The 461,373-nt window shown below is 65.9% G+C and carries 401 protein-coding genes, 3 tRNA genes, 3 rRNA genes, 1 other RNA gene, 5 pseudogenes and 1 riboswitch (2 of these 414 running past the window's edge); of the genes and pseudogenes, 151 read left to right on the plus strand and 262 right to left on the minus strand.

Features of this window, described 5'->3' with window-relative positions; translation table 11 throughout:
• The 3 genes from AC4AMJ_RS08705 to AC4AMJ_RS08715 all read left to right on the plus strand — a co-directional run.
• Positions 1-838, plus strand: the 3' portion of a protein-coding gene (locus AC4AMJ_RS08705) for an FAD-dependent monooxygenase (protein ID WP_489917808.1). The gene continues 776 nt to the left of window position 1, outside the view; only the last 838 of its 1,614 coding nucleotides appear in the window; its start codon lies off the left edge, out of view; it ends in the stop codon at positions 836-838.
• A gap of 729 nt (positions 839-1,567) precedes the next feature.
• Positions 1,568-2,707: an IS30 family transposase gene (locus AC4AMJ_RS08710; protein ID WP_489918400.1), complete on the plus strand. Its 1,140-nt coding sequence runs from the start codon at positions 1,568-1,570 to the stop codon at positions 2,705-2,707.
• Between the two features lie 267 nt (positions 2,708-2,974).
• Entirely contained in the window at positions 2,975-3,151 is a 177-nt protein-coding gene (locus AC4AMJ_RS08715) for a hypothetical protein (RefSeq protein ID WP_489917809.1), read from the plus strand.
• Between the two features lie 62 nt (positions 3,152-3,213).
• Here AC4AMJ_RS08715 and AC4AMJ_RS08720 read toward each other — a convergent pair whose 3' ends face one another.
• Positions 3,214-3,477 (minus strand): hypothetical protein, encoded by a 264-nt coding sequence (locus tag AC4AMJ_RS08720; protein ID WP_489917810.1) that lies wholly within the window; start codon positions 3,475-3,477, stop codon positions 3,214-3,216.
• Positions 3,478-3,593: 116 nt separating this feature from the next.
• The gene (locus AC4AMJ_RS08725; protein ID WP_489895938.1) at positions 3,594-4,007 is read right to left on the minus strand and encodes a MarR family winged helix-turn-helix transcriptional regulator; all 414 of its coding nucleotides are present in this window, start codon (positions 4,005-4,007) and stop codon (positions 3,594-3,596) included.
• Positions 4,008-4,093: 86 nt separating this feature from the next.
• Between AC4AMJ_RS08725 and AC4AMJ_RS08730 the strand changes: the two genes are divergently transcribed.
• Entirely contained in the window at positions 4,094-4,504 is a 411-nt protein-coding gene (locus AC4AMJ_RS08730) for a hypothetical protein (protein ID WP_489917811.1), read from the plus strand.
• 46 nt (positions 4,505-4,550) lie between these two features.
• Here AC4AMJ_RS08730 and AC4AMJ_RS08735 read toward each other — a convergent pair whose 3' ends face one another.
• Positions 4,551-4,940, minus strand: a complete 390-nt coding sequence (locus AC4AMJ_RS08735) for a rhodanese-like domain-containing protein (protein WP_489917812.1) — start codon at positions 4,938-4,940, stop codon at positions 4,551-4,553.
• Between the two features lie 121 nt (positions 4,941-5,061).
• Between AC4AMJ_RS08735 and AC4AMJ_RS08740 the strand changes: the two genes are divergently transcribed.
• The 4 genes from AC4AMJ_RS08740 to AC4AMJ_RS08755 all read left to right on the plus strand — a co-directional run bounded on the left by AC4AMJ_RS08740 (position 5,062) and on the right by AC4AMJ_RS08755 (position 11,193).
• Positions 5,062-6,462, plus strand: a complete 1,401-nt coding sequence (locus tag AC4AMJ_RS08740) for an amino acid permease (RefSeq protein WP_489917813.1) — start codon at positions 5,062-5,064, stop codon at positions 6,460-6,462.
• 150 nt (positions 6,463-6,612) lie between these two features.
• A complete protein-coding gene (locus AC4AMJ_RS08745; protein ID WP_489917814.1) occupies positions 6,613-8,187 on the plus strand; it encodes a peptidoglycan-binding domain-containing protein in 1,575 nt (524 codons plus the stop codon).
• A complete protein-coding gene (locus AC4AMJ_RS08750) occupies positions 8,184-8,702 on the plus strand; it encodes a hypothetical protein (protein ID WP_489895943.1) in 519 nt (172 codons plus the stop codon). Before AC4AMJ_RS08745 ends, AC4AMJ_RS08750 begins: the two co-directional genes overlap by 4 nt.
• A 271-nt stretch (positions 8,703-8,973) precedes the next feature.
• The gene (locus AC4AMJ_RS08755; protein ID WP_489895944.1) at positions 8,974-11,193 is read left to right on the plus strand and encodes a 6-phosphofructokinase; all 2,220 of its coding nucleotides are present in this window, start codon (positions 8,974-8,976) and stop codon (positions 11,191-11,193) included.
• Positions 11,194-11,196: 3 nt separating this feature from the next.
• Here AC4AMJ_RS08755 and AC4AMJ_RS08760 read toward each other — a convergent pair whose 3' ends face one another.
• Positions 11,197-14,376: an AAA family ATPase gene (locus AC4AMJ_RS08760; RefSeq protein WP_489917815.1), complete on the minus strand. Its 3,180-nt coding sequence runs from the start codon at positions 14,374-14,376 to the stop codon at positions 11,197-11,199.
• 198 nt (positions 14,377-14,574) lie between these two features.
• On the opposite strand from AC4AMJ_RS08760, the gene AC4AMJ_RS08765 reads away from it, so the two are divergent.
• The 4 genes from AC4AMJ_RS08765 to AC4AMJ_RS08780 all read left to right on the plus strand — a co-directional run bounded on the left by AC4AMJ_RS08765 (position 14,575) and on the right by AC4AMJ_RS08780 (position 20,798).
• Positions 14,575-16,161 (plus strand): HNH endonuclease signature motif containing protein, encoded by a 1,587-nt coding sequence (locus AC4AMJ_RS08765; protein WP_489917816.1) that lies wholly within the window; start codon positions 14,575-14,577, stop codon positions 16,159-16,161.
• A gap of 145 nt (positions 16,162-16,306) precedes the next feature.
• A complete protein-coding gene (locus AC4AMJ_RS08770) occupies positions 16,307-17,566 on the plus strand; it encodes an ROK family transcriptional regulator (RefSeq protein ID WP_489917817.1) in 1,260 nt (419 codons plus the stop codon).
• Between the two features lie 95 nt (positions 17,567-17,661).
• The gene (locus AC4AMJ_RS08775; protein ID WP_489917818.1) at positions 17,662-19,161 is read left to right on the plus strand and encodes an MFS transporter; all 1,500 of its coding nucleotides are present in this window, start codon (positions 17,662-17,664) and stop codon (positions 19,159-19,161) included.
• A complete protein-coding gene (locus AC4AMJ_RS08780; RefSeq protein WP_489917819.1) occupies positions 19,158-20,798 on the plus strand; it encodes an amidohydrolase in 1,641 nt (546 codons plus the stop codon). Before AC4AMJ_RS08775 ends, AC4AMJ_RS08780 begins: the two co-directional genes overlap by 4 nt.
• 106 nt (positions 20,799-20,904) lie before the next feature.
• Here AC4AMJ_RS08780 and AC4AMJ_RS08785 read toward each other — a convergent pair whose 3' ends face one another.
• Entirely contained in the window at positions 20,905-21,774 is an 870-nt protein-coding gene (locus AC4AMJ_RS08785; RefSeq protein WP_489917820.1) for an alpha/beta fold hydrolase, read from the minus strand.
• Between the two features lie 186 nt (positions 21,775-21,960).
• Positions 21,961-22,857: a sigma-70 family RNA polymerase sigma factor gene (locus tag AC4AMJ_RS08790; protein WP_489917821.1), complete on the minus strand. Its 897-nt coding sequence runs from the start codon at positions 22,855-22,857 to the stop codon at positions 21,961-21,963.
• Positions 22,858-22,955: 98 nt separating this feature from the next.
• Here AC4AMJ_RS08790 and AC4AMJ_RS08795 point away from each other — a divergent pair, with 98 nt between their 5' ends.
• Positions 22,956-23,840: an alpha/beta fold hydrolase gene (locus AC4AMJ_RS08795; RefSeq protein ID WP_489895949.1), complete on the plus strand. Its 885-nt coding sequence runs from the start codon at positions 22,956-22,958 to the stop codon at positions 23,838-23,840.
• A 39-nt stretch (positions 23,841-23,879) separates the two neighbouring features.
• Here the strand turns inward: AC4AMJ_RS08795 and AC4AMJ_RS08800 are convergent, their stop codons facing one another.
• Positions 23,880-24,377: a glucose-6-phosphate dehydrogenase gene (locus tag AC4AMJ_RS08800; protein WP_489895950.1), complete on the minus strand. Its 498-nt coding sequence runs from the start codon at positions 24,375-24,377 to the stop codon at positions 23,880-23,882.
• 377 nt (positions 24,378-24,754) lie between these two features.
• On the opposite strand from AC4AMJ_RS08800, the gene AC4AMJ_RS08805 reads away from it, so the two are divergent.
• From AC4AMJ_RS08805 to ppsA, 4 genes are all read left to right on the plus strand, one after another.
• Entirely contained in the window at positions 24,755-25,315 is a 561-nt protein-coding gene (locus AC4AMJ_RS08805; protein ID WP_489918401.1) for a recombinase family protein, read from the plus strand.
• Positions 25,312-25,614, plus strand: a complete 303-nt coding sequence (locus tag AC4AMJ_RS08810; RefSeq protein ID WP_489917822.1) for a hypothetical protein — start codon at positions 25,312-25,314, stop codon at positions 25,612-25,614. The genes AC4AMJ_RS08805 and AC4AMJ_RS08810 overlap by 4 nt, the downstream gene beginning before the upstream one ends.
• 153 nt (positions 25,615-25,767) lie before the next feature.
• Positions 25,768-26,607, plus strand: coding sequence for a pyruvate, water dikinase regulatory protein (locus tag AC4AMJ_RS08815; RefSeq protein WP_489917823.1), 840 nt, complete (start codon positions 25,768-25,770; stop codon positions 26,605-26,607).
• Positions 26,608-26,618: 11 nt separating this feature from the next.
• Complete coding sequence (gene ppsA / locus AC4AMJ_RS08820) at positions 26,619-29,000, plus strand: phosphoenolpyruvate synthase (protein ID WP_489895967.1); 2,382 nt, start codon at positions 26,619-26,621, stop codon at positions 28,998-29,000.
• A 69-nt stretch (positions 29,001-29,069) separates the two neighbouring features.
• Here the strand turns inward: ppsA and AC4AMJ_RS08825 are convergent, their stop codons facing one another.
• The 44 genes from AC4AMJ_RS08825 to infC form a co-directional block, all read right to left on the minus strand.
• Positions 29,070-29,492, minus strand: a complete 423-nt coding sequence (locus AC4AMJ_RS08825) for a nitroreductase family deazaflavin-dependent oxidoreductase (protein WP_489895968.1) — start codon at positions 29,490-29,492, stop codon at positions 29,070-29,072.
• A gap of 68 nt (positions 29,493-29,560) precedes the next feature.
• Positions 29,561-29,896, minus strand: coding sequence for a YnfA family protein (locus AC4AMJ_RS08830; protein ID WP_489917824.1), 336 nt, complete (start codon positions 29,894-29,896; stop codon positions 29,561-29,563).
• A gap of 51 nt (positions 29,897-29,947) precedes the next feature.
• A complete protein-coding gene (locus AC4AMJ_RS08835) occupies positions 29,948-30,649 on the minus strand; it encodes an RES family NAD+ phosphorylase (protein WP_489917825.1) in 702 nt (233 codons plus the stop codon).
• Entirely contained in the window at positions 30,643-31,293 is a 651-nt protein-coding gene (locus AC4AMJ_RS08840; RefSeq protein ID WP_489917826.1) for a helix-turn-helix domain-containing protein, read from the minus strand. The genes AC4AMJ_RS08835 and AC4AMJ_RS08840 overlap by 7 nt, the downstream gene beginning before the upstream one ends.
• A gap of 549 nt (positions 31,294-31,842) precedes the next feature.
• Positions 31,843-32,211, minus strand: a complete 369-nt coding sequence (locus AC4AMJ_RS08845; protein WP_489895973.1) for a HepT-like ribonuclease domain-containing protein — start codon at positions 32,209-32,211, stop codon at positions 31,843-31,845.
• Positions 32,211-32,666, minus strand: coding sequence for a helix-turn-helix domain-containing protein (locus AC4AMJ_RS08850; protein ID WP_489917827.1), 456 nt, complete (start codon positions 32,664-32,666; stop codon positions 32,211-32,213). The genes AC4AMJ_RS08845 and AC4AMJ_RS08850 overlap by 1 nt, the downstream gene beginning before the upstream one ends.
• A gap of 115 nt (positions 32,667-32,781) precedes the next feature.
• A tRNA-Pro gene (locus AC4AMJ_RS08855) sits at positions 32,782-32,855 on the minus strand.
• Positions 32,856-33,019: 164 nt separating this feature from the next.
• Entirely contained in the window at positions 33,020-33,283 is a 264-nt protein-coding gene (locus tag AC4AMJ_RS08860) for a GlsB/YeaQ/YmgE family stress response membrane protein (protein WP_489895975.1), read from the minus strand.
• A 42-nt stretch (positions 33,284-33,325) separates the two neighbouring features.
• Complete coding sequence (gene der, locus AC4AMJ_RS08865; protein WP_489917828.1) at positions 33,326-34,768, minus strand: ribosome biogenesis GTPase Der; 1,443 nt, start codon at positions 34,766-34,768, stop codon at positions 33,326-33,328.
• Entirely contained in the window at positions 34,765-35,493 is a 729-nt protein-coding gene (cmk, locus tag AC4AMJ_RS08870) for a (d)CMP kinase (RefSeq protein WP_489895977.1), read from the minus strand. The genes der and cmk overlap by 4 nt, the downstream gene beginning before the upstream one ends.
• Complete coding sequence (locus tag AC4AMJ_RS08875; RefSeq protein WP_489895978.1) at positions 35,490-36,521, minus strand: pseudouridine synthase; 1,032 nt, start codon at positions 36,519-36,521, stop codon at positions 35,490-35,492. The genes cmk and AC4AMJ_RS08875 overlap by 4 nt, the downstream gene beginning before the upstream one ends.
• A gap of 4 nt (positions 36,522-36,525) precedes the next feature.
• A complete protein-coding gene (gene scpB, locus AC4AMJ_RS08880) occupies positions 36,526-37,284 on the minus strand; it encodes an SMC-Scp complex subunit ScpB (protein WP_489895979.1) in 759 nt (252 codons plus the stop codon).
• Positions 37,281-38,180, minus strand: coding sequence for a segregation and condensation protein A (locus AC4AMJ_RS08885; protein WP_489917829.1), 900 nt, complete (start codon positions 38,178-38,180; stop codon positions 37,281-37,283). The genes scpB and AC4AMJ_RS08885 overlap by 4 nt, the downstream gene beginning before the upstream one ends.
• Entirely contained in the window at positions 38,177-39,118 is a 942-nt protein-coding gene (locus tag AC4AMJ_RS08890; RefSeq protein ID WP_489895981.1) for a ParA family protein, read from the minus strand. The genes AC4AMJ_RS08885 and AC4AMJ_RS08890 overlap by 4 nt, the downstream gene beginning before the upstream one ends.
• Positions 39,119-39,263: 145 nt before the next feature.
• Positions 39,264-40,205 (minus strand): site-specific tyrosine recombinase XerD, encoded by a 942-nt coding sequence (gene xerD / locus AC4AMJ_RS08895; RefSeq protein WP_489917830.1) that lies wholly within the window; start codon positions 40,203-40,205, stop codon positions 39,264-39,266.
• Entirely contained in the window at positions 40,202-40,873 is a 672-nt protein-coding gene (locus tag AC4AMJ_RS08900; protein WP_489917831.1) for an NUDIX domain-containing protein, read from the minus strand. Before AC4AMJ_RS08900 ends, xerD begins: the two co-directional genes overlap by 4 nt.
• Positions 40,870-42,612 (minus strand): CTP synthase, encoded by a 1,743-nt coding sequence (gene pyrG, locus AC4AMJ_RS08905; RefSeq protein WP_489895984.1) that lies wholly within the window; start codon positions 42,610-42,612, stop codon positions 40,870-40,872. Before pyrG ends, AC4AMJ_RS08900 begins: the two co-directional genes overlap by 4 nt.
• Before the next feature lie 119 nt (positions 42,613-42,731).
• A complete protein-coding gene (locus AC4AMJ_RS08910) occupies positions 42,732-43,661 on the minus strand; it encodes a copper transporter (protein WP_489895985.1) in 930 nt (309 codons plus the stop codon).
• Positions 43,662-43,664: 3 nt separating this feature from the next.
• Positions 43,665-44,852 (minus strand): putative cytokinetic ring protein SteA, encoded by a 1,188-nt coding sequence (gene steA / locus AC4AMJ_RS08915; RefSeq protein WP_489895986.1) that lies wholly within the window; start codon positions 44,850-44,852, stop codon positions 43,665-43,667.
• Positions 44,853-44,960: 108 nt separating this feature from the next.
• Positions 44,961-46,727, minus strand: coding sequence for a DNA repair protein RecN (recN, locus tag AC4AMJ_RS08920; RefSeq protein ID WP_489895987.1), 1,767 nt, complete (start codon positions 46,725-46,727; stop codon positions 44,961-44,963).
• 1 nt (position 46,728) lies between these two features.
• Positions 46,729-47,736 (minus strand): NAD kinase, encoded by a 1,008-nt coding sequence (locus AC4AMJ_RS08925; protein ID WP_489895988.1) that lies wholly within the window; start codon positions 47,734-47,736, stop codon positions 46,729-46,731.
• 17 nt (positions 47,737-47,753) lie between these two features.
• Positions 47,754-48,704 (minus strand): TlyA family RNA methyltransferase, encoded by a 951-nt coding sequence (locus tag AC4AMJ_RS08930; RefSeq protein WP_489917832.1) that lies wholly within the window; start codon positions 48,702-48,704, stop codon positions 47,754-47,756.
• Between the two features lie 11 nt (positions 48,705-48,715).
• A complete protein-coding gene (locus tag AC4AMJ_RS08935) occupies positions 48,716-49,033 on the minus strand; it encodes a hypothetical protein (protein ID WP_489895990.1) in 318 nt (105 codons plus the stop codon).
• Between the two features lie 13 nt (positions 49,034-49,046).
• Complete coding sequence (locus AC4AMJ_RS08940) at positions 49,047-51,245, minus strand: HAD-IIA family hydrolase (protein ID WP_489917833.1); 2,199 nt, start codon at positions 51,243-51,245, stop codon at positions 49,047-49,049.
• A gap of 162 nt (positions 51,246-51,407) precedes the next feature.
• Positions 51,408-51,524 (minus strand): 5S ribosomal RNA (gene rrf, locus AC4AMJ_RS08945).
• A 168-nt stretch (positions 51,525-51,692) separates the two neighbouring features.
• Positions 51,693-54,827 (minus strand): 23S ribosomal RNA (locus AC4AMJ_RS08950).
• A 453-nt stretch (positions 54,828-55,280) separates the two neighbouring features.
• Positions 55,281-56,801 (minus strand): 16S ribosomal RNA (locus tag AC4AMJ_RS08955).
• Together the 16S, 23S and 5S rRNA genes form the textbook arrangement of a ribosomal RNA operon.
• Before the next feature lie 490 nt (positions 56,802-57,291).
• The gene (tyrS, locus tag AC4AMJ_RS08960) at positions 57,292-58,575 is read right to left on the minus strand and encodes a tyrosine--tRNA ligase (protein ID WP_489917834.1); all 1,284 of its coding nucleotides are present in this window, start codon (positions 58,573-58,575) and stop codon (positions 57,292-57,294) included.
• A 66-nt stretch (positions 58,576-58,641) separates the two neighbouring features.
• Positions 58,642-58,869, minus strand: coding sequence for a Trm112 family protein (locus AC4AMJ_RS08965; protein WP_489917835.1), 228 nt, complete (start codon positions 58,867-58,869; stop codon positions 58,642-58,644).
• Positions 58,870-58,958: 89 nt separating this feature from the next.
• Positions 58,959-61,970 carry an AMP-binding protein gene (locus AC4AMJ_RS08970; protein WP_489917836.1) on the minus strand — a complete coding sequence of 1,004 codons (3,012 nt, stop codon included), beginning with the start codon at positions 61,968-61,970 and terminating at the stop codon, positions 58,959-58,961.
• A gap of 82 nt (positions 61,971-62,052) precedes the next feature.
• The gene (argH, locus tag AC4AMJ_RS08975) at positions 62,053-63,525 is read right to left on the minus strand and encodes an argininosuccinate lyase (protein WP_489917837.1); all 1,473 of its coding nucleotides are present in this window, start codon (positions 63,523-63,525) and stop codon (positions 62,053-62,055) included.
• Entirely contained in the window at positions 63,522-64,721 is a 1,200-nt protein-coding gene (locus AC4AMJ_RS08980; RefSeq protein ID WP_489895996.1) for an argininosuccinate synthase, read from the minus strand. Before AC4AMJ_RS08980 ends, argH begins: the two co-directional genes overlap by 4 nt.
• A gap of 105 nt (positions 64,722-64,826) precedes the next feature.
• Positions 64,827-65,354 carry an arginine repressor gene (locus tag AC4AMJ_RS08985; protein WP_489917838.1) on the minus strand — a complete coding sequence of 176 codons (528 nt, stop codon included), beginning with the start codon at positions 65,352-65,354 and terminating at the stop codon, positions 64,827-64,829.
• The gene (gene argF, locus AC4AMJ_RS08990; protein ID WP_489917839.1) at positions 65,351-66,274 is read right to left on the minus strand and encodes an ornithine carbamoyltransferase; all 924 of its coding nucleotides are present in this window, start codon (positions 66,272-66,274) and stop codon (positions 65,351-65,353) included. The genes AC4AMJ_RS08985 and argF overlap by 4 nt, the downstream gene beginning before the upstream one ends.
• Entirely contained in the window at positions 66,271-67,467 is a 1,197-nt protein-coding gene (locus AC4AMJ_RS08995) for an acetylornithine transaminase (RefSeq protein ID WP_489917840.1), read from the minus strand. The genes argF and AC4AMJ_RS08995 overlap by 4 nt, the downstream gene beginning before the upstream one ends.
• On the minus strand, positions 67,464-68,387 hold the full coding sequence (gene argB, locus AC4AMJ_RS09000; protein WP_489917841.1) for an acetylglutamate kinase: 924 nt from the start codon (positions 68,385-68,387) through the stop codon (positions 67,464-67,466). The genes AC4AMJ_RS08995 and argB overlap by 4 nt, the downstream gene beginning before the upstream one ends.
• Positions 68,384-69,664: a bifunctional glutamate N-acetyltransferase/amino-acid acetyltransferase ArgJ gene (argJ, locus tag AC4AMJ_RS09005; RefSeq protein WP_489917842.1), complete on the minus strand. Its 1,281-nt coding sequence runs from the start codon at positions 69,662-69,664 to the stop codon at positions 68,384-68,386. The genes argB and argJ overlap by 4 nt, the downstream gene beginning before the upstream one ends.
• Positions 69,661-70,698: an N-acetyl-gamma-glutamyl-phosphate reductase gene (gene argC / locus AC4AMJ_RS09010; RefSeq protein WP_489917843.1), complete on the minus strand. Its 1,038-nt coding sequence runs from the start codon at positions 70,696-70,698 to the stop codon at positions 69,661-69,663. Before argC ends, argJ begins: the two co-directional genes overlap by 4 nt.
• 128 nt (positions 70,699-70,826) lie before the next feature.
• The gene (gene pheT / locus AC4AMJ_RS09015; protein WP_489917844.1) at positions 70,827-73,298 is read right to left on the minus strand and encodes a phenylalanine--tRNA ligase subunit beta; all 2,472 of its coding nucleotides are present in this window, start codon (positions 73,296-73,298) and stop codon (positions 70,827-70,829) included.
• Positions 73,299-73,370: 72 nt separating this feature from the next.
• Positions 73,371-74,432: a phenylalanine--tRNA ligase subunit alpha gene (gene pheS / locus AC4AMJ_RS09020; RefSeq protein ID WP_489917845.1), complete on the minus strand. Its 1,062-nt coding sequence runs from the start codon at positions 74,430-74,432 to the stop codon at positions 73,371-73,373.
• A 76-nt stretch (positions 74,433-74,508) separates the two neighbouring features.
• The gene (locus tag AC4AMJ_RS09025; protein ID WP_489917846.1) at positions 74,509-75,378 is read right to left on the minus strand and encodes a TrmH family RNA methyltransferase; all 870 of its coding nucleotides are present in this window, start codon (positions 75,376-75,378) and stop codon (positions 74,509-74,511) included.
• A 60-nt stretch (positions 75,379-75,438) separates the two neighbouring features.
• The gene (gene rplT / locus AC4AMJ_RS09030; protein WP_489896006.1) at positions 75,439-75,819 is read right to left on the minus strand and encodes a 50S ribosomal protein L20; all 381 of its coding nucleotides are present in this window, start codon (positions 75,817-75,819) and stop codon (positions 75,439-75,441) included.
• Positions 75,820-75,870: 51 nt separating this feature from the next.
• Positions 75,871-76,065, minus strand: a complete 195-nt coding sequence (gene rpmI / locus AC4AMJ_RS09035) for a 50S ribosomal protein L35 (RefSeq protein WP_005178720.1) — start codon at positions 76,063-76,065, stop codon at positions 75,871-75,873.
• A gap of 109 nt (positions 76,066-76,174) precedes the next feature.
• Positions 76,175-76,807: a translation initiation factor IF-3 gene (gene infC / locus AC4AMJ_RS09040; RefSeq protein ID WP_489900923.1), complete on the minus strand. Its 633-nt coding sequence runs from the start codon at positions 76,805-76,807 to the stop codon at positions 76,175-76,177.
• Positions 76,808-77,064: 257 nt separating this feature from the next.
• On the opposite strand from infC, the gene AC4AMJ_RS09045 reads away from it, so the two are divergent.
• Positions 77,065-77,490 carry a DUF1844 domain-containing protein gene (locus tag AC4AMJ_RS09045; protein WP_489896007.1) on the plus strand — a complete coding sequence of 142 codons (426 nt, stop codon included), beginning with the start codon at positions 77,065-77,067 and terminating at the stop codon, positions 77,488-77,490.
• A gap of 27 nt (positions 77,491-77,517) precedes the next feature.
• Positions 77,518-77,838, plus strand: a complete 321-nt coding sequence (locus AC4AMJ_RS09050) for a PspA domain-containing protein (protein ID WP_489896008.1) — start codon at positions 77,518-77,520, stop codon at positions 77,836-77,838.
• A gap of 34 nt (positions 77,839-77,872) precedes the next feature.
• Here the strand turns inward: AC4AMJ_RS09050 and uvrA are convergent, their stop codons facing one another.
• Positions 77,873-80,755 carry an excinuclease ABC subunit UvrA gene (gene uvrA, locus AC4AMJ_RS09055; protein ID WP_489896009.1) on the minus strand — a complete coding sequence of 961 codons (2,883 nt, stop codon included), beginning with the start codon at positions 80,753-80,755 and terminating at the stop codon, positions 77,873-77,875.
• A gap of 241 nt (positions 80,756-80,996) precedes the next feature.
• Between uvrA and AC4AMJ_RS09060 the strand changes: the two genes are divergently transcribed.
• From AC4AMJ_RS09060 to AC4AMJ_RS09075, 4 genes are all read left to right on the plus strand, one after another.
• On the plus strand, positions 80,997-81,680 hold the full coding sequence (locus AC4AMJ_RS09060; RefSeq protein ID WP_489896010.1) for an MBL fold metallo-hydrolase: 684 nt from the start codon (positions 80,997-80,999) through the stop codon (positions 81,678-81,680).
• 123 nt (positions 81,681-81,803) lie between these two features.
• Positions 81,804-82,877, plus strand: coding sequence for a DoxX family protein (locus tag AC4AMJ_RS09065; RefSeq protein WP_489896011.1), 1,074 nt, complete (start codon positions 81,804-81,806; stop codon positions 82,875-82,877).
• A gap of 158 nt (positions 82,878-83,035) precedes the next feature.
• The gene (locus AC4AMJ_RS09070) at positions 83,036-83,563 is read left to right on the plus strand and encodes a hypothetical protein (protein ID WP_489896012.1); all 528 of its coding nucleotides are present in this window, start codon (positions 83,036-83,038) and stop codon (positions 83,561-83,563) included.
• 35 nt (positions 83,564-83,598) lie between these two features.
• On the plus strand, positions 83,599-85,890 hold the full coding sequence (locus AC4AMJ_RS09075; RefSeq protein WP_489917847.1) for a HelD family protein: 2,292 nt from the start codon (positions 83,599-83,601) through the stop codon (positions 85,888-85,890).
• A gap of 40 nt (positions 85,891-85,930) precedes the next feature.
• On the opposite strand, the gene AC4AMJ_RS09080 is transcribed toward AC4AMJ_RS09075, so the two are convergent.
• Positions 85,931-86,374 (minus strand): universal stress protein, encoded by a 444-nt coding sequence (locus AC4AMJ_RS09080; RefSeq protein ID WP_489896014.1) that lies wholly within the window; start codon positions 86,372-86,374, stop codon positions 85,931-85,933.
• 130 nt (positions 86,375-86,504) lie between these two features.
• Positions 86,505-88,670 (minus strand): excinuclease ABC subunit UvrB, encoded by a 2,166-nt coding sequence (gene uvrB, locus AC4AMJ_RS09085; RefSeq protein WP_489896015.1) that lies wholly within the window; start codon positions 88,668-88,670, stop codon positions 86,505-86,507.
• A gap of 86 nt (positions 88,671-88,756) precedes the next feature.
• Here uvrB and AC4AMJ_RS09090 point away from each other — a divergent pair, with 86 nt between their 5' ends.
• Positions 88,757-89,281 carry a ribonuclease FAU-1 family protein gene (locus tag AC4AMJ_RS09090; RefSeq protein ID WP_489917848.1) on the plus strand — a complete coding sequence of 175 codons (525 nt, stop codon included), beginning with the start codon at positions 88,757-88,759 and terminating at the stop codon, positions 89,279-89,281.
• A 114-nt stretch (positions 89,282-89,395) separates the two neighbouring features.
• Here AC4AMJ_RS09090 and AC4AMJ_RS09095 read toward each other — a convergent pair whose 3' ends face one another.
• The 4 genes from AC4AMJ_RS09095 to rpsA form a co-directional block, all read right to left on the minus strand.
• On the minus strand, positions 89,396-89,878 hold the full coding sequence (locus AC4AMJ_RS09095) for a hypothetical protein (RefSeq protein WP_489917849.1): 483 nt from the start codon (positions 89,876-89,878) through the stop codon (positions 89,396-89,398).
• Positions 89,879-90,091: 213 nt separating this feature from the next.
• Positions 90,092-90,499 (minus strand): hypothetical protein, encoded by a 408-nt coding sequence (locus AC4AMJ_RS09100; RefSeq protein WP_489917850.1) that lies wholly within the window; start codon positions 90,497-90,499, stop codon positions 90,092-90,094.
• Positions 90,500-90,651: 152 nt separating this feature from the next.
• The gene (gene coaE / locus AC4AMJ_RS09105; protein WP_489917851.1) at positions 90,652-91,605 is read right to left on the minus strand and encodes a dephospho-CoA kinase; all 954 of its coding nucleotides are present in this window, start codon (positions 91,603-91,605) and stop codon (positions 90,652-90,654) included.
• Between the two features lie 285 nt (positions 91,606-91,890).
• Complete coding sequence (gene rpsA / locus AC4AMJ_RS09110; RefSeq protein WP_489896020.1) at positions 91,891-93,354, minus strand: 30S ribosomal protein S1; 1,464 nt, start codon at positions 93,352-93,354, stop codon at positions 91,891-91,893.
• Between the two features lie 357 nt (positions 93,355-93,711).
• On the opposite strand from rpsA, the gene AC4AMJ_RS09115 reads away from it, so the two are divergent.
• Both AC4AMJ_RS09115 and AC4AMJ_RS09120 read left to right on the plus strand, forming a co-directional pair.
• On the plus strand, positions 93,712-94,260 hold the full coding sequence (locus tag AC4AMJ_RS09115; protein ID WP_489917852.1) for a 2'-5' RNA ligase family protein: 549 nt from the start codon (positions 93,712-93,714) through the stop codon (positions 94,258-94,260).
• A 58-nt stretch (positions 94,261-94,318) separates the two neighbouring features.
• On the plus strand, positions 94,319-95,443 hold the full coding sequence (locus AC4AMJ_RS09120) for a class I SAM-dependent methyltransferase (RefSeq protein ID WP_489917853.1): 1,125 nt from the start codon (positions 94,319-94,321) through the stop codon (positions 95,441-95,443).
• Here the strand turns inward: AC4AMJ_RS09120 and AC4AMJ_RS09125 are convergent.
• Positions 95,430-98,348, minus strand: coding sequence for an ATP-binding protein (locus tag AC4AMJ_RS09125; RefSeq protein ID WP_489917854.1), 2,919 nt, complete (start codon positions 98,346-98,348; stop codon positions 95,430-95,432). The two genes, AC4AMJ_RS09120 and AC4AMJ_RS09125, sit on opposite strands and share 14 nt — an antisense overlap.
• 21 nt (positions 98,349-98,369) lie before the next feature.
• On the opposite strand from AC4AMJ_RS09125, the gene AC4AMJ_RS09130 reads away from it, so the two are divergent.
• On the plus strand, positions 98,370-99,239 hold the full coding sequence (locus AC4AMJ_RS09130) for a class I SAM-dependent methyltransferase (RefSeq protein WP_489917855.1): 870 nt from the start codon (positions 98,370-98,372) through the stop codon (positions 99,237-99,239).
• Positions 99,240-99,573: 334 nt separating this feature from the next.
• Here AC4AMJ_RS09130 and AC4AMJ_RS09135 read toward each other — a convergent pair whose 3' ends face one another.
• The 12 genes from AC4AMJ_RS09135 to AC4AMJ_RS09190 form a co-directional block, all read right to left on the minus strand.
• Positions 99,574-100,347: an amino acid ABC transporter ATP-binding protein gene (locus AC4AMJ_RS09135; RefSeq protein ID WP_489896025.1), complete on the minus strand. Its 774-nt coding sequence runs from the start codon at positions 100,345-100,347 to the stop codon at positions 99,574-99,576.
• Positions 100,334-101,296, minus strand: a complete 963-nt coding sequence (locus tag AC4AMJ_RS09140) for an amino acid ABC transporter permease (protein ID WP_489896026.1) — start codon at positions 101,294-101,296, stop codon at positions 100,334-100,336. The genes AC4AMJ_RS09135 and AC4AMJ_RS09140 overlap by 14 nt, the downstream gene beginning before the upstream one ends.
• A gap of 3 nt (positions 101,297-101,299) precedes the next feature.
• Positions 101,300-102,229 (minus strand): ABC transporter substrate-binding protein, encoded by a 930-nt coding sequence (locus tag AC4AMJ_RS09145; RefSeq protein WP_489896027.1) that lies wholly within the window; start codon positions 102,227-102,229, stop codon positions 101,300-101,302.
• A 143-nt stretch (positions 102,230-102,372) separates the two neighbouring features.
• The gene (gene polA / locus AC4AMJ_RS09150) at positions 102,373-105,114 is read right to left on the minus strand and encodes a DNA polymerase I (protein ID WP_489896028.1); all 2,742 of its coding nucleotides are present in this window, start codon (positions 105,112-105,114) and stop codon (positions 102,373-102,375) included.
• Positions 105,115-105,178: 64 nt separating this feature from the next.
• On the minus strand, positions 105,179-105,748 hold the full coding sequence (locus tag AC4AMJ_RS09155) for a GNAT family N-acetyltransferase (protein ID WP_489896029.1): 570 nt from the start codon (positions 105,746-105,748) through the stop codon (positions 105,179-105,181).
• Positions 105,749-105,774: 26 nt separating this feature from the next.
• The gene (locus AC4AMJ_RS09160; RefSeq protein ID WP_489917856.1) at positions 105,775-106,608 is read right to left on the minus strand and encodes a DUF5995 family protein; all 834 of its coding nucleotides are present in this window, start codon (positions 106,606-106,608) and stop codon (positions 105,775-105,777) included.
• Positions 106,609-106,654: 46 nt separating this feature from the next.
• Positions 106,655-107,422 (minus strand): ABC transporter ATP-binding protein, encoded by a 768-nt coding sequence (locus AC4AMJ_RS09165; RefSeq protein ID WP_489896031.1) that lies wholly within the window; start codon positions 107,420-107,422, stop codon positions 106,655-106,657.
• Positions 107,406-108,398: an ABC transporter ATP-binding protein gene (locus AC4AMJ_RS09170; protein WP_489917857.1), complete on the minus strand. Its 993-nt coding sequence runs from the start codon at positions 108,396-108,398 to the stop codon at positions 107,406-107,408. The genes AC4AMJ_RS09165 and AC4AMJ_RS09170 overlap by 17 nt, the downstream gene beginning before the upstream one ends.
• Positions 108,395-109,627: a branched-chain amino acid ABC transporter permease gene (locus tag AC4AMJ_RS09175; RefSeq protein WP_489917858.1), complete on the minus strand. Its 1,233-nt coding sequence runs from the start codon at positions 109,625-109,627 to the stop codon at positions 108,395-108,397. Before AC4AMJ_RS09175 ends, AC4AMJ_RS09170 begins: the two co-directional genes overlap by 4 nt.
• Positions 109,624-110,664 carry a branched-chain amino acid ABC transporter permease gene (locus tag AC4AMJ_RS09180; RefSeq protein ID WP_489896034.1) on the minus strand — a complete coding sequence of 347 codons (1,041 nt, stop codon included), beginning with the start codon at positions 110,662-110,664 and terminating at the stop codon, positions 109,624-109,626. The genes AC4AMJ_RS09175 and AC4AMJ_RS09180 overlap by 4 nt, the downstream gene beginning before the upstream one ends.
• An 88-nt stretch (positions 110,665-110,752) precedes the next feature.
• A complete protein-coding gene (locus tag AC4AMJ_RS09185; protein WP_489896035.1) occupies positions 110,753-111,976 on the minus strand; it encodes a branched-chain amino acid ABC transporter substrate-binding protein in 1,224 nt (407 codons plus the stop codon).
• Positions 111,977-112,146: 170 nt separating this feature from the next.
• A complete protein-coding gene (locus tag AC4AMJ_RS09190; RefSeq protein WP_489896036.1) occupies positions 112,147-112,773 on the minus strand; it encodes an ANTAR domain-containing response regulator in 627 nt (208 codons plus the stop codon).
• Between the two features lie 140 nt (positions 112,774-112,913).
• Here AC4AMJ_RS09190 and AC4AMJ_RS09195 point away from each other — a divergent pair.
• A tRNA-Leu gene (locus AC4AMJ_RS09195) sits at positions 112,914-112,990 on the plus strand.
• A gap of 102 nt (positions 112,991-113,092) precedes the next feature.
• Here the strand turns inward: AC4AMJ_RS09195 and AC4AMJ_RS09200 are convergent.
• Positions 113,093-113,764 carry a hypothetical protein gene (locus AC4AMJ_RS09200; RefSeq protein WP_489917859.1) on the minus strand — a complete coding sequence of 224 codons (672 nt, stop codon included), beginning with the start codon at positions 113,762-113,764 and terminating at the stop codon, positions 113,093-113,095.
• 487 nt (positions 113,765-114,251) lie between these two features.
• On the opposite strand from AC4AMJ_RS09200, the gene AC4AMJ_RS09205 reads away from it, so the two are divergent.
• Positions 114,252-115,580: an alpha/beta fold hydrolase gene (locus tag AC4AMJ_RS09205; protein ID WP_489917860.1), complete on the plus strand. Its 1,329-nt coding sequence runs from the start codon at positions 114,252-114,254 to the stop codon at positions 115,578-115,580.
• Positions 115,581-115,821: 241 nt separating this feature from the next.
• On the opposite strand, the gene AC4AMJ_RS09210 is transcribed toward AC4AMJ_RS09205, so the two are convergent.
• The 4 genes from AC4AMJ_RS09210 to AC4AMJ_RS09225 all read right to left on the minus strand — a co-directional run bounded on the left by AC4AMJ_RS09210 (position 115,822) and on the right by AC4AMJ_RS09225 (position 119,922).
• Entirely contained in the window at positions 115,822-116,442 is a 621-nt protein-coding gene (locus AC4AMJ_RS09210) for a TetR/AcrR family transcriptional regulator (protein ID WP_489917861.1), read from the minus strand.
• Positions 116,443-116,747: 305 nt separating this feature from the next.
• Positions 116,748-117,521, minus strand: a complete 774-nt coding sequence (locus tag AC4AMJ_RS09215; protein ID WP_489917862.1) for an IclR family transcriptional regulator — start codon at positions 117,519-117,521, stop codon at positions 116,748-116,750.
• A gap of 80 nt (positions 117,522-117,601) precedes the next feature.
• Positions 117,602-118,753 carry a CaiB/BaiF CoA transferase family protein gene (locus AC4AMJ_RS09220; RefSeq protein WP_489917863.1) on the minus strand — a complete coding sequence of 384 codons (1,152 nt, stop codon included), beginning with the start codon at positions 118,751-118,753 and terminating at the stop codon, positions 117,602-117,604.
• On the minus strand, positions 118,750-119,922 hold the full coding sequence (locus tag AC4AMJ_RS09225) for an acyl-CoA dehydrogenase family protein (RefSeq protein WP_489917864.1): 1,173 nt from the start codon (positions 119,920-119,922) through the stop codon (positions 118,750-118,752). Before AC4AMJ_RS09225 ends, AC4AMJ_RS09220 begins: the two co-directional genes overlap by 4 nt.
• Positions 119,923-120,091: 169 nt before the next feature.
• Between AC4AMJ_RS09225 and AC4AMJ_RS09230 the strand changes: the two genes are divergently transcribed.
• The 6 genes from AC4AMJ_RS09230 to AC4AMJ_RS09255 all read left to right on the plus strand — a co-directional run bounded on the left by AC4AMJ_RS09230 (position 120,092) and on the right by AC4AMJ_RS09255 (position 126,238).
• Positions 120,092-121,099, plus strand: a complete 1,008-nt coding sequence (locus tag AC4AMJ_RS09230; RefSeq protein WP_489917865.1) for a LacI family DNA-binding transcriptional regulator — start codon at positions 120,092-120,094, stop codon at positions 121,097-121,099.
• A 295-nt stretch (positions 121,100-121,394) separates the two neighbouring features.
• Positions 121,395-122,534: an NAD(P) transhydrogenase subunit alpha gene (locus AC4AMJ_RS09235; protein ID WP_489917866.1), complete on the plus strand. Its 1,140-nt coding sequence runs from the start codon at positions 121,395-121,397 to the stop codon at positions 122,532-122,534.
• Positions 122,535-122,694: 160 nt separating this feature from the next.
• The gene (locus AC4AMJ_RS09240) at positions 122,695-123,021 is read left to right on the plus strand and encodes an NAD(P) transhydrogenase subunit alpha part 2 (protein ID WP_489917867.1); all 327 of its coding nucleotides are present in this window, start codon (positions 122,695-122,697) and stop codon (positions 123,019-123,021) included.
• Positions 123,021-124,463, plus strand: coding sequence for an NAD(P)(+) transhydrogenase (Re/Si-specific) subunit beta (locus tag AC4AMJ_RS09245; protein WP_489917868.1), 1,443 nt, complete (start codon positions 123,021-123,023; stop codon positions 124,461-124,463). Before AC4AMJ_RS09240 ends, AC4AMJ_RS09245 begins: the two co-directional genes overlap by 1 nt.
• Positions 124,464-124,703: 240 nt before the next feature.
• Entirely contained in the window at positions 124,704-125,597 is an 894-nt protein-coding gene (locus AC4AMJ_RS09250; protein WP_489917869.1) for a polysaccharide deacetylase family protein, read from the plus strand.
• Between the two features lie 95 nt (positions 125,598-125,692).
• Entirely contained in the window at positions 125,693-126,238 is a 546-nt protein-coding gene (locus tag AC4AMJ_RS09255; RefSeq protein ID WP_489917870.1) for a carboxymuconolactone decarboxylase family protein, read from the plus strand.
• Between the two features lie 145 nt (positions 126,239-126,383).
• Here the strand turns inward: AC4AMJ_RS09255 and AC4AMJ_RS09260 are convergent, their stop codons facing one another.
• Together AC4AMJ_RS09260 and AC4AMJ_RS09265 are read right to left on the minus strand one after the other, a co-directional pair.
• A complete protein-coding gene (locus tag AC4AMJ_RS09260; RefSeq protein WP_489917871.1) occupies positions 126,384-127,172 on the minus strand; it encodes an alpha/beta fold hydrolase in 789 nt (262 codons plus the stop codon).
• A 48-nt stretch (positions 127,173-127,220) separates the two neighbouring features.
• Entirely contained in the window at positions 127,221-127,778 is a 558-nt protein-coding gene (locus AC4AMJ_RS09265; protein WP_489917872.1) for a cupin domain-containing protein, read from the minus strand.
• Between the two features lie 466 nt (positions 127,779-128,244).
• On the opposite strand from AC4AMJ_RS09265, the gene AC4AMJ_RS09270 reads away from it, so the two are divergent.
• The 3 genes from AC4AMJ_RS09270 to budC all read left to right on the plus strand — a co-directional run bounded on the left by AC4AMJ_RS09270 (position 128,245) and on the right by budC (position 132,450).
• Positions 128,245-129,774: an aldehyde dehydrogenase (NADP(+)) gene (locus AC4AMJ_RS09270; RefSeq protein ID WP_489917873.1), complete on the plus strand. Its 1,530-nt coding sequence runs from the start codon at positions 128,245-128,247 to the stop codon at positions 129,772-129,774.
• A 71-nt stretch (positions 129,775-129,845) separates the two neighbouring features.
• Positions 129,846-131,579 carry a thiamine pyrophosphate-binding protein gene (locus AC4AMJ_RS09275; protein ID WP_489917874.1) on the plus strand — a complete coding sequence of 578 codons (1,734 nt, stop codon included), beginning with the start codon at positions 129,846-129,848 and terminating at the stop codon, positions 131,577-131,579.
• A 58-nt stretch (positions 131,580-131,637) separates the two neighbouring features.
• On the plus strand, positions 131,638-132,450 hold the full coding sequence (gene budC, locus AC4AMJ_RS09280; protein ID WP_489917875.1) for a meso-2,3-butanediol dehydrogenase: 813 nt from the start codon (positions 131,638-131,640) through the stop codon (positions 132,448-132,450).
• A gap of 62 nt (positions 132,451-132,512) precedes the next feature.
• On the opposite strand, the gene AC4AMJ_RS09285 is transcribed toward budC, so the two are convergent.
• The 4 genes from AC4AMJ_RS09285 to AC4AMJ_RS09300 all read right to left on the minus strand — a co-directional run bounded on the left by AC4AMJ_RS09285 (position 132,513) and on the right by AC4AMJ_RS09300 (position 136,868).
• Positions 132,513-133,448 carry a fumarylacetoacetate hydrolase family protein gene (locus AC4AMJ_RS09285; RefSeq protein WP_489917876.1) on the minus strand — a complete coding sequence of 312 codons (936 nt, stop codon included), beginning with the start codon at positions 133,446-133,448 and terminating at the stop codon, positions 132,513-132,515.
• 84 nt (positions 133,449-133,532) lie between these two features.
• The gene (locus AC4AMJ_RS09290; protein ID WP_489917877.1) at positions 133,533-134,978 is read right to left on the minus strand and encodes an MFS transporter; all 1,446 of its coding nucleotides are present in this window, start codon (positions 134,976-134,978) and stop codon (positions 133,533-133,535) included.
• 141 nt (positions 134,979-135,119) lie between these two features.
• Positions 135,120-135,689, minus strand: a complete 570-nt coding sequence (locus AC4AMJ_RS09295; RefSeq protein WP_489917878.1) for a cupin domain-containing protein — start codon at positions 135,687-135,689, stop codon at positions 135,120-135,122.
• Between the two features lie 15 nt (positions 135,690-135,704).
• Entirely contained in the window at positions 135,705-136,868 is a 1,164-nt protein-coding gene (locus AC4AMJ_RS09300; RefSeq protein WP_489917879.1) for an alcohol dehydrogenase catalytic domain-containing protein, read from the minus strand.
• A 405-nt stretch (positions 136,869-137,273) separates the two neighbouring features.
• On the opposite strand from AC4AMJ_RS09300, the gene AC4AMJ_RS09305 reads away from it, so the two are divergent.
• The 5 genes from AC4AMJ_RS09305 (at position 137,274) to AC4AMJ_RS09325 (ending at position 144,270) form a co-directional block, all read left to right on the plus strand.
• Positions 137,274-139,022, plus strand: a complete 1,749-nt coding sequence (locus tag AC4AMJ_RS09305; protein ID WP_489918402.1) for an FAD-dependent monooxygenase — start codon at positions 137,274-137,276, stop codon at positions 139,020-139,022.
• Positions 139,023-139,308: 286 nt separating this feature from the next.
• The gene (locus AC4AMJ_RS09310) at positions 139,309-140,922 is read left to right on the plus strand and encodes an AMP-binding protein (RefSeq protein ID WP_489917880.1); all 1,614 of its coding nucleotides are present in this window, start codon (positions 139,309-139,311) and stop codon (positions 140,920-140,922) included.
• Positions 140,919-141,719 (plus strand): enoyl-CoA hydratase/isomerase family protein, encoded by an 801-nt coding sequence (locus AC4AMJ_RS09315; protein WP_489917881.1) that lies wholly within the window; start codon positions 140,919-140,921, stop codon positions 141,717-141,719. Before AC4AMJ_RS09310 ends, AC4AMJ_RS09315 begins: the two co-directional genes overlap by 4 nt.
• Complete coding sequence (locus AC4AMJ_RS09320; protein ID WP_489917882.1) at positions 141,716-142,474, plus strand: SDR family NAD(P)-dependent oxidoreductase; 759 nt, start codon at positions 141,716-141,718, stop codon at positions 142,472-142,474. Before AC4AMJ_RS09315 ends, AC4AMJ_RS09320 begins: the two co-directional genes overlap by 4 nt.
• A 92-nt stretch (positions 142,475-142,566) precedes the next feature.
• Positions 142,567-144,270, plus strand: a complete 1,704-nt coding sequence (locus AC4AMJ_RS09325) for a CocE/NonD family hydrolase (protein ID WP_489917883.1) — start codon at positions 142,567-142,569, stop codon at positions 144,268-144,270.
• A gap of 459 nt (positions 144,271-144,729) precedes the next feature.
• Here AC4AMJ_RS09325 and AC4AMJ_RS09330 read toward each other — a convergent pair whose 3' ends face one another.
• The 5 genes and pseudogenes from AC4AMJ_RS09330 to AC4AMJ_RS09350 all read right to left on the minus strand — a co-directional run bounded on the left by AC4AMJ_RS09330 (position 144,730) and on the right by AC4AMJ_RS09350 (position 148,568).
• On the minus strand, positions 144,730-145,068 hold the full coding sequence (locus AC4AMJ_RS09330; RefSeq protein WP_489917884.1) for a DDE-type integrase/transposase/recombinase: 339 nt from the start codon (positions 145,066-145,068) through the stop codon (positions 144,730-144,732).
• Between the two features lie 84 nt (positions 145,069-145,152).
• Positions 145,153-145,633 (minus strand): annotated as a pseudogene (locus tag AC4AMJ_RS09335) (hypothetical protein); the annotation flags it as partial.
• A gap of 244 nt (positions 145,634-145,877) precedes the next feature.
• The gene (locus tag AC4AMJ_RS09340; RefSeq protein WP_489917885.1) at positions 145,878-146,321 is read right to left on the minus strand and encodes a nuclear transport factor 2 family protein; all 444 of its coding nucleotides are present in this window, start codon (positions 146,319-146,321) and stop codon (positions 145,878-145,880) included.
• Between the two features lie 20 nt (positions 146,322-146,341).
• The gene (locus tag AC4AMJ_RS09345; RefSeq protein ID WP_489917886.1) at positions 146,342-147,946 is read right to left on the minus strand and encodes an FAD-dependent monooxygenase; all 1,605 of its coding nucleotides are present in this window, start codon (positions 147,944-147,946) and stop codon (positions 146,342-146,344) included.
• A gap of 478 nt (positions 147,947-148,424) precedes the next feature.
• Positions 148,425-148,568, minus strand: a complete 144-nt coding sequence (locus AC4AMJ_RS09350) for a hypothetical protein (protein ID WP_489917887.1) — start codon at positions 148,566-148,568, stop codon at positions 148,425-148,427.
• 91 nt (positions 148,569-148,659) lie between these two features.
• Here AC4AMJ_RS09350 and AC4AMJ_RS09355 point away from each other — a divergent pair, with 91 nt between their 5' ends.
• The 5 genes from AC4AMJ_RS09355 (at position 148,660) to AC4AMJ_RS09375 (ending at position 152,788) form a co-directional block, all read left to right on the plus strand.
• A complete protein-coding gene (locus AC4AMJ_RS09355; RefSeq protein WP_489917888.1) occupies positions 148,660-149,088 on the plus strand; it encodes a DDE-type integrase/transposase/recombinase in 429 nt (142 codons plus the stop codon).
• An 88-nt stretch (positions 149,089-149,176) separates the two neighbouring features.
• A complete protein-coding gene (locus AC4AMJ_RS09360; protein WP_489917770.1) occupies positions 149,177-150,385 on the plus strand; it encodes a site-specific integrase in 1,209 nt (402 codons plus the stop codon).
• Positions 150,382-151,338 (plus strand): tyrosine-type recombinase/integrase, encoded by a 957-nt coding sequence (locus AC4AMJ_RS09365; RefSeq protein ID WP_489917771.1) that lies wholly within the window; start codon positions 150,382-150,384, stop codon positions 151,336-151,338. The genes AC4AMJ_RS09360 and AC4AMJ_RS09365 overlap by 4 nt, the downstream gene beginning before the upstream one ends.
• Entirely contained in the window at positions 151,335-152,369 is a 1,035-nt protein-coding gene (locus AC4AMJ_RS09370; protein WP_489895788.1) for a tyrosine-type recombinase/integrase, read from the plus strand. Before AC4AMJ_RS09365 ends, AC4AMJ_RS09370 begins: the two co-directional genes overlap by 4 nt.
• Positions 152,370-152,590: 221 nt before the next feature.
• On the plus strand, positions 152,591-152,788 hold the full coding sequence (locus AC4AMJ_RS09375) for an IS3 family transposase (RefSeq protein WP_489918403.1): 198 nt from the start codon (positions 152,591-152,593) through the stop codon (positions 152,786-152,788).
• Between the two features lie 261 nt (positions 152,789-153,049).
• On the opposite strand, the gene AC4AMJ_RS09380 is transcribed toward AC4AMJ_RS09375, so the two are convergent.
• Entirely contained in the window at positions 153,050-153,637 is a 588-nt protein-coding gene (locus AC4AMJ_RS09380; protein ID WP_489917889.1) for a TetR/AcrR family transcriptional regulator, read from the minus strand.
• A gap of 126 nt (positions 153,638-153,763) precedes the next feature.
• Between AC4AMJ_RS09380 and AC4AMJ_RS09385 the strand changes: the two genes are divergently transcribed.
• From AC4AMJ_RS09385 to AC4AMJ_RS09425, 9 genes are all read left to right on the plus strand, one after another.
• Complete coding sequence (locus tag AC4AMJ_RS09385; protein ID WP_489917890.1) at positions 153,764-154,654, plus strand: alpha/beta fold hydrolase; 891 nt, start codon at positions 153,764-153,766, stop codon at positions 154,652-154,654.
• 66 nt (positions 154,655-154,720) lie between these two features.
• Positions 154,721-155,446, plus strand: a complete 726-nt coding sequence (locus AC4AMJ_RS09390) for an SDR family oxidoreductase (protein ID WP_489917891.1) — start codon at positions 154,721-154,723, stop codon at positions 155,444-155,446.
• Positions 155,443-156,321, plus strand: a complete 879-nt coding sequence (locus AC4AMJ_RS09395; RefSeq protein ID WP_489917892.1) for an alpha/beta fold hydrolase — start codon at positions 155,443-155,445, stop codon at positions 156,319-156,321. Before AC4AMJ_RS09390 ends, AC4AMJ_RS09395 begins: the two co-directional genes overlap by 4 nt.
• The gene (locus AC4AMJ_RS09400; RefSeq protein WP_489917893.1) at positions 156,318-157,316 is read left to right on the plus strand and encodes an NADP-dependent oxidoreductase; all 999 of its coding nucleotides are present in this window, start codon (positions 156,318-156,320) and stop codon (positions 157,314-157,316) included. The genes AC4AMJ_RS09395 and AC4AMJ_RS09400 overlap by 4 nt, the downstream gene beginning before the upstream one ends.
• Positions 157,317-157,944: 628 nt before the next feature.
• On the plus strand, positions 157,945-158,760 hold the full coding sequence (locus AC4AMJ_RS09405; RefSeq protein WP_489917894.1) for a CmcJ/NvfI family oxidoreductase: 816 nt from the start codon (positions 157,945-157,947) through the stop codon (positions 158,758-158,760).
• 139 nt (positions 158,761-158,899) lie between these two features.
• Positions 158,900-159,073: a hypothetical protein gene (locus tag AC4AMJ_RS09410; RefSeq protein WP_489917895.1), complete on the plus strand. Its 174-nt coding sequence runs from the start codon at positions 158,900-158,902 to the stop codon at positions 159,071-159,073.
• Positions 159,074-160,080: 1,007 nt separating this feature from the next.
• Complete coding sequence (locus tag AC4AMJ_RS09415; RefSeq protein ID WP_489917896.1) at positions 160,081-160,308, plus strand: hypothetical protein; 228 nt, start codon at positions 160,081-160,083, stop codon at positions 160,306-160,308.
• A 320-nt stretch (positions 160,309-160,628) separates the two neighbouring features.
• Positions 160,629-161,867 carry an IS701 family transposase gene (locus tag AC4AMJ_RS09420; RefSeq protein ID WP_489917897.1) on the plus strand — a complete coding sequence of 413 codons (1,239 nt, stop codon included), beginning with the start codon at positions 160,629-160,631 and terminating at the stop codon, positions 161,865-161,867.
• A 171-nt stretch (positions 161,868-162,038) separates the two neighbouring features.
• Positions 162,039-162,548 carry an endonuclease III domain-containing protein gene (locus tag AC4AMJ_RS09425; RefSeq protein WP_489918404.1) on the plus strand — a complete coding sequence of 170 codons (510 nt, stop codon included), beginning with the start codon at positions 162,039-162,041 and terminating at the stop codon, positions 162,546-162,548.
• 130 nt (positions 162,549-162,678) lie between these two features.
• On the opposite strand, the gene AC4AMJ_RS09430 is transcribed toward AC4AMJ_RS09425, so the two are convergent.
• Entirely contained in the window at positions 162,679-163,527 is an 849-nt protein-coding gene (locus AC4AMJ_RS09430) for a PaaX family transcriptional regulator (protein ID WP_489917898.1), read from the minus strand.
• 143 nt (positions 163,528-163,670) lie between these two features.
• Between AC4AMJ_RS09430 and AC4AMJ_RS09435 the strand changes: the two genes are divergently transcribed.
• The 4 genes from AC4AMJ_RS09435 (at position 163,671) to AC4AMJ_RS09450 (ending at position 169,526) form a co-directional block, all read left to right on the plus strand.
• Positions 163,671-164,543, plus strand: a complete 873-nt coding sequence (locus tag AC4AMJ_RS09435) for a p-hydroxycinnamoyl CoA hydratase/lyase (RefSeq protein WP_489917899.1) — start codon at positions 163,671-163,673, stop codon at positions 164,541-164,543.
• 40 nt (positions 164,544-164,583) lie between these two features.
• On the plus strand, positions 164,584-166,173 hold the full coding sequence (locus tag AC4AMJ_RS09440) for a class I adenylate-forming enzyme family protein (RefSeq protein WP_489917900.1): 1,590 nt from the start codon (positions 164,584-164,586) through the stop codon (positions 166,171-166,173).
• Positions 166,174-166,220: 47 nt separating this feature from the next.
• Positions 166,221-168,008, plus strand: coding sequence for an acyl-CoA dehydrogenase C-terminal domain-containing protein (locus AC4AMJ_RS09445; protein ID WP_489917901.1), 1,788 nt, complete (start codon positions 166,221-166,223; stop codon positions 168,006-168,008).
• Positions 168,009-168,143: 135 nt separating this feature from the next.
• A complete protein-coding gene (locus AC4AMJ_RS09450) occupies positions 168,144-169,526 on the plus strand; it encodes an MFS transporter (protein ID WP_489917902.1) in 1,383 nt (460 codons plus the stop codon).
• Between the two features lie 126 nt (positions 169,527-169,652).
• Here AC4AMJ_RS09450 and AC4AMJ_RS09455 read toward each other — a convergent pair whose 3' ends face one another.
• From AC4AMJ_RS09455 to AC4AMJ_RS09475, 5 genes are all read right to left on the minus strand, one after another.
• Positions 169,653-170,342, minus strand: a complete 690-nt coding sequence (locus tag AC4AMJ_RS09455; RefSeq protein WP_489917903.1) for a fumarylacetoacetate hydrolase family protein — start codon at positions 170,340-170,342, stop codon at positions 169,653-169,655.
• Positions 170,339-171,877 (minus strand): bifunctional 3-(3-hydroxy-phenyl)propionate/3-hydroxycinnamic acid hydroxylase, encoded by a 1,539-nt coding sequence (locus AC4AMJ_RS09460; RefSeq protein WP_489917904.1) that lies wholly within the window; start codon positions 171,875-171,877, stop codon positions 170,339-170,341. The genes AC4AMJ_RS09455 and AC4AMJ_RS09460 overlap by 4 nt, the downstream gene beginning before the upstream one ends.
• Positions 171,874-173,079, minus strand: coding sequence for a fumarylacetoacetate hydrolase family protein (locus AC4AMJ_RS09465; RefSeq protein ID WP_489917905.1), 1,206 nt, complete (start codon positions 173,077-173,079; stop codon positions 171,874-171,876). The genes AC4AMJ_RS09460 and AC4AMJ_RS09465 overlap by 4 nt, the downstream gene beginning before the upstream one ends.
• Positions 173,076-174,089 carry a VOC family protein gene (locus AC4AMJ_RS09470; protein ID WP_489917906.1) on the minus strand — a complete coding sequence of 338 codons (1,014 nt, stop codon included), beginning with the start codon at positions 174,087-174,089 and terminating at the stop codon, positions 173,076-173,078. The genes AC4AMJ_RS09465 and AC4AMJ_RS09470 overlap by 4 nt, the downstream gene beginning before the upstream one ends.
• An 88-nt stretch (positions 174,090-174,177) precedes the next feature.
• Positions 174,178-174,948 (minus strand): SDR family oxidoreductase, encoded by a 771-nt coding sequence (locus AC4AMJ_RS09475; protein WP_489917907.1) that lies wholly within the window; start codon positions 174,946-174,948, stop codon positions 174,178-174,180.
• A gap of 262 nt (positions 174,949-175,210) precedes the next feature.
• Between AC4AMJ_RS09475 and AC4AMJ_RS09480 the strand changes: the two genes are divergently transcribed.
• The 10 genes and pseudogenes from AC4AMJ_RS09480 to AC4AMJ_RS09525 all read left to right on the plus strand — a co-directional run bounded on the left by AC4AMJ_RS09480 (position 175,211) and on the right by AC4AMJ_RS09525 (position 185,257).
• The gene (locus AC4AMJ_RS09480) at positions 175,211-176,464 is read left to right on the plus strand and encodes an acyl-CoA dehydrogenase family protein (protein ID WP_489917908.1); all 1,254 of its coding nucleotides are present in this window, start codon (positions 175,211-175,213) and stop codon (positions 176,462-176,464) included.
• Between the two features lie 29 nt (positions 176,465-176,493).
• On the plus strand, positions 176,494-176,988 hold the full coding sequence (locus AC4AMJ_RS09485; protein WP_489917909.1) for a flavin reductase: 495 nt from the start codon (positions 176,494-176,496) through the stop codon (positions 176,986-176,988).
• A gap of 38 nt (positions 176,989-177,026) precedes the next feature.
• Positions 177,027-177,797 (plus strand): alpha/beta fold hydrolase, encoded by a 771-nt coding sequence (locus AC4AMJ_RS09490; protein ID WP_489917910.1) that lies wholly within the window; start codon positions 177,027-177,029, stop codon positions 177,795-177,797.
• A gap of 58 nt (positions 177,798-177,855) precedes the next feature.
• On the plus strand, positions 177,856-179,337 hold the full coding sequence (locus AC4AMJ_RS09495) for an aldehyde dehydrogenase family protein (protein ID WP_489917911.1): 1,482 nt from the start codon (positions 177,856-177,858) through the stop codon (positions 179,335-179,337).
• Between the two features lie 15 nt (positions 179,338-179,352).
• Positions 179,353-180,294, plus strand: a complete 942-nt coding sequence (locus tag AC4AMJ_RS09500) for an amidohydrolase family protein (RefSeq protein ID WP_489917912.1) — start codon at positions 179,353-179,355, stop codon at positions 180,292-180,294.
• Positions 180,295-180,362: 68 nt separating this feature from the next.
• Complete coding sequence (locus AC4AMJ_RS09505) at positions 180,363-181,469, plus strand: alcohol dehydrogenase catalytic domain-containing protein (protein ID WP_489917913.1); 1,107 nt, start codon at positions 180,363-180,365, stop codon at positions 181,467-181,469.
• Between the two features lie 53 nt (positions 181,470-181,522).
• Entirely contained in the window at positions 181,523-182,056 is a 534-nt protein-coding gene (locus AC4AMJ_RS09510; RefSeq protein WP_489917914.1) for a cupin domain-containing protein, read from the plus strand.
• Positions 182,057-182,152: 96 nt separating this feature from the next.
• A pseudogene (locus AC4AMJ_RS09515) lies at positions 182,153-182,485 on the plus strand (integrase core domain-containing protein); the annotation flags it as partial.
• A complete protein-coding gene (locus AC4AMJ_RS09520; RefSeq protein WP_489917915.1) occupies positions 182,409-183,431 on the plus strand; it encodes a tyrosine-type recombinase/integrase in 1,023 nt (340 codons plus the stop codon). The pseudogene AC4AMJ_RS09515 and the gene AC4AMJ_RS09520, both read left to right, overlap by 77 nt.
• Positions 183,431-185,257: a tyrosine-type recombinase/integrase gene (locus AC4AMJ_RS09525; protein WP_489917916.1), complete on the plus strand. Its 1,827-nt coding sequence runs from the start codon at positions 183,431-183,433 to the stop codon at positions 185,255-185,257. Before AC4AMJ_RS09520 ends, AC4AMJ_RS09525 begins: the two co-directional genes overlap by 1 nt.
• A 95-nt stretch (positions 185,258-185,352) precedes the next feature.
• Here AC4AMJ_RS09525 and AC4AMJ_RS09530 read toward each other — a convergent pair.
• From AC4AMJ_RS09530 to AC4AMJ_RS09560, 7 genes and pseudogenes are all read right to left on the minus strand, one after another.
• Positions 185,353-186,658 (minus strand): annotated as a pseudogene (locus tag AC4AMJ_RS09530) (IS256 family transposase).
• Positions 186,659-186,765: 107 nt separating this feature from the next.
• A pseudogene (locus tag AC4AMJ_RS09535) lies at positions 186,766-187,179 on the minus strand (SDR family NAD(P)-dependent oxidoreductase); the annotation flags it as partial.
• A gap of 63 nt (positions 187,180-187,242) precedes the next feature.
• Entirely contained in the window at positions 187,243-189,033 is a 1,791-nt protein-coding gene (locus AC4AMJ_RS09540; protein WP_489917917.1) for a thiamine pyrophosphate-binding protein, read from the minus strand.
• A complete protein-coding gene (locus tag AC4AMJ_RS09545) occupies positions 189,030-189,461 on the minus strand; it encodes an acyl-CoA thioesterase (protein ID WP_489917918.1) in 432 nt (143 codons plus the stop codon). Before AC4AMJ_RS09545 ends, AC4AMJ_RS09540 begins: the two co-directional genes overlap by 4 nt.
• Before the next feature lie 87 nt (positions 189,462-189,548).
• Complete coding sequence (locus AC4AMJ_RS09550; protein ID WP_489917919.1) at positions 189,549-190,343, minus strand: enoyl-CoA hydratase-related protein; 795 nt, start codon at positions 190,341-190,343, stop codon at positions 189,549-189,551.
• A complete protein-coding gene (locus AC4AMJ_RS09555) occupies positions 190,340-191,224 on the minus strand; it encodes a fumarylacetoacetate hydrolase family protein (RefSeq protein WP_489917920.1) in 885 nt (294 codons plus the stop codon). The genes AC4AMJ_RS09550 and AC4AMJ_RS09555 overlap by 4 nt, the downstream gene beginning before the upstream one ends.
• Complete coding sequence (locus AC4AMJ_RS09560; protein WP_489917921.1) at positions 191,221-192,462, minus strand: CaiB/BaiF CoA transferase family protein; 1,242 nt, start codon at positions 192,460-192,462, stop codon at positions 191,221-191,223. The genes AC4AMJ_RS09555 and AC4AMJ_RS09560 overlap by 4 nt, the downstream gene beginning before the upstream one ends.
• Positions 192,463-192,618: 156 nt before the next feature.
• Here AC4AMJ_RS09560 and AC4AMJ_RS09565 point away from each other — a divergent pair, with 156 nt between their 5' ends.
• The 3 genes from AC4AMJ_RS09565 (at position 192,619) to AC4AMJ_RS09575 (ending at position 195,247) form a co-directional block, all read left to right on the plus strand.
• The gene (locus AC4AMJ_RS09565; protein WP_489917922.1) at positions 192,619-193,866 is read left to right on the plus strand and encodes a DUF3500 domain-containing protein; all 1,248 of its coding nucleotides are present in this window, start codon (positions 192,619-192,621) and stop codon (positions 193,864-193,866) included.
• A complete protein-coding gene (locus tag AC4AMJ_RS09570; RefSeq protein WP_489917923.1) occupies positions 193,863-194,291 on the plus strand; it encodes a nuclear transport factor 2 family protein in 429 nt (142 codons plus the stop codon). Before AC4AMJ_RS09565 ends, AC4AMJ_RS09570 begins: the two co-directional genes overlap by 4 nt.
• A 137-nt stretch (positions 194,292-194,428) precedes the next feature.
• The gene (locus AC4AMJ_RS09575) at positions 194,429-195,247 is read left to right on the plus strand and encodes an alpha/beta hydrolase fold domain-containing protein (protein WP_489917924.1); all 819 of its coding nucleotides are present in this window, start codon (positions 194,429-194,431) and stop codon (positions 195,245-195,247) included.
• 106 nt (positions 195,248-195,353) lie between these two features.
• Here AC4AMJ_RS09575 and AC4AMJ_RS09580 read toward each other — a convergent pair whose 3' ends face one another.
• The 3 genes from AC4AMJ_RS09580 to AC4AMJ_RS09590 are packed head-to-tail and all read right to left on the minus strand — an operon-like array spanning position 195,354 to position 198,207.
• Positions 195,354-196,379, minus strand: coding sequence for an NAD(P)-dependent alcohol dehydrogenase (locus AC4AMJ_RS09580; RefSeq protein WP_489918405.1), 1,026 nt, complete (start codon positions 196,377-196,379; stop codon positions 195,354-195,356).
• Between the two features lie 21 nt (positions 196,380-196,400).
• The gene (locus tag AC4AMJ_RS09585; protein WP_489917925.1) at positions 196,401-197,147 is read right to left on the minus strand and encodes an iron-sulfur cluster assembly protein; all 747 of its coding nucleotides are present in this window, start codon (positions 197,145-197,147) and stop codon (positions 196,401-196,403) included.
• A 1-nt stretch (position 197,148) separates the two neighbouring features.
• Entirely contained in the window at positions 197,149-198,207 is a 1,059-nt protein-coding gene (locus AC4AMJ_RS09590) for an amidohydrolase family protein (protein ID WP_489917926.1), read from the minus strand.
• A 185-nt stretch (positions 198,208-198,392) separates the two neighbouring features.
• Here AC4AMJ_RS09590 and AC4AMJ_RS09595 point away from each other — a divergent pair, with 185 nt between their 5' ends.
• Entirely contained in the window at positions 198,393-199,898 is a 1,506-nt protein-coding gene (locus tag AC4AMJ_RS09595) for an AAA-type ATPase lid domain-containing protein (RefSeq protein WP_489917927.1), read from the plus strand.
• Positions 199,899-200,018: 120 nt separating this feature from the next.
• Here AC4AMJ_RS09595 and AC4AMJ_RS09600 read toward each other — a convergent pair whose 3' ends face one another.
• From AC4AMJ_RS09600 to AC4AMJ_RS09610, 3 genes are all read right to left on the minus strand, one after another.
• Positions 200,019-200,999 (minus strand): PDR/VanB family oxidoreductase, encoded by a 981-nt coding sequence (locus tag AC4AMJ_RS09600; RefSeq protein ID WP_489918406.1) that lies wholly within the window; start codon positions 200,997-200,999, stop codon positions 200,019-200,021.
• Positions 201,000-201,179: 180 nt separating this feature from the next.
• Positions 201,180-202,757 (minus strand): FAD-dependent monooxygenase, encoded by a 1,578-nt coding sequence (locus tag AC4AMJ_RS09605; protein WP_489917928.1) that lies wholly within the window; start codon positions 202,755-202,757, stop codon positions 201,180-201,182.
• 402 nt (positions 202,758-203,159) lie between these two features.
• Positions 203,160-204,356, minus strand: coding sequence for a cytochrome P450 (locus AC4AMJ_RS09610; RefSeq protein ID WP_489917929.1), 1,197 nt, complete (start codon positions 204,354-204,356; stop codon positions 203,160-203,162).
• A gap of 393 nt (positions 204,357-204,749) precedes the next feature.
• On the opposite strand from AC4AMJ_RS09610, the gene AC4AMJ_RS09615 reads away from it, so the two are divergent.
• Entirely contained in the window at positions 204,750-205,199 is a 450-nt protein-coding gene (locus AC4AMJ_RS09615; RefSeq protein WP_489917930.1) for a nuclear transport factor 2 family protein, read from the plus strand.
• Here AC4AMJ_RS09615 and AC4AMJ_RS09620 read toward each other — a convergent pair.
• The gene (locus AC4AMJ_RS09620; RefSeq protein WP_489917931.1) at positions 205,119-205,454 is read right to left on the minus strand and encodes an ATP-binding protein; all 336 of its coding nucleotides are present in this window, start codon (positions 205,452-205,454) and stop codon (positions 205,119-205,121) included. The two genes, AC4AMJ_RS09615 and AC4AMJ_RS09620, sit on opposite strands and share 81 nt — an antisense overlap.
• A 133-nt stretch (positions 205,455-205,587) precedes the next feature.
• Here AC4AMJ_RS09620 and AC4AMJ_RS09625 point away from each other — a divergent pair, with 133 nt between their 5' ends.
• From AC4AMJ_RS09625 to AC4AMJ_RS09635, 3 genes are read left to right on the plus strand one after another with little or no spacing between them, the layout of a single operon-like run.
• Positions 205,588-206,655, plus strand: a complete 1,068-nt coding sequence (locus tag AC4AMJ_RS09625) for a tyrosine-type recombinase/integrase (RefSeq protein ID WP_489895637.1) — start codon at positions 205,588-205,590, stop codon at positions 206,653-206,655.
• The gene (locus tag AC4AMJ_RS09630; protein ID WP_489895640.1) at positions 206,652-206,963 is read left to right on the plus strand and encodes a helix-turn-helix domain-containing protein; all 312 of its coding nucleotides are present in this window, start codon (positions 206,652-206,654) and stop codon (positions 206,961-206,963) included. The genes AC4AMJ_RS09625 and AC4AMJ_RS09630 overlap by 4 nt, the downstream gene beginning before the upstream one ends.
• 22 nt (positions 206,964-206,985) lie before the next feature.
• Positions 206,986-208,611, plus strand: a complete 1,626-nt coding sequence (locus AC4AMJ_RS09635) for a tyrosine-type recombinase/integrase (protein WP_489897343.1) — start codon at positions 206,986-206,988, stop codon at positions 208,609-208,611.
• A gap of 65 nt (positions 208,612-208,676) precedes the next feature.
• Here the strand turns inward: AC4AMJ_RS09635 and AC4AMJ_RS09640 are convergent.
• From AC4AMJ_RS09640 to AC4AMJ_RS09665, 6 genes and pseudogenes are all read right to left on the minus strand, one after another.
• Positions 208,677-208,844, minus strand: a pseudogene (locus tag AC4AMJ_RS09640) (ATP-binding protein); the annotation flags it as partial.
• 518 nt (positions 208,845-209,362) lie between these two features.
• Complete coding sequence (locus AC4AMJ_RS09645; protein ID WP_489917932.1) at positions 209,363-210,154, minus strand: IclR family transcriptional regulator; 792 nt, start codon at positions 210,152-210,154, stop codon at positions 209,363-209,365.
• Between the two features lie 181 nt (positions 210,155-210,335).
• On the minus strand, positions 210,336-211,169 hold the full coding sequence (locus AC4AMJ_RS09650) for an SDR family oxidoreductase (RefSeq protein WP_489917933.1): 834 nt from the start codon (positions 211,167-211,169) through the stop codon (positions 210,336-210,338).
• 38 nt (positions 211,170-211,207) lie between these two features.
• On the minus strand, positions 211,208-211,996 hold the full coding sequence (locus tag AC4AMJ_RS09655) for a maleylpyruvate isomerase family mycothiol-dependent enzyme (RefSeq protein ID WP_489917934.1): 789 nt from the start codon (positions 211,994-211,996) through the stop codon (positions 211,208-211,210).
• Positions 211,993-213,195 carry a CaiB/BaiF CoA transferase family protein gene (locus AC4AMJ_RS09660; protein ID WP_489917935.1) on the minus strand — a complete coding sequence of 401 codons (1,203 nt, stop codon included), beginning with the start codon at positions 213,193-213,195 and terminating at the stop codon, positions 211,993-211,995. The genes AC4AMJ_RS09655 and AC4AMJ_RS09660 overlap by 4 nt, the downstream gene beginning before the upstream one ends.
• Positions 213,192-214,652, minus strand: a complete 1,461-nt coding sequence (locus AC4AMJ_RS09665; protein WP_489917936.1) for an aldehyde dehydrogenase family protein — start codon at positions 214,650-214,652, stop codon at positions 213,192-213,194. Before AC4AMJ_RS09665 ends, AC4AMJ_RS09660 begins: the two co-directional genes overlap by 4 nt.
• A gap of 84 nt (positions 214,653-214,736) precedes the next feature.
• On the opposite strand from AC4AMJ_RS09665, the gene AC4AMJ_RS09670 reads away from it, so the two are divergent.
• The 4 genes from AC4AMJ_RS09670 to AC4AMJ_RS09685 are packed head-to-tail and all read left to right on the plus strand — an operon-like array spanning position 214,737 to position 218,087.
• A complete protein-coding gene (locus tag AC4AMJ_RS09670; protein WP_489917937.1) occupies positions 214,737-215,498 on the plus strand; it encodes an SDR family NAD(P)-dependent oxidoreductase in 762 nt (253 codons plus the stop codon).
• Positions 215,495-216,268, plus strand: coding sequence for a crotonase/enoyl-CoA hydratase family protein (locus AC4AMJ_RS09675; protein WP_489917938.1), 774 nt, complete (start codon positions 215,495-215,497; stop codon positions 216,266-216,268). Before AC4AMJ_RS09670 ends, AC4AMJ_RS09675 begins: the two co-directional genes overlap by 4 nt.
• Positions 216,269-216,296: 28 nt before the next feature.
• Complete coding sequence (locus AC4AMJ_RS09680) at positions 216,297-217,448, plus strand: thiolase family protein (RefSeq protein WP_489918407.1); 1,152 nt, start codon at positions 216,297-216,299, stop codon at positions 217,446-217,448.
• An 18-nt stretch (positions 217,449-217,466) separates the two neighbouring features.
• Positions 217,467-218,087 carry a TetR/AcrR family transcriptional regulator gene (locus AC4AMJ_RS09685; RefSeq protein WP_489917939.1) on the plus strand — a complete coding sequence of 207 codons (621 nt, stop codon included), beginning with the start codon at positions 217,467-217,469 and terminating at the stop codon, positions 218,085-218,087.
• A gap of 135 nt (positions 218,088-218,222) precedes the next feature.
• Here AC4AMJ_RS09685 and AC4AMJ_RS09690 read toward each other — a convergent pair whose 3' ends face one another.
• From AC4AMJ_RS09690 to AC4AMJ_RS09740, 11 genes are all read right to left on the minus strand, one after another.
• On the minus strand, positions 218,223-219,737 hold the full coding sequence (locus AC4AMJ_RS09690; RefSeq protein ID WP_489917940.1) for an amino acid permease: 1,515 nt from the start codon (positions 219,735-219,737) through the stop codon (positions 218,223-218,225).
• Positions 219,738-219,746: 9 nt separating this feature from the next.
• Positions 219,747-220,493, minus strand: a complete 747-nt coding sequence (locus AC4AMJ_RS09695; protein WP_489917941.1) for a succinate dehydrogenase/fumarate reductase iron-sulfur subunit — start codon at positions 220,491-220,493, stop codon at positions 219,747-219,749.
• A gap of 1 nt (position 220,494) precedes the next feature.
• Positions 220,495-222,423 (minus strand): fumarate reductase/succinate dehydrogenase flavoprotein subunit, encoded by a 1,929-nt coding sequence (locus AC4AMJ_RS09700; protein ID WP_489917942.1) that lies wholly within the window; start codon positions 222,421-222,423, stop codon positions 220,495-220,497.
• A 62-nt stretch (positions 222,424-222,485) separates the two neighbouring features.
• Complete coding sequence (locus tag AC4AMJ_RS09705; protein WP_489917943.1) at positions 222,486-223,310, minus strand: hypothetical protein; 825 nt, start codon at positions 223,308-223,310, stop codon at positions 222,486-222,488.
• Positions 223,307-223,597, minus strand: coding sequence for an Rv0250c family protein (locus AC4AMJ_RS09710; protein WP_489917944.1), 291 nt, complete (start codon positions 223,595-223,597; stop codon positions 223,307-223,309). The genes AC4AMJ_RS09705 and AC4AMJ_RS09710 overlap by 4 nt, the downstream gene beginning before the upstream one ends.
• Positions 223,598-223,707: 110 nt before the next feature.
• Positions 223,708-225,279, minus strand: coding sequence for a DUF222 domain-containing protein (locus AC4AMJ_RS09715; protein ID WP_489917945.1), 1,572 nt, complete (start codon positions 225,277-225,279; stop codon positions 223,708-223,710).
• A gap of 420 nt (positions 225,280-225,699) precedes the next feature.
• Positions 225,700-226,449, minus strand: coding sequence for a glutamine amidotransferase (locus AC4AMJ_RS09720; protein ID WP_489917946.1), 750 nt, complete (start codon positions 226,447-226,449; stop codon positions 225,700-225,702).
• Positions 226,450-226,475: 26 nt separating this feature from the next.
• Positions 226,476-226,763 (minus strand): hypothetical protein, encoded by a 288-nt coding sequence (locus tag AC4AMJ_RS09725; protein WP_489896047.1) that lies wholly within the window; start codon positions 226,761-226,763, stop codon positions 226,476-226,478.
• Between the two features lie 34 nt (positions 226,764-226,797).
• Positions 226,798-227,319 carry a flavodoxin domain-containing protein gene (locus AC4AMJ_RS09730; RefSeq protein WP_489896048.1) on the minus strand — a complete coding sequence of 174 codons (522 nt, stop codon included), beginning with the start codon at positions 227,317-227,319 and terminating at the stop codon, positions 226,798-226,800.
• 22 nt (positions 227,320-227,341) lie between these two features.
• Positions 227,342-228,970, minus strand: coding sequence for an MFS transporter (locus AC4AMJ_RS09735; protein WP_489918408.1), 1,629 nt, complete (start codon positions 228,968-228,970; stop codon positions 227,342-227,344).
• 98 nt (positions 228,971-229,068) lie between these two features.
• Entirely contained in the window at positions 229,069-229,503 is a 435-nt protein-coding gene (locus AC4AMJ_RS09740; protein WP_489896050.1) for a MarR family winged helix-turn-helix transcriptional regulator, read from the minus strand.
• Positions 229,504-229,606: 103 nt separating this feature from the next.
• Between AC4AMJ_RS09740 and AC4AMJ_RS09745 the strand changes: the two genes are divergently transcribed.
• Positions 229,607-230,260, plus strand: coding sequence for an MBL fold metallo-hydrolase (locus AC4AMJ_RS09745; RefSeq protein WP_489917947.1), 654 nt, complete (start codon positions 229,607-229,609; stop codon positions 230,258-230,260).
• 54 nt (positions 230,261-230,314) lie between these two features.
• On the opposite strand, the gene AC4AMJ_RS09750 is transcribed toward AC4AMJ_RS09745, so the two are convergent.
• From AC4AMJ_RS09750 to AC4AMJ_RS09760, 3 genes are all read right to left on the minus strand, one after another.
• Complete coding sequence (locus tag AC4AMJ_RS09750; RefSeq protein ID WP_489917948.1) at positions 230,315-231,868, minus strand: HD domain-containing phosphohydrolase; 1,554 nt, start codon at positions 231,866-231,868, stop codon at positions 230,315-230,317.
• A 74-nt stretch (positions 231,869-231,942) separates the two neighbouring features.
• Positions 231,943-232,740, minus strand: a complete 798-nt coding sequence (gene mddA / locus AC4AMJ_RS09755; RefSeq protein WP_489917949.1) for a methanethiol S-methyltransferase — start codon at positions 232,738-232,740, stop codon at positions 231,943-231,945.
• Positions 232,737-233,480, minus strand: a complete 744-nt coding sequence (locus AC4AMJ_RS09760; RefSeq protein ID WP_489917950.1) for a hypothetical protein — start codon at positions 233,478-233,480, stop codon at positions 232,737-232,739. Before AC4AMJ_RS09760 ends, mddA begins: the two co-directional genes overlap by 4 nt.
• Before the next feature lie 244 nt (positions 233,481-233,724).
• Here AC4AMJ_RS09760 and AC4AMJ_RS09765 point away from each other — a divergent pair, with 244 nt between their 5' ends.
• Positions 233,725-235,818, plus strand: a complete 2,094-nt coding sequence (locus tag AC4AMJ_RS09765; RefSeq protein WP_489917951.1) for a glucose PTS transporter subunit IIA — start codon at positions 233,725-233,727, stop codon at positions 235,816-235,818.
• Positions 235,819-235,821: 3 nt separating this feature from the next.
• Here the strand turns inward: AC4AMJ_RS09765 and AC4AMJ_RS09770 are convergent, their stop codons facing one another.
• The 3 genes from AC4AMJ_RS09770 to AC4AMJ_RS09780 are packed head-to-tail and all read right to left on the minus strand — an operon-like array spanning position 235,822 to position 238,188.
• Positions 235,822-236,703, minus strand: a complete 882-nt coding sequence (locus AC4AMJ_RS09770; RefSeq protein ID WP_489896056.1) for a ferredoxin family protein — start codon at positions 236,701-236,703, stop codon at positions 235,822-235,824.
• Entirely contained in the window at positions 236,700-237,992 is a 1,293-nt protein-coding gene (locus tag AC4AMJ_RS09775) for a cupin domain-containing protein (protein WP_489896057.1), read from the minus strand. Before AC4AMJ_RS09775 ends, AC4AMJ_RS09770 begins: the two co-directional genes overlap by 4 nt.
• Positions 237,940-238,188: a BatC protein gene (locus tag AC4AMJ_RS09780; RefSeq protein WP_489900925.1), complete on the minus strand. Its 249-nt coding sequence runs from the start codon at positions 238,186-238,188 to the stop codon at positions 237,940-237,942. Before AC4AMJ_RS09780 ends, AC4AMJ_RS09775 begins: the two co-directional genes overlap by 53 nt.
• 164 nt (positions 238,189-238,352) lie before the next feature.
• On the opposite strand from AC4AMJ_RS09780, the gene AC4AMJ_RS09785 reads away from it, so the two are divergent.
• A complete protein-coding gene (locus AC4AMJ_RS09785) occupies positions 238,353-239,987 on the plus strand; it encodes an MFS transporter (protein ID WP_489917952.1) in 1,635 nt (544 codons plus the stop codon).
• A gap of 3 nt (positions 239,988-239,990) precedes the next feature.
• On the opposite strand, the gene AC4AMJ_RS09790 is transcribed toward AC4AMJ_RS09785, so the two are convergent.
• Entirely contained in the window at positions 239,991-240,287 is a 297-nt protein-coding gene (locus AC4AMJ_RS09790; protein ID WP_489896059.1) for an SHOCT domain-containing protein, read from the minus strand.
• A gap of 64 nt (positions 240,288-240,351) precedes the next feature.
• On the minus strand, positions 240,352-240,780 hold the full coding sequence (locus AC4AMJ_RS09795; protein ID WP_489896060.1) for a DUF6325 family protein: 429 nt from the start codon (positions 240,778-240,780) through the stop codon (positions 240,352-240,354).
• Positions 240,781-240,955: 175 nt separating this feature from the next.
• Between AC4AMJ_RS09795 and AC4AMJ_RS09800 the strand changes: the two genes are divergently transcribed.
• Positions 240,956-241,660 carry a DUF998 domain-containing protein gene (locus AC4AMJ_RS09800; protein WP_489917953.1) on the plus strand — a complete coding sequence of 235 codons (705 nt, stop codon included), beginning with the start codon at positions 240,956-240,958 and terminating at the stop codon, positions 241,658-241,660.
• Here the strand turns inward: AC4AMJ_RS09800 and AC4AMJ_RS09805 are convergent.
• From AC4AMJ_RS09805 to nadA, 26 genes are all read right to left on the minus strand, one after another.
• Positions 241,644-243,479, minus strand: a complete 1,836-nt coding sequence (locus AC4AMJ_RS09805) for an AMP-dependent synthetase/ligase (protein WP_489917954.1) — start codon at positions 243,477-243,479, stop codon at positions 241,644-241,646. The two genes, AC4AMJ_RS09800 and AC4AMJ_RS09805, sit on opposite strands and share 17 nt — an antisense overlap.
• A gap of 144 nt (positions 243,480-243,623) precedes the next feature.
• On the minus strand, positions 243,624-245,540 hold the full coding sequence (locus AC4AMJ_RS09810) for an ABC transporter ATP-binding protein/permease (RefSeq protein WP_489917955.1): 1,917 nt from the start codon (positions 245,538-245,540) through the stop codon (positions 243,624-243,626).
• A 92-nt stretch (positions 245,541-245,632) separates the two neighbouring features.
• Positions 245,633-246,127 carry a hypothetical protein gene (locus AC4AMJ_RS09815; RefSeq protein ID WP_489896064.1) on the minus strand — a complete coding sequence of 165 codons (495 nt, stop codon included), beginning with the start codon at positions 246,125-246,127 and terminating at the stop codon, positions 245,633-245,635.
• 52 nt (positions 246,128-246,179) lie between these two features.
• Positions 246,180-247,055, minus strand: a complete 876-nt coding sequence (locus AC4AMJ_RS09820; RefSeq protein ID WP_489896065.1) for an acyl-CoA thioesterase — start codon at positions 247,053-247,055, stop codon at positions 246,180-246,182.
• Between the two features lie 308 nt (positions 247,056-247,363).
• Complete coding sequence (gene ltrA, locus AC4AMJ_RS09825; RefSeq protein WP_489915769.1) at positions 247,364-248,602, minus strand: group II intron reverse transcriptase/maturase; 1,239 nt, start codon at positions 248,600-248,602, stop codon at positions 247,364-247,366.
• Positions 248,603-249,515: 913 nt separating this feature from the next.
• Positions 249,516-250,949, minus strand: a complete 1,434-nt coding sequence (gene pyk, locus AC4AMJ_RS09830) for a pyruvate kinase (RefSeq protein ID WP_489896066.1) — start codon at positions 250,947-250,949, stop codon at positions 249,516-249,518.
• 85 nt (positions 250,950-251,034) lie between these two features.
• The gene (locus AC4AMJ_RS09835; protein WP_489896067.1) at positions 251,035-252,540 is read right to left on the minus strand and encodes a glutamate synthase subunit beta; all 1,506 of its coding nucleotides are present in this window, start codon (positions 252,538-252,540) and stop codon (positions 251,035-251,037) included.
• Positions 252,533-257,104 carry a glutamate synthase large subunit gene (gene gltB, locus AC4AMJ_RS09840; protein WP_489917956.1) on the minus strand — a complete coding sequence of 1,524 codons (4,572 nt, stop codon included), beginning with the start codon at positions 257,102-257,104 and terminating at the stop codon, positions 252,533-252,535. Before gltB ends, AC4AMJ_RS09835 begins: the two co-directional genes overlap by 8 nt.
• A gap of 254 nt (positions 257,105-257,358) precedes the next feature.
• Positions 257,359-258,786 (minus strand): prolipoprotein diacylglyceryl transferase, encoded by a 1,428-nt coding sequence (lgt, locus tag AC4AMJ_RS09845; RefSeq protein WP_489917957.1) that lies wholly within the window; start codon positions 258,784-258,786, stop codon positions 257,359-257,361.
• A gap of 44 nt (positions 258,787-258,830) precedes the next feature.
• Positions 258,831-259,664, minus strand: a complete 834-nt coding sequence (gene trpA, locus AC4AMJ_RS09850) for a tryptophan synthase subunit alpha (RefSeq protein ID WP_489896069.1) — start codon at positions 259,662-259,664, stop codon at positions 258,831-258,833.
• The gene (gene trpB, locus AC4AMJ_RS09855) at positions 259,661-260,977 is read right to left on the minus strand and encodes a tryptophan synthase subunit beta (RefSeq protein ID WP_489896070.1); all 1,317 of its coding nucleotides are present in this window, start codon (positions 260,975-260,977) and stop codon (positions 259,661-259,663) included. Before trpB ends, trpA begins: the two co-directional genes overlap by 4 nt.
• Before the next feature lie 45 nt (positions 260,978-261,022).
• Complete coding sequence (gene trpC / locus AC4AMJ_RS09860; protein ID WP_489917958.1) at positions 261,023-261,841, minus strand: indole-3-glycerol phosphate synthase TrpC; 819 nt, start codon at positions 261,839-261,841, stop codon at positions 261,023-261,025.
• Positions 261,842-261,921: 80 nt separating this feature from the next.
• Positions 261,922-262,764 (minus strand): TIGR02234 family membrane protein, encoded by an 843-nt coding sequence (locus tag AC4AMJ_RS09865; RefSeq protein ID WP_489917959.1) that lies wholly within the window; start codon positions 262,762-262,764, stop codon positions 261,922-261,924.
• Positions 262,761-264,374 carry an anthranilate synthase component I gene (locus tag AC4AMJ_RS09870; protein ID WP_489917960.1) on the minus strand — a complete coding sequence of 538 codons (1,614 nt, stop codon included), beginning with the start codon at positions 264,372-264,374 and terminating at the stop codon, positions 262,761-262,763. The genes AC4AMJ_RS09865 and AC4AMJ_RS09870 overlap by 4 nt, the downstream gene beginning before the upstream one ends.
• The gene (locus tag AC4AMJ_RS09875) at positions 264,371-264,550 is read right to left on the minus strand and encodes a tautomerase family protein (RefSeq protein ID WP_066162994.1); all 180 of its coding nucleotides are present in this window, start codon (positions 264,548-264,550) and stop codon (positions 264,371-264,373) included. The genes AC4AMJ_RS09870 and AC4AMJ_RS09875 overlap by 4 nt, the downstream gene beginning before the upstream one ends.
• Before the next feature lie 19 nt (positions 264,551-264,569).
• On the minus strand, positions 264,570-264,953 hold the full coding sequence (hisI, locus tag AC4AMJ_RS09880) for a phosphoribosyl-AMP cyclohydrolase (RefSeq protein WP_489917961.1): 384 nt from the start codon (positions 264,951-264,953) through the stop codon (positions 264,570-264,572).
• Positions 264,953-265,726, minus strand: a complete 774-nt coding sequence (hisF, locus tag AC4AMJ_RS09885) for an imidazole glycerol phosphate synthase subunit HisF (protein ID WP_489917962.1) — start codon at positions 265,724-265,726, stop codon at positions 264,953-264,955. Before hisF ends, hisI begins: the two co-directional genes overlap by 1 nt.
• Positions 265,723-266,571 (minus strand): inositol monophosphatase family protein, encoded by an 849-nt coding sequence (locus tag AC4AMJ_RS09890; RefSeq protein WP_489917963.1) that lies wholly within the window; start codon positions 266,569-266,571, stop codon positions 265,723-265,725. The genes hisF and AC4AMJ_RS09890 overlap by 4 nt, the downstream gene beginning before the upstream one ends.
• Positions 266,571-267,314 carry a bifunctional 1-(5-phosphoribosyl)-5-((5-phosphoribosylamino)methylideneamino)imidazole-4-carboxamide isomerase/phosphoribosylanthranilate isomerase PriA gene (gene priA, locus AC4AMJ_RS09895; protein ID WP_489896077.1) on the minus strand — a complete coding sequence of 248 codons (744 nt, stop codon included), beginning with the start codon at positions 267,312-267,314 and terminating at the stop codon, positions 266,571-266,573. The genes AC4AMJ_RS09890 and priA overlap by 1 nt, the downstream gene beginning before the upstream one ends.
• The gene (locus AC4AMJ_RS09900) at positions 267,307-267,606 is read right to left on the minus strand and encodes a hypothetical protein (protein WP_489896078.1); all 300 of its coding nucleotides are present in this window, start codon (positions 267,604-267,606) and stop codon (positions 267,307-267,309) included. Before AC4AMJ_RS09900 ends, priA begins: the two co-directional genes overlap by 8 nt.
• Positions 267,603-268,247, minus strand: a complete 645-nt coding sequence (gene hisH / locus AC4AMJ_RS09905; RefSeq protein WP_489896079.1) for an imidazole glycerol phosphate synthase subunit HisH — start codon at positions 268,245-268,247, stop codon at positions 267,603-267,605. Before hisH ends, AC4AMJ_RS09900 begins: the two co-directional genes overlap by 4 nt.
• Before the next feature lie 127 nt (positions 268,248-268,374).
• Positions 268,375-268,998 carry an imidazoleglycerol-phosphate dehydratase HisB gene (gene hisB / locus AC4AMJ_RS09910; RefSeq protein ID WP_489896080.1) on the minus strand — a complete coding sequence of 208 codons (624 nt, stop codon included), beginning with the start codon at positions 268,996-268,998 and terminating at the stop codon, positions 268,375-268,377.
• Positions 268,999-270,138 (minus strand): histidinol-phosphate transaminase, encoded by a 1,140-nt coding sequence (locus tag AC4AMJ_RS09915; RefSeq protein WP_489896081.1) that lies wholly within the window; start codon positions 270,136-270,138, stop codon positions 268,999-269,001.
• Positions 270,135-271,475 carry a histidinol dehydrogenase gene (gene hisD, locus AC4AMJ_RS09920; RefSeq protein WP_489917964.1) on the minus strand — a complete coding sequence of 447 codons (1,341 nt, stop codon included), beginning with the start codon at positions 271,473-271,475 and terminating at the stop codon, positions 270,135-270,137. Before hisD ends, AC4AMJ_RS09915 begins: the two co-directional genes overlap by 4 nt.
• Positions 271,476-271,620: 145 nt before the next feature.
• Positions 271,621-272,535 (minus strand): carboxylating nicotinate-nucleotide diphosphorylase, encoded by a 915-nt coding sequence (gene nadC, locus AC4AMJ_RS09925; RefSeq protein WP_489917965.1) that lies wholly within the window; start codon positions 272,533-272,535, stop codon positions 271,621-271,623.
• On the minus strand, positions 272,528-273,601 hold the full coding sequence (gene nadA, locus AC4AMJ_RS09930; protein WP_489896084.1) for a quinolinate synthase NadA: 1,074 nt from the start codon (positions 273,599-273,601) through the stop codon (positions 272,528-272,530). The genes nadC and nadA overlap by 8 nt, the downstream gene beginning before the upstream one ends.
• Before the next feature lie 233 nt (positions 273,602-273,834).
• Between nadA and AC4AMJ_RS09935 the strand changes: the two genes are divergently transcribed.
• The gene (locus tag AC4AMJ_RS09935) at positions 273,835-274,398 is read left to right on the plus strand and encodes a response regulator transcription factor (protein WP_489917966.1); all 564 of its coding nucleotides are present in this window, start codon (positions 273,835-273,837) and stop codon (positions 274,396-274,398) included.
• Positions 274,399-274,451: 53 nt separating this feature from the next.
• Positions 274,452-275,171 (plus strand): NUDIX hydrolase, encoded by a 720-nt coding sequence (locus AC4AMJ_RS09940; protein ID WP_489896085.1) that lies wholly within the window; start codon positions 274,452-274,454, stop codon positions 275,169-275,171.
• A gap of 15 nt (positions 275,172-275,186) precedes the next feature.
• Here AC4AMJ_RS09940 and map read toward each other — a convergent pair whose 3' ends face one another.
• Positions 275,187-275,951 carry a type I methionyl aminopeptidase gene (gene map, locus AC4AMJ_RS09945; protein ID WP_489896086.1) on the minus strand — a complete coding sequence of 255 codons (765 nt, stop codon included), beginning with the start codon at positions 275,949-275,951 and terminating at the stop codon, positions 275,187-275,189.
• A gap of 77 nt (positions 275,952-276,028) precedes the next feature.
• Here map and AC4AMJ_RS09950 point away from each other — a divergent pair, with 77 nt between their 5' ends.
• Entirely contained in the window at positions 276,029-276,292 is a 264-nt protein-coding gene (locus AC4AMJ_RS09950) for a helix-turn-helix domain-containing protein (RefSeq protein WP_489896087.1), read from the plus strand.
• On the opposite strand, the gene AC4AMJ_RS09955 is transcribed toward AC4AMJ_RS09950, so the two are convergent.
• From AC4AMJ_RS09955 to AC4AMJ_RS09980, 6 genes are read right to left on the minus strand one after another with little or no spacing between them, the layout of a single operon-like run.
• The gene (locus AC4AMJ_RS09955; RefSeq protein WP_489896088.1) at positions 276,280-276,918 is read right to left on the minus strand and encodes a DUF2567 domain-containing protein; all 639 of its coding nucleotides are present in this window, start codon (positions 276,916-276,918) and stop codon (positions 276,280-276,282) included. The two genes, AC4AMJ_RS09950 and AC4AMJ_RS09955, sit on opposite strands and share 13 nt — an antisense overlap.
• Positions 276,915-277,196: a biotin synthase auxiliary protein BsaP gene (gene bsaP, locus AC4AMJ_RS09960; protein WP_489900931.1), complete on the minus strand. Its 282-nt coding sequence runs from the start codon at positions 277,194-277,196 to the stop codon at positions 276,915-276,917. Before bsaP ends, AC4AMJ_RS09955 begins: the two co-directional genes overlap by 4 nt.
• 22 nt (positions 277,197-277,218) lie before the next feature.
• Positions 277,219-278,259, minus strand: a complete 1,041-nt coding sequence (gene bioB / locus AC4AMJ_RS09965) for a biotin synthase BioB (RefSeq protein ID WP_489917967.1) — start codon at positions 278,257-278,259, stop codon at positions 277,219-277,221.
• Complete coding sequence (gene bioD, locus AC4AMJ_RS09970) at positions 278,256-279,044, minus strand: dethiobiotin synthase (protein ID WP_489917968.1); 789 nt, start codon at positions 279,042-279,044, stop codon at positions 278,256-278,258. The genes bioB and bioD overlap by 4 nt, the downstream gene beginning before the upstream one ends.
• Positions 279,041-280,231: an 8-amino-7-oxononanoate synthase gene (locus AC4AMJ_RS09975; RefSeq protein WP_489917969.1), complete on the minus strand. Its 1,191-nt coding sequence runs from the start codon at positions 280,229-280,231 to the stop codon at positions 279,041-279,043. The genes bioD and AC4AMJ_RS09975 overlap by 4 nt, the downstream gene beginning before the upstream one ends.
• Positions 280,228-281,529 carry an adenosylmethionine--8-amino-7-oxononanoate transaminase gene (locus tag AC4AMJ_RS09980; RefSeq protein WP_489917970.1) on the minus strand — a complete coding sequence of 434 codons (1,302 nt, stop codon included), beginning with the start codon at positions 281,527-281,529 and terminating at the stop codon, positions 280,228-280,230. Before AC4AMJ_RS09980 ends, AC4AMJ_RS09975 begins: the two co-directional genes overlap by 4 nt.
• A gap of 115 nt (positions 281,530-281,644) precedes the next feature.
• Here AC4AMJ_RS09980 and AC4AMJ_RS09985 point away from each other — a divergent pair, with 115 nt between their 5' ends.
• From AC4AMJ_RS09985 to treY, 4 genes are all read left to right on the plus strand, one after another.
• A complete protein-coding gene (locus AC4AMJ_RS09985) occupies positions 281,645-282,241 on the plus strand; it encodes a TetR family transcriptional regulator (protein ID WP_489896093.1) in 597 nt (198 codons plus the stop codon).
• Between the two features lie 163 nt (positions 282,242-282,404).
• A complete protein-coding gene (locus AC4AMJ_RS09990) occupies positions 282,405-284,600 on the plus strand; it encodes an acyltransferase family protein (protein WP_489917971.1) in 2,196 nt (731 codons plus the stop codon).
• 93 nt (positions 284,601-284,693) lie between these two features.
• A complete protein-coding gene (gene glgX / locus AC4AMJ_RS09995; protein ID WP_489917972.1) occupies positions 284,694-287,240 on the plus strand; it encodes a glycogen debranching protein GlgX in 2,547 nt (848 codons plus the stop codon).
• A gap of 10 nt (positions 287,241-287,250) precedes the next feature.
• Positions 287,251-289,578, plus strand: coding sequence for a malto-oligosyltrehalose synthase (gene treY, locus AC4AMJ_RS10000; protein ID WP_489917973.1), 2,328 nt, complete (start codon positions 287,251-287,253; stop codon positions 289,576-289,578).
• 582 nt (positions 289,579-290,160) lie between these two features.
• Here the strand turns inward: treY and AC4AMJ_RS10005 are convergent.
• Genes AC4AMJ_RS10005 through AC4AMJ_RS10045 form a run of 9 tightly spaced genes read right to left on the minus strand, consistent with a single transcriptional unit; the run spans position 290,161 to position 299,510 of the window.
• A complete protein-coding gene (locus tag AC4AMJ_RS10005) occupies positions 290,161-290,997 on the minus strand; it encodes a hypothetical protein (RefSeq protein ID WP_489917974.1) in 837 nt (278 codons plus the stop codon).
• Between the two features lie 14 nt (positions 290,998-291,011).
• Positions 291,012-292,196 (minus strand): MlaD family protein, encoded by a 1,185-nt coding sequence (locus AC4AMJ_RS10010; protein WP_489896099.1) that lies wholly within the window; start codon positions 292,194-292,196, stop codon positions 291,012-291,014.
• A complete protein-coding gene (locus tag AC4AMJ_RS10015; RefSeq protein ID WP_489896100.1) occupies positions 292,193-293,344 on the minus strand; it encodes an MlaD family protein in 1,152 nt (383 codons plus the stop codon). Before AC4AMJ_RS10015 ends, AC4AMJ_RS10010 begins: the two co-directional genes overlap by 4 nt.
• Positions 293,341-294,444 carry an MlaD family protein gene (locus AC4AMJ_RS10020; protein ID WP_489896101.1) on the minus strand — a complete coding sequence of 368 codons (1,104 nt, stop codon included), beginning with the start codon at positions 294,442-294,444 and terminating at the stop codon, positions 293,341-293,343. Before AC4AMJ_RS10020 ends, AC4AMJ_RS10015 begins: the two co-directional genes overlap by 4 nt.
• Positions 294,438-295,427: an MCE family protein gene (locus tag AC4AMJ_RS10025; RefSeq protein ID WP_489896102.1), complete on the minus strand. Its 990-nt coding sequence runs from the start codon at positions 295,425-295,427 to the stop codon at positions 294,438-294,440. The genes AC4AMJ_RS10020 and AC4AMJ_RS10025 overlap by 7 nt, the downstream gene beginning before the upstream one ends.
• The gene (locus tag AC4AMJ_RS10030) at positions 295,424-296,458 is read right to left on the minus strand and encodes an MlaD family protein (RefSeq protein WP_489917975.1); all 1,035 of its coding nucleotides are present in this window, start codon (positions 296,456-296,458) and stop codon (positions 295,424-295,426) included. The genes AC4AMJ_RS10025 and AC4AMJ_RS10030 overlap by 4 nt, the downstream gene beginning before the upstream one ends.
• On the minus strand, positions 296,455-297,780 hold the full coding sequence (locus AC4AMJ_RS10035; protein WP_489917976.1) for an MlaD family protein: 1,326 nt from the start codon (positions 297,778-297,780) through the stop codon (positions 296,455-296,457). Before AC4AMJ_RS10035 ends, AC4AMJ_RS10030 begins: the two co-directional genes overlap by 4 nt.
• 10 nt (positions 297,781-297,790) lie before the next feature.
• Positions 297,791-298,657: an MlaE family ABC transporter permease gene (locus AC4AMJ_RS10040; protein WP_489896105.1), complete on the minus strand. Its 867-nt coding sequence runs from the start codon at positions 298,655-298,657 to the stop codon at positions 297,791-297,793.
• Position 298,658: 1 nt separating this feature from the next.
• Complete coding sequence (locus tag AC4AMJ_RS10045) at positions 298,659-299,510, minus strand: MlaE family ABC transporter permease (RefSeq protein WP_489917977.1); 852 nt, start codon at positions 299,508-299,510, stop codon at positions 298,659-298,661.
• A gap of 182 nt (positions 299,511-299,692) precedes the next feature.
• Here AC4AMJ_RS10045 and treZ point away from each other — a divergent pair, with 182 nt between their 5' ends.
• On the plus strand, positions 299,693-301,609 hold the full coding sequence (treZ, locus tag AC4AMJ_RS10050) for a malto-oligosyltrehalose trehalohydrolase (RefSeq protein WP_489917978.1): 1,917 nt from the start codon (positions 299,693-299,695) through the stop codon (positions 301,607-301,609).
• 27 nt (positions 301,610-301,636) lie between these two features.
• Here treZ and ilvA read toward each other — a convergent pair whose 3' ends face one another.
• The gene (gene ilvA / locus AC4AMJ_RS10055) at positions 301,637-303,022 is read right to left on the minus strand and encodes a threonine ammonia-lyase IlvA (protein ID WP_489896108.1); all 1,386 of its coding nucleotides are present in this window, start codon (positions 303,020-303,022) and stop codon (positions 301,637-301,639) included.
• Between the two features lie 308 nt (positions 303,023-303,330).
• Between ilvA and AC4AMJ_RS10060 the strand changes: the two genes are divergently transcribed.
• A complete protein-coding gene (locus tag AC4AMJ_RS10060; protein WP_489918409.1) occupies positions 303,331-304,245 on the plus strand; it encodes an SMP-30/gluconolactonase/LRE family protein in 915 nt (304 codons plus the stop codon).
• Positions 304,246-304,255: 10 nt separating this feature from the next.
• Here AC4AMJ_RS10060 and AC4AMJ_RS10065 read toward each other — a convergent pair whose 3' ends face one another.
• The 3 genes from AC4AMJ_RS10065 to AC4AMJ_RS10075 form a co-directional block, all read right to left on the minus strand.
• Positions 304,256-304,519, minus strand: coding sequence for a hypothetical protein (locus tag AC4AMJ_RS10065; protein WP_489917979.1), 264 nt, complete (start codon positions 304,517-304,519; stop codon positions 304,256-304,258).
• A gap of 159 nt (positions 304,520-304,678) precedes the next feature.
• Positions 304,679-308,224, minus strand: a complete 3,546-nt coding sequence (gene dnaE, locus AC4AMJ_RS10070; RefSeq protein ID WP_489917980.1) for a DNA polymerase III subunit alpha — start codon at positions 308,222-308,224, stop codon at positions 304,679-304,681.
• Between the two features lie 185 nt (positions 308,225-308,409).
• Complete coding sequence (locus tag AC4AMJ_RS10075) at positions 308,410-309,159, minus strand: hypothetical protein (RefSeq protein WP_489896111.1); 750 nt, start codon at positions 309,157-309,159, stop codon at positions 308,410-308,412.
• Between AC4AMJ_RS10075 and AC4AMJ_RS10080 the strand changes: the two genes are divergently transcribed.
• Positions 309,158-310,468: a sensor histidine kinase gene (locus AC4AMJ_RS10080; protein ID WP_489896112.1), complete on the plus strand. Its 1,311-nt coding sequence runs from the start codon at positions 309,158-309,160 to the stop codon at positions 310,466-310,468. The two genes, AC4AMJ_RS10075 and AC4AMJ_RS10080, sit on opposite strands and share 2 nt — an antisense overlap.
• Positions 310,465-311,109, plus strand: coding sequence for a response regulator (locus AC4AMJ_RS10085; RefSeq protein ID WP_489896113.1), 645 nt, complete (start codon positions 310,465-310,467; stop codon positions 311,107-311,109). Before AC4AMJ_RS10080 ends, AC4AMJ_RS10085 begins: the two co-directional genes overlap by 4 nt.
• Before the next feature lie 36 nt (positions 311,110-311,145).
• On the opposite strand, the gene AC4AMJ_RS10090 is transcribed toward AC4AMJ_RS10085, so the two are convergent.
• Together AC4AMJ_RS10090 and lspA are read right to left on the minus strand one after the other, a co-directional pair.
• Positions 311,146-312,072, minus strand: a complete 927-nt coding sequence (locus AC4AMJ_RS10090) for an RluA family pseudouridine synthase (RefSeq protein ID WP_489896114.1) — start codon at positions 312,070-312,072, stop codon at positions 311,146-311,148.
• Positions 312,065-312,739, minus strand: coding sequence for a signal peptidase II (gene lspA, locus AC4AMJ_RS10095; protein WP_489896115.1), 675 nt, complete (start codon positions 312,737-312,739; stop codon positions 312,065-312,067). Before lspA ends, AC4AMJ_RS10090 begins: the two co-directional genes overlap by 8 nt.
• Positions 312,740-312,793: 54 nt before the next feature.
• Between lspA and AC4AMJ_RS10100 the strand changes: the two genes are divergently transcribed.
• Positions 312,794-313,717 (plus strand): hypothetical protein, encoded by a 924-nt coding sequence (locus tag AC4AMJ_RS10100; protein ID WP_489917981.1) that lies wholly within the window; start codon positions 312,794-312,796, stop codon positions 313,715-313,717.
• Positions 313,718-313,880: 163 nt separating this feature from the next.
• Here the strand turns inward: AC4AMJ_RS10100 and AC4AMJ_RS10105 are convergent, their stop codons facing one another.
• A complete protein-coding gene (locus AC4AMJ_RS10105; RefSeq protein WP_489896117.1) occupies positions 313,881-314,429 on the minus strand; it encodes a WKL family lipoprotein in 549 nt (182 codons plus the stop codon).
• 240 nt (positions 314,430-314,669) lie between these two features.
• On the opposite strand from AC4AMJ_RS10105, the gene AC4AMJ_RS10110 reads away from it, so the two are divergent.
• Positions 314,670-315,611: an asparaginase gene (locus tag AC4AMJ_RS10110; protein ID WP_489896118.1), complete on the plus strand. Its 942-nt coding sequence runs from the start codon at positions 314,670-314,672 to the stop codon at positions 315,609-315,611.
• 402 nt (positions 315,612-316,013) lie between these two features.
• On the opposite strand, the gene AC4AMJ_RS10115 is transcribed toward AC4AMJ_RS10110, so the two are convergent.
• Entirely contained in the window at positions 316,014-317,456 is a 1,443-nt protein-coding gene (locus AC4AMJ_RS10115; RefSeq protein ID WP_489900935.1) for a DNA polymerase IV, read from the minus strand.
• 121 nt (positions 317,457-317,577) lie between these two features.
• On the minus strand, positions 317,578-318,027 hold the full coding sequence (locus AC4AMJ_RS10120; protein ID WP_489917982.1) for a nitroreductase/quinone reductase family protein: 450 nt from the start codon (positions 318,025-318,027) through the stop codon (positions 317,578-317,580).
• Between the two features lie 114 nt (positions 318,028-318,141).
• Between AC4AMJ_RS10120 and AC4AMJ_RS10125 the strand changes: the two genes are divergently transcribed.
• Positions 318,142-318,834: a TetR/AcrR family transcriptional regulator gene (locus AC4AMJ_RS10125; RefSeq protein WP_489917983.1), complete on the plus strand. Its 693-nt coding sequence runs from the start codon at positions 318,142-318,144 to the stop codon at positions 318,832-318,834.
• Between the two features lie 4 nt (positions 318,835-318,838).
• Here AC4AMJ_RS10125 and sigJ read toward each other — a convergent pair whose 3' ends face one another.
• From sigJ to AC4AMJ_RS10245, 24 genes are all read right to left on the minus strand, one after another.
• The gene (gene sigJ, locus AC4AMJ_RS10130; RefSeq protein ID WP_489917984.1) at positions 318,839-319,747 is read right to left on the minus strand and encodes an RNA polymerase sigma factor SigJ; all 909 of its coding nucleotides are present in this window, start codon (positions 319,745-319,747) and stop codon (positions 318,839-318,841) included.
• A complete protein-coding gene (locus tag AC4AMJ_RS10135) occupies positions 319,744-320,943 on the minus strand; it encodes an NAD(P)/FAD-dependent oxidoreductase (RefSeq protein WP_489896122.1) in 1,200 nt (399 codons plus the stop codon). The genes sigJ and AC4AMJ_RS10135 overlap by 4 nt, the downstream gene beginning before the upstream one ends.
• Before the next feature lie 77 nt (positions 320,944-321,020).
• Positions 321,021-324,275: an isoleucine--tRNA ligase gene (ileS, locus tag AC4AMJ_RS10140; RefSeq protein ID WP_489917985.1), complete on the minus strand. Its 3,255-nt coding sequence runs from the start codon at positions 324,273-324,275 to the stop codon at positions 321,021-321,023.
• A gap of 363 nt (positions 324,276-324,638) precedes the next feature.
• Positions 324,639-325,460: a hypothetical protein gene (locus AC4AMJ_RS10145; protein WP_489917986.1), complete on the minus strand. Its 822-nt coding sequence runs from the start codon at positions 325,458-325,460 to the stop codon at positions 324,639-324,641.
• Positions 325,461-325,484: 24 nt separating this feature from the next.
• A complete protein-coding gene (gene wag31 / locus AC4AMJ_RS10150; protein ID WP_489896125.1) occupies positions 325,485-326,306 on the minus strand; it encodes a DivIVA-like cell division protein Wag31 in 822 nt (273 codons plus the stop codon).
• A gap of 312 nt (positions 326,307-326,618) precedes the next feature.
• Complete coding sequence (locus tag AC4AMJ_RS10155; RefSeq protein WP_489896126.1) at positions 326,619-326,945, minus strand: YggT family protein; 327 nt, start codon at positions 326,943-326,945, stop codon at positions 326,619-326,621.
• Positions 326,946-327,206: 261 nt separating this feature from the next.
• On the minus strand, positions 327,207-327,929 hold the full coding sequence (locus AC4AMJ_RS10160) for a cell division protein SepF (RefSeq protein ID WP_489917987.1): 723 nt from the start codon (positions 327,927-327,929) through the stop codon (positions 327,207-327,209).
• A 95-nt stretch (positions 327,930-328,024) separates the two neighbouring features.
• Positions 328,025-328,774 carry a YggS family pyridoxal phosphate-dependent enzyme gene (locus AC4AMJ_RS10165; RefSeq protein WP_489896128.1) on the minus strand — a complete coding sequence of 250 codons (750 nt, stop codon included), beginning with the start codon at positions 328,772-328,774 and terminating at the stop codon, positions 328,025-328,027.
• Between the two features lie 6 nt (positions 328,775-328,780).
• Positions 328,781-329,503, minus strand: a complete 723-nt coding sequence (gene pgeF / locus AC4AMJ_RS10170; protein ID WP_489917988.1) for a peptidoglycan editing factor PgeF — start codon at positions 329,501-329,503, stop codon at positions 328,781-328,783.
• Positions 329,504-329,511: 8 nt separating this feature from the next.
• Positions 329,512-330,684 (minus strand): cell division protein FtsZ, encoded by a 1,173-nt coding sequence (gene ftsZ / locus AC4AMJ_RS10175; RefSeq protein WP_489896130.1) that lies wholly within the window; start codon positions 330,682-330,684, stop codon positions 329,512-329,514.
• Between the two features lie 217 nt (positions 330,685-330,901).
• Positions 330,902-331,552, minus strand: coding sequence for a cell division protein FtsQ/DivIB (locus AC4AMJ_RS10180; protein WP_489900937.1), 651 nt, complete (start codon positions 331,550-331,552; stop codon positions 330,902-330,904).
• Positions 331,553-331,605: 53 nt separating this feature from the next.
• The gene (gene murC / locus AC4AMJ_RS10185; RefSeq protein WP_489917989.1) at positions 331,606-333,231 is read right to left on the minus strand and encodes a UDP-N-acetylmuramate--L-alanine ligase; all 1,626 of its coding nucleotides are present in this window, start codon (positions 333,229-333,231) and stop codon (positions 331,606-331,608) included.
• 65 nt (positions 333,232-333,296) lie between these two features.
• Positions 333,297-334,496 carry an undecaprenyldiphospho-muramoylpentapeptide beta-N-acetylglucosaminyltransferase gene (gene murG / locus AC4AMJ_RS10190; protein WP_489896132.1) on the minus strand — a complete coding sequence of 400 codons (1,200 nt, stop codon included), beginning with the start codon at positions 334,494-334,496 and terminating at the stop codon, positions 333,297-333,299.
• A 65-nt stretch (positions 334,497-334,561) separates the two neighbouring features.
• A complete protein-coding gene (ftsW, locus tag AC4AMJ_RS10195; RefSeq protein ID WP_489917990.1) occupies positions 334,562-336,349 on the minus strand; it encodes a putative lipid II flippase FtsW in 1,788 nt (595 codons plus the stop codon).
• The gene (murD, locus tag AC4AMJ_RS10200) at positions 336,346-337,902 is read right to left on the minus strand and encodes a UDP-N-acetylmuramoyl-L-alanine--D-glutamate ligase (RefSeq protein WP_489896134.1); all 1,557 of its coding nucleotides are present in this window, start codon (positions 337,900-337,902) and stop codon (positions 336,346-336,348) included. Before murD ends, ftsW begins: the two co-directional genes overlap by 4 nt.
• 10 nt (positions 337,903-337,912) lie before the next feature.
• Positions 337,913-339,007 (minus strand): phospho-N-acetylmuramoyl-pentapeptide-transferase, encoded by a 1,095-nt coding sequence (gene mraY, locus AC4AMJ_RS10205; RefSeq protein WP_489896135.1) that lies wholly within the window; start codon positions 339,005-339,007, stop codon positions 337,913-337,915.
• A gap of 82 nt (positions 339,008-339,089) precedes the next feature.
• Positions 339,090-339,551 carry a UDP-N-acetylmuramoyl-tripeptide--D-alanyl-D-alanine ligase gene (locus AC4AMJ_RS10210; RefSeq protein ID WP_489917991.1) on the minus strand — a complete coding sequence of 154 codons (462 nt, stop codon included), beginning with the start codon at positions 339,549-339,551 and terminating at the stop codon, positions 339,090-339,092.
• On the minus strand, positions 339,548-341,194 hold the full coding sequence (locus tag AC4AMJ_RS10215; RefSeq protein ID WP_489896137.1) for a UDP-N-acetylmuramoyl-L-alanyl-D-glutamate--2,6-diaminopimelate ligase: 1,647 nt from the start codon (positions 341,192-341,194) through the stop codon (positions 339,548-339,550). The genes AC4AMJ_RS10210 and AC4AMJ_RS10215 overlap by 4 nt, the downstream gene beginning before the upstream one ends.
• 156 nt (positions 341,195-341,350) lie before the next feature.
• Positions 341,351-343,267, minus strand: coding sequence for a peptidoglycan D,D-transpeptidase FtsI family protein (locus AC4AMJ_RS10220; RefSeq protein WP_489896138.1), 1,917 nt, complete (start codon positions 343,265-343,267; stop codon positions 341,351-341,353).
• 21 nt (positions 343,268-343,288) lie between these two features.
• Entirely contained in the window at positions 343,289-344,164 is an 876-nt protein-coding gene (gene ftsL / locus AC4AMJ_RS10225) for a cell division protein FtsL (RefSeq protein ID WP_489917992.1), read from the minus strand.
• Positions 344,164-345,177, minus strand: a complete 1,014-nt coding sequence (rsmH, locus tag AC4AMJ_RS10230; protein ID WP_489917993.1) for a 16S rRNA (cytosine(1402)-N(4))-methyltransferase RsmH — start codon at positions 345,175-345,177, stop codon at positions 344,164-344,166. Before rsmH ends, ftsL begins: the two co-directional genes overlap by 1 nt.
• Before the next feature lie 199 nt (positions 345,178-345,376).
• Complete coding sequence (mraZ, locus tag AC4AMJ_RS10235) at positions 345,377-345,817, minus strand: division/cell wall cluster transcriptional repressor MraZ (RefSeq protein WP_489896141.1); 441 nt, start codon at positions 345,815-345,817, stop codon at positions 345,377-345,379.
• A gap of 471 nt (positions 345,818-346,288) precedes the next feature.
• Positions 346,289-346,690: an SCO2097 family morphological protein gene (locus tag AC4AMJ_RS10240; RefSeq protein WP_489896142.1), complete on the minus strand. Its 402-nt coding sequence runs from the start codon at positions 346,688-346,690 to the stop codon at positions 346,289-346,291.
• A 169-nt stretch (positions 346,691-346,859) separates the two neighbouring features.
• Positions 346,860-347,333 (minus strand): SAV_6107 family HEPN domain-containing protein, encoded by a 474-nt coding sequence (locus AC4AMJ_RS10245; RefSeq protein ID WP_489896143.1) that lies wholly within the window; start codon positions 347,331-347,333, stop codon positions 346,860-346,862.
• Between the two features lie 257 nt (positions 347,334-347,590).
• Here AC4AMJ_RS10245 and AC4AMJ_RS10250 point away from each other — a divergent pair, with 257 nt between their 5' ends.
• The 3 genes from AC4AMJ_RS10250 to AC4AMJ_RS10260 are packed head-to-tail and all read left to right on the plus strand — an operon-like array spanning position 347,591 to position 350,803.
• A complete protein-coding gene (locus AC4AMJ_RS10250; protein ID WP_489917994.1) occupies positions 347,591-348,244 on the plus strand; it encodes a GNAT family N-acetyltransferase in 654 nt (217 codons plus the stop codon).
• The gene (locus AC4AMJ_RS10255; RefSeq protein WP_489917995.1) at positions 348,241-349,887 is read left to right on the plus strand and encodes a phytoene desaturase family protein; all 1,647 of its coding nucleotides are present in this window, start codon (positions 348,241-348,243) and stop codon (positions 349,885-349,887) included. Before AC4AMJ_RS10250 ends, AC4AMJ_RS10255 begins: the two co-directional genes overlap by 4 nt.
• A 58-nt stretch (positions 349,888-349,945) precedes the next feature.
• Positions 349,946-350,803 carry an LppM family (lipo)protein gene (locus tag AC4AMJ_RS10260; RefSeq protein ID WP_489896146.1) on the plus strand — a complete coding sequence of 286 codons (858 nt, stop codon included), beginning with the start codon at positions 349,946-349,948 and terminating at the stop codon, positions 350,801-350,803.
• A gap of 67 nt (positions 350,804-350,870) precedes the next feature.
• Here AC4AMJ_RS10260 and metF read toward each other — a convergent pair whose 3' ends face one another.
• Positions 350,871-351,830 carry a methylenetetrahydrofolate reductase [NAD(P)H] gene (gene metF, locus AC4AMJ_RS10265; RefSeq protein WP_489896147.1) on the minus strand — a complete coding sequence of 320 codons (960 nt, stop codon included), beginning with the start codon at positions 351,828-351,830 and terminating at the stop codon, positions 350,871-350,873.
• Between the two features lie 102 nt (positions 351,831-351,932).
• On the opposite strand from metF, the gene AC4AMJ_RS10270 reads away from it, so the two are divergent.
• The 3 genes from AC4AMJ_RS10270 to AC4AMJ_RS10280 are packed head-to-tail and all read left to right on the plus strand — an operon-like array spanning position 351,933 to position 355,700.
• A complete protein-coding gene (locus AC4AMJ_RS10270; RefSeq protein WP_489917996.1) occupies positions 351,933-353,165 on the plus strand; it encodes a polyprenyl synthetase family protein in 1,233 nt (410 codons plus the stop codon).
• A 41-nt stretch (positions 353,166-353,206) separates the two neighbouring features.
• Positions 353,207-354,727, plus strand: coding sequence for an alpha-(1->6)-mannopyranosyltransferase A (locus AC4AMJ_RS10275; RefSeq protein ID WP_489918410.1), 1,521 nt, complete (start codon positions 353,207-353,209; stop codon positions 354,725-354,727).
• The gene (locus AC4AMJ_RS10280) at positions 354,720-355,700 is read left to right on the plus strand and encodes a phytoene/squalene synthase family protein (protein WP_489896149.1); all 981 of its coding nucleotides are present in this window, start codon (positions 354,720-354,722) and stop codon (positions 355,698-355,700) included. The genes AC4AMJ_RS10275 and AC4AMJ_RS10280 overlap by 8 nt, the downstream gene beginning before the upstream one ends.
• 29 nt (positions 355,701-355,729) lie before the next feature.
• On the opposite strand, the gene AC4AMJ_RS10285 is transcribed toward AC4AMJ_RS10280, so the two are convergent.
• The gene (locus AC4AMJ_RS10285) at positions 355,730-356,095 is read right to left on the minus strand and encodes an Rv2175c family DNA-binding protein (RefSeq protein ID WP_489896150.1); all 366 of its coding nucleotides are present in this window, start codon (positions 356,093-356,095) and stop codon (positions 355,730-355,732) included.
• Positions 356,096-356,218: 123 nt separating this feature from the next.
• On the opposite strand from AC4AMJ_RS10285, the gene AC4AMJ_RS10290 reads away from it, so the two are divergent.
• Positions 356,219-357,418 (plus strand): protein kinase domain-containing protein, encoded by a 1,200-nt coding sequence (locus tag AC4AMJ_RS10290; protein ID WP_489896151.1) that lies wholly within the window; start codon positions 356,219-356,221, stop codon positions 357,416-357,418.
• Between the two features lie 56 nt (positions 357,419-357,474).
• On the opposite strand, the gene AC4AMJ_RS10295 is transcribed toward AC4AMJ_RS10290, so the two are convergent.
• Entirely contained in the window at positions 357,475-358,869 is a 1,395-nt protein-coding gene (locus tag AC4AMJ_RS10295; protein ID WP_489918411.1) for a class II 3-deoxy-7-phosphoheptulonate synthase, read from the minus strand.
• Positions 358,870-358,936: 67 nt separating this feature from the next.
• Entirely contained in the window at positions 358,937-359,419 is a 483-nt protein-coding gene (locus AC4AMJ_RS10300) for a polyadenylate-specific 3'-exoribonuclease AS (RefSeq protein ID WP_489896152.1), read from the minus strand.
• A gap of 46 nt (positions 359,420-359,465) precedes the next feature.
• Between AC4AMJ_RS10300 and AC4AMJ_RS10305 the strand changes: the two genes are divergently transcribed.
• The gene (locus AC4AMJ_RS10305) at positions 359,466-360,869 is read left to right on the plus strand and encodes a glycosyltransferase 87 family protein (protein ID WP_489917997.1); all 1,404 of its coding nucleotides are present in this window, start codon (positions 359,466-359,468) and stop codon (positions 360,867-360,869) included.
• Positions 360,870-361,267: 398 nt separating this feature from the next.
• Here the strand turns inward: AC4AMJ_RS10305 and AC4AMJ_RS10310 are convergent, their stop codons facing one another.
• The 6 genes from AC4AMJ_RS10310 to AC4AMJ_RS10335 form a co-directional block, all read right to left on the minus strand.
• The gene (locus tag AC4AMJ_RS10310) at positions 361,268-361,969 is read right to left on the minus strand and encodes a lysophospholipid acyltransferase family protein (RefSeq protein WP_489896154.1); all 702 of its coding nucleotides are present in this window, start codon (positions 361,967-361,969) and stop codon (positions 361,268-361,270) included.
• 66 nt (positions 361,970-362,035) lie between these two features.
• A complete protein-coding gene (locus AC4AMJ_RS10315; protein WP_489896155.1) occupies positions 362,036-363,019 on the minus strand; it encodes an ROK family protein in 984 nt (327 codons plus the stop codon).
• A complete protein-coding gene (locus AC4AMJ_RS10320; RefSeq protein WP_489917998.1) occupies positions 363,019-363,519 on the minus strand; it encodes a hypothetical protein in 501 nt (166 codons plus the stop codon). The genes AC4AMJ_RS10315 and AC4AMJ_RS10320 overlap by 1 nt, the downstream gene beginning before the upstream one ends.
• Positions 363,520-363,585: 66 nt before the next feature.
• On the minus strand, positions 363,586-364,809 hold the full coding sequence (locus AC4AMJ_RS10325; protein ID WP_489917999.1) for an ArsA family ATPase: 1,224 nt from the start codon (positions 364,807-364,809) through the stop codon (positions 363,586-363,588).
• A 20-nt stretch (positions 364,810-364,829) separates the two neighbouring features.
• Entirely contained in the window at positions 364,830-365,267 is a 438-nt protein-coding gene (locus AC4AMJ_RS10330; RefSeq protein ID WP_489896158.1) for an SRPBCC family protein, read from the minus strand.
• Positions 365,267-365,713: a hypothetical protein gene (locus tag AC4AMJ_RS10335; RefSeq protein WP_489896159.1), complete on the minus strand. Its 447-nt coding sequence runs from the start codon at positions 365,711-365,713 to the stop codon at positions 365,267-365,269. The genes AC4AMJ_RS10330 and AC4AMJ_RS10335 overlap by 1 nt, the downstream gene beginning before the upstream one ends.
• Before the next feature lie 102 nt (positions 365,714-365,815).
• Here AC4AMJ_RS10335 and AC4AMJ_RS10340 point away from each other — a divergent pair, with 102 nt between their 5' ends.
• On the plus strand, positions 365,816-367,615 hold the full coding sequence (locus AC4AMJ_RS10340; RefSeq protein WP_489918000.1) for an AMP-dependent synthetase/ligase: 1,800 nt from the start codon (positions 365,816-365,818) through the stop codon (positions 367,613-367,615).
• A 1-nt stretch (position 367,616) separates the two neighbouring features.
• Here the strand turns inward: AC4AMJ_RS10340 and AC4AMJ_RS10345 are convergent, their stop codons facing one another.
• The 4 genes from AC4AMJ_RS10345 to AC4AMJ_RS10360 form a co-directional block, all read right to left on the minus strand.
• Complete coding sequence (locus AC4AMJ_RS10345) at positions 367,617-368,735, minus strand: glycosyltransferase family 4 protein (RefSeq protein ID WP_489918412.1); 1,119 nt, start codon at positions 368,733-368,735, stop codon at positions 367,617-367,619.
• A complete protein-coding gene (locus AC4AMJ_RS10350; RefSeq protein WP_489918001.1) occupies positions 368,735-370,213 on the minus strand; it encodes a RodZ family helix-turn-helix domain-containing protein in 1,479 nt (492 codons plus the stop codon). Before AC4AMJ_RS10350 ends, AC4AMJ_RS10345 begins: the two co-directional genes overlap by 1 nt.
• A 68-nt stretch (positions 370,214-370,281) precedes the next feature.
• Positions 370,282-371,304, minus strand: a complete 1,023-nt coding sequence (locus tag AC4AMJ_RS10355; RefSeq protein WP_489900944.1) for a C40 family peptidase — start codon at positions 371,302-371,304, stop codon at positions 370,282-370,284.
• Positions 371,305-371,491: 187 nt separating this feature from the next.
• Positions 371,492-372,172, minus strand: a complete 681-nt coding sequence (locus tag AC4AMJ_RS10360; protein WP_489896162.1) for a C40 family peptidase — start codon at positions 372,170-372,172, stop codon at positions 371,492-371,494.
• 14 nt (positions 372,173-372,186) lie between these two features.
• A riboswitch (cyclic di-AMP (ydaO/yuaA leader) is annotated at positions 372,187-372,369 on the minus strand.
• Positions 372,370-372,949: 580 nt separating this feature from the next.
• Here AC4AMJ_RS10360 and AC4AMJ_RS10365 point away from each other — a divergent pair.
• Both AC4AMJ_RS10365 and AC4AMJ_RS10370 read left to right on the plus strand, forming a co-directional pair.
• Positions 372,950-374,713 carry a DEDD exonuclease domain-containing protein gene (locus tag AC4AMJ_RS10365; RefSeq protein ID WP_489918002.1) on the plus strand — a complete coding sequence of 588 codons (1,764 nt, stop codon included), beginning with the start codon at positions 372,950-372,952 and terminating at the stop codon, positions 374,711-374,713.
• Positions 374,714-374,858: 145 nt separating this feature from the next.
• On the plus strand, positions 374,859-375,137 hold the full coding sequence (locus tag AC4AMJ_RS10370; RefSeq protein WP_489896164.1) for an Lrp/AsnC family transcriptional regulator: 279 nt from the start codon (positions 374,859-374,861) through the stop codon (positions 375,135-375,137).
• A gap of 42 nt (positions 375,138-375,179) precedes the next feature.
• Here the strand turns inward: AC4AMJ_RS10370 and trpD are convergent, their stop codons facing one another.
• Together trpD and AC4AMJ_RS10380 are read right to left on the minus strand one after the other, a co-directional pair.
• Positions 375,180-376,256, minus strand: a complete 1,077-nt coding sequence (gene trpD, locus AC4AMJ_RS10375) for an anthranilate phosphoribosyltransferase (protein WP_489896165.1) — start codon at positions 376,254-376,256, stop codon at positions 375,180-375,182.
• 25 nt (positions 376,257-376,281) lie between these two features.
• Positions 376,282-376,791, minus strand: coding sequence for a hypothetical protein (locus AC4AMJ_RS10380; RefSeq protein ID WP_489918003.1), 510 nt, complete (start codon positions 376,789-376,791; stop codon positions 376,282-376,284).
• 135 nt (positions 376,792-376,926) lie between these two features.
• Here AC4AMJ_RS10380 and ctaE point away from each other — a divergent pair, with 135 nt between their 5' ends.
• The 5 genes from ctaE to AC4AMJ_RS10405 all read left to right on the plus strand — a co-directional run bounded on the left by ctaE (position 376,927) and on the right by AC4AMJ_RS10405 (position 382,949).
• Positions 376,927-377,538 (plus strand): aa3-type cytochrome oxidase subunit III, encoded by a 612-nt coding sequence (gene ctaE / locus AC4AMJ_RS10385; protein ID WP_489896167.1) that lies wholly within the window; start codon positions 376,927-376,929, stop codon positions 377,536-377,538.
• 68 nt (positions 377,539-377,606) lie between these two features.
• On the plus strand, positions 377,607-378,548 hold the full coding sequence (gene qcrC, locus AC4AMJ_RS10390; protein WP_489896168.1) for a cytochrome bc1 complex diheme cytochrome c subunit: 942 nt from the start codon (positions 377,607-377,609) through the stop codon (positions 378,546-378,548).
• The gene (qcrA, locus tag AC4AMJ_RS10395; RefSeq protein ID WP_489896169.1) at positions 378,545-379,702 is read left to right on the plus strand and encodes a cytochrome bc1 complex Rieske iron-sulfur subunit; all 1,158 of its coding nucleotides are present in this window, start codon (positions 378,545-378,547) and stop codon (positions 379,700-379,702) included. Before qcrC ends, qcrA begins: the two co-directional genes overlap by 4 nt.
• Positions 379,699-381,318, plus strand: coding sequence for a cytochrome bc1 complex cytochrome b subunit (gene qcrB, locus AC4AMJ_RS10400; RefSeq protein WP_489896170.1), 1,620 nt, complete (start codon positions 379,699-379,701; stop codon positions 381,316-381,318). Before qcrA ends, qcrB begins: the two co-directional genes overlap by 4 nt.
• Positions 381,319-381,428: 110 nt before the next feature.
• Complete coding sequence (locus AC4AMJ_RS10405; protein ID WP_489918413.1) at positions 381,429-382,949, plus strand: bifunctional phosphatase PAP2/diacylglycerol kinase family protein; 1,521 nt, start codon at positions 381,429-381,431, stop codon at positions 382,947-382,949.
• A gap of 65 nt (positions 382,950-383,014) precedes the next feature.
• On the opposite strand, the gene AC4AMJ_RS10410 is transcribed toward AC4AMJ_RS10405, so the two are convergent.
• Both AC4AMJ_RS10410 and ctaC read right to left on the minus strand, forming a co-directional pair.
• The gene (locus tag AC4AMJ_RS10410) at positions 383,015-383,431 is read right to left on the minus strand and encodes a cytochrome c oxidase subunit 4 (protein WP_489896171.1); all 417 of its coding nucleotides are present in this window, start codon (positions 383,429-383,431) and stop codon (positions 383,015-383,017) included.
• Positions 383,428-384,501, minus strand: coding sequence for an aa3-type cytochrome oxidase subunit II (ctaC, locus tag AC4AMJ_RS10415; RefSeq protein ID WP_489900948.1), 1,074 nt, complete (start codon positions 384,499-384,501; stop codon positions 383,428-383,430). Before ctaC ends, AC4AMJ_RS10410 begins: the two co-directional genes overlap by 4 nt.
• Positions 384,502-384,864: 363 nt before the next feature.
• Here ctaC and asnB point away from each other — a divergent pair, with 363 nt between their 5' ends.
• On the plus strand, positions 384,865-386,790 hold the full coding sequence (gene asnB / locus AC4AMJ_RS10420) for an asparagine synthase (glutamine-hydrolyzing) (RefSeq protein WP_489900950.1): 1,926 nt from the start codon (positions 384,865-384,867) through the stop codon (positions 386,788-386,790).
• 343 nt (positions 386,791-387,133) lie between these two features.
• Here the strand turns inward: asnB and AC4AMJ_RS10425 are convergent, their stop codons facing one another.
• The 3 genes from AC4AMJ_RS10425 to AC4AMJ_RS10435 all read right to left on the minus strand — a co-directional run bounded on the left by AC4AMJ_RS10425 (position 387,134) and on the right by AC4AMJ_RS10435 (position 389,809).
• The gene (locus tag AC4AMJ_RS10425) at positions 387,134-388,105 is read right to left on the minus strand and encodes a carbohydrate kinase family protein (protein ID WP_489896172.1); all 972 of its coding nucleotides are present in this window, start codon (positions 388,103-388,105) and stop codon (positions 387,134-387,136) included.
• A gap of 120 nt (positions 388,106-388,225) precedes the next feature.
• Positions 388,226-388,585, minus strand: coding sequence for a HesB/IscA family protein (locus tag AC4AMJ_RS10430; RefSeq protein ID WP_489896173.1), 360 nt, complete (start codon positions 388,583-388,585; stop codon positions 388,226-388,228).
• 132 nt (positions 388,586-388,717) lie between these two features.
• Complete coding sequence (locus tag AC4AMJ_RS10435; RefSeq protein WP_489896174.1) at positions 388,718-389,809, minus strand: glycerate kinase family protein; 1,092 nt, start codon at positions 389,807-389,809, stop codon at positions 388,718-388,720.
• Positions 389,810-389,911: 102 nt separating this feature from the next.
• Here AC4AMJ_RS10435 and AC4AMJ_RS10440 point away from each other — a divergent pair, with 102 nt between their 5' ends.
• The 3 genes from AC4AMJ_RS10440 to AC4AMJ_RS10450 are packed head-to-tail and all read left to right on the plus strand — an operon-like array spanning position 389,912 to position 393,237.
• Positions 389,912-390,604 (plus strand): DUF3043 domain-containing protein, encoded by a 693-nt coding sequence (locus AC4AMJ_RS10440; RefSeq protein ID WP_489896175.1) that lies wholly within the window; start codon positions 389,912-389,914, stop codon positions 390,602-390,604.
• 3 nt (positions 390,605-390,607) lie between these two features.
• Positions 390,608-392,455 (plus strand): nicotinate-nucleotide--dimethylbenzimidazole phosphoribosyltransferase, encoded by a 1,848-nt coding sequence (cobT, locus tag AC4AMJ_RS10445; protein WP_489918004.1) that lies wholly within the window; start codon positions 390,608-390,610, stop codon positions 392,453-392,455.
• Between the two features lie 5 nt (positions 392,456-392,460).
• The gene (locus AC4AMJ_RS10450) at positions 392,461-393,237 is read left to right on the plus strand and encodes an adenosylcobinamide-GDP ribazoletransferase (protein WP_489918005.1); all 777 of its coding nucleotides are present in this window, start codon (positions 392,461-392,463) and stop codon (positions 393,235-393,237) included.
• Between the two features lie 19 nt (positions 393,238-393,256).
• Here the strand turns inward: AC4AMJ_RS10450 and AC4AMJ_RS10455 are convergent, their stop codons facing one another.
• A complete protein-coding gene (locus AC4AMJ_RS10455; protein ID WP_489896178.1) occupies positions 393,257-394,363 on the minus strand; it encodes a branched-chain amino acid aminotransferase in 1,107 nt (368 codons plus the stop codon).
• Positions 394,364-394,425: 62 nt separating this feature from the next.
• Positions 394,426-395,535, minus strand: coding sequence for a glycine cleavage system aminomethyltransferase GcvT (gene gcvT, locus AC4AMJ_RS10460; protein WP_489918006.1), 1,110 nt, complete (start codon positions 395,533-395,535; stop codon positions 394,426-394,428).
• Positions 395,536-395,593: 58 nt separating this feature from the next.
• Between gcvT and AC4AMJ_RS10465 the strand changes: the two genes are divergently transcribed.
• From AC4AMJ_RS10465 to AC4AMJ_RS10490, 6 genes are all read left to right on the plus strand, one after another.
• Complete coding sequence (locus tag AC4AMJ_RS10465) at positions 395,594-397,126, plus strand: leucyl aminopeptidase (RefSeq protein ID WP_489918414.1); 1,533 nt, start codon at positions 395,594-395,596, stop codon at positions 397,124-397,126.
• A gap of 203 nt (positions 397,127-397,329) precedes the next feature.
• Positions 397,330-399,102, plus strand: a complete 1,773-nt coding sequence (gene sucB / locus AC4AMJ_RS10470) for a 2-oxoglutarate dehydrogenase, E2 component, dihydrolipoamide succinyltransferase (protein WP_489918007.1) — start codon at positions 397,330-397,332, stop codon at positions 399,100-399,102.
• A 6-nt stretch (positions 399,103-399,108) separates the two neighbouring features.
• Positions 399,109-399,993: a TIGR01777 family oxidoreductase gene (locus AC4AMJ_RS10475; RefSeq protein ID WP_489918008.1), complete on the plus strand. Its 885-nt coding sequence runs from the start codon at positions 399,109-399,111 to the stop codon at positions 399,991-399,993.
• A complete protein-coding gene (gene lipB / locus AC4AMJ_RS10480; RefSeq protein WP_489896182.1) occupies positions 399,986-400,693 on the plus strand; it encodes a lipoyl(octanoyl) transferase LipB in 708 nt (235 codons plus the stop codon). The genes AC4AMJ_RS10475 and lipB overlap by 8 nt, the downstream gene beginning before the upstream one ends.
• Positions 400,690-401,754, plus strand: coding sequence for a lipoyl synthase (gene lipA, locus AC4AMJ_RS10485; RefSeq protein ID WP_489896183.1), 1,065 nt, complete (start codon positions 400,690-400,692; stop codon positions 401,752-401,754). The genes lipB and lipA overlap by 4 nt, the downstream gene beginning before the upstream one ends.
• A 78-nt stretch (positions 401,755-401,832) precedes the next feature.
• Positions 401,833-402,573, plus strand: a complete 741-nt coding sequence (locus tag AC4AMJ_RS10490) for a DUF4191 domain-containing protein (RefSeq protein ID WP_489896184.1) — start codon at positions 401,833-401,835, stop codon at positions 402,571-402,573.
• Positions 402,574-402,633: 60 nt separating this feature from the next.
• Here AC4AMJ_RS10490 and AC4AMJ_RS10495 read toward each other — a convergent pair whose 3' ends face one another.
• The 5 genes from AC4AMJ_RS10495 to AC4AMJ_RS10515 are packed head-to-tail and all read right to left on the minus strand — an operon-like array spanning position 402,634 to position 407,666.
• Entirely contained in the window at positions 402,634-403,392 is a 759-nt protein-coding gene (locus tag AC4AMJ_RS10495; protein ID WP_489918009.1) for a FadR/GntR family transcriptional regulator, read from the minus strand.
• Positions 403,393-403,401: 9 nt separating this feature from the next.
• On the minus strand, positions 403,402-404,187 hold the full coding sequence (locus tag AC4AMJ_RS10500; RefSeq protein ID WP_489918010.1) for a 3-oxoacyl-ACP reductase: 786 nt from the start codon (positions 404,185-404,187) through the stop codon (positions 403,402-403,404).
• Positions 404,184-405,560 (minus strand): aldehyde dehydrogenase family protein, encoded by a 1,377-nt coding sequence (locus AC4AMJ_RS10505; protein WP_489918011.1) that lies wholly within the window; start codon positions 405,558-405,560, stop codon positions 404,184-404,186. Before AC4AMJ_RS10505 ends, AC4AMJ_RS10500 begins: the two co-directional genes overlap by 4 nt.
• Positions 405,557-406,318, minus strand: coding sequence for a gamma-glutamyl-gamma-aminobutyrate hydrolase family protein (locus AC4AMJ_RS10510; RefSeq protein WP_489896188.1), 762 nt, complete (start codon positions 406,316-406,318; stop codon positions 405,557-405,559). The genes AC4AMJ_RS10505 and AC4AMJ_RS10510 overlap by 4 nt, the downstream gene beginning before the upstream one ends.
• Entirely contained in the window at positions 406,305-407,666 is a 1,362-nt protein-coding gene (locus AC4AMJ_RS10515) for a glutamine synthetase family protein (RefSeq protein ID WP_489918012.1), read from the minus strand. Before AC4AMJ_RS10515 ends, AC4AMJ_RS10510 begins: the two co-directional genes overlap by 14 nt.
• 260 nt (positions 407,667-407,926) lie before the next feature.
• On the opposite strand from AC4AMJ_RS10515, the gene AC4AMJ_RS10520 reads away from it, so the two are divergent.
• A complete protein-coding gene (locus AC4AMJ_RS10520; protein ID WP_489896190.1) occupies positions 407,927-409,468 on the plus strand; it encodes an amino acid permease in 1,542 nt (513 codons plus the stop codon).
• Between the two features lie 21 nt (positions 409,469-409,489).
• Here the strand turns inward: AC4AMJ_RS10520 and AC4AMJ_RS10525 are convergent, their stop codons facing one another.
• On the minus strand, positions 409,490-409,990 hold the full coding sequence (locus tag AC4AMJ_RS10525; protein ID WP_489918013.1) for an RDD family protein: 501 nt from the start codon (positions 409,988-409,990) through the stop codon (positions 409,490-409,492).
• 351 nt (positions 409,991-410,341) lie between these two features.
• Between AC4AMJ_RS10525 and glnA the strand changes: the two genes are divergently transcribed.
• The 3 genes from glnA (at position 410,342) to AC4AMJ_RS10540 (ending at position 412,474) form a co-directional block, all read left to right on the plus strand.
• The gene (glnA, locus tag AC4AMJ_RS10530; protein ID WP_489896192.1) at positions 410,342-411,775 is read left to right on the plus strand and encodes a type I glutamate--ammonia ligase; all 1,434 of its coding nucleotides are present in this window, start codon (positions 410,342-410,344) and stop codon (positions 411,773-411,775) included.
• Positions 411,776-411,910: 135 nt separating this feature from the next.
• Positions 411,911-412,108 (plus strand): hypothetical protein, encoded by a 198-nt coding sequence (locus AC4AMJ_RS10535; protein WP_489896193.1) that lies wholly within the window; start codon positions 411,911-411,913, stop codon positions 412,106-412,108.
• A gap of 63 nt (positions 412,109-412,171) precedes the next feature.
• Positions 412,172-412,474 (plus strand): GlsB/YeaQ/YmgE family stress response membrane protein, encoded by a 303-nt coding sequence (locus AC4AMJ_RS10540; protein ID WP_489896194.1) that lies wholly within the window; start codon positions 412,172-412,174, stop codon positions 412,472-412,474.
• On the opposite strand, the gene AC4AMJ_RS10545 is transcribed toward AC4AMJ_RS10540, so the two are convergent.
• Positions 412,443-413,972, minus strand: a complete 1,530-nt coding sequence (locus AC4AMJ_RS10545; protein WP_489918014.1) for an MFS transporter — start codon at positions 413,970-413,972, stop codon at positions 412,443-412,445. The genes AC4AMJ_RS10540 and AC4AMJ_RS10545 overlap by 32 nt on opposite strands.
• 101 nt (positions 413,973-414,073) lie before the next feature.
• Between AC4AMJ_RS10545 and AC4AMJ_RS10550 the strand changes: the two genes are divergently transcribed.
• The gene (locus AC4AMJ_RS10550) at positions 414,074-414,850 is read left to right on the plus strand and encodes a TetR/AcrR family transcriptional regulator (protein ID WP_489918015.1); all 777 of its coding nucleotides are present in this window, start codon (positions 414,074-414,076) and stop codon (positions 414,848-414,850) included.
• Positions 414,851-414,932: 82 nt separating this feature from the next.
• A complete protein-coding gene (locus AC4AMJ_RS10555; protein ID WP_489896197.1) occupies positions 414,933-415,340 on the plus strand; it encodes a hypothetical protein in 408 nt (135 codons plus the stop codon).
• Between the two features lie 22 nt (positions 415,341-415,362).
• Here the strand turns inward: AC4AMJ_RS10555 and AC4AMJ_RS10560 are convergent, their stop codons facing one another.
• From AC4AMJ_RS10560 to AC4AMJ_RS10575, 4 genes are all read right to left on the minus strand, one after another.
• A complete protein-coding gene (locus AC4AMJ_RS10560; protein WP_489896198.1) occupies positions 415,363-416,022 on the minus strand; it encodes a biliverdin-producing heme oxygenase in 660 nt (219 codons plus the stop codon).
• A gap of 76 nt (positions 416,023-416,098) precedes the next feature.
• Positions 416,099-419,110, minus strand: coding sequence for a bifunctional [glutamine synthetase] adenylyltransferase/[glutamine synthetase]-adenylyl-L-tyrosine phosphorylase (locus tag AC4AMJ_RS10565; RefSeq protein WP_489918016.1), 3,012 nt, complete (start codon positions 419,108-419,110; stop codon positions 416,099-416,101).
• A gap of 63 nt (positions 419,111-419,173) precedes the next feature.
• Positions 419,174-420,514 (minus strand): glutamine synthetase family protein, encoded by a 1,341-nt coding sequence (locus AC4AMJ_RS10570; protein ID WP_489896200.1) that lies wholly within the window; start codon positions 420,512-420,514, stop codon positions 419,174-419,176.
• 85 nt (positions 420,515-420,599) lie between these two features.
• Positions 420,600-422,141 carry an alpha/beta fold hydrolase gene (locus tag AC4AMJ_RS10575; protein ID WP_489918017.1) on the minus strand — a complete coding sequence of 514 codons (1,542 nt, stop codon included), beginning with the start codon at positions 422,139-422,141 and terminating at the stop codon, positions 420,600-420,602.
• Positions 422,142-422,302: 161 nt separating this feature from the next.
• Here AC4AMJ_RS10575 and panB point away from each other — a divergent pair, with 161 nt between their 5' ends.
• The 3 genes from panB to AC4AMJ_RS10590 all read left to right on the plus strand — a co-directional run bounded on the left by panB (position 422,303) and on the right by AC4AMJ_RS10590 (position 425,805).
• Positions 422,303-423,160: a 3-methyl-2-oxobutanoate hydroxymethyltransferase gene (gene panB, locus AC4AMJ_RS10580; RefSeq protein WP_489918018.1), complete on the plus strand. Its 858-nt coding sequence runs from the start codon at positions 422,303-422,305 to the stop codon at positions 423,158-423,160.
• A 105-nt stretch (positions 423,161-423,265) separates the two neighbouring features.
• On the plus strand, positions 423,266-424,225 hold the full coding sequence (pip, locus tag AC4AMJ_RS10585; protein ID WP_489896203.1) for a prolyl aminopeptidase: 960 nt from the start codon (positions 423,266-423,268) through the stop codon (positions 424,223-424,225).
• Positions 424,226-424,308: 83 nt separating this feature from the next.
• The gene (locus tag AC4AMJ_RS10590; protein WP_489896204.1) at positions 424,309-425,805 is read left to right on the plus strand and encodes a CYTH and CHAD domain-containing protein; all 1,497 of its coding nucleotides are present in this window, start codon (positions 424,309-424,311) and stop codon (positions 425,803-425,805) included.
• Positions 425,806-425,909: 104 nt separating this feature from the next.
• On the opposite strand, the gene AC4AMJ_RS10595 is transcribed toward AC4AMJ_RS10590, so the two are convergent.
• The 6 genes from AC4AMJ_RS10595 to cobC form a co-directional block, all read right to left on the minus strand.
• Positions 425,910-427,325 (minus strand): RNB domain-containing ribonuclease, encoded by a 1,416-nt coding sequence (locus tag AC4AMJ_RS10595; protein ID WP_489918019.1) that lies wholly within the window; start codon positions 427,323-427,325, stop codon positions 425,910-425,912.
• 51 nt (positions 427,326-427,376) lie between these two features.
• An RNA gene (rnpB, locus tag AC4AMJ_RS10600) (RNase P RNA component class A) lies at positions 427,377-427,814 on the minus strand.
• Between the two features lie 35 nt (positions 427,815-427,849).
• Entirely contained in the window at positions 427,850-428,518 is a 669-nt protein-coding gene (locus AC4AMJ_RS10605; protein ID WP_489896206.1) for a histidine phosphatase family protein, read from the minus strand.
• On the minus strand, positions 428,518-429,255 hold the full coding sequence (locus AC4AMJ_RS10610; protein ID WP_489896207.1) for a zinc ribbon domain-containing protein: 738 nt from the start codon (positions 429,253-429,255) through the stop codon (positions 428,518-428,520). Before AC4AMJ_RS10610 ends, AC4AMJ_RS10605 begins: the two co-directional genes overlap by 1 nt.
• Positions 429,256-429,426: 171 nt before the next feature.
• The gene (locus AC4AMJ_RS10615) at positions 429,427-430,545 is read right to left on the minus strand and encodes a Nif3-like dinuclear metal center hexameric protein (protein ID WP_489918020.1); all 1,119 of its coding nucleotides are present in this window, start codon (positions 430,543-430,545) and stop codon (positions 429,427-429,429) included.
• A complete protein-coding gene (gene cobC, locus AC4AMJ_RS10620) occupies positions 430,542-431,597 on the minus strand; it encodes an Rv2231c family histidinol phosphate aminotransferase CobC (protein ID WP_489918021.1) in 1,056 nt (351 codons plus the stop codon). Before cobC ends, AC4AMJ_RS10615 begins: the two co-directional genes overlap by 4 nt.
• A 30-nt stretch (positions 431,598-431,627) precedes the next feature.
• Between cobC and AC4AMJ_RS10625 the strand changes: the two genes are divergently transcribed.
• Both AC4AMJ_RS10625 and AC4AMJ_RS10630 read left to right on the plus strand, forming a co-directional pair.
• Positions 431,628-432,344, plus strand: coding sequence for an HAD hydrolase-like protein (locus AC4AMJ_RS10625; RefSeq protein ID WP_489918022.1), 717 nt, complete (start codon positions 431,628-431,630; stop codon positions 432,342-432,344).
• Complete coding sequence (locus AC4AMJ_RS10630; protein WP_489896211.1) at positions 432,337-432,816, plus strand: low molecular weight protein-tyrosine-phosphatase; 480 nt, start codon at positions 432,337-432,339, stop codon at positions 432,814-432,816. The genes AC4AMJ_RS10625 and AC4AMJ_RS10630 overlap by 8 nt, the downstream gene beginning before the upstream one ends.
• Positions 432,817-432,822: 6 nt before the next feature.
• Here the strand turns inward: AC4AMJ_RS10630 and AC4AMJ_RS10635 are convergent, their stop codons facing one another.
• Positions 432,823-433,824 (minus strand): zinc-binding metallopeptidase family protein, encoded by a 1,002-nt coding sequence (locus tag AC4AMJ_RS10635; protein ID WP_489918023.1) that lies wholly within the window; start codon positions 433,822-433,824, stop codon positions 432,823-432,825.
• An 81-nt stretch (positions 433,825-433,905) separates the two neighbouring features.
• Here AC4AMJ_RS10635 and AC4AMJ_RS10640 point away from each other — a divergent pair, with 81 nt between their 5' ends.
• Entirely contained in the window at positions 433,906-434,883 is a 978-nt protein-coding gene (locus AC4AMJ_RS10640) for an SURF1 family cytochrome oxidase biogenesis protein (protein WP_489918024.1), read from the plus strand.
• On the opposite strand, the gene AC4AMJ_RS10645 is transcribed toward AC4AMJ_RS10640, so the two are convergent.
• The gene (locus AC4AMJ_RS10645; protein ID WP_489918025.1) at positions 434,861-435,841 is read right to left on the minus strand and encodes a cobalamin biosynthesis protein; all 981 of its coding nucleotides are present in this window, start codon (positions 435,839-435,841) and stop codon (positions 434,861-434,863) included. The genes AC4AMJ_RS10640 and AC4AMJ_RS10645 overlap by 23 nt on opposite strands.
• Positions 435,842-435,905: 64 nt before the next feature.
• On the opposite strand from AC4AMJ_RS10645, the gene AC4AMJ_RS10650 reads away from it, so the two are divergent.
• Entirely contained in the window at positions 435,906-436,721 is an 816-nt protein-coding gene (locus AC4AMJ_RS10650; RefSeq protein WP_489896215.1) for a spermidine synthase, read from the plus strand.
• Between the two features lie 135 nt (positions 436,722-436,856).
• Here AC4AMJ_RS10650 and AC4AMJ_RS10655 read toward each other — a convergent pair whose 3' ends face one another.
• Together AC4AMJ_RS10655 and AC4AMJ_RS10660 are read right to left on the minus strand one after the other, a co-directional pair.
• Positions 436,857-437,681 carry a maleylpyruvate isomerase family mycothiol-dependent enzyme gene (locus tag AC4AMJ_RS10655; protein WP_489918026.1) on the minus strand — a complete coding sequence of 275 codons (825 nt, stop codon included), beginning with the start codon at positions 437,679-437,681 and terminating at the stop codon, positions 436,857-436,859.
• A 28-nt stretch (positions 437,682-437,709) separates the two neighbouring features.
• A complete protein-coding gene (locus tag AC4AMJ_RS10660) occupies positions 437,710-438,987 on the minus strand; it encodes a family 1 glycosylhydrolase (RefSeq protein WP_489918415.1) in 1,278 nt (425 codons plus the stop codon).
• A 185-nt stretch (positions 438,988-439,172) separates the two neighbouring features.
• Between AC4AMJ_RS10660 and AC4AMJ_RS10665 the strand changes: the two genes are divergently transcribed.
• The 4 genes from AC4AMJ_RS10665 (at position 439,173) to AC4AMJ_RS10680 (ending at position 443,054) form a co-directional block, all read left to right on the plus strand.
• A complete protein-coding gene (locus AC4AMJ_RS10665; RefSeq protein ID WP_489918027.1) occupies positions 439,173-440,168 on the plus strand; it encodes a CE1 family esterase in 996 nt (331 codons plus the stop codon).
• A gap of 106 nt (positions 440,169-440,274) precedes the next feature.
• Entirely contained in the window at positions 440,275-441,153 is an 879-nt protein-coding gene (locus AC4AMJ_RS10670) for an aldo/keto reductase (RefSeq protein ID WP_489918028.1), read from the plus strand.
• Between the two features lie 105 nt (positions 441,154-441,258).
• A complete protein-coding gene (locus AC4AMJ_RS10675; RefSeq protein WP_489918029.1) occupies positions 441,259-442,245 on the plus strand; it encodes a helix-turn-helix transcriptional regulator in 987 nt (328 codons plus the stop codon).
• Positions 442,242-443,054, plus strand: coding sequence for a putative protein N(5)-glutamine methyltransferase (locus AC4AMJ_RS10680; RefSeq protein ID WP_489896220.1), 813 nt, complete (start codon positions 442,242-442,244; stop codon positions 443,052-443,054). Before AC4AMJ_RS10675 ends, AC4AMJ_RS10680 begins: the two co-directional genes overlap by 4 nt.
• A 536-nt stretch (positions 443,055-443,590) precedes the next feature.
• Here the strand turns inward: AC4AMJ_RS10680 and AC4AMJ_RS10685 are convergent.
• The 4 genes from AC4AMJ_RS10685 to AC4AMJ_RS10700 all read right to left on the minus strand — a co-directional run bounded on the left by AC4AMJ_RS10685 (position 443,591) and on the right by AC4AMJ_RS10700 (position 445,477).
• Positions 443,591-443,665: transfer RNA gene (locus tag AC4AMJ_RS10685), tRNA-Val, on the minus strand.
• Between the two features lie 92 nt (positions 443,666-443,757).
• Complete coding sequence (locus tag AC4AMJ_RS10690) at positions 443,758-444,249, minus strand: peroxiredoxin (protein ID WP_489896221.1); 492 nt, start codon at positions 444,247-444,249, stop codon at positions 443,758-443,760.
• Positions 444,246-444,677, minus strand: coding sequence for a DUF3052 domain-containing protein (locus tag AC4AMJ_RS10695; RefSeq protein WP_489896222.1), 432 nt, complete (start codon positions 444,675-444,677; stop codon positions 444,246-444,248). Before AC4AMJ_RS10695 ends, AC4AMJ_RS10690 begins: the two co-directional genes overlap by 4 nt.
• A gap of 143 nt (positions 444,678-444,820) precedes the next feature.
• The gene (locus tag AC4AMJ_RS10700; RefSeq protein WP_489896223.1) at positions 444,821-445,477 is read right to left on the minus strand and encodes a hypothetical protein; all 657 of its coding nucleotides are present in this window, start codon (positions 445,475-445,477) and stop codon (positions 444,821-444,823) included.
• Between the two features lie 250 nt (positions 445,478-445,727).
• Here AC4AMJ_RS10700 and aceE point away from each other — a divergent pair, with 250 nt between their 5' ends.
• The 6 genes from aceE (at position 445,728) to AC4AMJ_RS10730 (ending at position 454,178) form a co-directional block, all read left to right on the plus strand.
• The gene (aceE, locus tag AC4AMJ_RS10705) at positions 445,728-448,508 is read left to right on the plus strand and encodes a pyruvate dehydrogenase (acetyl-transferring), homodimeric type (RefSeq protein ID WP_489900956.1); all 2,781 of its coding nucleotides are present in this window, start codon (positions 445,728-445,730) and stop codon (positions 448,506-448,508) included.
• Between the two features lie 108 nt (positions 448,509-448,616).
• Positions 448,617-449,888, plus strand: a complete 1,272-nt coding sequence (locus AC4AMJ_RS10710; RefSeq protein WP_489896224.1) for a PucR family transcriptional regulator — start codon at positions 448,617-448,619, stop codon at positions 449,886-449,888.
• A 195-nt stretch (positions 449,889-450,083) separates the two neighbouring features.
• Positions 450,084-450,992: an ACP S-malonyltransferase gene (locus tag AC4AMJ_RS10715; protein WP_489896225.1), complete on the plus strand. Its 909-nt coding sequence runs from the start codon at positions 450,084-450,086 to the stop codon at positions 450,990-450,992.
• Between the two features lie 127 nt (positions 450,993-451,119).
• Positions 451,120-451,425: a meromycolate extension acyl carrier protein AcpM gene (gene acpM / locus AC4AMJ_RS10720; RefSeq protein ID WP_489896226.1), complete on the plus strand. Its 306-nt coding sequence runs from the start codon at positions 451,120-451,122 to the stop codon at positions 451,423-451,425.
• Positions 451,422-452,693 (plus strand): KasA/KasB family beta-ketoacyl-ACP synthase, encoded by a 1,272-nt coding sequence (locus tag AC4AMJ_RS10725; protein ID WP_489896227.1) that lies wholly within the window; start codon positions 451,422-451,424, stop codon positions 452,691-452,693. Before acpM ends, AC4AMJ_RS10725 begins: the two co-directional genes overlap by 4 nt.
• A 33-nt stretch (positions 452,694-452,726) precedes the next feature.
• Complete coding sequence (locus AC4AMJ_RS10730; protein ID WP_489896228.1) at positions 452,727-454,178, plus strand: acyl-CoA carboxylase subunit beta; 1,452 nt, start codon at positions 452,727-452,729, stop codon at positions 454,176-454,178.
• 92 nt (positions 454,179-454,270) lie between these two features.
• Here the strand turns inward: AC4AMJ_RS10730 and AC4AMJ_RS10735 are convergent, their stop codons facing one another.
• The 5 genes from AC4AMJ_RS10735 to AC4AMJ_RS10755 all read right to left on the minus strand — a co-directional run bounded on the left by AC4AMJ_RS10735 (position 454,271) and on the right by AC4AMJ_RS10755 (position 459,657).
• A complete protein-coding gene (locus tag AC4AMJ_RS10735) occupies positions 454,271-454,789 on the minus strand; it encodes a DUF3145 domain-containing protein (RefSeq protein WP_489896229.1) in 519 nt (172 codons plus the stop codon).
• A 124-nt stretch (positions 454,790-454,913) separates the two neighbouring features.
• Positions 454,914-455,738, minus strand: a complete 825-nt coding sequence (locus AC4AMJ_RS10740; protein ID WP_489918030.1) for a serine hydrolase domain-containing protein — start codon at positions 455,736-455,738, stop codon at positions 454,914-454,916.
• 38 nt (positions 455,739-455,776) lie between these two features.
• Complete coding sequence (locus AC4AMJ_RS10745; protein ID WP_489896231.1) at positions 455,777-456,907, minus strand: NDMA-dependent alcohol dehydrogenase; 1,131 nt, start codon at positions 456,905-456,907, stop codon at positions 455,777-455,779.
• Positions 456,908-457,144: 237 nt separating this feature from the next.
• Entirely contained in the window at positions 457,145-458,749 is a 1,605-nt protein-coding gene (fadD5, locus tag AC4AMJ_RS10750; RefSeq protein ID WP_489918031.1) for a fatty-acid--CoA ligase FadD5, read from the minus strand.
• Between the two features lie 98 nt (positions 458,750-458,847).
• Positions 458,848-459,657, minus strand: a complete 810-nt coding sequence (locus tag AC4AMJ_RS10755; RefSeq protein ID WP_489918032.1) for an enoyl-CoA hydratase-related protein — start codon at positions 459,655-459,657, stop codon at positions 458,848-458,850.
• A 194-nt stretch (positions 459,658-459,851) separates the two neighbouring features.
• Here AC4AMJ_RS10755 and AC4AMJ_RS10760 point away from each other — a divergent pair, with 194 nt between their 5' ends.
• Positions 459,852-461,084 (plus strand): TetR/AcrR family transcriptional regulator, encoded by a 1,233-nt coding sequence (locus tag AC4AMJ_RS10760; protein ID WP_489918033.1) that lies wholly within the window; start codon positions 459,852-459,854, stop codon positions 461,082-461,084.
• On the opposite strand, the gene AC4AMJ_RS10765 is transcribed toward AC4AMJ_RS10760, so the two are convergent.
• Positions 461,058-461,373, minus strand: partial view of a hypothetical protein gene (locus AC4AMJ_RS10765; RefSeq protein ID WP_489918034.1) — the final stretch only. Its footprint extends 533 nt past the window's final position; 316 of the gene's 849 nt are visible here — the last part of the coding sequence; the start codon falls outside the window, past its right edge; the stop codon is at positions 461,058-461,060. The genes AC4AMJ_RS10760 and AC4AMJ_RS10765 overlap by 27 nt on opposite strands.

Genomic DNA, 461,373 nt, shown 5'->3' on the forward strand with positions numbered 1-461,373 from the left:
CATCCAGGCCGTGGTCGATCGACTCTCGCCGGAGCCGGCCACCGTCTCCGACCTCCGATGGTCCTCGGTGTTCCGGATCAGCCACCGGATCGTCGACTCCTATTCGAGAGGAAGGGTTTTCGTCGCCGGCGATGCCGCGCACATCCATCCGCCGACCGGCGCCCAGGGGATGAACACCGGCATTCAGGACGCCCACAATCTTGCCTGGAAACTCGCTCTGGCGGTGCAGGGCGCGGCCGCGTACGGTCTGCTCGCGACATACGACGCGGAACGACGTCCCGTCGGGGAGGAAGTGGTCGGCAGAACCGTCCGTAGCGCGCGGGAGGGGATCGGCGCGGACGCCACGGACCCCCGGTACATCATGCGCCGCGAGGCGCAGCTGCTCATCAGCTACTCCGACAGTCCCATCGTCGGCTCCCCGTCGGGATCGGCCGGTCCGCAACCCGGAGAACGAGCGCCCGACGCCGCCGGGTTGTCCCGCGAGGTGGTCAACTTCGGACTCCGTCTGTACGCACTTCTCGACCGACGTGATCACACCTTGCTCCTCTACGCCGGCGACTCGGCCGGAGCCGGCGACGTCGGCACCTTCGAAGCAGTCGCGGCGGAGGCGATCGCGGCCGCGCGCGGACGTCTCGGCGTCTATCTCGTCGCATCACCGGAGGCCCAGGTCGGCAGTACCGTTCTCCCACTCATCCGGGACGCCGACGGACTGTTCGCCACCGGGTACCGGCCGGATGGGAACTCGGCCTTCATCGTCCGCCCAGATGGCTATCTCGGGTATCGAGGCGGCGTCGACGGCGGTTCGGTGACGAAATATGTGGCCCTGACCTTCGGGTGACCCGGCGTCAGCACAGCGCACACCTCCGGCGATCGCCGATGCCGTCCTCTCCCATGGCGGACAAGCGCCCTCCGCGACTGTCGGAGCGCCACCGGACAGTTGGCCACTAGCCTTACCGTTGCATTTCCAGTATCTTCGACTGCACATGGATTCCGCCGGGCAGCAGCACACCTTCGCCGGGGCGTGCGCGATCGGGACAACCGACTTGGACAAGTTTACCGAAAGCACTACCGGAACCCTTTCCCCAATTGTTACGGTGCATGCTCAGCGAGCAGCGTCGGCCCCACCGGTGCCCGGCGATGCCGCCGCAGCCAACTTCGCAGGGAGGACGAGATGGTCGTAGGGGACCCACACGTCACCGCCTTCTCGGCCGGGTCCGCGACCGCCACGTCCTCGGCCACCGACACGGACACGGACACGGCCCATGACGAGGACGGGTTCTAGCCATCCCCGCAACACCCTGGCTTTCAGGGAGTTGCGGGGATCGTGGTTTCTGCAGAGTTGAAGGAGCGGTTCTTCGAGGCGTTGGATCGCGAGGACGGGAACGTCACGGCTGCCGCTCGTAGCGTCGGAGTCAATGGCGCTACCGCGTATTCGTGGGTCCGGCGGGCCGGGCTACGTGGGCCCGGCAAGCCCGGCACCTCGGGCCATCCCGGGCGCGCCCGCTATGACGAGCTGCGCGCCGCTGGTGTCGGTTGTCGCGAGGCTGCCGAGCAGGTGGGAGTCCACATCCGGACAGCCCGGGACTGGGATCGAGGGATTCGTAAGATCGGTGACGCGCGCCTCCATCCCGATGGTCGCCGCATCGACTACAAGACCGGTATGACCACTTCCGTTTCAGCAGAGCAACGGCCGTCGGTGGCCAAGATCGAAGCCCAGTTGCATCCTCGGTTCCTGACCGTGTGGGAACGCGAACAGATCGCCGACATGCGTCGTGCCGGCGACTCGCTCAGGGAGATTGGACGTCGGCTGGGTCGGGCGGCGTCAACGATCAAACGTGAAATCGATACCTACTCGGTGTCGGGCGTCTACCACCCCTACCGAGCACAGAAGGGTTGGGCGAGTTCGCGTTTACGACCCAAAGACTCCAAGCTGGCGGTCGGCGGAGCATTACGGGACTACGTGTCGAGCAAACTCGCTGTGCAGTGGTCGCCGGAGCAGATCAGTCACACTTTGATCGTCGAGTTCCCCGATGACGAGGCGATGCGAGTGAGTACCGAGACGATCTATCAGGCGATCTATGTACAGGCGCGGGGCGGGTTGCGCCGCGAAGTTGCCGACGCGTTGCGGACCGGTCGTACGCGTCGCAAGCCTCGTCGGTCGCTCGATCAGCGGACTGCTCGCTTCGTCGATGAGATGGTGATGATTTCCGATCGCCCGGCCGAGGTCGAGGATCGGGCTGTGCCGGGGCACTGGGAGGGTGACCTGATCGTCGGTACCCGGTCGGAATCGGCCATCGTGACCCTGGTCGAACGCACGACTCGCTACGTCCTGCTCGGACATCTCCCGGGCGGGCACACGGCCGAGGAGGTCCGCGACGTGCTGATCCCGCTGATCGGTTCTCTACCCGAGCATCTGCGGGGGTCGCTGACCTGGGACCAGGGCTGTGAAATGGCCGCGCACAAGCAGTTCAGCATCACCACCGGTGTACCGGTCTACTTCTGCGACCCGCATTCACCATGGCAGCGCGGCTCGAACGAGAACGCCAATGGGCTACTGCGCCAATACTTTCCGAAGGGAACCGACCTGTCGGTGCACAGTGCCGAGGACCTCGAACTCGTCGCCCAACGACTGAACGGCCGACCACGCAAAACGCTCGACTGGAGGACCCCAGCCGAGCGTCTGCGTGATTTACTTGTACCCGTCTAACCAACCGGTGTTGCGAGGACCCCTAGAATTCGCCGAGGGGGCACCGGCCGGCACGCCTGCCGACGCCGCGGGGCGAGGACGCGGTGACCTACTGGGAGCAGATACCCCACCTCCATCGCCTGGACACCGACGGACAGGGGTCGTCACGACGAGCCTGAACACCCCAGTCCCGCACTGTCGGCAAAGTTCGATGCCACCGCACCACAACTCCAGCAGATCTTGACCCCTCTGAACTGGGTCTCCACTGCGTCTCCGATCACCTCTACGGTGTCATCGAGTGCCAACGGTGTCTACCAGGTCGACGCATTCGTCACTGTCAGCTCCACGAGCAAGCAAGCGCCCAACGGCGCGAAGACCACGGTCACCTACAAGGTGACCGTGGACGGCAACAACGGGTGGACGATCACCGACGTCGGCGGACTCGACGGCGGCCTGCCGAACTGAGGTCTGCTGCTGTCACGCCCGGCTCACACGCTGCCGGCAGGACATCCGGACCTGTGCGCAGCTCACTTCCCCGGATGCCGGTACTCGTACCGCACGTCGGAGATCGTGCCACCCTGCTCGACCAAACCCAGAACGTGCCGCCACACCGAATCGGCTTCTGCGAGTAGAACATCAGTCGCGCGCAGGATCACCGGGTGCGAATCGCCGGCGACCACGGTCGTGCGGGAGTGACGGGCTCGACGCACCGTGCGGTGCGCGACGATGTCGCCTGTCGAGGGCAGGGGGTCTGCCCCGGAAGCCGGGTGGAAGAGAATGTCCCACTCCATGGCCCACCTTGGCTCCGCCACGAAGAAACGTGACTGCGAAGAAGTCGAATGACGCCGACAGTAGCCCGTCAGATGTTCGATTCGACTGGCCAACGTCAACTCCGAGTCACCGCCGGTCACCCCAGGCGGCGGATCAACTCGAGGAACACCGCACGCTCCCGCTCGTCGAGAGGTGCGAGAAACTCACTCTGCACGCCGCCGAGCACCTCGCTCAGTCGCTGCAACTCGATCCGACCCGCATCGGTGATCCGCACGACATTGCGTCGACGATCGTCGGGATCGCCCATGCGAACCGCGAATCCGGATTCCACGAGCAGCCCCAGCGAAGTCGCCACGTCGCTACGGTCGAGCGACGCGGCCCGACCGAGGTCGGCCTGGCTGACCGGTCCGATCTCATCGAGTGCGGCGAGGACGCGGAAGTAATAGGCCCGCGACCCCGCAGCGGTGAACGCGCGCTGCAATTCGGCATGCGCACGCAGATGCGCGCGGCTCACCAACCATGTCGCCTGATCGTCGAGGCGTCGCACCATGGGCCCATCATAACAAGTCGTTGGCCGCACCAACGAAATCGAGTATCGTTGGTTTTGCCAACGATTACTGTGACAAGGAGCCCCCGATGATCCCGTTCGGACCCCAACTCATCGGCCAGACGGAGAAAACCCTCAACGCGCTGCTGACCATCGCGCTCGGCGGCGCCGACATCTCCGAACAGGAGTGGGTGACGCTGCGTCTCGCCGACCAGAACGAGCACCGACGACCACTTCCCGAACACGTCCGCGACATGACCGGGATCGCCGGTGCCGAGGCTCTCGTCGACGGCCTCACGGCGCGCGGCTATCTCGCCGACGGAAGCCCGACCGAGCTCGGTCGGGCGTTCCTGGATGCCACCGGCCGGCGGATCACCACACTGACCGCGCCGCTCTGGGCCGACCTCTCCGACGACGACGTCGCCGCGGCGACCCGGGTGCTGAATGCGGTCGTCCTTCGCGGCCGCGAGATCGCCGCGGGTGCGACCGTCCCACGCTGACCGCGCAGCCGGGGTCCCCCGTCGTCGACACCGCGACGAGTTCCGGCTACCCCGTGTCCACCGGAAGTCCGGTTCGCTCACGCGCCGCGTCGATACTTCCGGCGTCCGTGACATCGGTGAAGCCCTGTGACCTCATGATCGCGACGGCACGCGCGGATCGGTTCCCGGTCCGGCAGTACACGATGTACGGCGCATCTTTGGGCAATGTGGAAATCGCCTCCGCGAATGTCCCCGACTCCAGGCTGATGTTGCGGGCCCCCTGCAGATGTCCGGCCGCATACTCGGCCGGGGTCCGCACGTCGATGACAACCGCGCCGGTCGACAGAGACGACGAGGTCGTCTCGGCGGTGGTGTTCTCCGATGAGGTACCGCACGCCGCAAGGAGGACCGTGCCGACGAGTATCGACAACAGGATTTCGGCGATGCGGGCGCGCACAAGTCCATTCTGCCTCCGCGCAGTATCGTCCGGCCTGATCCCACTTCATCTCGCCCCAGGGCGTCGCGTAGTTAGATGATCTGGTGGCGACGCATACGATTGTCGGTCGGCGAGACACAGCGTGACGCGGTCCCGGGTGATCCTGCTGGCAGCCTTCGCACTGTCGGTGATGGCCGATCCCGTCTCGTCCGTCGCCTACGCGATCGAATCAGCTCTGCGCGCCCTGCACGGCGACGTCGGCCTGTTGATACCGACGATGCTGCTGGTGTTGACGATCATCACGATCGTGGTGCTCAACTATCGCCAGTTGATCGACCGCTACCCCGAGGGTGGTGGAGCCTCGGCCGCCGTCGGTGAAGCGTTCGGGGATGGCTGGGCGTTCGTGCCCATCGGCGCGTTGATCGTCGACTTCGTGCTGACGATCGCGATCAGCGTCTCCGCGTCGTCGTCCGCGATGATCTCCTACGCACCCGCGCTCTCCCCTTGGCGCATCCCGATGGCGCTGGCGTTGACGCTGGCCGTGGCCGCGGCGATCCTGCTCGGCCACCTGGGCCGACTCCTGTTCGCACTGATGACGATCTCCTTCGTCGCGGCGGCGGCCACGGTTCTGCTGATGGGGATCGGTTCCTCCCCGCACACAGGGGTCGCCGCATCGGCCACCGCGGAGTCGGCCACCTCCGGCGCACCCGTGTGGTCGGTGCTTCTGGCCTTCCCCGTCGCGATGGCACTCGCCACCGGCGTGGAAGCACCGTCGACGGCAATCGCCGAACTCGGTCGCCTCGACAGCAACGAACGCCGTCGTTTCGGGAAGGCCACGCTCTGGCTGACCCTGGCCACCGTCGGTGTTCTCACCACCGGCATCGCTGTGGAGGTCACTGTTCTCGACATCGGGATTCCCTCTGGTGATACGACACTGATCGCCGAGCTCGCCCGAGCAGTGACACCTGGAGCATTCTTCGGCATATTCCAGCTCGTCACACTCCTGCTGTTGCTGGCAGCAGCCAGCTCGTCATTCCAGGCCGGGTCAGGGTTGTTGAGCGCGCTGGCCAGGCGGCAGACCACCGATGGCACGACGCACGGGATTCTGCCCGCCTTCCTGGCGCGCACCAATGGCCGCCAGGTGCCGTATTGGGGTGTCATGGTCTTCACCGCATTGACTCTTCTCGTCACCGTCGCCGCGGGCGCTCGAGACCAGACATTGGTGCTCTACTACGCGGTCGCCGTGTTTCTCAGTTTCTTGGGCGGCCTGCTGGCGATGGCAGCTTTCTCACGTCGAGAACGTGAGTGGGGTTCATTCGGCCTCAACGTGTTCGGGGCGGTGGTTGTCGCCTTCACCCTGGTGATCAACTTGCTGCGCGTGGTTCCGTTGGCCGCTCTCGCCGCGGCGCTGGCAATCGCCGGGATCCTGTACCTCGTCTGGATCACCTCCGGCCGCCCACCCGGCGTCAGGGCGACGCCGGCCGCCGCATGGGCACCCGAGCGCCGAGCCTCCCCCGAGAACCCGGCCGAACCGCTGTCCTGATCATGGAGCCGCGCCTACGGCCGGACGTCTGATGAAGCGAACGGGATCGCCGGCCGATCTCCGGTGGCCGACATGCCCGATGGTGCCGATCCGGTGCCCGCTCACGCAGAGTTTCCTCCGCGTCCGCAGCCCGTGCCCCAGACTGACTTCATGCACGGACGCGCCGACCCCGGACGACGGCCCCCACAGTCCATGTCGGGCACTCGGTCGGCCGCGGAGCGCGCGTCGACGCGCACCGACGGTCGGCGAACTCCATCCGACCAGTTGACCGATTTGCAGCAGACAGCGGGCAACCAGGCGGTGTCCTCGCTCGTGATGCTCTCCGCCGAACGCCGGAACAGAGGCGGCGAGGGTGTCGGGGACGTCATTATTCAGCGGGCCCCGTTGAGCCCGGCCGAGAAAGCCTTGAATCTCACCTCTCCTCGCTACGCAGGTGACCCGGTTCTGGAAGCGGCATACGACAACTCACCACCCCTCCGGAAAGGTCGGACGGACCCGGCGATCGCCAAGGTGCAGCAAGGTTTTGTCGCGAACGGATTCGCGATGCCGAAGTCGACGAAATCCGACGGGACGATGGACGGCGTTTTCGGGACCGAGACCAGGGCGACGGCGGTCGCCTTCCAGAACAAGCACGGATTGGCGTTGGAGGACGGCGCGGTCGGCCGCCAGACGATGGGGAAGCTCGACGAGATCGCCGGAGGTGGCGGCAAGGCCGGTGCGCCGGAGATCAATGCCTCGACCGACGAGATGGGCGAGCGCGTCGTAGCCGGGATGACGAAGGCGAACACGGAGTTCGGTCCCGACAAGGGGGTCTGGTACGACTACAACTACCACGCCGAGCATATGCGGGACCCGGCCAACTACCCGTGGAACGACGACTGGCGCAGTGGCCTTGCCGACCCGACCATGTTCGACCGAGTCGGCTGGATGGATTGGAAGCTGAAGCCGGGCACGAGCGCGTCGGCGGGCGTCAAAGCGTGGCTCAAGGGACTCACGATCGCCGAATGCCTCAGTTGCATCGTGGCGATCGAGATCGACACGATGCGAGCGGCGATCGGTGACGACAAGTTCGACACGCTGTTCGGATCGACCAACGGTTCGGTGGCCGACGACAAACGGTTGCGGATCCACACCGGAACCGAAGGCACTCCGATAGAGGGGATGCTGACCTCGGCACACGGTGCCGGCCCTGGCGAGGCCGGCACGATCGGGAGTCGGCCGACCAAGAAGGGAGACTGGGTGTACTTCTACAACCACCCGAAGTATCTGCTGAAGCACCCCGGTGGCGCCTGGCAGGGCGAGAACGCCGTGTTCATGGGCGAGACCGGGGGCGAGCAGATGTGGGCCGGCCTCGGCGCCGGACCGATGACCGAGCGAGACATGCTGCAGGAGATGGCCGACGCCTACAACGGGCCCCGTGACGGCGCCGACTACGCCGGGCTGCTAGGCAGCTACGCGAGCGACGCGCCAGAGGTGTCGTCGCCGAACCAGGCGTACCGCGACCGTGACACGGCGTACCTCAAGAGCCTCTATCTCAAGTACAAGAGCCGAATCCCCACGCAATACCACGAGGGTGGTGGCGAGTTCTCCGACACCGTGACGGTGGCGGACATCCTCAACGATCCCGCATACACGCTCGGCGGAACCGAACGCAAGGGCGGCTATTTTCCAGGAGCTGCCGCCCGACTCGACCCGTCCCGCATCCAGGCCCTCCGCCAGCCATGACAGACTTCATCGCCTCTGCGACGCTCGTGTCCACCGAGCGCAAACGACCACCGAAGCAGGTGCTTCGGATGGACATCACCGTGGACGGAGGGCCTCGAGACGGTTGGCTCGTCGTCGCGGACTGTGTCCGCACCGACCTCGACGTCTCGCCACGGGGCATTCACACCATCGACCGCTACGAGATCGCGCCTGGATGCGACCTGGTGTGGTTGAAGGGCGACCACGGTGTGTTGGTCTTGCGAGTCGGGCCCGAGCCGTTGATCATTCGTGGCCTCCCGGTCAATCGGTGGTCGGATGCGAACGTCGTCGGCATCGGCGTCACGCGCGGGATCACGGTCGACGGGAAGGACCTGGACGGCGTTTTCGACGGACCGATTCGGCGGCCGAACAGCGAGGTCGATGCGCGGGCACTTTCTGCGGGAGCCGCGATCGGTCAGCGGTTGGCCGGCGACTTCGACCACACCTTCGATGTCGTCGTCGACGAAATGATCACGCGCGCCATCGAACTCGACTGATCGCGCCCAACAGGCACCGCGGATTCGGCCTCCAGATTGCCACCCGGGCGACGGGTGGCCGCACTGCGATCCGCCGGCCGACACGCCCTCGCTGCGATACGACATCGCACGTTCAACGTCTGCGGGCAAGTAGTTGCGCAGTGTGCCCGGGACCGCGATGCTCATAGCCGAAGCCCTGCGAGCAAGGTTTCGCCCACGACAGCACGAGGACACGGGGTACCGATGAAACACCGAGGTTCGCTACATCGCCGCCCGCGGTCAGGGCACCGTGATGGCTGAGGTCGGCTCGGCACCAACGAGCATCGGAGTTCTGACCAGTGGTGGCGATGCCGCGGGGATGAACCCGGCAGTCCGGGCGGTGATTCGCACCGCGCTCCACCACGGGATCAACGCCTACGCGATCCACGAGGGGTATCAGGGCCTGGTCGAGGGCGGCGAGTTGATCCGGCGCATGGAGGTCGCCGACACCGACGGCATCCTACGCAAGGGCGGCACAGTCATCGGAACAGCACGTTCACAGCAGTTCCGCACCCGGGAGGGCAGGCGGGCCGCGGCCCGCAACATGCTCGAGCGCCGAATTGACGCGCTGGTGGTGATCGGGGGCGACGGCAGCCTCACCGGCGCGAACACGTTTCGCGCCGAGTGGCCGGACCTTCTCGCCGAGGCGGTGGACGCGGGCGAGATCGCCAAAGAGGTCGCCGAGGCCCATCCGTTCCTTCGTCTCGTCGGCCTGGTGGGCTCGATCGACAACGACATGTCCGGTACCGACATGACGATCGGGGCCGACACCGCGTTGCACCGGATCGTGGAGGCGATGGATGCCCTGCGCAGCACGGCGTCCAGCCATCAGCGCTCGTTCGTGGTCGAGGTCATGGGCCGGCACTGCGGTTACCTCGCACTGATGGCATCGCTGGCGACCGCGGCGAACTGGGTGCTGATTCCCGAACAGCCGCCGGCCGACGGCTGGGCCGAGCAGATGTGCCGTGACATCCGGGCGGGCCGACTCATCGGGCGCCGACAGAGCGTCGTGGTCGTCGCAGAGGGCGCCGAAGACCGCGACGGCAACCCGATCACCGCCGAGCAGATCAGAAAACTCCTCGAGGACGAACTGGGCGAGGACACCCGCATCACCACCCTCGGGCACGTGCAGCGCGGCGGTTCACCGTCCGCATTCGACCGGTACCTGGCGACTCTGCTCGGACACGCCGCTGTCGAGCGCCTGCTCACCGACGAACCCCAGTCCCCCGCCCAGTTGATCGGCCTGCGCGGCAACCGGGTGGTCACCTCCCCGTTGATGGAGTGCGTCGAGCAGACACAGGCAGTCGCCGAACGCATCAAGGCCCACGATTACGACGGCGCGATGTTGTTGCGCGGGGGAAGTTTCCGGCAATCCCACAAGATCCTGCAGACGGTCCAACAGGCCGCGCCACGGCCCACTCCCGCGGGCCGGCGACGGTTCCGGCTCGCGGTGATGCACGGCGGAGGGCCCGCACCGGGCATGAACACCGCGGTGCGGGCAGCCGTACGGCTCGGGCTCGACCGCGGCTACGCGGTACTGGCGGTCAAGAACGGCTTCCGCGGACTCCGGCGGGGCGAGGTCCAGGAGATGGGCTGGATGGATGTCAGCGGCTGGGTGTCCGACGGGGGCGCTGAGCTCGGCACCAACCGGTATGTGCCCTCGGGCGCGGCCATCGGGCAGATCGCCGAGCAGATCGTGGCCCACAAGATCGACGGTCTCCTGATGGCAGGCGGATGGTCGGGCTACGAGGCCGCCCACGCATTGCATCTGCACCGCGACGAGTACCCCGCCCTCGACATCCCGATCGTCTGCATGCCGATGACGATCAACAACGACGTGCCCGGAACCGAACTCAGCATCGGCAGCGACACCGCCTTGAACAGCATCGTGTCCGACGTCGACAAGATCCGGCAATCTGCGGTGGCCACCCGCCGGGTCGTCGTCGTGGAAGTGATGGGACGCGACTGCGGATACCTGGCCCTGCTGTCCGGGATCGCCTCCGGCGCCGAGCGGATCTACATGCCGGAGGACCGGATCACCATCGACGATCTGACCACCGACATCCACTCGATGGCCGAGGGATTCCGGTCGGGGAAACGGCTGGGATTGATCATTCGCAGCGAGGGCGCCGACCCTGTGTACAACACCTGGTTCATCACATCGCTGTTCGAGAAGGAGGGCGGCGAACTGTTCGATGCCCGGCAATCGGTACTCGGGCACGTACAAGAAGGCGGCGACCCGTCACCGTTCGACCGCGTCCACGCGACCAGCCTCACCGCCCGCTGCATCGAGTTCCTCTCCGAGCAACTCGAGTCCGGCGGCCGAGCGAGTGCGATGATCGGCTTCCAGTCGGGCCGGCTGCAGTTCACCGACCTCACCTCTTACCCGGCGCTCATCGAGGCGGATGTCAAGCGGCCGGTCGAGCAGAGATGGATGGACCGCCGCACCCTGGCAGAGATCATGCGTCGGTGAGGCTCATCGCCACCCGGCCGCATCCATCATTACCTCGGCCCAGGCGATGTGCCCCTCGAAGCCCAGAGACCGGGCCATCGCGAGATACCGGCGCGCCAGGTCCTGGGAAGCCTCCTCGTCGCCTACCGCTGTGGCCAGCAGAGCGCGCAACTTCAGCACGGTGATTTCGGGTATCGCCGCATCCGGGCCCGACGACAGATCCGCCACCCACTCGATGGCCCGGCGCGCCTCGGCGAGCTCGCCACCGGTTGGTCGCTCCAGTAATGTCTCGACGAACAGCGCGGTGCCCGCGACGCCCCATCCGGGCCGTCCCTCACTGCGCAAGTCCTCCACAGCGGCACGCATCGCAGGTATGGCGCGGGCACGATCACCGCGTCGGGCCTGCTCTCGAGCCGCCAACAACTCGAGCACAGGGGCAAGCGACGGAGCACGTTCACGCACGAACCCCCCGGCATCTCCCAACAAAGCCAGCCCCTGGTCTCGCTCGTCCGGCGTGTCGCGATAGAGCAACGCCAGCACCCGCAGGTAGCGCGCCCCCAGGAGTCCGAAGTCGTTGACCACCGCGTGCGCCGGCCCTTCGGTCTCCTCCAGAACCCGCATCATGGAGTCGTCGGCGCGAAGCACCCCGTACAACAACTCGGGTCCGAACGTCCATGTGACAACGAGTGCGAGGGTGCCCGGGTCGCTATGACGGGCGATGACGCGGGAATCGTCGAGATCCTCCCGCCACCCGGGATGACCGAACCACCATCGGGCGATGCCCCGAAACGCCGTGGCCATCGCCAGTGGCGATCCCAGTCCGAAACCGCTTCCTTTGGCGGGGTCGCCGTCGGCCAGATCGATGACGATCTGCGACCACCGGAGGATGTCACCGAACTGCCCGGCATTGAACCAGTTGGCAAAGGCCAAGAAGGACAATCCGATTGTCAATCCTGGATCTCCGATCGACTCCAGAAGTTCCATCTGGTCGGATGCCTGCCTGGACCCCTCCCCGGGACGTCCCGCGTAGAGCAGTTCGGCGACCAGGCCGCTCATGCCGATGGCCAGCGACACCTTGTCCCCGGCCAGGGTGCAGAGCTCGCGTAGTTCGGCGAAGCGGCCCCACGTGTGCTGTACCGGTCGTGCCTGCCAGTCGGTAGCGCACAACATCGAGCGTGGAGCGATGCGCATCTCCAGGATGTCGGGGGCATCGCCGGGCAACCCGTCGGCAACTCGGCAGGCGCGCTCCCAGCCGACCCGCGCCGCGCCGAGATCGCGACTCGCCGACCAACTCGCGCCACGCATGTGCCAGCCGTAGGCCGCAGGTAGCTCGCCGGCGGCTTCGAGGTGACCTGCGATCAGGGCCGCGTGCTCATCCTCGGCTCCGCGGTCGCGAATCGCGGCGGCCAGACGCCGGTGTCGGCCGGCGCGGTCGGACCTCAGTTGCGACTCGTAGGCCACCGCACGGATCAGCGGGTGGCAGAACGCATACTCCACGACTGGGAGCGACCGCACCTGATCGATGAGCTCGGCGTCGAGCAGCTCGTCGACCGCCGACTCGGCCTCCACCTCGGCGAGCAGGTCCGCACCGAATCGGGCCCCCACCACCGCCGCCATGTGCAGGGTGCGCTTGGCTCGGGCGGGCAGCGCGTCAATACGTGCCTCGATGGCCGCCTGCACCGTGACCGGCACACTGACATCAGCGATGTCGAGTTGGCACATGTGGTCTCCGCGTTCGCCGGCGAGCACCCCGCGCTGCTCCAACTCCCGCACCATCTCCTCGGCGAAGAAGGGATTACCCGCAGCCCTCTCGACGACGATCTCGGCCAGTTCGACGACCGATGGATCGGAGCCGAGGAGCTCGTCGACCAGCGACGCCGTGTCCGATGCGTCCAGCGGGGACAGGGTCATCTGCTGCAGACCCGATAGATTCAGCAGGCCTCCCCGGTACTCGGGGCGTGAGGTGATGACAACAACCGACGGTGTATCAGGGAGAACTGCCAGAAAGTCGACCAGCAGCGACTCGCTCACCGAATCGATCCAGTGCACGTCCTCGACGATGAGCAGCACCGGCCCGGCGCGTTGCCGCGACGCGGCATTGATCAGCGCGGTCAACCGGCGTCGCCGGGCATCCGGATCGATGTGCGGCAGAGCCACATCGGGGTCGGCGATGCCGAGAAGGTCCTCGAGCAACAACAGATCCTCCGCGTCGGCATCGGAGAGTCGGTTCCGGACCCGCCTGCGCGCGGTCTCCCCATCGAGATCCGCCACACCGAGTCCCGTCCGCAACAGGCCTGCCACGGCGTGGAACGGAACGTCTCGGGCATGCGATTCGCAGAAGGACCACAGCACCTCGACGTCGCGGGCGACCGCAAGGTCGGCAACCTCCCGTGCAATACGGCTCTTGCCGATACCGGGCGGTGCCACCACGTTCACGATCGAACCGCGCCCGGCGATCGCGCCGTCGACGAGAGTGTCGAACATTGCCATCTCCCGATGCCTGCCGACCAGTCGGGCCCCGGTACGCCCAACCACCCCGTGGCGTCGGCGAACCGCCAGCAACCGTCGTGCACGCACCGGTTCATCCGCGCCCTTGATGTGTACCCACTCCGGCTCCGCCAGCACGGCGAGGCCGTCGACCAACCGAGCGGTCGACTCCGACAACATCACGCCGCCCGGCGGGGCCACCGACTCCATGCGTTGCGCGAACCCGACCTGCTCCCCTATCGCTGTGTAGCCGAACGATCCCGAGCCGAGTTCTCCTGCGATCACCTGACCTGAGTTCAGCCCAACCCGCACGCGCAAGTCCACTGCATCGATGCGAGATACTTCCGCCGCAAGGCCGTCGGCTTGCCGTTGGATCTCCAAGGCCGCCAGGCACGCCCGCGCAGCATGGTCCTCCACTGCGACCGGCGCACCGAACACCGCCATCACTCCGTCACCGGTGTAGTCGACGGTCCCTCCGTAGCGTTCGACAACGATCGCCGCCCGCTCGACCAACCCGGTCATGATCTCCCGGAAGCGCTCCGGTTCGACTGCGGCAGCGATACCCATCGATCGGACCACATCGGCGAAGAGCACCGTCACCTGCTTGTACTCCGCACGATCGGCGACCGTTGCCACCGGAGCCCCGCACCGGTCGCAGAACCTGGCGCCGTCGCGCAGACCCGTGCCGCAGGACCCGCACGTGACACCTGCGGCCATAGAGCACCACCGATCCAGAGTTCGCAGCCCCCGACAGTGGTAAGGATAGGGCTTTCACCAGTGCGGAATGGTGTGATCCCCGCCGACTTGGTGCCGTCGATATGGTTACGAACTCTGTCGATCAGGAGCTTGTCGGAGTAACAAATCTGCTGTACTCTCGAACACACATTCGAACGATGGTCCGCTGGGGGGGTGGGTATGGCCGAGCCGAACACGCACGACACGCAGGACGCGCAGGAGTCGTTGTCGGAGGTGCCGGGTCTGCTCACCGAGTTGCATGCGGTGTTGGATCGGTTGGCGGCGGCGGATCTGACGCGCTGTAGTGATGCGGAGGTGCTGGCGGTGGCGCGGGCCTCGGAGCGGGCGGTCAATCGGCAGTTGTTCGAGGGCAATCGCCAGATTCTGGAGTTGTCGGATCGGGGTGTGCCGCGGGCGATGGGGTTTCGGAGTTTGACGAACTTCCTCAATGTCGAGGTGCGGGTCTCCGAACCGGGTCGGCGGAAGGATCAGATCGCGGCGACCGGGCGGATGCGGCAGTTGGGTGGGCAGTGCGCCGAGCCACGCTATCCGGAGTTGGCGGCGGCGTTCGCGGCCGGTGAGGTCGGGCCGGCGCATCTGAGTACGGTGATCGACATTCTGGAGACGATCCCGCAGCAGGCGCCGCATGACAAGAAGGTGGCCGCGGAGGCGTCGTTGGCCGAGTTGGCGGTCAAACACACCCCGGATGAGATCGTGATCCTTGGTCAGCGGGTGTTGGCGCATCTGGATCCGGACGGCGAGTTGACCGACGACAGTGATCGGAAACGTAAGCGGAATCTGTGGCTGAATCGGCAGAACGCGCAGCAGATGTCGAAACTGACCGGCCATCTGGATCCGGAAACCCGGGCGTTGCTGGAGATGATGCTGGCCGCGTGGGCCAAACCCGGCCTCAACAACCCCGAGGATCCCGACGCCCCTTCGGGTGCCGAAGAAGACGCCGACCCCGAGGCGCTGAAAGCGGCCGCCGCCCGCGACACCCGCACCCAGGCCCAACGCAATCATGATGCGTTGGCAGCCTTGTTGCGGGCAGTGTTTGCAGATGGGTTGCTGGGCAAATCCCATCGGGGGTTGCCGGTGCAGCTGATCGTCAAGGCCGACCTCACCGATCTGATCCGGGAGACCGGATTCGGCACCACCGCCACCGGGTCGCTGTTGCCGATCACCGATGTGATCCGGTTGGCTGCCGAGGCCCAACAGTATTTGGCGGTGTTCGCCGATGCGAGCCCGCAGCCCTTGTATTTCGGGCAGGCCAAACGGTGTGCCACCCGGGCTCAACGGTTGGCGTCGTTCGCCCGCCCGGATGGGGAGGTGTGCTCGGCACCCGGCTGTGATCAGCCGGCCTCCCACGTCGAACTGCATCACGCCCGCCGCGACTTCGCTGCCGGCGGATTGACCGACATCATCGATCTGGCCCCGGCGTGTCCGAAACACAACCGGATGGTCGGACCCGGGATCGGCCAATTCACCACCGGCATCTACGAGGACGGCCCCCACACCGGCCGCACCTGGTGGCGCCGCAACAGCGCCGACGGCGCACCGCCGAACCCGCAGGAATTCAACCGGCGCCCCGACATCGCCGTGCTGTATGCGCAGCACCTCGAACAGGTTCGCGCACAACTCCACCCACCACCGCAACCAGACGCGCCGCCACCCGACGACGGCCCGCACCTGCATCTCACCGAGACGATCCCCACACCGATCTCGGTCATCGAAGCACGCCTCGCACTACTGGTGCTCACGGGCTGACGCCGGCGGCCAGAGACCGAGGCGATCGTGGTGCGTTCGATTCCCGGCGAGCGCTTGATGGGATCCGCGCCGATCCGACCTAAGGTCGATACAGTTCCCACCAACCGGTAGACCGGATCTGCCGACGAGCGACCGGAGTGTTCGCATGGATGCCGCAGGACCGCGCACATCTCCGCTCGACCGTGGTGGCTCTGTCGCAGACCTTCGCGAGCACAACCTCGTCCAGGTGCTGCGTGTGCTGGCCGCCGACGGGCCCATGGTTCGCGCAGAGATCGCTCGCCTCTGTGGTCTGAAGGTCACCGCATTGACCGGCCTCGTCGACGAACTGCGCGCCCGTGGTCTCGTCGAGGAGGTGCCTCAACCACGCACGAAGACCCGCGGGCGCCCTGCGCATCCGGTCGCCCTGGCAGCCGAGCCGACCTGCACACTGGCCTTCGGCTGCAGCCGCAACCATGTGATGACCGCCATCGGCAACCTCCGTGGCGACGTCATCGCCGAGACCCGTCGCCCGATCAGCGGTCCGGCGGGGTGGGAAACCTACGCGCCTCAACTCGAAGAGGCGCTCGTGTCTGCGGTCGCCGACGCACGCCGACGTGGGTTGCGCCCCCTGTCCGCCCAGTTCGCGATACCCGGCGCGGTCGATCACGAGCGCGGCCAGGTGATTCGCTCCGTACTGAATGGGTGGGGCAGCGTCGACCTGCTCGGCGCCGCCCTGGAAATGCTGGCCCGAGCGGGCGTCGAGACCGCCTTGGTCGGCATCGACCGCGAAACCAACTTCTCGTTGCTCGCCCGGCACCAACGTCTGGAGCGACCGACCGCGCCCGTCGTATATCTGGGCGGACGCAACGCCATCAGCGGTGGCATTCTGGACCGTGACGGCATCGTGCATGGCGCCGGCGGACTCGCCGGCGAGTTCGGCCACCTGATCATCGATCCCGGTGGACAACCGTGCTGGTGTGGCCGCCGCGGCTGCGTGGAGACCCACCTCGGCCTGCGCTACCTGTACGCCGCGATCAGCGGCTCGGCCCCATCGTTCGAAGACCTGTCGGAGAACTACCCTGACCTGCTCGATCTCATCGTCGAGAAAGCCGATGCCGGTGACGATCTCGTGAATGCCTCCCTCGCCGAGGTCGGCCGCTGGTTGGGCATCACCATCGACACCGTCGCGTCGGTCGTCAACCCGCAGGTCGTGATCGTGGACGGCTACCTCTGCCGCCTCGCCGCGCACGTGGAGCCGTCCCTACGCGGTTATCTCGATTCGGTCGGGTCCCTACCGTCGCTGGCTTCGTTGTCGGTCGAATACCGAGCCGACGCCTCCGACGACGTATCCATCTCCGGCATGGTCATCGCAGGTCGCAACGCCATTCTGGCGAGGCCGGCAGTGGCCCGGATGGCGGCCGCCTGACTGGGACTTTATTTATTCCATGTCGTGGATTAAAGTGAGCTCGGCCACTGGGCCGATGCTCAGTGGCCTGGACCTCACCACGAAAGGCCAGTCCCATGACCGGATTGCCCACCATCGATTCATCGACACACCCCGTGTCGACACCACCTGCCCCGTCCACACCAGTTCCCCAGCAGTGGCGCTCACATCAGCTGCGGTCGCGGCGTCCCCTCTTCTGGGCCATCTTGTGCATCGCCGGCATCGGCGGGCTCCAACCGCTCGACCCGTCCCTACACTCCATCGCCTTCACCGGCGCGGTCTCCGACCTCGGGATGAATCCCGGCATCGCCTCATTCGTGAAAAGCGTCGGGACGATCGTGTTGGCGGCGTCCATGCTCGGTGTCGGGATCCTCGGCGACCGCCACGGACGTCGCAGAGTGCTGGTTGCCGGTGTCAGCCTCATGGGCATCGCCGGCGTGGTCACCGCGCTGGCACCGGACGTCGCGATCTTCACGATCGGCCGCATCCTGATGGGTGTCGGGACAGCGATGATGTTCTCGATGTGCGTCGCAATGATCCCCACCCTGTACTCGAAAGCCGAGTTACCCAAGGCATTCGGCATCTTCTTCGCCCTCGGTTCGGCCGAGCTGATGGTGTTCACCGCGTTCTCCGGCACCATCCTCGGCGCATTCGGATGGCGCACCATGTACGCCCTGCTGGGCGGTCTGGCGCTCGTCGGTGGGGTGGCGGCCACGCTACTGCTCCCCGAGAACCGTGCTGCGACCAGTCGCCGCTTCGATTCCGTCGGCGTCGCGCTGGCCGCAGCCGGCCTCATCGCTCTCGTGTGGTCGATCGGTCAGGCCTCGATCCGAGGTTGGTCTGAACCGGCTGTCCTGCTGGGTCTCTCGTTCGCCATCGTGGCCCTTGCCGTCTTCGCCTGGTGGGAACTGCGGGTACGCGAGCCAGGCTTCCCGATCCGGCTGTTCGCCATTCCCGCATTCAGCGCCGCCTGCCTCGCAGGTGTCCTTTTCAACTGGGCAGATGCATCGATGCTCGGCCAGTACCCGGCATTGGCGCTGCCCGGAGGGGTCGCACCGGCGGTTGTCACCGCGATCGTCGCCCTGATGTACCTCGGGATGGTGTCCGGTTCCGCCGCGGCCGCCACCATGCAGCGCCGCTTCGGGCTCAGTACTCGCACGATGTTCGTCAGCGGCCTATTGCTATGTGCTGCGAGCCTGATCGCCCAGCTCGGGGTGACCGCACCGACCGACATCGTGCTGCCTGCCGCCGGCCTGTTCTGTGTCGGCTTCGCCGTGATGTGGATGCAGAACCCGCAGGCCGCAGTGATCCTGGGGTGCGCCCCGGCGGACCAGGTCGGAGCCGTGTCTGCGGTGAAACCTGCTGTAGGACAGCTCGGATTCGGTCTCGGATTCGCCACGGCTGCGCCCATCGCATCGCTGTTCAGCACCGGCCCGTCACTCGACGTCGAAGGATTCGGCCACGGTCTCGCTGTACAAGGGGCGGTCTTCATCGCCGCCGCTGCCGCGGTGGCCTACCTCCTGCGCAGCCGTCGTGCGAAAGGCGGGGCCATCACAGCTACGGAGGAGAGCCGATGACACGCAACGCGGACACGATCTTTCTCAACGGACGGATCATCACCGTCGATGCCGATTTCCATCTCGCCGAGGCCGTTGCTGTGGCCGACGGACGGATCACCGCGGTCGGGACCGAGCGCGAGGTGCGCGCACAGTACGCACCCGACACCCGGGTGATCGACCTCGGTGGGCGCACCCTCCTGCCGGGATTCGTGGAGGCGCACGGGCACCCCACCGCCGAGATGAACATGCTCGGTCCGGATACCGTCGACATCCGCGCGTCGGAATGCCCGACAGCGGCCGAAGTCTTTGAACGCCTCCGTGACGCCATCGCCCTCGCTGCGCCCGAGGACTGGGTGATCGCGTTCGGTTGGGACCCACTGCTGGTACCCGACCTGCCGGCGATGTCCGGCCGGCTGCTCACCGAGCTGTCGCCAGAGATACCGGTGTCGGTGATGCACTACTCGGCGCACTCGTCGTGGGCGAACGACGCCGCGCTGGCCCGCCTCGGTCTGGATCGCACCTCACCGGACCCGGTCGGCTCCGCGTTCATCCGCTCCGACGACGGTGAACTGACCGGCGAAGGCCGCGAGGTCCCCGCATCGATGATCCTGATGGGCCCGAAGATGGAGGCCCGCCCGGAATCGTTCGACGGCTTCCTGCACCACGAACTGCACCGCTTCGCGGCCGCCGGCATCACCACCACCGGCGATCTTGCGTTCGAGGCCACCAACTACGACGCGGTCTCCGACTACCTGGGCCGGTTCGAGAGTCCGGTACGCATCCGCGCGTATGAGCGATCCGGTGCCGGGCCCCACATCGCACCGGCCGCCGCCGGCGACTCGATGTTCCGCAAAGTCGGCGTGAAGGTATGGAAGGACGGGTCACCCTGGATCGGCAACATCCACACCAGTTTCGGCTATGAGGACAGCGAGGAGACTCGTGCCGTCGGGGTGCATCCCGGGCACCGCGGATGCAGCAACTACTCGGCCGCAGATCTGTTGGAGATCTGTCGCACCCATGTCGGCGAGGGCTGGCAGATCGCCTGTCACGTGCACGGAGACCTGGCGATCGACACCGTGTTGGACACCTTCGAACAGGTCATGCGCGAAACCGGGCGAACCGACCTCCGGTTGCGGCTCGAACACTGTGGGGCCGTCACCGGTGAACAGGTCCGTAGAGCACATGATCTGGGTGTGACGATCTCGTTCTTCGTCGCCCACATCCACTTCTACGGAGACGTGTTGCGCGGACTGTTCGGGAACCGAGCCGACGAATGGACGCCGGCCGGGGCCGCCGCAGAATGCGGAATGCCGTTCTCCTTGCACAACGATTCCCCGGTGACCCCGGCGAACCCGTTGCTGAACATGCGGACCGCGATGACCCGGAAGACGAGGTCCGGTGTCGTCCTGGGCGAGGATCTGCGCATCGATCTCCGCGACGCGATTCGCGCCCAGACGATCTGGCCTGCCTGGCAATTACACTCCGAACATGAGATCGGCTCGATCGAGCCCGGCAAGTTCGCCGACTTCGTGGTTCTTGGCTCAGATCCACTCACCACTGATCCGGAACAGTTCGACGCGATCGAGGTCGTCGAGACCTGGCTTGCCGGTCGTCGTGTCGATCCGGTGCACGACGTCGTAGGACTCGGTCGGTGAGCCGCATCGCATAGCCCTGCCCACCAGGAATTCGGAACCGCCACCGCCGAGTGTGGCGGTTCCGATTATCCGCTCTGTCACGCGACCCTGTGCTCTCCTGAACCGGTCAGTCCGAACTGCTCAGCGGCGTGAGGAAATCGATCCACCTCTCGCTGTCGACGAATCCATAGTGCCCGGCGCCGGGCCATCTGTGTGCGGCGCACCGTGGCATGCGTGCGGCGACCAGCGGACCCATCTCCGGCGCGAGCAGATCGTCGGCGTCACCGTAGAAGAGGTCGAACGGCTGCGGCACGTCCTCGAGCCCGAATCCCCAATCCCAGACGGCCTCCAGGAGTTCGTCCATACCGTCGCCGCCCTGTTCGATACCTGCCGCGAAGCTGGCCTCGAACATCGCTTTCTGTTCATCGGAGGCATAGAAAGTCGGCGCATCCGAGGCGTCCATCTTGGCCATACTCGACATGTACTTCTTGACGTCACGCCGACCGATCCATGCCTCGACGTCGAGAATCCCGTGGAGCAGATGGTGAAATCGCCGCATCTTGAGGACGGCACGCAGTTCTTTCGAAGCGATCAGGTTGTCGAAATCGGGTAGGTCGAGCGGTCCGATCGGAGAAGCCAGAACTCCGCGTGTCACACGGTCTTTCAGCTTGGCCGCGATCGCCAGTGTGTGCGGCCCGCCGCCCGAGTGACCCGCGACGGCGAATCGCTCGATACCCAGAGCGTCGACGAGTCGTTCGACGTCGTTTGCCCAATCGGTGAGCGTGCGCCCCTTGTGCGGGCTCGATCCGCCGACCGCCGGCTGGTCCGGGGCGATCATCCGGACACCCAGCGATGCGGTCAGGGCGTCATCGGGGTTACGGATGAGCCGAGAGTCACCAAATCCGTGGCTGAAGACGACCGGGGTGCCATCCAGATCGCCGTAGGTGATGAATGCGAGGGTGCGGCCGTCCGCCAAGGCCAGGCTGTCGGTGTGCACAGGTGCTCCTTTCTCACCAGAGCCAACGGTAACGGCATCGACAGGGGAACCGTGCGGTGTTGGCGCGCTCGGCACGCGAACATCGCGCAGTAGACGAGTTCGGGACCTCGACCACCGGACCCGAAACCATTTCGACATCCTCTGGTCTCGTTTTGCGGGACGAGACCGCCATCGGCGCGCCGCGCCTCAGGGCTGGTTCAAGTGCCGAAGCTTCGCGGGATTTCCGATGCCGTGCACGATGTCGATGCCATCCGGGCCCAAGGTGAAGGCGATCACCACCACAACTCTGCCCCCACTGCGGATCACCACACCGGGTTCACCATTCACCATCGCGACCACGAACTCCAGTCCACGGTTGGACAGCGACCGGATCAACTGCGCGGCGATGGTTGCCGCTCCCCTCAGCTCCGCGACCGGCGCCTCGAAGATGACGCCTCCCGAGTCGAAATCCCCTGCGACTCCAGGCGCCAGGACCGAGACGAGGCCGTCGAGGTCACCATTACCGCACGCCCGCGCGAAACGTTCGCAGAGCTGTCGCGCCTCCTGCGGGTCCGGCACGAATCGGGCACGGCCATCGGCGGCTATCGCCCGGCGGCCACGACTCGCCAACTGCCTTGCGGCATCGGCCGATGTGCCGAGGATCTCGGCTATCGTTGTGAACTCGAGCTGGAAGACGTCATGCAGCAGAAATGCCGTCCGCTGCTCCGGCGTCAATCTCTCCAGGACCACCAGCAGGGCCATGCGAACCGAATCGTCCAGGGTGATCCGGTCCTCGACCGGCAGCGCATCATCGGCGACCACGAGCGGTTCGGGCAGCCACGGACCGACGTAGGCGCGGCGGCTGTGCTCGTGGGCACGCAGCCGGTCCAGCGCCGCGCGCGAGGCCACGGTCGTCAGCCACCCTTTCGGATTCGACAGCGGGCCACGATGTTCCGCGAGCCGAACGTAGGTGTCCTGGGCCACGTCCTCGGCGTCGGACACCGAACCTCCGATCCGGTAGGCGACGTCCCAGACCAGACGGTGGTAGCGGGTCCACCACTCCGCGATGAGATCGGCCGCCAGCGGCTGCGGTGTATCGGTCATGGGTATCAGACGATCGACATGGTCCGGATGTGACGGTTCGTCACATCGGTGATGCTACAGCCGTCTCCTGTGCGCCCGTCCCGCAAGCGAGGAGAGTCATGAGCACCACCGGCCGCCGCATCACCACGGCCCCGATCGAGCGTCCCACCTGGCTGGACCAGACCACCTGGCCGTTCGCGATCCGAACCCACGACACGGGTCGCGGACGGATCGCCTACACCGACGAGGGAATGGGCCCAACGCTTGTCCTTGTCCACTCCGGTACCTGGAGTTTCATCTGGCGCGATTTCATCGGCCGGCTGAGCAGCCGCTTTCGCGTCATCACCTTCGACCCGCCGGCGATGGGTCTGTCCGACGGCGGCGAGGGCGCGGGCATCAGCCAGACCGCGCACGCCCTCGACTCCCTCGTCCGAACGCTCGGGCTCACCGACCTCGTGTTGGTCGCACACGATCTCGGCGGACCTGCCGCCCTCGAGGCGGCGAGCAGCTGGCCGGAGCGGGTCAGCGGTTTCGCCGCGATCAACTGCTTCGGCTGGCGTCCATCAGGATTCGCGTTCCGGGCAATGCTCGGCGTCATGGGCAGCCCGCTCATACGCGAGTCCGACACATGGACAGGCTGGCTCCCCGCAGCGTCGTCGACCGGTTTCGGTGTGGGCCGACATTTCTCCCATACCGACCGACGTGTCTTCCGGATCGGGATGGATCGTCGCGGGCGACGGAGTTTCCACCACAACATGCACTCCGCGCTGCGGCACGACTACGCGGACGTGGATCGCGGACGCGATGCGATCGCCGAGGGACCCATGCTGACCGTTTTCGGTCAGCGCAACGACCCGCTTCGGTTCCAGCCGAAGTGGCGAGCAGTCGGTGAACACGTGGAGCAGGTCGTGGTGCCGGGCGGGTATCACTTCCCGATGTGCGATGAACCGGCCATGGTCGCGCGCGCACTCGTCGGCTGGTTCGACCGCACCGTCGCCGGATGAATCAGCCCGCCCACGTGCTGTCTGACGTCGGCGGCAGCCTCACCCAGCATGTTCAGCAAGGTCCAAGTGCAACGCCTGGTGGGCATCGAGCATGTGCCGCAGACCCGTATCGAGCGGCCACGGATAGGTGAGCTCGTGTCCGAACCGGTCATCGACGGCGGCGACCGATCCCTGCCGAAGGGAGGTGGCATCGACTCGCTCGACGATCGACTCGAACAATTCGATCGGGGTGGCGAGGTAGTACAGCGGCCGGTGCGCGCCGGGTGCGTTCATCCCCGCGGCGTACACCAATCCGTGCGATGTGATGACCAAGCGATCCGCGGCGATCACGACTTCGCCGGAGATCTCGGCTCTCCCCCACTCCACGGCGGCAGCGCGGGCCTCGTCGACCCGTCGTCGGGTGTCGTCGGTCAGCAACTGTTCGACGTGGTCGCGGTCCATCCTCGCCGCAGAGGTGTACTCCGGACCGAAGTGCCGTTGGAGCACCTCGTCGACGAAATCCAGCAGTGGATCGCTCATCGACTGTTCGTCGCTCATGGCGCGCGCCTTTCGTCCGACTCACGCAACTGCCGCTCAGCGTGCCTCCGACACTACGCCGCCTGACCGGGGCCCTCGGCGGAAAATCTGGAACTCCTCAGGCGGATACCTGCACCAGTGCCCTCGGGTCCCGCATCGTCACTCAGAACGGACTGGAGCCAAGCCTGTCTCGTAATACCCGCGTCTCGTATCAGAATCAGACCTGGATACGAGACACAGCGTTGTGTGTGTCGTGCCTTATATATGCGACTCCGCAACGGCGGTCGAAAGGCATTCAGAATCTGTCTCAAAATCAGAGTCGTGGCGCCTCCTGTTTCGCGACATTTTGAGATACAGTGTTCGGCATGAAAGCGGACACGGCGGGCGGATATGCGGGCATGCTGCTCGGCTACGCCCGCGCGGGCGAGGGTGCCCACACGCTCGAATCGCAGTTGGACGCCCTGACCGATACAGGCATCGATCCGAACCGGATCTACAGCGACGAGTTCGTCGCGATCGCGGCCGGGCAGCGCCGTCCGGGGTGGGCAGCCCTGCTCGACTACGCACGGCCCGGCGACACCACCGTCGTCGTCGGCATCGATAGGCTGGGCCGTACCACGCCCGAGGTTCTGGCGTCCGCGCGTGACCTCGCCGATCGTCAGATCGGCCTTCGTTCACTTCGCGAGGGGATCGACACCGACGACCCGGCGGGCGCGATGATCGTCGGGGTACTCGCATCGTTGGCCGAACTCGATGATGAACGCAGCCGCGTTGTTGCCGCCACCTCGCATCCGAACAGTTCGTCCGTCGGCCGACCGCGGGCGCTCGATGACGATCAAGCAGCGCTTGCCGAACGGATGCGTGCCGGTGGTCAGCCGGTGCCGACGATCGCCGCGGCCCTCGGCGTCAGCCGCGCCACCTTGTACCGCACGCTGGCCGAAAGGCGTTCGGTCCATTGACAACAACCGAACCCGATGCACCGGACCTCGACATCGTGACACCTCACGGAGTCGTCACCCGGCTGCCGACATCGTTTCCGATCTTCGACGCCGAACTCGACGGCCACCTCGACCCGGACCTGTTCCAGAAGGGCTTCGAGGACGCCAACGCTGCGCTCGAGTCCTTCCCCTCGACGTGGGCACGGCATCACGCGTCGTCGACCATGGCGTCGGCTCCCGATCCGGATGCCGACGATCCGAGCTATACGCGTGGCTATCGGGCCGCGCTCTACGGGTTTCTGCGCCACTCCAGTGACTGAAGTCCCGTACGCACTGACGCTGTGGGTAGGGCACCGTCCGGATGGACGTGAACGCATGACCAACCCTCGGTTACCCTGACCTGCCCGACAGCCTCCAAACCGCCTGCGCAACGATAGAGGCCACGTGACGCAGGCCCGATAGGACACGACCAGGTGAGTGAGACACACGGCAGCGAGGCAATCCCGGTCTTTTTTCTCTCCGACAGCACCGGTATCAGCGCCGAGACCATGGGTAACGCGCTGCTGCTGCATTTTCCCGATCATCGGTTCGACCGGACGCTGATCCCGTTCATCACCACCCCCGACGACGCACGGGAGGTCGTGCGTACCATCGACGCCACGATGGACCGCGGCATGACACCGCTCGTCTTCGCGACAGCCGCGCTCGACGACGTGCGTATCGAACTGGCAAAGACCCGCGCACCCCTGATCGACTTCTTCGACATGCACATGCAGCAGGTCGAGGCCATCCTCGGGACCCGCGGCGCCCGAACACCCGCTCGACTCCACGGCGTCGGCGACGTCAAGCGGTACAACGCGCGTATGCAGGCCGTCGAGTACGCGATCGAGCATGACGACGGTCAGAGCATTCGCTCGCTGGAGAAGGCCGACGTGATCCTCGTGGCACCATCGCGCTGCGGCAAAACCCCGACGACCATGTATCTCGCGCTGCAGCACGGTCTGCGCGTCGCGAACTACCCCCTGATCGACGACGATTTCACGAGCACGGACCTGCCACGCCCGATCCGGCATCTGGCCGACCGCTGCTTCGGGCTCATGACCAGCGCTGCCCGTCTGAGCGCGGTCCGCACGGAGCGTCGCCCGGACTCGACGTACGCGTCCTTGCGCCAGTGCACCTACGAGCTCAAGCGTGCAGAGGCGCTGTACCGCGCACACGACCTACCGATCATCGACTCGTCCGCGAAATCCGTCGAAGAAATGTCCACACTCATCCTGCAAGTGCTCGCCCGCAGGCCCCACCCCGAGAATTGAGGAGCCGTTTCATGAACAGCAACGTCCGGTGGTTCGCCGACCTCGGCCTCGCCGACCTCGAGCAGGTCGGCGGCAAGAACGCGTCCCTCGGTGAGATGGTTCGCAACTTGACCACCGTGGGGGTCCGGGTGCCCAACGGTTTCGCGACGACAGCCGACGCCTACCGCCGATTCATGACCCAACCCGGTTCAGCCGACACCAGTCTGGCCGCCCGTATCAGTGCGCGTCTCGCCGACCTGGACACCGACGACGTACAGGCGCTGGCCGAGGCAGGCCGAGAGATCCGTGCGGCGGTCATGGATCAGCCGTTCCCCTCAGATCTCGAGGCCGACATCCGGACGGCGTTCGCGGAGCTGTCGGGCGGCTCTGACGAGGCGTCGTTCGCCGTGCGGTCCAGTGCGACCGCGGAGGACCTTCCGGACGCGTCGTTCGCCGGCCAGCAGGAGACATTCCTCAACGTGCGAGGTATCGATGCGATCTTGCAGGCGATGCGGGAGGTCTTCGCATCGTTGTACAACGATCGCGCCATCGCCTACCGGGTTCACCACGACTTCGACCACGACGCCGTAGCCCTCTCGGCGGGCGTGCAGCAGATGGTGCGCTCCGACATCGGCACGTCGGGAGTGATGTTCACCATCGACACCGAGTCAGGTTTCCCGGACGCCGTGTTCGTGACGTCGTCGTACGGTCTCGGTGAGGCAGTCGTGCAGGGTGCGGTGAACCCCGACGAGTTCTACGTCTACAAACCTGCCCTGCGTGCCGGCCGTCCCGCTGTGCTCAAGCGCGGCATCGGGTCGAAGGCGACCAAGATGGTCTACACCACCGACCGCTCGGTCGGCCGAACGACCGAGTTCGTCGACGTCGAGCCTGCCGATCGGCGACTGCTGAGCCTCACGGACGCAGAGGTCGAGGCGCTTGCGCGCCAGGCGCTGTTGATCGAGGAACACTACGGGCGACCGATGGACATCGAGTGGGGTAAGGACGGTGTCGACGGCGAGCTGTACATTCTGCAGGCCCGTCCGGAGACCGTGCAGTCGCGGGCGGCGGTCACCGGCCAGCAGCGCTTCCGGCTGAACGAGACCGGCTCGGTGCTCGTCGAGGGCCGCGCGATCGGTGCACGTATCGGCGCCGGCGCTGTCCGGGTGCTGGAGTCGGTGGAGCAGATGCACGAGTTCCAACCCGGCGAGGTACTCGTCGCCGACATGACCGACCCCGACTGGGAGCCGATCATGAAGCGCGCCAGTGCAATCGTCACCAATCGTGGCGGACGTACCTGTCACGCCGCGATCATCGCCCGTGAGCTCGGCATCCCCGCAGTCGTCGGTTCCGGCGGGGCCACCCGGTCGCTCGAAGCCGGCCGCGAGGTGACCGTCTCGTGCGCCGAGGGCGATACCGGTTACGTGTACGACGGGTTGCTCGACTTCGACGTCACCGAATCGTCGATCGAGGCGATGCCCGAGATCAGCACCAAGATCATGATGAACGTCGGCACCCCTGAGCAGGCGTTCGCGTTCTCGCGCCTACCCAACAGCGGTGTCGGCCTGGCGCGGCTCGAGTTCGTGATCAACCGCCAGATCGGGATTCATCCCAAGGCCCTGCTCGATTTCGACACCCTGGATGGTCCGCTGAAGGAGCAGATCGGTGAGGCGATCGCGGCCTATCCGAGTGCCCGCGAGTTCTTCGTCGACCGGGTGGCCGAAGGGGTCGCGACGATTGCCGCCGCCTTCGCGCCCCACCCGGTGATCGTGCGTATGTCGGACTTCAAGTCCAACGAGTACGCGAAGCTGGTCGGCGGCGACCTCTATGAGCCCGAGGAAGAGAACCCGATGATCGGCTACCGCGGCGCGTCGCGGTATCTGTCCAAGGACTTCGCCGACTGCTTCGCCATGGAATGTGCCGCACTGCGCTACGTCCGCGATGAGATGGGCCTGACCAACGTCAAGATCATGATCCCGTTCGTCCGCACGCTCGCCGAGGCCGAGGGCGTGATCGCGCTGCTCGACTCGCACGGCCTGCGTCGCGGCGAGAACGGACTCGAAGTCATCATGATGTGCGAGGTGCCGTCCAACGCGGTCATCGCCGACGCTTTCCTCGATCACTTCGATGGCTTCTCCATCGGCTCCAACGACATGACGCAGCTGACGCTCGGCCTCGACCGCGATTCCGCGCTCGTCGCCGACTCGTTCGACGAACGCGACCCTGCTGTCAAACACATGCTTGCTGCGGCCATTTCGGCGTGCAAGGCGCGCGGCAAGTACGTGGGGATCTGCGGACAGGGACCAAGCGATCACGTCGATCTCGCCGAGTGGCTGCTCGAGCAGGGCATCGAATCGATGTCGCTGAATCCCGACACCGTGGTCGACACCTGGACACGCTTGGCCAACCTGGGCTGACAGCGAAAACTCCCAACGCAGTTCGTCGTGCGAACTGCGTTGGGAGTCAGGCGTGATGTCGGTGTCAGCTCATTCGAGCACGAAGACCGGGATCAGTCGGTCGGTCTTGGTCTGGTACTCGGCATACGGCGGATAGGCCGCAACGGCCAGGTCCCACCAGTGCTCTCGCTCGGCGCCTTCGACCTCACGTGCGGTGAGCTCTTGCACCGTTGTACCGTCCTGCACCGAGATCTGCGGGTGTGCCTTCACGTTGTGATACCACGACGGATGGCTCGGGTCCCCGCCCTTGGAGGCGACCATCGCGTACTTGCCGTTCTCCTCGACCCGCATCAACGGGACGTAGCGCTTCTTGCCCGACTTCGCCCCGGTGGTGGTGAACAGGACGACCGGGCGGTCCATGATCAGGACGCCATCGGTCGTCCCCTGTTCCAGGATCTTCTCGGTCTGGTCACGGACCCACCCCTCGGGGCTGAGTTCTGGTTGATCGCTCATGCCAGTCGACAACGCCTTCGTGGCGCTCATCATTCCACGGCGTTCTTGGTTGGGGGACGACCGCGAGTTCAGGACGGCCGGGGTGCGTACATGATCACGGCGACCCCGAGCAAGCAGATCGCCGCCCCGGTGATGTCCCATCGGTCGGGGCGGAAACCGTCGAGCGCCATTCCCCACGCCAGGGATCCGGCGACGAAGACACCGCCGTAGGCGGCGAGAATACGGCCGAAATGTGCATCGGGCTGGAGGGTCGCGACAAACCCGTACGCCCCCAAGGCGATGACACCCAGACCTGCCCACAGCCACCCACGATGCTCACGCACTGCCTGCCAGACCAACCAGGCGCCGCCGATCTCGAGCACGGCGGCGAGGACGAAGAGCAGTATCGACTTGGTGACGGTCATGGCGGTTTTCTATCAGGTGTGACGATGCGCTGTGGGTGAAGGTGTGACGGGTCACCGACAGCGCGGACTGCGCTCGACGAGATCGGCACGCATCCCCAGCGACACGGCGGCGTCGACGACCCGCGGCCAGATGGTCGCGGAGTTCAGGGAAAAATCCTGGCCTCGGCCGTCGGCCGCTCGGACCACCTCGACATCGTCGTCGGTGTTCCACAACGCCAGTGCCCTGCCGTTGGAGTGAGCCGCGTGGTAGTAGACACCACGCATAGTTCGGCGCGCGACACGTTGATCCTCATAGATTGCTCGAGCCCATTCCTGGGTACGTGCGCGCGGATAGTCGCCGGTCGCCAGAGAGGGCAGCGCGCCGATACGCATGGCCGCCCCTTCGCCTCGTAGATCGAGCACACTGATCGGCGACGTCGGTTTCACCAGCGCCACGCGGTGATTCGGACAGACCGACGCAGCTGTCAGATCGCCGAAGACCTCGCCGAACGCCGTGGCCAGAGTTCCGGCGACGTACAGGACCGATCGGCCGTCGGGGCATTCCCGGGCGGCGCCCGAACTGGTCGGGATGTGGTGATCGAGTCGGTGAAGCGGACCGAAGGATCGGTGGGCTGCACCGTCCGGCGTGTGCGTGGCCCGATGGTAGATGCGACACCAGTACCACGGATGGGTCGATGCCGGCGCGCGCCAACGCCACGTCCAGGCCCGTCCCCCGGCGATCGGGCGAACCGGTGCTGCAAGCGCCGCTACCACGCCGCCGATGTGCTGGTGGCGGCGATTGCGACGACCTCGTCGACCCGGTTGGATGCGAGGGCCTGGGCGGGCGTCGCGCCGTCGAGGTCGACGTTGGGTTCGCCTGCCCACTCGGTCAGCGACACCACCCCGCCGGGAAACGAGTCCCGTAGTCGTGCCAGCCCGGGCACGAAGCCGTGCGCGCAGCCGGCATTGAACTGCCACAGCGGAAGGCGCCACTCCCGGCCCTTCTTCAGCCCGAGCAGGTCACCCGACTTGATCCGGTCGAGCACGGCCTGTTCGGACACCTCGAGCAGTTCGGCGGCCTCGGCTCGGGTCAGCGAGTGGTCGAGCACCGCCGATCGTGCGGTGAACTGCCGCCGCAGATTCTCCAGCGCCGCCTGTTTGCGTTGTGCCGGTGTCGGGCCCCGTCCCCACAGCGAACTGTCGAGTTCGTCGTCGCCGGTGACACCTCGCAGGAAGCTGTCGCGTGCGGGCTCCGGAACGCTGCGTAGCGCGTCGTCGAGCGCCTCCGTGAAGGCTGTCGATCCTACGATGGCCGTCGGACTCGACGCTGCCCGACCGCGGGGCCGAGCGGACGCGTTCTCGGCCCGCGACGCGCGCTTGGTCGTCGTGCGGCCGTCACCAGCCGTCGTGGTAGCCATGTGCCCATGCTACTGGCCGCCATCTGCAGAGCAAGTAAAACAAGTTACGAAAGTTTGACCAGCGAGGTCTGCCACCACGGCGGCAGACCACCGTCGGCGTCACCATTTCGTATGCGTCAGTAGTTCGATGGGCACCACGAAGGCGATACCGACGTCGAACGGCTCGACTCCCCACTCGCGGAGGGCGCCAACAGCGAGTGACGCCGCCTCCGCGCATGCTCGATGACAACGCGCCCAACAAGGTCACTCGGCCATCGACCGGTTGCGACACGCACCAGCGGCCCACTTCGGGTGGTGGCGATGCCGAGACGACAGACAGGGTGCGAACGTCAAACGTCGTCGTACCCAACAGGACGGACGGGCCTCCGATGCGCGGATACGGCCCGGCACCGACAACGACGACATCACCACGACCTTGGGCCTCGTCGGTTGCCCGGACGAGTAACGATCATTCCCCGGAATCGACGCGATGCGATGAATCCATCCACAGGGGGGCACACCGAGATGGTGCATGCGGTCTCGCGTGTGGCTCGCCGAGCCGGCGGGTGATCACGGGCCGAGTACGTCGTCCTCGATGTATCGGCGCAGCGCTTCGGCATCCACCAGGGCCGTCCACACCTGGTGGTAGTCGAGGTTTCGATACCGGTGCGCGACGATGATTCGGATGCCCACGATCAGACTCCAGGGCTGTCCGTCGAACTCGTCACGGAACTCCTGCGGTAGATGAGCCGCGGTGTCCCCGATGCGGCCGAGTACCGCCTCGGCGATTCGCTGCTGACGCCATTCCGACAGCAGCATCGACTTACCGTCGGCCACCAGTTGCTCTGCCTCGCGGCAGTATTCGATGAGGTCGTCGAGTCGGTCGAGGATCCGCTCCCCGTAGCGCTCCACGATGGTGCGACGGTTCCCTGCCCCCATCAGAGCGGCACGGCATCCGCAAGCACACGCCGGGAGAACCGATTGCCGGTGAGCGCGCCGTCGCTCACCACGTCCACATCGATCCCGAGGAGTTCACGCAGTTCCGCGACGAGAATCCCCACCTCGCCGATATGGGTGTCAGGCAGAAAGCTCACGAGCAAATCGAGGTCGCCGTCGCCGGTGTCCGCCCCCCGCGCAACCGAACCGAAAACCCGCACGTTCGAGCCGCGGTGAAGGGCCACCAGGTCGAGGATCTCGTCGCGATGCCGGTCGAGAAGGATCGACGGGCGCACTTTCGTCGCCGCCTCCACACGGGCGGCGACCTCGGGGGTGATCGTTCGCCGCCCACGTTCATAGGCGGAGATGTGCGGCTGGGCGATACCGCTCACAGCCGCCAACTGCGCCTGCGTCATCCCCGCACGCCGACGGAGACGACTGATGTCCGCACCCTCCATATCCGCACCATATACCAGAATTGGTATCTGCTCCGTGGTTGGCGTGGGAGACAGAATCGATAGGCGCCCACAACAACAAAAGTCCCGGAACCTCGAGGTTCCGGGACCAGTTCTGTCGGGCTGACAGGATTTGAACCTGCGACCACTTGACCCCCAGTCAAGTGCGCTACCAAACTGCGCCACAGCCCGTTGCCCCTCGAAAAGGGGCGCTGATGACATTAGCCGACGAGCACCACTTCTATCCAATCGCCTGGTCAGGCGCCTCTTGGATGCCCGCCCAACGCATCTACAACGCCTGTGGCCAGATACACGTCGCGCGGCGCTTGTATCTGGCCACAGGCATTGTGAACGGATCAGTTCGCCGTGGAACGGCTCTTGAAGTACATCCAGCCGGCGGTGATCAGGATCGCGCCCACGATCGAGCCGATGATGCCACTGGCCCGAAAGTTCAGACCGTCACCCGAGAGCAGGCTGATGAGTAGGCCGCCGACGAACGAACCGATGAGTCCCGCGACAATCGCCAGCCCCCAGTCGATCCCCTTGGCTCCCCTACCGAGGATGAGTTGCGCACCCGCGCCGATCAGCATTCCGAACAGGATGATTCCGATGATGAGCACGAGTGGCAGTATCGCACGGCCGGCGGCCACCGCCGCGGAAGGTCACCGTTTGCGGCGCTGCTCCCGTTTGTCGCGGACGCGGACGTTGACCCGCACCGGCGAGCCGTCGAAATTGAACTCCTCGCGGAGTCGACGCTCGAGGAAACGACGGTAGCCTGCCTCGAGGAAGCCGGTGGTGAACAACACGAACGTGGGCGGTCGTGTCGCGGCCTGGGTGGCGAACATGACCCTCGGCTGCCGCCCACCACGCAGCGGCGGTGGTGTCGCGGCGATGACCTCTTTGAGCCAGTTGTTGAGCCGGCCGGTGCCGATCCGTTTGTCCCACGACTCCAACGCGCCGTCGAGCGCCGGGACCAGCTTCTGCACGGAACGTCCGGTGCTCGCCGAGATGTTCACCCGGCGCGCCCACGGGACACGCGCGAGCTCCCGGTCGATCTCCTTGTCGAGCTGATAACGCCGGTCCTCGTCGACCAGGTCCCACTTGTTGAAGGCGATGACGAGCGCCCGCCCGCTGTCCACCACCATCGACAGCACCCGCAGATCCTGCTCGGTGATCGGCTCGGACGCATCGATCAGCAGGATCGCGACCTCGGCCGCGTCCAGCGCCGCCCGGGTCCGCAACGAGGCGTAGTACTCATGTCCGCTGGCCGTGCGCACCTTCCGGCGCAAGCCGGCGGTGTCCACGAACTGCCAGGTCTCGCCGCCGATCTCGATGAGTTCGTCGACCGGGTCGACGGTGGTGCCGGCCACGTTGTCGACGACGGAGCGTTCCGACCCGGCGAGCTTGTTCAGCAAGGAGCTCTTGCCGACATTCGGTTTCCCGACCAACGCGACCCGACGAGGCCCGCCGAGCGACGGCGCCTCGCGTGGCGTCTCCGGCAGCACCTCGAGGATCACGTCGAGCAGGTCACCCGCCCCACGTCCGTGCGCCGCCGACACCGGGTACGGCTCACCGAGTCCCAGCGACCACAGGGAAGCGACGTCGGCTTCCGCCCGCTCGCTGTCGATCTTGTTGGCCACCAGGATGACCGGAGTCTTCGACCGGCGCAGCACCCGGCCAACGGCCTCGTCGGTCGTGGTGGCGCCGACGGTCCCGTCGACCACCAGAACGATCGCGTCCGCGGTCCGCATGGCGAGTTCGGCCTGGTTCGCGACGGCCTGCTGCAGCCCCTTGGCGTCGGGTTCCCATCCGCCGGTGTCGACGACCGTGAATCGCCTGCCCGACCAGCTCGCGGCATAGGAGACACGATCTCGCGTAACCCCGGGAATGTCCTCGACGACGGCCTCGCGACGGCCGAGGATCCGGTTGACCAACGTCGACTTGCCGACGTTGGGCCGTCCCACGATGGCGACGACGGGTACCGGCGTGGCATCGATCGGTTGGCCGTCGACGTCGAAATCGGTGAGCTGCCAATCGGCTTCGTCCGACCATGTCCCGTCGCCGGGAAGGGCGAGCTCCTCCCCCACTCCACTGTGTTCGGTCACGACTGCACTCCGATCCGGTCGCGGACCAGGCCATCGAGGGTGTCGACGACCTGGTCGAGGGTCAGGTCACTGGTGTCGACGATGACGGCGTCGCCGGCGGGACGCAGCGGCGACACCGTCCGCGTCGAGTCGAGGTGGTCGCGACGGTTCACGCTCTGCAGAACCTCGTCGTAGTCACTCGGCCGCCCGGCGGCCAGGTTCTGCCTGTGCCTGCGGGTTGCGCGGGCCTCCGGGGTCGCCGTGAGGAACACCTTGAGGTCGGCGTCGGGGAACACGACGGTCCCGATGTCACGACCCTCGACGACGACAAACGAGCCCTGCGCCTCGCGGCGTTGCACCGCAACGAGTTTGGTGCGGACGGCGGGAACGGCCGAGACCGCGGAGACCGCGTTGGTCACCGCGTCGGTCCGGATGGCGACTGACACGTCGACGTCGTCGAGGTAGCTGGTGCAGCCGTCGACCCCGATGTCGAGCCGGATGTCGGCACGTCCGACCACCTCCGCGATCGACGGGGTGTCCTGCAGCGACACACCGGCATTCAGCACGGCGAGCGTTGCCGCCCGATACATGGCGCCGGTGTCGAGGAACCGAGCGCCGACCCGATCGGCGAGCACCTTGGACACCGTCGACTTGCCGGTACCTGCTGGGCCGTCGATGGCGATCACGCGGGTGGTCGACGAATCGCCTTCGCCCACAAATCCTGTGCGTGCAGCGTCTTCGCTCACAAGCCGACCGCCTTGTACAGCGCGCCGATCTCGTCGCGACCCAGCACCCGGAGGCTGCCGGGCCGTTGCTCGCCCAGTGCGACCACACCGACATGCGTCCGCACCAGAGCGGTCACCGGAAAGCCGACCTCTTCCATCATGCGACGCACGATCCGGTTCCGGCCTTCATGGAGCGTGATGCGCACCAGCGACTGTCCGTCATGGACTTCGACCGGGCTGAAGGAATCAACCGTGACCGGCCCGTCCTCGAGTTCGACACCGGACTTCAGCACACGTCCCAGCGACCGCGGCACCTCACCCTTCAGCGTGGCCAGATAGGTCTTCGGTACCTCATAGGAGGGATGCATCAACCGGTGAGCGAGCTCACCATCGTTGGTCAGCAGCAACAGGCCCTCGGTGTCGGCATCGAGGCGACCCACATGGAACAGTCGCTGCCCGGCCATGACACGTTCGGCGACGATGTCGCCGACACAGGGCCGCCCCTGATCGTCGGACATGGTCGACTGCCAGCCCCTGGGTTTGTTGAGGGCCAGGTACTGCTTGTCCTCGTCGATGATCACTCGGGCCCCGTCCACGCGGATGACCGCGGTGTCCGGATTGATGCGCATGCCCTGTTCGGTGACGATCTCACCGTCCACCTCGACGCGACCGGCCGCGATGAGCTCCTCCGCACCACGCCGTGACGCCACCCCGGCGGCGGCCAGCACCTTCTGCAGGCGCACGCCGTCGGCGACGTAGGTGGCACCCGACTCGGCGGACTCGGAATCGGAGTGCTGGTGGCGGGCCGGCTTGGCATTGTTGAGCCGGACCTTGCCCGAGCGGACATCGGGTTTCGACGAGCCCTTCCGATGGGTCTTCTTCGTCGAACCGCCGGTGACCTGCGGGTTTCGTTTGCCCGCGCCCTTCGGCGCAGCGCGGTTGGACCCGGTCGTCTTTCCCCCGGTCTTCGGTGTGTTCTTGCGGGTCCCCTGTGCGCGCGCCGGCTTCTTGCGCGGGCCCGGTGTGCCGTCTCGGCTAGCGGATGCCATGTCATCAGTCCTGATCGTCTGTGTCCGGGGTGGGCGCCGACGTGTCGTCGGCCGCCGCTCCGGACGAAATGTTCTCTGACGAGTCTGACCGGTGAGCACCGAGTTTGGCGAATCGCGGGTCGAGCGACATCTCCTCGTGGAGGTCGTCGATGACGTCGACGTCCGGTAACAGCGGCGCCAGATCGGGCAATTCGGTCAGTGAGGCGAGGCCGAGACGCTCGAGAAACATCTCGGTGGTGCCGTAGGTGGTGGCGGTGGTCTGAGGGTCGGTCCCGACCTCGTTGATGAGACCGCGGGCGACCAACGTCCGGATCACACCGTCGACGTTGACCCCGCGGATGGCACTGACACGCGCCCTGGTCACCGGTTGCCGGTAGGCGATCACAGCGAGGGTTTCCAGCGCGGCACGGGTGAGTTTGGATCGGGCGCCGTCGAGCAGCAACCGCTCGACGTACGGGGCGTACTCGGCTCGGGAGTAGTAGCGCCAGCCATCGCCCGCGAACCGCAGGTCGATACCGCTGTTCGCGGCGGTGAGTTCGTCGGCCATCCGGTTGAGCATCGTGCGGACCCGAACCACGTCCTGCTCGACCGCGGTCGCGAGCTCGTCGCTGGTCACCGGGGTATCGACCACCAAGAGCACCGCCTCGAGCGCCGATCGGAGTCGGGCGTCGTCGATGGTGAGCTCGTCGTCGATGTCCAGGGCGGACTGCCCACCCCCGGTCTGGTCGCCCACGTCCGCGACGGCGCCGCCGTCCTCGGTCATCCGTACTCCTCCGCTTTGTCCATGGCCAGGTCGTCCACCGAACGGTCGCCGGTCCAGCTGACCCGCAGATCACCCAGCGCCTCCGGCTGTTCGAACGCGACCGCCTGCTCTCGGTACAGCTCCAACAGTCCCAGAAAGCTGCCCACCAGCTCGAGCCCGCTCTCACAATCGGCCACCAACTGGTGGAAGGTCAGCCAGGAACCCGGGCTGGCGGTCAGCAACTCGGCCATCCGTCGGGCCTGCGCGGGCACCGACACGCTGTGCACGTCGTGAAGGTGATCCAGGCCGACCGTGGGCGTCGGCCGGGGCGTCAGCGCGGTCGCTGCGACCTGCGCAAATCCTGCCGCATCCACGCCGAGCGTCACTTCGGGAAGAAGCTCCTCGAATTGCTTCTCCAGCGAGACCGCACGCGGATAGCGCTGTAGCGCAGCCGCTTCCAGCTCTCCGAACAATGCCGCCACCTGTTTGTAGGCGCGATACTGCAGGAGCCGGGCGAACAGCAGATCGCGCGCCTCGAGCAGTGCGAGGTCCTCGGGGTCGTCGACCTCCCCCGACGGCAGCAGGCGCGCCGCCTTCAAGTCGAGCAGGGTGGCCGCGACCACCAGGAACTCGGTGGTCTGCTCCAGTCCCATCTCCGGTCCGAGTTCGCGCGTGTAAGCGATGAAATCATCGGTGACCTCGTGCAGTGCCACCTCGGTGACGTCCAACCGATGCCTGCTGATCAGGTCGAGCAGCAGGTCGAACGGTCCTTCGAAATTGCGCAGCCGAACCTGGAAGCCGACGGGCTTGTCCTCCGAGGATCCGGCGTCGGACGCCGACTCGGCCTCGGCTCTCACCGCAGGAGGCGGCCCCGTGTCGAGCACCAGGTCGTCACCGCCGGCGGCGCGGTCGGTCATGCCGAGGGTGCATCGCGGGCGATGACCTCGCGGGCCAGCGCCCGGTAGGCCTTCGCACCCGCGGACTTCGGCGCCCAGGAAGTGATCGGTTCCCCGGCGACACTCGTCTCCGGGAATCGGACGGTACGGCTGATCACCGTGTCGTAGACCGCGTCCCCGAACACCTCGACCACCCGTTGCATCACCTCACGGGAATGCAATGTGCGGGCGTCGAACATCGTGACGAGGATGCCACCGAGCGACAGCCGCGGGTTCAGTCGGTCGCGGACCTTGTCGATGGTGTCGGTGAGCAGCGCCAGTCCACGGAGGCTGAAGTACTCGCATTCCATCGGGATCACAACGGTGTCCGCGCAGGCCAGCGCATTCACGGTCAGCAGGCCCAACGATGGCTGGCAGTCGATCAGCACGAAGTCATAGCGGTCGATGACCGGATGCAGGGCGCGGGCCAGCGACTGTTCCCGGCCCACCTCCGTGACGAGCTGGATCTCGGCGGCCGAGAGATCGATGTTGCTGGGCAGCAGGTCCAGTCCGTCGACGCGCGTGCGCATCAGTACGTCATCGGTCGACGCCTGCGGCGGAACCAGCAGGTTGTAGACGGTCTGGTCCAACTCGTGATGCGGAACGCCCAGTCCCGCCGACAACGCACCCTGGGGATCGAGGTCGACGAGCAGCACCCGCCGCCCACACTCGGCCAGCGCCGCACCCAGGTTGATGGTCGACGTCGTCTTGCCGACGCCACCTTTCTGATTACAGACCGCGACGACCGTGGCCGGGCCATGCCGATCGAGCGGCCGGGGTTCAGGGATATCGCGGTACGGACGGCCGGTGGGGCCGATCTCGTTCTCGTGCTCGGTGTCCTCGTCCGCGTCATGTGACGTCGAGACCGGGATCCGGTACTGCGCGTCGGCGGCAGACCGCGGTGCCCCCGGGGTGCTCACGTGTCCGCCGCTCCTCTCCGTCGTGTGAATCGTCGACCGATGCTGATGATCCCGACCGCGAAACGCTGGTCCCAGCCTAGTGGGTCCGATGCCCGAAGCTGCGGAGCATCGCCGACACGCCGCGGCCGGACGTCCGCCGTCATGATCACCGGGCGCGCGGATGCGCCGTGGAATAGACCTCGCGCATGGTGTTGACCGTCACCAACGTGTACACCTGCGTGGTCGTCACCGATGCGTGGCCCAGCAGTTCCTGCACCACGCGCACATCCGCGCCCCCGTCGAGCAGGTGGGTGGCGAAGCTGTGACGCAGGGTGTGCGGCGACACCTTCTTGTCGAGCCCGGCGCGCTGCGCCGCATCGACCAGCACCTGCCAAGCGCTCTGCCGCGACAGTCGGCCGCCGCGGGCGTTGAGGAACAGGGCAGGAACGGCGCGATGGACGAGTGCCGGGCGACCGCGTACCAGGTACGCCTCCAGTGCGTCGATCGCCGGACCGCCCACGGGGACGACCCGTTCCTTCCCGCCCTTACCGCGCAAGCGCACCGCGCGGGTGTCGGTGTCGATGTCGTCGACATCGAGCGCGATCGCCTCCGAGATGCGCGCGCCACAGCTGTAGAGCAGCTCGAGCAGCGCCCGATCTCGCAGGGCACGGGGATGATCGGCGGTGCCGGCGGACTCGAGGATCGCGAGCACCTCGTCGACCGGCAGCGACTTCGGGAGTCTCCGCGCCGGCCGTGGCGGACTGACTGCCCGTGCGACGTCGACCCCGACGATCCCCTCGGCCGCGGCGAACTTGTGAAAACCTCTGACCGCCACCAGAGTTCGCGCGATCGAGCTGTCGGCGAGCGGCGAGACGTCGACGTCGGGATCACCGCGGCGAAGTTCGACGAGGAACTCCCGCACGTCCTCCTCGGTCACCGCGCGAAGGTCATCGATGCCGCGGGTGACCAGATACTGCTCATATCGGTCGAGGTCTCGTCGGTACGAGCTGACCGTGTTGACGGCGGCGCCGCGCTCGACCGTGAGGTGATCGAGGTATCGCGTCACCTGCTCCGCCGGGCTCTCGGCGGACACGGCGTGGCCGGTCATCGGTGCGAGCGGCGGGCGCGCAGCGCCGTCGGCTCGTCGGTCCAGGTCGCGGTCACCGCACGCAGGTCGGAGCCGCGGGCGTCGGCCGCCGCGACCGCGAGGATCCCGGCGACGCTCGTGGCGTTCACGATCTCACCGGCGAGAACCCGGCCGACCGCGTCGTCGAGTGCAAGCCACTCGACCGACATGTCGGCCTCCTCGTCGTGGCGTTCGGCCGCATCGAGCGACCGGAGTCCTTCGGCGAGATAGAGCCGCAACGCCTCGTCGGTGAATCCCGGGGACAGCGCGAGGTCCACCAGGACGTGCCAGCGCTCGGCGGCGAGGTCCACCTCTTCGGCCAGCTCGCGTTGCGCAGCGTCCAGAGGCCTCTCATCGGGTCCGGCGTCGAGCAACCCGGCCGGCAACTCGAGCAGCCGGCGACCGATCGGATGGCGATATTGCCGCACCATCGCGATCCTGCCGCCCTCGTCGCGCGCGACGACCGCGACCGCACCGAAATGCTCGACGACCTCACGCTCGGCGACCCGGCCGCTCGGCATCTCGACCTCGTCGACACGCAGAGTCAGGATCGCGCCGTCGTAGACGGTTGTGGTGGAGCGGACCGCGAAGTCGTGGCGTCCGGTCTGGGTGTGACCGTCGGATTCCCGGTCGGGTTCCGGTCCGCTCAAGCGCCACGTTCCTCGTCGTCGATCGCGTCCTCGCCGTCGGGAAGATGCCGCTCGTAGTCACCGAGATCGACGGGAAGTCGCTCGGCGGCTTTGTACTTCAGCGCCGCCTCGATCAACGCACGGAACAGCGGGTGTGGGCGCGTCGGCCGGCTCTTCAGTTCCGGATGGGCCTGGGTGGCGACCAGGAACGGATGCACCGACGTCGGATACTCGACGAACTCGACGAGGTGTCCGTCCGGCGATGTGCCCGAGAAGACCAGACCGGAGGCCGCGATCTTGTCGCGGTAGGCGTTGTTGACCTCGAAGCGGTGACGGTGGCGTTCGGACACGTCGGTCGTCCCGTAGGCCGCCGCGACGACACTGCCGCGTTCCAGCGTGGCCGGGTAGGCGCCGAGCCGCATGGTGCCGCCCAGGTCGGCCTCTCCGGCGACCACCTCCGTCTGGTCGGCCATCGTCGAGATCACCGGATAGGGGGTGTCCGGGTCGAACTCGGTGGAGCTCGCATCGTCGAGACCGGCGGCACGGGCCGCCTCGATCACGACGCATTGCAGACCGAGACACAGTCCGAGCAGCGGGATACCCCGCTTGCGTGCGTACGCGATCGCACCGACCTTGCCCTCGATCCCGCGGATGCCGAAGCCTCCGGGAATCAGAACCGCATGCGCATCGGCGAGTGCTGCCTGAGCGCCCTCGAGGGTCGAGCATTCGTCCGACGGGACCCACTTGATCTCGGTGCGCGCCTTCCAGGCGAAACCGCCGGCCCGGATCGCCTCGGTGACCGACAGATAGGCGTCCGGCAGGTCGACGTACTTACCGACGAGCGCCACTGTCACCGTCTCGCGGGGATCGTGCACCCGCTTGAGCAGCTCGCCCCACTCGGTCCAGTCGACATCACGGAACGGCAGGCCGAGCTTGCGCACCACGTACGCGTCGAGTTGCTCGCGGTGCAGGACTTTCGGGATGTCGTAGATCGACGGTGCGTCCGGGGTGGAGATGACGCCCTCGAGCTCGACATCGCACATGAGCGCGATCTTGTTCTTCAGGCCCTCCGGGACATCACGATCGCACCGCAGGATCAGTGCGTCCGGTTGGATGCCGACGTTGCGCAGCGCCGCCACCGAGTGTTGGGTCGGTTTCGTCTTCAGCTCGCCCGACGGCGCCAGGTACGGGACCAAGGACACGTGCAGGAAGAACACATTGTCCCGGCCGACGTCGTGGCGGATCTGGCGTGCGGCCTCGATGAACGGCTGCGACTCGATGTCACCGACGGTGCCGCCGATCTCGGTGATGACCACATCGGGGGCCTCACCGTCGGAACCCGGCTCGCGCATGGCCAGCACCCGGGACTTAAGTTCGTCGGTGATGTGCGGGATCACCTGGACCGTCTCCCCGAGATACTCGCCTCGACGCTCCTTGGCGATCACCGACGAATACACCTGCCCGGTGGTCACATTCGCCGACTGGGAGAGATTGCGGTCCAGAAACCGCTCGTAGTGTCCGACGTCGAGGTCGGTTTCGGCACCGTCCTCGGTGACGAAAACCTCGCCGTGCTGGAACGGATTCATGGTGCCCGGATCCACATTCAGATACGGGTCGAGCTTCTGCATCGTGACCCGGAGGCCGCGCGAGGTGAGAAGCTGGCCGAGGCTCGATGCCGTCAATCCCTTGCCCAGGGACGACGCAACACCGCCCGTCACAAAGATGTGTTTGGTGTCGTGCACGTGGCGAAGTGGTCGCAATGCGTCTCCCGTCGGCCGAAACAGGCCAAAAACCCTGATTACCTACGGGACTACAGGGTAACACCTCCCGCGCCGTTCGACCGCCGCCACACCGCCACCCTCGGCGCCGGCCGCCCGGATCAGGTGGCCGGTTCGGCGCCGACGGTGATCGCACGTGCGCCGGGACCCGTGCCATAGGCGGCGGTCTTGCCGTCGGCCTCCTGCGCCAGCGCCAGCACGGTCGTGATCAGCCCCGTCTGCTGATCCACGTTGTCGACGGTGGACACGGCGTTGCCGAGCGAGGGATCCGAGCGCACCACCGCGATCGGCGAGCCGCCGGTCGCCGAGCCGGCCCGCCCCACGAGCACGCCACCCTGTGCGCGGGCGGCCAGGGCGCCGGCCATCCGTGCCATCAGCTGACCCTGGGCGCCGGAGTCGTCGCCGAGCGCATCCCCGGTGACCACGACCACGAGATCTGCCGTCGACAGGGCGTTGTCGGCAGCATTGATGAAGCCACCCTCACGCAGTGCCTGGAGGCCGAGTCGCACATCGCCGGCAGAGGCGGCCGACCGCCCGTCGGGATGCAACAGCAGCGCACCGAGGAGGTCACCGACCCGTCCACCGGAATCGGTCAGCTCCGCACGGAGCGTGGCACCGGGCGGGATGGTCTGATCGACGATCGTGCGCAGCTGTTCCGCATTCTGGTCGCGGACCAGGTCGTCGGTCATCCCGATCTGTCCGGCGAACCGGGCGCCGGCGGCCGAGATCGACTCCTTGACGGCATCGACGTCGGCGTCGGCGGCATTGGGGGCAGTGACCACCAGCACCGATTGGCCCTTCAATGTGCCGGCGATCAGCCGTGGCGCGACCGCTGCACCGAAACTGTTGGCAGCGTTCAGCTGCGCGTTGAGCTGGTCGCGCTGGGACTCGAGGTCGCCGATCCGATCGCGGGAGGTCCCGGTGATCGAGTTGACGCGTTCACCCACGAAGCCCGAGCCCAGGAAGAGACCCACCGCCAGGGCCAGGAAGACCGCGACGAGTGAGATCGCATGTTGCCGAAGCGAGATCATCTACTACCTGTTCCACACACCCTGGGCCCACTCGACCGCCTGGTGGTATTGCGCCCGAGCCCAGTCGATGACGTCGGGGCCCATGTTGGACAGCAGGACGGCCGCGATCACTGCGATCAGAGCCGCGAGGATGACGCACGCGATCGCCGCCCCGGACACGCGACTGCGGTACAGCGTGGCGACCGCCTTGGCGTCCACCAGTTTCGGCCCGACCTTCAGTCGGGTGAGGAAGGTCGACGGGTTGCTCTCCCGGCGTGACCGGTCGAAGAAGTCGTCGAGCGTGCCGCCGTATCCGACGGTCACGATGAGGTCGGCACCGTGATAGTCGGTGAGCAGCAGCGCCAGATCGGCGGCCGAGCCGGCGGCGGGAAAGGTGGTCGCGCCGATCCCGAGGTCCTGGATGCGGGCCAGCCCGGTGGCATGCCCGTCGGTGTCGGCCGGAAGTACCAGTTGCGCCCCTGATTTGAGCGTCGCCGTCTTCATCTCCTCGGGGTCGCCGACGATGAGCGCGGGCTTGTGACCGGCCTTCATGAGGGTGTCGGCGCCTGCTCCGACACCGACCAGCACCGGCGAGTACTCCTTGATGAACGGTTTGAGGGCCCGCAGATCGGTCGCCCGGTCCGGTCCGTCGGCGACGATCACCACGTGACGTCCGGCGAGGTCGACATCGATGTCGGGTACACCGACTCCGTCGATGAGCAACGGGGATTCACTGCGGATGAACTCGATCGTGTTGCCGGAGAAGGCTTCCAGATGATCGACGAGGCCGGTCTTGGCCTCGATCATCATGTCCGCGATGTCGCGCTCCTCGAGCTCGGTGCCGAGCGCGAGCCGACGTTCGCCGACGTAGAGCCGGTTGTTGTCGATGCGAAGCTTGGCACCGTCCTTCACCCGCTTGAAGACCTCGTCCCCGACGTTGTCGAGCAGGACGATGCCTGACGCGACGAGGACCTCCGGCCCGAGGTTGGGGTATCGGCCGGAGATCGACTGCGACGCGTTGACCACGGCGACGACGTTGGCCTGCACCAGCGCATCGGCGGTCACCCGGTCGAGGTCGATCTCGTCGAGGATCGCGATGTCCCCCGGACCGACGCGATCCAGCAGACGCCGAGTGTTCTTGTCTATCCTGGCTATTCCGGTGACGCCAGGGAGTTCATTCGTCGTGCGGGCGAGCAGGGCAGGCATCTTCATGACGCCCATGATTGACGCGCGGAGTCCTCAACGCGCGGAGGCGCGCCGTAACAACTGCAACTTTTGTCACATCAGTAACAACGTCGGTGCGAGACGCACCACCGGGTTCTACGTCCGCTCGGCTTCTGCGGTCGCGAGCAGCTCCTCGGCGTGGGCCCGACCGGTGTCCGAGTCCCCGAGTCCGGCCAGCATTCGCGCGAGTTCCGCCACGCGTTCGTCGCGGTCGAGGGTACGAACGGTGCTGGTGTGCGGGCGGTTCTTGGTGGCGGCTGCGCTCTTCCCGATCACGAGGTGGTTGTCGGCGAATGCCGCGACCTGTGGCAGGTGGGTCACGACGATCACCTGGTGTGCGCGCGCCAGCCGCGCCAGGCGCCTGCCGATCTCGACCGCGGCCCGTCCGCCGACGCCGGCATCGACCTCGTCGAACACCATCACCGATCCGCTTGTCGGGGCGGCCAGAACGACCTCCATGGCCAACATCACGCGGGACAGCTCACCGCCGGAGGCGGAGCGCGCAATCGGCAGCGGCGTCGCACCCTTGTGCGCCACCAGAGCGAACTCGACCCGATCCGCGCCGCTCGCGCCGGAATGCGCCCGGCCATCCTCCAGGTCGATGGCCAGCCGGTCGTCGTCGGCGGCCGGATCGAGCCCGACGTCGACAGCCAACGCGGCGTCGCCCATCGCGAGGCCGGCGAGTTCGGCCGAGACCTTGGTCGCCATCGACTTCGCCGCGCTGCGGCGTCGTTTGCGGAGTTTTGTTGCCGCGTCGACCACCTTCGCCTGAGCGGCGGCCGCGGCGTTCTCCAACTCGGTCACCGATCGCTGCGGATCGTCGATCTCGGCCAATCGGACCTCGGCCGCCTGGCGCCAGGCGATGACACCGTCGATGTCGGGGGCATACTTGCGGACCAGTGCCTTGAGTTCGGCCTGCCGGTTGAGCAGCTTGTCGAGTTCCTCGGCATCGGCCGGGAGGTCGCCGAGGAACGAGGTCAGTTCCTCCCCGACGTCGGTGATGACCGTCAGCGCCTCGGCCACCCTGGGCAGCAGTTCCCGCAGGGTCTCGTCGCTCGTCGTCTCCAGCGTGCTGCGTACCTGTCCGAGTCCGTCGATGACCGAGCCGTCGTCTCCGGCGATGATCTGGTGAGACTGCGCACCGGCGGCACGGATGCTCTCCAGGTCGGTCAGCCTTCGGATCGTCGCCGCGAGGTCGGAGTCCTCGCCGGGCTGCGGATCGACCGCGGCGATCTCATCGACGCCGAACCGGAGCCGATCGGCTTCCTGCGCGAGTTCCCGATGGTTGGTCCGCCTCGCGTCGAGTTCATCGAGCAGCGCGATCCATTCGTCGCGTGCCTTCCGGTAGGCATCGACCGCGGTCGCCACCGACCCGCCGGCGAATGCGTCGAGCGCGGCCCGTTGGTGTTCGGGTTTGATCAGGCGAAGCTGATCGTTCTGTCCGTGCACGGTCAACAGGTGGTTGGTCAATCGGCCCATGACCCCGACCGGGACGGAACGTCCGCCGAGGTGCGCACGGGATCGGCCATCCGAACTGACCGAGCGCACCGCGATCACCGTGCCGTCGTCGTCGACGTCGGCGCCCGCCGATTCCAGAATCTCGGCGATGACCGGGTCGGCGTGCGCGTCGTCGGGCGACCCACCGTGATCGACGAGCCGGAAACGACCCTCGACGGTCGCCTTCGCGTCACCGGACCGCACACGCGTCGCATCGGCCCGGGCACCCGACAACAGGTGCAGGCTGGTGACGATCATGGTCTTTCCCGCGCCGGTCTCACCCGTCAGAGCGGTGAAACCGGGATGGAACTGCGCGGATGCCTGCGCGATGACACCCAGGCCCTCGATGGACAGTTCTTCCAGCACGTCAGACCTGCCTCCCCCGCCAACCCGTCACGGGTAGATCGAACTTGGTCACCAACCGGTCGGTGAAGGGCTCCGAATCGATCCGGACCCACAGCACCGATCGTTCACTGCGGACGACTTCGACGCGGGCCCCCGCGGACACGTCGAACTTGCGGCGTCCGTCACAGAGCGCCACACCCGGCCGACCGCGTCGATCCACCTCGACCGCCACCCGCGAGGCCGGACTGGTGACCAATGGCCGGGCGAACAGCGCGTGGGCGTTGCTCGGCACCACCAGAATCGCCTCGAGGTCCGGCCACATCACCGGCCCGCCCGCAGAGAACGCGTAAGCCGTCGATCCGGTGGGCGTGGCCACCAGCACGCCGTCGGCACCGAACGCGGACACGGGCCTCCCATCGACCTCGGTGACGAGTTCGAGAACTCCGCTGTTGGTGCGGTTGAGTATCGCCACCTCGTTCAGCGCCCAGCTGCGCAGCACCGGATCGCCCGGCCGAGCCGGATCGATCACCGTGACGTCCAGCGTCATCCGGGGCTCCACCCGATAGTCGCCGGCGATCAGCTGTTGCATGACCGAATCGAGCCGGTTGGCCTCGGCCTCGGCGAGAAAGCCGATGTGTCCCATGTTGATACCGAGAACTGGAACCTCTGCCGGGTACGCGAGCTCGGCAGCGCGCAGGAAGGTACCGTCGCCACCGAGAACGATGACCACCTCACAGCCCTCGGCCGAGGCCGGCACCGGTGAGGCCACTTCGACGGCAGCGCCGATACTGCGCAGGTGGTCCGGATCGACCGGATGGCCGGCCGACCTCGTCGGACCGTGTGACGACCCCGCATCGAGCGCGGACTCGTGCGCCTTCGTGTCGTAGTCGACGACGCGCAGCTTCACCCCGGCCGCCGCACAATGGCGCGCGATGGCATCCATTGTCTTCGTGACGATCTCACGTCCGGTGTGGGCGACCACGAGAAACTCCCGATGGCCTGCCGGATCGGCGACAGCATCGTTGGCCACTATGGTCCCTTCGTCTGTCAGCGAGGCCCGTTCTCGACGGCCCGTGTGATCATCTCGATCAGCGCCGGGTCATCGGATGTCCCCGAGACGGTGGCGGCATCATCGACACCACCCGTCGTGTCCGTTCGATGTTCGACCCTATCCGGCCTCGACGTCTCCTCGTCGGGCCGGTCGGCGTCGGTGGACGCCCACGGATTGTTCGTGGTCACGCTGACCACGCGTTCCTTGCGTAGCCACAGGAAGTATTCGACGTTGCCCGATGGGCCGGGAAGCGGACTCGCGACCACCCCGCGGGTCTCGAGGCCGAGCCGTCCGGCCGCGCGGGCGACGCCGAGCACGGCGTCGACGCGTTGTCGAGGGTCGCGGACCACACCCCCCGAGCCGACGCGGTCCTTGCCGACCTCGAACTGCGGTTTGACCATCGGAAGCAGATCACCTCCGACCCGCACACACCGGGCCAGCGCGGGCAGCACCAGCGCCAATGAGATGAATGAGAGGTCCGCTACGACCAGATCGACCTCACCACCGATGGCATCGGAAGCGAGATGCCGAACATTGGTACGGTCGTGCACGCTCACCCGTGGGTCGTTCTGGAGGCGCCACACCAGTTGTCCGTACCCGACGTCGACGGCGACCACCTCGGTGGCCGCGCGCTTGAGTAGAACGTCGGTGAATCCTCCGGTCGAGGCGCCGGCATCCAGGCAACGCCGTCCGCCCACACTCAGCCCTGCCGGCTCGAACTCCTCCAGCGCCCCGAGCAGCTTGTGGGCGCCCCGCGACGCCCAGTTCTCCCCCAGATCGTCCACGACGACGATCGGCGTGTCGCGGGCCACGTTCGTCGCCGGTTTCGCCGCCACGACTCCGTTGATCTTGACGTGTCCGTCGGCGATGAGTGTGCGGGCCTGTTCACGGGATCGGGCCAGGCCACGACGGACGAGTTCGGCATCGAGTCGTGCTCGCGGGGCCACCTCTCAGCCCTTCACCGTGGATCGACGTCTTCCAAGGCGCTCGTCAACACCTCATGGGCACGCTCGAGGAGTTCGGTCTGACGTGCCAGCGACCCCAGGTCGAACTCGTCGCCGGCCGATCGCCGCACCTCGTCGACCTGCCCGAGCAGTTCGGACACCGCATCGCCGACCGTCGCGGGGTCGATGTCGGCCCCGGGAATCCGCTGGGCGTCATCCGACCCCGCCGATCCCGTCGCGCGCGGCATCAGATGCGGGCCCGGACGCGGTGGGCCCGGGACCGGTCTCGTGGATGCCGGCATGTTCTGGTCTGGGCGGCCCGATTCGGTCATGGTGCCACCAACGCTAGCGCACCGGCGTCACGCCGACCGACTCGAGAACGCGACGGACTTCTGGGTCCGGACTGGTCACCACGAGATCTGCGGGATCGAAACCGGCGTCGTCGAGCTCTTGCCACACTGCTGCGGCCAGTGCCGGGACGAGACTCTCCGGCCGCGGCTCGCCATCGGCGTGAACGGTGGCGGTGGTCCCGTCGACAACGATTCGCCAGCCGTCGTGGTCACCGACGCGAACGACGTCGGCGTCGAACGACTGCAAACCGGCGAGATCACCGATCACGAATGTCGGCCGCTGCTCGGGTGGCGCGGTCAGGAGGTCCAACGCGGAGCTGACCCCGGTGAGCACCAATGCGCTGTCGACGCCGACCGAATGCGCACCCTCGATATCGGTGTCGAGGCGGTCACCGACCACAAGAGGCCGCGACGCACGGCTGCGCGCGATCGCATCCGCCATCAGCGGCGCGGCAGGTTTGCCCGCGACGAGGGGCGTCTTGCCGGTCGCGTTGGCAACCGCGGCGACCATCGAGCCGTTGCCCACCAGGACCCCCCGCTCGGAAGGGAGGGTCGCGTCGGTGTTGCAGGCGATCCACAGGGCACCGGCGTTGATGGCCAGGGCGGCCTCCGACAGCTGCGCCCAGCCGGTATCGGGGGAATGCCCCTGGATGACCGCAGCGGGTCGGTCGTCGGCACTGCGGGTCACTCCGATACCCACCTCACGCACCTCCTGGGCAAGTCCGTCCGTCCCGATGACCAGGGCCCGCGAACCGGGGGCCAGGTGCTCGGCGAGCAACCTCGCGGCCGACTGTGCACTCGTGATCACCTGATCGACAGTCGCGGCGAAGCCCAGTTCCACCAGGTGCGCCACGACCTCGGCAGGACGCCGGCTCGCGTTGTTGGTGACGAAGTAGCGTGCGGTGCTGACGGATTCGAGCGCTTCACGTGCTCCCGGAAGAGCATGCTTACCGGCGTACACCGTTCCGTCCAGATCGAGCAGCAGTGCATCGTATCGGGTCGCGAGGGCACGTACCGGCGCCGAGACCGCGTTGTCGGACTCGGCCGGCTCAGCCGGTACCTCGGCTGGTACATCGGCTGGTACATCGGCTGGTAAAGGTGTCTCTGCCGCGGCCTTGTCGACCGGAACACCCGCGGTGCCGGTGTCGACCGGGAGATCCCCGACGGCGGGGTCGTCCACCGCGGGGGACTCCACCGCGGAATCATCGATCATGTTCGAAGCCGTGATGGTCGCCTCGTCGTGCGTCGCCTCCGGGGCCGGCCCCGTGCTCGGCCCCGGCACCGTCGTCGGCGCCGACGGCACCGGAGCGGAAGCCACACCAGCGTCGAAGGACTCACCCGCCCCTGCTTCGTCATCCACCGGCACTGCCGACTCCGCGTCCGAGTACGACTCGTCGGTCAGTTCCACCAAGCGGAGCTCGGCGTCCGTGACATCCTCGACATCGGCAGAGGCCGCGTTCATGAACCATGTGATCGCGTCGTCGGTTCGGCCCGCCGCCAGCAGCGCGGAGGCATAGGCATAGAAAAGACGAGCAGGCGTGGTGCCGGTACGACCGGGCGTCAGATCGTCGGATTGCAGTGTCACGACGGCTTTCTCGGGCTCGCCGAGGTCGATGCGGGCTCCGGACTCGACAATCCGCATCTCGGTCGCCTCTTCGCCCGACAGGGTACGACCGTCGTCGCTGCGTGCGAGTTCGATGGCACGGGCCGGTCGTCCCAATCCGCGCTCCGCGTCGGCGATCAGCGGCAGCAATCCGGTGTTGCCGGTGATCCGCCGGGCCGCCCGCAGCTCCGACACCGCCTCCTGCCACTCACCGGCGTTGTATGCGGCGATGCCCATGGTCTCGCGGACCACGCCAACCCGTCCGGCGCGGCGACGCGCTGCGCGCGCGTGTTCGAGCGCGGCTGCCGGATCGTCGTCGAGCAGGCGCGTGACCATCACCAGATGGCGCGCCACATTCTCTGCATTGGTCTTGTCCAGCGTCAGCAGGTCGCGTCGTACATCGGAGTCGAGGTCCGAGGCAGCCACGTCGTTCGGCAACGCCGGCTCATCCGGACGACCTGCCGAACCGGTTCCGCGGGACGGACGATGTGCACGGCCTGCGTTTCCGTCGCGGCGTGGGCCGCTGTCGCGGCGCTGTCCATCGCGGCGCGGAGCACCCTCTCGTCGGGGAGCGCGGTCACGGTCATTCATAGCAGCCAATCTATGCCTCGCAGCGGGACGGACGTCGGATAATCGGCCGCCGGCTGTGCTGCAGACCCGGTGTCGAGAGATCCGGGTGCGGCACCATGCCGGTGGCATGCCAACGGCCCCGCATTCGAGGAATCTCGAATACAGGGCCGTTGTCCAAGTTGTGTTCGGCGGTGTCCTACTCTCCCACACTGGTTAGGGTGCAGTACCATTGGCGCTGGAGGGCTTAGCTTCCGGGTTCGGAATGGGACCGGGCGTTTCCCCTCCGCTATGGCCGCCGAAACATTGTGAAACACACGCAGTGTTTGTTTATCTTGTGTGAACCACCATCAACCAATGGTTACCACTGGTTGATGGGTTCACGAGGGGCGGAGCCCCCGTGCGTGTTGTTTCAGAAGTGTCATAGTGGATGCGAGCAGAGCTCTATCAGTACTTATCGGTGATAAGTGTTGTTGTAAGTCCTCGGCCGATTAGTACCAGTCACCTACACACATTGCTGTGCTTCCAGTTCTGGCCTATCAACCCCATGGTCTGTGGGGGGCCTTACCCCCTCGAGGGGGTGAGAAACCTCATCTTGGAACAGGCTTCCCGCTTAGATGCTTTCAGCGGTTATCCCTTCCGAACGTAGCTAACCAGCGATGCCCCTGGCGGGACAACTGGCACACCAGAGGTTCGTCCGTCCCGGTCCTCTCGTACTAGGGACAGGTTTCCTCAAGTTTCTGACGCGCGCGGCGGATAGAGACCGAACTGTCTCACGACGTTCTAAACCCAGCTCGCGTGCCGCTTTAATGGGCGAACAGCCCAACCCTTGGGACCTACTCCAGCCCCAGGATGCGACGAGCCGACATCGAGGTGCCAAACCATCCCGTCGATATGGACTCTTGGGGAAGATCAGCCTGTTATCCCCGGGGTACCTTTTATCCGTTGAGCGACACCACTTCCACACGTTGGTGCCGGATCACTAGTCCCGACTTTCGTCCCTGCTCGACATGTACGTCTCACAGTCAAGCTCCCTTGTGCACTTACACTCAACACCTGATTGCCAACCAGGCTGAGGGAACCTTTGGGCGCCTCCGTTACATTTTGGGAGGCAACCGCCCCAGTTAAACTACCCACCAGGCACTGTCCCTGAACCCGATCAGGGTCCGAGGTTAGAAGTCCAATACGATCAGAGTGGTATTTCAACAACGACTCCACAACCACTGGCGTGGCCGCTTCACAGTCTCCCACCTATCCTACACAAACCGAACCGAACACCAATACCAAGCTATAGTGAAGGTCCCGGGGTCTTTTCGTCCTGCCGCGCGTAACGAGCATCTTTACTCGTACTGCAATTTCGCCGAGTCTGTGGTTGAGACAGCAGAGAAGTCGTTACGCCATTCGTGCAGGTCGGAACTTACCCGACAAGGAATTTCGCTACCTTAGGATGGTTATAGTTACCACCGCCGTTTACTGGGGCTTAAATTCTCAGCTTCACACCCCGAAGGGCATTAACCGGTCCTCTTAACCTTCCAGCACCGGGCAGGCGTCAGTCCGTATACATCGTCTTACGACTTCGCACGGACCTGTGTTTTTAGTAAACAGTCGCTTCTCTCTGGTCTCTGCGACCCACACCAGCTCACGCCGCAAGGACGGTCACCGGGATGGGTCCCCCTTCTCCCGAAGTTACGGGGGCATTTTGCCGAGTTCCTTAACCACAGTTCTCTCGATCGCCTTAGTATTCTCTACCTGACCACCTGTGTTGGTTTGGGGTACGGGCCGTGTACCAACTCGCTAGAGGCTTTTCTCGGCAGCATAGGATCATGGATTTCGCCGCAACGGCTACGCATCACCTCTCAGGATATATGTGTGACGGATTTACCTACCACACTCCCTACAGGCTTACACCAGTATTACCACTGACTGGCCCCACTACCTTCCTGCGTCACCCCATCGCTTGCCTACTACCAGCCGAGGTCCCATGCAGCCCCATCCGGTCACCCGAAGGTGATCCATCTGGTTTTGGATGGTTAGTACAACTGATTCAGCATGGACGCCTGTACACGGGTACGGGAATATCAACCCGTTGTCCATCGACTACGCCTGTCGGCCTCGCCTTAGGTCCCGACTCACCCTGGGCGGATTAGCCTGGCCCAGGAACCCTTGGTCATCCGGCGGCAGAGTTTCTCACTCTGCTTTCGCTACTCATGCCTGCATTCTCACTCCCACACCCTCCACCACTAGCTCACGCTGTGGCTTCCAGGGATGCAGGACGCTCCCCTACCCACCCACACCACTGCTCCCCACCCCGCAAGGCGAAGAGAATGACTTGTGTGAGTGTCGCGGCTTCGGCGGTGTACTTGAGCCCCGCTACATTGTCGGCGCAGGATCACTTGACCAGTGAGCTATTACGCACTCTTTCAAGGGTGGCTGCTTCTAAGCCAACCTCCTGGTTGTCTTCGCGACCCCACATCCTTTTCCACTTAGTACACGCTTAGGGGCCTTAGCCGGCGATCTGGGCTGTTTCCCTCTCGACTACGAACCTTATCGCCCGCAGTCTCACTGCCACACTCTCACTTACCGGCATTCGGAGTTTGGCTGACGTCAGTAACCTAGTAGGGCCCATCGGCCATCCAGTAGCTCTACCTCCAGTAAGAAACATGTGACGCTGCACCTAAATGCATTTCGGGGAGAACCAGCTATCACGGAGTTTGATTGGCCTTTCACCCCTACCCACAACTCATCCCCTCCATTTTCAACTGAAGTGGGTTCGGGCCTCCACGACGTCTTACCGACGCTTCACCCTGGCCATGGGTAGATCACTCCGCTTCGGGTCTAGACCCGGCGACTCCACGCCCTATTCAGACTCGCTTTCGCTACGGCTACCCCACACGGGTTAACCTCGCCACCGAGCACTAACTCGCAGGCTCATTCTTCAAAAGGCACGCCATCACCCACAGCCGACCAAACGACTCGCAGGCTTTGACGGATTGTAAGCGTCCGGTTTCAGGTACTATTTCACTCCCCTCCCGGGGTACTTTTCACCTTTCCCTCACGGTACTAGTCCGCTATCGGTCACCAGGAAGTATTCAGGCTTACCGGGTGGTCCCGGCAGATTCACAGCAGATTCCACGAGCCCGCTGCTACTTGGGAGAACATCACGCAAGACCACAGGTTTTCAGCTACCGGACTCTCACCGACTACGGCAGACCATTCCAGGCCACTTCACCTAACCCACAGCTTTATCACTCACGCCCAGACAGGTAGATCTGAGAAGATGAACCCCACAACACCACACACACAACCCCTACCCGGTATCACATGCGCATGGTTTAGCCTCCTCCGCTTTCGCTCGCCACTACTCACGGAATCACAATTGTTTTCTCTTCCTATGGGTACTGAGATGTTTCACTTCCCCACGTTCCCCCCACACAGCCTATACATTCAGCTGGTGGTAACACGACATCACTCGTGCTGGGTTTCCCCATTCGGACACCCTCGGATCACAGCTCGTTTGACAACTCCCCGAGGACTATCGCGGCCTACCACGTCCTTCATCGGCTCCTGGTACCAAGGCATCCACCGAACGCCCTTAAACACTTACAACAACACCTACACCCACAGGGGCTCCGCCCCCCATGCACCCCCAACAGGAGACACACAAGGAACAACACCCCCCACGAATGTAGACATCACACAACAAACTCGAACAAAACACACAAACCAAAAACTATTGATTCAATATGCATTGCAAAATAAAGATGCTCGCATCCACTATGCACTTCTCAAACAACACACACCCACCACCCACACACCTCTGTATGCCCCACCACAGGACACCTCACCAAGGCTGCGCAATGACAGGCCCAGAAGAAACGTGTGTTCCCTCAGAACCCCGATAGTGTGCTGACAACGCCACCCACCTCACAGTGAACAGCCACCCACCCCACCAACCCAGACAGGCCGGCAGAACAGATCTGTTTGATGTTTCACCCTCGAACACACACCCACCGCACGGACACATGCCGGCAGAAATGGGTGATGTTGTGTGCTCCTTAGAAAGGAGGTGATCCAGCCGCACCTTCCGGTACGGCTACCTTGTTACGACTTCGTCCCAATCGCCGATCCCACCTTCGACGGCTCCCTCCACAAGGGTTAGGCCACCGGCTTCGGGTGTTACCGACTTTCATGACGTGACGGGCGGTGTGTACAAGGCCCGGGAACGTATTCACCGCAGCGTTGCTGATCTGCGATTACTAGCGACTCCGACTTCACGGGGTCGAGTTGCAGACCCCGATCCGAACTGAGACCGGCTTTAAGGGATTCGCTCCACCTCACGGTATCGCAGCCCTCTGTACCGGCCATTGTAGCATGTGTGAAGCCCTGGACATAAGGGGCATGATGACTTGACGTCATCCCCACCTTCCTCCGAGTTGACCCCGGCAGTCTCCTGCAAGTCCCCACCATCACGTGCTGGCAATACAGAACAAGGGTTGCGCTCGTTGCGGGACTTAACCCAACATCTCACGACACGAGCTGACGACAGCCATGCACCACCTGTACACCAACCACAAGGGAACAACCATCTCTGGCTGCGTCTGGTGTATGTCAAACCCAGGTAAGGTTCTTCGCGTTGCATCGAATTAATCCACATGCTCCGCCGCTTGTGCGGGCCCCCGTCAATTCCTTTGAGTTTTAGCCTTGCGGCCGTACTCCCCAGGCGGGGTACTTAATGCGTTAGCTACGGCACGGATCCCGTGAAAAGGAACCCACACCTAGTACCCACCGTTTACGGCGTGGACTACCAGGGTATCTAATCCTGTTCGCTACCCACGCTTTCGCTCCTCAGCGTCAGTTACTACCCAGAGACCCGCCTTCGCCACCGGTGTTCCTCCTGATATCTGCGCATTTCACCGCTACACCAGGAATTCCAGTCTCCCCTGTAGTACTCAAGTCTGCCCGTATCGCCTGCACGCCTGCAATTGAGTTGCAGAATTTCACAGACGACGCGACAAACCGCCTACGAGCTCTTTACGCCCAGTAATTCCGGACAACGCTCGCACCCTACGTATTACCGCGGCTGCTGGCACGTAGTTGGCCGGTGCTTCTTCTCCAGGTACCGTCACTCACGCTTCGTCCCTGGTGAAAGAGGTTTACAACCCGAAGGCCGTCATCCCTCACGCGGCGTCGCTGCATCAGGCTTGCGCCCATTGTGCAATATTCCCCACTGCTGCCTCCCGTAGGAGTCTGGGCCGTGTCTCAGTCCCAGTGTGGCCGATCACCCTCTCAGGTCGGCTACCCGTCGTCGCCTTGGTAGGCCATTACCCCACCAACAAGCTGATAGGCCGCGGGCCCATCCCACACCGCAAAAGCTTTCCACCACAGAACATGCATCCCATGGTCATATCCGGTATTAGACCCAGTTTCCCAGGCTTATCCCAGAGTGCAGGGCAGATCACCCACGTGTTACTCACCCGTTCGCCACTCGAGTACCCTGCAAGCAGGGCCTTTCCGTTCGACTTGCATGTGTTAAGCACGCCGCCAGCGTTCGTCCTGAGCCAGGATCAAACTCTCCATGAAAACCTATCGAAAAAGCCGGCGAACCAGCACTTTTCAACACAATCTCAGCCAGAGAGACAAAAACCTGACCAAACAAAAACTAGCAACACCCACCCACACGGGCAGGTGCCACAAAAAAATACATCTCATATCCAAAAAACTTGGACACACGATGCCAAACATGGCATCAAACAATCCATCAACACACTATCGAGTTCTCAAAGAACACACACCCACCAGCACCACCCTGTAACAGGGCGCTCACCAGCAAGCTTTACGTTCTGTTTGGATTTGCTGCCCCCTTTCGGGGCAACTCTTCCAGCGTACCGGAGTGATCTCCGATCCGCAACTCCCGTTTCGATCTCTCGAACCGGGGCTGGCCCCACAGAGTCGTCCCGAACTCACGTTCGGGCACCTTCACTGCCCGGGTCCTTGTCGGCCCCGGGGAAGTTGCTCACTGCGGTGCGTCGATTAAGTTACACAGGTGCGAACAACGCGTCAAATCGCCTGGTCAGAGCGTTACGGTCGCGCCGGCGAAGCTCTTCTTTCCACGCCGGATCACCAGCCAGCGACCGTGCAGCAGATCCGAGGTCGTCGGCTGCCACTCCGGATCGGTGACCTTCGCATTGTTCACATAGGCGCCGCCCTCTCCGATGGTACGGCGTGCAGCCTTGTTGCTGTCCGACAATCCGGTGTCCACGAGGAGCTCGACGATCGTCGGAGACACATCCGTGTAGGCGGCGACCGAGGTCTCACCCACGGCAGCCGCCAGCGTCTGTTCGTCGAGATCCGCGAGGTCGGCGCGCCCGAACAGCGCCTGGCTCGCCAGCTCGGCGGCCCGCGTGTGCTGTTCACCGTGGATCAATGTGGTCATCTCCGCTGCGAGACGCTTCTGCGCGATCCGCAGGTGTGGCGTCTCCTCGGTGGCCCTCTCGAGTTCCGCGATCTCGTCACGACCGAGGAAGGTGAACCACTTGAGGTAGCGCACGACATCGGCATCGGCCGTGTTCACGAAGTACTGGTACCAGGCGTATGGGCTGGTCAGCTCCGGGTCGAGCCACAGGCTGCCGCCCCCGGTGGACTTGCCGAACTTCTTGCCGTCCGACGACGTGACCAGCGGAACGGTCATCGCGTGCAGGGTCGCACCGTCGATCCGACGCGCGAGATCGACACCGCCGACGATGTTCCCCCACTGATCCGACCCGCCGATCTGCACTGTGCAGCCGTGACGGCGGTGGAGCTGCACGAAGTCGTTCGACTGCAGCAGGAGGTAGCTGAACTCGGTATAGCTGATGCCGTCGGATTCCAGTCGCCGGCGAACCGTCTCACGGGCGAGCATCACGTTGATCGAGAAGTGCTTGCCGATGTCCCGCAGGAACTCGATGGCCGAGAGCGCGCCGGTCCAGTCCATGTTGTTGACCACGACCGCACCGGTCGCCGAATCGTCGATGCGCACGAAGCGCCGCAATTGGGAATCGATGCGTGCGGCCCACTCGGCAACGGTGTCGGTGGTGTTCATGGTGCGTTCCCCGACGTCGCGCGGGTCGCCGATGAGACCGGTGGCGCCGCCGGCCAGCACGATGGGGCGATGGCCCGCCTCCTGGAACCGCCGTAACGTCAGCAGAGGTACGAGGTGACCGGCATGAAGGCTCGCTGCGGTCGGGTCGAATCCCGCGTACAACGTGGTCGAGCCCCGATCGAGTTCCGCACGCAGTTCGTCGAGATCAGTCGACTGGGCGATCAGGCCACGCCACTCGAGTTCGGACAGGATGTCGGTGGTCGGACCGGTAGACATGTCGGTTGTCACCCTTTGATCTTGTCATCCGGCATATCGCGGTTGGTGACGACCACGTCGACGCTGCTAATCGGCGTCGGTCGCACCACCGGTCAGGCGAGTGTGCTCGGCATCATCGACATCGCGCGCCTCGTCCGCGAGCATCACGGGAATGCCGTCTTCGTCGATGCGATAGGCCACGCGCAGGCGCGGGTTGTACAGCTCATCCCCCGCGTCGAGCAGGGGTCCGTGGTCCTGCGGGCACACCAACCGCTCACGAGTGATCGGATCGATGGATTCGGCGCGTGTGGCCATCGCTTGTGCTGGTCCCCTCGGTCGTGCGGCGTGGTCGGTTCACAACTGTAGTGCCCCGTTCCTGGTGCCGGGCGGTCGCGGGGCTCCGGTCATCTGCCGGCCGCGACAGGTGCCGCGCCGCCCGCGCCGGCCTCCGCCGACCAGCCCATCGTCGCGGCGGCTGTCCTGGTGTAACGGCGATACCGCCCGTCGTTGTCCCGATACCACACCTTCGCCCCTGGCCTGGGCAGACCGCGGCGCGCGAATCCCCGTGCGACGGGACGATACGCATCGGAGACCGGGATCTCGTCGGCGACCCAGACCAAGTGCGGCCGTTGCGTGGCTGCGAGCTCACCCAACGCGATCCGCAGTTGCGTCACCGTCAGCGAGTCGCCGTTGGCGTTCGGCCGCAGCGTGACGGCGGCGACTGCGATCTGCCTGCCCGGTGCACCCACCCCGTAGGCCACCGACTGGTCGACAGAACTCATCCGCGAAAGGATCTGCTCGACCGGCGGCACGAAGACAGGGCCATCGGTCGTGTGGACGATGCTCTCGAGCGATCCGAGGAACCACAGGTCGTCGTCGGCGTCCCGGACGAACAGGTGCCCGGACACCTCCCATCGATCGTGCGGCAGGAACACATCGCGGAGCACGGTCGCCGACGTGTCGAAACGGTGGCGTGCCCGAGCCAGCAGCAGGCCGGGCTCGCCGACCGCAGCTTTCTTGACGAACCCCGCACCGTCGATGACCAGGCGATCCTTCTCGAGATCGTAGGCCGCGACCTCCACCGGATTCGTCTCCGGTAGCGGGCGTCCCATCGAACCGGCCTTGTTGGCGGAGACGTTCGCGAGTATCGCCGAACCGTCCGCCGTGGCGAAGAACTCCAGCACCCGGGCCCTCGGGAAACTCTCGGTGACGTCGTCCCAGAGTCCGACCGGCATGCCCGAACCCATGAACAGGCGAATCGGGTTGTGCTGATTGATCTGGAAATCGTCCGAGCGCACGATGTCACGCATCATCGTCCACGTATAGGACACCACCGTGATGCCGTATCGGTTCACCTCCATGGTGAAGGTGTCGGCGTCGACGCCGTTGGACAGGGCGATTCGGGAGCGGCCCACCACGGTCGCACCCAGAGTGGTGAGCAGGCCGGATGCGTGGTGCAACGGGGGCAGACAGTAGACGGTGTCGCGGTCGGTGAGCCCGGCAGCCGACGCGGCGCCGAAGGCCGACATCGCGAATCGGTGGTTGGTGATGGGCCACGGTGCGAGTTGGTCGCCGGTGCGGGTGAACAGGATGAATGCGAGGTCGCCGGCCAGGCCCGGATCGGCGCGATACCACGACGGCAGACGTACGGCGGCCGGATCGATCAGCTCCATGTCGATCACGGACGATCCGTCGGCACTCTCGATGGACCGGGACTCGCCGCTGCCACCACCCAACACCAGCACGCGATCGCAGGCACCCGTGGCCTGGTCGAGGTGGCTCGGATCGGTCACGACGACCGAACTGTCCGCGAGCCGCAGCATCTCCCGGATGTCGCCATCGGCCGCGAGCATGACTCCGACGGCGCCGAGCCGCGACAGCGCCGCGACCACGACCAGCGCGCTGGGGCGGGTGTCCATCAGGACACCGACGTGCTCGCCCGGGCGCACACCACAATCGACGAGGCCCGCGACCACGTTGTCGATGCGGGTGTTGACGTCGGCGTGGGTCAGCACCCGGTTCTCGAACAGGAACAGCTCCTGCCGAGCCGCCCGCTTGCAGTTCTCGGACATCAGCTTGCCCAGCGAGATCCGGGTTCCGGACTGGATCTGTCCGAGGCGGAAGAGACGGGGCACGGTGCGAGCCGATTCCTGTGCCACCGCTCGCGAGGTGCGCTGCAGTGAATTGGCCACGCCGAGGATTTCGCGAGAGACCCCGGCCCCTGCATCCGCGAGTGAACCGATGCCGTGCGTGATCCGCGACGACAGACTCACCCCGGAACCGTGCGGATCCAGGGTCTCGCGCATCTCCTCGATCAGCGGCGGCCGTTCGCCCGGCCCGGACTGCCAGAGCACCCAGTCGGCGGTGGTGGGCCAGGTGTGGGCACCGGCGGTGCTGCCGACCACCAATCCGAAGTGACCCACCGGAACTCGTGATTCGTAGACGTCGGCCCCGGGCGCGGCCCGGAGGATCCCGCGAACCGCCAGCGGCTGGCCGATGTCATCGGCCTCGCCGATGAAAGCCAACACCGGACAGGTGATCTCGGTGAAGGATACGAGATCGCCATGGATGACGAAACCACCCGACATCATCCTGTTGTGCACCACGAACTGGCGCAACAGCTCGGCGACAGCGGGGCCTGACCAGGCAACCCAGCCCTCGGCCTCGATGAAGCGCCGTTGATCTTCGCGCGGCAGCAGCGCATCGCGATCGTGGAGCTTGCGCAGGAAGTCGATACGGCTGCGAGCCGTCTTGACCGGGTCGACGAGCTGGAAGCCGGCCCGGGCCATCCACCCGGGTACCCAGAGTCGGTTGAAGACCTTGTCGGCCAGCAGTTCCGCACCCGGTACCACCAGACCGGCGGGCAGCCCCAGAGGCAGTGCGGCGAGGACGTCGACCGGACTGCCGAAGGTGACCAGGCTCGCGATCGACTTCGACTGCCGGTAGGCGGCGGTCTGGTAGGCGAACATACCGCCCTGCGAGTAGCCACCGAGGTGGACGTCCTTGCCAGTGGCCTCGACGATCAGGTCGATGGCACGACTGATCGCGACGACGTGGTCGGCGAGGTTGCGTTCCATCCCGCCTTCCTCGGAGTCCGGGGACCCGAAGTCGATGACCCACGGGGTGATGCCGGCCCGATGCAGAACCGACACCGCCCCGTTCTGCTCGGTGACGTCATAGACGTTGGCCGACACCATCATCGGCGGAACCAGAACGATCTGCGGCCCGATGTTCGGCGCGTCCGGGAAGTACCGGCGCAGCCGGAACATCTTCTCCGTCTCGACGACGTTGAACGGAGCGGGCTCGGTTTCGGTTGCGAGGCCGCCGTAGCGCAGCACCTCGAGGCCGTTCTGCGCGGTGGCGAGTACCCGGTCGACCGCGGCGCCGACGTCGGGAATTGGGGGCAAGCCCACCATGACGTCGATCCCTCCCCTCGGTTGGTTTCGAGTGATGCACGTCACTGTACCGGCCTCCCCGAAGGCGGCGTCACCAGCGTACTCAGGTGCGGTCGTGCGCCGGTTCTTCCGACAATTCGGCGCGTCGCCGCTGCACCTGTGCGCGCAGTTCGGACAGCTGGCGCGCCACCTGCACCGACGCCGTGCCGCCGTGGGCGTTGCGCGATTCGATCGACCCGCGCACCGTCAGGACGTCGCGCACCGCCGGAGTCAGGTCCGTACTGATCGACGCGAGGGTCTCGTCGTCGAGATCGGCGAGTCCCACCCCGCGTTCCTCGGCGGCGCGTACACTCGCGCCCGCCACCTCATGGGCGACGCGGAACGGAACTCCCTGACGAACAAGCCATTCCGCGATGTCGGTGGCCAACGTGAAGCCGGCAGGCGCCAGGTCGGCCATCCGCTCCTCGTGGAATTCCAGGGTGGCGACCAGACCGGTGACGGCCGGCAGCAAGAGCTCCAGCTGTGCGACCGAATCGAAAACCGGCTCCTTGTCCTCCTGGAGATCCCGGTTGTAGGCGAGCGGTTGCGCCTTCAGAGTCGCCAGCAATCCGGTCAGGTTGCCGATCAGACGTCCCGCCTTGCCCCGGGCGAGCTCCGCGACATCCGGGTTCTTCTTCTGCGGCATGATCGAGCTGCCCGTCGACCACGCGTCGGCCAGCGTCACGTAGCCGAACTCCGGTGTGCTCCAGAGGATGATCTCCTCGGACAGACGGGACAGGTCGACGCCGATCATCGCGAGGACGAACGCCCCCTCGGCGGCGAAGTCCCGTGACGCCGTCGCATCGATCGAGTTCTCGGCCGCCCGATCGAACCCCAGATCCGCCGCGATCGCCGCCGGATCCAGTCCCAGCGAGGAACCCGCCAGAGCGCCGGACCCGTACGGCGACACCGCGGTCCGCCGATCGGCGTCGGCAAGGCGCTCGACATCGCGGAGCAGCGGATGCGCATGCGCGAGCAGCTGATGCGCCAACAACACCGGCTGGGCCGCCTGCAGATGGGTCTTACCGGGCATCACCGCGTCGGGATGTGCCTGCGCCTGCTCGATGAGCGCGTCGACGACGTCGAGTACGCCCAGCGCGACCCGGCGCATCGCTGCCCGCAACCACATGCGGAACAGCGTCGCGACCTGGTCGTTACGGGAACGACCCGCACGCAGTCGACCGCCGAGTTCCGGTCCGACGCGCTCGATCAGTCCCCGCTCGAGTGCGCCGTGGACGTCCTCGTCGCTCTCGGCCGGACCGAAGGAACCGTCCGCGATGTCGGCGGCCAGTCGGGACAGTCCGTCGAGCATCGCGCCCAGATCGTGGTCGGTGAGCAGCCCGGCCCCGTTCAGGACGCGGGCATGGGCCATCGACGCCTGGACGTCGTAAGGTGCCAGCACCCAGTCGAAGTGCGTCGATTTGCTCAACGCGGCCATCGCCGCGGCAGGGCCGTCGGCGAACCGGCCACCCCACAACGAGCCCTTGTTGGTACCGCCCGCTGCGCCGGGGGCCGAACTGTCCGCGCTACCGCTCACAGATCAAGATCCCTCTTGGCGGCGATCTTCGACGACAGTCCGTGCAGTTCCACGAACCCGCGTGCCGCGGACTGGTCGAAGCTGTCGCCTTCGTCGTAGGTGGCGAGATTGAAGTCGTAGAGAGACTCGGAACTGCGCCGCCCGGTGACCGCGATGTGGCCGCCGTGCAGCACCAGCCGGATGTCGCCGGTCACGTGTTCCTGCGTCGACGCCACGAACACGTCCAGCGAACGCTTGAGCGGCGAGAACCACAATCCGTCGTACACCTCTTCGGCCCACTTCTGGTCGGTGTGCCGCTTGTAGCGGCCGAGTTCACGTTCCAGCGTGACATGTTCGAGTTCCTCGTGCGCCCGGATGAGCACCATCGCGCCGGGTGCCTCATAGACCTCCCGGCTCTTGATGCCCACGAGCCGGTCCTCGACGACATCGAGGCGTCCGACACCCTGTGCACCGGCGCGACGGTTCAGTTCCTGGATCGCCTCCAGGACACTGACCGGGCGGCCGTCGATCGCCACCGGGCGACCTTTGTCGAAGCTGATGATGACCTCGTCCGGCGACTGCCAGTTGACGGTCGGGTCCTCGGTGTAGTCGTAGACGTCCTTGGTGGGCGCGTTCCAGAGGTCCTCGAGGAACCCGGTCTCCACCGCGCGGCCCCAGACGTTCTGGTCGATGGAGAACGGCGACTTCTTGGTCACGCTGATCGGGATGTCGTTCTCCTCGGCGAAGCTGATCGCCTTCTCACGCGTCCAGGCATAGTCGCGAACCGGCGCGAGGACCTCGAGATCGGGCGCGAGCGAGGCGAACCCGACCTCGAATCGGACCTGGTCGTTGCCCTTGCCGGTGCATCCGTGGGCGACGACGGTCCCGCCGTGGTCCCGGGCCGCGGTGACCAGGTGCTTGGCGATCAGGGGACGCGAGATCGCCGACACCAGCGGGTACCGGTCCATGTAGAGGGCGTTGGAGGTGATCGCGGGCAGGCAGTACTCGTCGGCGAACTCGTCGCGGGCATCGACCACCACGGCCTCGACGGCTCCACAGTCGAGGGCGCGTTGACGCACCACATCCATGTCCTCGCCGCCCTGACCGAGATCGAGTGCCACGGCGACGACCTCCTTGCCGGTCTCCTTACCGATCCAGCTGATCGCGACCGAGGTGTCGAGACCGCCCGAGTATGCGAGTACGACGCGTTCCGCCATGATTGTTCTCTCCTGTGTGTCCTGCGCACCCGCGGCGTTTCCGGTGCCGGCTGCGGTGCCTTGTGGTTGATTCTGTCTGAAGGGCTGAGCTGAGGGGCCGCGTGGCTACACGAGGCCCTCGATTCGTCGGGACAGTTCGGCGCCGTCGACCGGCTCCCGGGCGACCACGAAGATCGTGTCGTCGCCGGCGATCGTGCCCACCACGTCGGGCATGCTGGCGCGGTCGATGGCGCTGGCGAGGTAGTGCGCCGCTCCGGGTGGTGTGCGCAGAACCGCCAGGTTTCCGCTGCTGTCGGTCGAGACGAGCAATTCCGCGAGCAGACGTGCCAGTCGATCGGTCCCCCCGAACACGCCGCGAACCGGCGATCCGTCCTCGGGCACCACGTAGACCCCGGCCCCGCCGTCGGCGGCACGCAGTTTGACGGCACCGAGTTCATCGAGGTCCCGGGAGAGGGTTGCCTGGGTCGCATCGATGCCCTCGCCGGCGAGGAGATGCTGTAACTCGGATTGGCTGCGCACCTGATGGGTAGCCAAGATGTCGATGATCCGGGCATGCCGGCCGGCCTTCGTGGCGGCGAGTCGCGACTCGCCGTGTCCGGCATCGCTGGGCGCCGATCGTCCGGTGCTGGTCATTGCTGTCCCAACAGCCAGATCAGCAGCGCCTTCTGCGCGTGGAGCCGATTCTCGGCCTCGTCGAGGACCACGCTGGCCGGGCCGTCGATCACCGAGTCGGTGATCTCTTCCCCGCGGTGTGCCGGGAGGCAGTGCAACACAATCGCTTCCGCATCCGCCTTGGCGAGCAGTTCGTCGTTGATCTGGTACGGCAGGAACGGAGCCTTGCGATCCTTGCCGTCGCCCTCCTGCCCCATCGACGTCCAGGTGTCGGTGACGAGGACATCCGCACCGGCGACCGCTGCGACCGGATCGGAGACGAGCCGCAGCGAGCCTCCGGTCTCCCGGGCTCGCGCGTTCGTCGCCTCGACGACAGCTCCGTCGGGTTCGAAACCGGCTGGGGCGCTGATGGTCACGTGCATCCCCGCAGTCACCCCGCCGAGCGCGAGTGAGTGTGCCATGTTGTTGGCGCCGTCACCGAGGTAGGTCATCGACAGACCGGCGGTGCGGCCCTTGTGCTCGATGACGGTCTGCAGGTCGGCCAGCACCTGGCATGGATGAAAGGTGTCGGACAAGGCGTTGACGACCGGGATCGTCGCGGTCGAGGCCATCGCGTCGAGCCGCTCCTGACCGAAGGTCCGCCAGACGACGGCGTCGACGAACCGCGACAGCACCCGCCCGGTGTCCTCGATCGTCTCGTCCCGACCCAGCTGCGTCGTCGTGCCGTCGACGACGACAGCGTGCCCGCCCATCTGGGCGATGCCCATCTCGAACGAGAACCGCGTTCGGGTGGAGTTCTTGTCGAAGATCACGCCGACGCCGCGCGGGCCCTCGAGGGGACGGTGACGCATCGGTTCGGCCTTCACCTCCGCGGCCAGACGCAGCACCTGTGCCTGCTCATCGGGCGTGAGATCGTCGTCGCGCAGGAAATGCCGGGTCATGCCTTCTCCCCCTGTGGTTCATCGGTGGTTGCCGCGTCCAGGATGTCGGGCAGTGCGGCGACGAAGTCGGCGCCCTGCTCTTCGGTCAGGATCAGTGGCGGCGCGAGCCGGAGGACGTCGGGTCCGGGTGCGTTGATCAGGAAACCCGTATCGCGCGCGGCCTTTTCGGCCTTCGCCGCGATCGGGCTGTTGAGCACGATCCCGAGCAGCAGCCCGGAGCCGCGGACATGCGAGATCTGCGGGTGAGCGAGATTCTCGATTCCCGTGGCGATCGATTTGCCCACGGATGCGACGTGATCGAGGAGGCCCTCCTCGTCGATGGTTCGCAGGACCGCAAGTGCCGCGGCGGTGCACGTCGGGTTGCCGCCGAACGTGGTGCCGTGCTGCCCGGGTTCGAACAGCTCGGCCGCCGGACCGGTGGCGATGCAGGCACCGATCGGTAGTCCGCCGCCGAGTCCCTTGGCCAGCGTCATGACGTCGGGAACCACCCCTGCGCTCTGATGTGCGAAGAAGGACCCGGTCCGGCCGATCCCCGTCTGCACCTCGTCGAGGATCAGCAGCGCACCGCGCTCGGCGGTGATCCGCCGCGCGGCCGCCAGGAAGCCGTTCGGCGGGACGATGACGCCACTCTCCCCGAGGATGGGTTCGAGGATCACTGCGGCGGTGTCCGCGGTGACCGCGGCGTCCAGCGCTTCGACGTCGCCGTAGGGAACGAATCGCACGCCCGGTGGCATCGGCTCGAAAGGTGCACGTTTGGCCGGTTGCCCGGTCATGGCGAGTGCACCCATCGTCCGGCCGTGAAAAGCCTTGTCGGCAGCGATGATCTCGGGTCGACCGGTCCTCCTCGCGAGCTTGAAGGCCGCCTCGTTGGCCTCGGTGCCCGAGTTGCAGAAGAACACGCGGCCCGGGTGCCCGAACTTGTCGAGCAGTTGCTCGGCCAGTTCGACCGCGGGTGCGCTCACGTAGAGGTTCGAGACGTGCCCGAGTGTCTGCAGTTGGGTCGTCACGGCCTCGACGATGGCCGGATGCGCGTGACCCAGAGCGTTGACCGCGATGCCGCCGAGCAGGTCCAGGTACTCCTTGCCGTCGGCGTCACGGACGACCGCGCCGGATCCGCTGACCAGTGCGATCGACGGGGTGCCGTAGTTGTTCATCAGTGCGGCCGACCACCGCTTCTGCAACGGCTCGGTCATGCTGCCCCTCCTGATGTATCGATGTCGGCGACGACGGTGGTTCCCGTCGAGCTCTCGGTCAACAACTGGGCGATCACCGAGTGCGGCACCCGCCCGTCGATCACGTGTGCGGCCCGGACTCCCCCGTTCACGGCGCGCAGGCAGGCCTCCATCTTCGGCACCATGCCGGAATCGAGTGAGCCCAGCAGCCCGGCGAGCTCGTCGGTGCCGATCTGGGAGACGAGCGACCCACGATCCGGCCAGTCGGTGTACAGGCCCTCGACGTCGGTGAGCATGACCAGTCGTGACGCGCCGAGGGCCTCGGCCAGGGCACCCGCGGCGGTGTCGGCATTGATGTTGTGCACCACGCCATCTCGGTCGGGAGCAATGGTGGACACCACCGGGATGCGACCCGCGGCAACCAGATCGAGAACCGCCGAGGTGTTCACCGAGGCGATGTCGCCCACCAGACCGATGTCGGTGGCCACGCCGTCGACGAGCACCGTCCGCCGGGCCGCGGTGAACAGATGCGCGTCCTCACCGGTGATCCCGACGGCATACGGGCCGTGGGAGTTGATCAACCCGACGAGCTCACGCCCCACCTGACCGAACAGGACCATCCGGGCGACGTCCATCACCTCCGGGGTGGTGACGCGGAATCCGCCGCGGAACTCGCCCTCCAGGCCGAGCCGCTTGAGCATCGCGGAGATCTGCGGGCCACCGCCGTGCACCACGATCGGGTGCATACCGCAGGCGCGCAGCAACACCATGTCCGCGGCGAAGGCTCGCTTGAGCTCGTCGTCGACCATCGCGTTCCCGCCGTACTTGACCACGACCGTTGCACCGTGCAGCGCCTGGAGGGCCGGAAGGGACTCGGCGAGGACCAGTGCCTTGTCGAGGGCACCGAGGTTCGTGGTCGAGCTGCCGCTTGTCCCGCTCATGACGAATACGCCGAGTTCTCTTCGACATAGCCGTGCGACAGGTCCGTCGTGCGGATGGTCGCGGACGCATCACCGAGTCCGAGGTCGATCTCGACACTGATGTCGGCGCCGGACAGATCGACGTCGCGAGCGCCGGGCGCGCCACAGCCGTCGACGCACACCGGGGTTCCGTTGAACGACACCGAGATCCGATCCGGATCGATCGTGATCGGAGCGATGCCGACGGCCGCGAGTACCCGGCCCCAGTTCGGGTCCGAGCCGAACAGTGCCGTTTTGACCAGCGAATCGCGCGCGACGGTGCGGGCCACGACGACGGCATCGTCTTCGGTGACGGTGCCCGAGACGGTGACCAGCACGCGTTTCGTCACGCCCTCGGCGTCGGCCATCAACTGCGCGGCCAGGTCGTCGCAGACCGCGAGCACCGCGGCGTCGAGATCGGCTTGCTCCACGGGGATCTGGCTGGCCCCCGAGCTGAGCAGGAGGACGGTGTCGTTCGTCGACGACGAGCCGTCGACGTCGAGCCGGTCGAAGGTACGGGCCGTCGCCTTGCGCAACGAGCTGTCGAGTTGTTCGGGGGTGACCCGCGCATCGGTGGTGAGGACGCACAGCATCGTCGCCAGCGACGGCGCGAGCATGCCTGCGCCTTTGGCCATCCCGCCGACGTTCCAGCCCTGCGGATGATGCAGCGCAACCTGTTTCGGGACGGTGTCGGTGGTCATGATGGCGTACGCGGCGTCGGTGCCGCCGGACAGGCCGCCACCCATGTCCTGCACGATCTCGGTCACACCCGCCAGCACCTTGTCCATCGGCAGCCGGTCACCGATCAGACCGGTCGAGCAGACGGCGACCTCGATCGCACCGGTCTCGGTGCCCCAATTGCTCAGAGCCTCGGCCACGGCCTCGGCGGTGGCATGGGTGTCGCCGAACCCGCCGGGGCCCGTGCATGCGTTGGCGCCGCCCGAGTTCAGGATCACTGCGCGCAACCGCCCGGTGGACAGCACCTGACGGCTCCACAACACCGGCGCGGCCTTCACCTGGTTCCGGGTGAAGACGCCCGCCGCGGCATACTCGGGACCCTCGTTGAACACCAGTGCGAGATCGTGCGCACCGGACGCCTTTATACCGGCGGCGATTCCGGCGGCCCGGAACCCGAGCGGCGCGGTCACGCCTTGCTCCCGAACCATCCGGGGAGCGTCGAGTGGGGCTCCCGGGGTGATCCGGTCGTCGGAATGCGCGGGATCGCCCGACGGCGGAGTCGGTTGCTGCGATGTCGTCATGGCGCCACCCCCACGGTGCTCAGGCCCTCGGCTTCGTCCCAGCCGAGCGCGAGGTTCATCGATTGGACAGCCGCGCCCCCGGTGCCCTTGGTCAGGTTGTCGACGGCGCCGACCGCGACCATCGTGCCGGCCCGCTCGTCCACGGTGACGGCGATCTGGACGGCATTGCTGCCGATCACCGATCCGGTCATCGGTAATGCCTCATCGGGCAGGACATGCACGAATGTCTCGTCGTCGTAGGCCTTCTCATACGCAGACCGGATCTCTGCGGCCGACGCCCGGGTACGGGCCGTGCACGTGGCCAGGATGCCTCGCGCCATCGGCACGAGGACGGGCGTGAACGAGACCGACACCGGCAGATCGGCGGCCGCGGACAGTGCCTGTGAGATCTCCGGCGTGTGCCGATGCGCACCGCCGACACCATAGGCCCGTGCCGAACCGATCACCTCGGATGCCAGCAGGTCGACCTTAGGCGCCCGACCGGCACCGGAGGCGCCACTGACTGCGACAACGGTGACGTGCGGCTCGACGAGTCCGGCCGCCACGGCCGGTCGTAGCGCGAGGATCGAGACCGTCGGATAGCAACCGGGGACCGCGACGCGCGTCGTATCGCGGAGAATCTCGCGGTTGCCCGGCAACTCCGGCAGCCCGTACGGCCAGGTTCCGGCGTGGTCACTGCCGTAGTAGTCGGTCCAATCCTGGGCGTTCTCCAGTCGGTGATCGGCGCCGCAGTCGACGATCAGCGTCGCCGGCGGCAGTGCATCGGCGATCTCGCCCGACTTCCCGTGCGGAAGCCCCAGGAATACGACGTCATGGCCGGCGAGCACCTCGGATGTGGTGTCCTCGAGCACACGATCGGCCAGCGGCAGCAGGTTGGGGTGCAGCGATCCGAGCGTGGCGCCTGCGTTCCCGCCGGCGGTCAGTGCACCGATCTCCAGCTCACCGGATCGCAGACGCGGATGTCCACAGAGAAGTCGTAAGATCTCACCACCCGCGTAGCCACTGGCTCCGGCAACCGCCACCCTGATCGTCATGCGATCATTATGCACGCCGATGCAAATCAATTCATAGGCGGGGTGGGCTGCTCGTTCTTCCTGGCGTTTTTCGTTCGTCCGCTGGATATTTTGCGCGGACGAACGCAAACCCGACGGAAGAAGTCGGCTCAGCGCAGTCGCGCGCCGACCACCTCACCGGCGTGCGCAACCGCCGCCATCTTGGCCTCGTTGGCCTCTTCCTCGGTCAGGGTCCGGTCGGGCGCACGGAATCGAAGTGCGAACGTGAGCGACTTGCTGCCCGCGCCCACCTGGTCACCGGTGAACACGTCGAACAGGTCGATCGCCTCGAGCAGGTCGCCGGCACCGGAGCGCAATGCAGTCTGCACGTCGGACGCCGACACGGTGTCTGCGACAACCACCGCGACGTCCTGCAGGACGGCCGGGAACGGGAAGACCCGCGGCGCCGGCAGGCGTTCGACCAATGGCATCGCGTCGAGATCGATCTCGACCGCGCACAGTCGCTTCGGCAGACCTGCCCGTTCGAGGACCGCTGGATGGAGTTCACCTGCATGACCCACCGTCGTGCCGTCCACGGTGAGCCGCGCACAGCGGCCGGGATGCCACGGCCGGTACTCGGCTGCCGACAGCACGATGTCGACGCCGGCGGCACGACCGATCGCGCGGGCCGCCTCGAACGCGTCCATGTGGTCCGCGGCACGTCCCGGTCCCCACGGACCGGCCGGATCCCGCAAGCCGGTGAGCACCACCGCCACGTGCAGGGGCTGATCCGGCAGAGATGCGTCGAGCGCGGCGATGTCGTTCTCACTCGGACGGCGGGTCACGTCCAGCGCCCCGACCTGTGCCATGTTGTCGCCGGCGAGCACCACCTGACCGATCGTGAACAGTGACAGATCGCGCTGACCCCGTGCGATGTTTCGCGAGGTCATCTCCAGCAGCCCGGGCAGCAGCGTCGTGTTGAGTTCGGGTCGGTCGGTCTCCAACGGGTTGAGCACCTTGACCGTCCGGCGGCGCCGGTCGTCGGCAGGCAGATCCCAGACGTCGAAGACCCCGGCAGGCATGAACGGGTACGGCAGCACCTCGACATAGCCGTCGAGGGCAAGCGTGCGCCCGACCCCGCGTCGACGTCGCTGGGCGGCGGTGAGACCGGTGCCCGCGGGTGCCCGCGGCACCACCGCGGGGATGTCCTCCAGGCCTTCGAGTCGCAGGACCTCCTCGACGAGATCAGCCCGCTCACGCAGGTCCGGGCGCCACGACGGTGGTGTGACCACGAGCAGGTCGCTGCCCTCGACCACGCAGCCCACCTCGCGCAGGCGGGCGGCAGTGGTACCGGTCGGATAGCTGATGCCCGCGGTTCGGTCGGGCTCGTCGGCCGGCATCGAGATCTCCGCCGTGACGGGTGACTCGATACGTGCCTCGCTGAGCGGCGAGGCAATCGTGCCGCCCGCGATGTCGACGATCAGCTGGGCCGCACGATCAGAGGCGACGGCCGTGATCTCCGGGTCGACGGTGCGTTCGAAACGCTTGCTCGCCTCCGACGTCAGCTTGTGACGCTTCCCGGTGCGGAACACCCGGACCGGATCGAAGGTCGCCGACTCCAGCAACACCGTCGAGGTGCCGGTGCCGACCTCGGTTGCCGCACCGCCCATGACCCCGGCCAGTGCGACCGGTCCACTGTCGTCGGCGATGACCACGTCCTCCGGGTCGAGGACCCGGTCGACGTCGTCCAGGGTGGTCAGTTTCTCGTCGGCGCGGGCGGACCGGACCGTGATGGTGCCGGACAGTTTGCCGGCATCGAAGGCGTGCAGCGGCTGTCCGAGTTCGATCATCACGTAGTTGGTGATGTCGACGATGGCCGAGATGGGCCGGATGCCGGCCACCATCAGACGCTTCTGCATCCACCACGGCGACACGGCGTCGGCGTTGACACCCGTGATCACCCGGGCCGTGTAGCGGGTGGCATCGGAATCCGCATCGATGGCAACCGGCCACGCGTCACCCGAGGCCGCCACCGCAGCCCCCACCGCACCGGGATCGACGAACGGCACTCCGAAGCTGCCCGCGAGTTCGCGGCCGAGACCACGGACAGAGAACGCGTATCCGCGGTCGGGCGTGACGTTGACGTCGATGGCGGTGTCGTCCAGTCCGAGCACCTCGTAGGCGTCCGCACCGGGTTCGGCCGTCCCCGGTGCGAGCACCAGGATGCCGCTGTGGTCGGTGCCGATGCCGAGTTCGGAGACCGAGCAGATCATGCCGTCGGAGATCCGGCCGTACGTCTTGCGTGACGCGATCTCGAACGGACCCGGTAACACCACACCGGGCAGGGCCGCGACGATGAGGTCGCCCTCGGCGAAGTTGCGGGCCCCGCAGACGATGCCGCGCGGCTCGGACTCGCCGACCTCGACAGTGCAGAAGCGGATGGGCTTCTTGAACTCGGTGAGCTCTTCGATCGTCTCGACGCGGCCGATCACCAGCGGACCGGTGATCGACGGGAACGGCTCGACGTCCTCGATCTCGAAACCGACGCGGACAAAGGCCTGGTCGATCTCCGCCGCGGTCGCCGACCACTGCGGGTCTCCTTCACGGAGCACCTCGCTGAACCAGGACTGTGGGGCACGCACGTCAACCAACTACTTTCATCGATCGGGCTTTCGCGATATCGGGTATGGGGTCGAGGTCACATCGCGGGTCGCTCAGACCGCCGGGCCGAACGGAACGGTGAAACGGATGTCCCCCTCGACCATGTCGCGCATGTCGGAGATGTCATTGCGGAATTGCAGGGTCCGCTCGAGTCCCATCCCGAAGGCAAAACCCGAATAGACATCGGGGTCGATCCCACTGGAGCGCAGCACATTCGGATTGACCATGCCGCAGCCGCCCCACTCCACCCAGCCGGCTCCACCCTTCTTGCCGGGGAACCAGACGTCGACCTCCGCGGACGGCTCGGTGAACGGGAAGTAGCTCGCCCGCATCCGGGTGGTGGTCTCGGGACCGAACAGGGCGCGCGCGAACACCTCGAGGGTGCCGCGCAGGTTCGCCAGTGTCAGCCCCTTGTCGACGGCCAGGCCCTCGATCTGATGGAAGACCGGTGTGTGGGTCGCATCGAGTTCGTCGGTACGGAAGGTGCGGCCCGGACAGGCCACATAGATGGGCAGGTCGCGGCTCAGCATCGACCGCACCTGGACCGGCGAGGTGTGGGTGCGCAGCACCTGCCGCGATCCCTCCGGGGCGATGTAGAACGTGTCCTGCATCGAGCGGGCGGGATGGTCGGGCAGGAAGTTGAGGGCGTCGAAGTTGTGGTGCTCGGTCTCCACCTCGGGACCCTCGGCGATCTCCCAGCCCATGCCGACGAAGACGTCGGCGACCTGTTCGGCGATCACGGTGATCGGGTGGCGCGCCCCCACCCGACGTCGGCCGCTGGGCAGCGTGACGTCGACGGCCTCCGCCACCAGGACGGCGGCGTCACGTTCGGCCTGCAGCGTGGCCGTGCGGAGATCGAACGCGGCGGTGACCCGGCCGCGCACCTCATTGACCAACTTGCCTGCCGCGGAGCGCTGATCCTTCGGGATGGCGCCCAGCGCGCGGCGGGCCAACGCGATGGCCGAGCGGTCGCCGAGGTGCGCGGTCTTGGCGCCCGCGAGCGCGTCGAGGTCGGCGGCCGCCTCGAACGCCGCGACGGCGGCCGCGGCTGCGGCGTCGAGTTCCTCGGGTTCGGGGAACCGGATCTCTGGGGCGTCGTCGGCAGGGCTGGCCATGCTCCGCGGTCTCCTCGGTGGGTCGTCTGGAAAAACGTTGTGCGCTACCGCGTGATCACATGCAATATCGCGCGTATCAGGGTAGTCGACCGGGATGTGGCGCGACGCTGCCGGTCAACGTCGGAATTACCGGTCCGGGCTCAGCGCGCTCGACCGCGTGCGCCGCGGCACTCTGGTACAGGCAGATCGCAGCGGCCGCAGCGAGATTGAGGCTCTCGGCACGTCCACGGATGGGTATCGACACCTGGTGATCGGCCTGCGCGGCGACGTCGTCGGACAGACCGTGGGCCTCATTGCCGAACAGCCAGGCGGTCGGCCGGGTGAGTACCTCGGCTGCGTCGTCCAGCGCCAGCTCCCCATCGGCGGCGGTCGCGAGCATCGTGATCCCGGCGTCCCGCAGTGCGGTAAGCCCGGCATCGATGTCACGTTCACGCACGACCGGTAGGTGGAACACACTCCCCGCGCTGGCGCGGACGCATTTGCCGTTGTGCGGGTCGACGGCGTCACCGAGCAGGATCACCGCGTCGGCGCCCATGGCATCCGCGGTACGGACCAACGTGCCGGCATTGCCCGGCTCACGTGGTTCGACGGCGACGGCGAGCAGCCGTGGGGTCCGGGCCAGGACGTCGGCGAGGTCGGCGTCCAGCAAGCCGCACACGGCGAGTACGCCAGGCGGCGTCTCGGTCTCGGCGAGCTTCTTCGCGGCTTTCGCTGTGAGCAGTACGACGGGCACCTCGTGACCACGCGCGGCGGCGACGATCTCACGGTGACGCCACTCGTCGTCCTCGGTTACCAGCACGACCTCGACGCGATGGGCCGACAACGCCGCCGTCACCGAGTTGGCACCCTCCACCAGGAATCGGCCTTCGGCCCGCCGGACCGAGGCGCGGTGGAGTTTGGCATACGACACGACCCGCGAGGAGCGCTCGGACAAGACCTCCCTCATCGGATGATCTCGTCGTGTGCGTCGCTCGCGGGTCGTTGTGTCGCTTGCGTCAACGCGTCGTCAGGCCGCGGGTGCGTTGACGTCCGCCGGCAGTGCCTTGCGGGCCACCTCGACGAGGCCGGTGAAGGCCTCCGGGTCGGTGACGGCGATGTCGGCGAGCACCTTGCGGTCAACCTCGACGCCCGCGACCTTCAGGCCCTGGATGAAGCGGTTGTAAGTGATGTCATTGGCGCGGGCCGCGGCGTTGATACGCGCGATCCACAGCTTGCGGAACTCACCCTTGCGGGCGCGACGGTCCCGGTAGGCGTAGGTCATCGAGTGGAGCTGCTGCTCCTTCGCCTTGCGGTACAGGCGCGAACGCTGTCCGCGGTAACCCTTGGATGCCTCCAGGGTCGAACGACGCTTCTTCTGGGCGTTCACAGCCCTTTTCACGCGTGCCATGTTTCAGTCCTCTTTGTTCGTCAGATGTCGGTGTCTGCGGTCAACGCGCGGTCAGCGGTTGAGCAGTCGCTTGATGCGCGGGGCGTCGTTCTCGCTGACGACCGCGACGCCGTCGAGGCGGCGGGTACGGCGCGACGACTTGTGCTCCAACAGGTGGCGACGGTTCGCCTTCTGGCGAACGATCTTGCCGCTGCCGGTCACCTTGAATCGCTTCGCGGTGCCCTTGTGGGTCTTGCTCTTCGGCATGTTCTTCCTTCGTTTGGGCGAACGGGAACCCACCCGAGGCCGTCGGGTGTTTTCTCGTGCGCTGCTGGTCAGTGGTCGCGCGGTCGGTCATCTGACCGTCCGCACCGAACTACTGGCTGGGCTGTTCGTCCTTGGCGGCCGGCTTGGGCCCGCCGTCACGGCTCTGCTGCGCCTTCTGCCGCGTCTTCGCACCCTTGTGTGGTGCGAGCACCATGGTCATGTTCCGGCCGTCCTGCTTGGCCGACGTCTCGATGAAGCCGTAGTCGGCGACGTCGTTGCCCAGACGCTGCAGCAGTCGGTAGCCCAGCTCGGGGCGCGACTGCTCGCGGCCGCGGAACATGATGGTGACCTTCACCTTGGACCCGGCCTCGAGGAACCGGACAACGTGACCCTTCTTGGTCTCGTAGTCGTGGTCGTCGATCTTCGGGCGGAGCTTCTGCTCCTTGATGACGGTCATCTGCTGGTTGCGACGCGACTCGCGCTGCTTCTGGGCGGCTTCGTACTTGAACTTGCCGTAGTCCATGATCTTGCACACGGGTGGCCGTGCGTCAGGCGCGACCTCGACCAGGTCGAGATCGGCCTCGTAGGCCAGGCGAAGCGCATCTTCAACACGCACGATGCCCACCTGCTCCGAGTTGGGTCCGACGAGTCGGACCTCAGGGACGCGGATGCGCTCGTTGATGCGGGTCTCAGTGCTGATGGGGCCTCCTTGATCAGTTTTTCTCTGGTGACCGCCAGGGATATGACATGGGTGGCAGGAGGAATCGCTCTCAGCAGAAGAGCCCCGGGATGCTGATCGCATCCGCAGGGCTCCGTTACCGACCGGCTCTCCGACACACGTGTCGGGCCGACGCGTACACGCAGCTCGGTGGCGGCGCGACTGTCGGCGTGAACCGGACCGTACAACTGCGGCCAGGCCGCGTCGTGACGGTGGGAGCGGAACTCCACTTGCGACCCCGGCGCAAACCGGGGCGGTCGTACTGTGGGAGTCTAGCAGCCATGACCGAGAACTCCTATTCGTCACCTGCACAGATGCCCGGTGGGCACGGCACAGACGGCGATGACGGGGTGGCCGGTATGGAGCAGACCGATATCGACAACATCCGTGATCTCGGTGATATTCCGGCGATCGAGGTCATCACCAAGGCGATCGTGATGCTGATGAGCGCATCGGCGGAGAAGCTCGGCCTGGCCGAGGGCGCCTCGGAGGACGATGTCGACCTCGACGAGGCGCGCAGACTCATCACCGCACTCGCCGGTCTCGTCGATGCGTCGAAGGCCGACCTCGGCGTCCACGCGGCACCGATCCGCGACGGACTCAAGCAGCTCCAGCTGGCCTTCCGCGATGCCAGCGCCTACCCGGACGAGCCCGGCGAAGGTCCCGGCGAGAAGTACACCGGCGCCGTCCGCGATCGTCGGCGTTAGGTTCACGCACCGACGTACGCTGGACAAATGACCAGCGAAACACCATCGGATCGCGATCCCGACGTCGTCGAGGGCGAGGTCGTCGCCGATCCGGCAGGTCCGACGGCGACCACCACCCCCGCGCCCGGCTACGTCCCGCCGCTGCCGGACCCGAACTACTCCGATCAGGGCGTGCCGACCTTCGACTTCGTCCGCGACAAGATCGAGAACCGGATCGCCACCGCGATCGGTAGCGAGGAACTCGCCCACACGAGCCCTGAGGGTCAGAAGGTCGACGAGATGATGCGCAAGCGCGACGAAGCGGCACGCAAGAAGCTCGACGAGATCCGAAAATCGATGGGCAAGTAGCAACCCCGCCGGCGACCTGGTTCGTCCGGGCCCGCTAGCCGGCCGACGCGACCGTCTCGTCGACGTCGAGGATGTTCGCCAGGAACTTGCCGGTGTGGCTGGCGGGTTCGACGGCGATGTCCTCCGGGGTGCCCTCGGCGACCACGGTGCCGCCGCCCGTGCCCCCCTCGGGCCCCATGTCGATGACCCAGTCGGCGGTCTTGATGACGTCGAGGTTGTGTTCGATGACGATCACCGTGTTGCCCTTGTCGACCAGCCCGCTGATGACGCCGAGGAGCTTCTTGATGTCCTCGAAGTGCAGACCCGTGGTCGGCTCGTCGAGGATGTACACCGTGCGGCCGGTGGATCGCTTCTGTAGTTCGGCGGCCAGCTTCACGCGCTGCGCCTCGCCGCCGGACAGGGTCGGTGCGGGCTGGCCCAGGCGCACGTATCCAAGGCCGACATCGACCAGAGTCTTGAGGTACCGATGGATCGACGTGACCGGCTCGAAGAACTCGGCGGCCTCCTCGATCGGCATGTCGAGCACCTCGGAGATGGTCTTGCCCTTGTAATGCACCTCGAGCGTCTCGCGGTTGTAGCGCGCACCATGGCACACCTCGCACGGTACGTAGACGTCGGGGAGGAAGTTCATCTCGATCTTGATGGTGCCCTCACCGGCGCACGCCTCACACCGGCCGCCCTTGACATTGAAGGAGAACCGACCCGGCTGATAGCCGCGGACCTTGGCCTCGGTCGTCGCGGCGAACAGGGTGCGGATCTTGTCGAACACCCCGGTATAGGTGGCCGGATTCGACCGCGGCGTGCGGCCGATCGGCGACTGGTCGACCTGGACCAGCTTGTCGAGCTGGTCGAGTCCCTTCACCCGGGTGTGACGGCCCGGCACCTGGCGGGCACCGTTCAGCTTGTTGGCGAGCACGGTCGCAAGGATGTCGTTGACCAGCGTCGACTTACCCGAGCCGGACACCCCGGTGACGGCGGTCAGCACGCCGAGCGGGAACGACACCTCGATGCCCTGGAGATTGTGCTCCCGCGCACCGACGACGGTGAGCTGCTTCTTGCGTGAAATGGGCCGACGAATGGCCGGGATCGGCAACTCGTCGCGCCCCGCCAGATACGCCCCGGTCAGGGATCGACGGTTGCGCAGGAGTTCCTTGTAACTGCCGCTGTGCACGACCTCCCCACCGTGCTCACCGGCGCGCGGGCCGATGTCGACGATCCAGTCGGCCGACCGGATGGTGTCCTCGTCGTGCTCGACGACGATCAGGGTGTTCCCGAGGTCCCTCAGCCGCGTGAGGGTTTCGATGAGCCGGCGATTGTCGCGCTGATGCAAGCCGATCGACGGTTCGTCGAGCACGTAGAGCACCCCGGCCAATCCGGAACCGATCTGCGTGGCCAGTCGGATGCGCTGGGCCTCACCGCCCGACAGCGACCCGGCGGCACGGGACAGGGACAGGTACTCGAGTCCCACGTCGAGCAGGAACGTGATGCGCGCCTGGACCTCCTTGAGCACCCGGCCGGCGATCGCCTGCTGGCGGTCGTCGAGTGTCAGTCCGTTGAGGTAGTCCGCGCACTCGGCCACCGACAGCGCACAGACCTCGGCGATCGACATCGCCCCATAGGTCGGATGGTCGAGCGTGACGGCGAGGATCTCGGGCCGCAGTCGCGCCCCGTGGCAGGCCGGGCATGGCACATCGCGCATGTACCCCTCGTAGCGCTCCTTCATCTGTTCGGACTCGGTCTGGTCCATGCGGCGGGCGAGGAACGACATGACGCCCTCGAACTCGGTGTAATAGGACCGGGTCCGGCCATAGCGATTGCGGAACTTGACGTGTACCTGGTGGTCGCTGCCGTTGAGGATCGCGTTGCGGGCCCTGGCGGGCAACTTCTTCCACGGGGTGTCGACGTCGAAGCCCATCTGATCGGCGAGCCCACCCATCAGCCGCAGGAAGTAGTCGGCGTTGTGTCCCCCCGACCACGGCGCGATCGCGCCCTCGGACAGCGAGAGGTCGGGGTCCGGCACGACGAGTTCCTCATCGACCTCCTTGCGGATGCCGAGTCCGTCGCATTCCGGACACGCACCATAGGGCGAGTTGAACGAGAACGACCTCGGCTCGAGATCGTCGATCGCGATGGGGTGACCGTTGGGGCAGGCCATCCGCTCCGAGAAGCGCCGCTCACGGTGCGGGTCGGACTCCTCGAGATCGACGAAATCGAGAACGACGATCCCGTCGGCCAGTCGCAGCGCCGTCTCGACGGAGTCGGTGAGGCGTTGCTTGGCAGTCGGCTTCACCGCCAGCCGGTCCACCACGACCTCGATGTCGTGTTTCTCCTGTTTCTTGAGCTTCGGCGGGTCGGTCAACTGATGGACGACGCCGTCGATGCGGGCCCGCGAGAAACCCTGGGTCTGCAGCTCGGCGAACAGGTCCACGAACTCGCCCTTGCGGGTGCGCACGACCGGCGCGAGTACCTGGAATCGGACACCGGCCTCCATGTCGAGCACCTGGTCGACGATCTGCTGCGGGGTCTGTTTCGCGATCAGCTCGCCACACTCCGGGCAGTGCGCCCTGCCGGCACGCGCGTAGAGCAGACGCAGGTAGTCGTAGACCTCGGTGATGGTGCCGACGGTCGACCGCGGGTTGCGGTTCGTCGATTTCTGGTCGATCGACACCGCAGGCGACAGTCCCTCGATGAAGTCGACGTCGGGCTTGTCCATCTGACCGAGGAACTGACGCGCATAGGCCGACAACGACTCGACATAGCGTCGCTGCCCCTCGGCGAAGATCGTGTCGAAAGCGAGCGACGACTTCCCCGACCCGGACAACCCGGTGAACACGATGAGGCTGTCCCGAGGTAGATCCACGTCGATCCCACGCAGGTTGTGTTCGCGGGCACCGCGGACGATCAAACGGTCAACCACTTGCAAGTCCTCATTCGTTGCTGATCCGGCCGTGCCGGTGTGCTGGTGTCTGAGCAGTTGGATGCGGTCGGCCGACTGGTTGGACCTCTCCGCGCGTACATTATCGACGGCCACCGACAAGTTCGGCGGGTCCCATCGACCAATGCTCCACGATACCCTCGCGCACCGGCTCCCGAGTTCCTCGACCACCCCTGGCTGACGGCCTTCCCGGTGCCCGTGGGTATGTCATAGCCTGGCCAACATGAGCCCCCAGGACGTTTCCATCATCGACACCTACACCGGCGACCTCTCGGGGTCACCCCGGCCGCAGCGACGCACCCTCGAGTCGGCGACGATCGTCAAACTGTCCGTGGGTCCGATGGACAACAATGTCTATGTGGTCACCTCACAGAACACCGGTGACCAGCTGATCATCGACGCGGCGAACGACGCCGAGCGGATCCTGGACGTCGTTCGTGAGCTGCCCGGAACACCCCGACTGATCCTCACCACTCATGGGCACTTCGACCATTGGCAGGCACTCGAGCAGGTGGCGGGAGAACTCGGGACCCCGACCACGGCCGGCCGTGCCGATGCCGACAAACTCCCGGTGGTACCCGACCGCCTGATCGACGACGGCGACACCATCGAGGTGGGCGACCTCACCTTCGAGGCCATCCATCTGGTCGGTCATACGCCGGGTTCGATCGCGCTGGCGCTCACGGACGGAGACGTCACCCACCTGTTCACCGGCGACTGCCTCTTTCCCGGCGGAGTCGGCAAGACCTGGGAGCCAGGAGACTTCGACACGCTGCTCTCCGACGTCACGTCCAAGGTCTTCGACCGCTACCCCGACTCGACGGTCGTCTACCCCGGACACGGCAAGGACACCACTCTCGGGACCGAGCGCCCGTCGCTGCCCGAATGGCGTGATCGCGGCTGGTGACCCGCTCCGCCGGACCACCGAACAGGGTTCCTGCGCCCGCTCGCACGGACCGGTAACCTCGATAAGGTTCACCACTCAAGTCGTGGGGGTGATCACCCGAGCCATGTCACGAGGAGGCCGTCAGTGTTGATCCGCCGAATTGCCCGACCCATGCTCGCCACTGTGTTCGTTGCCGCCGGCATCGACGCCTTGCGCAGCCCCAAGACCCGCGCCGATATGGCACAGGGATTCGTCGACAAGTCAGTCGAGACCCTGCCCGACAGCATCACCGACAAGGTGCCGACCGACCCCGAGACCCTGGTCCGCATCAACGGCGCCGTGCAGGTGGGCGGCGGAGTCCTGTTGGCCACGGGCAAGTTCCCGCGGTTCGCGGCGCTCGCACTGGCCGGTTCGACCGTGCCCACCACCGTCGCCGGCCACGCCTTCTGGAACGAGACCGACCCGGTGATGCGCGCTCGGCAGCGCACGCAGTTCTACAAGAACGTCAGCCTTCTCGGTGGACTCCTGATCGCCGCGGTCGACACCGAGGGCAAACCCTCACTCGCGTGGCGTGGCCGTCAGAAGGCCTCGGCGACAAGCCATGCCATCGCCGCGGCACTGCCCGTCGGCGTCGCCGCGTCCGAATCCACGTGGGACACGATCCGGGAGCGGTCCGCCGAGGGCGCCCACGTCCTCGGCGAGCGTTCCGCGGAGGCCGCCGAGGTCGTCCGCCACCGCGCGCCGGAGCTCGCCGAAGCGGCCCGGGAGTATTCCAGCGAGGCAGCCGAGCTCATCAAGCACCGCGCGCCCGAGTTGGCCGACGCGGCATCCAAACGCACCGCCGGATTGGCGGAGGTGGCCCAGAAGCGGACCGCCGAGTTCGCCGAGGCGGCACAGAAGCGTTCCGACAAAGCCGTCAAGGCGACACAGAAGCGATCGGACACCGCGGCCAAGGCCGCTCAGAAGCGCTCGGACAAAGCGGTCAAGGCCGCCAAGAAGGCGCAGAAGCGCGCCGACAAGGCCGCGGATCACATCATCGAACGCGCGCCCGAGTTGGCCGAGGCCATCCGGGAACGTTCGGCCGACACCGCCGAACTGGTCAAGAAGCGTGCACCCGAGATCGCCGATGAGGTCTCGGCCCGGGCCGCCACCGCACGGGACAAGGCGTACGAAGGCGCCGAGGAGGGCCGCCGACGCTGGAGGAAGGCCCGCTCATAGACCCGACACCCCTTCTGCCCGCCCACGACTACCCGTGGACGACGACCGAGGCCGCCTGCGATCCTGCGATCGATGCGGCTTCGGTCGCCGGCCGACACCTGGTGGTGGCGGTCGGCTCCAATGCCTCGCGCGAGGTGCTACGCAGGAAGCTCGCCGGCGTGACAGGCTCTGCACCGTCGCCACCGATCATGCGTGTCACGGTGTCCCATCTCGCCGTCGGCCACTCCGCGCACGTATCGGCCCGCGGTTATGTACCCGCCGCGCCTTACCACTGTCCCGGGTCCACACTGTCCACCGTCGGATCGTGGCTCACTGACGCCGAGACCGCTGCCCTCGACCACACCGAACCGAATTACATTCGTATGATGCTCTCCATCGCCGACCACCCTGTGGCCGCAGCTGACGCTGTGCCACAGTGGTTCTCGCTGTATGTCTCACGGCATGGCGTGCTCGCTGACCCCCATACCGGCAACCCGGTCGGGTTAGGTCGGCAACAAGCCGTGGTCGACTGGCTCGACACACATCTCGCCGATCAGGCGTTGATCGGTCCGATCGACGCCGTGTGCGGGCGCCTGGCAGCGCCGACGACCGGCGCACGTGTCTCGGCCGCCATGAAAGCCGCGGGATTGGCTCGACATTCCGGATTCGGGGCGATGGCGATCGCGAAAGGGTCGGCACGACAGTGAGCTCCACCGATACCGGTTCCACCGATAGTCCGACGATGGCCGAGACCGCTCGGATCGCCGAAGAGCAGGCCCATCTCGATCTCGTCTACGGCCGACTCGACCGGATGCGCGCCAACACCCAGCGGCGGTTGTCGACCACCCTCCGCGAGTCCGGTGGGACTCCCCAAGCCCGCTCGGAGCGCGAGTCCTACGAGCGGATGTACACGGACGATCTGGCGAAATACGATGCCGCCGAGCACAATTTGTATTTCGGTCGCCTCGATCTGGCCGATGGCGAGGTGCGGCGGATCGGCCGGATCGGTGTGCTCGACGACGATGCCGCCGATACGACACTCCTGCTCGACTGGCGCGCTCCTTTGTCTCGCCCGTTTTATCTCGCCACACCTGCGGCGCCCGAGGACGTCGATCGACGTCGGCACATCCGGACGCGGAGCCGGCGAGTGCGAGCGGTCAACGACGAGTCGCTGATCCTCGGTGACGCTTCGCCCGACGATGTCGGGCACGGCGACGTCGTCAACGAGACCGCGCTCGTCGCGGCGATGAACGCGGCGCGCACCGGTGAGATGACCGACATCGTCGAGACGATCCAGCGCGAACAGGATCTGATCATCCGTTCGACGCATCGGGGGGTGACGGTGATCCAGGGCGGACCCGGCACCGGCAAGACCGCGGTCGCCCTGCACCGAGCCGCCTACCTGCTCTATACGCACCGGGATATTCTGTCGCGCAGCGGAATTCTCATCATCGGACCCAACGACGACTTCCTGAACTACATCGGACAGGTCCTTCCGTCGCTCGGCGAATCCGGTGTCCTGCTCTCCACCGTGGGCGATCTGTTCCCCGGCGTGCACGCGACCGCAGTGGAACGCCGTCACGCAGCGGCGGTCAAGGGCGACCTACGAATGGTGGATCTCCTCAAGCGGGCCGTCCGGGCGCGGCAGTCGCTGCCGTCGAAACCGGTGCCGGTGGATTTCGACACCTATCAGGTGATGATCGATTCCGATTTGATCAAGGCGGCCCGTGCCAAGGCGCGGAGTTCGCGTCGAGCACACAATCTCGCGCAACCGGCTTTCCTCCGCGCCGCGTTGGACGGCCTCGCGCACGCCCATGCGCGATCGATCGGTGCAAGTCTGCTCGACGGCTCCCAGTTGCTCTCGGGCGCGGACATCGCCGACATCCGCGACGAGATGAGTCACGACCCCGACATCCGCCGAGCGCTTCTCGAATATTGGCCGACCCTGAACCCGCAGAGCATGCTGCGCAACCTGTATGCCGACCCGTCGGCAGTGCGCAAGGCCAGCCCCGGCTGGTCGGATGACGATCGCGCCGCACTGCAACGGGACCCGGGCGACCGTCACGACGACGGCAGCGACTTCACCCCGGCAGATGTGCCGTTGCTCGACGAGCTCGCGGAGCTGATCGGCTTCGGCTCGGACGACGCCGAGCGAGCCGAACGGGAACGCTGGCGTCGACAGCTGGCAGATGCACAGGATGCGCTGGACATTCTGACCGGTTCCGCACCGCAGGACCTCGAGGACGAGCTCGATCCGGAGATCCTGATGGCCTACGACCTGATCGACGCCGAACAACTCGCCGCGCGCCAGACCGAGACCCAGCGACTGACCACGGCGGAACGCGCACACGGCGATCGTAATTGGGCCTTTGGACATGTGATAGTCGATGAGGCGCAGGAACTCTCGGGTATGGCGTGGCGGATGGTGATGCGCCGCATTCCCAATCGGTGGATGACGATCATCGGTGACACGGCTCAGACCGGGGATCTCGCCGGTACGCGATCATGGGGCGACGTGCTCAGCACGTATGTCGCCGATCGCTGGCAACTGCGTGAACTCACCGTCAACTACCGGACACCGGCCGAGATCATGACCTACGCGGCGCGGGTGCTCGAGCAGATCAGTCCGACGCAGTCGCCACCGACGTCATTGCGAAGCAACGGAATCGAACCGGTCGCCGTACCCACCGATGCGGCCGCGCTGGCGAAGGTCGCACTCGAGGCGGCCACCCGAGCGGGACTGACCGGATTGAGTGCGGTCATCGTTCCGGACGGGCTCTACGACGAGACGGCCTCCGCGGCGCGCGATTTCGACGGCCACCCGCGGGTCCTCACCGTCGGCGGCTGTAAGGGCCTGGAATTCGACAACACGGTGGTGGTGGAACCCGCAGCGATCATCGGCGACTCACCACTGGGTTACTCGGATCTGTATGTCGCCCTGACCCGCGCGACCCAGCGGTTGACCGTGATCCACTCCGATGAACTCCCACCGGAACTCGAGGACATGACGCAGGAAACCCCCGACGCCTGGTGAGGCACCGGGGGCTTCGTCGCTGGTCGTGCGCGTTACGCGACTAGGTGGTGTGCACGATCAGGACGTCGCACGCCGATTTGCGTGCAACGTCGGCCGGTACGGAGCCCAGAAGCCGTCCGGCGATCGAGTTGAGTCCCTTGTTACCGACGACCAACAGGTCGGCGCTGACGTCGGTGACGAGCTGCAGTAGGGCGTCCACAGGTGCGCCCTTCACCGCGCGGGCATCGATATTGCCGGCACCCGCCCGAGATGCGCGTTCTTTCGCTGTCCTCAGGATCTCTTCGGTCGGCGACGATCCCATCACCTGATAGGCCTCGTCCTTCAGGACGTCGGCGGCCCCACCGGCACCGCGATCGTTCGGAAAATAGGCGCACGCGATCACCAGTGACGCATTCTCACCAGCAAGTGCCCCCGCACGCTCGACCGCCTTCAACGATGACTCGGAGCCATCGGTGCCGACGACGACCGTCTGATATGCGCTCATCCAATCCTCCACGTGTCAGTCCGCCTCGCCGTCGCGAGGCAGATGTCATCCCCACACACTGTAGAACCCCTGATCCGGCAGATTAGTTTGCGCCGTGCGATTTGTCCGCTGTTCGTGGGGATCGGCACATTTACTTGATGCCTGCGGCGTCCATCCCGCGCAACTCTTTCTTCAGGTCGGCGATTTCGTCGCGGAGTCGGCCGGCGAGCTCGAACTGCAGATCTCGCGCAGCGCTCATCATCTGATCGGTCAGCGACGAGACAAGGTCGGCAAGTTCCGCACGCGGCATCGACGACGTGTCCCGCTTCTCGATGACACCGGCGCTGGTGGCGCCTTTCGCCTTCGAGACCTCGCCCTGGGCCCGGCGTCCACGGCTCGCGTTGCGGCCCGAGCCGCCGACGGCGACGGCGTCGTCCTCGGCTTCCCGATACACCTGGTCGAGGATGTCGGCGATCTTCTTGCGCAACGGTTTCGGATCGATGCCCATCTCTGTGTTGTAGGCGACCTGCTTGGCTCGTCGACGTTCGGTCTCGTCGATGGCGTTACGCATCGAATCGGTGATCGTGTCGGCGTACATGTGCACCTGACCGGACACGTTGCGGGCCGCCCGACCGATCGTCTGGATCAACGACGTGGTCGACCGCAGGAAACCTTCCTTGTCGGCGTCGAGAATCGCCACCAGCGACACCTCGGGGAGGTCGAGGCCCTCACGCAGCAGGTTGATGCCCACGAGTACGTCGTATTCGCCGGATCGGAGCTGGCGTAACAGCTCGACTCGTCTGAGCGTGTCGACCTCGGAATGCAGGTACCGGACTCGGATGCCGAGTTCCAACAGATAGTCGGTGAGGTCCTCGGACATCTTCTTGGTGAGTGTGGTGACCAGGACGCGTTCGTCCCGCTCGGTGCGTTCCCGGATCTCGTGCACCAGGTCGTCGATCTGGCCCTTGGTGGGTTTAACGATGACCTCGGGATCCACGAGACCGGTCGGCCGGATCACCTGTTCCACGAACTCCCCGTTGGCCTGGCCGAGCTCATAGGGTCCGGGGGTCGCCGACAGATAGACCGTCTGACCGATGCGGTCCACGAACTCGTCCCACGTGAGTGGTCGGTTGTCCACCGCGGACGGCAGCCGGAAGCCGTAATCGACGAGATTGCGCTTGCGCGACATGTCGCCCTCGTACATACCGCCGATCTGCGGCACCGTCACATGAGATTCGTCGATGACGAGCAGGAAGTCCTCGGGGAAGTAGTCGATCAGGGTGGCCGGGGCGCTGCCGGCGGCCCGGCCGTCGATGTGGCGAGAGTAGTTCTCGATGCCCGAGCAGAACCCGACCTGCCGCATCATCTCCAGGTCGTAGCTGGTGCGCATCCGCAGACGCTGCGCTTCGAGGAGCTTCCCCTTCCCCTCGAGATCGGCCAGGCGCTGCTCGAGCTCCTCCTCGATGCTCTTCATCGCCCGCTCCATGCGCTCCGGTCCCGCGACGTAGTGCGTCGCCGGGAAGATGCGCAGTGAATCCACCTGCCGCACAACGTCGCCCGTCAGCGGATGCAGATAGTACAACGCCTCCACCTCGTCACCGAAGAACTCGATCCGCACGGCGAGTTCCTCATACGACGGGATGATCTCGACGGTGTCGCCGCGCACACGGAATCCACCGCGGGTGAAGGCCGTGTCGTTACGCGTGTATTGGACATCGACGAGCAGCCGCAGGAGCGCGTCACGGTCGATCTCCTCGCCGACGGCGATCTCGACCGACCGGTCGAGGTAGGACTGTGGTGTACCGAGGCCGTAGATGCACGACACCGACGCGACCACCACGACGTCGCGTCGTGAGAGCAGATTCGACGTCGCCGAATGTCGCAGACGTTCGACGTCGTCGTTGATCGACGAGTCCTTCTCGATGTAGGTGTCGGTCTGTGCGATGTACGCCTCGGGTTGGTAGTAGTCGTAATACGAGACGAAGTACTCGACGGCGTTGTTCGGCAGCATCTCGCGCAGTTCGTTCGCCAGCTGGGCCGCCAGGGTCTTGTTCGGTGCCATCACCAGCGTGGGTCGCTGTACTCGCTCGATCAACCACGCGGTGGTGGCCGACTTGCCGGTGCCGGTGGCACCGAGGAGGACGATGTCCTTCTCCCCCGCCTTGATCCGATTCTCCAGATCATCGATGGCGGCAGGTTGGTCACCAGCCGGTTCGTACTCGCTGACCACCTCGAAGTGACCGCCGGTGCGTTCGATCTCGCCGACCGGACGGAACTCAGAATGCGCGATGACCGGGCGTTCTGCTGCAAAAGCCATAGTGCCAGGGTAAACGCGCCCTATGACACGAATGTTCCGTCGCCGTGTACCGGGCCTGTCTGGGCCTCAGCAACTAGGGTGCGCCTATGGGAGAGCGCCCTCATCCGCCCAAACGCGAGGTCTTCGACGTCCCGGCCATGACGAACACCGACAACAAGGGGTTCGTCCGGCCGGTCGAGCGCTACGAGGTCACCGACCACGGCCTGTACATGTCCCGGACCGCAGATCATCCGCGGTTCTCCCACCTCGAGTCCTGGCTGCTACCGGCCCTCGGACTGCGAGCGAACATCTTCCACTTCACACCCGGGCATCGCGACGGGCAGCGGTTGTATCTGGACGTCGGCAGGTTCAGCGGACCCGACGCCCAGGGTCGTTGGCATGCCGAGGACTGGTACCTGGACCTGGTAGACGTTCCGGGGCGGCCCCTGGAACTGGTCGACGTGGATGAGCTGTTCGAGGCGCACACAGAAGGACTGCTCGGGACCGCCGACTGCACAGCCGCAGTCCAGATCGCAACGAAGGCGCTGGTGGGCGCGGCCGAGCACGGGCATGACGTGCAGGCGTGGCTGGATCATGCGGCAGGTGGTCGGGTGTTCTGGCTGGATGGATGAGCGACGCGCCCTGCCATGGCGCCCGCCAGCGCACAGCGACAACAGAGATGGGGCGTTGCGGATTTCGTCCGCAACGCCCCATCTCTGTTGTGCTCGGGAGCTCAGCTCACGATGTCACGGCGCGTAGACGATGCACGTATCGGTGAAGGGCAGATCGAAGTTGATCGGTCCGAGTGAGATCGCGGGGATCTGGATACCCGAGCCGACCTGGAGATTGCCTGTGGACTGTGCGTCACTGCTGCCCTGCTGCGCCTTGATCTTGTAGGTACCCGGCGCGGGCGGGGTCCACGTAATGGTGACCTTGTTGGCATCGGCGGCCACTGGGGAACCATCGATCGCCGTGTATGCCCCACCGTCCTTGGACACGCTGAACGCGACCGGGTCTGCACCCGACGTGTAGTCATTAATCGTCGCCTGCACGGTATACGAGCAACTCGAGCCATACCGATCGGCCACCGAGCCGTATCCCGACGGCGTCGTGATCGCGACACCCGTTACGGCCGCGCCGGCCGGAGCAGCCATGACCAGGCCTGCAGCTCCCACACCGACGAATACGGCGGCGCCCCCAACAATCCGACGAGTCATCCTTGCAGCCATGAGGCCCTCTCCCTTGACAATTCGTGAGCTTTCGATCGCATCCCGACGATTACGATCGCATTCAGGTATTCCACAGAAACCGCGACCCGGCAACCTTTACCGCTCGCAATTCCTTTTCGGTCTCTCAAAATTCACACAGTAGAACTGCGCCAAACTTTACAATCGCGAAGTGGCTCCCGAGCCGCTTTCACCGGCATCCACCGGATACGTGGCTCAGAGAATGATGCAGGAGCTGCCGGTATATATGGCCTGAACGACGGTGATTTCACCTGTTGACTTACCCGGGTCCCCGGCCCCCTGCTTTGCCACGATCTCGTATGTGCCCGGTGTCAACGGAATCCACGGATACGTGGCCTTTCCGCCGTCGGCTTTGTATGTGCCCCTCTTCTGTCCGTTCACATAGAAATCAACATTCTCGTCAGGCGTTGCGGTGGCGATCACGCCATAACCGCAGCCCACACCGAAACGCTGCTCACCGAGCGAACCGAAGAGGGCCGAGTTGTCGATCGTGATGTCGCTGACGGCCGCATTCGCCGGCGCGGCCAACACCGCTCCCGCGGCCGCAACACTCGCGAACGCTACGGCAGCAGCCGCGGCGCGGCCCCTCGTGCGTACACCCATGGCTGTTCTCCCTCGACTTGAGCAGTGATATAGGTCGCACCCCTGGGTGCGCGTTCACGCTAGCAAAAGTTCGCATCACTCACATCGCCGAAACCGGAAATCTGCACACACTCGTACCCAGAGTTCATCCAAATGCCGTAACCGCAACTCGACTACGACGCGGCTGTTCGCACCACCCCGGGCCGTCCCGGGTCGGCGGACGCGTAGACATCGACCTCGCCGTCCACGCGCGGAAAACCGCCCTCGGCCAGCAGATCGGCGACATCGGTCGACGAAGGGGAGAGAGTCACGCTCACCTCGGGCGCGGTGAGGTCCGATGGCGAGAGTTCAGCTCCCGGAAGCTCTGCCCGCGAGGCTAGGACGTCGGTCCCCGTCGTGGTGATCTGCGTTGCCTTGTCGCCGAGTATCGCCCACAACCTGTTGACCAGGCGGGTGGGCAGGGTCGACGGGTCAGGGTCGAGTGCCATGAGGTGAACGCGAAGCTCGGCAGCCCGACGAGCGCGTACGTTGCGTTCGAAGGGAACCAGTCGCTCATCCCAGAGCTGGGCGGCCGCGGCGGCCAGATCACTTTCCGAGCCCGAGTTGTCGAGCCAGACATCGGCGACAGCGCGCCGGTCGGCCTCCGACGCCTGGGCGGCGATACGTGCCCGTGCATCGGCTTCGTCCAGCCCGCGCAGCGTGGTCAGGCGCTGCACCCGCAGCTCAGGGTCCGCATTGACAATCACCACGAGATGGAAGAAGGGCGCCATGTGCCCCTCGACGAGCAGTGGGATGTCCTGCACGACGACGGCATCCTCGGGCGCGGCGTCGAGTAGTTCCTGCGTGCGCCTGCCGACCAGCGGGTGAGTGATCGAATTGAGTTTCTTGCGCTGTTCCTCGTCGGTGAATGCCTTGGCCGCCAGTGCGGGTCGGTCGAGGCTGCCGTCGTCGGCGAGAATGTCGTCGCCGAACGCCTCGACGAGTGAGGCGAGCCCTTCGGTACCGGGCTCCACCACCTCCCGAGCGATCTTGTCCGCGTCGATGAGGTAGCCACCGCGTTCGAGGAAGGTCTTCGCCACCGTCGATTTCCCGGCGCCGATGCCACCGGACAAGCCCAGTCTGATCACGTACACCAGTCTCGCAAACCCGCGTCCCCGGCGCGCCGAGTGGCCGATTGTGGCACATGCCCCTTGTCGGTTGTGTCAGACGTGAATGCGCGCGAATCAGTGAACCCGCGAATGGTTTGGCACCATCTGTTTCCGACACCGGCACCGAAAGGTGGCAGCGCACTTGGCCAACCGGTGAGACGGCCCGCCCATGCGCACAACAGTGTTCGAGGTCCTCAGAAATGCCAGAACTCCCCGACTCGAATCCGAGCCGGGGAGTTCTGGTTTCGTGCTACGTACTACTTATCAGGCGTTACCCGACAGCTTCTCACGCAGAGCGGCGAGCTGCTCGTCGCTGGCGAGCGAGCCACCCGTGGATGCCGGTGCGCTGCTGGGCGCGCGGCCACCTTCGGATGCCGACGAGTAGTCCGACGGCGCGTTCTCGGCCTCGGCGGCCGCGGCGGCGAACTTCTCGATCTGGGCGGTGTGCATCTTGTGGCGACGCTCAGCCTCGGCGTACCGGGCCTCCCAAGCCTCACGCTGGGTCTCGAAGCCCTCGAGCCATTCATTGGTCTCGGGATCGAAGCCCTCGGGGAAGATGTAGTTGCCCTGCTCGTCGTAGCTGTCGGCCATGCCGTACTTCGACGGGTCGAACTCTTCGGTGTAGTCCTCGTTGGCCTGCTTGAGGCTCAGCGAGATGCGGCGACGCTCCAGGTCGATGTCGATGACCTTGACCATCGCGTCGTCGCCGACGGAGACGACCTGATCCGGCACCTCGACGTGACGCTCGGCCAGCTCGGAGATGTGAACCAGACCCTCGATGCCCTCGTCGACGCGGACGAACGCACCGAACGGCACCAGCTTGGTGACCTTGCCCGGCACGATCTGACCGATCGCGTGGGTGCGGGCGAACTGACGCCACGGGTCTTCCTGGGTGGCCTTGAGCGACAGCGAGACGCGCTCGCGGTCCAGGTCGACGTCGAGGACCTCGACGGTGACCTCGTCGCCCACCGCGACAACCTCGGACGGGTGGTCGATGTGCTTCCAGGAGAGCTCGGAGACGTGCACCAGACCGTCGACGCCGCCGAGATCGACGAACGCACCGAAGTTGACGATCGAGGACACGACGCCCTTGCGGACCTGGCCCTTCTGCAGCTGGTGCAGGAACTCGCTGCGCACCTCGGACTGGGTCTGCTCCAGCCAGGCGCGACGCGACAAGACCACGTTGTTGCGGTTCTTGTCGAGCTCGATGATCTTGGCCTCGATCTCCTTGCCGATGTACGGCTGCAGATCGCGCACGCGACGCATCTCCACCAGCGACGCCGGGAGGAAGCCGCGCAGGCCGATGTCCAGGATCAGGCCGCCCTTGACGACCTCGATGACGGTGCCCTTGACGGCCTCGTCTTTCTCCTTGAGCTCCTCGATGGTGCCCCACGCGCGCTCGTATTGAGCTCGCTTCTTGGACAGGATGAGGCGGCCTTCTTTGTCCTCCTTGGTGAGAACCAGGGCCTCGACCTCGTCACCGACGTTGACGACCTCATTGGGGTCGACGTCGTGCTTGATCGACAATTCGCGGGAAGGGATCACGCCTTCGGTCTTGTAACCGATGTCGAGCAGAACCTCGTCGCGATCGACCTTGACGATGGTGCCTTCCACGATGTCGCCATCGTTGAAGTACTTGATCGTGGAGTCGATGGCGGCGAGAAAGTCCTCGGCCGAGCCGATGTCATTGACGGCTACTTGCGGCGAGGTGATCGTGGGGGACGACATATGTTGAGTTGCTCCGGACAGGTGTGTAGTAGGTACAGTTCTTCACGTGTGGATCGGCACCGACCACTGAGCGGGATTACCGCCGAACAGGGCGTGTGCGAACCGCGCGTCATGGTGCACACGCGCGTGAGTCAGCCTACTCCAGTGCCGTTGCGCTGGGCAAATACGTCCCGGCGGGGAGATCGACTCAACCGCCGCACCTCTTTTTCACCACTGAAAACCCTTCTGACCAGCGAATACGCAGACGCACCTTAATTGCTTATCCGCCGCGCTCGGCGCGTACCGTCCACGCGGCAGCCTCGTCGAGGTCAGGGAATGTCCCCGACAACGGGCGCAGCGCTTTGGTTGACTGGGTCTATGGCGCATTCCATCGAGCTCCTGCCCGACGAGGCCGCCGACGCCTGCATTCGTGCGGAGTGGTCGGCGCTGGTCGAGGCGGGACTCCCCAGCGGGGCGCGTGTCCGGTCGGACACCAACCGTCCGCACGTCACGCTGATCCCGGCCGCCCGGATCAGCGCCGGCGCCGACAACGCCCTGTCGCCGTGCGCGCAGCGACTGCCGCTGACCTGTGAGATCGGCGCTCCCCTGGTGTTCGGTCACGGCGCGCGCCACACGTTGGCGCGGCTCGTCGTGCCGAGCGCCGAACTCCTGTCGCTGCACGCGCAGGCAACCCGTCTGACCGACGATTTCATCGACGGCGACGGTGGTCGATTTCCGCATGCCGCACCAGGCGCGTGGACTCCGCACATCACCCTCGGCCGTCGCCTCACCTCCACGCAGATCGCCTCCGCACTCGACACCATCGAAGCGCTCCGACCCATGCCCAACCTCGCGACGTTCGTCGCGCTGCGGCGTTGGAACTCGGATACGCGGACCGAGCACGTTCTCGCCGGGCGCAACTGCTGAGAGGCAGGGCCGGCAGGTTGAGAGTGACCTGAGAGGCGACGAGCGCATCGTTGCGGGCATGACTACAGCAACGCCCCCGACACCGCCCACTCCCACACCGACTCCGGCCACAGCGAGTTCACCGACCGCCGACGCCTTCGCCGAGCGGGTGTTCACCTCGACTCTGGCGACCGCCGAGACGATGAGCATCTACCTCGGCGACCGGCTCGGCTGGTACACCTGTCTGGCCGAATCCGGGCCGTTGACATCCGACGAACTCGCCGACCGAACCGGAACCAACCGCCGCTACGCGCGGGAGTGGCTGGAGATGCAGGCCGCATTCTCGATTCTCGATGCCGACCTCGACAGCCGGCCCGTCCGGTTCTCGATCTCCCCCGGCGTCGCCGAGGTACTCACCGACACCAGCAGCCTGGCCTACCTCGGTGAGCTGCCCCGGATGTTCGCCGCATCGATCGGCCGCATGCCCGAGCTGCTCGACGCCTACCGGCACGGCGGCGGAGTGAGCTGGGCGCAGATGGGCGCCGACGCTCGCGAGTGTCAGGCGGCACTGAACCGACCGTGGTTCGACAGCCAGCTGGCCCCCGCGCTCGCCGGTGTCACCCATGTGCACGAGAGGCTGTCGCAGCCGGGTGCGCGCATCGCGGACATCGGTTTCGGCGCCGGATATTCGACGATCGCGTTGGCTCGGGCCTACCCCGAAGCGACCATCGTGGGACTCGACGTGGATACCGAATCGGTCGAGATGGCTCGTCGTACGGCCGCCGAGGCCGGTCTCGACGATCGGGTCGAGTTCCTGGTCGCCGACGGCGCCGAGGCGACCCGTCGCGGTCCGTTCGACGTGATCTTCGCCTTCGAATGTCTGCATGACATGCCTCGTCCCGTCGAGGTGCTGTCGGCGGCGCGCACCGCGCTGGCGCCAGGTGGAACCGTGGTGATCATGGATGAAGCGGTGTCGGATGAATTCGCGGGGCCGGCAGATGATCTGGACAAGATCATGTACGGGTTCTCGCTGTTCGTGTGCCTTCCCGACGGCATGAGTTCGCCGCCGTCGGCGGCCACCGGGACGGTGATGCGCCCGTCCACGCTGCGGTCTTATGCACAGCAGGCCGGGTTCGACCGCGTCGAGGTGCTCCCGATCGAGGACTTCAGCTTCTTCCGGTTCTACGAACTCACTCCGCGTTGAGCGCGGCCAACGCCGCGGCGACGACCTCAGGCCCGGACATGGCTCCTCCCCGCGCCATCAGGTCGGCGACGAACTGATCGTCGCCGAGCCCGCCGCGTATCTGTTCGAACGCCGCATCGAGTCGCTGCTCGTCGAACCCGTAGGCTCCGGCACCGGTGATCTCGTCGGAGTGACGGATCGCGCCGAGCAGGGTGGCGGCGTCCTCGATGTGGCCGCGACGTAGCAGGACATCGACGACGGTCCGCAGCGACACCCACTGATGCGTCCAGTTGCCGGCGTCGCGCCAGTGTCGCACGACGTCGACGAAAAGGCGTCCGGCGAGCTCGGCGTCACCGTGGCGGGCCTCGATCGATGCGCGTGACACCTGGGCGACCCCGCGCAGGTACCGGTCGCCGGTGCCCGCCGCGCCGGCGATGGCCTCCTCGAGCAGCGCCCGCGCGCGGTCGGGTTCGGTGTCGAGGACGGCTTCCCCGGCGCAGTACCGCGCCCACGCGCCCACCACGGCTTGACCAGTCGCGTCGCATTCGTCGGCGACCCGTAGCGCAGCCCGGTGCGACACCAGCGCGTCTCCGCGGTAGGCGTTCATCAGCATCACGCACAAGTCGGCCATGTGCGCCGCGCCCGACATGCCCGCGGCGAGAGCGGCGTCACGGAATCGCCCGGCAAGAGTCGCCGTCCGGTCCAGATCACCTTGGAACAGCCCGACCTCGACCAGCATCATGCGCAGGTAGATCTCCACGGCGGGGTCGGGACGGCGATCGAGACCGGTCTGCGCGTACCGCCTGGCGGTCGGCAGGTCGCCGTCGAAGCGGGCGCCGCTCGCCGCGACCGCCCACACGACCGCGTCCGGGCCATCGGCGGCCGCAGCCGACCGCAGACGTCGAGCCCATCCGGTGACCTCGGTACTCATCGTCAGTTCGAGATACGGGATCACGCCGGCGAGCAGACGTTGTCCGACCCGCGGATCCCGTTCGCACGCGTGGTCCACAGCCTGGCGTACGTCGTCCAACCGAGTCGCCACCAGCGCCGCCGCATCGACATGACCGCGGCCGAACAGTTCCCGTCCCAGCGGCTCGAGCCGGTCCGCGACCAGTCCGGCGTGTGCTGCGCGAACCGCGTCGAGACGTTTCTGCTCGTCGAGCTGCGCAATCCCGAACGTGCGCAACGTTTCCAGCATGCGATACCCGTCGGGGCCGACTGTCAGCATCGACGTCTCGACGAGTTCGGCGATCGCGTCGGTGACATCTGCCCGCTCGAGCACATCTGTCCCCACAGCGAGGTCTTCGGCGTCGTCGAGCCCGAAGCGGGCGGGGAACACCGACAAGGTGTCGAAGAGTCGGCGGCCGCGATCACTCAGCAATCCGTAGGACCAGTCGACCAACGCGTACAGACTTCGGTGGCGGGGGTCGCTGCTACGGGGGCTGTGTAGTACCCGGAATCGCCATTGCAGCCGGTCCACGAGAGCCTGCGGAGGAATCGCCCTGGCCTTGGTGGCGGCGAGTTCGATGCCGAGTGGCAGTCCGTCGAGGCGTCGACAGACCTCGGCGACGGCTGACACGTTGTCGCCGGTCAGCGTGAATCGGGGGTCGCGAGCCCGCGCGCGAGCACAGAACAGTCGTACCGCCGGCGACGCCGCGATCTCGGCGTCCGATGCGGCCACCGGCGGCACGACCAGCGGTTCGAGGTCGACCACCTGCTCGATGTCGAGTCCCAGCGGCACCCTGGACGTGGCGACGACCGCAACGCCCGGGCAGCCTGCGTGCACGGCGCGCGCGAGGTCGGCGGCCGCATCCAGGACGTGTTCACAGTTGTCGAGCACCAGGAGTCCGGACCGCGCCGCCAGGGATTCGGTCAACGCGTCGAGTGGGTCGAGGTCGCGACGGGGTGTGGTCGCCGTCGCGGTGACCACACCGTGCACGACGTCGGCGGCCGTCTGCACACCGGACAACTCCGCGAACCACACCGCTTCATGATTGCGGGTGTGGTGTCGGATCAGCGCGGTCTTGCCCACACCGCCGGGCCCGACGACGGTGGTCACGGTTTCCGACTGCAGCAGGTCATCGAGGGTGGCCAGATCAGCAGTGCGACCGATGATCGCGGGCCCTTGGCCGGCCGTCGGCGCGCGCGGACGATGGCCGCGCGCCGCCGGGGCCGCCTCCCCGGCCAGTACCCTCGCGTGCAGATCACGAACGCTCCGCGAGGGGTCCGTGCCGAGGTCTGTCGACAAACGTTGGCGCAGTGCGCGATAGGTCGACAAGGCATCAGTGGGACGATCGGCATGCCACAGCGCTTGCATGAGCAGCAGGTGCAGACTCTCCCGATACGGGTGTTGGTCGGCGATCGCGGCCAACCTGCTCGCCGCATCGCTCGGACATCCTGATCGGATCAGCGCCTCGGCCGCCACCTCCGTGGCCCGCACCCGCGTCTCGTCAAGTGCCTCGACGTCGGCACGCGCCCAGACCTGATCGGCGAACTCACCGTATGGCCTGCCACGCCAAAGAGATTCGGCGGCATCGACCTTCTCCACGGCCGCCGCGGGGTCCGAGTCGGTCAACGAACCGGCGTCCCGGACCCGATCGGCAAACAGCAGAGAATCGACCTCGGCACGATCGACCATCAGTGCGTAACCCGGCGCTGCCGTGATCACCCGCAGACGATCCCCGGCAGCTCGCCCGCGCAACTCGCCGCGCAACCGGAACACCAGATTGTGCAGAGCCGATTCGGGATTCGCCGGCGGTGAATCCGGCCATAGGATCTCGGCCAACCAGTCGGCATCCGCCACGGAATTGGCGCGTGTCGCCAACGCGCTGAGCAGGCATCGAAGTCGTGGACTGCCGAATTGTCCGCCGCGCCCTTCTGCCCGCGCCGGCACATCGACCGGGCCCAGGAGCAGGAGGCTGACCACGCGAGATTCTATCATCGCAGGATGCCCATGAGTGAGGACGAATCCGAGCACGCGCCGGCACCCGTACGACCTCCGCGGCTGCTCACCGATGTCGATTCGACGACGAGCGATCGGGCGAACCGGTGGTGGTGGGACCACGACGCGGAGAACTATCACGCTGAGCACGGCTCGTTTCTCGGCACATTCGCATCCGGCGGCGACTTCGTGTGGTGCCCCGAAGGCCTGCGCGAGGCCGACATCGGGCTACTCGGGGACATCGACGGCAAGGATGTGCTCGAGGTCGGTTGCGGTTCGGCACCGTGTGCACGGTGGCTGTCGACCCACGGCGCCCGGGCGATCGGTGTCGATCTGTCGCGCCGCATGCTCGGTATCGGGCTGGCTGCGATGGACGCCGACGGCCGTCGGGTACCGCTGGTGCAGGCAACCGCCGAGTCGCTTCCGTTCGCCGACGGCTCGTTCGACGTGGTGTGTTCGGCCTTCGGCGCCGTCCCGTTCGTCTCCGACTCGGCCGGTGTGATGGCCGAGGTCGCACGCGTACTACGCCCCGGCGGACGGTGGGTTTTCGCGGTGAATCATCCGATGCGCTGGATGTTCTTCGACGATCCCGGCCCGGAAGGACTCATCGTCCGGATCCCGTACTTCGACCGCACCCCGTACACCGAGGTCGACGACGACGGTGCGATCACCTACGTGGAACACCATCGCACCATCGGCGACCGGGTTCGCGAGATCCGTTCCGCCGGACTGATCCTCGATGACATCGTGGAACCCGAATGGCCCGAGGGTTTCGACCAGGAATGGGGTCAGTGGAGTCCGTTCCGCGGCCAGTACTTTCCGGGAACCGCGATCTTCTGCTGCACGAAGCCGAACGACCCTCCGACGGTCGAGTAGCGCACAACCACCCTCCGATGGTCGAGCAGCGCCCAACCACCCTCCGATGGTCGAGTAGCGCCGAGCCGCTAGGCGAGGCGTGTATCGAGACCACCTGCAGCTCAAGTGGTCTCGATACGCCACTCGCCTAGCGGCTCGCGACTACTCGACCACCGGAGGGGGGCTCGCGACTACTCGACCACCGGAGGAGAGCTCGCGGCTACTCGACCACCGGGGGGCTCGGCCTACTCGACCACCGGGGGCCCACCACCACTCGACGACCGAAGGAAAGCCCACGACCACTCGACCACCGGGGGCCCACCACCACTCGACCACCGAGGGAGCGGCCTACAACTCACAGCAGCTTCGACAAGAAGCCCTTTGTCCGCTCGTGTTGCGGATTGGCCAGCACATCGCGAGGGTTGCCCTGCTCCACCACGACGCCGCCGTCCATGAACACCAGCTGATCGGCGACCTCACGGGCGAAACCCATCTCGTGGGTCACCACCACCATGGTCATCCCCTCGGCGGCGAGCTCACGCATCACGCCGAGCACCTCACCCACGAGCTCGGGGTCCAGCGCGGACGTCGGCTCGTCGAACAACATCAGCTTCGGTTCCATCGCCAGCGCCCGGGCGATCGCGACGCGCTGCTGCTGGCCTCCGGACAGCTGGGCCGGATATGTACTGGCCTTGTCGGCGAGACCAACACGTTCGAGCAGATACCGCGCCCGTTCGGTCGCCTCACGTTTGCTCTGCTTCTTGACCTGGGTCGGTGCCTCGATGACGTTCTCCAGCGCAGTTCGATGTGGGAACAGGTTGAAATGCTGGAAGACCATCCCGATGTCGCGGCGCTGCTTGGCGGCATCCTTCGGACTCATCTCGTGCAGCTTGTCGCCGCGTTCGCGGTAGCCGATGAGATCGCCGTCGACGTACAACCGACCGGCGTTGACCACCTCGAGATGGTTGACGCACCGCAGAAAGGTCGACTTGCCCGAACCCGACGGACCGATGAGGCAGAGCACCTCACCGCGCCCGACCTTCAGAGTGATGCCCTTCAGGACCTCGAGCGTGCCGAAGTTCTTGCACACCCGGTCGGCCAGGACCATCGGGTGTTCAGCGACGCTCATCGCTCTCCCCCTCCACGATCGGTGTGTTCTGTGTGGCGGCAAGGGCTCTGAGCTGTCGGGCGGTCAACTGCCGACTGGCACCCTTGGAGTAGTAGCGCTCCAGATAGAACTGTCCGACCATCAGGATGCTCGTCACCGCCAGGTACCAGGTCGAGGCCACCATCAAGAGCGGAATCGGCTCGAAATTCACGCCGGAGATGTCGCGCGCACGCCCGTACAGTTCACCGGTGAACGGCACCGCGGCCACGAGGCTGGTGGTCTTGAGCATGCTGATCACCTCGTTGCCGGTCGGCGGGATGATCACGCGCATCGCCTGTGGCAGCACGGTGCGCCGCATCGTCTGCGCCCACGACATCCCGAGTGCCACCGATGCCTCGGTCTGCCCCTCGCCCACTGACGACACGCCGGCTCGCACGATCTCGGCCATGTAGGCGGCCTCGTTGAGAGCCAGACCGATCATGGCGAAGGTGAACGCCGCATTGAGCGACTGGATGTCGAAGTGCGCGAACTGGTGGACGAACGGGATGCCGAGGTCTATCTGCTTGTAGATCGACGGAAAGAGGCCCCAGAACACGAGCTGTACGTACACAGGTGTGCCGCGGAAGACCCAGAGGTAGACCCACGCCGTGTAGCGCAGGACCGGATTCGGTGAGAGCCGCATGATCGCGAGCAGGATGCCGAGGATGATCGCGATGACCATCGCCAGCACCGTCAGGGCGAGCGTGTACCAGACGCCCGAGAGGATGCGGGTGTCGAACAGATACTTGGCGTAGGTGTCCCAGGCGTAGGCGGCGTTGGTGGCGGCGCCGTAGACGAACAGTGCGGCCAGGATCAGCACGATGGCCGCGGCGGCCCACTGCCCCGGATGACGAAGTGGAACGGCCTTGATCGGGGCCGGCTCCGACGAGTCGGCGTGGGCCCCGATCGGACCTGTGGACGGAGAACTCACCGGCTAGCTGACCGCACCGTTGATGACCGAGTTCGGGATGGTGCCCGCCTCGACACCCCAGTTCTCGGCGATCGCCTTGTACTGGCCGTTGTCGATGAGGTACTGCACGGCCTTCTGCAGGGCCTGGCCGAGTGCCGACCCCTTCTGCACCGGGTAACCGTAGGGGGCCGAATCGAACACGCCGCCTGCGGGCTCGAGCTTGTCGCCGGAACGCTTGATCGCGTATGCGGTGACCGGCGAGTCCGCCGACATCGCATCCACCTTGCCGAGCACCAGCGCATTGGTGGCCTCGTCCTGGCTGTCGAACTTGACCTTCTCGATCGCGGGCTTTCCGGCGTCGGTGCACGCCTTGGTCTTGGCTGGGATCTCGTCGGTGTCCTCATAGGTCGTCGACTGCACTGCGACCTTCTTGCCGCATGCGTTGTTGGGGTCGATTCCCGAACCCTTCTGCTGGGCCCACTGCACGCCGGCGCTGTAGTAGGTCACGAAATCGACCTGCTGTTCACGTTCCTTGGTGTCGGTGAACGACGACATGCCGACGTCGTAGGTGCCCTGCTGGACCGCGGGGATGATCTTGTCGAAGTCGGCCTCACGGTAGACCGGGTTGAGCCCCAGGACCTTGGCGACGCCGTTCATCAGGTTCACGTCATAGCCGACGATCGCGCCGCTGCTGTCCTTGAACTCGTTGGGCGAGTACGGAACATTGACGCCGACGGTCAGCTGCCCCGACTGGCGGATCTTCTCCGGCACCAGTGCCGCGATCTCGTCGACCTTCTGCACATCGACCGACATCATGGACACGTCGGAGCTGCCGTCGCCCGAACTCTCGTCGTTCGAGCAGCCTGCCAGCACAAGTGCCAGCACCGCTACCAGCGCGGTGACGATGCCCGCCCACCGCAGCGAGTCGGGTCGGAATGATCGATGATGTCGCATCAGAAAAACCCCTTCATTCCCGCTCACCCGCGGGGCCACATCGAGACCGCCGGCACCATGCCGACGCCTTGACTGAACTTACTGCCTCGGCCGGTGGTCCACCGGGTGGTTACGAGAGATTTACTCCGATACCGGTGGAGGAATCAGTGGGCCGCGTCGTCCCAGGATCGACCGAAACCGACCGAGACCTCCAACGGCACGGACAGAGAGATCGCGTTGCCCATCTCTTCACGGACCACCGTTTCGACCGCATCGCGTTCCCCGGACGCCACCTCGACGACGAGCTCGTCGTGGACCTGCAGCAGCATCCGCGATCGCAGGCCCTCGGACCGCAGGCGGCCGTAGACGTTGATCATCGCCACCTTGATGATGTCGGCCGCGGTGCCCTGGATGGGCGCGTTGAGTGCCATCCGCTCGGCTGCCTGGCGCCGCTGCCAGTTGTCGCTGTTGAGGTCGGGCAGATACCGCCGACGACCGAACAGGGTCGCGGTGTATTCGTTGCGACGGGCCTCGTCGACGACATTGTGCAGATAGTCGCGGACACCGCCGAAGCGCGCGAAGTAAGCCTCCATCTGCTCCTTGGCCTCGTCGCGGCTGATCTTCAGTTGTGCGGCGAGTCCGAACGCACTCAGTCCGTAGGCCAGGCCGTAGGACATCGCCTTCACCCGGTGACGCATCTCCGTGGTCACGGCGTCGATCGGCACCCCGAAAGCGCGGGAGCCGACAAAGTTGTGCAGATCCTCGCCGGTGTTGAACGCCTCGATGAGACCCGCGTCCTCGGAGAGATGCGCCATGATGCGCATTTCGATCTGGCTGTAGTCGGCGGTCATGAGGCAGTCGTAGGCGCCTGCGGAATCTCCTCCGACGATGAAGCCCTGCCGGATCTGCCGCCCGGCCTCGGTGCGGACCGGGATGTTCTGCAGGTTGGGCTCGGTCGACGACAAGCGGCCGGTCGCCGCCACCGTCTGGTTGAACGTGGTGTGCACCCGTCCGTCGTCGGCGACGGACTTCAGCAGACCGTCGACGGTCACCTTCAGCCGAGTCGCGTCGCGGTGCTCGAGCAGATGCGCGAGGAACGGATGCTCGGTCTTCTCGTACAGGCCCTGCAGCGCGTCGGCGTCGGTCGTGTAGCCGGTCTTGGTCTTCTTCGTCTTCGGCATGTCGAGTTTGTCGAAGAGCACGGTCTGCAGCTGCTTCGGCGAACCCAGATTGATCTGTTCCCCGATCACCTCGTACGCGGCGTCGGCGGCAGTGCGAATCCGTTGAGCGAAGTCGCTTTCCAGTTCGCCGAAGTGGTCGACGTCGACGGCGATCCCGGCGGCCTCGAGCTCGGCGAGCACGAACAACAGCGGCAGTTCCATCTCGGTGAGCAACGGGAGGGAATCGATCCGCTCGAGCTCGGTGTCGAGGGTGTCGGCGAGTTCGGCGACAGCCCGCGCCTCGAGCATCTGCTGCTCGGCATGTTTGGCGTCGCCGCCGTCGTCGTCGAGCAGCGACATCTGTCCGTCGTCGGGGGCGGTGTCATCGCGCAGTTCGCGCCGCAGGTAACGCAGGGTCAGGTCGTCGAGATTGAACGTGCGCTGACCGGGACGGACGAGATAGGCGGCCAATGACGTGTCGCTGGTGATACCGGTGAAGGCCCAGCCCCGTGCCCGCACGGCGTGAATGGCCCACTTCGCCTCATGCAACGCCTTGGGCAGGTCGGGGTCGGCCAACCATGCGGCGAGTGCCTGCTCGTCGTCCGCGTCGAGCGACGGCACGTCGATGTAAGCGGAGGTGTCGTCGGCGGCGGCGATGGCGATGCCCGTCGCATCGGCCCCGGTCACCGAATGCGGTGAGGTCACCGCCACCCCGCTGCGCCCGGTCCTGGTGTGTGCGTCCAGCCAGGCCCGGACCTCGCCGGCGCCGAGCCTGGTGCCGTCCAGGTCGAATCCGGATTCCGCTTCCGGTTCAACGGAACTCAACGTCGAGAACAGTCGGTCACGCAGAACCCGGAACTCCAGGTCGTCGAACAGTTGATGAATCCGGTCGCGGTCCCAGCCGACCATCGCCAGTTCGTCCGGTCGTGACGGCAACTGCATGTCGCGGACGAGTTCGGTGAGTTGTCGGTTCGTCTGCACCGATGCCAGGTGGGCGCGCAGTGCGTCACCGACCTTGCCCTTCACCTCGTCGACGTGATCGACCAGTGAAGCGAGGGAACCGTATTCGCGAATCCATTTCGATGCGGTCTTCTCCCCCACGCCCGGGATGCCCGGCAGATTGTCGCTCGGATCCCCGCGCAGCGCCGCGTAGTCGGGGTACTGAACGGGAGTCAGACCGTACTTCTTCTCGACCTCTTCCGGGGTGAAGCGGGTCAGATCCGACACCCCCTTGCGCGGATAGAGAACCGTGACCGACTCGTCCACGAGTTGCAGTGAGTCACGGTCACCGGTGACCACCAGGACCTTGTACCCCTCGGCCTCGGCCTGGGTCGCCAGCGTCGCGATGATGTCGTCGGCCTCGTAGCCCTCGATCGCCATGACCGGGATGCCCAACGCGTCGAGCACCTCCTTGGTGAGATCGACCTGACCGTTGAACTCATCCGGAGACTTGGACCGCTGCGCCTTGTACTCCGGGAACATCTCCGACCGGAAGGTCTTCCGCGACACGTCGAAGGCGGCGGCGATGTGGGTTGGTGCCTCGTCGCGCAGCAGATTGATCAGCATCGATGTGAAGCCGTAGACCGCATTCGTGGTCTGACCGCTCGCCGTCTTGAAGTTCTCCGCCGGCAGCGCGAAGAAGGCCCGGTAGGCCAACGAGTGTCCGTCGAGCAGCATCAGCAGCGGCTGACCGTCCTTGCCGGCGGACTTCTGGGCGGGCGCAGTCGTACTCTTCGCGGGACTCACCCAAGCGAGTCTAGTGACCCACTCGGACACGTCGCGGAGCAGTTCGACGACCGGTCCGAACGCATCAGCCCCGTCTGTACATCGGCCACACCGTGGGACCGTCGAGCGGCAACGTGACCTCCCCGATCACCTCGAATCCGAATCGCTCGTACAGCGGGATGTTCGCCTCGTTCGAGCTCTCCAGATAGGCGGGTGCGTCGACCCGATCGATGCCGGCGGACAGCAGAGCGGTGCCGACACCCATGCCCTGCACGGTGGCGCCGACCTGACCGAGATACCAGTGCGGCTCTTTGGGGCGCACCCTGCCGAACTCCTGCTCCAAGATCATTCCGCGCCGGAACTGACCGCCCAATCCTCGGAGGAAGCCCAGGATCGAACCGATCTGTGCCGCGGCCGACTGCCGGTGGCCGGGTGGATCCCACACTGCGGCGCCCACCGCGATCCCGTCACGCACCGCCACATCCATCGACGAGCGTCCACCGTGGACCCACCGGACCAGCGTGTAGAAGATCCGCTTGTCCGAACGGGTCTCGGGGATCAGCCAGCGCATGACGGGGTCCGCGACGAAGGCCTGCGCCAAGAGCGAACTGACCAGGTCGAGGTCACGCGAGGGCGACACCGTGATCGGGATCATGCACCCACGATAGGCGCGCGGTCGGGTCAGAAGAGCCCGACCGCATCGGAGGTGTCGAGCACCCCTTCGGCGGTCGTCCACTCCGCCCACATCAAGCCGTGGGTCGCCGCAGCGGTCGCCGGGTCGGAGAGACCACGGCTGCTCACCCAGGCAGCGGCCCGCACACTCTGGAAGAACAAGCCGGTGGCGCGTTCCTCCCCGATCGTGTCGCCGACGATCGAGGCGGTGAACAGCTCGGTGAGGTCGGTTCCGTAGTCCTGCTTGATCGATTCGATGATCTTCGGAGTCGCGGCGCCGAGGATCTCACCGTAGAGGTTGAAGTCCGACCAGCGGTCGGCACTGGTGTGCACTGCCGCAAGCGCATTCGGTAGGTCGAGGATGAGGTGGCTGTTCATCCCCGAGGTGGCGACCCGGCCACCGCTGTGATGGCAGTCGGTGGCGTACTGGTAGTAGCGCTGCCACTCGCGGGGCACGGCCTGTCCGGTCACGTGGGCGTGCACGGCGGCCAGGTAACGGTTGACGAAGTTCAACGCGAGGCGTCCGGCCCACCGGGAGTCCTGGTAGTCGCCGCGTTCGATCGAGGGGATCGTCACATCCAGGATCGGCACGTACACATCGGCGAAGGCGCCTCGCGGGTCCCCCTTGTCGCCCCAGATGTCGGCGATCTCGTGCACGTGGTCTCGCGCATCGGCCAGCGTCCGATTGGCCGACGCGGCCGACAGATCCGCGATGTGCTGCCGCTCGGAGGCGGGAATGCTCGGACGGCACGCGGTGGCTCCGGGTTGAGCGTGGGCCACGGGAATCCCGAACGCGGCCAGCGTGAGCACCCCGACTGCGATCATGACTGTTCGTTTGAGCATGCGGGGAACGTACTGGGGTCCGTGAGACGATTCAAGTCGAAGTGTCTCACGCCACTCCGAGGTAGGCCTCCCGGACCGCATCGTCGACGAGAAGGTCTTTGCCCGCGCCCTCTTTGGTGATCACACCGGTCTCCAGGATGTATCCGCGAGTCGACCTGCTCAGCGCCTGTTGCGCATTCTGTTCGACGAGCAGGATCGTGGTTCCGTCTTCGTTGATCTTCGCGATGATCCGGAAGATCTGCTGAATCACCATGGGCGCCAAACCCATCGACGGTTCATCGAGCAGCAGGAGCTTTGGGCGTGCCATCAGGGCACGACCGATGGCGAGCATCTGTTGCTCTCCACCGGACATCGTCCCGCCGAACTGCTTGCGACGCTCACCGAGCCTCGGGAACAGATCGAAGACGTGGTCGAGCGCCTCCTGATAGGCCTGCTTCGAATCGAACTTCCTGCCGTAGCAACCCATGTCGAGGTTCTCGAGTACGGTCATACCCGGGAAGATGCGGCGACCCTCGGGCACCTGGATGATGCCTCGTTTCACCCGCTCGTGCGGTGCCAGCCCGGAGATCGACTCCCCGTTGAACAGGATCTCGCCCTTGGTCAGGCGGTTCAGCCCGGAGATGCCGCGCATTGTGGTCGACTTACCGGCGCCGTTCGCGCCGAGCAGGGTGACGAGCTCACCTGCACCCACGTGCAGCGAGATCCCGTGCAGCGCCTGGATCCGACCGTAGTGGATCACGACATCGCGTAACTCGAGGACCGTCGTCGAGCCGGGCGCGTCCGGCTTCGTCTCGGATTCAGGCGGATTCGTCATCGGGGACTCCCAGGTAGGCGGCGACCACGGCGGGATTGTCACGGACTTCGCGTGGGGTGCCGTCGGCGATCTTGCGACCGAACTCGAGCACCACGATCCGGTCGGTCACGCCCATCACCAGACGCATGTCGTGTTCGATCAGCAAGACGGTGTACCCGTCGTCACGGATCTTCTTGATCAGGCCCATCAGCGCGGTCTTCTCGCTCGGGTTGAAGCCGGCGGCCGGCTCGTCGAGACAGAGCAGTTTGGGTTCGGTCGCCAGCGCCCGCGCGATCTCCAGACGGCGCTGGTCACCGTAGGGCAGGTTGGAGGCCTTCTCGGCCGCCCGCGGAGCGATCCCGACGAACTCGAGCAGCGCCATCCCGCGGTCGACCGCGTCGTGCTCTTCCCGATAGTGCCGCGGCGTTCGGACGATGCCGCCGAACACCGACGTCTTGTGCCGCGCGTCGGTGCCGACACAGACGTTCTCGAGCGCGGTCATCTCGCCCCAGAGCCGGACGTTCTGGAACGTGCGCGCGATGCCGAGGCGGGTGATCTTGTGCTGCTTGATCCGCCCCAGCGGGGCTCCGTCGAACATGACCGTCCCGCGGGTCGGGCGATAGACCCCGGTGATAGCGTTGAAACACGTTGTCTTGCCTGCCCCGTTGGGCCCGATGAGTCCGAGGATCTCACCACGCTTGATGTGAAAGCTGACGTCGTCGAGGGCGGCGAGACCACCGAACTCGACGGTCAGGCCACTGACCTCGAGGAGGTTCTCGCCCTCCGCGGTGGCGATGTCGCGATGGGGGGCGACGACCTCGGCGACGGCGCCGGGATCGGCGAGATCCGGATCGACCGCGGCCGGGTCGAGGATCGATCGCGCCTCGGGATCGGCCGCGGCCTCCGCGAGCTGTTCGTCGATGCCCTCGGCGCCATCGGCCGGGGCCGCCGGTGAAGTGTCCGGTGACTCGTCCTCGGGCTGACGATGCCGGCTCATGCGCTCGCCTCCTCGCCGTGCGCGGGCGCCGCCGCCGGCGCACGCTTGACTGCACCATAGATGCGCCGCCCGAATGTGACCAGACGTGCCCGAGCCGGGAACAGGCCTTGCGGTCGGAAGATCATGAGGGTCACCAGCGCCAGGCCGAAGAACAGATACTTGAACTCGCTCAGCGACTGACCGCCGACCTCGATCCCCTGCACGCGTGCGGGCAGATAGACGATGATGAACGCGCCGGCGATCACGCCCAGCTTGTTGCCCTGTCCGCCGAGGACCACGGCGCACAGGAACAGCATCGAGTTGATGACGGTGAACGCCTTCGGGTCGACGTACTGCACCTGCCCGGCGTAGACCGCGCCGGACAGGCCACCGATCCCCGCGCCGATCACGAACGCCCAGAGTTTGTACTTGAACGTCGGCACGCCCATGATCTCCGCGGCATCCTCGTCCTCACGGATGGCCACCCAGGCCCGGCCCACACGGCTTCGCTCGAGGTTGCCGATCACGATGAGTACGAGAATCACCAGCACGATGCCCAGCCAGTACCACCACACGCCGTAGTTGAGCGTGGACGAGTTGTTGGCACTGGAGAAGACGCCGTCGGGGTGCTTGTCGGACGTACCGAGTTCGGGGAACAGTACTCCCTGCAGGCCGGAGGCACCGTTGGTGATGTCACCGAGGTTGTCGGCGAGCAGGCGCACGATCTCGCCGAATCCGAGGGTGACGATCGCGAGGTAGTCACCGCGGACACGTAGCGTCGGTGTTCCGAGGATGACACCGGTGATCCCGGTGATGACGATGGCCAATGGCACACATGCCAACCAGGCCCACGGACCGGAGAAGATCCCATGGTCGGTGCTGTTCCACAGAGGGCTGGCCGGACTCGTCATCAGCGCCACGACATACGCACCGACCGCGTAGAAGCCGACGTAACCCAGGTCAAGCAGTCCGGTCTGACCGACCACCACGTTGAGACCGATGGCGATCAGTGCGGTCATCGCGAAGGTGGCCATCACGACGCCGAAATTGGTGGCCGTGGTGGTGATCAGAGGCGGGTTGATGACGGGCAGCAATCCGATGACGATGATCGCCGGGAGCCCGACCAGCCACTGACCCACGCGGGGCAATCCGTTCCACCAGCTACGGATCGCATCGCCGACGCCGCGCGGTTCGGGTTTGTTCGGATCCTCGAGCGCCGACGGATCGGCGGGCGGTTGATGTGTCGTCATACCCGTGCCTTCCCGAGTTTCTCGCCGAGTATGCCGGTGGGACGGAACATCAGCACCAGGATGAGCAGGACGAACGCCACCACGTCCTTCCACTGGTTACCGAACACCACCGAACCATAGTTCTCCATCACGCCGAGCAGGAGCCCGCCGAGCAATGCGCCACGCACATTGCCGATGCCGCCGAGGACGGCGGCACAGAACGCCTTGATGCCGAGGATGAAACCGCCGAAGTAGACGATGTTCGTCGGGACCCGCAGCGTGTAGAGCAGTGCCGCCGCACCGGCCAGCAGGCCACCGATCAGGAACGTCACCATGATGATGCGTTCGCGCGAGACACCCATCAGCAGCGCGGCGTCGGGATCCTGCGCCACCGACTGGATGCCACGGCCCAGCCGGGTGCGGTTGATCATGTAGTCGGTGCCCATCGCCAAGATCAACGCCGAGATGATGATGATCAGCGTCAGGTTGTAGACGGGGGCGCCGAAGATGGTGAACTCTTTGACCGGCTGCACGAGCCGGATCGTCGGCTGAGCGCTCGAGCCACCGAGTTGCGGATCGATCGGAAGCTTCGGCAGGACGTAGTGCACGAACTCCTGCAGCACGAACGACATGCCGATGGCGGTGATGAGGAACGCCAGCGGCTTGGCATTGCGCTTGCGCAGTGGCCGATAGGCAACGAACTCCAAACCTACTGCAGCACTGCCGGACACGGCCATGCCGCACAGGCCGGCCAACAGCAGGTACACGATCGTCATGACCGTGCCCTCGGAGTAGGTGTTCCCCGACGGCGTGAATCCGAGCAGCAGCAGTCCGATGTACTGCCCGAACATACCGAGCATGAAGACTTCGGAGTGTGCGAAGTTGATCAGTCGGAGCACGCCGTAGACGAGGGTGTAGCCCACCGCGACGAGTGCGTAGATCGCCCCGTAGGTGAGTCCTTCGATCGTGAGGCCCCAGAACCCCTGCTTCAATGCACCGAGATCAAAACCGATGGTTGATGCCACCGCCGCCGTCTCGGCCACCGCATGCACAATCATTCGTGCCTTTCCACCGCAAACAAGTCACCAGCGCAGGCACGGTGCGCCCGGGCTCGCTGCCCGGGCGCACCGTGCGGGACGTGAGTTGCTACTTGACCTCGTACACCCAGATCAGCGATGAGGTGAGCTCACCGGTCGGGGTCCACTGGTATTTGCGGGCCAGACCCTGTCCGCTGTAGGTGCGGACGTAGTTGAGCAGCTGCGGCCGGGTGGTGTTGCCCTCCTCGATGCCCTTCATCAGGATGCCGGCCAGGTCATAGGCCTCCACCGAGTAGACGCCGGGGGCCTGCTTGAACGCGTCCGAGTAGGCGGAACTGAACTCCGACGGCGCCGGACCACAGGGGCACGACAGGACCGCGCCCTTGGACGAGTCACCGGCCTGCGCAGTGAACTGGGGGTCGTTCGTGCCGTCACCGGAGACGAACAGCACGTCCGGAGCGGCCGACTTCAACTGCTGGGCGAACGGCGCTGCCTCCGAGTAGTAGCCGGAGTAGAACACCGCGTCGGGACTGGCAGCCGTCACCTTGGAGATCACGGCGGAGAAGTCGCGCTCACCGGTCTTCACGTCACCCGAGCAGCTCGCGTCGGCTGCAGACCCGAGAGTCTCGGTCATCGCCTTGGCCAGGCCGACACCGTAGTCGCTGTCGTCCTTGATGACGCAGATCTTCTTCTTGCCCATGGTGCCGGTCAGGTACTTCGCAACCGCGGGCCCCTGGACATCATCGTTGGCCAACCCACGGAAGAACGTCTTCCAGCCGTTGTCGGTGAGTGACGGGTTGGTGGCCGAAGCGGTCACCGACACCAGTCCGGCCTGATTGAAGACACCGCCGGTCGCCTTCGTCTCACCGGAGAACGCGGGGCCGATCAGGCCGACGATCGAGGTGTCGTTGGTGATCTGCGGTGCGACCTGGGTCGCCTTCTGCGGATCGCCTTCGGTGTCGAAGGTCTTCAGGACGATCTGGCAGTCCGGATTGGCCTTGTTGTGCTGGTCGACGGCGAGCTGGGCACCGTCCTTGATGTTGATGCCCAGCGCGGCGTTGGCACCGGTCAGAGCGCCGGCCATCGCGATGGTCGTCTGGTCACACTTGGCTCCGCCGTCGGCGGGATTGAGCGCGTCCGAGGTCGAGGCCTGCGGGACCTCGTTGCCGTCGACGTCGATCTGCGCGAGCGGTGAAATCTCCAAACCTGAACTCGCGGACGCGGAACCGCTTGAATCACTTCCGGAGTCGCTGGATTTGCTGCTACACGCGGACACGGCGAGCACGCTCGCCAATGCCACCGCGAGAGCACCTGTCGCAACACGACGATGCATTCTCTTACCTCTTCACTTCCCACCCACCCGGCAGAGTGCCGAGAGATCTGCTGAGGAGACCTTGAGAAAACATAGACCGAATCCCGGGCGCCCGCGATGGATTGGCGGCAAACGCGCACGACACCAATTGGCGTGTTTTCACAGAATTAACGGCTCGTCCCCCGGTACCGTCAGTTGCTGGGACCGAGGGTCTCGACGACCACCTGCGCGACCGCCTTCATGGTGGTCCGGCGGTCCATCGCCGCGCGCTGTATCCACTTGAACGCCTCGGGCTCCGAGAGCGCCTGCTTCTCCATGAGGAGCCCCTTGGCGCGTTCGACGAGCTTGCGTGTCTCGAGTCGGTCGGCCATCGTGGCGACCTCTTTCTCGAGCGCGGCGACCTCGTTGTACCGACTGACCGCCAGCTCGATGGCCGGGACCAGGTCGGCCTTGGTGAACGGTTTGACCAGATAGGCCATCGCTCCCGCATCCCGCGCCTTCTCGATGAACTCCCGTTGACTGAATGCGGTCAGCATCACGACCGGCGCCAGCTTCTTCTGCGCGATCTCGGAAGCCGCGTCGATGCCGTCACGCACCGGCATCTTGACGTCCATAATCACCAGGTCCGGGGTGAGGGTTTCGGTCAGTTCCACCGCCACCTGGCCGTTCGGGGCCTCCCCGACCACCTCATAGCCCTCTTCGCGGAGCATCTCGATGAGATCCATGCGGATCAACGAGTCATCCTCGGCCACGAGCACCCGATGCGTCGTCGCCTGCTGGCCGGTCTGAGCCGTAGCCCTGTCTGCCACCGTCACCATCCCCTCCTCCTGATCGACCTACCTGTGAACAGCACATTTGATCACCGGCCGATGCGAGCAGAGTACCGGTTGACCCGCCGCCAGGCTCATCATCTAAAGTGGACTGTCGCAGCCGCCGCCGATGCGCGGAGGTCGCGAATGCCCTCGTAGCCCAATTGGCAGAGGCAACGGATTCAAAACCCGTCCAGTGTGAGTTCGAGTCTCACCGAGGGCACCAGGAATGTGCAGGTCAGAGCTATTTCTGGCCTGCATTTCCTATTCGACGGGATGCCCATCACCGCTCCACGCGCCCGAACTCGATGCTGTTGCTTCTCAGGCCTCAGCCAAGGAGATTGACTGCATTGGCGACGACGAGGCTGAGGATCACGATCGACAGCATCGATTGCACCGCCATGGCCAGCTTCGCCCACCGGGCCAGCGGCATCACATCAGTGGGGCTGAAGGCGGTGGCGTTGGTCAACGCGAGGTACAGGTAGTCGAAGAAGATCGGCCGCCACCCGGGTGGCGCGAGGCCGGGGTCGAGTTGCTGAGGAAACGCCAGATCGGGGTGATCACGGGGCCGCAGATGCCTGTTGACGGGTCCCCCGTTGTCGAGCTCCCAGTACAAGAAGCCGAACGCGATAATGGTCTGCAGCCACACCAGAGCTCCGGAGATGAGCAGTTCATTCGCGACGGTCGTCTGCGGGTTGCCGTGCACCAGGTCCCAGACGAGGCGTGCCGAACCCCATGCCGCGCCGGTGGCGATCGCCGCGACGAGTGCGAGCGACAGAGCACGGGCCCAGGGTCCGGGCCGATCGATGCGGCCGGGATCGACGATGATCAATGTCAGAAGTACGCAACCCTCGATCGCCGGAAGGAACCAGTCTGTACCCGGCGAGTACCGCGCGGGGAGCAGGAACGGCACCATCATCGACACCACGACGAACGCCGATGCGGTCCACCGCCGTTCGGCTCGGGGTCGGCGACCAGCCGAGACGCCGTCACTGCTCATCACGGAATCCCCCTGAAATCTCTACCTCGCGTACATCTTCAACGCCTCACGCGAGGTCGACGACGGCGCCGAGGACGAGGCCGATGTGCCCGATGATTCGTCGCCCGAGGCCGAGCATGCGGAGACGATCAGCCCGACCGCCGCGCCGATCGTTCGGGGGTACAGGCCAATCAGCGCTTGACGGCTCATACCCTGGAACGGTACGGAGTCACGCAGGAAAATGTGAGGCCATTCATATTTGCGCGATGACAGGTAGGGAAAACGCGGCCGAGACCCATGGTCACGCATTCCTCGACCCAGCGGCTCGACAGCGGAATCACCTATCGGCGAAGAGTTTGTTACCCAACCACACCAGCGGATCATAGTGACGATCCACAACCCGTTCTTTCATCGGGATCAGCGCATTGTCGGTGATCTTGATCTCCTCGGGACACACCTGCGTGCAACACTTGGTGATCCGCGGCGCACCACAGGTGCGGTCCTCATCGTGAATCTCGCGGATACGTTGTGCCAGAACAGCATCAGACTCCTCACGAGCCGCCCGGGTCGGCGCAGCTTTACGCCAGGCATAAAACGACGAACATGCGATCTCGACTGGAGCCCGTCCATCGCGGAGATCCGCAAGACGCTCCGCAAGACGTTGCCCACGTGGATGATCCCGCAGGACATCGTCATCATCACCGAGATCCCGCGCAACGAACGGGGCAAGGTCGACCGCTCGGCACTGCCCCCGGCACCCCCGTCATCCACCCCCGCTCCCCCGCGCGGCCTCACCGAACGTGGACTGCACATGCTGTGGTGCGAGACGCTGGGCCTCGAATCCATCGGGCGCGACGACGATTTCGTCGCGCTCGGCGGTGACTCGCTGGCCGCCACCACCATGGTGGCGGCGGTTCGCGAGCACCTGCAGGTGGAGGTGACCACGGCGATGCTCGCCGAGGCGCCCACCATCGCCGAGTTCGCCGCGGCGATCGACCGAGCGGGCAAGGAGCGCTCGAAGAACGCCACCGGCGCCACCCTCGTGCAACTACGGCCGGGCACCGGCCTGCCCATCTTCCTCATCGCCGGCGCCGGCAGTCTGGCCACCAGCCTGACCCCACTCGCGCGTGCACTCGACACCCAGCGACCCGTCGTCGCGATCCAGGCGCGCGGCATCGAAAAACGCGCTCGCGCAGACCGTTCCGTGCGCAAAGCCGCGGCTCGTGCGGTGTCCGACATCCAGTCCCTGCAACCAGCCGGCCCCTATCAGATCGCCGGGTACTCGCTGGGCGGATTCGTGGCGGTAGAGGCCGCGCCACAACTGTCACGATCGGGTCAGCCCTGCGACGAGGTGATCGTCCTGGATTCGGTGATCGATCCCGTACTCGCCGACCGACTGCAACAAAAAGGCTCCGGCCTGCTCTCCCGGCTGCGCAGACCGCGCAGTTCGCTGGGCAGCGCCGCGGAGGTCCTGCCGGATCGCAGTGGCGAAGAGACCGAGACCGCGCAGCCACCGCTGGCAGCCCGCCTCCTCCAGCAGGCCGGGCAGCACGTGCTGGTCCTGACGGCCGGGATGTTCCGCCTACCGCCGGTCCTGCAATGGGTGGCGTTCTTCAACCTCGGTACCCGGATGATCCGACGCCACCAGCCGAGTCCGTTCTCGGGTGCCATCACGGTGGTACGAACCAGCACCAACACCGACGGCCCCGAACTCTGGAGCTACTTCACCTCCGGCCCGGTGCGGACCGTCGACATCGACGCCGACCACAACTCCATGATCCGGGTCCCCCACGTGAGCAGGACCGCGCACGCGATGGAATCAGTGCTCGGCCGGTGATCTGGGTATCTGCGTGCTCAGGTCGGTCCGCCGCCGGTCCCTCGTAAAGTCGACCAAGACAATCCGACTGATCAACCAAAGGCGAAGATCGACTCGGCCTCGATCTCCACACAACGCGTTTCAATCAGAGAATGTCAGAGACGTGCGACGGCGAACCTCACGGACAGACCGATATCTACCAGTGGCGATCCGCTATCAGGACCACAGGCTTGTCCGCGAGTCGGCCGGGGCACCTTTCGACTCAGCGCAAGAGGCCGTTCAGCAGCAGGTGGCCGAGTTCGGCGAACGCGTCAGCTGCAGACAGTCCGGTACGATCCAGCAGAACCCCGGACTGCACGCCCTCGATGGCGAGGGCCACCAATTGGGAGGCGAACACGCCGTCGCGGGCAGAGAACACATCAGCAGCGATTCCTTCGTCGATGAGTTCGCGAACCCGGTCTGCCGCTTTTTCAGTGTTGCGGCGGTAGATTTCCGCGGTGGGTTCGAACACGATCATGTCGGCGTAGAACGCCCGCGAGTTGCGGCGCATCGCATCTGCTACACCCCCGAGATAAGTCGTAATCTTCTCTCGCGGATTATCCTGTGCGGCAACATCACTCTCAATAGCCTCAGCTGAGCTCCCAAAGAATTTCTTGGTCGCCATGACGACGAGCTGCTCCTTTGTGGTGGCCACGCTGTAGAGGGTCGCCTTCGAGCAATGCAGCCGCTCGGTGAGCTCCCCCATCGTGATGGACATGAAACCTTCGGACAGAAAGATCTCCTCGATCTGCCTGAGCAGATCTTCGCGGCGCGAGACATCAACTCGCCGGCGGCGCGGCGTCCGGACAGTAGCGGCGCCTCGCGAGGTGGGCGTTGCGGACATGACCGCAGTCTTCCACACGCGCTCGCCAGCGACACCGGTGCAGCACCGACAGTGATGTGTTCGTTGTGATCGGCGTCGATTTTGCGAAGTCTTGCCAGCGCATTCTCAAGGCACACGAGTCTTGGACTCTTCACGCCCCGAACATCTTCGGCGAAGCCGATGAATGTACGGCCGCGGCGCCTTGATCGCAGTCGCGCCGAGGGCCGGGCCACTGCACTCAGCAAGGTCGACGGGCTCGCAGGCGGGTCACCGCGCAATACTGCCCGGTTGTCGTAGCAATCTCTTTAACCGGCAGACCTGCGCACTCACGCGTGATCGAAGACCTGCTGTAAGTGCCTGGCAGCTGCAGAAACCCGTGCCGCGGAGCGATCCGCGATCCGATCAGTCGAGGAGCCCAGGCACCCGATGGCCGCATAGGTGTCCTCGCGCACCTTGAAGGCGGACGCGACGGCGACGACCCCGAGTTGAAACTCCTCGTTGGATACGGCATAGCCCTGCTCGATGACGCGTTCCAGCTGTCGACGGATCATTGCGGGATTGACGATCGTGCGAGGGGTGGACGCACGCAACATCCTGGTCGTGAGCAGTTCCTCGCGACGTTGTCTACTGAGGCGAGCCAGGAGGGCTTTTCCGACCGCCGTGCTGTGCAGCGGCAAGCCCGCGCCCATCAGAGTGTTGGCGCGCAGTTCGCGAGTGTAGAGACCGTCGATGATGAGGGCGCGGTCCTCACTGAGGATCGCCAGTTGCGACGCTCCTGCTAGTTTTTGTAGTTCAACGAGATATGGCATCGCGGCGATACGCAGGTCATTGACGACCGGGTTGGCGTTCCCAAGCGTGAGCATCTTTTTTCCGATGGAGAAGCCCTCGTCCGAGTGTTCGAGCATTCCCAACTCGGCCAGCTTCCAGCACATACGGTGGACGGTCGTCTTCGCGAGGCCGGTCGACTCGGCGAGATGCGTGATGGTGACCGGGCGCCGTTCTGCCGCGCACGCTTCGAGAACGGCGAGAATCCGTTGTACCACCGGATCACGCCGGGATTCCGGTGCAACGGCGTCTGCGATCGGGTCATCGGTTGGCACGTCTACTCCTGTACTGCTCGCATCGGCGGAAGGTTCACCTCGACTGGCAGACCTTCCACACAAAGTCTAAAGCCGCTGCGCTACCCCTCGAAACTACCGCCACTCGACCGCAATACTGTCTCTCTGTCCTCGTCGAGGAGTGGTGGAGCCGTTCGGTAGGTCGGAGGGGTGGCGCTGAGATGGATCGGATTCGCTATCTGCGTCACCGTGTCCTTGCGGCGTGGGTCGTCGATCTCTGTCGTGGGCGCGAGCCTCAAACGTTCAGCCAAAGAGACCGCGTCCGCGATGTTGTTCAGCGGACCGCACGGGACTCCTCGAGCGGTGAGTACTTCGAACCATTCGTCAGCGGTTCTCAATTTCAACATAGAATTCAGTGTGTTTGTGAGTTCCTCACGATGGGCGACGCGTCCGGCGTTCGTTGCGAAGCGTATGTCAGCAGACAGTGCTGGACTGCCGAGTGCATCCGCCAGATGTGAGAATTGCCGATCGTTTCCGACGGCCAGAACCAAAGGCCGGTTCGCGGTTTCGAATACCTCGTACGGGGCGATGCTGGGATGCCTATTGCCCATCGCGCGGGGAACGACACCCGCGGCAACGTATCCGGTTGACTGATTGGTGAGCGCGGAAAGTAGAGAAGAGAGCAAATTCACTTCCACACGCTGCCCCTCACCTGTGCGCTCGCGGTGTCGCAACGCCGCAAGAATGCCTACCGCAGCGTGTAGGCCGGTAATGACATCGACGAGTGCTACTCCGACCTTGGTCGGAGTAGCAGCGTCCGGTCCGGTGATGCTCATCAGCCCACCGACTGCCTGTATGAGCAGATCGTATCCGGGCAGTTTGTTGTTGCTGCCGAATCCACTAACAGAGCAATAGACCAGTCCCGGGTTATCTGCGCAGACACTGCTGTAACCGAGGCCGTAACGATCCATCGCGCCGGGAAGAAAGTTCTCTACAACGACATCTGCCCGCGCCACTAATCGCCGGGCGCGCTCGAGATCACTCGGATCGGACAGATCGAGGGCCACCGACTGCTTGTTTCGATTGACGCCGGCGAAGTAGGTGGACTCCTCGTCGACCCACGGTGGCCCCCAGTGGCGGGTATCGTCTCCATACCCTGGCCGCTCGATCTTGACAACTTCGGCTCCGAGGTCGGCGAGCAACATTGTCGCGTAGGGTCCCGCCAATACTCGGCCGAAGTCTGCGATGACGAGCCCGTCGAGCGCACCGCTCATCGGAATGCAGCTTGGCCGGTCAGCGCCTTGCCGATGGTGAGCTGGTGGACTTCCGAGGTGCCCTCGTAGGTCAGAACCGACTCCAGATTGTTGGCGTGCCGCATCACCGGGTACTCGAGAGTTATGCCGCTGGCGCCGAGAATGGTACGACATTCGCGTGCGACGGAAATTGCCTCGCGAACGTTGTTGAGTTTGCCGGTACTCACCTGCTCGGGGGTGATCTGACCGCGATCCTTGATTCGCCCGAGATGGTAAGCCAGGAGGTGTCCCTTACCTACCTCAAGCGCCATGTTCGCGAGTTTGGCTTGAGTGAGCTGATAGCCGGCGAGCGGTTTGTCGAACACCTCGCGGGATTGTGAGTATGCGATAGCCGTTTCGAGGCAGTCGCGGGCGGCGCCGATCGCGCCGAAGATGATCCCAAAGCGTGCCTCTCCGAGGCTGGTGAGGGGCCCACGAAGCCCAACGACTTCAGGCAACACCGCTGTTGCCGGCAATCGGACGCCGTCGAGGACCAACTCGGAGGTCACCGACGCACGCAGCGACACTTTAGCGCGAATTTCAGGAGCGGAGAATCCTGGCGTATCGGTTGGAACCACAAATCCCCTGATGCCCTCAGCGGTTTGCGCCCAGACAACTGCGACATCGGCGATGGACCCGTTCGTGATCCACATCTTGGTGCCGTTCAAAATCCAGTCGTCGCCGTCTTTCTTGGCGTTGGTGCGCATTCCGGAGGGATTCGAACCGAAGTCTGCCTCGGTCAAGCCGAAGCATCCGATGGCCGTACCGGCGGCCATTCGCGGAAGCCATTCCTGCTTCTGTTCCTCGCTGCCCCAATGGTGGATCGAGAACATCGCTAGCGAACCTTGCACCGAGACGAGGCTTCGGATACCGGAATCGACCGCTTCGAGTTCGAGACAGGCCAGTCCGTAGGCAGTCGCGCTCATCCCCGCGCAGCCATACCCTTCGAGATGCATCCCCAGTACGCCGAGCGACCCCAACTCCTTTGCCAGATCACGCGCCGGGAGCTGGGCCTTTTCAAACCACTCCGCGACATGCGGACGAAGACGCTCGTTGCCGAACCGTCGCACGGTGTCGCGAATTTCGAGTTCCTCGGATTCGAGGAGTGAATCGAGAGCAAACAGCTCGCTCAGGGTCTGTGAGGTGGGCATGAGCAACTCCTGGGTAGGCCTCGGTGATGCGCTCGCGAGAGCAGAACCGGTGTAGCGAACGATTGCACAATCGTTAGCGAGAACGATTGCATCCGCTACGGTAGAGGCGAAACAATCGGTCGTCAACCTTGGCGATCGACACCGAAGCAGAAGATGAGACCGTACGAGCATGGAACGACCGGTTCGCGCCCCGACGCTGAAAGAGCTTGCGGAACGAGCAGGAGTGCATGTTTCGACCGCATCGCGCGTGTTGCGTCAGCCCGAGCCTGTCGATGGTTGGTCTGCATCCGCACTTCGAGTAAGGGAGGCTGCGGCCGAACTCGGATATCAACGGAATGAGTGGGCAGCAAGCTTGCGTACCCGTAAGACGACGACGCTGGGCGTTGTCGTGCCCCGTCTCGCTGACGGCGTAGTGGCAACGACGTTCCAAGGAATCGAGGAAGCCGCCACGTCGTTCGGCTACTCCGCGCTGTTGTCCAGTCCTCCAGATGATCTCGAAGCGCAGCACCGTGCCATAGAGTTCTTGATCGGTAGACAAGTTGACGGTTTGCTGCTGAGCGGCTTACACATCCCCGGCCGTCCCTTCGTGGAATCCCTGCGCGCCAGCACTCCACCAATTCTCGCCTTGACACGCCACGCAGACTCCGGGCTCCCTTTCGTTGGAGCCGACGACTACGAAGGCGGACAACTCGCGGCACGGCATCTGCTCGATCGCGGTCACACAGAACTCGCGATCATCGCAGGGCCGGTGCACGCGACCACGGCTCGCGACCGTGTCCGTGGATTCCTGGACGCCTGCGACGCTGCATCGGTAACCGTGCCAGCCGACCGAATACTCACATCGTCCTTCGAAGTGTCGAGCGGTGTTGAGGTGGGCAGCCGGTTGCTCAGCGGACAGAGTCGTCCTACCGCAATCTTCGCAGTCAGCGACATGATCGCGATCGGCGTCCTGGGCGTCGCACGCGACCTGGGTTTGATCCTGGCCAAGGATCTCGCCTTGGTCGGGTACAACGACACTCCGGTCGCTGCACAACTACCCGTCCCTCTCACCTCGGTGAGATCGCCTGCGCGAGAAATAGGCAAGCTGGCGGTGCACCGTATGTTGGACCTGCTCCGTGACCGCGATCCGGGGAACACCCGACTGTCGGTCGAGCTAATCGAACGCGCCACAACCTGATTGAACGTTCGGATCAACCAGTTCCAAGAACAGGCCGCCGCCGCGCAGGATCTCGCATTACCTCAAAGCTGGATGCCGCACATAGCGATCTCGTCGACTGACTGCCTCCGCCTCGGCGAATTCGTAGGCGCACGAACGGAACCGAGTTGAACGACTGTTCCACTGCACGGAAACGATCGTGCACGAGATGGTGTCGGTTGTCGCTAGCCTGAGCCAATCCGGGCAGCATGTTCGGTCGCCGTGCCGCTGGTGTCGGTCGACCTTGCCCAGCCCTCAACAACCAGGAAGTCACACAATGGAAACTCCGGAAAAGGCGGCACGGTTGCGTCCGACGGTCGGCGTGGTCTGTGAGTCCGAAGGGGGTGAGCGTCGGGTCGCGTTGGTCCCCAAGATCGTTGCGTCGTTGATCGGCAAGGGTGTATCGGTCGTCGTCGAATCAGGAGCCGGCGTTCCGGCTTTGATCCCGGACCAGTTGTACGTCGAAGCGGGCGCCGAGATCGGTGACGCATGGTCAGCCGATGTCGTCGTGAAGGTTGCACCGCCCACCGACAAGGAGATCGCGAAGCTCTCAACCGGCTCGACGCTCATCGGATTTCTCGCACCTCGTAACGCAGACAACAAGATCGACGCGCTCAAGGAGGCGGGGGTGCGAGCGTTCGCGGTCGAGGCAATCCCCCGCATTTCCCGCGCCCAGGTGATGGACGCACTGTCCTCGCAGGCGAATGTCGCGGGCTACAAGGCCGTCCTGCTCGCGGCATCGATCTCTACTCGGTTCTTCCCGATGCTCACCACCGCCGCGGGCACGGTCAAGCCGGCGACGGTGCTGGTGCTCGGCGTCGGTGTCGCAGGATTGCAGTCGTTGGCAACGGCGAAGCGCCTCGGGGCGCGGGCGACGGGTTACGACGTCCGACCCGAGGTAGCCGACCAAGTGCGGTCGGTCGGTGCGCAGTGGCTCGATCTGGGCATCGACGCTGCCGGTGAAGGTGGTTACGCACGCGAGCTGACCGAACTCGAGCAGGCCCAGCAACAGAAGGCCCTCGAACAGGCCATCAAAGGTTTCGACGTCGTCATCACCACCGCGCTGGTGCCCGGCCGTCCCGCACCTCGTCTGGTCACAGGCGCCGCGGTCGCAGGGATGAAGCCCGGAAGTGTCGTCGTCGACCTCGCCGGTGAGACCGGAGGCAACTGCGAGCTGACCGAACCGGGGCAGACCGTCGTCAAACTCGACGTCACCATCGCCTCCCCGCTGAACCTCCCTGCGACGATGCCCGAGCACGCCAGTGAGTTGTACTCGAAGAATGTCTCTGCACTGCTGGAGGCGATGTTGGACGAGTCGGGAGCGCTGGCGCCGGACTTCTCAGATGAAGTGCTGGCGCAGTCCTGCGTGGCCGGGGCCCGCAACGAGACACGAAGCGAGACTGCGAATGCGCACTGACTCGGTATCGCAGCTCTCCTCGACGAGCACGATTTCGGATCGATTGATCTCCGTGGTCGGTTTCCGCGTCGCGAGCCTGAGCCGGCAACCGGAAGCCCGTCACCTGAGTTTTGACGTGAACGCAGCCGTGCGTCCCCTCAGCCAGAACAGTGAGGACTGAATGTATACCGTTCTACTCGCGAACATCGCAATTCTCGTGCTGGCCGGTTTCGTCGGTTTCGCCGTCATCTCGAAGGTTCCCAACACTCTGCACACACCGTTGATGTCGGGCACCAATGCCATTCACGGCATCGTCGTGCTCGGCGCGTTGACCGTTCTCGGTCGGATGCCCGAGGACGCGTCGTGGGGCGTGCGGATCATTGCATTCGTCGCGTTGATCTTTGGCACCTTGAATGTCGTCGGCGGGTTCTTGGTCACCGACCGAATGCTCGGAATGTTCAAGTCCAAGAGAGCACCTAGGGCCACGGAGAAGGGCACTGATTTCTGATGAACAACCTCGTCAGCATTCTCTACATCGTCGCTTTCGGCATGTTCATCTACGGTCTGATGGGCCTGACCGGCCCGAAGACCGCCGTGCGCGGAAACTGGATTGCCGCTGTCGGCATGGGCATCGCCGTGGTTGCGACCCTGATCGAAGTACGCGAGGCCGCCGCGATCAACTGGATTCTCATCGCCGCGGGGTTGGTGATAGGAGTACTGCTCGGGGTCCCACCTGCCAAGCGCACTAAGATGACCGCCATGCCGCAGCTGGTTGCGCTGTTCAACGGCGTAGGCGGAGGTACGGTCGCGCTCATCGCGTGGGCGGAGTTCATCGAAACCCACGGGTTCTCGGCGTTCCAGCACGGCGAAGAGCCGACCGTCCATATCGTCGTCGGATCCTTGTTCGCCGCGGTGATCGGTTCGGTGTCGTTCTGGGGCTCGCTGGTCGCCTTCGCCAAGTTGCAGGAACTACTGAACAAGAAGGTCGAGAAGGCCTTCGTGAAAAATGCACGATCGTTCCAGCTGGCCAACATCATGTTGCTGGTACTCGCTGTCGCGGTTGCGATCTACATCGGGGTGAAAGCAGCTCCGGGCGAAGGCACGTCCGTGTGGTGCATCGTGCTGGTCCTCGTCGCGGCTGGACTGATGGGGTTGTTCGTGGTGTTGCCGATCGGCGGCGCGGATATGCCGGTGGTCATTTCCCTGCTCAATGCTCTGACAGGTCTGTCCGCAGCGGCGGCCGGTCTGGCGCTGAACAACACGGCGATGATCGTGGCGGGAATGATCGTCGGTGCGTCGGGGTCGATTCTGACGAACTTGATGGCGACGGCAATGAACCGGTCCATCCCGGCGATTGTGTTCGGGTCGTTCGGTGGCGGCGGCAGTGATGCGGGCGTCGACACGGAAGCGTCCGCTGGTGTCGTCAAGGCGACGTCGGCTGCCGATGCAGCCATTCAGATGGCGTACGCATCGCAGGTCATCGTCGTGCCCGGCTACGGCCTCGCTGTCGCGCAGGCGCAGCACGCGGTCAAGGACATGGCAACAATTCTCGAAAGCAAGGGTATCGAGGTCAAATACGCCATTCACCCCGTCGCCGGCCGCATGCCAGGGCACATGAACGTGCTCCTCGCCGAAGCCGACGTCGAGTACGACGCGATGAAGGAAATGGACGACATCAACGGTGAATTCTCGCGCACCGACGTCACTGTCGTCATCGGCGCCAACGACGTCACCAACCCAGCGGCGCGCAACGATCCGGCCAGCCCGATCCACGGGATGCCGATCCTCAACGTCGACGAGTCACGATCGGTCCTCGTGCTCAAACGATCGATGAGCTCCGGCTATGCGGGCATCGACAATCCGCTCTTCACCGCCGACCGGACCTCGATGCTGTTTGGCGACGCAAAAAAGTCGGTCAACTCCGTCATCGAAGAACTCAAAGCACTCTAGTGCGCCTTCGGCACCGGCACATGTCAGCACAGGCCCAGTGTCCGGCGAGGCGCCCAACAATCCGCACCGTATTCTTCGGCAGTCCCACCGACCGGAACACGCGCATTGGAGTCGGCACCGTCGTCATGGTTGTGTGAGTCCACGCACAATACGGAGGGCGGCGCAAGGCCCCGCCCGTATCAAACGCTGTAGCTCGCAGGCGCTTCAACGCAACGATCACTACTCAGGGAGAGAGAGACCATGTCACCTCGGTGGGGTCCAGACGGTAGGCAGGCAGCAGTCACCTTTGCTTTCGATAATCTCGGTGAGGCCTCGGACATCGAATTCGGTCGCTGGCCGATCGATCGAGCAGTCGGATCCCATCACAGTGTGACGCGCGATCTGCCCTTGATCCTAGACGCACTTGCCGGGCACACCGTTGCGTTCTTCGTCGAGTCGTGGAACCTTCACGTGTATCCGGATGCGATTCGCGCCATCGTCGAGGCCGGTCACGAAATCGGCAGTCATGGACTCCGACACGAGATCTGGTGCACCTTGTCCCCCGACCAGGAACGCGACCACATGAAACGTTGTGTAGACGACTTCGCACGGTACGGGGTCGAGATCAAAGGCTTGCGGCCGCCTGGGGCGATCGCAGCCTCGAGCTCAGCCCACGTCCTGCCCGAACTCGGTCTCACATATATCTCCCCGGTCGGAGTCTCGACAGGTGTCCTCGACTCGGGACTGGCAGTGTTGGAGTCGGTCGTCGCGGCCTCCGATGTCGCGTACTACGGAGAGCCCTTCGTCAAATATCGCAACTACAAGCCCAACAACACAATTCTCTCGCCCGAGGACTTCGTCGAGGGCATGATGTTCGAAATCGAAAAGGCGGTCGAGGTGGGTGGTCACATCTCGACCACATGCCACCCCTTCTATCAATCCACGTCCCCCGACCGCACAGATCCGGAAAGGATCGAGGCGCTCGCGGAAGTCGTTCGTCGGATTCACGCCGATAACCGCATCTGGGCTGCCACCCCACGGGAGGTCGCCGCTTGGATGATCGAGCACAGGTTCGACTTCCCCGGTCCCGCCAGCCTCGATCCGCCCTCGTACTGGAACCCAGCCTTCTACCAGGACATCAAGCGCGACACTTAAGCCGCGACGTAAACCAGCCCGTAGGAGCGGCCGGCAAGGACGTCATCGGGTGACTTCATTGTTCGGCAGAAGCACCGCACACAAGGAGCACAGACATGGCCCGCCTCCCTTACCGACACCGTCCAGACGCCGATGTCGCCGAGCAGTACATCTACGATCGCCTCGAGATCGAGCGCAAGAACCCCACCCCGAACATATTCCTGGCACTTGCACACGCACCTGTTCAACTCGACGGGATGCTCACGTACGCCAGAACTCTGAGATCCGCTACAGAACTGGGTCCGCGACTGCGTGAGCTGGTCATACTCGGGATCGCCGCCGCGAAGGGCGGAGAGTACGTGGCTGAACATCACAAACACGATGCGCTCAAGGCTGGACTCACCGAGCAGCAGGTCGACGCGATCGCACGCAATGCGGCGACGGAGGACCTCTTCGAGAGTGCCGAGGTGGCAGTCATTGATTTCGGGCGCGAAATCGGTGAACAGGACACCGTGACGAACCAGACGTGGGCTGCCGCAGCGCGGCACCTTACGCAACAACAACTGGCCCAGTTAACGATGACGGCATGCTGGTACTCCGCAGGCGTCCTGATGATGCGCATCCTCGACCTCGAACTCGAAGACCCATCACGCTCCCGGTGACCTTCGCAATATGCAGTAGCACAACTCATTACGGCTCCGGCTCCGGCTCCGGCTCCGGCTCCGGCCAGTGTTGCCCGATCCTATGGCGGAACCGGTGTTTACCGCGGGCGCAGCGACACTGCAGCCCCGCATGGTGGTGGTCCGGTTAAGACACAGGCTCTTTGTTCGCCCGTACGTGTTCCGCGATCAAACTGGATAGGAGTTCGGGTCGTTCGACCGGAACCAGGTGGGCCCCGGGCTCAACGATGACGTGGCGGGCATTCGGAATCCTGCTCGCCAGTCCGGCCATGACTTCGGGGGTGGTCGATGGATCGTCGACGCCTCCGAGAACCAGCGTCGGAGACTTGATCGCGCCCAGCTGCGCGTTGCCATCCCACTCGGCGAGAGCCTCGCCGCAGGCCGCGTAACCCTCCCGATCGGTACGCCGCACCATCTCGCCCAAGCGCTGCAGCAACGCCGGATCCTTCTCGGCGCATTCGTAGGTGATCCAACGGCCGGCCAGGCCGCTGATCAAATCATCGGTACCGGCCGCTCGCACCGCCGCCGCACGCTCGGTCCAGGCCTCGCGTGTTCCGAACCGCGATGACGTCGAGATGAGGGTCAACGACGCCACCCGATCGGGCGATGTCGCGGCGATGTGCTGTGCGACGGCGCCCCCCAGAGAAAGACCTGCGAGGTGAACTGCGCTCAACCCCAACGTGTCGAGGGTGCACAACACATCGTCGGCCAATTCCGCAACCGTGTACGGCCCGACTGGAGCGACCGATTCGCCGTGCCCGCGCAGGTCGACCGTGACGGTGCAGAGACCGTGGCCGTGCAGTGCCGCCGCGGTGTCCGCCCAGATGCTTCGATCGCTTCCCAGCGCACCTAGAAGCACGACAGGAGGCTGATCCTCGACGCTCTCGGACGCGGTGTAGGCGAGGTCGTAGGCCACAGGTGGGCTCCTAACGCTTCTCAGGTTGGTTGTCTTCTCAAGTCGCTGTCAGCGGCGTGCTTGCGCCGCGCGTTTGTCTTCGGCTTCGGCGCACAGATCGAAGAGTGGATAGTCGGGCGTCCATCGCACGTCAATGCTGTCCTCGCTTTCGCGCAGCCGTTCGATCGATGTCGGACCGTCAGGATTGAGGTAGTCGACGATGCGCTCAAAGCCACCCGGCGCTATCACACCGATCTGCTTGCTATCCGGAGCCGCAAACGCCCAGGCATGAATCCAATTCCGCGGAAGCACGCCGAACTCCCCAGCATGAATGTCACGCGTCACGCGCGTACCGTTCTGATCATCGAGCCACACCCGGACGATGCCCGACAACACATACAGCGCTTCGGTGGTCGTGCGGTGAAAGTGCGGCATCGTCGGCTCGTTCTCGTCGCCGGTGGACAGAATGATCGACAGATCATCATGAGTGTCGACCGCACGCGTCAGCAAGGTACGCCACCCGGTATTGGCACGCGAGTGCTCACCCTGACCCTCACCGAGAACGTATGCCCTACCCAAGCCGAGATCATCCAAGGACACCTGCCCAGACTCCCAGTTGTACTTCATGATGAACCTTTCGAAGGAGACAATTCGGTTGAAAATGCGCGAGCCGCGGTAGGCACGTCGTCGACATCGGCGTCGAACTCGAGAACTATGGTCAGCAATCTTGGGCGCTCACGGTCAGCTCCGCTGAAGGCGATGGTCCTCGGACGGTCGGCAGGACAGGATGTCCTGCGGCGTGACCGACATCGCAGGGCCGCGAACTGTGCGATTCATGAATAGCAAGTGTCGACGGCCGAAGACCAGTAGGCGGTTCCGCTGGATGGATCGCCCGAGTCACACCGGTGATTGTTGACTAGTCGTCGGCCGGCGCCCTGTTCCACCCATTGGTAAACACCTGTTGGTTCGAGCGACGCACTCCATGTCTACTGAACTCGACCGTCCACCGGCCAAGCGTCGTCCCCGCGCCCCATACGGCGCGACGTGCGCCTACACCTCCGCGGTCGTCGAGACAGCAAGCGTCACCGCACCGTTGTCCGTACCACGCCAGACTCACCACCCCGGAAGGCTGATCGTGTCAGAAAACAAGCTCGGCACCACCCCAGATCTTGCTCACCCCACCTCGACCGATGACGTCCGTCGCGCCGTCGAGGACAGCGCCGCCGCCGCGGGCCCCTGGGCCGCCACCTCTCTGCCCGATCGCGCGCACGCCCTGCGCACGATCGCGGACGAATTGGACGCGGCTGCTGAGGTGTTGGTACCAGTGGCCATGTCCGACACCAACCTCCCGGAACAGCGGTTACGCGGGGAGCTGAAGCGGACCACCTTCCAATTGCGGATGTTCGCCTCGGTACTCGACGACGGCGCGTTCCTGGGCGTCCGCGTCGACCACGCCGACCCGGACTGGCCCATGGGTGTGCCACGGCCAGACCTGCGCCGAATGCTGTTGCCGTTAGGACCGGTCGTGGTCTTTGCAGCCAGCAACTTTCCGTTCGCCTTTTCGGTCGCAGGCGGCGACACCGCATCGGCGCTGGCAGCTGGCTGTCCGGTGATCTTGAAAGCGCATTCTGGTCATCTTCCCCTCGCGGAAGCCACGGCAGCGGTGGTGATCTCCGCACTCGCGAAAGCAGGTGCTCCCGATGGAGTCTTCGCGACGATCAGTGGGGTCGAAGCGGGAAAGCTTGCCTTGCAGGACCCCTTGGTCAAGGCAGGCGCCTTCACCGGTTCGATCGGCGCGGGTCGACTGCTCTTCGACCTTGCGCAATCGAGACCTCACCCGATCCCGTTCTTCGGCGAGCTCGGCAGCCTCAATCCTGTCTTCGTCACTCGAGCAGCAGTCGATGAGAGGCTCTCTACGATCCGAGACGAACTGATCGCGAGTTTCTCCGGAAGCTCCGGGCAACTGTGCACCAAGCCAGGAGTGGTACTTGCTCCAGCAGGCAGTGGATTGGCCGAAAGCCTGAAAGCCGCCGAGTTGCCTACCGGTGCTCGACTTCTCAACGATCGGATCCTCAAGGGATACGGGGCGTCGCTTGCTGGCCTCCTCGAGGTCGACGCCGTGAACGTGCTTGCAGGTGAGGCAGATCCCTCCGCCGAGATGCCGGCGCCGACCATTCTCGTCACGTCCGCCGAACATGTCCTCGGTGGCGGGTCCGAAGTCCTCGAGGAGTGTTTTGGCCCTGCCACCGTTGTCGTCGAATACACCGACGCCCGGGAAATGGAGGAAATCGCGCGCCTGCTCGAGGGGCAGTTGACAGCGACGGTTCACGGCACCGACGAGGACGACGTCGAGGGCCTGCTAGCCATTCTGACAGGCAAGGCGGGGCGCATCTTGTGGAACGAATGGCCGACGGGAGTTGCGGTGACCTATGCCCAGCAACACGGTGGCCCGTACCCCTCGTCCACGACTCCCACCACGTCGGTCGGAACTGCTGCCATCGAACGTTTCATGCGTCCCGTGACTTTCCAGGGCATTCCGGATCGGCTCCTGCCACTTGCCCTGCGGGAGTCAAACCCACTGGCCGTCCCCCGAATGGTCGATGGAGGTCTCGAATCCCGGTGATTCGCCGGTGGGCATCCGCCGGCAACGAACGTACGCCCCACTTCCCGCTTAATCTCTTTGGAGGAACAACAGTGTCGAATTCGGACAATTCAGTCGACGGTGGTGAACTGGTCGCCAGAACCCTGCATGCCGCAGGAGTGACCAAGATCTTTGCCTTGCACGGCGGACACCTCGAGTCGTTCTACCGCGGTTGCGCACGGCACCAGTTGGAGCTCGTGGACTTCCGGCACGAGGCGTCTGCGGGTCACGCGGCAGAGGCCTACGCGCGTGTCACCGGTCAGATCGGAGTGTGTGCTATCACTGCCGGACCTGGGTTCGCCAACGCACTCCCAGCGATCCTCAATGCTTTCGTCGATGCATCTCCGACGCTCTTTCTGATCGGCGCTCCCCCCTTGCGGGAGAAGGAGACCAACGAGCTACAGGGTGGTTTCGACCAACTCGAGATTGCCAAGTCGAGCGCAAAGTGGGCGGTGTCGATCACGAACGTCGAACGCACTGCTGATCTGCTCGCCGCCGCGATTCGGCGCGCGACAACCGGTCGACGGGGTCCAGTGGTGGTCGAACTGCCTATTGACGTCCTCCACATGATCACTTCGGTCGACCGCGTCAAGCCGCCCAGCGGCCTCTCGGTTCACCCTCGACCTGCACCGTCGCGACAGGAACTCGCCGACCTACGCACCATGCTGCTCGCGGCGAAGCGTCCAGCAATCGTGGTCGGTGGAGACGCCCGCTTCAGCGACTGCGAAGCAATTCTCGCGAAATTCTCCGAGCGGGCGGGCATCCCGGTCTTCGCGAGCAAACGCGGTTTGGGCATCCTGCCGGACACCCACCCGTGCGATGCGCACGATGCTGCCAACCTCGGTTTGCTGATGAGCAACGGCTCGCCGCGTCCTGATCTTGTAATTCTGGCCGGAACGCGTATGGGACTGTTCCTCGGCGGCAGCGGCTTCGGCGTTCTACCCGAAGACTCTCAGATTGTCCAGATCTACAGCGATCCCGGTGAAATCGGCCGGATCAGAGACGTAGAGCTCGCGATTTCAGCTGACGTGAGCAGCGTTTTCGAGTGCCTCGACGACGCGACCGCGGGCGACTTGTGGCCGGACTGGACCACGTGGAGAGACCTTGCCGTAGATCAGAAGAACAAGCGAGCGGAGGTCCTCCCCGACCCGGAAACAGCCGGAGGAATCCACCCGTTCCACGCGATGGCAGAGGTCGCCGCAGTCGCCGGCTCGGAGGCTGTCTACGCGATTGATGGTGGCGAGGCCGGACAGTGGGCCGTTCAGCACGCCCGCACCGACGGGCCCGGCCGCGTGATCACGACCGGATACTTCGGCGGGCTCGGCGTCGGCCCAGGATTCGCGATCGGCGCGCAGGTCGCCGCCCCAGACCGGCGCGTCGTCCTCGTCGCGGGCGACGGCAGCTTCGGCTTCCATCTCCAAGAACTCGACATCATGGTGCACAACCGATTCCCGATCGTCACAATTGTCCTGAACAACGAGATTTGGGGTATGTCACTGCACGGCCAGGAAATCATGTACGGCAAGGGATACAGCGCAATCTCGAAACTCGGCGGACGAAACTACGCCGAGATAGCGAAAGCCTTTGGATGCTACGCGGAGCGCGTCACCAGCTTCACCGAACTCCGGCCCGCCCTACAACGCGCCTTCGACGCCGGCACGCCGGCGTGCATTGAGATCATGACCGACCCCGAGGTGGTGAGCCCCGGTCTCATCGCGATGCTCGGCGACGTCGACTCAGACACCCCCCACATCGTGGTCCCGTACTACGAGAACATTCCACTCTGACTACACAACCCATTCCCCCAAAACGCTCCCCCAAGCCTGACCACCAAAAGGACCTCTCATGAACTCCCCCTCCCAGGGACAAACTCACCGCTTCACCGACAAGCTAGTCATGGTCACAGCTGCAGCGTCAGGAATCGGCCTGGCCTGCGTCCAGCGGTTTCTCGCCGAGGGAGCAACCGTCCTCGCGTCCGACCTCGATGAAGCGGCCCTCCAAGCCAGCTTCGCCGAAGCAGAACACCGCGACCGTCTTGTCCTCGGCACGTTGGACGTCAGCAGCTACGATGCAGTTCAGGAGTACGTCCGGCAGATCTCGAACGATTGGGGTCGGTTGGACATCCTGGTCAACAACGCCGGACTGGGATCATGGGGTGCAGTGGACAAACTCTCCGTCGAACGGTGGCACCAGGTCATCGCAGTCTCGCTCGACTCAGTGTTCTACACCTGCAAGGAAGCCATCCCGCTACTCAAACGAAGTGGAGGGGCGATCGTCAACACATCGTCGATCTCGGGGATGTTCGGCGACAACGGCTTTGCTGCCTACAACGCCGCGAAGGCGGGCGTGATCAATTTGACGCGCACGCTGGCTATCGATCACGCCCCCGACGGTGTGCGTGCAAATGTTGTTTGTCCTGGTTTAACCGAGACCCCGCGAGTCACGTGGATGCAGCAGACCGAAGAAATAGCATCGGAGTATGACCGAAGGCTCCCGACAAAACGTCCGGGAACGCCGCAGGAGATGGCGGCTGCGATCACCTTCCTGTCCAGCGATGACGCTTCGTACATCACCGGGGTCTGCCTACCCGTGGACGGCGGACTCACGGCGGCTACCGGGCAACCCGCCTTCCTCCAACTTCTGCCCAACCGCGTCTAGATACTGACCAGTGCCGACGATGCCGCCGAGTCCCGATGGGAGACTCGGCGGCATCACTCAGTTCAAGCTTCCGCAACAACGTGATTGGTCAAGGTTCCGATCGAGGAGATAGATACGGAGACAACATCTCCCGGTTCCAACCATTGGTCATTTCCGCGATCAGCGAACGAACCGGCAGGCGTTCCTGTGAAGATGACGTCGCCGGGCGCGAGTGGCATGAAGGCTGTGACGTGTTCAATTAAGGCAGGGATGTCATGAATGAGCACGGACGTCGGGGAATCCTGCATAACGGCGCCATTGAGGGTGGTGGTTACCTGAAGATTCGCCGGGTCCGGAACCTCGTCCGCCGTCACCATCCACGGACCAAGACTGCCGCTGTGATAGAAGTTCTTTCCAGCGGTCGGGGTCGGTGCCTGACGCTGCCAGTCCCGGACACTACCGTCTTGTCCGACCGAGTAGCCCGCGACCACGTCGAGCGCGACCTCGCGCGACACGGCGCGACAGTGCTTTCCGATGATCACGGCGAGTTCACCCTCAAAGTCGAGCCACGACGACACCCGTGGGCGCACGATCGGTTGAAGGTGACCAGTGAGCGAGGACCACACCTTCAGAAACAGCGCCGGCATGCTCTCACGTGTCGACACTGCGGTCCCAGTTCGCTCAGCAACCAACTGTGCATGGTCGCTGTAGTTCACCCCCACACAGATCACTGCCCGCGACCCCAACGAAGGGGGAAGCAATGTCACGTCTGCCAGCGGGACTCGACTTCCGTTGTGGGGAACGGGGTCACCCTTTCCCCACCTGTCAAGGAATGCCCCCAACGTGCACCCCTGAACTGGGCCCACCCACTCGGTGATGTCGACGATGCTGTCTCCATCGACCACCCCGACCCCGGGCTGGTCGCCGTCTCGCACGAACAATGCAACTTTCACCAGGTTCACTTCCTGTCCGGATTCGTAGAGCGCCCGCTCGTTGTGCACGAACTGGGTCAAGAACACGCAACCAGCAGCAGGGCTACGACCGAAAGAAGTCCGTCCCACCCGGTGGAACCGGTGGAACGGACTTCTCCAGCCCGGCCGGGGTCAGCTCCGTGTTCGGACGTCAGGATGAGCCTCGCTCACCAAGCCGGCGCGGGGGTCAGCACTCTCCGTCTCGTTCACCGCAGTGCGCTCTGTGCGCGCCCTGTTCAGATCCTCATCGATGACCAGTTCGGGGTCTTCTGTGCGATGGGCGAAAGTCCGGTGCAACAGATACACAAGGCATCCCGAGGCCAGCATCACCAATCCATACAGTTGGAAAGCCGCTCCCGGGGATCCGCCCGCCGCGAACCAGTACCCCATCAGGATAGGTACGGCGATCGAGAAACCCCGACCGACTCCCATCATCATTCCCACTGCTGCACCGCGGTTGGCCGCGGGATAAAGGTGCGGGGAGATCGCGTAGTACGCCACCGTTCCACCAACCGTCGTCACACCGACCAGGACCGCAAGAGCCAGACCGAAACTCGTGGCGTACGCCATGGCGAACACCACGTAGACCGGCAAACCGAGTACCAGCAACCCCGCGGTGACCAAACGGGGGTTGAACCTTCTCGACAGGGCTGCGAAGGTCAACGATCCGCAGATCCCGCCCAGTCCGATGAGAACACCGGCCATCCGCCCATCCGATGCATTGCCCGTAGCATCTGTGATCAGCGTCGGTGTCCACGAGTTCGAGAAATAGAAGGCTCCGATGAGCAGGACGTAACCGGACCACAATAGGGTCGTACGTTTTAGGAGCGTCCCTGTGAACACCGTCCGCAGGGCACCGAGTTCCGCAGCCTGCCCGCGCCTTTCCGGCAGGTTCTCTCCGGTGGCCAAACGAAGTCTGCGCCCGATCTTGTGATAGCTGCGTAGGGCATGCCGCGGACGTGCCTCGACCAAATAGTCCACCGATTCTGGAAGCACGAAGTAGGTGACGACGACCGCCAGCGCCGAGAGCACTCCGGTTGCGACGAACGGGCCGTGCCATCCCCACGCCGCGATCAGCGACCCAGTGGCCAAACCACCGATCAGCCCGCCAATTGGGAGTCCGATGCCGTAAATCCCCAAGACCGTACCGCGGCGGTGGTCTGGTGCGTATTCAGAGACTATGCAAGTCAAGCTTGGGACGATCGCACCTACCCACAGCCCGGCGAAGGTGCGGGCGGCCAGCAGAGTGGAGACGTCTGTCGCGAGTCCGGTGAGGACCATGCCGAGGGCACCGAGCGCAAGGCAGAGCATGATGTGTGGACGGCGACCGATTCTGTCAGCCAACGGGCTGAGAAAGACCGCTCCCAGCGCCGCACCCAACAGCCCGGCACTGAGCGCGTATCCGATCGTCGCCGAATCCAGATTCCACGTCTGCGCCAACGTCGGTGCGACGAAGGCCATTACGGAATTCTCGTACCCGTCAATGGCTGCAATTGCGGTACAGAGCAACACAAGTCCCCACCGACGGCGATCCATCGGCGCGTGTCGCACTTGTTCTCGAAGGTCGTCGCTGTTCATAGTGACCTTTCAGTCGTCTGGCTGCTCGGATATGTAGACCCGGCAGAGGCGAAGGACAGAATCCGTGGGTAACGAATTACGGCAACGATTGGCCGGCGGAGCCGAGGTGTTGCCTCAGACACCGCGACCCGCGTTTTGGAATCAGTCCGTGGTTCCCTGCGCACCAAGAAGGACAATCGCAACTGTCGCCGGACTGCCGCTCGGATTCCGCCAGGCGTGACGCGCACCGTTTTGCACGAGAATGTCGTGCTTCTTGAGATTGATGATCTCTTCGTCATCGAGCTCGACCACCAGCTCGCCCTCGAGGACGATCGCGTAGTCGACCGTCTGCGAGCGATGAAAGGGCGGAGTCCCGTCGGCGGCCATACTCGCGATCATGTCGGGCATCTGTTCGGCCATCTCCGCCCCTGCCGCTTCCCCGTCGTAGCCCGGCTGTTCCGCCCACGAATCCGGAGGTATCGTCAGTACGAGCAGACGAGACTCGCCGACAGCAGGAAAAATGGACGTTTCGCGCTCCACAGGTTCTTCTGCTCCGTCGAAGCGCGGCGGCGAGGAAGTGGACCACGCAAACGACCACTCCATTCCCTTGGCGTGCTTGTAGGCGTGGCTTCGGGCGGGAGCACCGTCCGAGACCACCACAGATTTTCCTTCGCGCTCAGCGGTGACAATTCTACGAATCATTGGATCCTTCTTCTGGTTTGAGTTGCGCAACGAATTCAGACTGTCTCAGATTTGTATGACATAGTTCGTGAAGCCACCGTGGGGTTTTCCCTGACTGACGGCCAGAAGCGCGTCATTGATCCGTTCGAGCGGAAAGACGACGTTCTCGAAAACATCGATGTCGGTCTTGTTATCTGTCACCAATTGGGCCATTTCTTCACCCTGTGTGGATGTCATCCAAAACGATCCGGTGAATGTCTGCTGACAATGCATCATCTTGTTGACATTGGTCGGCACCGTCTCGATCACCCCCCCGATGTTGACGTGGGTGCCGCCGCGAGCCAACGCTCCAACGGCGTCGGCGTAGGCAAGAGTTGACCCACCGGTCGGTAGTGCATCTACGACAATGTCCGCGCCATGGCCGGCGGTGATCGCGTTGGCCCATTCCTCAACGGATTCTGTGTTCACCTCTGCCGAATGGACCTCGATCACGTCCGGTGCCAGATTCTTGACGTCGTTGAGCAGCTCGGCGTTGCGCCCCGTCCCAAGGATTCTTCGAACTCCCATGGCCAGCGCGAACAGAGCCGTCCCGAGGCCGAGCGTCCCGGAGATGCCGTTGATCAGGACCGTCGAATACGCATCCAACTGCGCCCGGCGGAGCGCGGCGTAGCCCGTCCCGAGGTAGCCCCACCGCGTTGCGGTCTCCCAGCTCACGTTCTTAGGCAGGCGCACCAGGCTGTGTGCCGGTGCAGTCATCTTTTCGGCATAACCCCCGTAGGGGTAGTCCTTCATCATCTCGGCAGACTTCGGGCCGATGCCAAAGTAGCCACTGAGGGCCGAGTAGTCACATGCTGCGGTGTTTCCGAGTCTGCATGCGCGACAGTTTCCGCAGTAGCGGTGAGGGTTGACATACACCCGGTCCCCTACCGCGAAACCGCGTACCAGCGAACCGATCTCGGAGATCACGCCCACCGCGTCGCATCCATAGATCGTCGGTCTTGCGGGGGCGATGCACGGCGCCGGCGGATCGATCATTGTCAGCAGGTTCGGAACCATACTGCAGGCCTTGACGTCGACCACGACATCGGTCGGCCGGGGCGAGGGAACCGGAACGGTCTCCACCCGAAACGGTTCGCCCACTTCGTGGAGCACCGCCGCGCGCATCTGCCCACTGGACGAGGTGACGACCGGTAGTTCTGCCGATGCTGGGATTGTGTCCGTGTTGGTCATCTGGATTCGCTTTCGTGTGACGTGACGAGTGTGTGAGACGTGCCCAAGACCAATACTCCTGAGGCTTTGGGGCCGGGCGCAGCAGCGAGGCTGCAGACACGATGCTCTTGCGTACCTGAGTCAACTCGAGGCAACGCTCGTGACGCCGCTCACAGTAGGTTGTTCCTGTGCGTCACACCGACTCTTCGATTCCGTTGGGTGGAACCCCGCAGCCGCAGTGTGTAAAACGCGAAGCCGAGTGGCCCTCGCGCGGCCCGCCTCCGCGGTTCGACGGAGCAGTTCCGCTGGGTGGAGTCCGCCTCTTCGTTCGCTCGAGCGCGATGTTGTCTACTTCACATGTCGCACGTCCGAGCTCCCGCCGGCAATAAGCAAGCGTGTGTGAAAAAGAATCGATCTCGTCAAGGGGTGAGTACAATCCGTACAGTAGAAACCGATGTTCTGATCGTCGGCTGTGGTCCAACTGGCCTGTCCGCATCTATCAGTCTTGCCGCACACGGAGTCAACGCGATTGCGATATCGCGTTATCCGGGGACCGCTCCCAACCCGCGTGCGCACATCACAAACAAAAGAACGATGGAAGTCTTTCGCGATTACGGAATCGAGTCCGAAATCAGCGAGGTCGGCTATCCGCTGTCCTGGCTACACAACAATCTCTTCGTGACGTCAATGGCCGGGATGGAGATCGCCCGGTTCAAGAGTTACGGCTCGTCAGAAGACCGTCGATCGGACTACGCAGCCGCGAGCCCGTGCGAGGCGCTGAATTGTCAGCAGCACGTGATGGAACCAGTCCTCCTCGCCGCAGCGGAAAAGCGAGGCGCAGATCTGAGATTCTCGACCGAGATGCTGCAACTGAACCAGACTCCCGAGTACGTGGACGCTGCGGTTCGCCACCGTGACACCGGCGACGAATACACCATCCGCGCCAAGTACGTGATCGCAGCCGACGGTGCCAAATCGACGATCGCGGAGCAGCTCGGATTCGAGTTCAGTGGGCAACCCGGACTGATGGGTATGGCCACCTTTTGGCTGCAGGCCGACCTGACCAAACATGTCGAACACCGTCCTGCGGTAATCTACTGGATTGCCGAGCCCGGAAACTTTGACGAACGTTTCGGCACAGCGAGTCTCAACAATGTGCGGCCTTGGGACGAGTGGATCTTCGTTTTTCCGTGGTCTTCCGACGATGACTTGCCTTCTGATGAAAAAGTGCTCGAGATGGCACGCCGAGGCATAAACGACGACAGCGTCGAGATCACCGTGAAGGGTCGCTCCCGCTGGCAGGTGAACAATGTCGTCGCATCCGAGTACCGCAAGGGTCGAGTCTTCCTGGCAGGCGACGCTGCGCATCGTCACCCGCCGACGGGCGGACTCGGGACGAACACCTCGGTTCAGGATGCCTTCAACCTCAGCTGGAAGCTCGCCTATGTGCTCACGGGCAAGGCCGGTGAGGCGATCCTCGACAGCTACGAAGCGGAACGCAGGCCTGTGGGCGCGCAGATAGTCGAAAGCGCGATCAAGAGCTGGAGAAACGCTTCGATGATTCCCGACGCCATTGGTTTGCGCGACGGTCAGACACCAGAGGAGGGCTGGGAGGCACTTCAGGATCTGTATTCCGCCTCGCCCGAGGCGGCGAGCCGCCGGGAGCTTCTGAACAAGGCTATCGAGCAGCAGAAATACCGAGCAAACGGCCTGGGCGTCGAGCTCGGTCAACGCTATACGTCGTCCGCGATCGTCGACGACGGAACGCCGTTTCCTGCGCCGACCCGCGACCCCGACCTCTACTACGAACCCACCACCCACCCGGGTGCGTATCTGCCCCACGCATGGATCGAGCATGACCGCACGAGGATCTCGACGCTCGACACTGTGGGACATGGCAGTTTCACCTTGGTGGTCGGCGTGGGAGGAGATCAGTGGAGAGAAGCCGCAGCGACCGTCAGCGCGGAACTCGGAGTGGACCTGCCGGTTGTCACCATCGGATTGCGTTGCGAGTACGACGATGTGGTCGGCGCATGGAGCGCCGTTCGAGAAGTCAGCGACCACGGCGCACTGCTGGTCCGACCGGACCGACACATCGCCTGGCGGGCGACCGACATGGCCGAGGCACCGACAGACGAACTGCGCTCCGCGTTTACATCCGCACTCAATCGCTGACGAGTCAGAACGACAAATAGGAACGGTTGTGCACTCATTGAGCTCGGGCTCCTGCCGCAGCATTAGATTCGGCAGGAGTCCGAGCTCGACCACAGAGTGCGGTGATCCAAGAGTGCGAGCAGGTTGCCCTGCTGGACGATCCTTCATACGTGCGACACCGGTCTGACGTTCAAGGTGTTCTTTCGTATCGACGTATGCGAACGCGGCGTCTGCTGTGACGATGACACTTGGAGTTAGGTACCTTATGGGGTACTTTTGGCGCAGTAGTAGTACCTAGGAGGTTGCCATGCCGATCAACGTCGATCTTCGCATCCGCGAGATCCTCGACACCTACTCTCAGCCCGACGCAGACGTCGCAGCGCTGCTCTGCGACAGGCACTCCCCGGACCGAACGGCCCTGACCGTCGTATCCGCAGAGCACGGGAGCGCCGCGTACTCCTATGGCGACCTCGCGGCCTCGTCGATGCGAGTGGCCGGATACTTGCGCGAGAAAGGCATTCGGCCCGGTGACCGCGTCGCCACCTTGATGGGAAAAAGCGCCGATCTGGTGAGCGTACTTCTCGGCATCTGGCGCGTGGGCGCAGTGTACGTCCCCCTGTTCACCGCATTCGCAGAGAACGCAATCAGCTCCCGGCTTGCAGAGGCGAACGCAGTATTGATTTTCACGGACCGGGATCAACGACACAAGGTCGCTGACGGACCGTGGACCATAGCGATAGTCGACGATGGCCCGGGCGGGATCCGGCAGCATCTCGACTCGCTTGCCACCACCCCTGCCATCTCCACTGCGATCGGTGGCGAGGCACCGCTGGTACACATGTTCACCTCCGGCACCACCGGGGCACCCAAAGGTGTAGTCCACCCCGTTCGCTACGCCGCCGGCTGGGTCAGCTACCTCGAGTTCGGACTCGGCGCACACACTGACAGTTCATTCTGGTGCGGCGCGGACCCTGGTTGGGCCTACGGGCTCTACACGGCCATCGTCGCGCCGCTGGCGGCCGGAATCCCAACGGTGCTGCTGCAGGGCGGCTTCTCCCCCGCCACCACATGGTCGACGCTGGCGGACCTGAAGGTCACCGACTTCGCTGCCGCACCGACAGTCTTTCGCGGCTTGCGTGCAGCAAGTGTTGAACCCCCGAAAGACCTTGCACTGCAACGACTGTCCAGCGCCGGCGAACCACTCACACCCGAAGTGAACGAATGGACGACCTCGACGCTAGGCCTGCCAGTACACGACCATTACGGACAAACCGAACTGGGAATGCCCATCGGCTACCCACACCACCCACAATTGCACCGCGACATCACCGAGGGCGCCATGGGACCCGCTCTGCCCGGCTGGTCCATGACGGTGCTGCGCGGCGAAACAGACGAACCCGCCGACCACGGCAGCATGGGCCGCCTTGCGGTCGTCGTCCACGAGAGCGCCTTCATGACCTTCACCGGCTACGCCGGGGCTACGGCGCCGAGCGACCGCTTCTGCGGCGACGGAGCATACTTCACCACCGGCGACACAGCGAGCATCGACTCCGACGGCATCATCCGGTTCTCCTCCCGCGATGATGACGTCATCATCATGGCCGGCTACCGCATCGGCCCCTTCGACGTCGAATCAACCCTGCTACGCCACCCCGACGTCATCGAGTGCGCCGTCATCGCCGCACCCGACGACGTACGCGGCGAAGTCGTCGAAGCCTACGTCGTTCTGGCCCGCGAAGCTGTCGGCACCGACGCTCTGATCTCCGACCTACAAACATGGGTCAAGACCCACTACGCCGCACACGCCTACCCCCGCCGCATCCACATCGTCGAACAGCTCCCCAAGACCCCCAGCGGCAAAATACAACGCGCAGAGCTGCGCCGACAGCGGCAGGCCCTCGAGACGGACGCCACGACGTGAACACCACACAACCGGTCGTCGTCGTCACCCAGCACGGCGCGGTGCGCACGCTCACCATGAATCGGCCCCACCGCCGCAACGCCCTCGACCACACACTCGTCGACGCACTCGACGCCGCGCTGACCGCCGCGGAAAACGACGAACACACGCGGTGCATCATCCTCGCCGGCAACGGACGCAGCTTCTGCGCCGGCGCCGACCTGCAATACTTCCTCGCCCTTCACAACGAACTCGGATCGCCCATCTCATTCCTCCGACGAGTCTCCGCACTCATCACCCGATTCGAAACAAGTCCCCTCCCGATCGTGGCAGCCGTGCACGGCCACGCCGTCGCCGGCGGACTCGAACTCGCCCTGGGATGCGACATCGTCGTCGCCGCCGACGACACCCTCATCGGCGACGGACACATCCGCAACAACCTCGTTCCTGCGGGCGGATCAAGTGTGCGCCTGCCCCGCAAGGTCGGCGACGCCATGGCGAGATGGCTGGCCCTCACCGGCGATCTGGTCACACCCGATCGCCTGGCCGCCACAGGCTGGATCCACACCATCACCTCACCAGGTGACCTCAACACGTCCGCCCTCGCGATCGCACAGCAGCTCGCCGACAACAGTGGTCCCGCCCAAACGCGCTTCAAACAGTTGCTGTTCGACCTCACCACCATGAACTCCACCGACGGACTCGCCGCGGAACTCAACGCATTCGATCGCCACTGGACCGCCAACGACGTCCCGTCCAGCCTCAACGCCTTCCTCGACCGAAAAGCGTTGTCAAACAAGAACCGAGAGCAACCATGAACCGATACGATGACCAGACCGTACTCGTGACCGGTGGAGCCCAGGGCCTCGGCGCTGCGATGGCCACACGGTTCGCCTCCGAAGGCGCCAACGTCGCCATCGCCGATGTGAACATCGATGCTGCCTCCACCCTCGCCCACGAGCTTCACAACACGTACGGCACCTCTTGCGTTGCCCACCGCGTCGACGTCACCGACTCGGGCAACGTGAACAACTGGGTCGACGCCGTAGCTGCAGACCACGGACGCATCGACGTCCTCGTGAACAACGCCGGAATCATCCGCGACAACAAGGTCGACGACATCACCGACACCGACTGGCACTCAGTCGTCGATGCATCTCTGTCCGGATCATTCTTCTGCACCCGAGCAGTGTTGCCGCACATGCGCTCCCGCCAGTACGGACGCATAGTCTCCTTCTCCTCGATGAGCTGGCGCGGCAACTACGGACAAGCCAACTACGTCGCCGCGAAAGCCGGCATCGTCGGACTCACCCGCACCATCGCACTCGAAACCGCCCGACACGGCATCACCGCCAACGCCATCGCACCCGGCCTCATCGAAACCCCCATGCTCGCATCCATGAACGCACCCGCACGTGAGAAGCTGATCTCCAAAGTGCCCCAACGTAAGACCGGCCGCCCCGAGGACATCGCAGAAGCCGCCGCTTACCTCTGCTCCCCCGCCGCCGCCTACGTCAGCGGCATCGTCCTCGATGTCGACGGTGGACTCGGCATAGGATCCTCCATCCGCTGACCACTGCCTGGACCTGCAGTTCACACGGCCCGAACCTAGCCTCCGACGTCTTCTTCTCTCAATGAACAGCACTCCGACCGAAAAGAGTTCTCATGTCCGAGTCACCCGCAACCACCGGAACAGACCCTGAAGAAATTGACGCTCTGTGGGGATTACACGCATCGCCGGCACCCACCGGGCTTCGAGATTGGATGTCGTACGACCGTCCGGCCGAGTACGAAAGCTTGCAGTACGAGATCCAGGTGCCTACCCGCGACGGAACGAGGTTATCGGCACGTCTGTACAGGCCCGGACGCGGCGGACAGCCTGCGGAGGGCGAGTTTCCTGGGATCGTCGCGCAATTCACGCCGTACCCGATTGAGATGTTTGCTCTGCAGCACGAATACCTGTCGGAACGCGGGTACAACGTCTTGGTCGCCAACGTCCGTGGGAGTGGCGCGTCTGAAGGGGAGTTCTCAGACTGGTTCCAGCCGGTAGAAGCAGAAGACAACTACGACATCATCGAATGGCTTGCCGATCAGTCATTTTCGACGGGAAAGATCGGCCAGACGGGCGATAGCTACGGATCGGTCACCACCTGCCGGGTTGCCACCCTCAATCCGCCGAGCCTCGCGGCAATCGCGCCGATCGTGTCGCCGACGAATATCTATGAATGGATTTACCCGGGAGGCGTCCCGACATCCAACGGCGCATGGTGGGCCAGTCAAGGGCCCGTCGTCGACGCTGCAGCCCATGCGAGCACGCTTCAGTCCTTTCAGGACCACTACTTGTTCGACGATCATTGGAAGCAGGCGGTCACGACGAACACAATCGCCACGGCCACGGCCCCAGCCTTGTTCGTCGGCGGATACTACGACATATTCAAAGAAGGAGGCTTCGACGCTCTGCAGCAGCGACCGGAGCAAACGTGGCTGTTGTACGGGCCCTGGGTACACGTCATTCCCTTCTTGGTACCCGGTAAAGTGCCCGTTACGGACCTCAACACCATTCAACTCATTGCGTCCACCGGCCTGAGCATGGAGGAACTGAGCCCGGACAAGTCGCTGTCCTACAGCGTTTTCCTCCACTGGTTCGACTACTGGCTCGACGAACGCCTGGGCGCCAGCCCGCCTCCAGCCCCGGTCGTCAGTTTCGAAGACACCGCTGCCGCAGGTGCGGGGCAGTGGATAGTGGCAGAGCACTGGCCCGCGCCCGAGACGACCGTGACTCGCCGGTACCCGACCCCCGAAGGCGGGCTGTGGCCCACACCCCCACCCACGTCAGATACGACCTACGCCGTCGATCCGTTCGACGGACCTTCCGCAAGTGTGCTCGGAAGCAGTCCCACCGATAGTTCGAAGAATCAGGCGTTGAGAGAACACCGCAGCCCAAACCAACAGGGCCGCTACGCCGGAGGCCGAACCTCGTTCACAACGTCCCCGTTCGAGTCCGACACAGTCGTGGCGGGACCCGTCATGTTGCATCTGTCAGCATCGATCACAGCCGAAGACACCTACTTCGTTTGCAAACTCGAAGTCGTGACCGCCGACGACCGGGTTCTCCAGATCGAGGTCGGTAGCCTGCGGGCGCGATTGAGAACGAGTCGAGAGAGGCTCGAATCGATTGCCGCGGGCGTACCCCACCAATACAATATCGCGCTGGGACACACGCACTGGCGCTTCCAAGCCGGCGAACGACTGCGAGTTACTGTCAGCGGCGGAGATTTCCCCCGCATCATGCCCACCGCCCCCGCAGGAACAGTCACCATTCACCACGGCGACCAGACCTACCTGGAGCTTCCGGTGCTACATTCGTGACTATCCCATCCAAGCCAACAAACAGTGATCGCCCAAAATTGCAACGCGTACCTTAGCATTCGAGACCACGGACAAGCCAACTACGTCGCAGCAATAGTCGGCATCGTCCTCGAGGTCCACGGCAGACTCGGCATAGGATCGTCGATTCGCTGATTCTGACCCGGGCCGACGTCGACCACAACGACAACTCGGTCGGCCCGGTCGACGCCGGGCATCGCGCGACAGACGATCAGTCGGTCGCGCGATCGAGTAGCGTCTCGACAGTCGTTCGTGCATAGACCCACGACGCGTGGATCCCCAGTTGTCGAAGTTCACAACAGGGGCGTCGGTGGTTCGAGTGGTGCGACACCGGCGACCGTCGACGAGATGGCTCACGATGTCATCGCCTTCATCTCTGCACTAGGGCTCGAAGAATATTGTGACATCCGGAATGAACTCGACATTCTTCGAGCATTTTCTCTACGCCTCACACACGAGATATGCAGTCATTGTAGATGACATGGCATAACCGACAACCTTCTCCGAAAACCAATCAAGAACCGTCGCCAGATACCCCCACCCCTGCCAGGTCGCGATATTGGCGATATCGCCGACGAGCTTGTGTCCCGGCCGATCCGCGGTGAAGTCACGCCGCAGCAGATCCGGCAGGCCGGCGCACTCGGCCGGGATCGTCGTCCGCGGCCTCTTCCGCCGCGGTTGACAGGCCACCAAGCCCTTCATCGGCCACCACGCCCTCACGCAGCAGGGCGGTGTGGATGCGGCGGCACAGAGGTGCGCACCCAAGAAGGCTGCCGTCATCACTAGGTGGGCTGTCGAGTCAAATGCTTCCCCTTCGTGTCCAACTCCACCGACCACGACGAACGTTGATTCGGCTCCTGCTCGAACTAGCCTGTCGTGCAACGCTTCGCTCTCGGCGATCGATGTGATCTGATCGCCGTCGCCGGAAGCAATGAGGAAGGGAGGAGCGCTGGAACTAGCATGTGTCAGCGGACTGACGTCGCGGATCTCTTGCGTGTCGGCCAAGGGATCGGGCCTGCCCATCAGAGCGCTCGCCACTGGCGCGGCTAGGAGGGCCCCCTCCAGCCACGATCTACTTGCGTCAGACTGCAGGTCAGCGGGCCCAAACCAACTGGCTACGGCGTCGACTCTGCCTTCGTCGAGTGCTGTTGCGCCGAGTAGGAGTGGGTCAGCGTTTGTAACGCCGAGCATCGTGGCAATATAGGCGCCCGCTGACGCTCCCCACACCCCAATCCGATCGGCTCAAGCCGTGCCGCGATGCATGACGCCTAAGCCAGGCAACCGCCGCCCCTCCGTCGTGGACATAATCTGGGTAGACGGCGGCCGGAGCCAGGCGGTAGTTCACTGAGGCGACCGCGACGCCCAATCTCGCGACTCCCATCAGCCTGTCCTCGGCATTCGCTGATTTGTCTACCGCTTGGAGTTCTCCTCAATGGAAGTACGCAACCACGGGACCATCCGCTGGGACCTCGGGCCGATAGATGCCCAAGGCCTGGAGTGGGTATTGGCCGTACGTCAGATCGCGGGTGACCGTGACTCGCATTCTTCTCCTCTCTTAAATACTCCGAAGTGTGATGTGCTACGCGGAATCACCGTGGTTGGGCCAGAGCAAGTGCCCACAATCCCTCGGGGTCGTAACCTTCGACGACAGGCTCTTTGCTGCGCAACAGCCATCGGCCACCGTCCTGACGCTGGAACTGATCACGCCAGCGCCCCCAGTGATCAGGTTGCGCCACATCGGTGTAGGCGATGAAGAGACTTTCGACGTTCGCATTCGAGGCATCAATGAAGTTGATGTCCGTCGTGGTCACGTGGTGACGGATGAATTCAGGTCCGGGGCCGGCCACTATGCGATGGATCTCGGAAGCGGGAACGGTGTCACCAGTTGGTAGTACGAATACACCGTCGTCGCAGAACAACTCCGGCATTGCAGAAAAATCTGCGTTTTCGGTAGCCATGAAGGCGTAGCGATGGACGATTTGTGTTATTTCGGCCCGCGCCAACAGCTCAGTGTTGTCAATTGGCTTCAGCATCCAATTCCAACCTTTCGTTTCTATTTGGCAGGAGACGCGACTGCGACGCAGTCATCAGCACTCCGCCGCTCGACGTAGTGCACTTGAGCCAAGAAGTCATCCGCCAGCGTGACGACGTCCATCGTGGGTGTTGCGAGTCCAAAGACATAGAGATCGGCGCGGGCGAGAAACGCCGTGGCATCGTGTTGGGAGAAGAATGACGAGTAGGTGTCGTCTGCCGGCTGGAAGTCTGCAGCCGGGGAGTCCTCGATCTCGAGGACGTGAACTCCGACGTCGAGAAGGCGTCGACAGCGTTCGGTGCCGAGTGCCAGCTTAGTTCCCACTGGGCCTATCAGCTGGCCACCAAATCCGACCACATCGTCGAGGAGGCTGTTGCCGTCGTCGGTTCTGATTCGACCCTGGGGTGCCAGCACTCCCGAACCCGGTCGCAATTCGCCCTCGCCCGATCGGGACAGGATTCCTGTCTGCAGGCCAGGGATCAAACCCGTCGGCGCATCCGCAGAGCGCATGAACTGATCGCGCGCGAGTGCGGCTTGCACATCTTCTTCCACTGCCGCCGCCCACACCCCCATCGAGGCTTGAACGAAGAATATGGCGTGAGGGAGGCGCTCTGTTTCGTAGCTGTCAAGAAGTGTTTCCGACACTCGACCGGCTAGCACCAGGTCGAGCTTCCACGCGATATTCACTGCATCACGCATGGCGGTGCATGCACCTTGACCCATCGATGGGCACATCGCATGCGCTGCGTCACCACCGATGAAGATCCGGCCGCGCCGGAAGGACTTCGCAACTTGCGATAGAAAGCGATAAGCAACGCGCCGGGAGATCTCGACGTCGTCCCGCTTGATCCCGAACTGGTCCTCCAAGAACGCGTATCCGATTGCGTGGTCGAGTTGATCGGGCAATTCTTCATCGTCGAGCATCTTGACGTCCGTGCGGCACCGATCGGCGCCATTCGGACCCGCGTACCACGGACGCTCCGGAAGCATGTGGATCTGAGTTTCGAAGACAGCGTCGGGCAGCGGCGACTTGGCGTCGAAGTCAGTCAGTATCCATCGGTCTGTGTGCTCGTGCAGTACGTCGAGTTCGATGCCGATCGCATCTCGTACAAAGCCTTTCGCGCCGTCGAAACCGAGAACATAGCCAGCGGTGACGGTCTCGGTGGTGAGCCCGCCAGCGGGGTCGGTTCTCTCAAGCGTTACCTCGACGTGGTCGCCGCGATCCACCAGCCCCTTCGCGCACGCTCCCCACAGCACGGTGGCGTTGGCGAACTCAGCGATTCGAGCCTCGAGCGCACTCTCGATGTTTGGCTGGTGCAGAGAGTAGTGCGACGGGTGGCCACACACCTGATGACTCCAGTCAACCGAGGGCAGCCGCACGTCATTGACCCCGTACATGTTGAGCGTCTCGGCGGGAATAGCACCCTCCATTGCTGCGGTGGGATCCGCGGCATGCTGCAGCACCCGTGCAATCTCTCCGTCAAGCGTGCTCATGCGGGGCATCCCATAAGGCGCGGGCGCCTTATCCACCGCTATCACGCGGTGACCCGCCCTCGCCAGCAGAGAAGCCGCGATCTCACCTCCCGGCCCAAACCCAACGATGACTACGTCGGCATCAAACGTCATGCTGTTCCTCCTGAACGCCACGGCGAGTGTGCGAATTACGCCACTTGCCAACTATGGACTCGACCGACCGCGTGTCCGTGTCGTCAAGCGCCCGTCCGCTGCCAGGTTTTCGCCGTTCTTGTGATCCAAGCCATAGAGTAGCCGCGATCCGCCATGCGGGCAATCGGTCCGTTGGATGGACCGATGCGCAGGTTCAAACCACGACGGCAACCGTCGCGCGTCCGCGCCAAAGCGTCAGCACACAAACACGCGACCCAGGCTCCATCGCCATGCCGAAGCCGACCCAGGAGGTCACGCAATACCGAGTGATCATGCGTTCGCTTGCACCACAGAAAGTTTCGCTCTTTGTGCCACCGTCGCCATCATTCCGCGGTGCGTGTGTGCAAGCCTCTGTGGCCTTCTACGAGAGCATCTTGACGGCCAGGGTCTCGTAGATCCGAGCCAGGTCATCCACAGAAAGTGGACCGTTTGGGTCGAATCAGCCTGCGATAGCAATAGTCATCTGCAAGATCGCAAACCCCGTTGCTCGCACATCGGGACCGGCGCAGCGGTCCGTCGCGACACAGCACTCAATGATGGTCGTCAGCTCCCGCTCGTAGTCGCGTCTCAACTCCACTGCCATGGCGTAGTGCTCGGGCGACAACCGAGACACCGCCCGCGGCCTGCATGGGTCACCGCGTCTGCACGCGGATCTACGTGCTGAGGGGTGGACGGTGCCGGAGAAGACCGTCGCTGATTCGATGTGCCGCCAAGGCTTGGTGGCGCGGCGGCTTCGTCGGCGCAACGGGCTGATCCGGCAGGACACGACCGCCCCGAAGTTCCGGAATTTGTTGTGTCGTGATTTCACCGCGCAGTGTCCGGACGAACGATGGGTGGGCGCCATCAACGAGATCCCGACCGGGGCGGGCAAGCTGTATCTGGCCACGGCCATCGACCTGTACAGCCGCCGCCTGCTGAGTGCGGCCACCAGCCGGCACCCGGATGCGATGGTGGCGTGTGCCGCGATCGAGATGGCGGTGGCCACGCGGGGCGGTACGCAGGCGACAGGGCGTGACGACGATGCGCAGAAGTTGATTTTCCACACCGATTATGCCGGGGTCTGGGTTAAGCCGAGGAATGGCGAGTTGTCCTGTACGGGTTAGGGTGTGTGACCGGTTTCTCGGCTTAATGTTTGTGCGGGGTGTGGCTAGCGTCGATGCGTATCCGTATGTCCTCTGGAAGGAGAAGGTCATGGATACGACGGTCGCAGGGATCGCTTCAGTTGTTGTCGCACAGCTACGTTCGGCCGGTTACATGGAATCGACGATCGGTCAGTACAAGAAGACGATCAAAGCTCTCACGGTGTTCGTTGCTGAGCAGGGCGGGGTGTACACGCCGGAGCTGGGCGCACGATTCGCAGCGATGACGACCAGCCCGCGCACGGGCCGGTTCAGCGCCCAACGACGGTTCGATTACCGACGGCTGATCGCCCTGTTCGACTCCTATGTCCTGACCGGGCGAGTAGACATCTCGACGAGGAAACGTGGTGGCGGAGGCGCTGTCCCGGCCACGGACGAGTTCGTTGAGCTGGCAGATGCGTGGGAGGCCGAGATGGCTCGGCGCGACCTGGCACCGGCCACCTGCGAGGCCTACGGACGAATCGCCCGCGGCTATCTGGTGTTCCTGGAATCTCGCGGCGTGGGATCGGTGCCGAAGGCTGACGGTGCCAGCGTGCTGGAGTTCCTCGAATCGCTGACCGACCGGTGGGCGCGGTCGTCACTGTTCTGGGTGGTCTCGAACCTGCGACCATTCCTGCAGTTCACCGGACGGATCGAGTTGGTCGAGGCGGTCGGGATGGCAGGGATCACACGTCCCCACCGGATCGTGCCGGTGCTCTCCGAAGCCGACGAGGTGAGGGTGGTGCAGGCATGCCTGTCCGGATCGGTCCGTGCGCGCGATGCGGCAATCACGTTGTTGGCATTGACCACCGGGCTACGGTCGTGCGACCTTGTCGCGCTGCGGCTCGGTGATATCGATTGGCGCACACAGACCGCGTCGATCGTGCAGCAGAAGACCCACAACCCGTTGACGGTGCCGCTGATGCCTGCGGTGGTCGACAAGCTCGCCACCTACGTCCTCGAGGAGCGCCCCGCCGCATCCGATGATCACGTGTTTCTGCGGTGCAAAGCGCCGCACAGGCGTTTGGGCAACCATGCGGCGATCCATCGGATCACCGCCGGGGTGTTCGCCCGGGCGGGGGTGACCGAGTTCAAGGGCGGTACCGCGTTGTTGCGCCACAACGCGGCATCCCGGTTGCTGCGGGCATCGGTCCCGCTACCGACGATCTCGGCGGTGTTGGGTCACGCCAGCGCGGACTCGACCAACACCTATCTCAGCGTCGATCGTGACCGGCTGCTCGGCTGCGTCCTCGACGTCCCCGCACCGGCGGTGCGGTCATGAACCGCCACGGGTTCACCAGCGCGTTCGCCGCGCAGTTGGATGCCTACCTCGATTTCAAGACGGCGATGGGATTCTACGGGGCCTCGAGAATCTGGTACCTGCACAAGTTCGATGACTTCTGCACACGCCACAACCGCACCCGCTTCGATCAGGCCACCGTCGAAGAGTGGGTCAGTGAGCAGCTGACCCGCTCCGGTGAGTTCCGGTCATGGATGTCCTACATCCGAGACTTTGGGCGCTGGTTGCAGGTGCACGGCGACCACGACGCCTACGTGCTCTCCCCAGCGTGGAAAGCCCAGTTCGTGCCGGCGCACCCGTACCTGCTCACCGAAGCGGAGATCGACCGCTTCTTTGCCGCCGCGGCCGGCATGGCCACGACCTCGCCGTGGCGATGGCAAGCGGTCGCGTTCTTCACCCTGATGCATTCGTGTGGACTGCGCACCGGCGAGGTACGCCAGTTGGAGCCCATCCACATCCATCTGCGTGAGGGATATCTCGATGTGATGGGCGCCAAAGGCAACCGCAGCCGTCGGTTACCGCTGACCGACGACGTCATCGCCGTCCTCGAGAGCTGTGAGCAGATCACGGCCCGCCGGTTCGGCCGCGCCCGCGGCACTTTCTTCGTCTCCTCCACCGGCCGGCCGGTCACCGCGGCAACGGTGGGAGTGATGTTCAACCGGATCTGGGACCGGGCCGGCCTGCCCCGCCCCGAGGGCGGGCAGCGGCCCCGGCCCTACGATTTCCGTCATCATTTCGCCTACGCGAACATCGACCGCTGGATGGCCCGCGGCATCGACGTGACCGCGATGCTGCCCTACCTGGCGCGCTATATGGGGCACGCGTCATTCGATTCCACCTTCTACTACATCCAGACCTCGCCGCGGTTCCTCGACGCCTATGCTCACCTCACCGCCGCCATTGCGTCGGTGCTACCCGAGGTCGGGTTTCGATGAAACGCGACCCGCGCACCGGTGCCCCGCAGTTCTACGCCTTGGCCCGCACCTGGCTACACGTGTATCTGCCCACTGCTCAACATCGTTCGCCGAACACGATCGAGGCCTACCGGATCAGTCTGGAATGCTTTCTGGGATATCTGACCGCCGAACACCACATCGACCGCATCCACGTCACTTTCGACCACTTCGATCATGCCCACCTGCTGGGCTGGCTGACCTGGATGAGCGAGCACCAGCACTACACGCCCGCCACGATCGCGCTGCGCCTCAGTACGATCAAGGCGTTCCTGGCTTACTGCGGTGCCGAAGACCTCACCCTGGTCACCTTGGGCCAGCGTGCAGCCACTCTCAAGGCCCCGGCATCACCGAGGAAGCCTGTCGAGTTCCTCACCGAACCGCAAACCCGAGCTTTGCTCGCGGCGTGGACGGGCGCCACCGTCAAGTCGCGCCGTAACCGGATGCTGTTGATCTTGTTGTACGACACCGCCGCCCGGGTCGGGGAGATCACCGCGCTCACTCTCGGCGACCTGCACCTGGCCGCGCCCGGGCACCTCACGCTGACCGGTAAACGCAACAAGACCCGCGTCGTTCCGTTGACCACCACGACAATCGACCACCTCCGCGTCTTCCTCGACGAGTTCCATCCCGAGCCCAGAAACGCCACCCGTCCACTGTTCTACAGCCTGCGTAACGGCAAACCCGCGCCGCTATCAACGGATTCCGTTGCAGTCGTGCTCAAATCAGCCGGCCTCGCGGCCCGAAAAACCTGCCCATCAATGCCCGACCGAATCCACTGCCACATGCTCCGCAAGACCAAAGCGATGGACCTATACCAGCAAGGAATCCCGTTGCCGATCATCATGCGACTCCTCGGCCACGAGAACATGTCGACCACCACCGCGTTCTACGCGTTCGCGACCGTCGACATGATGCGCCACGCCATCGACGCAGCTACCCCGGCCATCGACGGCCCCGCGCCCGACAGCCTCACCGATGAGAAACTCCGTGCCCTCTACAGCCTCCGCTGACCCTCAACGTTAAGACGAGAAACCAGCTACACACCCTAACCCGTACAGGACAACTCGCCATTCCTCGGCTTAACCCAGACCCCGGCATAATCTGAATTAAACCGAATTCCTGTTAATTCAGACCGCGGGTCGACCTACACCGCGAAACGGTTCACCAGGCTGTGCCGGAAGATGGGTATCCGGCAGTCGAGGGGCGTGTCGGATCATGTTTCGACAACGCCGTGGGGGAAGCATTCTTCTCATCTATTGAATGGGAAGTGTTGTCATGCAACACTTTCAACACTCTGGCAGAAGCGCAAGCAACGGTGTTGGACTGGTGCTACGGCTTCTACAATCACCAGCGGCGCCACAGTACGATCGGGATGATGAGTCCGGTCGACTACGAGAACGCCGCATTCACCGAATCCGAAGCCGCATAGAGGAGTCCTCCACGATTGAGGGGGAACCACAAGTAGTGTTCGCGGTGGTCTAGGCGAGCCGGGCACGTCAATTGGTGCTGGGCCGCATGTCGAAGCCCCGGATCGATTGAGTCGTCACCCGGCGCTCAAATGGCGACTCCTGAGCCTGCGAGAAATCTTGTCTCAACGGCGAAGGGAATAGGGATTGTTGAAACCGATTAAGTGGTGACGTCGAGCGGGCCTGTCGTAACCGGAGCCCACTGACAGCCACAATCAGAGCCGTCAGCGGGGTCGCGATTGGTCAAGTAGCGTCTCGACGGTCGTCCGTGCATAGACCCACGGCTGTGGGTCGTCGAGTGACGTCGACAGGGCCGCCGCGCCTTCGTAGAGCAGCGCGATCTGGTGTCCGAGTAGTTCTGGATCTGCAGCACCGTACTCGCGACAGAGATCAATGATCGCTGCGGCGAAGGCCCGCTTCTGCAGATGCACCAACTCGGTGACGTCGGGCATGATGCCGGCCGCCTCCACCGACGCGTTGTGGAAAGGGCATCCGCGCATCCGACCCTCCCCCGGCTCCGGGACCGCGAACAACAACATCAAACGCTCGCACGGACCCTGCGCCGGCGCCTCCCTCGGGTCAACCGCCGCGTCGCGAACACTGGCGAGGTATTGCTCCACCAGTGCCGACTTGCTTGGAAAGTACTTGTAGAGAGTCCTTTTGGACACGTCGGCATGTTCGGCAATCAGATCGACTCCCGTGGCGTTGATTCCCTCGACGTAGAACAGCTCGGTCGCGGCCGCGAGGATGCGTTCCCGAGGCCCCCGCCCGTCACCACGGCGCGGCCCTTGGGCGCGTGTTGCGTTTGCCATCGAAGTCACCGACCAATCAGGTCTCGCCGAACCAGTTACCCATTCAATATACACAGATCTGTTTACAAAACGCTGATCGTGATCTACGGTGAAGTAGACAGATCGGTTTACTTGAGTGGGAGACACATGACAGACCACACAGTTCGCAGCCCCGGCGACATCACGGTGCCGCGCGAGACCCCAGACACCTCATGGACGTCCGTTGCGAACCAAACGATCTCGGTCGACGGCACCGACTTCGCCTACCGCACATACGGCCGCGCCGGTGGCGTGCCGGTGGTGTTCTTGAACCACCTCGCTGCGAACCTCGACAACTGGGATCCACGCGTCGTCGACGGCATCGCTGCCCAGCATCGCGTCATCGTGGTCGACAACACGGGCGTCGGTGGTTCGAGTGGCGCGACACCGGCGACCGTCGACGAGATGGCGCACGATGTCATCGCCTTCATCTCAGCACTGGGTCTCGAGAAGGTTGATCTGTTCGGTTTCTCACTGGGCGGTTTCGTCGCGCAGGTCATCGCGATCGAACGCCCCGCGCTGGTCCGCAAACTCATCCTCGCCGGCACCGGCCCGGCCGGTGGCGAGGGCATCGACAAGGTGACCCGGGTGACCTACGCGGACTCCATCGCAGCGGTGCTGACACGCAAAGATCCCAAACAGAACCTCTTCTTCACACGGACCGCGAACGGCAAGGCGCAGGCGCGGGCGTTCATCACACGATTGGGTGAACGGTCCACCGACCGCGACAAGAAGGTCTCGCTGAGAACCTTCCGAGCCCAGCTCGACGCGATCCACACCTGGGGACTGACCGAACCGGCTGATCTGAGTACGATGACCCACCCTGTGCTGGTCGCCAACGGTGAAGACGATCGGATGGTGCCCACCAGCAACTCCTACGATCTGGCACGCCGCCTGCCCAACGCCACCCTGCGCATCTATTCCGACGCCGGTCACGGCGGAATCTTCCAGGCGCACGAGCAGTTCGTCCCCACCGCACTGGAGTTTCTCGCGGGATAACGCCCCAGCTCTTTCCTGCCGGCAGCGCACCGTGCGCCGCAGCACTTCCCTCAGAAAGGTCACACCATGGTTGGTCTCGACAATTCGGTCGTCCTGGTCACCGGCGCCAACGGCGGCCTCGGCGGTCACTTCGTACATCAGGCGCTCGCCCGCGGTGCGCGAAAGGTCTACGCAGCGGCGCGATCTCCACGCACGTGGGAGGACGAGCGGATCGTCCCCCTGCAACTCGACGTCACCGATGGCGAATCGATCACCGCCGCCGCCGAGCTCGCTTCCGACGTGACGGTACTGATCAACAACGCCGGCGTGGTCCCGCCGACCTCGAGTTACCTCGAGCTGTCGGAATCCGATCTGCGAGCGTCCATGGAGACCAACTTCTTCGGACCGGTCCTGATCGCGAAGGCGTTTGCCCAGACGCTGATCGCAGCACCCGGCGCGGCACTCGTCGACATCCACTCCGTGGCCAGTTGGAACGCCTTCGGTGGGGTGTACAGCGCATCCAAGTCCGCCTTGTGGTCGGCCACCAATTCGCTGCGCCTCGAACTCGCACCACACGACGTGCACGTCGTGGGAGTGCACATGGGTTACGTCGACACCGCCATGGCCGCGCACGCCGACGGCCCCAAACTCCGGCCCGAGGACCTGGTGACGCAGGTGTACGACACCGTCGTCGCGGGTGGCTACGAGGTCCTCGGCGACGAGCTGACCGTCATGGTCAAGACCGCTCTGAGCGGACCCATCGAATCGTCGTACCCCGCCCTGCGATCGACTTCCGTAGGTGCCGAGTCATGACAGCGTGGAAGGATACTCCCAACCAGAGCATCGACGTCAAAGGTGTCCGTTTCGTCTATCGTGCGCTCGGCCCCACCAGCGGTGTGCCAGTGGTGTTCCTCCACCACTTCACCGCAACCCTGGACGATTGGGATCCCCGCGTCATCGACGGCGTTGCCGAGAAGCACCGGGTCATCGCCTTCGACAACCGCGGAGTCGGCGGATCCGGATCGAAAGTTCCGGGCAGCATCGATGAGATGGCTGCCGATGCAATCGCCTTCATCCGCGCCCTCGGCTTGGACAAGGTCGACCTGTTCGGTTTCTCCCTCGGCGGTGGTGTCGCCCAGGTCGTCGCGTTACAGGCACCTGCCCTCGTGCGCAGGCTTGTGCTGACCGGCACCGGTCCACGAGGAGGGGCCGGTATCGACAAGATGGCCATCATCGTCGGGCGCGCTTACCTCAAAGCCGCCCTCACCCGCCAAGACGCCCGCAACTACCTGTTCTTCCCACGCACCGCAGACGGCAAACGCGCGGCCGCAGCGTACTTCGACCGCCTCGCGGAACGGACCACCGACCGCGACACCCCGATTTCGCTACAGGCACGCCTGGCCCAGTTGCGCGCCATCATCGCCGGCGGCAAAGCAGCACCCGATGATCTCTCGGTCATCACCCAACCGGTCCTGGTAGCCAACGGCAACAACGATGTGATGGTTGCCAGCGAACACTCAGTCGACTTGGCCAACCGACTGCCCAACGCGGAAATCGTGATCTATCCCGGCTCCGGCCACGGCGGCGTCTTCCAGCACTACCGTGAGTTCGTTCCCAAGGTCCTCGAGTTCCTCGACGGCCCCGACAGCGCCCCCGGCGTCGATCCCACTCGAGGAGGAAGTCAGTGAAAGCGTTTGTCATCGACAACTACCAGGGCCCGATTCACGCCGCCCAGGTACCCACACCCGTGGTCGGTCCGCGCGACATCTTTGTCAAAGTAGTTGCCGCCAGTGTGAACCCACTCGACCAGTTGGTCCGCAGCGGTGAGTTCAAGCAGCTACTCAAATACCAGATGCCCGTGATCCTCGGGCACGACGTCTCCGGCGTGGTGACCGACATCGGCAACGAGGTAACCGACTTCGCAATCGGCGACGAAATCTACGCTCGCCCCCGTGACCTGCGGATCGGAACCTTCGCCGAGTACATCGCCATCGACCAGGACGACGCAGCGCACAAGCCCGCGACACTCACTTTCGAGGAGGCTGCTGCGGTTCCGCTCGTCGCGTTGGCGGCATGGCAGATGCTCGTCGAGAAGGCCCACATCAGGCCCGGCCAGAAGGTCCTCGTCCACGCCGGCGCCGGTGGCCTGGGATCGACCGTCATCCAGCTGGCCAAACACCTGGGTGCGTACGTGGCGACCACCGCCGGAAGCGGATCGACAGATCTGGTCACCAGCCTCGGCGCCGACGTCGTAATCAACTACCGCACCGCCGATTTCACCGATGCACTCTCCGAGTACGATCTCGCCATCGATGCCGTCGGCGGCGACAACCTCATGAAGACCCTGACCGTCCTCGCCCCCGGCGGCCTGGCACTTGGAGTCACCGGGCCACCCGACGCCGGATTCGCCACACAGCTCGGCGCCCCCGCCCCGTTCAAGCTCGTCCTGAATCTACTCAGCCGCAAAGTCCGAGCGGCCGCAAAGAAGCGTGGCGTTCAGTACTCATTCTTCTTCATGCAAGCCAACGGCGCTCAACTCCACAGCCTGGCCGAGCTCTATGATGCCGGCCACCTGCGACCTGTCATCGACTCGACATTTCCCTTCGACCAGACAGTCGAAGCACTCGCCGACGTCCAATCCGGCAAAACCAAGGCCGGGAAGGTCGTCATCACCCACAACTGAAGTCATCCCAGGACGCGTTCTACCGCGTGTCGGCGTTGACCCGGATCGTGGACACTGGACGGGATTCCTTCAGCGTTCAATGCTGTAGCAGTAGAATGCTTTTGGTGGTTGACCGGTGACAGAGAACCGCACCACGAGTGCCGGCGGCGCGCGCTGTACCGCACCAGCCAGCGAAGCACTTCTCGGTGGCACGTCACCGCATCGGGTCAGTAGCGTTCATCTTGCAGAACCTCACGCTCGAGGGTCGAATTGCCGGCTGGTCACCGGAGGTGGCCGATCCGTCGGTACGAGTGGTGGCCTGGTCAAGATCGCCCACCCAACCCTCGTGATCTGGCCCCGCGCGGCAAACCAGCGCATGTCGACGACGGCAAACTCTGCGCCCCTTCACGCTCGACTGTTAGCGAGTTCGTCAGCGCACCAGCCGCATCCACTTCGACGTTCGCGTTGGATCGGGTCTCGCCCGATGTGTTGACAGTCACATCCAAGGGTCTGTAGAGTCCGTATTACAGACCAGCTGGACCGTATTGTGGACCAACAGGGATGTTATGCACGATGGCCGACCACGTGTGCAGTCGGCTCATCAACGCGAGGTTTGAGGTTTGACCAACAAGCCCAAGGAGGCGGCGCAATGGAAGCAACGCAAATCAGGACACAAGAATCGAATTCCAGGTTCGTTGAGACGACCGTCAATTACAGCGTCCAGTCGGACTATCGGCCGATAATCAACAACGAGGACTATTCTCAAAACAAACTCTCGTTGAAGCCCGCAAGAATCAAGGTCCGCGACGCCGACAGCGAACCCAACTTCTCCTCCTCGCTGGAAGTTGAGGGATTTGTTTGCATTGACGATCACTATGAAAACGTCGAGGATTTGGCTCGCGAACCCTCTGATGAGGAAAGTGTTGCCTACCGGCAGCACATGGCCGAGATGATCAAGTCGCTCAGCGGTGCAGACGAAGTCATATCCCCAGTGGAAGTGGTGCGGCGCCAGAAGGCAAATACGACCGCGGGATTCGTTCACTCGGACCAATCACCCGCCGGCCCGGAACAACTGAGCTGGGCGCTTTCCGAACCTACCCGCACGCCATCGCGCATCGCGCTCTACAACATCTGGCGACTCTTGACGCCCGGACCGACGAATTGCCCCCTCGCGTTGTGTGACGCCAGTTCTGTCACTGAATCAGACATCATCATTGGCGACTCCGTATTTCCCACCACGGGCATGAAGTTCGAGACACTCTTCCTCAAAGAAAACCCCAGTCATCGCTGGACCTACTTCTCGAAGCTGACGCCAAACAGGATCATCATTTTCAAACAAGTCGAAACCGTACCCGACTGGCCCTACGTGGTTCCGCACACCGCATTCGAGGACAAGTCATGTCCGCCCGGCGCGGCACCGCGGGTCAGCATCGAAAGTCGCGTCCTCGCCAGGTGGTACGACTGATCGAGATGCGATGACTGGGAGGTTGTTCCGGCCCTCGCGGTGAGCCGACCTGACATATGAATGCGTCCGGGTTGTGAAGTGGGCTGTCCAGGAACCGCTTCACAACCCGGACGCATTCGCGTCCCACCCTCGCGCAACGGTGAAGTTGCCCCACCACTGGTCCGGTACGGTGCGTTGTATCCCGTTGCTGTTCAGCAGCATCGATCCGCCACCTGCAGCTATCTCCGACGCGCCTGTGTCCGATCTGCGCAACGGCGTCGCCAACAAACAGCGCACCGCCGACCGACTCGACGACCAAGTTCGGATCGCCTGAACTCGCCGTGACTCGTTTCACGCCCGGAGACGGTCGCGTCCGACGAGGCGCCACTCGTCCCTCGCAGCCACGCGTGCCTAGAAGCGAACCTGAAGTGCCCCAGGTTCAGTTCCGGCTTCCATTAGGACTGAAGACTCCCCGGTGCTATCAAGCTCTATCAGGATTTATACCGTCGCCTCTTAGACGACCCGATAGATCAGATAGAGAGTACTGACAGTTCAAGATTTCGTGGGTGGCGGATGCAATTTGCTATGGGATGAGTAGTGGGCTGGGAGGGATTGGTGGGTAGATGCTGCCTCTGCATCTGGGACACGAGGGAGGCGCCGCCACCGGATGCCAGATCCGGCGAACAACCCAGGACGGAATGAGAGCTCGGGGTGTCAGGGCCGCGGGACGCTACTCGGCGGCCGAATCCGGTTGGCCTCCTGGGCGGTCTCCGTCACCCCGGCCTGCTCCACTCGCCGTGGTGCCAACGAGGCCGATGCCGCCGTTTCCGCCTTTGCCGCCGGCGCCTCCGGGGCCGGGGTCACCGCTGGGGCCGCTAGCCCGAAGAACCCGGACGCACCGCCGCAGCCGGGTGCGCCTGCGCTGCCGAAATCGCCGCCGGCGCCACCCGGCTGCCCGTCGCCTCCGCGCCCACCACGACCGCCTGGGAAACCGGCACAGTGTAGTCAGGCCGTGCGGTGCCCCGCCGTATCCGCCGTTGGCGCAGCACACCCAGCGTCGACCACCCACAACTATCTCGGGCTCGCTTGACACCAGATATGGCGCATCGACGCACCGTCCCTGCATCGCGTGTCGCGATTGATCGCTGTGCGAAGTACGTACACTTCGGTCGCGGGGGTCGGGGTGGCTGTCAGCGCAGGCCCCGTCCAGTCGCTGCAACCTTGAGGCCTTAGGTCGCCTCTCACCCAGGGTGGGGCGGAGAACCTTGCCCCCACCACTGTCCGCGCCGTCGGCCCGACCAGGTGCCGATGAGTCGCGATGCGTCGTGAGCGGCCACCCCGATGCTCGCCATGCTGGCGGGAGCGTTCACCCACACCCTAGCGATTCTTCTCATCGCGACGGTGGGTGTGATCGTCAGCCCGTTCTGGGACACCGTTCTCGAGCGGTTCAAAAAGCACGCCCTCCAGTCAGGATTCGTCGTGCTGGGTACGACCACCCACTCCGGCATCGGCGGCCTCATCCCGATCGAACGCCTACACGTTCACAATCTCACCGGGTCTCCCAGCTAGTGACCGACTGTTCTCGTGCGACTGAACCTCCAGCGACGCGTGCGCCGATCGGCCGGGAATCCATCCGGCCCCATACACGGAAACGAATATGAAGCGGCCTCGACGCGCCGCCGCCTTCGAACAGTCCGCGCCTCTGGCGGAGAATGGGAGCTAGTACTACAGCCGTAGTTAGCGGGTTCTGAGGTTTCGCGGCGTGTTTGCGCTGGTCAGAGCGGCTACCGGGGCATGATTCGTGGTTTGTGAAGACAACAAATACGCCCGCGGCAGCCGCGGGTTTGAGAGTAGACCATGAGCAGTGGCGGGAGCGGTTGGACACGGTGATGGACATGATCGCTCCGCGCTTCGCTCGGTGCGAGGCTGCCCGCAATGCCGGCGCGTTCGTGCTCGGGGTGCTCTCGGCGGTGGAAACGAAGAACTGTTGGACGATGGCTGAACTGTCCGGGCATGCCAGCCCGGACAAGTTGCAGCACTTACTGTCCCGCGCCAAGTGGGATGCCGACGACATCCGCGATGACGTGCGCGCCATGGTCATCGAGGCGTTCGGCGAACCGGATGCGGTGCTGGTCGTCGACGAGACCGGCGACCTGAAGAAGGGCACCAAAACGGTTGGTGTGCAACGACAGTACTCGGGCACAGCTGGGCGCATAGAGAACTGCCAGGTCGCGGTGTACATGACCTACAGCAGTTCGATCGGGCACGCCCTGATCGATCGGGCCCTGTACCTGCCACAGAGTTGGACCTCTGACCGTGGCCGATGCGCTGCTGCCGGTGTGCCCGCCGAGGTGGAGTTCGCGACCAAACCGGCGCTGGCCACTGCCCTGATCGAACGTGCCCTCGACGCGCAGGCCCCGGTGGGCTGGGTGGCTGCCGATGAAGTGTACGGGGTCGACCCGGCACTGCGGATGATGTTGCAGCAGCGTCAGGTCGGCTATGTGCTGGCCATCTCGTGCGATCGGCGCATCCCTACCCATGCCGGCGATCTGCGGGCCGCCGAGGTGGCCGACACGCTCACTGAGCGGGCTTGGCAGCGGCTCTCGGCCGGGCATGGCGCCAAGGGTGAGCGGTTGTACTCGTGGGCGTGGGTCACCTCCACCGAGACACCAGCCGCCGGCGAGTGCTCGCTGCTGATCCGGCGCAACGACACCACCGGCGAGCTGGCCTACTACCGCTGCTACAGCCCGCGACCGGTCACCCTGTCCACGCTGGTACGTGTTGCGGGCCGACGTTGGACCGTCGAGGAATCATTCCAGACCAGCAAGGGATTGACCGGGCTCGACCAGCATCAGGTGCGGACCTGGACTTCCTGGCACCGCTGGACCATCCTGGTCATGCTCGCTCACGCGTTCCTGGCCGTCCTCACCACGGCTCAACGGAACCGAGAACAGCCCAACGCGAGCCTGATCCGACTCAGCGTCAACGAGTTTCGCCGACTCTTCATCGCACTCGTCCTCACCCCGCTCCATGCCGCCGACCGCCTCCTGGACTGGTCGATATGGCGACGACGGCACCAACGACGAGCCCAACAATGTCATCAAAACCGCAGGTCACAACCACAATGAACCCGATCTACGGCTGTAGTACTAGTGCCAGTGTCAACGTCTTCTGTCGCGACCATCTACCGCAAGCTGGCCGCCGAGTACCCCACCTTTGACGAATCGGATGACGAGTGGATGCAGGAGGGATTGTCCAGCACGCCATTTCGCGCACTCGTTTCCGTCTCCTTGTCCACCATGACCAGCACCCCTCGGACCGTCAAGGCGGCAGTCGCTCTGTTTGATCTCGTCAGTTCGTTCGAAGACCTCGCTTACCTCGACGACGACACGCTCCGAGATGCCATCCACTCGGTCGCGCACTACAACCGCAAAACGCGAACCTTGAAAGCAATGGCGCAACAGATCAATGACCACCACAATGGCCACGTCCCATCGACGCGTGACGATCTGATGGGCTTGCCAGGGGTCGGTCGCAAGTGCACCGACATTATGATGAACTTCACTTTCGATGAGCCTACAATCGCTGTCGACACCCACGTAGCTCGAGTCGTGCGCCGCCTCGGGCTTTCTGAGGCCAGATCTAACGACGAGATCGCCGATGAGCTCATCGAGGTCACGCCAGCCCGTTACCGTAAGCACGCCCACGAGTGGCTCATCCAGCATGGAATGAAGACATGCAAGTCTCGACGGCCTGCATGTACGCGGTGTGTCCTAACTGCTGAGTGCGACTACTTCCGAAGGCGCTAGGAGTCGGCGCCCGCGGCGATTCTTACCGGCTGACCAGCCTTAGAAGTACGTACTCGGGAAACGGGACTTGCACACATTCGTTTCCGCACAGTCCGGCGCAGTCTCTTGCGGCGTCCACCTAGACGGGATTCTAGTCCAGGGCCATCAGCCCTGCCGCTTCAAGCCCGATTTTGCGGGCCGGGCCTGCCCATCGGTCGTAGAGCAAGCTGAACAGTTTCTCAGCATCCTCGGCTGGCCAGTCGGCTGGCAAGTGGTCCGCGGGCAAGCGCGGGTCGGCCTGTACGAGTTGTTGCCATTCACTGCGCAGGACAATGCACGCGCACAGCTCGTCGGGGAAGGGGGCAGAGTCCTGTTCGTCAGACCACCGTTCGGTGAAACGGAGGTATCGGTTGGCTATTTCAGTCAGGTCATAGGCCTCGTCGATGAGATCCGAGGCCTTCGCGGGGCCGGCGATCGCGCCGCCGTAGAAAACGGTGACGTTATCGAGGACATCGAGATCCTCAAGGGCGGCGCTCACTTCAACCCGTCCAGGGGCGATCCAGATGCCGCTGCGGAGCATCCCGAACCCCTGCCAGCTCAACCGCGAACGGAGGCGGAGACGAAGGGCACGTCGACTCTCTGGAATCGAGTAGGCCAAGACTGTCCAGGTGCCATCCCAGGCCGCTTCGGCCGGCCGCCAGGCGAGCGCGTTGCCGGCGTGAAGGAAGGCCGATCCGTGCTCGGTCAGCGTGTAGAAGGTTTCTCGGCCCTGTCGACGACGGTCGAGCAGTCCGCTCTCGACCAGTCGGGCCAAAGTTGACCGTGCTGCATGAGTAGACACACCAAGGCGAGCAAGAACATCGAGAAAAGTGGCCGTGGATAGAGCTAAGGGCTCCCCATGGGTCAAATGGCCCAGCAGGGTGAGAGTGAGCGCCTTAGGTCTGCGCGCTCGAGCAATTTCCGGCTCGAAGTCAGCCGGAGCGTCCACCGTACTCGTCATGTCGGAAATAGTAACCAACCAACATTGTTAGGCAAGTTATTGACGTTAGGATGATTTTACGCCTAACGTACAAGTCAACGAGGACGTAACCGATCTCACAGTATGGACTCGTTGAGGCCCCCACACGATCAAAGGAACCCGCTATGACATCGCTGGACACGCCCGCTCCCTCCCTCGCCCCGGAGAGTGGCCGCGAGTTGGGTAGCTGGACGACCATCCGGGCCCTCGTCAACGACGGGGTGGCGTGGGTGATTCTCAATAGACCCACGAAGCGCAACTGCATGAGTCCAACCCTCAATGACGAAATGCTGCAGGTTCTCGACGCGGTCGCGCTCGATGAAGAGGCGCGCGTCATGGTCCTCACCGGAGCTGGAGACGCCTTCTCTGCGGGCATGGATCTCAAGGAGTTCTTTCGCGACTCCGATGCTCTGGCGCCCGCGGCACGGGAGATCCGGCAGAGGTCAGCCTTTGAGTGGCAGGGACCGCGACTGCGGAACTTCCCGCTCCCCACGATTGCCGCGGTCAACGGGTACTGCTTCGGCGGCGGCTTCCTCCCCTTGGCCAGCTGTGACCTAGCGGTTGCGGCAGATGAGGCGACCTTCGGCCTCTCCGAGGTCAACTGGGGCATCATCCCGGGCGGAAATGTCCCGACGGCGCTTGTCCACACCCTGGCCCTGCGAGATGCGCTGTACTACAGCATGACCGCGGAGACCTTCGATGGCCGCAAGGCGGCGGAGATGCGACTTGTCAACGAGTCTGTCCCCCGTGACCGGCTGCAGGCACGTGTCCTGGAGATCGCCAACGTCCTCAAGGCCAAGAACTCCACCATCGTGCGTGTTACCAAAGAGACGGTCCGACACATGCGGAACATGGGGTGGTCCGAGGCGGAAAACTACATCAACGCCAAGTTTGCTGAGGCGCAGTACATGGATCAAGAAGATGGCCGCACCAAGGGACTCACCCAGTTCCTAGATGAGAAGTCGATCAAGCCCGGTCTTGAGGGTTACCGGCCCTGAGCCGAAGCTACAACCGTCGGATTACGAAGGAACCCTCGCCATGGCTACGAGCAGCGTTTTGACCGTCACCTCGGCCTTTGACCGGGTCGTAGGGCTTTATCCGAACTACGAAGCGGCAGTCGACAGCGTGTCGCGGCTGTCCTTTCACGATCTGGACGTTGCTACTCGACGGATGGTGTCGTTGTTTCGGGACGAGGGAGTCACGCTTGGGCAGCGGGTAGGACTGTTGACCCTCCCCTCAACGTCTCATCTGATCGCGTGGCTCGCGGTGGTTCGGGTCGGGGGCATCCCGGTGGTGTTCCACACCCGTGAGACCGCCGAAGTCCAAAGTCGGCTCTGCGACAACTTCGAGATCGACACCGTCGTGTTCGACACCTCGCTGTCCGAGGTCGTCGAGCAGATGACGACACTGCGGACGCTGCACACCATCGCGTTGCGATCAGCTGCACCGTCTTTGCAGGGCCAGGAGGTGCACCCGCCTGGCCTCGTCGAGGTGCCCCGCGACCTCGACAACTACGTCCCCGCTGAGGTCCTGGCTACGCCCTCGGAGGACGACCCGGCGGTCATCGTGCTGTCCTCAGGAACGACGGCACTGCCGAAGGGGGTTGTCCACACCCATCGCAATCTCGTTGAGGCTGCCCGGACTGCCTCCGGTCTCTACGCGGGGCTGCGTCCGGGACAGCGAGTGGTGGTCCCGTACAGCACCGCGTTCACCGCGAGCTACGCCACGTGGTGGCCGTTCCTCAATGCGGGAGCGTGCACCGTGTTCTTGGAGAAGTTCGACCTGCAGGCCTACCAGGACACCATTCGCGCTGAGCGGATCACTCACGTCTCATTGACGCCGACAATGTGGCGCAAACTTCTGACCCTTCCGGCAGCCGCGGACACCTATGACAGCGTCGTCGTAGCTCAGTTCGCTGCCGAGCCGATGGACAGCACCACATTGGAGCGCATCCGCGCCACGGTCGCGTCGACCGTCGTGCAGGCCTACGGATCCACCGAGACGCTGGCTTTCGTGACAGTCAACGTCGCCGACGACATGACCGCGCAGCGGTTGACCAGTGTCGGCCGCCCGTTCACCAACGTCGACGTCCGTGTCATCGAACCCGGAGGATCCCTCGAACAGACCGTCGCGCCCAACGAGCAGGGCGAGATCGTCGTCAGCTCTCCACATCTGGCCCACAGCATCTGGGGTAATGAAGAACTGACCGCGAAGCTGTTCGAGACCGATGCGCAGGGTCGGAGGTGGTGGCGTTCCAGCGACCTCGGGCGCCTTGACCCCGACGGGTTCCTGTTTCTCGATGGCCGCAGCGACGACATGATCATCTCCGGTGGGATCAACATCATGCCCGCGGCCGTCGAGGAAGTCTTGCTACGCCATCCTGCGGTCATCGATGCCGCCGTCGTGGGGCTGCCCCATCCCGAATGGGGCGAGCAGGTACACGCCTTCGTTGTCGTGGGCGAAGAACACGTCACCGCCGAGCAGCTGGACACGTTCCTCCTCGACTCCAGCCTGTCGGGGTATCAGCGTCCGCGCGAGATTCACTTCGTCTCATCTCTGCCGCGCACCGCCACCAACAAGCTCAATCGTCGTCGACTCCGCGAATCGCGCGCTCCGCAGCTGCACTGACATAGTGCGCACGATCGACACCGATCCCGACCGAAGGACCACCTCCCATGCCTGACTACCGCGCTCCCGTCGAAGACCTCACGTTCGTGCTGAACGATCTGCTCGACACAGCAAGCCTGGGCGACCTCGATGCCTACGAAGGCCTCGACGCCGACCTCATTGCCTCCACTATCGAGGCGCTGGGTGACTTCGCTGCCAAAGAGCTGGCCCCGCTCAACGCAGACGGCGACCGTTCGGGAGCCACCTTGGGCGACAACGGTGTCGAAAGCGCACCCGGGTTCGCAGCCGCCTACCGCAACTATGTCAGCGGGGGGTGGCCGGCGTTGACCGCCGACGCCGAGCACGGCGGCGACGGCATGCCGCCAATCCTGCAAACTCTGCTCGAAGAAATCCTCGCCGGGGCGAACTTCGCGTTCGCGATGGCGCCGCTGACTGCGCCGGGAGCCTACCGGGTCATCGCGGAGAACGCCTCAGAGGAACTCAAGCAGCGGTTCTTGCCGAAGATCGTCAGTGGCGAGTGGGGCACCGCGATGTCGCTGACCGAGCCCCAAGGCGGCTCAGCGCTGGCCCTGGTGAAAACCCGCGCCCTTCCGGAACCAGACGGAACCTACCGCATCACGGGCACGAAGATGTTCAACAGCTGGGGCGACCACGACATGGCCGATAACATCGTCCACCTCGTTCTGGCCAGACTCCCCGACGCCCCCGCCGGCACCAAAGGCATCAGTCTGTTCTTGGTACCCAAATACCTCGTAGACGACGACGGCGCCCTCGGTGACCGCAACGCGTTCAGCGTTGGATCGCTGGAAAAGAAGATGGGCATCCACGCCAGCCCAACGTGTGTCACAAACTTCGATGGTGCGACCGGTTACCTGATCGGGCAACCGCATCGAGGCATGGCCAGCATGTTCATCATCATGAACGCGATGCGCCTCGCCTCGGGAGCCTGCGCCGTCGGCATCGCCGACACCGCCTACCACAACGCACTCGACTACGCACGTGAACGGCTCGCCGGCCGTTCGGTCAGTGGCGCCAAGTATCCAGACCTGGCAGGCGATCCCATCCTCGTGCATCCTGATGTGCGTCGAATGTTGCTGTCTCAGCGCGCATTCGTCGAAGGGGGTCGTGCCTTCGCGTTCTGGGTCGCCCTGGAGCTGAGTCGAGCCGAAGCCCATTCCGATTCGCAGACGCGCGCCGACACCGAGGCGCTGGTGGGTCTACTCACCCCGGTCGTCAAGGCCTTCCTGACCGACCGCGGCTTCGAGTCCACAGACGCTGCGTTGCAGTGCTTCGGCGGACACGGCTACGTCCGGGACAACGGCGCCGAACAGTACCTCCGCGACATTCGGATGCTACGAATTGGCGAAGGCACCAGCGGGATACAAGCCCTCGACTTCGTCGGCAGAAAGATCCTCGCCGACGACGGCGCAACGTTGCAGCGGTACTTCGACATCATCAGCGAGACACTGAAGTCCCTGCACGATGCCGATCTGACCGGCGTCGTCGAACCCGTCCGAGCGGCCCTCGACCTGGCCACCAGGCTGACCGCCGATGAGCTGGCGCACTGGCGGAGCTCTCCGGAACGGATGGCCGCGTCGGCACTGGACTACCTACACCTGATCGGGTATCTATCTCTGGGCTACGTGTGGGCAAAGATGGCGGGCGTCGCACGCCGCCAACTATCCGCGCCCACACCCGAAACTCCCTTCTTACAGAACAAAATTAGGACAGCCGAGTTCTACTGCGCGTATGTCCTGCCCGAGATCTTCGCGCTCGATGCCCGCGTCCGTGCCGGCGAACCGACGATGATGGCGATCCCTGACAGCGAGTTCTGACCCGCCTCCTTCCCAAGCGCCCCCGGCCACTTCACCGTCTGCACTCGCTGACAGACGGTCAGCCGAACGTGCAACTTATCGCGATGCGCCGCTCGGTCCGCGCCACTGCCTCCACCCACACCGACAGGAATAGTCATGGATCTACGCGAAGAACTACGCACAGCACCGATGCGAGGACTACAGTTCGGAGTTGCAGCCGTCTGCATCGTGCTCGCGATCGTCGACGGCTACGAAATTCTGGTCATGGGGCTGGTTGCTCCCACGCTGGCGCGGGACTGGGACCTCGACAACGTGACCATCGGGTACCTCCTGAGTGCCGGGCTGGTGGGTATGGCACTGGGTGCCGTCCTGCTCGGTCCCCTGGCCGACCGGATCGGTCGTCGACGCCACATCCTGCTGTGCCTAGCTCTCAGTACTGTCGGAATGGGCCTGTCCGCGATGGCCCAGGATGTGCCGATGCTGATGGCGCTGCGAGTGTTTGCGGGCCTGTGGCTGGGCGCCGTCGTGCCCAGTCTCAACACGATGGTGTCGGAGTACGCCTCCGACAAGCGTCGCGGTGCCGTCATGGGCGTCTACGGCATCGGGTTGCCGGGCGGGATGGTGCTCGGCGGTGCCATCACCGGTTGGCTGGTCTCCCAGTGGGGCTGGCAAGGACCGTTCATGTTCTCGGCGCTGGCCTCGGTGGTGATGTTCGTCGTCGCGTGGTTTGTGCTCCCCGAGTCAGTGGAGTACCTGATCGAACGCCGGCCGGCCAATGCGGTCCACGACTACAACCGCATCGCCGCCCGATTCGGTCATCACCCAGTCACCCAGCTACCTTCTCGCCGAGCACGGGTCCACACAGACGGCGCCCTGCGCACCGTGTTCACCGGAACCTTGCTGCGACGCACAGTGCTGCTGTGGTCCGGCTACGCACTGACCGTCGCAGCCCTGTACTTTGCGAACTCCTGGACTCCGAAAATGATTGCCGACGCGACCGGAAATGACGGTGACGGCCGCACCGTAACGATCCTCATCTCGGTCGGCGGAATCGTCGGCAGTCTCCTGTTTGCGCTCTGCACGACCCGATGGAATCCCCGTCTGATCACCGCAGCGCTCGGAATTGCGGCACTACCGCTCTACCTGCTTTTTGCCTTCGTGTTCGAGACCGGCGCCGCCAAGATCGCCGCGGTCTTCGTGGGCATAGTGACAATCGGCGCCATGGCTGCCTTCTATGCCATCAGCCCGTACGTCTACCCCACTCGTAGTCGCAGCTCGGCGGTAGGATTCATGATCGGCAGCGGCCGCGCGGTATCCATTCTCGTGCCGATCGGCGCCGGGTACTTCCTTGACACCGGAGGCACTCCGCAGCAGGCCTTCCAACTCGCCGGTGTTGCGATGCTGGTGATGGGTCTGTTCGCGTACGGCCTTCACCGAACCTACTGCGGCCGCACCGAGGATCCTGAATTGGTGCAGGACGAAGACCGCGTCCGCCATAGCACCGCACTCCCCGCGCACGAAGTGCCCCGCACCACCTGAGGTTCTACGAGAGGTCGAAACCCCGGCACCAAGACGCTGCGTTGCACGATCAGTGTTGAGTGTCCAGGTAGAACAGCGCCCGCCCCAGCGACACCATGTCGCGAGAGCGGGCGCTGGCTGGATTCGTCATCCGATGGTGATCGCGAGATCATCGAGCCCTTCGACGGTGGCCACCAGACGATCACCAGGCACGACCGGGCCTACGCCCTCGGGCGTGCCGGAGTAGATCAGGTCGCCGGGTTGCAGGACGACCGCCTGGCTGCACAGCGCCACGACCTCGGGGATAGACCAGATGAGGTTCGTCAGCGTCGAGTGCTGGTGTGTCTCTCCGTTGACGGTGAGTCGAATCTCAGCGGAATCAATGCTGACGGTGCCGGCCGGCCGCAGGGGGCCGCACGGTGCGGAAAAATCGAAGGACTTTCCCCAATCCCACGGGCGGCCTAGGTCGCGAGCGTGCAATTGCAAATCCCGACGGGTGAGATCGAGGCCGACGCCGTATCCCCACACAGCGCCCAGTGCGTTGTCGAGGGTGAGGTCCGAAGCGTGCCGACCGATCGCCACGACGAGCTCTACTTCGTGATGCAGGTTGTCGGTCAACGGCGGATAAGGGACGCAAGTACTGCTGTCGCACAAGGCATCTGCTGGTTTGGTGAAGAAGAACGGCGGCTCCCGGTCCGGGTCCTTGCCCATTTCGCGCGCGTGGGCGGCATAGTTGCGGCCTACGCAGAAGATGCGGCGCACCGGAAAGCGGTCGTCGGTGCCGGAGATGGCGACCGACGACACTTCCGGAGGCGACAAAACGTACTTGATACTCATGCAACGCCCTCCGTGGTGTTGAGTGCGGTGATTAGCCGTCGCGCTGCGGCTAGCGTGGCCTGGGGGGTCGAGTAGGCCCCCCAGATGTAGCCGTCGGGGCGCACGAGCAGACTCTGGACTCCGTGGGCGGCGATATAGGCGGAGAAGCTGTCCTCAACATCGGAGTACTCGCCGCACTCACCGATGGCCACAACTGTGAGGTGCGGGTTGGCGATGAGCTCACTGGTTTGTGTCGCGGTGAGGAGCTGCCACGACCGCGGCGCGATGTCGTCGGACAGGACAGTGCCGGACTCTGCAGTGAGCAGCGGCTGGACAGCCAGCGAGCCGGCGAGCCCGGACGGATCTTCAGTGTCGAAGAAGCCGTCGTTGAGCGGGGGGATGAGGTTCTGCCTCACGGTCTCCATTCGGCCGCTGCGCATGTCCTCGCGCAACCGAGCGTCGCGCGCCTCGGCCCGCGGCCGGTCGGTTTCCCCAACAATCTCTCCAAGAGACTTGGTGATATCGGTGAGCACCCGGATGTGGGGTTTGCGTTCGATTTCGTAGGTGTCGAGCAGGGCGTCAGTGGACTGGCTGCGCAGGACGCGATCGAGCTTCCAGGCCAGGTTCGAGGCGTCGCGCACCCCGGAGCACAAGCCTTGGCCGAGGAAGGGGGGCATCTGGTGGGCCGCGTCGCCGGCCAACAGAACCCGTCCTTGTCTCCAAGTGTCGGTTACTCGGGCGTGAAAGTTGTAGACCGCCGACCGCCAGAATTCCAGTGCGTGGGGGTTGACATAGGCCGACATGCGGTCGGCGACCTTGTCGATGTCGCGGTAGGACTCCGGGTCTTCGCCGGGAAGTATCTTCATCTCCCAGCGGCGCAGAGCGCCCGAACACCGGACGTAGGCAGCTGGTTTGTCCGGATAGCAGTACTGCGTGGTGCGTTGTGGGAGTGGCGTGTCGGCGCGGAGCCACGCATCGACCACGATCCACCATTCGGAGAAGCCGAGATCTTCCTGACCAATTCCGAGGGATCGGCGGACGAAACTGTTCGCTCCATCGCAGCCCACTGCCCACGCTGCGTGTAGTTGGGTGATTCTGTTGGTGGGGTCGGCGATCGTTACGGTCACGCCCTGGTCATCTTGTTCAATCGCGGTGACTTCGCACGCCAGGAACTCGGTGACCGAATCGAACCGTCGAACTCCCTGTCGCAGTGTTTGTTCGGCGTCGGGCTGCACGAACATCAGGTTCGCCGGCCATCCCAGCGGGTACGGAGGTGGTGCCGAGTAGATGTACTTGATCAACTCGCCATCGATACCGACAAAATCGGTGCCGGTGTGAGGTTCGCACCCGGCGGCGATCTGGTCAGCCAGCCCGACACTCTGCCAGGTCCGAAGGACCTCCTGGTCGATGTTGATCGCGCGTGGCTGGTCGAAGACCTTGGTGAACATGTCGATCACAGCAACGCGGTGGCCGGCCTGTCCGAGGAGATTGGCCAGGGTCGCTCCGGTGGGGCCGTACCCGGCGATGATGACGTCAAAGGTGTTGGTGTCGCTCATGATAGGACCTCGAGAAGGTGGTCGACGATGTCGCCGGCCAGCAGTTTGGTTTCGCCGCCGAGTGACACAAGGATGTCGCCGGGCATGACTGTGACACCATTGATGGAGATCGGGGTGTTGACCGCCACGGGGCGATGTAGGGTTCCCTCGCTCGGTGGTGCGGCGGCGATGACGCCAGCGGCACCTTTTTCGGTCACGCGGTCGAGTAATGTGTCGCGGTCGTTCTGGGTGAGACTTCCTTCGGCCACGATCACTTCGCCGGGGCCGACAGCGTGCAGCGCCTTGAAGGCTGTCGCGGCCGCCGGGGGCCCGTCAGAGTCGCGGGCTGGCACTTGGCGCAGCGTGAAGGCGTGCCCGGCAATATCGCGTCCGTGTTCGGCGACTGCGAGTGGAGTGGTCGCGTGGCCGAGTGACTGAGCAGCCTGCTCGATGGCGTCGAACCCGGCGTCAACAAGTCGTGCGAGATCGGCGACGGTGGCGTGACACAGACGGTGACAGGCCGCTCCGATCGACACTGCGCGGCCCCGCGGGGTGATGCACGGTTGGGGTATCAAAGGGTCGGGTGCGCGTTGATCGGCGGCAACGATATTGGTGGAGGTCGAGATCCCGTTGAGATCGACCACCACCTCATCACCCACTGCGAGGAGCGGCGCTCCCGCGGGCGTTCCGGTCAGGATCATGTCGCCGGGGTTGAGAGTCATGATTGCGCTGAGTTCGGCGACGAGCCGGGCAAAGTCGAAGATCAGATCCGAACTATGGGCTTGCTGGCGCCTCACCCCATTGACGGTCAGGCGGACCGTCAGATTCGTCGGGTCGATGTCGGCAATCGGAATCAGCTTTCCGACCGGTGTGAACGTGTCGAAACCTTTAGACCGCACCAAAGATGGCGCATCGGACCATCCGTAGTCGAACACCGTCACATCATTAGCAGCCGCTACGTGCGACACGTACGAGAGGGCCTCGGCCTCGGGTACATCGCGAGCGGTGCGCCCGATAATGACCGCAATCTCGGCTTCGCCCAGCATGGTGTGCACCCCGGGTGGCATGACGATGGGAGTATTGCTGGCGGTCAGTGTGGACGGTGGTTTGAGGTGATACACCGGATACTGTGGCTTGTCGCCGTGCTCAGCGGCGCGGCTGTGAAAGTTCATGTGCAGCATGAAGATCTTGCTGCACTGTCCCAACGGTTGCTGGAGGCTCATGGCTGAATCGTCGCCTTTCGCGTCAGGAAGTCCTCCAACGTGGGAGCAGTTCGAGGGATAGCGGGTTGGGTCTGTTCGCACCCGGCAAACGGGGTCGCCTCAAAGAACCAGCTCGCCTGGCCCGGCAGACCCCATGGCTGGGCGCTGTCGTCCACGCGGACGACGTTAGGGTCCAACTCGGCGTCGATGGTCTGGTAGTGGCCATCGAAAAGTTCGACCCGGTGGCCATCGGGATCGCGGAAGTACACATAGAGCGCACCGTTGAGCGGGTGCCGGCCTGGGCCACGTTCGACTGTGCGGCCATACCCTCGGTCGCCGGCCATGTCGCATGCACGCAGCACCTGCGCGGGTTCTGAAACGACGTAGGCGAAATGATGCAACCTCGGACCGACGCCGGTGAACAGCACAAGGTCGTGAGTATTTCCCTTGCGCCACAGAAACGTTCCTTCTAGATCCTCTCCCGCAGTAATCGCCTCGGAGATCCTGAAGCCAAGTTCGCAATAGAAGCGGGTGTGCTCGACGTTGATGGGGGAAAACAACTGATAGTGGTCGAGGCGCTTGGCGTAGGCCGCGGGCGCGTGCAGATCACCGAAACGCCGGTCGACGACGTCCATCGAGGCGCACAACTCCACGGGAACACCAGCAACGTCTCGAGTGCGCAACGTCCGGCCTTGATACGGCACGGTCACCCACTCCACACTCGAACCCCGGTGCAGCAGCCACACCGCAGCTCTATCGAGCTCGCCGTCAGTCAGTACGCGCATGCCAATGGCGCTGCACTCGGGTTCAGCGTCCGGCTCACACACGTGGAGAACCAGTGAGTGGTGGCACGCCTCTTCGGCGGCACGCAGATAGCAGGTTGTGTCTGTTTCGTCGGAGACGATCAACCCCAGGACCTCGGTGTAGAAGTCACGCGAAGCAGCCAGATTTCGCACGGTAAGCCGAACGTGGCTCGACCGGGTGATCCAGAAGGGCGGATAGAAGACTGGCCGTGGCAGAGAGATAGTCATTGTGGTCGTCCAATCGTGCAGGCCCTCAAGGTCACCAAGAAGGACGCGACCGTGATGCCTGCGAGTAGGTGCGAATGAAGAAGCGTATTCAGAAAGCCATGGGCGCAGAGGCTCCATCGAAGCGGATATTTTGGCCTGAGATGTAGCTGGCCGAGTCGCTACACAGGAACGCGCATAGTGCGCCGAAATCCTCAGGACGCCCAAGGCGGCCTGCGGCGATGCTCCTGACTTGTGCGGCACGGGCCTGGTCATACGTAAGGTTGTCGCGCATCATGGCTGCTCGCGCCATCTGTTCCTGCCTGGGGGTGTCCACGCGCTCCGGAAGGAGATTATTGATCGTGACATTGTCGACAGCTGCCTCGATCGAGATCGCTTTCACTGCCGCTGTGAGTCCTGCCCGCGCACTGGTAGATAACACGTGGTGGGGCCGTGGAGTGAGAACCATCGCTGATGTGATGTTGATGATTCGTCCGAAGGTGCGTTCACGCATTCCTGGCAAAGCAGAGCGGATCATTTCGATCGGCGTCAGCAGATGCGAGTTGAACACGCTCATCCAGTCGCTCACGGTCGTGTCGAGGAATTGCTTCGGCGGGGGCCCTGAGAGGTTGTTCACGAGGATGTCTGGTGCGGGCTCGACTGCCCACAGCTGTTCACGGCCGGCGAAGTCGGTCAGGTCGGCACTGACGCCGACAACGTCATAGCTGGAGAGGCTGTCCAACGCCTGAGCCAGACGCTCACGATCTCGCCCACAGATTGTCACGTGCACCCCCTCGGCCGCTAGGGCACGTGCACACGCCAAACCGAGACCCGACGTGGACCCTGTGACGATTGCGCGTCGTCCGTCGATGTCGAGATTCATGCTAGCTCCGATCGCTTTGTGGCGGAGGACTTTCCGCGCCTGACAGTGTCGGCGTGGCGCCCGTTCTGCGTCCTGCGGCCGCGATGCTTGTGCCCTCCTACCGGCATGGTCACGTCGGGGCCAAGCGCCTGCTCGCGCTCTTTTCGAGACTGAACCCTACAGCAATATTCGTCAAGATCTTGACGATGGGACTATAGAACGCCTAACTTATGCATTGTGATGGCGGTCACTACCGCCGTATGCTCCCGAGGAAAGGCACTACATGACAACCACCGACGTCCACACCAACTCCGATGCTCTGGGGCGGGCTGGACTCGGTCCGCGCGAGCAGTCCGGGGTAGGTGCGCAACGCGATGCCCTCGTCTCTCAGATGGGTGCGCTGATCCCCCAGCTGCGTGCAACCGGGCCGGACACCGATGCTCAGCGACGTCTGTCCGAGGACACCGTGCGCGCGCTGGAAGAGGCCGGCGCGTTCCGGCTCTGCTCGCCCGCCCAGTACGGCGGGTACGAGGGCGACATCCGCACCTACATGGACGTGATCTCGGAGGTTGGTCGCGGTTGCGGCTCCGCGGCATGGGTCACGTTCATCTCCAACACCGGGGCCTGGATCGCCGGCTACTTTTCCGAGCAAGCCCAGCGGGAGATCTTTGAAGGCAACCCGGACTCTCGGTTCATCGGTGTCCTTGCCCCCACGGCCAAGACCACTCGCGTCGACGGGGGTTACCGGATCACCGGACAGTGGGGTTATGCCTCGGGCAGCCTGCATGCCCACTGGGGCCTGCTGGCGACCCCTCTCGCACAGGCCGATGGCTCGCAGGAGCTGGGACTGGTCCTGGCCCCGATGAGCGAGATGACGATCGAGGACACCTGGTATTCCGCCGGAGTCCGGGGGTCTGGCAGCAACACGGTCATCGCGAAGGACGTCTTCGTTCCCGAGCACAGGGCGATGCCGTTGAGTGACCTCCTCAAATTCAATGCCGTGGGCGATGCCACTCGCTCGCTGCCTTATCGGCAAGCCTTCGCCGCCACCGCGGTGATCGCCGTGGCCGCACCGGTTCTGGGGATGGCGCGCGCCGCTCTGGACCTGACCCGAGAGCGGATGAACTCCGGCGGTAAGCGCATCGCCTATAGCTCCTACGTCGACACTCGCCAGGCCCCGGCGATGCAGCTGCAGATCGCCGAAGCTGCCAGTCTGATCGAGATCAGCGACACCATCGTCAAGACCTGGTGCGATCGGATCGTCGCTGCTGCCGAGGACAACCGGGAGCTGTCCACTGCTGAGCGCGCGCAGATGCGCGCCGAGCTCGGTGTCGCCATGCGCCACAGCCGCGACGGCGTCGATCTACTCATGTCGGTGCAGGGCGCGAGTGGCTTCATGGATGCCAACCCGATTCAGCGAGTGTGGCGAGACATCGAAACCGCTACACGTCACGGTCTGCTAACTCCAGAGGTCCCGATGGAAATCTACGGACGCACGCTGTTCGACGATTACCCGGCGCTGTCGGCGTTCGTGTGAGGGACACCATGCACTCAGAAGCATCCCCTGTGGAACATCCCACCCGTGAGAAGTTCCGCGACGCCATGGCCCGGATCGCCGCAGCGGTCAACGTCATCACCACCGACGGACCCGCGGGCCTCTCAGGCTTCACAGCAACAGCGGTATGCAGCGTCAGCGACACACCACCAACACTGCTGGTATGCCTCAACCGCAACGCCTCGGTGTATCCGACGTTCACCACGAACCAGAAGCTCTGCGTCAACACCTTGGCGGCCGGTCAAGAGGAGGTGGCTCTGCTCTTCGGCAAACGTGGCGTACCGATGGAGCACCGATTCACCGCCGAGTCCTGGGAGCACCAGGTCAGTGGCGCCCCGTCCCTGATAGGCGCAGTCGCACGCCTTGACTGCCAGATCGCCGACACGGTCCAGAGCGGCACTCACGACGTGCTGTTCTGCCACGTACTGGCCGCTGAGGTCGATCCAGGCGCCGAAAGTCTGGTCTACATCGATCGTCGCTTCCACGGAATCCCCCGCATCGCCTGACGCAGCGTGCGCCCAGGACACCACAAATAGGCATGGACATGATTGACTACGCACAATTCGGTTCCGGACCGACCAAGATCGTCGGGCTCCACGGATGGTTCGGCGACGAGACCACCTTCACACCCCTCGAGCGTTCCCTCGACCCAGCAGCCGTCCAGTCCGTCTGGACCGCTCACCGCGGATACGGACGCTCCCGAGACCTCACCGGCTCCTACACCATGGCCGAAATGGCCCAGGACGCACTGGATATCACTGATCATCTCGGCTGGGAATCCTTCAGTGTGATCGGGCACTCCATGGGAGGCAAGGCAGCCCAGCTGCTCGCTGCGCAAGCCCCGTCACGCGTGGACAAACTCGTCGTCATCGCCGGCGCACCAGCAAATCCAGTCCCCTTCGATCCAGACACTCGCGCACTGTTCGACGCCGTCGCCACAGACCCAGACAGCCGTCGAGCCGTCATCGATCACTCGACCGGGAACCGGCTCAGCAGTGTGTGGATCGACCACTTCGTCAACTCGTCCATCGAGCGCGTCAACCCCACAGCGCAGGCCGCCTACCTGAAGTCCTGGGCCGACGACGATCTCGTCGAGCTCGTCACCGGATGCGAGGTGGACACCCTCGTACTGGCCGGCTCGCTCGATCCCGTCATCACCCCGGAGGTGTGCGACTTCGTCTTCCGAGACCGATTCAGCAACTACCGCGTCGAGGCGCTGCCCAACAGTGGCCACTACCCCATGGAGGAGACGCCGCTGGCCGTGGGCGCAGCCGTGGCGACCTTCCTCAGTTCGCAACTGTCGCCGGCCACCTGAACCCGACTGACTCCGGCGCAAGCACCGCGCCACGCCACCCGCTCAAAGGAGCACCCAGATGTCCATCTTCACCGCAGCCCCCGGGCAACCCGAAACGTTCCAACAGTTCATCGGCGGCGCATGGGTCGACGCCATCGACGGCCAGACCGTCGAGGTGCACAACCCCTACGACGACACACTCATCGCCACCGTCCCCGCCAGCACCCGCAAAGACATGGAACGCGCCATCGCCGCGGCGGTGACGGCGCAGCCATCCTGGGCCGAACTCGCCCCGGCAGCCAAACAGCAGCTCTTCCTCCGCGCCGCTGACCTCCTCGAAGAACGCACCGCCGACATTGTTGAGGCCCTCGCCGTCGAGACCGGATCAGGGTTCGGCTTCGCTGCCTTCCAGATCGGATGGGTGAGCAACCTCCTGCGCCAAGCCGCCGGATGGGTGTACCTGCCCAACGGAGAAATGCTGCGCTCGGACTTCCCGCACACCCTGGCCTACGCCGAACGCAAACCGCTCGGCGTCGTCGCCAGCTTCACTCCCTGGAACGGCGCGCAGGTCCTGGCCTGGCGATCGGTCATCGCGCCCCTTGCAGCCGGCAACACCGTGGTGGTCAAGCCTTCCGAACTGGCTCCCGTCACCGCCGGCCTGGTCGTCGCCCAGGTCCTCGAACAAGCAGGCTTCCCGCCGGGAACGGTGAACGTGGTCACCCACGCCACCGACGCAGCCGCCGACGTAGCCGAAGAGCTCTACGCCAACCCCGCCGTCCGGTGCCTGTACTTCACCGGCTCCGCGCGCGTCGCGCGCATCATAGGCGCCAAGGCGGCGGCCTCCCTCAAGCGCAGCGTGCTGGAACTCGGCGGTTACAACCAGATCATCGTCACCGAAGACGCCGACCTTGATCACGCTGCGAAAACAGTCGCTTTCAGCGCCTTCTTCCATCAGGGACAGGTCTGCATGAACGCCCGCCGTGTACTCGTCCACGAGGCGGTCGCCACGGACTTCACCGCCAAGCTCACCGCCATCGCTGAGATGCTCCCGACCGGAGATCCGCGCGAGCAGACAACCGTCATCGGCCCCCTCATCACCGACTCTGCGCTCAACGGCGCCATCCACGCAGTCCAGGAGGCCATCGATGCCGGCGCCACCTTGATCACCGGAGGGACACACACCGGACGAGTGTTCACCCCGACGGTCCTGACCAACGTTCCCGACCACGCAGCCCTGTCGCACGAAGAGACCTTCGGGCCCATCGTCGTCGTCCGCCCCGTGTCCTCCGACGACGAAGCCATCGTACTGGTCAACGACAACTCCTACGGTCTCGCGTTCTCGGTACTGACCGGCAACGTCGGACGCGGCATGGCGATCGCAGGTCGAATCGACTCCGGCGCGGTGCACGTCAACGCCCCCACCATCAACGACGAACCCCAAGCCCCCAATGGCGGAGTTAAAGACTCCGGCTGGGGCCGATCAGGCCTCAACGGTCTCGACGAGTTCACCGAGATTCGTTGGATGACAGTCGAAACCGAGCAACGCCAGCTCCCCCTGTGAAGTGAGGTCATCCCGATGACACGAATCGACGTCCACCACCACGCCATTCCAGCGTTCTATCGCGAGCACCTCACGAAACAAGGAATCACAGCAGCGGGAATGGCCATCCCCGACTGGAGTGCCACCAGCGCCCTGGACATCATGGAAACCTATGGGGTCCAGACATCGATCCTCAGCGTCTCCACCCCCGGCGTCCATCTCGGCGACGATCGATCCGCCCGACACCTCGCACGCCGGGTCAATGACCATGTCGCCGACATCGTTCGAGACCACCCACAGCATTTTGGGCTCTTCGCCTCGGTGCCGATGCCCGACATTGAGGGATCTGTCGCTGAAATCGCCTATGCCTACGACGAACTCGACGCAGACGGAATCATCCTGCTCGCCAACGCCAACGGCACCTACGTCGGCGCCCCCCGCACAGAACCCGTCCTCGAGGCACTCGACGACCGGGCGGCCGTAGTGTTCCTGCACCCCTCGACACTTCCAGCCGCGCCGGTGCCCGGAGTGCCGCCCTACATCTGTGACTTCCTCCTCGACACCACGCGGGCAGCGGTGACCTTGTCCCGGCACGACTACATACGCCGCTATCCAAATATCAGGTTCATCCTCGCCCACGCCGGCGGATTCTTGCCCTACGCCGCACACCGCATCGCATTCACCAACGGACTCGACGGCAACGCGCGAGCACCTGAATACATCCTGGAAGACCTGCGCACCTTCTACTTCGACCTCGCGCAGTCCTCGACCAGCAGCACCGTCAAAGCGCTCCTCGATTTCACCTCCTCCGACAAGCTCGTGTTCGGTACGGACTTCCCACACGTCACCCACGCAGGCGTGCACTACTTCGCAGACCACTACGCACATGTCGACCTGACAAACGCCGACCGAGACGCCATCAGCCACGCAACCGCACGAGAACTCCTCCCTCGTCTCAAACCTCGAGTCACCGCGTGAAACCCCGCCCTACATCCACACCCACTCCGACCGCGCCCGACCGCGGTCAAGCACGGATAGGTACACCCATGACCACCACGATCAACGTCGCACGACTCATCGAAGCAGGCAAACCCCTGGAAGTCGGAGTCGCCGAAAAACCGGAACCCGGCCCGCGCGACGTGCTGGTCAAAGTCGCAGCCTGCGGCCTCGTCCCCAACTCCTACAACATCGTCAACGGACTCACACCCCTGGGCCTGCCGCCGCTGCCAGCAGTCTTCGGGCTCGACGTCTCCGGAACAATCGAGGCCGTCGGCGAACACGTCATCGGGTTTGCCCCCGGGGACCGCGTATACGTCGATCCCTTCATGACCTGCGAAAACTGCCACGACTGCCGACGTGGTCGCCGAGACATGTGCGCGAGTGCCTGCCTGCGCGGCTACATGTATGCAACTCCCAACGGCGCCGAACTCATCAAGCAGTACCCGCTCGGAGGGCTCTCAGAGTACGTCCTCTCACCCGACCGGCGTATCGCCAAACTACCCGAGTCCATTGACTTCTACACCGCAGCCCGATTCGGCTACATCGGCACAACGTTCGCCGCACTGCGCAAGGGAGGCCTGGGTCCGGGGCAGACACTGCTCATCAACGGAGTGACCGGCACCCTGGGTGTGGCCGCCGTCGCCATCGCCCTCGGAATGGGCGCAACGAAAATCCTGGGAATCGGCCGAAACCGCGAGATCCTCGACCAGGTCAAGAAGCTCGGCGCATCTGGTCGTGTGGAGACCATCTCGTCCGAAGACGATGTCGATCTCGTCGAGTGGGTCAAGAGTCACACCGACGGCCGCGGCACCGACATGATGTATGACTGCCTGGGCGTGGGCGGAGACATCAACGGAACAAACGAACTGCTCCGCGCACTGAAAGTCGGAGGCCGCGCGGTCCTCGTCGCCGCCGGTGTCGTCGGACCCGTCCAACAGGAGTACTTCGAGATCCTGCTCCGCGACGTCCACGCGGTGGGCTCCCAGTGGTTCAACGAGGACGATCTCGACCAGATGGTTTCCATGATCGGTAGCGGCGTCATCGACTTGACGTTCCTTGAGCACCGTACGTTCTCGCTGGAAGAAGTGAATGATGCCTTCGATGCCGTCGGATCCCGTCTGGGCGGGTTCGTGAACGTCGTCGTAACCCCCTGACCCCACGACACGATCACGCGAACCAAATCACCTACGGCAAAAGGAACTACACAATGACCGCGGTAAGACGAGTCGTCACGGGCAAGCGCGACGGAAAATCCGTTGTCCTCAGCGACGGCCCCGCTCCCAACGAACACACCTACGACTCCACCCCAGGCATGATCGCATCGATCCTCTGGGCTGCAGAACCAGTACCCAATCCAGCCGTCGAAGAGACTGCACCAGTCGGTGTCAGCGCCATCCCCGACCCCGGACACTCACGCTTCATCGTCGTCGAGTTCCCACCCGACGCCGTCATGGCCGACCCCAGCTTCGACTTCCAGAAGGCGATCGGCGAACAGCTCGAGCACCTCCCCAACTTCGTCGAGACCTTCGAACCGAGCAACCCCGGCATTCACACCACACCAACCGTCGACTACGCGATCGTGCTCACCGGCACCATCTGGCTCGAGCTAGACGAAGGCTCGCGCACGCAGCTCGAGGCAGGCGACGTAGTCGTTCAACAACGAACACGTCACGCATGGCGCAACCTCGGCTCCGAGCCGGCGCGCCTCGGCTTCGTCATGATCGGAACCGACCGCAGCTGAACAGCACTCATACATCCAGACACGAATCGCTGATGCCGCAGTGAGCTGTGTTCTCTTCGCGCGGCGATGGTGCGTTGCGCGCCAGCGTTCGCTGCCTATTCCGACCGACTGATCGAGTTGGGAATCACACCGTCAGTAGGGACCGTCGGGGACTCCTACGACAACGCGCTAGCCGAAAGCGTGAACTCGGCCTACAAGACCGAGCTGATCCGCCAGCGTGGTCCCTGGCGCACCGTGGAGCACGTCGAATTGGCCACCCTCGAATACGAGTGGTGGTCACGATATGCAGGTGATCTCGGCGTGTCTGCTGGTGATAGTTCCAGGGCAGGCGGACCCTCGACTCGGGAGGTGCGTGGTGTTCGATCCCTGTCTGGTGCGCGGCGCAAGTACCGGCGGCCGAATGGTGTCACTCGGGCACGAGTTGGTTGACGACTATCTCGAACTGGTTGCCACGCGGGCGCGACCGAACACAGTCCTGGCGACCGCCTACGACCTGAAGGTGTTCTTCGAGGTCGTCGACCGAGAACCCGAGAAGGTCAGCGTCGATGACGTGCTCGATTTCCTCAAGCAGCAGCGTCAGCCGCGTCGGGGTGCGACGGTCGTGCGCATCGAGGACGGCGAGCAGGGGTTGTCGGCGCGCACCATCAAGCGCCGGTTGTCCAGCATCGCCGGGCTCTACGAGTATCTGCGAATCCTTGGTGTCGTGACGGCGAATCCCGTGCCGCGAGGACTCGCGACTCGGAGTCCGGGCCGGGCAGTGCGGGGAGTTCCGTTGATCCGGGCGCCGCGGACGTTGCCGAGGGTGCTCGATCCCGCGCAAGCCGATGCATTCGTCGCGGCATTGCGCACGGACCGTGACCGGGCGATGGTGGCCGCGATGCTGCTCGGCGGTCTGCGGCGCTGCGAAGTCCTCGGACTTGGGTTGAACGATCTCAATCCTGGTGAAAGACGGGTGTTTATCGCCGAAGGAAAGGGCGGGCATCAGCGGATCGTGCCGATCTCGACACGCTTCTTCACCGCGGTCACCGACTATCTGAATCGGGAGCGTCCACAGGATACGGCCACCGATCGCCTGTTCGTCGTGCTCAAGGGTCCCCGTCGCGGGCAACCACTCACCGCCGCCGGGCTCGACGAGATCATCGCCGGCGCGCGGCGCCGTGCAGGCATCGAGCAGCTGACGTGCCATCAGTTGCGGCACACCTGCTTTACCCGGCTACGCGAGGCCGGGATGGCGTTGGAAGCCATCCAGTCCCAGGCTGGCCACCGCTCGATCGAGTCGACTCGGATCTACCTACACCTGGCCAACGACTGGCTCGCCAGCGAGTACCGACGAGCGATGGAAGCCATTGATGCCCAGGACCTTTCGGAGCAATGATGGCCGCGGCCGCCGAGTTGTCCGGCAACGACGCACACATCGTCGCCAGCTACCTCGCGGCGATGCGCGCGGCAGGACTCAAGACTGGGCGCTCCACGACACAGGCAGCCGAAACCTGCCAGAGGCGAGTGAGTCGCGCCGGCGGCTGGCACTGCTTGACCTCGCCGCAGCGGCTCGAGGTCGTCGGGAAAGCGCGCTCATTCGCGTCCTGGCTGATGGTCACCGGGCAGCTGCGTGCCGATGCCGAGTTGATCAGCTCGCTGAATCTGCATCTGGGATACGCCGCACGTTCCCACTGCCCGCAGGACTACCGCTGGTTTCTCGAGGCGTGCGAGACAGTCGAGATCAGCGGCTCGCGGATCACCGGCCAGTGGAATCTACTGGCCAAGATCTCCGCGATGACCGCGACTCCTCCTGCCGCAGTGAGTGATACAGAGTTCTTCCCGGCTCGCGAAGCGCTCCTGGCGAGCTACCGGATGCGGGGGCTGCCCGAGGCCGGCCGCAACCTCGCGGGCATGTTCAACCAGCTCCAGCTGACCCTGTTCCATGCCGAGAGACTGTCCACCTGGCGGCGCCCGTCGAACCATCAGCCAGTCGCGACGACCGGCTGGGCGACGATCACACACGGTTACGCGACCACCGCTCGCCGCTACATCGAGCAGGTCACCCTGAGCCTGCGACCCAATACGGTCACCGGCATCGAACACGACCTGCGGCGCTTCGGTTCGTGGTTGACCGACACCCACCCACAGATCGCGAATTGCTCTGAGCTGCAACGAGTTCACATCGAGGAGTTCAAGAAGTGGCTGTCCACCACACCCACCCCACGTACCGGGAAACCGTTGAACCGGGTCAGCATCAAGAACGCTCTGATCAACCTGCATTGCTTCTTCGACCGGATCACCGACTGGGACTACCCGAACGCACCGGTGCGTCCGCTGGTCTTCATCGGGGACCTACCGATCATCGACAAGCCATTGCCCAGATTCCTTGACGACGGGGCCGCCACCAAACTTCTCCGCGCCGCCCGCGCAGATACCGACCCCCTGTCCCGTCTGATTGTCGAGTTACTCGCCCGCACCGGCATCCGCATCGGCGAACTACTCGGACTGACCACCGATGCCGTGGTCCAGATCGGTACAGCCTTCTGGCTACGAATTCCGTTGGGCAAGATGCACAATGACCGCTACATACCGCTGCATCCCCAGCTCAAAGAACTCCTCGACGACTGGATCGACAACCATCGTCCCGCCGGCATCCGCACCAGCCGGCTGCTCGTCGAGAACCACCGCCCGATCACCAGCCACCGAGTGACGGCCGCGCTCGACCGGCACGCCGAAGCCGCCGGGATCGGACATGTCACCGCTCACCAACTGCGCCACACCCTCGCGACCCAGGCCATCAACCGGGGCATGTCGCTCGACGCCATCGCCGCTCTGCTCGGCCACAAAACGCTCGCCATGACCATGGTCTACGCCCGCATCGCCGACAGGACCGTGGCCGAGCAGTACTTCTCCGTCACCGAAAAGGTCGAAGCACTCTACGACCAGCCGCCACACCTTCCCGACACCGACGAAGGCTCCGAGATGCGCAAGCTCCGCGCCGAAATGCACCGCCGCATGCTCGGCAACGGATATTGTGCCCGGCCCGTCGACATGGACTGCCACTTCGAATCGATCTGCGAATCCTGCAGCTTCTTCGTCACCACCATCGAGTTCCGTCCCACCCTGCAAGCCCAACGCGACGACGCCGCACAAAAGGGCCAAGTTGGCCGAGCCAAGGTCTTCGACGGACTCCTCGAACGACTCGACACCGACGTCTCATGACCGGCTCTTGACGCCGATCACCCACATAAGTACAACTGCGACCGTCTGCACTCCAGCATCGGACTGCTCCCGCCCAACGAGTACGAGCACGACCACTACGCTGCCCTCAACACCGAGGTCCAGCCCACCACCGAGGCGGCACAAAACCTAGGGTGATTCAGCTCGATCAGCGGGTCGGTGATGGTCTCCGTTGTTGTGGAGGTGTCGGTGGTCAGGGTCAGTCGGCATCGGTTGAGGACTTCGAGGCCGAGGTATCGGCGGCCTTCGGCCCATTCGTCGGTCTGCTCGGCCGGGACTGCGCCGATGAGCCGGATGATGGCGTCGCGGTTGGGGAAGATGCCCACAATGTCTGTGCGGCGGCGGATTTCGCGGTTGAGGCGTTCGGTGGGGTTGTTGGACCAGATCTGTCGCCACACGTCATCGGGAAAGCCGGTGAAGGCCAACAGATCCTCGTGGGCATCACCGAGTTGCTCGGCAACCTGTGGGAGTTTGCCCTCGGTGTATTCCAGGAGACGGTCGAACTGCTCGTGCACCGCGGTGGCGGTGGGCTGGTCATAGACGCTGTGCAGCATCGCTTTGACCGCCGGCCACATGGACTTGGGGCACGCGGCCATCAGGTTTGTTGCGTAGTGGGTGCGGCACCGTTGCCACGCTGCGCCCGGCAGGGTCGCCGCGATCGCCTCGATGAGCCCGGCGTGGGCATCGGAGGTCACCAGACGTACCCCGCCCAGGCCGCGGGCGACCAGGACGGCGAAGAAGGTGTTCCAGGAGGCTTTGGTTTGGCTGGTGGCCACTTGCATGCCGAGTACTTCGCGGTGGCTGTCGCCGTTGACGCCGGTGGCAGCAGGACAACGGCGTTGACGACCTGCTTATTCTCACGGACCTTGATCGTCAGGGCGTCGGCGGTGACGAAGGTGAACGGTCCGACCTCGTCGAGTCGGCGATGGCGGAATGCTTTGACCTGCTCGTCGAGATCAGTGGCCATGCGCGAGACCTGCGACTTCGACAGTGCATCGATGCCGAGGGTCTTGACCAGCTTGTCCATCCGCCGGGTGGACACCCCGGCAAGGTAGCAGTCGGCCACCACGGTGATCAGTGCGGATTCGGCTCGTTTGCGGCGTTCGAGGAGCCATTCGGGCAAGTAGCTGCCCGAACGTAGTTTGGGGACCGCGATATCGATGGTCCCGACACGGGTATCGAGTGGTCGGTGGCGGTAGCCGTTGCGGTGGTTGGTGCGCACAGCCCAGCACTGGTTCCATTCGGCTCCGCACACCGCGTCGGCATCGGCGAGAGCAGGACGTTGATCATGGTTTGCAGCAGCTCACGCATCAGATCTGGTGACGCTTCGGCCAGGGCTTGGCCACGAAGGCCTGCAGGGTCGACAATGTGGAGTGCGGTCATCGCGATGACTCCTCGAGGATTCTGTGGAAGGTTGACTCGAAGGATCACGCGGTGGCCGCTCTATCTATGTGAGCGACACGGGCTCGGTAACGAACTCGGCCACCGAGTTACACCACTCTGTGGGGCACTATGAGCATGACCGGGCTCACTGCTTTGCAACTATAAATCGTGGAGTTCAGGTTACGCGCGATCACCAGATCCAAGACGTTGTCCTCGACAACGGATGCCCGCGTTTCATCATAGGTTCCCGAGCCGCCACCTGCGATGAACGCCGCTATGTCCATGCGGCTCCAGGCCCGCACCACTTCGCTCACCACCTCAGGCATGGCACTGGGATCTGTCAGATCCCGCTCGAACTCAAGCGCTTGACCGCCTCGCTGCTCAAGTTCTTCTGCGGTCGTGCGCGCGCCACCCTCGCTGAGCTCAGATTCGAATGCTTCGAATGATCGAAGGTCGATGTCCACCACGGCGACTGCTGCTCCAAGTGAGGCAAGTCGCAGTGCGCGAGTCCTGCCGATCCCGCGCCTGCCCCCGTTACGATAGCGTGCTGACCCGTGAGCATTCCCTCTGACCTACTCACACTGTCACTCGGATCTCTTGGCCGGGACCGCGTAGGTGTCCGTGGTGTGCAGGCTGGACATCACATCCTGGTAGCGATCACCACGTGAGGTCGACGCAACGATGACGGACACCGCGTCCGACTCAACCGCACGGACAACAGCGCGCCTGAAACTGTCGCCATCAGACGTCGCAGTAGCCTCGCAACCCATCGATCGTGCAATGGCAGCAAAATCGAAGGACGAAAAGACCGAAGCGATCGGCCGGTCGCGTTGCCCGTGGTTCACCCAGCCCAGGATCTGATTGTCGAGCACAATGATCAGCATCTTTGCTTGGAGCTCGACAGCGGATAGCACGCCGTGCAACGACATCGCGAATCCGCCGTCCCCGCACGTCGCCACCGCAAGCCGGCCGTCACCTTGCAGAGCGGCCGCAAGCGCGGCAGGAATCGCGTAGCCCATGCCGCCGCCGCCGTTGGGTTGTAACACGGTGCCGCCTGCTTTCGACTGAAAGTCACGCAGTACGTACAACCGGTTCTCTCCTGCATCACACGTCACAACCGACCGGCTCGGTAGTTCCTCCGACAGAATGCGCACTGCATCACGTGCGCTGAATTCCTCAGGCGTCGAGGAGAATTCCCGATTGAAGTACGTGGATTGGCGTCTGAGCTCTTCCACGTGCGACGATCCGTCTGCGTTCCATGCGTCGAGCGCACCGCGGAGCAGCCGCAAAGTATCGGCTGCATCTCCGCGAACCGCGACGTCGACTGGAAATGTCCAACCGAGGTTGCACGGCTCAACGTCGATCTGAATCAGCGTCTGACGGTGCGGATCAATGAGGTCTTGGTGTTCGTTTGCCGTGTCCGTTGCGCCGAGCTTGGTACCGATTGCAAGGATGAGATCGGCGTCACCGACCCCTTGGTTAGCCGAGTCGTGGCCGAATGCGCCAATAACCCCCAGCGCCAGCGGGTCGTCTTCGGGATACGTTCCCTTACCGGCAGGAGTCGTAGCGACCGGGACATCGCACGCTGTCGCGAAGTCGTGCAGGAGAGCCTCTGCGGCGGACAATCGTATTCCGTTGCCCGCGATGATAACTGGTCGCTGTGACGCTCGGATTGCTTGGCACACCGCCTCGATCTCGCTGGTGGACACACGGTCGACCGCTGCATGAACCGATGACCTGCCGAAGTGACGAGGTGGTTGTGTTGCAGAATCGAGACTGTCAAACAGGGACCGCCCGGTAAACACCACCGCAACCGGGCCCGGCTCGCCAGACGTGGCGTGCTTGATGGCCAGTTGTGTCATCTGGTATGCCTGGCTGGGATCGTGAGCAACAAAGGTCTGTTTCGTTATCGCGTGCATCGCTGCTGGTAGGTCGACCGCTCCATAACCACCCAAGCCGGCCTGATAGGGACCCAGGTGCGAGAACGCACCTCCGTCGGTTGCGTCCATCAGGATGACCATCGGCGAGCTTCCGAGATGCGCCTCCATGATGCCGATGCCGGCGTTGCCCAGGATCCACGCGCCTTGGCCCATGACGATGGCCGGGCGATTGGTCAACCGGCCCTGCGCTTCCGCCATGACTGAACCCAAGGACTCCTGGCGAACAAGGTGCACGTCGACGGTGTCGCGATAATCGTAAAGGGCGTCGAAGACGTGCATGGTGTACCCGCCGGGCATTCCAAAGACCGTAGGTGTGTCCATCTCTGAGATGACCCGTGCTACTGCCTGCGCACCGGTGATGGGGCCACCGTGATCGACTCCGGTCGGCTCCGCCTGGGTGGCATGCTGGTGATCAACCTTGCTGAGGGGGGTCATCGCGCTCCTTCATCCGTCGGGGTATCAGCTTGAGCCATGACCGCCACCATGTGCTCCTGCGGGGTGTTATGTAGTCGTCTGTCTCGCAAGTTCATCAGTCCCAACACCGTTCGAACCGAGCACACCACGGTGCCCTGGTAGGAAATGACGGTGTTTGCGGTAAAGGACTTCCGCGCACCGAAGGCATACGACGTAGCACAGTCAACCGACGGCGCCTCACGCAGTTCACGCTGATAGTCGACCGTGAGGCTCAAGATGACCACTGCCATGTAATTCTGTACGAGCGCGGCCGGCGATGCACCCAGCGATGCGAGATGACGTGCGCGCGCCACCTCAGCCCACGTCAGGTAGGCAACGTGGTTGACGTGCCCGTTCATGTCCAAGTCGGAGAAGCGCACTTCAACTGTCGTTTGGTGTTCCCAAGTCATTCAAATCTCCCACCGGTAGCGATCGCCCGGCCAACAGTCGGCCCGTATTCGTCGAACATGACGCGCCGTGGTGTGTGCCGGGCCGGCCTACACCCCGGTGAACCGCGGAGCGCGCTTTGCCATGAAGGCCGCTTGGCCCTCCCGAAAGTCGTTTGAGTCGGCGCAGGCGTCTACGTAGGACTGAGCGATTGCAGCCCTACCAGGGTCGGCACCCACAGCGATCGATGCTTTCGCGGCGCGGATCGACATCGGAGCATTCTCGGCAATCGCCGATGTCATTGCAGTTACTGCGGTTTCGAGTTCCTCCGGCGGGACCACGTCGTTCACCAGTCCCATGGAATGAGCCCGCCGCGCGTCGATCCTCTTCCCCGTGAAAAGGATCTCGGCAGCGTTCCCGGGCCCGACGGTGCGCGCGAGCGCGTTGGTGAGAGCTACCGGATAGCCGATGCCCAACCGCGCAGCGGGAATGGCAAACGTACTGGTCGTTGAGGCGATTCTGATATCTGCTGCCATCGACAGCGCAACACCTGCGCCCAAGCAGTAACCCGAGATCATTGCGACGACCGGCGTTGCCGATTCCGACAGACCCAGGAAGAGACTCGACACAGCATCCGAATTCTGTTGCCGCACTTCGTCCACATTCTGCTGCGATTCGAATTCGGAAATGTCTGCGCCAGCGGCAAAGGCATCCGAGCCTTCACCGCGCAACACCACGGCTCGAACCGACGAGTCACCGCCCAGTTCTCGAAGGGTTTGGTCGAGCTGCGCCATCATCGCCGTGGAGAGCGCGTTGTGCTTCGTGGGGTTGCTGAAGGTGATCCACGCAACTGACGATCGGATATCGAGCAGTATGGCTCCGCGTGTGTCAGATGTCTGGGTCACTGCCGCTGTTCTTTCACATAGGTGTTCTTGCAGGCGCCGATACCTTCGATTCGTACTTCAAACGTATCGCCGTCGCGCAGGAAGAGGCGCGGCTCTCGAACCGCTCCGACGCCGGCGGGGGTGCCGGTGAGAATCACGTCGCCCGGTTCAAGGGACATGAAGATCGTGATGTATTGCACCAGGTCGCTGACCGAGAAGAGCATGCTGCTTGTCCGGTCGTCCTGCACGATGCGACCGTTGAACAGTCCGGTGATCTGCAGATCAGGGTTGACGCCACCGAGTCGCTGCGCCGGTATGACCACCGGCCCAAGGGGGGTAAGTCGCTCCCAGGCCTTGCCGGCTGTGCGTTGCGCCGTATGTACCTGGAAGTCACGCACCGATCCGTCATTGGCGGCTGTATAACCGAACACTACGTCCGCGACCTCCGCAGCGCTGACACGTCGGCACTTGCGACCGATCACGACTGCGAGTTCGCTTTCGAAGTCGATCTGGTCGGATTCCTCCGGCAAGGGCACCTCCGCGTGTGGACCCGATAGCGCGTTGGCCCATTTGGCGAACAGGTCCGGATAGGCGGGCGAACTCGTCCGCCCGCCTTCAGCGACGTGAGCGGCGTAGTTTTGGCCGACACAAATGATCTTCCGAGGGTTTTCGATTGGGCTCACCAGCGATAGATCGTCCAAGACCACCTCGGCGCCGGCTTCGACTCGATCGGCCCGGCCATCGCATGCGGCCAAGAGCTCCGGAAGGTCCGAAAACGTGAGTCCGTCCACGGTTGCGGTTCTTGCAGCCGACGTGCCCGGAGCAGTGAGCACCATGACCGATCTTCCGTCGACGAGAGCGCGGCCGAGACCGCTGCCGTCCTGTGAATCCAGCAGACTCATGATGAAATCCCAATCTCCTCGTGTGCCTTGACATCGTGTGGCGTCGCCACAACGCCAGCGGTGACCAGGTCGTGAACTTGTTGTTCGTCGTAGCCCAGCTCAGAGAGCAGCTCTGTCGTTGATTGGCCAAGCAGGGGAGCACGTCCGCGTGCCCGGGGCGCACCGTCGGCGATGACCGGAGTGTTGACTATCGTGTCGTGGCCGTGGAGGTTGCGATCCTTCGGGAACATTCCACGGACTGCATATTGCGGATCGGCCACGACCTGATCTATCGAATTGACCGGGCCGCAGGCGATTCCTGCCGCTCGTAGCGTCTCTATCCAATGATCTCGCGACGCTGTTTCGAATCGTCGTTCCAGAATCGCGCTGAGGGCGTGACGGTTCTGGAATCGTTCGTACTCCGTCGCGAATCGTGAATCATCTGACAGGTCAACGCCGAGGACAGCGCATAACCGTCCCCACGACCGTTCCACGGCGCCAATGACAAGCGCTTCGCCGTTGAGGCATTTGAACTCTTGGTACGGGGCAGCGAGCCGATGAGCGGTACCCAGAGGCCCGGGCACTTCCCCCGTAGACGCGTAGTCCGCCACCTCCCACACCGACCAGGCCGCGACCGTGTCGGAAAGCGCCACGTCGATATGGGAGCCGGCTCCGCCCGCCCGCACACGCATCAAGGCTGCCAGGATTCCGATTGCCGCCCACATCCCGCAGCCGAGGTCGGAGACCGGGTACCCCGACTTCGCAAGCTGCCCGTCTTCGGAGCCGGTGACGCTCATGAGTCCCCCGTACGCCTGGGCAACGAGGTCGATCGCCTTTGCGTCACGCATGGGTCCGAACTGACCGAAGCCCGATATCGAGGCGTAGACCAGGTTGGGACAATCCTCTGCGAGATCGTCGTACCCCAGGCCGAGAGACGACATCGCGCCGGTCCTGAAGTTCTCCACCAAGACATCGCTGTTGCGCGCGAGCTTCTTCAGAATGTCTCGACCAGCGTCAGTCTTGAGGTCGACACCCAGACTTCCCTTGTCGCGATGAGTCATCGCAAAGGGAAGGGGGATCCGATCGGGACCCATCGTTCGACGGCGCATGGCATCGCCGTCGACCGGCTCGATCTTGATCACGTCGGCGCCAAGGTCCGAGAGAATCATCGAGCAGTACGGCCCCGCCAATGCTCCGGTCACATCAAGCACACGAACCCCCTGGAGGAACGGCGCGACAGTCGACATCGTGTGGGGCATGACCACCCTCTTCCTGGAGCACGTAGCTCCTGTCCGATCCGCCCTGCGGACCACTGGACCAATTTACGGTCTAGTGGCAAACTATGCGACAGACGGTCGAAGCGTCAAGACACACCTCTGAGTCTGCGACGACGAACCAGGAGAATGGAGCGATCAATGGGGTCACACTTTCGTGATTATCTGCCTGAGGCATCCCGCTACGACGGCCTGACTGAGCTCGACGCTCGCGGGTGGGCCGACACGATGCGAGACGATCCGGTAGCCGGGCCCGCCGTGGCGGCTTGGCTCGACCTCTTTGAAACCGCGACCTTCACCGGCATCACCTCCGACGGCTCACCAGTGCCCGATCTCTTCCCACTCGGGACCAACGAGAACGCCCCGACCACAGTTGCGACGAAAGCTGCGGAGGCTCTCCTTGACGCAGTCTCGCCGTCCCAACGGGCAGAGTTGCTTCACCCACTGGACAGCAAGGTGTGGCGCGCATGGATGAATCCGGAATTCTATGTCAATCGCTTCGGCCTGCGCTTAGAAGAGCAGACAGATGAGACTGTCGATTTGGTTCTGAATCTACTTCGTGAGTCTCTCAGTCCGGCTGGCTACGCCAAAGCGCGGACTGCTATGCACCTCAATGGATTCCTGGGTCAAATCGTCAACCTACCCAAAGTCCTGAACGAACGCAGCTATAACGTCAACATCTTCGGCACCCCCTCAGAGAACGAGCCATGGGGTTGGAGTCTTTATGGGCACCACCTGTGCCTTAATTCGTTGTTCATTGGCAATCAACAGATACTCGCTCCCGTGTTCTTCGGGGCCGAACCCAATCACATCGACAGCGGACCCCACTGCGGGACATATCTATTCTCGAATCTCGAGAGCGCGGGTCTCAACATCATCAACAGCCTGCCGTCGGAGCTGGCCCAGCGAGCCGTCCTCTATAACCTGAAGAGAGACCCACTGATGCCAGCCGGACGTATTCATCCAGGAGATGAATTACACCTCGGTGGTGCCTTCCAAGACAACCGAGTCATTCCCTATGAAGGCGCACCGGTATCCGACTTTCCACTCTCTGTGCAAGAGGACACCGTCGATCTCATCAATCAGTTTCTCGACTACCAGCCCGACGGGCCCCGCACGGCACGTTTGGAAGCGGTGCGCGAACACTTGGATGAGACCTGGTTCAGCTGGATTGGCGGCAGGTCGGTCGGCGACGCGTTCTACTACCGCATCCATAGCCCCGTCATCCTGCTCGAGTTCGACCATCACGCAGGAGTGTTTCTGACCAATACCGAACCCGAGCCGTTCCATATTCACACAATCGTGCGGTTCCCCAATGCCAACGACTACGGCGTTGACCTTGTACGGAGACATACCGGCTCCGCACACCTCCTGGACGGTCCGGCATGAACACCAACGAGTCCGACTGGACAGAAGCTGACGCAGCCTGCCGTCAAGTCATCGTTGCGTTCGCCTACTTCATCGATCACCGTCAGTTCGATCAGGCCGCTGATCTTTTCACGGAAGACGGCACCTGGAACAGACACGGCGACGACCTCAGAGGTCGCGCACAGATCCGGTCCGTACTCGAATCCAAGCCGGGCGACCAACTCGAACGCCACGTGTTCACCAACATTCACTTGGATCATCACTCGCCCACAACGTGCTCGGCAGTGAGTTACGTTCAGATCTTTCGAGGAACGGCGGCTGTCGACAATACCGTCCCTGCGCCCAGTTCCTGCGCCCTCGGCGAGTTCCACGACGAACTCGTCAGGACCGCAGACGGCTGGAAGTTTGACTATAAAACGGCCACACCTGTCTTCAAGCTGTTGTAGAAGAACCGGACCTCGTCGCGCTTGGCAGAGCACGCGCCCACCTCCGGTCCGCACCATCCGCCCGGCTCCGCAGGACACTTGGCAGTCGCCAGCGGGCCACTCACGCACTCCGACCATCGTCCAGTGAAAGAGTATTCATGTTCTCGGTATCTGCTTCCTACGACATCGCCTACGGCGCCGAGCCACTTCAAAAGCTGGATCTCTATCGCCCCGATACCGACAAGCCCGTGCCTGTGGTCGCCTATTTCCACGGCGGCGGATTCCAGGCAGGAGACAAGAAGGACGACGCAGAGAAGCGCCTGATCCCGCTGGCGCGTTTAGGCGTTGCAGTTGCTTCAGTCAATTACCGACTCGCGCCTGACGCGATCTACCCGTCACAGGTGCACGACGCCAAAGCTGCTGTGGCCCACCTGCGTGCCCACGGAACGGATCTCGGGCTCGCGACCGACACAATCGGCGCCTGGGGCGCTTCGGCGGGCGGATACCTCGCGTCGATGCTGGGAACCACCAATTCAGACCACGCTTTGGCCGGCGACGCAGACCCCCAGGCAGTCCGCGTCGACTGCGTGATCAACTGGTTCGGTGGGATCGATCTGCAGTCAAACGCCAGTCGCTCCTGGCTGGAGACGTTGTTGCTCGATCCGCCTGTCGAGAGTGCGCTGTTGGGGATCGAGAATCCTGCCGCGGGAGGCCCAGGAATCTCGGACGCCAGTCCACTGGGCCGAATCAGCAGCGACGCAGTCCCGTTTTTGGTCGTGCACGGTGACCGCGACCGGATCGTGAACATCGGCGAAAGCCAGGCTTTTCATGATCGGCTCGTCCGCGCCGGCGTCGAATCCACTCTGGTGACCCTCGGGGGTGCCGGCCATGAAGCCGGTTTGTTCGACAGCGATTTCAGTCTCAGCATCACCGCCGGTTTCCTCAACACCCATCTCGGTCCTGCGGGCACGGAATGAGACCTTGACCTGCTCCGGGACGGCAACCGCCGGTCCCCAAAGGTCTCGGCCGGCTCGCCGACTGCAAGCCGGCCGAGACCCTGGTGTCAGAGCTCGCAGCACTCGGTTACGGCGTGAGAATGGCTCGTCCGCGTATGCGACCGGCATCGAGGTCGTCGATGGCGTCTTGGAACCGCTCCAGAGGGTACTGGTTGGTGTGCAGATTGACCTTCCCGCGCGCGGCAAGAACCATCAGTTCACACAGGTCGTTGTAGGTGCCCACGAGGTTGCCGATGAAGTTGATTTCCGACGACACGATGTCGATGGTTGGGATGTTGATGTTCTCGCCGTATCCGACGACGTGGTAGTCGCCGGCCTGGCGGAGCATGCGGATGCCTTCGGCGGTGGCGCCGCCCTCTCCGACGAAGTCGATGACTGCCTCGGCCCCCACACCGTCGGTGAGGTCGAGAACTTGGTCGACGTGAGTGCCGTCGGCTACGACGGCGTGGTCGGCTCCGATCGACAGGCCTAGCTTGACTGCGTCGGGGTTTCGGTCGACGACGATGATCTCTGCACCCGATATGGCACTGAGGACCTGAATCCCTATGTGACCCAGTCCGCCTGCGCCGATGACCACGCAGCGATTGCCGGCGCGCAGGCGCCGGGCAGCCTTGGCTGCGGCGTGGTATGCGGTCAGTCCGGCGTCGGCGAGGGCGGCGATTGCGCTGGGTTCGAGCGAATCAGCGATTTTGACGACGCTGCGGGCAGAGGTCTTGAGATATTCGGCGTAGCCTCCCGCAGTGTCGATTCCCGGGAACTGACTCTGCTGGCAATGCACATCGTCGCCTGCCCTGCAGGCGCGGCACAGCCCACACGTGATGAGCGGGTGGACGATCACCTTGTCGCCCTCGGCCACGTTGGTGACTGCGCTGCCGATCGCGTGGACCCATCCGGCGTTCTCGTGACCGATCGTGTATGGCAGCGATACCTGAGACTTCTCGGCCCACTGGCCCTCGAGGATGTGCAGATCGGTCCGGCAGACACCGGCGCCGCCGATGCGGACGATGACATCCCACGGCCCGGTGGCCTCGGGCACGGGGAGTTCGGTGATCTCCAAGTTCTGGTGGTAACCCACCACTTGTACGGCTTTCATCTTCATGGACGTTCCTTGTCGTCAAACTGCGGTTACGGGGAGCAGGTGCGAGGGGTCGGCCGGGCGGGGTGCCTGGTCGGCTTCTGAGCCGGGGTACCGCGTTTGCAACAGTCCCCTGCAGAAATGGGCGTTTCCGTCGACGGAGATGCGTGTCGAGCGGGCGCGGCGGAGGTGCAGCGGCACTTCCTCGGGCGGATACTGCCTGCCCAATTGGTCCACGAGGACATGGTCGTGTGGGTTGTTGGTCAATCCAAGTGCTTCTCGTCGTCGCCGAAGCGCCTCGGTCTGTGGCGTTTCCGGGAGGTCTGCGATTACCACGTCACCCACGGATTGCTCGGTTCGTGTCGGGTCATTGCGCAACATGGACGTCAAGACGCGTTCCATTGCGGCGGTGTGGGCCTTGCGCACGAACGTCATTCGGAGCTCATCGAGACTGTTGTCGGCTTCGTGACCGAAAGTGCCGCAGTACCCGGCGTCGGCTGCCAGACCGCGGTTGATGATGTCGGAGTCGTGGTGGTCGTCGAGCACGACGGTGACGCCGTAAACATCGGGCAGCAGCCGCAGCGCGTCTTTCGCGTCGGACGCCATGAGATAGGCGAAGTTCGGGGAACAGAAGGACGTTGGGAGCCTCAAGTGCACGGTCACACTCCGGTCTGCGTCGACGTGGATCGATCGTACGAAACCCAGATCGGTGATTGGTTCGTCGAGTTCGGGATCCATGACGGTGCCCAGAGCCCGGCGGATCGCGGTGTCATCGATATCGTTCATCTCACGCCCCGACGAGGTGGTCTGCGGCCTCTTCGGCCTTCTCGGCGCCCCGCGGACCAACCTCCGGTTCCGCGGCGTCAGCGATCTGCAGTTCGGGCGGGACCGGGATGTCGTACATCTTTGCGGCGTTGAGACCGAGAACCTTCTTCTTCTGGGTGAGTGTGAGCGCTGGATACTCGCCGAGTTCCTCGGGAATCTGAAAGTCGACGAAGGCCTCGATCAGCCACCGCGGTGTCCACAGCGCGTAGTCGCTGGAGAATTGGATCCGGTCTTCGCCAAGCCAATACAGCAATTCGCCCATGATCTGAGCAAAGTGTTTTGGTCGGGTGTGAATGAACGGCATGGCCACCGCAAGACCCGCATGGACGTTGGGCTCCTGTGTGGCGATCCAGCAGAAGTCCTCGAGTCGTGGCAGTCCGCAGTGTTCGACGACGAAGTTGAGGTCGGTGAAGTCTGAGGCCACGTGATCGACGTCGGCCACGTCGAAGGCGTCACGGTCGAGCGGGCGGATAGTCGGGCCCTTGTGTACGTGGATATTCCGTATGCCCAGCTCGCGGCAGGCCTCGAAATAGCGGTACGCCCACGGGTCGTCAAGCTTGTATCCGCGGGACTCGCCATGCCATTCGGCGGTGTACAGCTTGACTCCTTTGAGGCCAAATCGTTCAGCATCGGCGTGGAGTTGTTCGAGTCCGGCTTCGCCGTTGCGAGGATCGAAGTTGTGGTTGTAGGTCAGCTTCTCCGGGTGCCTCTGGGTCAGCGCCCAGGACTCCTCGGTTTGCCCGAATCCGTTCTTGTAGAACTCGCCGAGGTGGGCCGGCTGGAAGATTGCATGATCGACGTAACCGTCTGTGAACAGGTCTTTCATCAGCCGCTCACCACCCTGGTACAGGTAGTCGTCGTATGGCCACACCTCGGATTCCGGGCTGAGATTGCGGTGGTAGTCGTAAAAGCAGTCGATGAACTGCTTGCCGTGGATGTTGCGTTGGTTCTCCGGTCGCGCGTCCCACAGGGCTACGTGGGCGTCGACGATGAAGAAGCTCTCTCCGTTCTTGGCATACATGTGCGGCTCCATTCGATACGTTTGATGTCGCGTGACGGCCATCACAGCGATGACCTCAATCTAGGTAGGGTCCGGTGAGGATCGGGCGTTGCGATGTCTCAATCTGAGACCCCGCAAAATTGCTCCCGCGCTGTTCCTCTGTAACGTGGGTCACAGGCAAGGTCGGAGTGAAGCAGGCGAGAAGTATGTCCACGAACCACACGAACCCATTACCCGAGCGCGCACAGTGGCGTGCACCCGCTCAGCGCGGTGACACTGTCCCGCCGCGAGTGATGGCGTCCTGGCAGCGCAGTGAAACCTACGGCGTATCAGTCGACGCGATCGAGCCGGTCTTCTCCGGTGACGATGTCGACGATGGGTCGCTGTTCTACGAGTGCGGGAACAGCGTTCTCGAGCAACTGTGGCGCACGCTCGAGACCGAACCCGTGTCCCTCATGCTCACCGACAGCCGGGGTATGGTCCTGAGCCGACGCAGTGGCGATCCGGGGCTGATCGACGCGCTGGACGAGGTCTATCTGGCACCGGGATTCAGGTTCTCCGAACGCGAAGCCGGAACCAATGGTCTGGCGCTGGCGCTGGCCGATAGGGCCCCGACACTCATCACCGCAGACGAGCACTATTGCGCAGATCTCTTCGGATTCACCTGTGCCGCAGTCCCTGTCAACGATCTGACCTCCGGCCAATTGATGGGTACCGTGAACCTGTCGACCTGGTCACGATCATCGAGTCAACTCCTCCTTGCCTTGGCGCAGTCTGCGGCAACCAGTACTGCAGCCTTGATGCGCGCGAGGTCGGGTGGGCATGTTCCGAAACGGCCTGCCCGCGGTGAGGTCTTCTGGGTCAGACCCGCACGCCTGGACACCGACAATGCAATGCCGGTCGGATCGTCTGCACCCTGGTTGACAGCGATGGCAGAAGTCGACGCCGCTCTCGCCTCCGGCAAGACGGTCGCCGCCGTCGGCGAACCGGGTTCGGGACGCGCCGCCTTGCTCGCTCGCGCCCACCAACGCCTCGCGTCCAGCCCTCGAATCCTGAGCGTCAGTCCCCCCGACCCCGGCGACGTGGAAGCCTGGTTGGACCTATGGACCCCAGAGCTGCAGAAGATGGGTACACACATCGTCGTCCGTGACGTCGACACTCTGGCGCGGTGGGGATCGACGCAGCTCGGTCACGCGTTCGAGGAGGCCCGGTCAACAGTCGAACCGAAACAGGGTCCACGGCCTTATTCGATAACCGCCGACGATGTCGAATCACTCCCAGCGGAGTTGGCGGTGCACATCGACGTCGTCATCCGGGCGCCGGCTCTCCGGGAGCGACCCGACGACGTGGAACCCCTCGCCCACCACTTCGCCCAAGAACTACGCGGACATGCACTGACCATCACCCCGACAGCGCTGCGGGCACTGACCAACTATCAATGGCCGGGTAATGTGGCGCAGCTGCGTAGTGTGGTGCGCGCGGTCGCTGCCCGAACCGATGTCATCGATCTGCACCATCTACCTGCGGACGTCATCGATGGACCGCGCCACGGATTGACGCGAATCGAGCAGTTCGAACGCACCGAACTGGTCCGGCGACTGGCAGATCCAACCATGACGGCCGGCGAGGTCGCCGAGGCACTCGGAATGAGTCGCGCCACCGTCTATCGGAAAATCGCGAGGTACGGGATCCGCGTCCGCGACCGATCGTGATGAGCGGCGCGGCGAAATTCGGGCGTCATTAGACCGCGAGGTGACGCTGACCCAGCCCCTATCGGACCGGAGTCCACCTCAGGGCCACTCGTGGCGCACAGTCGACTTCAGCGCGCTGCCTCAAAGGTCCAGCACGAGCCGGTCCGAACACGAACGCGAACAGCAGATCATCATTGTTGACGCTGATTCTTGCTGCTCTGCACTCAAGACCGAGTCTCGGTGGTCGGGCTTTCCTGCCAGCACCTTCGTCTCGCAGGAACCGCAGACACCCTCGAGGCACGAACTCGGGATGTTGATCCCAGCGTCCTCCACCACTTCGAGAATTGAACAATCTACTGGCACAGCGAGAGTCAGCTTGGATTGTGCCAGCTCCACGGTGAACGATCTGTCCACTCCACCCTCGAGGAGATCGCTCTTGGGCATGAAGCGCTCCACGTGGGCAGTGAATCCGGCGAGTTCACGACAACGGCCCTCGACCGCGTCGAGCAAAGGCCCCGGACCACAGCAGTAAACCGCCACGTCCCCGCCGGCTGCAGAGCCGAGCGTCTGCGCCACATCGATGATTCCTGATGTGTCAGCCGGGACGAAGTGAACTCTCTCGCTGTCTATTTCTTGAAGCTCGGATCGAAAGGCCATAGACGCCAGTGCCCGACCGCCATAGACCAACCGCCAGTCCGCTCCCCTGCTCGCCACTGCGCGGATCATGGGGAGGATCGGAGTGATTCCAATTCCACCTGCGATGAAAATGTACTGATCTGCATCGACCAAGTTGAAATGGTTGCGCGGACCACGGATTCGTACGTGCTGTCCCACCTCGAGCTTCTCATGTACGTATTGCGACCCGCCGCGCCCCGATTGCTCCCGTAACACGGCTACTCGCAACTCCGAGCGGCTGGCGGGTTCACCACACAGCGAGTACTGGCGCACCAGTCCGTTGTCCAAAACCAGGTCAATATGCGCCCCCGCCTCCCAGGGCGGCAACTCGTCACCGTCTGACCGCACCAGGGTGAGCTGCGCGACGTCGGTAGCGAGGACCTCCTTCCTTGTCACGACGAGGTCGAACTCCGGCTCCGCTGCGGGCGAGGTAGTCATGACAGGTATCCCAATCTCATTTCGTACAACAGCTTCATCGCCGTTCACAGGCTGCGCATGATGATGAGGAGGCAGGCAGCACAGGGAGATCAGACGAAGGGCCTGGCACTCGACGGACTGGAAGTCGGGCCGCCTGCAGCGAGCGGTGCAAGCAGGGCAGCCCGATCAACCAGTTCAATTATCCGCGCACTAGACGGTCGCAGGCACCTTGCAGACCCACTGGTCCAGTGCCGCTTTGCACTCCGCGGACGCACGATCCGAGTCGCGCTCATTTGTCGCCCACGCAACGTACCCGTCGGGTCGGATGAGAGCGGCTGTGACACTGGCCCATTCGGGCCGCTTTTCTGGCGATCCGAGGGGACCCACATGGACTCTCATCTGGTCCGTTTGAGTCTTCTGATCAACGGCCTGAGCGACGCTGCTTTGTAGGTCCAGCAATACGAATTGGCCGTCTCTGAGCAGTGTGTGGAGGCGATCTTCCGTGCCCGCAAAGTCAAGGTTCGGTGCCCGACAACCCTCGAGAACGTGTCCTTCCGCGGTCGTCCGGGCGTAGGACACCCGGAATCCGGCGTAGCGTTCAGCGAGCGCGTCAACCATCTCCGGGTGTTCGCTCAGCATTTTGGACCAGAGCGACCGGAGCTGTGCCCCGTCCTCGGTGAAAGAGACGGTCATTGTGGTTTGGGCCTGCGTCATCTCGAGGAGGTCAAGTCCGACCTGCCGACGCTCAGCGGCGTAGGTGTCCAAGGTGGATTCCGGGTCAAGCCCTCTGACCACCCGGGCCAGCCGCCAGCCGAGGTTCATCGAGTCCTGAATGCTGGTGTTCATGCCCATTCCGCCGAGTGGGAAGTGACGATGGGCGGAATCACCGGCGAGCAGAATCCGACCGCTCCGATAGGAGTCGGCGAGACGGCTGCTGTTCCCGGTTCGGGCGAGGAAACTCGGGGAATGCATTCCGTAGTCACTGCCGAGGACGGCCTTCACCTTCGACCGCAGCTCCTCGAAAGTGAAGGAGCCTGGCCACCCCGGCTGGACATCGTCGGGCGTCATGCCGATGAAGCGACGGACTCCCGAGGGCAACGCGATCGTGACGACGGTGCCGTTGAGATTCCACTCCTCGAGGAACGGGGTGTCGATTGGATCGTCGAGGAGTACGTCACCGCACCAGATTGTCACTGAGTGGTCGGTGCCCGGGAACCCGATATGTGCAGACTCGCGAACCATGCTGTTCGTCCCATCGCAGCCGACGACATACTGCGCGCGCAGTGTGTAGTCGCCGTCGGGGCCCGCTACGGACAGCACGACCCCGTCGTCAGACGCTTCGATTGCCTTGACTTCGTTGCTGCGTCGGATGTCGGCGCCGAGCTCGACTGCGCGAGCTTCGATCAAGGTCGTCGTCCGCGCCTGCGGCTGGCCGAGAATGAAGTTGAAGTCGGTATCGAGACCTGCGTAGGAAATCAGCGTTGGTATTTGCGCAAAGCTGGCACCCGGGATCTGAGTTCCCTCCGCTATGAAGGTCTCCACCATGCCGCGCATGTCGAAGGTCTCCAGTGTTCGCGGATGAACGGTCACTCCGCGCGCCTGGGGATTGAGCGCCAAGTCCTTCTCGAGAACAGTGACATCGACTCCCCCTGTTCGCAGTTCCGCTGCCAACCACATTCCTGCCGGTCCGCCACCAACGACAACCACTTGGGTATCCACTTTGCTAACTCCTGTGCCTATTGCGCGTAGCGCTGTTTCTTGACGTCTGAGACCGTTCTGGCCGGCCACACCGAAACCACGACTCGTACGCTGCAGAACCCTCTGCATGATGTGATCCGACGCACATCGAGGCAATCGTACGTCCCGGACTGCATTGTGGTCAACCGGTCCGCTATTCGGCCCGATGAGTGGACGCGACGCACCCCGCCTCCACTCCAGTCCCGCGCCGGCAGTCACGCAAACCACCGCGGACGAGCGATCACAATGGGCGATCGAGACCGTTGTCCCGATCGCCCATTGCATAGCCGTCAGCCGACCCTACTCACGGTGCGGCCGCCGACTAGCGTTCTCGTACAACATTTTTGGCTCCGACCCTCACCGAGCTCGTGGAGCCCCGCCCTCCCGGCCGGTGCATGACCTGGAAGCGGTTCGGTGAGTGCGCGCCGTCCGAATGGGTCGCGGTGTGACTCGTCAGCTCGTTTCCGGCGGCGTCCACGTCACGTCGAGGCGCGTCGGGCCCCGGAAAGCCCACCCTTCGAACGGCACCTCACCCGCAAGTTGGAGATTCGGTAGCCGGCGGAAGAGCGTCGGCAGTGCGACCTGGCCAATGGAGAGTCGGGACGCCCACGCACCCATGCAGAAGTGGGCGCCGCTTCCGAAGGACAGGTGGGTGACCTTGGGGCGATGAATGTCGAAGACGTCGGCGTTGACGAACATGGATTCATCCCGGTTCGCCGACGCAACTGACGCCACGATCAAGTCGCCTTGCTTGAGCGCTTGTCCGCCAAGGGTCGTCGGAGTTGCGATCCGCTTGAAATAGACGGACAGCGGCGCGACCCATCGAACGGCCTCCTCGAACACTTGCTTCCACAGATCAGGCTGCGCAAGAACATCACGCAGCTGGTCGGGATTGGACAGCAATCCATAGGTGCTCAAGAGAATCGCATCACGCGGCTCGTTGATGCCCCCACCGATGAAGACCTTCAGATTACGTTTGATCTCGTCGACCGACAGGGGGTCTTCGGCGTGAACCATCGCAGAGACGATTGAGTTGTCCGGATCCCGCTTGACGGCTTCGATAGTCGCCTCGATGCTCACGTCAAGAATCTCGTTGGTCTGCGCACAGCGCGCCCAGACTTCCGGATCGTCGGCCACGTTGCCACCAGCGGCCACGAGATTCTGAGAATGGACCTGCAGTTCCGGATATGGCACACCACGCAGGCCGAGCAGTGCGTTGAGGTTCATGACCGACAGCGGCGCGGCGAAATCCTCGTACAAGTCACCCGCCCCTGCTGCCACGAACTTGTCGATGAGTGAATCTGCATTCTGCTGAAAGGTCGGGATCCAATGCTTCTTGATCACGTTGGGACGGAGAGCGGACTCCGCGGCTCGGCGCAATCGCGCGTGCGGATCGCCGTCCGTTGAGATCACCGAGACACCACCGATCGCCCTGCTGGCAGGCGTCGGTTCATCCTCGGGCTCCTCTGCCGAGAAGATCTCAGGATGCTTCTCGACGTACAGCACGTCCTCGTATCGGGAAACGAGATAGCAGTTGAGAGCCGGAATCCATTCGACGCCTTCTGCTCGCATACGCTCGTAGATCGGATATGGGTCGTGCCACAGCTGTTCAGGCGTGATGGCTGCTGCGAACTCGCTGATTTGGGTCATCTATTCCTTCTCTTCCTCTGAGTGGCTATGAGGGTCACCATGCGGGCCCGCCTCCCTGTTGGCTTCCGCGCAGTCCACCGGGAGTACGCGATTACGCGTAACTGGAGCCACCACTGGCCCACGGCGAGCGAAGTTCTCCGACCGAGACCACGCAGTCGTCGGCGGCTGGTGCACGCACCGGCGACCACGAATGCAAAACAACAGATGTGATGCAGAGCACGTCCCACGCCCGACAGTAAGCGAGGACCGCTTAGCGGTCAACTGGTCCGCTATCTGGACCGTTTTGGCCGGGCATCTTCGACACTCTTGACGGGCAGGCGGTAGTTTGCGCACACTGTGAACCACATCAAGGACCGTCGGTCCCTAAAGTGGACCGAATGAAGGGAATGAAAGATGGCGACGCTCGACCTGGGATCTGAAAACTACTCCGCCGCACGCGGAGCAATCAGCGATGTATTACATCGCTACGCCTTCCTCGCACGGGAAGGGGCAGATCTACTCGAACTCGCGGCGCTGTTCACCCCTGACGGAGTCTTCGTCCTACCCGACGGGTCGCAGGTGCCACCAGCAGAGTTGTACCGCATCGCCGACGACAATCCACCCGTGTACGTGAGACACCACATCACCACGATCGCTATCGAGTTCACGGATGAATCCAACGCGGTGGCTGACAGCTTCTTCATGGCCTTTTCTGACAAGGCCCAGCCGGATCACTGGGGTCGCTGGCACGATACGTTGACCCGCGACGCAGAGGGACGATGGCTACTGACCAGCAAGCAGCCAATCGTGGAGGGCCAAGACCCACACGGTGATTGGGCCAAGAGTAGGTTCGTCGAACAGTAACGTGATCGCCAGCAGCAATCCGGTGCAGACAACAAGTGCCCCGGCGATTTGTCGAGACGCGGTCTCGCAGATTGCCTTGCCGCCGCTCCCGCCCTGTGTGGGTAGTTCAGGTGTGATGGGCCTCCGTTCGTGTTTCATGCGGTAGCAGTCGCCGTCGGTGACGACGATCGTGGCGCGGTGCAGCAGTCGGTCGAGGATGCTGGCGGCGGTGGTGTGCTCGGGTAGGAACCGGTCCCAGTCATATGGGGCTGGCACTTGTTCGTCTCGGGGGAAATGTGCTGCTAGCTGGGCTTTAGGGCGCTCTGCGTGTCCTCCCTGTTTTCAAGGTGGGATCGAGATATGTTAGGTGCTACCTGAACCAGTTAAGTGGGAAGAAGGTGTGCCGGCGATGGAGGGTCTGCGGGTGATTTCCGGTGGCGCCGTCCCGGTCGAGCCGGTCGTGGCCGATCCTGCTGTGTTTCAACAACAATGCGTGGATGCGTTTGTGGCGTCGTGGCGGGCGCGGGGGTTCAGTCCGGTGACGATCGACAATGATGTCGGGTTGTTGGAGCGGACGTTGTCGGCGTTGGGGTGTCCGGCGTGGGAGGTCACCAGCGAGGACGTCGATCGTGTGGTTGGGGAGTTGGCGGTGGCGGGTCTCTCGGCGGCGACGCGGCGTGAGTACGTGCAGATCTTCAAGGGGTTCCATCGGTTCTTGCAGACCCGGAAGGCGGCCGAGATCGAGGCGGCGTTCGGGGTGCGGTTGGTGTGTCCGATCGACGAGTTCAACGCGTCGCGGCATGTGGGGGACGATTCGCCGGCGGTCGCGCCGCCGCCGAGTCCGGAACGGGTGGGTGAGTTCTTCGAGTTCTTGAAGTCCAGGATCGCCACGGCCCGCAAGTATGCGCCGGCGGCGCGGGACTACGCGATGTTCCGGACGCTGTATCACGCGGGTCTACGGTCGGAGGAGGCGTCGTTACTGGAGGTCGCCGATGTCCATTTCGGGCGGGGACCGTTCGGCAAGCTGCATGTGCGGTTCGGGAAGGGGGCGCATATGTCGGGTCCGCGGCCGCGGTGGGTACCGATGCTCGATGGGTTGGACGTGTTGTTGGGCTGGTTTCTGGCCGAGGTGCGGCCCAAGTTTCCCGACTCGGTGGTGCTGTTCGCTGACGAGTCGGGTGGTGCGTTGCATCGTGGCACGATCCGCAACCGGCTGCGGTATCTGATGGAGTTGGAGGGTCGGCCGGCGGTGGAACGGTTCAGCCCGCACGCGCTGCGCCGGGCGTGCGCCACGCACAATTACGAGCGTGGCGTGGATTTGGTTGCAATACAACAGCTTCTGGGTCACTGGACGGTCGGCTCGACGATGCGGTATGTGCGTCCGTCGGCGACGTTCATCGAGGACGCCTACCGGCGTGCGGTCACCTCGACGTTGGCCGAGCTCGGCGCGGAGGACGCGGAGGACGCAACGGTATGAGGATCCGGTGGCGGTTGCGGATGGCGGCGGCCCAGCGTGAGGTGTGGACCGCGACCGAGTTGCGGCGGTTGCTCGCGGAGCGAGCGGGGATGCAGATGTCGGCGGCGTCGGTGTCGGCGCTGTTCACCAAGGAACCCAGCCAGGTCAAGTTGTCGACGCTGATCGCGCTGTGCACCGCACTGCAGTGCACCCCCGATGACCTGTTCGAGATCGACACCGCGCCGGTCGAGCAGCCCGCTGAGGCGGCCCGACCGGTCAGCTCCGAGCCGGCGGCCACCGTGCGGGGCCGGTCGATGCCGCCGATGTGAGCACACGACCTGGAGCGCGGGAATGGGTAAGCGGCAACGTGATTGCGTCGAGTGTGGCGCCCCGGTCGGATACCGCGACCGCGAGCACTGCTGCCGCTGTATCCGCCGGATACGCGCGCAGCAGGCGAAGGAGCGATGCCCGGGCTGCGCCCGTGACCGGGTGCTGTTCGCGGCGACCGGCCGCTGCGCGGTGTGCTCGCGCCGCTGCGCTGCCTGCGGCAACCCGACCCGATTTCGTGACGAGCCGTTGTGTCGAGGGTGCCGCAGACGCGCCGAGCGCGCCGCCGCGAAGTCGCTGTGCCCGCGTTGCGGCAAGCCCGGCTATCTGCGGGATTCGACCGGGTGGTGCGGGCTGTGCTCACGTCCGGGCCCGGCCAAGGACCCGCCCCGGATCTGTGTGTCCTGCGGCCAGCTCCGTCGCCACGTCGGACATGGCCTGTGTTCTCGTTGCTGGCAGCGCAACCCGGACCGGCCGTTCGTGCGGGGCGAGACCCTCGCCGCCCGGCTCGCCGAGCCGCCGGACTGGCTCGAGGACTTCGTCGCGTATCTGGCCGCCCGGCATTGCCCGGCTCGCGCAAGCGGACTGATCACCACGCTGGCTCGGCTACTCGACGACGACCACCCCAACCATCCGCAGCGTGTGCTCGAGCGGGCCCGCCGGCCCGGCCGGTCGATGGGAACGCTGGCCCGCGCGCTGGAGACGTTCTTCACTGACCGCGGCCTGGCGATGGCCACCGACCAGCCCGAGCGACTCGCCGCCGACCGCCGGCAGAAACGGATCGATGCCGTACCACCCGGGATGCGTTGTGCAGCTGCAGATTTTGCCGAGTCGATGCTCCGTGCCCGCGAACGTGCGCGGCGGGCACATACCCGGCCCCGCGCCGACCGCACCATCGAGACGGCGTTGGCGATCGTCCGAGATCTCGCGGTCTTCCTCGATTCCCAACGCGGCAAACAGGATTGGGCTCTCGTCGAGGTTGCCGACATCGAAGCGTTTCTCGCCGCCTCACCGAACAACCAAGCACGCCGGCTGACGGTTCTACGCCAATTCTTCCGCTTCGCCCACACCAGCCACGTGCTACTCATCGACCCCACCAGCGGCCTATCCGCGAAACGCTACCGAGCGTTTCGCGGCCCCACCCTGACGATCGACCACCAGCGGGACCTGTTTCGGCGCTGGAGCACCGATACCGACACCCACCCCCATGAGGCCCTGATGGGGCTACTGGCCCTGTTGCACGGCGCATCCAACCGCGAAGTACGCACACTGCAGATCGATCACATCGACGACGGTGCTCGATCGATCCGGCTCGGGCAGCGACCACACCCGGTACCACTGGACCCGGTCAGCTGGGCCGCTCTGCAACGCTGCCTGGCCCACCGCGACCGACTGCACACCGACAACCCGCACTTGCTCGTCACCCGCGGCACCAAGGCCGACCGACGACCCGCCTCCGAGGCCTACCTGACCCATTTGCTCGACCCGTGCGACGTGTCGCCCAAGCTGCTGCGCACCACCCGCCTGGCCGATCTGGTCAACACCCTCGACCCGAAACTCGTCGCCGCGGCCTTCGGCATGCGACCCGAAGGCGCGCTGATCTACCTCAACGACCACGTCGACCCAGACCGACTACCGCAGCACACCTGACGATCCACACCCGAACCCGTGCAGTTTCGGTGCCAGTGCGCACACGTTCGCGCGAACAAGTGCGCTTTTTCGAACGGCCAGTGCGAGGCGATCGCCAGGGACCGGCGTTCGTATGCGCCGGCGACGAGCCGGAACAGCAGTCGGTTGCCGGTGTCGTCGAGCGGGGCGAATCCGACTTCATCGATGATGAGCAAATCCTGGCGCAGCAGTGCTTCGATGGTTTTACCGACGGTGGCCCAGTCGATGGCCAGATAGTCACCCGGATACGGTCCTTCGCAGACTTCAATGGAACTCCCAGGCGGTGATGGTGTTTTTGGCACCTTCACCGTCATCGCCTGGGCTTCAGTCCGGGTCGACACGACGAACACAGGGCGGGGAATTTTATCTGGCCACCATAGGGACTTTGTCATGGCCATTAACACCCCAAGAGCGCCGTCGAACGCAACATCGACGTCCTGGCTCAGCTCGATGGGTGGTCGCGGATCAAGCCGTGCGGCTTCTCGACACAGTCGATCACGTTGACCCTGTGTGTGAATTGACGCTGACTATCCTGAGACGACAGCGACTCAGCAGCCATACATCAGAAACGGTTCACCTGGCCGTCCCGGAACGAGCGGTCGTGACAATCATCGAACGGGAAGACGCCACACAGCCGTTGCGTCTGGTGCCGGCAGGCGGGGCCAGGTCACCCATGCACGCCAGTTCGACCGGCACTTCGGTGCACATGGTGTGCCGCATCGCTTCTCGCTGATCAGCTCGCGGTAGCGCTTTGAACAGTCGCTCCCAAGAGTCGTGAAGAGTTTCGGGCTGCGAGGCCGTTGCTGACCTCTGCCGCAGCGGCGACAACCTGTTCTCCGAAAGTGTGCACTTCCGACTCCATCCGCGATTGCGGACCAGATACGCTGAGCGCGGCGATGGGTTGGCCACCCTCAGAGGTGATGTGGGCGGCGACCGAAATAATCCCACTGACCAATTCTTGGTCTGCGATCGCGTACCCGCGTCGCTTGATCTCGCGGAGATCAACTCTCAACTTCGTGGGATCTACAAGTGTACGATCCGTGATCCGCTCGAGGTCACCTTCGAGATAGGCGTCGATTTCGGCATCATCGAGGTGCGCCAGTATCGCTTTGCCGGTGGACGAGGCATGCAGGGGAGACTGTGTGCCGATCGGTTGGACCAGCCGCAGAGCGTGCTTGCTGTCCATCCGTTCGATGAGCCGCATGTGATCGCCATTCAGCGCACCCAGATGTACCGTTTCGAGAGTAGAAATATTCAACTGTGTCATCGACGGCAAGGCACAAGCTCGCAGCTCGCCGAGATTGTCAACACGCTCCCCCAGGGTGCGGACACGCTCGCCGAGCTTCCACCGCGTGGCGTCGCGCGAAGTATCCGCACGTATCCAGCCGGTCTCGGCCAGGACGGATAAGCTGCGCTGGACCGTACTCTTCGGGAGTTCGAGTAGACGGGCAAGAGCGCTCAGCCCGATAGGCTGGTTGTCGGCAACCGCTTCCAGCACCGTGAACGTCGTCCGAACGCTCCGCATCTCATCTCCCCTGTACCACATAGCCACCATGCTGGTCCGCAATACAGTCCAGTATGGCACAAGAGCGACTCGGTGGGACCGTCCCGATAAGGGCTATGGGACGACAGGGTCTCAACGCCGACCAGATCTCACGATCAATGGTTCAGGTCCCGGCACCGCGGACCCGCGCGTAGCGTGCGTACTAATAGACGTAGTCTTCGCCACTGGCGCGAACGGTGATGTCACTGATGCTGATTCCCCATGGTTGGTCGATGACGTGGACTACGGCTTCGGCCAGGTCGTCTGGGGTGATGAGCCAGTATTCCACCGAATCGCGGTCTTTCAGTTCCTCCGGCATCTCGCCCCGCATGTAGGCCGACATCCGACCGTTAAAGGTTTCAGCCCGCTGCCCCACGAGACCGACGAGCGCCGATCGATCCACCATTTCCTTGTGTAGGTTGGTCCCGAATACACCAGTGGGCCTCACCGTGGTGACCTTGATTTTTCCTTGCGCCTCGATTCGGAGCGAGTCCGACAAGGTGGCAACAGCCGCTTTGGTCGCGCTGTAGACGGCCGCGCCTTCGATGCCTGCGTTGCCGTAGATGGACGAGATGTTGACCACCTGCCCGCGCCCTTGCTCGATCATCTGGTCGTGGACCGCGCAGATGCCGTTGAGTACGCCCTTGATATTGATATCGATCGCCCGATGCCACTTCTCGATCGCACGGGCGTGATCAGAAAAGTACGCGAGCGGCATGATGCCGGCGTTGTTCACGATGACGTCAATCGCGCCGTAGGTGGCGACCGCATGCTGGGCAGCGGCTTGCATCTGATCGAAGTCAGTGACATCGGCCGCAAAGGACGTGATCTCTCCCCCGGCCTCGCGGATGGCCTCGGCGGCCTTCACCAGATGCGCCTCATTGAGGTCGATGCCGACGATCTTGGCGCCTCCCGCGGCGCATCGCTCGGCGATCAGGCGGCCGAACCCGCTGGCGGCGCCTGTAACGATGATTACTCGGCCGTCTAGATACTGCATGTGGAACCTCCGTTGAAGTGAACGTGATGGTGGCCAGGTCAGATGACCTGAAGGGCATCCAGGATCGGACTCACGCGCTCGCGGCGTCCGTCAATCGTGACGACGGGACGCCAGGCTGAACGCTTCGTTGCCCAACGCAGGAAGTCCGCGGCGCGGGTGGTAGCCGTGTCCGGCGGCAGATCGGCGGTTTCGGTCAGGGTGACGTTCTCACCGACTCGGGATAGCGTGAACCCCCGCTCGGTTTCACCCACGATCCGGACTCCCACTGGATCGTCGCGCAGGACCAGCAGCATCGACGCCGTGCGCATCTGGGGTAGACCCGCCAACATCCAGTTGATTGCCGGGTCGATGCTTTCGGCGATGTCGACCCGTCCAGTCACCGGGCCATAGGGCGCCAGCAGGTCGCACGTCACGTGGACGAGATGGTCGAACGCAACAGCATCCGCGAATTGGGCCAGTCGATACGAACCGAGTTCGCCGAGACGTATTGACTTTGAGGCCAGCGGTTCGCTCTGCTGAGCCTCCAGTGCTTGCAACCCTCGCTCGGCCTGAGTGTTGTAGTACTCATACGTCTGACTCGGTGACCAGTCCGCGCGCTCGATCACTGCAGCGTCGTTCAGCGACTCGATCGTGCCAAGAGGATTCGGCGGCAAGGGCAATCGTGGTTCGGCGATGGTGTGCAGGAAGAAGGCCAGGTGGGCAACCAGATCCTGGACGCGCCAGCCATGGCAGCCGCTGTCAAGGGCCCAATCTTCGGCATCGAGACCGTCGAGAATGACCCGGGTGTCGCGCATCAAGGCACGCACCGCGGTGATGGATGCCGTCATATCGCACCGACCTCACGCATTGAACTCATCTCGTCAGGCTCGACGCCGTGTTCAGCGAGTACAGCGTCGGTATGTTCTCCCAGGGCAGGGACCGGACCCATCCACGGCGAGTGGCCGGAGATCACCGACGGGGGCAGCAGTGCTGTCAGTTCTCCGACGGGCGAGGATACGTGCTTCCATCGTCCACGTGCCGCAAGGTCGGGGTGTTCCACGACTTCCAGCGGCGTGTTGTATCGGGCATTGCCGATACCGAACTCCTCAGCGGCGGACTGAATATCGTCCAAGGTCCGAGTCGCGCACCACGCTGCCACGATCTCGTCGATCTCCTCTCGCCGGGCAACCCGGTCGATGTTTCGCCGGAAGCGCTCGTCGCTTGCGAGCTCTGGTTGTCCCATCATTGCCGCCAATCTCTTGAATTCGCCGTCGTTGGTGGTGCCGAGTACCGCCGTCTGCCCGTCACTGGCGAGGTACGCGCCGTACGGAGCCAGCGCCGGCGCGCCCATACCAACGGGCGGGAGCTCCGACTGCGAGTATCGGGCGTGCGTCAACGAATATCCCATCAACTCTGTTGCCGCATCGAACATTGCGACGGATGAGCTCGCTCCTGTGCCAGTGCGATCGCGGTTGTGCAAGGCAGCCAAAATCGTGATCGCGGCATACAGCCCGGCGGACACGTCGACCACAGCGGGGCCTGGTTTCGCCGGTTCGCCCGGCCGTCCGGTTACCGCGCAGGCCCCACTTTCGGCTTGGATCAGCAGGTCGTAGGCGCGCTTGTGTGCCATGGGACCGTCCTGGCCGTAGCCCGAGATCTCCAAGGCAATGAGGCGCGGATAACGTTCGGCCAGCGTTTCCGGATCGAGACCGAGTCGGCGTGTGGCACCGGGCGTCAAATTGGACACCAGCACGTCGGCGGACTCGAGAAGTCGATGCATGACATCGATACCCGCAGGAGTCTTCAGATCGAGGCCGACCGACTCTTTGCCACGGTTCGCCCAGACAAAGTGAGCGGCCATGCCGTGAACGACATCATCGAACTGGCGGGTGAAGTCTCCCCCCTTGGGATTCTCGATTTTGATCACTCGTGCACCTAGATCAGCGAGTGTCCGGGTGCACATCGGCGCCGAGACAGCCTGCTCGACGGTAACAACGGTCACGTCGGACAGGGGTCCCCGGCGGTCGGCTATCGTCTCGGCGCTCACCGCTGTCCCTGCGCATCCGAGGCCGGATGTGGGCGCCCTGGGCCGACCACGACTTTCGGATCTGTGAAGGAGCGAAGCCCGTACAGACCGTTTTCGACTCCGACACCACTCTGCTTGTGACCACCAAAGGGCAAGTGTGGTTGTACGCCACCGCCATGGCTGTTGATCGAGACCTGCCCACTGTCGAGTTCGCCGGCGATGTCGAGGGCATGGGACGCGTCGGCGGACCACACTGACGATGTCAACCCGTATTGAGAGCGATTGGCTCGCGCCACTGCATCGGACACTTGTCGATACTTCACGATCGGCAACACCGGGCCGAACTGCTCTTCGTCGACGAGTCTGACGCCATCATCGACCTGGTCGATGATGGTCGGTTCGAAAAAGAAGCCTGGTCGATCGATTCTGCTTCCGCCTGCCGCAGCACGACCACCACACCGCAACGCATCCTGCACCAGATCGGTCACGTGAGTCAGCTGCGGCTCGTTATTGAGCGGTCCGAGGTCGACTCCGTCCGCCGTACCTTCGTCAACCCTCACGGACCGGGCAACGCCTGCGATCGCGTCAACAAACTCGTCGTGCACGCTGTCGTGCACGTACACCCTCTTGACGGCAAAGCACGTCTGTCCTGAGTTCCGAAATGCTGCCCAGAACAGCCTCTTGGCGGTGCGCTCGATATCCACGTCCGGCAGCACGATGGCGGGATCGTTACCGCCTAGTTCGAGTGTCACACGCTTCAGATCGCTTGCCGCGCCCACGGCGACATGTTTGCCCACCGCGGTTGAGCCGGTGAAGGTGACCTTGCGGGGTACCGGATGTGACACCATCGCCGCACCGAGGGGCTCCACCCCAGCGATCACATTCAACACACCGTCCGGGAAGACTCCACGCAAACACTCGCCTACCGCGAGTGTGGTCAACGGCGTGTAGGGCGATGGTTTGACCACGATGGTGTTTCCAGCCCGTAGTGCAGGCGCTATCTTCCAGACGGCCAACGTGATCGGATAATTCCACGGCGTGATCGCGGCGACTACGCCCAGCGGCCGATGAAGAACCTCCTCATACCCTCGCTCGTCGTCACGAACGATCTCGCGGGGCACTTCGAGATCGGCATAGTACCGAAACCACTGAGCACTGACCTTGATCTCTGAGCGAGCTTCCTTGAGCGGTTTGCCCTGTTCAGCCGTCAACAACGCTGCCAGATCATCCTGCGCATCCTCGAGCGCCGTAGCCGCGGCAGCCAGTGCGCGGCGACGCACCACTTCGTCGGCACGCCAGCTCTGATACGCAGATTCGGCAGCCATGAAGACGCTGTCGAGGTCGTCTACCGACAGCGCAGGTGACTGCCCCAACACCCGCCCCGTCGACGGGTCGAGAACATCGAAATGATCACTGGAGTCATAGTCTTTGCCGTTTACCGTCATCCGGTACGCGGACCGATCCGTTGTCTTGACCATGAGCAAGGACGATACACGCTTACTGGACATCCAGCAAAGAAGATGCAAGACTCGGGTTCCACCACGACCAATCGGAAGGACATCATGGATCTGACGGGTTCAGTAGCTCTGGTCACCGGGGGTGCCTCAGGCCTCGGACTTGCGTCCACCACCGCGTTGATCAAGAGGGGCGCAACGGTTTTCGTCGCGGATCTGCCGACTGCCGATCGAGACGCGGCCGCCGCCGCGGGTGCGACCTTCCTGGCAGCGGACATCCTCGACGAGGAGCAGGTCAACAAGGCGCTTGACGCAGCGCAAGATGCCGGACCGCTGCGCGCTGTGGTGCACACGGCCGGACGCGGTGGCGACCGCCTCCGGATCATCGACCGCGACCGTTCGCCGGCGCCCATGACATCGTTTGTCGACGTCGTGCAGACGAACCTGTTTGGGACATACAACGTCTTACGGTTGTGCGCCGCTCGAATGTCTGGGAACGACACGCTCGAGGACGGAAGCCGAGGAGCCTTCGTTTTGACCGCGTCGGTGGCTGCGTTCGACGGGCAGGTAGGACAAACCTCCTACGCAGCGTCCAAGGCGGCGGTCCATGGCATCACGCTCGTCGCTGCGCGCGATCTGGCGTCGTGGGGCATTCGGGTCAATACGATCGCACCCGGACTCTTCGACACACCCATGCTTGCGCGACTCCGCGACGACCTCCGCGAAGGTCTCGCCCAGTCCGTTCCGTACCCGAAAAGGCTTGGAGCGCCTGAGGAATACGCCCGTCTGGCCGTCGAGCTGCTCGAGAATGGATACGTGAACGGAGAGACCATCAGGCTCGACGGATCAATCCGCATGGCACCCCGATGAACGAATCCAGCGGGGAACTGACTACAACGGAGGTCGGCAACGTCGTCATCATGACGATGAACCGCCCACAGAGCCGCAACGCCATGACCCTCGAGATGGCCCAGGCTATCGCGGCGTGCCTCGACGAACTCGACTCGCGGGATGATCTCGCGGTCGGAGTACTCACCGGATCGCCAGAGACGTTCTGCGCGGGAGCAGACATCAAGCGTCTGGCCCAAGGCCAGTCGGCGACCGTCGAGGGGCGTGGATTCGGCGGACTTGCCGAGAAGCCGCCGTCGAAGCCACTGCTGGCGGCAGTCGAAGGCTGGGCGCTCGGAGGGGGTTTCGAACTGGTCCTGGCGTGTGACCTCGTCGTCTGCGGTGCCAGTGCTCGATTCGGACTTCCCGAGGTCCGTCGCGGACTCATCGCCCGGGCGGGCGGAGCCATCCGCCTGCCCCGCCGATTGCCACGAGCGGTCGCGCTCGAAGTGCTACTCACCGGCGAAGCGCTGACCGCACCGCGCGCCCACCACTTCGGTCTTGTCAACGAAGTAGTCGAAGATGGCGGCGCGCTCGCAGCGGCAATGAGCCTGGCCCAGCGCATCGCCGCGAACGCACCACTCGCAGTGGCCGCCACAAAGCGCATCGCCGAAGAATCCGCTCGCTGGGACCAAGACAAACTGTTCGAGCGACAGCGACAGATCACCGACCCCGTCTTCTCGTCTGCCGACGCCGCCGAGGGTGCGCGCGCGTTTGCCGAGAAGCGACCGCCAATCTGGACCGGCGCATGAGCGCGCCGACCGACCCAAGGAGATACTCATGCCGGACGCAGTGATCGTCGCCGCTGTTCGCACGCCAATCGGCAAACGCAACGGTGCGCTCTCAAGCCTGCACCCCACTGATCTGTCCGCCGTCGTACTGAACGAGCTGGTTGCGAGAACTGGCGTCGATCCCGAAGACATCGACGACGTGCAGTGGGGTTGCGTCACTCAGCTCGGCGATCAGTCCAGCAATGTCGGCAGGTTTGCAGTTCTGGCTGCGGGCTGGCCGCATTCCGTTCCCGCGGTAACGATCAATCGCGCCTGTGGGTCCAGCCAGCAGGCCCTGGACCATGCCGCACATGCCGTCATGTCTGGACAACAGGAAATAGTTGTCGCGGGAGGCGTGGAGACCATGAGCCGAGTGCCGCTCGGCGCAGCGCGAGCGGTTGGCCAGCCCTATGGTCCGACTGTGCTCGAACGGTACGGGGTATCAGACTTCAGCCAGATCGACGGCGCGGAACTGATGGCGGCCCGTCGGGGCCAGAGCCGGCACATGCTTGACGAGTTCAGCGCACGGTCACACGAACTGGCGGCTGCCGCGATCGACAAGGGCGCCTTCGACGAACAGATCGTGGCCGTCACCACGGGCGACGGCACGATCGTCTCTCGTGACGAGGGACTGCGGCGTGGAACGACGACAGAATCCTTGGCGAGCCTGAAAGCGATTGTCGGGGAGCAAGGTGTTGTGCACGCAGGGAATGCGTCTCAGATCTCCGATGGTGCCGCGGCAGTGCTGGTCACCACTTCCGAACGTGCGAAGTCGCTCGGGCTCGAGCCACTCGTGCGGTACCACAGCGGTGCGGTCAGTGGAGCAGACCCGATCACAGTGCTCGAGGGTCCGACACCGGCGACGGAGAAAGTGCTGCGTCGCTCTGGCCTCAGCCTGCGTGACATCGGGGCGTACGAGGTGAACGAGGCGTTCGCTACCGTCCCTCTTGCCTGGTTGAATGACCTCGGTGCTGATCTTGAGCGACTGAATCCACTCGGGGGGGCCATCGCGTTGGGCCATCCCTTGGGCGCATCCGGTGCGATCTTGATGACCAAGCTCATCCACCACATGCGAGACAACCAGATTCGGTATGGCTTGCAGACCATGTGCGAAACAGGTGGAACCGCGAACGCGACCATCGTCGAGCTTGTGCAGAACTGATCCGGAACAATGCAATCCATGCCGACACCGCGTACCGCGACACAGGACGAACGCAGCGACGCTGCACGGGCGTCCATCATTGCCGCAGCCATCACCTTGCTTGCCGAAGAGGGTTATCGTCGCACCACGTTCACCCGGATTCAAGAAGTGGCCGGTGTGAGTCGTGGCCTGGTCACCTACCACTTCGGATCCAAGTCGAAGCTGATCGAAGCAGTCATTTCCTCCACGCGTGACACTTTCGCCGTCGAGGCTCTCGAATCCTCGGGCACCAGCGGCACGGGCCTGGACGCAGTGATGGCCATGGTCAGCTCGTATATTCGTCGTCTGGAGATCAACTCCAAACCGGCCAGCATCATGCTGGTGCTCGCAGTCAGCGCCGAAGCGGACGAACCCGAGGTCAAGAAGGCGTTGACCGGTCGTTACGCCGAGATGCGTGATCAGCTGGTCGGATGGATCGAACGAGGCAAGCAGGACGGCAGCATCGCCGGCTCGATAGATTCCGTCGCGTATGCGGCGGTCGTCGAAGGAATAGTTCGCGGCGTCGCGCTGCAGTACATTGTGGATCCAGGGGCTGTGAACATACCGTGCACCGAAGATGCTGCCGTGGCGGCAGTGCGCGCAGCGCTGACCGGACGCTGAGACTATCGAGTTTCATGTGTAGCTCATTGCTTCTGTAGGACACAACCTACCGCGATCTCCACCATCACTCGGCATAGCGCCCCGCCGCGATCGGTCAGACAGAATCCGAATGAAAGCGTAGCGCCGGGGTCCGCATCAGTGGACCGGCTCGGGATCGGGATCGGGATCGCGGTGCGCCGACGCCGCCGCGGCGGGCGACAGATCGGCGGTACGGAGATCAACCGTCGGTGCACGCGTGACCAGTTTGTGGCCCCACCAGAACGCGAGGAACACGAACAGCGCCCCGTAGGCGGTCAGCCACAGTTCCAGGTTTCCCGCGCTGCCGTCGCGAATGGCGGGAAGATTCTGGCCCGCGATGACGGCGACACACATGACCAACGCGATGATCGGGCCTGCCGGGTACAACCACGCCTTGTAAGGGAGTTCGTCGAGCGAGCGCCCCTGCACGTTCCACGCCCGTCGGAAGCGGTAGTGCGCCCAGGCGATTCCCATCCAGGTGATGAAACCCGCCACCGACGACGCGGTCACCAACCACACATACGCGCGACCGTCACCCACCCGGCTGGCCGTGAAACACAGCGCGCCGATCGCCGTGGTGGCGGCCACCGCCATCAGCGGGACACCCGACCGGGTGACCCAGCCGAACAGCCGCGGTGCGCTGCCTTCCACCGACAGACCGTACAGCGCGCGGGTGGCGGCAAACAGGCTGGCGTTACCCGCGGACAGGATGGCGATCAGGATGACGGCGTTCATCATCGAGGCGGCGACGGAGATACCCGCCTGGGAGAACACAAGTGTGAACGGCGCGATCGCGATGTTCTCCTCGGAGGCGTTCAGCAGGTTCGGATCCGTGTACGGGATCAGAAAGGCGATGATCGTCAGAGTGCCCACGTAGAACAGCAGGATGCGCACAAAGACGGTGCGCACGGCCCGCGGGATCGCGGTCTTGGGCTCCACGGCCTCCCCCGCGGCCACCGCGATCATCTCGGTGCCCTGAAAGGCGAAGCCGGCGATCAGAAACACCGACAGCATGCCCAGCGGCCAATCCACGAACGGCGCATCACCGACGGTCCAGTTGCTGAAACCGGGCGAGGGCATGTCGCCGACGACACCCAGGATCAACAGCACACCAACAAAGAGAAAGACGACCACCGCGATCACCTTGATCGTGGCGAACCAGAATTCCGCCTCACCGAATGCCTTGACCGCAAACAGGTTCAGTGCGAGGAGTCCCGCCAGGAACACCACCGACCAGATCCACGACGGCACATCGGGCAACCAGTACTTCATGATCAGTCCCGCCGCAACCAGCTCAGCGGCCAGGGTTATCGACCAGTTGAACCAATAGTTCCAGCCGGCGGCGAAGCCGAACGACTTGCTCACGAACCGTTTGCCATACTCCTCGAACGGATTGCTGCACGGGATGTACGCCGACATCTCCCCCAGACTCTGCATGAGAAAGAACACCATGGCGCCCATGAGTAGATACGCCATGATGGCGCCGCCCGGACCGGCGTCGGCGATGGTCGCGCCTGACGCCACAAAGAGGCCGGTGCCGATGGCGCCGCCCAGCGCGAGCATGCTGATGTGACGGCTTTGCAGGCCCTTGCGCAGCGACTCGTCGGGGGTGATCCCCAAAGGACTGGACATTCGCAGAGTCTATCGACGAAACAGTTTGTTACCCAGCCACACCAGCGGGTCGTAGCGGCGATCCACCACCCGTTCCTTCATCGGGATCAGTGCGTTGTCGGTGATCTTGATGTGTTCAGGGCACACATCGGTGCAGCACTTGGTGATGTTGCACAGTCCCAGACCGTGCTCGGATTGCGCCGAATCGCGACGTTCGGCCACGTCGAGGGGGTGCATGTCGAGTTCGGCGACACGCATCAGGAAACGGGGCCCGGCAAAGTTCTGCTTGTTCTCCTCGTGATCGCGGACCACGTGGCAGGTGTCCTGACAGAGGAAGCATTCGATGCACTTGCGGAACTCCTGCGACCGCTGCACATCGACCTGCTTCATCCGGTACTCCCCGGCCTTCAATCCTTCCGGCGGAGTGAACGACTGGATCTCGCGGGCTTTCGCGTAGTTGAACGAGACGTCGGTGACCAGGTCCCGGATCACCGGGAACGTCCGCATCGGTGTGACGGTGACGACCTCGTCCTCGGTGAAGGTCGACATCCGGGTCATACACAGCAGCTTGGGACGGCCGTTGACCTCCGCCGAGCACGACCCGCACTTGCCGGCTTTGCAGTTCCAGCGCACGGCCAGGTCAGGTGCCTGGGTGGCCTGGAGCCGGTGGATGATGTCGAGTACCACCTCGCCGTCGTTGGCCAGCACCGTATAGTCCTGGAGCTCACCATCATCGGCGTCACCTCGCCACACCCGGAACTTCGCGTCGTAGCCCATGTCAGCTCTCCTTGTTCCCCCCGGCGTCGGGGTGGCCGGCGATCTCACCAGCGGTGTAGTACTTCTCGATCTCGGAGAAATCGAACAGTTCCAACAGATCCGGACGCATCGGGGTCTGCTCCTCTTTGACCACCGTCACCTCGGGCACCGGCGCATCGTCACCGAGTTCGGCGGTACAGACCAGCAACGTGTTGCGCCACTCCGAGTCCATCGCCGGATGGTCGTCACGGGTGTGCCCGCCACGGCTCTCGGTGCGCAACAACGCCGCCTTGGCAACACATTCGCAGACCAGCAGCATGTTGCGCAGGTCGACGGCCAGATGCCAACCGGGATTGAACTGCCGGTGGCCCTCCACCTGCATGCCCGGCAGACGCGAGCGGATGTCGTCGAGAACCTCGATGGCCTCGGCCACTTCGGCCTCTTTGCGGATGATGCCGACGAGGTCGTTCATCGACTGTTGCAGGTCGGTGTGCAGGGTGTACGGGTTCTCGGGCTTGCCGCCGGTCTGCGACTCGAACGGCGCGAGCGCGAACGCGGCCGCCCGGTCCACATCGGCCGCCGACACCGCTGGCCGGTTCCCCAGCCCCTCGATGTAGGAAGCCGCACCGAGACCGGCGCGCCGGCCGAACACCAGCAGATCCGACAAGGAGTTGCCGCCCAGCCGGTTCGAGCCGTGCATTCCGCCGGAACACTCGCCGGCCGCGAACAGACCCGGCACCCGCGCCGCCCCGGTGTCGGGGTCCACTTCGATCCCACCCATCACGTAGTGACAGGTGGGGCCGACCTCCATCGGTTCGGCGGTGATGTCGACGTCGGCGAGTTCTTTGAACTGGTGATGCATCGAGGGCAGGCGACGGATGATCTCGTCGGTCGGCATGCGCGACGCGATGTCGAGATAGACGCCGCCGTGTTCGGTGCCACGGCCTGCTTTGACCTCTTCGTTGATCGCCCGGGCAACCTCGTCGCGGGGCAACAGATCCGGTGTGCGGCGCGCACTGTCGTTGTCGGCAAGCCATTTGTCGGCTTCTTCTTCGGTTTCGGCGTACTGCCCCTTGAAGACCGGCGGAATGTAGTCGAACATGAAGCGTTTGCCGTCGGTGTTCTTCAGGACGCCGCCGTCGCCGCGCACACCCTCGGTCACCAGGATGCCCTTGACGCTGGGCGGCCAGACCATACCGGTCGGATGGAACTGGACGAACTCCATGTTGATCAGGCTCGCGCCGGCCCGCAGCGCGAGTGCATGTCCGTCGCCGGTGTACTCCCACGAGTTGGATGTCACCTTGAACGACTTGCCGATGCCGCCGGTCGCCAGCACGACCGCGGGCGCCTCGAACACCACGAAGCGGCCGGACTCGCGCCAGTAACCGAACGCACCGGCGATGGCATCACCGTCTTTGAGCAGTTCGGTGATGGTGCACTCGGCAAACACCTTGATGCGCGCCTCGTAGTCGCCGGTGGCCGCGTAATCCTCCTGCTGCAGCGAGACGATCTTCTGCTGCATGGTCCGGATCAGTTCCAGGCCGGTCCGGTCACCGACGTGGGCCAGTCGCGGGTAGGTGTGCCCACCGAAATTGCGCTGCGCGATGCGTCCGTCTTCGGTCCGGTCGAACAGTGCGCCATAGGTTTCCAGTTCCCAGACCCGATCCGGAGCTTCTTTGGCATGCAGTTCCGCCATACGCCAGTTGTTCAGGAACTTGCCGCCACGCATGGTGTCCTGGAAATGCGTCTGCCAGTTGTCCTTCGAATTGGCGTTGCCCATCGACGCGGCACAACCACCCTCGGCCATCACGGTGTGCGCCTTGCCGAACAGCGATTTGCACACCACCGCCACCGAATAACCCTTCTCCCGGGCCTCGATCACCGCCCGCAGGCCGGCACCTCCGGCACCGATGACGACGACGTCGTATGTGTGGCGTTCCGGTTCGGTCATCTAGCCAACAACCCCCACTGTGAGATCGATTGCGCAACAACAGTTGCGTTCAGGACAACGAATCAACCCACGAATCGCAGGTCGGAGATGGTGTCACTGGCCACCAGCATGATGTAGAAGTCGGTGAGCACCAGCGTGCCGAGCGTGATCCAGGCGAACTGCATGTGCCGGGTGTTGAGCTTCGACACCTGGGTCCAGATCCAGTATCGGATCGGGTGGGCCGAGAAGTGCTTGAGCCGGCCACCGGTGACATGCCGACACGAATGACACGACACGGTGTAGGTCCATAGCAGGATCACGTTCACCAGCAGGATCACATTGCCCAGTCCGAAGCCGAAGCCTCCGCCCTTGCCGTGGAACGCCATGATGGCGTCGTAGGTGTTGATGACCGAAATGATCACCGCCACATAGAAGAAGTAGCGGTGAGCGTTCTGGATGATCAGCGGCAGGCGCGTCTCGCCGGTGTACCGGCGGTGGGGTTCGGCGACCGCACAGGCCGGTGGCGAGAACCAGACAGAACGGTAGTAGGCCTTGCGGTAGTAATAACAGGTCACGCGAAAGCCGAGCAGGAACGGCAGAACCAGAAAGCCGAGCGGGATCCACATCGGCAGTTCCGGAAACGGTGTGCCGAAATGGCTCGATCCCGGGACACACGAATCGCTCAAACACGGCGAGTAAAACGGTGTCAGGTAGTGGTAGTCGGCCACCCAGTACGCGCTGCGCACAAACGACCGCACGGTCGCGTAGACGATGAACGCAGACAAACCCAGCACCGTCAGCAGTGGTGACAGCCACCATCTGTCCACTCGAAGAGTCCGCGCCGCCAGGCGCGCCCGACCCGGAGAGAAAACCCCGGTAGCCTCCCGCTCAGTCGCGGGGGCGCTCACTTCGTTCGCTCACGCGAGTGGAAGCCCAACCCTTCGTCTTGCGCACCGAGCCACGCCGCCTCGTCTGATTTGCTGTCGGGTACGTACACCACGTCGTCCTTGTTCCTCACGCGGAGCAGCGGTGGCGGCGCGTGCTCTAAGTCGTGCAAGTCGATCTCAAGTCGGTCGAGGTCGTTGGTCATCCGGCGGACGGCATCAACGTCGCCGTACCGCGCCTTCAGGGTGACGATGTGATGCCGCAGCACCGCGATGCTGCGGTGGAGGTCTTTCATCTCGACCGTTGCCATGGCGCTCCCTCCAAGACCAATGTGATACACACCACAGTACCGTCGAGGTCCCTTCAGTCAACGACTTTGTCCGAACGTGTCGAGGTGCTGGTGGCCGTGGCACGACTGCGTCAGTCGGTCTCGTCTCGTTCGCGGCGTCGGCGATTGCGTGTTCGTTCTTGTCGTCTGCGGGCGTGTTTGGCTGCCAGCCGGGTCACCCCTCGGGTGGGTGGGGTCGGCGGTGGATTCGGGTGGTCTGGCGGTGCGGGTGGGTCGGGTGCTGCAAATCGGATGCGCCGCAAGCCGGGGAAAAGCGGTTCCATGGTGTTGGGGTCACCCTCGATGACCAGCCCTTCGGGGGTGGTGAACTCGGTGCGTAAGCGGCCACGCCGGTCTCGGTACTGATCGTCAACCCAGTCCCCGAAGGTTTTGATGAGGTGGAAGAAGCGGTCTTTGATGTTCAGATTCTCCGGCACCGTCTGCCCACCTGCCGCCGGGTCGGTGTGGTCGTATTCGTCGACATGCTCCACATCGGCACCGGGGGCGAATGTCGACGTGTTGTTGCCGGGTACCACGCTGTAGCCGTCGCGAATCCGGATGAAGGTATCCAGCGCGGTCGAGGGCCGGTACGGGTTCGACGGCAGATGCGCGGGCAGCGTGTAGGTGCCGTCCGGGTTCTGCGGCGTGCCCTTGGGCACCAGGTGTTTGACCACCGCGTCGGGGCGGGCGGCCAGGTCGCGCACATGTTCATCGGAGATGACGCCGTGCCCGGCCATCCACCCCGCGTGGGCGGCGGTGCCTTCCAGGGTGGCTTCATCGCAGACCACGTGGATGACGACCTTGGCATCGACCGGCGGCACCGTGGCGGGTTCGGGTATCTGCGCGACACAGTCGTCGCGGCCACACCGGCACTCGAAGCGGGTACCGGACAGCAACGCGAACATGGCATCCGAGGCGCGTTGCTGTTTTGTGCGCTCATCATGTTGGCATGCTGCGGCGGCCAACGCGGTGACCGCGGCGGCGGCAATGCGCACATTCTCCGCCGACATGGTCGCCGTGATACTCGCCATGCCGTCGGGTTTCGGTGTGGTCCACATCCGCCGCTGTGCGAGGGCACGGCGGCGTTGTTCGCGTACCGCATCCGGGTCGTGGCGAAACACGATGCGATCCACCATGTCCCGGAGCCGTTCGGCCGACCAGGCGCCGCGATGCAGGTCGAGTTCGGCGGCGATCTCGGCATCCACGTCGGGCATCGCGTCGTGGCCGGTGAGCAGATCGGTGCGGGCGATGATCGAGGACACCCGCGCCGGCGCGATCTGCCCGTGGCGCAACCGTTCGGCCACCTGTGGCAGCCGATCCCGTAGCGCGACGGCTTCCCGCACCTGTGTTTCGGCGGCAGTCTGGGAGATGCTCAGCGCCAACGCGATGCGGGCGGCGCAATCGGCGAAAGCGTCGACCACCAGCAGATCGCGCTGCTCGTCGGGCCCCACCAGACGGCGGTGCAGGTCGGCGGCCAGCTGATAGTTGTGCCAGGCCAGATACGCCGCACCCCGCTGGGTGGAGGCCATCGATCCCAACAGGTCGTTGGTGTCGGCGTCGGCGATGTCGTCGGCATGCAGCCCGCCGGTGAAGCGCGGCGCCAGGTCTGGCCACGGCGAGGCCTCACCCCACCACGACGACAACGCCCAATCCGAACCCGACACCGCACAACACCTTTCAGAGAGATGGACACGGCGAAACCACACGTCCCACATATCTCTGAAAAGTGACCGACCCCCAGCGGGGCCGATCCGGCATCACATCACTGCTTCGATTTCGCTGGTTGCCAATCTACGACATCGGTCCGACAAGAATGATCGACGCAGGTCAGGGCGGGTATCACCGGGTCTCGATACGCCTTCTCGCCTAGCGGCTCGCAGGCTACTCGACCAGCGGAAAAGGGCGTGCCCGACGACCAGCGGAAAAGGGCGTGCCCGACGACCAGAGGAGTGGTGCCCCTCGCCCAGCGAAGTGGCGCCCCTCGAGCAGGGGAAAGGGGCGGACCCTACCGCGGATCGAGTAGCCGACGAACGTAGTGAGGAGGCGTATCGAGATCGACCAGCGAGGACGCGACGCGCAAGCCCTCACTCTGCCGCGCGACGGTACCGCTCGACGAATCGACGCAGGATCGCCGCCGGATGCCGCGCGTCGCGCTCGCGAGCGGCGATCTTCAGTGAGTCTGCCTCGTCGGGGGCGAAATAGCCGAAATCGCGGTAGACGTCGATCCTGGTCGACAAGCTGTCGGCGTCGAGTTCGGGATGGAACTGCGTGGCATAGACGTTGGCGCCCACCCGGAACGCCTGAACCGGGCACTGGGCGGAGGACGCGAGATGAACTGCGTTGTCGGGCAACGTCGTGGCGGCCTCCTTGTGGCCCCCGTAGGCGTCGAAGGTGTCGGGAACATCGGCGAACAGGGGGTCGCGCCGACCCTCCGTGGACAGCGTGACGCTCACCGCACCCACCGGTTCGCCGAATGTGCGGTCGATGGTCGCGCCGATCGCAACCCCCAGCGTGCCCACCCCGTAACAGCAACCGAGAAAAGGAAAGTCGGCGTCGACGACCCGGCCCACCAGGTCCAGGAGCTCGTCCTCCACGCGCAGCTGGGTCGAGGTCTTGGACTCCACGGGATCGCTCGCGTTGAACGGGCCGCCGCCGAGGATGATGCCGGACCAGTCGAGCAGATCGATGGGTCCGAGCCGACGCCGCGTCAGATTGACCGCGTGCAGCTCTGTGGGCGCCAACCCGCCGAGTCGGAGCACCGAGCGGTGCTCGTCCTCGGCCGCCTCCGGTTCAGCACGAACAGACAGCAACAGGAAAGGCAGTGGTCCGAGCACGTGAACCTCCTCGCCGACGTGCGCGGTCATCGCGGGAACGCGGCCACCATGGCTTCCACGGCGGCCTTACCCGCCTCGTCGACGGTGAGACTCATGATCGACGACATGGCGAGCAACACGGTGAACTGGCGCGGATTACGCGGCTTGCCGAACATCGAGGTCTTTTCCTTGATCTGCAGTTCACGAAAAGTCGAGACAGGGTTGCGGGCCGCCTCGTCCTTGCCGTGATGCCGGAACTTCGATACGGTCGCTCCGTCGAACAGGATCGACTCACCGTCAGCTCCACGTACCTCGGTCATCGACGTCTCGGACATGCCCACCTCTCGTCGGCGACATGTTATCCCGAAATCACGTGTTTGCTCCTGCTTCCGAGCGTTGTCGGATGACCGATGCCCACCGCTCGACGTCCGCCCAGTCGCGATGGTCGCCTGGCCGCGCGCCCATCAGTCCCATCAGCATCCGGGTCGTCAGTTCGGGCGGACGCCCGAATCTTCCGGCGAACGGGTGGTAGTCGACTGCCGCCAGGCGGTCTCGCATCGTCGCAATCGCGGGCGGAACCTTGGTGCGGAAGATCGCGCCGACCGGACCCCGCAGTGTCGGCCCCATGCCCAACGAGAACAGCCATACGGGGCGAAGACGGAGTTCATCCAGGTTGTCGTCGACGAAAGCGTCGAACTCGGACAACAACGCACCATTGTGGATCGGGCTGCCCGCCACGACGACATCGAAGGCGGCCGGATCGGGCCGATCAGCAACCGGCACAACGCTGACGAGCATCGATGCATCCCGCAGGTACTGACCGAGGCGCTCGGCCACCTCTGCGGTCGACCCGTCTGCGGTGGCGTAGGCCACGAGAACGTTTGTGCTCATTCTGCGATCGTCGCGCACCCGGTCAGTCGTGGGAAGGGCCCAACGTCACCTCTGCCGCTCTGGTCCGAGGTCCCCTGAGTGCGGAAGCGACGGCGGCACAGACCGACAGTGCGATCGAGACCGCGAACACCACCACGAGTCCGTCGTGGAACGGCCCGGACAGCAGGTTCGGGAAGAAGGTGTGACCGGTCAGGTGGTCGACCTGAGCGGCGGTGAGGCTGTCCAGCGTCCCCGTTCCCGACAGCAGGTGCTCCACGGGGTTCACACCCAGCATCGCCGAGAAGAGCGACGCCACCGGCGGCAGATGAGCGACATCGGTTGCCACGCCGGCCGAGACGCCCTGCTGTTGGAGACCCGCCGACATCGCCTCGGGCAGGTTTGCCGACAAGCCGACCACCATGAGCGAGAAGAAGACCCCGATCGACAGTGCGGTACCGGAATTCTGGAACGTCGCGCGCATCCCCGACGCGACACCGCGGTAGCGGGCCGGCACGCTGCTCATGATCGACGACGTGTTGGGCGCCGCGAACATACCGGTGCCGATGCCGTTGATGGCGATCAGGATCGCGAATGCCCAGTACGGGAAGCTGATCGGCAGGAACAGCAGCCCGACGAAGCTCGACCCGAACACGACCATGCCCACGGTGGCGAATCCCCGCGCGCCGAAACGGTCGGACATGGCACCGGTCAACGGCCCCGACACGAAGAAACCCAACGTCAGTGGCAACATGAAAATGCCTGCCCACAAGGGGGTGTCGGCGTAGTCGTAGCCGTGCAGTGGCAACCAGATGCCCTGCAGCCAGATGATCAGGATGAACTGCAAACCGCCTTGCGCGAGCGATGCACACAGCGCGGCGGCGTTGCCGGCGCTGAAAGCACGGATGCGGAAGAGCTCGAGCTGGATCATCGGCTCGGCGACCCGCTTCTCGATGAACACGAACGCGACGAGGAGCACGATGCCGGCGGCGAGCAGCCCGAGGGTGATCGGGTCGGCCCACCCCATCGTGTGTCCGCCGCGCGGCTGCAGCCCGATGGTGATGGCGATCAGGATCGCCGACAGCCCCACAGCGAACGTCCCGTTGCCCCACCAGTCGATCCGGCCGGGGTGCCGTTCCCCGTTGTCACGCAGCTTGAGATAGGCCCACAACGTGAAGAAGATCCCCACAGGCACGTTCACCCAGAAGACCGCCCGCCAGTCCCAGGCCGCCAGTAACCCACCGAGCACCAGCCCGGTCAGCTGACCCGCCAGCGCGGCAACCTGGTTGAGGCCCAGCGCAAATCCACGACGGTCGGCCGGGAAGGCGTCGGTGAGGATCGCCGCCGAGTTGCCCGTCAGCATGGATCCGCCGAGGGCCTGCAACACCCGCCACGCGATCAGCCACACGGCCGCACCCGACGCATGAAATGGGTCGAACGACAACAAGATCGATGCCACGGTGAACACCGCGAATCCGGCGTTGTAGATCCGCACCCGACCGAACATGTCGCCGAGCCGGCCCAGCGTGGTCACGGCCACCGCCTGCACCAGCCGATAGCCCATGATCATCCAGAGCAGGTAGCCGATGTTCTCGGCCGCGAGCGGATCGAGCCCGATCCCCCGGAAGATCGCGGGTAGGGAGATGATGACGATCGAGCCGTCCAATGCGGACATGAAAACCGCCGCGGTGGTGTTCGACAGGGCAATCCAGCGGTAGTGATCGTTCGGCGCGGCCGAGCCCGCCTCGGGAGACGGCCGCGTCGACGTCGCGGTCACAGGGCCGCCCGCAACCGGTCGAGCAACGGAAGAGCGGCCGCGAGGGTGGTGATCTCGTCGTCGGTGAGCGCCACTGTCATCGCATCGGCGATGGCATGGGTCCGTTGGTTGCGGCGTCCCGTCAGCGCCTCGAGCCCCTTCGGAGTGAGGGTCAGCACGATCCGGCGACCGTCGGCCGGATCCTGGGCGCGATCGATCAATCCGCGCTCCTGCAATCCGGCGATCGTGACCCCCATCGACTGCGGGCTGATCTGCTCACGACGGGCGAGGTCGGCCGACGAGCTCGGACCGTCACGGTCCAGGCGTGCGAGCACCATCATCTCCGGGACGCTCGGATCGTCGGGGTCGCGGTGCTGGCGCAACTGGCGCACCAGCGCACCGACGGAGAGACGCAGTTGGGATGCCACGTCCAGCACGTCGAGATCGCCCATGATCGTCAACTTACACTTATCAGTCTTAATTGACTAATTTGTCTCGGGGCGTACAGTCGGTCTGGCCTTGCTGTCGGAGTAGGTTTGCAGACCAGGAGGATTCATGCGTCTCACCAAGCACACCCACGCCACCGTCACCCTCGACAAAGGCGACGGCATCGTGCTGATCGACCCCGGAAGCCTGACCCCGAACACGCCGGATCTGCTGGCGCAGGCTGATGCGGTACTCATCACGCACGAGCATTTCGATCATTTCGACGCCGACGCGATCCTGAGCGCGATGACTGATCGGCCCGAGCTCCACCTGTACGGACCGGCCGCGGTCACCGGCGCGCTGTCCGACGTCGGCGACCGGGTGCACGCCGTCACGACCGGCGACTCCTTCAGCGTCGCCGGGTTCGATGTTCAGGCGTTCGTCGCCGACCACGCGATCATCCATCCCGAGATACCGATGGTCGACAACGCCGGATTCCTCATCGACGGCAGCGTCTTCCATCCCGGCGACGCGTACCTGAACCCCGACCGTAAGGTCGACGTGCTCTTGCTCCCGATCAGCGGCCCGTGGATCTCCACCGAACAGGCCATCGACTACGTGCGAGCACTCGCCCCGCAGAAGATGATCGCGATCCACGACATCATGCTCAGCGACACCGGCAAGGCCACCGCGGGCATGTTCCTGGGCGAGAACTCGCTCACCAAGACACCGATGGAGGTGTTGGAGCTGGGCGAGGTCCGCGAGTTGACCCCCGCGAGTTGACCTCCCGCGAGCTGACCTCCTGCGTGCTGAGATCGGGGCCTACGAGCGACGGCATCACCCGCCGTCTGGGGTGACGAGCCCGGTGCGCAAAGCATACAGGCTCGCGCCCACCCGATTCGACGCACCGATCTTGACGTAGGTCCGCTCGACGTGATTGCGGACAGTCTTCTCGCTCAACACAAGTCGCTCCGCGATGTCCCGGTTCGACAGCCCGCGGGCAACCAGGCCGAGAATCTCGGCCTCCCGGGGCGTCAGCGAGTCGTCGCGGTGGATGCGCGCACGGCGGTGGCCGGCCGCGGCCAGCACAGCCTCCACACAGTCACGGTCCAGGGCCTGCCCGTCCGCGCGTTGTTTGAGCCGCTGCACGGCTTCCTCTGGGCGCAACGCCTCCCGGTAGGGCCTCGGCTCGAGTGCGGACTGATAGGCGACGGCTGCCGCCAGCAACCGTTGTGTCCTTCCGAGTGCCGCTCCCCCGATCCCCAGCGGATACCCGCTGCCGTCCAGCCGCTCGTGGTGGGCGCGGGCGATCGCGGCCACGTCGCCCAGTCCCGCGATGCGCGTGAGCACGCGATCGGTCAGATACGGGTGCATCCGAACCCGTTCCCACTCGGCACCGGTCAACTCGCCGGGTTTGGACCAGATCTGATTCGACACACCGATGCGTCCGACGTCGTGCAGGTAGCCGGCACGACGCACTGCATCGGTGTCCGTTCCGCCGAGCCCCAGACGCACCGACGCAGATTCCGCGAGCGCGGCCACTGATCGGGAATGACCGAGCGCAAAAGGACACTTGAGGTCGACAAAGTCTCCGACAGCGATGAGCAGGGCGTCGAGACCGGGACCGTCCAAGCGGACCTCCGAGTCGGGGGCGAGATCCAGGGCCACTCTCCACGGATCCTCTGCCGGTGTCGCGAACAGGTCCTCGGCCTCATCGACGAACACGTCGACGACCGCCGGGTCGAAGTGGCCCCCGCGCCTGCTGCGCGCCATCGCCACCGCGCCGTCGATACCGTAAGTGCGTTGATGGACCTCGACCATGTCGGCCAGCTGGGCGACCCGCATCTCGATCGGGATGCCGTCGCCCGACGCACCGCTCGGCATGCCGCCCCCGTCATAGCGTTCGAAGGTGAACGCGATCGCGTGCTCGACCTCCGAACCGAGCCCGATGTGGCGGGCGAGGGCCGCCGCCGACATGCAATGGGAGTGGACGAGGGCCGCGATCTGTCCGCGGGCATCGCGGAACAGGGTCGCCATCGTCTTGGCCCGCTGACCCATCGGCTCGCCACGGCCGACATTGCCGAGCAGGAACCGAAGATAAGGCAGCCCCGACCAATCCACGAGATACGAATCCCGACGAACCGCGATGTCGTCGCCGAACCACCGCGCGTACTCCTGGGAGTCGGCATGACAGCCGATCCACATGACCAGCGTGGCGTAATAGACGGTGGCCCGTTGAGCCGTGGTGAGCCCCAGCCGGTCGGACAACCGACACGCGATGATCGCCGACCGGAGCATGTGCTCGGCAGGTTGGCCGAGCCCGAGGTCGATGGCGACGGAGAGCCCGGCCAGTACCTCCACGCGCCGCGGCAGCGGAGATGGCCCGGTCATCAGCTCATTCTCGCCCCCACGCCGTCCGGTGTCAGTCACCCGACGATGCACGTTTCGCGGATCAGACACGGCGATCAGGCGCGGTGGCGCAGACCGGGCACGAGCATCGGCACCCGTCGGCGGTACGCCGAGTAGTCATTGCCGAACGCACTCACCAGGTCCCGTTCCTCCAAGTGGATTCCGACGAGGATGAATCCGGTGGTGGCACCGGCGAAGACGAGGTGACCGCCTGTCATCGTCGGAGTCACCCAGAAGGCGATGAGAAAGCCCAGATAGATCGGGTGCCGGACGATTCCGTACCAGAGCGGCGTGACGAAGCGGTACGGCGGGGTCGTGCGCCCCCGAGCGTTGGCGACGACTTGCCGCAGTCCGAACAGATCGAAGTGGTCGATCAGGAACGTCGACGTCAGGACGAGGAGCCATCCGGCCAGCGACACCGCGATGAGCAGGCCCGACATGATTGTTCCCGACACGTCCCACAGCGAGGCGGTGATCGGGTGCCACCACCACATCAGCGCGGCGAGGCAGACCGTCGCGGCGAGCACGAACGTGCTCCTCTCGATCGGTGCGGGCACGATGCGCGTCCACCATCGCTTGAAGCCGGCGCGGGCCATCACGCTGTGCTGCACGGCGAACAGCGTCAGCAGCAGCAGATCCACCACCAACGCGATCCCGACCGAGGTGATCGGGCCACCCCGGTCGATGGTGCGCGGCACCAGGTCGACCTCACCGAGCGTGAGATGGATGTCCTCGACGAAGGCGATGGCCCACAGGAAGACCACCAGAAACAGCGTGTACGCACCGGCACCGTAGATCAGGCCGGCCACCCGGCCGGTGATCGCGGCGCCCGCCCGGTTCTCGACGGTGGTCATCGGGCGGCCTCCGCGTGCGATGTGGTGCCCGCATCGTGCGCGCTGTCGGCGGGCGTGAACCGGGCACGGCCGACGAAGAAGATCCCGCGCTGGGGAAGCCACAGGTCACCGAGCCGGGCCTGCTCCGCCAACGGCGCAGGCGTCCCGAGATCCTCGCCGCGATAGGTGGCCGAGCTCGCCGCCACCCGCCAGACCTGCAGCGGCGCGGCCTTGAAGGTCTGCCCGTTCGGCGTGCGACCGCACAGACGCACCCGGCCCGAGCGCAGCATGACGGCGGCCATCGGTCCCATCGACCCCAACACCGTCCTGCTGGTCCACGCCCGGGTGGGCATCGCAGAGCTCATCGCCGTCATCACGGTTGTCGCCGGCGAGGCGGAGACCTCGATTCGCCAGTACACCTCGTCCTCGAGCGTCACGTCGAGCACGGACTCATCGATCCAGGACACGTCGATGCGTCCGGCCGTTTGCACGGTCGCACCGGCGCCGAAATAACGGGGGCAGCTCACCTCTGGGGCAGCATTCGTGTGAATTGTCCAGTGTCCGTGTGGGTCCCGGTGCCATATCGTCGTGTAGGCCGGTCCGATCGAGCTGGCGAGCATGTCTCGCATCGCGAGGTAGTGGCCTGAGGCGAAGGGAATCCCCATCACCCCGTAGCCGCTGAAGCGTTCGTCGGGTCCATTCGGAAGGTCAGGGTCTGCATACAGGGCGTCGACCGCCCCCTGGGGTGTGTGAATGTTCATGACGTCAGTCTCGAACCGGGACCGCCACCGGCGCGTGGGGCATCTGCCTCACTTTTGTCGCGGCTCGTCGTGCCCGATGAGGGGCCGCTACGGGGACCAGGTGGTCACCGTTGCCTATCTCCTTTCTGATCTGGACCCGTGTGGGCAGTCAGAGGGATACGATCCGACACACCGGGCGTGTTTGTCGGACACGCCCGTATTGAGACTCAACAACTCAAGAACGGGCACTCTAGTAGGGAGCGTCATGTCCACCAATACGGCTGCCGCAATCGTCGAGAACGTCGGCGGCGCGGACAACATCGCAAGCCTCACCCATTGCGCGACACGGTTGCGCTTCCAGTTGGTCGACGCCTCCGGCGTCGACCAAGATGCGTTGGAGGCGATCGACGGCGTGATGGGGGCGGTCCCGCAAGCGGGCGACCGCTATCAGATCGTCATCGGCGGTGCCGTGCAGACGGTTTACAACGAGATCATGGCGCTGCCGGGGCTGGGCGGCGGTCCCACCTCCGCCGCCGCGATCAAGGCAGCCGAACGCGCGAAGGGGCCACGGGGCAAGTCGGCCTGGCTCGACTCGCTCTTCGAATACCTGTCCGATTCGTTCCGCCCGATTCTCGGCGCACTGCTGGGCGCGTCTCTGTTCATCACCTTCATGTCGTTGATGAGCACGCTCGACGTGATCGGCAACTGGGCCGATCCGCGTACCGAGTTGTCGCCGTCGTGGCAGTTCGTGAATCTCTGCTGGCAGTGTGTGTTCGTCTTCCTGCCGTTGATGATCGCCTACAACGCATCAAAGAAGCTGAACGCGGACCCCTGGGTCGGCTTCGCGATCATGGCCGTGCTGATGCTCCCGGGATTCAGCGCGCTCATGGACCAGTCCACTCAGCACACGATCTTCGGGTTCGAGGTCAACACCGTCGACATCTTCGGCATCCCGTTGACGGTGTTCGACTACAGCTCGCAGGTCTTCCCACCGCTGCTGATGGCCGCGGTGCTCGGTCCGCTGTACAAGGGCCTCAAGAAGATCATCCCCGAGAACGTCCAGCTGATCTTCGTCCCGTTCCTCGCGATGCTGATCATGATCCCGCTGACAGCCTTCATCATCGGGCCGATCGGTGTCTATGTCGGCGCCGGTCTGGCCGACATCCTCAAGTCGATCAACGACTTCTCGCCGTTCATCTTCGCGATCGTGATCCCACTCGCCTATCCGTTCATGGTGCCGCTGGGTCTGCACTGGCCGATCAACGCCATCATGCTGCTCAACATCCAGACGATCGGCTACGACTTCATCCAGGGCCCCATGGGTGCGTGGAACTTCGCGTGCTTCGGTGCGACCGCGGGTGTCCTGCTGATCGCCTGGCGGGAACGCGACATGCAGATGCGCCAAACCGCGACCGGAGCCCTGGCCGCCGGTCTGCTCGGCGGTATCTCCGAACCATCGCTCTACGGCATCCATCTGCGATTCAAACGGATCTATCCACGAATGCTCGTCGGCTGTTTCATAGGCGGTCTCATCATCGGTATCGGCGGCGGCGTGACCACCAACGCCTTCGTGTTCACCTCCCTGCTGACCATTCCGGCCTTCGACAGCATCATCCTGTACGGCATCGCGGTGGCGGCGGCGTTCATCGTCGCGATGATCCTCGTGGTGTTGTCGGGCTATCGCACCCCCGAGCAGCAACAGCAGTTCGAGGCTGCGCGGGATGCCGGCCTGGAACATGCCGGGGCGATCCCGATCGACGATTCTGCCGAAGCGATCGCCGCGGCGGCCGCGATCGCGCAGGCCGAGCGGCGCAGCGCCGGCGCGGGCACCGCAACGGCCACGGCCACCGCCACCGCGGAAGCACCAGCGGTGACGAGTACGGCCACGGGCGTCGTCACCGAGATCGGCTCACCGCTGGACGGGAAGGTCGTGGCCCTGAGCGATGTCCCGGACCCGGTGTTCGCCAAGGGGACCATGGGCGGCGGCGTCGCGATCGAACCGTCGGGAGACACCGTGTTCGCTCCGGCCAACGCCATGGTCGTGGCGGCCCAGCCGACCGGACACGCCTTCGGGCTGGTGCTCGACGGGGGCATCGAGTTGCTCATCCACGTCGGCATCGACACGGTCCAACTGAAGGGTGAGGGATTCGACGTCAAGGTCAAGGCCGGCCAGAAGGTCGAGGCGGGCACACCGCTGGTGACCTTCGACCGCAAGGTGATCGAGGCGGCCGGCTATCCGCTCATCACCCCGGTCGTCGTGATGAACACGAAGAAGTTCGCATCGGTCGAGAAGATCGCCGACGGCGACACCTCGGTCGGAACACCGGTCATCGCAGTGGAGGCCAAGCCGAAGGCCTGACGGTCATATCCGCAGGGATTCGAGCACGAACTGGCGGACGCGGCCGGCCACGCCGGCCGCGCACGTCGAGTGCAGGGGATCCGAGAGTCGCTCGGCGAGAATGACCTCGATGCTCCCCTCATCGCCGTCGAGGACGACGTGGATCCGGTGATCGGCACGCCGGACATCGCTCGGGGCGAGTGTGTCGATTCGATCGTCGCCGGTGTGCTGCCGCACGAAGTGCTGTGCGGCCTGGACGGCGTGCGGCAGCGAGGTCCGTCCCCGCAAGAGCGCATTCTCCACCCGCCCCTCGCGGTACAACCGGATCAGGTCGGCCGGGTCTGCGGCGGAATCGACTCGGCCATAACACAGTCCATGTGGCAGGACGAGCATCGTCGCGGCGAACCGGTCCCCGCCGAGATGCGAGCACTCCCACGTCCAGTCCGGAAATGCCGCCGCGATCGCGGCGGTCGCCGCCCGGCCCCGCACGGCACAACATTGGTCGTGCTTACCGTGGGCGCACACCGCGACGACGGGTTCCGTGGTGACGTCACCATCGGAACCATCGAGTGACAGGTCGAGCAGATCCGCGGGACCGGCCACCTCGCCGTGATGGATGGTCTCCGAACCGGGCCGGGCGTCGGCGATGTACCAGCGCCACCGAGGCGTCTGCGGACGTCGTCCCGGTCTGCGGATCGCGACGATCCGCATGCCTTCGGCCTCCACCCGACGCACGATGGCGCGCCCCAACCCGGGCTCGATGATCTTGGGCGACTGCAGAAAGACCGACGGCCCCCAGGGGCCGGACAACTCGAGCAGCACCCAGCGCGCGCCGGCCGACGCGGTGCCGTACATCGGATCGTCGCGGTCCCGGGCTTCGTCGCTACACGGTCGACGATCGGTCATAGGTGCTCCGACGGCGCAGAATCCGCGAGCACCACCACAGCCTCACGCAGCAGCCGGCGGAGCAACACCAGCCCGTCGGCGGCGTCGAGGCCGGGCACGGTGTCTGCGGTGACGAGGGCCCCGCGATAGACGGCGTCGACGGCGGGCGCGCAGCATCCGGGAAAGCTGATCGTGCGATCGGCAAGTCGTAGGTCGACGCGATCGGAGCCACGGTTCACCTGTGCGATCAGGCCATGTCGCCAACGCACCGGCGTGGACGCGTCCAGGGCCCTGATCGCGTCCGTTGTCGCCAGCGGCCTGACCGGGTCCGGCCGCGTGCGATCCGCGAACCAGTTGGTCAGTCGGGCGGCGGCGCGATGCCCCAGATCGTCTGGCGCAGTACGGATCACGTCGACCACCTCGGACAAAGTGGTCGCCACGACCGCCGACGTCGCGTCAGGGTCGCCCAGGTCCAGCGGTATCGGCAGCGGCGCCCGCAGACAGTCGATCTCGGCAAGCTGCTCGACCAGCGCGCGGAGCACGTCATACTTCGTGACCGCCGCGACCCCGATGGTGAGGTGAATCGACGTCTCCCCCATCGAGCGCGCGGAGTGGATCCAGCCCCGCGGGAGGTACAGGGCGTCGCCGGGCGAGAGCACGGTGTCGATGACCGGCGCTTCGCACACCCGGTCGTCGATGGCGCCTCGATGAGACGTCCACGACGTGCCGGCGAGCGGATCCCGGTGCACCGGCTCGTGGATGGTCCAGCTCTTCGGCCCGCTCACCTGCAGGACGAAGACGTCATGCACGTCGTAGTGCGCATCGAAACCCCGGCTGCCCGGTGGAGTGATGTAGGCGTTGGCCTGGACCGGATGACCGAGCGCGTCGACCATCCCGCGGACGAAGTCGATCACCGGCGGCCACAGCCGATGCAGACCCTGTAGCACGATCGTCGATCCGTCGGCGAACTGTGCGAGAACCTTTGCCGAATCGACCTGGTCGCCGATCTCGGAACCGAAGCCGGCGGACCCGGCGAAGCAATCCCGGCCCAGGAGGACACCCTCCTTGGCCATCCGGATGAAAGGGGTGCGTACGCCCCGCCGGGTGAGGAGTTCGTCGACCGTATCGGGCGACAACAGGTCACCGAAGTCACGGGGCAACGACTCGGCGCGGCTGAGCATCGGCCGGCGACCCCAATGATCTCGTGCGAACGAGTCGGGGTCGCCGGATATCAGTCGGCCCAGCGTGGCGCGGCCCTCACGCCGTGCCGTCGGCGCCTCCGTCGTGCCCACCGGGGTTCGAGCCGCCATCGGCCGGCCCCTCGCCGGCAGACCCGTCCGCGCCCCCGTCGTGTCCGTCCGGATTCGAACCACCGTCGGCCGGACCTTCTCCGGAGTCGGCCGTGCCATCGGCGCCGCCGTCATGCCCGCCCGGATTCGAACCGCCATCCGCGACGCCTTCTCCGCCACCGCTGGAGGTGGTGATGTCCTCGTCGTCGAGTGCCATCATGGACTCCTCTCGTCTTTCGTCGTCTGGAGCCTTGTCGCCGAAACCGGTGTCCGGTAACCGCACGGCTCCTGACTCCACTATGGACAGAACGGGGCTCGGTTACCCGTGATTCGCCGGATCGAAACCCGACGATCTCGGTCGGCACGACATACTCTTACCGGGTGCGACGCTGGGGCGTTCTGATCATTCTGTGTGCAGCTCAGTTCATCATGGTGCTCGACACGACCGTGATGAACGTTTCGGTATCGAGTGTCGTCGTCGACCTCGATACGACCATCACCCAGGTGCAGTTGGCGATCACGCTCTACACCCTGGTGATGGGTTCGTTCATGTTGTTCGGCGGACGTCTCGGCGACATCTTCGGACGGCGCCGGGTGTTCTCGGTCGGATTGCTCGTCTACGGATTGGGCTCGCTCATCACGGCCTTCAGTCCCAACATCGGAGTCCTGTTGTTCGGGTGGTCGTTCGTGGAAGGCGCCGGTGCGGTGTTGGTGATGCCGGCCATCATCTCGCTCACCGCCACCAACTACGACGGCAAGGATCGGGCCACCGCGTACGGCGCGTTGGGTGGCATCGCCGCGGCCGGCGCGGCAGCCGGCCCGCTCATCGGCGGCTGGGTCACCGAGACCCTCACGTGGCGAGTCGTCTTCGCGGCGGAGACGGTCGTCTGTGTGGTGATCATCCTGTGCGTACGTGCCATCGCCGACACCGCCGTGTCGACGTCGCGCCGCCTGGACTGGATCGGTACCTTCCTCTCCGCATTGGGCCTGGGGCTGGTCGTCCTCGCGCTGCTGAAAGCCGGGACGTGGGGGTTCATCCGGCCGTCCGGGGCGTTGACCATCGCCGGCACCGAGATCACGCCGTTCGGCTTCTCGATCGTTCCGTTCATGATCGCCGCGGGGATCTTCATCCTGATCGGCTTCATCGACTGGGAACGTCATGTCATCTCCGCCGGGCGGGTTCCGTTGATGCATCCGCCCCTGCTGCGCACCCTCCAATTGCGCAATGGCCTGGTGATGCTGATCGCCCAGCAGGCGATCATCGGCGGCATGTTCTTCGTGATCCCGATCTACCTGCAGTACGTCTTGTTGCAGAACGCGTTCGAGACGGGCCTGAAACTGGCACCGATGTCGGTGGCGATGCTGATAGCGGCGTTCTCGAGCCCGAAACTCGCCGCGACACAATCCCCGCACCGGATGGTCAACATCGGCCTCGTCCTGGTCATCGTCGGGTCGTGCTTGTTGATCACGACGATCGAACCCCAGTTGGACAGCGTGGTGTTCGCCGGGGGCATGGCTGTGTTCGGAGCCGGATTCGGTTTCATCGCCTCACAGTTGGGCAACGTCATCATGTCGTCGGTGGGCGACTCGGACCGGGGCGAGGCGGGCGGGTTGCAGGGGACGGCCCAGAACATCGGTACCTCGGTCGGGGTCGCCATGCTGGGCGCGTTGCTCATCGCATCACTCAGTGCGGGCTTCAACGAAGCGGCGCAAGCCGATCCGAACATCTCGCAGCAGACCAAAACCCAGATCGCCGAAGCGTCGGCCGACGGCATCGACATCCTGAGCAAGGATGATCTCGACGCGATCGTCGAGCAGCACGGGATCGCCGCCGCCGAGGCCGATTCGCTCGTCCAGCACTACCTCGACGCGCAGATCATGTCCATCAAGAAGTCGATCCTGTTCGCCGTCTTCCTGGCCGCTCTCGGCCTGGTGATCGCACGGCGGCTGCCCCGTGTCCCGGGCGCCGAACTGGGCGCCCCGGACACGGCGGCCGCGGGATCTCCGGATCCGTGACGGTCAGCTGCCGAGCAGCTTCGCCTTCTGCGCTGCGAACTCCTGCTCGGTCAAGATGCCCTGCTGATAGAGCGCACCGAGTTCCTTGAGCTGCTCGATGGTGTCCTGTTGGGGAGCCGCGGCGGGAGCCGGAGCCGCCACGGGCGCGGGGGCCGGGGCAGGCTGGGCATAACGCTGCTGATTATCGTATTCCTGTTGCGCCCAACGGTTCGCCTGTCGGCGCGATACACGGTTGCTGACCGACGTCGCGGTTCCGGCGATGACGGCGGTACGAGCGGCGGCGCGGATGAGTCCGGGCATTGAGATTCTCCTTACGGGGTGATGACGGCTGTGTGACGATGTCCGTCCGAGGTCTTCGTCGAGCTCAGGCCTCGGATCGGTCGAGAGCTTCGACGATGTCCTCGAACGGGATCCGGCCGGTGGCGACCATCTGGGCGCCGTTACGCCTCAGCGCCGCGGCAAACGGTGCCGCCCAGGCGTTTTCATACACGATGACCGCAGCCGCGGTGCCCGGCTCCAGAACCGATGCCGCTTCGGCGATGTCATCGGTCTCGAGGAGATTCGCCGAGGCACCCTCGAGGACGGCGAACTCCGCGCCGAGGCGGTCGATCTCGATCTCCGTGATGGTCCCGTCGGCTTCCTTCATCACGAAAGCCAGGTCGATGATACGGATGATGCCCCGTTCGACGAGGTCGATCAGGTACGGGATCGCCTCACCACTGGGCTGCTTGTCGGGCCACTCCAGAACCACATAATCGATGGGCCCGAGCTCCTGGACGGATTCTTCGGTCATTCGGCATTCCTCGCTGCGTCGCGATTGACAGGGGGTGGCCGATCGGCCCCGACAAAGAGCGACAAACGAGCGTCGGGTCACAACCGTCCGAGTTGATCGTAGTGTGATCACGGGTCGTTGTGTCGCGTCCTGACTCTTCGCCACCACCCGATCGGGTCGTCGGTAGGCTCATCCGGTGCCGACAACACCCGCCCATCGGCCGACGGTCCGCGTGATCACCGCCGGCCTGTTGGTCGCAGTCGCCGGAATCTGCTATTCATCCTGGGTTCTCGAGTTCTTCTGGTCCACTCCGCTCGACCCCCTGAACAGTTTCCTCAGCGAGCTCGACGCCGCGCACCGGCCGCACCGGGCCGTGTACGTCGCAGGCGACGTGATCAGCGCCTGCGCCGCCATGCTCGCCGCCGCCGTCATGCTCGTTCCCCGACCTCGGTTTCGCGGGTTCCCTGCGGTCACAGCAACAGTCGCCCTGTTCACCTTCGGTGCGTCGACCATCGCCGACGCACTCTCGCCCATCGAATGCATACCGGGAGTCGATCCCCACTGCCCGAACGAACCCAGCGGCCTACTTCCCCAGCTTCACCACATTCACGCGCTGACCAGCACTCTCGCGGTGTTCTCGATCTTCACGGCCATGGTCGCGGCGACGATCGCAGCACGCCGCGACGGCTGGTGGCCCGCGTTGCGAGTCGTCGGGACGGTCATCCTGGTCATCCTTTCTCTGGCCACTGTCTGGATGCTCGTCGCCGACAACCTTCCCGGTGACTACCGATTGGGCCTGGCCCAACGGATTCAGGTCGGCGGGATGACCGTGTGGCTGGTGATCTGGGGTTGGGCCATCGGCACATCGACCGACGCGCAGGACGCTAGCGGAGGTCGATGACCTCGGCGGAAGGTGTGTCGTGGTACATCTCAACGATGTGGTCGGCGTACTTCGACGCGATCGGCTTGCGGCGCAACTTCATCGTCGGCGTCAGCTCGTCGCCGCCCGGATCCCAGGCCGCCGGCACGATGGTGAACCGCTTGATCTGCTCCACCCGAGACAGTTTGCCGTTTCCTTCGCGGATAGCGGTGACCACCTCCTCGACGACCGACTGATGGCCCGACAGCGTGGCGATGTCCGCGTCGGGCATGTTGAGCATCTTCGCACGGGCGGCGGCGGCATCCGGGTCGAGCACAACCAGGGCCGAGATGAAGGGTCTCGCATCGCCGATCGCCACCACCTGCCCGATCAGCGACGACGCCGCCTTCATGGCGTTCTCGATGTTGGTGGGCGACATGTTCTTACCGGCCTCGTTGATGATGAGTTCCTTCTTGCGATCGACGATCGTGACATTGCCGTCATCGTCGATGGTGGCGATGTCGCCGGTCGCGAGCCAGCCGTCGGCGTCGATCGTCTCCGCGGTCTTGTCGGGCTGCTTACGGTAGCCACGCATCACCACGGGTCCCCGGATCAGCAGCTCGCCGTCGTCGGCGAGTTTCACCTCCACCCCGGCCACCGGTTTGCCGACCGTGCCGATCTTGAGGTTCTCCGATGTGGTCATCGTCGAGACACCCGTCGTCTCCGACATCCCCCACACCTCGAGAACCGGCACCCCCAGCCCGAGGAAGAACTGCAACACCTCCGGTGGGATCGCCGCGGCCCCGGAGCCGGCGAACGTGATCTGGTCCATCCCGATCGCCTCGCGGATCTTGTGCAACACCAGTTTGTCGGCGAGCCCGTGCTGGACGCCGCCGACCAACCCGTCGCCTCGTCCGGCCATGTGGGCCTTCGCCGATGCCGCGCCGGCGCCGAGAGCCCACGACGCAAGGTTCTTCTTCACCGGGCTCGTCTCGCCTGCCATCTTCGCCTCGATGCCGGCACGGATCTTCTGCCAGACCCGTGGGACACCGAAGAAAAACGTCGGGTGCACTTCGGGCAGTGCCGCCGCGATCTCCCGTGGGTCCGCGACGGTGGTCACCTGGATGCCCCGCACCATGTTCGCGGCATGCGAGGACACACGATCGGCAATGTGGGCTGCGGGGAGATAGGAGATGACCCGGTCACCGAAACCCGCCTCGACGTGTTCCTCGAGCGCGACGAGCTCGGCGATGATGTTGCGGTGGGTGATCTCCACACCTTTGGGCGGCCCGGTGGTGCCCGACGTGTAGATGATCGTGGCCAGGTCCTCCGGCCGGACGGCCCGCCAGGACGCCTCGAAGTCGAATCCGTCGGGCGCCGGGGTCTGTTCCAGGTCCGCCAGGGACACCGCGTCGCCTGCGACACCGTCGACGACGATGGTGGTGGTCACGGCGGTGTGCGCGGCGCGGATCACCGGAAGCAGCACCTGCTCGGTGATGACCACCGCGTTCTCGGCGTTGGCGAAGAGGTACTCGATCTGCTCGGGCGAACTGGTGTTGTAGATGGAGAACGGCACCGCACCCAGATGAAGGGCCGCCGTGTCGACGAGGTGGAACTCGGGACGATTTGTCAGCATGATGCCGACGGTGTCCCCGGGTCCGACGCCCAGCCCGGCCAGGCCTCGTGCGATCGCCTCCACGCGGCGTCCGTACTCCGTCCAGGTGATCTCCTGGATGCCGCCGACGGTCCGCAGTGCCACGTCGTCCGGCCGGATGGTGATCGATTGTTGGAAGGCCTCGGGGAGCGTAGCCACTCCCACTCCGCTCTCGTGCGGAAAAGTGATCAGTTCTGTCTGCGCCATGACCGGTGTCCTCGCTCGTCCCGACGGTGTGGTCGGGATCACAGTACCGACTGATCAGCGTCGGGAGGATCGATCCGCGAGATTGGTAATGAAATGGTAAAGAATGCTGTCCGAGGACCGATCCAGCAGCGGAATACGTCGACGTCAGACGCCGACCGGACGCACTTCCCATGCACCGCCGCCGGTCAGTTCCAGCACCTCGGTGTGATGCTGATCGGTGGTGCTGCGGTGGCTGACCGACACCAGGATCGTGTCGGGTAGTTCCTCGCGGATGAGCGTGTACAGCGAGTACTCGAGCCCTTCGTCGACCGCGGAGGTCGCCTCGTCCATGAACACCACTTCGGGACGCGTCAGGAGGACACGGGCGAACGCCACACGCTGCTGTTCGCCGGGTGAGAGGACCTTGGCCCAGTCCTGCTCCTCATCGAGGCGGTCGACAAGGTGGGGCAGGAAGACGCGTCGCAGTGCCGCCTGTATGGCCTCGTCGCCGAGATCGTCCGGCGACGCCGGATATGCCACGACAGTTCGAAGGTCGCCCAGCGGGATATACGGGATCTGGGTCAGGAACAGGGTCCGGTTACCGGCTGGACGCGTGAACTCGCCGTCGACGAATGGCCACAGGCCCGCCAGCCCGCGCAGCAAGGTGGTCTTACCGGCTCCCGACCGGCCCTTGACGACGAGCGCATCACCGGGAGCCAGGGACAGATCCAGGCTCCTGATCAGGTCGTCGCCGTCCGGCGTAGTGATCGACACGTTGGCCAGGCGAACAGCTCGATCCTGATCGGCAGTCGCGATCTGCGGCAACTTCCGCGACTTCGAATCGGCTACCTCGAGTCCGTCCAGTCGAATGATCGATGCCCGCAACGAAGCGAAATCGTCGTAGGAATTGCGAAAGAAGGACAGCGCGTCGTGAACGTTTCCGAATGCGCTCGCGGTCTGCGTCATGTCGCCGAGCTGGATGGAGCCCGCGAAGAATCGGGGGGCCTGCACCAGATATGGAAACACCACCGACAACTGCGTGACGCTGAAATTCCACCCGACGAACTTCAGCATCCGGTAGACGATCTGCCAGAAATTGTCGACGACGGACCGGAAACGTGTCATGAGACCGCGGTGCTCCACTCCCTCGCCGCGGTAGAACGCGACGTTCTCGGCACCGTCGCGGACACGCACCAGGGCGTAGCGGAAGTTGGCGGTGAGTCGCTCGCGCAGGAAGTTCAAGCGGATCAGGGGGCGTCCGACCCAGAACGCGACGACAGTGGCGATGAGCACATACATGAACACCAACCAGACCATCAGACGCGGGATCTCGACGCCCCCCAGTGTCATCGGTCCCGACAGGTCCCACAGGATCTTGGTGAAGGACACGATCGTGACGATCGCTGGAATCACGCCATTGGTCGACGATCCGCCCGAGCTGAAGATGAGCGAGCGACTCGACGATGCGAGGTTGGTGATATCGGATTCGATGCGCTGGTCGGGGTTGTCCACGCCCGGCTGGATACCGGCGTCCTTGCGCCCCGAGCTCAGATCGACGAAGCGATTGCGGTAGAAGGCGCGGCCGTTCATCCAGTTCCCGGCGGCACTCTCAGTGAGCCACCACCGCCATTTGATCTCGAAGGCGCTGCCGACGTAGAGCTCGAGCAGTGTGCGGACGACGTGGATCGTCGCGAGGATGCCGAACACCGTCATCGAATGCCAGAATCCGGACTTGCCCGCCTCGAGTACGGACTGCCCTTCGGGTCCTTGCCCGGCGAGACCCTGGGCAACCGTCTGGAACGAGGTGTAAAGGTCGTTGCTGAAGTAGGAGAACAGCACCGACAATCGAACGCCGAACAGTGAGAAGAACAGCAGGGCCACGATGAAGCCCCAGGCCATCACCCGGGTCTCGCGGCCGGTGAAGAAGTCGCCGGTCACACTCCAGAATTGCCGTCCCCACCGGGTCAGGCGCGCCAGCAGGAACCCGACGACCAGCAGTCCCACCATGCAGATCGCGAAGACGATTGCCAGCCACTTCAACGAGGCCCAGATCTCGTTGGCCCAGTCGATGCTGTACTCCATCCAGCCCCCTCTGCAGACGCACGGCTCCGCCGATTATGAGTCGCAGAAGTCTAACCCGGTGGAGGTCGTCGCACCCGACAACGCACCGGGAGCTATCCGAGGGGCCGAAGCACTGCGCCGTCGCCCAGTGCAGTTTCGGAAACGGTCTCCTGGAACACATCTCCGACCCGGACGATGTAACCGCCTCGACCTGCGGGAACATCCTTCGCGCTGAACGGCATCTCGCAGCGCCCGTCGTCGCCGCTGCGCCGTTGGCCGAGCGCGGTTGTGGACAGTTCGTCGCCGGTCTCGTCGAAGATACGGACAGGAGTTCCCGGACCGACCTGCAGCACCTGCGTCTGTGCGGTCGGGCAGACCACGACGCCCTGCGCGGTGAACGAGGACCGGTTCAGGACTCCCACCAGCAATGCCACGACCGCGACAGCGGCCAACGCCAGCCCGGCCAACGAGCTGAGCATGATGATCGGCGAGCGCGTGCTGTGCTGCCAGGTGCGCTTGGGCAGCATCTGGCCGGACTGCAGCCAGTACTCGGGCTGCCCGGGCGCCCGAGGTGAACCTTCAGGCCGGGGATGCGGGGCTGAGGTCATGCCGACCAGTGTGCCATCGTCGCCAAAGCCGATCTCCCAGAACCGCTACGGGTCAACTCTTCGGCGGGAAGTACTTGATCAGCGCCTCCTGGACGACGGAGGTGGCGAGAGTGCCGTCGCGATTCCAGAATCGCCCCGAACCCATACCGCGCGACCCCGACGCGACGGGCGAACGGGTGGCGTAGAGCATCCAGTCGTCGAACCGGAAGTCGCGATGAAACCACATCGAATGGTTGACGGTCGCGGCGAACAATCGGTCGATGCCCCACGACAGGCCGTGTGTCGTGATCACCGAGTCGAGCACCGTGGTGTCCGACGCGTAACACATGGCGGCCACATGCAGGATCGGGTCGTCGGGCATGGCGCCGTCGGTCTTCATCCACACCCGGTTGTCCTTGAGCTTCTCCCCCGCGTCCCGCATCTTCCAGGTCGGGTCGTTCGCGAATCGGATGTCGATCGGGTGCATCGCGTTGACGAAGGTGGCGATCCGGTCCTCATAGCCCTTGAAATGCTCACCGAGAGGCGGCAACTCCTCCGGATAGGGCACCTGCGGGATCTCCACGGCATGCTCGAGCCCGGCGGTGTTGTCCTGGAATGCGACGAGCATCGTGAACACCTCGGCGCCGTCCTGGATCGCGGTGACCTGACGGTTCGCGAACGCTTTCCCGTCCCGGAACCGGGCGACGTGATATTCCAACGGCTTGCCCACGTCCCCACCGCGGATGAAGTGCGCGTGCAGGGCGTGAATCGGGGGATTCCCCCGTGTGATGGTGCGCGACGCGGCCACCACGCCCTGGGCCAGCAGCTGCCCACCGAATGTCCGAGCGGTCTTCTGCTCCGGGTGGTGCCCGATGAACAGATCCTCACCCTGGCGTTCCACATCCAAGAGCGCGAGCAGCTTACCGAGATCTCCGGATTGTTCGGTCATGACAGCACACCCTATTCCGTATGCTTCCGATCACCGCGCGCGGCTTGCGGACGAGATCAACTGCCGATCCCTACCCCCGCTCCCTACCACCGATCCCTGAGGAGGCCCGGAGCCTGCGGAGGGCCGTCCCCACCGATCCCTGAGGAGGCCCGGAGCCTGCGGAGGGCCGTCACGCACCGATCCCTGAGGAGGCCCGGAGCCTGCGGAGGGCCGTCACGAAGGGCCCTTATCGAGTAGGAGGGCCGGGTTTCCCGGCCCTCCTCTCACACCACCGTACGTGCGGGTCTCGCATACGGCGGTTCGCTGGGTCAGTGAAATCGGGTCCAGGCCTGGTGAAAGGTGAGCAACCCCTGGCGTTGCCAGTAGCTGTTGGGTAGTGCCAGGTTGAGGAAGGTGTCGGCCACATGCCAATACCCGAGACTGCTGTGGCCCCAGCGCTGAGCCTCGCGAGCCGCGATACCCAGAGCCTGCAACTGCGCGGCCCGGGTATGGCCACCCTTCCATTCCACCCAACGGATCTGCCGTAACCGTCGCCTCAGCCGGCCATCGAGTCCGCGAAACTTTCCCGGTGTCGTGGCGAGGCGAAAATACCCCATCCACCCTCGGATGTACTGGTTGAGCCGCATGATCCGGAAACCCATCGACACACTCCACGTCCGCGACGTCAACGCGCGGACCCGCGCCAACATCCGGGCCCACGCCGTAGGCGCCACCCGAATCTCGAACGCCCCGTCACGCAGAAAGAACGCGAACCCCAACAACGTTGCTGCCAACGCCGGATGGATCGAGGACTTACTGCGGTTCACCCTCAACTTCAACCGCTTCTCCAGCAACACCGTGCTCGATACGAGCACCCGTTCGGCAGCCCGCTCGGATTTCACAAAGATCCGGATATCGTCGGCGTAGCGGACAAACCGATGCCCCCGCGCCCACATCTCCTGATCGAAATCATCGAGCATGATATTCGACAACAACGGCGACAACGGCGACCCCTGCGGGGTGCCCTGCGCCGACGGATGCCGCACACCGTCTACCATGATCCCCGCCTGCACATAGGCACGGATCAGCCTGAGTAGCCGCTTATCCTGGACTTTCCGCGCAACCCGCGACATCAGCATGTCGTGATTGACCCGATCAAAAAACGCATCGAGATCCACCTCGACCACCCACGCATAACCCTGCTCGATGAGCAGACGAGCGACTTTCACCGCATCATGAGCGCTTCTGCCCGGCCGAAACCCATACGAGACCTCGGCGAACCCCGGATCAAACACCGGGACCAACACTTGCGCGACAGCCTGCTGGATCAACCGATCCAACACCGTCGGTACCCCCAACTTCCGCTGCCCACCATCAGGTTTGGGAATCATCACCTGACGCACCGGCGACGGCCGATAGGTACCCGCATCCAACGCCGCACGAACCTCACCCCAATGCTCAGCGCACCAGCCACGTAACTGATCCGTGCTGATCCCGTCGACACCAGGCGCGCCCTTGTTACGTTCGACACGTCTCACCGCGGCAGCCAGATTCTGCGAGTCAAACACCTGCCCCCACAAATCATCGCTGCCCCTGAGGTCCTCCCCAGCATCCGCCGGACGGTCACTACGCACAGACGACGGCTCTCGCGGATTCACCGCTCAACCCCTTTCGTCTGCCCCACCACGGGGTTGGCTGCGATCACCGCACCCTCCGAGAAACACTGCTTCACACCATCAATTCCCAACGTTCAGCCCTTCCCAGCACACCCGATTCCCACTGGTACTACGACCTCTGCTGACTTCTGCCCCGTCACCGACCGCCCTCCCGGACAGCCGTGCTCCGACAACCCTCGCCGACGCACCAAGACAGACCTCCCCAGATAAGAACATCCACTGTCCTCCTACAACCGCCGCATATACACACCAGCCGTTTCGGTGGAACGGGCTTCATCACACACGGCTGACTCACCCCAACCGGCATGCCTCACATGCGATTCGTATACCTCGGTGCAGGATTTCGTCTCCGGCTTCCTTCCCACCCCACCTCACGATGACGCAGTTGCCCTCGACTAAGAGTTAAACCACCTTCCCCTCCGGAGGACTTCCACCTCCAAGCGAATGCCCATGCTGGGCGTACCGTGACGCACGCTCACTCCGTTCGCGGGCTCCACAGGGACCGGGCGGGAAACCCCGCGCTCACTCCGTTCGCGGGCTCCACAGGGACCGGGCGGGAAACCCCGCGCTCACTCCGTTCGCGGGCTCCTCAGGGACCGGGCGGGAAACCCCGCGCTCACTCCGTTCGCGGGCTCCACAGGGACCGGGCGGGAAACCCCGCGCTCACTCCGTTCGCGGGCTCCACAGGGACCGGGCGGGAAACCGCACGCTCACTCCGTTCGCGGGCTCCACAGGGACCGGGGCGGGAAACCGCGCGCTGACTCGCGACTCAGGACCGGGTCGCGAGCTCCTCCGCGGAATGGCGTCAGTGGTCCTGCTCGCCGATCCGGTGGACGTGGATCATGTTGGTGGATCCGACGGTCCCGGGGGGAGCGCCGGCCACGATCACCACGACATCTCCCTCTTCGAGACGACCGATCCGGAGCAGTTGATGGTCGACCTGATCGATCATGCTGTCGGTGGTGTCGACGTGATCGACGATGAATGTCTCTGTGCCCCAGCTCAATGCGAGCTGACTGCGCACCGCCTGTGTCGGCGTGAACGCGAGCAACGGCAGCCGCGAATGCAGGCGCGCCAACCGGCGGACCGTGTCACCGGACTGGGTGAACGCGACGAGCGCCTTGACCTCCAGGCGTTCCCCGATGTCACGCGCCGCATACGAGATGATGCCGCGCTTGGTCCGCGGAACATGCGAGAGCGGCGGGACATCGCGGGGCCCGGCCTCCACGGCCTGTGCGATCTTGTCCATCGTGCGCACCGACTCGATCGGCCACTTGCCCACCGACGTCTCGCCGGAGAGCATCACCGCGTCGGCGCCGTCGAGCACCGCGTTGGCGACGTCGGAGGCCTCGGCACGGGTCGGCCGTGAATTCTCGATCATCGAATCCAGCATCTGGGTTGCGACGATCACCGGCTTCGCGTTCTCCCGCGCCATCTGGATGGCACGTTTCTGCACGAGCGGGACCTGCTCGAGCGGCAACTCCACACCGAGGTCACCACGGGCGACCATGATCGCGTCGAACGCGAGCACGATGGCCTCGAGGTTCTCGATCGCCTCCGGCTTCTCCAGCTTCGCGATCACCGGGATACGTCGCCCGACCCGGTCCATCACCTCATGGACGAGTTCGATGTCGGCGGGACTGCGCACGAACGACAGCGCGATCATGTCCACCCCGAGTTTCAGGGCGAACTCCAGGTCGGCGATGTCCTTCTCCGACATCGCGGGCACCGACACGTTCATGCCGGGCAGGGACAGGCCCTTGTTGTTGCTCACGGGTCCGCCTTCGGTGACGGCGCACACCACGTCGTTGCCCTCGACGCCGGTCACCCGCAATCCGACCTTGCCGTCGTCGACGAGCAGGCGGTCGCCGGACGATGCGTCCTCGGCGAGCTTCTTGTACGTGGTCGACACCCGATCGTGGGTGCCCTCGATGTCGTCGACGGTGATGCGGACCTCGTCACCGGTCTCCCACATGACCTCGCCGTTGAGAGCTCCGTCGTCACGGAACTTGCCCAGACGGATCTTCGGTCCCTGCAGGTCGGCGAGGATGCCGACCGCCTTCTCCGTGGCGTCGCCAGCCTTTCGAACCCGGTCGTACACCGCCTTGTGGTCGTCGTGGGACCCGTGGCTGAAGTTCAGCCGTGCCACATCCATTCCTGCTTCGACGAGTTCCTTGAGCTTCTCGTCGGAACTTGTGGCCGGGCCGAGGGTGCAGACAATCTTTGTTCGCCGTGTCACTGTGTTCACCTTAGTCCCGTTGGTGCGGCATCTCTATCCCGGTGACGAATGGTCACCTGTCCGCCACGTCTCGTTGAGAAGGTACTCAGCGAACCGAGAGCGGCAACGCCGCCGGTCGCACTGGTGACGGCAGGTCGGACTCCCCCATGAGGAACTCGTCGACCGCGCGTGCCGTCGAACGCCCCTCAGCGATGGCCCACACGACCAACGATGCCCCGCGATGCGCGTCTCCACACACGAACACTCCGGGCGCGTCGGTCTGCCAGTCGCTGCCGCAGGACAGCGATCCGCGGCGGTTCGGTTCGATGTCCAGATCGGCCAGGAGCGGACCACCCCTCACTCCGGCGAAACCGATCGCGAACAACGCCATCTCGCAAGGGATCTCGAACTCGTCGCCGACCGGGGTCACGACCCGGCGGCCATCGGGTTCGCGGGTGACCTCGACCTCGGCGAGGACCATCGTGGTCACGTTGCCGTCCGCGTCGCCGACGAAGCGCTGCACCGCGACCTCATATTTGCGTTCGCCGCCCTCGGCGTGCGCCGACGACTCCCGCATGACCAACGGCCAGGTGGGCCACGGCGACCGGCTGTCGTCCCGGTCGAGCGGCAACGCCGGGTTGTAGTCGAGTTGCACCACCGACGCCGCGCCCTGACGGTGCGCGGTCCCCAGGCAGTCGGCGCCCGTGTCGCCGCCGCCGATGATCACCACATGTTTGCCCGCGGCAGTGATGGGCGACGGACCGTCCCCCTCACACTCCTTGTTCGCCGGGACGAGATGCTCCATCGCGAGGTACACACCATTGAGGTCGCGACCCGGCACCGGGTTGTCGCGCGCCTCCATCGCACCGATCGCGAGGACGATCGCGTCGTGGTGTGAGCGCAGCTCCTCCACCGACATGTCGGTGCCGACATCACAGCTGGTGACGAACTCGGTTCCCTCGGCCCGCATCTGCGCGACCCGGCGGTCGATGTCGGACTTGGGCAGTTTGTATTCGGGGATCCCGTAGCGCAGCAGCCCGCCGATCCGATCGTCGCGTTCGTAGACGGTCACATCGTGTCCGGCGCGGGTGAGCTGCTGGGCCGCGGCCAGCCCGGCCGGCCCCGAGCCGACGACGCCGACCGACTTCCCCGAGCGCGAAGCCGGCGGTTCGGGACCGATGATGCCCTCCGCCCAGGATTCGTGGGCGATCGTCTTCTCGATCCGTTTGATCGTGACGGCGCCGCCGGTGGTCTGCTCGGAGATGGACAGCACGCAGGCCGCCTCGCACGGCGCCGGGCACACCAAACCGGTGAACTCCGGGAAGTTGTTGGTGGCGTGCAACCGGGCGCTGGCCGCGTCCCACCGTCCGCGACGGACGAGGTCGTTCCACTCCGGGATCAGATTGCCCAGCGGGCATCCCGCGGTGCCGGAGTGGCAGAACGGAATGCCGCAGTCCATGCACCGACGGCCCTGCTCGGAGACCTCTGCCAGCTCCTTCAGTGGATTCTCCGGATGGGCGTAGACGTCACCCCAGTCCTGCACCCGCTCGGCGATGGGCCGGTACTTCGCTTCCTTCTTCGAGATGTCCAGAAAACCGCGTGGATCAGCCACGAGCCGCCTCCATGATCGCTGAATCGACATCGCGCCCTTCGGCTTCGGCCATGCGAGCGGCGTCGAGTACTCGTTTGTAATCGGTGGGCATCACCTTGGTGAAAGCCAGGCATCGCCGCGGCCAGTCGGCGAGCATCGAGGCACCGATCGCCGAACCGGTGAGTTCGGTGTGGGTGGTGATCGTGTCGCGCAGGAACTGCAGGTCGTCGGGATCGGGTCGCAGCAACTCGACCATCGCCTTGTTCACCTTGGCCGGATCGAGGTCGTAGACGAATGCGATACCGCCGGACATCCCCGCCGCGAGGTTGCGCCCGGTGGGTCCGAGGATGATGACCCGCCCACCGGTCATGTATTCGCAGGCGTGGTCGCCCACACCCTCGACCACCGCGGTTGCGCCCGAGTTACGCACAGAGAATCGCTCGCCGACACGTCCCCGCAGGAACACCTCGCCCGACGTCGCGCCGTAGAGGATGGTGTTGCCGGCGATGACCTGGTCCTCGGCGATGAACCATGCGTCCGGGTCGGGTGCGACGACGATCCGGCCGCCACACAGCCCCTTCCCGACGTAGTCGTTGGTGTCGCCGGACAGCTTGATCGTGATTCCCGGCGGCAGGAACGCGCCCAGCGATTGTCCGGCCGACCCGGTCAGGTTCACCACGATGGTGTCGTCGGCAAGACCCTCCGCGCCGTAGCGTCGGGTCACCTCGGACCCGAGCAGGGTGCCGACCGTGCGGTTCACGTTGCGCACCGGCAGTTCCAGGGTGACCGGGTGCGCGTCCTCGAGTGCACCTTCGGCGAGCTGGATGAGGGTCTGATCCAGCGCACGGTCGAGTCCGTGGTCCTGGCCCCGCACCCGGCGGGTCGGGCCCTTGTCCTCGAACTTGCGGAAGATCGGTGTCAGGTCGAGGCCCTTGCTCTTCCAGTGCGCGACGGCCTCCGCGGTGTGCAGCCGCTGCGACTGGCCGATCGCCTCGTCGAGGGTCCGGTAGCCGAGCTGGGCCAGATGTTTCCGGACGTCCTCGGCGACGAACCGGAAGAAATTCACCACGTGGTCGGCCTGGCCGGTGAACCGGGCGCGCAACTGCGGGTTCTGTGTGGCCACTCCGACCGGGCAGGTGTCGAGGTGGCAGACCCGCATCATGATGCAGCCGGTGACGATGAGCGGCGCGGTGGAGAAGCCGTACTCCTCGGCACCGAGCAGCGCGGCCATGATGACGTCGCGGCCGGTGCGAAGGGCGCCGTCGCACTGAACGGTGATGCGGTCACGTAGACCGTTGAGCATCAGCGTCTGCTGCGCGTCGGCGAGTCCGATCTCCCATGGGGTGCCGGCGTGCTTCAACGATGTCAGCGGCGACGCACCGGTCCCGCCGTCGTGCCCGGAGATGAGCACGACGTCGGCGTGGGCCTTGGAAACACCGGTCGCGACCGTCCCGACACCGACCGCGCTCACGAGCTTGACGTGGATACGGGCATCGGAATTGGCGTTCTTCAGATCATGGATCAGCTGGGCCAGGTCCTCGATCGAGTAGATGTCGTGATGCGGCGGTGGCGAGATGAGGGCCACACCCGGTGTCGAGTGCCGTGTCTTGGCGATCCACGGGTACACCTTGTAGGCCGGGAGCTGGCCACCCTCACCGGGTTTCGCGCCCTGCGCCATCTTGATCTGGATGTCGGTGGCATTGATCAGGTAGTCGCTGGTGACGCCGAATCGTCCGGATGCCACCTGCTTCACGGCGCTGCGGCGCTGAGGGTCGTAGAGACGGTCGACATCCTCGCCGCCCTCACCGGAGTTGGATCGGCCGCCGATCCGGTTCATGGCGATCGCGATCGTCTCGTGGGCTTCCGCCGAGATCGAGCCATAGCTCATCGCCCCGGTGTTGAACCTTGTCATGATCGCCTCGACCGGCTCGACCTCGTCGAGCGGGATCGGGTCGCGCGCGGACAGGTCGAAGTCGAACAGCCCGCGCAGCGTGCCGCCCTCGCGGGAGAGTTTGTCGACCTCGTCGGAGTACCGCTGGAACACTTCGGCCTGACCGGTCTTGGTCGCATGCTGCAGCAGGAAGATCGTCTCGGGCGTGAACAGGTGGAGCTCGCCCTCACGGCGGTACTGGTACTCACCGCCGACGTCGAGTCGACGGTAGACCTGTTCGGTCGCGTTCTCCGGGAAGGCCCGATGGTGACGGATCCGGACCTCCTCGGCGAGTTCGTCGAGACCGACGCCCTCGATCCGCGACACCGTCCGGGTGAAGTATTCCTTGACCACAGCCGACGACAGCCCGACCGCTTCGAAGGCCTGTGCACCGGTATAGGAGCTGATGGTCGAGATGCCCATCTTGCTCATCACCTTGAGGACACCCTTGCCGAGTGCCTCGAGGTAGTTGCGGCTCGCCTTCGACGGGGTGACCCCGGTGAGTTCGCCTTCCGCGATGAGATCCTCGATCGACTCGAGTGCCAGATAGGGATTGACCGCTGCCGCACCGAAGCTGATGAGCAATGCGATGTGGTGCACCTCGCGGGCGTCGCCGGACTCGACGACCAGCGCGACCTTCGTGCGCTCCTTGGTCCGCACGAGGTGGTGATGAACCGCCGACGTCGCGAGCAGCGACGGTATCGGGGCGTGGTCGCGATCGGTGTGGCGCGTCGAGATCACCAGTGTGGTGTGTCCTTCGGCGATGGCCTGGCTGGCCCGCATCCGAAGATCCTCGAGGGCGGCCGCCAGCCCCGGACCGCCGTCGGCGACCTCGTAGAGGCCGTGGAGCACCTTGGCCGACAGGCCCGGGTTGTCCCCGTCGTCGTTGATGTGTACGAGCTTGGCGAGATCGGCGTTGTCGATGACGGGCCAGTGCAGCAGGATCTGTCGGCACGACGCGGCGGACGGGTCGAGCAGGTTCTGCTCCGGCCCCATCACACGCGCCATCGAGGTGACGATCTCTTCGCGGATGGCGTCCAGCGGCGGGTTGGTGACCTGCGCGAACAGTTCGACGAAATAGTCGTAGAGCAGTCGGGAACGCTTCGACAACACGGCGACCGGGGTATCGGTGCCCATCGACCCGAGCGGTTCGTAACCGGAGGCGGCCATCGGGGTGAGCAGGACCCGCATGTCCTCTTCGGTGTAGCCGAACGACAACTGTCGGCGCACGACGGTGTCGTGGTTCGGCTTGTACACGGGGCGGCTGGGCAGTGTGGCGATGTCGAGCAGGCCCGCGTGCAGCCATTCGTCGTAGGGTTCCTCGCCGATGAGGTCGCCCTTGATCTCCTCGTCGGGGATGATCCGTCCCTGCTTGGTGTCCACCAGGAACATCCGGCCGGGCTCGAGCCGTCCCTTGGAGATGACGTCGTCGACGGGGACGTCGAGGACGCCGGCTTCCGACGCGAGGATCACCCGGCCGTCGCGGGTCTGCCACCAGCGGCCGGGGCGCAGGCCGTTGCGGTCGAGCACGGCGCCGACGACGGTGCCGTCGGTGAACGTGACACATGCCGGCCCGTCCCACGCCTCCATCATCGACGCGTTGAACTGCAGGAACGCTCGGCGTTTCGGGTCCATGTCCGGGACGTTCTCCCACGCCTCCGGGACCATCAGCATCACCGCGTGCGGCACGCTGCGGCCGCCGAGGTGGAGCAGTTCGAGGACCTCGTCGAGCGATGCCGAGTCCGAGGCCTCCGGGGTGCAGATGGGGAAGGCGCGCTTGAGGTCGCCCGGGATGAGATCGGTCTGCAGGAGGGCCTCACGGGCACGCATCCGGTTGCGGTTGCCCCGGACCGTGTTGATCTCGCCGTTGTGTGCGACGAACCGGAACGGGTGAGCCAGCGGCCACGACGGAAAGGTGTTGGTGGAGAACCGGGAATGCACGATGGCGATGGCGCTGAAGCAACGGTCATCACGCAGGTCGTCGTAGTAGAGCGGCAGCTGCATCGTGGTGAGCATGCCCTTGTAGACGATCGTCCGGCTCGACAGCGACGGGAAATACAGACCGGTCCCGGCCTCTTCGATCTCCGCGGTGACGCGTTCGGCCTGCTTGCGGAACGGATAGATGTAGCGGTCGAGGTCGAGCCCGCCGATCCGCTCGCCTCCTGGCGCGGGATCGACGGTGACGAAGAGCTGCATCATGTAGGGCATACAGCCCAACGCCGTCTCGCCGACGTCGGCGCGCACGGGATCGACCGGGAGTTCGCGCCAGCCGAGGATCGTGACACCTTCGGTGTCGGCCAGATCGGTCACGCGGGCGATGGCGCTCTCACGCAGCGTCGGATCCGCAGGTAGAAAGCATGTCCCGGCGGCGTAGGTGTTCGCACCGCTCGAAGTGGGTTCGGGAAGGTCGAAATCGACGACCGCGCGAAGCAGTTCATGCGGCAGCTGGATCAGGATGCCCGCGCCATCGCCACTGTTGGCCTCGGCTCCGGCCGCGCCGCGGTGTTCGAGATTCTCCAATGCCAGTAGGCCGTCGGCGACGATCGAGTGCGATCGTCGGCCGTAGACGTCGGCCACCATGGCGACGCCGCACGAATCCACCTCGGCGGCGGGGTCATACAGGCCCTGTTTGGCCGGCAATGCAGAAAACAACATCTCGAACCTCCACTCGACTCGCTGACGAATCGCAATGTCCTCAGGGACAGCGCTGGCCCGTGGAGCAGTGCCGGTGTCGGATCGGTTGGGCTGACCCCGCACACCGCGAAACATAACCTTATCCGACTGAATCCGGCGACGCCGTCTTCTCTGCTGTGATCAATGTCGGATCGAACCCGCGTCGGATCGGCCGAGGCTGGATCGAGCCGCGAGTGGGGTAACCGGCCCTCGCCGTGCGACGCAAGCCGACTCGGTCAGCGAGAGGTGTCGCTGTCGGCGTCGTCGGGGGTGCCGTCGGCGTCGTCGGGGGTGCCGTCGGCGTCGTCGGGGGTTCCGTCGGCGACATCGGGGGTTCCGTCGGCGACATCGGGGGTTCCGTCGGCGACATCGGGGGTTCCGTCGGCGACATCGGGGGTTCCGTCGGCGACATCCGAGGTTCCGTCGGCGACATCCGAGGTTCCGTCGGCGACATCCGAGGTTCCGTCGGCGACATCCGAGGTTCCGTCGGTGACGTCGGGGGTTCCGTCGGCGACATCCAGGGTTCCGTCGGTGACGTCGGGGGTTCCGTCGCGCGTGACCTCGGATTCGAGAACCCAGTCGTCGGAGGTGGTCTCCGAGATCACCGGCTCACCGTCGTCGGTGCGAGGCGTGTGACGAGCGATGGCCGCCGCGAGCGCGGCCTCGGCGGGACTCGGCGCGTCGTCGTCATCTGCGGGGAGTCCGACCCGGACATGGGCGGCGCCATCGTCGACGTAGCCCACCACCCCCAGCTCCTCGAGCTCCTCGGCCCGCTCGGGGTGATAGATCTCCAGTCCCTGCTCACGACCCTTCGGCGCGAGCACGAAGTACGCTGCCGCACACGCGAACACCAGGATCGCGGTGAACACGTTGATGCGGGTGCCGAAAATGTGGGTGGCCGGGTCGGACCGCATGAGTTCGACACCGAACCGCCCGACACAGTAACCGGCGACGTACAGCGCGAACAGTCGCCCGTGTCCGATCCGGAAGCGGCGGTCGAGGACGACGAGCAGGATCACGACCAGGACGTTCCACAGCAGTTCGTAGAGAAATGTCGGGTGCACGATCGCCACCACGTGGCCGTTGGAGGTGCCTGAGATCAGGCCGGGGTCGGCGTAACCGTTCGGGTCGACGCGTTCATAGATCTCGAGACCCCACGGCACGCTGGTCTCGCGCCCGTACAACTCCTGATTGAAGTAGTTCCCCAGTCGTCCGATGGCCTGGGCGAGCAAGATCGCCGGCGCGAGGGCATCTCCGAACGGGGGCAGCTTGATGCCGTGGCGGCGGGCACCGATCCAGGCACCGAGCGCGCCGAGCAACACCGCACCCCAGATCCCCAGACCGCCGTCCCAGATCTTGAGTGCATCGATCGGCTCTTTGGGACCGTCCCCGAAATACGTCTGCCAATCGGTGGCGACGTGATAGAGGCGCCCACCGACGAGGCCGAACGGGACGGCCCAGATCGCGACGTCGAGGACCTCACCCTCTTGTCCGCCGCGCGCCTTCCACCGGTGATTGCCCCAGAAGACCGCGATGACGATACCGACGATGATGCAGAGCGCATAAGCACGGAGCGGCAGCGGCCCGACGTGCCACACGCCCTGCGGAGGACTGGGGATGTAGGCCAGGATCGTCGGCCCAGCCATGGGTGTCGGCACCGTCACGGTGCCACCCTAACCGACGTGCCGACGACCGCTGCCACCCCGCACTACGAGGCCGCAGGAGCCGGCGACCGCACTCCGGCGGCGAGGTCCTCCACCAGCGCGGTCAGGTCGCCGACGCCTGACTTCGCCGCGCTCACCAGCGCAGAGCCGACGATCACGCCGTCGGCATACGCGGCGATCTCGGCGGCCTGCGCACCGTTGCGCACGCCGAGGCCAACGCCGATGGGAATGTCCGAATGGGCACGGACCCGTGCACACAGCTCCGGGGCGGCATCGGACACCGCGTCACGGGCGCCGGTGACACCCATGGTGGAGGCCGCATAGATGAATCCGCGCGACGCGTCGACGGTCATCGCCAACCTCTCGTTGGTCGACGACGGCGCGACCAGGTAGATCCGGTCGAGGTCGTGTTCGTCGGACGCGGCGTGCCAGGCGGCGCCCTCCTCGGGGATGAGGTTGGGGGTGATCATGCCCGCGCCGCCCGCGTTGGCCAGATCCCGGGCGAAGCGATCGACACCGTATTGCAGGACCGGATTCCAGTAGCTCATCACCACCGCCTGCCCACCGGCGTCGGTGATCGCCTGCACGGCGGTGAACACGTCCCGCACGCGCACACCATTACCCAGCGCGGTGTCGGCGGCCTCCTGGATGGTGGGCCCGTCCATCACCGGATCGGAGTACGGCACACCGACCTCGATGATGTCGCACCCGGCCGACACCATGGCCCGGAAGAACTCCACCGATTTCTCCACGGTGGGGTACCCGACCGGAAGGTACCCGATCAGCGCGCTGTGGCCGTCGGCTCGGCAGCGTTCGAAGGTCGGTCCGAGTTTCGACGGAGCGGTGTGGGTGATGGTCGCGGTCGCTGCGTCGCTCATACGGGCTCCCCGGTCTGCTCGCCGCCGGCGGCCGCCTCGTCTTGTGACGGCGGCTTGTCGAACAACCCGAACCATTCGGCGGCGGTGTCGACGTCCTTGTCGCCGCGGCCGGACAGGCTCACCACGATGACGGAGCCGTCGCCGAGTTCCTGCCCGAGCTTGAGTGCACCGGCGACCGCATGGGCCGACTCGATGGCGGGGATGATGCCCTCGCGGCGGCTCAGCAGCGCCAGCGCATCCATGGCCTCGGTGTCGGTGATCGGGTAGTACTCGGCGCGACCGATGTCCTTGAGGTAGGCGTGTTCGGGGCCGACGCCCGGGTAGTCGAGGCCCGCCGAGATCGAGTGGGACTCGATCGTCTGGCCGTCCTCGTCCTGCAGCAGATAAGAGTAGGCGCCCTGGAAGGCGCCCGGCGTGCCGCCGGTGAACGTGGCCGCGTGCCGGCCGGTATCCACTCCGTCACCCGCCGCCTCGTAGCCGACCAGCCGGACGCCGGTGTCGTCGATGAACGGGTGGAAGATGCCGATCGCGTTGGACCCGCCGCCGATACAGGCGACGACCGCGTCCGGTAGCCGCCCGGCCTGCTCGAGGATCTGGACACGGGCCTCGAGTCCGATGACCTTCTGCAGGTCTCGGACCATCGCCGGGAACGGGTGCGGCCCTGCGGCGGTACCGAAGCAGTAATAGGTGTTGTGCGCGTTGGTCACCCAGTCGCGCATCGCTTCGTTGATGGCGTCCTTGAGGGTGGCCGAGCCGTTGTCGACGGCGATCACGTCGGCGCCGAGCAGCCGCATGCGGGCGACGTTGAGCGCCTGCCGATCGGTGTCGACCCGACCCATGTAGACCACGCATTCGAGGCCGAGCAGTGCACACGCGGTGGCCGTCGCCACGCCGTGTTGACCGGCACCGGTCTCGGCGATCACACGCGACTTGCCCATCCGCTGGGCCAGGAGCGCCTGGCCGAGGACATTGTTGATCTTGTGCGAGCCCGTGTGGTTGAGGTCTTCGCGCTTGAGGAAAATCCTTGCGCCGCCAGCTGATTCACGCAGTCGCTTCGCTTCGTACAGGGGCGACGGCCGCCCGGTGTAGTCGCGTTGGAGGCGGTCGAGCTCGGCGAGATAGTCGTCGTCGCGGCGGAGCTTCTGATAGGTCGTGGTGACCTCGTCGATCACGGCCATCAGCGCTTCGGGCACGTGGCGCCCGCCGTAGACGCCGAAGTGGCCGCCTTCGTCGGGCTCGATCGATGTCCGGGTGGTGAGCCCCACGCTCGCCGCCGGATAAGAGGTCTCTGAGGTGTCGGTATGGGAGGTCACGGTCTCTTGTCGTCGCTCATCGGGTTGGTCGGGCGGAGATGTCCGTCAGCGAACCGGTTTGGGGCAGGACGGGTGGGTCCCCGCGGTGACCAGCTCGGACACGGCCGCGCGCGGGTCGCCACTGGTGACCAGTCCCTCCCCGACCAGCACCGCGTCCGCACCGGCGCCGGCGTAGGCCAGCAGATCGGCCGTGCCGCGGACACCGGATTCGGCCACCCGGATCACCTTGGTGGGCAGTCCGGGGGCGATTCGAGCAAAGCAGTCGCGGTCGACCTCGAGGGTCTTGAGGTTGCGTGCGTTCACGCCGACGACCGAAGCGCCGGCCTCGAGTGCCCGGTTGGCCTCCTCCTCGGTGTGCACCTCCACCAGTGCGGTCATCCCGAGGCTCTCGGTGCGGTCGAGCAGGGAGGCGAGCACGTTCTGTTCCAGCGCTGCCACGATCAGCAGGATGACGTCGGCGCCATGGGCCCGGGCCTCGTGGATCTGGTAGGGCCCCACGATGAAGTCCTTGCGCAACACCGGGATGTTCACCGCGGCGCGCACGCTGTCGAGGTCCGCGAGGGAACCACGGAACCGGCGTTCCTCGGTGAGGACACTGATGATGCGGGCACCGCCGGCCTCGTAGGCACTGGCCAGCTCGGCCGGGTCGCCGATGGTGGCGAGATCTCCCTTGGAGGGGCTGGCTCGCTTGACCTCGGCGATGACGCCGATGCCGGGCTGGCGTAGCGCCTCCATCGCGTCCTTGGGTGCGGGGGCCTTCGCGGACGCGGCTTTGACCGCCGCGTAATCGACCACGGCTTCGCGCGCGGCCACATCAGCTCTGACTCCGTCGATGATGGAGTCGAGGACTGTCGGCATACTCACGACCGTTGGCCCCCTTTCGGTGTTCGTTGTGTTCTCAGGGTAGACCGCGGCCCGTTTCGAGCTGAGGTCGGGTTCGTCGCTCAGCGACGCCCTTCGTCGTCGTCGGGGACGGTCCCACCGGGCCTGCCGTCGTCGTCGACATCGGTGGGATCGATGCCGGTGTCGAGGGCATCCCACATCATCCGTTCGTTCGCGACCGGACCTTCGTTACGCGCGGAAGTGTCGGCGGGTGGTTCGGCCGTGTCGCCCGCGTGGCCGGTGGCGCCCTCGGCGTCGGCCGCCTTGCGCTGCTCGTGTTCGGCGAAGATCTGTCGCTCGAGCTCCTCGCGACGGGCGCCCGGCGTCTGATACTTCGACGACATCCCGGTCGCACCCCCGGCGACCCGGAGCAACAACACCCCGGCCAGCACCGCGCACAGTGAACCGATGAGGACCACCACGGCCGCCCACGAGTTCGTGGTGATGAGCAGGACCTGGAACCGTCCCGGGATGTCGGCGGCATTCGACGCGTAACCCGAGTCGGCACCGCCGGTCAGCAGCGAGATCGCCGGCACCGCAGAAACCACGCCCGCGACGGCGACCAGCAGCGCGATGATGCGCAGACCCCATCCGCGAACCGAGAACGCGGCGAGGATGGCCGCCAGCAGGGCCAGCGCGAGCGGGGTCAGCCACGGGCTCCAGTCCGAGCCCCTGACGTCGAAGGTGCGCGGTGGCGCCAGCCCGTCCGACGCCAGGACGTGGCACCAGACCAGCCGGGAGGCCGACCACAGGGCCAGCGCGCACAGCGCCAGCAGGACGGCGGCGATGATCTGCCGGCGACGCAGGAACGCCTTGGTCGCGGCTTCCGGATCCATGCGCGACGGCGACGAACCGGACGGAATCGGGCCCGACGGTGCGGGACCATCCGGTGTGGAATCGGTCATCGGCTGCCGGCCTCCCCGACCGTCTGGTCCGCGCTTGGATCGTGCCCGACCGGATCGTCCACGCCGACGCGTCGCATCGTCGCGGCCGCCGCGACCGCATTGAGCACCGCGGTCGCCTTGTTGCGGGCCTCGTTGTACTCGTACTCGGGCTCACTGTCGGCGACGACCCCGCCACCGGCCTGGACGAACGCACTGCCGTCGGCCATCAGCGCGGTGCGGATGGCGATGGCGGTGTCGGCGTCACCGGCGAAGTCCAGATATCCGACGATGCCGCCGTACACACCCCGCCGGGTCAGTTCCTGCTCGTCGATGAGTTGCATCGCCCGAACCTTCGGCGCCCCGGTGAGGGTGCCGGCCGGAAAGCACGCCGTGACGGCGTCGAGTGCGGTCTGGTCGTCGCGCAGGGTGCCGGAGACCGTCGACACCAGGTGCATCACGTGGCTGTACCGCTCGACGTGCCGGTAGTCGCTGACCTTCACGGTGCCGGGGCGGCAGACCCGTCCCAGGTCGTTGCGGCCGAGATCGACGAGCATCAGGTGCTCGGCGTTCTCCTTCTCGTCCTCGACCAGGCCCTTGGCGAGGAGCTGGTCTTCTTCCTCGGTCTTGCCGCGCCAGCGGGTGCCCGCGATGGGGTGCGTCGTGGCGACACGATCCTGGACCGTCACCAGCGCCTCCGGACTGCTGCCGACGATGGTGAAGGGGCCACGCCCGGCACGAGCACTCCCGGACGGATCGGTGTCGCCGTCCTCGACGCCCGGCATCCGGAGCAGGTACATGTACGGACTCGGGTTGGAGGCGCGCAGCACGCGGTACACGTCGATGGGGTCGGCATCGGTCTGCATCTCGAAGCGCTGCGACGGCACCACCTGGAAGGCTTCGCCCGCCTCGATCTCGCCCACCAGATCCCGGACGATCTCGCCGTATTCGGCGAGCGTGCGTTGCGAGCGGTACTCCGGTGCCGGCCGGTCGAAATGCGACACGGTCGACGGGGCCGGCGCGGCGAGGGCTTCGGTCATGCGATCCAGCCGCGCGACGGCGTCGGCGTAGGCCTCCTCGACCCGATCGGCGGAGCCGTCCCAGTTCACCGCATTGGCGATCAGGGTGATCGTGCCCTCGTGGTGATCGACTGCGGCGAGGTCGGTCGCCAGCAGCATCATCATGTCGGGCAGACCGAGGTCGTCGACCGTGGTCTCCGGCAGACGCTCCAGGCGCCGCACCATGTCATAGGCGAAGAACCCGACGAATCCACCGGTGAGTGGCGGCATGTCCGGGAACGGGTCCGTGGCCAGCAGGCGCAGGGATTCGGCGAGGGCCTCGAGCGGGTCCCCGCCGTCGGGTGCACCGTTGGGCACTTCTCCCCACCATCGCGCCTGGCCGTCGACGACGGTCAGGGCCGACGGTGAGCGCGCACCGATGAACGACCAACGCGACCAGGAGCGCCCGTTCTCCGCGGATTCCAGCAGGAAGGTCCCCTCGCGGTCGCCGGCGAGTTTGCGGTATGCCGACAGCGGCGTCTCGGAGTCCGCGAGTACCTTGCGGGTCACCGGCACCACCCGGTGATCGGCGGCCAGGTCGAGGAACTCCTCGAGCGTTGTGGTGGTGGCGCTCATCCCAGTGGCTCGCCGCCGACGCCCCACTGCTGTCGCGGTACCTCGGTGATGGTCACCCAGACGGAATCGGGGTTCTTGCCGGTGGCCTTCGCGTAGGCCTCGGTCACCGCCGCGATGGTCTCGCGCTTGACCCGGTCGGACAGGCCGGGTGTCTGCGAAATCTGGATCAAGGGCATTCCTGCCGTCACCGCCTTTCTATGTCACGTTCTCATCGTCGGGGAGCTCGTCGGCAACCGCCTCACCCTCAAACAGCGACGGGGTGTCGAAGCAGCTGTGATTTCCGGTGTGGCAGGCGGCGCCCACCTGATCGACGACGAGCAGGACGGTGTCACCGTCGCAGTCGAGACGTACGTCATGGACGTACTGGGTGTGGCCGCTGGTCTCCCCCTTGACCCAGTACTGCTGTCGGGACCGTGAGTAGTACGTCGCCTGTCGGGTCGCCAGGGTGGCCTCCAGCGCGGCGTCGTCCATCCACGCCATCATGAGCACCGTTCCGGTGGACCGCTCTTGCGCGATTGCAGCGAACAGTCCGTCGTCGTTTCGCTTCAGCCGTGCGGCCAAGTCGGGGTCGAGGGCCATCAGCGCACCGTGATCCCTTCCGCCGCCATCGCGGCCTTGACGTCGGGAATGGTCAGCTCGCCGAAGTGGAAGACCGACGCGGCCAGGACGGCGTCGGCGCCGGCCTCCACCGCAGGCGCGAAGTCGCCGAGCGCCCCGGCGCCACCGCTGGCGATCACCGGTACGGTGACCGCCGACCGGACCGCGGCCAGCATCCGCAGGTCGAAACCTCGCTTGGTGCCGTCGGCGTCCATGGAGTTGAGCAGGATCTCGCCCACCCCGAGCTCCTGACCGCGCTCGGCCCACTCGATCGCGTCGATGCCGGTGCCCTGTCTGCCTCCATGGGTGGTGACCTCCCACCCCGACGGTGTCGGGGTGTCGCCGTCGGGCACCGTGCGCGCATCCACCGACAGGACGATGCACTGCGAACCGAATCGACGACTCATCTCGGCGAGGACGTCCGGGCGTGCGATGGCCGCGGTGTTCACGCTCACCTTGTCGGCGCCGGCCCGCAGCATCGTGTCGACGTCCTCGACGGTGCGGATACCACCGCCGACGGTGAGCGGGATGAAGATCTGGTCGGCGGTGCGTTTGACGACGTCGATCATCGTGGCGCGGCCCGAACTCGATGCGGTGACGTCGAGGAAGGTGAGTTCGTCGGCGCCCTCCCGGTCATACCGGGCGGCGAGTTCGACCGGGTCGCCGGCATCCCGCAGGTTCTGGAAGTTGACGCCCTTGACGACACGACCGTCATCCACGTCCAGGCAGGGAATGACCCGTACCGCCACCGTCATGACCTACCTCCGGAGTTGTCTGGGCGCGCGGACCGCGCGGGTCTCGAATCCCACTCGTCGCCGACCACGTCGCCGATGACCGCCATCAATTCGTCGTGTAACCCGGGTGCCCCGGTGACCAACGAGGTCGACCTCGCGGTCCACGGCGTTCCCCCCAGGTCGGTCGCCACTCCTCCGGCAGCCCGGATGAGCGCCGCCCCTGCAGCGTTGTCCCAGGCGTGGCGGCCGAACGCGATCGCGCCGCCGAAGATCCCGGCGGCGGTGTAGGCCATGTCGACACCGGTGCTGCCGGTCATCCGCAGCCGCGCAACCCGAGAACTCAGTGCCCGGAGCACATCCACGCGGCGTGCACCCGGGTAGCGTCCCTGCGCTGCCGCATTGAACGGCCCATACCCGATCACCGCCGACTCGAGGTCGATCGGCGCGAGGGCACCGACCGGCTCACCGTCGACGTACAGGGGGCCGTCGACATGTCCGGCGAAGCGCCGTTTCAGCAGCGGGAGCCAGGTGAGGCCGAGCACGGGTTCGCCGTCGACGAGCAGCCCCAGAAGGATGCCGGTCAGCGGAAAACCGGTCGAGTAGTTGTAGGTACCGTCCACCGGGTCGAGCACCCAGACCGGGCCCTCGGTGATCGGTGGTCCGCCGAACTCCTCCCCGTGCACGGGGATCTGTGTGCGTTCGGCCAGTTCGGCGCTGATGCGACGCTCGAGGTCCAGGTCGACCTGGGTCGCGAAGTCCGTCGCTCCCTTGGCGACCGCGCTGGGCGCACCGAGACCGGCGACGAACTCGTCGGCGACCGAATCGAGGATCGTGCTCGCGACGTCGAGCAGGCGGGAGGGATCCATCAGATCCCGTCGACGGCCGTGAGGGCCTCGGGGAGGGTGAACCGGCCGGCATAGAGCGCCTTGCCGACGATCGCGCCCTCGACACCTCGATCGACGAGCCCGGCGATGGCGACGAGGTCGTCGAGCGCGGAGACGCCGCCCGAGGCGACGATCGGCGCCGACGTGGCGGCGGCGACCTCGGCCAGCAGATCCAGGTTGGGACCGCCCAGGGTGCCGTCCTTGGAGACGTCGGTGACCACATAGCGGGCGCAGCCGTCGCGGTCGAGGCGGGTCAACACCTCCCACAGATCGCCGCCGTCGGTCACCCAGCCGCGGCCACGCAGTCGATACGACTCGCCCTCGCGGATGACATCCAGACCGACCGCGATCTTGTCGCCGTAGCGTTCGATGGCGCGTGCACACCAGTCCGGGTTCTCGAGCGCCGCGGTGCCCAGATTGACGCGCGTGCAACCGGTTCCGAGCGCCGCGGCGAGCGAGTCGTCGTCGCGGATGCCGCCGGAGAGCTCGACCTTGACGTCCAGTTCGCCGACGACGTCGGCGAGCAGTTCGCGGTTGTTGCCACGCCCGAACGCGGCGTCGAGGTCGACGAGGTGAATCCACTCGGCGCCGTCGGTCTGCCAGGCCAGGGCCGCCTCCCGGGGCGAGCCGTAGGAGGTCTCGGAGCCGGCTGCACCCTGGACGAGGCGGACGGCCTGTCCGTCGGCGACGTCGACGGCCGGGAGGAGTTCAAGGGTGTTACCCATCGGTGGAGGAGTTCCTGTCTGTCGGATGTGGGGGGTGCGGCGGTTGGGCCGGATCGGCGGCGCGGGCGGCCAGGATCTCGCGCTCGGCGGTCGCGATGATCCGGCGAGACACGGTACCGATGACCGCGATCATCGCCAACACGGCGATCAGCGCCACGACGAGCCCGGCGATCGGCGACCACTGCGCGATGAGCAGGATGACGGGGATCGACACCACCAGGACCAGCACGCCGGCGCCGAGCGAGTACAGCACCAGCTTGCCGTAGGAGAACCGGGTGTCGCCGAGGCTCATGTCAGTGACCGGACCCAGTTGCGCAGCAGATGCGCGCCGGCGTCGCCGGACTTCTCGGGATGGAACTGGGTGGCGGCCAGAGCCCCGTTCTCCACGGCGGCCAGGAAGGGACCGCCGTGTTCGGCCCACGTCAGTTTCGCGGCCGCGAGTGGTGAGCCGACGTTGTCCATCTCCCAGGTCTGCGCCGCGTAGGAGTGCACGAAATAGAAGCGGGTGTCGGCGTCGAGCCCGTCGAACAGCAGCGAACCCTCGGCGGCCTTGACGGTGTTCCAGCCCATGTGGGGCAACACCGGAGCGGGCAGTTGGCTGACGGTTCCGGGCCACTCCCCGCAGCCGTCCGCCTCGACCCCGAACTCCACGCCCCGCTCGAACAGGATCTGCATGCCGACACAGATGCCGAGTACCGGACGACCACCGGCCAGCCGCCGGTCGATGATCCGGTGGCCCTTCACCGCGCGTAGACCCTCGATGCAGGCGGCGAAGGCGCCGACGCCGGGCACGACGAGGCCGTCGCAGTCGGTTGCCGCGTCCCGGTCGGCGGTGACGGTCACCGTGGCGCCGGCCCGTTCGAGTGCTCGCTGCGCCGACCGCAGGTTGCCCGAACCGTAGTCGAGGATCGTCACCTCAGGCGTGCCGCTCACCGGGTCACCCCCGTGGTCCCGGAAATGCGCCCCAGAAAGCCACCCTCCTGGGCGCCGCCGTCGACATGATGTGCGCGACCGGCTGCTGCCGGGCGCTTTTCTGGGGTGTTTTTCGTCAGCGCCACGATCACAGCGCACCCTTCGTCGACGGCACGCCACTCACACGCGGATCGGGTTCGGTCGCCGCCCGCAACGCCCGGGCGACCGCCTTGAACTCGGCCTCGGTGATGTGGTGCTGGTCGCGACCGTAGAGGACCCGCACGTGCAGCGCGATCCGGGCGTTGAGGGCGATGGATTCGAAGACGTGGCGGTTGATCACCGTCGAATACGGCACCCCGGGGTAACCACCGATCACGGCGGTGAGCAGGTGCTCCGGTTCGCCGGTGTGCACACAGTAAGGCCGTCCGGAGACGTCGACCACGGCGTGCGCAAGCGTCTCGTCCATGGGGATGAAGCAGTCACCGAACCGGCGGATGCCCTTCTTGTCACCCAACGCCTGACCGAGTGCCTGACCCAGGACGATTGCGGTGTCCTCGATGGTGTGGTGTCCCTCGACCTCCACGTCGCCCTTCGCCTCGACGGTGAGGTCGAAACTGCCGTGCTGACCGAAGGCGGTGAGCATGTGGTCGAAGAACGCGATACCGGTGGAGATGGCGGTGACGCCGGTGCCGTCGAGGTTGATCTCGACGGTGATCGACGATTCGCGGGTGGTTCGTTCGACCCGCGCGATGCGCGGTGCTGCGGTGGTCACTTACCCATTCTCCAGATCTGTGGCCGCCAGCGTGGCGCTGACGTCGAGGAAGGCGTCGTTCTCCGGTGCGAGGCCGATCGTGACACGGAGGTGGCCGCCGATACCGACGTCTCGGATCAACACGCCGGAGTCGAGATAGCGCTGCCAACTGGCCGGAGCGTCACGGAACCGCCCGAACAGCAGGAAGTTCGCGTCGGAGTCCACCACGCGATAGCCGATGTCGGCCAGTCGCGCTGCGACGCGCTTGCGTTCGGCGATGATGGCGGCCACCCCGGCGAGGGTGTCGTCGCGGTGACGCAGGGCTGCGCGTGCGGCAGCCTGTGTCAGCACCGACAGGTGGTACGGGAGGCGCACGAGCTGCAGTGCATCGACGATGGCCGGCGCGGCCGCGAGGTAGCCGAGGCGCCCGCCGGCAAAGGCGAACGCCTTGCTCATCGTCCGGCTGACGACGACCTTCGTCGGATACTCGTCGATCAGCTCGACCGCGCTGGGCTGTTCGGAGAACTCGCCATAGGCCTCGTCGACGATGACGATTCCCGGCGCCGCCTCGATGATGGCGCGCAGCGCATCGTTGGGGATCGACCCGCCGGTGGGGTTGTTCGGCGAGGTCACGAACACCACGTCGGGCCGACGATTGCTCACCTCGGCCACCGCGTAGTCGACGTCGAGGGAGAAGTCCGAGGCACGCACGGCGTGCAGCCACGTCGTGTCGGTGCCGTCGGAGATGATCGGGTGCATCGAATAGGACGGCACAAAGCCGAGCGCACTACGGCCCGGACCACCGAAGGCCTGCAGTAGCTGCTGCAGGATCTCGTTGGAACCGTTTGCCGCCCAGAGATTCTCCGGAGACAGCTCCACCCCGGTGGCCTCGGTGAGGTAGTGGGCGAGGTCGGTGCGCAGCGCGACCGCATCCCGGTCGGGATAACGGTGCAGCTCCACCGCCGCCTGCCGGGTGGACTCGGCGATGTCGGCGACCAGCGCCGCCGACGGCGGGTGCGGGTTCTCGTTGGTGTTCAACACCACCGGCACCTTCAGTTGCGGTGCGCCATAAGCACTTTTCCCACGCAGATTCTCGCGCAACGGCAGATCGTCGACGGTGATCCGACTGCCCGGTCCGCCACGACTCGTGAGTGCGCTCATGACGCTCCCGAGGCGACAAAGCGCTGCTTGATGGCGTCACCGTGGCCTGGCAGGTCTTCGGCGTCGGCGAGGGTGACGACCTTGTCGGCGACGTCACGCAGGGCGGCCTCGTCGTAGTCGATGACATGCACGCCCCTGAGGAACGTCTGAACCGACAGACCGGAGGCGAACCGGGCCGAACCCGAGGTCGGCAGAACGTGATTCGATCCGGCGCAGTAGTCGCCGAGACTCACCGGCGCATAGGGTCCGACGAAGATCGCACCCGCGTTGGTGACCCGGTCGGCAACCGTCGCCGCATCCCGGGTCTGGATCTCCAGGTGTTCGGCGGCGTAGGCGTCGACCACCGCCAACCCGGCCTCCAGGTCGTCGACGAGCACGATCCCGGACTGCTTGCCGGACAGGGCGGTGCTCACCCGTTCGCGGTGCTTGGTCGCTGCCACCTGCGCTTCCAGTGCTACGTCCACCGCGTCGGCGAGTTCGACGCTGTCGGTCACGAGCACTGATGCGGCGAGAACGTCGTGCTCGGCCTGACTGATCAGGTCGGAGGCGAGGATGCCCGGATCGGCGCTGTCGTCGGCGAGAATGGCGATCTCGGTGGGGCCGGCCTCGGAGTCGATACCGACGACGCCGCGGCACAGACGCTTGGCGGCGGTCACGTAGATGTTGCCCGGACCGGTGATGAGATCGACCGGATCGAGTATCGCGCCGGCCGAATCGCCGTCGGAATCGCGGCCGCCGTAGGTCAGCAGCGCGATGCCCTGCGCTCCGCCGACCGCCCAGACCTCATCGACACCGAGCAGCGCGCACGCAGCGAGAATCGTCGGGTGCGGCCAGCCGCCGAATTCCTTCTGCGGCGGCGAGGCGATGACGAGGGAACCGACGCCGGCCGCCTGCGCCGGGACCACATTCATGATCACCGACGACGGATAGACCGCATTACCGCCGGGCACGTAGAGCCCCACCCGGCGGACCGGAATCCACTTCTCGCTGACCACTCCGCCGTCGACGACCTGGGTGCGCGAGGTCTCGCGACGCTGGTCGGCATGCACCAGACGGGCCCGGGTGATCGACTCGCGCAGCGCGTCGACAACGGCTTCGTCGAGGTGATCGAGCGCGTCGGCGATCACCTGAGCCGGCACCCGGACCGACGCCGGGCGGACGCCGTCGAACTTCTCCCCGAACTCGAGCGCGGCATCGGCACCACGCTCGGCGACCGCATGGACCACCGGCGCCACCGTGTCGAGAACGGCATTGACATCGGTGCCTCCGCGGGGCAACGCACGACGCAGTTCAGCGAGCGTCGGAGTGGCACCGCGCAGGTCGGTTCGGGCGAGCATCGGGATCTCCTGTTGACAGTGGGGAGGCTGCGCATCGTGCGCACGTCACCACAAGTTTATGGGGTCCGACGAAGTGGTTTTCACACGGTGCGGCAGGCCTCGCCGAATCGAGTGCACCGGCGGCACCGAATTCGGGCGGCTCGCATCACCGATCGGCGGTGGGCGCCGGGATGTCGAGGCCGAGATCGAGAACCGTCACCGAGTGGGTCAGCGCACCGACGGCCAGATAGTCGACGCCGGTCCGCGCGTAGTCGGCGGCCATGTCCAACGACAGGCCACCCGAGCTCTCCAGCTTCGTCTCCGGCGAGCGCGCGTTGCGCCGCTGGACCGCCATCTGCGTCTCCCAGAGCGCGAAATTGTCGAGCAGAACGAGCTGGGGCTCCAGCGCCAGCACCTCGTCGAGCTGGGCCAGCGAGTCCACCTCGACCTCGACCGGCAGGTCCGGAGCGGCGGCGCGCACCGCGGCGAGCGCGGCGCTCACCGAGCCGGCCGCGACGACGTGGTTGTCCTTGATCAACGCGGCGTCGCCGAGGCCCATCCGGTGGTTGACACCCCCGCCCGCCCGGACCGCGTACTTCTGCAGGTACCGCATCCCGGGCAGCGTCTTGCGTGAGTCACGCACCTTGGCGTCGGTGCCGTCGACTTCGGCCACCCACCGGGCGGTCGCCGTCGCGATCCCGGACAGGTGGCAGATGAGGTTGAGTGCGGTGCGCTCGGCGGTCAGCAGCGCGGCGGTGGGCGCCTGCACGGCGAGTACCACGTCCTTGGGGCCGACCACGCTGCCGTCGGACAGCGCCGCGGTCACCTCGTAGGCGCCGGCGCCGATGACCTCGTCGAACACCGCGAGCACCAGTGGGATGCCGGCTATGACGCCGTCGGCGCGACTGACGATCGCGGCGTCGGTCGCGGCGTCGGCGGGCACCGTGGCGAGCGTCGTGACGTCGGGTCCGTAGCGCAGGTCCTCGTCGAGCGCGGTCCGGATCAGCGTCCGCACCTCGTCGGTCACCGCGAGGTCGAGCGCCCCGGACACCCCGATCTGACCGACGAACGCGTCACTCACCGGAACCGGGATTGCCGATCGCGATCATCCGCTCGACGCTCTTGCGAGCGCGCTCGGCCACGTCCGGGGCGACGTGCACCTCGTCGCGCCCCTCACGCAGCGAACGCAGCAGGGCCGCCGGGGTGATCATCTTCATGTAAGGGCACGACGCCCGGTCGTTGACCGCCTGGAAGTCCACTGTGGGCGCGGCCTTGCGGAGCTGGTGCAGCATGCCGATCTCGGTGGCCACCAACACCTGCTTTGCCTGCGTTGCACGCGCCGCATCGAGCATTCCGCCGGTCGACAGGATCTTCACCCGGTCCTCGGGCACGGCTCCCTCACCCGCGAGATACAACGCCGACGTCGCGCAACCGCACTCCGGGTGGATGAACAGGTCGGCGTCCGGGTGCGAGCCGGCCTTCGCGGCGAGCTCGTCGCCGTTGATGCCGGCGTGCACGTGGCACTCACCCGCCCAGATGTGGATGTTGTCGCGGCCCGTCTCACGTTTGACGTGGGCGCCGAGGAACTGATCGGGCAGGAACAGCACGTCCTTGTCGGGATCGATCGATGCGACCACGTCGACGGCGTTTGACGAGGTGCAGCAGATGTCGGTGAGACCCTTCACCTCGGCGGTGGTGTTCACATAGGACACGACGACCGCGTCCGGGAACTCGTCTTTCCATTCGCGCAGTTCGTCGGCGGTGATGGAATCGGCCAGCGAGCAGCCGGCCCGCTCGTCCGGGATCAGCACCCGCTTCTCGGGGCTGAGGATCTTGGCGGTCTCGGCCATGAAATGCACACCGCAGAAGATGATCTCGTCCGCGTCCACCTCGGCCGCGATCCGCGACAGCGCAAGCGAGTCACCCACATGGTCGGCGACGTCCTGGATCGCGGGCAGCTGATAGTTGTGGGCCAGCAGGGTCGCGTTCCGGGCGCGGGCGAGCCGCCGGACCTCCTCGGCCCACTCCTGCGTGGGCTCGACCCCGGTGTAGCCGCCGGGTCCGTCGGTCCATGAGGCGTCCATCAGGTCGAGGTCAACGGCCCCGACCTCTGTCGTCACCGCCGGACGGTCGCTGGTGATGCTCATCTGCCACTCCTCTTCCGGTCATGCCCGGCGCTGTGGTCGCGCTCCGAGCAGGGTTTTCGACTGATGATCGAAAACACTGTCCATCGTAACACCGGTCACATCCGAGGCATTCCCGCGGGCAATTCGAGTAGTGGACTACGCGTTCGCGCGAACGCCACAAACCCTAGCGTCAGCGGAGTACACCCTCTCCGGCCAGGTCAGAACCGGCCGCTGACCAGATTGTGAGCAGCGTGATGACCGTTTCCCCGTCCGACACCTTCACGACCTCACCGGTTGCCGCCGGTCCCCTTGCACCGCCTCTCGGGCGGGCCGCCGCGGCCGCGATCCAGCGCCGCGAGGCCGCGCTGGCCCGACTCGCCGCGCGCCGCATGCCACTGCCCGGGGCCCCGGCCATGCCATCCGCCATGCCACCGGCGCCACATGCGGCCACTGTCCGCCGCCCGATCGAGGACACGCGACCGCGCCCCCATATGCATCTGGTGGCCGCACCCGAGGTCTCCACGCGGCCTTCCGCGGCGCCGACCGTGGGCCCGCATCCGACCGCGACATCCGCGCCCGGGGGCCCCCGCCGCCGTCCGGGCCTGACCGATCGCGAGATCCAGGTGCTGCGTACGTGGCTGCTGACCGATTCGAAGATCGCTGTGGCGAAGGAACTCTCGATCTCCATCGGCACGGTGAACACCCACCTCACGCGGATCCGCGCCAAGTACTCGGCGGTCGACCGGACCGCCCGCACGAAAGCAGCACTCGCGGCGCGCGCGATCCAGGACGGGATCATGTCACTCGACGAGCTCTAGCGCCGCGCGCGGCCGACGACGACGTGGGGTCGCGCGCCCATACAATCGACGCCATGGCGACGCCCCCATCGAGCTCATCCAGTGCCGCCGGGGCGTCCCAGGTTCGCGTGGAGGTCTTGACCGCCGTCTTTCAGGTCCGGGAAGTCGACGCCGACGTCGCGCCGATGCTGTGCGTACTGCTCTGGCGCCACGCCGGCGGCGCCGCGTGGTCATTGCCCGGCGGCGACGTCGCGCCCGACGAAACCCTCAAGAGCAGCGCGCGCAGGCTCGTCGCGGATTCGGTGGACGTCGCCGACATCGCCCACCTCGAGCAACTGGCCGTGTTCTCCGACCCGGGTCGCGTACCGGGCGTCCGCACCATCGCGTCGACGTATCTCGGGCTGGTCCCCACCGATGTGTCGGCGCGACTTCCCGACGACGCGGCCTGGTATGCCGTGGACGCACTGCCCGACCTGGCCTTCGATCACCGCGAGATCATCGAGGCGGCCCGACACCGACTCGCCGCGAAACTGTCATACACGAACATCGCCTTCGCCCTTGCCCCGAGCCGCTTCCCGATGTCGCAGCTATCCGAGATCTACTGTGCAGCACTGGGTTACGCTGTCGACACTACAAATCTGCTACGCATTTTGTCTCGACGTGCCGTGGTGGTGGCCACCGGGACCGTGGGTAAGACCGGGCGATCCGGCGGCCGCCCACCCGCGCTTTACGCGTTCGCGGAATCCGAGTTGCGGGTGACCGACGAGTTCGCGACGTTGCGTCCGCCGATGTGACCCCGCGCGCCGACCTCACGGCGCGGTCAGGACCTCGGCGTCGCCGTCGGTGATCGCGATGGTGTGTTCGCTGTGCGCGGTACGCGACCCGTCCGCGGACCGGATGGTCCAACCGTCGGGGTCGTAGACGATTCGAGCGGTGTGCCGGGCGAGCCACGGTTCGAGTGCGAGGGTGAGCCCGGGCCGCAGCCGCAGACCGTGCCCGGCGCGACCGAGATTGGGCACGTGCGGATCCTCGTGCATGGTGCGTCCCAGCCCGTGGCCACCGAACTCGGTGTTCACGGGATATCCGCGCGAGGTGCAGACCGAACCGATCGCGGCGGAGATGTCGCCGAGTCGGTTTCCCGCTCGGGCGGCGGCGATGCCGGCGGCCAACGCCGCTCTGGTGGTCTCGATGAGCGCCTCGTCGTCGGGCCGTGGCGTCCCGACGATGATCGTCCGCGCCGAATCCGCCACCCAGCCGTCGATCGACACCGCGATGTCCATGCTGAGCACGTCACCGTCGACCAGCACGTAGTCATGTGGAAGCCCGTGCAGCACGGCGTCGTTGACCGACAGGCAGATGACGTTGCGAAACGGCCCGCGACCGAACGACGGCGAATAGTCCCAGTAACACGACACGGCACCTCGGGAGTCGACGAGTTCGCGCGCCCGCATCTCGAGGTCGAGCAGATTGACCCCGGGTCGCGCCCGCAGCGAGAGATCGTCGAGCAATTCCGCGATGAATCGTCCGGTCACCCGCATCGCCGCCACCTCGTCCGGTGACTTCAGTTCGATCACACCCACCTCCTGGTATTTAAATACCAGGATACGGAATCACATCGGTATTTTCATACCGGGGTCGGTAGGCTGAGCGCATGGTTCGTGCACCGTTGACCCCTGAGCAGATCGCCGCCGGGCGGCGCCTCGGCGCGCTGCTGCGCGAGCTGCGGGGCGACCGCACCGTCACCGACGTCGCCGAAGCGGCGGGCATCTCACCGGAGACGCTGCGCAAGATCGAGGGCGGGCGGCTGCTCACCCCGTCGTTCGCGACGGTGGTGGCACTGAGTCGCGTCCTCGAGGTCTCGGTCGACGTCGTCGCCGATGCCGTGATCGACGCCACGCCGGCTCAGATCGGCTGACCCTCGGGCCCCTCGCCCGATCCCGCGGACACCGCGATGAGGTCGCCGACACCGAGATCGGCGGTCCGCGATCCGAGGGCGAAACCGAGATAGAGGAACGCCGCCGCGAACGGTGCGCACCCGAACAGCACCCATGCTCCCCCGACACCGCGAACCGCGCCGTCGAGCCAGAGATCGGGAACCAGCTCGAAGGTCGCACCGACCGGGGTGGAGCGTGGATCGTCGAATCGCCAGTCCGCGACCCGGGTCCCGATCCACGCGGCGAGGAACGAACCGATGACCGAGCTCACCGCGACCACGCCGAATCCGACCGGACCGCGCCAGGCGCGTGCGGTGAACCAGGCGACGACAACCGAGACGAGCCCGTAGACGAGCAGCAGGGACGCGAAGGTCCCGACGGCGGCGAACTCCTCGGGGAATTCGGCTGCCGGGATGATCGCGGAGCCCGCGGAGAGCACCCGGCCGGTCATGGCCGGGGTCACCATCGCCCAGATCATCCCGACGACCGCGCCGAGCAGGATCACCACGGCCACGACCGCGATCAACGGACCCGCGGCAGGACGGGTGTGACCCGTGGGGTCAGTCGTCGCCGGCGGCGGTTCGGGCGCCGTCGCCGGACTGCTCACCTCTGCCCCAGCTCGGCCGAATCCACCGTCCCGTGCCGGGAGCAGCGGGCGCCCCAGCCGTCCGGCCGCACCTGGACGACCATGCGCCTCCCGCATTGGCCGCAATACCGCGGCGGTTCGAGTCCCATGCGGGCCGCGGGCGGCACCGCGTCGGGTGACTGGAGATCGAGCTCCAGCCCGGTGTAGACGCCGTAGCGGCACGGCTCCGCGAGCGGCCCCGGGATGTCGAGCGGGGCGCCTGCTGGGCGTGGTCGGTCCACCGGGTCGGGCTTCGTCATCGACGTGGTCACGTGATCGAGCCTAGATGCTGTCGTTGAGTGCCTTGATCGGCATCGACAGATCACTCAGCAGATCGAGGTCGTCCTCGGCGGGGCGGCCCAGGGTGGTGAGGTAGTTGCCGACGATGACCGCGTTGATGCCGCCGAGGATGCCCTGTTTGGCACCGAGGTCGCCCAGGGTGATCTCACGGCCACCGGCGAACCGCAGAATCGTGCGCGGCAACGCGAGGCGGAACGCGGCAACCGATTTGAGCGCTTCCGAGGCGGGCAGGACGTCGAGGTCCCCGAACGGGGTGCCCGGCCGCGGGTTGAGGAAGTTGAGCGGAACCTCGTCGGGCTCCAACGCGGCGAGATCCGCGGCGAACTCGGCGCGCTGTTCCAGCGACTCCCCCATGCCGAGGATGCCGCCGCAGCAGACCTCCATGCCGGCCTCGCGGACCATGCGCAGCGTGTCCCAGCGCTCTTCCCAGCTGTGGGTGGTCACCACATTCGGGAAGTGGCTGCGCGCGGTCTCGAGGTTGTGGTTGTAGCGGTGGACGCCCATGCCCTTGAGCTCGTCGACCTGCTCCTGGCTGAGCATGCCGAGGCTGCAGGCGATCTGGATGTCGACCTCGTTGCGGATCGCCTCGATGCCGGCGGCCACCTGGCTCATCAGACGCTTGTCCGGACCGCGGACGGCCGCGACGATGCAGAACTCGGTCGCCCCGGTCTTCGCGGTCTGCTTGGCGGCCTCGACCAGCGACGGGATGTCGATCCACGCGCTGCGCACGGGCGACGCGAAGAGCCCGGACTGCGAGCAGAAGTGGCAGTCTTCGGGGCACCCGCCGGTCTTGAGGGAGATGATGCCCTCGACCTCGACCTCGGGTCCGCACCACGTCATACGCACGTCGTGGGCGAGCTGCAGCAGTTCGGTGAGTCGGTCGTCGGGCAGACGCAGCACCTCGAGAACCTGCTCGCGACGCAGCCCCTCGCCGTTCTCGAGAACCTGCTTGCGGGCGATGTCGAGGATGTCGTCGGATGTATCGGTGCGGGTGGCGCCGGGTGCGACGGGGGCCTGGGTCACGAGAGAACTCCTTCTTGGGGCTGTGCATTCAGGGACTGTGAACGGATGGGTGGTTCGGGCTCGGTCGGTGTCGGGGCGTGGCCGGGAAGACATTCGTGACGCAGCCATTCCGGGTCGATCCACGATGGCGCGAGTCGCCGGAAATCGGCCGGGTCCAGCCCACCGGCGCCGGCCGGGATCGCGCCGACGATCGGCACGCCGGTGAGACGCGGTAGATCGGTGCGATTGCAGGTCATCGCGAGATCCGGTTCGGCCGGCCACGATCCGATGATCAGTCCCGCGGCCCGCAGGCCGCGCCCGGTGATCGCGGACACCGTCAGTTCGGCGTGGTTGAGCGCGCCGAGGCCGGCCGGAACCACGACGACCACACCGGCATCGGTCGCCTCGGCGACATCGAGGAGCGTCAGATCCTGGGCGAGCCGGACCAGCACACCACCGGCCCCCTCGACGAACGTCACGTCGTGATCGGCGGCCAGACCGGCAACGGCCGACGTCACGGTGCCGATTTGCAGTGCGGCCAGCCCTGCTCGGCGGGCCGCGGTCTCCGGCGCGAGCGGCTCGGGGTAGCGGGCACATTCCGCCGTCACCGTCGGTCCGGCGAGCGCTTCGACGACGGCGAGATCGCCTGGTTCCCCACCCACGACACCGGTCTGCGCCGGTTTGCACACGGCCACACTGGTTCCCGCGTCCCGCGCCGCGGCGACCAGGGCGGCCGTCACGATTGTCTTACCGACATCGGTCGATGTGCCGGTGACGGCCAGGATCCGACCGGGCCCGGCGGTCATCGGACACCGACCTGTGTCAGTGCGTCGTTGACGACGCCCGCGACGTGATCGATGACCGAGGCCTCGAGATCGGCCCGCACCGTCAACCGGAGGCGCGAGGTGCCGGCGGGCACCGATGGCGGACGGAAGCAGCCCACGAGGACACCTTGATCGCGGCATGCGGCCGCCGCGGCAACGGCGGGCTTCGGGTCGCCGACGACGATGGAGATGACCGCCGCAGCCGGTGTGTCGGCCCCGATCGCGGCCGCCATCCGGGTCGCGTTGGCGCGCAGTCGGTGCGGCATCGCCGGGTCGGCGCGCAGCAGGCCGAGCGCGGCCCGAGCGGCGCCGACGGCGGCCGGGTTGAGTCCGGTGTCGAAGATGAAGCTGCGGGCGCGGTCGATCAGATGCGATCGCAGCAGCGCCGAGCCCAGCACGACACCGCCTTGCGCACCGAGCGACTTGGACAGCACCGTGGTCACGACGAGATCCGGCGCCCCGGACAACCCGAGTTCGGCGACCAGACCTCGACCACCGGGACCACGCACCCCGAGGGCATGCGCCTCGTCGACGAGCAGGGCCGCCCCGTTGTCGCGGGCCGCGGCGTACAGGTCGGCGATCGGCGCCGGCTCACCGTCGATGCTGTACACCGAGTCGGTGACGACGAGCGCCCGCTTCTCGGTGCGTGCACGCAGCGCGGCCCGCACGGCCGCATGATCGCCTCGATCCACCACGACCACGCGCGCCCGCGACAGCCGGCAGCCGTCGATCAGTGAGGCATGCGTCCCGGTGTCGCTGACGATGAGATCGCCGCGTCCGGCCAGTGCGGTGATCGCGCCGACATTGGCGAGGTAGCCGGAGGAAAAGGCGAGGGCGGACGGGAATCCGAGAAACTCGGCGAGGTCGTCCTCGAGTTCGACGTGGGCCGCGGTGGTGCCGACGACCAGTCGCGATGCTGTGGATCCCGCACCCCAGGCGTCGAGCGCCGCGTGGGCACCGGCGATCACCGCCGGATGGGTGGACAGACCCAGGTAGTCGTTGGAGGCGAGATTGATCATCGACGAATCGGGCTGTCGCACCACGGGTTCCCGGTGCAGACCGGCCTGCTCGAGCCGGACGGCCTCGTCGGCCAGCCACGCCAGGGCGTCCTCGGACGTGTCGACGTATGCGGCTGCAGTGGCCGCCGGGTTCAGTTCTGTGGTCGTCATCGACTCACTCCCGTGATGAGGTCTACGGACAGAGATGCATCCACCGCGGCACGCACACCGCGGGTGATCGTGTCGATGTCGTCGCCGGTGCACACGAACGGCGGCATCACGTAGACGAGATCCCGGAACGGCCGCAACCACACCCCTGCGTCGACCGCGGCGGCGGTGGCCGCCGACATGTCGACGGGCCGATCCAGCTGCACCACGCCGATCGCACCCCGGACCCGCACGTCGACGACGCCGGGCGTGTCGGCGAGGCCGGCGAGACCGCGCTGCAACCCGGACTCGATCGCGCCCACCCGGTCGCGCCAGGGTGACTCCAGCAACAGTTCGATGGCGGCGACCGCGACCGCGCACGCCAGCGGGTTCGCCATGAATGTCGGGCCGTGTGCGAGTCCGCCCGCCTCGCCGGCGCTGATCACCTCCGCGACCTCCGTGGTGCAGAGCGTCGCGGCCAGCGTCAGGTATCCGCCGGTCAACGCCTTGCCGACGCACATGATGTCGGGCGTGACGCCGACGTGGTCGGCGGCGAACAGTTCGCCGGTGCGGCCGAACCCGGTTGCGATCTCGTCCAGGATGAGCAGGACACCAGCACGGTCGCAGATACGCCGGAGTTCGGACAGGTACCGCGGGTCGTGGAACCGCATGCCCCCCGCGCCCTGCACGACCGGCTCGACGATGACGGCGGCGAGGCGCTCGCGATGTTCGGTGACGGCGGATTCGAGGACCGCGACGTAGTCGGCGTCGTACTCCGTCGGCGGCGCCGGGACGAAGACCTGGTCGGTGAGCACGTCGGTCCACATCGAGTGCATCCCGCCGTCGGGATCACAGACGCTCATCGGGGTGAAGGTGTCGCCGTGGTAGCCACCGCGCCAGGTGAGCAGCCGGGTCCGCGACGTCTCGCCGCGGCTGCGCCAGTACTGCAGCGCCATCTTCACGGCGACCTCGACGGACACCGAGCCGGAGTCGCAGAAGAAGACCTTCCGCAGGTCACCGGGGGTGATCGAGACCAGCAGCTGCGCCAGCCGGGCGGCGGGTTCGTGGGTCAGTCCGCCGAACATGACGTGCGACATCGCCCCGAGCTGATCGGTGACCGCCGCGTCGAGCACGGGGTGCCGGTAGCCGTGGATGGCGGCCCACCACGAGCTCATGCCATCGACGACGCGGCGTCCGTCGGCCAGCTCGAGCCGCACGCCCTGCGCACCGCGCACGACGAGAGGCGGCGTCGCCGGCGGCATGGCGCCGTACGGGTGCCAGACGTGGTCGCCATCGATGCGGCTGATGGTGGCGTCGTCCACGGGCGATGTCCTTCGGATCTCTGGGAGACGCGCCGGTGGCGTGCCTCACGGGCTTCCTCGTCCTGAACACTGTACAGGTTTCCTGAACGCTGTACAGGGCGCCTATTGTGGGCGCGTGAGCAACAACCGAGCCGACGTCCTGCGCGCGGCCCGCGACATCCTGACCGACCACAGCCTGGCCGATCTGTCCATGCGCCGCCTCGCCGCCGATCTCGGGGTGCGGCCGAACGCGCTGTACTGGCACTTCCCGAACAAGCAGACGCTGCTTGCGGCGCTGTCCGACGACATCCTCGGCGATGTCGCGGCCCCACCCGAGAGCATGAGGTGGGATGAACGTCTCGCCTTCCTGGCGACCGGGATGCGTGCCGCGCTCCTCGACGTGCCCGACAGCGCCGAGGTCGTGTCCTCGGCATGGGCCAGCGGGCTCTCCCCGAAGAGCATCGCCACCGATCTGGCGACGGTGGGGCGCGCCGGCGGACTGAGCGAGCGCGATGCGGCGGCCGTCGCGACGGCGGTATGCCAGCTGGTCATCGGATTGACCATCGAGGAGCAGACCCGAGCACAGATGGAACGACTCCAGGTGACCGGCCCGTCGGGACGCGATTTCACCTCCGAGTTCGCCGATGGGCTCGGGGTGATCCTGGACGGCGCGCGACTGCGGGCCGGCGTCCGCCCGGTGGCCGCCGTGAACGGGAACGGTAAAGAAACGTAAAGGTCAGCGGCTGTCCGTCGGTCGGTGTGTCGGACCGCGCGGAATCGGATATCACAGCTTGGGCATGTAGATTGCTTCACCGAAAGACCGCCTGAACCCACTCGACGATTCAGCCGGACCGTTCATCGAGCCGATGCTCACGACAGGAAGATCCACCAGGCAAGTGGCAGCTCCGACGCACACCGCCGCCCCGGCGTCGCCGGGCCCGGTGGACACCGTGCCCGCGTACCGCACGGACCTCGACGGTCTGCGCGGGATCGCGATCGCGCTGGTCGCCGCCTTCCACGTGTGGTTCGGGCGCGTCTCCGGCGGTGTCGACGTGTTCCTGGCCCTGTCGGGGTACTTCTTCATCGGGTCGTTGCTGCGCCACGCGATCCACAGCCAGGCCACGCACGTCACGCTCCGGGACACCATCAACCCGTGGCCGCGCCTCAAACGACTGCTGCGGCGGCTGCTACCCGCGCTGTTCACCATCCTCATCGCGGTCGCCGTGCTCACCGTCGTCGTGATCCCGCAGACTCGCTGGGTCAGTATCGGCCGCGAGCTGGTCGCCAGCGCGCTGTACTACCAGAACTGGCATCTGGCCTTCAATTCCCAGGATTACCTGGCCGCGAGCTCTGCGAACAGTCCGCTACAGCACATCTGGTCGATGTCGGTGCAGGGGCAGTTCTTCGTCGCGACCCTGCTGGTCGCGCTGATGTTCGCGGCCATCATCAAGCTGGCCGCGCGCATGCTTCCTCCGCTCGCCGAACCGCGGACGATCAGACTGCTGGTCGGCCTCGCCGTGCTCGGCGTGGCCGCCGTCTCGTTCTACTGGGCGCACATGCGCATGGGCGTCAACCAGCAGTTCAACTACTTCGACACGCTGTCTCGGGTGTGGGAGCCCCTGGCCGGCGGGCTGCTGGCGATCTGGCTGCCGAGCTGGCGTGTCCCCCGCTGGGTGCGCACCGTCGCCGCGGTCGCGGCGCTGGCACTGATCGTCACCTGCGGCTGGTGGATCGACGGCGTCGACTCGTATCCGGGCCCCCTCGCGCTGGTGCCGGTCGGCTCGACCCTGGTGATCATCTGGGCCGGCGCGACCGCACTGGAACGCCCGCGCCCCGGCGCCACCGGGCCGCAGGGCCTGCCGCCGGTCAACCGGATGCTGGCCAGCCGCTGGCCGGTGTGGCTCGGCACGGTCGCCTATTCGCTGTATCTGTGGCACTGGCCCCTGCTCATCTTCTACCTGACCTGGCGCGGCAAGAACCACGCCTCCGTCGTCGAGGGTGTCGGGATCCTCGCCGTCTCGCTGGGGCTGGCCTGGCTGACCAAACGCTACGTCGAGGACCCGCTACGCGGCGGCGGACGGTCCAGGCTGGCCCACGCACGCCCCGACGGCCGGACCCGATGGCTCAGCTACACCTCGGTGGTGACGAGTCTCCTCGTGGTCGGCACGGTGATCACCGGCGTCGGCATCAAGGTCTGGGATCGGCACGTGTCGACGATGGTGGTGGACACCAAGAACCTCGACCCCCGCTCATACCCCGGCGCCCGGGCCCTACTCGACGGGTACCCGGTGCCCGCGCTCGATCCACAGCCGTCGCCGCTGATGGTCACCCAGGACTTCCCGGAGACCTCCACCGACGGTTACATGAGCAGCTTCGAGGACCCCGGGATTCACGTCGGCGTCTACGGCGACCCGACCGCGACCAAGACCGTCGCACTCATCGGCGGCTCCCACGCCGAGATGTGGATCTCCGCCCTCAACCTCCTCGGACAACGCAACCACTTCAAGGTGACGACCTACGTGAAGATGGGTTGCCCGATGTCTACGGAGCTGGTGCCCAAGCAGCAGGGCGTGCCCTATCCCCAGTGCCACGACTGGGTGATGCGGGTGATGAAGAAGGTGATCGCCGACAAACCGGACGCGGTGTTCACCAACTCGACCCGCCCACGTGACTATCAGCCGGGTGACTGGGTGCCGCCGACCTATACACCGATCTTCGACGAGTTCATCGATGGCGGTATCGACGTTCTCGGCATCCGGGACACTCCGTGGCCGAAGAACGCGAAGGGTTCCATCGACACGCCGACCTGCCTCGCCGACGGCGGAACCGCCGAGAGTTGCGGCACCCGCCGGGCGGCGGCCCTCGCGCCGCAGGACCCGGCGCTGGCACTGGCCGCGACGCGGCCGAAGTTCCACGCGCTCGACCTCTCCGACGGGATCTGCGACGCCGAACTGTGCCCGGCGATCGTGGGCAACATCATCGTCTACAAGGACTGGCACCATCTGAGCGCGACGTATGTCCGCAGCCTCAGCGACGAACTGGGACGGCAGATGGCGCAGGCCCTGCCGTGGACCGGCCCACCCGTGCCCTGATCAGGGGCCACGGACGACCAGAGTCGTCCATCCCACATCGGATCACGGTCTCTCCGAGATGAACACGTGACGGTTGACGGCTAGTGTCATGTCATGGAATCGCCGAAGGCCGAGATGACCAAATCGCCGGCCCCCGATGCCGGGCGTTCGGGCGGCCGACAACCCGCCGCGGAGCGCGCGGAGTTCATCGACCTCCCCGACCCGATCGATCATTCGGAGCCGCCCGCAGATGCGACCCCGTTTGTCGTCTGGCCGGGTAACCCGTATCCGCTCGGAGCGACGTATGACGGTGTGGGAACCAACTTTTCGCTGTTCTCCGAGGTGGCCACCGCCGTCGATCTGTGCCTGATCGACGCCGCGGGCACGGAGCGTCGGATCCGCCTCGAGGAGGTGGACGGCTACTGCTGGCACTGCTACCTGCCCAACATCGGCCCGGGCCAGTTCTACGGGTTCCGTGTGCACGGTCCGTACGATCCGGCGCAGGGGTTGCGCTGCGACCCCAGCAAGCTGCTCCTCGACCCCTACGGCAAGGCCTTCCACGGGGCCTTCGACGGCGATCCGTCCCTGTTCTCGTACGCGATGGTCGACCCGGACACGACATCGGCCGAACCCGCGGCGCCGGTCGAGACCGAGGCCGCAACGGCGGCGGTGACGACCAGCGACGCCGGGACTCCGCCGGTCCCTGACGGGGCGGCCGAGGACGGGGCGGTCGAGGACGGGGCCATCGATGCCGAGGTCACGGAGGCGACACCCGAAGCGCAGGTCACCGAGGACCAGTCCGATGCGTCGAACGGCACCGACCTGACACCCCGGTCCGCCGGCGATCCGGCACCGGCGGTGACCGGCACCGCCACCCCGAGCGTGCCGATGGCCTCTGCCCAGCCCGCCGACATGCCACAACTCGATTCGCTCGGCCACACGATGGTGTCGGTGGTGATCAACCCGTACTTCGACTGGCAGAACGACCGGTCACCGAAGCGGCCCTACCACCAGACCGTCATCTACGAGGCCCACGTCAAGGGGATGACGGCAACCCATCCCGACGTTCCCGAACACCTGCGCGGAACCTACGCCGGACTGTGCCATCCGGTCATCATCGACCACCTCAAGTCCCTCGGCATCACCGCGATCGAACTGATGCCGGTGCACCAGTTCATGCAGGACTTCGTCCTGCTCGACAAGGGACTCCGAAACTACTGGGGATACAACACATTCGGCTTCCTCGCTCCGCATGTCGAGTACACATCGCAACCCGACCAGCCGGCGAGCGCGGTCACCGAATTCAAGGCGATGGTACGGGCGTTCCACAAGGCCGACATCGAGGTCATCCTCGACGTCGTCTACAACCACACCGCAGAGGGTAACCACCTCGGTCCCACGATCTCGTTCCGCGGTATCGACAATGCCGCCTATTACCGGCTCGTCGACGGCAATCCCGAGATGTACATGGACTACACCGGAACCGGTAACAGTCTGAACGGACGCCATCCACACACCCTGCAGCTGATCATGGACTCGCTGCGTTACTGGGTGCTCGAGATGCACGTCGACGGCTTCCGCTTCGATCTCGCGTCCACGCTCGCGCGCGAACTCCACGACGTCGACCGCCTCTCGGCGTTCTTCGACCTCGTCCAACAGGATCCGGTGGTCAGTCAGGTCAAGCTCATCGCCGAGCCGTGGGACGTCGGCGAGGGCGGCTATCAGGTCGGGAACTTCCCGCCGTTGTGGACCGAATGGAACGGCAAGTACCGCGACACCGTCCGCGACTACTGGCGCGGTGAGCCGGCCACCCTCGGCGAGTTCGCCTCCCGTCTGACCGGGTCGTCGGATCTCTACGAGGCGACCGGTCGACGGCCGCTGGCGAGTATCAACTTCGTCATCGCCCACGACGGCTTCACCCTGCGAGACCTCGTCTCCTACAACGAGAAGCACAACGCGGCCAACGGCGAGGACAGTCGCGACGGGGAGAGCCACAACCGGTCCTGGAACTGCGGCGTGGAGGGTCCCACCGACGATCCCGAGGTCCTCGATCTGCGCGCTCGACAACAGCGCAACATCCTGGCGACGCTGTTCCTGTCCCAGGGCACGCCCATGCTCGCCCACGGCGACGAGTTCGGACGGACCCAGCAAGGGAACAACAACGTGTACTGCCAGGACTCCGAACTGTCCTGGATGGACTGGTCCCTCGCCGAGAAGAACTCGGACCTCTTGGATTTCACCCGCAAGGTGATCGATCTACGCACCCGCCACACCGTCTTCCGACGACGACGGTTCTTCGCCGGCAAGCCGATCCGGTGGGGCGGTCAGGCCCTCGACATCGTCTGGTTGACCCCGTCCGGCGAGGAGATGACGGCCGAGGACTGGGACAGCGGGTTCGGCAAGAGCCTCGCGGTCTTCCTCAACGGCGATGGCATCGGCGAACCCGACGAGCGGGGCGAGAAGGTGGTCGACGACAGCTTCATCATCTGCTTCAATGCCCACTACGAGGACATCGAGTTCCACCTGCCCGCGTGGGGGCTGGAATGGGTCGGCGAACTCGACACCACGCATCCCACCGGCGACTCCGAGATCAGCGCGAGTCCGGGTTCGGCGCTGATGGTGGGTGCGCGGTCGGTTCTGGTACTCCGCAAGACAGCGTGACCTGCGAGAGATGACAAACGACGCTTCTCCCGCCATCGGTGGTGTCCGTGAGCCGGTGGCCACCTATCGGGTTCAGCTGACCCCCGACTTCGGGTTCGCCGACGTCATCGAGATCCTGCCGCACCTGGTCGATCTGGGGGTGAGTCACATCTACCTCTCCCCGATCGGCCGCGCGATGCCGGGCTCGACGCACGGTTACGACTGGGTCCCGCCGCCCGTGGTGGCACCCGACCTCGGTGGTCTTGCCGGTCTGCGTGAGCTGCGCCGGGCCGCCACCGGCCACGGTCTCGGTCTCATCATCGACATCGTGCCCAACCACACCGGCGTGGCGGACGCTCTGCAGAATCCCTGGTTCAGCGATCTGCTGCGGTACGGGTCCGGATCCCGGTATGCGAACTGGTTCGACGTCGACTTCTCGACGGACAACGGCAGCGACGGGAAGATCGCACTTCCGGTGCTCGCCGCCGACGGCGACCTGTCGCCGCTGGTCGTCGACGGCGGCCACCTGCGCTATCACGATCACGTCTTCCCCACCGCCCCCGGTTCCACGTCGACCGGAGGTCCCGTCGAGGTGCACGGTCGCCAGCACTACCGACTGGTGCCCTGGAACTGCGGGTTGATCGGTTACCGCCGGTTCTTCACCGTCAACGAGCTCGCCGGGCTTCGGCAAGAGGATCCCGCCGTGTACGCGGCGACCCACGAGTGGCTTCGGGATCTCGTCGACGAGAACCTCATCGACGGTGTGCGCGTGGATCATCCGGACGGACTGTGGGATCCGCAGTCCTACCTCCGGCGGCTGCGCGCCGACGTCGGAGAAGGTCGGCTCATCTACGTGGAGAAGATACTCGCACCCGACGAGGAGCTGGAGCCGACGCTGCCCGTCGAGGGAACGACCGGTTACGACCAGATGCGTCTGATCGACGCGGTCTTCACCGCCCCGTCGGGGGTCATCGAACTCGGCGAGACGCACGAACGGGTCACCGGGCAGCCCGGTGATTCCAGCTGGCTGCACGAGGCCGAGCGCGCCCGAAAGCTGGTGACGCTGCGGGAGATGTTTCCCACCGAGCACCGCCGCCTCGTGCGGGCCATCACCCATTCCGACCCGTCCGCCGACTCCGAGGCGGTGGCCGACGCCACCGCTCAGCTGATCGCAGAACTCGGCGTCTACCGAGCCGACTATCCGTCCCTCCGCGCCCGCCTCGTCGACACCGCCGCCGAGATCACACGCCGCACACCGCGTCTCGCCGCTGCCATGGACCTGGTCGTGCAGGCGACCGGGAGCCCGGGCGCCGCGGCGTCTCGCCTGGCCCAGACCTGCGGTGCGGTCACGGCCAAGAGCGTCGAGGACAGTCTGTTCTACCGGACGGCGCGGCTGGTGTCGGCACAGGAGGTCGGCGGGGACCCGGCCGACCCGACTTTGTCGCTGCGGGACTTCCACGCCCACAACGCCCGCCGGGCACATGATTGGCCCTGGGCGATGACAGCGACGTCGACACACGACACCAAGCGCGGCGAAGATGTGCGGTCCCGGATCGCCCTGCTGACCCAGGTTCCCGAGCGATGGTCCAGGTTGGTGCGCGGGATATGGCAGGCGACCCCGCCACCCGACGATCTGACCGGATACTTCCTGTTGCAGAACATCTTCGGCGTGTGGCCGGCGGCCGGGCCGGTCGACGACACACTGCGACAACGGATCAAGGCCTATGCCCAGAAGGCCGCACGCGAAGCCGCGGTGTGCACCACCTGGACCGAGGTCGACGACGAGTTCGAGAACGCGCTCGCAGCCTGGATCGATGAGGTGACCACCGGCCACAACTCCGCGACGATCGCCGAGCTCGTCTCTGAGGTCACCCCGAACTGGTATTCGGAATCCTTGGCGCGCAAGGTGATCGCACTGCTCGGCCCCGGGGTGGGAGACATCTACCAGGGCACCGAATGGTGGGACGATTCCCTGGTGGATCCCGACAACCGTCGAGCGGTTGACTTCCGACAGTCGCGCGAGCATCCGAAGGTCGAGCTCATCCGAGCGGCATTGCGGGCCCGTGCGGCGCACCCCGAGGCCTTCCGGGCCGGCGGAACCTATACGGCCCTGTACGCGGAGGGACGCTGCGCCGACCACGTGGTCGCGTTCACCCGTGGCGTCGGAGACGACCCGCGGGTCGCGGTGGTGACCGCGCGATTCACCCACAGTGTCTCCGACCGGGACGCGTCGGCCACGACCATCTCGCTACCTTCGGGCACATGGCGGGACGCGCTCACCGGCGAGGTCCGCGGTCCGACGATGCACCTGTCGGAGCTGGGACCAACCTCCGTGGGCCTCCTGACCAGGACGGACTGACCGGGCGCCGGACGAGCGCTCGTGACCCCGATCAGGCATGCAGGGCCGTACGAACAGCCCGCTCCCCGCGGTCCCCGAGGACCATGAAGGGCCGGACGAACACCCCCGACCCCCGGTCCCTGAGCAGCACGAAGGGCCAGACGAACGGTTCCGACCCCCGGTCCCTGAGCAGCACGAAGGGCCAGACGAACGGTTCCGACCCCCGGTCCCTGAGCAGCACGAAGGGCCAGACGAACGGTTCCGACCCCCGGTCCCTGAGCAGCACGAAGGGCCAGACGAACGGTTCCGACCCCCGGTCCCTGAGCAGCACGAAGGGCCAGACGAACGGTTCCGACCCCCGGTCCCTGAGCAGCACGAAGGGCCAGACGAACGGTTCCGACCCCCGGTCCCTGAGCAGCACGAAGGGCCAGACGAACGGTTCCGACCCCCGGTCCCTGAGGAGCCTCCGAGCCTGCGAGGATGCGTCACGAAGGGCCCTTCGTGACGCTCGCAAGCTCGCTCCCTTCGTGACGCTCGCAAGTTCGCGCCTCAGGGCGGCGCCTCAGAGACCGAGTAGGGACGCTCGCACTCGTTTATCTCGGGTCAGCCCGCGGGAGCGGGTGCGGGTGCGGGAGCCGGTGCGGGTGCGGCGGGGCCCGGTTGTGCGGCACCCTGCTCCTGACCGATACCGGCCTGGGCCCCACTGAGTTCCGACACCAGCCACTGACCGTTCTCCTTGCGCAGGTCGAGCCAGAGCAGCATCAGGCTCTTGCCACCATCGGGGGCCAGTGCACTCTTCCCACTCACCTCCATCAACACGGAGGTACGTGCGGTGTCGGTGTCGAACTTCTCCACCGACACCGATTTCACGGTCGATTGGGCATCCTGCAGGTTCAGCTGGTCGACGGCCTTGGCGGTGTCGGACTGCTGTTGCTCGAGGTGCTTGTGGAAGTCACCGGTGGACAGCGGCCCGAGGGTGTTCTTCATGTCCGCGACGCCGTCCTTGGTCATCGTGCCGACCAGCTTCGTCACGAACTGCTCGGAGGCTGCCTTGCTGTCGTCGAATGCATCGAGCCGCTCGCGTTGCTGGTAGTAGCCCCACCCCAACAGCACGACACCGACCACGACGGCGATGACGACCAGCACAACGAGCACCTTGCGCAGTCCGGCCGTGGTGAACGTCAGCGAGATCTGCCGTGGTCCGTCCTTCGCCGCGGTCGCGGCGGCGGACACCTTTCCGGGTTTCGGCTCGTCGGCCGTCGCTTCGTCGGCCGGGCGTGAGCCGTCGGCGCCGCGCGAGGCCTTGGCACGCGAGGCCTTGGTCCGTGGTCGCACCGGTTCCGGGGTCTCGGCGGTCGTATCGGCCTCACCTGACGACTCTGCCGCCGACCCGGAGGGGTCCTGCGCGGAATCGTCGGTTGTCTTGTCCTCGTCGGTCATTCCTACTCTTAACGTCATTTGTCGAGCGGCACGGTCCGCGCATTCGGGTCGTAGTTCGGCGGCGGACCGGCGGTGTCGTCTCCGGGTGGCCGGGGGGCGTTCGCCGATCCCCGGATCTGTTGATTCGGATCTTCAGTGACACAGTACAGATTGGTCGGGACCGTCAGCTCCAGGATCTTCGTCGGCCGCACCGGAGTGACCGCGTAGGTGCAGCTGGGCCGCGGGTACACCGAGCCGAAGGCCCACCAGGCGCCGTCGTGGAACATCGCCAGGCTCTTGATGCCGGCGTCACGGATGGACGGCAACAGGTTGGCGATCGCCGGGGCGCGCAGTGCGCCCTGCCTCGCGATGTCGACGAACTGTTGCAGAACGTCGGTGACCGGATCGCGGATCTGGTTCAGCGACCCGGTCAGACTGGTCAACTGTGTGGGCCCCCGATTGAGCAGGGTCCGCAGTTCCTTGTCGGAGGCGACCGCGGCGTTCACGATCGTGCTCATCGAGTTCACCGTCGTACCCAGGTCGGGCTGGATGCCGGCGGTCGTTTTCAGGATCGTGCCGGTGTCGGAGATGAGTTTCTTGGTCTGCGGCAACACGCGCGCGAGGTCGGCGAAGATGGTGCCGCCGGAGACGAACAGCGATCGCAGCACATTGTCGTCGCTACCGCCGTCGCCGAGCGCCACCTGCAGATTGTCCACGGCGGAGCGGAGTTTCACCGGGTCGATCTGGTCGACCACGTTGAGAGTGGACTCCAACATGTCCGGGAAGGCGACGGTGACCCGCGTCTGGTTCTGCTGGATCTCGTCACCGTCGGTGAAGTAGGGCCCCTCGGCGGTCGCCGGCTCGAAGTCCACGTACTGCTCACCGGCCGCGGACAAGCCCAGGGCGGCGACGACGGCGTTACGGTTGATCTTCACGTCGTCGGTGATCTTCACCGTCACATCCACGGATTCGGGGCGAACCTGAATGGTGTCGACCTCCCCGACCCGGGCCCCACGTACCGTGACTCCCGAGGTGTCTTGCAGCCCACCGGAATTGGGAAAGTGCACGGTCAGCTCGTAGGTGCCCTTGAACGGATCCCAGCGCAGGGCACCGAAGGACAGGTAGGCCAACCCGACCAGCATCACCAGGATCAACCCGATGTTGCCGACCAGCACCGAGTGTTTGCGCACCCAGGTGAACGGTCCGGACAGTGCCCTCATCCGCAACACCCCTTCGTTCCGGTGAGACGCGCCAACAGGCGGGTGAGCGTCTGCTGCAAGGCCTCCGAGGCGGCGTCGGCGTCGCCGAGTTCGGGCAGTCGGGTCGCCGAGTCGAAGCCCACACCCGGGTTCAGGTAGTAGACCTTCGACGAGAGTGCCGCCGCACTACCCGGTGTCGCCTTGACCCATTTCGGTGTGAGCGTGCCGAGATTGTCCGCGAGGGGCCCGAGCGTGCCCGCCGCGTCCTTGAGCCCGGCGAGGGCGGTCTGCAGATGCCCGATCATCTCGACGAGGTTGTCTCCGTCGGAGTTCAGGAAGTCATTGGTCGCCGCGGTGACCTGGTTGGTCTTGTCCAAGGTGGTCAGGATCTGGCCGATCTGTCCGTTCACCGCGTTCACGGCGGGTGCGAGCTTGTTGATCGACGCCATGATCTGTGCACGACCCGCGTACAACTGATCGGTGAGCGCGCGGGTGGTGCGCATCGATTCGTCGACCTGCGCCGCGTTCTTGTTGAACTTCGTGATCGCCGTGGTGAGACCCTCGATCGAGCCGGACAGCTCGTCCGGGTGCGGCGAGACGGCATTGCTCAGCTCGGTCAGGATGACCTGAAGCGAACTCAGCGAACCGCTGTCGACCAGACCCGACATGCTGACCAGCAGATCCTCGACGGTCGCGGCCGCCGAGGTGGGGCCGGTGAGCGTGTCACCGTCGCCGAGATAGCCGTCGGGCGCGTCCCGGGGTGGCAGCAGCGCCACGAACACATCGCCCAGAGGTGTGGCCTGGCGGAGTTCGGCACCGGTCCCCACCGGCAACTTCGAAGTCTTGCCGACCTCCATCGTGACCACGGCGGTGTAGTCCTGCGCCTTGATCTCCGAGACCTGTCCCACGTCCATGCCGTTGAGCTTCACCTTGGCGCGGGTGGGCAGGTTCAACGCGTTGTCGAACTTGGCCGTGAGCTCGATGGCCTCGCCGATCCCGCCGGGCGCGGGGAGCGGGATCTGTTCGACCGTCAGGCCAGGCAGGACACCGCACCCCGACAGCGCCAGAACGGCTGCCACGGTGAGCGTCACCACGCCCCGGCGGCGTAGCCGACCGCGACGTCGTGGGTCCGGCTGGGTTCGGAAGCCCCGGATCGTGTCGCCGGTCATTTGGTCAGCTCCAGCAACGCCGAGAACACGCCGAGATCGGGACCGAAGTCCTTCAGCCGTCCGGTACGGCATCCGTTCTTCTGAAGATTGATCGCCTGGCAGAACGTCGACAACGCCTCCGTGTCGATCAGTGACTTGTCCAGGAGCACCTGAGCGCGCCAGGCCCCCTGCTCGGCGGACACCGAGTTGCTCAGGTTCTGGAACAGCAACGGACCGAGATCGATGGTCTCCACCACCTGTCGGGAGAAGTCGCTCAGGTTCGACGCGAGGGCCGCGAGCCGTCCTGTCGACGACCCGATGGTGCCGGCGTTGTTCTGCAGGAACTCGGTGGTGTTCTGCAACGTGGTGTTCAGGTCGGCGAGCGTGGCCTGCAGTCCGGGGGCCTGGCCGTTGAGCATCTGTGCGACCTGGTTGATCGAATGCGAGAAGGCCGTCATCTTCGGGTAGTTGGCGACGAGTGTGGACGTCAGGCTCTGAACGGTTCGGATGATGTCCACCAACGCGTCGCCGTTGCCCGATGCCACCTCGGCGGCCTTGTCGAGTTCGTCGAGCGCGGTCCGCATCCGCTCACCGTTGCCGCTGGTGATGCCCGAGGTGATGTCCATCAGGTCGGCCACCGGTCCCTCGCCGGGGGCATCGCCGGACAACGACTTCACCAGTGCGTCGATGGAATCGAACAACTCCCCCACCGACACCGGACTCTTGGTCTGTTGGATCACGCCGCCGTCGGTGAGCTTCGGGCCCTCGGAGTAGGTCGGCGACAGTTCCATGTGGCGCGTGGTGACGATCGACGTGTTGACGATCGCCGCCGTCGCGTCCGCGGGAATGGGCACGTCCTTGTCGACGGTGAAGGTGACCTTCACCCGGTTGCCTTGCTGCTGTACGGATGTCACCTGGCCGACAGGCATCCCGAGGACGGCGACATCGTTGCCGTCGTACAGCCCGGAGACGTCGTCGAAATAGGCTGTCGCCTCGATCGCCGATCCGAAGAACGCCGTCCACTTGGCCGGGATGAGTGAACATCCCGACAGCCCCACGACCGCGAACATCGTGATCGCGACCAGTGCCACCGACCGCCGCGCGGTGGTCCGGCTCAACATCCGTCCACCACCCGTGCCGTGCACAGCCAGTTGTCGGGGAAGATGCCCCACGGGAGATAGCCGTTCGCATAAGGGCCGTCACCGATGGTGTTGTTCGTCACGCGTGCGGTGACCGGCAGGATCTCGAGGAGCTTGCGAAGGTTCGCACGGTTCTTCTCCAACCCCTGCGACATGGTGTTCAAATTCGCCATGATCGGGGCGAACTGGTTCCCGTTCTCCTTGGCGACGGCACGGGCCTGCTCGGTGAGCTCGGCGATCCCGTCGAGCATGCGTGTGACCAAAGCCTCACGGGCGGCGATCTTCTCGGCGAGCTGCGCGCCTTGCCCGACGATGATCGCCAGCTGCGCTTGGCTGTCGTCGGCAATGGCCGTCACGGTCTTGGTGTCGGTGACCAGCTGATTGATCTGGTCGCGGCGATTGGTGATCACCTTGGACATCGCGGTCAGCGAATCCAGCGTCGGTTTGGTCACCGCCGGCGCTCCGGCGAGTTGCCGGTTGAGTGTGCGCAGGCCGGCGGCGAACTCGTCGTCGTCGATCCCGGCGATGATGGGCGTACCCTCCTCGATGGTCTTCTGCAGGTCATAGGGAACGCGGGTCTGCTCGATCTTGCCGTTCGGGGCCGGCGTCGGCGCGTCGCCCAGTGACACATCGACGTAGCGCTGACCGAGCAGGGTCGACATCTTGATCTCGGCGGAGCCGTTGGAGGTGACCTCCACGTCCTTGTCGACCTTCATGGTGACGGTGACATGGTTGCCGTTCAGTTCGGTCGAACCGACTTCGCCGACGTCGACCCCGGCGACCCGGACCTTGTCGCCCGGCCGAATTCCGCCCGCCTGCGCGAAATCCCCCGTGTAGGTCTTCTGGCCGAGGTGAGCCTGTGCGAGACCCGTGACCGCCAGCACCAGCAGCACGATCACGACGGCACCGGCCAAGCCGTACCACATTCGCCTGTTGTCATCGAAATGTCTGCGCCACTTACTCATTGGCACACCACCGAATGCTTGGTACCGCCGATCTTGTTGATCAGGCCGGGCGGGAACAAGACGTCCCCGATCGCGATGTCGAGGTCACACGCGTAGATGTTCAAGTAGGCTCCCTGGCCCTGGACGAGCGGGAAGTGGCCGAGGAAGATCGGCAACTGAACCGCCATCCGGTCGAGCTTCGCACCGTTGGCGATGAGCGTGTTGGTGGCCGCCCGGGCGTCGGTGGCGGCCCCGGCGAGCGAATCGCGGCTCTGCGAGAGCACATCGGCGAATCCGCTGGCTGTCCGACCGATCTGGTCGACCGACTTGCCGAATGCCGCCGAGTTGGCGTTGAGGTTCTCGATCAGGCTGCTGACGCTGTTGATCACGGTGCCCACCTGATCGCCCTGCCGCGCGAGGTCGCGCATGACCCCACTCAGATCGTCGATGATGGCGCCGATGACCTCGTCGCGGTTTGCCATGTCATCGGCAAGTTTTCCCACCTCGGCGACGGTGTAGCTGAGTGACACCTTGTTGCCCTGGAATGCCTGCACCAAGCCCTCGGACAGTGCGTTGACCTGGTCGGGGTCGAGCGTCTCGAAGACGGGCTGGAATCCGGCGAGCAGTTTGGTGACGTCGAAGGAATCCTCGGAGGGTTGCTGCAGCGTCGATCCCGCGGCGAGCGGTGCACTCTTCGCATCGTCCACCAGGGTCAGCGACAGATATCGCTGACCGATGAGGTTCTGGTACCGGATCGCGGCCTGGGTGTTGGTGAACATGGGCTGGTCGGTCTGGACCTCGAAGGTCACGCGGGCTCGGCCGTGGTCGAGACCGATGTCGCTCACCCGGCCGACCCGGACCCCGGCCATCCGGACGTCGTCGCCGGACGCCAGCCCCGACGCATCGTTGAAATAGGTGGTGTAGGAGTGGGTGTCACCGGGCAACGATCGTTCGAGCGTCGACCAGATGATGTAGGTCAGCAGCAACGCGATGACCGCGAACAGGGAGAAGCCGATCAGCGGTTTACGGATGCTGGACTGTCCGTGACTCATCGTCCCCCTCCTTCGCGATTCTCGGGTTCACCGGGTTTGATCGTCGACGATTGCACCAGCGGACCCAGCATCAGGGTGTCGGCCGCCGTCGGCTTCCGCTTGAGTGCCTCCCCCAGCGTCTTGTTGTCCGCCGATGTCGACACAGCCCCGAAGGTCTGGGCGGCCCGGCGCATGCCGTTGGACGGATAGATCATCAGCGGGCCCGAACTCGTCGGTCCGGTGCCGGTGCCCGGCCCGACACAGCCGGGTCCGCGCAGCTGTCCATACTTCCCGGCGTCGTACACCGGGCAGTTCTGCCTGGTGTAGCGCTCGAACGCGCCGAAGTTCACGCCGATGTTCAGCTGCGGATGGCCGTTGACCCCGGTGAACACGGTGAGGACGCGGGCGGCCAGATTGTTCAGCGCACTGAGCGCCTGTGGGAGCGAATCCGGTTCCAGCACCGCGGCACCGATCATCGTGTTCAGGTCGCGCACCACGCGTTTGCCGCTATCCCCGTTGCTCGCGAACAGCGCCTGGGTCTCGTCGAGGACGCCCTGTCCCGCCGACAGCATCGCGGTCAGGTCCTGTTGCTTCTCGGCGATCGTCATCGCGGGGATGACGCTGCGTCCCAACGTGTCGAGCAATTGCGGAGTGGATTGCGACAGCCCTCGGACCGCGTTGTCGAAGTTGTCGAAGCCCGACGGGGCGCCGGGCGGGAACTGCGCGTTGATGGTCTTCCAGTAGTTGTCCAGCAGCGGCACGAAGGCGCCGAACACCGCACCGCCACCCTTGAGAGCGTCGGAGATGGTCCCGAGAACCGAGGCGAGATCTTCCGGGGGGACCGCACGCAACAACGTCCGGAGCTCGTTCTGCGCATCCTGCAGCCGGAGGGTGGCCAGCGACTCGTCGGCGGGGACGACGTCGCCCGACGACAGGCTCTCGGAGCTGGGCTGCGCGGGCCGCACCAGTTGCACGGAGTTGACGCCGAACAGGTTGGACGGCACCGTCCGCGCGGTGACGTTGGCCGGGATACCGTCGGCCTGTTGCGGATCGAGCTCGATCTTGACGTTCTTGTACTGCAGGTTGCCGGGGCCGGTTTCGTCGCTGAGGTCGATCGACTGCACCGAGCCGACGATCAAGCCGTTGTAGCGGACGTCGGCACTGGTGACCAGGCCGTCGCCGACGTCGGTGAGTTTCGCGGTCACCGGCACGCTCGAGGAGAAGGCGCCCTGGTAGCGCAGGAACAACAGCACGAACAAGATCAGCAGCGCGACCAGGAACGCCACTCCCCGCAGGATGTACTGCACCAGGGAGGGGTTGCGGCCGTCGGTGTCGATTTGCATCCTTCTCCCCCTATCCCGAGATCTTGATTCCGGGCGAGGTGCCCCAGAACACGAGCGTCATGACCAGATTGGCGAAGACGATCACGATGATCGCCATCCGGATGGCGTGACCCGCGGCCACTCCCACCCCCTCGGGACCGCCGGAGGCGAAGTACCCGTAGTAGCACTGGACGAATGTGGCCAGCAGCACGAACAGGATCACCTTGGCGAAGGATGCGATCACGTCTGTGCTCACCAGGAACTGGTTGAAGTAATAGAGGTAGGTGCCCGCACCCTGGCCGCTCTGCAGCTGGAACATCACCTGGCAGGCCAGATAATTGGCGGCGAGCGACACCGAGTACAGCGGCACGATCGCCAACACGGCGGCCGACATCCGCGTGGTGACCAGATACGGCAGTGGCCGGATGGCGATGGATTCGAGTGCGTCGATCTCTTCGCTGATCCGCATGGACCCGAGCTGCGCGGTGAATCGGCACCCCGACTGTGCGGTGAACGCCGTGGCGGCGAGGAGAGGTCCGATCTCGCGGGTGGTCGCGAAGGCGGACAGTCCACCGGTGACCGGAGACATGCCGAGCAGATTCAGCGCGGTGTAGCCCTCGATCCCGACGGTGGCACCACCCATGACGCCGAGGATCACCATGACCCCGACGGTGCCGCCGCCGACGACGATGGCACCGTTGCCCCACGCGACGTCGGAGAGCAGTCGCCACACCTCTTTGCGGTAGTGCGTGAAGGTGATCGGCACCGATCCGATGGATTTCACCAGGAAGGTGATCAGGTGCCCCATCGCGGCGAGTCCGCCGCGCGGACCGCGATAGATCGCCTTGGCGGCCTCGACGGGCCGCAGTATCGGCGGTACGTACCGTGATGCCGTCATCTCACACCACCCTCGTCGGTACGAGGATCGCGAACAGCTGAGTCAGCCCGACGTTCACGGTGAACAACAGCAGTACCGAGTTGACCACTGCGGCGTTCACCGAGTTGGCGACGCCGGCGGGGCCACCCTTGGTGGTCAGACCGCGGTCGCAGGCGACCACCGCGACGATGGCTCCGAAGATGACGGCCTTGATGATCGCGAACGCGAGATCCGAGGTGGATGCGAAAGACGCAAAGGTGCCCGTGTAGCTGCCCGGAGTACCGCCCTGGAAATAGACGTTGAAGACGTACCCGGTGATGAAGCCGACGAAGCAGACGAAGCCGCACAGCAGGAAGCTGACGACCATCGTCGCGAGCAGCCGCGGCGAGATCAGCCGCTGGATCGGATTGACACCCATCACGCGCATCGCGTCGATCTCGTCGCGAATCGTGCGCGAGCCGAGGTCGGCGGCGATCGCCGAGCCCACCGCGCCTGCGAGCAGCAGCGAGGTGACCAGCGGCGCCCCCTGCCGGATCACACCGAGTCCGGTGGCGGCACCGGAGAACGAGGTCGCGCCGACCTGCCCGGCGATATTGGAGACCTGGATCGAGACGATCACACCGATCGGGATCGCGACCAGGAACGTCGGGAAGACCGATGTGCTCGACATGAAGGCGCACTGCCGAACGAATTCACCGAACGGGAATCGCCGCTTGACGATGTCGACGATGAGCACCTTGAACACCTCGACGAACATCCCCATCTGACGTCCGAACGTGTCGAAGGACGCCAGAACATGCCCGTGAAACCACTTGCTCACCCCCGAGCGCGCACGTGGTGCCTCGTCTTCCGAGGTCACCGTGTCAGTAGTCAATCCCCTGCCCCTGCTCTTGCTCCGTTGCCCTCGGGGTCGTCCTATCACATATATGTTGCCCAGAGAGCGCTCTATTTGACCACACTTTGTGCACTTTCCCCCTGATTGACGAACCCCCGGCGGTAATATACCTCGCTTCACAAAAGGTGCTGTGTCACGGGTCACACTACCTACATCTGCGCATGGATCGGTCGCGACATACCTTGTGTTGGGTGACCGATCACTCCTGCGCTCCAGACACCATAACTGGGACGGGTGACCAAGGGCGAGGAAACCCTTCGTTTCCGAATCCGGCACGACCGTTCTCGCCCCCCGGGTCGCTCAGGGAGCTGCGCGTCTGGGCGCCGACTGCCGAAACGGTCTCGCTGATCGTCGAGGACGACGACGCCGGGTCCACCGAGATTCCCCTGGGTCACGATCCCGCGGCCCCCGAATGGTGGATCCCCACGGCGCCCGCCGCGGTCGGGGAGCCGGCGGACAGCGGTAGTCTCGCGGACCTCCGGTATCGGTTCGTCGTCGACGGCGGGGAACCGACCTCCGACCCCCGATCCGTACGTCTGCCCGACGGCGTCCACGGCCCCTCGGCCCTGCACCGTCTCGACGACTTCGCCTGGACCGATGCCGGCTGGGCGGGCACCGATCTCCGTGGATCGGTCCTCTACGAGTTGCACATCGGTACGTTCACTCCCGGCGGCACTTTCGACTCGGCGATCGCGCGTCTCGACCATCTGGTGTCGCTGGGCGTCGACGTCGTCGAGGTGATGCCGGTCAATGCGTTCAACGGCACCTACGGCTGGGGCTACGACGGGGTCGGCTGGTATGCCGTGCACGAACCCTATGGCGGTCCGGATGCCTTCGCCCGATTCGTCGACGCCTGCCACGCACGCGGACTCGGCGTGGTGCTCGACGTCGTCTACAACCATCTCGGCCCGTCGGGCAACTACCTGCCGCGCTTCGGCCCGTACCTGAGTGAGGGCACCACCAGTTGGGGCTCATCGGTCAATCTGTCCGACCCCGATTCCGACGAGGTCCGTGCGTTCATCCTGGGCAACGCGCTGCGATGGCTACGCGACTTCCACCTCGACGGACTCCGACTCGACGCCGTCCACGCGCTCGTCGACCACCGTGCCGTCCACCTGCTGGAGGAACTGGCCGTCGCCACCGACCAGCTGTCGGCCGACCTGGGGCGGCCGTTGACGCTGATCGCCGAGAGTGACCTCAACGATCCGCGGCTCATCCTGCCGCGAGACATGGGCGGCTACGGGCTCGCGTCGCAGTGGGACGACGACATCCACCACGCGATCCACGCGACCGTCTCCGGCGAGCGGCAGGGTTACTACGCCGACTTCGGCGGTTTCGACGGGTTGGCGAAAGTGTTGCGCGGCGGCTTCTTCCACGACGGCACCTACTCGTCATTCCGCCGCAGGCATCATGGCAGGCCGATCCCGACCGACATCGTCGCGGCGAACGCGCTGGTCACCTACACCTGCAATCACGATCAGGTCGGCAATCGGGCGATCGGCGATCGGCCGTCCGCCTACCTCGACGGCGGGCAGCTCGCCATCAAGGCGGCGCTGGTGTTGCTCTCGCCGTTCACGCCGATGCTGTTCATGGGCGAGGAATGGGCCGCGGCCACACCGTTCGCCTTCTTCACCTCGCATCCCGAGCCCGAACTCGCCGAAGCGGTTCGGACGGGACGCCGCAGCGAGTTCGCCGATCACGGATGGGACGCGGCAGACGTGCCCGATCCTCAGGACCCGGCGACCTTCGAAGCATCACAGTTGAATTGGGACGAACTCGACCGGCCGGACCATCGGCGCATGCTCGACTTCTACGGGTCGCTGATTGCCCTGCGCAAGCGCGAGGAGAGTCTGGCCCGTGGCGACTTCGCCTCGGTCGACACCGCGTTCGATGACGCGGCCGGGTGGTTCGCGATGTATCGCGGCGAGTGGGCTGTGGTCTGCGTGCTTACGGCGAACGAGACGGTCGTACCGATTTCACTGACGCCCGAGATGTGGTGGGACGAACCGACACTCGAAGACGGTTGCCTCCGGAGTTCCGGGCACAACGTGATCGTCGGGAAGATCGGCCAGCTCTGAGCCGCCGGGTCGCGGAGCCCTGCCGGCTCAGGTCAGATAGTCATATGCCGGCGTTCCGGGCTCGAGCCGCTCGCAGTGCAGGTGCGAGTGGGCCATACGGTCCATGAGCCCGGCGAGTCCCTCGGGTTCACCGAGTTCGATGCCGACCAGCGCGGCCCCGGTCTCCCGGTTGTTGCGTTTGACGTACTCGAACAGCGTGATGTCGTCGTCGGGGCCGAGTACCTCGTCGAGGAAGCGGCGCAACGCACCCGGCTCCTGTGGGAAGTCGACGAGGAAGTAGTGCTTGAGACCTTTGTGCACCAGGGACCGTTCGATGATCTCCCCATAGCGCGACACGTCGTTGTTGCCGCCGGAGATCAGACATACGACGGTTGCGTCGGCGGGAATCCGTAGAGCAGCCAGGCCGGCCACCGACAAGGCACCCGCGGGCTCGGCGATGATGCCTTCGTTCTGATACAGCGCGAGCATCGCACTGCAGATGGCGCCTTCGTCGACGTGGGTGATGTGTGCGCTGCCGGGGCGTACGGCATAGGGCTCGTCCCCGCCGAGGACACCGACCGCCGGGGTCGGCGCGACCTGCCCGAGAACCGGATGGTCGGTGATGGTGGCACCGAGGTCGCTCATCACCCGGTATCCGATGGAGCCGATGCGTTTCACCGCCGCACCATCGACAAAGGAGTCGATGACGTCGAGCGTCACCGGGCCGCCCGCGGCGAGTGCTGCGGCCAGCGACGCGGCCCCTGTGGGTTCGACGCCCACGATCGCGACGTCGTCACGCTTGGAGCGCAGGTAGGTCGCGATTCCCGCAAGGCATCCGCCGCCTCCGACGGGTGCGACGACGACGTCGGGTACCGCGCCGAGCTGCTCGACGATCTCGTAGGCGATGGTGCCCTGCCCGGCCGCGGTGCGCGGGTCGTCGAACGCGTGAATCCAGGTCGCGCCGGTTCGCATCACATCGGCCTGGGCCGCGGCCGCAGCGGCGTCATACGTCTCACCGACCGCGATCAACTCGACAAAATCCCCTCCGTGCCAACGGATTCGGTCGCGCTTCTGCTTGGGGGTGGTGGTGGGCACGAAGATCCGGCCGTGGACCTTCATCGACCGGCAGGCATAGGCGACGCCCTGCGCATGATTCCCGGCGCTGGCGGCCACGACGCCGCGGGCGAGTTCCTGTTCGGACAGCTGCGCCATCACGTTGTAGGCGCCGCGGATCTTGTAGGAGCGCACGGTCTGCAGGTCTTCGCGCTTGAGCAGCACACGCGCACCGACTGCGGCCGAGATCCTCGGGGCGTCCTCGAGCGGCGTGCGGGCGACCGCATCGGCGATCCGCGTGACGGACGCGGTGATCGCGTCGCCGGTCAGTGCGGGGCCGTGCTGGTGAACCGGTGCCTGCTGAGTACTCACGATCTCCATGCTCTCACCTGGCAGGTCACGTGCTCACCCGAGGGCGGGCGGCGTTCGCGTCGATGTCCGTTTCGCGATGGTCGACTCCCCGTCGCCGGCGGGCTTAGACTCACCCTCAGGTCAACGAACCAGTCGTCCACCGGAGAAGTCTGAGTGAGTGCATGGCCATCGGCGGACGGCGCCCACCGATGCGGGAGGCCGCCATGTTCGGACGCACCCATTCTCTGAACCGCTGGGCGAGCGGCTCCCCCGGCGCCCGCGGTGCGACGAGGCGTCCGCGTCGACGTCGTCTCGTGGTCTCCGTCTCGGTCGCCGCGCTGGCTGCCGGCCTGATCAGCGCCCTGACCCCGGGGATGGCGGCCGCAGCCCCGGTCTGTCCGGGCGCCGGGCAGGCTCCCCGCCTCGTCGGCGCCGTTCCGGGGGCGGCTCTGGAAGGACTCACGGTCGATACCGCCGGCCGCCTGTACACGACCGACATCCTCTCCGGCCGGGTGTTTCGGCTGTCCGCACCGGGCGCCCGGGCGGTGCCGATAGCGCGGGTCCCGGAGAGCGGAGCCGGCGGTCTGGCATGGGCCCGCGACGGCGCCCTGCTCGTGGGCTATGGCGCTGATCCCCGGGTGGTCGTCGGCGATGTGCTCCGACATGCGGGCATCGCACGGCTGAACGTGAACACCCTGGCGATGCGCCCCTGGGTGCGTGGACTGTCGGCGGCCGACGGCATGGATGTGTCGGCAAACGGAATCGTCCACGCCACCAACGATTTCGCCAATCTCATCGGGCGCGTGTATCCCAACGGCGTCGTCCAGGCAGACTGGGGTTCGCTGCCCAGCGCCAACGGGGCCGTCCTCGGCCGGGGCGATCGGTGGCTCTACGTGTCGCGCACCTTTGTCAATCCCGGTGTCAGCCGCATCTCGACGGCCAACCCGCGTGTGGTGCAGAGCCTCCTGAACCTCGGCGGGGACATCACCGCCGGCCCGGACGGGTTGACGGTGGACGCCAAGGACCGGCCGGTGGTGCCGTTCAACGGCGCCGGGCAGATCGTCCGGATCACCTCACCGGGCCGATACTGCGTGCTCGCTTCGGGACTCGGTACGTCGAGCGTGCTCTCCTACGGCCGTGGTGACCGTGGCTTCTCGGCGGGACACCTGTACCGGGCGGGCTTCGACGGACGAATCTACGAGATCCCGGGCGGATTCGATCGAGGCGCCACGGCGGCCCATCCGGGCCAGTGAGAACGACCGCTCAGGATCGACGGGGTCGCGCGAACCTCGCGAACCAGACCCGCTCGGCCCACCAGACGGTGACGAGCGCCGCGCCGGACACCAGGGCAGCGGCCTGGCCCGTACCGATGAACGCGAAGGTGAGCAGCGCGGCCACCGCGGCCACCAGCACCGCGTGGATCTTGTAGGCGGGCCACCGCACGCCGGCGATCTCGATGACGGGGTGCCTCGTGCTGGTTCGGGCCGTGCGGACCTCGACCAGCGCGGTGACATTCGCTGCGGTCATGCTCGCTCCTCACGGTCCGTGGCGATCCGGTCGGGATGATCTCCACTGATCCGAGTGTAACGCAGCCTGAACTAAAATGTTCGGCGCGCCGAAATCTCCGGTTCGGATGTGGTGACTTTCATGTCCGGCTCCCGGGAGCGACAGGGCCGGCCGGGAGCGTCAGGTGCCGAAGCAGCTCGGTCCGAGTAACGCTTTGAGGTCCCCCATCAGAGCCGAACTCGGCGTGACCCGCAGTGCCTCGGTCAGTCGCAGCACCGTCGACCGTTGCTCGCTGACGAGTGTCACGTGCACGTCCGCGGTGCCGGGGTGCCTGGTCAGGACCTGTTTGAGGGCCTGGACCCGGTCGGGTGTGCAGGACCGCGCGCTCAGTGTGAGTGCCACCGGTTTGGCCGTGCCGACGACCGCCAGGTCTGGGACCGCCAGGTCGTTCGCGCTGATCATCGTGCTGTCGTCGCGGACGTTGACCCTTGCCTTGATCAGCACGATGTTGTCGGCGACGATGTCGAGTCCGTACACCGAGAACGCGCGTGGGAAGAAGTAGACCTCCACGCCGCCGACCATGTCCTCGAGGGTGACCACCGCATACGGCTCACCCTTCTTGTTGACCCGGCGGTTGACCGCGGAGATGATGCCACCGATGGTGATCTGCGCGCCGTCGGGCACCGTACCCTCGAGCAGCGCCGTGATCGACGTGTCGGTCTGGGCCACGATGGCATGTGCGACACCGGCGAGCGGATGGTCGGACACGTACAGGCCCAACATCTCGCGTTCCAGCGCCAGCTTGTGTTTGGACTCCCACTCCTCGTCGGGAACCTTGACCGCGAAGACCTCGGCCATGCTGTCGTCCGCACCGCCGGCATCACCGAACAGATCGAATTGGCCGATGGCCTCGGCCTTCTTGGTGCCGATGACCGATTCGACGGCGTCGCCGTGGACCAGGAACAGTCCCTTGCGCGGATGATTGAGCGAGTCGAAGGCGCCGGCCTTGATCAGCGACTCGGTGACCTTCTTGTTGCACGCCGTCACGTCGATCTTGCCGAGGTAATCCGAGAAGCTGGTGAACTTCCCCTTCTCTTCCCGTGCGGCCAGGATCGACGACACCACACCCGTGCCGACGTTGCGGACCGCGGCGAGGCCGAATCGGATGTCACCACCGACAGCGGCGAAGTTGCGCTGCGACTCGTTGACGTCCGGCGGCAGCACCGTGATCCCGAGTTTGCGGCAGTCGGCGAGATAGATCGCCGCCTTGTCCTTGTCGTCGCCCACCGAGGTGAGCAGGCCGGCCATGTACTCGGCCTTGTAGTTCGCCTTGAGGTAGGCCGTCCAGAACGAGACGAGTCCGTAGCCGGCGGCGTGCGACTTGTTGAACGCGTAGCCCGCGAACGGGAGGATGGTGTCCCACAACGCCTTGATGGCGGCCTTGGAGAACCCGTTGGCCTGCATACCGGCCTCGAAGCCCTCGAACTCGGCCTCGAGCACCGAGGCCTTCTTCTTACCCATCGCGCGGCGCAGGATGTCGGCTCGGCCGAGCGAGTACCCGGCGACCTTCTGCGCGATCTGCATGATCTGCTCTTGGTAGACGATCAGGCCGTAGGTGTCGGCCAGGATCTCCTTGAGCGGTTCCTCGAGTTCCGGATGGATCGGCTTGACCTGCTGACGGCCGTTCTTGCGATCGGCGTAGTCGTTGTGCGCGTTCATGCCCATCGGGCCGGGGCGGTACAGCGCCAGGACCGCGACGATGTCGTCGAACCCGGTGGGCTGCATGCGTTTGAGAAGCTCTCGCATGGCCCCGCCGTCGAGCTGGAACACGCCGAGCGTGTCACCGCGGGCGAGCAGCTCGTAGGTTTTGGGATCGTCCAGCGGGGCTGCGTCGAGGTCGAGGTCGATGCCGCGGTTGGTCTTGATGTTCTCGATCGCATCACCGATGACGGTGAGGTTGCGCAGACCGAGGAAGTCCATCTTCAGCAGACCGATGGCCTCGCACGACGGATAGTCCCAGCCGGTGATGATCGCGCCGTCCTGGGCGCGTTTCCACACCGGGATCGCGTCGGTCAGCGGCTCCGAGGACATGATCACCGCGCAGGCGTGCACACCGGCGTTACGGATCAGTCCTTCGAGACCGAGTGCGGTGTCGTAGATCTTCTTGACGTCCGGGTCGGTCTCGATGAGGGTCCGGACCTCGGTGGCCTCGGCGTAGCGCTCGTGCTCCGAGTTCGTGATTCCCCAGACCGGGATGTCCTTGGCCATGATGGGCGGCGGCAACGCCTTGGTGATCCGGTCGGCGATGGCAAAACCCGGCTGGCCGAACTGGACTCGGGCGGAGTCCTTGATCGCGGCCTTGGTCTTGATGGTGCCGAAGGTGATGACCTGGGCGACCTTGTCGCTGCCCCATCGCTCCGTCGCATAACGCACCATCTCCCCGCGACGACGGTCGTCGAAGTCGATGTCGATGTCGGGCATGGACACGCGCTCTGGATTGAGGAATCGCTCGAACAGCAGTCCGTGCGGGATGGGGTCGATGTTGGTGATACCCAACGCCCATGCGACCAGCGACCCGGCGGCCGACCCTCGGCCCGGGCCGACCCGGATGCCGACTTCTTGCGCATGCCGGATCAGGTCACCGACCACCAGGAAGTAGGCCGGGAAGCCCATCTGGATGATGACGTCGAGTTCATAGTTGGCTCGCTGCTGGTATTCCTCGGGCACCTGCGCACCCGGGAATCGACGCTCGGCGAGACCGTGCGCGACCTCCTTGCGCAACCAGGTCTGCTGCGACTCCCCTTCGGGCACCGGGAAGATCGGCATCCGGTCGTGATGGGTGAACACTTCCTTGTAACTCTGGACGCGCTCACCGATCTCCAGCGTGGAGTCGCAGGCGCCGGGTACGACGTCGTCCCACAGTGTGCGCATCTCGTCGGCGGACTTCAGGTAATAGCCGTCACCGTCGAACTTGAACCGGGTGGGATCCGAGAGAGTCTTGCCGGTCTGCACGCACAGCAACGCCTCGTGACTCTTCGCGTGTTCCTTCGTGACGTAATGGCAGTCGTTGGTGACCAGCGGCTTGATGCCGAGTGTGCGGCCGATCTCCAGGAGCCCGTCGCGCACCCGTCGCTCGATCTCGAGCCCGTGCTCCATCAGTTCGAGGTAGAAGTTCTCCTTGCCGAAGATCTCCTGCCATTTCGCGGCGGCTTCGAGCGCCTCGCGGTCGTGGCCGAGCCGCAGGCGGGTCTGCACCTCACCCGACGGACAGCCGGTGGTCGCGATGATCCCCTCGGCGTACTCCGCGATGAGGTCGGCATCCATCCGGGACCATTTGCCGAGCTGGCCCTCGATCGAGGCGAGCGAGGACAGTTTGAACAGGTTGCGCAGGCCGGTGGCGTTCTCGGCCACCATCGTCATGTGCGTATAGGCGCCGCTACCGGAGACGTCGTCGTCCTTCTGATCGCGGGTACCCCAGGTGACACGTTTGGTGTTGAACCGCGATTCCGGCGCGATGTACGCCTCGATGCCGATGATCGGCTTGATGTCGTTCTCGACCGCGGTGTTGTAGAACTCGCTCGCGCCGAACATGTTGCCGTGGTCGGTCATGCCGATCGCGGTCATCCCGAGGCGTTTGGCCTCGGCGAACAGCGGTGACACCTTTGCTGCGCCATCGAGCATCGAGTACTCGGTGTGGTTGTGCAGGTGAACAAACGAATCGGCCACGGACGCCTCTCACCTCGACTGCTTGCCAACGATCGATCATCTCCCCGCCCGCGGGCGCCGAAAATCCGGCCCCGCCGACAAGGCTTCTCCACTTTAGGCCGCGACTCGGACAGTCTCCGTGGGGCGCGCCCGGCTGTGACGGATGAGGCGATGAGTCGGTGTGTCGGGACCGGCGTGTCGCTCCCTCAGGCGGCACGCACGTCGCCGACGGCGTGTTCGACGTCGTGTTCGTCCGACACAGTCCGCAACCAGTGCCAGGCCAGTGCGGCGACCCAGAGCTCATATCCGAGTGTGCCGAGCGCGAGGACGGGGAAGACCGCCGGGACGACGAGGGTGGCGCTGCCGACCAACGCGAGCGGGATGAGAGCCAGGCCGCTTCGTCGCAGCCACCGGGCCGCATGTGTGCGCCGCAGGCCCAGCACGATGGCGCCGACGAACAAGGCGCGGGGCAGCGCCGAGAATGCCAGTCCGAAGGGTGCGACCGCATCCCAGCCGGCGAGGACGCGCACGTCGGCGCCGGCCTGCGCTGTCTCGAGTGCAACATCGTGCAGCATTCCCGTCAGCGGCCAGATCAGCGCCAGCAGAGTGCCCGCCGCGACGGCGACGACCGCCAGTACCCCGGACCGATCGGCGCGGCACAGTCGGGCCCAGACCACGCCGAGAAACCCGAGCAACAGCATCCCGGCGACCATGAAGGCGTAGTTCCCGGCCCGATAGAGGTCGGCGGCGTCGAGGACACCGGTGCCGCGATCGACCGCCGGATCGGTTCGCTGCCCACCATGGGGCAGCACCACCGCGATCATCACCACCATCACGGCCAGTTGACACAGGGCGAAGGCCAGCCCGAAACGCGCGCTGGTCCGTGCGATGCGGTCCCCCGCATGGGCCGTCGCTCCGAGGTACGTCTGTCTGGCATCGAGTTCTGTTGTGGTCATGATCTTTCCGTTCGTCGCGGTGGCGCCCGGGTTGGGCCTGCCACCACTGACGGTAGGAATCCGGATACGGTCGGCGCATCGACCGCCGGACCGATTCCGATCGGCCCACGGGCTGGTCGGCGAGTCAGCCCACGGGCTGATGACGTATCCCGGTGACTCCACTTACGCTCTGTGGGTGACCGGAGTCAGGTGGCTGCGCAGCACTGGATCGGATGCCGCGCTCGCCCTGGTGTTCGTGGTCGCCGGACTGGTGCAGCATGCGTTCGTCCCGATCGCCGCACCACTCGTCGGCGTCGTCTATGTGCTCGGATCGCTGCTGCCCCTGGCGTGGCGCCGGACATTCCCGATCCCCTCGGCCTTCGTCGCATCGTGCTTCTGGCTGATCCCGCTCGATGGCTTCCCGATTCTCGGTTTCGTCGCGGTCATCCTGCAGTTCTACTCCGTCGGGGTGCGGGGTCGGCCGCTCCTCGCGGCCTTCGGCGTGACGGTGTGGGCGGTGATCGTCTCCGTCATCGGCACCCTGCTCGGTCCCGAACAGCCGGTCGCGGCGGTCGGCGCGGCGCTCGTCGTGGTGGCACCGACCGCAGCCGGACTGGTGGTGCGACATCAGCAATGGCAGAACGCGCGGCTGCGGGCCCTGACCGCGCAGCTGCGAGCCGAGCGCCGGCACGCGGAGCAGGCTGCGGTGGAAGCCGAACGATCTCGGATCGCACGGGAACTCCACGATGTCGTGGGCCACGAGGTGACCCTGATCTCGATTCAGGCGGAGGCCGCCACGGTCGCGCTGCGGATGTGCCCCGAACGAGCCGAAGAACCGCTCGAGACGATCCGGACGACCGCCCATCGGACCCTGGCGCAGATGCGTCAGGTACTCGAGGTGCTCGCACCGGCTGCCGATGACAACGACGACCGGGACCGCGACGTCGCTGCGATCGCACGCACCGCCGATGTGGCCGGCATACCCAACACCCTCACGATCACCGGTTCGCCCGCGGCGCAGAGCTCTCCCGTCAGTCTCGCCGTTCGCCGCATCGTCCGCGAATGCCTGACCAACGCGGGCCGGCACGCCCCCGGACAGCACGTCGACCTGGCCATCGACTGGACCCCGCACCGGGTGGAGATCCGCTCGGCCAATCCCACGGTCTCGGACAAGGACAGTGCTTCCGGAGCGGCCGGCGGGTCCGGGCGCGGGCTCACCGGCATGCGGCATCGCGCCGAACTGCTCGGCGGCACCTTCGACGCCGACGAACTGGGTGGGCAGTTCACCGTCCGGGCCGCCATCCCCCGCGACGCACAGAGCGACCGATGATCCGGGTGCTCGTCGTCGACGACCAGGATCTCGTGCGGCACGGGTTACGGATGATCCTCGAGTTCGGCGGCGTCGAGGTGGTCGGTGAGGCGGCCGACGGCCGCCAAGCCGTGGACGCCGCCCGCGCACTGGTGCCGGACGTGGTGTTGATGGATGTGCGGATGCCCGGGATGGACGGCGTGGAGGCGACCCGACGGATCATCGCCGAGAACACCGGAATCCGCGTTCTGGTACTCACCACGTTCGACCTCGATCAGCACGTCGTCGACGCACTCCGCTCGGGTGCCTCGGGATTTCTGCTGAAAGACGCCACCGCGGAAGCACTGGTCGATGCTGTCCGCGCGACTGCGGACGGTCAGCCGGTCGTCGCTCCGAGCGTGTTGTCGAGGCTGATGGCTCATTTCAGCGACAGACCGCCGGTGCCCACTCGACTCCCCCCGGGCTACGGCGATCTCAGTGACCGAGAGCTGGAGATCCTCGGGCTGATCGGCTCGGGACGCTCCAACGCGGAGATCGCGGCGGAACTCTTCATCAGCATGGCGACGGTGAAAACGCATGTGCGGCACGTCTTCGCGAAGCTGGGTGTGCGCGATCGGGCACAAGCTGTCGCACTGGCCCGCGACGTCGGGCTGGGGAGCTGAGTCACTCGCGGACCTCGACGGATCGGCCGCACACCGTCAGGCGTCGCGCAACCGGTCCAGAGCCTGCTGCAGGTCCGCCGGATACGGGCTGGTGAAGGTGACCTGCCGTCCATCCGCGGGATGCGCAAACGACAGCGACCGTGCGTGCAACCACTGCCGGTCCAGCCCGAGCCGCTTGGCCAGGACGGGATCGGCGCCGTAGGTGAGGTCGCCGCAGCACGGATGATGCAGTGCGGAGAAGTGCACGCGGATCTGGTGGGTTCGGCCGGTCTCGAGGTGGATGTCGAGCAGCGACGCCGACGCGAACATCTCCAGTGTGTCGTAGTGGGTCACCGACGGCTTCCCGTTCGCCGTTACCGCGAACTTCCAGTCGCTGCCCCGGTGGCGGCCGATGGGCGCATCGATCGTGCCCTCCGGCGGATCGAGATGCCCCTGCACCAGCGCGTGATAGCCCTTGTCGACCTCACGCTCCTTGAATGCACGTTTGAGTAGCGAATACGCGCGCTCGGACACCGCCACGACCATCACCCCCGAGGTGCCGACGTCCAGGCGGGAGACGATTCCCTGACGCTCCTGGGCACCCGACGTCGCGATCCGGTAGCCCGCCGCGTCGAGCGCTCCGACCACCGTCGGACCGGTCCAGCCCTGCGACGGGTGCGCCGCGACGCCGATCGGTTTGTCCACCACGATGATGTCCGAGTCGTGGTAGATGATCTCCATGCCCTCGACCGGGGTCGGTTCGATGCGCAGCGGCTCGGCGGGTTCGGGCAGCGTGACGTCGAGCCAGCTTCCGGCCGCCAACTTGTGCGACTTGCCGACCGCGACGCCGTCGACGGTGACGTCGCCGTCCTCGGCGAGTGTGGCGGCCACGGTCCGGGACAGCCCTAGGATGCGCGCCACCCCGGCGTCGAGTCGCATCCCGTCGAGCCCGTCGGGGACGGGCATGGAGCGCGACTCACGCATCGGCGTCCTCCCCCGCGGTCGATCGATCCGCGTGGCCGCGTTCGGCGCGATGGGCCGCCCAGCCGGTGCGGGAGCCGTCGTACTCGAAGCCCAACAGGGACAGGGCGACCAAGAGGACGGCACCACACACGACCGCCGAGTCGGCGACGTTGAACACCGGCCACCAGCCGACTGACACGAAGTCGACGACGTGCCCACGCAACACTCCGGGTGACCGGAAGATGCGGTCCGCGAGATTGCCCATGGCACCGCCGAGCACCAAACCGAGTCCGACGATCCACCAAGCCGAACGCAGCCGACTGCTGTAGCGCACGATGCCGATCACCACACACAACGCCACGATGGTCAGCACCCAGGTGTAACCGGACGCCATCGAGAAGGCGGCGCCGCTGTTTCGGACCAGCCGCAGCGTCACGAAGTCTCCGGCGATGTGCACCGGTTCGGCAGGGTCGAGATGGGCCACGGCCAACGTCTTGGTCAGCACATCGAGGCCGATGACGGTGGCGGCGATGGCCAGCAACGTCCACACCACCCGGAGGTTCCGACGATCCCTCGGCGCCGAGTGATGCCCACCCCGTGGCGCGGAAGCGTCGCCGTCCGCGGGGGACGTGGCATCGACGCCCGCCGGCTCACCCCCGTCGACCGGCCCGGGTGTCGATTGACTCATGACTCCATCATCCACCCCATCATCATCCACGAGGCCTCCAATACCCTGGCTGCCGTGTACCCCCGTCTCGCCCGTCTCGCTGCCGCGGCGGCTCTGCTCATCGGCCTCACCGGCTGTGGTTCCGACAATCAGACCGACGGCGGCGACGCCGCGACGCAGTCGGCGGGCTGTACGAACGACTCGACCTCGGGTCGAGACGGTGTGAACCTGCTGTCGATCCCGCCGGCCACGGTGACCGTCGTCGACGCCGGGACCGGGGACAAACGTGTCGCCGTCGCCGAGCCCGACCGCAGCAGTCCACAATCGGTGACGCTCGTGACGACATCGTCAGTGGCCTCGGCCACCGACAGCCAGGCCCAGACCGTCGAGATGCCGCTGCGAGCACTGTTCGGGTGCACCGACCCCACTGACCTGGAGATGACGTTGGGGACCGTCACCTCGCCCGACTCGACCCTCGCGGACCAGTTGCGTCCTGCGGAGGGGTCGTCGGCCGGGCTCGCGATCGGGCCGGGTTCGACCCCGATCTCCCTGCGCCTGGTGCCCGCGGAGGATGAGGGCCCAGAAGCACGACTGGCCATCGAGCAGTCGTTGCTGCAGTCCCTGCAGCTGTCGGTGCCGGTGCCGACCGAGCCGATCGGGTCGGGCGCGCGCTGGCGGGTGGAACGCACGATCAGCGCGGCGGTGACCGTGACCCAGCACATCGAGGCGACGCTGCGCAGCTGGTCGGGCGACGCGATGACGCTCGACGTCACGGTCGAGGAGACGCCAGTGAATTCGGTGTTCATGATCCCCGGGTCCGACCGCACCCTGACGATCTCTCGGTTCTCCAATGCCGGGACCGGCCAGATCACGCTCGATGTCGGGCGTGCGCTCCCGGAGTCCGGCACCATCACGATGACCGGGGCGCGTGAACTCGTCGGCTCCGATCCTGCGCAGCCGCTGTTGCAGCAGACCGGCCTGTCCGTCGCGTGGCGGTGACCGGACGACTCAGCGTGCGCCGAGTGACCAGACGTCCCCAGGAGCCTGCCCGACAGACCGGCCGGCACGACCGGCCCAGACGACTCGGGCCGACGGCGTGAGTCGGAACTCATGCCGTCGGCCCGAGGGTCGCTGATCGCGATGATCAGTCGGTGATCTCAGATCAGTTGGGTGCCTGCGAACTCGACGCCGCAGTCGTGCACATCGGCGTCTTCACGTTGTTCGCGGTGATGAGCGGGCACACGGTGTCGCGTGAGAGCTTCCACCGTCCGTCCGTGTAGACGATGCTCGCATCGAGCTTGGTCGGCGGGTTGTCGGGCAGCTTGACCTGCACCTTCACCGTCGCCTTGTTGGGTCCGGCCGGAATGACCGGAGGATAGATCTCGTAGGTGACGTCCGGATTGTCCTGCTTGGCCTTGACCAGCTCGTCGAAGATGGCCGGGTCTGCCGAGGAACCCTCGACCAGATCGGTCTTCTCGGTGTTCGGCACGTTCGGGTCGAGCGCCTGTTCCAGCATCTGATTCAGCGTCGCCACCGAGGGCCGCGTGTTCGGGTCGGTCACCCCGCCACCCTCACCCGACGAGGCCGAGGTCGCCGCCGACGACACCGTCGGCACGGATGGGACGTCGTTGTCATCGCTGCCGCAGGCGGCCACCGATGCTGCCACCGACCCCGCGATCAACACGGCGGTCACGATCTTCGGAAACTTCACCGATCTCCCTTACTGTCGTTCGTCCGGTCCGCGGGCGGTCTCTTCCCCGCAGATCCTGGCAGTTTCTGGCCGACATACCCCCCTCGGGGCCGCCAAAACTTCCACCACTATGCCAAATCGACGGCGCCGCGCCCAACATTCGGGACGGGAAGTCGCACGTCGGAGGCCCAACGCTCGACGGCGCACCCAGGTTCCCGAGAATCCCGATGTCACATCTGTGACCCCCTAACCTTGGACTCCATGACGGCCACGCGCATCGTCCTGATCACCACCGGCGGCACCATCGCGGCGCAGACCACCTCCGACGGCGCGGTGCCTGCCCTTGCGGCGCGCGATCTGCTGCCGGACACGCCGGATGCCGACATCGTGAGCGTCGACCTCATGTCGGTGGACAGCTCGGCGATGACCGTTGCCGATCAATTCACGATCGTGGACGCGGTCGTCGCAGCCCTCGACGATCCGACCGTCGCAGGCGTGGTGGTGACCCACGGCACCGACACTCTCGAGGAGACGTCGTATCTGGTGGATCTCTTCCACACCGACGACCGTCCGGTGGTGTTCACGGGCGCCCAGCTCCCGTCCGACGCCCCGTCCTCGGACGGTCCCGCAAACATCGCGGCAGCGGTGGGCGCGATCACGTTGCCCGAGAGCGTCGGTCGCGGTGTCCTCGTCGCGATGGGAGGTGAGATCCGTTCAGCCCGAGGCATCTTCAAGGCGTCGACCACCGATCTGGCCGCGTTCGACAACATCCACGATGCGCTTCCACGACTGACGGTTGGTGTCACCGGAGCGCGGACCGCACGTGTGCGTGTCGACGCGTTCAGCCTGTACCCCGGGGTGTCACCGGGCCTCATCGCGGCGGCGGTAGACCAGCGAGCGTCCGGAATCGTATTGGCCGGCAAGGGTTCCGGGAATACGCACCCGGACATCACCGCCGAGGTCAACGCCGCAGTCCGGGAGGGGGTCGTCGTCGTGGTGACCACCCGTGTCCCCTACGGACCGGTCGTCCCCACCTATGGCGGCGGTGGCGGGGCCGTCGACCTGGAACGCGCCGGTGCCATCGTGTCGCGTTGGCTACGCGCACCCCAGGCGCGGATCGCGTTGCTGGCGCTCCTCTCCACCGGCGCCTCCCCCGACGACGTCCGAGAGTTCTTCCGCGCGAGCGATCCTCACCGCGGGTAGCCACGGGCCTGTACCGGCTCGCGAGCCTCACCCCACGCCCCCCGACGAGCCTGCGAGCCTGCGAACCTCACCACACGCCCCCTGAGGAGCCTCCGAGCTTGCGAACGCCACCACACGCCCCTGAGGAGCCTCCGAGCCTGCGGACGCCACCACACGCCCCCTGAGGAGCCTCCGAGCCTGCGAGGATGCGTCACGAAGGGCGACCCTTCGTGACGGTCCTCCGCTATCGCTCCGAACCTCCTCAGGGATCGGGGTTTTGAGAAGCACACTTGCAAGCGTCACGCCCACGCCCACGCCCACGCCCACGCCCACGCCCACGCCCACGCCCACGCCCACGCCCACGAGGAGCCTGCGAGGACGCGTCACGAAGGGCAACCCTTTCGTGACTGTCCGATCGGCGCCTCACTCCGCTCGCGTCTCTCGCGCCTGCTGTTCGACATCCACTTCCTGCGCAACAGTATTGACCCCCGGCCACGCCAGACTGTCCAGCGGATCGGCCCGCTGGAGCCGCGGATCCTCGGCCGGAAAGGTCATCGCCCGGCCCGGTCCTGTGGCCCGCGTCTCGAATCGCACGGTCACCACACCGTGCCCGCTCCCCTGTACCCATCCATGACCATGGTCAGGATGCACGACATCGCTGCCGGTTTCCCAGCGGGCACCCGCGTCGACCTCGGAATCATGCTCGGCAGCAGCACCATCCGCCGCTTCACCCGGCACCGATTCCACCGGTCCTGCCGCCACGAATCCGGCCTCGAACGCATCGTCATCGATGACGGCCATGGCCGACTCTCCCTCATCCAGGTCACCGAACAGCGAGAACTGCTGCACAGCAGTCAGACCCGAGTAGCCGACGCCCACCAGACGGATCGGCCCGATGCTCCGCGGATCGAGTGCGAGACGCTGGGCGGCCGAGGTGAGGACGGACAGCTCCGTCGTCGCCGCCGCCAACGTCGTCGACCGGGTCAGCACGGACATGTCCGACCGCTTGAGTTTGAGCACCACCGTCCGGGCCCCACGCCCGTCCGACAGCAGTCGCCGATGGGCACCCTCGGCGGCGGACTCGATCGCCGGCCGCAGTTCGTCGAGTTCCACCAGATCGCGCGGGAAGGTCGACTCGGCGCTGATCTGCTTGGCCGATGCCCGCTCGGTCACCGGACGGTCATCAATCCCTTGCGCGAGGCGGTGCAGTGCGGGACCGACAGTGGCGCCGAGCACCGAGACGACCTCGAGGTCCGACAGCTCCGCGAAGTCGCCGATCGTCTCGATCCCCAATCGGTGGAGCTTGTCCCCGGACACCGGACCGATTCCCCACAACTTGCGCACCGGTAGCGCATGGAGGAAAGCGAGTTCACGACTTGGTGGAATCGCCATCACCCCATCGGGTTTGGCGAGTCCGGACGCGATCTTGGCGATCTGTTTGCCGCTCCCGAACCCCACCGACGCGGAGATGCCCACCGTGTCCCGGATCTGCGCGCGGAGCCGTTCGGCGAACGCCGTGACATCCTCGACCGTCGCACCGGCCAGCTCTTCCGGCTCTCCGAACGCCTCGTCGAACGAGAGCATCTCGATGACCGGGATCGCGTCCCTGACCAGACCGAAAATCCTGGCGCTCACCACCCGATAGACCGATCCGCGCGGCGGCAGTACGACGGCACCTGCACCGATCAGTCGCCGCGCCTGATGCATCGGCATGGCCGAGCGGGCCCCGTAGGCGCGCGCCGCGTAGCTGGCCCCGGCCACCACACCACGACCGCCGGTTCCGCCGACCAGCACCGGTCGGCCTCGCAGAGTGGGCCGCGTGAGCTGCTCCACCGACGCAAAGAATGCATCCATGTCGAGGTGCATCACCCACCGTCCGCTCCGTTCGGCATCCGCACCGGCGGAGCCGGACGAGGACGGAACGGCGGTCACCACTCCCGCATCGTAGTTCGGGCCGCGGCCGGGCAGGAGGACGGCCACCGTGACTTCAGCGGATCTCGAACACCGGCAGAGCGTCGACGTGCGCGGCGATCGCTGCGTCGTCGGGATCATCACTCATCCCCTCCGGCAGGAAGCGCTTGACCTCCCAGCCCCACTTGTCGAGGTAGGCCCGGATCATCGGTGCGCGATCGGCAGCGGGCACCTCGACCAGGGTGATCGCGCGCCGACGCCGTCCCCGGCGTAGCTCTCCGGCATTGTTCACCCGCACGTTTCGCACCCACTGCGTGGTGCCGCGGGGAGCGACGAGATACTCGCGACCCTCGTACGTCATCGGGTTGACCGGCACTGTCTGCGGATTCCCACTGACCCGACCGGTGACCGTCAAGGTCTGCGCTCCGGCCAGATTGATACCGCGATCGACGAGCCACCGCACCACGCCGTTGAAGACATTGTCCATTCCCTGAGGTCCGCGGTAGTGCGTGTGCGCTGCGTTCATGATGTGCCCTTTCTGAGTTCCGACGTTTCGAGAGCACTGCTCTCGAAATCGAGTATGCACCGCGTCGGCGACAAATACAAGAGCAGTGCTCTCGTTTTGTGGCAGACTGGTGACATGACCGGAGGAACGACACGAAAAGCCAACCGGGCGGCGATGGAATCGGAGATCCGACGACTCGGACGCGAACATCTGCGCACGCAGGGCGCGGCCGGATTGTCGTTGCGAGCGATCGCACGCGACCTCGGGGTGGTGTCGTCTGCGGTCTACCGGTACGTCCCGAGCCGGGACGACCTGTTGACGATTCTGCTGGTCGAGGCCTACTCCGACCTCGCCGACGTCGTCGAGAAGGCACTGTCGGACATCGCAACCGATCGGCACCGCGATCGCCTGCGCGCCGCCACCCGCGCGTTGCGCACCTGGGCCGTCGACGACCCGTCGCGCTGGGCACTGCTCTACGGCAGCCCGGTGCCCGGCTATGCCGCTCCCGCGGAAGCGACCGTCGAACCCGGCACACGAGTCGTCGCGATGCTCATCGCCGAGTTCGCGCGCGCGGAGTCCGCGGGTCTGGTCTCCGTCGACCCGACCGCCGCCCCCGATGAACTGAGCGGCGACCTCGCCAAGATCCGCGAGGAGTTCGGCGCCGACCTCTCCGACGCCGGACTCCTCGCCGCGACATCACTCTGGTCCACCACGGTCGGTGCGATCAGCCTCGAGGTTTTCGGACAGTACGGCCCGGACACCTTCGAGGATCCCGAAACCCTGTTCGTCGCCTTGGTCGACCGGGCACTCGCAGCGGTTCGGGCCTGAGCCGCTACCGCGCGATCGGCCGCTCGGTGCCGATCCCGGTCAGCTTCTCCGGGTTTCGGGTCGCATAGATGTTGCCGATGACACCGTCGACGACATCGAGCACGAAGACGCCCTGGAGCTCACCATCGAAAAAGACACGCATGCCGGGGAGGCTGTTGAAGATCGCCGGCTCGACGCGGAAATCGTCGAGCCGAGATCCGACGCGGGAGAAGCCGGCCATGAGCCGAGCCACCGCCAACGCCCCACGAACCGGTTTGCGGACCGCGCTGGCCTTCCCGTCGCTGTCCGCTGTGAACTCCACGTCCGGCGACAAGATCGACATGAGTTCCTCGATGTCCCCCGATTCGGCGGCGGCCATGAACACAGCCGTCACCTCCGCCGTCCGCGCGGCGTCGACAGGCTGGAACCGGTGACGGCGCGCGTGGACGTGGGCTCGGGCCCGGTGCGACATCTGACGCACGGCCGTCGCGGATCTACCGACCATGTCGGCGATCTCGTCGTGGGAGAACGCGAACACCTCGCGCAGGACGAACACGACGCGTTCGTCCGGGGTCAGGCTCTCCAGCACCACCAACATCGCCGTGGACACCGACTCCGCCAACACGACATCCTCGGATGCGTCGTGTTCGTCCAGGAGGATCGGTTCGGGGAGCCATGGTCCGACGTATTCCTCACGGCGTCGTGAGGACGCGCGCAGCATGTTCAGGGCCTGCCGGGTCACCACCTTGGCGAGGTAGGACCTGCTGTCGGTCACCGTGTCGAGATCGACGTCCGCCCACCGCAGATAGCTCTCCTGCAGTACGTCGTCGGCGTCGGTGGCCGACCCGAGGATCTCATAGGCCACCGTGAACAGCAGCGGCCGCAGCTCGGTGAACCGAGCAGCATGTTCGTCAGCGTCGGGCACCGAGATCATCCGGCCACCTCGGCGGGCAGTTGCGCGGCCACCACGCGTGGATGTCTCGAGAACGACGGCGTGACACCGGGCCGACGGGCCTCCAACCGCAATCCCCAGATCACGCTGCGGCACACCATTTCCTTGATGAACGTGGCGGTCCGTCCGCTGATCGCGAACTGAACCGGGGCGTCGTCTTTCCTGGTCGGCTGAATCACCGCGCCGTGGCGACCGAGTGACGTGCACTGTCCGACGAAGATCGTCTGCGACGCCGTCGCCTGCGCGCCGGACAGATGCGCCAGAACCGTGTCGGCGGCGTTGGGCCCCAATTGGTTGGCCGCCTGGCAACTCATCCGATACGGCGCACCCGACGGTGCCACCGAGTCACCGGCCCCGACGATCCGCGGATCGTCGACGCTGGTCAGTGTTTCGTCGGTGATCAGCCGGCCGATCCCGTCGGTGGTGAGGCCGCTCGATACAGCCAGATCGGGCACCCGGAAGCCCGCGGCGACGATGGTCGTCGTGCTGGGCAGGATCTCCCGGGTGTCGGCTCCCACGACGGTCACGGTATCGGGTCCGACGGCCTCGACGCGATGGTCTTCCACGATCTCCACGCCCAGCTTCGCCAACCGCCGCCGCACCGACCGGCGAGCCCGGTCCCCGAACGACGGGGCGAGAACGCCGCGACAGACGAGCCGTACGGCCAGACCCGTCTCCGCGAGTTCGGCCGCCATCTCGATGCCCGTGAGCCCGCCGCCGACCACGGTCGTCGTCGAGTCGGGGCCGGAGGCGATCAGATGCTCGCGGAGTCGTTGCGCCGCTTCCCATTCGCCGAGCGGAAAGCCGTTCTCGGCCAGGCCCGGGATCGCGTCGGCGGGCGTGGCCGTCGAGCCCACCGCGTAGACGAGGTGGTCATAGCCGAGTGCCTCGCCCGAGGCCAGTTCCACCCGGCCGGCCGCGACATCGATCCGCGTGGCGCTGTCCACGACCAGCCGCACATCCGCACCGATGACTCGCTCGAATTCCTGCTCGGCGGTGCCGGTCCCGGCGATCCACTGGTGCAGTCGGATGCGGTGGACGAACTGCGGCCGTGGATTCACCAGCACCACATCCGCGTCAGCCGTCGACAGCCGGTTGGCGGCCATCGTCCCGGCGTAGCCGCCGCCCAGGATCACGATCTGTGCACGGCGCGAGGTCTGAGACTGTGAGGTGTTCATGGTTGCTCCTCTCGAAGGTGGACAACCCTGAGACACCATGAACCCACCGAACGTGACACACGGTGACGCAGATCACATCAGTGCGGTCGTCCCGCCACCTTCGCGATGTCGGCCGTCACCCCGTCCCCGAGCTCGACAGCTCCGGCGTCGCCGCTGGTCATGACGTCGAAGCGCACGGCCAGGACCTCGCCGGCGATCATCTCGGCGTGCCGGGTGGCCCAGTCGAGCCGCGCGTCGGGCACCACGAATCGAACCTCGATCCGGTCCGAGACCTCGAGACCGAGGCTGCGGCGCGCGTCCTGCAGTTCGCGGATGCGGTCCTTGGCCCATCCCTCGGCCTCGAGTTCCTCGGTGACACGGATGTCGAGCACCACCAGCCCGCGTCCGCCGGGCAGCTCGGCGGTCGAGTCGGGTTCCTCGGCAACAAGACGCCGCGTGTACTCCCCGTCCTGCAGTTCGATGCCGTCGGCGACGACGACCTCCCCGCCGTCGGTGCCGGTCTGGACCGACCAGTTGCCCGACTTCACCGCCTTGATGGCGCGCTGGACGTCCTTGCCCAACCGCGGCCCGGCGGCGCGGGCGTTGACCGCGATCTCGTGGCGACCATAGGCGTCCGCGTCGGTCGACAGCGTCACCGACTTCACGTTCATCTCGTCGGCGATCAGATCCTGGTACGGCGTCAGCCGCTCGGCCGTCGGCGATGCGACCGTGAGTCCCGGCAACGGCAGTCGCACCCGCAGTTGGTTCGCCTTGCGCACACTCGAGGCGACCGAGCAGACCTCCTGGACCTCGTCCATCGCAGCGACGAGATCGGCGTCGGATGGGAGCTCGTCGGCGGACGGCCAGTCGGTCAGATGCACCGAACGACCGCCGGTCAGGCCACGCCAGATCGACTCGGTCGCCAACGGCAGGAGTGGGGCCGCCAGTCTGCTGGCCACCTCCAGCACCGTGTACAAGGTGTCGAACGCGTCCGGGTCCTCGTCCTGGCCTGCCCAGAAACGGGCACGCGACCGACGGACATACCAGTTGGTCAACGACTCGACGAACTCGCGGAACGACTCACATGCACCGGCGATGTCGTAGACATCCAACGCGTCGGTCATCGTCTCGCGGGTGGCGGCGAGCTTGGCCAGGATGTAGCGGTCGAGCACGTGGGTCGAATCGGTTCGCCAGGTCGCGGGCCGCTCGGCGTAGAGCTGCAGGAAGCTGTAGGCATTCCACAGCGGCAGCAGCGCCTGACGCACACCCTCCCGGATGCCGCGCTCGGTGACCACCAGGTTGCCGCCGCGCAGCACCGGCGACGCCATCAGGAACCACCGCATCGCATCCGATCCGTCACGGTCGAAGACCTCGTTGACGTCCGGGTAGTTGCGCTTGGATTTCGACATCTTCTGGCCGTCGTCGCCCAGGACGATGCCATGAGCGATCACACTCTTGAACGCCGGTCGGTCGAAGAGCGCCGTCGCCAGTACGTGCAGGTTGTAGAACCACCCACGGGTCTGACCGTTGTACTCGACGATGAAATCGCCCGGATTGTGCGGCAATTCGGCCTTCGACTCGTTTCCGTCGAACCAGTCGGAGTTCTCGAACGGGTAATGCACCTGCGCAAACGGCATGGAGCCGGACTCGAACCAGCAATCGAACACCTCGGGGACGCGACGCATCGTCGACTTCCCGGTCGGGTCATCGGGATTCGGCCGAGTGAGGTCGTCGATATAGGGCCGATGCAGATTGTCCGGTCGCACGCCGAAGTCGCGCTCGAGGTCGTCGAGCGAGCCGTAGACATCGATCCGGGGGTAGTCCGGGTCATCGGAGATCCACACCGGGATGGGTGCGCCCCAGAAGCGGTTTCGGCTGATGTTCCAGTCCCGCGCACCCTCGAGCCACTTGCCGAACTGGCCCTCGCGGATGTGCTCGGGTGACCAGGTGATCTGCTTGTTGAGCTCGAGCATGCGCTCCTTGATCGGGGTGACCGCGACGAACCACGATGGAACGGCCATGTAGATCAAGGGTTTACCCGATCGCCACGAGTGCGGGTACGAGTGCTTGATGGTGTCGTGGCGGACGATCTTACCGGCCGCCTTGAGGTCCTTGATGATCACCGGGTTGGCGTCGAAGACCATCAGGCCCTCATATGGCGGCACCTGGGAGGTGAACCGGCCGCCCGGATCCAGCGGCTGAACGACCTCGATGCCGTTGGCGGTCGAAAGTTCCATGTCCTCCTCACCGAAGGCGGGAGCGAGGTGGACGATCCCGGTACCGCTGTCGGTGGTGACATAGTCGCCGAGCAGTACACGATGCGCGTTCGGATGGCCGGCGAAGAAGTCGAACGGAGGTGTGTACGACAGCCCCTCGAGATCTGCTCCCCGGTAGGTCCCCAGCTCCGCGGGCCCGGTGTGATCGCCGTCCGCCGCGCCGAGTTCCTTTGCGTAACTGCCCAGCAGCGCCTTCGCGAGCAGATACTCCTGCCCGTCGCCCGCCCTGACATGCACGTACTCGGTGTCGGGATGCACGGCTATCGCGAGGTTCGACGGCAACGTCCACGGCGTCGTGGTCCAGATGACCGCGTTCACACCGTCGAGCTCGCGGAGCGGACCGTCGGGAACGGTGAGGGGCATCCGCACGGTGACCGCAGGGTCCTGCCGCATGCGGTAGGCGTCGTCGAGTTTGGATTCCTGATTCGACAGTGGGGTCTGCTCGTACCAGCTGTAGGGCAGGACGCGGTATCCCTGATAGATCAGGCCCTTGTCGTACAGTCGCTTGAATGCCCACATGACCGACTCCATGAAGTCGAGATCGAGCGTCTTGTAGTCGTTGTCGAAGTCCACCCAGCGCGCCTGGCGGGTCACGTAGTCGCGCCACTCCCCCGTGTAGCGCAGCACGGAGTCGCGACAGAAGTCGTTGAACTTCTCCATGCCCATCTTCTCGATCTCCGACTTGTCGGTGATCCCGAGTTGACGCTCGGCCTCGAGCTCGGCGGGCAGACCATGGGTGTCCCAACCGAACCGACGCTCGACCTTCTTGCCGCGCATGGTCTGGTACCGCGGTACCAGGTCTTTCACATAGCCGGTCAGCAGGTGGCCGTAGTGCGGCAGACCGTTGGCGAACGGCGGGCCGTCGTAGAAGACGAACTCCTCGGCCTGTGCGCGATTCTCGATCGATGCGGCGAACGTACCGTCGGCGTCCCAGTACTCGAGGACGCGCTCTTCGACATCCGGGAACGAGGGTGCGCCGCGACCGGTACCGCCGGTCATGTCGATGATGGGATAGACCCGCGAACTGCTGGATTCCGGGGTGCCGGATGGGTCGTTGGTGCTGACCGTGTCGGTCATGGTCGCTCTCCTCGTGCCTGGCATGCGAACAACTGCTCTGGCACGGGGACGCACATCATGTGGTCGACGACCACCCGATCTGCGCGGTACCACCCCGCTTGCGTCGCGCGGAATCCCGTCAGGATCACGCGGCGCCTCTCGCCGGTCCGCGACCTCGCGGACCCACGGCTGTGACGGGCCGCTCCCGCCCGGTTCTACTGAGGGCCGCGCACGGGCTGTGCTGCCTCGACGACCCCGTTCTTCCGGGTGCTCCCCGGTGATGGCCGGATCAACGCAGCATCGAGTGTAGCCGCCACGGGGCCCGCCGGACCAATCGCTGTATGAGACCAGCCTGCGCTGAACGGCGGCTGCTTCGCCGGCTGCTCAGTCGAGCGGCGGTCGCCAGTTGGGGTCCAATGGGTCGAAGCGTTGGGTACGGGGTTCTGCCGAGCCGTCCCGACGATCATCGGGGCGGTCATCACCCGGTCGCTGGTCCTCGGGCCGCTGAGCCGAGAACGACTCTGCCGACGAGCCACCATTGCGCTGATGAGCCCCAGCAGAGCGCCCACCCTCGGGTGAGTACCGCCGCGGCGGTGCACCGGGTGGAGCCGCGCTCGGTGGATCGGGTCGTGGCGGCGCGCCGGTGAAACCACCCACCGACCGGAGGTAGTCGTCGTAGGTACCCTCCCGCGGCGGCGGAGGTCCACCCTGACCGCCCGGGGCGCCGGATGGACCCGGCGGCATCTGCGGACCCCCTCCCGGCCGCGGCCCTGATCCACCCTCTGGCCCGAAGGCAGGCGGCGCGCCCGGGCGCGATCGATCGCCACGTGATTGCGAGGACGACTCCTCGGGATCGCCGCCGCGGGACGGATCGGCGTGCGCCGGTGGCCCACCGCCCGGAGTCCAGGTCGCCGGGCCCGGGGCGCGTTCGTGCCGTCCGGATCGCGGCTGATCCGTGCCGTCCGCGGACCCGGACTCATCGGTCGGCGACGAATCCGCGCCTGCATCGTCGGTGGCGACGAAATCTTCGAGCGAACGCTCGTCACCGCCCCGCCGACCCGCGCCGACGATGTCCGCGATCAGGAAACCCAGACCGACCAGGCAGATGACGATGCACGCGATGGCCAGCCAGACTGTGCCGGTGATCAGTCCGAGCACCAGCAACACGAACCCTACGAGCGTTGCCGCCAGGGCCAGTGTCAGCACGAGTTCTCCCCGCTTGTCTGCCGACTAACTCGGTGAGTAGCTCGTGAATCCACCGTTGCCGGGATCCGACGAGAACGAGTCCGCCCGGCCACCCTCGACGGGTGCGGCGCTACCGCGCTGCTGCAACTCCTCGAGCTGGGATTCCAGATAAGTCTTCAGACGGGTGCGGTACTCACGTTCGAACGTCTTGAGCTGTTCGATTCGTCCCTCGAGAACCGTACGCTGCTGATTGATCGTGCCCATGATCTCGCTGTGCTTGCGCTCGGCATCGCTCTGCAGGGCCTCGGCGCGCTCCTGCGCCTGGCGGACCTGGGCCTCCGAACGGGTCTGCGAGTCGGCGAGGATCGCCTCGGACCGCTGACGGGCGTCCGACAGCAGGGCATCTGCCTTCGTCTGCGCCTCGGACACCATGGCGTCGGCACGCGAGCGTGCGTCGTTCACCAGCGAATCAGCCTCTTGGCGCGAGGTCGAGGTCAGCCGGTCCGCGGTGTCCTGGGCGAGGGCGAGCACTCGAGCCGCGCGCACGTTGGCGTCGTCGTCGGAGAACTCCGGCTTCGGTGCAGGCGCCGGGGTCTCCGCCACCGGGGCGGCCGCGAAAACCTGGGTCCGCTCCTCGGCCGACGGCGCGGCCGACTCACCGGCGGGTGCACCCGAACGGGCCTCCGCCAGGTCGCCCTCGAGCTCCTCGACCCGCTGTTTCAGGTCGCCGTTCTCCTCGATGAGCCGTGCGAGCTCGGCCTCGACAAAGTCGAGGAACTGATCGACTTCATCCTCGTTGTAGCCGCGTTTACCGATAGGCGGTTTGCTGAACGCGACGTTGTGCACATCAGCTGGTGTCAGCCGCATGTCGGTTCCCCTCATTTGTCAGTCGAACTGTTGTGGTGGCCGGATCAAGCCATGTTCAGTTGGCAGAGTGCCAGCCTGCACACTATTTGCTGCAGGCTGTCACTGTTTATTCATACCAGTCCACTGGGTAACTGGCGTCAAATCCTGTCACACGAGAACCGTTCGTAGCACGAGATCGATGCGCTCCTGCAATCAATCGGTCACTCGAGGATGACTCAACGGTAGACCACCGAACGTCGATGGTCACGAAGTGGTCACGAAAGAGAATCGGCGCGTCGCGCAAGCCCGTACGGGCCCCGCAATCCGCGCAGGTCAGCCGAGTCCGGCGATCGCCAGCGCCGCGGCCGAACTACGGCTCAGCGAACTGACCACCTGCATGGCGATCAGGACGACGATCATCACGATCATCAGCGAGAGATCTAGTCGCACGGGACCCAGAGGAATCGGCGGCAACACCCGGCGCAGCGCGCGGATCGGCGGATCCGTCGCAGTGAACACGACCTCGATGATCACCACCGCGATCCCCGTGGGACGCCATTCGCGGGCGAAGGTGCGAACGAGCTCGACGACGAGTCGCGCCAACAGAAGCAGCCAGTAGATGAACAACAGGTAATACAGAACCTGGAACAGAATCGTCACGCCTCAAGGTTGCCTGAAATGTCGCAGCTGTGCCTAAACGGCCCGCTCGCTGCGCTCCCGGCGCCCATGCCCAACCGGCCCGCTCGCTGCGCTCCCGGCGCCCATGCCCAACCGACCCGCTCGCTGCGCTCCCGGCGCCCATGCCCAACCGACCCGCTCGCTGCGCTCCCGGCGCCGGACGACAACACCCCGCCCACCGAGGCCTGGTGGGCGGGGAGCAGATGCGGTGTCGTCAGGTGGTGCGTGGTTCTCGGTACCGGGTCAGCTGTGGTTGTAGAAGCCGGTCTCGGCGATCTTCCGACGATCCTCGGGCGACACATCGATGTCCGGAGGTGAGAGCAAGAAGACCTTCGTCGCCACCTTGTCGAACGATCCGCGCAAGGCGAATGCGAGGCCGGCGGCGAAGTCGACGAGCCGCTTGGCATCGTCGTTGCTCATGTCGACGAGGTCCATGATCACCGGATTGCCGTCCCGGAAACGCTCCCCGATCGTCCGGGCCTCACCGTAGTCCGACGGACGAAGAGTCGTGATCTTGTGCAACGGACCATCCGCGAAGACTTGCTCGAGCTCGACACGCGGATCGGAACCGCCGCCCGCCCGGACGACGCCGGCGTTGCGCATCGCCGACCGTTGCAGCGGTTCGAGGCGGTGGGCCCGCATCCGCTCCACCGGCTCACCGTTGTGACGCCCCCCGGCGTACGCATACTCCGGCACGGCCTCGAACTCGTTGGGGTTGTAAGGATTGCCCACGAAGGACTGCTGGTCGAACTCCGGCGGGAATCTCCGGTCGTCGACGTAGGCGTAGTCCGCATCACGCGGCCCCTCACGGAAGCCCGGTTCGCGATAACCCGGTTCACCGTAGTAATCGTCCCGATACGCGCGGCCACCACGACCGGGGCCACCCGGCTCCTCCAGGTAGTCGTCCTCGTAGTCACCCGGAGGCACCATGCCGAAATATGCCTTGAACTTCTGCATCGTGGTCATAGCTGGCCTCTCTGTTGTCCAACGCTGCCGGGGGGAGCAGTGAGTGGTGCAGTATTTGATCTATGTGCTCGTTGGTTCTCATGTGACCAATGTGATTACTGAGAGACTATCGGTCGCGGCCCCATGATCGCGGTACCGACACGCACGCATGTCGATCCGTGCGCCACCGCCGATTCCAGGTCGCCGGACATGCCGGCCGACAACTCCCGGGCCGCCGGATGATCGACGACGAACTCCGCTTGCACCTGCGCCGCTCGGGCCATCCATCGTTCGGCGGGCCCATCGAGCGGCGCGATCACCATGAGTCCGCGCAGCGACAGACCGGGCGCCGCCTGCACCCGTTCGGCGAGGGCCGGCAGCTCGGTGACCAGGGCGCCCCCACGGTGCGGATCGCCATCGAGACTGACCTGCAGCAGAATTCCGAGCTCTGACTCCCGGGCACCACGGTCGAGAGCGGACTCCGCGCCCCTCGCGAGCGCATCGACGACCTTGTCGCGGTCGACCGAGTGGACCGTACGCGCCCACTCCGCGATGGTCTTCGCCTTCTTCGACTGGACACTGCCGATCATGTCGAAGACCGCACCACCGAGGTCTGCTTCGCCGCCTCGGAGCTCCGCGACCTTGCGTCCGGCCTCCGGCTCGCGGGACTCGCCGAATGACCGCGCGCCCAACGAGATCAGATGCCGGACATCGGATGCCGGGAAGTACTTCGTCACCACCAGCAGTTCGACGTCGCCGGGTGCACGGCCGGCCACGGCGATCGCCGCATCGAGCCGGGCCTGAGCCGCAGCGTAGCCCTGCGCCAGTTCACTTCGCCGAGCGTCGGCGTCCCCGCGGCCGATCATGCCCGGTCACTCACCGTCCCCGCCCTGCGAGTCGATCCAGATCAACGACGCCAGGCGACCGGTCGGCGCACCTCGACGATGGCTGAACAGTTCCGGATCCTCGATCGTGCAGCGAGGATCCGCGGCCACCGCGGCAACACCGGCCGCGAGCAACTGTCGCCGAAGACCGGCGCGGAGGTCGAGACCGGTGGTCCCCTTCTCCGTCACACACGCGCTGCCGGGTAGATGCTCCTCGACGTCGCGTTGCATGTACGGGGGTACCTCATAGTGAGACCCACACGCGGCAGGGCCGAGCAACACACCGATGCGTTCGGGTCGGGCACCGAGCCGAATCATCTCGCGCAACGTCGCCCCGATGATCCCCACTCGCGCGCCCACGCGCCCGGCATGCACGCCGGCGATCACACCGGCCTCGTCGTCGGAGAGCAGCACGGGAACGCAGTCGGCGGACAATACCGCCAGTGCCAGATCGGGTTCCGTGGTGACCAGAGCGTCGGTCGCGGGGACCGCCTCGTCGACAGGTTCGCTGACCACGGTGACGTTGCGACTGTGGATCTGCTCCATCCAGACGATCCGTCCCGGCGGCAGACCGATCTGTTGGGCGAGCCGGGTCCGGTTGTCGGCCACAGCTTTCGGATCATCCCCTACGTGATCGCCCAGATTGAACGAGTCGTAGGGCGCCACCGATACGCCGCCGGATCGGCTGGTCACCACGCGGCGTACCTGCACGGCCGGACTCAGCGCTTCATGAACGACGGCACATCGACGTCGTCATCGTCGAGAGTCACGTTGTTGCGCCGTGGACGCTCCTGCGCCTCGACGAACGGATCGCCTGCGCCGGACGGCATCTTGCCGAACAGCGGATCATTGTCCTGGGACTTGGCGGCAACCGAACCCGCCTGGCCCGGGGTGACCGCCGACTTTCCGGCCGCAGCCGCAGGGATCTCGGTACGCTTACGCGGTGTGCCACCGTCGAATCCGGCGGCGATGACGGTCACCCGCACCTCGTCGCCGAGATTGTCGTCGATCACGGTGCCGAAGATGATGTTCGCGTCCTCGTGCGCGGCCTCCTGGACCTGAGTGGCCGCGTTGTGGATCTCGAACAGACCGAGATCGCTGCCGCCGGCGATCGAGATGAGCACACCGCGGGCGCCTTCCATGGAGGCCTCGAGCAGCGGCGAGTTGATGGCGGCCTCGGCGGCCTTCCTCGCCCGCTCCTCGCCCCGCGACGACCCGATGCCCATCAACGCACTGCCGGCGTCGCTCATCACACCCTTGACGTCGGCGAAGTCGACGTTGATCAGGCCCGGAGTGGTGATCAGGTCCGTGATTCCCTGAACACCGTTGAGCAGCACCTCATCCGCGCTGCGGAAGGCATCCATCAAGCTGACCTGGGCGTCGCCGAGCTGCAGCAGGCGATCGTTCGGGATGACGATGAGGGTGTCGCAGGATTCGCGCAGCGCGGTGATGCCCGCCTCCGCCTGCCCACCACGGCGCTTGCCCTCGAAGGAGAACGGCCGGGTCACCACACCGACGGTCAGGGCGCCGAGCTTGCGCGCGATGGATGCGACGACCGGCGCGCCGCCGGTCCCGGTGCCGCCACCCTCACCGGCGGTCACGAACACCATGTCGGCACCCTTGAGGAGTTCCTCGATCTCGTCGCGGGCATCCTCGGCGGCACGCCGACCCACCTCGGGGTCGGCGCCCGCGCCGAGCCCACGGGTCGAGTCCCGACCGACGTCGAGTTTGACGTCGGCGTCACTCATCAACAGGGCCTGGGCATCGGTGTTGATCGCAATGAACTCAACACCTTTCAGTCCCTGTTCGATCATTCGGTTGACGGCATTGACACCGCCGCCGCCGATGCCGACGACCTTGATCACGGCCAGGTAGTTGTGCGGTGGCGTCATGTGCCCGCCTTCCTCGTTTGATATCCGAAACCCTAAACCTGAACCATAGATTTAGAGTTATGTCAAGTAGTTGGATGTTGGGGATGACGCTAGGCATCGAAGGGCCGCCCCGCCAGCAACGCCGCGGCGTGTCGCGAACTTGACCTGCCGATTTTTCTGCTGTGACGCCGGATTTCGACATCGGGGCCGGTCCAGGAGGTGCAGGCCGGCGCGACGATCACTTGAGCGCGGGGAACTCCGGGCTCGACACGTTGTATGTTGTCGCCGGCCGGGTCAACAGTGCATCGAGGGTTCTGGCCTTCTCGGCTCCGCGCTCGGCGTCGCCCCAGACCACCGTCTTGTCTCCCTTGAGGGTGAACTCGATGTCGACCGGCGAGGACGCCGTGACCTTGGTGAGCCGACCTGAGATCGATTCCGGCAGTTCGGCGACCGCCCCGAGAGTGGCCACCGTGGTCGGGTCGCTGGGCCCCGGGTTGGGTGTGGAGAACTCCGGCAGGCCGTTGATCTCGGGCGGGACGCCCGTCGCGGTGTCATAGGTGAGGTAACCGACACCGGAACGATCCAGCACATGGATCTTCTGACCGTCGACGATCTTGACCACCGGCTGACGCTCCACCACCGTGATGGTGAGTGCCGACGGATAGCTGCGCTGCACACGCACCGATTCGATCGATGGGATGGCGGCGATCCGCTGAGCGACCGCTTGCGTGTCCACCTGCAGCAGCGGTGTGCCATCGGCGACGTGCGCGGCGCCGATGATCTGATCCGTGGGGACGGCCTTGTTGGCCTGTACGTCCGTCGAGCGCACCGCCATGAGCGGCGAGTAGTAGGCGATGAGGCCCAGGCCGACGACGACCGCGATGACCATGAAGGTGCCCAACAGAAGTCGGGACCGTCGTGATCGGTGGCGCCGGTTCCCGATCACGGTTGCTGCCCAGCGGGGTCCGCCGCTCCCGTGCTCGCGGCGGGGGAACGAGTGGCCGGGCTGTCCGCCACGCCCGATGCGGGCGCGTCGTCCACGGGCCTGAGCGCGTCGAGGATCTCCGGTCCCTGCATGGTGATGTCGCCGGCACCGAGGGTGAGCACCAGGTCACCGGTTCGGGCGACCGCGGCGACGGTGCCGGCCAACGCCGACAGGTCGGGTTCGAAGGTGACCGGGCTGGTGAGCCGATCGGCGATGGTCGCACCACTGATACCGGGTATCGGTTGTTCCCGGGCGCCGTAGACATCTGCCACGACGACCTCGTCGGCGAGGTCGAGCGCCGAGGCGAAGTCGTCGGCGAAATCGCGTGTCCGGGAATACAGGTGGGGCTGAAACACCGCGATGACGCGGCCAGGGCGATCGTCCCCGTCCGGTGCCCGCTCCGAGGAGAGGCTGCCGACCGCCATGCGAGCAGCGGTGAGCACAGCACGCACCTCGGTGGGATGGTGGGCGTAGTCGTCGTAGACGTCGACACCGCCTGCGCGACCACGGAACTCGAAACGCCGATGGACCCCACTGAAGGCGGACACCCCGTCGATCACGCCGGGCAGCTCACCGCCTGCCCGCACGCACGCGACCGCGGCGCCGATGGCGTTGAGGGCCATGTGTTTTCCCGGCACGGTCAGCTCGATGGTGCGTTCGACGGCCGGATCGGCGATCGGAGGGCCGAACCGGACCCGGGCAACTCCCCCGGCGCCACGTGCCGACCAGGAGAGCAGTGTCGCCACCGGTATGGCCGACGGTGCGAGGTCGGCATGCACTCCCTCGCCATATCCGAGGATCGATATCCCACGCGCGGCCAGTCGCTCTGCGCATCGCCCGGCGAAGGCCGCGGCTCCCTCGTCGTCGAGGCAGACGATCAGCGACCCGCCCGCCGCGATCCGGTCGGCGAACGAGTCGAACACCTCGACGTAGGCCTCACGGGTCCCGAAGAAATCCAGGTGGTCGACCTCGATGTTGGTGACCACGACGACATCCGGGGTGTACTCCAGCAGGGAGCCGTCGCTCTCGTCGGCTTCCGCCACGAAGATCGGCCCGCTCCCGTGATGCGCGTTGGTTCCCGACTCGTTCAGTTCGCCACCCACCGCGAAGGACGGATCGAGTCCGCAATGTTGCAGGGCGACAACCGCGATCGACGTCGTCGACGTCTTACCGTGAGTGCCTGCCACGAGCAGGGATCGATAGCCGGCCATCAGTTCGGCCAGCACGTGCGGTCGCAGCAACACGGGGATACCACGGGACCGGGCGGCGACGAGTTCCGGATTCGTCTTCGGGATGGCGGCGAGCGTCGTCACGACCACCGACGGTCCGCCGGGCAGCTGGTCGAGCGCCGACGGGTCGTGCCCCACCTGGATGCGCGCGCCACGGGTCCGCAACGCGAGGATGCCGCGGCTGTTCTTCGCATCCGAGCCGGACACCTGGCCACCCCGGGCCAGCAGGATGCGCGCGAGACCGCTCATCCCCGCACCACCGATTCCCACCATGTGCACGCGACGCAGCTGTGCGGGGAGTTCACCCGTCGGTGCGACACCGCCGCCGCCGTTCACCTCGGGCCCGCCGCTCATCGACTCACCTCCGCCGCCATCGCTGTCCGGCCGATCGGCATCGGCCCCGTCGTGCACATCAATTGTCACCGCTGCGGCCCGGATCGGGCCGAGCGAAACGCGGAGCGAAGCCGACCGCGATACAAACCGGACCGATGCTGCGCAGCCAGATCGAGGGCCGCCGACGCCACCGCATCGGCGGCATCGCGATGCCCGGTGCCGGCGGCCGCCGTCGACATCGCGGCCAGACGACCCCGGTCCGTCAGCATCGCCGGGACCTCGCGGGACACCCAGTCGATCGTGATGTCGGCGTCGTCGACGATGACGCCGCCCCCGGCCTCGGCCACCGGCAGAGCGTTGAGCCGCTGCTCACCGTTGCCATGCGGAAGCGGGACATAGATCGCGGGTAGGCCGGTGGCCGACACCTCGGCCACCGTCATGGCGCCGGACCGACACATGACGAGGTCGGCGGCCGCGTACGCCAGGTCCATCCGCTTGAGGTAGCCCACCCCGCGGTACGGCGGCGCACCGGCGGGTGAGACCGGGTCGATCGAGTTCTTCGGCCCGAACGCGTGGAGCACGCCGATCCCGGCGTCGCCCAATGCGCCGGCCGCTCCGGCCACCGCGTCATTGAGTCGTTGCGCTCCCTGGGAGCCACCGAAGACGAGCAGGGTCGGCGCTTCTTCGTCGAGACCGAAGTAGTGTCGCGCCTTAGCGCGCAGGGCGGGACGGTCCAGTTCGGTGATCACACCACGAACCGGGATGCCGACCACCTCGGCCTCGAGCCCTGATCCCGCGACGGCGGCCATCACCCGATCGGCGAACCGCGCACCCACTTTGTTCGCGATCCCCGCACTCGCATTGGCCTCGTGGATGATGATCGGCAACCGGCTGCGGCCACGGACCCGCAGCCGGGCGGCGAGATAGGCCGGAAGTGAGACATACCCACCGAAACCGACCACCACGTCTGCATTGACTGCGGAGAGCACCGATCTGGTGGCGGCGACGGATCCGATCAGCCGTGCGGGCGTCTTCGCCAACTCGATCCCGGGTTTGCGCGGAAGCGGCACCGGCGGGATGAGCTCGAGCTGATAGCCGCGTTCGGGTACCAGGGAGGTCTCCAGGCCGCGCGTGGTGCCCAGCGCGGTCACCCGCGCGGTCGGGTCCAGTCGACTCACCGCGTCTGCCACCGCGAGGGCCGGTTCGATATGACCGGCGGTGCCTCCACCGGCGACAACGACCGACAGCGGCCGATCCGACCGCGATCGGCCTCGCTCAGAACTCACCGGTGCCCTACTCCATTTCCCATCGTGTCCGTCGACGCGTCGCGGACGAGCGCTCCCGGGCCGGGTCAGCGCCGCCACGCCGAGGATCGCCCTCGGTGCGCCGATTCCGGTCGCGGGTCACGTGAGGCGTACCCGCCCGGCTTCCGGTCGCTGTCCCAGCGACTCGAACCGCCGCCGGTCGACCCCGATGCCGCCGGACGACCGTCACGCCCGACACCTCGTGTGCCGGAATACCCCGTACGGTAGTCGACTCGCACGGGCGACGTACTCGGTGCCCGGCCGCGACGGGTGGATCGTCGATCGGGTACCGCGGTGGCCTGCGCACGGCGGCGTGGGCGCAACCGCGACCAGCCGGACTGCTCCGCCGCCGACGGCTTCGACGACGCCGCGGGTGACCGGCGGCCCGCGGGTGACCGTCCACGGTCCGGGCGTCGGCCGTCGAGACGGTCCCGTAGGGCATCGGCGCGGGTGGGTCGATACGCCACCGGCGCGGGCAAACGCAGCAAGCGAGGAAGACGTCGCTGATCGCCGCCACCGAGGGCGGCGACCGCCTCGGGCTCATGCCGCGCGGCGTTCGCCAACAGCCCGAGCATCGCCAGCACCGTCAACGTCGACGTTCCGCCGGCGGACAGCAGCGGCAGCTGGATGCCGGTGACCGGCAGCAACCCGATGACGTAGCCGATGTTGATGAAGGCCTGCGCGGTGATCAGGACAGTGACAGTCGCGGTCATGAGCCGCAGGAACGGATCCACCGAACGAGCGGCGATCCGGAAGCCGATGAATGCGAGGATGGCGAACAGGATCACCACCAACAGGCCACCGATCAGTCCGAGCTCCTCGCCGATGATCGCGAAGATGAAGTCGTTGTGCGCATTCGGCAGATAGTTCCACTTGGCACGGCTCTGCCCGAGGCCCACGCCGAACACACCGCCGTTGGCGAGGGCATAGGTGGCCTGCCGTGCCTGATAGCCCGCACCCTGCGGATCGTCGATACTGCCCAGGAAGCTCAGCACCCGCTGCGAACGGTAGCCCTCGACGAGCGCCAGCAGAACGGCGATCGCGGTACCGGCGCCGGCGAAGGTGAGGAACACCTTGACCGGCAGGCCGGCAAACCACAGCAGTGCACCGACGATGATCGCGATGGTGATGGTGGTGGACAGGTTGGGTTCGAGGATGATCAGCAGACAGATGAGCAGAGACACCGGCAGCAGCGGGATCAGCAGTTCCTTGAGCGACGCGTTCTCCCTGCGCCGCGACGCGAGCAGGTGCGCGCCCCAGACACACAACGCGACCTTCACCAGCTCCGACGGCTGGACCGACAGTCCTCCGACGACGAACCAGCGTCGCGCACCCTGGCTCAGCGTGCCGATGCCGGGAATCAGCACCAGGGCCAGCAGGATCGTGGTCACCACGATGAGTGGTGCGGCGGCGCGCCGGAGCAACCGTACCGGCAGGCGGAGCATGACGTAGAAACCGACGAGTCCCAGCAGCGCGAAGATGACCTGCGTGGCGAAGAGCCCGTAGGCCGAGCCGTCCTTCGAATAGCCCTCGACCGACGATGCGGACAGCACCATGACCAGACCGAAGGCCGTCAGCAGGAAGGCGATCGTCAGGATCAGGTGATACGACGCCAGCGGTCGCGAGAGCAGATTCCGGACCGCCTCGACGACGGCGGCCGGCCACGAGCCACCCGGTACCGCCGCGGCGGCCGACGTCTTCGTGGCCCCGGCGCGCCGGGAATCGGACCTCGCGCGGGCATCGGAATCCGCGGCTGTGTTCCTGCCGGCATCGGGCTTCTCGGCATCGCGGCGCTTGCCTGCGCCGTGCGAGCGTGAGTCTGTCGGGGTGCTCACCGGGATGATCCGCTCGGGACCTCTGCTCCGGGAAGTGCGCGGGCCGCGGCCGCGAACGCGTCGCCCCGCTTGCCGTAGCCGGCGAACATGTCCAACGATGCGGCCGCCGGCGCCAGCAGCACGGTGTCCGGCCGGTCCTCTGCGATGCGGGCGAGCTGCGCGGCGACGTCGACTGCGCGGTACATCACCGCGTCGGCCGGGTCGTCGCCGGATTCTGTGCGCCTCGAACCGGTGGGGTCGCCGAGAGAATTCGGCACGAGGTGGCCCCCGGGGTCCGCGGTGGCGTGCTGAACGGTCACGCGCCCATCGTCCCCTGTGAATACTGTGACGGTTGGGACTTCTGGGGCGTGTCGCGAGATCGCCTCGACGATCAACTCCCGATCGCGGCCGATCGCCACCACTCCGGCGAGTCGGTCTCGTGTGTCGCGGATCATCTCGTCGACCGCGGCACCCTTCAACAGGCCGCCCGCCACGAGCACGACCCGGCGATGTCCCAGGATCGCGGCATGCGCCGCGTGCGGATTGGTCGCCTTCGAATCGTCGACGTAGGCCACGCCGTCGACCCGGGCCACGACCTCGCCGCGGTGGGCGGCGGGGTGGAAACCGGCCAGTCCGGCGGCCACCGCCTCCGGCGGGACGTCGGCGGCCAGGGCCAAGGCAGCTGCAGCCAGAGCGTCCGAGACGCCCGACGGACCGGGCGGGTGAATCGCGGAGGATTCCACGAGCGGCCGGGGCGCACGACCGGGTCCGAACGCCCGGTCGACGAGCGTGCCGTCGCGAACCCCGAGTTCCCCATCCCCCGGTTCGCCGAGGGTGAATCCGACGCGTCTGCCGGCCACCGGCAGCCCGGCCGCAACACGGTCGTCGAGTCCGACCACACCGATCTGCCCGTGCAGCGCGATCTTCTTGGCATCGGCGTAGGCGTCGAACGACCCGTGCCAGTCGAGATGATCGTCGGCGATGTTGAGCACGACGCCGGCATCCGGCGCCACCGACGGAGCCCAGTACAGCTGGAACGACGACAACTCGGCACAGAGGACATCGACGCGCGGTTCGGCCTGCATGGCGTCGAGAACCGGCAGCCCGATGTTGCCGCAGGCGGCGACGGACCGGTCCGCGGCGACCATGATCTCGGCGAGCATCGACGTCGTGGTCGTCTTGCCGTTGGTCCCGGTGACGACCAGCCAGATCCGCGGCGGCCCGAGGACCCCGGCCCGGTCGAGACGCCAGGCGAGTTCCACCTCACCCCACACCGGCACTCCGGCGTGCATGGCAGACGTCATGAGTGGATGTGACGGCGCGAATCCGGGCGATGCGATGACCAGGGCCGTATCCGACGTCCAGCTGTCGTCGTCGAGCAATGCCGCCATCCCGACCAGGTCGATCCCGGCCCTGCCCAGGTCGTCGTCACCGGGCGGGTCGGGGTCGAACCGCGTGTCGGCCACGGTGACATGCGCGCCGGCGCCGGCCAGGTATCGGGCCGCGGACCGACCCGCCGTCCCGGCCCCAGCGACCAGCACGGCGGCGCCCGCCACTGCGCCGACGTCGACCACACGCCCTCGCTCAGCCACTGACGGCCAGGAACTCGCTGTAGAACAAGGAGAGGCCGAGCGCACAGGCGATCGCCGTGAGCAACCAGAACCTGATGATCACGGTGGTTTCGGCCCACCCGCCGAGCTCGAAATGATGATGGAACGGCGCCATACGGAACACCCGTCGCCCGGTCGTACGGAAGAAGGCGATCTGGATGACCACGGAGATGATCTCGGCCACGAACAGCGCGCCGATGACCACGGCGATCAGCTCGGTGCGGGTGGTGATCGACAACCCGGCCAACATGCCGCCGAGGGCAAGCGACCCGGTGTCGCCCATGAAGATTTTCGCGGGCGCGGCATTCCACCACAGGAAGCCCAGGCACGCACCGCCGCCCGCGACCGCGATCAGCGCCAGGTCGAGTGGATCCCGGACGACATAGCAGCCGGGCGTGATCTCCTGGGTCGCCTTGGGCCCGCCGGTGCAGGCGTTCCGGTACTGCCAGAACGTCACCAGCACATAGGACCCCAACACCATGGCCATGGAACCCGCGGCGAGTCCGTCGAGACCGTCGGTGAAGTTGACCGCGTTGGACCACGCTGCCACGACCAACCAGCAGAAGATCACGAAGACCGCCGACCACATCGATATCGCGTCGATGTCCCGCACATAGGACAGATGTGCGCTGCCCGGGGTGTACCCGGCGTCGTTGCGGAACTGCAGCACCAGGATTCCGAAGAGGATGGCGGCGACGAACTGCCCGATCGACTTCGCGGTCTTGTTGAGTCCGAGATTACGGTGTTTGCGGATCTTGATGATGTCGTCGAGGAAGCCGACACCGCCGAGTGCCGTCGCCAGCCCGAGGACCAGTAGACCGGACGCGGTGGGGCCGGTACCGCCGGTGAACGCGCCGACGATGTGGGCACCGAAGTAGCCCGCCCACAATGCGACCAGGATCGCGACGCCGCCCATCGACGGCGTCCCCCGTTTGGTCTGATGACTCTGCGGCCCCTCGACCCTGATCTCCTGCCCGAACCCCTGGCGCGTGAACAATCGGATCAGGAACGGGGTGAGCAGGATCGACACCGCCAGCGCGATGCCACCCGCGATCAGGATCTGTGTCACCGCGTCGTCCCCGTCTGCCCTGTCACCCTTGTTGCTCTCTCTCGTCTGTCCCGCTGTGTGTGTGCGCTTCGGGCCCACGGACTCACGCTGGGCCTCCTCGCCACAGATCTGCCAGCGCGACGATGTCGGGATCGCCGGCTGCGACAAGTACCACGTCGCCCTGTCGTGGGCGCCAGTCGTCGGCGGAGCTCAACACCTCGCGTGCCTCGCCTGCTGTTGCGACCAACCGGACCTCGTCGCCCCAGGAGCCTTCCATCACCGCACCCTGGTGCAGCGCACGGACCGCCCGCGATGCACCCACACACAGGGTCTTGTCCACGGCGAGTCGGACTGCCTGGCGCCCGAGCAGGTCATGCTCGACAACGCACTCGTTCTCCGACATCCCCTCGGCCACCGACACCTCCCCCAGGATCGCCCATGTCCGGACCCCCGGGTTCCCGGCGCGCGCCGCCGACCCGGCTTCGGCCAGGTCTCGCAACATCTTCCGTGCGGCGCCGACGTCGACCGGGGCCGGTACCACGAGGACCTCCGCCATGCCGGTCATGCGCCTCCCGCCCGGTCCGAGGGTGCGTGACCGATGTCCGCGAGTGCGTCTGCGGCCACGACACGATCGTCGAACGGATGCTTGACGCCGTTGATCTCCTGACCGGTCTCGTGGCCCTTCCCGGCGATCAGCACGGTGTCGCCCGGCGTGGCCCAGTCGATCGCGGCCCGGATCGCCGCGGCCCGGTCCCCGATCTCCCGGACCTCGGCACGGGTGTCCACTCCGTCACCTGTGGGCTGCGCACCGGCGAGCACCTGCGCACGGATCGTCACCGGGTCCTCGGTGCGGGGGTTGTCGTCGGTGACGATGACGAGGTCTGCACCACGAGCAGCGATTTGTCCCATCAGCGGCCGTTTACCGGTGTCCCGGTCGCCTCCGGCGCCGACCACCACCGCGATACGCCCGTGCGATTGGTCTCGCAGCGTGGCGATCACCGCATCCAAGGCAGCCGGTTTGTGCGCGTAGTCGACCACGACGAGGAAGTCCTGTCCGCGGTCGACCCGCTCGAGCCGGCCGGGCACCGACACCCCCGCCACGGCCTCGATCGCCGTCGCGACCGGTACCCCCGCGCCGACCGCGATCGCGATCGCCGTGAGGGCATTCGCGACGTTGTAGCGGCCGGGCAACGGCACGGTCAATTCGTGGCGGGTACCGCCCGCCACGGTCACCGTCGCATGCTGCACGCCGTCGCCGTCGACCACCGAAGGTCCGGCCTGCCATTGGGCGGGTACCGGCCCCGTCGATACGGTGACCGGTTCGGACTGCCGATCGCCGGCCGACCGATCGCCACGGGCGACGTCGACCATGCGCCGACCCCATTCGTCGTCCACGCAGATCACCGAGCGCACGGCCCGGGTCGGCGAGGACGGGGCGAACAGTCGCGCCTTCGCATCGAAGTAGGCCCGCATGGTCGGGTGGAAGTCCAGGTGGTCCTGCGACAGATTGGTGAAGGCGCCGATCGCGAAATGCGCACCGTCGACCCGACCGAGTGCCAGCGCATGACTCGACACCTCCATGACCACCGAGTCCACGCCGCGTTCGAGCATCGTCGCCAGCATCGCCTGGAGCGTCGGCGCCTCCGGCGTCGTCAGGGCGCTCGGCAGTGCGACGCCGTCGATCCGCGTCTGCACCGTCCCCATCAACCCCACCGAATGACCGGCGGCCATCAGCGCGGCCTCGACCATGTAGGCGGTCGAGGTCTTCCCCGACGTCCCGGTGATGCCGATCAGCTTCAACCGCTGGGATGGATAGCCATAGATACGGGCGCTCATCGGTCCGAGGACCGAGCGCGGATTGGGATGGATCAGGACGGCGCACGTCGCATCCGGCCCGAGCACCCGGGACAGCTCAGCGCGTCCCGCCGGATCGGTGAGGATCGCGGTGGCACCCGCGGACAGGGCCTGATCGGCATAGCGGGCACCGTGCGTGCGGTCGCCGGGCAATGCCGCGAACAGATCCCCGGACACCACGTCCTGGCCGCGCAGGGTCACTCCGGTGACCTCCGTCTCCGCTGCCACGGCTCCGATGAGATCCACGCGCGCTCCGGTGGCCGCGGACAACACCGACACCGGGGTCGGGGACACGGTGGTCGGCCGAAGCATCCCCGCAGCGTCTTTCGTGCGCTTACGGCGAGTCGACGCCATATGCTGGTCCCGCCTCCTAGCTGGTCATCTCGGGCGGCGGCCCGGGCCGGGCACGCCAGAACGCACTCACGATACCGTCAGTGGCCCGTCGTCTGTGTACCGGCGAGCCCCGACGCCGAACACCGTCCGTCACACGCCTGCGGTCTGCACCTCTGGTCAGCGACCCACCAGTGTCAACGGCGGTGTCGGATGGGCCGAGAGCGGCACCCGGTCCCGTTGGAGCAGCCACGACGCGATGGTGCCGAACATCGGCGCCGCCGACTGACCCCCGCTGCCGTCCGAACTACGCTTGGGATTGTTCAGCATGATGCCGATCACATAGCGCGGGTTGTCCGCCGGTGCGATCCCCGCGAAGGTGATGTTGTAGCGCGAATTGGAATAGCAACCGCAGCCGGGATCCACCTGCTGCGCCGTTCCCGTCTTGCCCGACAGCTGATATCCGGCGACATCGCCGGTGTAGCCCGTCCCCGACTGCACACCCATCGGATCCTTCTGCAGCACGGCCCGAAACATGTTCCGGACGGTCGTCGCCGTCTGCGGACTCACCACCCGGATACCCGCCGGGCGTGCCATCTCGTCGAGTGACTGACCGTCACGTTGCTCGGACAACAGGATTCGCGGCGGAACCCGCACACCGTTGTTGGCGATCGTCTGGTACATGCCGGTCATCTGCAGAAGGGTCATCGAGAGACCTTGCCCGATGGGCAGGTTCGCGAAGGAGCCGCCGGACCACTGGCTCAGCGCAGGAACCTCGCCTGCACTCTCTGCGGGCAGCCCCACCCCGGTGCGCTGCCCGAGACCGAATCTATTGACCATGTCGGCGAATCGCTTCTCACCGACCTTCCGCGCCAACATCAGGGTTCCGACGTTCGAGGACTTCCCGAAGATCCCGGTGGTGGTGTACGGCTCGACCCCGTGCGACCAGGCATCGTTGACCGTGACCCCGGCCATGTGGATGCTGCCCGGGACGCGATGGACCTCGTTCGGTGTGGTGACCCCGTACTCGATCGCGGCCGAGGCGGTGATGATCTTGTTCACCGAGCCGGGTTCGAACGGTGAGGTCACAGCCGGGTTGCCGAGATCGGCGTTCTTCTGGTCGGCCAGCGGTTGCGCGGCGTTGAAGGTGTTGTCGTTGGCCATCGCGACCACCTCCCCGGTGTGCGCATCGAGGACGACCGCGGAGGCACTCTTGGCGCCTGAAGCGGCCTTGGCCGCCGACACCTGGCTCTGGACGAACCATTGGACATCGGAGTCGATGGTCAGCCGGACGGTGCCACCGTTGAGAGCCGGATGCACGTTGCGCGTGCTGCCGGGGATGATGGCGCCGTCCGAACCGCGGTCGTAGGTCTTCGATCCGTCGGTGCCGGCGAGCGTCGAGTCGAGCGATGCCTCGAGTCCGATCAGGCCGTTGCCGTCGTAGTTGACGTCGCCCACGATGTTCGCGCCGAGGGACCCGCCGGGATACAACCGGATGCTCTGCGGGTCCGCACCCACCTCGGGGAACTCCGAGGTGATCTTGCCCGCCACCTCAGGGCTCACCGACCGGGCCAGGTAGACGAACGTGTCGTCACTCTTGAGCTCGGTCAGCAGGTCCTGTTCGCTGATCGAGCCGCCCAGCGCCGATGACACCCCCTTCGCGATCTCGCCGAGGCGCTCATCGACGTCGGGGAGGGCGTCGTCCTTCTTGTGTGCCTCCTCGATCGACTTACGCACTGCCTTGGGGAGGAAGGTCAGCGCCCGTGCCTCATCGGTGTAGGCCAGCGGCCGTCCGTTGCGATCGAGGATCGCACCTCGCTTGGCGGTCAGCACCTGGGTGTACTCGCGCTGCTGAGCGGCTTCGGCGGACAACGACGACGACTCGATGGTGTGCACCACCACCATGCGGATGGCGACCGCGACCACAGCGAGGATCACGATCGCCCCGGCGATCCGGCTACGCCCGAGAAATGAGTCGGGCCTGCGGGGACCACCTCCGGACGAGGCAGGTCTCCCACGCCCCCCCGGGCGGCCGGACCCCCCGCGTCCGCTTCCGGACGAGCCCATGTCGAGGCGCTGGAAGACGGCACGTGTCATGGATGTCAATTGTCCACTCGACTAACGCGATTCCGCCGAATTTGAGCTCGGCGCGTTGCCGGTCGGGGGCAACACATTCGGAGCGGGTGCGACCACACTCGGTACCGGCGCACCAGAACTGCCCGGTGCGGGCGCCGGCGTCGCGGTCGAGGCGGGGGTGGTCGCGCCCGGGTTGGCCGAATCGGAGTTGTCGCCCGAACCGGTGTCGGCCGAATCGGTGCCCGCCGAATCCGATTCGTCGCCGGAATCAACGGCGTCGCCGGGCAATCCTTCGGAGTCGTCCACCTTCTTGGGGTCGATCGTGGCCACCGGATCCGGCGAGGTCGGCGGATTGATCGATCGCAACGCCTTCCCCTGCGCCGGCTCCGGATCGCCCACCACGCGAGGCTTCCCGGTCCCCGTCACGATCATCCGGGCCGGATTCTGGGCAGGGATCATTCCCAGGCGGGATGCCTTGTCCGACAATTCAGGCGCCGAATTCCCGGATTCGTAGGTCCGTTTGAGCGAGTCACGTCGATCGAGCAGTGTCTGGTTCTGCTGCCGCTCGATACCGAGCCGATAGGAATCCGCGGCAGCCTTGGTGGACAACCACAAACTCACCCCCAGTCCGATCACCAGCAGGGCGATGACCGGCACGACGAAGGGAACGCCGGTGATCCGATCCCGCAGGGACACCGAGCCACGTGCCGACGCCGGGTGTGACCGGGGCGAGCGGACCGTCTTCGGCGACACCCGGGCCTCGCGCTCGAGTCGCTTGGCGCGTCGATCGATCGCACGTTGCGCGGCACGAGATCTCGTGGCACGCGCGTTGTCACTCCCGTCCCGTCGCCGTGTCCGTTTCGGGGCGTCACCGGCGACCTCGTCCTCATCGATGTCGATGTCAGCCATCACGGTCATCAGCGATCCCCTTCTTCCACACGTTCGATCACACGGACCCGGACAGGGGCCGATCGCGGGTTCCGGTCACGTTCGACGTCGTCGGCACGTTCCGCACCTCGGGTGATCAGCCGGAAATGCGGCGCCGAGCCGGGCAATTCCACCGGCAACCCCTTCGGGGACGTCGATGTCGTTCGGGATGCAAACTCCCGCTTGACAATTCGATCTTCGAGCGATTGATAACTCATGACGGCCAGCCGACCGCCCACCCGCAGCGCCGACAAGGCTGCCGGCAGCGCTCGACGTAACGCGTCGAGCTCGTGGTTGACCTCGATCCGCAGTGCCTGGAACGTACGTTTGGCCGGATGCCCGCCGGTGCGACGGGTGGCCGCAGGAATCGTGCGGTAGAGCAATTCGACGAGACGGGCACTGGTGGTGAAGGGTTCTCGCTCACGCTCCCGGAGGACCGCCGATGCAATCTTTCCGGCAAAGCGTTCCTCGCCGTATTCCGAGAGGATGCGGGCCAGCTCGCCATGTGAATAGGTATTGAGAATCTCTGCCGCAGTGAGTGATTCGGACGAATCCATCCGCATGTCCAGCGGGGCGTCCACAGCGTAGGCAAAACCCCGATCCGGCCGGTCGAGTTGCATGGAGGATACGCCCAGGTCGAACAGCGCGGTGTCGATCCGCGCGATGCGCAAGTCGGACAGGACGTCCCCGATCTCGTCGAATCGCGCCTGCCGAAACGTGATCCGATCCCGATGCGCAGAGAGTCGCTCACGTGCGATATCGAGCGCGGTGGAATCCCGGTCGATGCCGATGACGTGGACACGGGGGTCGGCGCGCAGTATCAATTCGGTGTGACCGCCGGCGCCCAGCGTCGCGTCGACGAAGATCGGTTCGGCATCGGCGTGGGCGAGAGCCGGGGTGATGAGTTCGATCATCCGATCGGCCATGACCGGGAGATGTCCGAACTCACCGGAGCGTTCCGGTGGCCCTGACCGGCCTTCCGGTTCCTCCTGGCGTGCGTTCACCGACCTGCTCCTCGGACTGTGCGGCTCGACTCGATCGCTGTTGAATACGGCGCCGACGGCGCCTGGGTGTCCGATGAGGCGGGGTCTCGGCCCGACTGCGCACCTGGCGTTGGGGAAGTACGCCAGGGTCGCACCGGGCCGAGGCCTCGACCCACCCGATCCGCTATTCATCTGTCTGCCTGCCCGATCGGCCCTGCGCTCAGAGCACGGAGTCCAATGCGGCAGAACCCGCAGCGGAGAAGTCCTCCTCATGCGCGCTCTGGTAGTCACGCCAGGCCTGCGCGTCCCAGATCTCGAGGTGGTCGAACCCGCCGATCACCACACACTCTTTCGACAAGCCGGCGTAGGACCGGTGTTCGGCCGACAGGGTGATCCGACCCTGTCCGTCGGGGCGCTGCTCATCGGTACTCGCGAAGAAGTACCGCTGAAAAGCCCTCGCCTCTGCGTTGTTTCGCGATGCCGCCATGGTCCGCTCCGCGATCACGTCGAACTCTTCGGCCCGATACACCGACAGGCTGCGGTCTTGGCCTCGTGTGACCATCACCCCTCCTGCCAGTGCCTCGCGAAACTTGGCGGGCAACGTGAGTCGCCCCTTGTCGTCCAACCGGGGCGTGTAGGTGCCGACAAATCGCGCGGACATGTCGTCACCTCCTGCCCCACCAGGTTCGACGTCCGGTCCGTCTCACCCAGTGCTGCCACAGTACCCCACTTTCCACCACTTTCCACCCCCAACACACCACAGTTCACCCACGCCTGTGCAAAAGACCAGTTCAGAGAGTCAGATGCGCTGGGTGAGCGTGTCGCGTGCCGCGTCCGGCGAGCCGATGGAGCCGATACTGGTGATGCCGGAGACCGCCAAAGTGCCTGATGAGGAGTCAGATTCTCCGCGGTGGGGCAAAGTGGGGAACCCAGGTGGGGTGAAGTGGGGAACGCGGGTGGGGTGCAGTGGGGAACCCAGGTGGGTCGAGTGGCGAACACAGGTAGGTGAGGTGGGGAGGCCATTGCGGGCCGGAACTTGCTTATGACAACAAAAAAGCCGCACACCGTGACGGTGTGCGGCCTGACGCGATGGTCATGCGCCGGTCATGTGCCGACGAACGCGCGGGAGTGGTTACTCCTGTTCGAAACGCCGGTTGAAGCGCTCTTCCATGCGCTCGGAGAACTTGCGCTTTGATCCCCCGGCACGGGGTTCCTTGGCGCTGCCACGTCCGGGGCCGTCCGACCCTGAGCCGCGACCACTACCACCCCACAGCGCCAGCAGGCCCGCCCCGAACATGATCAGGAAGCCGATGAGGCTGATGATCGGGAATCCGCCGACACGAACACCGATGACGAGCCCACCGACGAGGAGAACCAGACCCACGACGAAGATGGCCACCGCCTGCAAACGACGCCGACCACTGGACCTCCCGAGGCGGCGACGCTTGACGCTCGACGCGAACTTCGGGTCTTCGGCATACAGAGCGCTTTCGATCTGTTCGAGCATCCGCTGCTCGTGCTCCGAAAGAGGCACCGACCCTCCTTACTCCCAACTCCACCGACCCGACCCCAGACCCCACGATCCGTGTACACCGTCGGTGCCGTTCAGCCGCTTGTACGGCCTTCAAACATCATGATACGAGCAGAATCACCTGGCGACCACCATTACCCTCCTTTACCCGCAGTTGCGTCGAATTCCTCACTCACGCGGTGCGGTCGGACCGGGCGGTCTGATGGGCCAACTTGCCCTGCTCGTATGCGATCAGGATCGCCTCGACATCGTCGAGAAGGTCGATGACTCGCCGGCGCATGGCGGCCACTGCGCGCTCGTCCACCTCACGGACCAGACCCGACTCGATGTCGAGCCGAACCCGTGAGCGGGCGGCGAAGAACTCGGCGTGCCCGGCCAGGGCCGGTACGACCATCGGTAGACGGTTCCAGGCACTTCGCGAGCGGGAGCGTCGGACCGGACGGGTGGAGGGCTCATAGATCTCCAGCACCGCACCGGCAGCACGGAGGGCGGTCAGGTAGAACTGACGGAAACGCTCGGCTGCATCGGTGACCTCGTCGGCGTTGTCGAACAGGATCAGGGCACGATCGAGCAGGTCACGACTTCGACGCACGATGATCGGATCGATGTCCGTCGCCGACCCGCGGGCCGGGATCGAGCTGTGCATGGCCACCTCCCCGTGGCTCGACGACCGCCTTCTGCTGTTCACGGTCCCTGTTGTACAACGCCGGCCCGACAGCTGACGCTTCCCTCGTCATGCTGTCGGGCCGGCGCATCGTGTCGGCGGGGTGATTGACAGAACAGCTTGCGGAGGCTGATTCATCGAACACCCGTTCGACATATTCAATATAGCTAGCGGACGGCAGACCTTCAAGGCGACCGTCGGCACGGATGCCCAGAGTTCGACGAGAGGACAGACGTTCGTTGACGATCCGCCTCGTTGACCTGACCGGACAGGATGCTCACGTGTGGCTCCAGCCCGCGCTCGACATCTACGTGACCGCGATGAACTACCCGCGCGGCACCGAGATCCACCGTGCGGCGCTGTGGCGCGAGCACATCACACGGCCCGGCTGGCGTGCGGTCGGGGCGGTGGCGACCGTCTCCCCCGCCGAGATCCGCAGCCCTCAGGTCGCCGGCCGCCACTTGTCCCGGCCGGTTGCGGTGGCCGACAACGAACTGCTCGTCGGAATCGCGTACGGCTACCGGGGAGCACCCGACCAGTGGTGGAATCAGCAACTCCGCGTCGGGTTGCGTCAGTCCGGAGTCGCTCCCGCGGCCGTCGAGGAGATCACCCGGGACTATTTCGAACTCACCGAACTCCATGTCCATCCCACCGCCCAGGGCCGGGGCGTCGGGCAATGGCTACTCGGACGACTGCTCGCCGGACGGCCGGAGGGCAAGGTCTTGCTGTCCACGCCGGAGATCCCGGCCGAGGAGAACCGCGCCTGGGCGCTGTACCGACGACTGGGCTTCACCGACGTGCTGCGCAACTTCACCTTCGCCGGTGATCCGCGTCCCTTCGCCTTCCTCGGCCGCCCTCTGCCGATGGTCGCCGACGACTCGGTCACGACATGACGATCCGCCGGCGCGTTCCGGGCCGCCCCACCTCCACCGACGGTCGCGGCCACCACCTCGTCGACGCCGTTGTCGTCGGAGCGGGCCACAACGGACTCGTCGCCGCCGCATATCTCGCCCGGGCCGGACGGTCGGTCCGGGTCGTCGAGCGCGACGATGTCGCCGGCGGTGCCGTATCGACCGTTGAGCGTTTCCCGGGCTATCGCGTCGACCGCGGGTCGTCGGCGCACCTGATGATCCGTCACTCCCCGATCCTCGACGAACTCTCACTGGCAGATCACGGGCTGCGCTACGTCGACTGCGATCCGTGGGCATTCAGTCCGGCGACCGAGTCAACGGCGCCGATCATCTTCCGCACCGATCTGGACGCCACCTGCGCCTCGATCGAACGGGCCGTCGGCTCCGTCGACGCCGATGCTTATCGCCAGTTCGTGCAGGTTTGGCGTCCGCGGGCCAAGGCTGTGATGCGTTCCTTCTACTCGCCGGCGGGCCCCGGACGATTCGCCGCCGCGTTCACCGGGCTGACGAACACCGCGACAACTGCGCGCAGCGGGCCGATCGGACGACGCACCGGCGCAATGCTCTCGCTCACCCAGGAACTGATGTCGTCCGGGGACAGTCTGCTCGACCGCTGGTTCACAGCTGAACCCCTCAAGGCCGCGCTCGCCTGGTTCGGAGCCCAGTCCGGCCCGCCGATGAGCGCACCGGGAACCGCCCCGATGGTCGGATTCGCCGCCCTTCAGCACGACATCCCACCCGGCCGTGCGATCGGCGGCAGCGGCGCGCTCACCGAGGCCCTGCTGAGTCGCCTGGCCATCGACGGCGCAGACGTGCGGCTCGGTCGGGCGGCCACCGCCATCACACCGTGCGGTGACCACTGGCGCGTCGAGACCTCCGGCGAGCCAGGACACTGCACGACGACGGTGATCGCGGCGTGCCATGTGCTGACCACCCTCGATCTGCTCGCCGCGGGAGGTCACGACCGTACGGTCATCGATCGCTGGCGACGTCAGATCGTCGTCGGCGACGGGATCGGCATGGCCGTCCGGCTCGGCACCGACGCGCTCCCCGACTATCGGGATCTCCCGTCGGATCTCCCGCCCCACGGCGTGCAGTCGGCCCTCGGGCTACTGGTCACCGATCGCGCACAGCTGCGCCGGGCACATGCCGCGGCGAGTGTCGGAACGCTGCCGGACCGGCCCGCATGCGTGGCGATGGGCTATTCGGCGATCGATCCGACGCTCGCGCCTGCGGGTAAGCATCTGGTCAATGTGTGGGCCCAGTGGCATCCGTATCGTCTCGCGGACGGCACGAGCTGGTCGGCGGCGGGCTCTGCCGCCGCGTCGGCGATCACAGCGGAGCTCGATCGGTATGCACCGGGATTCACCGATCACATCGAGCACACGCACGTGCAGACCCCGGCAGACCTCGAGAACGAACTCGGCCTGCTGGGCGGCAACATCATGCATGTCGAGATGAGCATTGATCAGATGTTCTTCTGGCGACCGCATCCGGACCTGTCCGGGCACCGGATCCCGGGAGCCGACGGCATCCTGCTGGCCGGGGCGTCGACGCATCCGGGTGGAGGGGTGACCGGCGCGAGCGGTCGCATCTCGGCGCACCTGGCGCTGCGTCGCCGATGATCCCGCATCTGCGCGGTCGTGGTGCGTCGGCCGCGACCGGCGCACCACGTCTGGCACGATGATCACCGTGCGCTCGTCAACACGTTCGTCCGCGGTCTTGCTGCTGCTGTGCCTGATGGTGTCCGCACCACTTCTCACCGGGTGCCTCGAACGCTCTACCACCGTCGGCGACCGGTACTCCGGAACCATCATCGTGGCGACCTCGCCGGACAATCCGCAGGGTCCACCCAAGCTCGATGTCCCCGAGTCGATGCGATCACGGATCAGCCTGATCGACTACAGCACCGTCCCGGAATCCGAATCAGCCGCCCCTGGCGGCGAATCGTCGGCGCCGGGCGCTGCACCCGGTACCGGGGCAGCGGTGCCGCGTGTCGGGACGAGAGTGGTCTTCACCGACCTCACCAGCGGACAGTTCGGCCAGCTGGGTGACATCGTGGCCGCCGCGTGGGGTGACTCGGTGATGAGCATGGATCTGTCCGCCAAGCGCAATGAGGACGTCGTGCGGTTCCGCGGGAACGCCGATCTCACCAACTTGGCGGCGCCCCGTGACCTCGTCGACGTGACCATCACGTTCGGCGGCCCGATCACGGCCACCAACGGCGAGCAGGTCGGTGAGCGGACGGTGCACTGGGCGCCGGAATCGGGCAAACCGTCGGATTTCAGTGCCGACGCCACCTACCCCGACCCCGCCACCGCGGCGGTGAAGAGCTGGTCGTGGTTCCTGGCCCTGATCTGTCTGGTCACGGTGCTGATCGTGGCCCGTCTGGCCTTTGCCAAGCGGGACCGCAGTCCGCGGCCGGGACGTCCGCGGCGCTCGGGCAAGACGAAGAAGCCCGCGGCGGCCCCGGTGCGGCGGACCGGCGAGACGGAGTCCACCGAGGTCGGAGCGTCGAGTCGGTCGAGCGCGGATCGCTGAGGGTCACCCAGGAGATCGTCGGGCGATGATCGGTAGACCCTCAGCAGCGCGTGGCGATCGGCCGCGGTCAGTGCGCGGTGGCCGCCGGGATCACCGACGATGTGTCGAAGCCGATTCGCTCGAGGACCTCGCTGGTCGCCTTCGCGAAGTTCAGGCTGCAGAAGTGCAGGCACGGAACCCCCTCGGCGATGAGGCGTTGCGCCATCTCAGCCGCGAAATCGATGCCGACCGACCGCACCGCCTCCCGGTCCTCCTCGGGGCCGTCGCCGGCGGCCGCGACGAAGCGGGCCTGCACGTCGGCCGGGATCACCGAACCCGACAGCTCCGCCATGCGCCGCACCGTCGCCAGTGAGGTGATCGGCATGATCCCGGGGATGAGCGGCTTGGCACCCTGTTCGGGATCGGCGCGGTTGAGTCGATCCCGCAGCCGCAGGAAATGCTCGACGTCGAAGAACATCTGAGTGATCGAGTACTCCGCGCCGGCACGGAGCTTGCGCACCAGGGCACGCGTGTCGTGGTCGAGATCCGGCGCGCGGTGGTGGCCCTCGGGGAACGATGCGACACCGACGTGGAAATCGCCGAGATCGTCGATCAGCCGGACCAGTTCCTCGGCATATTCGACGCCGTCCGGATGCTTCACCCACTCGCCGAGCGGGTTTCCGGGTGGGTCGCCGCGCAGCGCCAAGATGTTGGTGATGCCCTGGTCGGCGTAGGCACCCACCAGCGCGCGCAACTCGTCGAGGCTGTGGTTGACGGCGGTGAGATGCGCCACCGGCAACAGCGTGGTCTGCGCGGCCAGTTCGCCGGTGATCCGGACGGTGCGATCGCGCGTGGATCCGCCGGCACCATAGGTCATCGAGACGAACGCGGGACCGAGCCGCTCGAATGTGCGTACCGCTCGCCAGAGTCGAGCCTCGGCCTCCGCATCCTTGGGCGGGAAGAACTCCACCGAGAACGGGACCGGACCGCGATGGGGCGCAGACAGCCGATCGACGATCGAGGGGGCCGGGTTGGCAGATGAGGTCACCTGGACATTGTACGGACCGGTTGTCGGCTCCTCCGGGCACCGGTCAACCGGCGCCCTCCGGGCGACAACGGGTGGATCGTGGCGGGGCACTAGCCTGGCAGGGTGACCTCCGCGCTCCCGATCCCCGACTCCCTCGTCGACGTGCCCTCGGCGGTCGAGGCGGTGCTCGCGGAATTCTTCGACCACGCGGTGCCGGTGACCGCGCGGATCGACCCCCAGGTCGGTGCCGCCGCGGAAGTGGTCCGGGACTTCGTCCTCAAGGGAGGCAAGCGGGTCCGTCCCACCTTCGCCTACGCGGGCTGGCTCGCCGGCCGATCCTCGTCGACCCGCATCGGGGCCGATCCCGGCTCCGACGCCAACGGCCGAGTCCTTACCGACGACGACGAACCCGATGGGGCCGACGCAGTGCGGGTCGCCGCCTCGTTGGAACTGGTGCAGGCGTGCGCGCTCATCCACGACGACATCATCGACCGTTCCGACACCCGCCGGGGACGTGCGACCGTCCACCGTGAGTTCGAACGCCGCCACCAGGACTCCCGATGGGCCGGCGACGCCGCCCACCACGGGGTGGCCGCGGCGATCCTGATGGGTGACCTCGCGCTGGCCTGGGCCGACGACCTGATCCACGGACACGTGCCCGACGATCCCCGTGGCGCCGTCATCCCCGATCCCGACCCGCCCGCGGAGACGGCGGTCCACCGACTCTCGGGCGCCACGCCGCGTCCGATTCCGGCACGGGTCGGCCGCGTGTGGTCATCGATGCGTACCGAGGTGCTGGGTGGCCAGTATCTCGACATCGTGAACGAGGTCGGCGGCGACGAATCGGTCGACGCCGCCTATCGCGTGATGCAGTTCAAGACCGCCGCCTACACCGTGGCCCGGCCTCTGGAGCTGGGCGCCACTCTCGCGGCGGCAGGCCCGGTCCTCGTCGACGACCTGCGCAGCGTGGGGCACGACCTCGGCATCGCCTTCCAGCTTCGCGACGATTTGCTCGGCGTGTTCGGTGATCCGGGACAGACCGGCAAACCCTCGGGCGACGATCTGGTGGCCGGGAAGCGCACCGCACTGCTCGCGGTGGGGCTGGCCCGCGCCGGAGCGAAGGACACGCATCTCGCCGACCGGCTGCGCGGCGCCGTCGGGCGACCACTGTCGGAGGACGAAATACGCACGGCCCGAGCGATCCTCACCGACGTGGGCGCGGTCGAGGAAATCGAGCGTCAGATCTCCGCCCTACTCGCCTCTGCCCTGGACACGCTCGCGACCACCGATATCTCCGAGTCCGTGCGTGCCGAACTGATCACGTTCGCCCACCGCATCGCCCACCGCACGACGTGACTGCCACGCGCGACGACAGACCACGAACCCGGCCCGCCGATATCGTCCGAGCCGCAGGCTTCGGCGATCTTGTGCTGGGCTTCCTCGGCGCCGTCGCGGTCTGTGTCGGCGGCTTCGGCGTCGGCGACGTCGCGCGCAACAACACCGTCGCCCAGGATCTCGGACTGTCGATGATCACCTACGGTCACGGTAAGACGTTGTTCGGCACCATATTCTGGCTCGGTGTGGCGACGATGGTGATCGCGTGGGTCCGCGTGGGGCGCGCAGTCGTCTCCTCATCGGCGGTCCCGTCGGTGAGCATGCTCCGGGTCGGAGTCCTGGCCTGGGCAGCCCCGCTGGCGCTCACCGTGCCGCTCTACAGCCGTGATGTGTATGCCTATCTCGGGCAGGGCGCCGTGTTTCGTGAGGGATTCGATCCGTACGCGGACGGGCCGGCCCATCATGCTGGTCCACTGTTGGACAGCATGGCCCAGGTGTGGGCAACCACGACAGCCCCATACGGCCCGTTCTTCGTCGGCGTGACCCGTGTCGTCACCGAGATCACCGGCGACCACGCGATCCTCGGCGTGTACGCGATGCGCCTGGTCCTGCTGCCCGGTCTGTTGTTGGCGCTCTGGGCGATTCCGCGCCTGGCCGAACACTTCTCCGCCTCGCCGCAGGCCGGGCTCTGGCTCGCGGTCGCCAACCCGATGATCCTGATCCACCTGGTGTCCGGAAGTCACGTCGAGCTGCTGATGATGGGGGTCCTCGTCTGCGGGGTCACCCTGGCGGTCACCGGACGTCATGTCAGCGGCCTCGCGGTCTTGGGGCTGGCCGTCTCGATCAAGGTCACCGCCGGTGTCGCCATCCCGTTCGTCGCGTGGATCTGGTTGTCACACATCCGCGCCCGACGACCTGTTCGCACCGGCGACGTCATCGGGGTCTTCGCCGCGGTGGTCGCGATCACGGTGGCGGTGTTCGCCGTCTGGACCGTCGTCGTCGGACTCGGATTCGGATGGCTCACCGGTCTCGGCGGGGCCGATCAGATCGTCAACTGGTTCACCCTGCCCACGCTGGCCGGGCATCTGGTGACGCTGGTCGCCGCGCCCTTCACAGCGCTGAATCTACAGCCGGTGCTGGTGGTCACGCGTGCCATCGGTGCGGCCGTGCTCGCCGTCCTCCTGGTCGGTCTGTGGTGGACGCATCGCCGCGACGAACGCAGCGCGATGGCGGGCATGGTGTGGGCGATGCTCGCCGTCCTGTTGCTCGAACCCTCCACCCTCCCCTGGTATTACACCTGGGTGCTGTGCCTGGCGGTGGCGTTCACGTTGCCGCAGTGGGCGCGCGCGACGGTGGTCTTCGTGTCGACCTTCATGCTGATCGTCTTCCAACCCGACGACGCGATCGTGTTCTACAAGCTCCCGGAGGTGACCCTTGCGACCGCGCTGTCCGCGCTCGCGTCGGTCTCCCTGCTCGTCCGCGACCCGCTCCGTCTCGGCCGCGTCATCGACTGGTTCCGTGACCGCCCGGCCGACGACGAGAGTGGCGGCGTGGACCGGCCGGCGACGGCGCCCGGTGGGTGAGAGCGCGGTTCGGACGCCGGATGCGGACGCCACCCGTATCCGGCTCGGCTACCGACGGGCCCGCACTCTGACCGCCGAACACGGTCGCACCTACTACGCCGCGGCATGTCTGTTGCCCGGCCCGCAACGTCGCGGCGTGTTCGCGCTCTATGCGTTCGCCCGGATCGTCGACGATGTAGTGGATCGAGCTACGACAGACACCGCCGGGCCATCCGCGGCTCGCCTGGATCACATCGAGACCGCACTGGATGCCACGCTGCGCCCACGTCCCGGGGTACCGCCGCGCCCGACGGTTCCGGCCGAGACGGACCTCGACGTCGTCCTCGCCGCGCTGCGCGACACGGTCGACCGTTTCCGGATCCCGGCCGACACCTTCGAGGCGTTCCTGCGCTCGATGCGGATGGATGCCCCGGGCACCGCCGAGTTCCGCGATCGTTACCGGACCTGGGATGAACTCGCCGACTACACGTACGGCTCGGCGGCGGTGATCGGCCTCCAGATGGTCCCTCTCCTCGGCGTGGCCGACGCGACACCCGAGATGAGGTCGGGTGCGGCGAAACTCGGCGAGGCATTTCAGCTGACGAATTTCCTGCGCGACGTCGCGGAGGACCTCGACCGTGGCCGGATCTATCTGCCCACCGACGAACTCGCGATGTTCGGTGTCGACGAGGCTCACCTGCGCTGGTGCCGCAGCCGTGGGACGACGAGCAGGCAACTCGCCCGCGCTCTCGCGCACATGATCGCAGTCAACCGCTCCCAGTACCGTCAGGCCTGGCCGGCGATCACGCTGCTGCCCAACCGTTCCCGCCACTGCGTACTCGCCGCTGCGGCGGCGTACCGCGACATCCTCGGCGAGGTGGAACGTGGCGGCTATCAGGTGATGGATCATCGCGCGGTCGTCTCCCGGCGGCGCCGGGCGATGCGGGTCGCACAGGCAGTCGTCGGGTACGACGCGGCCGACGGATCGATCTGAGACGGCCGGAACTCTCGATCCGGAGCGTCTCAGAAGGCCTGGGCCTGGGCGCGACGGATGACCTCACGCGCGGAATGCGTGTGCAACGCCTCGGCCGGATGCATGTCGAGGTCGTCCTGCGGTGTGAACAACCACGTCATCACCTCGTCGCGTGTGTAGCCACCGTCGAACAGCACCTCCACGAGACCGGTGAAGTGTTTGACGATCCCGAAATCGTCGAAGAAGACCTCAGGGACGGCAGGCTGCCCGCCCCGCGAGACGGCCAGGAGTTGGTGATCGCGGATGAGCGTTCGTACGCGATTGGACGAGACACGTAGCCGCTGGGCCACCTGGTCGACCGTGAGCGTGGCGATCTCGGGCGGGAGACTGTCTTCGGACAGCGGTAGTGAACCCACACGGCGAGCGTACCGGCTCGTCGCCCGCCGCGGCGACGATGGCGGCGACCGAGGTCACCGGGTCGTGGTACGACCCGAGTCGGTCCCCCGGGGACATGAGGATTCCCGGTAGATTCGGATGACGTGAAGCCTCCCACCGACTCCCTGCTGGGCGCGACCCTCGAGGGCCGCTACCGGATCGACGCGCCGATTGCGCGCGGCGGGATGTCGGCGGTGTATCTCGGTGTCGACCTGAGATTGGGCCGGTCGGTGGCGATCAAGGTGATGGACGAGCGCTACAGCGGTGACCCGATGTTCCTGCGACGATTCGAGTTCGAGGCACGGGCCGTCGCGGGGCTCAAACATCCGGGGCTCGTCGCGGTCTACGACCAGGGCATCGACGACGGCATCGCTTTCCTGGTCATGGAACTCGTGGAGGGCGGCAGTCTCCGAGAACTGTTGCGCGAACGGGGCCCCATGCCGCCGCACGCCGTCACCGCCGTCACCGAGCCCGTCCTCGGCGGGTTGGGCACCGCGCACGCGGCCGGGCTCGTCCACCGAGATGTCAAGCCGGAGAACGTGCTCATCTCCGACGCCGGCGAGGTCAAGGTCGCCGATTTCGGTCTGGTCCGCGCCGTGGCCGAAGCCGGCGTGACGTCGGCGAGCGTCATCCTCGGAACGGCCGCCTACTTGTCCCCCGAACAGGTCGAGTCCGGCGAGGCCGACGCGCGCAGCGACGTCTACTCGACAGGGGTGCTGATGTTCGAGTTGCTCACCGGCCGAACACCTTTCCGGGGAGACACACCGCTGGCCATGGCATATCAGCGGTTGAGTTACGACGTGCCCGCTCCCGGCGATGTGGTCGATGGCGTACCGGAGGAGTTCGACGAGATCGTGTTGCGCGCCACCGAGCGTGACCCCGCAGACCGATTCGCCGACGGCTTCGACATGCAGCAGGCACTGCTTGCTGTCGCCGACGAACTCGATCTGCCCCCGTTCACCGTGCCCGCACCGCGGCGGTCGGCCGAGCGGGAGACGATGGCGCGGCTGCGCGGTGCGCCACAGAACCACGCGCCCGCACCGGCACCCGCACACCACACGAAGGTGCAGTCCCAACCCGGACCGCCCCCGCAGACCGCGTCGCCGGGAGCTCCGATCGCGGCGCCCGGTGCGCGCGCCTCTCGGCCACCGAAACCCGAGGCCCGACGCATGGCCGGCGACCTTCCGCCCGAACAGGATGACCGCGGCACGCTGCGGGCGTTCATCTGGATCTCGATCGTGCTGGTCGTCGCCGTGGCCGTCGGTGCTGTCGGCTGGTGGATCGGACAGACCTACCTGGCCTGATCAGAACAGCGCGACAGTATCCGAAGTTCTTGAGGTCGGATCTGTGGACGAGAGACTCAGCCGCGGAGCATCTCGGCGACCAAGAAGGCCAGTTCGAGCGACTGTTGGGTGTTCAGTCGCGGATCGCACGCCGTCTCGTAGCGTCCGGCCAGGTCGAGGTCGGAGATGTCCTGGGCGCCACCGAGACACTCGGTCACGTCCTCACCGGTCAGCTCGATGTGCACGCCGCCGGGATGAGAACCCAACGCGCGGTGCACCTCGAAGAACCCCTGCACCTCGTCGACGATGCGGTCGAAGTGGCGGGTCTTGTAGCCGGTGGACGCCTCGTGCGTGTTGCCGTGCATGGGATCGCACTGCCAGATCACCTTGTGCCCGGTCGCCTCGACCGCGGACACGATCGCAGGCAACACGTCGCGCACCTTGTTGTTGCCCATCCGGGCGACGAGGGTGAGCCGCCCGGGACGGTTGTGGGGATCGAGTCGCTCGACGTATTCGACAGCCTGCTCGGGTGTGGTCGTCGGCCCGATCTTGACACCGACCGGGTTGCTGATCAGCTCGGCCAGCGCGATGTGCGCCCCGTCGAGTTGCCGGGTCCGCTCACCGATCCACAGGAAATGCGCCGACAGATCGTAGAGGACCTTCTCGTCGGCGTTGTCCGGGTCGTCGGCCAGGCGCAGCATGGCCCGTTCGTAGTCGATGACCAGCGCCTCGTGCGAGGCAAAAATGGACGCCGAATCCAGGTTCGAGTCGGTCACGCCGCACGCATCCATGAAGCGCAGGCCGCGGTCGATCTCGGACGCGAGCGCCTCATAGCGCGCACCCGCGGGGGACGTACGCACGAACTGCCGGTTCCAGAGATGGACACGACGCAGGTCCGCCTCCGAACCGGTCAGCGCCCGAACCAGATTCATCGCGGCAGCGGCATTCGCATACGCGCGCACCAGTCGCGAGGGGTCGTGGACACGGGTGACCTCGTCGGCGGGAAAACCGTTGACCATGTCGCCGCGGTAAGACGGCAGTCCGAGAGCGTCGGTGTCCGAGGACCGGGGCTTCGCATACTGGCCGGCGATGCGGGCCACCTTGACGACCGGCATGCTGGCGCCGTAGGTCAGGACGACGGCCATCTGCAACAAGGTCCGGATGTTGCCCTTGATGTGCGGCTCGGTGTTGTCGACGAAGGTCTCCGCGCAGTCGCCACCCTGCAGCAGGAACGCACGACCCTGGGCGACCTCGGCAAGCTGATCGGCCAGGGACCGGACCTCGACCGGCATGCAGATCGGCGGGACGCTCTCGAGCACGGTCCGCATCTTGCGGGCCTCGTCGGCCGGCCAACTCGGCTGCTGCAGCGCCGGACGGGCGAGGGCATCGTCGAAGCGGCTCTGCAGGTCGCCGGGCAGCGGCGGGAGCTCCGGGAGGTCCTCGATCGGAACGTCTACGGTCCAGTTGGTCACCACGGATACAGGGTAGTGGAGTCCGGGCGACGCCCACAGCGAGGGTCGTCGGCCTCGTGGCCGCCGATCAGTGACGAGACGACTCGATCGCCTGCCACTTTCGCCAGTTGTGACGCGCGTCGGTGAGGGCGTCGTGGGCATCACGGGGTGACGGTGGCAGCGCCGGACTTCCCGCCGCCTCCCAGTGCTGACGCAGTTCGCGGGTGAACCGCGGTATCGCCCGAGGTAGAGCCGTCATCGGGCCCCACAGTTGACACAGCACGACGTGGTCATACGCCCCGACCCACGCCCACAGCTCGACGTCGTCACCGGTCTCGGTGAGGAACTCGAGGAGCTCGTCGCGAATCTGTGAACGGCTGCGCCAGACCTTCGCCGCGGGTGACGGTAGTTTGGGCAACACGTTGGTCCTCACCCAGTCACCGGCCCGCGCGGGGTCGAACTCGGTGGAGACGGCATAGTATTCCCGTCCGTCCTCGGCGACGACACCGATAGATATGAGTTCGATGGTGGTGCCGTCCTCGATAAACTCCGAGTCGTAGAAGAACCGCATACCCTTCAGTATTCACACATCATGTGAGCGGAGAATTGCCGAGACCATGACTGCACTGTCCGAGGCCGACACCCGGCTGCGCCGATGGGCGCCGTCGACACGGGCCCGCGCGCTCATCGCCGCGGCGTTCGGGGTGTCGGCCACCCTTCAGATCGTGGGCGTCCCGTTCACGTCGAGTTTCGGCACCCGCACCCGCATCGACCTCGACGTCTACCGCCTCGGCGCACAGATCTGGCAGCACGGCCAGAGTCTCTACGCGGATGGCTCGATGCCGTTCACCAGCGACGGCATCTGGCTCCCCTTCACCTATCCCCCGTTCGCGGCGATCGGATTCGTCCCGTTGGGGGCGCTCGGGCTCGGCCTCGCCGGTCTGCTGATGTCGCTGCTGACGGTCGGGCTGGTCGTCGTGGTCAACCACATCGTCCTCACTGTGCTGTCGGTCGGTACCCGCACGAATCGGTGGTGGGCGGCCCTGGTGATCGCCACTCCTGCGCTCTGGTTCAACCCGCTCTGGATGACCTTGGGATTCGGACAGATCAACGTCATCCTGATGGCGCTGATCGTCGTCGACATCTTCATCGTCGGCCGAGGCCGCGCCCGACCCGCCGGGCCGCTGCGCGGAGTGCTCACGGGCATCGCCGCCGCGGTCAAACTCACTCCGCTGGTTTTCGTCAGCGTCTTCTGCGCAGCTCGTCAGTGGCGCGCTGCGACCGCCGCGGTCGGTGCATTCGTCGGCGCCGCCGCGCTGGCCTGGATCTGGCTGCCCTCTGACTCCGTCGACTACTGGACGCACACCCTGTTCCACACGACCCGGATCGGCGATCCGGCGGGCCGGATCAACCAGAATCTCAACGCTATGTGGATCCGGCTCGTGCCGCGGGCGGAGTCGACCGAACTGCTCCTGTGGGTGACCAGTTCGGTGGTGGTGACCGTGCTCGCACTCGTCGCCGCACGCTCCTGCAAACCCGTCACCGCCTTCGCACGACTCCGCGACATCGGCACGAACCCGTCGACGGGCCGCCTCGGCACCGACCCGAGCGCGGGTGTCGCGGCGGTGCTGGTCACCTGTGTCACCGCGATCTGGGGGCTGCTCGTGTCCCCGACATCGTGGGCGCACCATTGGGTCTGGGCCGTTCCCACGATCATCGTCTCCGCCGTGGTCGCCGCGCGCAGCACCGACCGCCGCACGCAGGTCGCGTACGGGATGGTCACGGTCCTCGGTGTCGTGATCTTCTCACTCGGCCCGTTCCAGTTCCTGTCGCCGGTGGTGCGACAGTGGTCGATCATCGACCACCTGATCGGCAACTCCTACACCTTGTGGGGCCTGGCTGTCCTGCTCGTCGTCTGGCTGCTGCCCCCGCATCTCACCGAACGCGACGTCGCCGACACGAGACGGGTATCCGCGCCGGTTGATCGGAAGCGCGCGGCGGCCCCTGCGGTGCCGAGCTGAGGCACCGGCACATGTGCGAGTGTGGCCGCCCTTCGTGACGCTTCGCTCGTTCCTCGCGAGGCTCCTCAGGGACCGGGGGTCGACACCGCACCCGAACCTCGCAAGGCCCCTCAGGGACCGGGGGTCGACACCGCACCCGAACCTCGCCAGGCTCCTCAGGGACCCGGGGGTCGACACCGCACCCGAACCTCGCCAGGCCCCTCAGGGACCGGGGGTCGACACCGCACCCGAACCTCGCGAGGCTCCTCAGGGACCCGGGGGTCGACACCGCACCCGAACCTCGCAAGGCCCCTCAGGGACCGGGGGTCGACACCGCACCCGTACCTCGCCAGGCCCCTCAGGGACCGCGACAACGACACCCGCCCGTTGCTCGCCAGGCCCCACAATGCTCGGGTAGCTCAGGCGGCCGCGGAGGCGACCGGCTTCGCCTTCTTCTCCTTGAGCGACGCGGCGTAGATGTCGACGTATTGCTGACCGGACAGCTGCATCAGCTCGTACATGATCTCGTCGGTGACAGCGCGCTCGATGAATCGGTTGCCCTGCATCCCCTCGTAGCGGGCGAAGTTCAGCGGCTTGCCGATCTTCACGACGATTCGTGCGGGACGCGGGATGATCGATCCCGGGGGATTCAGTTTCTCGGTGTTGATCATGGCCACCGGGATCACCGGGACGCCGGTGTCGAGCGCGATCCGGGCCAGCCCGGTCTTGCCCTTGTACAACCGCCCGTCGGGCGACCGGGTGCCCTCCGGATACATCCCCATCATCTCGCCGGCCTCGAGCTGGCGTCGCGCGGCGGTCAGCGCGCCCGCGGCGGCCTCGGCACCCGAACGGTCGATCGGGATCTGGCCGACCGCAGAGAAGAACCAGCGCTGAAAGGCACCCTTGAGACCGGTGCCGGTGAAGTATTCGCTCTTGGCGAGAAAGTAGATCCGCCGATTCACCATCAACGGCAGGTAAAAACTGTCCATGACAGCGAGATGGTTGCTGGCGAGAATGGCCGCACCCCGCGCGGGGATGTTCTCCAGACCCTCGATCCGCGGCCGGCCGAGGACTCGCAGAATTGGCCCGAGCAGCACATATTTGAACGTGTAGTACCACATCGAAAGACTCCGAACCTCGTCGCTCGCCGCCGCCTCAGACCTTACCCGCAGAAACGATACACATCCTCAGGTTCGGCTGCGCACCGTCTCCCCTGCGGCAGCCCTGATTCCTTGGCGCGCAACTTCTGCCGCGCCGATCACACCTGCACTCTCGCCGAGTTGGGTGCCTCGGATCCGCGCGAGCTGACGGTGCCCGGCACCGGTCACCAACCGCGCGTAATGTTCCCGCGCCTCATCGAGGAAGAGGCCCGATGCCGCGCCGACACCGCCGGCCAGGACGATGAGGTCGGGGTCGAAGATGTCGGCGATCATGGCCAGCCCCTGACCGAGGGATGCGGCGAATTGTGCGAATGCCGCCAGCGCGACCGCGTCTCCGTCGGCGGCCGCACCTGCCACCCGACGTCCGGTGAGCGCACCGGGATCGGCCGCCACGTCGGCCGCCAGCTGGCTGCGACCCCAGTCGCCATCGGCCAGCAGCTCCAGCACGGTGTCGACCAATGCCGTTCCACTGCAATATCTTTCCCAGCAACCGAGCTTCCCGCAGGAACACACCCGGCCGTTCGGGACCACCGTCAGGTGCCCGAGTTCGGGGGCCACTCCGAAGCTGCCCCGATAGATCTCGCCGTCGAGCAGCAGGCCGGCACCGATTCCCGTGCCGATCGCCAGCACCAGCGAGTTCTTGCCGCGTGCCGCCGCACCGAAACGCCACTCGGCCACGGCCGCGGCGTTCGCATCGTGCTCGGCGAACACCGGGATACCGATGCGGGCCGTCATGTCCTCCGCGACCGCCGCCTCGCGCCACGGCAGGTGCGGAGCGAAGCGGATGACCCGCCGGTCCGGGGTGAGGAAGCCGGCGATGGCCAAGCCCACACCCTTGGCCGCCCACCGTGAGGTCAGTTCCCCCACCAGCCGGTCCAGACAGTGCTCGAGCGCGGTTGCCGTCGGCGGTGTCGCCGCGCGCAGGGTGTCGAGCATCGCACCGTGGTCGTCGACGACGGAGGCGCGCACGCTTGTTCCGCCGATATCGATGCCGATGGTCAAGTCCCCCATCAGTTCTCACCTTCGAGGTCCGGTCGGCGAACATTCGCGGACGGATTGGTCACGTCAAACCGCACCGAGATCGGCTGATAGTGCGGGGCACCGCCCGGCGCCGTGGGCGGCGTGGACCGCAATGCGTTCGCCATCGCCTCGAGAACCGCGATCAGGGCCGCGATGAGACGTGCGAGCAGGTCGCCCAACTCGCTGAGCAACCCGGTGATCTCGCCGGAGAGATCGATGATCGTCGCAGCCTCGGTCGGCACGCCCGCACTGGCCGCGCTCCGCGACCCCGAACCCCCGAAGACCGTGGCGAGCTGATCGATCTGTGTCGCCAGGCCCAGCAGGAAGTCACGAACCGGGTCCCCCGCCGCGGCTCCCGAGCGCCCGGAACGGTCGCCTCCGGCTCGATGGGAACGGTCGCCTCCGGCTCGATGGGAACGGTCGCCTCCGGCTCGATGGGCGTGTCCTGCGACGTTGTCGTCGCCACGCCCGGTCGTGTCGTCCGAGGTCATCTGGGCAGCTCTCCTGTCCGGCTGGGCAGTAGTGTACGTGACGCCGCGGGCGCAGCGTGTCGGGCGTCAGCGGCCCTGGGGCCACAGTGCCGGGTCGGGGGCGAACCGGATCCTGATGTCGGTCCCGTCCCACGCCGCGTCCACGACGACGCAGCGACGCAGCACCGATGGCAGGCGTACCGGATGTCGGAATCCGCCCACCGTCACCAGCAGATCGTCGCCCGACCGCCCCAACTGCAACCCCTCGGGTTCGGGAAGTCGCTGCCGCCAGGTGAGTTCGAACACCCGATCCGAACCCGCGCCGTCTCCCGGACCAGAGTCCGTCACCTGCGCCGCACCGGAACCGCATCGCCGCCCGTCGGGGAGCGGCAGGGTGACCCCCAACTTCCGGAGCCGCGCTGCTCGATCGATCTGCTGCTCGACACGATGCACGGCCGTGCACGTGACGTGTCCCCCGTCGGCCTGCACCACCGACCGTATGCGGGTGATGCGCTCTTCACAACCACTGGCATCCTCACCCCCGACGCCGCCGTTGACCATGACCGATCGCAATGCCAGGCCCATCACGTCGGACGTGGCAAGAAAATGAGGCAACAGTCGCTCACCGCGATCGTCGGCACCGACCACGACATGAACGGCGACGCTGTGCGCGTCGGTCACCAATTCGGTGATGTCGAGACAATCTCGATCGATGGCGTCCACGGCCGATGTCAACTGTGCCATCACCGGCCGTTCCGCCGCCGCCGCGAGCCGACGATGCCTGGGCCACAGCCGATTCAGAGCCTGACTCAGCACCGACGAGGCGCGCAGGAACTCGAACGGGTCGCCGAATCCGGAGGCATCGACGACGATGCGCCGCCACTGACCGCTGATCGCCTCGTCCCGGATGCGGCGTAACACGAGGAAATCCTCGATGCCGGGTAACGCCGCGAGCTCTTCGGCGGCGATCTCGGACAACATGCCCACACCCGGCAACGACACCCTCGATCGGGCAAGCGTCTCCGACAACACGGTCGTGAAATCCGTCCAGGTGTGCTCGAGCAGCACCAGACTGTCCAGCGACAACAGATGCAGATGCGCCGAGACGGCGACCGGTTCGTCGGAGTTCCGAAAGACTCCGAGCATCCGCGCCGTCGGCGAGATCCGGTCCACGGTGACGAGCAACGTGTCGTGCTCGGGTACCAGTGACGCAGCGCTGCGCTCCCGGCCACGCGGACCGGCCCCGGACCGCCCCAGCGCGCCAGAAGCCGCGGTCACCGAGACCCCGGCACCACCCGGCCCGATCACCACATGGATGGGCGTGAGATCGATCAGCCTTCGACCCTCTTCTTCAAGTCGTTGAGCGCGGTCTCGGTGATCGCCTTCTCGGCGCGACGCTTCAACTGGCCGATCATCGGCACGAGCAGATCCACCATCAATTCGTAGGTCACTTTCGTCGACCCCGGAACCTGCTGCGAGAGAACGTATCGGCCCCGCTGATCGCGTTGCAGGTCGCTGCTCACCAGACGCCACGACACCGCCCGGCCGTCGCGATCCCACTCGTAGGCCAGGACGTAGGTGTCCTGGAGCACACCCGCGTCCAAAACGAAGCGGACCTCACTGGGGTGGCCATCGTCCCCGGTCTCGGTGACCTCGACCTCGCGTGCGGCGGTCACCCATGCGGGGTAATGCTCGAAGTCGGCGATCACGGCCATGATGTCCGCGGCGTCCGCATTGATCACGATCGACTGCTCGGTGTGGTCTGCCATCATCGCACCGCCTGATCCGTGGTCTGGGCGTCCTCGTCGATGATCGCGGGACCACCGACCCGCCGACCCGACTCGAGACGCTCCTTCACCTCGAAGGACATCAGTTTTCCGGCTGCACGTCGGTCCCGGTTCGCAGCCGCCAGCGCTGTCGCCCTGGCACGCGCGTCGTCGGGCAACGCGCCCCGGGGCTCGGCGTGCAGAAAATAGTGCAGGACGAATCCGTCCATGACCGGCTCACACCAGATCTCCATGGTGCCCGTCACCGCGCCGTCGACCTTCCACCGCACACCCTGCGCGCCTCGGTCCTCGGTCACGCGCAGACGCAGATCTGGCCACCAGCGTCGCCAACTGGCCTGGTCACCGACAACCTCCGCCACCAAGGACGGTGCAGCGGCGACGAAGGTCTCATCGGCCACCTGAATGCTCGTCACGATCACTAGCTTCACATACTCGGGCGATCTCGGGACAGACACCTCGTGGGACCGCACATTCGCCGACGGAGCCGGGACTACCATCGCTGAAGTGAATCGTCGGCGAAAGGTACATCGATGAGTGAGTTCAGTGTCCCGGCTCGGTTCTCCATCCCGGAGAATGCGAACTGCACCGACATCATCTTCCGCATCGCCGAGTCCGAGCCGACCAAGGTGGTGTTCCGACGCAAGGTGGGCTCGGACTGGACGCCGGTCACCGCCGCCGACGCCGCGGCCCGGATCACTGCGATAGCGAAGGGACTGATCGCCGAGGGCGTCGCACCCGGCGACCGCGTCGCGCTGCTGTCGCGGACGCGTCTCGAGTGGAATCTCATCGACTTCGCGATCTGGTCCGCCGGCGCGATCACGGTCCCCATCTACGACTCGTCCTCGGGCCCCCAGATCGAATGGATCATGGCGGACTCCGATGCGAGCACGATCATCGTGGAGGACGCCGGCCACCGCGAGATCTTCGACGGGATCGATGGTCTCGGGTCGGTCCGGGTGTTCCAGATCGACGTCGCCGACGGTGACGGTGCCATCGCCCGACTCGAGAAGGCGGGCGCGGAGATACAGGACGACGAGGTCCTCAAACGCCGATCAACGGTTCATGCGGCCGACCCGGCGACCCTGATCTACACGTCCGGCACGACGGGCCGCCCCAAAGGCTGCGAACTGACCCACGCGAACATGCTCTCCGAGATCGAGGGAGTGCGACAGAGCACCATGACCACCCTGCTCGGGCCCGACAAGCGACTGTTGATGTTCCTGCCGCTGGCACACGTGCTCGCACGTGCGATCACACTGGTCGCCATCGAGTCCGGCGTCGAGGTCGGGCACCATGCCGACACCCGGACCCTCGTCGACGAGTTCGCGACGTTCGCGCCGTCGATGATTCTCTCGGTGCCACGGGTCTTCGAGAAGGTGTACAACAGCGCACGCCAGAAAGCCCACGACGACGGCAAGGGAAAAATCTTCGACATCGCCGTCGATGTCGCCATCGACTACTCCTCGGCGACCGAACGGGGATCGGTCGGGCCGATCCTCAAACTCAAGCACGCACTGTTCGATCGGCTGGTCTACGGCAAGTTGCGGGCCGCGCTCGGAGGCCGGTGCGAGGCGGCGATCTCCGGCGGCGCGCCACTCGGGGCGCGCCTGGGCCACTTCTTCCGAGGGATCGGCGTACCGGTGTACGAGGGATATGGACTGACCGAGACGACCGCCGCCTTCAGCGTCAACACCCCGGGCGAGGTCAAAGTCGGCACGGTGGGGAAGCCGCTGCCCGGCAACAGTGTTCGGGTCGCCGAGGATGGCGAGGTGATGTTGTCCGGCGGCGTGGTGTTCGGCGGGTACTGGCATAACGAGGAGGCGACGGCGGCTGCGTTGGAGGATGGCTGGTTCCACACCGGCGACCTCGGAAACGTGGACGACGACGGCTTCATCACCATCACCGGCCGCAAGAAGGAACTGATCGTGACCGCCGGAGGCAAGAATGTGTCACCCGCCGGGCTCGAAGACGTCATCCGCGCCAACGCACTCGTCTCCCAGGCCCTGGTGATCGGCGACATGAAGCCGTTCATCGCCGCACTTGTCACGATCGATCCCGAGACGTTCCCCGCGTGGAAGGAACGCAACGGCAAACCCGCCGATGCCACCGTCGGCGAGCTGAGCGACGACCCCGACCTGCGGGCCGAGGTTCAGGACGCTGTCGACGCCGCCAACCAGACCGTCTCGCATGCGGAGGCGATCAAGAAGTTCCGTATCCTGCCCGACGACTTCACCGAGGAGACCGGAGAGATGACCCCGACTCTGAAGGTGAAGCGGAATGTGGTGGTGGACAAGTTCTCTGACGACATCGACGCGATCTACGCCAAGTAGCTCACAGCAGCTGTCGCAACCGGGCGGCGATGAACCGCCACTGCCACGTCTCGAGCACGTGCTCACGTCCGCGCGCACCCATCTCCGCTGCGGCGGCCGGGTCCGCGAGGATCGCGGTGATCGCCATCGCGACGGCGTCGATGTCGGTGCCATCGACGACGGTTCCGGTGACCCCTTCGACCACGGTCTCCGGGGCTCCACCCGAGTTCCCCGCGACCACCGGCACACCCGTGGCCGACGCCTCGAGGTAGACGATGCCGAGGCCTTCGACGTCGAGTCCGCCGCCCCGCGTCCTGGCCGGCATGGCGAAGACGTCGGCGACGTTGTGGTAGGCCGGTAGCTCGGCCGACGGGACCGAGCCCGTGAACCAGACGTGTTCGGACATACCGCATTCATCGGCCAGGTCCCGCAGAGCGGCCGCATGCGGTCCCCCGCCGACGATCACGAGTGCCACGTCACCGATCTCCCGGCGGATCAGCGGCAATGCACGGATCAACACGTCCTGTCCCTTACGGGGCACCAATCTCGACAGGCAGAGCACGGTCGGCCGGTCACCGAGACCGAGCTGCTGCCGAACGCGTTGACGCGCCTGAGGATCCGGCGCGAACCGGGAAGCGTCCACGCCCGGGGGCAGGTATTCGAGCGCCGCCTGCGCACCGAACGCCGCGGCGAACCGTCCGCGGGTGTACCGACTGACGAAGGTGACCACATCGGCGTGGCCACCGATGAAGGTGAGGACCTGCCGCGCCACCGGCAACATCGACCATCCGACCTCGTGGCCGTGGGTACTCGCGACCACGCGTCGTGCACCGGCCCGACGAACCGCGGGCGCGAGCGTCGCGAGAGGGGCCGCAGCGCCGAACCAGACGGTCGAGATGCCATGAGACCGTATGATCTTGGCCGCCCGACGCGCGACCAGCGGGGTCGGCAGCATCAGGGTTGTCGGGTGCCGTACCACGGTGTACGGCTGCTGTGCGTCGAATTCCTCGTGGCCACGCCACCGTGGCGCGTATACGACCACGTCCTCCGGCGGCAGCAGGTCGATCAGGTTCTGCAGGTAGGACTGTATTCCGCCCGGGCGGGGCGGGAAATCGTTGGTGATCAACAGCGTCCGATGCATCATCGCTCCTGAGCAGTCAACCATCGGCGCCATGAGCTGACCAGCTGGACGCGTGACACGCCCAGTGCATCGGACACGGCCTGATCCTGCCGCCGCCGGTCATCGGTGCCGGCGACACCCAGGTACAGTGCCTTGAGTTTGTCGTCGCCGAAGCGACCCGCCACATACCGGGCGATCGACCACGCGGACTGATACGCCACCAGCGCCTCGTCGGAGTCCACGGCGAAGTCCCGATCCTCGGGCAGGTCGGCCGGAACCTCACCCGCGCGGATCCGCGTGGCCAGATTCGGTGCCGCATCGTCGAAACGCACGTAGGTGCCCTTGCGACCGACGTACTCGGGCACTCCCTCGGTGATCCACAAGGGGGCGCCGGGCGACGTGCTGACCCGCGCCGCGACGTGGGTCAGTTCGTGACGTAACACCACCCCGAGTGCAGGTTCCGGGAGGTCAGCCGAGCTCGGGGTCAGGATCACGCGCTGCCCGACCGCTTCGCGGGCATCGGTGTCCACGCGTGTGAAGACGGTTCCCGCGGCAGCCCCGGTGACGTCGGTGCCGGCACTCCCCGACAGGAGACGGAACTGCTCCGGCGTCTGCGTGGCGACCACCACTGCCCGCTGAGGCCAGTCATCCCCCCAGAAGTCGGTGACCGAGGCCACAGCGCCGGGCAGCAACCGGCGCACCTTGGCAACCTCGGAATCGGTGCCGGCGTAGGACGTGATGACCGACGTGCCGCCGCCGGTGTGGACATCGGAGGCGGCGAGTCCGGGCAGATCCCACATCTGGGTGGGTGGCGCGGTACCGCCGATCGCCGTGGAATCCCCGACGACCTTCCAGTCGTCGCCATACCGCGCCATCACGAGTTGCAGGTCCACCATGATGTCGGGTTCGTCGACGCCCGGCGTCGTGGCACCACCGAGCGCATAGTGCAGCTCCACCGGCGCCACCCAGGAGTCCGAGCTGCCCTGTGCGTCCAGTCGCCCCTGCAGAGCGGGCGGAACAAGAACCTCGGCCTCGTTGGTGGGCGCGATCTCGTAGCGAAACTCCTTGAGTCGCAGCGCCGTGCCGCGTGGCGGAACCGGCGCACGCGATGACGGCGATGCAGGCGGCCGTGACGCAGCCGAACGTGACGCCGGCGACCGGGGCGCCGACGACTCGGCGGTCGGCGCGGCCGACCTGCTCGCCGCTGTCTCGGCGTGCACGACGCGGCCGGAGAAATCGGCTGCCGCGACCTGCAGGCGAGCGCGAAAGGCCGGTGACGCCGCCGGATCGATGAGTGGGGCCAGGCGCGCCCCGTCACCGGCAAGGATCGCGGCACTCAGGTCATCGAGAGTGCTCTGCACCCCGGCCGCGCGTTGCTCTTCGAAGACGTTGACCGCAGTCGTCGTGGTCGTCGTGCTGCTCGATGGACTGACCGCGGTCTGCGCATCCGTACAGCCGGCCGTCCCCGCCGCCACGAGTACAGCGAGGCCGATCGACATCGGCGCGGTCCACATTCGGCGGGGTAGGTCGGCGCCGATCACCCGTACGCGCCCATGCGAAGCGTCACTCAGTACCGGCGGGCGGTGTTGTACGGTCCGGCATCATCGATCGGGACGACCTTCACCGGCACACCGAACGTGGATGCGTGGATCACATACCCGTCGCCGACGTACATGCCGACGTGATGTGCGGTCGGGTAATAGATGATGAGGTCGCCCGGCTGCAGGTCCTTGCGGTCGACCGGTCGGCCGGCACCCATCTGGGCTTCGCTCGAACGTGGCAGGGTCTTGCCTGCCTGACGGTAGGCCCAGACCATCAGGCCCGAGCAGTCGAAGGAGTTCGGGCCCGTCGCACCCCATACGTAGGGATCACCGATGCGGGTCAGCGCCGCCTGGACGGCGACGAGTTCGGGCGAGGTGCCCTTCGGGATGAAGCGAGGGTCGAAATCGAACTTGGGTCCCCGCAGCGCGGCGAGCTGCTTGCCGGTCATCGACTCGTACACGGCTCGGATCTGGATCGCCTGCAGCTGGAGGTTGGCCTGCTTGGCCTGGAGTTCCCCACGGGTCTTCTCCGCGGCAGCCACCGCGGTTGTGGCATCGGCCGCGGTCTTGTCGGCGGCCGCCTTCGCCGCCAGCGTCGTGCGGCGCGCGTCTTTCAGACCCTGCAGATCGTGCGCCGCCTGGCGGGAGATCAGCTCGAGGCCGGACATCTGGTCGAGCAACGACTGCGGCGAGTCACTCACCAGCACCGCGTAGAGCCGGTTGACCCGCGCACCCTTGTAACTGGCGCGGACCACCGAGTCGACACGGTCCTGATAGCTCTCCAGGCGCTGCTCGGTGGACGTCAGGTTTCGATCCGCCTCAGCGGACGCCTTCTTCGCATCTGCCACGATGGCACGCTGTTTGTCGTACTCGATCTTGGCATTGTGCATCGCCTCGGCCGACTGCTCGGCGGCGTCGCTGAGTTTCTTGTACTGCGTCAGCAACTGGTCCGGTGTGCGAACCGGCGCGGCCGAGGCATCACCCGCCCCGCCCGCCGAGACCAGTTGACACAGCGACAAGATCGAGACCATCACCGCGGCCGCGAGCATCGCCGGCACGGACCGCTTGCGTGCGGGCGACCATCCGGCTACCACGCTTGTCACTTCTCCTCCACCGATAACCCCCCGGCACCAGGCCCGATGACCGTGTCGGATCATCGAGGGCCCTGGTGATCTGGTTGGGCGGACCACGCAGTTCGCGCGGTCCGCCCAACAAAGCTCACATCGTGGCCGATGCTCAGTAGCGTCGGATCCCGGTGACCGACCAGTTGCTCACCTTGTCCTTCTTCACCGGCACACCGTAGGTCGACGCGTGCACGAAGGTCCCGTTACCGACGTAGAGGCCCGCGTGCCCGCCCCCGTTGAAGATCAGCACGTCGCCGGGCTTGGCCTGCGCGATCGATGCCACCGGACGTCCGCCGCCCAGCTGTCCGTAGCTGTCGCGCGGAATGGTCTTACCGGCCTGCTTGTACGAGTAGTAGACGAGGCCCGAGCAGTCGAAAGCGTTCGGGCCGGCGGAACCGTATGAATACGGTGAGCCGATCTTGCTCTCGGCGACCCGGACGGCCTTCTGCGCCGCGGTGGGCTGGGCGCCGAGCAGGCCGCCACCACCCTTGGGCCGGAACTGCTGCGGGATCTGATCACCGTTGAGGCCGGGCACGGTGAAGGTGCCGAGATTCGGGATCTCGACGCTGGCGCCGGGCGACTTGGCCGCCGGCGTGGCCTTGGGTTGCTGGGGGACCTGCTTGGTATCGACCCCAGGAAGCTCGAAACTGCCGAGGTTCGGCATTTGCACGGGCGCTGCGAGCGCCGGGCCGGCGACAGCTGCCAGCGAGCCGACGGTGATCGACCCTGCGACGACCGCGCGCTTGGCTACCTTGCTGCCGCGGTTGGGCTGCTCCAAACGATGTTTGGCCACGAAGCGACTTCTCCTTGCTCTCCCTTCGACCGCCTACCGAGTTAGCTGTCGGGTTCGGGCCGGAAGAATGGCCCTACACGGCAGACTCGACGACGCGTGACACGTCGCCGGGCATGCGCGATTCACCCCAATTCGGATCGCTCCGAAAACTGATGGTTCCCCGGTTCGCCCAGAGGGCGATTGAGCGGTGACCTGTCCAGACCACTCCTGTTGGAGCGGGACGCTCTGAAAGGTCTCGGAAAGGTTACGAAATCGGATGCGGGTCTGTCCACCGACCCTCGGGGCCCCGAAATCCGAGTCCGACTCACCCAGCCCGCAATATCCGGAGACGACGCTCAGAAACGCCACTCTGAACTGCAGTTTTTCCTTTTCTTGCAGATACTGCAGAGTCTCTGGTGACCATTGCAGCGGAGACGAAAACATCGATCGCGGCGTCGATCGCAGCGTCGGCGGAGGCCGCCGTTTCCGTGACCTTTCCTCCACCTTCACCGGTGGGGTTTTCGCAGTTGGGAGGGTCGAACAGCACCTGCATCATGCACCCGTCGCAGGCGACCGGACGGACCGGGCAGGTCTGGCAGTCTACGTACATGTGTGATCTCCATCTCATTTGAGTCGGTGGGCATGTCGACGGCCGTCAAACCGGACGATCGGCGCCATGCGTCACATGTGAAGGAGAGTAGGAACCCGCACCGACAGATCCGGCCGGGCGACACCGACAACGGGTGAAATCACACCCTCCCCGCCTGTCACATCCGAATCTGTCGTTACGTCGAACTAATGTTCGCAACCGTGGTGCACTCATCGGCCGGGACCGGCGGACAACTCACCTTCGCGGACCTCGACGACGGCGACGACTTCTCGGATCGCTCGCTGTTCGACACCACGTTGGTCGTGGTCGACCTCGAGACGACCGGTGGCAGCGCCACCGCAGACCGCATCACCGAGATCGGGGCCGTGAAGATCCGCGGCGGTGAGGTGCTCGGTGAGTTCGCCACTCTCGTCGACCCCGGCTGCCCCATCCCGCCCAAGATCGTCACCCTCACCGGCATCACCGAGGCCATGGTCAGTGACGCACCGGCGATCGGCGAGGTCCTCATGTCCTTCGTGGAGTTCGCCCGCGGTTCGATCCTGGTGGCCCACAACGCGCGGTTCGACATGGGCTTTCTGCGGCAGAACGCGGCGCGACTCGGAATCGACTGGCCCTTCGACATCAGCCTCTGCACGGTCACCATGGCCCGCCGGATCCTGAGCCGCGACGAGGCGCCGACGGTCCGGCTGTCCGCACTCGCGGACCTGTTCGACGTCACGGTCCGCCCCACGCACCGAGCCCTCGACGACGCACGGGCCACCGTCGAGGTCTTTCATCGCCTGCTCGAGCGCGTCGGCAACCAGGGCGTGTCGACCTATGGCGAGCTCACCGCGTACCTTCCGCGCCAGACGACGCGCCTGCGCGCCAAACGCGCTCTGGCGCAGGATCTTCCGTCACTCCCAGGCGTCTACATGTTCCGCGGGCCGTCCGATGAGGTGCTCTACGTGGGCACCACGGTCAACCTGCGGCGTCGGGTGATGTCGTACTTCACCGGAAACGACCCCCGCCGACGCATCGGCGAGATGGTGAACCTGGCGACGCGTGTCGACCACGTGGAGTGCGCCCACGCCCTCGAAGCCGGCGTCCGCGAACTGCGGCTTCTGGCCGCCCATGCTCCTGCCTACAACCGCCGCTCGACCCAACCGCACCGCGGCTGGTGGGTCGTGCTGACCGCCGAGCGCTTTCCGCGCCTCAAGGTCTCCCGGACACCCACCGAGGACTGCATCGGGCCGATCGGAAATCGCACATCTGCCACCACCATCGCTGAACTGATCTCCCAGGCCACGGGATTGCGCAGCTGCACAACACGATTGGGATCCGCATCACACCATTGGTGCCGTTCCGAGGCGGCCGGCGGCCCACGCATCGGTGGATGTGACGCCGCGTCCGACCGTCCACTGACACTGCCCGACTACCTGCCGCGCGTGTCCACCACACGCGATCTGCTGTCCGGCGACTCGGATGCCGCCCTCATCACACTGACCGAGCGACTCGCGCGACTGTCCGAGGCTCAGATGTTCGAGAGTGCCGCGCGCCACCGGGACCGCGTGTCGGAGACGATCGACGCCCTCGCGCGGTGTCAGCGCCTCGGCGCGCTGTGTTCGATCGCCGAGCTGGTGGTGGCGCACCCCGACGATGATCGGGGATGGGAACTGGCGGTGATCCGATACGGCCGCCTGGCCAGTGCGGGTGTCGCCCGCCGGGGCATCCCGCCCATGCCCGTGGTGGACACGCTGATTTCCGCTGCCCAGACGGTCGTACCCGACGCCGGCCCGCTGCGGGGGGCGCCACCCGAGGAGGCCGGCCTTCTGTACCGCTGGGTCACCGCGCCCCGTACCCGGATCGTCACCACCACCGAACCGTTCGCGCTACCCGGCGCCTGCGCCGAGCGATGGTCGGCGTGGTCGCAGACGGCGCGTGCCGCCCGAGAGGCGCCCCGGCGCGCCGGGTGACCTCCTGCGAGAGTGATCCGACCCGGACCTCACCGAGCCCACCCTCCCGCCGACCGCACCGACCCCCGCGGCCACCGCCCGCGGTCGCACGCGCCCGGCACGCACCGCGCACAGACGTCCGGCGGCGCGCATTACTGTGTCAACCATGATCACCGCCATCGTCCTGATCCACGCCGACGTCCACCAGATCCCGGAGACCGCGCAGGCCGTGGCCGACATCCCCGGCGTCTCCGAGGTGTACTCCTGTGCCGGCGATGTGGATCTGATCGCGAAGATCAAGGTGCGCGATCATGAGCAGATCGCCGACGTGGTCACCGACAAGATCAACCGATTGCCCGGCGTGAACCGCAGCGCCACGCACATCGCATTTCGCAGCTACTCCAGTTCCGATGTCGAGGGCGGCTTCTCCATCGGCGAGCAATGATCGCGCGCCCGCCGATCGTCGGCCGGCCGAGCCGCGCGATGATCAGCGGGCCGCTGCGGACAACTCCGAACTGAGCGTCGCCCAGCGGTCGAGCACGCGTGTCGCCTCGCCGCTGTCGATCGCGGCGGCCGCGCGCTCCATCGCCGCGCCCATGGCATCGGTCAGCTCGGCTCCCGACATCGAAGCCTGCTGTTCGAACGCGACAATGGCTCCTGCGGCGTTGAGCAGGACCGCATCGCGCACCGGTCCGCGTGTGCCTGCGAAGAGGTCGCGAGCGATCGCCGCGTTCACCGTCGCGTCCCCGCCCTGGAGCGCGGCCAGCTGCACTCGACCGACGCCCAGATCTGCGGGATCGAGCGTGAGCCGGTGCACGTCGCCGTCGACCACCTGCCACACCGTCGAGGTGGTGGTCGTGGTCAGCTCGTCGAGCCCGTCATCGCCGCGGACAACCAGCACCGAACTCCCCCGCTCGGCGAACGACTGCGCCAGCACCGGTGCGAGATCGACGAATGCGCATCCGATGAGACCCGCACGGGGTCGTGCCGGATTGGTCAGCGGACCCAGCACATTGAAGACGGTGGGGATGCCGATCTGACTGCGGGGCGGACCGGTGAACCGGAAGGCCGGATGGAACACCGGCGCGAAACAGAAGCCGATCCCCACCTCGTCGACACATCGCGCCACATCCGCGGCGCCCAGGCCGATCGACACCCCGAGCGCCTCGAGGACGTCGGCACCGCCGCTCTTCGACGACGCCGCACGATTGCCGTGCTTGACCACCGGGATCCCGGCGGCGGCGATGACCACGGAGGTCATCGTGGAGATGTTCACGGTGTGCGAACGATCGCCGCCCGTACCCACGACGTCCACCGCCGGCCGGGAGATCTCGACGAGCGTGGCGTGCTCGAGCATCGCCGACGCCAGCCCGCGCAACTCCGCCGACGCCGCTCCCTTCATCTTTACGCCGACGCCGAACGCGGCGATCTGCGCACCGGTCGCGGCGTCGCTCATGATCTCGTTCATCGCCCAGGAGGCCTCCTCGACGGTCAGGTCGATCCCGTCGGTGACGCGCCCGAGAATCTGCGGCCAGGTGTACGCGGAAGGGTCCGTGCTGCTCACAGTGCAAACAGTAGTGGGGACGGCGTCAGCCACGCGCCACCGGTCGTTGCAGGACCTGCCATCTGGTCACGGTGCCACCGTGGCGCGCACCGAGGCCGGCCATCCGAGACCGTTCCTGCGACAGGTGCAGCGCGTCGAGAAGTTGTCGTCGGGCCAGCACGAGCACAACCGTGTCCGGGTCGTCCGAAACGTCGCCGGCGTCGGCGGCGTCGAGCCTCTCGTACCCGTCGAGTCCGGCGATCCGCGCGGCCTCGTCCACACGATCCGCGGCGAGCCGCAGCACATGACGGAGCACCACTTCGTCGTCGGGCCGCCAGGTGGCCGCGTCGAGCACCGTCGAGGACGCCACCGCGTCGTCATCTGACTCCGCGACGACGACGAGATCTGCGGCATCGACACCCGCCAGACAGGCGTCTGCTCGGCCGGTCCTCAGTTTCGCGCGCAATCGTTCCCACCGGCCCGGGATCACCGGGCGCCCGTTCAGATCACGCCGGGGCGAGGCGACCCTCGGCGGCGCATCTCGATCGCCGTCCACAGACCCAGCAAACCATGCCGTGGGACACGCCGACGACCGCATTCACGAGGCCACTACCTGGGCCGGGAGAAAACCTTCGAGCAATTTGGAGACCCAAGTGGTCAGGGCTTACTACGAACCGTCATACTTCATTTTGTGACTAGCGCTGTAGGTACCTCAGGAACAGCCATCACCGCGCGCGTGCACTCGCTGAACCGGCCCAACATGGTCAGCGTCGGCACCATTGTGTGGCTGTCCAGTGAGCTCATGTTTTTCGCTGGACTTTTCGCGATGTACTTCGTCGCGCGTGCCAATGCGACCATCGGTTGGCCACCCGAGCCGACCGAGCTGAACCTCGCTCTGGCGATCCCCGTGACCACGGTGCTGATCCTGTCCTCGGTGACCTGCCAGATGGGTGTGTTCGCCGCGGAGCGCGGCGACGTCTTCGGTCTGCGCCGCTGGTACGTGCTGACCTTCCTGATGGGGTCGTTCTTCGTCGCCGGTCAGGCCTACGAGTACTACCACCTGGTCCACGAGGGCACGACGCTCTCGTCGAGCGCATACGGTTCGGTGTTCTACATGGCCACCGGTTTCCACGGCATGCACGTGATCGGCGGACTCGTCGCGTTCATCTTCCTGCTGATCCGCACCAAACTCTCGAAGTTCACACCTGCACAGGCCACGGCCGCCATCGTGGTGTCGTACTACTGGCACTTCGTCGACATCGTCTGGATCGGCCTCTTCGTAACGATCTACTTCATCAGGTAGTGGCCTCGACGGCCGCCTGAGAGCAGCACAACCACACAACAGTCCGTCCGCTTAGTAGAGAGTCACAGATGAGTTCATCTCCACCGCGACCGTCGGATAGCGACGACGTGGACGCCGACAGCACACCCGGCGCGGGTGTGGCCGAGTCGACCAAGGCCTCCTCATCGGCACGCAAGGCCAAGTCTCGGCGCAAGCTCCGTCGCCGCGCCAGCGGCGCACTGCTGCTGTTCGTCGGACTCCTCACCGCCGGGGTGCTGGCGTCGGTCCTGACCCCCAAGCCCCAGGTCGCCGTCGCCGACGAGTCCAATGCCGCGCTGATCGCCGACGGCAAGAAGCTCTACGAGACCTCGTGCATCACCTGCCACGGCGCGAACCTGCAGGGTGTGGCCGACCGTGGACCGTCCCTGCTCGGTGTCGGTGACGCCGCGGTCTACTTCCAGGTCTCCACCGGCCGCATGCCCGCCGCCCGCGGCGAGGCGCAGGCCCTGCGCAAGCCCCCCAAGTTCACCAAGGCACAGATCGATCAGCTCGGCGCCTATGTGCAGTCCGAAGGTGGCGGCCCGCAGGTCATCTACGAACGCAATGCGGATGGCTCGGTGAAGATGGAGGACGGTCTCCCCGTTCTGGCCCAGGAGTCGCTACGGGGGAAGAACCTCGGTCGCGGCAGTGAGCTGTTCCGGCTCAACTGCGCCTCGTGCCACAACTTCACGGGTCGCGGCGGCGCCCTCTCGTCGGGCAAGTTCGCCCCGGCGCTCGACGGCGTCGAGGAGCAGCAGATCTACACGGCGATGCTCACCGGGCCGCAGAACATGCCGAAGTTCTCCAACCGTCAGCTCTCGCTCGACGAGAAGAAGGACATCATCGGCTTCATCAAATACGTCACCGAATCCAAGCCGCAGGGCGGACTGGGCCTGGGGGGCTTCGGTCCCGTCAGCGAGGGCATGGTGATGTGGGTTGTCGGAGTTGTGGCGATCGTCGCCGCCGCAATGTGGATGGGATCACGGACATGAGTGCAACCGGCGGTAACGACCCGTCGAAGGACGAACTCGACCAGATGAGTCACGAGGAGCTGGTCAAGCTCGGCACCAACCTCGACGGGGTGGAGATCATCCACCGGGCCGAGCGGTTCCCCGAGCCCGGCAGCGGGGTCGAGAAACGCGCGGAACGTCAGGTCGCGGCCTGGTTCACCATTGCCGGGATCTCGGCGGTGGCGTGCTTCATCATCTTCATCTGGAATCACTGGGAGTTCGCCCTCCCGGATTCGCTGGACTACTGGCGCTACACCCTCAACACCCCCCTGCTGGGTGTGACGTTCGGACTGTCGGTGCTGTCCATCGGTATCGGCATGGTGATCTTCACCAAGAAGTTCATCCCCGCGGAGATCTCGGTGCAGGACCGCCATGATGGCGGTTCCTCCGAGGTCGACAAGAAGACCATCGCCGCCGAGCTCGACAACTCGCTGACGACGTCGACGCTGCCGCGCCGCAAGATGATCATCGGTTCGGCCGCCTTCGGCCTCGGTGCGTTCGCCTTCACCGGCCTGGTCGCCGGCCTCGGCGGCATCATCAAGAACCCGTGGGCCAAGGGCGACGACGCCCCTCTGTGGCACACCGGCTGGTCACCGATCTACAACCCGGCCAGCGATCCGAACGAGACCATCTTCCTGCGGCGCGACACGGGTAACCCGTACCAGGTCGCCCTGGTCCGCCCTGAGGACCTCGACGCCGGCGCCATGGAGACCGTCTTCCCGTGGCGCGTCTCCGACGGTTACGGCGAGACCGAGGAGTCGCGGCACAAGCTCCTCGAGGGTCTGCGCTATGTGAGCAACCCGGTGATGCTGATCCGTCTGCGTCCCGAGGACGCGGCTCGCGCCATCAAGCGCAAGGGCCAGGAGAGCTTCAACTACGGCGACTATTTCGCCTACACGAAGGTCTGCAGCCACCTCGGATGCCCGACGTCTCTGTTCGAACAGCAGACCAATCGCATCCTCTGCCCGTGTCACCAGTCGCAGTTCGATGCGCTCGAGTACGCGAAGCCGGTGTTCGGCCCGGCCGCGCGGGCACTGGCGCAGCTGCCCATCACGGTGAACAATCAGGGATACATGGTTGCCGCAGGCGACTACATCGAACCCGTCGGACCGGCATTTTGGGAGCGTAGATCATGACCATCGCCGACCGTCTCGCGACGCAGGCCGAAGAGGTCGACTCGCGTTACCACATGGCTCCGGGAATCCGGCGGCAGATCAACAAGGTGTTCCCCACCCACTGGTCGTTCCTGCTGGGTGAGATCGCGCTCTACAGCTTCATCATCCTGCTGATCTCCGGCGTGTACCTGACCCTGTTCTTCGATCCGTCGATGAGTGAGGTCGTCTACGACGGCGCCTACCAGCCGCTCAACGGCGTGATGATGACGCGGGCCTACGAGACCACGCTGAACATCTCGTTCGAGGTGCGCGGCGGTCTGTTCGTGCGACAGGTCCACCACTGGGCGGCCCTGCTGTTCGCGGCGTCGATCATCGTCCACATGGCGCGCATCTTCTTCACCGGTGCGTTCCGCCGTCCGCGCGAGGCCAACTGGATCATCGGCTGCCTGCTGCTCATCCTGGCGATGTTCGAGGGCTTCTTCGGCTACTCGCTCCCCGACGACCTACTGTCGGGCACCGGCGTCCGCGCCGCGATGAGCGGCATCGTCCTCGGCATCCCGCTGATCGGTACCTGGATTCACTGGGCACTGTTCGGCGGTCAGTTCCCCGGCGACATCATCATCCCACGCCTGTACGTGATGCACGTGCTGCTGTTCCCGGGCATCATCCTGGCGTTGATCGGTGCTCACCTGGCACTGGTCTGGTATCAGAAGCACACCCAGTTCCCCGGCCCCGGTCGCACCGAGAAGAACGTCGTCGGTGTCCGCATCCTGCCGGTGTTCGCGGTCAAGTCGGGCGCATTCTTCGCCATCACCACCGGTGTCCTGGCGATCATGGCCGGCGTCTTCCAGATCAACCCGGTCTGGGTGCTCGGACCGTACAACCCGGCACACGTCTCGGCCGGCTCCCAGCCGGACATCTACATGATGTGGACCGACGGTCTGGCCCGACTCATGCCGGCCTGGGAGCTCTACCTGGGCAACTACACGATCCCGGCCATCTTCTGGGTTGTCGTGATCATCACGTTGATGTTCGCCGGCATGTTCTCCTACCCGTGGATCGAGAAACGTCTGACCGGCGACGACGCGCATCACAACCTGCTGCAGCGTCCGCGTGACGTCCCCGTGCGGACCGCGATCGGCGCCATGGCACTGTCGTTCTACATCATCCTGACGCTGTCCTGTATGAACGACATCATCGCCTTGAAGTTCCACATCTCGCTGAACGCGACGACGTGGATGGGCCGGATCGGACTGATCATCGTGCCGCCGCTGGCCTACTTCATCGCCTATCGGTGGGCGTTGGCCCTGCAGCGTAGCGACCGCCAGGTCCTCGCCCACGGTATCGAGACCGGTCTCATCAGGCGCCTGCCGCAGGGTGAGTACATCGAGGTGCACCAGCCACTCGGCCCGGTCGACGACCACGGTCACCCGATCCCGCTGCCCTACGAAGGCGCGGCCTTGCCGAAACGTATGAACAAACTCGGCTCCGCCGGCGCACCGGGTACCGGTTCGATCCTCCTCGAGGATCCGCCGGAGCAGCAGGTGCGCAACATCGAGCGAGAACACGAGGCCGAGAGGGCCGAGCAGAAGGCTCTGCGGGAGTTGCAGGCCAAAGACGGGAATGCCCTGGACTGACCGGGACTTTCCGCGAGATACATCCATCGACCGCCGTGCCGGAGCACGGCGGTCGATGGCGTTCATGGCCCCGCGACCGGCATCCGGCGGGCCACTAGGATCGAGACGTGATGAGACCTCGCCGACGATCCCGCACCGCATCCGAATCCATCTGGGACTCCGCCGGTTTACGCCAGATCACCCGGGGTCTCGGCACTCTCGACGGAGAGATCTTCGAGACGATCGCGCGATCGGAATCCCCGGCTCTGGACGCGCTCATGCCGCGCCTGACCCGGGCGGCCGACCACTCCAAGCTGTGGTTCGCGATCGCCGCCGGAATGGCGCTCACCGGGCGACCGGCGGCACAACGTGGTGCCGCGCGCGGCGTCGCGACGCTCGCAGTCACCAGCCTGGTCACCAATCAGGCGGCCAAACGGATCCGTAACCGGCCACGGCCGACCTCGTCGTTGGTGCCCGTCGAACGCCGCGGCCGCCGCTCGCCGACATCCAACTCACTGCCGTCGGGCCATTCGGCGAGTGCCGCCGCGTTCGCCATGGGTGTCGGTCTCGAGCATGCCCCGACCGGTCTGGTGCTCGGAGGCCTCGCCGGTCTGGTCGGTCTGTCCCGGGTCGCCACCGGTGCGCATTACCCCGGTGATGTGCTGGCGGGCTTCGGGATCGGCGCGACGATCGCGGTGATCGGAGGGCGCCTGGTCCCTCCCATCACCAAGCACAGCATTGCGGTCCCCTCCCCCACCCGCGTCCCGGCAACGCCGCGGCCTCGCGGCGAGGGAGTGGTCGCCGTCGTGAATCCCGCATCGGGTTCCGGCAACGGCCGCCGGGTGCTCGATGAGTTCACCAAGTCGCTCCCCGACGCCGAGATCGTGGAGGTCGGGCCGGACGACGACATCGAGGAACTGCTGCGCCAGGCGGCGCAGCGCGCTGACGTGCTCACCGTCGGCGGCGGCGACGGAACGGTCGCCACCGCGGCGCAGATCGCCCTGGACGCCGACGTCCCGCTCGCCGTGCTGCCCGGCGGGACGTACAACCACTTCGCACAGGATCTACGCATCACGTCCGTGGCCGACACCGTGTCCGCCATCGTGGACGGCCGGGTGTTCGCCATCGACGTCGCTCGACTCAACGAGGACACCCTGGTGCTGAACACCGCCAGCATCGGCGCCTACCCGCATTTCGTCCGGACGCGTACGAAGTTGGAGCACAAGCTGAGCCGGCCCTTCGCGACAGCCTTCGCGCTGACGTCGACCCTGCGACATACCCGACCCGTGCGCATCCGGGTGAACGGCGAGGTCATCGAGACCTCGTTGTTCCTGCTCGGCAACTCGCTCTACCGTCCGTCGGGTTTCGCCCCGTCACGGCGCATCCGGCTCGATGACGGTCTGCTGGACGTCCGCATCCTCGAGGTCGGACATCGATTCGCCCTGCTACGCATGCTCGGCGCGTTGATCACCGGACGTCTCGAACGCTCGCCGCTGTATCACGAGCTGCACGTTCCGGAGTTCTCGTTCTCCGCGGTGGACGAGCCCGTCGATGTCGCACACGACGGAGAGATCGGCGAATCCTACGAGAAGGCGACGTTCCGGGTCGGGTACCGCGCGTTGCCGGTCTATGCGCCGACTCCCCCGAAGTGACCAGAGCGGCCGCACCCGAATCGGGTGCGGCCGCTGGTGGTCGCGCTGCGGTCCGGTGCTCCGGCCTAGTGCTTCTCCGGTCCCACGTGATACTCGAACACGAGGCCCGCAGCGGTGCCGATGATCACGACAGCAGCGAAGATGGCGAACCAGAAGTTACCGGTGGCGAAGCCGATGCCGAACATCGCCGCGCCGCCGGCGACCAGGATCGGCCACCAGGAATGCGGGCTGAAGAAGCCCAGCTCTCCGGCGCCGTCCTCGATCTCGGCATCCTCGTAGTCCTCGGGACGGATCTCCACGCGGCGTGCGACGAATCGGAAGTACGTGCCGGCGATCAGGGTCAGACCGGCGCTGAAGAACATGCCGGTCACGCCCACCCACTCGACACCCTTGCTCGAGAACGCCGTACAGATGGTGTACGCGATACCGGCGAGGAAGAAGAATCCGGTCAGCAGTTCGAAGATCCTGGCTTCGATTTTCATCCGTTTGCTCCCACCGTGCAGCCCTGCAGGTTCGTGTCCGAGGCGTTGCCCAGATCCTTGGGGGTGTTACCCGACGTGGCGCGGCGCGTGTCGAACGGAACGGTCGTCACCGAGTGCGGTACCTCGCAGATCGCCTCGAGTGCCTGCGCGTTGGTGGCCAACGGGTTCTCGTCGCGGTAGCGGATGTACGCGTCGAACTTCTGCGGACTGACCGCCCGGACCTCGAAGTTCATCATCGAGTGGAAGGTTCCGCACATCTCCGCGCATCGTCCGACGAAGGCTCCTTGGCGGTCGATGCTCGAGATCTGGAAGACGTTGTCGGTGTGGTTCTGCTTCGGGAACGGCATGACGTCACGCTTGAAGAGGAACTCGGGCACCCAGAACGAGTGGATGACGTCGGCGGACGCGATGTCGAACTCGATGCGCTTGCCGGTCGGCAGCACCAGGATCGGGATCTCCGTCGAGGATCCGACGGTCTCGATCTTGTTGAACTTCAGGTAATCGCGGACATCGTCATCGCGACCGTTGGCCGGGCCCGGCTCCGGCACCTCTTCGCCGTCCTCGTTGGCCATGTTGCGGGCCTGGAGTTCGAAGGGGCTTCCGGACCGCTCGAAGCCGTTGTAGTTCGCACCGTCGGTGAAGACGACGTCGCGGTAACCGAACTTCCAGTTCCACTGGAAGGCGGTGACATCGACGGTGACCTTGGGATCCGAGGTCTTGCTCTCGACGTCGTTCTGCACCACGACCGTGAAGTAGAACAGCACCGCGATGATCACGAACGGGATCGCCGTGTAGCTGAGTTCGAGCGGCACGTTGTATGCCGTCTGCCGCGGGAACTCGTCCTTCCCGGCCTTGTGCCGATGGAAGGTGATGGACCAGAAGATCAAGGCCCACACCAGGATGCCCATCAACAGGGCGGCGATGACCGACCAGGTCCACAGGTCGCCCATCTTCTTGGCCTCCGGGGTCACACCCGCGGGCCATCCGAATCGCATCGCTGTGCGGGCATCACAGCCCGACAGGAGCAGCGCACCGATACCGAGTGCGACGAGTGCACCGACCTGCTTGATCGTCCGCGATGCGGAACGGGCTGCTCTCGCCCGCGGCCGTCCACCGTGTGCCAATTTCACGCCTTCCCGCTCGCTCGGTTCCGACACGCGTGTGGACCGAGTTGCCATGTCACATGACCCGCACAGGGCATTCATCGCCGGTTCCGAGCGAAATCTCACCCGGCGCCAAGGCAATTCTTGCACCTAGTACTACGCAGCGTAGACCAACCCGGCGAACGTTTCGTGATTGGGGTTTGCCTGCGTGCGTCGGCCACCCGGGGCCACATGACCGCATGCGGACCGCACCCGTTGCCATCACCGTTCGTCAGGCATACTCGACGCGTCAGAAGCGCGTGGAAACGTCGATATGTGAGGGCCTGTCTGGTGTGTGGTTTGCTCGGTCTGCTGACCTCCGACGGATCGGCGGACTCCGCCGTCGAACTGGTGTCGGAAGCCTCCCACTGCATGCGACACCGCGGACCCGACGAGCCCGGCACGTGGCATGACGCCGATCTCGTGCTCGGTTTCAACCGGCTGTCCATCATCGACATCGAGCACTCGCACCAGCCGCTGCGATGGGGCCCGGACGAGCAGCCGGACCGCTATGCGCTGGTGTTCAACGGTGAGATCTACAACTACCTGGAGATCCGGGAGGAACTCGCGCGTGACGAGGGCGCCCGGTTCGCCACCGAGGGCGACGGTGAGGCCATCGTCGCCGCGTTCCACCATTGGGGACCCGACGCGGTGCGTCGCCTTCGCGGCATGTTCGCGTTCGCGATCTGGGACACCGAGAACCGCTCGCTGTTCCTGGCTCGCGATCCGTTCGGGATCAAGCCGATGTTCCTGGCCACCGGCCCCGGCGGGTCGGCGTTCGGCAGCGAGAAGAAGAGCCTGCTGGAGCTGACCGGCCGCCTCGGCCTCGGCGATGAGCTCGACCCGCGGGCGATCGAGCACTACACGGTGTTGCAGTACGTGCCCGAGCCGGAGACGCTGCACGCATCGATCCGGCGTCTGGAGTCCGGATGCCACGCGACGATCCGACCCGGTGGGGCACCGCAGATCCAGCGGTACTTCACCCCCCGGTTCTCGGTGCGGCCCTTCACCGACGGATCGCGACAGGCGCGGTACGACGAGATCGCCGAGGTGTTGTCGGATTCGGTGGCCAAGCACATGCGCGCCGACGTCACCGTCGGGTCGTTCCTGTCCGGGGGCATCGACTCCACCGCCATCGCCGCGTTGGCGATCCAGCACAACCCCGACCTGATCACCTTCACGACCGGATTCGAGCGCGAGGGCTATTCCGAGGTCGATGTCGCCGTCGAGTCGGCCGAAGCGATCGGCGCCCGGCACATCGTCAAGGTTGTCAGTCCGCGCGAGTTCATCGACGCCATCCCGGAGATCGTCTGGTACCTGGACGATCCCGTCGCCGACCCGGCCCTGGTTCCGCTCTATTTCGTCGCCGCCGAAGCCCGCAAACACGTCAAGGTGGTGCTCTCGGGAGAGGGTGCCGACGAACTGTTCGGCGGGTACACGATCTACAAGGAGCCGTTGTCGCTGAGCACCTTCGACCGACTGCCCGCCGCGTTGCGCCGCCTCGCCGGCCGTGTCTCCGACCGCATCCCGGAGGGCACCCGCGGCAAGAGTCTGCTGCACCGGGGGTCGTTGACACTCGAGGAGCGCTACTACGGCAACGCACGCAGCTTCGACGACGCGCGGTTGCGGGCCGTCCTGCGCGACTACCGGCCCGAATGGACCCACACCGACGTCACCGCGCCGATCTATGCGATGTCCGAGGGTCTCGATCCCGTCGCCCGGATGCAGCACATCGACCTGTTCACCTGGTTGCGCGGCGACATCCTCGTCAAGGCCGACAAGATGACGATGGCCAATTCGCTGGAGCTGCGGGTACCGTTCCTCGACCCTGAGGTCTTCAGGATCGCCGAGGCACTGCCCTACGACGAGAAGATCTCCCACGGCACCACCAAGTACGCCCTACGACAGGCGTTGGAGCAGATCGTGCCACCCCACGTGCTGCACCGGAAGAAACTCGGTTTCCCCGTACCCATCCGTCACTGGCTGGCCGGGACCGAGATGTTCGACTGGGCGCACGAGACCATCGAACGCTCGCAGACCGATCACATCCTCAACAAGAACGCGATCGTCGAGATGCTCAACGAGCACCGCCAAGGCCTCGTCGACAACAGTCGCCGCCTGTGGACCCTGCTGTCGTTCATGGTCTGGCACGGCATCTTCGTGGAGAAGACCATCGTGCCCGACATCACCGACCACAGCTATCCGGTGCGCCTATAGCAGCCGCACCCAGCCGCATTCCGAGGCCCGCCAACGCCATCAGCACGGCGGTCGAGAGAAGAGTGTCCGGCCTCGAGAGACCCTTCGCGTCGAGAGAACCGTGCCCCGCCTAGAGACCCTTCGCGTCGAGAGAACCGTGTCCGGCCTCGAGAGACCCTTCGCGTCGAGAGAACCCGAAAATCCGCCGAGAGAACCCAGAATTTCGCCGACAGCATCGGTTCGGCAGGTGGGCTGGGTTCTCTCGGCGGATTTTCGGGTTCTCTCGACCTCCGTGCTGGTGGCGTTGGCGGCCTCGGGTGCGGTTGGCATCGCCCGGTGCGGCTGGCATCGCCCGGTGCGGGGGCTAGAGGTGCGCGGCGATCTCGCTTGCGGCGGCGTCGCCGTAGGCGTCGGCCAGTCGTTTGAGGGCGAGCTCGCGGTCCCAGGTCCAGTCCTGGGTGGAGACGGTCTCGAGCACGAGAACCGCGACCATCGAACCGACCTGCGCGGCGCGTTCGAAGTCCAGCCCCTTGGCGCGGGCGGTCAGGAAGCCGGCGCGGAAGCCGTCGCCGACACCGGTGGGATCGACCTTCTCGGTCTCCGGCACCACTGCGACATGGGTTCGTGTGCCGTCGCGGTCGATGATCTCGACGCCGTCCTTGCCCAGGGTCGTCACGCGGACCCCGACCATGTCGGCCACCTGGGCCTCCGACAGACCGGTCTTCTGCCGTAGCAGACCCCACTCGTACTCGTTGGTGAACAGGTAGGCGGCGCCGTCGATCAGGGCCCGGGTCTGTTCCCCGTCGAGGCGTGCGAGCTGCTGAGACGGGTCGGCCGCGAACGGGACGCCGAGCGTGCGGCACTGCTCGGTGTGCCGAATCATCGCGTCGGGGTCGTCGGCGCCGATGAGCACCAGGTCCGGAGTACCTGTCTGCGCGAACACATCGGACAGGGCGATCTCGCGCGCCTCGCTCATCGCGCCCGGATAGAAGCTCGCCAGTTGGGCCATCGTCTGGTCGGTCGTGCACATGAAGCGTGCGGTGTGCTGGGTCTCCGAGATCCGCACCGCACGACAGTCGACGCCGTGTGCCTCGAGCCACTGCCGGTAGTCGTCGAAGTCCGCACCGACCGAGCCGACCAGCAGCGGGCTGCCGCCGAGCTCGCCCATCGCGTAGCAGATGTTGCCCCCGACACCGCCTCGACGGACCACGAGATCCTCGACGAGGAAGCTCAGCGAGATGTGCTCGAGGTGGTCACCGAGCAACTGCTCGGAGAATTTCCCCGGAAAGGTCATGAGGTGGTCGGTTGCGATGGAGCCACAGACAACGATTGCCACGCGGTGCTCGCCCTTCGGTCGGCCGGAGTCGGACAGCATTCCACGCTACTCAGGCGCCCAGACGCCACTGACCGCACCCCCACGCTGGGGAATGCGGTCAGTGGTGTGAGTTCGTCGGGCTCAGTTGAACGAGTCGCCGCAGGCGCAGCTGCCGGTGGCGTTCGGGTTGTCGATCGTGAAGCCCTGCTTCTCGATGGTGTCGACGAAGTCGATGGTGGCACCGCCCACGTAGGGCGCGCTCATCCGGTCCACCGCGAGGGTCACGCCGGCGAAGTCGTCGGTGAGGTCACCGTCGAGGCTGCGGTCGTCGAAGAACAGCTGGTAGCGCAGACCTGCACATCCGCCCGGCTGCACCGCGATCCGCAGCGACAGGTCGTCGCGCCCCTCCTGGTCGAGCAGCGCCTTCGCCTTGGAGGCAGCCGCGTCGGTCAGAATGACGCCGGTCGTGGTGGTGGTTCCGGACTCGTTCTGAACGGTCATCGATACTCCTGTATGTCTCGGTTCGAGGTCACCGTCGACGGATCGAAGTCAGACTCCTACCCGCCCCTGGGCCACGTGCTGCATTCAACGGTACCCCGTCCCACTGTATTCCTGCCGACCCCAACGGTTGTCTCATGCACCCTGCGCGCGGCGTGGAGCCTCGGTTTCGGTCCACCCGGCCCCGACCTGCTCCGCCAGCCGGGCCAGCTGGTTGTCGGCGTCGGTCATCGCGAGTTCGACCGAACCCGCGACATCGACGATCGCGTACGCGCCGGCGATCCCGGCCTGTTCGATCGCGTCGGCGGTCAGCGCCACCTGCCCGGCGAACACCAGGGTCGGGATGCCCGCCGCGGCGGCCGCATCGTTGAGCGCGGAGACCACCTTGCCGCGCAGTGTCTGCGTATCGAACTTGCCCTCACCTGTGATGATCAGGTCCGACGACGCGACGTCGGCGGCCCGATCGGTCGCGTCTGCGACCACGGTCGCGCCGGAGACCCGACGCCCGCCCAGGGCCAGCAGCGCGGCGCCGAGGCCGCCGGCGGCGCCCGCACCGTCCTCGCCGGACACATCACGCCCGGCCATCTCGCCGAGCACCGTCGACCACTCGCCCATCTGCTCCTCGAGCCGATCGACCGTCGACGGATCGGCCCCTTTCTGGGGACCGAACACCGCAGCGGCGCCCGCCGGACCGAGCAGCGGGTTCTCGACATCCGATGCCGCCACGACCGTCACCGGGGCCAGTCGTTCGACGGCGGCGACCGGGCCGCCGAGCGCCTCGATCATGCCCCGCCCGCCGTCGGTGGTGGCCGATCCCCCGAGCCCGACGACGATCGTGGACGCCCCGGCCTCGAGCGCCGCGGCGATGAGCTGTCCGACGCCGGTGGTGTCGGCGGAAACCGCCGTTCGCGGGGTCGGCCGACCGCCCAGCTGATGCAGCCCACAGGCCTGCGCACATTCGATGTACGCGACGCTTGCAGCGTCGCGATCGTCGTACAACCACGAGGCCGTGACCGCGGCACCGAGCGGACCGGACACCGTCGCCGTGCGCTTCTCCCCGAAGCGGGAGGCCAGGACGTCGACGAATCCGGGGCCCCCGTCGGATTGTGGCGCGGCCCGCAGTTCGTCGCCCGGTCGCGACACCGACCAGCCGCGTGCGATGGCGGCGCACGCCGCGACCGCCGACAGCGTGTCGCCGAAGGAATCCGGCGCGATCAGAACGCGCATGTCGCCTGCAGGGACGTCGTCGCACCGGGGCGTGGTCTCATGCGCACGAAGTATAGGGAGGTCCGCGAACCTCGGCAGCGCGGATCACCTACCGTAGAAGGTGTGAAGTTGCCATGGAAGTCAGATGACGACGCCGTCACCACGAATGCGGACACCGAGGCGTCCGCGAACCTCGATGACGATGCATCGACCAGCGCGAACACCGACTCCAAAGGCACTGCCTACACGCCGGGCAAGGGGCGTGCGACGCCGTCGCGGCGCGAGGCCGAGAAACGCCGCCGCGGACCCGTCGCACCGCCGCCGACGACGCGTTCGGAGGCCCGGGCCCGGCGCAAGGCGACGAAGTCGAATCTGTCGCGCGAGGAGAAGCGCAAGCTCGCCGACGACCGCAAGGTCGCGCGCAACGAGCAGCGCGAGAAGATGATGGCCGGCGACGAGCGCTACCTGATGCCGCGCGACAAGGGTCCGGCCCGACGGTTCACCCGGGACATCGTCGACTCACGTCGCAACTTCGCAGGCCTGTTCATGCCGTTCGCGATTCTGTTGATCGTGGTCATGTTCGTCCCGCAACTCGCCGTCTACGCCAACCTCGTACTGCTGGTGTTCGTCATCTTCATGGTGATCGACGCCGTGATCCTCGGACGTCTCGTCAATCGCCGGGTACGCGAACGCTACCCGGATGTCGATCCGTCACAGACCGGCGTTCGCCTGGGCTGGTACGCGTTCACCCGTGCCATGCAGTTGCGCATGATGCGGGCGCCCAAGCCGCAGGTGTCGGCCGGCGACGAGGTCTGACCGGTGGGGCCACGGGAGACTCCCGTCAACGGCACCGCACACTCGACGACCACCACCCGCACCCTGGTGCTGGGCGGGGTGCGATCGGGTAAATCCGGCTACGGCGAGACGCTCCTGCGGCAGCATCCGCGGGTGCGTTACCTCGCGACCGGGCCGGCGACGTCGTCGGATGCCGACTGGGTGGCCCGGGTGAGCGCCCATCGCCGGCGCCGCGACGACCGCTATACGACGGTCGAGACGATCGACGTGGCGGGGTCGTTGCGATCGGATCCCGAGACCCCGGTACTGCTCGACGACCTGGGCAACTGGCTCGCCGCGAGTCTCGACGCCGTCGGAGGATGGGGCGACGAGCCCGTCGATCTGACCGATCTGCGGTCCGACCTGTGTTCGGCGATATCCGCATTCACCGGCGATCTGGTCGTCATCAGTCCCGAGGCCGGCCTGTCGCTGGTTCCGCCGACGCCGGCGGGTAAGCGATTCCAGGATGAACTCGGGGCCCTCAACGAGGCCGTCGCCGCCGTCTGCGACCGGGTCGTCCTGGTCGTCGCCGGCCGCGTTCTCGAACTTCCGGCGCCCGCAACCCCCACGACGCAATTCTCGTCGGCAGAACCCGACATCGCGCCGACAGAACCCGACATCGCGCCGACAGCAACCACTGTGCCGGCGCCCGCACCACCGACAACCACCGAATCCACGGCGACCGAAACGGCACCGGCGGCAATGACCGCACCCTTGCCGCCGACGGCCGCAGGCTCGACCGACTGGGTGGACGCCGAGGTCTTCCCCACCGTGGAGCCGCCGGACATGGGCACCGCCGAGGCGGCCCGCGCGCGACATCTGACCCTGACGAAGCCACCCGGCGCCCTCGGACGACTCGAGGACATCGGGATATGGCTGTCGTCGTGCCAAGGGGTCTGTCCCCCACGACCGTTGACGGCGCCTGCGGTCGTCGTCTTCGCCGGCGACCATGGTGTCGCACAGTCGGGCGTGTCGGCGTTCCCGCCGGAGGTGACCGCCCAGATGGTCGCCAACATCGCCGCCGGGGGCGCTGCCGTCAATGTCCTGGCGCGCCGTGCGGGTGCCAGCGTGCGAGTCGTCGACATGTCGGTGGATGCCGACACGTCACCGGAGGTCTCCCGATACAAGGTCCGCCGCAGCAGTGGTGATCTGCGCGTCACGGACGCACTCACCATCGGTGAGGCGCGGGAGGCACTCGCGGCCGGCCGTGCCATCGCCGACGATCTCGTCGACTCGGGCGCCGATCTGCTGATCGGCGGCGAGATGGGCATCGGCAACACCACCCCGGCCACCGTGTTGATCGGGTCGCTGACCCGGCGTGAGCCCGTCGAGATCGTCGGGCGCGGAACCGGGATCGACGATGCCGGCTGGATTCGCAAGACCGCCGCGATCCGGGACGGCATGCGTCGGGCTCGGCGGCACGTGCACGACCCGCTGTCGTTGCTGGCGGCGGTCGCGGGCGCCGACCTCACCGCCCTCGCCGGGTTCCTGGCACAGGCCGCGATCCGTCGGACCCCGGTGATCCTCGACGGAATGGTCGTGACGGCCGCGGCCCTGGTGGCCAACGAACTCGCTCCCGGTGCGGCACGCTGGTGGCTGGCCGGTCACCGGTCGGTGGAACCCGCGCACACCGTCGCCCTGGGCCACCTCGACCTCACACCCGTCCTCGACCTCTCGATGCGACTCGGCGAGGGAAGCGGTGCGCTGGCCGCGCTGCCGATCGTGGCGTCGTCGGTGGACATCCTGACGTCGATGGCCACCTTCGCCGAGGCCGGCGTCAGCGACCGCGACGACGAGCCCTCGACGACAACAGTCGCGACCGGCGCGCACTGAGATCCATGCGGTCTCCCCTGCGGGCCACCCATGTCGCGCTCAGCTGGCTGACCGTTCTGCCCCTTCCCCAGCCCCGGGTGGCGATGGATCGCACCACCGGGGCCGCGGCGATGACCGCGGTACCGGTGGTCGGCGTCGTCCTCGGTGTTCCGGCTGCAGCACTCGCGGCGGGATTGTCCGCCACCGATCTCCCGTCGGCGATGGTTGGTGTCCTCGTCGTCGCGGCCCTCGGGTTGGCAACGCGGGGCATGCATCTCGACGGTCTTGCCGACACCGCGGACGGACTCGGCTGCTACGGCCCGCCCGAGCGGGTCGCCGAGGTGATGAAGAGCGGGTCGGCCGGTCCGTTCGGTGTTGCGACCATCGTCGTCGTGATGATCCTTCAGGCCATCGGATTCGGCGCCCTCGCAGATCAACAGCGTTGGTATGCAATAGTTTTCGCCGTCACCCTCGGACGCCTGGTGGCCGTGATCGGTGCCCGGCGCGGGCTACCGGCCGCCCAGCCACAGGGCTTCGGGGCACTGGTCGCCGACTCGCAACGCGCCTCGATCGCCGTCTGGGGTGTCGTGGCCGTCCTCGCGGCGATCGTCAGTGGATGGCACGGCGACGCCTACGCACCCTCGACCGCGATCCGTTCGATCTGCGTCGTGGTCGCGGTCGTCGCGCTCGGATGGTGGTTCACCGCCCACTGCGCGCGCCGCATCGGCGGCATCAACGGCGATGTCCTCGGCGCCGGAATCGAACTCGGCGTGACCGTTTCACTGATCGGGCTGCTGGCCTGACCGATCAGCGGCGGTAGAGTCAGCGGCGGTAGAGCCCGGTCATCCAGCCATGGGTGTCGGCGAAGGTGCCGCGCTGAATTCCCGTCAGGGTGTCGCGCAGCGCCTGGGTGACCTCACCGGCCGAACCATCCCCGATCAGATAGTCCTCGGTCTCACCCTTCACCCGTCCGACGGGCGTGATCACCGCGGCGGTGCCGCACGCGAACACCTCGGTGATGTCGCCGGACGCAACGCCCTTGCGCAGCTCCTCGGTGCTGATGCGCCGCTCGTCGACCGCGAATCCCGCGTCGGTGGCCAACTGCAGCAACGAATCCCGGGTGATCCCCGGGAGTAGCGAGCCGGTGAGCTCGGGTGTCACGAGTCGCGCGTCGGCGCCGGACCCGAAGACGAAGAACAGGTTCATCCCGCCCATCTCCTCGATGTAGCGACGCTCGACGGCATCGAGCCAGACCACCTGATCGCACCCGTTCCGGGTCGCCTCGGCCTGCGCGAGGAAGGACGCGGCGTAGTTGCCGCCGCATTTGGCGAACCCGGTTCCGCCCGGTGCCGCCCGGACGTACTCGGTCGAGAGCCACACGCTGACCGGCTTGATTCCTCCGGTGAAATACGAACCGGCGGGCGAGGCGATGACGGAGTAGATGTACTTGTTCGACGGCGCGTTCACGCCGAGGCCGGCCTGCGAGGCGAACATGAACGGGCGTAGGTACAGGGCTTCCTCACCACCCGCCGCAGGCACCCATTCGTTGTCCGCGGCCAGCAGCGCCCGCAAGGATTCGATGAAGTCGTCGACCGGCAGCGGCGGCATGGCCAGACGCTCGGCGGACCGCTGCAGACGCTGACCGTTGGCCTCGGGCCGGAATGCGGCGATGGTGCCGTCGGGCTGGCGATATGCCTTGAGCCCCTCGAACACTTCCTGGCCGTAGTGCAGGACCATCGCCGACGGGTCGAGCGCGATCGGACCGTAGGGCCGCACCTGGGCGTTGTGCCACCCGTTGTCCACGTCGTAGTCGATCATCACCATGTTGTCGGTGAAGTACTTGCCGAAACCCGGTGCGGCGAGAATCTCCGCACGACGGCCTTCCGACACCGGGTGGGGATGCTCGGTACGCGTGAACTGCAAGGTCATTGGCCAATCGTACCGCCGCACGGCAAACCGATTATCGCCGCGTCGGCGGAGCAGCCACGAGGTCAGACGTGCGAGTCCACGAACGGTGGCGTCACCACCTCGCACCCCAGGTCGCGTCCGCGAACATCCACGACCACCTGATCGCCTACCGAGATCCCCGAATCGGTCGCCAGGAGGGCGAGCGCGATGCCCTGTTTGAGGGTCGGCGAGAACGTGCCGGACGTGCACGTCCCGATCACGGCGCCGGCCGAACCGGCACGGACGGAGCAGTCCGCCCGCGGGACACCCCGGCCGGTGGCCCGCAGCCCGTACAGTCGTCGCTCGGGACCGGATTCCTTCTCGGCGAGGAGTCGCTCGCGACCGAAGAACTCCGCCTTCTTCCACCCGACGGCCCAGCCCGCCCGCGCCTGCACGGGTGTGATCTCCGGACTCAGTTCGTGGCCGTGCAGCGCGTAGCCCATCTCGGTCCGCAGCGTGTCGCGCGCACCCAGCCCGGCCGGCTGTCCGCCGGCCTCGGTGACCGCGCCGAGCAGCGCGTCGAACACCGGCCCCGAGTCCGCCCAGCGTGGCAGGATCTCGTAGCCGCGTTCGCCGGTGTAGCCGGTGCGGCACACCCGCAGCGGCACGGTTCCACTCTCTGTTGTCAGTTCCGCGTCGGCGAAGGCCATGTATTCCATCTCGGTGGGCAATCCCAGCCCGGCCAGTACCTCCGGCGCCTTCGGCCCCTGCACCGCCAGCACGCCGAAATCCCGATGCTGGTCGGCGACGGTGATACCGGCGGGCGCGGCCGCGGACAGCTGTGCGACGACTGCCGCGGTGTTGGCCGCGTTGGGCACCAGGAACACCTCGTCGGCGCTCACCAGGTAGGCGATCATGTCGTCGACGACCCCGCCGGAGTCGTTGCAGCACAACGTGTATTGTGCTTTTCCCGGCGCGATCTTGCCGAGATCATTGGTCAGCGTGCGATTGACGAACTCGGCCGCCCCCGGCCCGGAGACCAGAGCTTTGCCGAGATGACTGACATCGAAGATCCCGACGTTCTCGCGCACTGCGGTGTGTTCGGCGACGGTGCCCGCATATGACACGGGCATGTTCCATCCGCCGAACTCGGCGAAGGTGGCACCGAGAGCGGTGTGACGGTCGGCGATCGGGCCGGCGAGGAGTTCGGTCATGTCCACATACGCTACTGGGAACCACCACCCGGCCATGGCGCTGTGGCAGAGTTGTGCCGTGACCAAGAACGAGACGACGGACCGCGTGCGCGGCCCGGAACTGGTGCCGGCGACCACTCTCGACAAGGGCGACGAGGCCCTCGTGATCGGCCTCGTCAAACCCGACGGGGACGACGCGACCGACGCCGAACCCACACTCGTCATCGGCGATGGCATCCTCGACGACGCGCAGGCCGAGGCCGTCGCCACCGCGGTCCGTCGCCTCGGAGCGACCGGAGCACACGGCGAGGTCACCCGTTTCTCGGCGCCCGACGGGATCGGCGTCGACGTCATCGTCGCCGTCGGTCTCGGCGACACCGACAATGTCGACGATGCCGAGCAGCTACGTCAGGCGGCCGGCATCGCGGCTCGCGAACTCGACGGGATCGACCAGGTCGCGACCACACTGTCGACCATTGACCTGCAGGCCGTGGCCGAGGGATTCTTCTTGGGCGCGTACCGATTCGACACGTTCCGCTCCGACAAGACCCGACCGAAGAAGGCGCCTCCGGTACGCGTCACCCTGCTCGCCGGCGACAAGGGCAAGGCCACGAAGGCCGATCTGGAGCACGCCGTCGCCGTGGCCGACTCCGTCGCGATCGCCCGTGATTTCGTGAACACCCCGCCGAGCCACCTGTATCCCGAGGAGTTCGCCGAACGGGCACGCCGGCTCGGCAGTGCCGTCGGCCTCAAGGTCGAGGTGCTCGACGACACGGCGCTGGCGAAAGCGGGATACGGCGGCATCATCGGCGTCGGTAAGGGATCGTCGCGGTTGCCCAGGCTGGTCCGCCTGACACACACCGGGAAGAAGGGCGCCAAGAAGGTCGCGCTCGTCGGCAAGGGCATCACCTTCGACACCGGCGGCATCTCGATCAAACCCGCCGCCAACATGGACCACATGACCTCGGACATGGGTGGCGCCGCTGCCGTCATCGGGGCCACCATCCTCGCGGCGCGGCTCGATCTCGACGTCTCGGTGACGGCCACGGTGCCGATGGCGGAGAACATGCCGTCGTCCACCGCACAACGTCCCGGCGATGTACTCACCCAGTACGGCGGCACCACCGTCGAGGTCCTCAACACCGATGCCGAGGGACGACTGATCCTGGCCGACGCGATCGTCCGAGCCTGCGAGGACGAGCCGGATTACCTCATCGACACCGCCACCCTCACCGGAGCGCAGATGGTCGCGCTCGGCGCTCGCACGCCGGGCGTCATGGGCACCGACGACTTCCGGGATCGGGTCGCCGCGCTCTCGCGCGAGGTCGGCGAGAACGGCTGGGCCATGCCACTGCCCGCCGAGCTCCGGGCCGATCTCAAGTCGCGGGTCGCCGACCTGGCGAATGTGACCAATCACCGCAACGGCGGAATGCTCTCGGCAGGACTGTTCCTGAAGGAGTTCGTCCCCGCGTCGGTGTCGTGGGCCCACATCGACATCGCCGGACCCGCATTCAACACAGGCGGAGCGTGGGGATACACCCCGAAGGGTGGTACCGGTGTGCCGGTGCGGACCATCGCCCGGGTGCTCGAGGACATCGCGGCACACGGCTGATGACCCCGCGGCATCCGGCGGATCCGGCCCACGAGAGTTACCGCACACAAAGTCCGGCCACAGCACGTCACTGTGACGCAGGCCGGGTAGGGTGACTCAGGGACGGACGGCTCACCCGCCACAGCCCGTTCCGGTGCACCGACGGCGCACACACCGCGGCGCGCAGAACAACGACAACACCTCGAGTTCAGGAGTCAACAACGATGGCCTTCTCCGTCCAGATGCCCGCCCTTGGTGAAAGCGTCACCGAGGGGACAGTCACACGGTGGCTGAAGGAGGAGGGCGACACCGTCGAGGCCGACGAGCCATTGCTCGAGGTGTCCACCGACAAGGTCGACACCGAGATCCCCGCCCCCGCATCAGGTGTGCTGACGAAGATCATCGCCGCCGAGGACGATGTGGTCGAGGTCGGCGGCGAGCTCGCCCTGATCGGCGAAGAAGGAGAATCGGCACCGGACTCCTCGGGCGGAGGCGACGAGGCGCCCGCAGCGGAGAAAGACGAGCCGGCGCAGGCCCCGTCCACCGACTCCGAGGAACCGGCCACCAAGCCGAGCGCCGAGTCGACCACCGGCGGCGGATCGGCATCGGGAACCGACGTCGTGATGCCCGAATTGGGCGAGTCGGTCACCGAGGGCACCGTCACCAACTGGCTGAAGGCCGTCGGTGACGAGGTCGCCGCGGACGAGCCGCTGCTCGAGGTGTCCACCGACAAGGTCGACACCGAGATCCCCTCACCGGTCGCCGGCACCCTGCTCGAGATCCTCGCGCAGGAAGACGACGTGATCGAGGTGGGCGGCAGGCTGGCCGTCATCGGCGACGCCTCCGCCGCACCGGCACAGAAGTCCGAGCCGGAGCCCGAGGCGAAATCCGAACCAGAGCCGGAACCCGAACCGGAGCCGGAACCGGAGCCCGAGCCCGAGCCCGAGCCGGAACCCGCGAAGGCGGAGTCGAAGCCTGCTCCTGCCGAGCCCAAGGACGAAGTGAAGGTCTCCAAGGCCGAGCCGGAGACGATGTCGTCGACCCCGTACGTGACGCCACTGGTCCGAAAGCTGGCCGCCGAGAACGACATCGACCTCAACTCCGTCAAGGGCACCGGCGTCGGCGGTCGAATCCGCAAGCAGGACGTGCTGGCCGCGGCCGAGGCCGCCAAGGCACCGGCACCCGCGTCCACGCCCGCACCGGCGGCATCCGCCCCGGCAGCACCGGCTGCGTCGTCGTCGCCCGAGATCAAGCCCGAGCTCGCCGAGCTGCGCGGTACCACCCAGAAGATCAACCGGATTCGTCAGATCACGGCGAAGAAGACGCGCGAGTCGCTGCAGACGAGCGCGCAGCTCACGCAGGTCTTCGAGGTCGACATGACCAAGATCGTGTCGCTGCGCAAGGCCGCCAAGGAGTCGTTCAAGGCATCCGAGGGCGTGAACCTCACGTTCCTGCCGTTCATCGCGAAGGCCGTCGTCGAGGCGCTCAAGGCGCACCCCAACGTCAACGCGTCGATCGACGAGGACAAGAAGGAGATCACCTACTACGACAAGGTGCATCTCGGTATCGCGGTCGACACCGAACAGGGACTGTTGTCGCCGGTCATCCACAATGCGGACGACCTGTCCATCGCCGGTCTCGCCCGTGCGATCGCCGACATCGCCGCCCGGGCCCGGAAGGGTGCGGGTGGCCTCAAGCCCGACGAGTTGGCCGGTGGCACCTTCACCATCACCAACATCGGTAGTCAGGGCGCACTGTTCGACACGCCGATCCTGGTGCCGCCGCAGGCGGCGATGCTGGGCACCGGTGCCATCGTCAAGCGGCCGGTCGTGATCACCGCCGACGACGGCTCCGAGTCGATCGCGGTGCGGTCGATGTCCTATCTGCCGCTGACCTACGATCACCGTCTGATCGACGGTGCCGACGCGGGCCGCTTCCTGACCACCATCAAGAAACGCCTCGAACAGGGTTCGTTCGCCGCCGACCTCGGACTCTAGGACGCGATGCGCATAGCCGTCGCCGGCTCGCAGGGGATGATCGGCTCCGCTCTGGTCTCCGCACTACGCGGGGCCGATCACACCGTGGTGCGCCTGGTCCGACGCGAGGCGCTGTCGGATGACGAGTTCAGCTGGGACCCGGAGACATTCGGGGTACCCGAGGAGAGTCTCGACGGCGTCGACGCGGTCATCGGGCTCGGTGGGGTCGGTGTCGGTGACCACCGGTGGACCGGCCGCTACAAGCAGGAGCTGCGGGATTCGAGGATCACACCCACCGAGGTGCTCGCCCAGGCGGTGACCGCGGCGGGCGTGCCGACCTTCATCAACGCGTCGGCCAGCGGTTACTACGGCGACACCGGAACGCATGCCGCGGTGGAGGGCGACCCCGCCGGCGAGGGATTCCTGGCCGAGATGGTGACCGACTGGGAGCGGGCGGCCACCGCCAACACCGGTGGTGGCACGCGGTTGGTGCTGTTGCGCACCGCACCGGTACTGGCCCGCAAGGGTGGTCTGGTGAGTCGGGTCAAGCCGATCTTCTGGCTCGGCCTCGGCGGTGCCATCGGCGACGGCAAGCAGTACTTCTCGTGGATCAGCCTGCCCGACCAGGTGCGGGCGATCGCGTTCCTGCTGGAGTCGTCGATCAGCGGACCGGTCAACCTGTCGTCGCCGGGATCGCTGCCGTTCGGGGAGTTCACCGACGCGCTGGGCCGGTCGATGCACCGACCCACCCTGTTCAAGGTGCCGGCGTTCGCCGCCAAGGCGGCCGGGGGCGAGCTGGCCGAGGAAATGATTCTGTTCAGTCAGCGCGTTACACCTGCTGTGCTGACCGAACACGGCTTTGAGTTCACCCACCCGCAGATCGACAACGCACTGGAGTACGTCAATGCGTGAGGCATCCATCCGTCAGTCCGGCGTGCCACTCGAAGTGCGCCGACTCGACGGATTGATCGATTACCGCGAGGCCTATGACCTGCAGCATCGGCTCGCGACCGAGCGTGCCGATGGCGTCCTCGAGCACGACGTGCTGTTGCTGCTGGAGCATGCCTCCACCTATACGGCCGGAAAACGGACCGAGGACTCGGACCGCCCGACGGACGGCTCGCCGGTCATCGATGTCGACCGCGGTGGTCGGATCACCTGGCACGGACCGGGGCAACTGGTCGGCTATCCCATCGTTCGTCTGGCCGAACCGCTCGACGTCGTCGAGTATGTGCGGCGCCTCGAGGAGGCGTTGATCACGGTCTGCCGCGACGCGGGCGTGCCGACGGGCCGCGTCGCCGGCCGATCCGGCGTGTGGGTGTGTGATGACGCCGGTGAACGCAAACTCGGCCAGATCGGCATCCGGGTGGCGCGCGGTGTCGCGCTCCACGGCTTCGCGCTCAACATCGACCCCGACATGAGTGCCTTCGAGGCAATCGTCCCGTGCGGCATCGCCGATGCCGGGGTGACGTCGCTGAGCCGCGAACTCGCGCGGCCGATCACCGTCGATGACCTGGTCGAACCCGTCGCAGCGGCCGTGCAGGCCGCCCTCGACGCCACCCACAACGTGATCGATGCGCCGCTGACCGCGAGCGTAGGATCGGAGCAGTGACTGTGTCCTCATCCCCCGACGCCACACCTGACACGCCGGGCCGGGTCTCGCCGGCCCCCGAACCGGGCGGCCGCAAGTTGCTGCGTCTCGAGGTACGCAACGCGCAGACCCCGATCGAGCGCAAGCCGAACTGGATCAAGACCCGCGCGACGATGGGACCGGAGTACACCGAGCTCAAGGGCTTGGTGAAGCGTGAGGGCCTGCACACCGTGTGTGAAGAGGCCGGCTGCCCGAACATCTACGAATGCTGGGAAGACCGCGAGGCCACCTTCCTCATCGGCGGCGAGCAGTGCACCCGGCGGTGCGACTTCTGTCAGATCGACACCGGCAAGCCCGCCGAACTCGATCGCGACGAACCCCGCCGCGTCGCCGAGAGTGTGCAGGCGATGGGCCTGCGGTACTCGACCATCACGGGTGTGGCCCGCGACGACCTGCCCGACGAGGGTGCGTGGCTGTACGCCGAAACCGTGCGCGCCATCCACCGACTCAACCCGGGCACCGGCGTGGAGAACCTGATCCCGGACTTCCACGCCAAGCCGGATCTGCTCGCCGAGGTGTTCGATGCCCGCCCCGAGGTGCTGGCCCACAATCTGGAGACCGTGCCGCGCATCTTCAAGCGCATCCGCCCGGCGTTCCGCTACGAACGCTCCCTCGACGTGCTCACCCAGGCTCGCGACTTCGGGCTGGTCACCAAGTCGAACCTGATCCTCGGCATGGGCGAGACGCCCGAAGAGGTGCAATCGGCGATCGTCGACCTCCACGAGGCGGGCTGCGACATCCTGACGATCACCCAGTACCTGCGCCCCTCGCCCCGCCATCATCCGGTGGAACGCTGGGTCAAGCCCGAGGAGTTCGTCGACCACTCCGAGTTCGCCACCGAGATCGGGTTCGCCGGTGTCATGGCCGGCCCGCTGGTCCGCTCGTCCTACCGGGCCGGACGCCTCTACGCGCAGGCGATGGCACACCGCGGCCGTGAACTCGAGCCCGCACTGGCACATCTCGCCGACGAGGGAAGCGCGAGCCAGGAGGCGTCCAGCCTCCTCGCCCGCCTGGCCCGATAGCCCCATCGCCCGTCCGGTTCGAGGCGGGAGCCCGAACCCGTGGCCGGAGCGGCCGAAGCGCGCCGTAAACTGGTCACCATGGCAAAGGCGCAAGACAAAGAGGCGAAGGCCGCAGCGAAAAAGGCCCGCAGGCAGGCGTCGAAGGAACGTCGCCAGCAGATGTGGCAGGCCTTCCAGATGCAGCGCAAGGAAGACAAACGGCTGATCCCGTACATGGTCGGCCTCTTCGTCGTCATCGTCGCCGTCTTCGTGGTCCTCGGCTTCGTCTTCGGCTCGGTGTGGCTCCTGCTCCCGCTGGGCATCGTCCTGGGTCTGCTGGCGGCGTTCCTCCTGTTCGGCCGACGGGTGCAGCGCACCGTCTACACGAAGGCCGAGGGTCAGCCGGGTGCCGCGGGCTGGGCGCTGGGCAACATGCGCGGCCAGTGGCGGGTGAAGCAGGCGGTGTCCGGCAACGCCCACCTCGACGCCGTGCACCGGGTGATCGGCAAGCCGGGCGTGATCCTCGTCGGCGAGGGCTCTCCCACTCGCGTCCGCCCACTGCTCGCGCAGGAGAAGAAGAAGGCCGCCCGCGTCGTCGGCGACACCCCGATCTACGAGATCATCGTCGGCAACGACGACGGTCAGGTCGCACTGAGCAAGCTCGAACGGCACCTCAACAAACTGCCCAAGAACATCGACGCCAAGCGGATGGATGCCCTCGAGGGACGGCTCGCGGCACTCGGCGGTCGCAACCCGCAGGGACCGGGCATGCCCAAGGGCCCGTTACCGGGCAATGCCAAGGTGCGTGGGATGCAGCGCACCGCCCGCCGCAAGAGCTGACGTCACAATCGATTTCGTAGCAACAGCCCGCGCAGTGCGCGGGCTGTTGCTTCTCACAGGTCAGTCCAGGAAGCCGTGCAGCAGCGTCGCGGTGCCGTCGATGTGCGCACGCATCGCGTCGGCGGCGGCATCGGGGTTGCCGGTCAGGATCGCGATGACGATCGCCTTGTGCTGTTTCTCGGAATGGGTGATGTTCGGTTCGAGCTGAGGGATCCGGTCCAGCAGACGATTGATGCGCATCCGGTTGTCGGCGACGAGCGTGACCAGTGTCGGGGCGCCCGCCGCCTCCGCGATGGCCAGATGCAGCCGTGAGTCGAGCCTGCGATAGTCGTCGCCACCGGCTCCGGCGGCGTCACCGGAGTCGGTGAGTCGTGCCCACAGGGATTCCCGTTCGGCGGCGGAGAAGGTTCGCCCCGCCGCCATCCGGGCCGCGCCCACCTCGAGGATCTCCCGAACCCGTACTGTGTCGTCGAGCTCGACCCGGCTGATCGGTTCGATGTCCCCCTCGGCGAGGTCGGTTCCCGCGATGGCCCCGGGTGCCGGCAGCCGCTCGGCCAGGAACGTGCCGCCGTACCGTCCGCGCTTGGACACCAGGAACCCGGCGTCGGCCAGCGCCTTGATCGCCTCCCGAACGGTGTCGCGGCTGACGCCGAGACGCAGCGCGAGTTCGCGTTCGGGCGGGATCGACTCCCCCGGCTCGAACACCCCCAGCCGGATCAGCTGGAGCAACCGCCCCACGGTCTCCTCGAATGCGTTCGCGGGACGGACCGGCGCGAGCAGCGCGTCGGCGAGTTGTTCCGATCGGGCGGGAATCGTCATGAGACGTACCTACAGCGGGGTCACATAGGCCGAGCTGATCCCGCCATCGACGAGAAAGGTCGATGCCGTGATGAACGACGCGTCGTCGCTGGCGAGGAAGGCGACTGCGGCGGCGAGTTCCTCCGGCTCGGCGAACCGGCCGACCGGCACATGCACCAGCCTGCGAGCCGCACGCTCCGGATCCTTGGCGAACAGTTCCTTCAACAGCGGCGTGTTCACCGGCCCCGGACACAACGCATTGACCCGGATGCCCTGCCGCGCGTACTGCACGCCGAGTTCCCGCGACATCGCCAGCACCCCGCCTTTCGACGCGGTGTACGAGATCTGAGAGGTAGCCGAACCCATCACCGCGACGAACGACGCCGTGTTGATGATCGAACCCTTGCCCGCCACTGTCATGTGCCGCAGAGCCGCCCGACAGGAGAAGTAGACCGACGTGAGGTTGACCGACTGCACGCGCTCCCAGGCGTCGAGTCCGGTGTTCTCGATGAGGTCGTCGTCAGGCGGTGAGATGCCCGCATTGTTGAAGGCGACGTCGACGCCTCCGTAGTGCTGGGCTGCCGAGTCGAACAGCTCGTCGACCTGTGTCTGGTCGGCCACATCGACCGCGACGAACAGACCGTCGACCTCCTCGGCGGCCCGCTTACCGGCTTCAGGGTCCAGATCGCCGATCACGATGGTCGCGCCCTCGGCACGCATCCGTCGCGCGGCGGCCAGCCCGATACCGCTGCCGCCGCCGGTGATCACCGCGACGCGTCCGGCCAGACGTTGGGTCAGATCGACTGTCGTACTCATGTTTTCCCTTCCAGATCGGGCACCGCGATGAACACGTTCTTGGTCTCGGTGAATCCCAGTGGGGCGTCGGGGCCCAGTTCCCGCCCGAGTCCCGACTGTTTGAAGCCGCCGAACGGTGTGCCGTACCGCACCGCCGAGTGCGAGTTGACGGACAGGTTGCCGGCCGCGACCGCCCGCGAAACCCGCAGTGCACGACCGAGATCGTTGGTCCAGATCGAGCCCGCGAGCCCATAGTCGGTGGCGTTCGCGATCGCGACGGCGTCGGCCTCGTCGTCGAACGGCAACACCGTGACCACCGGTCCGAAGATCTCCTCGACGACGGATCGGTCGCCCAATTGTGGCGTGAGAACTGTCGGCGGGAACCAGAATCCCGGCCCGTCGGGCGCGCTCCCGCGGAAGGCGACCGGCGCGTCGGCGGGGACGAACGACGCCACCTTCTCCCAGTGTGCCCGGGACACAAGGGGCCCCATCTCCGTATCGTCGGCGGTCGGGTCGCCGACGCGTACGCCGGTCACAGCGGGCTCGAGCATCTCCATGAACGTCTCGTACACGCTGCGTTGCACGAGAATCCGGCTGCGCGCACAGCAGTCCTGCCCGGCGTTGTCGAAGACGCCGTAGGGTGCCGTCGCGGCCGCCTGCTCGAGATCCGAATCGGCGAAGACGATGTTCGCGCTCTTGCCACCGAGTTCGAGCGTCACCCGCTTCACCGACTCGGCAGCCCGCGTCATCACGTGCCGGCCGGTCCGGGTGGATCCGGTGAACACGATCTTGCCGATACCCGGATGCCCCAGCAACGCCTCGCCGACGACGTCCCCGCGGCCGGGCACCACCTGCAGCAAACCGTCCGGCAGCCCGGCCTCGACGGCGAGTTCCGCGAGTCGGATGGTGGTCAGTGGTGTCCACTCGGCGGGCTTGACGATCACCGCGTTGCCGGCCGCCAGCGCGGGGGCGAATCCCCACGACGCGATCGTCATCGGGAAGTTCCACGGGGTGATCACGCCGACCACCCCGATGGGCTCACAGAAGGTGATGTCGATACCACCCGCGACCGGGATCTGCTTGCCGGACAGACGTTCCGGTGTCGCAGCGTAGTAGGTGAGTACATCGGACACATGCTCCGCCTCCCAGCGGGCCTGCCCGATCGGATGCCCCGAGTTCGCCACCTCGAGGGCGGCCAGTTCGTCGCGATGGGCGGCGACGGCCGCAGCGAAATCACGGAGCGCCTGCGCTCGCGCGGCCGGTGACCGACCGGCCCACGTCCGCTGCGCTCGTCGGGCCGCGTCCACGGCGTCGTCGACCGCGCTCGCATCAAAGAACTCGACGTCGGCGAAGACCTGCCCGGTTGCCGGGTTGATCAGCTCCACTGTGGTCACGCGTCCACCTCCTCGGCTCGGGCCAACCGGATACGTGCGGCATCGACGACCGCGGAGAACAGCCGTAGGTCATCGAGTCGCTCCTCGGGATGCCACTGCACCGCCAGCACGAACTCGTCACCGGGACGCTCGAGCGCCTCGATCAATCCGTCCGCATCCCGGGCACTGACGACCAGACCGTCAGCGGGCCGATCGATGCCCTGGTGGTGATAACACTGTGCTTCCACGTGCTCGCCGAGCAACGATGCGAGGCGCGTACCCGGGGTGATCTCGATCTCCGTACTGGAGAAGATCGCGTTGCCCGCGCGATGGCGCGAGTGCCCGAGGACGTCGGGCAGATGCTGATGCAATGTGCCGCCGAGGGCCACGTTGAGCACCTGGATGCCGCGACAGATGCCCAGCACCGGGAGATCGCGGCGCAGTGCGGCATCCAGCAGAGCGAACTCCCAGGCGTCCCGATCGGTTCGCGGGCGGTCGGTCTCCGGGTGCGGCTGTTGCCCGTATCCGGCCGGGTCGACGTCGACACCGCCGGTGAGCACCAGCGCGTCCAGACCCTCGACGACCCGTCGGGCGACCGCCGCGTCGACGTCCTGTGGCGGCAGCAGCACCGCGATACCGCCCGCTCGGCTTATCCCGTCGAAATACACGTGCGGGAGAAAGCTGGCGCGCACATCCCACACCCCGGTGCGGGACTGTTCCAGGTAGGTGGTCAATCCGATGATCGGCCGGTTGACCCCTGCTCGTTCAGAGGCGTTCAAACCCGCGCACCCTTTCCCAATCGGTCACGGCCGAACCGTACGCCGCCAGCTCCACCCGGGCATTGTTGAGGTAGTGCTCGACGACGTCGGTCCCGAATGCCGCGCGCGCCAACGCCGAGCCCGCGAACAGTTCGGCGGCCTCGGCCAGCGACGTCGGGAGCCGGTCCGCCTGCCCCGCATAGACATTGCCGGTGGCCATCTCGGGTAGCGGCAGCGCGCGATCGATCCCGTCGAGTCCGGCGGCGATCAGGGCGGCCACCGCCAGGTACTGGTTGACGTCGCCGCCCGGCGCACGGCACTCGACCCGCATCCCCGCGCCATGTCCGACGACGCGCATCGCGCACGTCCGGTTGTCCATCCCCCATGCGATCGCGGTCGGCGCGAAGCTGCCGTCGACATATCGCTTGTAGGAGTTGATGTTCGGCGCATAGAACAGCGTCAACTCGCGCAGCGACGCGAGAATCCCGGCGATGAAGTGCCGGAACATCGCCGACATCCCGTCCGGATCGCCGTCGTCGGCGAACACTGCCGTGCCGTCCTCGGCGCGCAACGAGATGTGGATGTGGCAGCTGTTGCCCTCGCGCTCGTCGAACTTCGCCATGAACGTGAGGCTCTTGCCGTGCTGATCGGCGATCTCCTTGGCACCGTTGCGATAGATCGTGTGGTTGTCACACGTCACCAGGGCCTGGTCGTAGCGGAAGGCGATCTCCTGCTGACCCAGATTGCACTCGCCCTTGACGCCTTCGCAGTACATGCCGGCGCCGTCCATCCCGCGCCGGATGTCGCGCAGCAGCGGTTCCATCCGGGTCGAGGCGACCATCGCATAGTCGACGTTGTAGTCGGTGGCGGGCGTGAGGTCGTGATAGCGCTTGGCCCACGCCTCCCGAAAGGTGTTGTCGAACACCATGAACTCGAGCTCGGTACCGACAAACGGCACGAGTCCCCGCTCGGCGAGCCGATCGATCTGGCGTCGCAGGATGTTTCGCGGCGCCGGCGACACGGGTTCGGCGTCGGTGGTACCGAGATCGGCGAGCACCAGCGCGGTCCCGGGTAGCCACGGGATTCGCCGGAGCGTGCTGAAGTCGGGGGTCATCACCATGTCCCCGTACCCGGTCTCCCAGCTCGACATCGCGTAACCGTCCACGGTGTTCATGTCCACGTCGACGGCCAGCAGATAGTTGCAGCATTCCGCCCCGTGCGCGGCGACGTCGTCGAGGAAGAGCCGCGCCGACACCCGTTTTCCGGTGAGCCGGCCCTGCATGTCGGGAAACGCGACGATCACCGTGTCGATCTCGTCGGCGGTGACGAGTTCCTGCAGATCGGCCATGTCCAGCATGCCGTCGGTCATCGACACTCCTCTGTGTGCTCCGGTCTCGTGCTCTCGGGCCGACGAGTGGCCCACCTGATTCGGCCTCAGTCAACCATTGGACACTCGATCAACTCGAATTCACCGTCCGATTTAACCGGAAATTTTCGTCTAAAGGTGGGTGAGCCAACCATTGGCGTCATATTGTGCCTTAACAGCGGAGCGCTGTCCGGCGGTCCCACGATCGTTTTCCCACCCCGATCCGTCCACCCGATCCGTCCCACTCGAGAGCGAGCAACGCGATGGCAGATGCCATGAAACCGGCGATGAAATCATCCGGGGCCACCTATACGCACGCCGAAGACGGCTACTTCGAGAAACGGCAGCTCAAACGCAGCGCCGGTTTCTGGGGTATCTGGGGCATCGGGATCGCCGCGGTCATCTCCGGCGACTTCTCCGGCTGGAACTTCGGCATCGGCCAGGCCGGCTGGGGCGGGCTCGGCATCGCCACCGTCGTCATCGTCATCATGTACTTCGGCATGCTGTTCTCGATCGGCGAGATGTCGGCGGCGATGCCGCACACCGGCGGTGCCTACTCGTTCGCCCGGGCCGCGATGGGGCCGTGGGGCGGCTTCGTCACCGGCTTCGCCGAGACCATCGAATACGTCTTCACCACCGGTGTCGTCGTCTACTTCTCGGCGTCCTACGCCGACGCGATCACCGACGACCTGTTCGGCCTGAGCATGCCCGCCTGGGTGTGGTGGATCATCCTGTACGCGATCTTCATCGGCCTCAACTCCTGGGGCGCGGAGGCGTCGTTCAAGTTCGCGATCATCGTCGCCCTCGTCTCCATCGGCATCCTGGTCCTGTTCGGTATCCTCGCCATCGCGAACGGGGCCGTCGACTTCGGCAAGCTCCTCGACATCGACCCGGACAGCTCCAAGGCCGGCGCGAGCGACTTCCTGCCCTTCGGTGTGATGGGCATCCTCTATGCGCTGCCGTTCGCCATGTGGTTCTTCCTCGGGATCGAGGAACTCCCGCTGGCCGCCGAGGAGGCCCATGAGCCCACCAAGGACATCCCGCGCGCCGGCATCTGGGGCATGATCACCCTCGTCGCCTGCGCGGCCATCGTGTTCTTCCTCAATCCCGCGGTCACCGGTTCGTCCGCGCTGGGCGACTCCGGCGAGCCACTACTCGACGGATTCCGCGCATTCCTGCCGTCGGGCTGGGCCTCGGTGCTGTCGGCGTTCGCCCTCATCGGCCTGCTCGCGAGCCTGCAGGGCATCATGTACGCCTACGGCCGCAACCTGTATTCGCTCAGCCGTGCCGGCTACTACCCGAAAGTCCTGTCGCTGACCGGCTCCCGGCAGACCCCGTACGTCGCGCTGATCACCGGCGCGGTGATCGGGTTCGTCGCCCTGCTGATCATCGAGTACTGGATCTCCGGTGCCGGCGCGATCGTGCTGAACATCGCGGTCTGGGGCGCGGTCCTGGCCTACATGCTGCAGATGGTGTCGTTCGTCATCCTGCGCCGGAAATACCCGAACGCACGCCGCCCCTATCGGAGTCCGGTCGGGCTCTGGGGCGCCGGGGTCGCCTTCGTCATCGCCGCGATCACCTTCATCGGCGTGCTGATCAATCCGGACTACCGCGACGCCGTGATCGCGATCGTCGTGTTCTACGTGATCGGTCTGCTGATCTTCGGGTTCTACGGTCGGCATCGATTGGTGTTGTCACCCGAGGAGGAGTACGCGGTGACCGGCGGCCTGCACGGCTACGACCCGGAGGCCGAAGGGCTCGGCGGCACGATCGAGGACGAGATCCTCAAGGGCCACACCGACTGACGCGTCACCCGCGACCGGGCGTCAGCGGGTCCGCACCAATGCGGTCCCCGTCGCCCGGTCGTGCATGGCCCGGCCGTTGTAGTCGTTGATCAGCGCCGGCACCAGGAAGACGATGAGAACCTGCCGAACGAGGGCGCGGACGATGCCGACCGCTGCCGGCGGCACCGTGCCCTGCGCCTCCTGCTCGGCGCGCTCGGTGCCGTGGTCCACCCGCGCCACCCGCAAACCCACCGCGAACTGACCCGGGGTGAAGCCGAAGAACGTCACCGCCACCACGCCGAGCACGAACCAGACGCCGAGGACCGCGGTGCCGAGCATCGGGGAGTCGAACGAGACGAACAGCAACGAGACACCGCCCGCGAGCAACCAGTCCACCAGCAGCGCGACGGTTCGCAGCCATCCACCGGCCAACGCCCCGGGGCCGGACTCGGGCAGTCCGAGATCCTGGCCGCGGTAGTCGCCCCCACCGCCACTCGGCCCGATCTGCGGGCCGGACAGCCACGAACCGGTCGCCCTGCCCATCAGCACGCCCCCGTTGGGGACTCGCTGCGCGGTACGGCGGACGGTGTGGATGCTCGCATGACGCCATGGTAATCCGCGGTGGCACGGCGTCCGAGGCGCCCGGGTCGCGGCCGCCCGAGGCGGCCAATCCGGGACTTCCGTGGTGCGCGGATAGCCGACATGGCATCGTTGCTCAGCGGAACAACCATGTTGTCGAGGCATCATGGCCGTGTAACACAGGAGAAACACGCCCTTGACGACTAGGCAACGTCGCGTCCATACGGTTCACGCTGAGATCCGCCTGCCACCAGCCGGCGGATGAGGCGGGCCAGTTCGCTGGCCACCCCGAACAAGTTAAGGAGTCACCGCACGGTGTACAGCAGCAAAGAAGAACTTCTCGAGGGCATCAAGAAAGAGGGTGTCGAGTACGTCGACATCCGCTTCTGCGACCTGCCCGGTGTGATGCAGCACTTCTCGATCCCGGCCTCCGCGTTCAACGAGGACGTGTTCGAGGACGGGCTGGCGTTCGACGGTTCGTCCGTTCGCGGCTTCCAGTCGATCGACGAGTCGGACATGATGCTGCTGCCCGACCCGGCAACCGCCCGAATCGATCCGTTCCGCAAGGCGAAGACGATGAACATCAGCTTCTTCGTCCACGACCCGTTCACCCGCGAGGCCTACAGCCGCGACCCGCGCAACGTCGCACGCAAGGCCGAGGACTACCTGGCCTCGACCGGCATCGCCGACACCTGCTTCTTCGGTGCCGAGGCCGAGTTCTACATCTTCGACGGTGTCTCGTTCGGCTCGGAGATGAACGGCACCTTCTACGAGGTCGAGTCGGAGTCCGGCTGGTGGAACACGGCGTCGCCGACCGACCCGGACGGCAGCCCCAACCTCGGCTACAAGGTCCGCCCCAAGGGTGGCTACTTCCCCGTCGCGCCGTACGACCACTACGTGGATCTGCGCGACGAGATGTCGACGAACCTGCAGAACGCCGGTTTCGAGCTCGAGCGCGGCCATCACGAGGTGGGCACCGGCGGTCAGGCCGAGATCAACTACAAGTTCAACACCCTGCTGCACGCCGCCGACGACGTGCTGCTGTTCAAATACATCATCAAGAACACGGCGTATGCGAACGGCAAGACCGTCACCTTCATGCCGAAGCCGCTCTTCGGTGACAACGGCTCGGGCATGCACGCCCACCAGTCGCTGTGGAAGGACGGCAAGCCGCTGTTCCACGATGAGGCCGGCTATGCGGGACTCTCGGACCTCGCGCGCTACTACATCGGCGGCATCCTGCATCACGCGCCGTCGCTGTTGGCGTTCACCAACCCGACCGTGAACTCCTACAAGCGCCTGGTGCCCGGCTATGAGGCCCCGATCAACCTGGTCTACAGCCAGCGCAACCGTTCGGCATGCGTGCGTATCCCGATCACCGGCAACAACCCGAAGGCCAAGCGCCTCGAGTTCCGCTGCCCGGACAGCTCGGGCAACCCGTACCTGGCGTTCGCCGCGATGATGATGGCCGGACTCGACGGCATCAAGAACAAGATCGAGCCGCACGAGCCCGTCGACAAGGACCTCTACGAGCTCCCGCCGGAGGAGGCCAAGGGCATCCCGCAGGCACCGACCTCGCTGTCGGCGGTCATCGACAAGCTCGAAGAGGACCACGAATACCTCACCGCCGGTGGCGTGTTCACCGAGGACCTGATCGAGACCTGGATCGCGCTCAAGCGCGAGAACGAGATCGAGCCGGTGCAGATCCGTCCGCACCCGTACGAGTTCGCTCTCTACTACGACTGCTGAGCGAACACGATCGACGCCGAAGGGCGGTCGGGAACATTGTTCCCGACCGCCCTTCGGCGTCAGTTCACGTGATTGACATCACGAAAAGGGCTTTGTACCCTGCCGTTTCACACCCGTTGCCCTTAGGTTTGAGGAATGACCACCACAGTGCGCACCCGACACGTCGACGAACTCGCCCCCGGCGACCGCATCAGCTACGACGGCCTGCGGGCCGTTGTCCGTTCGGCCGTGCCGGACGCGGACGATCAGTTCGTGATCCAGCTCGTCAACAGCACCGACGCCAACCGCTCCGAACTACGACTCGCCCGCGGCACCACCGTCGAGATCCTCTAGACACCGAAAAACGGACACTCGCGTTACCCGACGCCGCTACGCTGCGGTCAGAGGAGGTGTCACATGGACATCGGAAGTCTGATCGCTGCACTGTTGCTGGGATTCGTGTGTGGGGCCATCGCTCGCGCGCTGATCCCCAACGATGCGTTCAAGGCCCTGAGCGGGTGGAGGTCGTGGCTGGCGTCCACCGTGCTGGGACTGCTCGGCGCCCTGCTGGGGTACTGGATCTTCACCGGCCTGCTCGGGATCGGCGACGAGGACAAGTTCGACTGGGGCGGCATCATCGGTGCCATCATCGGATCGATCATCGTCGTCGCCATCGGTTCGGCGATCATCAAGCGGATGGGATCTGCGCGGCGCGTGTGAGCCTGTGCCTCGCGACGCCGCTCTGAGCGTCACTGCGGTCGCGCAGCATCCAGAACGCGAGAGCCGCGGACCCGACGAGTACGGCCGCGCCGCTGAAGGCTGCCACCGCCAGGCCGTCGACGAATGCCGACCGTGCGGCATCGAGTACTGCCGCACCGCGCCCGGCGTCCAGATGCGGCGCGGTGACGACCGCACCGGCGAGGCTTCGTGACGCCTCTCCCCCGATCAACCCGGCCGGGAAGTTCATTCGGTACACCGCGTTGACAACACTGCCCAATACCGCGATGCCCAGTGCCCCACCCAGTTCGCTCGACGTCTCGAGCAGACCGGAGGTCGCGCCTGCGCGGTCGGCCGGCGCGACCCCCACGACGTAGTCGGCGATCATCGACGTGGCCGCGACGACACCGGCCGCGAGCAGCGCCGCACCGATCAGCACCGACGGCAGCGAGTCGACCTCCGTCAGCGCCCCCAGCATCGCGAAACCGGTTGCTCCCGTGAGCATCCCGCCCACGATCACCGGTGGTCGGCCGACTCGCTGCGCGATCACGGCGGCCGCCGGTGCGACGGCCCCGACGACCACCGAGGGAGCCAGACTCCACAGTGCCGCTCGCAGTGGCGAATATCCGAGCACCGACTGCAGGTACTGCGTCATCAGGATCGAATTGCCCAGCAGCGCAAACATGCAGACGAGATTGGTCCACACGGAGGTGGCGAAGCGTCGCTCGCCGAGCAGCGCGACATCGATCATCGGGTCATCGATCCGCCGTTGGCGGACAACGAAGATCACGCCCACGACCAGGCCTGCCGTGAGCATGGCCACCCGGGTCACCGACCATCCGTCGGCGGCGAGGTTCTTGATCGCCGCGACGACGGGCAGGATCGCTGCCAGGACCAGGACGGCGCTCAGGACATCGACCCGACGGTTCGGCGTCGCGGTGTCGCCGGGCAGCACGATCGGCGCCGCGATCAGCAGCACCACCATGAACGGCAGGTTGATGAGGAACACCGAACCCCACCAGAGATGTTCGAGCAGCAGGCCGCTGACGATCGGACCGACGGCCACACCGCCGGCCAACGTCGCGTTCCAGATCGCCACGGCCTTCGCCCGCTGCGCGGTGTCATCGAACATGTGGCGGATCAAGGCCAGTGTCGACGGCATCAGCGTGGCGCCCGCGACGGCCAGCACGGCACGGGCGCCGATCAGCATCTCGGCCGACACGGCGAAAGCCGCGGCGAGAGATGCCGCGCCGAATCCCACCGCGCCGATCATCAGCAGCCGGCGATGACCCAATCGGTCGGCGAGTGATCCCATCGACAGCAACAGTCCGGCCAGCACGAAGCCGTACACATCGAAGATCCACAATTGCTGTTCCGGGGTCGGCGACAGATCCGCCGCGATGTACGGCACGGCGAAGAAGAGCACCGACACGTCCATGGAGACGATCAGGATGGGCAGGCACAGGACGAGGAGCCCGAGCCACGGGGAACGCCTGGTCATGGCGCCACCGCCTTTCTGTTTATCGCATCGACTGTTTACTGAGTAAGCAGATACTACGAACCCAACCGTGTATCTGGCAAGCAGTTAGTAGGATGGCGGTCATGACCTCGACGGATGACACCGAACGTCCAGCGGTCCCGCGCTATCTCAGTCTCCTGTGGGGCCGTGAGGACCCGACGCCGCGGCGCGGACCACGGCCGGCACTGACGGTGCGTGACATCGGGAGAACCGCGGTGTCGATCGCGGATGAGCACGGCGTCGAGGCGGTCTCGATGAAGGCCATCGCGACCGCCCTCGGGCTGACGACCATGTCGCTGTACCGATATGTCGACAGCAAGGACGACGTCATCGAGGTGATGATCGACAGCGCTTTCGGACCTGCCGACCCAGCGATCACGGCCGAGGGGACGTGGCGGGAACGCCTGACCGCATGGGCCCTGGCGGCTGCGGCGGTGGGCCGCAAGAGGCCCTGGCTGACCGCGATGCCGCTGAAACGACCACCCGTGGGACCGAATGTGCTGTCCTGGACCGAGGCCGGACTGCAGGCGTTCGCCGAGACCGGGCTCACCGGACAACAAAAGCTGAGTGCCCTGCTGTTGGTGGACGGCTTTGTCCGGCACCATGTCCGGCAGGCGAGCCAGATGGGCCTGCTGGACGGCCCGGACCGCGACGCGGGCCGCCACGATACCGGCGGCACCTACGAGGCGATGGTGGCCGAGTTCGCCGAGCCGGAACGACTTCCCCATCTGGCAGCGGCGATCTCGGATGCCGCCATGCACGACTCCGACGACTTCTTCACCGAGGAACTCACCTTCGGGCTCACAGTGATCCTCGACGGACTCGACAGGCTCGTCGCCACCACCGAGCCCGACTCGTGACGAACCCACGCGGCGTCGTGAACCACAGCCCGACACGGCGATCCATGCCCGAATTCCTGCCGCTGCGGCCTACCATGAATTCATGATCCGCATACTCATCCGTACGGTCGTCTACCTGATCTCGGCGGCCATCGGCATCCTCGTGGCGACCGCGTTTCTCGACAAGATGACGGTGCACTGGGGCGGTTTTCTGGTCGCCCTGGTGATCTTCGCCATCGCCCAGACGATCCTCGGGCCGTTCATCTTCAAGTTCGTCAACCGCAATGCCGACGCATTCATCGGCGGTGTCGGTCTGGTCTCCACGTTCGTGGCGTTGTTGATCTCGACCCTCGTCGGCGACGGCATCGAGATCGACGGTGTCGAGACCTGGATCGCGGCAACGGTGATCATCTGGCTCGTCACCGCCGTGGCCACGATGATCGTGCCCTGGCTGCTGGTCAAGGCCGGCGTCACCAAGGCCAAGGAGAACCGCGAGGGCGCAGACAAGTGACAGTTCGCCGGCCTCTCGGCCCTCAGCCCGCGAGGTCGGCGAACATCCGCTCGTTGTGCCCGAAGGCGGCCACCGCCTCGTCGATCAACGCGCGAACGTCCTCGCCTTCCAGCGGCAGCCCGTCCAGGGTGGCGCGGTAGGCATCCTTGTAGCGCTTCAGTTTGTCGATCTCGTCGAACACGTAGAAGCTCAGGGTCTCGTCGGTCATGCCGTAGTGCAGTTTCATCCGACTCCGGATCACCTGTCCCCCACTGAGATCCCCGAGGTACCGGGTGTAGTGGTGCGCCACGAACCGTGCGGGGTCCGCGCGGGTGGCCTCGATGGCCGCGACGTATGCGGCCACACCGGGCAGCGGGGTGACGGTCGCCGGGTCGACGCCCATCGCCGCCAGGTCCGCGGTCAGTCTGGGGAGCCGCCGCAACCGCTCGTCGAGGACCGGCCCCGCGATGTCGTCTCGGGCAAGGTCATCACCGACGGATTCCAGTGCGCGATAAATGAAGAAGAGTTGCGCGGCCATGCTGAGATAATCGGCGGCATCGAGCCGACCCGACATCAGGTCGTCGACGAAGGTGGCGCGTTCGGCACGGTCATGGGCCACCGCTGTCGCGGCCCGCAGACAGTCGGACACGGAGTCACCGTGGCCCGCGAGGGGAGGTGGCGAACTCTCTGGCGTGGTCGTCATGATGGCACCAGTGTTACCACCACGCCGCGATGATCGGAACCCGCGGCACCAGCACGAACCGGACGGTCCCTGCCGATCACGCGCCGAAGACCTTGCGCACGACCGTCTTCGCCCGGCGGGTCACGCGAAGGTAGTTCTCCAGGAATTCGGCGGCCTGGTCCTCCGGCCAGCCCGCGGCATAGGCCACTGCACGCAGCTGCGAGCCGGGCGCCGGGAGCTGATCGACCGGCTTGCCCCGCACCAATACCAGGGCGTTACGCGCTTGGGTGGCCGTCAGCCACGCCTCCTTGAGGAGCGCTACGTCGTTCTCGCCGAGCAGTTCCAGCGCGCCGATCGCATCGAGCGACTGCAACGTCGACGTGTTGTGGAGGGATTCGTATCGATGCGCGTACCGCAACTGCATGAGCTGCACGGTCCATTCGACGTCGGCGAGCCCACCGCGACCCAGCTTCGTATGGGTCGCCGGATCGGCACCGCGCGGCAATCGCTCGGAGTCGACACGGGCCTTGATCCGGCGGATCTCCTTCACCGCCTCCGCCGACACCCCTCCTGCCGGGTAGCGGATCCGGTCGGCCATGTGGAGGAACTCGACACCGAGATCGTCGTCGCCCGCAACCTGATGAGCGCGCAGCAACGCCTGGATCTCCCAGGGCTGCGCCCACTGCTCGTAGTAGGCCGCGTAGGCGGCCAACGTCCGGACGACCGGCCCGTTGCGCCCTTCGGGGCGTAGTCCGGTGTCGACCTCGAGCGGGGGATCCTCGCTCGGGGAGCCCAGCATCGAGCGGACCTTCTCCGCGATCGTCTGGGACCAGCGGACCGCCGCCGCCTCGTTCACGCCCGGCTGCGGCTGACACACGAAGAGCACATCGGCGTCCGAGCCATACCCCAGTTCGCCGCCGCCGAGGCGACCCATCCCGATCACCGCGATCCGGGCCGGGGCGGGTTCGCCGCGGTCGCGCTCGGACTCCGCGATGACGACGGTCAGGGCCGCGTTCAACACCGCAGCCCACACGCTCGACAGCGCAGCGCACACCTCGGGGACGTTCATCATTCCCAGGATGTCGGCGGATGCGATCCGGGCGAGCTCGAAGCGCCGATGCGAACGCGCCGCCGCCACGGCGCGTTTCAGGTCTGATTGGCGAACGGTCGACGCGATGAGCCCTTTGGCGACGTCGCGCGGATCGACCTCACGCAGCTTCGGGCCGTTGGTGCCGTCCGAGTAGAGATGGATCACCTCCGGCGAACGCATCAGCAGGTTGGCGATGTACTCGGAGGTACCGAGCACATGCATCAACCGTTCGGCGACGACACCGTCGTCGCGCAGCAGCCGGATGAACCACTCCGCGTCATCCATGACGTCGCACAGGCGGCGGTAGTTCAGGAGCCCCGCGTCGGCATCGGGGGTGTTGCCGATCCACTCCAGAAGCGACGGAAGAATCAGCAGCTGGATCTGCCCACGCCGCCCCGGCGACGACGCCAATGCTCGGATATGACTCAGCGCGCGTTCGGGTTTCGCGTAGCCGAGAGCGGAAAGGCGGCGTTCGGCCGACTTGTCGGTCAGCGTCAGCTCGTCGCTGTTGAACCGGGTCGCGGCATTGAGCAGCGGACGATAGAAGAGCTTCTCGTGCAGTCGGCGGATGCGGGCCTTCTGTCGCTTGAGCTCCTCACGCAGCACCGCCGTCGGATCGAACTCCCCCTCCTGACGGATGTGCGCCGCGCGTGCGAGCCAGCGCATGTTGTCGACATCGTCGAATGCGGGCAGCAGGTGGGTGCGCGACAGCCGCTGCAATTGCAGTCGGTGCTCGAGTGCGCGCAGGAACTGATAGGACGCATTGAGATTCGCTCCGTCGTCGCGCCCGACGTATCCGCCGGCGGTCAATGCGGTGAGTGCATCGACCGTGGCCTTGGTGCGGATCTCCTCGTCGACGCGGCCGTGCACCATCTGGAGCAGCTGGACGGCGAACTCGACATCACGCAGACTGCCGCTGCCGAGCTTCAGGTTGCGCTCGCGCAGCTCCTCCGGTACGAGGGATTCGACGCGGCGACGCATCGCCTGCACCTCGGGCACGAAATCCTCGCGCTCCGCGGCGGCCCACACCATCGGATCGAGCGCGGCGATGTAGTCGTCGGCGAGTTGCATGTCGCCGGTCATCGGACGGGCCTTGAGCAGCGCCTGGAACTCCCACGTCTTCGCCCAGCGCCGGTAGTAGGCGACGTGCGAGTCGAGCGTGCGGGTCAGCGCGCCGGCCTTGCCCTCGGGTCGCAGCGCGGCGTCGACCTCGAAGAACGCCAGCGATCCGACCCGCATCAACTCGCCGGCAATGCGTGCCGACACGCCGTCGGCGGGTTCGCTGACGAATACGACGTCGACGTCGCTGACGTAGTTGAGTTCACGCGCACCGCATTTGCCCATCGCGATGACCGCCAGCCGCACGGGAAGAGGTTTGTCGCCGCAGACCTCGGTGATCGCGACGGACAGAGCGGCGGTCAGGGCCGCGTCGGCGGCATCGGCCAGGAACGCACCGACCTGCGGCAGGTAGATTACCGGCTCGTTTTCCACGGTCGCGGCGACGTCGTGAGCTGCCAACTCCAGCAACAGGTTCCGGTACGCGATCCGAAGCGCAACGATCGCCTTGGGGCCGGTGGTGACGGCCCGGTAGACCTTGTTGCCCTTGTCGAGTTCTCCGGGCTCGGGCGTCGCGCCGACGGACGCGAGCATCCGCTCGTTCATCTCCTCGACCGTCGGGAGGTCCGGACGCGTCAGCAGTCGCCAGCTCCCGGGTTCGGCGACCAGGTGGTCGCCGAGCGCGTCCGATGCACCGAGGACGGCGAACAGTCGGCCACGAAAGGTCGTGTCCGTACGGATCAGCTGGTCGATCTCGGCCCAGTCGTCGGCCACCATGCCCTTGATCCGGATCAACGCACGCAACGCCAGATCGGCGTCCGGGGCGCGCGACAGCGCCCACAGGACGTCGACCGAATCGTCGTTGTCCCACTCCAGCTCCGAGAGGTGGCCCGGCGCTGTCTTCTCGAGCAGCCCGAGCCGCCCGGCGCTGGGGACGCGGCCGCGTCCGCGAAGTGAAGTCACACCCAAAAGGTAGCGGGCGCCACCGCCAACCTCTCCGTCAGGGCACCCCCGCGTGAGGACGCGTTACAGCGGCAGGTAGCTCTTCAGCTCGTAGGGCGTGACCAGGCTGCGGTAGTTGGTCCATTCGGTCCACTTGTTGCGCAGGAAGTAGTCGAATACGTGCTCTCCGAGGGCCTCGGCGACGAGCTCGGACTTCTCCATCTCTCCCAGCGCCTCGGCGAGGCTGCCCGGCAGTTCGCGGTAACCCATCGCCCGTCGCTCGGCGGGCGTCAGCGCCCACACATCGTCCTCGGCCTCCTCGGGCAGCTCGTACCCTTCGGAGATGCCCTTGAGGCCGGCGGCGAGCAGCACCGCGAACGTCAGATACGGGTTGCATGCCGAGTCGGGGCTGCGGACCTCGATCCGTCGCGACGACGCCTTGTTCGGCGTGTAGAGCGGCAGGCGGACCAACGCCGAGCGGTTCGCGCCACCCCAGGTGGCCGCCGTGGGCGCCTCACCGCCGTGGATCAATCGTTTGTACGAGTTGACCCACTGGTTGGTGACCGCACTGATCTCGCTGGCGTGGTGCAGGATGCCCGCGATGAACTTCTTGCCGGTGTCCGACAGCTGCATCGGGTCGTCGGGGTTGTGGAAGGCGTTGGTGTCGCCTTCGAACAAGCTCATGTGCGTGTGCATGGCCGAACCGGGATGTTCGCTGAACGGCTTCGGCATGAAGGTCGCCCAGGTGCCCTCGTCGATGGCAACCTCCTTGACCACGTAGCGGAAGGTCATCACGTTGTCGGCCATGGACAGTGCGTCGGCATAGCGGAGGTCGATCTCCTGCTGGCCCGGTGCGCCCTCGTGGTGGGAGAACTCGACCGAGATGCCCATCGACTCCAGCGCCTCGATCGCATGACGGCGGAAGTTGGGGGCGGCGTCGTGCACGGCCTGGTCGAAATAGCCGCCGGAGTCGGCCGGAGTCGGCACGGTCCCGTCCAGTGGCGCGTCCTTGAGGAGGAAGAACTCGATCTCGGGATGCACGTAGCAGCTGAAGCCCTGATCGGCGGCCTTGTTCAGCTGGCGCCGGAGCACATGCCGCGAGTCGGCCCAGCTCGGGGTGCCGTCGGGCATCGCGATGTCGCAGAACATCCGCGCCGAGTGATGACGTCCACTCGATGTGGTCCACGGCAGGATCTGAAAGGTCGACGGATCCGGCTTCGCGACGGTGTCGGCCTCCGAGACGCGCGAGAACCCCTCGATGGCCGAGCCGTCGAATCCGATACCCTCGGCGAACGCACCCTCGAGCTCGGCCGGTGCGATCGCCACGGACTTCAGATAGCCGAGAACGTCGGTGAACCACAACCTCACGAATCGGATGTCGCGCTCTTCGAGGGTCCGCAGCACGAATTCCTTTTGGCGATCCATGACTCCGGACATTAGAAGTACGCTGTTAAATCCGTGTTACATGTACAAGTCGAACTCTGCTTCCTGCGGTTATGCAGATCGAATCTCAGCATGTGAGAGGCAGCTGCGGCACCGTGAGATCGGTCAAGTAGTCGTCGACGGCGGTGTCGACGCACCGATTGCCGGTGAAGACCGCGGAGTGCCGATCGCCGAGCACGCGGATGAATCCGGCTCCGACCATCGACGCGAATCGGGCTCCGGTCGCGAATGGCGTCGCCGGGTCGCCGGTGCCGGCGACGACGAGTATGCGTGGCACCTCCTGCGGAAACCGACCGGTTCCGGGCGGACCGCCGGGCACCGGCGACTGCGCGGCCGGTGTCCAGAACTCACACACGCCCACCGGCCCGCGCCCGGTACCGCGCGCGTCGTCACGGAACGGCGCCGCGACCCGCGCTCGGCGGTCGAACTCGTCGTGGCGCGCGCGGTCGGGAATCCGGGTCTCGTCGGCGCAACCGATGGCCAGGAGGGCGTCCTGCATCGGGTCGTAGTGGCCGTCGGGGTCGCGGCCCTCAGAGGAGTCGGCCAGGCGCAGCAGACCCGAACCGTCGCCGGCGGCCAAGGACGTGAGCGCGGCACCCAGGTCCGACCACGTCGACTCCCGGTACAGCGCGGCGACGGTGCCGGTCTCGGCATCGGCAGCCGACAGGGTGCGGTCGCCCGCCCGTACCGGTGCCGTGATCAGCGGCCTCAGAAGTTCGCGGTACACCGCAACCGAATTCTGTGTCCGTTGGCCGAGCGGACACGACGGCCGACCGACGCAGTCGGCGGCGAAGGCATCGAACGCGTGCTGGAAACCGGCCAGTTGATCGACCGCGGCGTCGATCGGATCCTCGGCCGGGTCGACGACCCCGTCGAGGACCAGCGCCCGGATCCGGGACGGGAAACGTCGCGCGTACTCGATCCCGATCCGGGTGCCGTACGAGTGGCCCACAAACGAGATCTGGTCGACGTCGAGCGCAGCGCGCACGTGATCGAGATCCTGCACCACGAAGTCGGTGCCGACCCGCGCGAGAAATGCCGCACCGACACGCTCACGACAGCGTTGTGCGAGTTCCTGCCGATATCGCTCGATGCGCGCGATTCCCGCCGGCGATCGGTCGCCGAAGTCCATCGCCCGTTCGGAGTCCCGCTCGGCATCGGTCCGACACCTGATCGTCGGGCGCGAGGCGCCGACGCCGCGCGGATCGAGGGAGACGATGTCGTGCCTGTCGGCCACGGAGTCGGCCGCCAGTCCGGTGGCCGAGCCGACGAGATTCTGCACTCCGGACCGGCCCGGACCACCGGGATCGGTCACCACCACCCCACGACTCGGGCCACGTGCCCGCAGGCGCGCGACGGCCAGGCTCACGGTGCCCGCCACCGGGTCACCCGGGTCGAGCGCGACGTCGAGGCGTCCGCACGTCAGCCGCCGGCTCACCGCTGCGGGCACCGCACCGATCGAGGCCCGATCGACGCCGTCGGACGGACCACATGCATGCCACCCGATCTCGCCGTTCGCGGGATGGATGTCGCAGCCCACCAGCGCCGACGCGGCGACGATCACGGCGACCACACATCGGCCGTGCCAGGTGCCCGCTGTGGTCGCCATGGCGCGATCCTACGGTCGCAACCACGCCGGGAGCGGATCAATGTGTGAGAAAAACCACAGGTCACGAGCATTTATCCACGCACCGACCGGTGACACAATGTCAGTGTCCAACCCAACCCGGGTACCTGCAGTTCAGGACTCGAGGCAGAAAAGAGACAATGATGTCCGAATCTTCGGTGTATGGCGCGTCCGGCCCGGTCACGGCTGATTCCGCCTCTCTTCGTCGTCGCCCCACTCGCGTGCAGCATCTGGCCCAGATGAAGGCCGATGGCGAGAAGTGGTCGATGCTCACCTGCTACGATTACTCGACGGCTCGCGTCTTCGACGCCGCCGAGATCCCCGTGTTGCTGGTCGGCGACTCCGCGGCGAACGTCGTCCTCGGTTACGACACCACGATCCCGGTGAGCGTGGACGAACTCATCCCTCTGATCCGCGCCGTGGTCCGTGGTGCGCCGCACGCCCTGGTCGTCGCCGACCTGCCGTTCGGCAGCTACGAGGCCGGCCCGCAGCAGGCACTCGAGTCCGCGGTGAAGATCTTCAAGGAGACCGGCGCGCATGCGATCAAGCTCGAGGGTGGTGAACGCGTCGCCGACCAGATCGCGACACTCACCGCTGCGGGCATCCCGGTCATGGCGCACATCGGCTTCACCCCGCAGAGTGTGAACGGCCTCGGCGGCTACCGTGTCCAAGGCCGTGGTGACGCCGGCGACCAGCTGGTCGCCGACGCGATCGCCGTCCAGGAGGCCGGCGCCTTCGCCGTGGTGATGGAGATGGTCCCGGCCGATCTCGCCGGCCAGATCACCCGCAAACTCACCATCCCGACGGTCGGCATCGGCGCAGGCAACGAAACCGACGCACAGGTCCTCGTCTGGCAGGACATGGCCGGACTCACCCACGGCAAGACCGCCAAGTTCGTCAAGCGTTTCGCCGACATCGGATCGCAATTGCGGTCCGCCGCCGAGCAATACGCCGACGAGGTCCGTCGCGGAACGTTCCCGGCCCCCGAACACAGCTACTGACGCACGGCACCGACCACGAACGACGTGGGTTGTTCCGGTGAACGCGAGCCGCTCGACGGACCCGCGGTGATCGGAACGGCCCGCTGTTCGCATTAGGGTTGCTCCATGCGCGACTTCTATCCCGAAATCGACCCGTACCAGCACGGCCACCTCGACGTCGGGGACGGGCAGGAGATCTACTGGGAGACCTCCGGTGACCCCGAGGGCAAGCCGGTGGTGTTCGTGCACGGGGGACCCGGTGGAGGTACGTCGCCGGATCAGCGCCGATTCTTCGATCCCGACCGCTACCGCATCGTGCTCTTCGATCAGCGCGGCTGCGGGAAGTCACGGCCACACATCGCCGACGGCGCCGATCTGGCGCTCAACACCACTGCCGGCCTGATCGGCGACATGGAACGGCTTCGGGAACACCTCGGCATCCGGCGCTGGCAGGTGTTCGGCGGCTCGTGGGGTTCGACACTCGGCCTCGCCTATGCGCAGACTCATCCCGACCGGGTCACCGAGCTCGTGCTGCGCGGGATCTTTCTGCTGCGGCGCAGTGAGATCGACTGGTACTACAACGGCGGTGCAGCCCACATCTACCCGGATCTGTGGGAGTCCTACCTCGCGCCGATACCCGAGGCGGAGCGCAACGGGGACCTCGTCGCCGCGTATCACCGGCTGCTCACCTCCCCCGACCGATCCGTTGCGCAAGAAGCCGCGCTCGCCTGGACCGGCTGGGAGCAGGCGACCAGCTATCTGCTCCCGAAGAAATCAGAGGAGGAGGGCGATCCGCGTTTCGCCCTCGCGTTCGCATCCATCGAGAATCACTATTTCGTCAACCATGGCTTCCTCGACGACGGACAGCTGATCAGGGACATCGACCGGATCGCGCACATCCCGGGTGTCATCGTGCAAGGACGTTACGACGTCGTCTGCCCGGCCCGCAGCGCCTGGGATCTGCACCGGGCATGGCCCGGCGCGACGTTGCACATCGTCGATGACGCCGGCCACGCGTCGTTCGAACCCGGGATCAAGCATCACCTGATCACCGCCACGGACGAGTTCGCCGACCGGCCGCTCTAGTTGCCCTGTCGGTCTCTAGACTCGTCAGAACGGACGATCCGGGTGCGGTGCAACCGCACCCGGGCACGTGACAGGAGGAATGGGTGGCGGCATCCGAGCTGGTCGAGGTTGAGCTGAAGTTCGACGTGGATGCGGGGCACACCGCACCGGATCTACGGGTCCTGCCGGGAGTGATCGGAGCCGACGAGCCGGAGACGTTCCAGCTCGACGCCACCTACTTCGACACCGAGAACCTCGATCTGGCCGGCAACCGGATCACGATGCGCCGGCGCACCGGCGGGCACGATGCCGGATGGCACCTCAAGCGTCCGACCGGAACCGTGGGCGCACGGCGCGAGATGCACGTCGGTTTCGACGATGCACCCGCCGACGGCGACCTGCCGTCCGAACTGATCACGCCGGTGGTGGCCCTGACCCGGACCCGCAAGCTCATCCCGGTCGCCGCACTGTCCACCACCCGAACCGTCACCAGGCTCAAGGGCGCCGACGGTCGCCCGGTCGCCGAGTTCGCCGAAGATCTGGTCACCGCTCAGTCGCTGCTACCCGGCGGGCATTTCCAGGAGTGGGCGGAATGGGAGTTCGAACTGTTCGGCAATGCCGACAACACCCGGCTGCTCAAGGCCGCCGAGAAACTTCTGCGCGGCGCCGGCGGGCGGGAGCCGTCGTCGGCATCGAAGCTGGCCCGGGCGATCGGCGCGACGCCGACGGTCGTGGAACCTCATCTCGGCAAGCGTCCCACCGCGATCGAGCTGGTGGTGACCGACATCGCCATCCACCGGAACTCGTTGCTGACCTATGACCCGCTGGTGCGAATCGACGCCGATGATGCCGTGCACCAGATGCGGGTCTCCTGCCGCCGCCTGCGCAGCGTCTTCTCCGGCTTCCCGACGGTCCTCGACGCCGATCGGACCGACCATCTGAGCAACGAACTCAAGCTGCTGGCGCGGATACTCGGTGATGCCCGCGATTCCGAAGTGCAGCTGGCCCTCGACGACGCCGTGCTCCGCGCCGAGAACGCCTCCCCGGCGCTCATCGCCGAACTCGCCGGCAGCGAGACCGCCATCCATGATCACGCGATCAAGGCGGCACATGGCGCGATGAACTCGGATCGCTACTTCAGGTTGCTCGACGCCATCGATGAACTCATCGCTTCACCGCCGCCGGGGCCGGACGCAGAACTCGACGCGAGCATCGCCGTGGATCGCGCGATTGCGCGAAACCGCAAGCACATCCGCAAGGCACAAGAGAAGCTGGCCACGCTCGCCGAGGGGTCCGAGGAGTGGACCGAGCAGCTGCACAAGATCCGCAAGAGGGCAAAGCGGCTGCGGTACAGCACCGACGCCGCCACCCCGTTGGAGAAGAAGCGTCACAAGAAGGTGGCCAAGGTCGCCAAGTCCATCCAGTCCGCGCTCGGAGACTTCAACGACACCCAGATCAACCGCCGCCGCCTCAGCGAGATCGCCGCCTCCGGAAACCTTTCGGGTGCGGACATGTTCGCGCTCGGCCGGATCGATGCGCGGCAGGAGACCGACGCACATCGGGCACTCGACGCCTACCGGAAGGCCGCCAAGGGTCTGTGACCCATCCCCAAAGTTCTTCCGCTGCTTACTGATTCATCCGAGCGAAGTTTCAGCCGGACGAGTGCGGAGCCGGCGGAAAGAACCGGTTGGGGACCCGCCCGTGATCACGGTGACGGGGCGAATCGCACCCGGCGGGCGTGCGGATCGGCTTCGGTCAGCACGACCGACAGGCGATACCCCTGCTCGGGGTTGCCCTCACACGGGGCGATCACGGCGAGCTCGGTGAGGAACACCTGGGCCGGGCGATGTTCGGTCGCCGCGTGCACCACCACCGCGTCGAAGCTCTGCCCCACCCGCCCCGCCAGGAGCACGGCCTCGGTGAGGTCGATGCTCGCACGGTCGGCCGCCGACGCGAGCGAGTCCGCCGACCGCAAGATCTTCGGCAGCGTGGGCAGTGCGCGAGAGACCCAATCGGGGACCGGACTGCCCGACGTCACAGCCAGGCAGACCTCCGTCGCGAACCGGTCGCCGAGCCGGCGCAACGGGGCCGTCACATGCGCGTAGACACCACCGATCGCAGCGTGCCGCATCCGATCTGAGGCGGGCGACTCCTCCGCGGGATCCAGGACGAGATAGTCGGCGCCGCGCATGAGTGTCGCGCCTGCCGACATGAGGGCCAGCGTCGACGGTTCGTCCTTGGGCAGTCCGGCCAGAAAGCGCCCCACCGACAGCCCGGCAGGCCAATCGATGTCCAGCGATCTGGCTGCCGCCCGCAGGGCGGCCACCGAGCGCTCCTCGGCCGGCGGCAGGGTCCGCAGCAGTCCCACGCCGGCGTCCGACATGATCTGACCCGCACACATCCCGGTCAGCAGCGACAGCTGCGAGTTCCACATGTCGGCGTCGGTGTGCGGGGCGAGCCGGATCGTCCACGCCTCGCCGTCGCTCACCACCTCCTGATCGGGCAGGTCGAGTTCCACCGCGCCGCGATCGAGCGCCACCCGTTGCCGGAGTTCCCCGAACGCCGGTAACGCCGCGATCGACGGGTGGAGACGACCGGCGACGGCATCGCGTGCGACGCCCGCGTAGTCGAGTTTGGCCACCGACCGGATCCTCGCCCGGCGCACGGTGACCGCCCCGACCGCCCCGTCCGGAGTGACCCGGATGGTCCAGAGCACGCAGGGCCTGGCCTGCTCGGGCAGCAGCGAGCCCGCACCCTCCGAGAGCGAGCGCGGATGCAACGGTACGGACCGATCGGGGAAGTAGACCGTGGTGCCGCGACGGCGGCTCTCCTGATCGAGTGCCCCCTCCGGCTCGATGAGCGCGGCGACGTCGGCGATCGCGTAGTTCACCTCGAAGCCGTCGTCGTCGGCCACGATGTGGACCGCCTGGTCGAGGTCCAGCGAGGTCGGGGGATCTATGGTGACGAACGGCAGGCCGGTGCGGTCCTCGCGCACGTCCGCGTATCGGTCGCGGCAATGATCAGCTTCTGCCTGAGCCGCGACACCGTAGTCCTCACTCACTCCGAGTTCGGTCCGAACCGCATCGAAGTCCAGATCGGGAACCGACAGTACGTGCTGCACCCCACCGACTGTAGGCGACCAGGGCCGGTCGGCAGGCGGACAACATGAGGGCGAACGAGCCGGCGTGTAAGCCGGATCCTGTCCCCGGTCGTGAGACCGGGCGGCGACCATCCATCTGGGTACTCCGTCGCCGGGTACCTCGAGCGGCCCACCCGCGGGCTCGGGCAAGCAGCCCTCGAACACCCGCGCACGCGCACCCGCGGTCACCCGCGATGCGCGCTTCGGCCTTGCTCCGGGTGGGGTTTACCAAGCCGACGCGGTCACCCGTGTCGCTGGTGCGCTCTTACCGCACCGTTTCACCCTTACCGCCACCCCCGATTCCCGAGGAACCGGTACGCGGCGGCGGTCTGTTTTCTGTGGCACTGTCCCGCGGGTCACCCCGGGTTGCCGTTAACAACCACCCTGCTGTGTGGAGTCCGGACTTTCCTCGACGGCGGCGTACCCGGAGAACCGGGTCGTTCCGCGCGCCGCGGCCGCCCGGCCGACTCGTTCGCTCACACAGGATAGCGGTGGGTGGCCGACCGTCAGGCGAGGTGTCCGGTGTCGTTGACGAGTTTCACCACGGAGCCGCCGTCCGGATAGAACTCCGCGATGGACAGCGACGCGAGATCGAGGTGCAGGCGGAACAGCAGTTCGGGTCCGGTCGCGAGCGCATCACGCAGCAGCAACTTGATGGGGGTGACGTGCGAGACCACGAGAAGCGTGCGGCCCGGGTAGCGGTCCAGCAGCGACTGTTTCGCGTCGAGCACCCGCTGCGCCACCTGCGCGAAACTCTCGCCACCCGGAGCGGGGACCTCGGTGTCGGCCAGCCATCGGGCATGCAGCTCCGGGTCTCGTTCGGCGGCCTCGGTGAAGGTCAATCCCTCCCACGCACCGAAGTCGGTCTCGATGAACCCGTCATCGACCTCGACCTCGATCCCCAACCGTTCGGCGACACAATGCGCCGTGGTCATGGCGCGCTGCAACGGCGAGGCGATCACCGCCGCGATGTCGGAGGCAGCGCCGAGTCGCGCCGCCGCGGCCTGCGCCTGCGCCATACCGGCGTCCGTCAGATCCGGATTGCCCCGACCCGAATACCGCCGCTGCACCGACAGCGCCGTCTGGCCGTGCCGCAGCAGCAGCAACCGGGTGGGAAGTTGGCGCTGGCCCTGCCAGCTCGGAGCCTTCTCGTCGGCCGCGACGGAGGTGGCCACTAGAGTCCCGACTCCGACGTCCGGATCAGGATCGCACCGCACTCCTCACAGCGCACCACGTCCTCGGGTTCCTTGGCGGCGATCGACGCGATCGTCCCGCGGTCGAGTTCCATTCGGCAGGCACCACATCGGCGGGCGCGCAGCAACCCCGCCCCGACGCGGCCGGACGCACGCTGCTTGTCGTAGATGGCCAGCAGTTCGGGGGCGATGTCGCCCACGATCGCCGCCCGACGCGCCGCCGCAGCCTCCTGGTCGGCCTCCACCTCGCTCATCGCCGCGGCCCGCGTCTCGCGTACGCGAACCAATTCGTCGTCGAGGTGTTCGACGGTCGCGGCCGCGCGCTGCTTCTCGGTGTCGACCGCTTCCTGCTGTTCCATCACGGCGAGCATGTCGTCCTCGATCGAGGCCCGCCGTCGAGCCAGTCCCGACAGTTCGTGCTGCAGTTCCGACAGCGCCTTGGGGGCCAGCCCGCCCGCCGTCAACAGTGCCGAATCCTTGGCCTCGCGCGAGGACATGCCGTTGACCTCGCCCTCCATTCGACGGTATTCGCGGGTGAGGTCCTCCGCGGAGATCTCGGCGCGGACCATGTCGTCGCGGGCCACGTCCAGGCGCTTGTCGAGTTCCGCGATCTCGGCGTCCTGGGGAAGGTGGGTCCGGCGATGCTCGATCCGGGCGAGTTCGGCGTCGACATCGGCGAGATCGAGGAGTTGTCGTTGTGTCCCGGCGTCTACCTTCACCGTGCCCACCTCCATCGTTCGTCAACATGCTCTGCTGTCGTCACCAGTGCCTCATCCTCTGTGCTGTTGTCACGGAAACCACCCCGACCACGGGGCCCTCCCCGGCCTGCGACCCACTCGACGGCAGGTCTCCCATACGGTACGCGTCCGGGGACGCGCTGGTCCAAGCGCTCAGGATCGTGTGACCACAGCGAACGGGTCGGTGGGTTCGCGATGCACCGTCACGCTGACATCGAGTCGGTCGGCCAGCATGCGCGACACCTGAGAGCACCACGGGAATTCGGTCGCCCAGTGACCCGCGTCGATGAGCGCCGGGCCTCCTCGGCGACGACTCTCGTCGGCGGGATGATGGCGCAGATCCGCGGTCACGTAGACATCGGCGCCCGCGGCGGTCACGTCGTCGAGTAACGAGTCCCCGGCACCCCCGCAGACGGCGACCGTCTCGACCACCGCACCCGGGTCACCGGCGATGCGCACACCGGACGGACTGTGCAGCCGGGTCGCAACCCGTTCGGCGAACACACCCACCGTCGTCGCCTCGGCCAAGCGCCCGATCCGACCGAGTCCGACGTCGGTTGCGGTGTCGGCCAACTCGAGGATGTCGAAGGCCGGCTCCTCATACGGGTGAGCACCTCGCAATGCCGACAGCACCCGTTGTCGCAGTCCCCTCGCGGCGACCATCTCCACGCGTTCCTCGTCAACCCGGGTGCGCTCCCCGATGTCACCGATCGTGGGGTTCGCGGCATCGGTCGCCTCGAACTGACCGCTGCCCACCACCGACCACGAGCAGTCGCGGTACTCCCCGATCGATCCCGCCCCGGCGGCGAACATCGCCTCAGTGACCTGTTCGGCGTTGCCCTCCGGCACCATCACTCCCCACTTGTCCAACGGGGCCGCCGTTTTCGGCTCGATGGGGACGGTGTCGAGCACCCCCAGCACCTCGGCCAACGCATCCGAGACACCCGGGCGTGCGCTGTCGGCGTTGGTGTGAGCGGTGAACAGAGCTGTCCCGGAACGGATCAGGCGGTGCACGATGCGCCCCTTGGCGGTGTCGGCGGCCACCGAGTCGACCCCGCGCAGCAACAACGGATGGTGGGCGACGATGAGCTGTGCGCCGACGTCCAGGGCGGCGCTGACGACGTCATCGGTGACGTCGACACAGACGAGGACCGACTCGACGGGTTCACCGGGGTCCCCGCAGACCAGTCCCACCGAATCCCAGGGCTCGGCCAGCGCCGGCGGATACGCGTGGTCGAGTACACCGATCACTTCGGCGACGGTTGCCGTCATCGTCGGATCTCCTCTCGTAGTTCCACGATCGTGTCGATCAGGGTCTGGGTGGTGGCGGGATCACGTACCGCCAGCCGAACATGCGAGTCGTCGAGGCCGACGAAGTTGGCGGCGCTGCGGACCGCGAAACCCCTGCCCCGCAGCCGCTGTTTCAGCTCGAGCGCGTTCGGCAGCGTGATGAGCACATAGGACGCCGACGGCGTGACACTGACCTCGATCCCGGCACGGGTCAGCCGCGCAACCATCTCCGCGCGGTCCTCGGCGACACGACGCGCCTGCGTCTGTGCGTACTTCTGCCCCATCGAGCCCATGCATTCGGTCAGTGCGGTCAACGCGAGCGTGCCCAGCGGCCACGGACGACGGCCGATGGTGAGCCGCGAGATGACATCCCGATGAGCGAGGAGATACCCGGCGCGTAGCCCGGCGAGCCCGAATGTCTTTGTCACACTGCGGATGACGATGACATCGGTGGCAGCCTCGCCGGCGATCGACGCCGGTTCGTGCCGACCATCTGTCGCATCGAGGGTGATGTCGGCGAAGGCCTCATCGACCACCACCGTGCGGCCCGGCCTGCGAAGTCGCTCGATCGCGGCAACCGGATGGAGCACCGACGTCGGGTTCGTCGGATTACCCAGGACCACCAGGTCGGCATCGACCGGGACGTCGGCGGAAGCGAGCTCGAACGGCGGCGGCAGCACCACGTCGGTGATCGGCACGCCCGCGGCGCGCAAGGCGAGCTCGGGCTCGGTGAACGACGGCTGGATCAGCGCGGCATGCCGCGGGCGCAGCCGCGGCAGCAACTCGAACCCTTCGGCGGCCCCGGCCAGCAGGAGCACCTCGTTCCCACGACGGCCGTGCGCCTCGGCCACCGCGGAGATGGCCCGCTCCTCGTCGGCGGCCGACGGATAGTGGGCCAGGTCCGCAAGCCGGGTGGCCAGCGCATCCCGCAGGAAGTCGGGAGGACCGCCCCGCACGTTGACCGCGAAGTCGATGAGCCCCGGTTCGGCGTCGGCATCGCCGTGACGCTCCCGTGCGAACAGCCCCGATGTCATAAATCACCAGCCTACGTGCACGATGGAACAGTGACCGACACGCCTGAAACAGCCGATCTCACACCATCACGCGTCGACCCTGCCGATCCGTCGACCGTTCTGCTCGTCGATCTCGACGGCACCATCACCGACAGCTTCGCCGGCATCGCCAACAGTTTCCGCCACGCCCTTGCCACGATCGGCGCCCCGGAACCCGAACCGGACGTCGTCGCCGGGATCGCCGGCCCGCCGATGATCGACACGCTGACCACTCTCGGCATGGATGCCGCCACGGCCGACGCGGCGATGCGCGCATACCGCGAGCGGTATACCGATGTGGGCTGGCTGGAGAACTCGGTGTTCGACGGAATGGGCGAGGTACTCGCGGACCTGCGCGGTTCCGGACGAACCCTCGCGGTGGCGACGTCGAAGAACGAGAACACCGCCCGGGCCATCCTGAGTCACTTCGGACTGGCGCAGCATTTTGCCGTCATCGCCGGCGCGAGCGACGACGGTCGGCGGCGCGCCAAGTCGGACGTGATCGCACATGCGCTCGACGGACTCGGCATCGACGCCGACCCCGTCGCCCATGTGACCGGGGCCCCCGTGGTGATGATCGGTGACCGTTCTCACGACATCGAAGGCGCAGCTCTGTTCGGGATTCCAGCGGTCCTGGTGCGTTGGGGCTACGCTCTGGATGGGGAGGACGGCTCGGCGACCTGGTCTGTCGGGTCCATTGCACATCTGCGCGAGGTACTTGGTGTCTGATCAACTGCACGTGTGTTTCGTGTGCACCGGCAACATCTGCCGGTCGCCCATGGCACAGAACATCTTCCGGTCGGCGCTCGACGACGCGGGGTTGAGCGAGCGTGTCCTGGTGAACAGCTGCGGTACCAGCGGCTGGCACACCGGCGAGCCCGCAGACAACCGAGCGCGCACCGAACTGCTCGCGCACGGATACTCGGATGCCCATGTGGCGGCCCAGCTCTCACCAGAGCACTTCGACGCCGACTTGCTGGTCGCGATGGACTCCGGGCACGTCCGTGATCTCGAGCGCAAGCGTCTCGGCGACCGGGTGCGCCTGCTGCGTAGTTTCGACCCCGCCGCCGGCCCGGACGAACTCGACCTCAACGACCCGTACTACGGCGGCAGTGAGGACTTCGAGCTGACCCGCGAGCAGATCGAGGCGGCCGTCCCCGGTCTGCTCGCATGGGTGCAGGCGGCCCTCGAGAACCGCTGAGGACGGTCAGGCCGGCAGCACCAGGTTGTGCACGAACCTGACCTTCTCGAGCACCTTCTCCGGCAGGACGAACGGATACAGGTCGGGATGGCCCATCGACCGGTTGATCTGGTTCAGCGCCCAGGTCAGCGGGAGCCACCACTCGATGAGACGCTCGAATCCGACATCGCCGGGTAGTGCGCTGTCGATGGTCGACCCGGCCGGCGCCATCGCGAAGGCCGCCGCCGTGTCGAGCGTGTCCCGGATGTGCAGGTAATGCGCGAACGTCTCGGCGAAGTCCTCGGCGGGATGCATGGTGGCGTAGGACGACACGAAGGTCTGCGGCCAGCCGTCCGGTGCCCCCTGCGAATAGTGACGGTCCAACGCCGCCTGGTAGTCCTCGTCGGGGTTGCCGAACAGCTTCTCGAACTCGGGACGCTTGTCCTCGTCGATCAGTACGAGTTGGTAATAGTGCCCGATCTCATGCCGAAAGTGTCCCAGCACGGTGCGATACGGCTCCTCGAGTTCCACCCGCATCTGCTCGCGGTGCACGTCGTCGCCTTCCGCGAGATCCAAGGTGATCACACCGTTGGCGTGTCCGGTGACGACCGACTCATCCGAACTCGACAAGAGGTCGAAAGCGAGCCCGATGTCGGGATCCTCGTCACGGTCGCGGATCGGCAGGCCCAGCTCGTCGAGTTCCAGGATCACCCGCCGCTTCGCGGTCTCGGCACGGCCGAATTCCACGATCGCTTCCGCGTCGGTGTCGGCCGGACGTGTCCGAGTCAGGCGGCACGACGTGCACATCTGCGGCAGGCCGGTCCACTTGACCAGCCAATTACATTGCGCCACTTTGTTGTTGGCGCACCGCTCGAGCAGCTCGCCGTCGACCTTGACCCGGCCATCCTTGTCGAGGACGTGGATGGACCGGGTGGGCAGCCAGAATCCCAACGCACTCTTGCAGTGCAGGCACAGGCTGTTCTCGAAGGACAGACGCTGACCACACGTCCGACACAGGAAGTCTCGCATTGCGACAACGGTACCTTGCTCTGGCGCCCAACAGCCGAAGGCCGGGTCGGGGCGGCTTTGCCACCTCGGTACCGTTGAGGTGTGCATGTGTTGCGGACGTTCCTGCGCCCGGGGTGGCTCGCCCTCGGCGTGGTGGTCGTCGCGTTCGCGGCGATGTGTTTCATGCTGCTGGCGCCGTGGCAACTGGGGAAGAACACGGCGACGGAGCAACGCAACGCGCTGATCAAGTCGGCGGTGTCGCAGGCTCCCCTGCCGATCGCCGATGTGGCTCCCGCAGGTCGGGCGTTCGAGCCGTCCACGGAGTGGCGTGAGGTGTCGTTGACCGGGCGGTACCTACCCGACAAACAAGTCCTGGTCCGCCTTCGCTCGGTGGAGGAACGTCCGGCCGTCGAGGTCCTCACCCCGTTCGACGACGGCTCCCGAGTGGTCCTCGTGGATCGCGGATACGTCCGGCCCGATCAGGGGACGCTGCCGGCCATTCCCGCCGCCCCATCCGGCCAGACGACCATCGATGCCCGCATCCGCAAGAGCGAGGGCACCTCGCCGGGGCGTGGCGCACACGACGAGGCCGGCGCCATGGCCGTCTACACGATCGACCCCGCCGAGGTCGGCCGAGCCATCGACACCTCGCTCGACCCGTTCTACCTCCAACTCTCCCCCGACCAGCCGGGTTCGCTCGGCGAGATCCCGCTGCCACAACTGGAATCCGGCCCCTACCTGTCCTACGGGCTGCAGTGGCTGGCGTTCGGCATCATGGCCCCGCTCGGTGCCGGCTATTTCATCTACTCCGAGATCCGCCAGCGTCGACGCCCCGCCACCGAATCGGCCACCGACACCAGAACCGATTCCGGGGTCGAGGTCGAGGGCGGCGGCGCGCTGCACGCACACGATCACGCGACGTCAGCCGCACGAAAACGGCGTGAGCGCATCCGCGCCGACCTGCGCGATGCCGGCACCGACTCCAGCTCACGACAACGCGGCCAGATCGGCAGCGGACCCGACGCCGATGCGGCATCGGCGGACGTACGAGCCAAACTCACCGACCGCTACGGCGGCTGAGCGCCACCCGCAGCGCCACCGCGCCCACCGCGGCACCGACCTGCACGGCACGTGAGAGTCGAACCGCCGCACGTAGATCCGCAGTACCCGGGGACGGCCCGCCGCCCAGCCGGGGCCGGTCCTCGACACCGTGCGGGTACACGGTGCGGCCGCCCAACGTCACTCCGAGAGCACCCGCGAACGCCGATTCGACGACGCCGGCGTTCGGGCTCGGATGATGCCGGGCATCGCGCAGCCACGCCGCTGCGGCCCGCCGCCGCGCATCGCAGAGCACGACGACGAGCAGACCGGTGACGCGTGCGGGCATCAGATTTGCCAGATCGTCGAGCCGCGCGGCGGCCCATCCGAATCTCGAGTACCGGGCGTTGCGATATCCCACCATCGCGTCGAGCGTGTTGACGGTGCGATATGCGATGAGGCCGGGTGCACCGGCGACGGCGCCCCAGAACAGTGGCGCCACCGTCGCGTCGGAGGTGTTCTCCGCGATCGATTCGAGCGCGGCGCGCGCGACACCCGCTGCGTCGAGCGCCTGCGGATCACGACCGCACAGACTCGGCACCAGATCGCGGGCCGCCTCGAGGTCGTCGGCGTCCAGCGAATCGGCCATCGCCTCGCCCACCCCGACCAGGGTCGTACCCCCGAGCACGGCCCAGGTGGTGACCGCGGTCACGGCGACCACCATGGGAGTGGTCCGGCCGCGCGTGGCGAGGGAGCCGGTCATCCAACCGGTGCCCACGCAGATCCCCGTGAAGATCGTTCCGGCGAGTCGCGAATCCCGGTAGAGGAGCTGCTCGGCGCGGGCTGCACCGCGCCCCAGACCCGCCACGGGGTGGTATCGCCGAGGGTCACCGAGCACACCGTCGGCGACGAAGCCCGTGAGCAGCCCCAGCGCGACACCCACCCCGCGTTGCCCGCCGCGGCGCGGACGACGGTGATCGTTGCGGTGAATGGCGGACACACGGCGATCGTAGTGGCGGGTGAGGGCCGGTCCGGCGCCGGCTGCACGCCCTAGACTCATCGCGATGGCCCGAACCCGCGCAGAACCCGTCGCCGGCAAGCACACGATCGACACCGGCGTGGCCGAGCTGACCCGCGACACCATTGCCGGCGGGTGGCTGCTGACCATCAACGGCGCGCAGAGTTCACACATCCATCCCGACCCCGGCGTACTCGACTTCGAGTACATGCGGCAGATGGCAGCGGTGATCGGCGACCGATACGACACCGACGCCCCACTTCGGGTGTTGCATCTCGGCGCGGCGGCGTGTGCGCTGCCGCGGTACCTCGCGGATCGTTATCCCGCATCGCGACAGGTCGCGGTCGAGATCGACGCCGAGTTGGCACGCCTGGCGCGCGAATGGTTCGACCTGCCGCGAGCCCCGCGACTCCGCATCCGCGTCGGTGACGCCCGGGAGGTGCTCAGCTCGCTGACCGAGCAGACGCGTGACGTGATCGTCCGGGATGCCTTTGTGGCGACGCGCACGCCACGCCATCTGACGTCGCGTGAGTTCATCGAACAGGTCCGCCGGGTCCTTGCGCCGGGAGGCGTCTACCTGGCGAACTGCGGTGACAACCGAGACCTCACACTGGCGCGGGCGGAGGTGTCCACGGCGGCGTCCGTCTTCGATCACGTCTCCCTGATTGCCGACGCCGCGATGCTCAAGGGACGCCGAACCGGCAACATCGTCCTGGCGGCCGGCGACCGCCCGGTCGAGGCCACCTCCGAGCTGGTCCGCACGCTGCTGAGCGATCCCCAACCGGCGCAGATCCTGGCCGGGCGAAAAGCGCTGGACTTCGGGTCGGGCTCGGTTCTCACCGATGCGGGGCCGGCCCGCTGACCGGCGCGGCGGCATCCACATCGACGACCTGTCGATCAATCGGGCTACATCCGGTTTCCTGGTGTGAATTCCCGGATCCAGAAGGCGAAGCAACCGTCGACAACACGTTCGATTGCAGCGGTCGCCGACACGTACTCAGATCACGTAGTCGAGGTTGCCGACGATCGCCTCGCCGATCTGCCGGTCGCCCTCGACCACGACACGACCCGGGTCGGCGCTCTTTCGACCGCCCGCCAGGCGCGCAAGGTCCACACAGTCCAGGGTCAGGATCACGTCGGCCGACTCATCGCCGTCGGGGAACTGGTCGATCGCCGATGCACGGTCGTCGACGACGATCCGGATCTCCCGCGGCGCGATGCCACCGATCCTCATCAGCACCGACGACCCTTTCGGCGTACCGGCGCGCTTTCCCACGACGAACGGCATCGACGACGCGATCTCGGTCAGGGCCATGGTGGCCGCCACCGGGTCCGACGGCGCGGACCCGTCCGTACTGTCGCGGATGTCGATCTCGTGCATCCAACAGTCGAACACCCGGATTCGCATGAACCGGCCATAGGTGTCCGGACCCGCCGGCGTCAGGGCGTCGGCCTCGAACTCCTCCTGTGTCATCGCCGTCAGTGCGTCCGTTCGGACCGCGATGATCTCGCGGAAGGCGCTCATCACCTCGGACCGCGACGACCCGCGGAAGTGGTCGAGCCACCGCTCGTTGAGTTCGCCGATGGGGTTGCGGACGTGCTCGAGCGCGGCCACATCCCGCGTCGACTCGACGTCGCGGCCTGCGAGAAGACTCTCGGTGCCGATCACATGCGCGACGACGTCGGCCACCGTCCAGCCGGGCAGCACCGACGGAATGTCCCACTGCTCGTCGGACAACGCCGACACCACCTCGTCGAGGGTCGCCCATTCGGTGGTCAAGGCCTCGACCACCGGTTTCACGGGCAGCACGGTTCTGGCCACGGCCGTCCTCCTTCTCTGTCGGCGGTTTTCACCGCACGGGTTCGGTGCAACTCGACGGCGCCGCGGCCAGCGAACAGAACTCGGCCGGGCGGGTCGGCCGATACGTGCTCGGCACCCCGTTGTCGCCGGTTATCCGCCGATAGGCTGCGACGGCGCCGGTCGGGCGGCGCGTCAGTGTGGGGTCGGTCCGGACGTCCACTGTGTAGAGACCGAATCGCGGTGTGTAGCTTCCCCACTCGAAGTTGTCGGTGAGACTCCAGTAGTTGTACCCGATCACGTTCATGCCGGCGCCCCGGGCCCGCTGCAACCAGTAGACCAGGTCGCGCAGATGATCGGCGCGACGGTAGCCGTCGCGCCGCGGGGTGCCGTCGCGCCGCGGGGTGCCGTCGCGCGTCGGCATCCCGGACTCGACGACGTAGAGGGGCTTACCGGGATAGCGGCGCGCATAGGAACGCAAGGCGTAATACAGGCCGTCGGCGGACACCGGCGCGAGCCACTGTTCATCGACCGCGGCATGCCAGGCACCCGTGTCGGCAGGCGAGATCGAGTAGTAGTAATCGATGCCGATGAAGTCGAGGGTGCCGGCCACACGATCGACGAACCCGGTGTCGAGAAGGGGTTCGACCGTCGGGATGTAGGCGACGTTCGACGACACCATCGCGCCGGGGTCGCGCCGGTGGATGTGCCGATAGATCGCGCGATGGACCGCGACCAGCCGGTCGATCATGATCGGCGCCGCCGACGCCGCCAGCGCTCCGATCTTGATCTCGTTCGTCACGTAGGAGAACGGCTCGTTGATGGTGATCCAGATCGGGTGATAGCGGGAGTACCGGTCCACGACGCGACGCGCGTTGCGCAACCACAGCGCCGGGGTGGACGGGTTCGCCCATCCCCCGCGGTCGGCCACCCATCCCGGGTAGACCCAGTGGTCGAGCGTGATCATCGGACGCATCCCGGCCGCGACGATCGAGCCGATCATCGCGTCGTAGTAGGCCAATTCGGTTCGGTCGACGACGCCCGGCCGCGGCTCGACACGCGCCCACTCGACACCGACGCGGTAGACCTTCACCCCGAGTGACGCGGCGAGCGCGATGTCCGCACGGTAGCGGTGCCGGAAATCCACCGAGTTCCCGATCCGGTCGTGTGTGCGACCCGATGCGACAAAGCGCATCCAGTTGCTGTCCGGTGACGAGCCTTCACTCTGAAATCCCGACGAGGCGACACCCCACGCGAAGTCCCGCGGCAGCGGTGCTGGGGCCGCGACGACGGGCGATATCGGTTGCGCGTGGCCGGTCGAGGCGACCATCGCGCCCGGCAGCAGGGATGCAAGCAGCGTCGCCGACAACACGACGATCGATGCGATGGCCGCTCGGTGGCCGGCCGCGCGCTCAGGCACGGGCCAAGGATGTCAGATGAGCGCGGCTTCCGAGTCGAATCGGCAGACCTGGCGACTGCGGCCCGCACGGTCGCCCCAGGCCCTATTCTGTTGCGATGTCCGCCACCCGACCTCGCGCCCGGCGACGGCTCGCTCTCGTCTGCGCCATCGTCGTGATGGTCACCTCGTTCGGACTCATCGCGCCATCACCGGCGGCTCCGGGGGTTCCTCTGACGCAGCAGGTCGCCGGGTGTGCCGGTTCGTCGATGCGAGCAGGTGCCACCGTGATCCGAACGGTGAAGGTCAGTGGTGTGGTACGCACGTTCCGGATTCATGTGCCACTCGGTTACAGCGGGCGCCAACCGGTGCCACTGGTGCTCGCCTATCACGGTCACGCGGAGCGCGTCGCACCGTTCGAGAGCTACACCGGGCTGTCGACGCTGCCTGCGATCGTGGTGTATCCCACCGGACTGCGTGGGACAGACAACCGTTTCGCGTGGCAGGGGGCTCCGTATGCATCACCGCGCGCCGACGATCTCGCGTTCACGCAGGCGCTTCTCCGCGACCTGCATGCCCGCGCGTGCGTCGACCGCTCCCGGACCTATGCCATCGGGCGATCCAACGGCGGCGGATTCGTCGCCATGCTCGCCTGCCGGATGCCGTCGGGGTTCGCCGGCTTCGCGACGGTGAACGCAGCGGTCTACCTGGAAGCGGTCGCGGGCTGTCCTCGGCAGGGACCCGCGATATCCCTGATCGATTTTCACGGCACCGCCGATCGCACAATCTCCTACGCGGGCGGCCGGCGATTCGGCGAGCGGTACCTGTCGACCCCGGAGTGGCTGCATCGCTGGGTGGCCCGCGACGGCTGCGTCGATGCGCCGATCACCGTGCCGGTGAATCTGGCCGTCGACCGCATGTCGTGGCTGTGCACCCGGGCAGGCGCCGCCATCGTCCATTACCGCATCCGCGGCGGGACTCACGCCTGGCCCGCTCCGGGCGGAACCTCGATCCTCGGCAGCGCGGGTAGTGCCGGCAGCACCGGTGGCACGGTGAACGCGACGGATCTGATCTGGCGGTTCTTCCTCACCCATCCGAGGCTCGGATCATCGTGACCCGACGGCCTCGCCTCGAGCGGAGCTCGACGAGCCGGCGCATCGAGCGGAGCTCGACGAGCCGGCGCAGCAGGGAGCCCGGGACGACACGTCCTAGCCTGGTGGGATGAGTACTGATCTCCCCACCATCGAGCTCTCCACCGGCGCACTGATCCCCCAGTTGGGTCTCGGGGTCTGGCAAGCCGATGACCAGGACACGCAGAACGCTGTTCGCTTCGCCGTCGGCACTGCCGGATATCGGCATGTCGACACCGCGGCGGCCTACGGCAACGAGACGGCCGTCGGACGTGGAATCGCGGATTCAGGCGTTGCCCGTGACGACGTCTTCGTCACGACCAAGCTGTGGAACGCCGACCACGGACGCGACCGCACGAAGGCCGCCATCGACGCCAGCCTCGATCGCCTGGGGCTCGACCACGTGGACCTCTACCTCATGCACTGGCCGCTGCAGAACACCGATCGCATGATCGAGACCTGGCAGGCGATGATCGACATCCGGGAATCGGGCAAGGCCACCTCGATCGGTGTCTCGAACTTCGAACCCCACCACCTGGCCGCCATCATCGATGCCACCGGCCACGTCCCGGCGGTCAACCAGATCGAGCTGCATCCACGCCTCGCACAGCGTGAACTGCGCGACTACTGCGCAGAGCGGGGAATCCACATCGAGGCGTGGAGCCCGCTCGGTGGCAGCGGCTCGGGGTGGGGGAAGAACTCGGCGCCCAACACGCTGCTGACCGATCCGGATCTGTCCGGCATCGGGGCGAAGCACGGGCGTTCGACCGCGCAGGTGATGATCCGATGGCATCTGCAGAACGGCGTGATCGTGATCCCGAAGTCCGTGCACGACGAGCGGATCGCCCAGAACATCGACGTCCTCGACTTCGAACTCGACGACGAGGACATGGCGGCGATCGCGGCACTCGACGTCGGCGCCCGGGTGGGCGCGCATCCCGACGAACTGAATCTCGGCGCTCGCGACTGACCTCCGGTTCTCGGCTTTCGAAAGCACCGTCGGTACCAGCTTTGACCGTCGGCGAACGGCCATTGCGGTCACCACCTGTCCGCAAAAGGCGGCAGGATGTCTCCCATGTTGGAAACGTCAGCCCGACTGCTCGCCCTGCTGACCCTGCTGCAGACGCGTCGCGAGTGGTCGGGAGCCGAGCTCGCGGATCGCCTGAGCATCACCACCCGAACCGTGCGCCGTGACGTCGACAAGCTTCGCGAACTCGGCTATCCGGTCGACGCCACGGTCGGCGTCGGGGGCGGCTATCGGCTCGGCGCGGGCGCGGAGATGCCACCGTTGCTGCTCGACGATTCCGAGGTGCTCGCCGTCGCGCTCGGACTCAATGAGATCACCACCGGGTCGGTCAGCGACATGGCGGAGGCGTCGGCGGGCGCGCTGACCAAACTGCGTCAGGTGATGCCGTCGCGGCTGCGGCATCGCCTCGACGCGCTCACCATGGAGGCCGTGCCCCGCGAATCACGGACGTCGGTGTCCGGCGAGGTGCTCACCGAGATCGCGACAACCTGTCATCGCTCCGAGCGACTGCGCTTCGACTACCGCCGCGGGGACGGTGCCGAGAGTCGGCGCGAAGTGGAGCCGTATCGGCTGGTGCGCAGCGGACTGCGCTGGTATCTCGTGGGGTGGGACCTCGGCCGCGAGGACTGGCGCTCGTTCCGGGTGGATCGGATGCAGCCCAAGACACCCACCGGTCCGCGGTTCACGCCACGTCCACTTCCCGACGGCGGCGCCGCCGGATACCTGGCCCGGAGTCTCGGCGCTGTCTACCGGCGCGCATCCGCGCGGGTACGCATCCATGCACCGCTCGACGAGGTCGCTTCGATGGTCGACGACGACTGGGGCACCATCGAGGCCGGTGACGAGAGTGGGTGCGACCTCACGCTGTACAGCACCTCACTGGTCAGCATCGCCCGCTGGCTCCGAGCCTTCGACGCCGACTTCACAGTGCTCGATCCGCCGCAGCTGACCGACGAGTGCCGCGCGGTCGCGCGTTATCACGACGATCTCGCCGCGAGGTACCGGCGCGCCGTCGGCGACCCGGCGGAACGATGACGCCCGAATCGCCTGAAGTGCTGTCGCGCACGATCTCTCGCCTGCGCGCGGCCGGCTGTGTGTTCGCCGAGGAGGAAGCCGGGCTACTCGTCGCCCACGCCACCGACGCCGCCAACCTCGACGCTCTCATCGCCCGGCGCACGGCCGGTGAGCCACTGGAGGTCATCGTGGGCCGCACGCGTTTCTGTGGCCTCGACGTCCAGGTGGACCCCGGTGTGTTCGTCCCCCGGCAACGGACGACATTCCTGGTCCGACAGGCGCTCAGCGTCACCATCCCGGGCTGCGTTGTCGTCGACCTCTGTTGTGGGACGGGTGCCATCGGACTTGCCATCGCGGATGCGGTGCCCGGGGTGCACCTGTATGCGTGTGACATCGATCCCGTCGCCGTGCGATGCGCGGCCCGCAATCTCACGCCGGTCGGTGGACACACCTACTGCGGCGATCTCTTCGACCCGCTACCGGATCGTTTACGCGGATCCATCGACGTCGTGGTGGTCAACGCACCGTATGTGCCCACCGACGAGATCGCCTTCATGCCTCCCGAGGCCCGCGATCATGAGCCGCACCGGACTCTCGACGGCGGCGCGGACGGGGTGGATGTCCATCGACGTGTCGGCGCATCGATCGGCGCGTGGCTACGTCCGGGCGGTCACCTCCTGATCGAGACAAGCCAGGCGCAGGCGCCACTGACGGCCGCGGCATTGTCGTCGGTCGGAATGGCGACCACCGTCGAGATCTCCGACGAACTCGCGGCGACCGTGGTCGTCGGCACTCTCCCGCCCGGCACCGCGTCGCCCCCCGTTCCCTGAGGAGCCTCCGAATCCGACACAGCGTCATCCCCCGGTCCCTGAGGAGCCTCCGAATCCGACACAGCGTCATCCCCCGGTCCCTGAGGAGCCTCCGAGCCTGCGAGGATGCGTCACGAAGGGCCGCCCTTCGTGACGCTCGCAAGCTCGCTCCTCAGGGACCGGGAGACGTCGCAAGCTCGCTCCTCAGGGACCGGGAGACGTCGCAAGCTCGCTCCTCAGGGACCGGGAGACGTCGCAAGCTCGCTCCTCAGGGACCGGGAGACGTCGCAAGCTCGCTCCTCAGGGACCGGGAGACGTCGCAAGCACAATCCGCACGGACCGAGAGACATCGCAAGCACGCTCCGCACGGACCGAGAGACATCGCAAGCACGCACCACGCGGACGGGAGACGGACCCGGAACACTCTCCGCGTCCCGCCGCACTCCCCACCCCGGTCCCTGAGGAGCCTCCGAGCCTGCGAGGATGCGTCACGAAGGGCCGCGCACAACGGGAGCCGGAATCTTTAAGTCCCACGAGTCGGAAGGACACGAGCCAGATGGTGCGCGCAAAGGGATTCGAACCCCTGACCGCTGGTGTGTAAGACCAGAGCTCTACCGCTGAGCTATACGCGCGAGGGCGGCCTCCGATGGCGACATCGGCGAACACCAACACATGAATCTAATGGGTAACCGTCCGGAGCCCAAACCGCCGGTGGCGGGACCGACTACTCCGCCACCAGCAGCGCCTTCTCCCACAATGCCGAGTCGCGGGCCTCCCCGGGCCCGACCATGTCCGCGAATCGGATGACGCCGTCGCCACCCACCAGGAACGTCGCCCGGTTGGGGTAGCCTGCGGCATCGTTGAACACTCCATAGGAACGTGCGACGGCGCCGTGCGGCCAGAAGTCGGACAGGATCGGGAACAGGAACCCCTGAGCCGACGACCACACCTTGTGGGTCGGCGGCGGACCCACCGACAGGGCGACGGTCTGCAGGCCGTCGCGTACGAACCGCGGCTCGTGATCACGGATGAAACCGAGTTCTCCCTGACACGTCCCGGTGAAGGCCAGCGGGAAGAAGACCAGCAGGACCTGCCCCCCGGCCGTGAGCCCGGTCAGCGACACCCGCTGGTTGTTCTGGTCACGCAGTTCGAAGTCGGGCGCCACGTCGCCCACGGCCAACGGTGACGTCGGTCGCTCGGTGGCGTCGTCGTTCATAGGCGCTTGCGGGATTTCGGCTGCACGAGCCGAGATCCGGACCAGCCCCCGAGACTGACGACATTGGTCTGCGTGAGGCCGGCCGTCGGCGCCGATTCGGCGATCTCGCTCGGATCGACGTGCCCGTCGGTGCCCGTCTTCGGCGAGAAGACCCAGACGTATCCGTCGTCGGCCAACGGCGCGATCGCATCCATCAACGCATCGACGAGATCACCATCGCCGTCACGCCACCAGAGAACGACCACGTCGATGACGTCGTCGGCGTCCTCGTCGAGCATCTCTTCGCCGATGACATCTTCGATCTCGGCCCGCAGGTCATCGTCGGTGTCCTCATCCCATCCGAGTTCCTGCACCACCATGCCGGATGTGAATCCGAGCTTGTGGGCGCTATTGCCCCCAGCGCTGCTGGACTCTGTGGCGGCTACCACCGCGTGCGACCTCCCTGCCAATGCGAATTCGACTGTCAGCTTAGGGAACAGCCTAAATGCTCAGAGTGCAAGCCGAACAGGGGGCAACCGGAACAGGACGGAATTGATACGGCGGGCATCCGGCAGGCGAACCGGATCCCGTGCTACGGCGTGGCCGGCACCGACGGCGTCGGCGCGGTCGAGGTTGCCGATTCAGATGGGCCCGCGCCCGGCGCGGGAGCCGGTGACGCGTTGGCGGTGGGCGGCATCGGCAAGTAGTCCGTACAGCTGTCGAGCACTGCCTGTTTGTCGCGAGTCCATTGCGCAGCAATCGGATTGAGCCCGGTCAAACGCTCCTTGCCGATGGCATCACCGAGTCGGCCGGTGGAGTCGAGAAACCGGTCGGCCGGGTCCTTCACGTCGGCCGGGGTCGACGAGGTGATCTTCTGGCGGATGAGATCGGAGCCGGCGATCAGACTCGCGCGAGCCTTGTCATCCAGATCGCCGATCTCGTCGTAACTGTGGACGTCGCTCAAGCGACGCACGAACGCGTTGTACCCGCGGACCATCACCACCATCGACGACATGGCCTCCCGGCAGAGGTCGATGCCGTTCTCGCGTGCCACCGAGGCCTCCGACGCGGACACCTCCGAACGGTAGACCGCAACCTCGCCCGGCGCCGCAGTGCCCGAGCCGTCGACCGACGCGCAGCCCGACAGCGCGGCCAGCGCCACAAAGCCGCCCGCGACCACAGCCGAGGACGTCGCCCGGCGATGGCCGACTCCCCTGCGCGTGACCCCGACATCCCTCGCGCCCCGCATAGTCCTCCTGACCCACGAGTAACAAACACCGCAACGCTATCGCAGGTCGCGGCAGGTGGCACCAACCCGGACGCAACGCGGCCCACCCGGTGCCAACTGCAGTGACATGCGGCACGATGAGGAGGGACACCGCTGTCCCGACATCAAGGGAGCGGGCCCGAGTCATCGCACGCCGGACACCACCGTGTTCCGGCCGACCGAGGGAGTAGGCATCACAGTGACCGAACAGGCAGAGCACACGAGGACCGGGGTGTCGGGGAACGGTACCGGCCCCGCCGCCCGCAACGAGGATCCGGGCCGCGTCCGGGTGATCCGAGAGGGCGTGGCGTCTCATCTGCCCGACATCGACCCCGACGAGACCTCCGAGTGGCTGGAGTCATTCGACGGGCTGATCGACGCCGCCGGACCGGCGCGCGCCCGTTACCTCATGCTGAGGATGCTCGAACGCGCCAGCGAGAAACACGTGTCGCTGCCGTCGTTGACCTCGACCGACTACGTCAACACGATCCCCACAGACCTGGAGCCGTGGTTCCCGGGCGACGAGACCGTCGAGCGCCGATTCCGCCGTATCCTGCGGTGGAACGCGGCGATCATGGTGCACCGTGCGCAGCGCCCCGGGGCCGGGGTCGGCGGTCACATCTCCACCTACGCTTCGTCGGCGACGCTGTACGAGGTCGGGTTCAATCACTTCTTCCGCGGGCTCGATCACCCCGGCGGCGGCGACCAGATCTTCATCCAGGGTCACGCCTCCCCCGGCATCTACGCCCGCGCCTTCCTCGAGGGACGGATCGACGAGGCGAGGATGGACGGGTTCCGCCAGGAACACAGCCATGCCGGCGAAGGCGGCGGCCTACCGTCGTACCCCCATCCGCGACTGATGCCGGATTTCTGGCAGTTCCCGACCGTCTCGATGGGTCTGGGCCCGATGAACGCGGTCTATCAGGCCCGGTTCAATCACTATCTCCACGACCGGGGCATCAAGGACACCTCGGATCAGCATGTGTGGGCCTTCCTGGGTGACGGCGAGATGGACGAGACCGAATCGCGCGGTTTCGCCAGCTTCGCCGCGACCGAAGGGCTCGACAACCTCACCTTCGTCATCAACTGCAACCTGCAGCGACTCGACGGTCCGGTGCGCGGTAACGGCAAGATCATCCAGGAACTCGAATCGTTCTTCCGCGGCGCCGGCTGGAACGTCATCAAGGTGATCTGGGGCCGCGAGTGGGACAAGCTGTTCTACGCCGACCGCGACGGTGCCCTGGTCAATCTGATGAACGTGACCCCGGACGGCGACTTCCAGACCTACCGAGCCAACAACGGTGCGTTCATCCGCGAACACTTCTTCAACCGCGACCCGCGCACGAAGGAACTCGTCAAGGACATGACCGACGCCCAGATCTGGGAGATGAAGCGCGGCGGACACGACTACCGCAAGGTGTACGCCGCCTACCAGGCGGCCGTCGCGCACAAGGGTCAGCCGACCGTGATCCTCGCCCACACGATCAAGGGCTACCTGCTCGGCTCGCACTTCGAGGGTCGCAACGCCACGCACCAGATGAAGAAGCTGACACTCGACGATCTGAAGGCCTTCCGCGACAACAACCGCATCCCGATCACCGACGAACAGCTCGACGAGAACCCCTACCTGCCGCCCTACTACCACCCGGGTGCCGATTCCGACGTCATCCAGTACATGATGGATCGCCGCAAGACCCTCGGCGGCAACCTCCCGGCGCGGCGCACCAGGTCCAGGGCGCTCAAGCCCGACGTGAGCCAGGCTCTGAAGACCTCGGCGAAGGGGTCGGGCAAGCAGCAGGTCGCCACCACCATGGCGCTGGTCCGCATCTTCAAGGACCTGTTGCGCGACAAGGAGATCGGAAAGCGGATCGTTCCGATCATCCCGGACGAGGCCCGCACGTTCGGTATGGACTCGTGGTTCCCGACGCTCAAGATCTACAACCGCAACGGACAGATGTACACGTCGGTCGATGCCGAACTGATGCTGGCCTACAAGGAGAGCTCAGAAGGTCAGATCCTGCACGAGGGCATCAACGAGGCCGGATCGGCAGCATCGTTCACCGCCGTCGGTACGTCCTACTCGACGCACGACGAACCGATGATTCCGCTCTACATCTTCTATTCGATGTTCGGGTTCCAGCGCACCGGCGACAGCTTCTGGGCCGCCGCCGATCAGATGACCCGCGGCTTCGTCATCGGTGCGACCGCGGGCCGCACCACCCTCACCGGCGAGGGCCTGCAGCACGCCGACGGCCACTCACCGCTGCTGGCCGCGACCAACCCGGCGGTGGTGGCCTATGACCCGGCCTTCGCTTACGAACTCGGCCACATCATCGCCGACGGACTCGCGCGGATGTACGGCGACGACCCGGAGAACATCTACTACTACCTCACGGTCTACAACGAGCCGATCTCCCAGCCGGCCGAACCGGAGAACGTCGATGTGACGGGCATCCTCAAGGGCATCTACCGGTTCCGGCCGGCAGCCGAGGGCAAGAACCTGTACGCCAACATCCTCGTGTCCGGCGTCACCATGCCGGATGCCCTGCGGGCCGCGGAGATCCTGGCCGACGAATGGGATGTGGGCGCCAACGTCTTCTCGGTCACCTCGTGGAGTGAGCTCGCCCGCGACGGCATCGAGGTCGACCGTGCCGCGGTCCGGGAGCCGACGGCGGCGCACGCTCGTCCGTACCTCACGGAGGTCCTCGCCGACACCATGGGACCGACGATCGCCGTGAGCGATTACATGAGAGGCGTGCAGGAGCAGATCCGCGCCTACGTGCCGGGCAGCTACCTCACCCTGGGCACCGACGGCTTCGGATTCTCCGACACCCGGCCCGCGGCCCGGCGCTTCTTCAACGTCGACGCCGAGTCGATCGTGGTCGCCGTACTGGTCGGCCTCGCCCGCGACGGCAACATCCCGTTCACCACCGCGACCGAGGCAGCCGAGAAGTACCAGATCACCGACGTGGCGGCGGCACCCGAGCAGACCAGCGACCCAGGTGTGGCCTGACCTCTGCTTTTCGTGCGCTGTGACCGGGCGGTCCGGTTTCGGACCGCCCGGTCACGGCGCGCGTCGAGGTCGTGACCGGGCGATGGTCGACAGGGCTACATTGAGAATGTGTCCGATGCCCGCGTGAACCAGGAGCCGCCGAAGGCCGACGTGTTCGGTGAACGCGGTGCGCATGTACCCGCGCCGGCGACCGTGCACGATGCGCTGCCGGACACCCTGCTGCGGCGGGTCAAGCAATACAGCGGACGACTCGCCACCGAGGCCGTGCACTCGATGCAGGATCAGCTGCCCTACTTCGGCGACCTCGACGCCGCGCAACGGGCAAGCGTGCAGTTGGTCGTCCAGACCGCGGTGGTCAACTTCGTCGAGTGGATTCAGGATCCCGAGGGCAACGTCAAGTTCACCGTTCAGGCGTTCCAGGTCGTGCCGCAGGACCTCGCCCGCCGGATCACGCTGCTGCAGACCGTCGAGATGGTCCGCGTCGCGATGGAGTTCTTCGAGAAGTGGCTACCGCTGCTCGCACGGAACGACGCCCAGCTGCGGGCACTGACCGAATCGGTGTTGCGCTACGGACGCGAGATCGGGTTCGCCGCCGCATCGATCTATGCGTCGGCCGCCGAATCCCGAGGTGCGTGGGACTCGCGTCTGGAGGCCCTCGTCGTCGATGCCGTGGTCCGCGGTGACACCGGACCCCAGCTGCTCTCTCGGGCAGCAGCGCTCAACTGGGACTCCGATGCGCCGGCCACGGTGATCGTCGGCGCCCCTCCACCGGAGCAGAACGTCTCGGTGCCGTTGGCGATACACAACACCGCCAAGCAGCACGACCGCTCGGCCCTGTCGGTGGTCCAGGGCACGTTCCTCGTCGCCATCGTCAGCGGGCCCGTGCGGCCGGGCGAGAGGTTCGTGACCGACCTGCTCAAACACTTCGCCGACGGACCTGTGGTGATCGGTCCGACGATGGCGAACCTCGGGAGCGCACCCACGAGCGCGTCGGAGGCGATGGCCGCCATCGCCGCCGTGGTCGGCTGGCCGAATGCACCGCGCCCGGTCCACAGCCTCGAGCTCCTCCCCGAGCGCGCACTGAACGGCGACCCGGCAGCGGTGAGTGCTCTCAACGAGCGATTGGTGCGGCCACTGGCCAAAGGGGGCAGCACACTCAACGCGACTCTGGAGGCGTATCTCGACTCGGGAGGCTCGGTCGAAAGCTGCGCGCGCGTACTGTATATCCATCCAAATACTGTCCGGTACAGACTGAAGAAAGTTGCGGAAATCACAGGTCGCGATCCGATGAACCCCCGCGACGCGTATGTCTTGAGGGTCGCCGCGACAGTAGGTCGTTTGACACACTTCCAAAACGAATCGCAATCACAGGCCACATGAATCACATCAGCCACAGGTCGTTTTCCGCGTTTTCGCTGATCAAGGTTGATAGGACACAGTTTTATAACGCATCTCAGAGTGATGACGAACCAGGTGACCGTTCGATCAAGTTTGTGGGAACCCCACAAATCCACACCAGAAGGTTCATGCGCCTCAACACCCACAAAACCACCCTGGACGGTGTTCTCTGGTCACGTGCTTTCGATGCTTGCGCCCGGCCAGGGCTCTCAGACACCAGGGATGCTGACCGCATGGTTGGAACTCGCGGGTGCCCGTGACCAGCTCGCGACGTGGTCGAAGCTGACCCGACTCGATCTCGAACGTCTCGGCACCACCGCGACCGCGGAGGAGATCACCGACACCGCGGTCACCCAACCCCTCGTCGTGGCGGCGGCTCTGCTCGCCTACGACGAGTTCAGCAAACGTTCCGAACTACCCGCCGACGCCATCGTCGCCGGGCACTCCGTCGGTGAACTCGCGGCCGCCGCGATCACCGGTGTGATCAGTGCCGACGAGGCCGTGTCCCTCGCCGCGATCCGCGGCGCGGAGATGGCGAAGGCGTGCGCGATCGAGCCGACGATCATGGCCGCCGTCCTCGGCGGCGACGAGGCCCAGGTGCTCGCGCGCCTCGACGAACTCGATCTGGTCCCCGCCAACCGCAATGCCGCCGGTCAGATCGTGGCCGCCGGCAGGGTCGAGGCGATCGACGAACTCGTCGCCAATCCACCGGAGAAGGCCAGGACTCGCAAGCTCGCCGTCGCGGGCGCATTCCACACGCGCTACATGGCTCCGGCGCGGGACGCGGTCGCCGCTGCGGCGTCGAAGATCACGCCCGCAGACCCCCATCGGACGCTGCTCTCCAACTCCGACGGCCTGCCTGTAACGAATGGCGCCGACGCACTGACAAAACTAGTGGCACAGGTGACGAAGCCGGTGCGCTGGGACCTCTGCTCGGCATACATGCGCGAGCACGCCACAACCGCAGTCGTTGAACTGCCGCCCGCAGGCACCCTGGTGGGCATTGCGAAACGAGAACTGAAGGGCACGCCGACGCTGGCGCTGAAGGAGCCCGACGGTCTCGACAACATCACCGAACTTGGATAGCGGTCGCGGCGCGAGGCCGTGACCCCCGGAAGAGCCGCCAGAACGGCTTGTCCAAGCACGCACGGAACTCCGGTGTCCGTGCGTGCTCCGGAGTTGCATATCAAGCGAACAAGAAGGGAACCACACAGTGGCTGCCACCCAGGAACAACTCATTGCCGGCATCGCCGAGATCATCGAGGAAGTCACCGGCATCGAGCCGTCCGAGGTGACCATGGAGAAGTCCTTCGTCGACGACCTGGACATCGACTCGCTGTCGATGGTCGAGATCGCCGTCCAGACCGAGGACAAGTACGGCGTCAAGATCCCGGATGAGGATCTCGCCGGTCTGCGGACCGTGGGCGATGCGGTTGCCTACATCCAGAAGCTCGAGTCCGAGAACCCGGAGGCCGCGGCCGCGATCCAGGCCCAGGTCGAGGCAGACAAGAACTCGTGAGCTCACCGTCCCTCCGCGAATACTCCACGCTGGGCGGGAACTTCCCGAACGTGGTGGTCACCTCCATGGTGGCCACCACCTCGCTCGGTGAAGATCTCGACTCCACGTGGAAGAAACTGCTGGCGGGTGAGTCGGGCATCCGTGAACTGACCGATCCCTTCGTCACGAAGTACGGCGAACTGCCGTGTCGTGTCGGTGGGCGCCTGGTCAAGGATCCCGCCGAAGAGGTGACACGCGTCGAAGCACGCCGGATGGCCTACGTCGAGCGCATCGCTCATGTGATGAGCAAGCGCCTGTGGGCCCACGCCGGCGAGCCCGAGGTGGACCCCGACCGCCTGGCGGTCGTGCTGGGTACCGGCCAGGGCGGCGGCGACGCGATGGTCGATGCCGTCAAGGCGATCGAGGAATCAGGCAACTACCGCAAGGTCTCACCGCTCGCGGTGTCGATGGCGATGCCGAACGGCCCGGCCGCGGTCGTCGGCCTCAACATCGGTGCGCGCGCCGGCGTGATCACTCCTGTCTCGGCGTGCTCGTCGGGCGCGGAGGCCATCGCGCACGGGTGGCGTCACATCGTGATGGGTGATGCGGACATGGTCGTCTGTGGTGGCGTCGAAGGGCATATCGACGCGATTCCGATCGCGGCGTTCTCGATGATGCGTGCGATGAGCACGCGCAACGACGATCCCAAGGGCGCCTCGCGACCGTTCGACAAGGACCGCGACGGCTTCGTCTTCGGCGAGGCCGCGGCCATGCTGATCCTCGAGCGTGAGGAGCATGCCAAGGCCCGCGGTGCGCACATCCACGCCCGCGTGCTCGGTGCGGGCATCACCTCGGATGGCTTCCACCTCGTTGCACCGGACCCCAGTGGTCAGGGCAATGCGCGGGCGATGACCCGGGCCATCCAGACCGCAGGCCTCACCAAGGCCGACATCAGCCACATCAATGCCCATGCCACGGCGACACCGATCGGTGACACCGCCGAGGCGGTCGGCATCAACATGGCGGTCGGTCAGCATGCGGCGGTCTACGCACCCAAGTCGGCCCTCGGCCACTCCATCGGCGCAGTCGGGGCGCTGGAGTCCGTGCTCACCATCAAGAGTGTCGAAGAGGGAGTCATCCCGCCGACGCTCAACCTGGAGAACCAGGATCCTGAGTGCGATGTCGAGGTCGTCTCGGGCGAGGCCCGGTACGGGCAGATCGACTACGCGTTGAACAACTCGTTCGGATTCGGTGGGCATAACGTCGCGCTCGCCTTCGGTCGCTACTGACAACTCCATCCCGACACCCTCAGGAGACTGCGAATGACCACACTGGCTCCCATCACCGGCCATGAGGAATCAGCCGATCCGCGTGATCCGCTGCTCCGGCTGACCAACTTCTTCGACGAAGGCACGATGTCGCTCCTGCACACCCGCGACAAGTCGGGTGTGCAAGCGGCGATCGGCATGGTCAACGGCGTTCGTACCGTCTCGTATTGCACCGATGGCACCGTGATGGGCGGTGCCATGGGTGTGGTCGGTTGCGCACACATCGTGAACGCGATCGACACCGCCATCACCGAGCAGGCACCGGTCGTCGGCATCTGGCACTCGGGCGGCGCCCGACTCGCCGAGGGCGTCGAGGCCCTGCATGCCGTCGGCGGCGTCTTCGAGGCGATGGTTCGTGCTTCGGGCTACGTCCCACAGATCTCGGTGGTCGTCGGTTTCGCCGCCGGCGGCGCGGCCTATGGGCCTGCGCTCACCGATGTGGTGATCATGGCCCCGGCCGGGCGTGTCTTCGTCACCGGACCCGACGTGGTCAAGAGCGTCACCGGCGAGTCGGTCGACATGGAGACGCTCGGCGGTCCGCTGACCCATGGCAAGAAGTCCGGCGTCAGTCACATCACCGCCGACTCCGAGCCCGACGCCTACTGGCGTGCGCGCCGTCTCGTGTCGACGTTCAGCCGACAGGGACACTTCAACCGCGAGCAGGCCGAGGCCGGCGACGTCGACCTCAAGGCGTTGCTGCCCGAATCGAATCGCCGCGCCTACGACGTGCATCCGCTCGTCACCAACCTGCTCGACACCCAGCTCGCCGCCGACGGTGAGACCGAGGTCTCCACTTTCGAAGAGCTGCAGGCAAAGTGGGCCCCGAACATCGTCATCGGGTTCGGGCGACTGTCCGGTCGCAGCGTCGGCGTCATCGCCAACAACCCGCTGCGCATGGGCGGCTGCCTGAACTCCGAGAGCGCGGAGAAGGCGTCCCGCTTCGTCCGTCTCTGCGACGCCTTCGGTGTGCCGCTGATCGTCATCACCGACGTGCCCGGCTACCTGCCCGGCGTCGGTCAGGAGTGGAACGGTGTGGTGCGTCGCGGCGCGAAGCTGCTGCACGCGTTCGCCGAATGCACGGTCCCCCGCGTGACGCTGGTGACCCGCAAGATCTACGGCGGCGCCTACATCGCGATGAACTCTCGTGCGCTCGGCGCCACCGCGGTCTTCGCGTGGCCCGGCTCCGAGGTCGCGGTCATGGGTGCCAAGGCCGCGGTCGGCATCCTGCACAAGAAGGCTCTCGCCGCCGCACCCGAGGACGAGCGCGAGGCACTCCACGAGCGTCTCGCGGCCGAACACGAGGCCATCGCCGGTGGTGTGGGGCGCGCCCAGTCGATCGGTGTGGTCGACGACGTGATCGACCCGGCCACCACCCGCAGCCGGATCGCCGAGGCGCTCGCCGCGGCACCCGCCCGCCGGGGTCGCCACAAGAACATCCCACTGTGATCAGCTGATCGCAGCGCGCAATTCGGCCCCGGTAGATCACTACCGGGGCCGAGTTACGTTCTGTCGGTGCTGTTCCGCGCTGGTCCGTGCGGTTATCCGACGCGCTGCTGCAGCCAGGTCACCTCGGCACCGGCACCACCCATGCGGTACGGCTCGAGCGCGTCGTCCCAGGCGACGCCGAGGGCTGCCTCGAGTTCACCGGCGAGACCGACGCTGTCGGGCTGCCGGTCGATCAGGGCACGCAGTTGCATCTCCCCGATCATCACGTCGCCGTTGGCGCTCGTGGAGCCACGCCAGAGCCCGAGACCGGGCACATAGCTGAAACGCTCACCGTCGACACCGTCGCTGGCGTTCTCGGTCACCTCGAAACGCAGCGCCGACCATTCCCGCAGCGCCGTCACCAGACGTGCTGCGGTGCCGACCGGCCCCGTCCAGTCCACCGTGGCACGCTGCAACCCGGGGTCGGCCTCTTGCGCCGACCACTTCAGGTTGGCCCGCGCATTCAGGGTCGACGACAGAGCCCACTCGACATGCGGGCACAGCGCCACCGGCGCCGAGTGGATGTACACCACTCCTGTCGTCATGTCCGCAAACTGATTCAGATTGCGCACCTTGCTCACCTCCGGTTTCGACGAGGAACGTCTTCCCCAACACACCTCGCGAACCGGTTATCACACTCGTGTGGTTAATTGTGCCCCATGGTGCCCGTGTTGCGCCAGTTTCTGGAGTGCTTTCTCAGGATTCGCGTCGGCCTGTCAGATCACCGACGACGGCGTCGTTGAACTCGCTCCAGAGCGGCTTGGCCCACGCGCCGAAGGGGCGATCGGTGAGCACGACGCATGCCGCCTGCAGATCCGGGTCCACCCACAGGAACGTCCCGCTCTGCCCGAAGTGCCCGAAGGTGCGCGACGAATTGTGGTCACCGGTCCAGTGCGGGCTCTTGTGCGAGCGGATCTCGAACCCGAGTCCCCAGTCGTTCGGTCGGTGCTTGCCGTATCCCGGCACGAAGCCGTCGAGTCCGGGGAACTGCACCGAGTGCGCACGTGAGGCGAGTTCCGCAGACAACAGGCGTGGCGTCAACAGTTCCCGCGCGAACCCGGCCAGGTCGTCGACACAGGATCGTGCACCGTGCCCGGCCGGGCCGGCGAGCGTGGTCGACGACAGGCCCAGCGGTTCGCACACCGCCTGCTCGAGGTACTCGGCGAACGGGATCGCGCTGGCCGACTCGACACTCTCGGCGAGCACCTCGAAGCCGGCACTCGAATAGATCCGCTGGGTACCGGGAGGAGCGGCGACCTCGCGGCTGTCGAATGCCAGTCCGGACGCGTGAGCCAGCAGGTGGGCCGCGGTGGACCCGGGTGGCCCGGCCGCATCGTCCAACTCGACCGCACCCTCCTCGACGGCGACGAGAACGGCCTCGGCCACCAGGAGCTTGGTGACCGAGGCCAACTCGAATACCCGTCCCGTGTCACCGAATTGCTCGGTGACACCACTGTCGGTGACGATCGCGGCCGATACGTTGTCGACCGGCCAGCCGGTCAGCACATCAAGGGTGGACACATCGGATCACCCTACCGACACGCGACGGCGGCGTTCGGTCAGTGATCGTCGTCGGTGTAGCGGATCACGCCACGGATGTTGCGTCCCTCGAGCATGTCCCGGTAGCCCTCGTTGATCTGATCCAGCCGGTACTGACGGGTGATCATGTCCTCGATGTTGAGCTTGCCCATGCGGTACATCGACAGCAGTTGCGGGATGTCGAGTTTCGGGTTGCCCCCGCCGAAGAGCGAGCCCTGCAGGTTCTTCTGGAGCAGGGTCAGCATCGCGAGGTTGAGGGTGACGTCACTCTCCATCATGTTGCCCATGCCGGTGAGCACGCACGTGCCGGCCTTGGCGGTGATGCCCATCCACGTGTCGACGTCCTTGCCGTGCACCTCGCCGACGGTGACGATCACCTTCTGACACATACCGCCCGCGGTGATCTCGGCAATCGTCATCGCCGCCTCCTCGACCGACGCGAAAGCGTGCGTCGCACCGAACTTCATGGCCTGTTCGCGCTTCCACTCGACCGGATCGATCGCGAAGACGTTGCGAGCGCCGGAGATGACCGCGCCCTGGAGCGCCGCGATACCCACCCCGCCGACACCGACGATCGCGACATCCTCACCGGCCTTGACCGCTGCGCTGTGGGTCGACGACCCGTATCCGGTGGGAACACCGCACCCGCACAGGGCGGCAACCTCGAACGGGATGTCCTTGTCGATCTTCACCACGGACGCCTCGTGGACGACCATGTACGGCGCGAAGGTGCCGAGCAATGTCATCGGGTAGACATTCTCACCCTTGCTCGTGTGGATACGGAACGTGTTGTCCGACACCGCTTCACCCTGCAGCAGCATCGCACCGAAGTCGCACAGGTTCGACTGGCCCGCCTTGCAGGAGGGACACTTGCCGCATGACGGGATGAACGACAGCACGACGTGGTCGCCCACCTCGAAGTCGGTGACGCCCTCCCCCACCTGCTCGACGACACCCGCTCCTTCGTGGCCACCGAGGATCGGGAACCCGGCCATGGGGATCCCCCCGGTCATCAGATGATGGTCGGAGTGGCACATGCCCGCCGCTTCCATCCTGATCTTGATCTCGCTGCGCTGCGGATCGCCGATCTCGATCTCTTCGATCTCCCACGGCTTGTTGAGTTCGCGCAGCAGCGCGCCCTTGGTCTTCACTTCACAATCCTCCACTTCTCGATACCGCGTCGCCGGCCGGAGAACGCCCCCCCGTGAGACGTACGACGACCTACTGAGACCCTAGTCACTCCGGCGGAAAAATGAAACGTGTTCTAGTCGCGATTCTTCGTGCGGACACCGGTGCGATCCGATCGCACGAACGGACCGCATGCTCCCGGTTCGGGGTGCGTGCGGTCCGTTGGTTCGCCGGACCGGCGCCACGGTCCGGCGGGCACATCAGTTGGCCAGGCCGGCATCCTTGCTGCCGTAGGACGAACGCAGCGTCGGCTTCACGACCTTGCCACCGGCATTGCGCGGCAGCTCGTCGACGATGACGAGATCCTTCGGATGCTTGAAGCGGGCCAGGTTCTCGTTCAGGAACGGCTCGAGTTCGGCCAGCGTGAGGTCGTCGACACCGGCGGCGAGCACGACGACCGCAACCGGCACCTCGCCCCACTTCTCGTGCGCGCGACCGATGATCGCTGCCTCGGCGATCTTGTCGTGGCCGAACAGGACGTTCTCGACCTCGGCGCAGTAGATGTTCTCCCCGCCGGAGATGATCATGTCCTTCGCGCGGTCGACGACGTAGATGAACCCTTCGTCGTCCTGGCGGACCAGGTCGCCGGAGTGGAACCAGCCGCCGTGGAAAGCGTCCGCGGTGCCCTGCGGGTTCTGCCAGTAGCCCACCATCATGTTGGGGCCGCGGTAGACGATCTCGCCCACCTCACCCGGTGCGACGTCGTTCATCTCCGGGTCGACGATGCGGGCGGTGACCGCCGGGACCACCTTGCCGATCGACCCGAGCTTGCGCAGTGCGTCCTTGCCCTCCAGGGCACAGGTGATCGGCGACATCTCCGTCTGGCCGAACACGGCGACGTTGGTCGCGTCCGGGAAGGTCTCGTTCATGGCACGCAGCACCGAGTCCGAGGCCGGCGCGGCCCCCCAGCTGATGACCCGGAGTTTCAGATCACGCGGCTTGGCCTGCTGAGCCGCGCAGACCGCCTGCCACTGGGCAGGAACCAGGAAGATCGAGGTGGTGCCCTCGAGTTCCAGGGTGTCGAGCATCTGATCGGGATCGAACGCGCCGAGCGGGTGGATCACCGACAGCGCGCCCATGTAGAACAGCGGTGTCATCGCGCCGAGTCCGGCGATGTGGAACATCGGCGCCACACAGGCGCCGACGTCGTCCGAGCTCGTCTGCAACGCCTGCAGACAGGTCACCGCCTGTGCCTGCAGGTTGGTGTGGGTCAGCATCGCGCCCTTGGGTTTTCCCGTGGTGCCCGACGTGTACATGATGAGCGCGACGGTCTCTTCCGGAACATCGATCTCCGGCAGATCCGACGAGTCCTCCGCCATCAGCGACTCGTAGACGAGGTGGGCGTCGTTCTGCGTGTCACCGACGACGATGGTGGCGTCGATCGCACCGGTGGAGGCGGCGACCGCATCGGCCAGGGGGGCGAGCAGCGATTCGGTCACGATGACCTTCGCCCCGCAGTCGCTCACGAGGAACGCGACCTCGGCCGGGGACATCCGGATGTTGACCGGTACCGGGATCGCGCCGATCAGGTTGGCGCCGAGCGTCGCCTCCACGTACTCCGTGCGGTTCAGCATCAGGATCAGGATGCGGTCGCCGAACTTCACCCCACGCCGACTCAGCGCGGCGCCAAAAGCTCGGGTGCGTTCGTCGAGCTCACGCCAGGTGGTGACGTTGCCCATGAACTTCAGCGCGGCTCGGTCCGGTGTCATGAAGGCGTGCCGGCGAACCTGGTTGTTCCAGTGGTTACGACGCGAGCGCAGGGGCTCCGTGGTCAGGTCACTCATCGAGTCGACGGTGGCGGTCATTGGTGTGCTCCTTCGTTCAGGTGACGCGGCCTGGCCGCGTCTGATGGTCGGTACGTATCGATTTCGGTCGGCCGGCCCCGGGCGGACGGGCCGACGGATCAGCGCTTGCCTCCGGCGAAGGCACTCATCGCCGCCTGGAACTCGGCGGACTGCAGCAACTGGGTCTGGCCGTCGAGCTCGCGGTCGAGTGCGGCCTCGAAGTCACCCATCGTGTGCGCGTCGAGCGCCGCTTTCGTGAGCCGCAGCGCGCTCGACGACGATCGCACGAGCTTGGCCACGGCCTTGTCGACCGTGGCGTCGAGCGCTTCGCGATCTGCCAGCACGTCGTTGATGAGTCCGGCGTCGAACGCCTCGGACGCGGGCAGCTTCTCTCCGAGCAACGCCATCGCGTTGGCCCGCGCCCGGCCGACCGCCGCGGCGACCAGCATCGACGCACCACCGTCGGGCATGAGGCCGATGTTGATGAATGCCAGCAGGAAGTAGGAGCGCTCAGTGGCGTAGACGAGATCCGCCGCGAGAGCCAGGGACGCACCGATACCGGCCGCCGGGCCGTCGACCGAGGCGATCACGGGCACCCGAACGCCGCGAACCGCACGAGCGAGTTCCGAGCCCCCGGATATCACCCCGCGCGCCTGGCTCGGAGCGAGTCCACCGCCGGCGTTCTCACCCGCGGTCTTCGCGATGTCGATCACGTCGGCTCCGGTGCTGAAACTTCCCCCCACACCGTCGATCACCACGACCCGGACGTCGTCGCGCTGCGACCACTCGGCGCACGCATCCATGATGGTGCGACTCGCCGCGCCGTTGAGCGCGTTCATGCGGTGCGGCCGGTCGATCTCGATCCGGGCCACGCCTCGTTCATCCACACCGACCCGGACTTCGTCCACGACGGTCTCGTTGTCACTCACTGCTGCCTCACCTCGCCCGTAGCGCCGGCCGCCCGACTCGGGCCGGCTGACGCTCACACTACTACCACAGTGCGATGTGAATCACGAGAATACCGATTAACTTATCTGTGGCCAGACACCGATCTTCCTGGGTTTTTCTTGTAGCTGACCGAATCGGCCATTGGGAAGACCGACTCCGGCTATGCTCGCTGATCATGGCTTCCCGTTCGTCCTCGCCGGCCACGCCGCAGAGTCGCACACCGCGACGGCGTCCCGTCGACCGGCGCGACGTGATCCTGCGGTCGGCGGCCAAGGCCTTCAGCGAGAACGGCTATCACGCGGTTCGCCTCGACGACATCGCCGACGCCGCGGGCATCTCGGCACCGGCCCTCTACCGTCACTTCCCGAACAAGTACGCGCTGTTCGCCGAGACCGCCCGGTCACTCGCCGACGCGCTGGCCGCCGCAACCGCCGCGGTACCAGCCGACCCCGCCCGCCCCGAGCACGAACTGCGCGGTCTGCTCGCCGCGCTGACCACCGCCGCGGTCGAGAACCGGCGCACCGGCGGCATCTACCACTGGGAGGCCGACTACCTCGAGGACGACGACGCGCATTTTGTGCGCTCGATCCTCGTGGCCCAGCACCGCCGGCTCCGCGCCGCCTTACGCGGGTGTCGACCGGGTCTCGACACGGAGTCGGCCGACCTGATCACCGCCGCGATGACGAGTGTGGTCGCGAGTCCGGCCACGCACCGGACCGCCCTGGCCTCGCGCCAGATAGTCGCCTTGATCACCGACGCCGCGATGTCGTTGATCCGGGCCGACCTGCCCGCCGCGGCGGCGGAGAACACGGAAGCACACCTGGGCGGCCTCTCCCCCACATCGAAACGCGAAGTGCTGCTGGCCGAGTCGATCAGACTGTTCGCCGCGCACGGATTCCGCGAGGTCACGATCGACGACATCGCCCGCGCCGCCGATCTTCCGTCGTCCGGGGTCTATCGGCACTTCGAGAGCAAGGCCGCGATCCTGCAGGCCGCATTCTGGCGTGCCTCCGACCGGGTGACGACGATGATCGGCGACGCGCTGTCGTCGTCGCGAACGCCACGCGAGGCCATCGTCACGCTCGTCACGCGCTATGTGGACATGTGCTGTACGAACAACGACCTGCTGTCGGTGTATGCCCGTGAGATCAGCAACGTGGCACCCCGCCAACGCACCGAACTCCGCCGCCAGCAACGGATCAACGTCGAGGAGTGGGCGGGCTGGCTGAGCCGGGACAGACCCGAACTGACCCCTGCACAAGCCCGGTTCCTCGTGCAGGCCGCCCTCAACGTCACGATGGACCTGACGCGGTCGAACCGACTCCCGTCACCCCAGCGCATCACGACTCTGGGCTTGCAGCTACTGCTGGGCGGGCACGGCTCAGACGGTGTCGAGGTCGTCGAGTAGCCACCGGCCATCGCGCTGCACCAGCGTGACCTTCACCCGCGACTGGTATGGAATGCCGTCAGGGAGTTCAGAACTCACCTGCGGCGACGTGACGGTCTGGTCGAGGGTGACCAAGACGACCGCCTTGCCGTCGGCGATGGACTGCAGCCCCGCCTCCTTCGACTCCGCGCGCGAGGTTCCGCGTGCCGTCGCATTGCCGCGCCGGGCGTCCTGCGACGACGTGATGTAGGTCTTCGCGAACTCCGGCGTGGAGATCTCCCGGATCCGACGATCGAGATCGTCGTAGTTC

This window comes from Gordonia sp. LMA484, assembly GCF_058129505.1.

Coding starts and splice junctions, on each gene's coding strand:
- AC4AMJ_RS09935 (WP_489917966.1), top strand. CDS start 273,835: ATGACCGTTTCCCCGTCCGACACCTTCACGACCTCACCGGTTGCCGCC.
- xerD (WP_489917830.1), bottom strand. CDS start 40,205: ATGACCGGCCACGCCGTGTCCGCCGAGAGCCCGGCGGAGCAGGTGACG.
- AC4AMJ_RS09465 (WP_489917905.1), bottom strand. CDS start 173,079: ATGAGCCTCCAGCAACCGTTGGGACAGTGCAGCAAGATCTTCATGCTG.
- AC4AMJ_RS08980 (WP_489895996.1), bottom strand. CDS start 64,721: ATGGCGGAACGCGTCGTACTCGCATACTCGGGCGGTCTCGACACCTCG.
- AC4AMJ_RS09495 (WP_489917911.1), top strand. CDS start 177,856: ATGTCCATCTTCACCGCAGCCCCCGGGCAACCCGAAACGTTCCAACAG.
- AC4AMJ_RS09200 (WP_489917859.1), bottom strand. CDS start 113,764: ATGAGCAGTGACGGCGTCTCGGCTGGTCGCCGACCCCGAGCCGAACGG.
- AC4AMJ_RS09210 (WP_489917861.1), bottom strand. CDS start 116,442: ATGTCCGCAACGCCCACCTCGCGAGGCGCCGCTACTGTCCGGACGCCG.
- uvrB (WP_489896015.1), bottom strand. CDS start 88,670: ATGGCTTTTGCAGCAGAACGCCCGGTCATCGCGCATTCTGAGTTCCGT.
- AC4AMJ_RS10680 (WP_489896220.1), top strand. CDS start 442,242: ATGACGCCCGAATCGCCTGAAGTGCTGTCGCGCACGATCTCTCGCCTG.
- AC4AMJ_RS09585 (WP_489917925.1), bottom strand. CDS start 197,147: ATGAACGATATCGATGACACCGCGATCCGCCGGGCTCTGGGCACCGTC.
- AC4AMJ_RS08840 (WP_489917826.1), bottom strand. CDS start 31,293: ATGGCTACCACGACGGCTGGTGACGGCCGCACGACGACCAAGCGCGCG.
- AC4AMJ_RS09155 (WP_489896029.1), bottom strand. CDS start 105,748: ATGATCCCGATCACGGTGTCGCCCTCGCGTGACCTCGACCTGGTCAGT.
- AC4AMJ_RS09365 (WP_489917771.1), top strand. CDS start 150,382: ATGAACCGCCACGGGTTCACCAGCGCGTTCGCCGCGCAGTTGGATGCC.
- ilvA (WP_489896108.1), bottom strand. CDS start 303,022: ATGGAGATCGTGAGTACTCAGCAGGCACCGGTTCACCAGCACGGCCCC.
- AC4AMJ_RS09700 (WP_489917942.1), bottom strand. CDS start 222,423: ATGACCGAACCGGAACGCCACACATACGACGTCGTCGTCATCGGTGCC.
- AC4AMJ_RS09635 (WP_489897343.1), top strand. CDS start 206,986: ATGGGTAAGCGGCAACGTGATTGCGTCGAGTGTGGCGCCCCGGTCGGA.
- AC4AMJ_RS10500 (WP_489918010.1), bottom strand. CDS start 404,187: ATGAGTACGACAGTCGATCTGACCCAACGTCTGGCCGGACGCGTCGCG.
- AC4AMJ_RS09675 (WP_489917938.1), top strand. CDS start 215,495: ATGAACGAATCCAGCGGGGAACTGACTACAACGGAGGTCGGCAACGTC.
- AC4AMJ_RS09740 (WP_489896050.1), bottom strand. CDS start 229,503: ATGGGCGATCTCGACGTGCTGGACGTGGCATCCCAACTGCGTCTCTCC.
- scpB (WP_489895979.1), bottom strand. CDS start 37,284: ATGACCGAGGACGGCGGCGCCGTCGCGGACGTGGGCGACCAGACCGGG.
- AC4AMJ_RS08760 (WP_489917815.1), bottom strand. CDS start 14,376: ATGGCCGCAGGTGTCACGTGCGGGTCCTGCGGCACGGGTCTGCGCGAC.
- mddA (WP_489917949.1), bottom strand. CDS start 232,740: ATGACCACCGTCGAGAACCGGGCGGGCGCCGCGATCACCGGCCGGGTG.
- AC4AMJ_RS09595 (WP_489917927.1), top strand. CDS start 198,393: ATGTCCACGAACCACACGAACCCATTACCCGAGCGCGCACAGTGGCGT.
- AC4AMJ_RS10615 (WP_489918020.1), bottom strand. CDS start 430,545: ATGACGGCAACCGTCGCCGAAGTGATCGGTGTACTCGACCACGCGTAT.
- AC4AMJ_RS09240 (WP_489917867.1), top strand. CDS start 122,695: ATGTATACCGTTCTACTCGCGAACATCGCAATTCTCGTGCTGGCCGGT.
- AC4AMJ_RS10730 (WP_489896228.1), top strand. CDS start 452,727: ATGACCACACTGGCTCCCATCACCGGCCATGAGGAATCAGCCGATCCG.
- AC4AMJ_RS09310 (WP_489917880.1), top strand. CDS start 139,309: ATGCCGATCAACGTCGATCTTCGCATCCGCGAGATCCTCGACACCTAC.
- AC4AMJ_RS09770 (WP_489896056.1), bottom strand. CDS start 236,703: ATGACCGATCGTCGACCGTGTAGCGACGAAGCCCGGGACCGCGACGAT.
- AC4AMJ_RS09075 (WP_489917847.1), top strand. CDS start 83,599: ATGGCCGAGACCGCTCGGATCGCCGAAGAGCAGGCCCATCTCGATCTC.
- AC4AMJ_RS10085 (WP_489896113.1), top strand. CDS start 310,465: ATGATCCGGGTGCTCGTCGTCGACGACCAGGATCTCGTGCGGCACGGG.
- AC4AMJ_RS10365 (WP_489918002.1), top strand. CDS start 372,950: ATGTTCGCAACCGTGGTGCACTCATCGGCCGGGACCGGCGGACAACTC.
- mraZ (WP_489896141.1), bottom strand. CDS start 345,817: ATGTCCGCGCGATTTGTCGGCACCTACACGCCCCGGTTGGACGACAAG.
- hisD (WP_489917964.1), bottom strand. CDS start 271,475: ATGCTCGCCCGAACCGACCTGCGCGGTGCCACTCCGACGCTCGCTGAA.
- AC4AMJ_RS08845 (WP_489895973.1), bottom strand. CDS start 32,211: ATGGGGGCAGGGAACCGTCGCACCATCGTGGAGCGCTACGGGGAGCGG.
- AC4AMJ_RS10670 (WP_489918028.1), top strand. CDS start 440,275: ATGAGTACTGATCTCCCCACCATCGAGCTCTCCACCGGCGCACTGATC.
- AC4AMJ_RS09380 (WP_489917889.1), bottom strand. CDS start 153,637: ATGGCAAACGCAACACGCGCCCAAGGGCCGCGCCGTGGTGACGGGCGG.
- AC4AMJ_RS09745 (WP_489917947.1), top strand. CDS start 229,607: ATGCGTCTCACCAAGCACACCCACGCCACCGTCACCCTCGACAAAGGC.
- AC4AMJ_RS10660 (WP_489918415.1), bottom strand. CDS start 438,987: ATGGTCGCCTCGACCGGCCACGCGCAACCGATATCGCCCGTCGTCGCG.
- tyrS (WP_489917834.1), bottom strand. CDS start 58,575: ATGTCTACCGGTCCGACCACCGACATCCTGTCCGAACTCGAGTGGCGT.
- qcrC (WP_489896168.1), top strand. CDS start 377,607: ATGAGTTCATCTCCACCGCGACCGTCGGATAGCGACGACGTGGACGCC.
- AC4AMJ_RS09695 (WP_489917941.1), bottom strand. CDS start 220,493: ATGGGCTACGACGCGAAGTTCCGGGTGTGGCGAGGTGACGCCGATGAT.
- lipB (WP_489896182.1), top strand. CDS start 399,986: ATGCGTGAGGCATCCATCCGTCAGTCCGGCGTGCCACTCGAAGTGCGC.
- AC4AMJ_RS09120 (WP_489917853.1), top strand. CDS start 94,319: ATGACTACAGCAACGCCCCCGACACCGCCCACTCCCACACCGACTCCG.
- AC4AMJ_RS10245 (WP_489896143.1), bottom strand. CDS start 347,333: ATGCACAGCTCGATCCCGGCCCGCGGGTCGGCGACGGACATCGATCCG.
- AC4AMJ_RS10410 (WP_489896171.1), bottom strand. CDS start 383,431: ATGAAAATCGAAGCCAGGATCTTCGAACTGCTGACCGGATTCTTCTTC.
- AC4AMJ_RS09645 (WP_489917932.1), bottom strand. CDS start 210,154: ATGCGGAGCGTTCGGACGACGTTCACGGTGCTGGAAGCGGTTGCCGAC.
- AC4AMJ_RS10320 (WP_489917998.1), bottom strand. CDS start 363,519: ATGACCTCGGACGACACGACCGGGCGTGGCGACGACAACGTCGCAGGA.
- AC4AMJ_RS10255 (WP_489917995.1), top strand. CDS start 348,241: ATGACGATCCGCCGGCGCGTTCCGGGCCGCCCCACCTCCACCGACGGT.
- nadA (WP_489896084.1), bottom strand. CDS start 273,601: ATGAGCATCACCAGCGACCGTCCGGCGGTGACGACAGAGGTCGGGGCC.
- AC4AMJ_RS09090 (WP_489917848.1), top strand. CDS start 88,757: ATGGGAGAGCGCCCTCATCCGCCCAAACGCGAGGTCTTCGACGTCCCG.
- AC4AMJ_RS09615 (WP_489917930.1), top strand. CDS start 204,750: ATGGCGACGCTCGACCTGGGATCTGAAAACTACTCCGCCGCACGCGGA.
- AC4AMJ_RS09805 (WP_489917954.1), bottom strand. CDS start 243,479: ATGGCGCAGACAGAACTGATCACTTTTCCGCACGAGAGCGGAGTGGGA.
- AC4AMJ_RS10075 (WP_489896111.1), bottom strand. CDS start 309,159: ATGACCACAACAGAACTCGATGCCAGACAGACGTACCTCGGAGCGACG.
- AC4AMJ_RS10430 (WP_489896173.1), bottom strand. CDS start 388,585: ATGACCGTTCAGAACGAGTCCGGAACCACCACCACGACCGGCGTCATT.
- AC4AMJ_RS08720 (WP_489917810.1), bottom strand. CDS start 3,477: ATGGAGTGGGACATTCTCTTCCACCCGGCTTCCGGGGCAGACCCCCTG.
- AC4AMJ_RS08765 (WP_489917816.1), top strand. CDS start 14,575: ATGGCCGAGCCGAACACGCACGACACGCAGGACGCGCAGGAGTCGTTG.
- AC4AMJ_RS08965 (WP_489917835.1), bottom strand. CDS start 58,869: ATGGCCACACGCGCCGAATCCATCGATCCGATCACTCGTGAGCGGTTG.
- AC4AMJ_RS09115 (WP_489917852.1), top strand. CDS start 93,712: ATGGCGCATTCCATCGAGCTCCTGCCCGACGAGGCCGCCGACGCCTGC.
- AC4AMJ_RS09245 (WP_489917868.1), top strand. CDS start 123,021: ATGAACAACCTCGTCAGCATTCTCTACATCGTCGCTTTCGGCATGTTC.
- AC4AMJ_RS10035 (WP_489917976.1), bottom strand. CDS start 297,780: ATGCAAATCGACACCGACGGCCGCAACCCCTCCCTGGTGCAGTACATC.
- AC4AMJ_RS08850 (WP_489917827.1), bottom strand. CDS start 32,666: ATGGAGGGTGCGGACATCAGTCGTCTCCGTCGGCGTGCGGGGATGACG.
- AC4AMJ_RS09580 (WP_489918405.1), bottom strand. CDS start 196,379: ATGAAAGCCGTACAAGTGGTGGGTTACCACCAGAACTTGGAGATCACC.
- AC4AMJ_RS09820 (WP_489896065.1), bottom strand. CDS start 247,055: ATGACCGAACAATCCGGAGATCTCGGTAAGCTGCTCGCGCTCTTGGAT.
- treZ (WP_489917978.1), top strand. CDS start 299,693: ATGGATCGGTCGCGACATACCTTGTGTTGGGTGACCGATCACTCCTGC.
- AC4AMJ_RS09350 (WP_489917887.1), bottom strand. CDS start 148,568: ATGGCAGTGGAGTTGAGACGCGACTACGAGCGGGAGCTGACGACCATC.
- treY (WP_489917973.1), top strand. CDS start 287,251: ATGACAAACGACGCTTCTCCCGCCATCGGTGGTGTCCGTGAGCCGGTG.
- priA (WP_489896077.1), bottom strand. CDS start 267,314: ATGGGTAACACCCTTGAACTCCTCCCGGCCGTCGACGTCGCCGACGGA.
- hisI (WP_489917961.1), bottom strand. CDS start 264,953: ATGGCCCTCGACCCCGACTTGGCCGCACGGCTGAAGCGAAACGACGAC.
- AC4AMJ_RS10340 (WP_489918000.1), top strand. CDS start 365,816: ATGAGTGAGTTCAGTGTCCCGGCTCGGTTCTCCATCCCGGAGAATGCG.
- AC4AMJ_RS10135 (WP_489896122.1), bottom strand. CDS start 320,943: ATGAACACCTCACAGTCTCAGACCTCGCGCCGTGCACAGATCGTGATC.
- AC4AMJ_RS09425 (WP_489918404.1), top strand. CDS start 162,039: ATGACCAGCACCCCTCGGACCGTCAAGGCGGCAGTCGCTCTGTTTGAT.
- AC4AMJ_RS09950 (WP_489896087.1), top strand. CDS start 276,029: ATGGTTCGTGCACCGTTGACCCCTGAGCAGATCGCCGCCGGGCGGCGC.
- AC4AMJ_RS10450 (WP_489918005.1), top strand. CDS start 392,461: ATGCGGTCTCCCCTGCGGGCCACCCATGTCGCGCTCAGCTGGCTGACC.
- AC4AMJ_RS09750 (WP_489917948.1), bottom strand. CDS start 231,868: ATGACCGGGCCATCTCCGCTGCCGCGGCGCGTGGAGGTACTGGCCGGG.
- AC4AMJ_RS08830 (WP_489917824.1), bottom strand. CDS start 29,896: ATGACCGTCACCAAGTCGATACTGCTCTTCGTCCTCGCCGCCGTGCTC.
- AC4AMJ_RS09560 (WP_489917921.1), bottom strand. CDS start 192,462: ATGCCCCACACGATGTCGACTGTCGCGCCGTTCCTCCAGGGGGTTCGT.
- AC4AMJ_RS09480 (WP_489917908.1), top strand. CDS start 175,211: ATGACAACCACCGACGTCCACACCAACTCCGATGCTCTGGGGCGGGCT.
- ppsA (WP_489895967.1), top strand. CDS start 26,619: ATGAACAGCAACGTCCGGTGGTTCGCCGACCTCGGCCTCGCCGACCTC.
- AC4AMJ_RS08725 (WP_489895938.1), bottom strand. CDS start 4,007: ATGGTGCGACGCCTCGACGATCAGGCGACATGGTTGGTGAGCCGCGCG.
- AC4AMJ_RS09900 (WP_489896078.1), bottom strand. CDS start 267,606: ATGAGCCTCGGCGACACCCGGTTCTCCTACGGCAAGCTGGTGCTGTAC.
- argB (WP_489917841.1), bottom strand. CDS start 68,387: ATGAGCGGGACAAGCGGCAGCTCGACCACGAACCTCGGTGCCCTCGAC.
- AC4AMJ_RS10210 (WP_489917991.1), bottom strand. CDS start 339,551: ATGACCGGCATGGCGGAGGTCCTCGTGGTACCGGCCCCGGTCGACGTC.
- AC4AMJ_RS10010 (WP_489896099.1), bottom strand. CDS start 292,196: ATGAGGGCACTGTCCGGACCGTTCACCTGGGTGCGCAAACACTCGGTG.
- AC4AMJ_RS10560 (WP_489896198.1), bottom strand. CDS start 416,022: ATGACGACCACGCCAGAGAGTTCGCCACCTCCCCTCGCGGGCCACGGT.
- AC4AMJ_RS09890 (WP_489917963.1), bottom strand. CDS start 266,571: ATGGATCCCTCCCGCCTGCTCGACGTCGCGAGCACGATCCTCGATTCG.
- AC4AMJ_RS09940 (WP_489896085.1), top strand. CDS start 274,452: ATGGCGACGCCCCCATCGAGCTCATCCAGTGCCGCCGGGGCGTCCCAG.
- AC4AMJ_RS08935 (WP_489895990.1), bottom strand. CDS start 49,033: ATGACCGAATCGGGCCGCCCAGACCAGAACATGCCGGCATCCACGAGA.
- AC4AMJ_RS10005 (WP_489917974.1), bottom strand. CDS start 290,997: ATGACCGACGAGGACAAGACAACCGACGATTCCGCGCAGGACCCCTCC.
- AC4AMJ_RS09330 (WP_489917884.1), bottom strand. CDS start 145,068: ATGACGGCAGCCTTCTTGGGTGCGCACCTCTGTGCCGCCGCATCCACA.
- AC4AMJ_RS10545 (WP_489918014.1), bottom strand. CDS start 413,972: ATGACCAGGCGTTCCCCGTGGCTCGGGCTCCTCGTCCTGTGCCTGCCC.
- AC4AMJ_RS09975 (WP_489917969.1), bottom strand. CDS start 280,231: ATGACGACCACAGAACTGAACCCGGCGGCCACTGCAGCCGCATACGTC.
- AC4AMJ_RS09265 (WP_489917872.1), bottom strand. CDS start 127,778: ATGAAGTACAACTGGGAGTCTGGGCAGGTGTCCTTGGATGATCTCGGC.
- AC4AMJ_RS09415 (WP_489917896.1), top strand. CDS start 160,081: ATGCTCGCCATGCTGGCGGGAGCGTTCACCCACACCCTAGCGATTCTT.
- AC4AMJ_RS09460 (WP_489917904.1), bottom strand. CDS start 171,877: ATGAGCGACACCAACACCTTTGACGTCATCATCGCCGGGTACGGCCCC.
- AC4AMJ_RS09440 (WP_489917900.1), top strand. CDS start 164,584: ATGGCTACGAGCAGCGTTTTGACCGTCACCTCGGCCTTTGACCGGGTC.
- bsaP (WP_489900931.1), bottom strand. CDS start 277,196: ATGACGAAGCCCGACCCGGTGGACCGACCACGCCCAGCAGGCGCCCCG.
- AC4AMJ_RS09165 (WP_489896031.1), bottom strand. CDS start 107,422: ATGACGAATCCGCCTGAATCCGAGACGAAGCCGGACGCGCCCGGCTCG.
- panB (WP_489918018.1), top strand. CDS start 422,303: ATGTCCGAATCTTCGGTGTATGGCGCGTCCGGCCCGGTCACGGCTGAT.
- AC4AMJ_RS10690 (WP_489896221.1), bottom strand. CDS start 444,249: ATGAACGACGACGCCACCGAGCGACCGACGTCACCGTTGGCCGTGGGC.
- AC4AMJ_RS09180 (WP_489896034.1), bottom strand. CDS start 110,664: ATGATTGTGCATGCGGTGGCCGAGACGGCGGCGGTGGCATCAACCATC.
- AC4AMJ_RS08970 (WP_489917836.1), bottom strand. CDS start 61,970: ATGGTGGGCTTGCCCCCAATTCCCGACGTCGGCGCCGCGGTCGACCGG.
- AC4AMJ_RS10110 (WP_489896118.1), top strand. CDS start 314,670: ATGACGGCCACGCGCATCGTCCTGATCACCACCGGCGGCACCATCGCG.
- AC4AMJ_RS08985 (WP_489917838.1), bottom strand. CDS start 65,354: ATGACCAGCACCGGACGATCGGCGCCCAGCGATGCCGGACACGGCGAG.
- AC4AMJ_RS10635 (WP_489918023.1), bottom strand. CDS start 433,824: ATGCGAGACTTCCTGTGTCGGACGTGTGGTCAGCGTCTGTCCTTCGAG.
- AC4AMJ_RS09130 (WP_489917855.1), top strand. CDS start 98,370: ATGCCCATGAGTGAGGACGAATCCGAGCACGCGCCGGCACCCGTACGA.
- ileS (WP_489917985.1), bottom strand. CDS start 324,275: ATGACCGACACGGTCAGCACCAACGACCCATCCGGCACCCCGGAATCC.
- AC4AMJ_RS09680 (WP_489918407.1), top strand. CDS start 216,297: ATGCCGGACGCAGTGATCGTCGCCGCTGTTCGCACGCCAATCGGCAAA.
- AC4AMJ_RS09395 (WP_489917892.1), top strand. CDS start 155,443: ATGACAGCGTGGAAGGATACTCCCAACCAGAGCATCGACGTCAAAGGT.
- AC4AMJ_RS09430 (WP_489917898.1), bottom strand. CDS start 163,527: ATGACGAGTACGGTGGACGCTCCGGCTGACTTCGAGCCGGAAATTGCT.
- AC4AMJ_RS09625 (WP_489895637.1), top strand. CDS start 205,588: ATGGAGGGTCTGCGGGTGATTTCCGGTGGCGCCGTCCCGGTCGAGCCG.
- AC4AMJ_RS09790 (WP_489896059.1), bottom strand. CDS start 240,287: ATGCCCGGACTCATCCGCGCCGCCGCTCGTACCGCCGTCATCGCCGGA.
- AC4AMJ_RS09570 (WP_489917923.1), top strand. CDS start 193,863: ATGAACACCAACGAGTCCGACTGGACAGAAGCTGACGCAGCCTGCCGT.
- AC4AMJ_RS09565 (WP_489917922.1), top strand. CDS start 192,619: ATGGGGTCACACTTTCGTGATTATCTGCCTGAGGCATCCCGCTACGAC.
- AC4AMJ_RS09555 (WP_489917920.1), bottom strand. CDS start 191,224: ATGAGTCTGCTGGATTCACAGGACGGCAGCGGTCTCGGCCGCGCTCTC.
- AC4AMJ_RS08750 (WP_489895943.1), top strand. CDS start 8,184: ATGACAGACTTCATCGCCTCTGCGACGCTCGTGTCCACCGAGCGCAAA.
- AC4AMJ_RS10125 (WP_489917983.1), top strand. CDS start 318,142: ATGACCGGAGGAACGACACGAAAAGCCAACCGGGCGGCGATGGAATCG.
- argJ (WP_489917842.1), bottom strand. CDS start 69,664: ATGACGACATCGCAGCAACCGACTCCGCCGTCGGGCGATCCCGCGCAT.
- AC4AMJ_RS10165 (WP_489896128.1), bottom strand. CDS start 328,774: ATGATCGGCCGCGGGGACGCCGACGCTCGGCGAAGTGAACTGGCGCAG.
- AC4AMJ_RS09230 (WP_489917865.1), top strand. CDS start 120,092: ATGGAACGACCGGTTCGCGCCCCGACGCTGAAAGAGCTTGCGGAACGA.
- AC4AMJ_RS10090 (WP_489896114.1), bottom strand. CDS start 312,072: ATGCGTGAGTCGCGCTCCATGCCCGTCCCCGACGGGCTCGACGGGATG.
- AC4AMJ_RS09145 (WP_489896027.1), bottom strand. CDS start 102,229: ATGCGACATCATCGATCATTCCGACCCGACTCGCTGCGGTGGGCGGGC.
- budC (WP_489917875.1), top strand. CDS start 131,638: ATGAACTCCCCCTCCCAGGGACAAACTCACCGCTTCACCGACAAGCTA.
- AC4AMJ_RS08730 (WP_489917811.1), top strand. CDS start 4,094: ATGATCCCGTTCGGACCCCAACTCATCGGCCAGACGGAGAAAACCCTC.
- AC4AMJ_RS09250 (WP_489917869.1), top strand. CDS start 124,704: ATGTCACCTCGGTGGGGTCCAGACGGTAGGCAGGCAGCAGTCACCTTT.
- AC4AMJ_RS09650 (WP_489917933.1), bottom strand. CDS start 211,169: ATGCAGTATCTAGACGGCCGAGTAATCATCGTTACAGGCGCCGCCAGC.
- AC4AMJ_RS10575 (WP_489918017.1), bottom strand. CDS start 422,141: ATGGCGACCACAGCGGGCACCTGGCACGGCCGATGTGTGGTCGCCGTG.
- AC4AMJ_RS08790 (WP_489917821.1), bottom strand. CDS start 22,857: ATGACCGATACACCGCAGCCGCTGGCGGCCGATCTCATCGCGGAGTGG.
- AC4AMJ_RS10350 (WP_489918001.1), bottom strand. CDS start 370,213: ATGTCGATCGGCCTCGCTGTACTCGTGGCGGCGGGGACGGCCGGCTGT.
- AC4AMJ_RS09575 (WP_489917924.1), top strand. CDS start 194,429: ATGTTCTCGGTATCTGCTTCCTACGACATCGCCTACGGCGCCGAGCCA.
- AC4AMJ_RS09325 (WP_489917883.1), top strand. CDS start 142,567: ATGTCCGAGTCACCCGCAACCACCGGAACAGACCCTGAAGAAATTGAC.
- AC4AMJ_RS09160 (WP_489917856.1), bottom strand. CDS start 106,608: ATGCTCAAACGAACAGTCATGATCGCAGTCGGGGTGCTCACGCTGGCC.
- AC4AMJ_RS10760 (WP_489918033.1), top strand. CDS start 459,852: ATGGCTTCCCGTTCGTCCTCGCCGGCCACGCCGCAGAGTCGCACACCG.
- AC4AMJ_RS09685 (WP_489917939.1), top strand. CDS start 217,467: ATGCCGACACCGCGTACCGCGACACAGGACGAACGCAGCGACGCTGCA.
- AC4AMJ_RS10015 (WP_489896100.1), bottom strand. CDS start 293,344: ATGACCGGCGACACGATCCGGGGCTTCCGAACCCAGCCGGACCCACGA.
- AC4AMJ_RS09510 (WP_489917914.1), top strand. CDS start 181,523: ATGACCGCGGTAAGACGAGTCGTCACGGGCAAGCGCGACGGAAAATCC.
- AC4AMJ_RS08910 (WP_489895985.1), bottom strand. CDS start 43,661: ATGATCTCGCTTCGGCAACATGCGATCTCACTCGTCGCGGTCTTCCTG.
- AC4AMJ_RS10220 (WP_489896138.1), bottom strand. CDS start 343,267: ATGACACGTGCCGTCTTCCAGCGCCTCGACATGGGCTCGTCCGGAAGC.
- AC4AMJ_RS09220 (WP_489917863.1), bottom strand. CDS start 118,753: ATGAGCGGTGCGCTCGACGGGCTCGTCATCGCAGACTTCGGCCGAGTA.
- AC4AMJ_RS08775 (WP_489917818.1), top strand. CDS start 17,662: ATGACCGGATTGCCCACCATCGATTCATCGACACACCCCGTGTCGACA.
- AC4AMJ_RS10180 (WP_489900937.1), bottom strand. CDS start 331,552: ATGGTCATCGCGGTCGTCGTCGGCCTGGGCCTCATCGCCTACTACTCG.
- AC4AMJ_RS09255 (WP_489917870.1), top strand. CDS start 125,693: ATGGCCCGCCTCCCTTACCGACACCGTCCAGACGCCGATGTCGCCGAG.
- trpA (WP_489896069.1), bottom strand. CDS start 259,664: ATGAGCGACGCAGCGACCGCGACCATCACCCACACCGCTCCGTCGAAA.
- AC4AMJ_RS10495 (WP_489918009.1), bottom strand. CDS start 403,392: ATGACGATTCCCGCCCGATCGGAACAACTCGCCGACGCGCTGCTCGCG.
- AC4AMJ_RS10555 (WP_489896197.1), top strand. CDS start 414,933: ATGATCCGCATACTCATCCGTACGGTCGTCTACCTGATCTCGGCGGCC.
- AC4AMJ_RS10315 (WP_489896155.1), bottom strand. CDS start 363,019: ATGGGGGACTTGACCATCGGCATCGATATCGGCGGAACAAGCGTGCGC.
- AC4AMJ_RS10120 (WP_489917982.1), bottom strand. CDS start 318,027: ATGAACGCAGCGCACACGCACTACCGCGGACCTCAGGGAATGGACAAT.
- AC4AMJ_RS09875 (WP_066162994.1), bottom strand. CDS start 264,550: ATGCCCTTGATCCAGATTTCGCAGACACCCGGCCTGTCCGACCGGGTC.
- AC4AMJ_RS09185 (WP_489896035.1), bottom strand. CDS start 111,976: ATGCATCGTCGTGTTGCGACAGGTGCTCTCGCGGTGGCATTGGCGAGC.
- AC4AMJ_RS09370 (WP_489895788.1), top strand. CDS start 151,335: ATGAAACGCGACCCGCGCACCGGTGCCCCGCAGTTCTACGCCTTGGCC.
- lspA (WP_489896115.1), bottom strand. CDS start 312,739: ATGAGTCAATCGACACCCGGGCCGGTCGACGGGGGTGAGCCGGCGGGC.
- AC4AMJ_RS09670 (WP_489917937.1), top strand. CDS start 214,737: ATGGATCTGACGGGTTCAGTAGCTCTGGTCACCGGGGGTGCCTCAGGC.
- AC4AMJ_RS10260 (WP_489896146.1), top strand. CDS start 349,946: ATGATCACCGTGCGCTCGTCAACACGTTCGTCCGCGGTCTTGCTGCTG.
- AC4AMJ_RS10515 (WP_489918012.1), bottom strand. CDS start 407,666: ATGACCGACGGCATGCTGGACATGGCCGATCTGCAGGAACTCGTCACC.
- AC4AMJ_RS10435 (WP_489896174.1), bottom strand. CDS start 389,809: ATGCGCGTTCTGATCGCGCCGGATTCCTTCGGCGACACGCTGTCGGCG.
- rplT (WP_489896006.1), bottom strand. CDS start 75,819: ATGGCACGCGTGAAAAGGGCTGTGAACGCCCAGAAGAAGCGTCGTTCG.
- AC4AMJ_RS09870 (WP_489917960.1), bottom strand. CDS start 264,374: ATGAGCGCCACCACCACAACGCTCGAGGAGTTCCTCGACCTGGCCGCC.
- AC4AMJ_RS09135 (WP_489896025.1), bottom strand. CDS start 100,347: ATGAGCGTCGCTGAACACCCGATGGTCCTGGCCGACCGGGTGTGCAAG.
- AC4AMJ_RS09445 (WP_489917901.1), top strand. CDS start 166,221: ATGCCTGACTACCGCGCTCCCGTCGAAGACCTCACGTTCGTGCTGAAC.
- AC4AMJ_RS09420 (WP_489917897.1), top strand. CDS start 160,629: ATGGACATGATCGCTCCGCGCTTCGCTCGGTGCGAGGCTGCCCGCAAT.
- pheS (WP_489917845.1), bottom strand. CDS start 74,432: ATGGCCAGCCCTGCCGACGACGCCCCAGAGATCCGGTTCCCCGAACCC.
- argF (WP_489917839.1), bottom strand. CDS start 66,274: ATGACCCGGCATTTCCTGCGCGACGACGATCTCACGCCCGATGAGCAG.
- AC4AMJ_RS08745 (WP_489917814.1), top strand. CDS start 6,613: ATGCACGGACGCGCCGACCCCGGACGACGGCCCCCACAGTCCATGTCG.
- argC (WP_489917843.1), bottom strand. CDS start 70,698: ATGACGATCAGGGTGGCGGTTGCCGGAGCCAGTGGCTACGCGGGTGGT.
- AC4AMJ_RS09760 (WP_489917950.1), bottom strand. CDS start 233,480: ATGAACATTCACACACCCCAGGGGGCGGTCGACGCCCTGTATGCAGAC.
- AC4AMJ_RS09505 (WP_489917913.1), top strand. CDS start 180,363: ATGACCACCACGATCAACGTCGCACGACTCATCGAAGCAGGCAAACCC.
- glgX (WP_489917972.1), top strand. CDS start 284,694: ATGGAATCGCCGAAGGCCGAGATGACCAAATCGCCGGCCCCCGATGCC.
- cobC (WP_489918021.1), bottom strand. CDS start 431,597: ATGACATCGGGGCTGTTCGCACGGGAGCGTCACGGCGATGCCGACGCC.
- AC4AMJ_RS09045 (WP_489896007.1), top strand. CDS start 77,065: ATGACCGAGAACTCCTATTCGTCACCTGCACAGATGCCCGGTGGGCAC.
- AC4AMJ_RS09345 (WP_489917886.1), bottom strand. CDS start 147,946: ATGACGTTTGATGCCGACGTAGTCATCGTTGGGTTTGGGCCGGGAGGT.
- AC4AMJ_RS10020 (WP_489896101.1), bottom strand. CDS start 294,444: ATGTTGAGCCGGACCACCGCGCGGCGGTCGGTGGCACTGGTCGCGATC.
- rpmI (WP_005178720.1), bottom strand. CDS start 76,065: ATGCCGAAGAGCAAGACCCACAAGGGCACCGCGAAGCGATTCAAGGTG.
- AC4AMJ_RS08800 (WP_489895950.1), bottom strand. CDS start 24,377: ATGAGCGACGAACAGTCGATGAGCGATCCACTGCTGGATTTCGTCGAC.
- AC4AMJ_RS09690 (WP_489917940.1), bottom strand. CDS start 219,737: ATGTCCAGTCCTTTGGGGATCACCCCCGACGAGTCGCTGCGCAAGGGC.
- AC4AMJ_RS10025 (WP_489896102.1), bottom strand. CDS start 295,427: ATGAGTAAGTGGCGCAGACATTTCGATGACAACAGGCGAATGTGGTAC.
- ftsZ (WP_489896130.1), bottom strand. CDS start 330,684: ATGACGCCACCGCACAACTACCTGGCCGTGATCAAGGTCGTCGGCATC.
- AC4AMJ_RS09320 (WP_489917882.1), top strand. CDS start 141,716: ATGAACCGATACGATGACCAGACCGTACTCGTGACCGGTGGAGCCCAG.
- AC4AMJ_RS10345 (WP_489918412.1), bottom strand. CDS start 368,735: ATGCATCGGACGCTGTTGATCACCAACGATTTCCCGCCCCGCCCGGGC.
- AC4AMJ_RS09080 (WP_489896014.1), bottom strand. CDS start 86,374: ATGAGCGCATATCAGACGGTCGTCGTCGGCACCGATGGCTCCGAGTCA.
- AC4AMJ_RS08755 (WP_489895944.1), top strand. CDS start 8,974: ATGGCTGAGGTCGGCTCGGCACCAACGAGCATCGGAGTTCTGACCAGT.
- AC4AMJ_RS08770 (WP_489917817.1), top strand. CDS start 16,307: ATGGATGCCGCAGGACCGCGCACATCTCCGCTCGACCGTGGTGGCTCT.
- AC4AMJ_RS10475 (WP_489918008.1), top strand. CDS start 399,109: ATGCGCATAGCCGTCGCCGGCTCGCAGGGGATGATCGGCTCCGCTCTG.
- AC4AMJ_RS09525 (WP_489917916.1), top strand. CDS start 183,431: ATGGCCGCGGCCGCCGAGTTGTCCGGCAACGACGCACACATCGTCGCC.
- AC4AMJ_RS09795 (WP_489896060.1), bottom strand. CDS start 240,780: ATGACCGAAGAATCCGTCCAGGAGCTCGGGCCCATCGATTATGTGGTT.
- AC4AMJ_RS09735 (WP_489918408.1), bottom strand. CDS start 228,970: ATGTCCGCATTGGACGGCTCGATCGTCATCATCTCCCTACCCGCGATC.
- sigJ (WP_489917984.1), bottom strand. CDS start 319,747: ATGATCTCGGTGCCCGACGCTGACGAACATGCTGCTCGGTTCACCGAG.
- AC4AMJ_RS09100 (WP_489917850.1), bottom strand. CDS start 90,499: ATGGGTGTACGCACGAGGGGCCGCGCCGCGGCTGCTGCCGTAGCGTTC.
- AC4AMJ_RS09765 (WP_489917951.1), top strand. CDS start 233,725: ATGTCCACCAATACGGCTGCCGCAATCGTCGAGAACGTCGGCGGCGCG.
- AC4AMJ_RS09235 (WP_489917866.1), top strand. CDS start 121,395: ATGGAAACTCCGGAAAAGGCGGCACGGTTGCGTCCGACGGTCGGCGTG.
- AC4AMJ_RS09500 (WP_489917912.1), top strand. CDS start 179,353: ATGACACGAATCGACGTCCACCACCACGCCATTCCAGCGTTCTATCGC.
- AC4AMJ_RS08825 (WP_489895968.1), bottom strand. CDS start 29,492: ATGAGCGATCAACCAGAACTCAGCCCCGAGGGGTGGGTCCGTGACCAG.
- AC4AMJ_RS10300 (WP_489896152.1), bottom strand. CDS start 359,419: ATGCGGTTCTTCTACGACTCGGAGTTTATCGAGGACGGCACCACCATC.
- AC4AMJ_RS10700 (WP_489896223.1), bottom strand. CDS start 445,477: ATGCGGGGCGCGAGGGATGTCGGGGTCACGCGCAGGGGAGTCGGCCAT.
- AC4AMJ_RS09725 (WP_489896047.1), bottom strand. CDS start 226,763: ATGTCCGAGACGTCGATGACCGAGGTACGTGGAGCTGACGGTGAGTCG.
- AC4AMJ_RS09710 (WP_489917944.1), bottom strand. CDS start 223,597: ATGGCAACGGTCGAGATGAAAGACCTCCACCGCAGCATCGCGGTGCTG.
- AC4AMJ_RS10675 (WP_489918029.1), top strand. CDS start 441,259: ATGTTGGAAACGTCAGCCCGACTGCTCGCCCTGCTGACCCTGCTGCAG.
- AC4AMJ_RS08885 (WP_489917829.1), bottom strand. CDS start 38,180: ATGACCGACCGCGCCGCCGGCGGTGACGACCTGGTGCTCGACACGGGG.
- AC4AMJ_RS10525 (WP_489918013.1), bottom strand. CDS start 409,990: ATGGGCAGGGCGACCGGTTCGTGGCTGTCCGGCCCGCAGATCGGGCCG.
- AC4AMJ_RS09060 (WP_489896010.1), top strand. CDS start 80,997: ATGAGCCCCCAGGACGTTTCCATCATCGACACCTACACCGGCGACCTC.
- AC4AMJ_RS10355 (WP_489900944.1), bottom strand. CDS start 371,304: ATGCTCGCGGCCGCGGTGATGGTCTCGATCTTGTCGCTGTGTCAACTG.
- AC4AMJ_RS10030 (WP_489917975.1), bottom strand. CDS start 296,458: ATGAGTCACGGACAGTCCAGCATCCGTAAACCGCTGATCGGCTTCTCC.
- AC4AMJ_RS10040 (WP_489896105.1), bottom strand. CDS start 298,657: ATGACGGCATCACGGTACGTACCGCCGATACTGCGGCCCGTCGAGGCC.
- AC4AMJ_RS09475 (WP_489917907.1), bottom strand. CDS start 174,948: ATGAATCTCGACATCGACGGACGACGCGCAATCGTCACAGGGTCCACG.
- AC4AMJ_RS09405 (WP_489917894.1), top strand. CDS start 157,945: ATGGAAGCAACGCAAATCAGGACACAAGAATCGAATTCCAGGTTCGTT.
- AC4AMJ_RS09300 (WP_489917879.1), bottom strand. CDS start 136,868: ATGACCAACACGGACACAATCCCAGCATCGGCAGAACTACCGGTCGTC.
- pip (WP_489896203.1), top strand. CDS start 423,266: ATGCGCGACTTCTATCCCGAAATCGACCCGTACCAGCACGGCCACCTC.
- AC4AMJ_RS10310 (WP_489896154.1), bottom strand. CDS start 361,969: ATGTGGTACTACACGTTCAAATATGTGCTGCTCGGGCCAATTCTGCGA.
- AC4AMJ_RS08940 (WP_489917833.1), bottom strand. CDS start 51,245: ATGAATGACCGTGACCGCGCTCCCCGACGAGAGGGTGCTCCGCGCCGC.
- AC4AMJ_RS09915 (WP_489896081.1), bottom strand. CDS start 270,138: ATGAGCGCACTCACGAGTCGTGGCGGACCGGGCAGTCGGATCACCGTC.
- AC4AMJ_RS10115 (WP_489900935.1), bottom strand. CDS start 317,456: ATGCACCTCGACATGGATGCATTCTTTGCGTCGGTGGAGCAGCTCACG.
- fadD5 (WP_489918031.1), bottom strand. CDS start 458,749: ATGACCGCCACCGTCGACTCGATGAGTGACCTGACCACGGAGCCCCTG.
- AC4AMJ_RS09865 (WP_489917959.1), bottom strand. CDS start 262,764: ATGACCGATTCCACACCGGATGGTCCCGCACCGTCGGGCCCGATTCCG.
- AC4AMJ_RS10065 (WP_489917979.1), bottom strand. CDS start 304,519: ATGACCGCAGCGAATGTCACCGCGCTGGTCGAGGTCCGCACGGCCCGA.
- AC4AMJ_RS10160 (WP_489917987.1), bottom strand. CDS start 327,929: ATGACCACGATGCAGAAGTTCAAGGCATATTTCGGCATGGTGCCTCCG.
- AC4AMJ_RS08875 (WP_489895978.1), bottom strand. CDS start 36,521: ATGGCATCCGCTAGCCGAGACGGCACACCGGGCCCGCGCAAGAAGCCG.
- AC4AMJ_RS10405 (WP_489918413.1), top strand. CDS start 381,429: ATGAGACCTCGCCGACGATCCCGCACCGCATCCGAATCCATCTGGGAC.
- wag31 (WP_489896125.1), bottom strand. CDS start 326,306: ATGCGGCTGACACCAGCTGATGTGCACAACGTCGCGTTCAGCAAACCG.
- AC4AMJ_RS09360 (WP_489917770.1), top strand. CDS start 149,177: ATGGATACGACGGTCGCAGGGATCGCTTCAGTTGTTGTCGCACAGCTA.
- sucB (WP_489918007.1), top strand. CDS start 397,330: ATGGCCTTCTCCGTCCAGATGCCCGCCCTTGGTGAAAGCGTCACCGAG.
- murC (WP_489917989.1), bottom strand. CDS start 333,231: ATGAGCGGCGGGCCCGAGGTGAACGGCGGCGGCGGTGTCGCACCGACG.
- AC4AMJ_RS09630 (WP_489895640.1), top strand. CDS start 206,652: ATGAGGATCCGGTGGCGGTTGCGGATGGCGGCGGCCCAGCGTGAGGTG.
- AC4AMJ_RS09025 (WP_489917846.1), bottom strand. CDS start 75,378: ATGAGGGAGGTCTTGTCCGAGCGCTCCTCGCGGGTCGTGTCGTATGCC.
- AC4AMJ_RS09450 (WP_489917902.1), top strand. CDS start 168,144: ATGGATCTACGCGAAGAACTACGCACAGCACCGATGCGAGGACTACAG.
- AC4AMJ_RS09225 (WP_489917864.1), bottom strand. CDS start 119,922: ATGCCCACCTCACAGACCCTGAGCGAGCTGTTTGCTCTCGATTCACTC.
- qcrA (WP_489896169.1), top strand. CDS start 378,545: ATGAGTGCAACCGGCGGTAACGACCCGTCGAAGGACGAACTCGACCAG.
- AC4AMJ_RS10570 (WP_489896200.1), bottom strand. CDS start 420,514: ATGGATCGCCAAAAGGAATTCGTGCTGCGGACCCTCGAAGAGCGCGAC.
- AC4AMJ_RS09190 (WP_489896036.1), bottom strand. CDS start 112,773: ATGGTGACGGTGGCAGACAGGGCTACGGCTCAGACCGGCCAGCAGGCG.
- AC4AMJ_RS08780 (WP_489917819.1), top strand. CDS start 19,158: ATGACACGCAACGCGGACACGATCTTTCTCAACGGACGGATCATCACC.
- AC4AMJ_RS08795 (WP_489895949.1), top strand. CDS start 22,956: ATGAGCACCACCGGCCGCCGCATCACCACGGCCCCGATCGAGCGTCCC.
- AC4AMJ_RS10305 (WP_489917997.1), top strand. CDS start 359,466: ATGACTGCACTGTCCGAGGCCGACACCCGGCTGCGCCGATGGGCGCCG.
- AC4AMJ_RS10490 (WP_489896184.1), top strand. CDS start 401,833: ATGGCAAAGGCGCAAGACAAAGAGGCGAAGGCCGCAGCGAAAAAGGCC.
- AC4AMJ_RS10455 (WP_489896178.1), bottom strand. CDS start 394,363: ATGACCTTGCAGTTCACGCGTACCGAGCATCCCCACCCGGTGTCGGAA.
- gltB (WP_489917956.1), bottom strand. CDS start 257,104: ATGTTGTTTTCTGCATTGCCGGCCAAACAGGGCCTGTATGACCCCGCC.
- AC4AMJ_RS09095 (WP_489917849.1), bottom strand. CDS start 89,878: ATGGCTGCAAGGATGACTCGTCGGATTGTTGGGGGCGCCGCCGTATTC.
- AC4AMJ_RS10370 (WP_489896164.1), top strand. CDS start 374,859: ATGATCACCGCCATCGTCCTGATCCACGCCGACGTCCACCAGATCCCG.
- AC4AMJ_RS09290 (WP_489917877.1), bottom strand. CDS start 134,978: ATGAACAGCGACGACCTTCGAGAACAAGTGCGACACGCGCCGATGGAT.
- AC4AMJ_RS09590 (WP_489917926.1), bottom strand. CDS start 198,207: ATGTATGCCAAGAACGGAGAGAGCTTCTTCATCGTCGACGCCCACGTA.
- AC4AMJ_RS10550 (WP_489918015.1), top strand. CDS start 414,074: ATGACCTCGACGGATGACACCGAACGTCCAGCGGTCCCGCGCTATCTC.
- ftsL (WP_489917992.1), bottom strand. CDS start 344,164: ATGACCGTGATGGCTGACATCGACATCGATGAGGACGAGGTCGCCGGT.
- AC4AMJ_RS09340 (WP_489917885.1), bottom strand. CDS start 146,321: ATGCTGAAGCCAATTGACAACACTGAGCTGTTGGCGCGGGCCGAAATA.
- AC4AMJ_RS09665 (WP_489917936.1), bottom strand. CDS start 214,652: ATGGTCAAGACAACGGATCGGTCCGCGTACCGGATGACGGTAAACGGC.
- AC4AMJ_RS10520 (WP_489896190.1), top strand. CDS start 407,927: ATGGCAGATGCCATGAAACCGGCGATGAAATCATCCGGGGCCACCTAT.
- AC4AMJ_RS10215 (WP_489896137.1), bottom strand. CDS start 341,194: ATGGCGTCGACTCGCCGTAAGCGCACGAAAGACGCTGCGGGGATGCTT.
- AC4AMJ_RS09730 (WP_489896048.1), bottom strand. CDS start 227,319: ATGAGCACAAACGTTCTCGTGGCCTACGCCACCGCAGACGGGTCGACC.
- AC4AMJ_RS09540 (WP_489917917.1), bottom strand. CDS start 189,033: ATGACCCCCCTCAGCAAGGTTGATCACCAGCATGCCACCCAGGCGGAG.
- AC4AMJ_RS09390 (WP_489917891.1), top strand. CDS start 154,721: ATGGTTGGTCTCGACAATTCGGTCGTCCTGGTCACCGGCGCCAACGGC.
- AC4AMJ_RS09655 (WP_489917934.1), bottom strand. CDS start 211,996: ATGACGGCATCCATCACCGCGGTGCGTGCCTTGATGCGCGACACCCGG.
- AC4AMJ_RS10330 (WP_489896158.1), bottom strand. CDS start 365,267: ATGGCAGACCACACCGAGCAGTCGATCGTGATCAATGCGGACGCCGCG.
- AC4AMJ_RS09435 (WP_489917899.1), top strand. CDS start 163,671: ATGACATCGCTGGACACGCCCGCTCCCTCCCTCGCCCCGGAGAGTGGC.
- AC4AMJ_RS09455 (WP_489917903.1), bottom strand. CDS start 170,342: ATGAGTATCAAGTACGTTTTGTCGCCTCCGGAAGTGTCGTCGGTCGCC.
- AC4AMJ_RS09815 (WP_489896064.1), bottom strand. CDS start 246,127: ATGACCTCAGCCCCGCATCCCCGGCCTGAAGGTTCACCTCGGGCGCCC.
- AC4AMJ_RS09775 (WP_489896057.1), bottom strand. CDS start 237,992: ATGGCGGCTCGAACCCCGGTGGGCACGACGGAGGCGCCGACGGCACGG.
- AC4AMJ_RS09470 (WP_489917906.1), bottom strand. CDS start 174,089: ATGACTATCTCTCTGCCACGGCCAGTCTTCTATCCGCCCTTCTGGATC.
- AC4AMJ_RS09780 (WP_489900925.1), bottom strand. CDS start 238,188: ATGGCACTCGACGACGAGGACATCACCACCTCCAGCGGTGGCGGAGAA.
- AC4AMJ_RS10080 (WP_489896112.1), top strand. CDS start 309,158: ATGATCTTTCCGTTCGTCGCGGTGGCGCCCGGGTTGGGCCTGCCACCA.
- rpsA (WP_489896020.1), bottom strand. CDS start 93,354: ATGTCGTCCCCCACGATCACCTCGCCGCAAGTAGCCGTCAATGACATC.
- AC4AMJ_RS10650 (WP_489896215.1), top strand. CDS start 435,906: ATGGCCCGAACCCGCGCAGAACCCGTCGCCGGCAAGCACACGATCGAC.
- AC4AMJ_RS09810 (WP_489917955.1), bottom strand. CDS start 245,540: ATGGAGTACAGCATCGACTGGGCCAACGAGATCTGGGCCTCGTTGAAG.
- gcvT (WP_489918006.1), bottom strand. CDS start 395,535: ATGACCGAACTCCTCGCCGGCCCGATCGCCGACCGTCACACCGCTCTC.
- bioD (WP_489917968.1), bottom strand. CDS start 279,044: ATGACCGCCGGGCCCGGTCGGATCCTGGCCGTCACCGGCACATCGACC.
- AC4AMJ_RS08995 (WP_489917840.1), bottom strand. CDS start 67,467: ATGACCGAGCCGTTGCAGAAGCGGTGGTCGGCCGCACTGATGAACAAC.
- AC4AMJ_RS09610 (WP_489917929.1), bottom strand. CDS start 204,356: ATGACCCAAATCAGCGAGTTCGCAGCAGCCATCACGCCTGAACAGCTG.
- AC4AMJ_RS10665 (WP_489918027.1), top strand. CDS start 439,173: ATGTCCGCCACCCGACCTCGCGCCCGGCGACGGCTCGCTCTCGTCTGC.
- AC4AMJ_RS08805 (WP_489918401.1), top strand. CDS start 24,755: ATGCTGCTCGGCTACGCCCGCGCGGGCGAGGGTGCCCACACGCTCGAA.
- AC4AMJ_RS09050 (WP_489896008.1), top strand. CDS start 77,518: ATGACCAGCGAAACACCATCGGATCGCGATCCCGACGTCGTCGAGGGC.
- AC4AMJ_RS10535 (WP_489896193.1), top strand. CDS start 411,911: ATGACCACCACAGTGCGCACCCGACACGTCGACGAACTCGCCCCCGGC.
- hisF (WP_489917962.1), bottom strand. CDS start 265,726: ATGACGGTGGCGGTACGGGTCATTCCCTGCCTGGACGTGGATGACGGT.
- AC4AMJ_RS09490 (WP_489917910.1), top strand. CDS start 177,027: ATGATTGACTACGCACAATTCGGTTCCGGACCGACCAAGATCGTCGGG.
- steA (WP_489895986.1), bottom strand. CDS start 44,852: ATGAAGATGCCTGCCCTGCTCGCCCGCACGACGAATGAACTCCCTGGC.
- AC4AMJ_RS10540 (WP_489896194.1), top strand. CDS start 412,172: ATGGACATCGGAAGTCTGATCGCTGCACTGTTGCTGGGATTCGTGTGT.
- AC4AMJ_RS09175 (WP_489917858.1), bottom strand. CDS start 109,627: ATGACGACACATCAACCGCCCGCCGATCCGTCGGCGCTCGAGGATCCG.
- AC4AMJ_RS09170 (WP_489917857.1), bottom strand. CDS start 108,398: ATGAGCCGGCATCGTCAGCCCGAGGACGAGTCACCGGACACTTCACCG.
- qcrB (WP_489896170.1), top strand. CDS start 379,699: ATGACCATCGCCGACCGTCTCGCGACGCAGGCCGAAGAGGTCGACTCG.
- AC4AMJ_RS09545 (WP_489917918.1), bottom strand. CDS start 189,461: ATGACTTGGGAACACCAAACGACAGTTGAAGTGCGCTTCTCCGACTTG.
- AC4AMJ_RS09385 (WP_489917890.1), top strand. CDS start 153,764: ATGACAGACCACACAGTTCGCAGCCCCGGCGACATCACGGTGCCGCGC.